The organism is Nocardioides sp. BGA-UO-ETr-FS32 (genome assembly GCF_059567905.1).
Map to the genome: position 1 here is coordinate 451,270 of NZ_JCAQOX010000014.1, position 336,267 is coordinate 787,536.

At 72.2% G+C, this 336,267-nt stretch carries 305 protein-coding genes, 2 tRNA genes and 3 pseudogenes (1 of these 310 only partly in view); 178 read left to right on the top strand and 132 right to left on the bottom strand.

The features are described from left to right. Positions 1-218, top strand: partial view of a sulfotransferase family protein gene (locus AC57BS_RS12020; protein WP_496411678.1) — the end only. The gene continues 880 nt to the left of window position 1, outside the view; the window shows 218 of its 1,098 coding nt (coding positions 881-1,098); the start codon falls outside the window, past its left edge; its stop codon occupies positions 216-218. A gap of 11 nt (positions 219-229) precedes the next feature. Here the strand turns inward: AC57BS_RS12020 and AC57BS_RS12025 are convergent, their stop codons facing one another. The 7 genes from AC57BS_RS12025 to AC57BS_RS12055 all read right to left on the bottom strand — a co-directional run bounded on the left by AC57BS_RS12025 (position 230) and on the right by AC57BS_RS12055 (position 5,980). After that, positions 230-817: a hypothetical protein gene (locus AC57BS_RS12025; protein ID WP_496411679.1), complete on the bottom strand. Its 588-nt coding sequence runs from the start codon at positions 815-817 to the stop codon at positions 230-232. Continuing rightward, positions 814-1,935: an ATP-dependent DNA ligase gene (locus AC57BS_RS12030; protein WP_496411680.1), complete on the bottom strand. Its 1,122-nt coding sequence runs from the start codon at positions 1,933-1,935 to the stop codon at positions 814-816. Before AC57BS_RS12030 ends, AC57BS_RS12025 begins: the two co-directional genes overlap by 4 nt. Positions 1,936-1,971: 36 nt before the next feature. Further along, the gene (locus AC57BS_RS12035) at positions 1,972-2,673 is read right to left on the bottom strand and encodes an ABC transporter permease (RefSeq protein WP_496411681.1); all 702 of its coding nucleotides are present in this window, start codon (positions 2,671-2,673) and stop codon (positions 1,972-1,974) included. Further along, on the bottom strand, positions 2,670-3,581 hold the full coding sequence (locus AC57BS_RS12040) for an ABC transporter ATP-binding protein (protein ID WP_496411682.1): 912 nt from the start codon (positions 3,579-3,581) through the stop codon (positions 2,670-2,672). Before AC57BS_RS12040 ends, AC57BS_RS12035 begins: the two co-directional genes overlap by 4 nt. Then, the gene (locus AC57BS_RS12045) at positions 3,578-4,459 is read right to left on the bottom strand and encodes an ABC transporter permease (protein ID WP_496411683.1); all 882 of its coding nucleotides are present in this window, start codon (positions 4,457-4,459) and stop codon (positions 3,578-3,580) included. The genes AC57BS_RS12040 and AC57BS_RS12045 overlap by 4 nt, the downstream gene beginning before the upstream one ends. After that, complete coding sequence (locus AC57BS_RS12050) at positions 4,452-5,411, bottom strand: ABC transporter ATP-binding protein (RefSeq protein ID WP_496411684.1); 960 nt, start codon at positions 5,409-5,411, stop codon at positions 4,452-4,454. The genes AC57BS_RS12045 and AC57BS_RS12050 overlap by 8 nt, the downstream gene beginning before the upstream one ends. Before the next feature lie 80 nt (positions 5,412-5,491). Beyond that, positions 5,492-5,980, bottom strand: a complete 489-nt coding sequence (locus AC57BS_RS12055) for a hypothetical protein (RefSeq protein WP_496411685.1) — start codon at positions 5,978-5,980, stop codon at positions 5,492-5,494. A 188-nt stretch (positions 5,981-6,168) separates the two neighbouring features. On the opposite strand from AC57BS_RS12055, the gene AC57BS_RS12060 reads away from it, so the two are divergent. The 5 genes from AC57BS_RS12060 (at position 6,169) to AC57BS_RS12080 (ending at position 8,843) form a co-directional block, all read left to right on the top strand. Further along, positions 6,169-6,250: transfer RNA gene (locus tag AC57BS_RS12060), tRNA-Gln, on the top strand. A gap of 17 nt (positions 6,251-6,267) precedes the next feature. Then, positions 6,268-6,642, top strand: a complete 375-nt coding sequence (locus tag AC57BS_RS12065; RefSeq protein ID WP_496411686.1) for a hypothetical protein — start codon at positions 6,268-6,270, stop codon at positions 6,640-6,642. Beyond that, on the top strand, positions 6,639-7,103 hold the full coding sequence (locus tag AC57BS_RS12070; protein WP_496411687.1) for a TspO/MBR family protein: 465 nt from the start codon (positions 6,639-6,641) through the stop codon (positions 7,101-7,103). The genes AC57BS_RS12065 and AC57BS_RS12070 overlap by 4 nt, the downstream gene beginning before the upstream one ends. Positions 7,104-7,197: 94 nt before the next feature. Further along, a complete protein-coding gene (locus AC57BS_RS12075; protein WP_496411688.1) occupies positions 7,198-7,488 on the top strand; it encodes a hypothetical protein in 291 nt (96 codons plus the stop codon). Next, positions 7,485-8,843, top strand: coding sequence for a glycosyltransferase (locus AC57BS_RS12080; RefSeq protein ID WP_496411689.1), 1,359 nt, complete (start codon positions 7,485-7,487; stop codon positions 8,841-8,843). Before AC57BS_RS12075 ends, AC57BS_RS12080 begins: the two co-directional genes overlap by 4 nt. 6 nt (positions 8,844-8,849) lie before the next feature. Here the strand turns inward: AC57BS_RS12080 and AC57BS_RS12085 are convergent, their stop codons facing one another. The 4 genes from AC57BS_RS12085 to AC57BS_RS12100 form a co-directional block, all read right to left on the bottom strand. Further along, complete coding sequence (locus AC57BS_RS12085) at positions 8,850-10,508, bottom strand: SulP family inorganic anion transporter (protein WP_496411690.1); 1,659 nt, start codon at positions 10,506-10,508, stop codon at positions 8,850-8,852. Between the two features lie 74 nt (positions 10,509-10,582). Beyond that, on the bottom strand, positions 10,583-11,521 hold the full coding sequence (locus AC57BS_RS12090; protein ID WP_496411691.1) for an alpha/beta fold hydrolase: 939 nt from the start codon (positions 11,519-11,521) through the stop codon (positions 10,583-10,585). Further along, on the bottom strand, positions 11,518-12,987 hold the full coding sequence (locus AC57BS_RS12095) for a flavin-containing monooxygenase (protein ID WP_496411692.1): 1,470 nt from the start codon (positions 12,985-12,987) through the stop codon (positions 11,518-11,520). The genes AC57BS_RS12090 and AC57BS_RS12095 overlap by 4 nt, the downstream gene beginning before the upstream one ends. 52 nt (positions 12,988-13,039) lie before the next feature. Then, complete coding sequence (locus AC57BS_RS12100) at positions 13,040-13,678, bottom strand: TetR/AcrR family transcriptional regulator (RefSeq protein ID WP_496411693.1); 639 nt, start codon at positions 13,676-13,678, stop codon at positions 13,040-13,042. Between the two features lie 173 nt (positions 13,679-13,851). Between AC57BS_RS12100 and AC57BS_RS12105 the strand changes: the two genes are divergently transcribed. From AC57BS_RS12105 to AC57BS_RS12115, 3 genes are all read left to right on the top strand, one after another. After that, the gene (locus tag AC57BS_RS12105; RefSeq protein WP_496411694.1) at positions 13,852-14,544 is read left to right on the top strand and encodes a class I SAM-dependent methyltransferase; all 693 of its coding nucleotides are present in this window, start codon (positions 13,852-13,854) and stop codon (positions 14,542-14,544) included. 76 nt (positions 14,545-14,620) lie between these two features. Then, positions 14,621-16,057, top strand: a complete 1,437-nt coding sequence (gene glmU, locus AC57BS_RS12110; RefSeq protein WP_496411695.1) for a bifunctional UDP-N-acetylglucosamine diphosphorylase/glucosamine-1-phosphate N-acetyltransferase GlmU — start codon at positions 14,621-14,623, stop codon at positions 16,055-16,057. A gap of 112 nt (positions 16,058-16,169) precedes the next feature. Then, the gene (locus AC57BS_RS12115) at positions 16,170-17,141 is read left to right on the top strand and encodes a ribose-phosphate diphosphokinase (protein WP_129456356.1); all 972 of its coding nucleotides are present in this window, start codon (positions 16,170-16,172) and stop codon (positions 17,139-17,141) included. On the opposite strand, the gene AC57BS_RS12120 is transcribed toward AC57BS_RS12115, so the two are convergent. After that, entirely contained in the window at positions 17,132-17,767 is a 636-nt protein-coding gene (locus AC57BS_RS12120; RefSeq protein ID WP_496411696.1) for a maleylpyruvate isomerase family mycothiol-dependent enzyme, read from the bottom strand. The genes AC57BS_RS12115 and AC57BS_RS12120 overlap by 10 nt on opposite strands. Before the next feature lie 77 nt (positions 17,768-17,844). Here AC57BS_RS12120 and AC57BS_RS12125 point away from each other — a divergent pair, with 77 nt between their 5' ends. After that, complete coding sequence (locus AC57BS_RS12125; protein WP_496411697.1) at positions 17,845-18,270, top strand: MarR family winged helix-turn-helix transcriptional regulator; 426 nt, start codon at positions 17,845-17,847, stop codon at positions 18,268-18,270. On the opposite strand, the gene pepN is transcribed toward AC57BS_RS12125, so the two are convergent. Further along, positions 18,261-20,696 carry an aminopeptidase N gene (gene pepN / locus AC57BS_RS12130; protein WP_496411980.1) on the bottom strand — a complete coding sequence of 812 codons (2,436 nt, stop codon included), beginning with the start codon at positions 20,694-20,696 and terminating at the stop codon, positions 18,261-18,263. The two genes, AC57BS_RS12125 and pepN, sit on opposite strands and share 10 nt — an antisense overlap. Positions 20,697-20,785: 89 nt before the next feature. Here pepN and AC57BS_RS12135 point away from each other — a divergent pair, with 89 nt between their 5' ends. From AC57BS_RS12135 to AC57BS_RS12145, 3 genes are all read left to right on the top strand, one after another. Further along, positions 20,786-21,631 carry a 50S ribosomal protein L25/general stress protein Ctc gene (locus tag AC57BS_RS12135; RefSeq protein WP_496411698.1) on the top strand — a complete coding sequence of 282 codons (846 nt, stop codon included), beginning with the start codon at positions 20,786-20,788 and terminating at the stop codon, positions 21,629-21,631. A gap of 107 nt (positions 21,632-21,738) precedes the next feature. Continuing rightward, on the top strand, positions 21,739-22,320 hold the full coding sequence (gene pth, locus AC57BS_RS12140) for an aminoacyl-tRNA hydrolase (protein ID WP_496411699.1): 582 nt from the start codon (positions 21,739-21,741) through the stop codon (positions 22,318-22,320). 136 nt (positions 22,321-22,456) lie between these two features. Continuing rightward, positions 22,457-22,684: a hypothetical protein gene (locus AC57BS_RS12145; RefSeq protein ID WP_496411700.1), complete on the top strand. Its 228-nt coding sequence runs from the start codon at positions 22,457-22,459 to the stop codon at positions 22,682-22,684. A 42-nt stretch (positions 22,685-22,726) separates the two neighbouring features. Here AC57BS_RS12145 and AC57BS_RS12150 read toward each other — a convergent pair whose 3' ends face one another. Beyond that, a complete protein-coding gene (locus AC57BS_RS12150) occupies positions 22,727-23,749 on the bottom strand; it encodes a hypothetical protein (protein WP_496411701.1) in 1,023 nt (340 codons plus the stop codon). A gap of 101 nt (positions 23,750-23,850) precedes the next feature. On the opposite strand from AC57BS_RS12150, the gene AC57BS_RS12155 reads away from it, so the two are divergent. From AC57BS_RS12155 to AC57BS_RS12180, 6 genes are all read left to right on the top strand, one after another. After that, positions 23,851-25,011, top strand: a complete 1,161-nt coding sequence (locus AC57BS_RS12155; RefSeq protein WP_496411702.1) for a glycosyltransferase family protein — start codon at positions 23,851-23,853, stop codon at positions 25,009-25,011. Between the two features lie 168 nt (positions 25,012-25,179). Beyond that, positions 25,180-26,646 (top strand): lipopolysaccharide biosynthesis protein, encoded by a 1,467-nt coding sequence (locus AC57BS_RS12160; RefSeq protein ID WP_496411703.1) that lies wholly within the window; start codon positions 25,180-25,182, stop codon positions 26,644-26,646. A gap of 20 nt (positions 26,647-26,666) precedes the next feature. Beyond that, positions 26,667-27,572 (top strand): class I SAM-dependent methyltransferase, encoded by a 906-nt coding sequence (locus AC57BS_RS12165; protein ID WP_496411704.1) that lies wholly within the window; start codon positions 26,667-26,669, stop codon positions 27,570-27,572. 6 nt (positions 27,573-27,578) lie between these two features. Further along, positions 27,579-28,466, top strand: coding sequence for a hypothetical protein (locus AC57BS_RS12170; protein WP_496411705.1), 888 nt, complete (start codon positions 27,579-27,581; stop codon positions 28,464-28,466). Next, complete coding sequence (locus AC57BS_RS12175) at positions 28,423-29,982, top strand: O-antigen ligase family protein (RefSeq protein WP_496411706.1); 1,560 nt, start codon at positions 28,423-28,425, stop codon at positions 29,980-29,982. The genes AC57BS_RS12170 and AC57BS_RS12175 overlap by 44 nt, the downstream gene beginning before the upstream one ends. After that, positions 29,961-30,803, top strand: coding sequence for a glycosyltransferase family 2 protein (locus AC57BS_RS12180; RefSeq protein WP_496411707.1), 843 nt, complete (start codon positions 29,961-29,963; stop codon positions 30,801-30,803). The genes AC57BS_RS12175 and AC57BS_RS12180 overlap by 22 nt, the downstream gene beginning before the upstream one ends. A 10-nt stretch (positions 30,804-30,813) precedes the next feature. On the opposite strand, the gene AC57BS_RS12185 is transcribed toward AC57BS_RS12180, so the two are convergent. From AC57BS_RS12185 to AC57BS_RS12210, 6 genes are all read right to left on the bottom strand, one after another. Then, positions 30,814-32,043 carry a class I SAM-dependent methyltransferase gene (locus AC57BS_RS12185; RefSeq protein WP_496411708.1) on the bottom strand — a complete coding sequence of 410 codons (1,230 nt, stop codon included), beginning with the start codon at positions 32,041-32,043 and terminating at the stop codon, positions 30,814-30,816. After that, positions 32,024-32,677, bottom strand: coding sequence for a PIG-L deacetylase family protein (locus AC57BS_RS12190; protein ID WP_496411709.1), 654 nt, complete (start codon positions 32,675-32,677; stop codon positions 32,024-32,026). Before AC57BS_RS12190 ends, AC57BS_RS12185 begins: the two co-directional genes overlap by 20 nt. Further along, the gene (locus AC57BS_RS12195; RefSeq protein WP_496411710.1) at positions 32,674-33,525 is read right to left on the bottom strand and encodes a sugar phosphate nucleotidyltransferase; all 852 of its coding nucleotides are present in this window, start codon (positions 33,523-33,525) and stop codon (positions 32,674-32,676) included. The genes AC57BS_RS12190 and AC57BS_RS12195 overlap by 4 nt, the downstream gene beginning before the upstream one ends. Further along, a complete protein-coding gene (locus AC57BS_RS12200; RefSeq protein WP_496411711.1) occupies positions 33,522-34,754 on the bottom strand; it encodes a class I SAM-dependent methyltransferase in 1,233 nt (410 codons plus the stop codon). The genes AC57BS_RS12195 and AC57BS_RS12200 overlap by 4 nt, the downstream gene beginning before the upstream one ends. Then, positions 34,751-35,791 carry an NAD-dependent epimerase/dehydratase family protein gene (locus AC57BS_RS12205; RefSeq protein WP_496411712.1) on the bottom strand — a complete coding sequence of 347 codons (1,041 nt, stop codon included), beginning with the start codon at positions 35,789-35,791 and terminating at the stop codon, positions 34,751-34,753. Before AC57BS_RS12205 ends, AC57BS_RS12200 begins: the two co-directional genes overlap by 4 nt. A 199-nt stretch (positions 35,792-35,990) precedes the next feature. Then, positions 35,991-36,692 carry a polysaccharide deacetylase family protein gene (locus AC57BS_RS12210; protein WP_496411713.1) on the bottom strand — a complete coding sequence of 234 codons (702 nt, stop codon included), beginning with the start codon at positions 36,690-36,692 and terminating at the stop codon, positions 35,991-35,993. A gap of 233 nt (positions 36,693-36,925) precedes the next feature. Here AC57BS_RS12210 and AC57BS_RS12215 point away from each other — a divergent pair, with 233 nt between their 5' ends. Continuing rightward, the gene (locus AC57BS_RS12215; protein WP_496411714.1) at positions 36,926-38,380 is read left to right on the top strand and encodes a glycosyltransferase family 4 protein; all 1,455 of its coding nucleotides are present in this window, start codon (positions 36,926-36,928) and stop codon (positions 38,378-38,380) included. Here AC57BS_RS12215 and AC57BS_RS12220 read toward each other — a convergent pair. Next, entirely contained in the window at positions 38,341-39,327 is a 987-nt protein-coding gene (locus AC57BS_RS12220) for an endonuclease/exonuclease/phosphatase family protein (RefSeq protein WP_496411715.1), read from the bottom strand. The two genes, AC57BS_RS12215 and AC57BS_RS12220, sit on opposite strands and share 40 nt — an antisense overlap. Before the next feature lie 113 nt (positions 39,328-39,440). Here AC57BS_RS12220 and AC57BS_RS12225 point away from each other — a divergent pair, with 113 nt between their 5' ends. The 6 genes from AC57BS_RS12225 (at position 39,441) to AC57BS_RS12250 (ending at position 46,141) form a co-directional block, all read left to right on the top strand. Further along, complete coding sequence (locus tag AC57BS_RS12225) at positions 39,441-40,367, top strand: glycosyltransferase (RefSeq protein WP_496411716.1); 927 nt, start codon at positions 39,441-39,443, stop codon at positions 40,365-40,367. Positions 40,368-40,538: 171 nt separating this feature from the next. Next, positions 40,539-41,399: a hypothetical protein gene (locus AC57BS_RS12230; protein ID WP_496411717.1), complete on the top strand. Its 861-nt coding sequence runs from the start codon at positions 40,539-40,541 to the stop codon at positions 41,397-41,399. Continuing rightward, positions 41,384-42,631, top strand: coding sequence for a pyridoxal-dependent decarboxylase, exosortase A system-associated (locus AC57BS_RS12235; protein WP_496411718.1), 1,248 nt, complete (start codon positions 41,384-41,386; stop codon positions 42,629-42,631). The genes AC57BS_RS12230 and AC57BS_RS12235 overlap by 16 nt, the downstream gene beginning before the upstream one ends. A 40-nt stretch (positions 42,632-42,671) precedes the next feature. Beyond that, the gene (locus tag AC57BS_RS12240; protein WP_496411719.1) at positions 42,672-42,974 is read left to right on the top strand and encodes an acyl carrier protein; all 303 of its coding nucleotides are present in this window, start codon (positions 42,672-42,674) and stop codon (positions 42,972-42,974) included. A 1-nt stretch (position 42,975) separates the two neighbouring features. Continuing rightward, the gene (locus AC57BS_RS12245) at positions 42,976-44,382 is read left to right on the top strand and encodes an AMP-binding protein (protein WP_496411720.1); all 1,407 of its coding nucleotides are present in this window, start codon (positions 42,976-42,978) and stop codon (positions 44,380-44,382) included. Between the two features lies 1 nt (position 44,383). Continuing rightward, the gene (locus tag AC57BS_RS12250) at positions 44,384-46,141 is read left to right on the top strand and encodes an asparagine synthetase B family protein (RefSeq protein WP_496411721.1); all 1,758 of its coding nucleotides are present in this window, start codon (positions 44,384-44,386) and stop codon (positions 46,139-46,141) included. A 42-nt stretch (positions 46,142-46,183) separates the two neighbouring features. Here AC57BS_RS12250 and AC57BS_RS12255 read toward each other — a convergent pair whose 3' ends face one another. The 4 genes from AC57BS_RS12255 to AC57BS_RS12270 form a co-directional block, all read right to left on the bottom strand. Continuing rightward, the gene (locus AC57BS_RS12255; RefSeq protein ID WP_496411722.1) at positions 46,184-47,701 is read right to left on the bottom strand and encodes an exopolysaccharide biosynthesis polyprenyl glycosylphosphotransferase; all 1,518 of its coding nucleotides are present in this window, start codon (positions 47,699-47,701) and stop codon (positions 46,184-46,186) included. A gap of 328 nt (positions 47,702-48,029) precedes the next feature. Next, positions 48,030-49,877 (bottom strand): asparagine synthase (glutamine-hydrolyzing), encoded by a 1,848-nt coding sequence (gene asnB, locus AC57BS_RS12260; protein ID WP_496411723.1) that lies wholly within the window; start codon positions 49,875-49,877, stop codon positions 48,030-48,032. After that, positions 49,874-50,557, bottom strand: a complete 684-nt coding sequence (locus AC57BS_RS12265) for a response regulator transcription factor (RefSeq protein ID WP_496411724.1) — start codon at positions 50,555-50,557, stop codon at positions 49,874-49,876. Before AC57BS_RS12265 ends, asnB begins: the two co-directional genes overlap by 4 nt. Next, on the bottom strand, positions 50,541-51,407 hold the full coding sequence (locus tag AC57BS_RS12270; RefSeq protein WP_496411725.1) for a sensor histidine kinase: 867 nt from the start codon (positions 51,405-51,407) through the stop codon (positions 50,541-50,543). The genes AC57BS_RS12265 and AC57BS_RS12270 overlap by 17 nt, the downstream gene beginning before the upstream one ends. 659 nt (positions 51,408-52,066) lie before the next feature. Here AC57BS_RS12270 and AC57BS_RS12275 point away from each other — a divergent pair. Both AC57BS_RS12275 and AC57BS_RS12280 read left to right on the top strand, forming a co-directional pair. Next, a complete protein-coding gene (locus AC57BS_RS12275) occupies positions 52,067-52,696 on the top strand; it encodes a response regulator transcription factor (protein WP_496411726.1) in 630 nt (209 codons plus the stop codon). Between the two features lie 10 nt (positions 52,697-52,706). After that, positions 52,707-53,477, top strand: a complete 771-nt coding sequence (locus tag AC57BS_RS12280) for a 3'(2'),5'-bisphosphate nucleotidase CysQ (protein ID WP_496411727.1) — start codon at positions 52,707-52,709, stop codon at positions 53,475-53,477. Between the two features lie 14 nt (positions 53,478-53,491). On the opposite strand, the gene AC57BS_RS12285 is transcribed toward AC57BS_RS12280, so the two are convergent. Then, on the bottom strand, positions 53,492-53,767 hold the full coding sequence (locus tag AC57BS_RS12285; protein ID WP_496411728.1) for a DMT family transporter: 276 nt from the start codon (positions 53,765-53,767) through the stop codon (positions 53,492-53,494). On the opposite strand from AC57BS_RS12285, the gene AC57BS_RS12290 reads away from it, so the two are divergent. Continuing rightward, positions 53,766-54,179, top strand: coding sequence for a VOC family protein (locus AC57BS_RS12290; protein WP_496411729.1), 414 nt, complete (start codon positions 53,766-53,768; stop codon positions 54,177-54,179). The two genes, AC57BS_RS12285 and AC57BS_RS12290, sit on opposite strands and share 2 nt — an antisense overlap. Before the next feature lie 12 nt (positions 54,180-54,191). Here the strand turns inward: AC57BS_RS12290 and AC57BS_RS12295 are convergent, their stop codons facing one another. Continuing rightward, a complete protein-coding gene (locus AC57BS_RS12295) occupies positions 54,192-54,887 on the bottom strand; it encodes a hypothetical protein (RefSeq protein WP_496411730.1) in 696 nt (231 codons plus the stop codon). A gap of 100 nt (positions 54,888-54,987) precedes the next feature. After that, the gene (locus AC57BS_RS12300; RefSeq protein WP_496411731.1) at positions 54,988-55,713 is read right to left on the bottom strand and encodes a hypothetical protein; all 726 of its coding nucleotides are present in this window, start codon (positions 55,711-55,713) and stop codon (positions 54,988-54,990) included. Positions 55,714-55,910: 197 nt separating this feature from the next. Here AC57BS_RS12300 and mfd point away from each other — a divergent pair, with 197 nt between their 5' ends. Genes mfd through AC57BS_RS12315 form a run of 3 tightly spaced genes read left to right on the top strand, consistent with a single transcriptional unit; the run spans position 55,911 to position 60,600 of the window. Then, positions 55,911-59,513 carry a transcription-repair coupling factor gene (mfd, locus tag AC57BS_RS12305; RefSeq protein ID WP_496411732.1) on the top strand — a complete coding sequence of 1,201 codons (3,603 nt, stop codon included), beginning with the start codon at positions 55,911-55,913 and terminating at the stop codon, positions 59,511-59,513. Next, positions 59,510-60,178 carry a hypothetical protein gene (locus tag AC57BS_RS12310; RefSeq protein WP_496411733.1) on the top strand — a complete coding sequence of 223 codons (669 nt, stop codon included), beginning with the start codon at positions 59,510-59,512 and terminating at the stop codon, positions 60,176-60,178. Before mfd ends, AC57BS_RS12310 begins: the two co-directional genes overlap by 4 nt. Positions 60,179-60,183: 5 nt before the next feature. After that, positions 60,184-60,600 carry a MazG nucleotide pyrophosphohydrolase domain-containing protein gene (locus AC57BS_RS12315; RefSeq protein WP_496411734.1) on the top strand — a complete coding sequence of 139 codons (417 nt, stop codon included), beginning with the start codon at positions 60,184-60,186 and terminating at the stop codon, positions 60,598-60,600. On the opposite strand, the gene AC57BS_RS12320 is transcribed toward AC57BS_RS12315, so the two are convergent. The 4 genes from AC57BS_RS12320 to AC57BS_RS12335 all read right to left on the bottom strand — a co-directional run bounded on the left by AC57BS_RS12320 (position 60,587) and on the right by AC57BS_RS12335 (position 64,868). Next, a complete protein-coding gene (locus tag AC57BS_RS12320) occupies positions 60,587-60,796 on the bottom strand; it encodes a hypothetical protein (RefSeq protein ID WP_496411735.1) in 210 nt (69 codons plus the stop codon). The two genes, AC57BS_RS12315 and AC57BS_RS12320, sit on opposite strands and share 14 nt — an antisense overlap. Before the next feature lie 133 nt (positions 60,797-60,929). After that, the gene (locus AC57BS_RS12325) at positions 60,930-62,486 is read right to left on the bottom strand and encodes an HNH endonuclease signature motif containing protein (protein WP_496411736.1); all 1,557 of its coding nucleotides are present in this window, start codon (positions 62,484-62,486) and stop codon (positions 60,930-60,932) included. Between the two features lie 277 nt (positions 62,487-62,763). After that, positions 62,764-64,029 (bottom strand): APC family permease, encoded by a 1,266-nt coding sequence (locus tag AC57BS_RS12330; RefSeq protein WP_496411737.1) that lies wholly within the window; start codon positions 64,027-64,029, stop codon positions 62,764-62,766. Next, positions 64,026-64,868: a helix-turn-helix domain-containing protein gene (locus tag AC57BS_RS12335; RefSeq protein ID WP_496411738.1), complete on the bottom strand. Its 843-nt coding sequence runs from the start codon at positions 64,866-64,868 to the stop codon at positions 64,026-64,028. The genes AC57BS_RS12330 and AC57BS_RS12335 overlap by 4 nt, the downstream gene beginning before the upstream one ends. Before the next feature lie 137 nt (positions 64,869-65,005). Between AC57BS_RS12335 and eno the strand changes: the two genes are divergently transcribed. The 8 genes from eno to AC57BS_RS12375 all read left to right on the top strand — a co-directional run bounded on the left by eno (position 65,006) and on the right by AC57BS_RS12375 (position 70,382). Then, positions 65,006-66,283 (top strand): phosphopyruvate hydratase, encoded by a 1,278-nt coding sequence (gene eno, locus AC57BS_RS12340; protein ID WP_496411739.1) that lies wholly within the window; start codon positions 65,006-65,008, stop codon positions 66,281-66,283. A 19-nt stretch (positions 66,284-66,302) separates the two neighbouring features. After that, positions 66,303-66,926, top strand: a complete 624-nt coding sequence (locus AC57BS_RS12345) for an FtsB family cell division protein (RefSeq protein WP_496411740.1) — start codon at positions 66,303-66,305, stop codon at positions 66,924-66,926. Next, complete coding sequence (locus AC57BS_RS12350) at positions 66,923-67,444, top strand: DUF501 domain-containing protein (protein ID WP_496411741.1); 522 nt, start codon at positions 66,923-66,925, stop codon at positions 67,442-67,444. Before AC57BS_RS12345 ends, AC57BS_RS12350 begins: the two co-directional genes overlap by 4 nt. Positions 67,445-67,448: 4 nt before the next feature. Then, a complete protein-coding gene (locus AC57BS_RS12355; protein WP_496411742.1) occupies positions 67,449-68,369 on the top strand; it encodes a Ppx/GppA phosphatase family protein in 921 nt (306 codons plus the stop codon). Beyond that, positions 68,366-69,205: a uracil-DNA glycosylase gene (locus tag AC57BS_RS12360; RefSeq protein ID WP_496411743.1), complete on the top strand. Its 840-nt coding sequence runs from the start codon at positions 68,366-68,368 to the stop codon at positions 69,203-69,205. The genes AC57BS_RS12355 and AC57BS_RS12360 overlap by 4 nt, the downstream gene beginning before the upstream one ends. Then, positions 69,202-69,720 (top strand): glycine cleavage system transcriptional repressor, encoded by a 519-nt coding sequence (locus tag AC57BS_RS12365; RefSeq protein WP_496411744.1) that lies wholly within the window; start codon positions 69,202-69,204, stop codon positions 69,718-69,720. Before AC57BS_RS12360 ends, AC57BS_RS12365 begins: the two co-directional genes overlap by 4 nt. An 11-nt stretch (positions 69,721-69,731) precedes the next feature. Further along, positions 69,732-70,289, top strand: coding sequence for a peptide deformylase (gene def / locus AC57BS_RS12370; RefSeq protein WP_496411745.1), 558 nt, complete (start codon positions 69,732-69,734; stop codon positions 70,287-70,289). A gap of 19 nt (positions 70,290-70,308) precedes the next feature. Next, positions 70,309-70,382 (top strand) — tRNA-Leu (locus AC57BS_RS12375). A gap of 15 nt (positions 70,383-70,397) precedes the next feature. Here the strand turns inward: AC57BS_RS12375 and AC57BS_RS12380 are convergent. Next, positions 70,398-70,817 carry a GNAT family N-acetyltransferase gene (locus AC57BS_RS12380; protein WP_496411746.1) on the bottom strand — a complete coding sequence of 140 codons (420 nt, stop codon included), beginning with the start codon at positions 70,815-70,817 and terminating at the stop codon, positions 70,398-70,400. Between the two features lie 230 nt (positions 70,818-71,047). Between AC57BS_RS12380 and AC57BS_RS12385 the strand changes: the two genes are divergently transcribed. Continuing rightward, positions 71,048-71,899 (top strand): Bax inhibitor-1/YccA family protein, encoded by an 852-nt coding sequence (locus AC57BS_RS12385; RefSeq protein ID WP_496411747.1) that lies wholly within the window; start codon positions 71,048-71,050, stop codon positions 71,897-71,899. A 74-nt stretch (positions 71,900-71,973) separates the two neighbouring features. On the opposite strand, the gene AC57BS_RS12390 is transcribed toward AC57BS_RS12385, so the two are convergent. Further along, positions 71,974-73,020: an SGNH/GDSL hydrolase family protein gene (locus AC57BS_RS12390; protein WP_496411748.1), complete on the bottom strand. Its 1,047-nt coding sequence runs from the start codon at positions 73,018-73,020 to the stop codon at positions 71,974-71,976. Positions 73,021-73,081: 61 nt separating this feature from the next. Between AC57BS_RS12390 and AC57BS_RS12395 the strand changes: the two genes are divergently transcribed. Genes AC57BS_RS12395 through AC57BS_RS12415 form a run of 5 tightly spaced genes read left to right on the top strand, consistent with a single transcriptional unit; the run spans position 73,082 to position 77,377 of the window. Continuing rightward, positions 73,082-74,473 carry a cystathionine beta-synthase gene (locus AC57BS_RS12395; protein ID WP_496411749.1) on the top strand — a complete coding sequence of 464 codons (1,392 nt, stop codon included), beginning with the start codon at positions 73,082-73,084 and terminating at the stop codon, positions 74,471-74,473. Then, a complete protein-coding gene (locus AC57BS_RS12400; protein WP_496411750.1) occupies positions 74,470-74,910 on the top strand; it encodes a hypothetical protein in 441 nt (146 codons plus the stop codon). The genes AC57BS_RS12395 and AC57BS_RS12400 overlap by 4 nt, the downstream gene beginning before the upstream one ends. A 12-nt stretch (positions 74,911-74,922) precedes the next feature. Continuing rightward, a complete protein-coding gene (locus tag AC57BS_RS12405) occupies positions 74,923-75,702 on the top strand; it encodes a sulfite exporter TauE/SafE family protein (RefSeq protein ID WP_496411751.1) in 780 nt (259 codons plus the stop codon). 35 nt (positions 75,703-75,737) lie between these two features. Next, positions 75,738-76,751 (top strand): YihY/virulence factor BrkB family protein, encoded by a 1,014-nt coding sequence (locus tag AC57BS_RS12410; RefSeq protein WP_496411752.1) that lies wholly within the window; start codon positions 75,738-75,740, stop codon positions 76,749-76,751. Continuing rightward, positions 76,748-77,377: a YigZ family protein gene (locus tag AC57BS_RS12415; RefSeq protein ID WP_496411753.1), complete on the top strand. Its 630-nt coding sequence runs from the start codon at positions 76,748-76,750 to the stop codon at positions 77,375-77,377. Before AC57BS_RS12410 ends, AC57BS_RS12415 begins: the two co-directional genes overlap by 4 nt. Here AC57BS_RS12415 and AC57BS_RS12420 read toward each other — a convergent pair. Next, positions 77,370-77,717 carry a YchJ family protein gene (locus AC57BS_RS12420; protein ID WP_496411981.1) on the bottom strand — a complete coding sequence of 116 codons (348 nt, stop codon included), beginning with the start codon at positions 77,715-77,717 and terminating at the stop codon, positions 77,370-77,372. The two genes, AC57BS_RS12415 and AC57BS_RS12420, sit on opposite strands and share 8 nt — an antisense overlap. A gap of 52 nt (positions 77,718-77,769) precedes the next feature. Between AC57BS_RS12420 and abmR the strand changes: the two genes are divergently transcribed. Continuing rightward, positions 77,770-78,309: an ATP-binding transcription factor AbmR gene (abmR, locus tag AC57BS_RS12425; RefSeq protein WP_496411754.1), complete on the top strand. Its 540-nt coding sequence runs from the start codon at positions 77,770-77,772 to the stop codon at positions 78,307-78,309. A gap of 115 nt (positions 78,310-78,424) precedes the next feature. Beyond that, positions 78,425-78,961 (top strand): DinB family protein, encoded by a 537-nt coding sequence (locus tag AC57BS_RS12430; RefSeq protein WP_496411755.1) that lies wholly within the window; start codon positions 78,425-78,427, stop codon positions 78,959-78,961. Positions 78,962-78,977: 16 nt separating this feature from the next. Here AC57BS_RS12430 and AC57BS_RS12435 read toward each other — a convergent pair whose 3' ends face one another. Beyond that, the gene (locus AC57BS_RS12435) at positions 78,978-79,361 is read right to left on the bottom strand and encodes a VOC family protein (RefSeq protein WP_496411756.1); all 384 of its coding nucleotides are present in this window, start codon (positions 79,359-79,361) and stop codon (positions 78,978-78,980) included. A 92-nt stretch (positions 79,362-79,453) separates the two neighbouring features. Here AC57BS_RS12435 and AC57BS_RS12440 point away from each other — a divergent pair, with 92 nt between their 5' ends. The 3 genes from AC57BS_RS12440 (at position 79,454) to AC57BS_RS12450 (ending at position 81,375) form a co-directional block, all read left to right on the top strand. Continuing rightward, positions 79,454-79,945, top strand: coding sequence for a GNAT family N-acetyltransferase (locus AC57BS_RS12440; RefSeq protein ID WP_496411757.1), 492 nt, complete (start codon positions 79,454-79,456; stop codon positions 79,943-79,945). A gap of 49 nt (positions 79,946-79,994) precedes the next feature. Beyond that, positions 79,995-80,645, top strand: a complete 651-nt coding sequence (locus AC57BS_RS12445; protein ID WP_496411758.1) for a response regulator — start codon at positions 79,995-79,997, stop codon at positions 80,643-80,645. A gap of 121 nt (positions 80,646-80,766) precedes the next feature. Continuing rightward, complete coding sequence (locus AC57BS_RS12450; protein ID WP_496411759.1) at positions 80,767-81,375, top strand: hypothetical protein; 609 nt, start codon at positions 80,767-80,769, stop codon at positions 81,373-81,375. Positions 81,376-81,456: 81 nt separating this feature from the next. On the opposite strand, the gene AC57BS_RS12455 is transcribed toward AC57BS_RS12450, so the two are convergent. Further along, a complete protein-coding gene (locus AC57BS_RS12455; RefSeq protein WP_496411760.1) occupies positions 81,457-83,034 on the bottom strand; it encodes a GAF domain-containing sensor histidine kinase in 1,578 nt (525 codons plus the stop codon). A gap of 37 nt (positions 83,035-83,071) precedes the next feature. Then, positions 83,072-83,512, bottom strand: a complete 441-nt coding sequence (locus tag AC57BS_RS12460; protein WP_496411761.1) for a pyridoxamine 5'-phosphate oxidase family protein — start codon at positions 83,510-83,512, stop codon at positions 83,072-83,074. A gap of 159 nt (positions 83,513-83,671) precedes the next feature. Here AC57BS_RS12460 and AC57BS_RS12465 point away from each other — a divergent pair, with 159 nt between their 5' ends. The 3 genes from AC57BS_RS12465 to AC57BS_RS12475 are packed head-to-tail and all read left to right on the top strand — an operon-like array spanning position 83,672 to position 87,691. Beyond that, the gene (locus AC57BS_RS12465; protein ID WP_496411762.1) at positions 83,672-85,090 is read left to right on the top strand and encodes a sigma 54-interacting transcriptional regulator; all 1,419 of its coding nucleotides are present in this window, start codon (positions 83,672-83,674) and stop codon (positions 85,088-85,090) included. Beyond that, positions 85,083-85,652, top strand: coding sequence for a GNAT family N-acetyltransferase (locus AC57BS_RS12470; RefSeq protein ID WP_496411763.1), 570 nt, complete (start codon positions 85,083-85,085; stop codon positions 85,650-85,652). Before AC57BS_RS12465 ends, AC57BS_RS12470 begins: the two co-directional genes overlap by 8 nt. Continuing rightward, positions 85,649-87,691, top strand: coding sequence for a vWA domain-containing protein (locus AC57BS_RS12475; protein WP_496411764.1), 2,043 nt, complete (start codon positions 85,649-85,651; stop codon positions 87,689-87,691). The genes AC57BS_RS12470 and AC57BS_RS12475 overlap by 4 nt, the downstream gene beginning before the upstream one ends. A gap of 55 nt (positions 87,692-87,746) precedes the next feature. Here the strand turns inward: AC57BS_RS12475 and AC57BS_RS12480 are convergent, their stop codons facing one another. Then, positions 87,747-88,166 (bottom strand): nuclear transport factor 2 family protein, encoded by a 420-nt coding sequence (locus AC57BS_RS12480; protein WP_496411765.1) that lies wholly within the window; start codon positions 88,164-88,166, stop codon positions 87,747-87,749. A gap of 81 nt (positions 88,167-88,247) precedes the next feature. Beyond that, positions 88,248-89,600: an ABC1 kinase family protein gene (locus tag AC57BS_RS12485; RefSeq protein ID WP_496411766.1), complete on the bottom strand. Its 1,353-nt coding sequence runs from the start codon at positions 89,598-89,600 to the stop codon at positions 88,248-88,250. A gap of 138 nt (positions 89,601-89,738) precedes the next feature. On the opposite strand from AC57BS_RS12485, the gene AC57BS_RS12490 reads away from it, so the two are divergent. Further along, positions 89,739-91,223 (top strand): S8 family serine peptidase, encoded by a 1,485-nt coding sequence (locus tag AC57BS_RS12490; RefSeq protein WP_496411767.1) that lies wholly within the window; start codon positions 89,739-89,741, stop codon positions 91,221-91,223. Positions 91,224-91,343: 120 nt separating this feature from the next. Continuing rightward, the gene (locus AC57BS_RS12495) at positions 91,344-91,640 is read left to right on the top strand and encodes a DUF1905 domain-containing protein (RefSeq protein ID WP_496411768.1); all 297 of its coding nucleotides are present in this window, start codon (positions 91,344-91,346) and stop codon (positions 91,638-91,640) included. Here AC57BS_RS12495 and AC57BS_RS12500 read toward each other — a convergent pair whose 3' ends face one another. After that, the gene (locus tag AC57BS_RS12500; RefSeq protein WP_496411769.1) at positions 91,641-92,369 is read right to left on the bottom strand and encodes a CDP-alcohol phosphatidyltransferase family protein; all 729 of its coding nucleotides are present in this window, start codon (positions 92,367-92,369) and stop codon (positions 91,641-91,643) included. Between the two features lie 145 nt (positions 92,370-92,514). Here AC57BS_RS12500 and AC57BS_RS12505 point away from each other — a divergent pair, with 145 nt between their 5' ends. Continuing rightward, positions 92,515-93,063: a hypothetical protein gene (locus AC57BS_RS12505; RefSeq protein ID WP_496411770.1), complete on the top strand. Its 549-nt coding sequence runs from the start codon at positions 92,515-92,517 to the stop codon at positions 93,061-93,063. A 92-nt stretch (positions 93,064-93,155) separates the two neighbouring features. Here AC57BS_RS12505 and AC57BS_RS12510 read toward each other — a convergent pair whose 3' ends face one another. After that, complete coding sequence (locus AC57BS_RS12510) at positions 93,156-93,497, bottom strand: YciI family protein (RefSeq protein ID WP_496411771.1); 342 nt, start codon at positions 93,495-93,497, stop codon at positions 93,156-93,158. Positions 93,498-93,608: 111 nt separating this feature from the next. Between AC57BS_RS12510 and AC57BS_RS12515 the strand changes: the two genes are divergently transcribed. After that, the gene (locus tag AC57BS_RS12515; protein WP_496411772.1) at positions 93,609-94,022 is read left to right on the top strand and encodes a pilus assembly protein CpaE; all 414 of its coding nucleotides are present in this window, start codon (positions 93,609-93,611) and stop codon (positions 94,020-94,022) included. Between the two features lie 192 nt (positions 94,023-94,214). Here AC57BS_RS12515 and AC57BS_RS12520 read toward each other — a convergent pair whose 3' ends face one another. Then, on the bottom strand, positions 94,215-94,355 hold the full coding sequence (locus AC57BS_RS12520; protein ID WP_496411773.1) for a hypothetical protein: 141 nt from the start codon (positions 94,353-94,355) through the stop codon (positions 94,215-94,217). 31 nt (positions 94,356-94,386) lie between these two features. After that, positions 94,387-95,304, bottom strand: a pseudogene (locus AC57BS_RS12525) (thioredoxin family protein); the annotation flags it as partial. Positions 95,305-95,731: 427 nt separating this feature from the next. Between AC57BS_RS12525 and AC57BS_RS12530 the strand changes: the two are divergent. Further along, positions 95,732-96,340 carry a sulfite oxidase-like oxidoreductase gene (locus tag AC57BS_RS12530; RefSeq protein ID WP_496411774.1) on the top strand — a complete coding sequence of 203 codons (609 nt, stop codon included), beginning with the start codon at positions 95,732-95,734 and terminating at the stop codon, positions 96,338-96,340. Then, the gene (locus AC57BS_RS12535; RefSeq protein WP_496411775.1) at positions 96,337-97,059 is read left to right on the top strand and encodes an FAD-binding oxidoreductase; all 723 of its coding nucleotides are present in this window, start codon (positions 96,337-96,339) and stop codon (positions 97,057-97,059) included. Before AC57BS_RS12530 ends, AC57BS_RS12535 begins: the two co-directional genes overlap by 4 nt. Before the next feature lie 67 nt (positions 97,060-97,126). Here the strand turns inward: AC57BS_RS12535 and AC57BS_RS12540 are convergent, their stop codons facing one another. Beyond that, the gene (locus tag AC57BS_RS12540) at positions 97,127-98,011 is read right to left on the bottom strand and encodes an MBL fold metallo-hydrolase (protein WP_496411776.1); all 885 of its coding nucleotides are present in this window, start codon (positions 98,009-98,011) and stop codon (positions 97,127-97,129) included. A 401-nt stretch (positions 98,012-98,412) separates the two neighbouring features. Between AC57BS_RS12540 and AC57BS_RS12545 the strand changes: the two genes are divergently transcribed. The 3 genes from AC57BS_RS12545 (at position 98,413) to AC57BS_RS12555 (ending at position 103,663) form a co-directional block, all read left to right on the top strand. Then, positions 98,413-99,456 carry an alpha/beta fold hydrolase gene (locus AC57BS_RS12545; protein ID WP_496411777.1) on the top strand — a complete coding sequence of 348 codons (1,044 nt, stop codon included), beginning with the start codon at positions 98,413-98,415 and terminating at the stop codon, positions 99,454-99,456. A gap of 235 nt (positions 99,457-99,691) precedes the next feature. After that, positions 99,692-100,648, top strand: coding sequence for an alpha/beta fold hydrolase (locus AC57BS_RS12550; protein ID WP_496411778.1), 957 nt, complete (start codon positions 99,692-99,694; stop codon positions 100,646-100,648). A gap of 234 nt (positions 100,649-100,882) precedes the next feature. Next, entirely contained in the window at positions 100,883-103,663 is a 2,781-nt protein-coding gene (locus AC57BS_RS12555) for a helix-turn-helix transcriptional regulator (RefSeq protein WP_496411779.1), read from the top strand. 49 nt (positions 103,664-103,712) lie between these two features. On the opposite strand, the gene msrA is transcribed toward AC57BS_RS12555, so the two are convergent. Continuing rightward, the gene (msrA, locus tag AC57BS_RS12560) at positions 103,713-104,366 is read right to left on the bottom strand and encodes a peptide-methionine (S)-S-oxide reductase MsrA (RefSeq protein ID WP_496411780.1); all 654 of its coding nucleotides are present in this window, start codon (positions 104,364-104,366) and stop codon (positions 103,713-103,715) included. A gap of 133 nt (positions 104,367-104,499) precedes the next feature. Between msrA and AC57BS_RS12565 the strand changes: the two genes are divergently transcribed. The 6 genes from AC57BS_RS12565 to ilvA all read left to right on the top strand — a co-directional run bounded on the left by AC57BS_RS12565 (position 104,500) and on the right by ilvA (position 110,837). Continuing rightward, positions 104,500-105,159, top strand: coding sequence for a hypothetical protein (locus AC57BS_RS12565; RefSeq protein ID WP_496411781.1), 660 nt, complete (start codon positions 104,500-104,502; stop codon positions 105,157-105,159). Between the two features lie 126 nt (positions 105,160-105,285). Beyond that, positions 105,286-106,446, top strand: a complete 1,161-nt coding sequence (locus tag AC57BS_RS12570; protein WP_496411782.1) for a cystathionine gamma-synthase — start codon at positions 105,286-105,288, stop codon at positions 106,444-106,446. 2 nt (positions 106,447-106,448) lie between these two features. Further along, positions 106,449-106,772 carry a YidH family protein gene (locus AC57BS_RS12575; RefSeq protein ID WP_496411783.1) on the top strand — a complete coding sequence of 108 codons (324 nt, stop codon included), beginning with the start codon at positions 106,449-106,451 and terminating at the stop codon, positions 106,770-106,772. Continuing rightward, positions 106,769-108,217: a glutamate mutase L gene (locus tag AC57BS_RS12580; RefSeq protein WP_496411784.1), complete on the top strand. Its 1,449-nt coding sequence runs from the start codon at positions 106,769-106,771 to the stop codon at positions 108,215-108,217. Before AC57BS_RS12575 ends, AC57BS_RS12580 begins: the two co-directional genes overlap by 4 nt. Continuing rightward, positions 108,214-109,632: an AI-2E family transporter gene (locus AC57BS_RS12585; RefSeq protein ID WP_496411785.1), complete on the top strand. Its 1,419-nt coding sequence runs from the start codon at positions 108,214-108,216 to the stop codon at positions 109,630-109,632. Before AC57BS_RS12580 ends, AC57BS_RS12585 begins: the two co-directional genes overlap by 4 nt. Continuing rightward, positions 109,629-110,837 carry a threonine ammonia-lyase gene (gene ilvA, locus AC57BS_RS12590; RefSeq protein WP_496411786.1) on the top strand — a complete coding sequence of 403 codons (1,209 nt, stop codon included), beginning with the start codon at positions 109,629-109,631 and terminating at the stop codon, positions 110,835-110,837. Before AC57BS_RS12585 ends, ilvA begins: the two co-directional genes overlap by 4 nt. Positions 110,838-111,042: 205 nt before the next feature. On the opposite strand, the gene greA is transcribed toward ilvA, so the two are convergent. Together greA and AC57BS_RS12600 are read right to left on the bottom strand one after the other, a co-directional pair. Next, on the bottom strand, positions 111,043-111,534 hold the full coding sequence (greA, locus tag AC57BS_RS12595; protein ID WP_496411787.1) for a transcription elongation factor GreA: 492 nt from the start codon (positions 111,532-111,534) through the stop codon (positions 111,043-111,045). Between the two features lie 178 nt (positions 111,535-111,712). Then, the gene (locus AC57BS_RS12600; RefSeq protein ID WP_496411788.1) at positions 111,713-112,105 is read right to left on the bottom strand and encodes a DUF4307 domain-containing protein; all 393 of its coding nucleotides are present in this window, start codon (positions 112,103-112,105) and stop codon (positions 111,713-111,715) included. 37 nt (positions 112,106-112,142) lie between these two features. On the opposite strand from AC57BS_RS12600, the gene mca reads away from it, so the two are divergent. Continuing rightward, on the top strand, positions 112,143-113,054 hold the full coding sequence (gene mca, locus AC57BS_RS12605; RefSeq protein WP_496411789.1) for a mycothiol conjugate amidase Mca: 912 nt from the start codon (positions 112,143-112,145) through the stop codon (positions 113,052-113,054). 23 nt (positions 113,055-113,077) lie between these two features. Next, entirely contained in the window at positions 113,078-113,335 is a 258-nt protein-coding gene (locus AC57BS_RS12610) for a hypothetical protein (protein ID WP_496411790.1), read from the top strand. Positions 113,336-113,338: 3 nt separating this feature from the next. On the opposite strand, the gene AC57BS_RS12615 is transcribed toward AC57BS_RS12610, so the two are convergent. Then, positions 113,339-115,486 carry an MMPL family transporter gene (locus AC57BS_RS12615; protein ID WP_496411791.1) on the bottom strand — a complete coding sequence of 716 codons (2,148 nt, stop codon included), beginning with the start codon at positions 115,484-115,486 and terminating at the stop codon, positions 113,339-113,341. 50 nt (positions 115,487-115,536) lie between these two features. Between AC57BS_RS12615 and AC57BS_RS12620 the strand changes: the two genes are divergently transcribed. Next, a complete protein-coding gene (locus AC57BS_RS12620) occupies positions 115,537-115,908 on the top strand; it encodes a hypothetical protein (RefSeq protein WP_496411792.1) in 372 nt (123 codons plus the stop codon). A gap of 31 nt (positions 115,909-115,939) precedes the next feature. Here the strand turns inward: AC57BS_RS12620 and AC57BS_RS12625 are convergent, their stop codons facing one another. From AC57BS_RS12625 to AC57BS_RS12640, 4 genes are all read right to left on the bottom strand, one after another. Continuing rightward, positions 115,940-116,581 carry a class I SAM-dependent methyltransferase gene (locus tag AC57BS_RS12625; protein WP_496411793.1) on the bottom strand — a complete coding sequence of 214 codons (642 nt, stop codon included), beginning with the start codon at positions 116,579-116,581 and terminating at the stop codon, positions 115,940-115,942. 153 nt (positions 116,582-116,734) lie between these two features. Further along, a complete protein-coding gene (locus AC57BS_RS12630; protein ID WP_496411794.1) occupies positions 116,735-118,870 on the bottom strand; it encodes an alpha-galactosidase in 2,136 nt (711 codons plus the stop codon). After that, entirely contained in the window at positions 118,867-119,682 is an 816-nt protein-coding gene (locus AC57BS_RS12635; protein ID WP_496411795.1) for a DeoR/GlpR family DNA-binding transcription regulator, read from the bottom strand. The genes AC57BS_RS12630 and AC57BS_RS12635 overlap by 4 nt, the downstream gene beginning before the upstream one ends. Further along, positions 119,682-121,715, bottom strand: a complete 2,034-nt coding sequence (locus AC57BS_RS12640; RefSeq protein WP_496411796.1) for a beta-galactosidase — start codon at positions 121,713-121,715, stop codon at positions 119,682-119,684. Before AC57BS_RS12640 ends, AC57BS_RS12635 begins: the two co-directional genes overlap by 1 nt. 174 nt (positions 121,716-121,889) lie before the next feature. Between AC57BS_RS12640 and AC57BS_RS12645 the strand changes: the two genes are divergently transcribed. Genes AC57BS_RS12645 through AC57BS_RS12655 form a run of 3 tightly spaced genes read left to right on the top strand, consistent with a single transcriptional unit; the run spans position 121,890 to position 125,110 of the window. After that, on the top strand, positions 121,890-123,218 hold the full coding sequence (locus AC57BS_RS12645) for an ABC transporter substrate-binding protein (RefSeq protein ID WP_496411797.1): 1,329 nt from the start codon (positions 121,890-121,892) through the stop codon (positions 123,216-123,218). Positions 123,219-123,221: 3 nt separating this feature from the next. Continuing rightward, on the top strand, positions 123,222-124,169 hold the full coding sequence (locus tag AC57BS_RS12650) for a carbohydrate ABC transporter permease (RefSeq protein WP_496411798.1): 948 nt from the start codon (positions 123,222-123,224) through the stop codon (positions 124,167-124,169). Continuing rightward, a complete protein-coding gene (locus AC57BS_RS12655) occupies positions 124,166-125,110 on the top strand; it encodes a carbohydrate ABC transporter permease (protein ID WP_496411799.1) in 945 nt (314 codons plus the stop codon). Before AC57BS_RS12650 ends, AC57BS_RS12655 begins: the two co-directional genes overlap by 4 nt. Before the next feature lie 32 nt (positions 125,111-125,142). Here the strand turns inward: AC57BS_RS12655 and AC57BS_RS12660 are convergent, their stop codons facing one another. Both AC57BS_RS12660 and AC57BS_RS12665 read right to left on the bottom strand, forming a co-directional pair. Continuing rightward, entirely contained in the window at positions 125,143-126,300 is a 1,158-nt protein-coding gene (locus AC57BS_RS12660; RefSeq protein WP_496411800.1) for a phospholipase D-like domain-containing protein, read from the bottom strand. Continuing rightward, positions 126,297-131,684 carry a DUF7379 domain-containing protein gene (locus AC57BS_RS12665; RefSeq protein ID WP_496411801.1) on the bottom strand — a complete coding sequence of 1,796 codons (5,388 nt, stop codon included), beginning with the start codon at positions 131,682-131,684 and terminating at the stop codon, positions 126,297-126,299. The genes AC57BS_RS12660 and AC57BS_RS12665 overlap by 4 nt, the downstream gene beginning before the upstream one ends. 285 nt (positions 131,685-131,969) lie before the next feature. On the opposite strand from AC57BS_RS12665, the gene AC57BS_RS12670 reads away from it, so the two are divergent. After that, a complete protein-coding gene (locus AC57BS_RS12670) occupies positions 131,970-134,246 on the top strand; it encodes a hypothetical protein (protein WP_496411802.1) in 2,277 nt (758 codons plus the stop codon). After that, positions 134,243-135,001 (top strand): hypothetical protein, encoded by a 759-nt coding sequence (locus AC57BS_RS12675; RefSeq protein ID WP_496411803.1) that lies wholly within the window; start codon positions 134,243-134,245, stop codon positions 134,999-135,001. The genes AC57BS_RS12670 and AC57BS_RS12675 overlap by 4 nt, the downstream gene beginning before the upstream one ends. A gap of 7 nt (positions 135,002-135,008) precedes the next feature. On the opposite strand, the gene nagA is transcribed toward AC57BS_RS12675, so the two are convergent. The 3 genes from nagA to AC57BS_RS12690 are packed head-to-tail and all read right to left on the bottom strand — an operon-like array spanning position 135,009 to position 138,204. After that, a complete protein-coding gene (nagA, locus tag AC57BS_RS12680; RefSeq protein WP_496411804.1) occupies positions 135,009-136,163 on the bottom strand; it encodes an N-acetylglucosamine-6-phosphate deacetylase in 1,155 nt (384 codons plus the stop codon). A 2-nt stretch (positions 136,164-136,165) separates the two neighbouring features. Next, positions 136,166-137,437, bottom strand: coding sequence for a PTS transporter subunit EIIC (locus AC57BS_RS12685; RefSeq protein WP_496411805.1), 1,272 nt, complete (start codon positions 137,435-137,437; stop codon positions 136,166-136,168). Further along, on the bottom strand, positions 137,437-138,204 hold the full coding sequence (locus AC57BS_RS12690; protein ID WP_496411806.1) for a GntR family transcriptional regulator: 768 nt from the start codon (positions 138,202-138,204) through the stop codon (positions 137,437-137,439). Before AC57BS_RS12690 ends, AC57BS_RS12685 begins: the two co-directional genes overlap by 1 nt. A 94-nt stretch (positions 138,205-138,298) precedes the next feature. On the opposite strand from AC57BS_RS12690, the gene AC57BS_RS12695 reads away from it, so the two are divergent. Genes AC57BS_RS12695 through AC57BS_RS12710 form a run of 4 tightly spaced genes read left to right on the top strand, consistent with a single transcriptional unit; the run spans position 138,299 to position 140,707 of the window. After that, entirely contained in the window at positions 138,299-139,375 is a 1,077-nt protein-coding gene (locus AC57BS_RS12695) for an SIS domain-containing protein (RefSeq protein WP_496411807.1), read from the top strand. Continuing rightward, positions 139,372-139,605, top strand: coding sequence for a PTS sugar transporter subunit IIB (locus AC57BS_RS12700; protein WP_056908300.1), 234 nt, complete (start codon positions 139,372-139,374; stop codon positions 139,603-139,605). The genes AC57BS_RS12695 and AC57BS_RS12700 overlap by 4 nt, the downstream gene beginning before the upstream one ends. Continuing rightward, positions 139,602-140,072 carry a PTS sugar transporter subunit IIA gene (locus AC57BS_RS12705; protein ID WP_496411808.1) on the top strand — a complete coding sequence of 157 codons (471 nt, stop codon included), beginning with the start codon at positions 139,602-139,604 and terminating at the stop codon, positions 140,070-140,072. The genes AC57BS_RS12700 and AC57BS_RS12705 overlap by 4 nt, the downstream gene beginning before the upstream one ends. Then, positions 140,069-140,707, top strand: a complete 639-nt coding sequence (locus tag AC57BS_RS12710) for an HAD family hydrolase (RefSeq protein ID WP_496411809.1) — start codon at positions 140,069-140,071, stop codon at positions 140,705-140,707. The genes AC57BS_RS12705 and AC57BS_RS12710 overlap by 4 nt, the downstream gene beginning before the upstream one ends. Positions 140,708-140,722: 15 nt before the next feature. Here AC57BS_RS12710 and AC57BS_RS12715 read toward each other — a convergent pair whose 3' ends face one another. Beyond that, entirely contained in the window at positions 140,723-142,879 is a 2,157-nt protein-coding gene (locus AC57BS_RS12715; protein ID WP_496411810.1) for a YhjD/YihY/BrkB family envelope integrity protein, read from the bottom strand. A gap of 176 nt (positions 142,880-143,055) precedes the next feature. On the opposite strand from AC57BS_RS12715, the gene AC57BS_RS12720 reads away from it, so the two are divergent. Then, a complete protein-coding gene (locus tag AC57BS_RS12720) occupies positions 143,056-143,979 on the top strand; it encodes a DUF1353 domain-containing protein (RefSeq protein WP_496411811.1) in 924 nt (307 codons plus the stop codon). A 29-nt stretch (positions 143,980-144,008) separates the two neighbouring features. On the opposite strand, the gene trhA is transcribed toward AC57BS_RS12720, so the two are convergent. Beyond that, positions 144,009-144,749, bottom strand: coding sequence for a PAQR family membrane homeostasis protein TrhA (gene trhA / locus AC57BS_RS12725; protein ID WP_496411812.1), 741 nt, complete (start codon positions 144,747-144,749; stop codon positions 144,009-144,011). A gap of 80 nt (positions 144,750-144,829) precedes the next feature. On the opposite strand from trhA, the gene AC57BS_RS12730 reads away from it, so the two are divergent. The 3 genes from AC57BS_RS12730 (at position 144,830) to AC57BS_RS12740 (ending at position 148,242) form a co-directional block, all read left to right on the top strand. Next, positions 144,830-145,609: an isoprenyl transferase gene (locus AC57BS_RS12730; RefSeq protein ID WP_496411813.1), complete on the top strand. Its 780-nt coding sequence runs from the start codon at positions 144,830-144,832 to the stop codon at positions 145,607-145,609. Positions 145,610-145,830: 221 nt separating this feature from the next. After that, entirely contained in the window at positions 145,831-147,153 is a 1,323-nt protein-coding gene (gene phoH2 / locus AC57BS_RS12735) for an RNA 5'-3' helicase PhoH2 (RefSeq protein WP_496411814.1), read from the top strand. A gap of 468 nt (positions 147,154-147,621) precedes the next feature. After that, positions 147,622-148,242 (top strand): aggregation-promoting factor C-terminal-like domain-containing protein, encoded by a 621-nt coding sequence (locus tag AC57BS_RS12740; protein WP_496411815.1) that lies wholly within the window; start codon positions 147,622-147,624, stop codon positions 148,240-148,242. Positions 148,243-148,441: 199 nt separating this feature from the next. Here the strand turns inward: AC57BS_RS12740 and AC57BS_RS12745 are convergent, their stop codons facing one another. The 3 genes from AC57BS_RS12745 to AC57BS_RS12755 all read right to left on the bottom strand — a co-directional run bounded on the left by AC57BS_RS12745 (position 148,442) and on the right by AC57BS_RS12755 (position 151,176). After that, a complete protein-coding gene (locus AC57BS_RS12745; protein ID WP_496411816.1) occupies positions 148,442-149,158 on the bottom strand; it encodes a DUF4396 domain-containing protein in 717 nt (238 codons plus the stop codon). A 214-nt stretch (positions 149,159-149,372) separates the two neighbouring features. Beyond that, positions 149,373-150,755, bottom strand: coding sequence for a class II fumarate hydratase (locus AC57BS_RS12750; RefSeq protein ID WP_496411817.1), 1,383 nt, complete (start codon positions 150,753-150,755; stop codon positions 149,373-149,375). Between the two features lie 103 nt (positions 150,756-150,858). Continuing rightward, on the bottom strand, positions 150,859-151,176 hold the full coding sequence (locus AC57BS_RS12755; protein WP_496411818.1) for a hypothetical protein: 318 nt from the start codon (positions 151,174-151,176) through the stop codon (positions 150,859-150,861). A gap of 312 nt (positions 151,177-151,488) precedes the next feature. Here AC57BS_RS12755 and AC57BS_RS12760 point away from each other — a divergent pair, with 312 nt between their 5' ends. Next, positions 151,489-153,384, top strand: coding sequence for a penicillin-binding transpeptidase domain-containing protein (locus AC57BS_RS12760; protein ID WP_496411819.1), 1,896 nt, complete (start codon positions 151,489-151,491; stop codon positions 153,382-153,384). 13 nt (positions 153,385-153,397) lie between these two features. Here AC57BS_RS12760 and AC57BS_RS12765 read toward each other — a convergent pair whose 3' ends face one another. Next, complete coding sequence (locus AC57BS_RS12765; RefSeq protein WP_496411820.1) at positions 153,398-154,081, bottom strand: spermidine synthase; 684 nt, start codon at positions 154,079-154,081, stop codon at positions 153,398-153,400. Positions 154,082-154,191: 110 nt separating this feature from the next. Between AC57BS_RS12765 and AC57BS_RS12770 the strand changes: the two genes are divergently transcribed. Further along, positions 154,192-155,061, top strand: a complete 870-nt coding sequence (locus tag AC57BS_RS12770; protein ID WP_496411821.1) for a MerR family transcriptional regulator — start codon at positions 154,192-154,194, stop codon at positions 155,059-155,061. A 21-nt stretch (positions 155,062-155,082) separates the two neighbouring features. On the opposite strand, the gene AC57BS_RS12775 is transcribed toward AC57BS_RS12770, so the two are convergent. After that, positions 155,083-155,310 (bottom strand): hypothetical protein, encoded by a 228-nt coding sequence (locus tag AC57BS_RS12775; RefSeq protein ID WP_496411822.1) that lies wholly within the window; start codon positions 155,308-155,310, stop codon positions 155,083-155,085. 111 nt (positions 155,311-155,421) lie between these two features. On the opposite strand from AC57BS_RS12775, the gene AC57BS_RS12780 reads away from it, so the two are divergent. Next, positions 155,422-156,285, top strand: a complete 864-nt coding sequence (locus AC57BS_RS12780; protein ID WP_496411823.1) for a MerR family transcriptional regulator — start codon at positions 155,422-155,424, stop codon at positions 156,283-156,285. 16 nt (positions 156,286-156,301) lie between these two features. On the opposite strand, the gene AC57BS_RS12785 is transcribed toward AC57BS_RS12780, so the two are convergent. Continuing rightward, entirely contained in the window at positions 156,302-158,014 is a 1,713-nt protein-coding gene (locus AC57BS_RS12785) for a fumarate hydratase (protein WP_496411824.1), read from the bottom strand. An 11-nt stretch (positions 158,015-158,025) separates the two neighbouring features. Beyond that, positions 158,026-158,412: a PLD nuclease N-terminal domain-containing protein gene (locus AC57BS_RS12790; RefSeq protein WP_496411825.1), complete on the bottom strand. Its 387-nt coding sequence runs from the start codon at positions 158,410-158,412 to the stop codon at positions 158,026-158,028. Between the two features lie 227 nt (positions 158,413-158,639). On the opposite strand from AC57BS_RS12790, the gene AC57BS_RS12795 reads away from it, so the two are divergent. The 4 genes from AC57BS_RS12795 to AC57BS_RS12810 are packed head-to-tail and all read left to right on the top strand — an operon-like array spanning position 158,640 to position 162,479. Continuing rightward, positions 158,640-159,764 (top strand): ABC transporter substrate-binding protein, encoded by a 1,125-nt coding sequence (locus AC57BS_RS12795; RefSeq protein ID WP_496411826.1) that lies wholly within the window; start codon positions 158,640-158,642, stop codon positions 159,762-159,764. Next, on the top strand, positions 159,656-160,642 hold the full coding sequence (locus AC57BS_RS12800; protein WP_496411827.1) for an ABC transporter permease: 987 nt from the start codon (positions 159,656-159,658) through the stop codon (positions 160,640-160,642). Before AC57BS_RS12795 ends, AC57BS_RS12800 begins: the two co-directional genes overlap by 109 nt. Beyond that, positions 160,639-161,433, top strand: coding sequence for an ABC transporter permease (locus AC57BS_RS12805; RefSeq protein WP_496411828.1), 795 nt, complete (start codon positions 160,639-160,641; stop codon positions 161,431-161,433). Before AC57BS_RS12800 ends, AC57BS_RS12805 begins: the two co-directional genes overlap by 4 nt. Then, positions 161,430-162,479, top strand: a complete 1,050-nt coding sequence (locus AC57BS_RS12810; protein WP_496411829.1) for an ABC transporter ATP-binding protein — start codon at positions 161,430-161,432, stop codon at positions 162,477-162,479. Before AC57BS_RS12805 ends, AC57BS_RS12810 begins: the two co-directional genes overlap by 4 nt. 252 nt (positions 162,480-162,731) lie before the next feature. Here the strand turns inward: AC57BS_RS12810 and AC57BS_RS12815 are convergent, their stop codons facing one another. Next, a complete protein-coding gene (locus AC57BS_RS12815; protein ID WP_496411830.1) occupies positions 162,732-163,511 on the bottom strand; it encodes an isocitrate lyase/PEP mutase family protein in 780 nt (259 codons plus the stop codon). Positions 163,512-163,576: 65 nt separating this feature from the next. Here AC57BS_RS12815 and AC57BS_RS12820 point away from each other — a divergent pair, with 65 nt between their 5' ends. Continuing rightward, positions 163,577-164,653, top strand: a complete 1,077-nt coding sequence (locus AC57BS_RS12820) for a flavin-containing monooxygenase (protein WP_496411831.1) — start codon at positions 163,577-163,579, stop codon at positions 164,651-164,653. 57 nt (positions 164,654-164,710) lie between these two features. After that, on the top strand, positions 164,711-166,417 hold the full coding sequence (locus AC57BS_RS12825; protein ID WP_496411832.1) for a CapA family protein: 1,707 nt from the start codon (positions 164,711-164,713) through the stop codon (positions 166,415-166,417). Positions 166,418-166,442: 25 nt separating this feature from the next. On the opposite strand, the gene AC57BS_RS12830 is transcribed toward AC57BS_RS12825, so the two are convergent. The 8 genes from AC57BS_RS12830 to AC57BS_RS12865 form a co-directional block, all read right to left on the bottom strand. Next, a complete protein-coding gene (locus AC57BS_RS12830; protein WP_496411833.1) occupies positions 166,443-169,319 on the bottom strand; it encodes an ATP-binding protein in 2,877 nt (958 codons plus the stop codon). Between the two features lie 112 nt (positions 169,320-169,431). Beyond that, positions 169,432-172,332 carry an ATP-binding protein gene (locus tag AC57BS_RS12835; RefSeq protein ID WP_496411834.1) on the bottom strand — a complete coding sequence of 967 codons (2,901 nt, stop codon included), beginning with the start codon at positions 172,330-172,332 and terminating at the stop codon, positions 169,432-169,434. Continuing rightward, complete coding sequence (locus AC57BS_RS12840) at positions 172,329-175,223, bottom strand: AAA family ATPase (protein WP_496411835.1); 2,895 nt, start codon at positions 175,221-175,223, stop codon at positions 172,329-172,331. The genes AC57BS_RS12835 and AC57BS_RS12840 overlap by 4 nt, the downstream gene beginning before the upstream one ends. Before the next feature lie 111 nt (positions 175,224-175,334). After that, positions 175,335-178,229 carry an ATP-binding protein gene (locus AC57BS_RS12845; protein WP_496411836.1) on the bottom strand — a complete coding sequence of 965 codons (2,895 nt, stop codon included), beginning with the start codon at positions 178,227-178,229 and terminating at the stop codon, positions 175,335-175,337. Then, the gene (locus tag AC57BS_RS12850; RefSeq protein ID WP_496411837.1) at positions 178,226-181,147 is read right to left on the bottom strand and encodes an ATP-binding protein; all 2,922 of its coding nucleotides are present in this window, start codon (positions 181,145-181,147) and stop codon (positions 178,226-178,228) included. The genes AC57BS_RS12845 and AC57BS_RS12850 overlap by 4 nt, the downstream gene beginning before the upstream one ends. Next, a complete protein-coding gene (locus AC57BS_RS12855) occupies positions 181,144-184,050 on the bottom strand; it encodes an ATP-binding protein (RefSeq protein WP_496411838.1) in 2,907 nt (968 codons plus the stop codon). The genes AC57BS_RS12850 and AC57BS_RS12855 overlap by 4 nt, the downstream gene beginning before the upstream one ends. A gap of 112 nt (positions 184,051-184,162) precedes the next feature. Next, the gene (locus tag AC57BS_RS12860; protein WP_496411839.1) at positions 184,163-187,066 is read right to left on the bottom strand and encodes an ATP-binding protein; all 2,904 of its coding nucleotides are present in this window, start codon (positions 187,064-187,066) and stop codon (positions 184,163-184,165) included. Then, complete coding sequence (locus tag AC57BS_RS12865; protein ID WP_496411840.1) at positions 187,063-189,954, bottom strand: ATP-binding protein; 2,892 nt, start codon at positions 189,952-189,954, stop codon at positions 187,063-187,065. Before AC57BS_RS12865 ends, AC57BS_RS12860 begins: the two co-directional genes overlap by 4 nt. Before the next feature lie 185 nt (positions 189,955-190,139). On the opposite strand from AC57BS_RS12865, the gene AC57BS_RS12870 reads away from it, so the two are divergent. Further along, positions 190,140-190,415, top strand: coding sequence for a hypothetical protein (locus AC57BS_RS12870; protein WP_496411841.1), 276 nt, complete (start codon positions 190,140-190,142; stop codon positions 190,413-190,415). A 120-nt stretch (positions 190,416-190,535) separates the two neighbouring features. Beyond that, on the top strand, positions 190,536-191,183 hold the full coding sequence (locus AC57BS_RS12875; protein ID WP_496411842.1) for a DUF1707 SHOCT-like domain-containing protein: 648 nt from the start codon (positions 190,536-190,538) through the stop codon (positions 191,181-191,183). On the opposite strand, the gene AC57BS_RS12880 is transcribed toward AC57BS_RS12875, so the two are convergent. The 5 genes from AC57BS_RS12880 to AC57BS_RS12900 all read right to left on the bottom strand — a co-directional run bounded on the left by AC57BS_RS12880 (position 191,177) and on the right by AC57BS_RS12900 (position 198,361). Further along, complete coding sequence (locus AC57BS_RS12880; protein ID WP_496411843.1) at positions 191,177-193,348, bottom strand: alpha-galactosidase; 2,172 nt, start codon at positions 193,346-193,348, stop codon at positions 191,177-191,179. The genes AC57BS_RS12875 and AC57BS_RS12880 overlap by 7 nt on opposite strands. After that, positions 193,345-194,943: a glycoside hydrolase family 13 protein gene (locus AC57BS_RS12885; protein WP_496411844.1), complete on the bottom strand. Its 1,599-nt coding sequence runs from the start codon at positions 194,941-194,943 to the stop codon at positions 193,345-193,347. Before AC57BS_RS12885 ends, AC57BS_RS12880 begins: the two co-directional genes overlap by 4 nt. Positions 194,944-195,025: 82 nt before the next feature. Further along, positions 195,026-195,949: a carbohydrate ABC transporter permease gene (locus AC57BS_RS12890; protein WP_496411845.1), complete on the bottom strand. Its 924-nt coding sequence runs from the start codon at positions 195,947-195,949 to the stop codon at positions 195,026-195,028. Continuing rightward, on the bottom strand, positions 195,946-196,929 hold the full coding sequence (locus tag AC57BS_RS12895) for a carbohydrate ABC transporter permease (protein ID WP_496411846.1): 984 nt from the start codon (positions 196,927-196,929) through the stop codon (positions 195,946-195,948). The genes AC57BS_RS12890 and AC57BS_RS12895 overlap by 4 nt, the downstream gene beginning before the upstream one ends. Positions 196,930-197,035: 106 nt before the next feature. Then, positions 197,036-198,361 carry an ABC transporter substrate-binding protein gene (locus tag AC57BS_RS12900; protein ID WP_496411847.1) on the bottom strand — a complete coding sequence of 442 codons (1,326 nt, stop codon included), beginning with the start codon at positions 198,359-198,361 and terminating at the stop codon, positions 197,036-197,038. Between the two features lie 214 nt (positions 198,362-198,575). On the opposite strand from AC57BS_RS12900, the gene AC57BS_RS12905 reads away from it, so the two are divergent. Continuing rightward, positions 198,576-199,598: a LacI family DNA-binding transcriptional regulator gene (locus AC57BS_RS12905; protein ID WP_496411848.1), complete on the top strand. Its 1,023-nt coding sequence runs from the start codon at positions 198,576-198,578 to the stop codon at positions 199,596-199,598. A gap of 121 nt (positions 199,599-199,719) precedes the next feature. Further along, positions 199,720-200,805 carry an ABC transporter ATP-binding protein gene (locus tag AC57BS_RS12910; protein WP_496411849.1) on the top strand — a complete coding sequence of 362 codons (1,086 nt, stop codon included), beginning with the start codon at positions 199,720-199,722 and terminating at the stop codon, positions 200,803-200,805. A gap of 23 nt (positions 200,806-200,828) precedes the next feature. Here AC57BS_RS12910 and AC57BS_RS12915 read toward each other — a convergent pair whose 3' ends face one another. Next, positions 200,829-202,244 carry a glycoside hydrolase family 32 protein gene (locus AC57BS_RS12915; protein ID WP_496411850.1) on the bottom strand — a complete coding sequence of 472 codons (1,416 nt, stop codon included), beginning with the start codon at positions 202,242-202,244 and terminating at the stop codon, positions 200,829-200,831. A gap of 266 nt (positions 202,245-202,510) precedes the next feature. On the opposite strand from AC57BS_RS12915, the gene AC57BS_RS12920 reads away from it, so the two are divergent. After that, positions 202,511-204,142 (top strand): alpha-amylase family protein, encoded by a 1,632-nt coding sequence (locus tag AC57BS_RS12920; RefSeq protein WP_496411982.1) that lies wholly within the window; start codon positions 202,511-202,513, stop codon positions 204,140-204,142. Between the two features lie 137 nt (positions 204,143-204,279). On the opposite strand, the gene AC57BS_RS12925 is transcribed toward AC57BS_RS12920, so the two are convergent. Genes AC57BS_RS12925 through AC57BS_RS12940 form a run of 4 tightly spaced genes read right to left on the bottom strand, consistent with a single transcriptional unit; the run spans position 204,280 to position 208,595 of the window. Next, positions 204,280-205,545: an ABC transporter ATP-binding protein gene (locus tag AC57BS_RS12925; RefSeq protein ID WP_496411851.1), complete on the bottom strand. Its 1,266-nt coding sequence runs from the start codon at positions 205,543-205,545 to the stop codon at positions 204,280-204,282. 7 nt (positions 205,546-205,552) lie between these two features. Further along, positions 205,553-206,395, bottom strand: a complete 843-nt coding sequence (locus AC57BS_RS12930) for a carbohydrate ABC transporter permease (protein WP_496411852.1) — start codon at positions 206,393-206,395, stop codon at positions 205,553-205,555. Next, on the bottom strand, positions 206,395-207,351 hold the full coding sequence (locus AC57BS_RS12935; protein ID WP_496411853.1) for a carbohydrate ABC transporter permease: 957 nt from the start codon (positions 207,349-207,351) through the stop codon (positions 206,395-206,397). The genes AC57BS_RS12930 and AC57BS_RS12935 overlap by 1 nt, the downstream gene beginning before the upstream one ends. After that, positions 207,348-208,595, bottom strand: coding sequence for an extracellular solute-binding protein (locus AC57BS_RS12940; RefSeq protein ID WP_496411854.1), 1,248 nt, complete (start codon positions 208,593-208,595; stop codon positions 207,348-207,350). The genes AC57BS_RS12935 and AC57BS_RS12940 overlap by 4 nt, the downstream gene beginning before the upstream one ends. A 108-nt stretch (positions 208,596-208,703) precedes the next feature. Between AC57BS_RS12940 and galK the strand changes: the two genes are divergently transcribed. Beyond that, on the top strand, positions 208,704-209,858 hold the full coding sequence (gene galK, locus AC57BS_RS12945) for a galactokinase (protein ID WP_496411855.1): 1,155 nt from the start codon (positions 208,704-208,706) through the stop codon (positions 209,856-209,858). Positions 209,859-209,870: 12 nt separating this feature from the next. On the opposite strand, the gene AC57BS_RS12950 is transcribed toward galK, so the two are convergent. Then, a complete protein-coding gene (locus tag AC57BS_RS12950; protein WP_496411856.1) occupies positions 209,871-210,794 on the bottom strand; it encodes an alpha/beta fold hydrolase in 924 nt (307 codons plus the stop codon). Between the two features lie 91 nt (positions 210,795-210,885). On the opposite strand from AC57BS_RS12950, the gene AC57BS_RS12955 reads away from it, so the two are divergent. Continuing rightward, entirely contained in the window at positions 210,886-211,719 is an 834-nt protein-coding gene (locus tag AC57BS_RS12955) for an alpha/beta hydrolase (RefSeq protein ID WP_496411857.1), read from the top strand. Here AC57BS_RS12955 and glpX read toward each other — a convergent pair. The 5 genes from glpX to AC57BS_RS12980 are packed head-to-tail and all read right to left on the bottom strand — an operon-like array spanning position 211,684 to position 215,575. Continuing rightward, complete coding sequence (gene glpX, locus AC57BS_RS12960) at positions 211,684-212,697, bottom strand: class II fructose-bisphosphatase (protein ID WP_496411858.1); 1,014 nt, start codon at positions 212,695-212,697, stop codon at positions 211,684-211,686. The genes AC57BS_RS12955 and glpX overlap by 36 nt on opposite strands. Before the next feature lies 1 nt (position 212,698). After that, a complete protein-coding gene (locus AC57BS_RS12965) occupies positions 212,699-213,643 on the bottom strand; it encodes a sulfate/molybdate ABC transporter ATP-binding protein (RefSeq protein ID WP_496411859.1) in 945 nt (314 codons plus the stop codon). A gap of 5 nt (positions 213,644-213,648) precedes the next feature. Further along, the gene (gene modB, locus AC57BS_RS12970) at positions 213,649-214,431 is read right to left on the bottom strand and encodes a molybdate ABC transporter permease subunit (protein ID WP_496411860.1); all 783 of its coding nucleotides are present in this window, start codon (positions 214,429-214,431) and stop codon (positions 213,649-213,651) included. Continuing rightward, entirely contained in the window at positions 214,428-215,171 is a 744-nt protein-coding gene (gene modA, locus AC57BS_RS12975) for a molybdate ABC transporter substrate-binding protein (protein WP_496411861.1), read from the bottom strand. The genes modB and modA overlap by 4 nt, the downstream gene beginning before the upstream one ends. Beyond that, the gene (locus AC57BS_RS12980; RefSeq protein WP_496411862.1) at positions 215,168-215,575 is read right to left on the bottom strand and encodes a TOBE domain-containing protein; all 408 of its coding nucleotides are present in this window, start codon (positions 215,573-215,575) and stop codon (positions 215,168-215,170) included. Before AC57BS_RS12980 ends, modA begins: the two co-directional genes overlap by 4 nt. A 184-nt stretch (positions 215,576-215,759) precedes the next feature. Between AC57BS_RS12980 and AC57BS_RS12985 the strand changes: the two genes are divergently transcribed. Further along, the gene (locus tag AC57BS_RS12985) at positions 215,760-216,302 is read left to right on the top strand and encodes a DUF4245 domain-containing protein (RefSeq protein WP_496411863.1); all 543 of its coding nucleotides are present in this window, start codon (positions 215,760-215,762) and stop codon (positions 216,300-216,302) included. On the opposite strand, the gene AC57BS_RS12990 is transcribed toward AC57BS_RS12985, so the two are convergent. Next, the gene (locus tag AC57BS_RS12990) at positions 216,299-216,511 is read right to left on the bottom strand and encodes an exodeoxyribonuclease VII small subunit (protein WP_496411864.1); all 213 of its coding nucleotides are present in this window, start codon (positions 216,509-216,511) and stop codon (positions 216,299-216,301) included. The two genes, AC57BS_RS12985 and AC57BS_RS12990, sit on opposite strands and share 4 nt — an antisense overlap. Continuing rightward, positions 216,504-217,757, bottom strand: a complete 1,254-nt coding sequence (gene xseA / locus AC57BS_RS12995) for an exodeoxyribonuclease VII large subunit (RefSeq protein WP_496411865.1) — start codon at positions 217,755-217,757, stop codon at positions 216,504-216,506. The genes AC57BS_RS12990 and xseA overlap by 8 nt, the downstream gene beginning before the upstream one ends. A 70-nt stretch (positions 217,758-217,827) precedes the next feature. Here xseA and AC57BS_RS13000 point away from each other — a divergent pair, with 70 nt between their 5' ends. Beyond that, positions 217,828-218,826, top strand: coding sequence for a 4-hydroxy-3-methylbut-2-enyl diphosphate reductase (locus tag AC57BS_RS13000; RefSeq protein WP_496411866.1), 999 nt, complete (start codon positions 217,828-217,830; stop codon positions 218,824-218,826). A gap of 8 nt (positions 218,827-218,834) precedes the next feature. Then, on the top strand, positions 218,835-219,458 hold the full coding sequence (locus AC57BS_RS13005) for an L-threonylcarbamoyladenylate synthase (RefSeq protein ID WP_496411867.1): 624 nt from the start codon (positions 218,835-218,837) through the stop codon (positions 219,456-219,458). A gap of 1 nt (position 219,459) precedes the next feature. Here AC57BS_RS13005 and AC57BS_RS13010 read toward each other — a convergent pair whose 3' ends face one another. From AC57BS_RS13010 to AC57BS_RS13035, 6 genes are all read right to left on the bottom strand, one after another. After that, positions 219,460-220,716: a hypothetical protein gene (locus AC57BS_RS13010; protein WP_496411868.1), complete on the bottom strand. Its 1,257-nt coding sequence runs from the start codon at positions 220,714-220,716 to the stop codon at positions 219,460-219,462. Beyond that, positions 220,713-221,261: a SigE family RNA polymerase sigma factor gene (locus AC57BS_RS13015; protein ID WP_496411869.1), complete on the bottom strand. Its 549-nt coding sequence runs from the start codon at positions 221,259-221,261 to the stop codon at positions 220,713-220,715. Before AC57BS_RS13015 ends, AC57BS_RS13010 begins: the two co-directional genes overlap by 4 nt. A gap of 66 nt (positions 221,262-221,327) precedes the next feature. Beyond that, the gene (locus AC57BS_RS13020) at positions 221,328-221,774 is read right to left on the bottom strand and encodes a DUF6542 domain-containing protein (protein WP_496411870.1); all 447 of its coding nucleotides are present in this window, start codon (positions 221,772-221,774) and stop codon (positions 221,328-221,330) included. Positions 221,775-221,796: 22 nt separating this feature from the next. Beyond that, a complete protein-coding gene (locus tag AC57BS_RS13025; protein ID WP_496411871.1) occupies positions 221,797-222,954 on the bottom strand; it encodes a DNA recombination protein RmuC in 1,158 nt (385 codons plus the stop codon). Between the two features lie 68 nt (positions 222,955-223,022). Further along, entirely contained in the window at positions 223,023-223,976 is a 954-nt protein-coding gene (locus tag AC57BS_RS13030) for an aldo/keto reductase (protein WP_496411872.1), read from the bottom strand. Between the two features lie 179 nt (positions 223,977-224,155). Continuing rightward, positions 224,156-225,151 carry a GlxA family transcriptional regulator gene (locus AC57BS_RS13035; RefSeq protein ID WP_496411873.1) on the bottom strand — a complete coding sequence of 332 codons (996 nt, stop codon included), beginning with the start codon at positions 225,149-225,151 and terminating at the stop codon, positions 224,156-224,158. A 77-nt stretch (positions 225,152-225,228) separates the two neighbouring features. Here AC57BS_RS13035 and AC57BS_RS13040 point away from each other — a divergent pair, with 77 nt between their 5' ends. Further along, a complete protein-coding gene (locus AC57BS_RS13040; protein WP_496411983.1) occupies positions 225,229-226,530 on the top strand; it encodes an MFS transporter in 1,302 nt (433 codons plus the stop codon). A 3-nt stretch (positions 226,531-226,533) separates the two neighbouring features. Here the strand turns inward: AC57BS_RS13040 and AC57BS_RS13045 are convergent, their stop codons facing one another. Then, positions 226,534-227,313, bottom strand: coding sequence for an exodeoxyribonuclease III (locus AC57BS_RS13045; RefSeq protein WP_496411874.1), 780 nt, complete (start codon positions 227,311-227,313; stop codon positions 226,534-226,536). A 225-nt stretch (positions 227,314-227,538) separates the two neighbouring features. Between AC57BS_RS13045 and AC57BS_RS13050 the strand changes: the two genes are divergently transcribed. Continuing rightward, entirely contained in the window at positions 227,539-228,351 is an 813-nt protein-coding gene (locus AC57BS_RS13050; protein WP_496411875.1) for a M57 family metalloprotease, read from the top strand. 104 nt (positions 228,352-228,455) lie between these two features. Beyond that, positions 228,456-230,273 (top strand): acyl-CoA dehydrogenase, encoded by a 1,818-nt coding sequence (locus tag AC57BS_RS13055; protein WP_496411876.1) that lies wholly within the window; start codon positions 228,456-228,458, stop codon positions 230,271-230,273. Here AC57BS_RS13055 and AC57BS_RS13060 read toward each other — a convergent pair. Beyond that, on the bottom strand, positions 230,270-231,832 hold the full coding sequence (locus tag AC57BS_RS13060; protein ID WP_496411877.1) for a PH domain-containing protein: 1,563 nt from the start codon (positions 231,830-231,832) through the stop codon (positions 230,270-230,272). The genes AC57BS_RS13055 and AC57BS_RS13060 overlap by 4 nt on opposite strands. After that, complete coding sequence (locus AC57BS_RS13065) at positions 231,829-232,347, bottom strand: PH domain-containing protein (RefSeq protein ID WP_496411878.1); 519 nt, start codon at positions 232,345-232,347, stop codon at positions 231,829-231,831. Before AC57BS_RS13065 ends, AC57BS_RS13060 begins: the two co-directional genes overlap by 4 nt. Before the next feature lie 70 nt (positions 232,348-232,417). Between AC57BS_RS13065 and ychF the strand changes: the two genes are divergently transcribed. Next, positions 232,418-233,494 carry a redox-regulated ATPase YchF gene (gene ychF, locus AC57BS_RS13070; protein WP_496411879.1) on the top strand — a complete coding sequence of 359 codons (1,077 nt, stop codon included), beginning with the start codon at positions 232,418-232,420 and terminating at the stop codon, positions 233,492-233,494. 210 nt (positions 233,495-233,704) lie between these two features. Next, positions 233,705-234,550 carry an alpha/beta fold hydrolase gene (locus tag AC57BS_RS13075; protein ID WP_496411880.1) on the top strand — a complete coding sequence of 282 codons (846 nt, stop codon included), beginning with the start codon at positions 233,705-233,707 and terminating at the stop codon, positions 234,548-234,550. A 20-nt stretch (positions 234,551-234,570) separates the two neighbouring features. Here AC57BS_RS13075 and AC57BS_RS13080 read toward each other — a convergent pair whose 3' ends face one another. Both AC57BS_RS13080 and AC57BS_RS13085 read right to left on the bottom strand, forming a co-directional pair. Then, positions 234,571-235,125 carry a GNAT family N-acetyltransferase gene (locus AC57BS_RS13080; protein WP_496411881.1) on the bottom strand — a complete coding sequence of 185 codons (555 nt, stop codon included), beginning with the start codon at positions 235,123-235,125 and terminating at the stop codon, positions 234,571-234,573. 17 nt (positions 235,126-235,142) lie between these two features. Beyond that, positions 235,143-235,559: a VOC family protein gene (locus AC57BS_RS13085; RefSeq protein ID WP_496411882.1), complete on the bottom strand. Its 417-nt coding sequence runs from the start codon at positions 235,557-235,559 to the stop codon at positions 235,143-235,145. Between the two features lie 33 nt (positions 235,560-235,592). Between AC57BS_RS13085 and AC57BS_RS13090 the strand changes: the two genes are divergently transcribed. Continuing rightward, positions 235,593-235,880, top strand: a complete 288-nt coding sequence (locus tag AC57BS_RS13090; RefSeq protein ID WP_496411883.1) for a glutaredoxin domain-containing protein — start codon at positions 235,593-235,595, stop codon at positions 235,878-235,880. A gap of 121 nt (positions 235,881-236,001) precedes the next feature. Here the strand turns inward: AC57BS_RS13090 and AC57BS_RS13095 are convergent, their stop codons facing one another. From AC57BS_RS13095 to AC57BS_RS13105, 3 genes are all read right to left on the bottom strand, one after another. Beyond that, positions 236,002-236,907, bottom strand: a complete 906-nt coding sequence (locus AC57BS_RS13095) for a pseudouridine-5'-phosphate glycosidase (protein WP_496411884.1) — start codon at positions 236,905-236,907, stop codon at positions 236,002-236,004. Continuing rightward, the gene (locus AC57BS_RS13100; RefSeq protein ID WP_496411885.1) at positions 236,904-237,806 is read right to left on the bottom strand and encodes a carbohydrate kinase family protein; all 903 of its coding nucleotides are present in this window, start codon (positions 237,804-237,806) and stop codon (positions 236,904-236,906) included. The genes AC57BS_RS13095 and AC57BS_RS13100 overlap by 4 nt, the downstream gene beginning before the upstream one ends. A gap of 99 nt (positions 237,807-237,905) precedes the next feature. Further along, positions 237,906-238,265, bottom strand: a complete 360-nt coding sequence (locus tag AC57BS_RS13105) for a DUF3054 domain-containing protein (protein WP_496411886.1) — start codon at positions 238,263-238,265, stop codon at positions 237,906-237,908. A 34-nt stretch (positions 238,266-238,299) separates the two neighbouring features. On the opposite strand from AC57BS_RS13105, the gene AC57BS_RS13110 reads away from it, so the two are divergent. The 8 genes from AC57BS_RS13110 to AC57BS_RS13145 all read left to right on the top strand — a co-directional run bounded on the left by AC57BS_RS13110 (position 238,300) and on the right by AC57BS_RS13145 (position 247,650). After that, positions 238,300-239,625 (top strand): cytochrome P450, encoded by a 1,326-nt coding sequence (locus AC57BS_RS13110; protein WP_496411887.1) that lies wholly within the window; start codon positions 238,300-238,302, stop codon positions 239,623-239,625. Positions 239,626-239,651: 26 nt separating this feature from the next. Further along, the gene (locus AC57BS_RS13115) at positions 239,652-240,701 is read left to right on the top strand and encodes a glycoside hydrolase family 43 protein (RefSeq protein WP_496411888.1); all 1,050 of its coding nucleotides are present in this window, start codon (positions 239,652-239,654) and stop codon (positions 240,699-240,701) included. 25 nt (positions 240,702-240,726) lie between these two features. Continuing rightward, positions 240,727-241,533: an acyl-CoA thioesterase gene (locus tag AC57BS_RS13120; protein ID WP_496411889.1), complete on the top strand. Its 807-nt coding sequence runs from the start codon at positions 240,727-240,729 to the stop codon at positions 241,531-241,533. Between the two features lie 154 nt (positions 241,534-241,687). Continuing rightward, positions 241,688-243,925, top strand: coding sequence for a hybrid sensor histidine kinase/response regulator (locus tag AC57BS_RS13125; protein WP_496411890.1), 2,238 nt, complete (start codon positions 241,688-241,690; stop codon positions 243,923-243,925). Next, positions 243,922-244,299: a response regulator gene (locus AC57BS_RS13130; RefSeq protein ID WP_496411891.1), complete on the top strand. Its 378-nt coding sequence runs from the start codon at positions 243,922-243,924 to the stop codon at positions 244,297-244,299. Before AC57BS_RS13125 ends, AC57BS_RS13130 begins: the two co-directional genes overlap by 4 nt. Further along, positions 244,296-245,480, top strand: a complete 1,185-nt coding sequence (locus AC57BS_RS13135) for an adenylate/guanylate cyclase domain-containing protein (protein WP_496411892.1) — start codon at positions 244,296-244,298, stop codon at positions 245,478-245,480. The genes AC57BS_RS13130 and AC57BS_RS13135 overlap by 4 nt, the downstream gene beginning before the upstream one ends. Next, positions 245,477-247,039, top strand: a complete 1,563-nt coding sequence (locus AC57BS_RS13140; protein ID WP_496411893.1) for a peptide ligase PGM1-related protein — start codon at positions 245,477-245,479, stop codon at positions 247,037-247,039. Before AC57BS_RS13135 ends, AC57BS_RS13140 begins: the two co-directional genes overlap by 4 nt. Further along, positions 247,036-247,650, top strand: coding sequence for a histone deacetylase (locus tag AC57BS_RS13145; protein ID WP_496411894.1), 615 nt, complete (start codon positions 247,036-247,038; stop codon positions 247,648-247,650). The genes AC57BS_RS13140 and AC57BS_RS13145 overlap by 4 nt, the downstream gene beginning before the upstream one ends. Here the strand turns inward: AC57BS_RS13145 and AC57BS_RS13150 are convergent. Together AC57BS_RS13150 and AC57BS_RS13155 are read right to left on the bottom strand one after the other, a co-directional pair. Further along, positions 247,647-248,750: a hypothetical protein gene (locus AC57BS_RS13150; protein WP_496411895.1), complete on the bottom strand. Its 1,104-nt coding sequence runs from the start codon at positions 248,748-248,750 to the stop codon at positions 247,647-247,649. The two genes, AC57BS_RS13145 and AC57BS_RS13150, sit on opposite strands and share 4 nt — an antisense overlap. A 155-nt stretch (positions 248,751-248,905) precedes the next feature. Next, positions 248,906-249,904 (bottom strand): hypothetical protein, encoded by a 999-nt coding sequence (locus AC57BS_RS13155; protein ID WP_496411896.1) that lies wholly within the window; start codon positions 249,902-249,904, stop codon positions 248,906-248,908. A 239-nt stretch (positions 249,905-250,143) separates the two neighbouring features. On the opposite strand from AC57BS_RS13155, the gene AC57BS_RS13160 reads away from it, so the two are divergent. From AC57BS_RS13160 to AC57BS_RS13175, 4 genes are read left to right on the top strand one after another with little or no spacing between them, the layout of a single operon-like run. Beyond that, on the top strand, positions 250,144-250,449 hold the full coding sequence (locus AC57BS_RS13160) for a hypothetical protein (protein ID WP_496411897.1): 306 nt from the start codon (positions 250,144-250,146) through the stop codon (positions 250,447-250,449). Positions 250,450-250,454: 5 nt separating this feature from the next. Next, positions 250,455-251,357, top strand: a complete 903-nt coding sequence (mshB, locus tag AC57BS_RS13165) for an N-acetyl-1-D-myo-inositol-2-amino-2-deoxy-alpha-D-glucopyranoside deacetylase (protein WP_496411898.1) — start codon at positions 250,455-250,457, stop codon at positions 251,355-251,357. Continuing rightward, positions 251,354-251,728, top strand: a complete 375-nt coding sequence (locus AC57BS_RS13170; RefSeq protein ID WP_496411899.1) for a hypothetical protein — start codon at positions 251,354-251,356, stop codon at positions 251,726-251,728. The genes mshB and AC57BS_RS13170 overlap by 4 nt, the downstream gene beginning before the upstream one ends. Positions 251,729-251,737: 9 nt before the next feature. Further along, positions 251,738-253,489 carry a VanW family protein gene (locus AC57BS_RS13175; RefSeq protein WP_496411900.1) on the top strand — a complete coding sequence of 584 codons (1,752 nt, stop codon included), beginning with the start codon at positions 251,738-251,740 and terminating at the stop codon, positions 253,487-253,489. Positions 253,490-253,492: 3 nt separating this feature from the next. Here the strand turns inward: AC57BS_RS13175 and aspS are convergent, their stop codons facing one another. After that, the gene (aspS, locus tag AC57BS_RS13180) at positions 253,493-254,761 is read right to left on the bottom strand and encodes an aspartate--tRNA(Asn) ligase (protein ID WP_496411901.1); all 1,269 of its coding nucleotides are present in this window, start codon (positions 254,759-254,761) and stop codon (positions 253,493-253,495) included. Between the two features lie 278 nt (positions 254,762-255,039). Continuing rightward, positions 255,040-255,954 (bottom strand): GNAT family N-acetyltransferase, encoded by a 915-nt coding sequence (locus AC57BS_RS13185; protein WP_496411902.1) that lies wholly within the window; start codon positions 255,952-255,954, stop codon positions 255,040-255,042. Between the two features lie 65 nt (positions 255,955-256,019). Between AC57BS_RS13185 and fdxA the strand changes: the two genes are divergently transcribed. Together fdxA and dapC are read left to right on the top strand one after the other, a co-directional pair. Beyond that, a complete protein-coding gene (gene fdxA / locus AC57BS_RS13190) occupies positions 256,020-256,346 on the top strand; it encodes a ferredoxin (RefSeq protein ID WP_056604759.1) in 327 nt (108 codons plus the stop codon). A gap of 39 nt (positions 256,347-256,385) precedes the next feature. Next, a complete protein-coding gene (gene dapC / locus AC57BS_RS13195) occupies positions 256,386-257,489 on the top strand; it encodes a succinyldiaminopimelate transaminase (RefSeq protein WP_496411903.1) in 1,104 nt (367 codons plus the stop codon). 140 nt (positions 257,490-257,629) lie between these two features. Here the strand turns inward: dapC and AC57BS_RS13200 are convergent, their stop codons facing one another. Genes AC57BS_RS13200 through AC57BS_RS13210 form a run of 3 tightly spaced genes read right to left on the bottom strand, consistent with a single transcriptional unit; the run spans position 257,630 to position 260,131 of the window. Further along, entirely contained in the window at positions 257,630-258,598 is a 969-nt protein-coding gene (locus tag AC57BS_RS13200) for a VldE C-terminal domain-containing protein (RefSeq protein ID WP_496411904.1), read from the bottom strand. A gap of 2 nt (positions 258,599-258,600) precedes the next feature. After that, entirely contained in the window at positions 258,601-259,542 is a 942-nt protein-coding gene (dapD, locus tag AC57BS_RS13205) for a 2,3,4,5-tetrahydropyridine-2,6-dicarboxylate N-succinyltransferase (RefSeq protein ID WP_496411905.1), read from the bottom strand. 43 nt (positions 259,543-259,585) lie between these two features. After that, on the bottom strand, positions 259,586-260,131 hold the full coding sequence (locus AC57BS_RS13210) for a DinB family protein (RefSeq protein WP_496411906.1): 546 nt from the start codon (positions 260,129-260,131) through the stop codon (positions 259,586-259,588). 289 nt (positions 260,132-260,420) lie between these two features. Between AC57BS_RS13210 and AC57BS_RS13215 the strand changes: the two genes are divergently transcribed. The 7 genes from AC57BS_RS13215 (at position 260,421) to AC57BS_RS13245 (ending at position 268,448) form a co-directional block, all read left to right on the top strand. Continuing rightward, entirely contained in the window at positions 260,421-261,458 is a 1,038-nt protein-coding gene (locus AC57BS_RS13215) for a hypothetical protein (RefSeq protein ID WP_496411907.1), read from the top strand. A gap of 430 nt (positions 261,459-261,888) precedes the next feature. Continuing rightward, positions 261,889-265,101: an isoleucine--tRNA ligase gene (ileS, locus tag AC57BS_RS13220; protein ID WP_496411908.1), complete on the top strand. Its 3,213-nt coding sequence runs from the start codon at positions 261,889-261,891 to the stop codon at positions 265,099-265,101. Positions 265,102-265,129: 28 nt separating this feature from the next. Next, positions 265,130-266,188: a succinyl-diaminopimelate desuccinylase gene (dapE, locus tag AC57BS_RS13225; RefSeq protein ID WP_496411909.1), complete on the top strand. Its 1,059-nt coding sequence runs from the start codon at positions 265,130-265,132 to the stop codon at positions 266,186-266,188. After that, positions 266,185-266,940 (top strand): LOG family protein, encoded by a 756-nt coding sequence (locus tag AC57BS_RS13230; RefSeq protein WP_496411910.1) that lies wholly within the window; start codon positions 266,185-266,187, stop codon positions 266,938-266,940. The genes dapE and AC57BS_RS13230 overlap by 4 nt, the downstream gene beginning before the upstream one ends. After that, positions 266,937-267,260: a DivIVA domain-containing protein gene (locus AC57BS_RS13235; protein ID WP_496411911.1), complete on the top strand. Its 324-nt coding sequence runs from the start codon at positions 266,937-266,939 to the stop codon at positions 267,258-267,260. Before AC57BS_RS13230 ends, AC57BS_RS13235 begins: the two co-directional genes overlap by 4 nt. A gap of 16 nt (positions 267,261-267,276) precedes the next feature. After that, the gene (locus AC57BS_RS13240; RefSeq protein ID WP_496411912.1) at positions 267,277-267,699 is read left to right on the top strand and encodes a hypothetical protein; all 423 of its coding nucleotides are present in this window, start codon (positions 267,277-267,279) and stop codon (positions 267,697-267,699) included. Then, a complete protein-coding gene (locus AC57BS_RS13245) occupies positions 267,699-268,448 on the top strand; it encodes a M14 family zinc carboxypeptidase (RefSeq protein WP_496411984.1) in 750 nt (249 codons plus the stop codon). The genes AC57BS_RS13240 and AC57BS_RS13245 overlap by 1 nt, the downstream gene beginning before the upstream one ends. 10 nt (positions 268,449-268,458) lie before the next feature. Here the strand turns inward: AC57BS_RS13245 and AC57BS_RS13250 are convergent, their stop codons facing one another. Next, positions 268,459-269,292 (bottom strand): enoyl-CoA hydratase/isomerase family protein, encoded by an 834-nt coding sequence (locus AC57BS_RS13250; RefSeq protein ID WP_496411913.1) that lies wholly within the window; start codon positions 269,290-269,292, stop codon positions 268,459-268,461. A gap of 179 nt (positions 269,293-269,471) precedes the next feature. Here AC57BS_RS13250 and AC57BS_RS13255 point away from each other — a divergent pair, with 179 nt between their 5' ends. From AC57BS_RS13255 to AC57BS_RS13265, 3 genes are read left to right on the top strand one after another with little or no spacing between them, the layout of a single operon-like run. Then, on the top strand, positions 269,472-269,639 hold the full coding sequence (locus AC57BS_RS13255; RefSeq protein ID WP_496411914.1) for a DUF3117 domain-containing protein: 168 nt from the start codon (positions 269,472-269,474) through the stop codon (positions 269,637-269,639). A 2-nt stretch (positions 269,640-269,641) separates the two neighbouring features. Beyond that, positions 269,642-271,189 carry a leucyl aminopeptidase family protein gene (locus AC57BS_RS13260; RefSeq protein WP_496411915.1) on the top strand — a complete coding sequence of 516 codons (1,548 nt, stop codon included), beginning with the start codon at positions 269,642-269,644 and terminating at the stop codon, positions 271,187-271,189. Further along, on the top strand, positions 271,189-271,527 hold the full coding sequence (locus AC57BS_RS13265; protein WP_496411916.1) for a hypothetical protein: 339 nt from the start codon (positions 271,189-271,191) through the stop codon (positions 271,525-271,527). The genes AC57BS_RS13260 and AC57BS_RS13265 overlap by 1 nt, the downstream gene beginning before the upstream one ends. Before the next feature lie 115 nt (positions 271,528-271,642). Here AC57BS_RS13265 and AC57BS_RS13270 read toward each other — a convergent pair whose 3' ends face one another. Beyond that, positions 271,643-272,302 (bottom strand): O-methyltransferase, encoded by a 660-nt coding sequence (locus AC57BS_RS13270; protein ID WP_496411917.1) that lies wholly within the window; start codon positions 272,300-272,302, stop codon positions 271,643-271,645. A 203-nt stretch (positions 272,303-272,505) separates the two neighbouring features. On the opposite strand from AC57BS_RS13270, the gene sigE reads away from it, so the two are divergent. From sigE to AC57BS_RS13285, 3 genes are read left to right on the top strand one after another with little or no spacing between them, the layout of a single operon-like run. Next, positions 272,506-273,105: an RNA polymerase sigma factor SigE gene (gene sigE / locus AC57BS_RS13275; RefSeq protein WP_496411918.1), complete on the top strand. Its 600-nt coding sequence runs from the start codon at positions 272,506-272,508 to the stop codon at positions 273,103-273,105. Further along, positions 273,105-273,638: an anti-sigma factor family protein gene (locus tag AC57BS_RS13280; RefSeq protein WP_496411919.1), complete on the top strand. Its 534-nt coding sequence runs from the start codon at positions 273,105-273,107 to the stop codon at positions 273,636-273,638. The genes sigE and AC57BS_RS13280 overlap by 1 nt, the downstream gene beginning before the upstream one ends. After that, positions 273,635-275,179, top strand: a complete 1,545-nt coding sequence (locus AC57BS_RS13285; RefSeq protein WP_496411920.1) for a S1C family serine protease — start codon at positions 273,635-273,637, stop codon at positions 275,177-275,179. The genes AC57BS_RS13280 and AC57BS_RS13285 overlap by 4 nt, the downstream gene beginning before the upstream one ends. Positions 275,180-275,199: 20 nt before the next feature. On the opposite strand, the gene AC57BS_RS13290 is transcribed toward AC57BS_RS13285, so the two are convergent. Then, a complete protein-coding gene (locus tag AC57BS_RS13290) occupies positions 275,200-275,457 on the bottom strand; it encodes a helix-turn-helix domain-containing protein (RefSeq protein WP_496411921.1) in 258 nt (85 codons plus the stop codon). Positions 275,458-275,555: 98 nt separating this feature from the next. Between AC57BS_RS13290 and AC57BS_RS13295 the strand changes: the two genes are divergently transcribed. From AC57BS_RS13295 to AC57BS_RS13305, 3 genes are read left to right on the top strand one after another with little or no spacing between them, the layout of a single operon-like run. Further along, positions 275,556-276,281 (top strand): CpaB family protein, encoded by a 726-nt coding sequence (locus AC57BS_RS13295; RefSeq protein ID WP_496411922.1) that lies wholly within the window; start codon positions 275,556-275,558, stop codon positions 276,279-276,281. Positions 276,282-276,286: 5 nt separating this feature from the next. Then, positions 276,287-277,537 carry a CpaE/TadZ family protein gene (locus tag AC57BS_RS13300; protein ID WP_496411923.1) on the top strand — a complete coding sequence of 417 codons (1,251 nt, stop codon included), beginning with the start codon at positions 276,287-276,289 and terminating at the stop codon, positions 277,535-277,537. 59 nt (positions 277,538-277,596) lie between these two features. After that, a complete protein-coding gene (locus AC57BS_RS13305; protein ID WP_496411924.1) occupies positions 277,597-278,460 on the top strand; it encodes a calcium-binding protein in 864 nt (287 codons plus the stop codon). 22 nt (positions 278,461-278,482) lie between these two features. Here AC57BS_RS13305 and AC57BS_RS13310 read toward each other — a convergent pair whose 3' ends face one another. Together AC57BS_RS13310 and AC57BS_RS13315 are read right to left on the bottom strand one after the other, a co-directional pair. Further along, the gene (locus tag AC57BS_RS13310) at positions 278,483-279,802 is read right to left on the bottom strand and encodes a hypothetical protein (RefSeq protein WP_496411925.1); all 1,320 of its coding nucleotides are present in this window, start codon (positions 279,800-279,802) and stop codon (positions 278,483-278,485) included. Between the two features lie 2 nt (positions 279,803-279,804). Further along, complete coding sequence (locus AC57BS_RS13315; protein ID WP_496411926.1) at positions 279,805-280,263, bottom strand: hypothetical protein; 459 nt, start codon at positions 280,261-280,263, stop codon at positions 279,805-279,807. Positions 280,264-280,373: 110 nt separating this feature from the next. On the opposite strand from AC57BS_RS13315, the gene AC57BS_RS13320 reads away from it, so the two are divergent. The 4 genes from AC57BS_RS13320 to AC57BS_RS13335 are packed head-to-tail and all read left to right on the top strand — an operon-like array spanning position 280,374 to position 284,122. Continuing rightward, positions 280,374-281,843, top strand: a complete 1,470-nt coding sequence (locus AC57BS_RS13320) for a WS/DGAT/MGAT family O-acyltransferase (protein WP_496411927.1) — start codon at positions 280,374-280,376, stop codon at positions 281,841-281,843. After that, complete coding sequence (locus tag AC57BS_RS13325) at positions 281,840-282,184, top strand: DUF6912 family protein (protein ID WP_496411928.1); 345 nt, start codon at positions 281,840-281,842, stop codon at positions 282,182-282,184. The genes AC57BS_RS13320 and AC57BS_RS13325 overlap by 4 nt, the downstream gene beginning before the upstream one ends. Positions 282,185-282,216: 32 nt before the next feature. Further along, on the top strand, positions 282,217-283,845 hold the full coding sequence (pruA, locus tag AC57BS_RS13330; protein WP_496411929.1) for an L-glutamate gamma-semialdehyde dehydrogenase: 1,629 nt from the start codon (positions 282,217-282,219) through the stop codon (positions 283,843-283,845). A gap of 37 nt (positions 283,846-283,882) precedes the next feature. Then, entirely contained in the window at positions 283,883-284,122 is a 240-nt protein-coding gene (locus AC57BS_RS13335) for a hypothetical protein (protein ID WP_496411930.1), read from the top strand. A gap of 72 nt (positions 284,123-284,194) precedes the next feature. Here the strand turns inward: AC57BS_RS13335 and AC57BS_RS13340 are convergent, their stop codons facing one another. After that, on the bottom strand, positions 284,195-284,665 hold the full coding sequence (locus tag AC57BS_RS13340) for a DUF2505 domain-containing protein (RefSeq protein WP_496411931.1): 471 nt from the start codon (positions 284,663-284,665) through the stop codon (positions 284,195-284,197). Positions 284,666-284,814: 149 nt separating this feature from the next. Between AC57BS_RS13340 and AC57BS_RS13345 the strand changes: the two genes are divergently transcribed. Then, positions 284,815-289,668 (top strand): NAD-glutamate dehydrogenase, encoded by a 4,854-nt coding sequence (locus AC57BS_RS13345; RefSeq protein ID WP_496411932.1) that lies wholly within the window; start codon positions 284,815-284,817, stop codon positions 289,666-289,668. A 10-nt stretch (positions 289,669-289,678) separates the two neighbouring features. On the opposite strand, the gene AC57BS_RS13350 is transcribed toward AC57BS_RS13345, so the two are convergent. Both AC57BS_RS13350 and AC57BS_RS13355 read right to left on the bottom strand, forming a co-directional pair. Beyond that, on the bottom strand, positions 289,679-290,449 hold the full coding sequence (locus tag AC57BS_RS13350; protein WP_496411933.1) for a sulfite exporter TauE/SafE family protein: 771 nt from the start codon (positions 290,447-290,449) through the stop codon (positions 289,679-289,681). Next, positions 290,446-291,159: a FadR/GntR family transcriptional regulator gene (locus AC57BS_RS13355; RefSeq protein ID WP_496411934.1), complete on the bottom strand. Its 714-nt coding sequence runs from the start codon at positions 291,157-291,159 to the stop codon at positions 290,446-290,448. The genes AC57BS_RS13350 and AC57BS_RS13355 overlap by 4 nt, the downstream gene beginning before the upstream one ends. A 120-nt stretch (positions 291,160-291,279) precedes the next feature. Between AC57BS_RS13355 and AC57BS_RS13360 the strand changes: the two genes are divergently transcribed. From AC57BS_RS13360 to AC57BS_RS13370, 3 genes are read left to right on the top strand one after another with little or no spacing between them, the layout of a single operon-like run. Beyond that, a complete protein-coding gene (locus AC57BS_RS13360; protein ID WP_496411935.1) occupies positions 291,280-292,602 on the top strand; it encodes an SLC13 family permease in 1,323 nt (440 codons plus the stop codon). 1 nt (position 292,603) lies between these two features. Further along, positions 292,604-293,779: a CaiB/BaiF CoA transferase family protein gene (locus AC57BS_RS13365; protein ID WP_496411936.1), complete on the top strand. Its 1,176-nt coding sequence runs from the start codon at positions 292,604-292,606 to the stop codon at positions 293,777-293,779. Beyond that, the gene (locus tag AC57BS_RS13370; RefSeq protein WP_496411937.1) at positions 293,776-295,248 is read left to right on the top strand and encodes a carboxyl transferase domain-containing protein; all 1,473 of its coding nucleotides are present in this window, start codon (positions 293,776-293,778) and stop codon (positions 295,246-295,248) included. The genes AC57BS_RS13365 and AC57BS_RS13370 overlap by 4 nt, the downstream gene beginning before the upstream one ends. 87 nt (positions 295,249-295,335) lie before the next feature. Here AC57BS_RS13370 and ku read toward each other — a convergent pair whose 3' ends face one another. Continuing rightward, the gene (ku, locus tag AC57BS_RS13375; RefSeq protein ID WP_496411938.1) at positions 295,336-296,286 is read right to left on the bottom strand and encodes a non-homologous end joining protein Ku; all 951 of its coding nucleotides are present in this window, start codon (positions 296,284-296,286) and stop codon (positions 295,336-295,338) included. Between the two features lie 94 nt (positions 296,287-296,380). Between ku and ligD (AC57BS_RS13380) the strand changes: the two genes are divergently transcribed. The 4 genes from ligD (AC57BS_RS13380) to AC57BS_RS13395 all read left to right on the top strand — a co-directional run bounded on the left by ligD (AC57BS_RS13380) (position 296,381) and on the right by AC57BS_RS13395 (position 299,179). Next, entirely contained in the window at positions 296,381-297,295 is a 915-nt protein-coding gene (gene ligD / locus AC57BS_RS13380) for a non-homologous end-joining DNA ligase (protein ID WP_496411985.1), read from the top strand. Further along, complete coding sequence (gene ligD, locus AC57BS_RS13385) at positions 297,292-298,206, top strand: non-homologous end-joining DNA ligase (protein ID WP_496411939.1); 915 nt, start codon at positions 297,292-297,294, stop codon at positions 298,204-298,206. The genes ligD (AC57BS_RS13380) and ligD (AC57BS_RS13385) overlap by 4 nt, the downstream gene beginning before the upstream one ends. A 111-nt stretch (positions 298,207-298,317) precedes the next feature. Continuing rightward, positions 298,318-298,464, top strand: coding sequence for a hypothetical protein (locus tag AC57BS_RS13390; RefSeq protein ID WP_496411940.1), 147 nt, complete (start codon positions 298,318-298,320; stop codon positions 298,462-298,464). A gap of 10 nt (positions 298,465-298,474) precedes the next feature. After that, the gene (locus AC57BS_RS13395; protein ID WP_496411941.1) at positions 298,475-299,179 is read left to right on the top strand and encodes a response regulator transcription factor; all 705 of its coding nucleotides are present in this window, start codon (positions 298,475-298,477) and stop codon (positions 299,177-299,179) included. A 4-nt stretch (positions 299,180-299,183) separates the two neighbouring features. Here the strand turns inward: AC57BS_RS13395 and AC57BS_RS13400 are convergent, their stop codons facing one another. Together AC57BS_RS13400 and AC57BS_RS13405 are read right to left on the bottom strand one after the other, a co-directional pair. After that, positions 299,184-300,575 (bottom strand): FAD-binding oxidoreductase, encoded by a 1,392-nt coding sequence (locus AC57BS_RS13400; RefSeq protein ID WP_496411942.1) that lies wholly within the window; start codon positions 300,573-300,575, stop codon positions 299,184-299,186. After that, entirely contained in the window at positions 300,575-301,684 is a 1,110-nt protein-coding gene (locus tag AC57BS_RS13405; RefSeq protein ID WP_496411943.1) for a PIG-L family deacetylase, read from the bottom strand. The genes AC57BS_RS13400 and AC57BS_RS13405 overlap by 1 nt, the downstream gene beginning before the upstream one ends. Before the next feature lie 138 nt (positions 301,685-301,822). Between AC57BS_RS13405 and AC57BS_RS13410 the strand changes: the two genes are divergently transcribed. Continuing rightward, positions 301,823-302,980: a response regulator transcription factor gene (locus tag AC57BS_RS13410; protein WP_496411944.1), complete on the top strand. Its 1,158-nt coding sequence runs from the start codon at positions 301,823-301,825 to the stop codon at positions 302,978-302,980. A 1-nt stretch (position 302,981) separates the two neighbouring features. Here AC57BS_RS13410 and AC57BS_RS13415 read toward each other — a convergent pair. Then, positions 302,982-304,496, bottom strand: a pseudogene (locus AC57BS_RS13415) (MFS transporter). Between the two features lie 85 nt (positions 304,497-304,581). Here AC57BS_RS13415 and AC57BS_RS13420 point away from each other — a divergent pair. Beyond that, positions 304,582-305,217 carry a TetR/AcrR family transcriptional regulator gene (locus AC57BS_RS13420; RefSeq protein ID WP_496411945.1) on the top strand — a complete coding sequence of 212 codons (636 nt, stop codon included), beginning with the start codon at positions 304,582-304,584 and terminating at the stop codon, positions 305,215-305,217. A gap of 36 nt (positions 305,218-305,253) precedes the next feature. Here AC57BS_RS13420 and AC57BS_RS13425 read toward each other — a convergent pair whose 3' ends face one another. Together AC57BS_RS13425 and AC57BS_RS13430 are read right to left on the bottom strand one after the other, a co-directional pair. Further along, the gene (locus AC57BS_RS13425) at positions 305,254-305,418 is read right to left on the bottom strand and encodes a hypothetical protein (protein ID WP_496411946.1); all 165 of its coding nucleotides are present in this window, start codon (positions 305,416-305,418) and stop codon (positions 305,254-305,256) included. 103 nt (positions 305,419-305,521) lie between these two features. After that, positions 305,522-306,274 (bottom strand): hypothetical protein, encoded by a 753-nt coding sequence (locus tag AC57BS_RS13430; RefSeq protein ID WP_496411947.1) that lies wholly within the window; start codon positions 306,272-306,274, stop codon positions 305,522-305,524. Between the two features lie 209 nt (positions 306,275-306,483). Here AC57BS_RS13430 and AC57BS_RS13435 point away from each other — a divergent pair, with 209 nt between their 5' ends. From AC57BS_RS13435 to AC57BS_RS13460, 6 genes are all read left to right on the top strand, one after another. After that, positions 306,484-306,693 (top strand): heavy-metal-associated domain-containing protein, encoded by a 210-nt coding sequence (locus tag AC57BS_RS13435; protein WP_496411948.1) that lies wholly within the window; start codon positions 306,484-306,486, stop codon positions 306,691-306,693. 179 nt (positions 306,694-306,872) lie between these two features. Then, complete coding sequence (locus tag AC57BS_RS13440) at positions 306,873-308,318, top strand: MFS transporter (RefSeq protein WP_496411949.1); 1,446 nt, start codon at positions 306,873-306,875, stop codon at positions 308,316-308,318. Positions 308,319-308,411: 93 nt separating this feature from the next. Beyond that, complete coding sequence (locus AC57BS_RS13445; RefSeq protein ID WP_496411950.1) at positions 308,412-308,630, top strand: heavy-metal-associated domain-containing protein; 219 nt, start codon at positions 308,412-308,414, stop codon at positions 308,628-308,630. Positions 308,631-308,742: 112 nt separating this feature from the next. Next, a complete protein-coding gene (locus AC57BS_RS13450; protein WP_496411951.1) occupies positions 308,743-312,042 on the top strand; it encodes a heavy metal translocating P-type ATPase in 3,300 nt (1,099 codons plus the stop codon). Next, positions 312,039-312,728 carry a DUF3159 domain-containing protein gene (locus tag AC57BS_RS13455; RefSeq protein ID WP_496411952.1) on the top strand — a complete coding sequence of 230 codons (690 nt, stop codon included), beginning with the start codon at positions 312,039-312,041 and terminating at the stop codon, positions 312,726-312,728. The genes AC57BS_RS13450 and AC57BS_RS13455 overlap by 4 nt, the downstream gene beginning before the upstream one ends. Before the next feature lie 4 nt (positions 312,729-312,732). Next, complete coding sequence (locus tag AC57BS_RS13460) at positions 312,733-315,948, top strand: AfsR/SARP family transcriptional regulator (RefSeq protein WP_496411953.1); 3,216 nt, start codon at positions 312,733-312,735, stop codon at positions 315,946-315,948. 10 nt (positions 315,949-315,958) lie between these two features. On the opposite strand, the gene AC57BS_RS13465 is transcribed toward AC57BS_RS13460, so the two are convergent. Beyond that, positions 315,959-316,912, bottom strand: a complete 954-nt coding sequence (locus AC57BS_RS13465) for an EamA family transporter (RefSeq protein ID WP_496411954.1) — start codon at positions 316,910-316,912, stop codon at positions 315,959-315,961. Further along, the gene (locus tag AC57BS_RS13470; RefSeq protein WP_496411955.1) at positions 316,909-317,952 is read right to left on the bottom strand and encodes a zinc-binding dehydrogenase; all 1,044 of its coding nucleotides are present in this window, start codon (positions 317,950-317,952) and stop codon (positions 316,909-316,911) included. Before AC57BS_RS13470 ends, AC57BS_RS13465 begins: the two co-directional genes overlap by 4 nt. A gap of 479 nt (positions 317,953-318,431) precedes the next feature. On the opposite strand from AC57BS_RS13470, the gene AC57BS_RS13475 reads away from it, so the two are divergent. The 18 genes and pseudogenes from AC57BS_RS13475 (at position 318,432) to AC57BS_RS13560 (ending at position 334,191) form a co-directional block, all read left to right on the top strand. Beyond that, positions 318,432-318,629, top strand: a complete 198-nt coding sequence (locus AC57BS_RS13475) for a hypothetical protein (protein ID WP_496411956.1) — start codon at positions 318,432-318,434, stop codon at positions 318,627-318,629. Positions 318,630-318,766: 137 nt separating this feature from the next. Continuing rightward, entirely contained in the window at positions 318,767-319,996 is a 1,230-nt protein-coding gene (locus AC57BS_RS13480; protein WP_496411957.1) for a TadA family conjugal transfer-associated ATPase, read from the top strand. Beyond that, positions 319,893-320,219 (top strand): annotated as a pseudogene (locus AC57BS_RS13485) (recombinase family protein); the annotation flags it as partial. The gene AC57BS_RS13480 and the pseudogene AC57BS_RS13485, both read left to right, overlap by 104 nt. A 177-nt stretch (positions 320,220-320,396) precedes the next feature. Beyond that, entirely contained in the window at positions 320,397-321,359 is a 963-nt protein-coding gene (locus tag AC57BS_RS13490; RefSeq protein WP_496411986.1) for a recombinase family protein, read from the top strand. A 441-nt stretch (positions 321,360-321,800) separates the two neighbouring features. Then, positions 321,801-322,259 (top strand): helix-turn-helix domain-containing protein, encoded by a 459-nt coding sequence (locus AC57BS_RS13495; RefSeq protein WP_496411958.1) that lies wholly within the window; start codon positions 321,801-321,803, stop codon positions 322,257-322,259. A 423-nt stretch (positions 322,260-322,682) separates the two neighbouring features. Then, positions 322,683-323,255 (top strand): SAF domain-containing protein, encoded by a 573-nt coding sequence (locus AC57BS_RS13500; RefSeq protein ID WP_496411959.1) that lies wholly within the window; start codon positions 322,683-322,685, stop codon positions 323,253-323,255. Between the two features lie 3 nt (positions 323,256-323,258). Then, complete coding sequence (locus AC57BS_RS13505; RefSeq protein ID WP_496411960.1) at positions 323,259-324,098, top strand: CpaE/TadZ family protein; 840 nt, start codon at positions 323,259-323,261, stop codon at positions 324,096-324,098. Beyond that, positions 324,095-325,816 carry a TadA family conjugal transfer-associated ATPase gene (locus tag AC57BS_RS13510; RefSeq protein ID WP_496411961.1) on the top strand — a complete coding sequence of 574 codons (1,722 nt, stop codon included), beginning with the start codon at positions 324,095-324,097 and terminating at the stop codon, positions 325,814-325,816. The genes AC57BS_RS13505 and AC57BS_RS13510 overlap by 4 nt, the downstream gene beginning before the upstream one ends. Further along, a complete protein-coding gene (locus AC57BS_RS13515; RefSeq protein ID WP_496411962.1) occupies positions 325,813-326,730 on the top strand; it encodes a type II secretion system F family protein in 918 nt (305 codons plus the stop codon). The genes AC57BS_RS13510 and AC57BS_RS13515 overlap by 4 nt, the downstream gene beginning before the upstream one ends. Continuing rightward, a complete protein-coding gene (locus AC57BS_RS13520) occupies positions 326,727-327,644 on the top strand; it encodes a type II secretion system F family protein (RefSeq protein ID WP_496411963.1) in 918 nt (305 codons plus the stop codon). Before AC57BS_RS13515 ends, AC57BS_RS13520 begins: the two co-directional genes overlap by 4 nt. Before the next feature lie 50 nt (positions 327,645-327,694). Beyond that, complete coding sequence (locus tag AC57BS_RS13525; protein WP_496411964.1) at positions 327,695-327,901, top strand: hypothetical protein; 207 nt, start codon at positions 327,695-327,697, stop codon at positions 327,899-327,901. Positions 327,902-327,954: 53 nt separating this feature from the next. Then, positions 327,955-328,305, top strand: a complete 351-nt coding sequence (locus tag AC57BS_RS13530; RefSeq protein WP_496411965.1) for a TadE family protein — start codon at positions 327,955-327,957, stop codon at positions 328,303-328,305. Next, on the top strand, positions 328,302-328,760 hold the full coding sequence (locus AC57BS_RS13535) for a TadE/TadG family type IV pilus assembly protein (RefSeq protein ID WP_496411966.1): 459 nt from the start codon (positions 328,302-328,304) through the stop codon (positions 328,758-328,760). The genes AC57BS_RS13530 and AC57BS_RS13535 overlap by 4 nt, the downstream gene beginning before the upstream one ends. Continuing rightward, on the top strand, positions 328,757-329,203 hold the full coding sequence (locus AC57BS_RS13540; protein ID WP_496411967.1) for a TadE/TadG family type IV pilus assembly protein: 447 nt from the start codon (positions 328,757-328,759) through the stop codon (positions 329,201-329,203). The genes AC57BS_RS13535 and AC57BS_RS13540 overlap by 4 nt, the downstream gene beginning before the upstream one ends. Continuing rightward, entirely contained in the window at positions 329,200-332,436 is a 3,237-nt protein-coding gene (locus AC57BS_RS13545; RefSeq protein WP_496411968.1) for a LysM peptidoglycan-binding domain-containing protein, read from the top strand. Before AC57BS_RS13540 ends, AC57BS_RS13545 begins: the two co-directional genes overlap by 4 nt. Before the next feature lie 23 nt (positions 332,437-332,459). Further along, positions 332,460-332,735, top strand: a complete 276-nt coding sequence (locus AC57BS_RS13550; RefSeq protein WP_496411969.1) for a hypothetical protein — start codon at positions 332,460-332,462, stop codon at positions 332,733-332,735. Continuing rightward, positions 332,732-333,292 (top strand): hypothetical protein, encoded by a 561-nt coding sequence (locus AC57BS_RS13555; protein WP_496411970.1) that lies wholly within the window; start codon positions 332,732-332,734, stop codon positions 333,290-333,292. The genes AC57BS_RS13550 and AC57BS_RS13555 overlap by 4 nt, the downstream gene beginning before the upstream one ends. Positions 333,293-333,555: 263 nt before the next feature. Continuing rightward, positions 333,556-334,191 carry a hypothetical protein gene (locus tag AC57BS_RS13560; protein ID WP_496411971.1) on the top strand — a complete coding sequence of 212 codons (636 nt, stop codon included), beginning with the start codon at positions 333,556-333,558 and terminating at the stop codon, positions 334,189-334,191. Between the two features lie 367 nt (positions 334,192-334,558). Here the strand turns inward: AC57BS_RS13560 and AC57BS_RS13565 are convergent. Next, positions 334,559-336,267, bottom strand: a 1,709-nt coding sequence (locus AC57BS_RS13565) for a hypothetical protein (protein ID WP_496411972.1), incomplete at its 5' end; no start/stop codon positions are given.

A 336,267-nucleotide genomic window follows, 5' to 3' on the forward strand; every position in this document is an offset into this window, starting at 1 on the left:
ACGCCCGCTACGCCGACGCCGTCGCACTCACCTTCGACCACACCAAGGCCGAGTCGACCCTCGCCGCCCGCGAGGCGCGCGACGCCCAGCGCGCCACCGTGCAGCAGCTGCGCCGCGACCTGGCGCAGGTCCGGGCGGCCAAGGAGCCCGCCGTCGGCGGTCGTGAGGCGGCCGCGATCCTGCGGCGCGCGGTCGTACGCCGGGTCACCCGCCGCTAGCGGGCGACGGCTCAGAGCCCGCTGACGCCCTCGCCGGAGCCCGAGGCCTGCTCGTCGAAGTTCTCGTGCTCGATCAGGTGGAGCACCGGTACGCCGAGCTTGCGGCGCGCGCGGGAGGTCCAGTCGACGTGGAAGAACTCGGCGACGACGTGCGGGCGGGTCAGGATGATCGCCTCGCGTGCATCGACCGCGGTCACGAGCGCGGCGAGCGCCTCGACGGGCGGCTCGGAGGTGACCTTGCCGTGCGCGGTGCCGCCGGCCGCGGCGATCGCCTTGAGCGTCCGCTGGAGGTCGGAGGAGGAGTTCTCCTCGCACTCGCGGCGCAGCGCGTCGATGTCGACGTCGTTCATGGCCAGGGCGGGCGCAGCCATCAGGTCGCCGGCGCCGAGCGTGCCGAGCGAGGCCTCGATGCGGGCGGCAGCGTCCTCGAGGGGCAGCAGGACGTGGTAGACGACGTTGTCCTCGATCTCGCTGTGCAGCGAGCGCACCTGCTCGGCGTCGGCGGCCGTCAGGGCCTGCTCGACGAGGAGCACCACGTCGTAGGTGCCGCGGCCGTCGTGGATCGACTCGTCCGGGCTGCTGGGGGTGTTCTCGGTCATGACGCGCCTCCGGGTTCGGTGCTGAGGATTCTAGTGAGGTCGTAGCCCGCCGGCTCGTCGAGCTGGGCGTAGCCGCAGGACTCCGGGTCGCGGTCGGCGCGCCACCTCTTGAAGTGCGCAGTGTGCCGGAAGCGCCGACCTTCCATGTGGTCGTACTTCACCTCCAGCACCCGCTCGGGGCGCAGCGCGGTGAATCCGAGGTCCTTGCCCGCGCTCCACCGGCTCTGGGTGCCGGGGACGCGGTCGGGGTTGGCGGTGAGGAACTCGTTCCACCGACCCCACGGGTGGTCGGCGATGTCGCAGACCAGCGGCTGCAGCTCCTGCCACAGCTCGGCTCGCCGCTTGGCGGTGAAGCTGGCCGAGACGCCGATGTGCTGGAGCTCGCCCGTGTCGTCGTACAGGCCGAGGAGCAGCGATCCGATCAGCGGCTCCTCCGGTGTCGACGTCTTGTGCTCGCGGTAGCCGGCGAGGACGACGTCGGCGGTGCGCTCGTGCTTGATCTTGAGCATGGTGCGCTTGTTGGGCTCGTAGGGCGCCCCCAGCGGCTTGGCGACGACCCCGTCGAGGCCCGCGCCCTCGAACTCCTCGAACCAGCGCTCGGCCTCGGCCGGGTCCTCGGTGGTGCGTGTCAGGAAGCAGGGGCCGGTGCCGTCGAGGTGGCCGAGGGCCTCGACGAGCGCGGCGCGACGCTCGGAGAAGGGCCGGGCGAGGTAGGACTCGTCGCCGAGCGCCAGCAGGTCGAAGGCCACGAAGCCGGCAGGCGTCTCGATCGCGAGCTTGTCCACGCGGCTGGCGGCCGGGTGGATGCGCTCCTGCAGCGTCTCGAACTCGAGCCGCCAGCCGTCGGGCCCCTGGAGGCCGACGAAGATCTCGCCGTCGAGCACGACGCGGTCGGGGAGCTGCTCACGGCAGGCCTCGACGACCTCGGGGAAGTAGCGGGTCAGCGGCTTGGTGTTGCGGCTGGCGAGCTCGACCTCGTCGCCGTCCTTGAAGACCAGGCAGCGGAAACCGTCCCACTTGGGCTCGAAGCTGAAGGCACCGTGCTTCGCCGGGTCGGGCACCCCGTTGACGCTCTTGGCCAGCATCGGCTGCACGGGCGGCATCACGGGGAGTTCCACGTGATCGAGCCTAGTGCGGATGGACTCGCGGCGAGGTCAGTCCTCGCCGCGCAGGGAGAACGACCGCAGCCGGTCGCCGGCGAACCACACCCCGACGACGGTCACGACGAGGCTGGCGACGACGGCGTAGCCGAGGGCGGCCGGGTCGGGCAGCGCGCCGGAGATCTCGTGGCCGATGCGCAGGCCCCACTGGCCGATGCTCAGCCAGGCGACGCCGGTGAAGAGGTTGCCGAGCAGGCCCTCCCACATCAGCACGAACATCAGCGACGCGATCACCGCGTGACGGGTGACTGCCGAGATCGCGATGAAGAGCGCGGAGTACGCCGTACCGGCGACGGCGGCGGCGGCGAACAGGGCGAGCGCCCGCTCGCTGTCGCCGGTGATCAGCGCGGCCGCGAGGATCGGCAGGGCGCCGGCCACCAGCGTCGCACCGAGGGCCACGAGCCACTTGCTGACGGCCACGCCGTAGCGGTTCACCGGCTTGGACAGCAGGTAGACGATCGAGCCGTCGTCGACCTCGGGACCGAGCACCGACGAGGCCGCGAGGATGGCGACCAGCGGCAGCACGAGCGGGTAGCCCAGGTTGGGCAGGATCCCGTACGCCGCGTCGCCGTCGGTCAGTGCCGTCACCAGTGCGACGAGGCCGATCAGCAGGGCGGGGAAGGCCAGCAGCAGGTAGAAGCGGCGGCGGCCGAGCAGCGCCTGCAGGGCCAGCTTGGCAATGGTCAGGTTGATCATCGGGCCACCAGGTAGGCGAACACGCTCTCCAGCGACTCGTCGCTGGGGGAGAGCTCGAACAGGGTCACGTCGTGCTGCCGGGCGAGGCCGGGGAGGCTGACGGCGAAGCTGCCCAGGTCGCCGACCTGGACGTCGAGCCCGTCGGTGCGCAGGCTGACCGCGCGCACGGACTCCTCGGCCATCAGCGCCGCGGCGAGGCCGCGGTCGTCGCTGGACTGGATGGCGTAGCGCACCGGGCGGTCGGTCATCAGACGACGGATTGCACCGAAGTCGCCGGACGCCGCGTGCCGCCCGGAGACGACCACCTCGATGTGGCGGGCGAGCCGCTCGACCTCCTCCAGGATGTGGGAGCTGAACAGGACCGTGCGGCCCTCGTCGCCGAGACGCCGCAGCAGGTCCATCAGGTGCATCCGCTGGCGCGGGTCGACGCCGTTGAACGGCTCGTCGAGCAGCAGCACGGCCGGGTCGTGGACGAGGGCGGCGGCGATCTTCACGCGCTGGCGCATGCCCTTGGAGTAGGTGTCGAGGCGGCGGCCGGCCGGCTCGACCATGTCGACGACCTCGAGGATCCGCTCGGTGGCCGCGGCGGCGTCCGGGATCCGGTGCAGGTCGGCGTTGGCCCGCACGAACTGCCGGCCGGTGAGGTAGCCGAAGCTGAGCTCGCGCTCGGGCACGAGGCCGACCTGGCGGTAGGTCTCGGTGTTGCGCCACACCGGCTTGCCGTCGAGCGTGACGTGCCCGGCGGACGGGGCGAGGAAGCCCGACATCATCGCCATCAGCGTCGTCTTGCCGGCGCCGTTGGGGCCGAGCAGGCCGGTGACCCCGGGGCCGATGGACAGCGACACGTCGTTGACGGCGACGACGTTGCCGAACCAGCGCGAGGCCGAGTCGAGGACGAGGGTGCTCATCGCGACCCCACCTTCCGGAAGCGGGCGACCAGACCGAGGAGGCAGCCACCGGCGATCAGCGCCGCCACGATCACGTAGGCCGGGACCCAGGCGCCGTCGACCGGGACGGGGGTCTCGACACCGGCGTCCCACGCGTTGGCGAGGCCGGTGTAGAGCGACCAGGGTGAGGCCAGCCCCACGCCGGTCGAGACCGACTCGCTGTCGCCCTCGAACCAGGCGATGTTCTGCATGACCGTCACGACACCGGTGAGCACGATCAGCGCCATCACCGACCCGACGACGGCGAAGCCGCGCCGCAGCGACACCGACGAGATCAGCCCGCTGACGCCGGCGACGAGCAGCGCGAGGAGGACCTGGAGGGCCACCGCCTTGAGCATGCTCGTGGCCTGGTCGCTCTTGTCGAGCCCGGCCAGCATCGCGCCGGCGAACAGCACGACCGTGGGGACGGCAGTGAAGAGGAAGACCGCGACCGTCAGCGAGAGCCACCGCACCAGAGCGAACACCGGCGCCGCCAGCGGCCGTGCCAGGTAGAGCACGATCGAGCGGTGGCGCAGGTCGCGCGAGAAGAGCACGGGCGCCTGGGCGGCGGCGAAGAGGCTGACCAGCAGCTGCGTCTGGTTGGTGTAGTCGGCGTAGGACACCGGCAGCTCGTCGAGGCCGGTGAGGACCACGACGCCGACGACGATCGCGGCGGGCAGCAGCGACATGGCCAGCAGCAGGAAGGGCATGACCTTCGACTTGCCCGACCGGCCCAGTCCGTACGCGTGGCGCAGGCCGGTCGCGAAGAGCGTACGGGCGATGGCGCCCGAGCCCTCGCGCACGCCGTCGAAGCGGCGGTAGCCGAGGTCGTGGATGACGCCGCGGGAGAGGTCAGGCACGGGTGCCTCCTTCGAGGAAGACGTCCTCGAGGTGGCGTCGGTCCGGCTGGAGGCGCATCAGGCCCAGGCCCAGCTCGGCGGCCACGTCGCGGATCAGGTCGTGGGCGGCGCCACCCTCGGCGAGCTCCGGCGGGGGTGGGTCGATGGCGACCATCGCCCCGCGCGGGCGGCACGACAGGCCGCGCTGGGCGAGCGCCTCGCCGAGGCGGTCGCGCTCGGTCTCGGTGCCGACGACCTCGACGAGGAGGCTGCCGGTGCGCTGCGTGAACTCGCCGGTCGCGCTGCTGCGGAGCAGGTGCCCGCCGTCGAGCACGATGACGTGGTCGCTGACCTGCTCGAGCTCGCCGAGCATGTGGGAGGTGACGAGGACCGCGATGCCGAACTCGCTGCCGATCCGCTCGACCAGGCGCAGCATGTCGGTGCGGGCGGCCGGGTCGAGGCCGTTGGTCGGCTCGTCGAGGAACACCAGGCGCGGGTCGTGCGCGAGGGCCTGGGCGAGCTTGGCGCGCTGCTTCATGCCGGTCGAGTAGCCGCCCATCGGGCGGTAGCGCTCCTCGTCGAGGCCCACGTGGCGCAGCACGTCGGCCGAGCGCTCGCGGGCCGCCGACGCCCCGAGGCCCGACATGCGCGCCATGTGCACGACGAAGTCGCTCGCGCTGACGTCGGGCGGCAGGCAGTCGTGCTCGGGCATGTAGCCCACCAGCCGGCGGATCTCCTGGCCCTGGTGCTCGATGTCGTGGCCGAGCACGCTGGCCTGGCCGCCGGTGGGCTCCAGCAGGCCGAGCAGGATCTTGATGAGCGTCGACTTGCCCGCGCCGTTGGCGCCGACCAGGCCCGTCACGCCGTCGCCGACGTCGACCGTGAGGTCGGTCAGCGCGTGCACCGTCCCGTAGTGCTTGGTGAGGCCCGCGGTCGAGATGACCGGCGGGCGTCCCATGAGTTCCCCCGTCACCCGCCTCACGCTAGCGGGCACGGCCCCGCCTCGGCATCAGGGATCGCCCCGATCGACGTGGAGGTGTGGTGAAGATCGGCTCAGCCGCCGAAGCGTCCGTTCGCGCTCCACGCCACGCACGCCACCTGCCACCTCGTCTCGTCGGTGCCCAGGTCACGGATCCGGCTGCTGCCGCCGTCCAGGTAGGGGCGCAGCTCCACGTCCGAGTCCGCCGGCAGCGCCTCCACGTAAGCCTCGAAGTGCTCGCGGCACTCGCCCTCGGCCTCGTCGACGGCCTCGCGGGCCGCCTCGTCGCCGTCGCTGCCGTAGGTGCTGAAGTTGTCGGTCCACACCACCTCGGAGTCGTGGGGATCCGCGCAGTCGAGGACCGTCACGTCCTGGCTCGCGTCGTAGGTCGGACCGACGTCGAAGCAGTCGCCGGTGTCGAGCTGGTGGACGCGCGAGCGCTCGCCCACCTCGGTGGAGCTGATCGGGTTCTCGCCGGAGACCTCGGTGCTGACGATGACGAACCCTGCCAGGGCGACCGCCACCCCGAAGAACGCCAGTGACGCCACGACGGGACCCTTCATCCCGCCATGCAACACCCCGGTGGCCCGGCTGTCCTCACACTTGGGGCGGGACGTCATGGGACTCGGCGGTTCGGACCGCCGGTTCTCATGACGTCCGCCAGCAGCCCTAGGCTTGGGCACCTATCCCCGGTTGGTCTGCCGGACCTTCGGCAGCCCCGCCCGAGGCGGGCCCTAGGCTTGGGCACCTATCCCCGGTTGGTCTGCCGGTAGGGCCCGCCTGACTTTGAATCAGGACTAGCGACGTAGGTTCGACTCCTACCCGGGGAGCCACTCGGTAGCGTCGAGCCATGACCGTCTCCGAGCTCGTCGGCGTCTACGACGCGGACGGCGGCCTGCTGGGCGAGGCGGCGTACGTCTGGGGCAGGCTGCGGGGCACCCGGCACTGCGGGCTGTGCGAAATCACGCACTCCACGGTGCGTCGCAAGGGCGAGTGGGACCGGATGGCGGCGGGACTGCCCGTCCCCGTGCGCCTGCTGCACCTCAACGAGCTCGACGACGACCTGGCCGCCGCCGTCGCGGCGGCGCGGGCGCCGGTGGTGCTGGCGCGCGAGGACGACGGTTGGCGCGAGCTGGTCGGAGCGGCCGAGCTCGACGAGATGGCAGGCTCGGTCACCGCCTTCGAGGCCGCCGTACGTGCACGTCTCGCCGGGGGATCGCCGTGACGGCATGGGCGCCGACCCTGGCCTGGTGCGCGCTCGTCGTGGTCTTCGCCGCGCTGTCGAACGTCTGGAACGGCCACGACCCGGGCTGGTACGCCTCGCTGGCGCGGCCGTCCTTCCAGCCGCCCGACGTCGTCTTCGGTGTGATGTGGCCGCTCAACTTCCTGCTGCTGCTCGTCGTCGGGCTGACCGCCGTACGCACCGCGCCGACCGGAGCCGCGTGGGCCGCCACCGGCGTGCTCGCCGTCTCGGTGGCGCTGGCGCTCGGCTGGGCATGGCTGTTCTACGTCCCGCACAGCCTGTTCCCGGCCGCTGCGGCCCTGGCCGGAGCGGCGCTGCTGACCTGGGTGCTGGTCGTGGTGGTGGCGCGGTTCGAGCCGTGGGGCGGCCTCGCGCTGGTGCCGTACGCCCTGTGGCTGTCGGTGGCGACGGCGCTGTCGGTCGCCTACGCGCGCCTGAACTGACCAGGTCCGTGGGCCCGGCCGGGAGCGGGACCTAGGACCCTGTCGGGCGCTCCGCGCTCTGGCGAGACTCGGAGGGAGACCCGAGGAGATCGCCATGAGTCCCGCGAGAGCCCCCCGCCCACCGTCACCCGAGCCCGTGCAGGTCGTGGTCGAGGACGTCCACGACCTCGAGGAGCGCGTCAGTGACGCCGCACGGAGGGCCAGGGCCCGCCACCGCGCGGTGGAGCTCGTCGAGCCGTTCGTGGAGGAGTGCGACCACGCGGCGCGGGCGGAGCTGATCCGCCGCATGGACACCGCGCTGGAAGTCGCCCGCCGGGCCGCGCCCGGGGTCGAGATCCGGGTGGGCCCCCATGTCGGCGTGCCGCGACCGCGTGGTGCGTCGTGACCGGCCTGGTCGAGGTCCAGGGGGCCCCGGTCGCGCTGGAGCGGCTGGCCTCGCTGCTGCCGCCGGAGCGGGTGGAGCGGATCGAGGTGTACGCCGCCGAGGCCCGACGGCTCCTCGCCGGGCGTACGGTCTGGAACGTCAGCTCGACCGCACGCGGAGGCGGCGTGGCGGAGATGCTGCACACCCTCGTCGCCTATGCGGCCGGGACCGGGATCGACATCCGCTGGCTCGTCATCGGCGGGGACCCGGACTTCTTCACGGTGACCAAGCGCATCCACAACCGGCTGCACGGCGTCCCCGGCGACGGCGGTGCGCTCGACGCCGCGGCCCGGGCGACGTACGACGCCACGCAGGCGCGCCACGTCGACGAGCTCGTCGACCTCGTGCAGCCCGGCGACGTCGTCCTCCTGCACGACCCGCAGACCGCGGGCCTCGCCGCGGCGCTGCGGGAGCGGGGGGCCTGGGTCGTGTGGCGCTGCCACGTGGGCCTCGACGAGACCAACCAGTGGACGCAGGAGGCGTGGGGGTTCCTGGAGGACCTGGTCCTTCCTGCTCACGCCTGCGTCTTCTCGCGTGAGGAGTTCGCCCCCGACTGGGTCGACCGGCGGTGGCTGCGGATCATCCCGCCGTCCCTCGACCCGTTCAGCCCCAAGAACGCCGAGATGGCGCCGGCGGAGGTCGAGGCGCTCGTGCATCGCCCCGGGCTCGTGGTCGAGGGGCTGCCGCTGCCCACCGACGCCCCTCTGGTGCTGCAGGTCAGCCGCTGGGACCGGCTCAAGGACATGGCCGGCGTGCTGGAGGGCTTCGCCGGGCACCTCGACGAGCTCCCTCCCGACGTCCACCTCGTGCTCGCCGGGCCGGAGACGAACGGGGTGGCCGACGACCCCGAGGCCAGCGAGGTGCTCGCCGAGTGCCGCGAGCGCTGGCGCTCGCTCCCGGAGCCGGCTCGCGCACGGACCCACCTCCTCTCGGTGCCGATGGACGACCCCGATGCCAACGCGCGGACCGTCAACGCCCTCCAGCGCCGCGCGACCGTCGTCGTGCAGAAGAGCCTCGCCGAGGGGTTCGGCCTCACCGTCACGGAGCCGATGTGGAAGTCCCGACCCGTGGTCGCCTCGGCAGTCGGGGGCATCCGCGACCAGGTCGAGCACGGTGTCAGTGGCCTCCTGCTCGACGACCCGCGCGACGGTGCCCAGCTGGCGGCCGCGCTGACCTCCCTCCTCGGCGACGAGGACCGGCGTCGCGAGCTGGGACGCGCTGCCCACCTGCGCGTGCGCGACCACTACCTCGCCGACCGGCACCTCATCCAGTACGTCGACCTGTTCGCGCAGCTGCTCGCTGCCGGCGAGGCCTAGCCGGGCTCACGGCTGCCCCGTCGCCGAGCGGTATCCGTCGAGCGCGGTCGGCAACGTCGGGAAGATGTGCTCGGCGCCGATGCGGTCCAGCAGGCCGCTCGGCTCGAGGGCCTCTCGCTGCTCCTGCTTGAGGCGGGCCAGTGCCAGCACGACGCCCTCGGCCTCGAGCTCCGCACGGAGCGTCTCGAGGGCCTGCGCACCGGTGAAGTCGACCTCGCCGATGGCCTCGGTGTTGAGCAGGACCCACCGCGGGGCGTACGCCGCCACGGCCTCCCGCACGCGGGTGAGGAAGTTGTCGGCGTTGGCGAAGAAGAGGGGCGCGTCGTAGCGGTAGACGAGCAGGCCGGGCACCGGGACGGCGTCGGCGTAGTCGTCGATGTCGTGCATGCCCGCCAGGTCCGGGACGATCCCCTCGATCGCGTCGTGCGGCCGGGCCACCCGGCGGATCACGTCGACGAGCGAGAGGCTGATGGCGACCACCACCCCCTGGAGCACGCCGAGGACGAGGACGCCCGCGGTCGTGGCGAGCGCGATGAGCAGCTCGGTGCGCCGGTAGCGCGCGATCCGGGCGAACTCCGCGACGTCGATGAGCCTCAGGCCGGCGTAGACGACGACGGCGGCCAGCGCGGCGTCGGGAAAACGGGCCAGGATCGGCCGCAGCGCCACGACCAGGACGAGGGCGGCACCCAGCGTCGACAGCCCCGCCCAGCGGGACCGACCGCCCACGGCGTCGACGATCGCCGTACGGCTGCCGGAGCTGCTCACCGGGAAGCCGTGCACCACGCCGGCGGCGACGTTGGCGGCGCCCAGCGCGAGGAGCTCCCGCCGGGCGTCGATCCGATCGCCGTGCCGGTCGCCGAAGGCGCGGGCGGTGAGGACGTTGTCGGTGAAGCCGACCACGGCGACGGCCAGGGCGGTCGTCAGCAGCGCCCACGACCCGAGCAACGACACCGGCGGCAGGCCGAGCGAGGGCAGCGCGAAGGGGAGCGCGCCGACGACGGCCACACCGTCGTCGGACAGCCCGGCCACCGCGACGGCGAGGGTCGCCACGAGCATGCCGACGAGCGGGACCGGTCCCGTCGGCCACCACCATGCCCCGGCCAGGAGCAGCAGCAGCGTGCCCAGGCACACCGCGAGGGTGGGCCCGTGGACCGCCGACGGGTGCTGGACCAGCCACCACGTCTGGCCCAGCACGCCGCCGCCGTCGGGGACCTCGGCGCCGCTCCCGCGTGCCGTCTGCGACAGGACCATGAGACCCGCGATCCCGGCCATGTAGCCCACGAGCACCGGTTTGGAGAGCAGGTCGGCGAGGAAGGCGAGCCCACCGATCCACGCGAGCAGGCACACGGCACCGACGGCGAGGGCGAGCATCGCCGCGGTGTCCTGCGCGGAGGCGCCCGGCACGGCGAGGGTCGCGAGGGCGGCTCCGGTCATCAGGGCCGTGGTCGACTCCGGCCCCACCGAGAGCTGGGGCGAGGAACCGACGACGAAGTAGACCGCGAGGGCGACGAAGGCCGCCCAGAGACCGGCGGCGGGTGGCACGCGGGCCAGGCCGGAGTAGGCCAGGACCTGCGGCACGAGGTAGGCCGCGACCGTGATGCCTGCGACGACGTCGCCGCGCAGGGCGCCACGCTCCGGTCGGCGGAGGGTGGCCGACCACGACATCGCGACCTCCCTCGTGAGCGGTCCCCGCGCGGGACCGCCTCAGGGTCAGTCGATCCTAGGGCGGGGCGGGCCCGCTAGGGCACTTCGTCCCGTCGTCGGCCGCCGGCGCCGACGCGGGCCAGGAAGGCCCGGTAGTCGGCAGCGCTGCGCCCGGGTGCCTCCAGCATCGGCATGTGGCCGATGCCCGGGTAGAGCACCGTACGGGCTCCCTCGATGCCGTCCGCCCACGTCCGCGCCGTGCTGGGGTGCACGAGCCGGTCCTCCTCGCCCCACATGACCAGGGTGGGGGCGGTGATCTCGCCGAGTCGGTCGTCCAGGGTCGCGACGCCGTAGAAGTCGGCGAAGATCTCGGCGAGCTGCTCGCGGCGGGCGACGTAGTCGGCGGCGACCGCGGCCCTCAGCACGCCCGGCAGGAAGGGCGGGCGCGCCATCGTCATGGCATAGAAGTCGGGGAAGTCGGCGACGCTGTCGAGCAGGAACGGGTTGCGTCCCTGGCGGATGAGCAGCTCGGCCTCGCTCGGCTCGGGCGACGCGACGCCCACCGCGTCGCTGAGCAGCAGCGAGCGGACCCGCTCGGGGTGCTCGACGGCGAGGGTCGCGGCGACGAAGCCGCCCATGGAGTTGCCCGCGACGTGGGCGGCGCCGATGCCGAGGCGCTCGAGGAGCGTGGCGACGCGCGCCGCCTGCGCCGGGGCCGAGTGGTTCGCGCCGGTGGTGAAGCCGGTCGCGCCGTGCCCGGCCAGCTCGGGCACGACGACGCGGTGGTCGCGCAGCAGGTGGCGGGCGAAGCGGACCCACACCACCCGGTCGGCGGAGTAGCCGTGGACCAGCACGACCGCCGGGGCGTCGACCGGCCCGCCCTCGAGGAGCGCGACGGAGCAGTCCCCGACGTCGACGCGACGCTCGCGCAGGCCGTACGCCCGCGCCTCCGCGGCGGTCGCGGCGGCGTACGCACGGCCGGCGAGCGCCGTACGCCGGCTCGCGCCGGCGACCTTGTCGAGGAGGTCCTTCATGCTGGCGTCCCTTCGGAGGCGATGACGTGGTGCTCGGGTCGGAAGCGCCGCGTGAGGCGGCGGAAGGAGAAGGAGAAACCCGGGAACATCGCGATCACGCGGCCCGAGCGGGACTGGTACCACGACGTGCAGCCGCCGTCGTGCCACACGGTCTTCTCCATCTCGCGGTGGATGGTGGTGGTGTAGGCGTCCTCGGCCTCGGCGCGCACCTCGATGCTCGCCGCGTCCGCGTCGAGCACTGCGGCGATCGCCCGCAGGAGGTACTCCATCTGCGACTCGATGACGAAGATCGCGCTGGTGTGGCCGATGCCGGTGTTGGGGCCGGTGACGACGAAGAAGTTGGGGAAGCCGGGCACGGTCGTGCCGAGGTAGGCGCGCGGGAACTCGTGCCAGAAGTCGGCGAGCCGCGCGCCGTCACGGCCGCGCACCTCGTAGGGGATCAGCCCGTCGGTGGCGTCGTAGCCGGTGGAGAAGACGACCACGTCGAGGTCGAGGTGCTCGCCCGATCCGGTGACGATGCCGGTCGCGTCGAAGCGGGCGATGCCGTCGTGGCGGTCGTGCAGGGTCGTGTTGGGCGCCGACAGCGCGGGATAGAGGGTGTCGGACAGGATGATCCGCTTGCAGCCGATCGTGTAGTCCGGCGTGACCTTGGCGCGCAGCTCTGGGTCGGGCACCTGGACCTCGAGGTGGCGGAGGGCCTCGCGCTGCGCGACCCGCTTGAGCAGCCGGCGGCTGTGCTTGAAGCCGACGACCCGGGTCTCGAGCTTCCAGTAGATGGCGGTGCGCAGGGCCCGCTGCACGGGGCGCAACCTCAGCAGCCGCTGCTGGAGCGGGGTGAAGACGCGGTCCGGGCGGGGGAGCACCCAGTGGGGGCTGCGCTGGAAGACGTGCAGCTCGGCGACGTCGGGCTGGATCGCCGGGATGACCTGCGCGGCGCTGGCGCCCGACCCGACGACCGCGACCCGCTTGCCGGCGAGGTCGACCTCGTGGTCCCAGCCGTTGGTGTGGAAGGTGCGCCCCTCGAAGTCGTCGAGGCCGGCGAACGGCGGCACGACCGGGGTGCTCAGCGGTCCCGAGGCGTTGACGACGAAGCGCGCGCGGTGGACCGTGCCGTCGGCGGTCCGTACGCACCACGCCTCGCCGTCCCACTCCGCGGCCACGACCTCGGCTCCGAGGACGGTGCGCTCGCGCAGGCGGTGCTTGTCGATCACGTGCTCGGTGTAGGCGCGCAGCTCGGCCTGCTCGGCGTACATCCGGGTCCAGGGGTAGGGCTCGGAGGCGATGGAGTAGAGCGGCGAGGGCACGTCGACGGCGGCGCCGGGGTAGGAGTTCTGGCACCACGTGCCGCCCATGAAGTCGCGGCGCTCGAGGATGCGGACGTCGGTGATCCCGCGGCGCAGCAGGTTGATCGCCGTCACCTGGCCGCCGAAGCCGCTGCCGATGACGAGGACGGTCGTGGTCTCCACCCCCGCAGGCTAAAGTGATGACGGTTGATTCCGCATCGAGGGGTGACGCAGGTCACGTCCCGGAGGCAGGCCGGGCCAGGGCGGTCGCGGCGCCGGCGAGGAACTGAGACAGCGACTCGGTGACGACCGCGCGCTCGGTGGCGAAGCCCGTGATCGACCACGTCACGATGGCGTTGCTCACCGCCCCGACGGCGGCGCTGGCCATCAGCTCGCGGGCGGCGTCGGGGAGGGCAGCGGTGTCGTCGCGGTCGGCGAGCACGTCGAGCATCAGGTGGCCGAAGCGCTGCATCCGGGCGAGGTACGTCGACTCGACGCGGGCGCTGACGCCCAGCACCTCGAACCACACCACCCGCGCCAGCCGCGGGTCGCCCTCGACGAGGGTGAGGAAGGCGTCGAGGCCGCGGCGGGCCAGGTCGCCCACCTCGCCCTCGCGGTCGCCGAGCGCCTCGAGCGCGGCCTGCTCCAGGCGAGCGGTGCCCTCGTCGTAGACCGCGACCAGCAGGTCCTCGGTCGAGTCGAACTGCTCGTAGAAGTGGCGGTCGCTGATCCGGGCCTCGCGGCAGAGCAGCCGTACGGTCGTCGCGCGGTAGCCGGCGGTGCCGAAGAGCTCCAGCCCCGCGTCGAGCAGCTGGCGGCGCCGACGCTCGAGGCGGTCGCTCGCCGACTCCCCGGCATAGGTGCGCCCGCTCACGGCGTCATTCGACCACAGGGCGGATCCGGGCAGCGGCCTCAGGCGACCGAACCCGCCGCGTCGGCCCGCCACGCCGCGGCACCGGGGCCGCGTAGGGGATGGAGCTCCCCAAGAAGGGGTATCCACGCGGGAAGCCCACCGCCGGTCGGCGCGCACCCGACGACACTCGGGACGTGCAGGCGTCAGCGGAAGCAGGGTCGTGGGGCAAGCGGATGCGTGAGCGGGTGGTCGACTCGCCGGGCAGTCTCGGCGGGCGGGCGCGCATGCGTCGTTGGGAGGTCTTTGCAGGCCTCTTCCCAGACATCGAGCACCTGCGGGTGGTGGACCTGGGGGGCACGGTCGAGTCGTGGCGTCGGGCGCCGGTGCACCCGCGTGAGGTGGTGGTCGTCAACCTCCTGGAGCCGGGGGACCCGGGCACGCCGAACCGCGTCCCCGTCCTCGGGGACGCGTGCCGGGCGCGTGCGGTGCTGCTCGACCACGGGGTCGACCCGGCGTTCGACCTGGTCTTCTCGAACTCGTTGCTGGAGCACGTCGGGGGGCACGCGAACCGGTCAGCGCTGGCCGCCGAGGTGCGGGCCCTCGCGCCCCGGCACTGGGTGCAGACGCCGTACCGGTTCTTCCCGGTCGAGCCGCACTGGGTGTTCCCGATGATGCAGTTCCTGCCGGTCGCCGCCCGCACCACGGTGGCGAGGCGGTGGCCCCTGGTGCACACCCGCGCGGCGAGCGACGCCGAGGCCCTGGCCGACGTGCAGTGGACCGAGCTGATCGGCATGACCGAGCTGCGCAGCTACTTCCCCGAGTCGCAGGTCCTCAAGGAACGTATGGGCGGGCTGGTGAAGTCGATCGTCGCGGTGAAGACGCTGTGACGCCCCTGGGGCGGTGACCGTTCAACAACGTGCCCGTCGTTGGCTGGTCCGGGACCGGCGGTGACACACTGCGCCCATGGACAACCTCACCGTCATCGTCCTCGCCGCAGGCGGCGGCACCCGCATGAAGTCGAAGACCATGAAGGTGCTGCACCCCATCGCCGGGCGCTCCATGATCGGCCACGTGCTCCGTGCCGTGCAGGCCGTGGAGCCGACCCGGGTGGTCGCGGTCGTGGGGCACCAGCGCGAGCAGGTGGGGCCACACATCACCGAGCAGCTGCCGTCCGCCGTGCTGGCCGTCCAGGAGCAGCAGCAGGGCACCGGCCACGCCGTACGCATCGCGATGGAGGCCTCGGGCACCACCACCGGCACCGTCCTCGTCGCCGCCGGTGACACCCCGCTGCTGGACGGCGAGTCGCTGCGGGTCTTCGCCGAGGAGCACGAGGCGGCCCAGCGGGCGGTGAGCATCCTGAGCGGCCGGGTGGCCGACCCGTTCGGCTACGGCCGCATCGTGCGCAACCACGAGGGCGACGTCGAGGCGATCGTGGAGGAGAAGGACGCCACGCCCGAGCAGCGCGAGATCGCCGAGATCAGCTCCGGCATCCTGGCCTTCGACGCCGAGTTCCTGGTGTCGGCGCTGGAGCGGATCACCAACGACAACGCCAAGGGCGAGTACTACCTCACCGACGCCGTCGGCCTCGCGCGCGAGGACGGGCTCACGGTCGGGGCGCACGTGATCGACGACGTCGAGCAGACCGAGGGCGCCAACGACCGCGTCCAGCTCGCCGAGCTCGGCCGCAAGCTCAACCAGCGCATCGTCACACGCTGGATGCGAGAGGGCGTCACGGTCATGGACCCGGCGACGACCTGGATCGAGGCCGACGTGGTGATCGAGCCGGACGCCACGATCCTGCCCGGCACCCAGCTCCTCGGCGCGACCGTCGTCCACGAGGACGCGGTGATCGGCCCCGACACCACGCTGAAGGACTGCGAGATCGGCGCCGGCGCGCGGGTCGTACGCACCCACGCCGAGCTCGCCGTGATCGGCGACCGGGCGTCGGTGGGGCCGTTCGCGTACCTCCGCCCGGGCAGCCAGCTCGGCGTCGGCGGCAAGATCGGCACCTTCGTGGAGACCAAGAACTCCTCCATCGGCGACGGCGCCAAGGTGCCGCACCTGTCCTACGTCGGTGACGCGGAGATCGGCGAGGGCACCAACATCGGCGCCGGGACGATCTTCGCCAACTACGACGGCATCGCCAAGCACCGCACCGTCATCGGCCGCCACGTCCGGACCGGCTCCAACAACACCTTCGTCGCCCCCGTCGAGGTCGGCGACGGTGCGGGCACCGCCGGCGGCGCGACCGTACGCCGCAACGTGCCGGCCGGCGCGCTCGCCGTCAGCAGCAGCCCGCAGCGCAACCTCGAGGGCTGGACCGAGTCGCGGCGGCCCGGCACGGCGCAGGCCGAAGCCGCGCGAACGGCTCGTGAACAGCAGGAGAAGACCGACCAGTGACCCCGGGGTTGGTGGTGGCTGGGATGTGGGCCAGACTGCTGTCCAGCACCTCCGAACGAGCCTTCCCCCCGAGGCCGACCAGGACAGCGAGGAGTCGCGTCGCGTGAGCGGAATGAAGCGGACCACCGAGAAGAACCTCATGGTCTTCAGCGGCCGGGCCTACCCCGACCTCGCCACCGAGGTCGCCGATCTCCTCGAGTGCGGGCTCGTCCCCCAGGACGCGCGGGCGTTCGCCAACGGCGAGCTCTACGTGCGTTACGAGGAGTCCGTGCGCGGCTGTGACGCCTTCGTGATCCAGAGCCACACCGCTCCGATCAACGAGTGGATCATGGAGCACCTGATCATGGTCGACGCGCTCAAGCGCGCCTCGGCGAAGCGGATCACCGTCGTCATGCCGTTCTACGGATATGCCCGCCAGGACAAGAAGCACCGCGGCCGTGAGCCGATCTCCGCCCGGCTGGTCGCCGACCTCTTCAAGACCGCCGGTGCCGACCGGCTCATCACCGTCGACCTGCACGCCGACCAGATCCAGGGCTTCTTCGACGGTCCCGTCGACCACCTGATGGCGCTGCCGATCCTCACCGACTACGTCAAGGAGAAGTACGGCGACCAGCAGCTCGCCGTGGTCTCCCCGGACGCCGGCCGGATCAAGGTCGCCGAGCGCTGGTCGGCCCGCCTCGGTGGCGTGCCGCTGGCCTTCATCCACAAGACCCGCCGCATCGACGTGGCCAACGAGGTCGTCGCCAACCGCGTCGTCGGCGAGGTCAAGGGCAAGATCTGCATCCTGACCGACGACATGGTCGACACCGGCGGCACGATCGTGAAGGCCGCCGAGGCGTGCATGGCCGACGGTGCGGCCGGCGTGATCATCGCCGCGACGCACCCGATCCTGTCGGACCCGGCCGTCGACCGGCTCAAGAACTCCTCCGCCATGGAGGTCGTGGTCACCAACACGCTGCCGGTCCCGCCGGAGAAGCAGTTCGACAAGCTCACGACGCTCTCGATCGCGCCGCTCATCGCCCGCGCGATCCGCGAGGTCTTCGAGGACGGCTCGGTGACCTCGATGTTCGACGGTCACGCCTGAGCCGGGAGCAGCTCCGTCCCCTCGCCGCTGAGTCCCTCAGCGACGCGCCCCCGGCCCATGCACACCATCAGCAGCTCCTGCATGGGTCCGGTGAGCGTCGGTCCGCGTCCGCGCGACCAGTCGATGTCGGTGGCGACCATCCGGGTGCCCTTCACCACCGCACGCGACCCTGACAGGAACGCGAGCGTCCGGCTCCGGTCGGCCGCTACGGCCGCGGCCTCGGGTGCCATCTCGTGCCTCAGGCCCAACGGTCGGAGGATGTCCTGGTGGTGCACCAGGGCATCGATGAGAGGCTCGACAGGGGTCGTGGTGGGCACCTTGCGGGTGGAGTGGTCGTAGGTCTGGAAGTCGGCGAGGATCGACTCCCTGGTCGATCGCTCACCCAGCCGTTTGACCTCCCGGAAGATCATCGCGTTGTAGCCGTGGCCGAGGTTGCGGGCGACCATCGCCGGCATCTGCGCCCAGCCGATCTGCGGGTGGGCGATGACGTGGGCGGCGACGTCCTTGACGGTCCAGCCCTCGCACAGTGAGGGCTGCTCCCACTGCTCGGCGTCGAGGCCGGCGAGCGTCGCGGCGAGGGAGCGTCGCTCCTCGTGGATGTGCTGCCAGATCGTGACCTTGTCCATCGCCTGCGCTCCGCGGTAGTCAGAGAGTCGTACTATATGGTCAGCCTGGCTGACCAATACTGTCAAGGGAGAGGTCCGTGCAGCTGCCCACCGCGCTCCTCATGTTCATCGTCCACCGGCACGCCGAGGCGCGCATCATGGCCCACCTGGCCGAGCACGGCTTCGAGGTCACGGTCGCCCAGGGCCGGATCGCCGCGCGGGTCGACGAGGACGGCAGCCGGCTCACCCACCTGGCGGAGTCCGCGCAGGTGACCAAGCAGACCGCGGGCTTCCTCGTCGACCAGCTCGAGAAGGCCGGCTACGTCGAGCGGGTGCCCGATCCCACCGACGCCCGGGCCCGGCTGATCCGCATCTCCCAGCGGGGCAAGGAGGCCCAGGCGTGTGCGCGCGAGATGGAGCAGCGGCTCGACGCGGAGTTCGAGGCCCACCTGGGTCCGCGGCGGATGCGCGAGCTGAGGCGGTCGCTGGAGTCCCTGCGCGAGATCACCGACCCCTACGCCTGAGGCAGGGTGCGCTGGAGGTCGTCGAGGGAGTCGTTCCACGAACGGGCGAGCACGGTCGGGACGTCCCCATCCAGCGCGGCGGCGACGGTGTCGCGCAGCTCCAGGCGGGACTCCACGCTGAGTGGGAGGCTCGGGAACGCGTCGCCGATCACGTCGCCCATGCCCTGGCCCGAGCGCCGGGCGAGGTCGAGGCCGTCGGTGACGTAGCGGGTGAGGTAGGGGCGGACCAGGTCGGCCTGCTCCCACCCCCAGAACCCGGCGGCGACGGCGTCGAACTCGTGGTTGCCCAGCTCGCCGCCCATCAGGCGGTCCCAGGCCTCGGCCTTGGCCTCGGGCGTGGGTACGGAGGCCCGCGCCGTGAGTGCGGCGTGGTGCCCCGCGACGGACCTGTCGCGCTCGGTCTCCGCGTCGACGTGCGCCGGGTCGCCCAGCTCGGCGAGGCGGTGCACCGCGGCCCAGCGCACGCCCTGGTCGACGTCGTCGCCCTGCTCGAGCCACTCGACGAGGAAGGTCCGGTCGGCGCTCAGCCGGGCCAGCGCCCGGGACGCGCCGGGCGCCAGGTCGCGGGCGCCGCCGTCCACGGCGTGCCGGGCCAGGTCGGTGACCACGGCCAGGTGTCCGGCCACGTCCTCGGGCGCGGCGTAGCGCCGGGTGACGGACTGCAGCGCCTTCATCACGCCCTCGAAGACCAACGGGTGGGTCTCGGGTCGCAGGTGCCGGTCGGCGAGGTCGACGAGGTCACCGACCTCGATCACCTGCGCCTCGCACAGGTCCACAGCCGTCCACCACAGCATCGCCCGGGTCAGCTGCGACTCGACCGACGACAACCCGGCCGTGATCGCGGCCCACGACTGCTCGTCGGGCCGGATCACCGCGAAGGTCTCGTCACCGGAGTTGGGCACCACGACCCGGCCGGCGAACTCCTCGAGCCGCACCGGCTCGTCACCGAGGTGCACGTCGCGGGAGCCGACGAGCCGCATGTCGTCGTCGTAGGCCGACACGGTGAGGCGGTGCGGCCGCGAGCCCTCGCGGGTGAGGACGGGCACGCCGGAGTCGTCGCGGGTCACGCGCAGCGTGTCGAAGCCGGTCGTGCGCAGCCACGCCGCCGCCCACGCGCGTACGTCGTGGTCGCTGGCCGAGTCGAGCGAGTCGAGGAACGCGGCGAGGTCGGCGTTGCCGAAGGCGTGCGCGGTGAGGTGCTTGTTGACGCCGGCGAGGAAGTCCTCCTCGCCGAGCCAGTGCCCGAGCTGCGCCAGCGCGGCGTTGCCCTTGGCGTAGGTGATCATGTCGAAGTTGGCGAAGGCCGTGTCGACGTCGACGATCTTGTCGGTGTCCTCGGCGATCGGGTGCGTCGAGCGGCGCCGGTCGGCGCGGTAGCCCGCAGGCTTGCGGGTGATGGCGGCCGAGGTCCAGGCGTCGGTGTAGCCCGCGGCCGTCCCCGCCACGTCGTAGCCCATGAAGTCGGCGAACGACTCGTTGAGCCACGAGTCCTCCCACCACTTCATCGTCACCAGGTCGCCGAACCACATGTGCGCCATCTCGTGCGCGATCGTCGAGGCCATCCACTGGCGCTCGAGCTCGGTCGGGGTGCCCTTCATCAGCGCCTGGTCGCGGTAGACGACGCACCCGGGGAACTCCATCGCGCCCCAGTTGAGCCCGGGTGCGAAGACCTGCTGGTAGTCGGCGTAGGGGTACTCCGGCTCGAAGACGGTCGTGTAGTGCTGGAAGCACGTGCTGGTGATGCGCCGGAGCTCGTCGGCGAAGCGCCGGAGGTCGAGCTCCTGCGATGCCCGCGCGTGCCAGCCGAAGGGCAGCGTGCCGCCGGGAGCCGGGGCGTACGGCTCGTCCCACGTCACCGACACCCACGGCCCGCCGACGAGGGTGAAGAGGTAGGACGAGAACGGCGGCGTGGTCTCGAAGGTCCAGGTGTCGTGGGTGGTGTCGCCGTCGGCCCCCGAGGACCGGTCGGCGAGCCGGCCGTTGGCGAGGACGGTCCAGTGCGACGGCGCCGTGACGGTCACGTCGAAGGTCGACTTGATGTCGGGCTGGTCGAAGCAGGGGATGATCTTCTGCGTGATGTCCATCGAGGTGTGCGCGCAGACGTAGCGCTCGCCGTCGGCCGGGTCGACGGTGACCGTCATCCCGTCGCCGTCGGTGACGTAGGGCATCCGCGCGGCGACCCGGACCGTGTTGGTCGCGGCCAGGTCCTGGAGCGGGATTCGCCCCTCGGCGTACGACACCGGCCGGCCGTCGAGCGTGACCTCGGTGGCGCCGTCGAGCTCGAGGAAGGTCGAGGCGCCGGGCCGGGTGCAGCCGAAGGAGATCGTCGCCTCGACGCCGAAGTCCTCGGTGGAGGTGAGGTCGAGGTGGGCCTGGGTGCGGACGTCGGTCACAAGGGTGGCGCGCTCGCGCGCCTCGGGGAGCATCAGGGGCACCCGGCAACCCTAGGGGTCCCGCCCAGGCGACGGCATCCGGGATTCGACCGCGCCCGGGGGCGGGGTCTAGAGTTCACGGGTTGCCTCGGCGAGGGAGCCCGTACGACCAGGACTCCGTGATCGACTGGGCCGGTCCGCACTGTTGCGCCGCGCTCACGATCCGGAGCGCGGCGTTCGTCGTCTCCGGCCTCGAGGCCCCCGAACCTCACCCCGATCCCGACCAGGAGAAGAAGATGTCTGCCCCCGAGAAGATCACCACCGAGGCCCGCACCGAGTTCGGCAAGGGTGCCGCGCGCCGCATCCGCCGCGAGGACAAGATCCCCGCCGTCATCTACGGCCACGGCAACGACCCGATCCACGTGATCCTGCCCGGCCACCAGACGATGATGGCGCTCAAGCACGGCGGCGCCAACGCGCTCCTCGCGCTCGACATCGAGGGCTCCGAGCAGCTCGCCCTGACCAAGGACGTGCAGGTCGACCCGATCCGCCGCGTCATCGAGCACGTCGACTTCGTCGCCGTCCGCCGCGGCGAGAAGGTCACCGTCGACGTCCCCGTCCACGTGACCGGCGACGCCGCCCCCGACACACTGGTCGTCACCGAGAACGCCGTCGTGTCCGTCGAGGCCGAGGCCACCCACATCCCCGAGTTCTTCGAGGTCTCCGTCCAGGACGCCCCGATCGGCACCCAGATCCACGCCAAGGACCTCGACCTCCCGTCGGGCACCACGCTGCTCGCCGACGAGGAGCTGCTCATCGTCAACGTGACCGAGCAGATCTCCGCCGAGGCCCTCGAGGCCGAGCTGGAGGAGGCCGAGGCCGAGGCCGGCATCGAGCACGACGCCCCCGAGGCCGAGGCCGAGTCCGAGGCCGCCGAGGGCGACGAGGCCCCCGCCGAGGACGCCGGCGAGGGCTCCGACTCCGAGTGATCCCTGCTGAGCCGGCGCGTCCGTCCACCCTGGGTGGGCGGGTGCGCCGGTTCGTCGCATCCCTGGGGCGTACGCGCCCCGACACGACCTCCGGGGAGGATGGACCCATGAGCGGCGAGGTGTGGCTGGTCGTCGGCCTCGGCAACCCCGGCCCCGCGTACGCCGGGCACCGCCACAACGTCGGCTACCTCGTCACCGACGAGCTGGCCTCGCGGATGGGCAGTCCCTTCCGGTCGCACAAGTCCGGGCGCGCCGACGTCGTCGAGGGCCGGCTGTCCCTGGGCGGTCCGCGCGTGGTGCTGGCCCGCGGTCGCGGCTACATGAACGAGTCCGGCGGCCCGGTGAAGGCACTCGCCACCTTCTACAAGGTCGAGCCCGACCACGTGATCGCGATCCACGACGAGCTCGACATCGCCTTCGGCACCTTGCGGGTCAAGCTCGGCGGCGGCGACAACGGGCACAACGGTCTCAAGTCGATGCGCTCGTCGCTCGGCACCGGGGACTTCTACCGCGTCCGCGCCGGCATCGGGCGGCCCCCCGGTCGTCAGGACGTCGCCGACTTCGTGCTCTCCAACTACTCGACCGTCGAGCGCAAGGAGCTGCCCTTCCAGGTCTCCGACGCCGCCGACGCGGTCGAGTCGCTGATCACCGACGGCCTCGAGAAGACCCAGCAGCGCTTCAACTCCTGAGCGCCGGGCTCACCAATATGGGCGAATCGGCCACCGGCCGCGGCGTACGACGGACCCGACGGCGTCACCATGGCGACGCCACACCGGAGCGACCGTGCGCGGTCGCTCGGTGTGGACCAACGTCGAAGGGACCCGCATGAGCTCGCTCCTGTCATCCGGAACGGTCGGCCGCCGCTCGCGGGACGCCCTGATCCGCGCCCGCGGACGGATGATCTTCGCCGTGCCGGAGACGTGGCGCGGCCGGGTGGCGGCGACGCTGCCGGCGCGCCTGGTCCCGCCGGAGATGCGCCCCGGCTACTTCGACCGCTACTTCGACCAGAGCGAGCCGTTCGGGTTCGAAGGCCGGCCCGAGCAGCAGCTCTAGGTCACCCGCGCCGCCGTCGCGACGCGGATCCCGGACGACCGGTCAGCGGGTGGGCTTGGGGCAGACCGTCCCGGCCGTGGGCGCCTCGACCCGTTCGAGCCAGTCCTCGCGCCACAGAGGCAGGTGCTCGCGGGCGCAGAACCACGCGCCGGAGGTGTAGTGGCCCTTGCACACGACGTCCTCGAGGGCGATGCACTCCTGCTTCATGTGCAGCAGCTCGCCCGTCTGCTCGTTGATGAGGCGCTCGACGCGTTGGTGCACGCGGAACGTCTGCCCGCAGTACTGCACCATCTCGTGAGTGAAGAGCATGCCGCGGTGCCCTCCGTCTGCGTTGAGGGTCCGCCCGATCTCCTCCTTGGAGCGGACCCGGACCCAGTCGCCCGGCTGGAGGCCGAGCTTCTCGCCGTCCACGCGGTCCTTGCCGGCGACCTCCATGGGGAGGTACGGACGCAGTCCGGCCTTGCGCGCCAGCTTGGTGGCGAACGCACTGGAGCCGACGCGCACCAGCTCCGGCACCCCGATGTTGCCGACGCGCACCTCACGGACGTACTGGCCGATCGCCATCTCCGGCATCGGCGTCGTGGCACGGGTGGCCTCCGTCGCCTGGCAGCGGAACACCTCACCCTTCTCCGGGTCCGTGCGGTGGGCGCCGACGTCGATGAGCGGGAGCAGGCGCTCCGGGGCCACTCGGTGCGGATCATCGTCCGCCGAGGCGGAGTCGGCGTGCTCGAGCCAGATCTCCTTCCAGAAGATCCGGCACTCCGCCTGGCAGCCGCCGTGGCCGGAGCCGTCGCAGCGGGTCTCGTTGAGCAGGACCGCGTCGGTCATGCGCCTGCTGCGGGACTCCTTGCCCATGTAGTCGCAGATCTTCTCGAGCCGTCGGTAGACGGTCATGGTCCGCCCGGCGAACTCGGTCATCTCGAGCATGAACGGGACGTCCTCGTAGGACGCCGTGTCGTCGAGCGTCTCGAGGATCTCGTCGAGCGGCCGCAGCCGCACCTTGTCCCCGGGGCGCAACGACCCGGGCTCGACGAGCCTTCTCTTCGATCCGGTGGTGACGGTCATGTCGGGATCGTCCGGGTGCAGGGCGCCGAGCGGACGGGCGACTCGCGAATTGGTGCCATTTTGGGGACGGAGGCACCTTCGTCCGGCGTTAGCCTCGACGCATGAGCGTGCCGAGCAGCCCGGGGACGACCAGCGCGCCGCCACGCGTGGTGCTGGCGTCACGGCGTCTGGTGCACGAGAAGGTGTGGCAGGCGTCGCAGCTCGAGTTCGAGGACGTGGTGGCCGAGGTCGATGACGTGGCGTGGTGCCTCCCGCGGCCGAACCACGGGCCGGGAGCCGGACTGGTGACGCGCGGGCTCAACCGCGCGGGTCGCCCCTTCGGGCGTGACAGGCGGACGGTGATGCGTACCGTCGATCCCGCCCGACCCGTCCCGCCGGCGGACCTGTTCTTCGCGCTGTTCGCCGACGCCAGCGAGATCGGCATCCTCCCGTACGTGCGCGAAGAGGCCCAGCGGTGCACCAGGAGGGTGGCCTGGATCGTCGAGCTCTGGGGTCCGCAGCTCGGGCCCCACGCGGACTACCTGCGTCAGCTGCGCTGGTTCGACCACGTGATCGTCTCGAACCCGGCTGTCGTGGAGGCCGTGGAGCAGATGACGGGCGTGCCGTGCACCTATCTGCCGATGGCGGTCGACACGGCCCGGTACGCACCGGCTTCACCAGACTCACCCGCTCGCACGGTCGACGTCGCCAGCTGGGGGCGCCGGCTCGACGGCACGCACGAGCCGCTGGTGCGGGCCATGTCGGGCGGCGAGATCTTCTACCACTTCGACACCGTGCGGGGTCCGTGGGAGCTCAGCGAACACGTGGAGCACCGCCTCGTCCAGGCGGCGCTCCTGCAACGGACGAAGTACTCGATCGTCTACCGGATCAACGACGAGCCGGGCCGGGTCGAGCGCACCGGCGGCGAGGAGTCGCTGACCAACCGCTACTTCGAGGCGCTGGCGGCCGGCACGGTCATGCTCGGCACTGCACCGGACTCGCCGGAGTGGGAGCAGTGCTTCCCGTGGCCGGACGCGGTCGTGCCCATCTCGGCGCCGGAACCCGACATCCTGGACGTGATCCGCGACCTGGACCGCGACCCCGAGCGCCTGGTGCGCGCGCGCACAGCGTCCGTCACGACGTTCCTCCGGCAACACGACTGGGCGCACCGCTGGCGTGAGGTCCTGCGGCTCGTCGGGATGGACGAGCAACCCGCTCTCGCTGCTCGGCTCGCCGGTCTCGAGACCCGGTCGCGCAGCTGGGAGCGCGTGCCCTCGCTCTGAGCGGCTACCCACTATTGGGCAGCGTCGTGCTGCCCCGGGGTGCCGACCCCTGCAGACAGTGAGGCTGGATCCGTCGTCACGACGGACGTGGAGCCGTCGAGGGGGGCGACGAACAGCCTGGACGGGACACGTGGGGGACGAGTGACGAGCACGCACGAGAGCAGGGCCATGTCCTTCGACGCGGACGTCGACACCGACGGCGTGGCGAGGGGGTCGCGGCACACCCTCATCGCGCAGGTGGCGACGCAGCTCTCGCGGATCGCCGTCAGCGTCGTCCTCGCGCGGCTGCTGACCCCGAGCGACTTCGGCATCGTGGCCGCCGGCATGGTCATCATGGTCGCCGCGTGGCAGCTCACCGACCTCGGCACCGCCGCGGTCGTCATCCAGCGCCCGGCCGTCGACGACCGCCTGCTGACCTCGCTCTTCTACTTCAACGTCGTCCTGGGGATGGGTCTCACCGTCGCCACCGTCGCCCTCGCCCGTCCGCTGGCGCTCGGGCTCGGGCAGCCCGAGGCCGAGCCGGCCATCCGCGTGCTCGCACTCGTCTCCATCCTCGGCGCGGTGGGAAACATGCACTACGCGCTGCTGCGTCGGACGATGCAGTTCGGGCACCTGGCGACGATCAACATCGCGAGCGCAGTCGTCAGCGGGCTCCTGGGCATCGGGCTCGCACTGACCGGAGCCGGCATCTGGGCACTGGTGGCCTCCGCCCTCGCGCAGCCCGCGGTCACGTCCGTCATGGCGTGGTGGTACGTCCGCTGGCACCCGTCCGCGACGTTCAGCCTGATGTCCCTGCGCGAGGTGGCGCGCGTCAGCGTCCACTTCTTCTGGTCGAACACCCTCGTCGCGTTGTTCGCCCAGCTGGACAAGATCATCGTCAGCCGGCTCCTCGGGGGTGCCGCCCTCGGTACCTACACGCTGGCCCAGCGCACCGTCGCCTCGCCCGTCAGCGCCGTCAGCGGGGCGGTGTCCACCGTGAGCTTCTCGGCCTTCGCACGGGAGCAGGACAACCCGGAGGTGCTGCGATCGGGTGCTGCCCGCGCGCTCGGCGTCGTGGCCCTGGTGGTGCTGCCGACGATGGTCGGGCTGGCCGTCCTGGCCGAGCAGGCCGTGCTCGTGGTGTACGGGTCGAAGTGGGAGGCGGCCATCCCCGTCGTCCGCGTCCTCGCCCTGGTAACTGCCGTGCAGGCGGTCTCGTGCGTCACGGCCTCGGTGATGCAGGCCAAGGGACGCACCGACTGGTTGTACCGGTGGGCGCTCGCCTACTGCCTCGTGGGCGCTGGTGTCATGGCCTTCGCGGCGCAGTGGGGACTGATCGGCGTGAGCCTCGGGCTGGCCGTCGTGGTGTTCGTGCTGGCCCCATTCGAGATGAAGATGGCGCTCAGCCTCATCGACATGCGCCTCGGGACCTACCTGCGGACGTTGGTCCCGCACGTGCTCGTGACCGGCGCGATGGCGGGTGCCGTCGCGATGGCGGTATCGGTCGTCGCGCGCGCCGAGGGCTCGACATCGGTGCAGCTGCTGGCGGGAGTGGCCGTGGGGGCGGCGGTGTACGCGGTCCTGATGTGGAGACATCCCGTGCCGGCGATCGACGACGCGCGACGGGTGGCCGGCAGGGGGCGGGGCGAGGACTGATGAGGACGCAGGTACGGCGCATGTTGAAGACGAACGAGGCAGAGGCACACGAGGAGCACACGGTGGCCGGATACGGAATTGCGAACATCGGCACGGGGACCTACACGGACAAGCGGGACATCGATGTCGTGAGCCGCGGCGGCCTGTACGCGTCGACGTACGAGCTGATCGCCCGACACAGCCGCACGAGGACGGTGCTGGACCTGGGGTGCAGCGACGGTGTCGGCACCTACGGCCTGTCGCCGGACTTCCAGGCTCTCGGGGTCGACTTCGACCCCCAGTCCGTCGAGCTGGCCAACGACATCGCGCGCAGGCGCATGCAGCGTGGGGAGGGGCCGCACTACGAAGCGGTGTGCACAGACCTCCTCGACCCGTCCCCGGACCTCCTGCAGCGGCTGCGGGACACTCCCTTCGACACGGTCGTGGCGCTGGACGTCCTCGAGCACTTCACGTGGGCGGACGCCACCTCCATCCTGGAGATGCTGCGCAGCACGCTGGGCCCGCACACCCTGATCGTGAGCATGCCGGTCATCTCGCTCCGGAGCATCGAGACCTACCGCGGCCTGGCCGGCATCGTCCGCGACCGCGCGCGACCCCAGGACGGCCTCTTCGACCGCACGCACGAGATCCTCAAGGGCAAGGCTGCGCACCGGCGGCTCTTCCGGGAGAGCGGCTACAGCGTCCTGGAGGAGTACCAGACCGACCACGTCATCGGGACGTCCGGGGACTGGCAGTGGCAGTCGGGTGGAAGCGCAGCGAGCCACCTGACCGCGGAGATCGCCCGGAGGACCGACTCGGGGCACCGGATACCGAGATACCTGACCCAGGTCTACGCAGCCGCCCAGCCCCACCCTCTGGCGCGACGGGCGGTGGAGGCACTCGTCGTCTACCAGGGCCTCTACGTGCTCTCCTCAGGGAAGGCGTGACCTGCCATGGACGCTGTTGACATCCTGAAGATCTGCTTCCGCCGGTGGTACGTGATGCTGCCGATCCTGCTGGGCGCTGCCGGCGTCAGCTACCAGCTGGTCCAGTCCCAGGAGACGACCTACACGGCCTTCACCTCCTACGGACTGGTCCAGCCCCGGCTGACGGCCGAGGCGCAGGAACTGGAGCGGAACCCGCTCGGCACCGACGACAGCCGTCTCGTCGGCGCTGCGCTCGAGGCCCAGCTGAACTCCCGGTTGACGCAGGAGCAGCTCGGCAGTGAAGCCACCCAGGGGTGGGGACCCGGCGAGGCGAGTGACGGGTCGTCCTACTCCGTGGAGATCCCGCAGTTCGAGACGACCTACGAGGTCCGAGCCTGGGGCACCGACGAGCAGGCGGTGCAGGAAGTCGTCGACCGCGTGATCGAGGCTGCCCCGCGGATCGCCGACGAGCTCCAGAGCCGCGCCGGTGCGCCGACGTCGGTGCGTTACGAGCCCTTCGTGCTCGCCCCGACGCAGGTGGGAGCGCTGGCGTCGACCTCGGCGCTGAAGGTCGTGATCGCGGTGATGGGAGTCGGGACACTGGTCGGTGCTGCGTGGTCCGTCGTCGTCGACCGGATGCTGCGCCGCCGCCGGCGGACGGCCGGCGGGACCGCCGGCTCGGAGTACGATCCGGTCGCCGGTCCGGCGCCCTCTGCCACCTCGGACGAACCGGCCTCCGGGCCCCACATCGATCCTCCGGCCAGAGTGGGCCGGACTACCAAGGGAAGCAAGGACGCCGGACCACCGGAGTCCGGCCGGCGTGGACCTACCGACAATCCCGGCAAGGGTGGCGCGGGGAACCCGTCCCCGGGTGGGCGTTCGGATCGACGCCACCAGCCGCTCGTCCGGCGGTGAGACGGTGCCCGCCGCCGTGCCCGCCGACCTGCGCCGGTCGTTGAGGCGGGTCCTCGAACCGCTGGCGCTGGGGGGCGGCGCGGTGGCGCTGGTGATGATCGCGGTCGTCCCGTTCACCGGCGTCCTCGGCGCCACGGGGTGCGCCGCGCTGCTCGTGCTCGGGCTGCTCGTCGGCCTCCTCGCCCTCTCCGCCCGGGACGGGTGCTCGATCCTCACGTGGATGATCGTGCTGCTGCTGCTCGTGCCCCAGCCCTACGTGCTGGTGGGGCCGCTCAGGTCCGTGGGCAACCCGGCGACGCTCGTCGCCCTGGCCGGCCTCGCCATCTGGGCGGCCTCGCGCATCCTCAACCTCACCGACGCAGCACCGCTGCACCCGGTTCGCTGGATGCTGCTCGTCTTCTCGGTCACTGCCCTGACCTCGTACGCCGCCGGGGCGGTGCGGGACCTGACGCCGTCGGAGCAGGGAAGCATGGACCGGGTGGTGTTCCACTATCTCGCGCTGCTGGGGGTGGCCCTCCTCGCCGTGGACGAGCTCACCACCCGGGAGCGGATCACCACCCTCCTCCAGCGCCTCGTGCTGATAGGGGGAGTGGCGGCCTTCATCGGGATCATCGAGTTCAGCTCGAGCTTCGACTTCCGTGATTCGATGCTGCTTCCCGGGCTGACCACCAACGTCGACCTGGTGGCCAACACGAGGTCCGGGTTCGACCGCATCGAGGCGGGCGCGTCGCACCCCATCGAGTTCTCGGTCGTGACCGCGGCACTGGTCCCGCTGGCGCTGCACTTCGTCATCCACTCGCGGACCGCTCGGTGGCGCTACGCGTTGGCGCTCATCGCCATGCTCGCTGCCATCCCGATGACCGTGTCGCGCTCGGGGTTCCTGGCCCTCGCCGTGGGCTTCGTCGTCTACGCCGCCAGCCTCTCCCACCGGGGGCGGTTCAACGCCCTCGTGCTCGGCCTCATCGGGCTCGGTGTCTTCCGGGCCATGGTGCCGGGGCTGCTCGGGACCATGCGCAGCCTGTTCCGCGACGTGGGCAGCGACCCGAGCATCGAGGGAAGGACCGACGACTACGCGGCACTCCCGTCGCTGATGGAGGGGCACTGGAGTTGGGGTCGCGGCCTGGGGACCTTCGCGCCCGACGTGTACTTCTTCCTCGACAACCAGTTCCTGGCCGAGCTCCTCCAGGGGGGTGTCGTGGGATTCACCGCGTTCCTCGGACTCTTCGTCGTGGGTGTCGGGGTCGCGCGCGGCGTCCGCCGTCGCGCCGTCGATCCCGAGATGCGCAGCGTGGGACAGGCGCTGGCGGCCACGATCCTGTCCCTCGGTGTCTCCGCCCTCTTCTACGACCTGATGAGCTTTCGGCAGAGCGCGTTCCTGCTCGTCCTCGTCATCGGGTGCGCCGGCGCCTACTGGAGTCGGGTGCGACACCTCCCCAAGGAGCAGCACCGATCTGCCCCTGAGCCTGCTCCCGAGCCTGCGCCGGAGGAGGGGAGATGGCTGTCGCCAGTGTCGTGATCCCCGCCCACGACGAGGCCGCGTCGATCGGGCGTACGCTCCGGGCCCTGCGCAAGGGCCTGGACGGGCACGACCTCGACGTCGTCGTGGTCTGCAACGGCTGCTCGGACGACACCGCGGAGGTCGCTCGACGTGCCGACCCCCGGGCGCGGGTCCTCGAGATCGCCCAGCCGTCCAAGAACGAGGCCGTCCGGGTCGGCAACGCCTCCACGGACGTCTTCCCGCGCGTCCACCTCGACGCCGACATCGAGCTCGAGGGGTCCGCCGTCCTCGCCCTCCTGGCGCCGCTCGCCGACGGCGAGGTGCTAGCCACAGCGCCGCTGCGCCGCGTGCCGCGCGCGGGGTGCTCGCGGTGGGTGCGGTGGTACTACGACGTCTGGGAGTCCCTGCCCAACGTCGAGGCCGGCCTCTTCGGACGGGGCGTGATCGTCCTCTCGCGCGAGGCCCAGGCCCGCGTCGCGGCCCAGGCCGAGATCTTGAACGACGACCTCGCGATGTCCGACGCCTTCAGTGCCGACGAGCGGCGCATCGTCACCGGCGCGGTGGCAGTGGTCCGCCCGCCCCGCACCGTGCAGGACCTGGTGCGGCGTCGCGTCCGGGTGGGCACCGGCAACGCGCAGGCCGCCCGCCTCGGCGTACGGCACCCGTCGTCACGGACCACGCTGCGCACGCTGGTCGGCCTGGCCATGACCCGTCCGGGGCTGGCGCTGCGGATGCCCGTCTTCCTGGGGGTCTACGTCGTGGCGGGGCTGGGCGCCCGGCGGGCCGTGCGGGCCGGCGACTTCCAGACGTGGCAGCGCGACGAGAGCTCGCGGACCTGACCGGAGCGGCTCAGGAGAGTCCGGCCGGCGACGGCACGTCCGCGCCGAGGGCGACCAGGGTCGCTCCGGGGCTCAGCCGGTCCAGGTCGGCGCGGATCTCGTCGAGGTAGACCGGGTTCATCGCCACCACGAGGTCGGCCGGGTCGTCCGCGAGGGTGGCGGGCGCCAGGATCGGGTGGCCCGTGCCGGCGACGTACTTGCCGGCCAGGTGCGGGTTGACGTCGACGACGGCGTCCACGAGCCCCCCGGTCGGTCCGAGGGCGTGGAGGAACGCCGTGCCCTTGGAGCCGGAGCCCCACACGACCACCCGTCCGGAGCGGGCGTGGTCCTCGATGGTCCGCGCGAGCGACGCGACCTGGCCCCGTGCGGCCGTGCGGAACCCGACGGCCGCGCGGACGAGCCGCTCGAGGTCGGCGTCCGGCAGGCGCATGGGTCGCGGGCGCCCGGTGGGCAGGGCCTCGACGAGGAGGTACTGGTCGCCGTAGGCGAGCGTGGCAGAGCGCACCACGAAGCCGGACGACTCGAAGAGCTCCACGGCGACCTCGCGGGTCAGGTAGTTGCAGTGCTCGTGGTAGACGTCCCAGAAGGCGCCCTCGGCGAGGATCCGCCCGGCCTCGGGGATCTCGACGAGCACGGGCACGTCCGGGCGCCCCGCCAGGCCGTGCCGCAGCGCCCGCAGGATGGCGCCGGGGTCGTCGACGTGCTCGAGCACGTGGCGCATCGCCACCGCGTCCACCGACGACAGGTCGGTGTCGGCGTCGTACGACTCGGCGACGAGGGTGACGCGCGGGTCGGGCTCGCCGAAGCGGTGCGGGTCGACCGTCGGGTCCATGGCCAGCACCCGGCCGGCCCCGGCGGCGGCGAGGAGGCGGCTGAAATCGCCACGCCCCGCGCCGATCTCGAGGACGGTGCGCCCGCGGAGGTCCCAGGTGTCGACCCAACGTGCGGCGAGTCCGCGCGCGTAGTCGAGGAACGTGGTGGAGAAGGCCTGCGAGTCCTCGTAGCGGGCGCTGTAGGCCATGTCCTGCTCACCGAAGCGCCGGTTGGTCATCGCGCCGCAGCCCCGGCACAGCACGACCGCCAGCGCGCCCGTGGCGATCGAGACTGCCTCGGCCCGGCTGTCCATGACCAGGCAGCTGTGCACCGGGACGCTGGCCACGTCGTGCAGCGGCTCGCCTCCCGGGCGCCCGCAGATCGGGCAGGGACGTACGTCGTGCGGGTCAGGCGCCGGGTCCGACAAGGTCGAGCCTCGCCTTCTCGATGAGGAACCCCTCGGCGTAGGGCGCGCGGCACTCCACGCCGCGCAGCTTCATCAGCGCGAGGAAGGTCTCGTCTTCCCACCAGTCGCGGCCGACCTGCGAGGGGTAGACCTTGGTGAGCAGCTCGGCCTTGCGCCGGGCCCGGTCGGCGTCGAGGGGCACGTAGTGGGTGACGCGGCCAAGGTCGCCGTCCCACTTGGGGATCTCGTAGTGCAGGACGAGGGAGTCGCGCCACACCGTCGGCACCAGCTCGGCCAGCAGCCGGTGGTCCTGGTGGCTGTCGTCGCGGCGGGGGGCGAGGACCAGGTCGGGCGCGGGGTGCGCGCGGGCCGCGTCCTCGAGGACGTCCTTCACCGCCGCCCAGTGGTCCGGCAGACGCGAGTCGGGCAGCTGCCCGAACGTGACGCCCGCGCCGGCCCCGTTGAATGCCTCCGCGGCGGCCTCTGCCTCGAGCCGCCGCTCGGGAGAGCCGGTCAGGACCAGGTGGTGCACCTCCACGGCGGGTCGCTCGCGCAGCGCCAGCAGGGTCCCGCCGCAGCCGATCTCGACGTCGTCGGGGTGCGCGCCGACCGCCACGACCTGCAGCGGTCCGGCGGGCAGGTGCAGGTCCCTCATGTCGTCGCCACCAGCCGCGGCGCAGGGACCGGCACGTCGACCGGCTCCGGTGCGGGGACGGCCGTGTGCGGTGCGTGGCGCCACAGCGCCCAGGGGCACTCGCCGGACCAGTAGAGCGCCTCGAGCGAGGCGCGCTCCTTGAGCGTGTCCATCGGCCGCCAGAACCCGTCGTAGGGGATGGCGAGGAGCCGGCCCGCCTGCGCCGCCCGTGCGCACGCGTGGGTGACGAGGTCGTCACCCTCCTCGAGGTAGTCGAAGATCCCCTGGCGGAAGACGAAGAACCCGCCGTTGACCCGCAGCGGCAGGTCCTCGGCCGACCGGAACCCCGAGACGCGGTCGTCCTCGTCGGTCATCACCACGTGGAAGGAGCCGGGCGGCCGGATCGCCAGCAGCGAGCCGACGGCGTCCGACGCGGCGAGCCGGGCGACGAGCTGGTCCATCGGGGCGTCGGTGAGGACGTCGCCGTAGTGGGCGAGGAACATCTCGTCGTCGCCGAGGTGCCGGCGCACCCGCCGGAGCCGCTCGCCGATCTCGGTGGTGAGGCCGGTGTCGACGAAGGTGATCCGCCAGTCGCTGATGTCGCTGCTGAGCAGCTCCACGTCGCGCCCGCCGCCGGAGAGCACGAAGTCGTTGCTCGCGGTCTCCTCGTAGTTCAGGAAGTAGTCCTTGACGTGCTGACCGCCGTAGCCGAGGCAGAGCACGAACTCCGTGTGCCCGAAGTGGGCGTAGTAGCGCATGATGTGCCACAGGACCGGCCGGTCGCCGACGGTCATCATCGGCTTGGGACGCGGGTCGTCGCCGGAGCGCATGCGCATCCCCATGCCTCCGCAGAACAGGACGACCTTCATCCGATCACCTCCAGGGTCGGGAGGGGGAAGACGAGGCGCGCCCCCCACTCGCGGGTGTGTGCCAGCTGGTCGGTGATCTCCTCGCGGAGGTTCCACGGCAGCACGACGATGTAGTCCGGGCGCTCGCGGTCGAGGTGCTCGGGCTCGTGGATCGGGATGTGTGTGCCCGGCAGGAACTTGCCGTGCTTGAACGTGTTGCGGTCCACGGTGAACGAGATGAGGTCCTGGCGCACCCCGGCGTGGTTGAGGAGGGTGTTGCCCTTGCCGGGAGCGCCGTACGCCGCCACGGAGGCGCCCTCGCGGGAGCGCTCGATGAGGAACTGCACCAGGTCGTTGCGCGCGGTCGCGACCGAGCGGGCGAAGCCGTCGTGGCCCTCGACCGTGTGCAGGCCGGCCGCCTCCTCGTCGGCGAGGATCTTGGCGACTGCGTCGCTGGGCGCCCCGGCCGACGCGGTGGGCACCGACCACGTCCGCAGCGAGCCGCCGTGGGTCGACAGCTCCTCGACGTCGACGACCGTGAGCCCGGCCGCCTCCAGCACCCGCTGCGTGGTGAGCAGCGAGAGGTAGGAGTAGTGCTCGTGGTAGATCGTGTCGTAGAGGTTGCCCTCGATGAGCCGCAGCAGGTGCGGGATCTCGATGGTCACCGTCCCGGACTCACCGGCCAGGACGCGCAGGCCCGTGGCGAAGTCGACGATGTCGGGCACGTGCGCGAACACGTTGTTGGCGGCGACGAGGTCGGCGCTGCCGTGCCGCTCGACGAAGTCGCGGGCGGTCGCCTCGCCGACGAAGGCCACGGTGGTCTCGATGCCCTTCGCCCGCGCGGCCTCGGCGACGTTGGCGGCCGGCTCGATGCCGTGGCAGCGGATGCCGCGGGCCTGCACGTGCTGGAGCAGGTAGCCGTCGTTGCTGGCCACCTCCACCACGAAGGAGTCCTCGCCCAGCCGCAGCCGCGCGGCGGCGTCCTCGACGTAGCGACGGGCGTGCTCGACCCACGACTCGCTGAAGGACGAGAAGTAGGCGTAGTGGCTGAAGATGTCCTCCGCCGCGATGTAGGCGGGCAGCTGCACGAGCAGGCAGGTCTCGCAGATGCGCACGTTGAGCGGGTAGAACGTCTCGCCCCGGTCCAGCTCGTCGGCGGACAGGTAGCTCTCGCAGGGCGGCGACATGCCGAGGTCGACGAAGGTCCGGCGCAGCTCGGCGCCGCAGAGGCGGCAGGCGGGCAGGCTCATGACGCCACCTCCACCCGGTCGCCGAGGCGCAGGTCCGGTGTCATCCGGCCCTCCGCCTGGAGCTCGCGGATCCGGGCCAGCCGGACGAAGCGGGGGCCCTCGAAGTCCTCCGCCGCGAGACCGCGCTCGGCCATGTCGGCGGAGAGCTCGGCAATGCCGTCGGGGATGGTCCAGGCCGGCACGAAGCCCGGCAGCAGCCGGCCGATCTTGGTGAAGTCGACGCGGTAGTCACGGGTGTCGGGGCCGGCGCCGTCGGCGAAGGTCACCGGCACGTCCATGGCCCGGGACACGGCGTTGGCGATGTCGCGGACCTGCACGACGTCCTCGTCGCGGCCCACGTTGAACGCCTCGTCGTGCACGACCTCGACCGGGGCCGCGAGGACCGCCGCGAAGGCGCGGGCGATGTCCTCGGCGTGGACCAGCGGGCGCCACGGCGAGCCGTCGCTCTGCAGCTCCACCTTGCCGCGGGTGAACGCGGTGCCGGTCAGGTTGTTGACGACGATGTCGGCGCGCAGCCGCGTCGAGGAGCCGTACGCCGTCGCGTTGCGCATGTACGTCGGGCTGAAGTCGCCGTCGGCGAGGCTGGAGATCCCCTCCTCGGCGAGGACCTTGCTCTCGCCGTAGGGCGTGACCGGCCGGAAGGGGGCGTCCTCGTCCACGACGCCGTCGCCGGCCGCGCCGTACAGCGAGCAGGACGAGGCGAAGAGGAAGCGCCCCACGCCGGCGGCCTTCGCCACGCGGGCGGTGTGGACCGCGCCGCGCGCGTTGACCGAGAAGGTGGCGTCGGGGTTGAGGTGCCCGATCGGGTCGTTGGAGATCGCGGCGAGGTGTGCCACCGCGTCGAAGCCGCGGAGGTCCGCGGGGGCGGCGTCGCGCACGTCGCCGGTGCGCTGCTCGTAGTCGGTGAACGGTCGACCGAAGTCGCAGCCGTCGTACCAGCCGGCGTCCAGCCCGACCACGTCGTGGCCGGCGGCCAGGAGGTGGGGCACCATCACGGCGCCGAGGTAGCCCCGGTCGCCCGTCACGAGCACCCTCATGGCGCACCCGCAGCCGTCGTCGTGCCGATCGTCGTCATCGTCATGCTCACCGTCCCCCAGATCACTGCCGGATGTTCTTCCCCACTGCGCGACCGCACGGGCCCCGCGGATGGCCTCACCTTGATGCAGCGGGGGAAGGCCCGCGCGGATCCGGGACGGACATACCACCGACTGGGTACTCGCCCGGTGACGGGACGCGTCAGCGCAGTCGCTTGGCGAGCGACGCGGCGGCGTTGCGCACCCGGCGGGCGGGGGCGGTGGAGGCCAGCAGCCTGGCCTGCAGCGTGGCGGCGGTGTCGTCCGCGCGCACGCTGAACCGCGGCTGGAGCCACGCCCCGGGGTGGGCCGGACGCTGGTCGCTCACGTTGACCTCGGCGCACCCACCGGCCCGCAGCAGCGCGAGCGTGTGCCGGTCGTAGCGCCCGAGGGGAGCCGCGGCGCGGTCCACCCGGCGGCCGAGGAGGTCCTCGATCGCGTGGCGGGGCGAGAGGATCTCCGCGCGTGCCGCCTCGCCCCGGAGCCCGGCCCAGGGCCGGTGGGTCAGGCCGTGCGTGCCGACGTCCATCCCGGCGGCCAGGAGCTCCTCGAGCCCACTCACCGACGTGCTCCACGCGTCGCCGATCCGGTCGACGACGGGGAAGAACGTGGCGACCACGCCGCGCTCGACCAGCGCGGGGAGCACGACCTCGACGTCGGAGCGGTTGCCGTCGTCGAACGAGAGGGCGACCTGCGGCGCCTGTGCCACCCAGTCGAGGATCTCGAGGAGCTGGTCGCGGCCAACCCAGTAGCCCGCCTCCCCGGGCTCCCGCTCGTGCGTCGGGACACCGACGCCGTGGAAGCAGAGGGTGAAGGGCAGGTCGGGCCCGCGCGTGGTGCTGGGTCCCTGCGTCGTCACGGCCACGGGACGCAACGCTAGGGCGGGCGCCGGCCCGCTGGGCAGTGGTGGGCACGGACGTCCCCTGCTTGGGGCATATCGACGCGGCTCGCGTCGCGGCCGCCACCCGCGTTCCTACGCTCCGGGCCAGTGATGGCTCGAGGGGGAGTGTCGATGGCCGGGTACGGAGGCCGCGCGATGCAGCGCGACGAGACGTGTGGCGAGACGTGGGGCGAGACGTGTGGCGGAGGGAGCGCCGGATGAGCAGGGCGCGAGGAGTGCACCCGTCGGCCAGGCACGTCCTGGTGGTCGTGCAGAACCTGCCGGTGCCCCTGGACCGCCGGGTCTGGCTGGAGTGCCAGGCCCTGCGCGCGCACGGCTACGACGTGAGCGTCATCTGCCCCAAGGGCCCGGGTGACCCCGCACGGCAGGTGATCGACGGCGTCCACATCTACAAGTACCGTCCGCCGCCCGAGGCGCGCGGGCTGCTGGGCTACGCCCTCGAGTTCGTCTACTGCTGGGTGCGCACGGCGCTGCTCACCCGCACGGTGTGGCGCCGCCAGCCGTTCCAGGCGCTCCAGGCGTGCAACCCGCCCGACACCTACTGGTTGCTGGCGAAGTGGTGGAAGCGCCGCGGCGTGCGGTTCGTCTTCGACCACCACGACCTCAACCCCGAGCTCTTCCGGTCCCGCTTCGGCGACCCGCGCTCGTGGCGCGAGCGCTGCGAGATGTGGGCACTCACGTGGCTCGAGCGGCAGACCTTCCGCACGGCCGACCGAGTCATCTCGACCAACGAGTCCTACCGCAACGTCGCGCTGACGCGGGGCGGCTGCGCGCCCGGCACAGTGAAGGTGGTGCGCAGCGGACCCGACACGACCGCGATGCGCCCGCTCGTCCCGGAGGAGCGGCCGGCGGACGCGGCGTACACGCTCGCCTACCTCGGCATCATGGGCCCGCAGGACGGCGTGGACACCGTGCTGGACGTGATGGAGGAGCTGGTGCGCAGGCGCGGTCGTCGCGACGTGCGTGCGGTGCTCATGGGCTTCGGTGACTGCCTCGAGGAGCTGCGGACCGACTGCACCGCCCGTGGCCTCGACGACGTCGTGACCTTCACCGGGCGCGTCGACCGCGCCCAGATCGCCGAGCACCTGAGCACGGCCGACCTCGGCCTGTGCCCGGACGCGAAGTCGCCCCTCAACGACCTGTCGACGATGAACAAGACGATGGAGTACATGGCCTACGGGCTCCCGTCGGTGTGCTTCGACCTCATCGAGACCCGCGTCTCGGGCGGGGACACCGTCCTGTACGCCCCGGCGGGGGACGTCACCGCCTTCACCGACCACGTCGAGCACCTCCTCGACGACGAGGACCTGCGCGTCGGGCTCGGCCTGCGGGCCAGGCAGCGGGTCTGCGACGTCCTGGACTGGCGGCAGCAGGCCGAGGTCTACGTCTCGGTGTTCCGCGACCTGCTCGGACCGGTAGTCCAGGCGCCCCGCCCCCGCGCCGCCGCGGAGGACGTCCGCCCCGCTCGCGACGCGGGCCGCGACGAGCTCGGGCGGGCGTACGTCGACCTCGACGACCCCGCGGCGCTGGAGGCGTTCGTGCGCGACCGCGGCCGGCGCCGTCGCGCCGAGGTCCTGCGGCCGGCGCCCGTGCCGCCGGAGGTGCGGGTGCCTCAGCCGGCGACGGAGATCGTGGCCAGCACCGCCCGGTGATCCGCCCCTCGCAGGTCGACCGTCCGTGACGACGTGGCCACCAGCCGGGGCGACGTCAGCACGTGGTCGATCGCCGCGAACGCGGGCACCGTCAGCCCGAGGCGGCGCTGGTGCCCACCGGTCGGCCAGGTCGGTGACCAGCCGGCGTTGGCCTGCACGGCGGAGTCGCTGAAGCCGAGGTCGACGAGGGCTCGCACCGGTGCGTGCGCCAGGGTGGCGTTGAGGTCCCCGGCCACGACGACGGCCCGGTCGGCGTCGGCGCGCACCCCCGCGAGCGCCGTACTGACCCGCTCGTGGTCGTGGTGCCACGCGCCCGGGTCGTAGGGCGGCCGGGTGTGCACGGCGGCGATCGTGACGGTCCCGAGGCCGGGTGCCTCCAGGTCGACCAGGCGGCTCTCGGACCCGGCGTGGAGCAGCTCGGTCCCGGTGACCGGGAACCGGCTCAGCACGACCGCGCCGCCCTCGCCGAGCCCGGCCGAGTGCGGCAGCAGCTCCTCGACGCCGGCCGCCAGGAGCGGGTCGACGCGGCTGCTGTCGGCGTCGGTGAGGACCAGGACGTCGACGTCCTCGTCGCGGACCAGCTCGACCAGCGCCTCCGCGTCGCCGTACTCGAAGTTCTGCGCCAGCACCACCAGCGACGCAGGCCCGCCAGTCGGCCGCGAGCCGGCGTACGACGGTGCCAGCCACCAGGCGTGGACCGTCACCAGGCACACGGCGACGGCGAGCGCGACGACCGCAGCGACCCGTGCCCGGCCCAGGGCGCGGAGCACGAGGGCTCCCAGCAGGGCCGCCCCGGCGAGCGGGAGGCCGAGGGGACTGAGGGACACCAGCTCGATGAGTCGCCGGGCCTCCGGGTCCGCGACCCGCACCGCGGCGAGCAGGAGCGAGCCGAGCAGCAGGCCGACCACCACCACCGACGCGACCGCCGACGCCCAGCGCCCCGGCATGGTCCCTCCCGTCCCCGGCGAGCAGTGCGCCCGAGCCTAGGGGTTCGGCCCGCGCCCGGTCTTCGCCCATTTCGGGGGCGAGGCACCTCGATGGTCGCACCTACGATGACCGCATGTCCGGGGGTCGCACCGACGAGGTCGTCGTCGTGGTCGTGACCTACGAGAGTGCCGCGCTCGTCGCCGACCTCGTGGACTCCCTCCCGGTCGGCATGGGCGACGTGCCGTGGCGCCTCGTCGTGGTCGACAACGCCTCGAGCGACGGGACGGTGGAGCGGGTGCGCGCCCTCGCGCCCGACGCGGTGGTCGTGGAGATGGGCCGCAACGCCGGCTACGCCGCCGGGATCAACGCCGGGGCGCGGCACGCTCGCGCCGGCGAGGCGCTGCTGGTGCTCAACCCGGACGTACGCCTCGCGTCGGGCTGCGTGCCCGCCCTCCTGGGTGCGCTGGACGTGCCCGGCGTGGGCGTGGCCGTGCCGCGGCTGGTCGACGGCGACGGTGTGCTGGTCCCGTCGATGCGGCGCGAGCCCACCCTGCTGCGTGCGGTGGCCGACACGGTGCTGGGTGCGTCCCGGGCCGGCGGCATCGCGACGCTGGGCGAGGTGGTGACCGCGCCGGGGGAGTACGAGCGGAGCCAGCCCACCGACTGGGCGGAGGGGTCGACGCAGCTGATCAGTGCCGAGTGCTGGGCGCGCTGCGGCCCGTGGGACGAGAGCTTCTTCCTCTACTCCGAGGAGACCGACTTTCACCTGCGCGTCCGCGACGCCGGCTTCACCACCCGCTTCGTGCCGACGGCGATGGCCGTTCACCTGGGCGGTGAGTCGGGCACGTCCCCCCGCCTGTGGTCGATGCTCGTGGCCAACCAGTTCAAGCTCTTCGCCGGTCGCCACGGAGCGGTGCGTGCCACGGCCTACTGGACCGCGCTCCTGGTGCGAGAGACCGGCCGCGCCCTCCTCGGGCGGGCCACGTCGCGCCGCGCGGTCCGGACGCTGCTGAGCCCGGCGGCCCTGCGCGCCCCCCGAGGTCCCGAGTGGGGAGCCTGACGGGACCCACCGTCCCCCGACTTGGGTATGCGTAGCCGCGCGGGCGTCCCGCGTCGCTCGCGCGACCTACGATCCGAGCATTCGCCGACGGGGTTCGCCACGTGGTCGCCACGGGGGACCGACAGGGACGGCAGGGGGCCGGCGTCGGCGTACGGAGTGAGGGGAGGCACGGTGGGGGCACGGCTGTCACCGATCATGTCCGCGGACGTGCCCGAGGTGGCGCGCTTCCTCACCGAGCACCTGAACCACCGGGTGCCCGCCGAGCGCTGGACGCGGGCACTGTCCGTGCCCTGGGCCAGCGAGCAGCCCAATCACGGGTTCCATCTGCGTGACGCCGAGGGTGCCGTCGTCGGGGCCTACCTCGCCTACTACTCGCAGCAGCAAGTCGACGGACGCCTCGAGCGGTTCTGCAACCTGGGCGCGTGGTGCGTCCTGCCGGTCCACCGCGCGCAGGGCGTCCGGCTCCTGACCCGCCTGCTCGGCCAGGAGGGCCACCACTTCACCGACTTCTCGCCGAGCGGCAACGTCGTGGAGCTCAACCGGCGGCTGAAGTTCGTCGACCTCGACACCACCACGGACCTCCTCGCCAACGCACCGCTGCCGGCACGGCTGGGCGCGGCGCAGGTGAGTGCCGACCCCGACACGCTGCTCGGCACCCTCTCGCCGGACGAGCTCGAGCTCTACCGCGACCACCGACGCGCCGCGGCAGCACGGCACCTGGTGGTCCGGACGCCGCGCGAGCACTGCTACGTCGTGTTCCGCCGCGACACCCGCAAGCGCGTACGGGCCTTCGGGTCGGTCCTCCACGTCAGCAACCCCGAGCTCTTCCGCGCCGAGGCGGGCCGGGTCGCGACCCACCTGCTGACCCGGCACGGCATCGCCGCCACGCTGGTCGAGCGCCGGGTGTCTGGCGGCCCGCTGCGCAGGGCGACGGCCCTGTCCCGCCCCCGGCCCAAGATGTTCCGCAGCCCGTCCCTCGCGCCCGAGCAGGTGCACTACCTCTACAGCGAGCTCACGTGCCTGGCGTGGTAAGCGGGCCGGGCCCGGTGCACGCCGACCTCGACCCCGCGACCGACGGCGGCGAGCTCCTCGTCGGCGGCGTGCCCCTGTCCCGCCTCGCGCAGCGCGTGGGCACCACACCGTTCTTCGCCTACGACCGCGACCTGCTCACCCAGCGCGTCGCGCGGCTGCGGGCCGCGATGCCGGACGACCTGGAGATCAGCTACGCCGTCAAGGCGAACCCGATGCCGGCCCTGGTGCAGCACCTGAGCCGGGTCGTCGACTCGCTCGACGTCGCCTCCGGTGCGGAGATGCGCCTGGCCCTCGACACCCCGCTCCCGCCGGGGATGGTGAGCTTCGCCGGCCCCGGCAAGTCGGTGCCGGAGCTGTCGCAGGCCGTCGCCGCCGGGGTCGTGGTGGAGGTCGAGTCGCCGCTCGAGGTCGACCGCATCACCGCGATCGGCGAGGAAACCGGGATCCGTCCGGTCGTCGCCCTGCGCCTCAACCCCGACTTCGAGGTCAAGGGCTCGGGCATGCGCATGGGCGGGGGAGCGCAGCAGTTCGGCGTCGACGTCGAGGAGGCGCCGCGGCTGCTGAAGGAGATGGAGGCCCGCGGGCTGGACCTACGCGGCTTCCACGTGTTCGCCGGGTCGCAGAACCTCCACGCCGACATCCTCGCCGAGGCCCAGCGTCGCACCGTCGACCTGGTGCTGCGGATGGCCGACGAGATGACCGCCGAGCCGACCTACGTCAACCTCGGCGGCGGGCTGGGCATCCCCTACTACGAGAAGGACCGTGCGCTCGACCTCGGCGCCGTCGGCGACAACCTCGAGGAGCTGATGCGCTCGCTCGTACGTCCCCGGCTGCCGGGGGCGCGCGTCCTGCTCGAGCTCGGTCGCTACATCGTCGGGGAGGCCGGCGTCTACGTCACCCGCGTCGTGGACCGCAAGGAGTCCCGCGGCACCACGTTCCTCGTGGTCGACGGCGGGATGCACCACCAGCTGGCCGCGTCCGGCAACTTCGGGCAGGTGATCCGGCGCAACTACCCCATCGCCGTCGGCACCCGGATGGACCAGGGCGACGTGGAGACCGTCCAGGTCGTGGGGTGCCTCTGCACCCCGCTGGACCTGCTCGGCGACAAGGTCCGGCTGCCGCGTGGCGAGGTGGGCGACCTCGTCGTCCTCTTCCAGGCCGGGGCCTACGGCCACACCGCGAGCCCCACCGCCTTCCTCAGCCACCCCGCCCCGCTGGAGGTGCTGGTGTGAGGACCCACAGCCACCCGGACAGGCACGAGAGAGGCACGACATGACGCACGAGACGACCCGCGAGGCGGGCGCCGCCCCGACGCTGGACCGACCCGCGACCCACCCGACCCAGGTGGTGCTGGCCGGGCTGCTCGCCGAGCTGCTCGGCGGGGACCCCGGGCGGTACGCGCCGGACACCGAGCTCTTCGGCAGCCTGCCCGAGCTCGACTCGCTCGCCCTCGTCGAGCTGATCACCGCGATCGAGGAGCGGTTCGGCTTCGAGCTCGACGAGGACGACATCACCGCGGAGGTCTTCGGGACGGTCGAGTCGCTCGCCGCCCACGTCGACGCCTGCACGGCCTGACATGCACGCGCTGGCCGAGCTGCTGCGCGCCTCGGCGGCGCGCGCCCCGGGCAGCGTTGTGGCGGACTCGCGCTCCTCCCTCACCCTGTCCGACGCGCTGCGGGAGGCGGAGGACGTCGCCCGCGCGATCGGTCGTACGTCTCCGCGGGAGCGGCCGCTCGTGGCGGTCCTGCTGCCCGGCTCGGTGGCCACCGTGACCCACCTGCTGGCGGCCGTGCTCGGCGACCACACGGTGTGCTTCCTCGACCCCGGTGCCGGTCCACGCAGCGGCGCCGTCCTCGACGCGCTGGACCCCGACGTGGTGGTCGACGCGAGCGGGGTGCACGCGCGGCCCGCCGGCGACGCACGGCCGGACCCGGTCGCGGCGGGCTACGTCGCGATGTCGTCGGGCACCACCGGCACCGGCGCCAAGGGGGTGCTGACGTCGTGGGCGTGCCTCGCCGACTTCCTGCCCCACGGCGCGGAGGCCCTCGACCTCGACTCCGCGGCCCGGTGGGCCGAGCCCACCCACCCGTCGTACGACCTCGCGCTCACCAACTGGCTGCTGGCGCTGGCCGCCGGCGCGTCGCTGCACGTGTCGGGCTCCCTCGCGGACCGGGTGCGTCCGCTGGCCTTCCTGGCCCGCCGCGGAGCGACGCACGTCCGCGTGGCGCCGGGCTACGTCGACCTCGCGGCGGCGGAGGCCGGGCGCGGCACCCCGTGCGAGGTGCGCGTGTGGGGATCGGGCGGCGACCGGCTCAGTCCTGCGCAGGCCAGGACGGTGCTCGGACTCGGCCGCGCCACTCTCGTCAACACCTACGGCACGAGCGAGACGGGCGGCTTCGCCAGCGCCGCGGCGTACGCCTCCCCCGACGAGGTCCGCTCCCGCGATGGGTCGGTGTCCATCGGCCCCGGACGGGTGGGGCCCTGGCGGGTGGACCTGGCGCGCGACGAGAAGGACGCGGTCGGGGAGGACGAGGTGCTCGCCATCCACTCGCCCCACGTGGGCGACGGCTACCTCTTCGGCGGACACGGGCAGGACTACCCCCGGTGGGAGCCGGGCCGCGTCGTGACCGGCGACCGCGGGATCGTGGCGGACGGCGAGGTCTACTGCCTGGGCCGGGTGGGCCGGCTGGTCAAGCGCAGCGCCGGCTTCGTGAACCTCGACGACGTCGACACCGCGATCCGTGACGTGCGCGGCATCGTCAGCTACACCGTCGCCACGCGCGGCGGGTCCCTCGTCACGCTCGTGGAGGGCGACGGCCACCCCCTGGCGTCGGTGCGCGAGGACCTGGCCACCCGCGTCGCGCCCGGCGTGCTGCCGGACCGGCTGGTCCCGGTGCGGTCCCTGCCCCGCCTGGGCAACGGCAAGACCGACCAGGCTGGCGCGGTGCGGCTCGCCGAGCGCGCCCTGGAGGAGGTGGACTGAGATGCTCCCGCCCGGTGTGCTCGCCCTCTCGCTCCCTGGCCCGGTCGCCGGCGCCACGGAGCAGGTGCGTGCCGCGCTGGCGTCGACCGGCGCGGCGGACCCGGTCCTGCACGAGGAGCCGGGGCTGCTGGTCGCCACCTGGGGCGGGCGGGCGCTCGGCGCGGACGGTTCGCTGCTGCTCAGCGGCGGGGCGCGCCGGCACGAGCGCGACCTCGACGCCGGCGAGGTCGCGGACCTCCTGGGCCGGCGCGACGTCACGGCCCTGGCCGAGCTCATCCCGCCCTTCGCGGCCTTCCGGCGGCTCCCGCGCGGCGAGGCGGTCGCGGTGACGGACGCCCTGGGCTTCCGGCACGTCTACCACGCGCAGTGGGCGCACCGGGCCGGCGTGAGCACCTCGGCCCGCCTGCTCGCCGCGCTGGGCGGCTGCGACCTCGACCGCGGCTCGATCGCCCTGCAGAGCCTCCTCGGCTGGCAGGTCGGCGACGCCACCCTGTTCGAGGGCGTCACCAAGCTCGCTGCGGGCACCCTGGTGGCCCTGGCGGACGGGCGGCTGACGGTCCTCGGGGGGCGCCCACCCGACCCGGCGCCGATGGCGCTGGACGAGGCCGTCGACGCCGCCGCGTCCGTGCTGCGCGCCCACCTCACGGCGTACGTCACCGACCACCCCGACGCGACGCTCCAGCTCACCGGGGGACAGGACTCGCGGATCCTCGTCAGCGCCGTGCCTCCTGCGCTGCGCCCCGGTCTGCGGGCGATCACGCTGCGGGTGCCGGGCTCGCCGGACGCCGACATCGCCGCCGCGATCGCATCCCGCACCGGCCTGCGCCACCGCGTGGAGGAGCTCGACGACCTCACCGCGATGTCGCCCGCCGAGGCCTTCGCGGCCTGCCTGGACGCGAGCAGACGGCTCGAGGGGATGGCCGACCCCGTGGCGCTGGCCGGCCTGACCGTCGCCGAGCGTCGCTTCGACCAGGGCCACCGGATCTCGGGGTTGGGCGGCGAGGTCGCCCGCGGCTTCTACTACCTCGGCAATCCCCGCGACACCACGGTGAGCCGCGCCAAGGTCGCCCGCCTCACGGCGTGGCGGATGTTCGCCAACGAGGCCGTCGACCCTGCCGCGCTGCGACCTCCGCTGTGTGAGGGCGCCCGCGATGGCGCGATCGACCGCATCCACGCCCTCATGGCGAGCACCGGCAAGGAGTGGCTGGCGGCCACCGACGACTTCTACCTCTACCAGCGGATGCAGCGCTGGGCGGGCGTGACCGACACGGCCGTGTGCCAGGACCGCTCGATGGTCAACCCGATGCTCGACGACCGCTTCATCTCGATCGCCCAGGCGATGTCACCGCAGGACAAGCGCGGGTCCCGCTTCCTCGGTCGCCTCCAGATGGCGCTCGACGCCGAGCTCGGCCGGATGCCCCTCGAGGGCAGGCCCCCGCCCGCGGCGTACGCGGACCCGGGCCTGCTGAACCGCGCCCGCGCGGCGGGGACGCTGGCGCGCAAGGCGGTGCGCAAGGCGCGCCAGCGACTGGGCCACACCACGCGCCCGCCCGCCGGCGGAGCGGTCCTCGCCGGCAAGGTGGTCGAGCACTGGCGCCACGAGCCGGACCTGCTGCGCGCGGCGCTGGCCCACGACGTGCTCGACGAGGCCTGGGTGGAGCAGGTCGTGGCCGGCTCGGTGACCCCGGACCCCGGGACGGTGGCCTTCGTGCTCAACGTCGCGGCCCTCGGCGTCGAGCACGCCGCGACGACCCGCTGAGCGGGGCCGACCGACGAGCCCGTCAGCCGGCCGGTCGGCCGGTCAGTACGCGCCGCGACTCGACACGACGGCCCGCAGCGTGCGGACCATGATCGCCAGGTCCATCCCCAGCGACCAGTTCTCGACGTAGCGCACGTCCAGGCGCACCGACTCGGCCCAGGAGAGGTCCGAGCGGCCGGACACCTGCCACAGCCCGGTCATGCCGGGCTTGACGACCAGGCGGCGTCGCGGGTCCACGTCGTAGCGCGCGACCTCGTCCGGCAGCGCGGGCCGCGGGCCGACGAGCGACATCTCCCCGCGCACCACGTTCCACAGCTGGGGCAGCTCGTCGAGGCTGGTGCGGCGCAGCCAGCGGCCGACGCGGGTGATCCGGGGGTCGTGCTGGATCTTGAAGAGCACCCCGTCGGCCTCGTTGCGCGCGTCCAGGAGGGCACGCTCGGCATCGGCGGAGGTCGACATCGACCGGAACTTGTACATCGTGAACAGCCGGCCGTCGCGTCCCACGCGCTCCTGGCGGTAGATCGCCGGGCCGGGGGAGTCGAGGCGGACCAGGACGCCGACGGCGAGCAGGACGGGCAGCAGGAGCACCATCCCCACCGTCGAGGCCACCCGCTCCACGACCTCCTTGACCCATCGCCGCGGCCCGCGCAGCGCGGCAGGGACGACGTGCACGAGGTTCAGCCCTCCCGAGGCGAGCACGCGGGCCCGGCCGGGGGTGACGTCGATGAGGCCGGTGCCGACGCAGAGCTCGGCACCCACGGCCGCGACGGCCCAGTGCAGCCGGCGGACCTCGGCGGCGGCCAGCCGGGCGCCGGGCAGCACCACGACGGCGTCCGCCCGGTGACCGTCGGCAGCCTCGGCGGCGGCGCCGAGCCCGACGTACGTCGGCAGGTCGCCGAGGGGGACCTTCGACAGCCGGGTCACGCACGCGGCGACCACCTCGTGGTGACCGGCCGCCTCCAGCTCCAGCATCGCCTCGCGGACGTCGCGCGGCCGGCCGGCGAGGACCAGCCGGGGCCGGTGTCCTCGGGTGACGAGCAGGGCGTGCGCAGCGCTCGCCGTGGCGAACACCGCGACCAGCTGCGCCAGTCTCAGAGGGTCGGCCAGCGGACCGGTGGTGGCACCGAGCCACGGGGTGAGCGCGAGCACGAGCACGCAGGTGCGTACCCCCGTCCAGGCTGCTGACCACGCCCGCCTGCCGCGGCTCTCGCCCAGCGACTGGCGGCGGTAGTGGCCGGCGGCCAGGAGCAGGAGCGGCCAGGCGGTGGCCGCCGCGACCGCGAGCTCGAGCTCGAGCGTCTCGAGGGCGAGCCCAGCTGCTGAGGCCACGACGAGGGCGAGGACGAGGTCGACCCCCAGCACGCGCCAGCTGCGCCGCGCCCGTCGGCGACCGAGCTCCTCGGCCGGTACGGCGGGCGCCAGGTCGGCGGCTGCCGGGCTCGTGGCGGCGGTGAGCGGGGCGTCCGAGGGCGCCTGCGGCCCGGCGCCGCGCGGCCGGGGGACGGTGGGGACCAGCGGTGCGTCGTCGAGCGAGGTGGTGCGCACCGTGGTCTGCGTCATTGGCCCTCGCTCTCGCGTCACGGGTCGGAGGGGACGGCCCCCGACCATGCTTCGGAGCCTAGGAACGCGGCCTGCGAGGGGCATGCCCTGAATCGGCGAAAGCCGTGCAGTGCCCAATTACCTACTCGGAGGGATGGGCCGTTCCGGTGCCCGGAGCTACCCTCGAAGAGGTGCACCACGCTGGTTCGCGACGCTGCTTCTCCCAGCGATGGTCTGTGTGACCGAGCGGATGGCGAGCAGCCCCACATCTCGCCATGGACGACGAAGCGCACCAGTGGCGGCGGTCGAGGTTCCCCCTCCTCGACCGCCGCGGCACGTGCAGGTCGCGTCAGGACAGGTGCGCCGTGCCCGCCACGACCGGGCGCGCCCCCCGCGGTCGGGGGAGGGTGGGGGTGTCGGAGAAGAAGGCCTCGTGCCAGACCTCGAGCGACACGAGGGCCCAGATCCGGTCCTGCTCGTGACCGCCGTGCTCGTGCCTCAGCAGGAGGTCGCGCACCAGTGACTGGTCGAGGGTCCCGGCGATCCACGAGCCCGGACCGGTGAGGCGCTGGCGCACGGTGTCGCGCATGCCGGCGTACCACCAGGACCCGGCGCCGGGCTCCGGCACGCGCCGCTCGATGACCTCGTCGGGCAGCAGCGGACGGGCGGCCTCCCGGAGCACCCACGTGGTGCACCCGGCACGCACCTTGACCGAGGTCGGCAGCCGGAACGCCAGCTCGACCAGGTGGTGGTCGAGCAGCGGCAGGCGCACCTCCAGCGAGGCCGCGGTCGACATCCGGTCGAGCCGCTCGAGGACGTCGTCGGGCAGGGTGTGCCGCAAGTCGTGGCGCAGCATGCGGTCGACCGGGTCGACCCCGAGAGCCGGGGCCGGGCGGCGGTCCCGCGGAGGTGCCTGGCCGAGCAGGCGCCGACGCTCGGGGGCGGAGAACGTGGCGCCGAGGCGGCGCTCGATCCGGCGACCCAGGCCCGAGCGGACGGGCGCGGGCAGGCCGGGCAGTCCGTACGAGCGCTCCGCGACGCCGGCCAGCCGGTAGCGCTGGTGCCCGCCGAAGAGCTCGTCGGCTCCCTGTGAGCAGAGGATCGCGGGCACGTGCTCACCGGCGGCCCGGGCGAGGACGTGGGCGGCGAGGTCCGCCGGGTCGGAGAGGGGGGCGTCGCGGTGCCAGGTGAGCGGGCCCCAGAGCTCGTCGAAGTCGGACCGGCGCAGGTGCACGTCGTGGTGACGGGTGCCCAGCAGGGTGCTGAGCCGCCCGGTCCGGGCGAGCTCGTCGGGTGCGCCGGCACCGAGGGCCAGGGAGAACGTGTGCACCGGCTCGTCGCCGCCCAGCTGCTGGGCCTGGGCGGCGAGCAGGCTGCTGGCGAGCCCGCCCGTGAGGTTGATGCCCACCGGCGTGCCGGGGTCGAGGGCGGAGCGCACCGCCTCGCGCACGCCGTCGCGCACGGCCTCGATGGCGTCGTCCGGCGTCCAGGTCCCGTCCGGGTCGGCGTCCGGCGGTGACCAGTACGCCGTCTCCTCCAGGTGCCCGCCCGGCATGATCGACACGCGGTGCGCGGGGCGTACCTTCTTCACGCCCTCGAACAGGGTGTCGGGAGCGGGCACGGTGCGGTGCGCGAGATAGGCGTCCAGGCTGCGGTGGTCGACTCCCGGGCGAGGCTCGAGCACGAGGAGCGCCTTGACCTCGGAGGCGAAGGCGATGCCGCCGGGGACGTGGCGGTAGTGCAGCGGCAGGACGCCGATCCGGTCGCGGACCAGGTGCGTGGTGTCGGTGCGCAGGTCGTGCGCGACGAGGGCGAACTGGCCCTGCAGCCGCTCCACGAAGCTGATGCCCTCGAGCGCGAGCCCGGCGACGACGAGCTCGGCGTCGTCCCGGCTGCGGAACGGGTAGTCGAGGTGGGCACGCAGGGTGGCGTGGTTGCGGACCTCACCGTCGAGGGCCACCACCCACCGCCCGTCGACCGACCGCGCCGGCGGGGGGCAGGGGCTCGCAGGTCCGGCTCGGAGGGGTGAGGCGGCCGGCCGCGACCGGGCCAGGCCGACGTCGGGGCCCAGCCACACGTCGGCCCCGCCGCCACCCCGGTGGTCCTGTGAGGCGGACATCGCCTCCAGGGTGTCCCGGGTGAGGCACGTGGCGCGGGGCGAGAGGGCACGGATGCCGCTCACGCCGGCGCTGGTCATACGCCGAGCCTCCAGCCGATCTGGTTGGCCATGCCGACCGCGGCCAGCTGGGACGACACCTCGAGCTTGTTGAGGATCGACTTCACCTGGGTGCGCACGGTGGCCTCCGAGACCACGCTGTCCTGCGAGATGGCGCGCACCGTGCGGCCTTCGATGAGCGCTTCGAGGACCTGGCGCTCGCGCGGGGTGAGCCGGTCGAGTCGTCGTCGGATGTCGTCGTCGACCCGGCTCTGGTGCGACCACGCGTCGAGCAGCGACTCGAGCTCCTCGCGGGTGGTCACCGGCAGGCCCTGGTGGAGCCGGCGGACGGTCGACAGTGCCTGCTGCAGCGCGCCGCTCTTGGTCAGCACCTTCCGCGCACCGAGCCGCATGCACTCGCCCCAGCGCCCGAGCTCCTGCGACGCCGTCACGACCACGACGTTGACGTGGGCGTGCGCCAGCGGGGAGATCAGGTTGACGCCGTCCCCGAAGCGCCCGAGGTCGAGGTCGAGGATGACCGTACGCGGGTTGGCGCGCAGTGCCAGCGACCGCAGGGTGGCCATCGAGCCGCCCTCCTCCGGGAGCTCGAGCCGGCGCACGTCGTATCCCTCGAGCGACAGCGCGAGCTCCAGCGACTCGGCGAAGAGGACGTGGTCGTCAACGATCAGGACGCGGTGGTCGGCCCTAGTAAGTCCATGCACGACGGCTCCCCGGAGCCGGGTCGTCCACGGGCCGGCGGGCGGCCGGCAGCGTGATGACGAACGACGAGCCGTTGCCCTCGTGCTCGGCGAGCCGCAGGGACCCGCCGTCCTCCGTCATCAGGCGCTGGGCCAGGTTCAGCCCGATGCCTTCACCCGGCGAGTCCTCGCCGCGCAGTCCCCAGTCGAAGATCCGGTCGCGCTGCTCCGGCGGGATCCCGCGGCCCTCGTCGCTGACCCGGATGTCGACGGTCTCGTCGTCGCGCCGGACGACCTCGACGACGCTGTGGTCGACACCGCCGTGCGTGGCCGCGTTGTCGACGAGGATGTTGAGCACCTCGGCCAGCGCGTCGTACCGGCCCTGGACGACGTCACCGGCGCCCCGCACCTCGACGTGGCGGCCCTTGAGCCGCTGGAGCTCCAGGATCGGCTCCAGGGCCTGGTCGAGGTCGATCTCGGCCGCCGGACCCATGCGGCCCGACAGCAGGCGGTCCATCCGGTCGAGCTCGCGGCGCATCGACTCCCAGAGCCTCTGCCGGGCCTCCGGCGGGACGTCGGGGTTGTCGAGCATCACCGATCCCGAGACCAGCCCGGCCATCGTGCTCCGCAGCTCGTGCAGCAGCTCGCGCTGCTCGCGGGTCGTGCTGTTCTGCGTCACGACCTCGTGGCGCGGCCCGTCGTGGTCCTGGGCCGGGTCGTGGTCGTGCTCCGTGCGCCTGGTGCTCCAGACGAGGTGTGGTCGAACGGCACCGGCGCTGGCGAGCGCCCGTCCGATGAGTGCCCGACCGCCGATCCCGGTCGTGGCTCGCGGTGCCGACCACCTGGCCCGCGCAGTGCTGGTTGAACTGAGCATGGTGCTCCCCCATAGTCATGCGTAATTTTCCTGCTCGCGGACCGCGGCCACTCCCCAGTGGCCTGCGACCCGAATCACCCCGAGCGAGCAGAACTCCCACGAGCACCTTCGGACTGTTCCCACCGCCTGTCCACCCCTTCGTGCTCCGTACCCCACTTGGGGGAGGTGCGGTCTGGTCCGGAGCCGGGAGGCCTTGCCAAATATTGGTCAAGAACCCCCCAAGGTCGCGGTCAGCGCACGTCCAGCGCAGGCCAAGATGGGCCTGCCGGACCGGCCGCCCGCGCGCGCTCGGACCCAGCGAGCCCCGGCGTCCGGTCCGCTCCGACGTCTCGACGAGGAGCGGCCACGGCCCACCGCCTGCCCGGTCGCGCAGGGCGCCCCGGCGGGTCGGTGCGATCCGTCCCCAATTGTGTGCACGTTGGCCAGAGGGTCGACATCACGCCTGATCGGGGCCGTCATGCTCACAACACAGTGCCGGCGGAGGAGGGCGGATGGGCGTATCGGGGCGCGTGGGTGTCGTGTCGCCACACCTCCTGGTGGCCCAGGCCGTGGCGGCTGCGCTGAGGTCTGTCGGCACCCCCGCGGAGGCAATGGCGTGGGAGACCCCGCTCGCGTCAGGCGCGCCACCGGGAGGAGTGACCCCCCGTTTTCGACACCTGGTGGTCATCACGGACGGGCTTGACAACGAAGCCGTCATCGCCCATGTCCGTCGATACCTCGCCATCGGACGCGTACGGGTCCTCGTGGTCACCTCGGCGGACGGCGCGGTGAGGTGGGGCAGGCTGCTGGAGTCGGAGCAGCTCGACCTGCTCACGCAGACCACCGCGGTGGCGCAGCTGGCCGAGGCGGTCGACCAGCTGCAGGCAGGTCGCCCCGTGATGGATCTCGAGCGCCGGACCGCCCTGCGCACGGCCTGGGCGCTCACCGTGGACCGTCAGCAGCGCCTCGCGGCGCTGATGGCCACGCTCTCCCCGCAGCAGCGCCGGGTGCTCGAGCTGCTCGCCACCGGTCGGCGGGTCTCCGAGGTCGGCAGCGAGCTCGGTGTCTCGAGCGGCACGGTGCGCAGTCACGTGAAGTCGCTGCGCGCCAAGCTCGGAGCCCCCACGCAGCTCAAGGCCGTGGCGATGTACCACCAGGCCAACGAACGCGTCTTCGCGGTCGACCTGGTCCCGGCTCCGCGCCAGGTGGGCGAGGAGGGCGGCGAGGAGGGCGGGGGCCCGGGGGTCGAGCACGCGGCGGAGATGTCGGGTGAGGTGAGCGGCGGCGCGGTGACGCTGGCCCGTCGATAGGCTGGCCACCATGATCGATCCCACCTCGCTCGACGACCACGCCTTCGCCGTCTGGGCGGCCGAACGGGCCGGCTCGGTGCTCCTCGACGTACGCGCAGGGGCCGCCGCCGAGGGGCTGGAGGGCAAGGCGCTGAAGGACGCCGGCGACGCCGCCGCGCAGGCCGAGCTCGACCGGCTCCTCACCGCGCACCGCCCCGAGGACGCGGTGCTCTCCGAGGAGGCCGCCGACGACAAGTCGCGCCTCACGGCGGACCGGGTGTGGATCATCGACCCGCTCGACGGCACGCGGGAGTTCTCCGAGCCCCCGCGCGACGACTGGGCGGTCCACGTCGCGCTGTGGGCCGACGGTGACCTCGTCGCTGGTGCCGTCGCCCAGCCGGCGCTGGGGGAGACCTTCAGCACCGGCCGGCCCAGCGTCGTGCCCCCGCGCACCTCCGAGCGTCCGCGCATCGCCGTCTCCCGCAGCCGCCCGCCGGCCTTCGTCGAGGCGCTGGCCGCCGAGCTCGACGCCGAGCTGGTGCCGATGGGCAGCGCCGGGGTGAAGGTGATGAGCGTGGTGCGCGACATCGCCGACGCCTACGTCCACGCCGGCGGGCAGTACCAGTGGGACAACGCCGCCCCGGTCGCGGTCGCCCGCGCCGCCGGCCTGCACTGCAGCCGGGTCGACGGCTCGCCGCTGGTCTACAACGAGGACGACACCTCGCTGCCGGACCTCATCGTGTGCCGGCCCGAGCTGGCCGAGCAGATCGTCGGCTTCGTCAGGCGCCACGGCACCGAGTGAGGTCGCGCCGCTCGTCAGTGGACGAGCTTGAGGCCCACGATGCAGCCCACGAGCCCGGTCAGCAGCAGCGCCTTGCCCACCGAGAACGGCTCGGCGCCCGTCGTCATCGCGACCAGGACGGTCAGGGTCGCGCCGATGCCGACCCACACGGCGTACGACGTGCCGACCGGCAGGGTGCGCATGGCGTAGCCGAGCCCGCCCATGCTGAGCACGAGCGCGACCACGTATGTGGCGGTCGCGGGGCGAAACCGGCTTGCGGGCCGGCGTACGCCTTGCCAGCGTGGGGCCATGACCTGCTTCGTCGCGCACACGACCGTCGACTGCCATGACGCCTACGAGCTCTCGGAGTGGTGGAAGCGGCTCCTCGGCTACGTCGACGTCGAGGGCGACCCCAACGAGCCGGGGCACGAGGAGTGCATGATCGTCGACCCCGAGACCGGGCACAGCATCCTGTTCATCGAGGTGCCCGACGCCGAGCTGCCCGCCAAGCGCATCCACCTCGACCTGCGTCCGCGCGAGGGCACGCGCGACGAGGAGGTCGACCGCGTGCTGGGCCTGGGAGCCACCCAGGTCGGCGACCAGCGTGGACAGTTCGGACCCGGCACCGGTTGGGTCGTGCTCGCCGACCCGGAGGGCAACCAGTTCTGCATCCTGCGCTCGCAGGCGGAGGTGGACGCCGGTCCGCCCCCGCCCGCGAGCTGAGGTCCGCCGCGGTCAGCGCGCGCGTTCGGGGGAGACCCAGGTGCGCCACTTGAACCGGGTGCCGAGGTACTTCCTGTCGGCCTTGACCACGAACGACCAGTACCAGACGCCGCCGCGGCGGGGGAGGACCAGCGAGTACCGACCGCGCCGGTCGGTCCTGATCGTGGTGAACCGCGTGAAGCCGCCGCGCTCCTCGGTGGAGACACGCACCACGATGGGGCGCTCGCCGTAGCGGGGCCGCACCCGGCCCGACACCTCGAACCCGCCCGACGGGCGGGTGATCGTGCGAGCGACCTCCACGGTGAAGGGCGCGGACTCGCTGGGCTCGTAGCTGTCGTCGCTGCTCGTGGCGGCCTCGTGGCCGCTGTAGACGACCTTGTAGGTCGTGGTCATCGCGGGGCGCACGTCGAAGAAGTCGAGGGAGGCCGAGGTGTTGGTGGCGACGGCCTTCCACCTCGACCTCGTCGCCTTCCGCGCCCAGAGGGTGGAGGTGCCTTCAGTGGGCGAGAAGCCGTTCTCGCTGTCGACGTCGAGCGTGACGTCGATCGTCTCCCCGAAGTCGATCGTCTGCGACTCCGGCTCGGCGACGGTCGTCGTGGCGAGCGTGTCACGCGCCGTGGCGGCCGGGGCGATGCCGAGCGAGGTCATGGCCATCAGTCCTGCGGCCAGTCCTGCCACGCACGTACGTGCGGCGAGTCGGATCGACATCGGGCGGTGGTCCTCTCGGGGGTTCGGGAGGGTGCAACAGTACGACCGGCCCCGCCAGCAGGGCTGGCGGAGCCGGTCGTGAGGTCAGTGGCCGGTGACGTCAGCCCAGCTTCGCGATGCGCGGGGTGATGGTCGAGCGGTAGGTGTAGGTGTACCAGACCTCGCTGTAGGACAGGAACTTCGAGTTCCCCGGGACCGTGATCTTGAAGTAGAGCTTGTTGCCGCGGCGCGGGGCCGGGAGGCGGACCTGGAAGGTGCTCTTCCGGGTCGTCTTGACGGTCTTGAACTTGACGTAGCGCTTGCCCTTCTTGATCTGGACCTTGACCTTGTTGCGCTTGTAGTCGGGCTTGATCTTGCCCTTGATCGTCATCCGCGCCTTGGCGTTGTCGATCTTGACGTTGCGCTGCACGCCGATGGTGAAGGGCGCGGACTCGCTGGGCGTGTAGTTGTCGCCGTAGGTGCCCTGGTCGGGGTCGGTGAAGCCGCTGTAGACGACCTTGTAGGCGGTGTTGGCCTTGGGCTTCACGTCGTAGAAGGACGAGTAGGTGTTGGCCGCGGTGGCGACGGGGACCCAGGCGCTGGTGCCGGCCTCCATGGCGAAGAGCGTGACCGTGCCGTCGGTGCCGCCGGGCGAGTAGCCGTCGGAGCTGGCCACGTCGACCGAGATGTAGAGGTCGTCGCCGTAGGTGACGCCGGTCGCGCTGGGCGTGGCGGTGGTCGTGGTGGTCCACGTGTCGGCTGCCTGGCCCGGTGCGGCGATGGCGATCGGCGTGAGGCCGAGCAGGCCGGCGGAGACGGTGCCGGCGACGAAGCGAGTGATGCGCATTCCCCGTTGTTCCTCTCGAGTGAAGTTCTGAGCTGCCCGACCGTCGGCCGGGCATGGGTGCTTGCTACCCGGGGGGCGCGCAGGACAAACCCCTCGTCCCCCACGCACCGGTGTCCGGCAGCCCCCGTAGACTTCCATCCTCCCCCATCCCTTTACCAAGTGGGGGCAATTCCCGCGTGCTCTGAAGGGATCTCCCGGTGTCGTCCACGCCGCTCGCCGCCGTCGCCCAGCGCGTCGTCACCGCCCCCACGCTGGGGGGCGCGCTCGCTGACGCCGCCGACCAGCCCGCCCTCGACCTCACCGGACCGGCCGCGGTCCGGCCGTTCGTGGTGCACGGTCTCGTCGAGCGCGGCCGCACCGTCCTGGCGGTCACGGCGACCTCGCGGGAGGCCGAGGACCTCGTCGAGGAGCTCGCCGACCTCGTCGACCCCCACACGGTCGCCTACTACCCGAGCTGGGAGACGCTCCCGCACGAGCGGCTCAGCCCGCGCAGCGACACGGTCGGGCAACGGCTCGCCGTCCTGCGCCGGCTGCGCCACCCGGGCACCGACGCGGCCAACGGTCCGCTCAAGGTGGTCGTCGCGCCGATCCGCAGCCTCCTCCAGCCCCAGGTCCCCGGCCTGGCCGACATCGAGCCGGTCGAGCTCTCGCCGGGCGACTCCCGGGTGCTCGAGGACGTGGTCCGCGGCCTCGCCGACGCGGCGTACACCCGCGTCGACATGGTCGAGCGGCGCGGCGAGTTCGCGGTGCGCGGCGGCATCGTCGACGTGTTCCCGCCCACCGAGGAGCACCCGCTGCGGGTGGAGTTCTGGGGCGACGACGTGGAGGAGATCCGCGCCTTCTCCGTCGCCGACCAGCGCACCCTCGAGACGGTGCAGCGGCTCTGGGCGCCGCCGTGCCGCGAGCTGCTGCTGACCGACGACGTACGCCGCCGCGCCGCCGAGCTGGGCCAGGCGCACCCGCAGCTGCTGGAGCTCACCGACAAGATGGCCGCCGGCATCGCGGTGGAGGGCATGGAGTCCCTCGCGCCGGTGCTCGTCGACACCATGGAGCTGCTCGTCGACCTGATGCCGAGCGACACGACGGTCCTGGTGCTCGACCCCGAGCGCGCCCGCAGCCGCGCCCACGACCTCGTCGCCACCAGCGAGGAGTTCCTCGGTGCCTCGTGGGCGGCTGCGGCCGGTGGCGGCACCGCGCCGATCGACCTCGGCGCCGCGTCCTACCGCGAGATCGCCGACGTACGCCAGCACGCCCTCGGGCTCGGGCACGCGTGGTGGGCGGTGAGTCCCTTCGGGATCGACACTGCTGACGAGGCGGGTCTCGACGCGACTGCCACAGGCGAGGGGGGCGTGCCGAGCCGGAGCCTGCCGACGCACGCGGCCGAGGCCTACCGCGGCGACCTCCAGCAGGCCGTCGACGACATCCGCGGCTGGGTGCGCGACGGCCTCGACGTCGTCGTCGTGCACGCCGGCCACGGCCCGGCCGAGCGGTTCGTCGAGCTGCTCGGCGAGAACGACATCGCCGCACGCCTCGTCGAGGACGGTGGCACCGCGGGGCCCGGCGTCGTGACCGTGACATGTGGCCACCTCGTCCACGGCATCGTCGACGACGAGGCCCGGATCGCGGTCGTCACCGGTGACGACCTGTCGGGCCAGAAGGCCTCGACCCGCGACATGCGCAAGATGCCCGCGCGCCGCAAGAAGCAGATCGACCCGCTGGAGCTCAAGGCCGGCGACTACGTCGTGCACGAGCAGCACGGCGTCGGGCGCTTCGTGGAGATGAAGCAGCGCGAGATCGGCGGCGCTGTGCGCGAGTACCTCGTCCTCGAGTACGGCCCCAGCAAGCGCGGCGGCCCCAACGACATGCTCTACGTCCCTGCCGACACCCTGGACCAGGTCACCCGCTACGTCGGCGGCGAGAACCCCAGCCTCGACCGGCTCGGCGGCGGCGACTGGACCAAGCGCAAGAACAAGGCTCGGCGCGCGGTCCGCGAGATCGCGGCCGAGCTGATCAAGCTCTACGCCGCCCGCCAGGCCACCAAGGGCTTCGCCTACGGCCCCGACACCCCCTGGCAGCGCGAGCTCGAGGACGCCTTCCCCTTCACCGAGACCGCCGACCAGCTCACGACGGTCGACGAGGTCAAGGCCGACATGCGCCAGGTCGTGCCGATGGACCGGCTCGTGTGCGGCGACGTCGGCTACGGCAAGACCGAGATCGCGGTGCGTGCGGCCTTCAAGGCGGTGCAGGACGGCAAGCAGGTCGCGGTGCTGGTGCCGACGACGCTGCTGGTCACCCAGCACATGTCCACCTTCTCCGAGCGGATGTCCGGCTTCCCCGTCGTCATCAAGGGGCTCTCGCGCTTCCAGACCGACACGGAGGCCAAGGAGGTCATCGCCGGGCTGACCGACGGCTCGGTCGACATCGTGGTCGGCACCCACCGCCTGCTCAACCCCGAGATCAAGATGAAGGACCTCGGCCTGATCATCGTCGACGAGGAGCAGCGCTTCGGCGTCGAGCACAAGGAGCAGATGAAACGGATGCGCACGTCGGTCGACGTGCTGTCGATGAGCGCCACGCCGATCCCACGCACCCTCGAGATGGCGGTCACCGGCATCCGCGAGATGTCGACGATCACCACCCCGCCCGAGGAGCGGCACCCCGTCCTCACCTACGTCGGCGCCTACGAGGACCGCCAGGTCGTCGCAGCCGTACGCCGCGAGCTGTTGCGCGAGGGCCAGGTCTTCTACATCCACAACCGGGTCCAGTCGATCGAGAAGGCCGCCGCCCGCATCCGCGAGCTCGTGCCCGAGGCCCGCGTCGCGACGGCCCACGGCCAGATGGGCGAGCACGCCCTCGAGCAGGTCATGCTCGACTTCTGGGAGAAGCGCTTCGACGTGCTGGTCTGCACGACCATCGTGGAGAGCGGGCTCGACGTGTCCAACGCCAACACGATGATCATCGAGCGCTCCGACACCCTCGGCCTCTCGCAGCTGCACCAGCTGCGCGGACGTGTCGGCCGCTCCCGTGAGCGCGCCTACGCCTACTTCCTCTATCCCGCGGAGAAGCCGCTGACCGAGACCGCCCACGAGCGGCTCGCGACGCTGGCCCAGCACTCCGACCTCGGCGGCGGCATGGCGATCGCGATGAAGGACCTCGAGATCCGCGGCGCCGGCAACCTGCTCGGCGGCGAGCAGTCCGGCCACATCGCCGACGTCGGCTTCGACCTCTACGTCCGGCTCGTCGGTGAGGCGGTCGCCGACTTCAAGGGCGGCGCCGAGGAGGAGCTCGCCGAGGTCCGCATCGAGCTGCCCGTCGACGCCCACCTGCCGCACGACTACATCCCGAGCGAGCGCCTGCGGCTCGAGATCTACAAGCGGCTCGCCGAGGTGCGCACCGACGCCGACGTCGACGAGGTGCGCGCCGAGCTGCTCGACCGCTACGGCAACCCGCCCGAGGTCGTGGAGTCCCTGCTGGTGGTCGCCCGCTTCCGCGCCCGCTGCCGCCAGGTCGGGGTGCGCGAGGTGACGGTCGCCGGCAAGTACGTCCGCTTCGCGCCCGTCGACCTGCCCGAGTCGCGCGTCGTACGCCTCGAGCGCCTCCATCCCAAGAGCGTCGTCAAGGCGCCCGTCAGTACGATCCTCGTGCCGCGTCCGCAGAGCGCGGGGTTCCCCGTCCGCCCGGTGGCGGGCGTCGCCCTGCTTGAATGGGCGCGCGGCGTGATCGACGAGGTGATCGCACCTCCGGCACCCGCCGGCCAGACCACAGCAACCACCGCAGCAACCACTGGGAGTGACTCGTGAGCAAGACCCGCCTGATGACGGCCGCGACGACGGGCCTCGCAGGACTGCTGCTGACCGGGTGCGGCAGTGCCGCGCCCGGCGTCGCGGTGAAGGTCGGCGACGAGGAGCTCACCGTCCGCCACGTCGACGCGGTCACCGCCAACTACTGCACGGCCGTCGGCGAGCTCGAGTCCGAGGTGCCCATGAGCTTCGTGCGCCAGTACGTCGTGCAGTTGCTCACGCTGCGCTCGCAGGCCTCGCAGCTCGCCGACGAGTACGGCGTCGAGGCCGGCTCGGGCTACCGCAACGACGTCGCCCAGCGGCAGGGCACCGCGGGCACGCAGCCGGAGGAGGTGCGCGAGGACTACGTCGAGCTCGCCTCCACCACGGCGTACGCCCAGGACATCGTCGACCAGATCGGGCGCATCACGCTCGAGGACGCAGGCGTCACGGACGTGACCCCCGAGCAGGCCACCGAGGCCGGCATCGACGTGTTCAACCAGTGGCCCGACGCCAACGGCATCGAGATCGACCCCCGCTACGGGCTCGAGGTGCGCGACGGCGTGCTGACGCCGGTCGACACCAACCTCTCCGTGGCGGTCGGCGAGACGGCGCAGGCGGGCCTGGGCACCGAGCCCGACCCGGCGTTCGCCCGGACCCTGCCGGCCAACCACCGCTGCGGCTGAGCCGCATGCCCGCCGCGCCTGACGGGTCCGCACTGGAGGCGTTCGCCGACCAGATGCGGGTCCTGCAGCGCGAGTGCGCGTGGAAGCGGGAGCAGACCCACACCTCGCTCATCCCCTACGTGCGGGAGGAGGCCGAGGAGGTCGTCGAGGCCATCGAGTCCGGCGACCCGGCCGCGCTGTGCGACGAGCTGGGCGACCTGCTGCTGCAGGTCGTGATCCACGCGGTCATCGCCGAGGAGGCGGGCGAGTTCACCCTCGACGACGTGGCGCGCGGGGTGATCGCGAAGATGGAGCGGCGCAACCCGCACGTCTTCGGCGACGCCGTGGCCACCGACGTCGCCGAGGTGATGCGGCTGTGGAACGCCGCCAAGGCGGCCGAGAAGGCAGCCCCGGCGGCGGACCACGACGTCAGCGGAGGGTGACCCGCTCGACAGCGCGCGAGCGTCGGGTCGCGTCGTCCGCGAGGCACGTCACCACGACCTTGTAGCGGCCCGCCGGGACGGTCGTCGACTCCCGCTTCGTGACGGGGCCGGACGCCTGGGTAGGCGGCACCGGGGTGGTCGGCGTGGGTCTGGTGGGGCTGGGCCGCTCCTCGTCCTCTGTCGCCGGTGTCGGCATGGCGCACAGAGCACGGTGCGCGTCCGTCGAGGTTGGTCGGGATCTCGCTGCGTGGTGGCTGCGTGGTGGCTGCGTGGTGGCGGGCGTGCCTGTGGCCCCGCCGGTCAGGTTGCTGGCGGGGTGTGGGGCGGGGTCATCGTCGGCGGGGTCGCGGAATGCCCGGCGGGTCGTGCTCCCTGGTCGAGGAAGGCAGTGGGTCCTGTTCCCTGGTCGAGGAGGGCGCTCTGGCGCCCGTCACGACACCATCGTCCTCAGGATCGATCGGGGTGGTGCCGGTGCGGTCGCGGCGGTAGCGGTGGCCGTGGGGTGAGGTCCACTCGAAGACCCCGGGTTCGACCATCTCGTAGCGCCAGGCGGAGTGGGTCTTGAGTCGATGGTGGAAGCGGCACAGGCAGGCGAGGTTGTCGGTCTGCGTAGGGCCGGGCTGCGGTCTGCCTTCGGCCTCGGCGTCGTGGTCGTACTCGATGACGTGGTCGACGTCGCAGCCGCGGGCGGGTCGGGTGCACGACGGGAACACGCACGTGCGATCCCGCAGCTGCACTTGTTCGCGGATCCGGTCGGGGATCTCGTAGCCCTGCGCGGTGAGCTGGGCGTTGAGGTCGATGACGGGCTTGATCGTCACCTTCGTACGCGAGTCGGCGCACCAGGAGCGGATCTGGTCCAGCAGGGCGGGGCGCTGCCCGTTCTCCATCCGTCCGGTGGGACCGAACACGGTGGTGTCGCCGGAGAAGCTGGCGTCGAAGTGGGCGTGGATGACGACCTCGCGCGCGGCAGGCAGGTTCGGCTCGTCGGCGTCGCCGTCCTCACCCCTGTCTTCGGTGGTTGAGGTGCGAGCGGAGCGAGCCTCGAAACCACCCTCGTGGGCTGTTCCGTCCTGGAAGGCGAGGTCGAGCGCGGTCTGCGTCCGGGCGAGCTCACCGAGGGCCTTGGCCCGTCGTGCGTCGAGGGACAGCTCGGATCCGAGGGCCTTCTGGACCTCCGCACCGTGCGCGACCGCACGGTCGAGGTCCAGGGCGTCGGCGATGTCGACCTCCGCCTCGATGCGCATCGTGCCGGCGTAGTGGACGTCGTCCTTGTTGACGGTGACGTGGCGAGGGTCGACGTGCTGCCACCCGTCCTCGGGGTCCGCGGTGGGGTCGGCGGTGGCGAGGTCGTACCTCTTGATCGTCTCGGCGACGAGCCGGTCGAGCTGCGCGGTGCCGATGCGTCCGGCGACGGCGGCGACCTGCGCGTCGACGAACCCGGCAGCCTCGGACGTGAGCGCGGGCGATGAGTGGATGGTGGTGTCCGCGACGACCCTGGCCCGCCACGCGGGAACCTGGCCGGCGTGGACCTGGTCCCACAGCCGGGGCAGGCGGTGGCGCAGCTCGAGGGCGTGGCCGATGAGCTTCTTCGCCGCGGTCGACGAGATGCCGAGGGTGGTGCCGAGCTCGGCAACGCAGAACTCCGCGACCAAGGGTGCGCCTTCGCCGGCGATGGGCTCCTCGTGCTCACACCCCGGCACGGTGAACGAGGCCGCGTCGTGGATCGACTCCGGCGGGTGCAGGTCGGCCCACCGCGCCGCGAGGACCAGCTGGTCGGCCGCAGCCCGCTCCTCGGCGGCCTTGCGGTCACGGATCGCGGACAGCACGTCGGAGGCCGAGAGGTCGTCTGCGACCCCTCGTACACCGGCTGCCCGTCCATCGATCATGCGTTTGATTGTAGTCATCGGGTACGACAGTCGCCATGCCTGTGGACGGTTGCTGGCCACCGTTCTTGGGAGTGGTTTCGAGGCTCGCTGCGTTCGCACCGCAACCACCCACGACGATCTGCGCTCGCACCTCAACCACCGAGCGGCAGAGTGCAGAGGTCTTGGCGCGCCCTGCTCGTCCACTGTGATACGCAGCCTCGCGGGCTGCTCGACCAGCGAGACCTGGCGAGGGGACGTCCTTCGTCCTCGCCCACCGTCCGCGGCCCGACGCCGACCGTCACCCACGGCGTCGCAGCGCGACCGCCCTTCCGAGCACCCCGACCGCGAACACCACGAGCCCAGCCAGCACCGAGCCGATCGGAAGGGCCGCGGCCATGACGAGGCAGCCGGCCAGCCCGAGCACCTGGAGGCCGCGCGGCCAGCGCCGCTGCTCGGCAGGCTGGCGGAGGGCGGAGAGGTTGGCGACGGCGTAGTAGACGAGCACGCCGAAGGAGGAGAAGCCGATCGCGCCGCGTACGTCGGCGAGCAGCACCAGCCCCACCACGGCCGCGCCGATGACGACCTGCGCGGTGTCGGGGACCTGGTGCCGCGCGTCGACGGACGCCAGCGGCCCCGGCAGGTCACGCTCGCGTGCCATCGCCAGGGTCGTACGCCCCACTCCGGCGAGCAGTGCCAGCAGGGCGCCGAGCGCAGCGGCGGCGGCGCCCACCCGCACCACCGGGACGGCCCATGCGGCGCCGAGCGCCTCGGTGGCGGCGGCGACGGGCACGGGGTTGCCCGGGAGGTCCGCGCCGAGGACCTCCACCAGCGCCAGCCCGACGAGAAGGTAGAGCACGACGGCGGTGCCGAGGGCCACGAGGATCGCGCGGCCGAGCTGCTCGGGTCGGCGGACCTCCTCGGCGAGGGTCGCGATCCGGGCGTAGCCGGCGAACGCGAAGAAGAGCAGGCCGGCCGCCTGCAGGACCCCCCAGGCGCCGCCGGTCGCCTCCAGCGGCACGGTCGGTCGCGCGTCGCCCGTCGCTGCGATCAGCAGGAACCCGAGGAGCACCACGAGCGTCGTCACCAGCAGCACCCGGGCGGCCGTCGCGGTGCGGGTGATCCCGCGCAGGTTGAGCACGGTGAACGCCACCACCACCAGCGCCGCCAGCCCGCGCTGCCACCACCCGGCCTCGTCGCCGGAGATCGTGTCGGGGAGGGCGTACGCCGCGAACGTCATCGCCATCGCCGCGCACGACGCGGTCTTGCCGACCACGAAGCCCCACCCGGCGAGGAAGCCCCACCACGGGCCGAGCACCTCGCGGCCGAAGAGGTAGGTGCCGCCCGAGGCGGGGTAGGAGGAGGCGAGCTGGGCCGAGGCCACGGCGTTGCAGAAGGCGATGACCCCGGCGACGCCGAGAGCGACGAGCAGCCCGCTGCCGGCCGCCTCCGCGGCAGGTGCGAAGGCGACGAAGACGCCGGCGCCGAGCATCGCACTGAGGCCGACGACGGTCGCGTCGACGGTGCCGAGGCGCCGGGCGAGCGCGGGCTGGCCGGGGGTGCTCATCCGGGCCCTCCGGCCCCGTCGAGCGCGCGCAGCCTGCACAGCGCGGTCGTGCGGAGGTGGTCGGTGTCGACGAGCACGTGCGCGACCATCTCACCGACGGTCCGCGTGACCGGGCTGGGGTTGAACACGTCGACGACCCCCTCGTCGAAGCGGCCCGTCGCTGCGAGCAGCGCCACCGTGTCGGCCAGCTCGGGTCCGACCCGGTCGAGCCTCGACCGCAGCGACTGCACCGACTGCAGCGACTGCGCCGACTCCGCGGTGTCCGTGCTGGCGGTCTCGAGCGGGACGTCGTGGGCGGCTGCGGCGATCGCCTCCATGCGGTCGACGAGCTGCGTCAGGGTCACTCGCAGCGAGAGGCCGCCTCCGGTCTCGTCGAGATCGGTGTCGGGGAGTACGGCTGCCGCGTCCACCAGGTCGCCGACGGCCCGCACGTGGTGCGTCACCAGCTCGCCGACGAGGTCCACGCCGTCCATCCTCCGACGGGCAGGCAGCCGCACGCCATCGGGGGGACGGAAGTGGACGTCGCCCGGCGCGTCGATGGCGCAGGAGGTGGGGTCGGCGCGCCACGCGGACGGGAGGTCGCCGTACTCGCGTCGGAACGCGCGGGCGAACACGTCATAGCCACGGAAGCCGCTCTCGCTCGCGATGTCCTGGAGCGTGCGTCCGGTGGTCGCGACGAGGTGGGCGGCGCGCTCGAGGACGATGCGGTCGGAGAACCGCGCCGGCGACTCGCCGGCCAGCGCGCGACGGAACCGCGACGCGCCCGGGTCGTCGTCGCGGACCGCACGGGCGACGTAGGCCCGGAATCCGTCGACGGGGGTGGGCGTCGGGCTGGGCACTCCCGTCACGGTAGTGGCCGCCGCCCACACCCACGGCCACGTCACCGCCCACACCCACCACCGGACACCCGGCGACGTACGGGCCGCACGTGGCTAGGCTGGCGACTGCCCACGACGTACCCCACCAGGAGCTCTCCATGTCGATCATCGCTGCTGTCGGCGCCCGCGAAATCCTCGATTCGCGCGGCAACCCCACTGTCGAGGTGGAGGTGCTCCTCGAGGACGGCGCGTTCGGTCGCGCCGCGGTGCCCAGCGGCGCCTCCACCGGCGCCTTCGAGGCGGTGGAGCTGCGCGACGGCGGCAAGCGCTACGTCGGCAAGGGCGTGCAGAAGGCCGTCGACGGGGTCATCGACACCATCTCGGGCGCGGTCATCGGCCTCGACGCCGACGACCAGCGCCTCGTCGACCAGGCGATGCTCGACCTCGACGGCACGGCCAACAAGGCCAAGCTCGGCGCCAACGCCATCCTCGGTGTCTCCCTCGCCACCGCCAAGGCCGCCGCGGAGTCCTCCGGGCTCCCGTTGTTCCGCTACGTCGGTGGCCCCAACGCCCACCTGCTGCCCGTCCCGATGATGAACATCCTCAACGGCGGCTCGCACGCCGACTCCAACGTCGACGTCCAGGAGTTCATGATCGCCCCCATCGGCGCCCCGACGTTCCGCGAGGCGCTCCAGCACGGCGCCGAGGTCTACCACGCGCTCAAGTCGGTGCTGAAGAAGAAGGGCCTCTCGACCGGCCTCGGCGACGAGGGCGGCTTCGCCCCCGACCTCGAGAGCAACCGCGCCGCGCTCGACCTGATCGCCGAGGCCGTCAAGGCCGCCGGCTTCAAGCTCGGCAAGGACATCGCGCTCGCCATGGACGTCGCGGCCAGCGAGTTCCACGACAAGGGCAAGTACACGTTCGAGGGCAAGAAGCTGAAGAGCGACGACATGGTCGCCTACTACACCGACCTCGTCGCGTCCTACCCGATCGTCTCCATCGAGGACCCGCTCGACGAGGAGGACTGGGCCGGCTGGAAGGCCATCACCGACAGCCTCGGCGACAAGACCCAGATCGTCGGCGACGACCTGTTCGTCACCAACGTCGAGCGCCTCCAGCGCGGCATCGACGGCGGCCAGGCCAACGCGATGCTCGTCAAGGTCAACCAGATCGGCTCGCTCACCGAGACCCTCGACGCCGTCGAGCTCGCCCACCGCGCGGGCTTCCGCAACATGATGAGCCACCGCTCCGGCGAGACCGAGGACACCACGATCGCCGACCTCGCCGTCGCCACCAACTGCGGCCAGATCAAGACCGGCGCCCCGGCCCGGTCCGACCGCGTCGCGAAGTACAACCAGCTCCTCCGCATCGAGGACGAGCTGGGTGACGCGGCTCGCTATGCCGGGCGGGGTGCCTTCCCGCGATTCTCTGGCTGAAGCAGGCACACTGGTCCGCATGCCTTCCCAGCGCCGTACGCCTCGTGGTGGGCCCGGCGGACCGCGTGGACCGAGGCAGGGCCACAGCACGCACCCCGGCGCCCGCGGCACCCGGCCGCGGGCGGGCGGGACGCGTACGCCTGCCTCCCGCAGCGAGCCGGCCCCGGCGGGCCTGACCGCAACCCGGGGCACGACGGGCCCCCAGCGTCGCCCCCGCTTCACCGGACGCGCCGCCGTGCTCGTGCTGGTGCTCGCCGTGCTGACGGTGTCGTACGCCTCGTCGCTGCGGGCCTACCTCCAGCAGCGCTCCCACATCGGCGACCTCAAGGCGCAGATCGCCGAGCGCGAGGCCAGCATCAACGACCTCGAGCGGGAGAAGAGGCGCTGGGACGACCCGGCCTACGTGAAGGCGCAGGCCCGCGCGCGCTTCGGCTACCTGATGCCGGGCGAGCAGGGGTTCGAGGTCATCGGCGTCGACGGCAGGCCGATCGAGGCGCAGGCCACCCTCAACGACCCCGACGAGGTCATCAAGACGGTGCCCAAGGCATGGTGGTCCGCCGCCTGGGAGTCGATGGAGCTCGCCGGCAACCCGCCCCCGCCCGACGAGGAACCCGCAGAGATGATCGACGGAACGCAGCAGTGAACCAGCAGGGGATCGACCCGGCCGACGAGGCCGCCATCCACGCCCAGCTCAAGCGCCGGCCCCGGGGCATCGACTCCGTCGGACACCGCTGCCCCTGCGGCAACCCCGACGTGGTCACGACCGAGCCGCGGCTGCCCAACGGCACGCCGTTCCCGACGACGTTCTACCTGACCTGCCCGCGCGCGGCCTCGCGCATCGGCACCCTCGAGGGCTCGGGGCTGATGAAGGAGATGCAGGCGCGCCTGGGCACCGACGAGGAGCTCGCCGCGGCCTACCGCGATGCCCACGAGCGCTACCTCGAGTTCCGCGCCGAGGTGGGGGAGCGGGCCGGCCTCGACGTCCCCGAGATCGAGGGCATCACCGCCGGCGGCATGCCCGACCGGGTCAAGTGCCTGCACGTCCTCGCCGGCCAGTCGCTCGCGATGGGACGCGGCGTCAACCCGCTCGGCGACGAGGTCCTCGACCTGCTCGGTGCGTGGTGGGAGTCGGGGCCCTGCGTCGAGCGTCCGGCGCCGTGACCGCATGAGCACCGTCGCGGCCATCGACTGCGGGACCAACTCGATCAAGGTCCTGATCGGCACCGTGCGCGACGACGGCCGGCTCGACGTCGTCCTGCGCGACTCGCGCGTCGTCCGGCTCGGCCAGGGCGTCGACCGCACGGGCGAGCTCGCCGACGAGGCGCTCGAGCGCACCTTCGCGGCGCTCGACGAGTTCGCCGAGACCATCCGTCGTCACGCGGTGCCGCCGGCGCGCGTCCGCTTCTGCGCCACCTCGGCCACCCGCGACGCGAGCAACGCCGCGGTGTTCCGCGAGGGCGTACGCCGCCGGCTCGGCATCGAGCCGGAGGTGCTGTCGGGCGACGAGGAGGCGGCACTCGTCTATGCCGGCGCCATCGCCGCGCAGGTCCCGATGCCGCCCGAGCCGGTGCTGGTGGTCGACATCGGCGGCGGTTCGACCGAGCTCGTGCTCGGCGAGGGCGGCGAGCGGCAGGCGGTCTCGATGGACATCGGGTCCGTACGCCTCCACGAGCGCCACCTCCACGGTGACCCGCCGACGTCGGCCGAGGTCGCGGCGTGCGTCGCCGACATCGACGCCCAGCTCGACGCCAGTGGCATCCCGCTCGAGCGGACCAGCACCGTCATCGGCACCTCCGGCACGATCAAGACCCTCGCGTGCGGGGTGCTCGCCCTCGACAGCTATGACCGCGAGGCGTTCGACCAGGCGGTCCTGCCCAACGACGCCACCGCGTCCTTCGTCGACGGGCTCGTCGCGATGACCGTCGCCGAGCGGCGGGCGCTGCCCTACATGCACCCCGGCCGTGCCGACGTGATCGGCGCTGGTGCGCTGATCTGGAGCCGCATCCTGGCGCGCGTGCCGGTGCCCGACCACGTCGTGTCCGAGGCCGACATCCTGCACGGCATGGCCGCCGCCATCCCGCGATGACGCGGCGACCGGTGACGCTCCTGCCGCACCCGGTCGTCGGGGGCGCGTTCGCGAGCCCGGTCGAGCCCGGCGCCGGCTGGCCGGACGACCCCGCGGCCGCGGGCACGCCCGTCGCGCGCGACGCCGACGACGTACGCCGCCTCGCGCACGGCACCGGCCTGGACGAGCTCGACGCCCGGGTCAGCGTCTGCTCCGCCTGTCCGCGGCTGGTGGCCTGGCGCGAGGGCGTCGCGCAGGAGAAGCGGGCGTCCTTCGCCGACCAGCCCTACTGGGGCAGGCCGATCCCGGGCTGGGGCGACCCCTCGCCGTCCCTGCTCATCGTCGGCCTCGCGCCCGCGGCCAACGGCGGCAACCGGACCGGGCGCATCTTCACCGGCGACCCGAGCGCGGACTGGCTCTTCGCGAGCCTGCACCGCACCGGATGGGCCGTGCAGCCCACCAGCGAGCACGCCGGCGACGGCCAGCGCCTCGTCGACGCGCGGATGGTCGCCACCGTGCGCTGCGCCCCACCGGACAACAAGCCCACCGCGGTCGAGCGCGACACCTGCGCGCCGTGGATCGCCGCCGAGCTGGCCCTGCTCCCCACGGTGCGCGCCGTCGTCGCCCTCGGCGCGTTCGGCTGGGCCGGCGCCGTACGCTCCCTGGTCGCCGCGGGCGCACCGGCTCCGGCGACGCGGCCGAAGTTCGCTCACGGCGCCGAGGTCGAGCTCGGTGACGTGACCCTGGTCGGGTGCTACCACCCCTCTCCGCACAACACCTACACCAAGCGGCTCACCGCCGAGATGACGGACGCGGTCTTCGAGCGGGCGCGGGCGCTGACAGACTTGCCCATGTGACCCTCCACGCCATCACCGTCCTCGGCCACGACCGTCCCGGCATCATCGCCGAGACCACCGGCAGGCTCGCCGGGCTGGGCCTCAACCTCGAGGACTCGACGATGACCCTGCTGCGCGGCCACTTCGCGATGATGCTGGTCTGCGAGGGCGCGACCCCGGACGCCGACATCGAGGCGGCGCTCGCGCCGCTGACCGCCGACGGCAGCCTCACGGTCACGGTCCGCGAGGTGCCCACCGAGGCCGTCGCGCCTGCCGCCGGCTCGTCGTGGATCCTGTCGGTCCACGGCGGCGACCGCCCGGGCATCGTGTCCGCCGTCGTCGCGGTGGTCGCCGGCGTCGGGGGAAACATCACCGACCTGACGACGCGGCTCGCCGGCGACCTCTACCTCCTCGTCGCCGAGGTCGACCTCCCGGCGGGCGCCGATGTCGCGGCCGTCGAGCGCGACCTGACGGCCGTGGCCGCCGACCTCGGCGTGGGCGTGACCCTGCGCGCCGCCGAGACCGACGAGCTCTGAGCGCCGGTCCGATGAGCGTGAACCCCCGGGTCCTGGCGTGGACCGAGACCGACCTCGGCGTGGCCGGGACGCTGCGTGAGGTCGTACGCGCCCCCGCCGCCGTGCTGTCCGCGGTCGGCGCGGCCGTCGACCCGACCTCGCCCGACGTCGTACGGCTCGCCGCCGACCTCGTCGCCACCATGCGCGTCTCGCCGGGCTGCGTCGGCCTCGCTGCTCCGCAGGTCGGCGTGAGGGCGAAGGTCTTCTGCGTCGACGTCTCCGAGCACCCCAAGACCCGCGACCACCACGGCACCTTCGTGCTGTGCAACGCCGAGGTCGTCTCCGGGAGCCGCAACGAGAAGGCCCGCGAGGGCTGCATGTCCGTCCCCGACCTGACGGGTGACGTGCGGCGCCCGAGCCGCATCGTCGTCCGCGGCCAGCTCCCCGGCAGCGGCGAGGAGGTCGAGCTCGAGGCCGAGGCCTTCGAGGCGCGGGCGCTCCAGCACGAGATCGACCACTGCGACGGCCTGCTGTTCCTCGACCGTACGGCGGGCGCGCACGCCGTCTACGCTCGCAGGACGTACCTCTGACCTGCCCGTCAGGTCGCCAGCCCCGGTATCCCAACCGGTAGAGGAAGCGGTCTTAAAAACCGCACAGTCTGGGTTCGAACCCCAGCCGGGGCACGCGTCGGCGGACCGTCAGCCGAGCTTCACGAAGGCGCGCAGGGAGCCGTCGTCGAGGTCGCGGATCTCGGCGAAGCCGAGGGACTGGTAGAACGCGCGCTGGCCGGGCTCGTCGTCGGTCAGCAGCACCTGCTGCCGCACGGCGTCGAACGGGGCGAGGGCCTCGGTGACCAGGCGCTTGCCCACGCCCTGTCCCTGCATCTCGGGGCGGACCAGGACGTCCTGCAGGTAGGCCACCGTCGCACCGTCGCTGACGACCCGCGCGAGACCGACCAGCTGCCCGTCCTTCCGCGCCGTGACGACGTGGGACGAGCCCTGCATCGCCCGTTCGAGGGTCGGGAGGTCGCGGGTGTACGCCACCCAGCCCACCGCGCCGTACAGGTCAGCCAGCTCGTCGCGTCCGGGAATGACGCCCGAAGAGATGTCCGTGGTCACGCGGACAGTGTGGTCGGCGGTCGAGGACGGCGCGACCGGTTTCGGGACGAGCGGCCACGCGGGGCTCCCCTCAGACAATCTGAGAAGTTGCTGTGACGGGAACAGCGCACGCCCCGCGCGCGTTTGAACGGGTGTTCCCCCGGCTAGAGTGGGGGAGACGCACACGGGCGCCGTCACCGCGACGGCGCCGACCCCCCGGAACCTCCGGGGGCGGCCTCCAAGGAGAGACCATGAAGAGCAACAACCCCATTTTCGCCCGTTCCGAGGAGTTCAACCGCTCCTCGTCGAACGCCTACGGCAACCAGAGCTACGCCGGTGGTGGCGCCGACTACCCCGGCTACGGCGACACCGGGACCGACCCGTCCCAGTGGGGCACCGGTGCAACCGGCCAGGTCGACCAGAGCCGGATGACCGTCGACTCGGTGGTCCAGAAGACCGCCATCTCGGTCGCGCTCGTCTTCGCTGCCGCGTTCGCCACCTGGTGGTACATCGGTGACGTCAGCACCAACGCCGACCTGGGCCAGATCGGCCTGCTCGCGATGCTCGGCGCCGGCAGCGCGTTCCTGCTGTCGCTGGTCAACTCCTTCAAGCGCGTCATCAGCCCCGCGCTGGTGCTGGCCTTCGCCGTCGCCGAGGGTGTCGCGCTGGGTGCGATCAGCAAGCTGTTCGAGGCCCAGTACCCCGGCATCGTGATGAGCGCCGTCCTCGGCACCTTCGCAGCCTTCGCCGGCACGCTCGCCGCCTACAAGGTCCTCGACATCAAGGTCGGCGACAAGTTCCGCCGCGGCGTCGTGGCCGGCATGTTCGGCATGGTGGGCCTGGGCCTGCTCTCGATCGTGCTCGGCTTCTTCGGCATCGACACCGGCCTCTACGGCAACGGCAGCCTGGGCTTCATGTTCGCCCTCGCCGGCCTCGTCCTCGGTATCTTCATGCTGATCCTCGACTTCGACTTCGTGGAGAACGGCGTCGCCGCCGGCCTCCCGGAGCGCGAGTCGTGGCGCGCGGCCTTCGGCCTGACCGTCAGCCTGGTCTGGATCTACACCAACCTGCTCCGGATCCTCGCGATCCTGCGTGGCGACTGACCCGCTGGTCACCACCTGTTCGACACCCCGGCCCGTCCGAGCTCAGCTCGGGCGGGCCGTGTCGTGTCCGCCACTCACCGCTGGGTGGGGACGGGGTCGAGCATGTCGTCCGGGCCCTGCTCCTCGTGCTCGTCGGGCGACTCGGCCTCGGTGGAGGGGCGGCGCCGGCGGTGGCGCAGCTCGACCCAGCGCCCGCGCAGGCCGCGCTGGTTGCCGCCGACCTCGGTGCCGTCGACCTCCGTGCCGGGCGTACGGGCCGCGCGGACGGCTGCGGCCGCGACCGGCAGGATGCCCTCGCGGCGGCGGGGCTCGGGCAGGGCCTCGTCCTCGGGGAGCAGGTCGAGCGCGGCGAGGCAGGACGGGATCAGCACCGACGCGAGCTGCTTGTAGCCGTCGGCCGACGGGTGGAAGCGGTCGGGCCCGAACAGCACCGCGGGAGCGGCGTCGAACTCGGGGCCGAGGACGTCGCCGAGCGAGACCGAGCGGCCGCCGTTCTCCACGACGGTGATCGTCTGGGCGGCGGCGAGCCGGCGTGACCACTCGCGCGCCACCTGCTTGAGCGGCGGCGGGATCGGCCGGATGGTGCCGAGGTCGGGGCAGGTGCCGACCACGACGGCGACGCCCTCCTCGCGCAGGCGGCGTACGCCCTCCGCGAGGTGGCGCACCGAGGCGGAGGGCAGCACGGTGTGGGTGACGTCGTTGGCGCCGATCAGCACGACCGCGAGGTCGGGGTGGGTGCCGAGGGCGGCATCGACCTGGTCGGCGAGGGCGCTCGACTGTGCGCCGACCACCGCGAACGAGCGCAGGTGCACCCGGCGGTCGGCCTGGGCCGCCACGCCGGTGGCGAGGTGGGCGCCGGTGGTGTCCTCGACGCGGTGGACCCCGTAGCCCGCGGCACTGGAGTCACCCAGCAGCGCGATCCGGATCGCGGGGCCCGGACGGCCGCGGCCGTACCAGCCGGTCGCGTTGGGCGGCACGTCGGTCGCGTTGCCGATGACCTTCCGGGCGATCTTTGCCTCGGCGACCAGCACGCCGTACAGGCCGGCGCCGAGCACGGACAGGCCGCCGCCGCCCAGGGCGGCGGCCGATGCCAGCTTGCGTGCTGCTCCTGTTGCCCCCACGCCCCGAGCGTACCCAGTCGGCGTTGCAGGTTACGCAGCAGTAGACGGCTAGATTGGCCGGGTGCAGTACGTGAACTCCCTCCTCGACCTGATCGGCAACACCCCGCTCGTCCGCCTGCAGCGGACGCTGGACCTCCCCGCCGAAGCAGACGGACCACTGGTCCTGGCGAAGGTCGAGTACCTCAACCCCGGCGGCTCGGTGAAGGACCGCATCGCGAGCCGGATGATCGAGGCGGCCGAGGCGTCGGGCGAGCTCCAGCCCGGCGGCACGATCGTCGAGCCGACGTCGGGCAACACGGGCGTCGGGCTGGCGATGGTGGCGCAGCAGAAGGGCTACAAGTGCGTCTTCGTGTGCCCCGACAAGGTCAGCGAGGACAAGCGCAACGTGCTCAAGGCCTACGGCGCCGAGGTCGTGGTCTGCCCGACCGCCGTCGCGCCCGAGCACCCGGACTCCTACTACAACGTGAGCGACCGGCTCGCCTCCCAGCCGGGCGCCTGGAAGCCCGACCAGTACTCCAACCCCCACAACCCCCGCTCCCACTACGAGACCACTGGTCCGGAGATCTGGGCCCAGACCGACGGCAAGATCACGCACTTCGTCACGGGCATGGGCACCGGCGGCACGATCAGCGGTGTCGGTCGCTACCTCAAGGAGCAGAACCCGGCCATCCAGGTCGTCGGCGCCGACCCGGCCGGCTCGGTCTACTCCGGCGGCAGCGGGCGCCCCTACCTCGTCGAGGGCGTGGGCGAGGACTTCTGGCCCGAGACCTACGACCGCAGCGTCGCCGACCGCGTCATCGAGGTCTCCGACGCCGACTCCTTCGCGTTCACCCGCCGCCTCGCGCGCGAGGAGGCGATGCTGGTCGGCGGCTCCGCCGGCATGGCGGCCTTCGCGGCGCGCACCCTGGCGCACGAGCTCGCCGCCGAGGGACGTACGGACGCGGTGGTCGTGGTGCTGCTGCCGGACTCCGGGCGCGGCTACCTCACCAAGGTCTTCAACGACGACTGGCTCGGCCAGTACGGGTTCGCGACCGGGGCCCCGAGCGACCAGCGCACGGTCGGCGAGGTCCTGCGCGGCAAGTCCGGGCAGCTGCCCGACCTGGTGCACACCCACCCCGCCGAGACCATCGCCGAGGCCGTGCACATCTTCCAGGAGTACGGCGTCAGCCAGATGCCGGTCGTCCGGGCCGAGCCGCCGATCGTGGCCGCCGAGGTGGCGGGCTCGGTGTCGGTGTCGACCCTGCTCGACGCGCTCTACGCCGGCACGGCGAAGCTCAACGACCCCGTCGAGGACCACATGTCCGCCGCGCTGCCGACGATCGGGTCCACCGAGGCCGCCGCCGACGCGGTCCGGCTGCTGGAGAAGGCCGACGCGGTGCTCGTCCACGAGGACGGCAAGCCCATCGGGGTGCTCACCCGGCAGGACCTCCTGACCTTCGTGGCCGCGTCGTGACGCGCGCTGCCCGGGCCCTCGGGGCCCTCGCCTGCACCGGCCTGCTCGCCGGCCTGCTCGGCGCCTGCGGCGACGACCTCAACACCGACACCGCACCGGTCGAGGTCGAGCTCGGCGAGGCGTTCTCGTGGAACTCCTTCGCCGTCGAGGAGGGGTGGGAGCTCAACCCGGTCGAGCGCTCGGCCGGCGCCGACGAGGTGACCACCCCCGAGGTCAAGGGGACGATCACCAACCGGTCCTCGGAGGAGCGGGCGGCGATCTTCGAGATGGTCTTCTCCGCCGACGGCTCACCGGTCGCGACCCTCAACTGCTCTGCCGCGAAGATGATCGAGGACCAGTCCCAGCAGTTCGTCTGCCCCGGTCTGAGCGCGACCATGCCCGAGGACTACGACGCCGTCGTGGTGCAGGAGTTCAGCCGGGACACGACGCCCAGCTGACGGGCGCTCGTCATGGCGGACCTGTCCCTCGAGGTCGTCCTCTTCCTCGTCCTCGCGGCCCTGGTGGCCGGCTTCGTCGACGCCGTCGTCGGTGGCGGCGGGCTGGTGCAATTGCCGGCCCTGCTCGTCGGCCTGCCCGGGGCGTCGGTGGTGCAGATCGCGGCGACCAACAAGCTGGCGTCCTTCTGTGGCACCTCGATCAGCGCCGCGACGTACGTCCGGCGGATCCGCCCGGACCCGCGCACGTTCCTGCCGCTGATGCTCGCCGCCGGCATCGGGTCGGCCGGAGGAGCGCTGGTCGCGTCGCTGCTCCCGCGCAGCGCGTTCGACCCGATCATCCTGGTGGTGCTGGTCCTGGTCGGCGGGTACGTGTGGTCCAGGCCGAGCGTCGGCGAGCTCACCCGCCTGCGCTTCCATGGCGGGCAGCACCTGACGGCGGTCGCCCTGACCGGGATCACGATCGGCTTCTACGACGGGGCGATCGGGCCGGGGACGGGCTCGTTCCTCGTGTTCGCGCTCGTCGGCCTGCTCGGCTACAACTTCCTGGAGGCCTCGGCCAAGGCCAAGCTGGCCAACTGGGCCACCAACCTGGCCGCGCTGATCGTCTTCGTGCCGCAGGGGGCGGTGCTCTGGCAGCTGGCCCTGCCGATGGCGGCGGCCAACATCACCGGCGGCTACCTCGGGGCGAGGCTGGCGATGGCGCGCGGCGCGCGCTTCGTGCGGGCGTTCTTCCTCGTGGTGGTGTCCGGCTTCGCCGTGCGGATCGGCGGCGACCTGCTCGGCTGGTGGTGACCGGCGCCCGCTCACCCAGGCGGTAGCCTCCCCACGTGGGAGCCGTGGGGTCAGTCGACGCGTTCCAGCGCCGCCATCCCGTCCTCGGCTTCCCCCTCGCGGTGGTCTACAAGTACTTCGACGACCAGGGCCCCTACCTCGCGGCGGCGCTGACCTACTACGCCTTCATCGCGATCTTCCCGCTGATGCTGCTCGGCACCTCGATCCTCGGCCTGATCCTGCGCGGCGAGCCCAACTGGCAGGAGGCGATCCTCGACTCCGCCCTCGCCCAGTTCCCGATCATCGGTGACGAGCTCGGGCGGCCCGAGGGGCTCCAGGGATCGCTCGCCGGCGTCGCCGTCGGCGCGGTCGCCGCGCTCTACGGCGCCATGGGGCTCGGTCAGGCGTTGCAGAACACCCAGCACGTCGCGTGGTCGGTGCCGCGCAACAGCCGGCCCAACCCCTTCTACGCCCGCTTCAAGACGCTGGTCCTCCTCGTGACGGCCGGCATCTCCCTGCTCGCGGTGTCGATCGTCTCGACCATCGCGAGCACCACCGACCTGTTCGCCGAGGTGCTGGGGGAGGGGCTGCGGTTCTTCCTGCCCCTGCTGACCGTGGCGGTGGTGGGCACCTTCCTCACGCTGCTCTTCCGCTACGCCGCCACCGGTCAACGCGGGTTCCTCCGCGCCGCCCCCGGTGGGTACACGCTCGCCGTGCTGTGGCAGGGCCTGCAGTACGCCGGCTCGGTGTACGTCGACCGGGTGCTGGTCGACACCTCCTCGATGACCAAGACCTTCGGCCTGGTCCTCGGCCTGATCGGCTTCCTCTGGATCGGCGCGGTGATGGCGGTCCTGTCGATGGAGATCAACGTGGTGCTGGCCCGTCGGCTGTGGCCGCGCGCGCTGCTCACGCCCTTCACCGACAACGTCGAGCTCACCGACGCCGATCGCGAGGCGTACGCCCTCTATGCCCGCATGCAGCGTCACAAGGGCTTCGAGAAGGTGCTGGTGCGCTGGGAGCCGGGCCCGGCCGAACGGAAGCCCGACGAGCCGTCCGACAGGTCGGCGTGACGACCTACCTCACCGTCGCCGGTGATGCCACCGCCGAGGTGGAGGACCGCGGCTCGCGCTTCCTGTGCACGCTGCGCCGGGTCGCCGACGAGGACGCCGCGCGCGACCTCGTCGCCACGCTGCGCCGGGAGCACTGGGACGCGCGGCACCACTGCTCGGCCTTCGTACTGGGTCCCGACGGGGCGCTCCAGCGGTCCTCCGACGACGGCGAGCCTGCCGGGACCGCCGGGGCGCCGATGCTCGAGGTGCTCAAGGGGGCGGGGGTGAGCGACGTCGCGGCCGTGGTGAGCCGGTGGTTCGGCGGGACGCTGCTCGGCGCGGGCGGCCTCGTGCGGGCGTACGGCGACGCGGTCCGTGCCGCGCTGGCCGAGGCCGGCACCCTACGTCGCTCGCTGCTGACCGAGCTGGCCCTCGACCTCGACCACGCCGACGCCGGACGCGTCGAGGGCGAGCTGCGGTCGCGGGGCGTACGCGTGCTCGACGTCGCGTACGACGCCCGGGTGCGGCTGCTGCTCGCGGCGCCCCCCGACCAGGTGGACCGCGTCGTGGAGGTGGTCGCCGCCGCCACCAGTGGCGCGTCGGTGCCCGAGGTCGTGGGCGAGCGCTGGGTCGATCTGGCTAGCTGACGTCGCCGTCGACGTAGACCCACCGGCCGGCGCGCTCCTCGAACCGGCTGACCTCGTGCATCGAGCCGCCTTCCCAGGACGCCACGAACTCGACCGTGTCGCCCTCGGCGGCGATGACCTGCAGGCCCGTCCACCGGGTCCCCGGGTCCACACGGACGTCGTCGGGACGCGTACGCGGGTGCCAGGTGCGGAACAGGTGGTCGGCGTCGCCGACGACGAAGGCGGTGTAGCGCGAGCGCATCAGCTGCTCGGGCGTCCGGGCCCGGGCGGTGTTGGCCAGCAGCGGTCCGCAGCACGAGTCGTACGTCTCGCCGCTCCCGCACGGGCAGGGGGTCGTCAGCACGCAGGGGACTCTATCGACGGCGTTTGTGTTGCGGTGTAATCATGTAAGCATGAAGACAGACGAGAGCCGCCGCGGTCGCCGCGGCGGGTGGCAGGTCGCCGACCTGCCGGACGCAGCTGATGCGTCCGAGTGGTTCCACGGGCGCTTGCCCGAGGCATGGTTCAGCGCGGTCGACGTCACCGTCGACCGCGAGGAGATCCTGGTGGTGGGCACCCTCGCCGCCGACGACGTCAATGGGGCCGAGGCGGAGGGTCGCATCGGCCGCTTCCGCTCCGAGACCAGGGAGGAGCGCATCGAGATCGCGCTCGAGGCGCAGGCGCGCTACCAGCGCAAGGTGTCGTGGGGGGTGCGGCTCGGCGACACCGAGGCGCTGTTCACCCACGTCGCCGCGCCGGTGATGACGCGGCTTCGCCAGCGCGAGCGCCGGGTGCTCGACACCCTGGTCGACGCCGGCGTCGCACGCTCCCGGTCCGACGCCCTCGCGTGGTCGGTCCGGCTCGTGGGGGAGCACGCCGACGAGTGGCTCGGCCAGCTGCGCGACGCCATGGCGGAGGTCGACAAGCTGCGCGGCGAGGGCCCGACCCTCTGACGCGGTGTTCACGTAGACGCGCGGACACAACCCGGGTCGACCCGCCCCGTCCCAGCGGGGCGGGCCGGCGAAATCCAGTGTTCTGTCCGCGCGTCCACGCACTACCGTCGCGGCCATGACGATCGAGCGGCCCGAGCCGTCCTTCAGCAACGACGAGACCGGGATGCTGCGCTCCTTCCTCGACCACTTCCGGGGCACGGTGCGGCTCCAGGCGAGCGGCCTCACCGACGAGCAGCTCGCGCAGACCCTGCCGCCGAGCGACCTGACCCTCGGCGGGATGCTCAAGCACCTCGCCTTCGTCGAGGACTACTGGTTCTCCTACAACCTCGCCGGCAACGAGCCGTCCCCGCCGTGGGACAGCGCACCCTGGGACGACGACGCCGACTGGGACTGGCACAGCGCCGCGGGCGCGACGCACGCCGAGCTCGACGCCCTGCTCGCCGCGGCCATCGCGCGCTCGGACGCGTGCCTGGACGCTGCCCTGGCCACCGACCCGGACCTCGGCCGACGCGTCGCCCGGCCGCGGGACCCCGCGAAGGGGGAGACCGCCACCCTCCGGTGGGTGCTGGTCCACATGGTCGAGGAGTACGCCCGCCACGCCGGGCACGCCGACCTCATCCGCCAGTCGATCGACGGCGCGACGGACGTCTGAGCCCTCAGGTCGGCGGTCAGGTCTGCTCGTGCAGGCAGAGCACGTTGCCGGAGGGGTCCTTGAACCACGCTGCCTTCTCGGAGCCGAGCACGCAGACGTGGTCGACGGTGCGGAAGTCGGGCAGGTCGTAGTCCTCGAACACCACGCCCCTGCCCTCGAGCTCGCCGATCTCGGCGGAGATGTCGTCGACCTCGAAGCTCATCGCGGTGCTCTCCGAGGGCTGGCTGTCGGGGCGGGGCAGCAGGACGAGCGTCGGTCCGCCGTCCAGCGCGTAGACCGCGCTGCCCTCGTCGTTGGTGCCGGTGTAGTCGAGGCCGAGGGACTCGGAGTAGAACGTGCGGGCGCGGTCGACGTCGGTGACCGGGAGCATCATCGCGACCGTACGGTGTGTGAGCGACATGAGCGCCTCCTGGTGGTCTGGTCACCACCACTGTGCTCCCGCCGCCGGGCTGCGGGAAGACCGCTCCAGACCGGAGAATCGAAGGAGATCCCGTGATCATCAGGACCGCGACCGAGGACGACTGGCCCGCGATCTGGCCGTTCTGGAGCGAGATCGTCGAGGCGGGCGAGACGTACGCCTACCCGCTGGGCGCCTCGTCGGAGACGGCCCGCGGCTGGTGGTTCGACGGGAGCCACGTCGTCGTCGCCACCGAAGACGGGGAGGACGGGCGGGTCCTCGGCTCAGCGAAGATGGGGCCCAACCGGCCCGGTCGCGGGGCCCACGTCGGCACCGCCTCCTTCATGGTCGACCCGGCAGCACGCGGCCGCGGGGTCGGACGGCTCCTCGGCGAGCACGTCGTGCAGTGGCACCGCGAGCAGGGCTTCGCCGGGATCCAGTTCAACGCCGTGGTCGAGACCAACACCGCCGCCGTACGCCTGTGGCAGGACCTCGGCTTCGAGGTCGTCGGCACCGTGCCCCGCGCCTTCGAGACCCCGAGCCGGGGCCGCGTGGGACTGCACGTGATGTACCTCGACCTCGGCTGACCCCGGCGAGGGGCAGGCGGAGCGGCCGCCCGTCTGGTGGAATGGGCCCATGGCTGACCCGATCCGCGTCTATCTCCTCGACGACCACGACGTCGTCCGTCAGGGACTGAGGTTCCTGCTCGAGCAGCAGGACGACATCGTCGTCGTCGGCGAGTCCGCCACTGCGGCCGAGGCCACGGCCCGCATCCCGGCCATGCGCCCCGACGTCGCGGTCCTCGACGCGCGGCTCCCGGACGGCTCCGGCATCGAGGTGTGCCGCGCGGTGCGTACGGTCGACCCCTCCATCAACGCCCTGATCCTCACGTCGTACGACGACGACGAGGCGTTGTTCGCCGCGATCATGGCGGGCGCGGCCGGCTACGTCCTCAAGGAGATCCGCAGCTCCGACCTGGTCACCGCGGTGCGCCACGTCGCGGCCGGCAAGTCGCTCATCGACCCCGCGATGACCTCCACCGTGCTCGAGCGGATCCGCAACGGGCCGGGCACGCCCGACGAGCTGGCGTCGCTGACCGACCAGGAGCGGGTGCTGCTGGGCCACATCGCCGAGGGGCTCACCAACCGGCAGATCGCCGAGCAGATGTTCCTCGCCGAGAAGACGGTGAAGAACTACGTCTCCAGCATCCTCGCCAAGCTCGGCCTCGAGCGGCGTACGCAGGCGGCAGTGCTGGCCTCCAAGCTGCTGGGCGACGCCCCGCGCTGAGGGCCCGTGGCGGTCGGGACCAAGGTCCCGCCGATCCGGTGACCGGCGGCCCTGCTGCGCGAGCCCTCGTCAGGTGAGTCTGGTGGTGACCCGGAAACCCACCACTGAAGGAGAGATGACGATGAGCGTCATCCACCGCCACCGCCACGAGGCCACCACACCCGTCGTCGAACGGGACGGGGCCCCGGCCATCGAGACCCACGACCACGGCACCTTGTTCGACAAGGCCCTGGCCACCCTGCGGATCGCCTTCGGAATCACCTTCCTGTGGGCCTTCCTCGACAAGACCTTCGCGCTCGGATTCCACACCGGCTACGACCAGGAAGGCAACCTGGACCGGTTCGGAGACGCGGCGTGGATCAACGGCGGCAGCCCCACCGAGGGCTTCCTCAGCTTCGGTGTCCCCGCCGACAACCCCTTCCACGGCTTCTTCACCGGCCTCGCCGGCCAGGCCTGGGTCGACTGGCTGTTCATGATCGGCCTGCTCGGCATCGGCGTGACCCTGCTGCTCGGGGTCGCGATGCGGATCGGCACCGCGGCAGGCGCACTCATGTACGCCTTCATGTACGCCGCCGTGCTCCCGCTGGAGAACAACCCGGTCGTCGACGACCACCTCGTCGGCATCATCGTGATGGCCGTCCTCGCCCTCGGCGCGGCCGGCACCACGTGGGGGCTGGGTCACTGGTGGAACCGCACGGACGTGGTGCAGAAGTACCCCGCCCTGAGGTGACACCAGTCCCTCACCGGACCCGGCGCCGTCCCCCCGGCGCCGGGTCCTCTGGCGTGCCCGGGCGTACGGGGCGGGTGCAGGTCAGCGCAGCGGGACGCGCCACACCAGCACGGTGCCTCGCGCGCCCACGGCCGAGACCCGGAGCGTCCCGCCCAGGTCGTCGGCGCGACGCCGGGCGTTGCGCAGGCCGCTCTCGGAGACCTCGCCCGGCAGGCCGACGCCGTCGTCGGCGACCCGCAGCTCGAGGAGGTCGCCGGTGACGACCAGGTCGACCTCGGCGCTGTCGGCCAGCGCGTGCCGCGCGACGTTGGAGATCGCCTCGCGCAGCACCGCGAGCAGCTGTGACCCGAGGGCAGGTGGGACGGTGGTGTCGACCGGCCCGGAGGTGCGGACGACGGGGCTGAACCCCAGCACCGGGACGTACTCCTTGACCAGGCTGCGCACGGCCGCGCGCAGCGAGTCGCCACGGCGGTCCTGGAGCTCGAAGATCGTGCCGCGGATCGCCTTGATGGTGTCGTCGAGCTCTCCCACGGACCTGTCGAGGCGCTCGGAGACGGCGTCGCTGCCGGCCATCGCCGCGACGCCCTGCAGCTGCAGACCGGTGGCGAAGAGTCGCTGGATCACGATGTCGTGGAGGTCGCGTGCGATGCGCTCGCGGTCGGAGATCAGCGCCAGCTCCTGGCGTTCGGCCAGTGCCTGGGTCCGGTCGAGGGACAGGGCCACCTGGTCGGCGAAGCCGGCGAAGAGGTCGCGGTCCTGCACGTCGAGCAGCTCGGCGCCCGGGTGGGAGACCGCGACGAGGGCGGTGACCGGCGCGAGGTGTGAGCGCAGCGGCACCACCACGAGGGGTACGCCGTCCGCGGAGGTGGTGACCGCCGAGGCGCTGGTGCCCAGCTCGACCGTGCCGCGGGCCTCGGCGAGCACGTCGGCCACCCAGGCGGGGTCGACGTCCGGGGCGGTGCTGACGGTGTCGTGGTCCGGTCCCACCGACGACCAGAGCGCGACGGCGCTCGCCCGCGACACCTGCCGGGCTGTGGACACGATCTGGGGCAGCACCTCGTCGAGGTCGACGGGCGGCTGGAGCAGCTCGGCCAGCTCGGCCGAGGCCTCCAGCCACTGGCGCCGCCGCTCGCTCAGCGCGAAGGACCGCGCGTTGCTGATGACGTAGCCGGCCGTGCGGGCGAGCTCCTCGACCAAGCTCTCGTCGTCCTCGGTGAAGGGGCCGCCGCCGGCCTTCTCGGTGAGGTAGAGGTTGCCGAAGACGGTGCCGCGGATCCGCACCGGCATCCCGAGGAAGGACGTCATCGGCGGGTGGTTGGGCGGGAAGCCCACCGAGGAGGGGTGGGCGCTCAGGTCGGCCAGGCGCAGCCCCGACGGGTCCTCGATGATCACGCCGAGGATGCCGCGGCCACGGGGGAGGTCGCCGATGAGCGCGCGGGTGCGGTCGTCGAGGCCGGTCGTGACGAACTCGACCAGCTCGCCGTCGTTGCCCAGCACCCCGAGGGCGCCGTAGCGGGCGCTGGTCAGTGCCGTGGCCGCCTCGACGATGCGGGTCAGCACGCTGGCGAGGTCGAGGTCGCTGGTGATGGCCGTGACCGCCTCGAGCAGCGAGCGGGCGTCGGCGCCGAGGTCGGGCGAGGGCGAGGAGGTGGGCGTCACGCCCACATCATCCCCTGCGGGGCAGGCGGCGCCGGCGTCAGGCGAGCCGTCGGACCGGCAGGTGCTCCCACGGGTCCCAGCCGCCGCCCAGCTGGCGACCGCTCATCTCGGTCCACGGGATGCGGACGATGAGGTTGCGCTGGCCGGTCGCCCACGGCCGGGGCTGCCAGGAGCGAGCGATCTCGGCGAGCTCGTCCTGGTCGTGGACGAACGCCCCGCGACCGCGTACGACGACGCTCCAGCCGCGCTTGAGCTCGTAGTCGAACTGGTCGACCTCGAAGCACAGCAGCTCGTCGCGGCCATAGGTGCCGAGCAGGCTGTAGGCGGTCGTGCGGATCAGGATCGACTCGCCGTCGACGGCGTAGTTCACCGGGATGATGTGGGGTCCGTTGGGGGTGCCGACGGCGACCCGGCCCGCGATGCCGGCCATGAGCAGGCGCGCGCAGTCATCGCGGGAGAGGTCGTGGGTGGTGTGCATGGGTGCGCCTCCTTCAACTGGACTCCCAGCGTCGCCCGCGCCCGTCACCCCGAGCAGGGCCGAAGGTCCCGACGAGGCAGGGACGGGAGTCGCTCGTCGGTCCGTGGGCGCGGACTTCGAGCGCACTCCACGTTGACCGGCGGGTCTAGCGTGGAGGACGTGACCGACGCGACCCACGTGGACGACCAGCAGACCCAGCACCCCGCAGCCAGCACCCTCGGCCAGCTCCGCGCGAGCGGGCACCAGCTGAAGTCGCTGCGACAAGAGCTCCGCGACAACCTGCTCGAGCGACTCGCGGCCGGCGTCGACCCGTGGCCCGGGCTGCACGGCTTCGCCGACACCGTGATCCCGCAGGTCGAGCGGGCGCTGCTCGCCGGCCACGACATCGTGCTGCTGGGCGAGCGCGGCCAGGGCAAGACCCGGCTGCTGCGCTCCCTGGTCGGCCTGCTCGACGAGTGGACGCCGGTGATCTCCGGCTCCGAGCTCGGCGAGCACCCCTACGAGCCGATCACCGTGACGTCGCAGCAGGCGGCCCTGACCTACGGCGACGACCTGCGCATCTCGTGGGTCCACCGCGACGAGAGGTACGCCGAGAAGCTAGCGACGCCGGACACGTCGGTCGCCGACCTGATCGGCGACGTCGACCCGATGAAGGTCGCCGAGGGGCGCCACCTCGGCGACCCGGAGACCATCCACTTCGGCCTGATCCCGCGCAGCCACCGCGGGATCGTCGCGATCAACGAGCTGCCCGACCTCGCCGAGCGGATCCAGGTCGCGATGCTCAACGTGATGGAGGAGCGCGACATCCAGATCCGCGGCTACGTCCTGCGGCTGCCGCTCGACGTGCTCGTCGTGGCCAGCGCCAACCCGGAGGACTACACCAACCGCGGCCGCATCATCACCCCGCTCAAGGACCGCTTCGGCGCCGAGATCCGCACCCACTACCCCCGCGAGGTGGAGGAGGAGATCGCCGTCATCGAGCAGGAGGCCGACCTCGTCGCCGAGGTGCCGGCCTACCTGCTCGAGGTGCTCGCCCGCTTCACCCGCAACCTGCGCGACTCCCAGTCCGTCGACCAGCGCTCCGGCGTGAGTGCCCGCTTCGCCATCGCCGGCGCCGAGACCGTCGCGGCCGCCGCACTGCACCGGGCGACCACCCAGGGCGAGGGAGAGGCGGTCGCCCGCGTCGTCGACCTCGAGACCGCGGTCGACGTGCTCGGCGGCAAGATCGAGTTCGAGACCGGCGAGGAGGGACGCGAGAGCGAGATCCTCACCCACCTGCTGCGCACGGCCGTCGCCGAGACGGTGCGCGCCCACCTCGCAGGCATCGACCTGCGGCTGCTCGTCGAGGCCATCGAGGAGGGAGCCATGGTCGGCACCGGTGCACGCGTCGGGGCCCGTGACTTCCTCGCCGGGCTGCCGGTGCTGGGGGAGTCCGACCTCTACGACGCGGTGTGCGAGCGCCTCGGTGCCACCAACGACGGCGAGCGCGCCGCAGCGATCGAGCTGGCGCTCGAGGGCCTCTACCTCGCGCGCAAGATCGGCAAGGACACCGACGGCGGCGAGACCTTCTATGGCTGAGTCCCCTTCGGCGGTCGAGGTGCGGGCACCGCACGGCTCGGAGATCACCCTCCGGCCCGCCACCGTCGATGACATCCCGGCCTTCCGGGCCCTCGGCGAGGCGGTCGTGCCACCGACCTACGGCCCCATCGACGCGGCGTACGCCCAGCGGATGCTCGACGAGTGGTGGACGCCCGAGCGATTCGCCGACACGTTGCCGCGGGTCAGGATGCTCGTGGCCGAGCTCGACGGGCAGGTCGTGGCCATGAGCAGCTTCGGACGGCTGTCCGCCTCGCACCGGGCCTTCCCGCACATCACCGATCCGCACGTCACCGGTGACCGTGAGGTGATGTGGAAGCTCTACGTCCACCCCGACCACCACGGCCTCGGCATCGGGAGCCGGCTGCTCGCGGAGGTCGAGTCGATGGTCGAGGGCGACGAGCTGTGGCTCGAGGTCGTCGACGGCAACGACCGGGCCTACGACTTCTACGTCTCGCGCGGCTTCACCGAGGTCGAGCGGGTCACCGACCGGGAGTGGCCCGACGACATCTGGCTCCGCAAGCCGCTGGGTGGTGCGCGGTGAGCCGCTTCCGCAAGTACGACGGCGGCGACCCGCTCGCCCCGCCGGTCGACCTGGCCGAGGCGCTCGACGCCATCGGCCAGGACGTGATGGCCGGCTACTCGCCCGAGCGCGCGATGCGGGAGTTCCTGCGCCGCGGAGGCACCGACCAGGCGGGGCTCGACGAGCTGGCCCGGCGGGTCGCCGAGCGGCGTCGCGAGATCCTCCAACGCAACAACCTCGACGGGACGATGCGCGAGGTGCGCGAGCTCCTCGACCAGGCCGTGCTGGCCGAGCGCGGGCAGCTGGCCCGCGACATCACGATGGACGACGGCGATCGTGCCTTCCGCGAGCTCATGCTCGACAACCTGCCGACCTCCACCCCGGCGGCCGTGTCCGAGCTGGCGTCGTACGACTGGCAGTCGAGCGAGGCACGCGAGGCGTACGAGGAGATCAAGGACCTCCTCGGCCGCGAGCTGCTCGACCAGCGCTTCGCCGGCATGAAGCAGGCGCTCGAGGGCGCCACCGACGAGGACCGCCAGGCCGTGCAGGAGATGCTGTCCGACCTCAACGACCTGCTCGAGAAGCACGCTGACGGAGGAGTCACGGACGAGGAGTTCCGCGACTTCATGGACAAGCACGGGGAGTTCTTCCCCGAGCAGCCGAAGGACATGGACGAGCTGCTCGACTCGCTCGCCCAGCGCGCGGCCGCGGCCCAGCGGATGCTCAACTCGATGACGCCGGAGCAGCGCCAGGAGCTCATGGAGCTGTCCCAGCAGGCGTTCGGCTCTCCCGCGCTGATGGAGCAGCTGGCCCGGATGGACGCCAACCTCCAGGCGCTACGCCCGGGCGAGGACTGGTCGGGCTCGGAGGACTTCGAGGGTGGACCGGGGACGGGGATGGGTCTCGGTGACGGCACAGGGGCGCTGCAGGACCTCGCCCAGCTGGACGCCCTGGCCGACCAGCTCGCCCAGTCGCACCACGGCGCCCGGATGGACGACGTCGACCTCGACGCACTGGCCAGGCAGCTCGGTCCCGACGCCGCGGTGGCGGCGAAGACCCTCCAGGAGCTCGAGCGGGCGCTGCGCGACAGCGGCTACCTCAAGCGCGGGTCCGACGGCGAGCTGCGGCTCTCGCCCAAGGCGATGCGCCAGCTCGGCAAGGCGCTGCTGCGCGACGTCGCGGACCGCATGAGCGGGCGCAGCGGCGCGCGGGAGACGCGTACGACGGGCCTGGCCGGCGAGCCGACCGGGTCGAGCCGGCGGTGGGAGTTCGGCGACACCGAGCCGTGGGACGTGCCCCGCACGATCACCAACGCGGTCCTGCGCGACGGCGGGCGCTCGCCGTCGGTTGAGCAGCGAGGCACGAGCGTGTCGAAACCCCGGCTCCACATCCGGGTCGATGACATCGAGGTCACCGAGACCGAGGCGCGCACCCAGGCGGCGGTGGCGCTGCTCGTCGACACGTCGTTCTCGATGGCGATGGACGGGCGGTGGGTGCCGATGAAGCGCACCGCGCTCGCGCTGCACCAGCTGGTGCGCTCGCGCTTCCGCGGCGACGACCTCCAGCTGATCGCCTTCGGCCGTCACGCCCAGGTGATGGAGATCGAGGAGCTCACCGCGCTGGACGCCCGCTGGGACAAGGGGACCAACCTCCACCACGGGCTCCTGCTCGCCAACCGCTTCTTCCGCAAGCACCCCAACGCCCAGCCGGTGCTGCTCGTGGTCACCGACGGTGAGCCCACCGCCCACCTCGAGGCCGACGGCGAGGTCTGGTTCTCCTACCCGCCGCACCCGTTGACGATCGCCCACTCCGTGCGCGAGCTCGACGCGGCGGCCCGGCTCGGGGCGCAGACGACGTTCTTCCGCCTCGGCGAGGACCCCGGCCTGGCGCGCTTCATCGACTCGATGGCCAGGCGGGTCGACGGTCGCATGGTCAGCCCGGAGCTCGACGACCTCGGTGCCGCGGTCGTCGGGTCCTACCTCGGCTCGCGCGGCCCCGCGTCGTCGTACCGCGAGCACTTCGGGGACTTCTACGGCGGCGGCCGGGGGTTCTGGGTCTAGGGGCCGGCGGGGTTCGGTCACCGCGTGCGGGGCGCCGACATCCCCTGGCGGAGCGTCAGGCCGGTGGTCCGTCTGCCGCCTCGAGCATCCGCAGCAGCTCGGCGCCCATGTGCTCGATGACGGCCTGGAGCGCCTTGGCCGGACGCACCATCACGGTGAAGTCGACGATCTGCCCGTCGGCGTCCCACGTGATCATGTCGACCCCGGAGACGTCGAGGCCGCCGACCTCGGTGCGGAACTGGAGCACGGCGGAGTCCGCGCCGAGCCACTCGCGCTCGTAGGCCAGCTGCGGCCCGAGGACCGTGAAGGCGGCGGTGAGGTAGCCGACGACCGTGTCCCGGCCGACCTGCGGCGTGTGCACGGCCGGGCTGCGGAAGACCGCGTCCTCCGCGATGAGGCCGGGCAGCCCCGCCGGGTCGCGGCCCTCGACGACGGCGTGCCAGCGGGCCAAGGCGGCTGCGGAGGTCGTGCTCATCGCGTCATGCTGTCACTCGAAGCTGATCGTGGAACAACCGAGCCACCAGGTGACCCGGATCTTCCACGATGTCGCTTGGCCTCAGGCGTCCGCGAACCCCGGCAGCGACTCGTCGAGGATCTCGCTGAAGGGGACGCTGGCACCGAGCTGGCTCAGCAGGCCGAGGGCGCCGAGCCAGGTGCGGTGGATGAGCAGGTAGGACGTGGGGAGGTTGAGCTTGGTGGCGAGGGTGAACGACTCGGCGCGCGGGTCGTTGATGCGCTCGAACTGCTCGCGCATCCACTCCCGGGTGAAGGTGAAGCGCTCCTGCGCGGCCGGCTCCACGAACGGGGCGAGGTAGGTCAGCACCATCGCCGGGTCGACCTCGATCCGGTCCTTGATGAAGCCCTCCTCGCGCAGGCCGGCGACGAGCGACTCCTCGTCGGAGTCGAGGGCGATGCGGATCAGCCGCCCCATCGCCTCGGGGAGCTGCCCCTGCGGCAGCCGCGCGACGGCACCGAAGTCGAGCACCCCGAGCCGGCCGAGGCCGCCGTCGGGCGCCGGGAGGACGCGGAAGTTGCCCGGGTGCGGGTCGGCGTGGAGCATCCCGGTCAGCCGGGGCCCCTCGAAGAGGAAGCGCACGAACAGCTCGCCGTAGTGGTCGCGCTCCTCCTGCGTGCCCTCGCGGATGACGTGGGCCAGCGAGTGGGCGGAGTCCATCCACTCGGTCACCAGCACCTCGCCACCGACCGCGACCACGGCCGGCACCACGATGTCGGGGTGGTCGGCGAAGGCCTCGGCGTACGCCGCCTGCGCCTCGGCCTCGAGGTGGTAGTCGAGCTCGTCCGCGGCGCGGTCCTGGAGCTCGGCCACGAGCGGCTTGATGTCGATGCCGGGGAAGACCGGCGCGACGCCGCGGGCGACGCGGGCGATCTGGCGCAGGTCGGACATCAGCGCCTCGCCGGCACCGGGGTACTGCACCTTGACCGCGACGTCGCGCTCGGCGCCGTCGCCGACGTGGTCGCGCCACCGGCCGCGGTGGACCTGCCCGATCGACGCGGCGGCCGTCGGGGCGCCGTCGAGCCACACCAGCCGCTCGCGCCAGTCGGCACCGAGGTGGGTCGTCAGCTGCTCGCGCACGGTCGAGGTCGGCATCGGGGGAGCCGAGTCCTGCAGCGCCGTGAGGTGCTCGCGGTAGGGCGCGGCGACGTCCTCGGGCAGTGCCGACTCCAGCACGCTCAGCGCCTGGCCGAACTTCATCGCCCCGCCCTTGAGCTCGCCCAGCGTGCGGAAGAGCTGCTCGGCCGTGCGCTGCTGGACCTCGGTCATGACGGCCTCGGCCGGCCTGCCACCCAGCCGCTTGCCGAGACCCATCGCCTGACGCCCGGCGTAGCCGAGTGGGAGGGCGGCGAGACGGGCCGTACGGGCGGCGGCCTTGCGGGGGAGCTCGGTCATGGTGCCCATTGTCCCTGCCCGCACAATCGCGTTCCGCAAGACCGCTCCGGGGCGGTGCGGACCCGGCGTCGCCGAGCGTGACCTGGCGCACGGTGGCTCGTTGAGGGAGCGATGACCTCGACCCCTCGGGAGGAACACGTGCGATCCACAGCGCGTCTCAAGTCACTGCTCGCCTGCGCGGCGAGCGTCCTCGTCGCCTCGGCCGGCTTCGCCGTCGGCGGCACCGCCTCGGCCGCCGAGCCGTCGGCGCAGGCCAACGTCTCCGACTACCTCGCCGGCCAGCTCGGCGGCCTCACGGGCAAGACGACCGTGATGGTCCACGGCACGTCGATCACGGCGGCCCGGCAGGCCGTGTCGGCGACCGGCATGAGCAAGACCGGGGAGTTCGAGGCCGTCGGCGTCGTGATCGCCAACGCGTCGAAGAGCCAGATCCAGGCCGTACGCAGCGCGCCCGGCGTGACCTACGTCGAGGGCGGCGCGCAGCCGATCGAGTTCTTCAGTCAGGACCTGGCTGAGACCTCCAACACCGCGACCCGCGGCGCGGAGGCGGCCGCGACGCTCACCGGTGCCGACGGCTCGCCCCTCACCGGCACGGGCGTCAGCGTCGCGGTCATCGACTCGGGCGTCGACCCGACCCACCCCTACTTCATGGAGGCCGACGGCTCGAGCGCCGTCGTCGCCAACCTCAAGGCGCTCTGCGAGCCGCTGACCGAGACCTGCTCGGTCCAGCGGGTCCCGGCCTCCGTCGACACCGACACCCTCTCCGTCGGCGGTCACGGGACGCACGTCAGTGGCATCGTCGCCGGCCGTCCGACCACGCTGAGCGACGGGGGCAAGCTCCAGGGCGCGGCCCCGGGCGCCAAGCTGGTGTCCATCTCGACCGGTGCCGGCATCGTGATCCTCGGCGCCGACTCCGCGCTCAACTGGGTGCTCGAGAACCACGAGGCCCCCTGCGGCGCCGGCGTGCCGGCCTCGACCTGCCCGCCGATCAAGGTCACCAACAACTCCTACGGCCCGTCCGGCGGGGGTGAGCTCGACCCCGAGTCGGCCACGGTGAAGCTCCAGCGCGCGCTCGCGGCCGAGGGTGTCGTCACCGTCTGGGCGGCCGGCAACGACGGCGGTGACGGTTCGGAGAGCCTGACCAACCCGCCCGGCCAGGACCCGACCGGCGGCATCCTCTCGGTCGCGTCCTACTACGACCAGGACACCGGCACCCGCGACGGCGTTGTCTCCGACTACAGCTCGCGCGGTCTCGCCACCGACGCCTCGACGTGGCCCGACATCTCGGCCCCCGGTGAGAACATCACGTCCTCGTGCCGTCTCTACCTGGCGATCTGCTCGACCGGGCTCGACTTCCGCAACGGCCCGGGCGCGCTGGACATCGGCACCTTCAACACGATCAGCGGCACCTCGATGGCGGCCCCGCACGTCGCCGGTATCGTCGCGCAGCTGTTCCAGGCCGACCCCGACGCCACCCCCGCAGACATCGAGCGGGCGCTGAAGGTCTCGGCCCACAAGTTCACCGACGGCGCCGGCTACGAGTCCGGTGCGGTCGGCACCACGTCGTACGACAAGGGCCACGGCCTCGTCGACGTCGTGGCCGCGGTCGCAGCCCTCGGGTAGGTCCCGGGGCTGACCCCAGACCCTCTCCAGGGGAGGGCCGTCGCGCAACAGGGGCGCGATGAGCGGCGGGCGGGAGTTCTCGGACTCCCGCCCGCCTTCGGCATTTGGTTGGGTGGAGCCATGGACACCGGTCCGGAGGTCGAGTTCAGCGGGGAGGTCGTCGAGTGGCGCGGCCCAGCGCCGTACGCCTTCGTGCCGCTCCCGCCCGACGCCGCGGACCTCGTCGACGAGGTGAAGGCGGACGTCGCGTACTGGGGTGTCGTCCCGGTCCGCGCGTGGATCGGGGACACCGAGTTCACCACCGCCATGTTCCCCCGTGACGGCACGTGGTTCCTGCCGCTGAAGCTCGCCGTACGCCGGGCTGAGGGCGTCGCGATCGGCGACCTGGTCGACGTGCGGCTGTCCGTCGGCAGGTAGTCAGGCGACCGCGGGGACCGTACGGCTGCGACGGGTCGTCAGGTAGAGGCTGAGCGCGACGTAGTAGACGACGTAGGCCACCGAGATCGCCAGCCACACCGGACTGGGGTCGGGGAGCTGCAGGAGGAGCACGGCGTAGCCGGCCAGCCAGAGGCAGGTCAGGGCGAGCGTGGTCCTCTGCAGCGTCGTGGTGCGGGACGGGTAGACGTAGCCGACCGGCACGAAGACGAGCACCGCGCACACGAGCAGCACGACGGCGACGGCGGTGGTCGACATGTCGAGCACCACGACGTAGAACGCGGCGATGTTCCAGTAGCTAGGGAAGCCCAGGAACAGGTGGTCGTCGGTCTTCGCGTCGACGCGGCAGAACTGGTAGGCCGAGGCGATCAGCGGGATGACCGCCAGCACCGTCGCCGAGGTCCCCTCGCCGAGGTAGCCCGCGCTCCACAGCAGGAGCATCGGCATGAAGGCGTAGGTGATGTAGTCGACGATGTTGTCAAGGAGCGCGCCGTCGAACGACGGGGCGTACCGCTTGACCTGGACCCACCGCGCGAGCATCCCGTCGGTGCCGTCGACGACCATGGCGACGAGGAACAGCCAGAGCGCCCGGACGGTGTCGCCCTCCATGACGGCGACGAACATCAGGAAGGCCAGGACGACCCCTGAGGCCGTGTAGGCGTGGACCAGCCAGGCGGCGACGGTGTGTCGGTACTGCGATGGGGCGGGCACGCGACTCCTCGATCGGACGGGTCCTGCTGCGCAAGGCGGATCATGTCAGACACCGGTGGGATCGGATGCAACCTCCGGCGGCGCGGCCGCGTCCTCACCATGCACCCCGGCCCGCGGGGCGCACGTACGAGAACGGAACAGCACCATGCGCAGCACCCTCCTGGGCGCCGCGACCCTGTCGGTCGCCGCCACCCTCGCCCTGACCCAGCTCACCCCGGCCAACGCCGACAGCATCGGCGTCAAGGACCCGAAGGACCTCGCCCACGGCGCCGACCTCAGGTCGGTGCAGGTCGAGCACAAGGCCCGCAACATCGTCGTGACCACGACCCACACCGACCTGCGCCGGTCCTTCCGGTCCGGGTCGTCGGGCGCGGTCTACCTCGACACCGACCCGGCCGACCCGGGCCCGGAGTACGTCTTCGCCGGCGGCTACTTCGTCGGCACCGACTACCAGCTCGTTGAGGTCGACGGCTTCTCGAACTCGACGTGGGGCGAGCCCGCCGAGGGGTCGTACGCGATGCGGATCGACTACGACGCCGAGCACGTCCGGATGCGGATCTCCCGCGAGACCCTGGGCTCACCGGACGAGGTCCGCGTCGCCGTGCGCGTCGCCGGCTCCCGCCCCGACGGCAGCAACACCCGCCGCGACTGGCTCGGCGAGCCGCGCAGCTTCACCGAGTGGGTCGCGCAGTGACGTGAGCCCCCTCCTCGGTGGTCGAGTAGCCGAGCGAGGAACGAGCGAGGCGTATCGAGACCCGACGCCGCCAACCAGGCGGCGTCGGGTTCTCACATGACGACCCGGACCTCCTGGGGCCAGCCGCAGCCCTCGGCCACCCGGGCGGCCCACATCTTGGCGGTCTCGATGTCGGGGACCTCGATGATCGTGATCCCGCCGAGGTACTCGGTCGTCTCGGTGTAGGGCCCGTCGGTGACGACCATCGTCCCGCTGGTCCCGTCGGCGCTGAACGCCTGGTCCATGTCCTCCACGAGGCCGCCGGCGAAGACGAGGACGCCGGCCTCCTCCATCTCGCGGACCACTGCCGTGCTCGGCTCGACCCGGCTCCGGAACCAGGCCTCGTCGTGGTCCCCGACCCACTGCTGGTGGAAGTAGATGGCGTACTGGGTCATGAGAGCTCCTCCGTCTGGGCCGCCCCGTGCGGCCTGTCACCACTCTGACGGACGACGACCCTCCGGATCGACAGCCGCCACGCGTCACCGGCTCCGCGCCACACTGGTGCGGTGATCTCCCTCGACCTCGCCCGCCGCCTGCACGACGCCGGAGTGGGGTGGACGCCCGGCAACGGGGACCGCTTCTGGGTCCCCGACCGCGAGCTCGACGAGACGATCTTCACCGTGAGCGACATGGTCGTGGAGGTGCGCGACCACGCCGGCGGTCGCGTCCTCGCCTTCAACGGAACGACCGAGTGGGCGCTGGACGCGATCGAGGAGCACGAGGTGGTGTGGCTGCCGCGCCTCGACCAGCTGCTCGACCTCCTCGGCCCGAGCTTCGTGAGCCTCACCGCGCGATCAGGCGGGCACGTCGTCCGCGTGCGATCGGGTCAGTCCGAGCAGGAGCACGTCGACGTGGGTGCCGCCGACGCGGCGGCGCGCGCCGTGCTGCGCCTGCTGGATCAGGGTCAGGCGGACGCCTGACGCGGGCCAGGACTGTCCCCCCGCTCCGAGCAGCAACAGGACGACTCCCAGGACGATGACGCCCAGCAGCACGACGGCGAGGGGGCGTATCCAGCTCGACAGGTCCTTGTCCACGACCAGTCCGGCGACACCCATCGCGACGACCACCAGCCAGGTGCCGCGCCTTTTCGTGCCCCAGCGGCCGGACGCAGGTCACCCGAAGGTGAAGGCGTACGCCGCGGCGCCTGATCGGGCGAACTCGATCTCGATGAGGCGTTCTCGCGCCGGCATGGAGATGCGAGCCAGCTGGTAGAGCCGGGCACCGCAGGACGCCGTCTCCAGCGGCGCTGACATCGACGCCGTGCGAGTCGCCCGGGGCCCCGCCGTCAAGCGTCACCCGAAAGGGGATCGGCCCGTCGTGTCGACTGCTGAGCACCAGGTGCACGTCGCGGCTGAAGAATCGGAAGGCGATCCGTCCGCCGGCGCTGTTCAGCACCGCCTTGTCGGGGGCAATGGTCCACTCGCCGTCCAGCCCCCACCGGTCCAACGGCAGTGGGGCGGGGATCTCGAACCTGCCCGGCTCGACCTCGGACGCCGGGGCCGGGAGGATGCCGAACCCTCCTCCGGAGCCCAGGTACGTCTCGGAGCTGCGCAGGTTGGCCCAGTCCGCCTGCGCCTCGTCGCCTGCGGCTGCGACGGAGACCAGAGCCCTGTCGATGCCCAGGAGTCGCTGGAGACGCCGCTCGGACTCCGCGTAGCGTCCTTCGCCGAAGACGTGGTGCGTCTCCATGCCCTTCCGGTCCAGGAAGTACAACGCCGGCCAGTAGGCGTTGGCGAACGCGTTCCAGATCCGATGGTCGTTGTCGACCACCACCGGATAGTCGATTCCTCGCGTGCGGACCGCACGACGAACCCGCGCGAGGTCGCGTTCGAAGGAGAACTCGGGTGTGTGGACCCCGAGGATGATGAGCCCGTCGTCACGGTAGGCCCGCCACCATGCCCGAAGGTAGGGAGAGGTGCGGATCCAGTTGATGCAGGTGTAGGTCCAGAACTGCACGAGCACGACGTGGCCGTCCAAGGCTGAAGGCGTGAGTGGCGCAGATCCCACCCACGCGGTGGCGCCGGCGAGCGACGGCATGCCACGAGGGCGGGACAGGGCCCATCCGCCGGCTGCGCCCAGCCCGACCGCGGAGCTGCCGACGCCGCCGAGGAGCGCTCGGCGTGTGAGCCCCGGGCGGCCGCCGCGCCCTGGGGTCACCGCGGGGCTGTGCGAAGCCTCGGACTCGCTCGAGATCGCACTCATGGCACCGGCACCTGCGCTCACAGGAACGGGCCCAGGGGCGGGCCCACGAACGGAACCCGGGCGTACGGGTACTCCGGCCTGCGGTTCCGGCGTCCAGCACGTGGGGCCTGCTCGGCAACGGCTTCGGGCGTCGCTTGCAGGGACTCGCGGTGTCGACGGCGAGCAGCGATCAGTCGGCGGTACATGGGAGCCTTCCCGGGTCCGGCACGGGCCTCGTGCCCGGCCTTCGACAGTGCCTCGGGGGAGCCGGCGTCGCACCCGTACCTCCCCCTGGACTGCACCCGGGCCCAGCACCGCCGTGCGGACTGCTCGAACGCCCGGGTCATGCCGGGCGTACCCAGGGGCGCGCGAGCGCCCGGCCGGGCGTGTCCACGAGTACGCTGCAGTCCCTCACCACCGCGCCAGACCATCCAGGAGGAGGCGTCTCATGCCGGTGACCCGGGGATTCTCCCGACGCAGACCCGATTCCGGGGGACGCCTTCCGCCCGGGCAGTACGACGTGGGTCGAGGCTGGCCGGTGCTGACGGCCGAGGCCACCCCGCGCATCGATCGCGCGACGTGGACCATCGACGTCGTCGGCCTGGTGGATCGGCCGACGACGTGGACCTGGCAGGAGGTGCAGCAGCTGCCCGGCTCGTCCTACAGCGGTGACATCCACTGCGTGACGACGTGGTCCAAGTTCGACGTGACGTTCAGCGGCGTCTCCGTGGACACCCTGCTCGCGGCAGCCTCCCCGCAGGCAGAGGCCGGGTTCGTGCTCGCCCACTCCCAGACCGGGTACACGACCAACCTGCCGCTGGCCGATGTCACGGGTGGCAAGGCGTGGGTGGTGTGGGAGTACGGCGGGCGACCGCTGACGGCCGAGCACGGTGGGCCGGTGCGCCTGCTGGTCCCGCACCTGTACTTCTGGAAGTCGGCGAAGTGGATCAGCCGGCTCGAGCTGACCGCGGAGGACCGCCCCGGGTTCTGGGAGCGCAACGGCTACCACGACCGTGGGGACCCGTGGCTCGAGCAGCGCTACCAGGGCGACCCGTGACCGGCGCCGACGACTTCGCGCCGGTAGACTCCGGTGCGACGGCGTGGACGACCGGGCGCATCGTCACCAAGGACTTCCCGGCACCGCACCTGGTCAGGCTCCGCATGCAGGTCGAGGACCGGCGACAGCACTGGCCCGGGCAGCACTACCTCATCCGACTGCGCGCCCCCGACGACTACACCGCGCAGCGGTCGTACTCTGCTGCGTCCGACGACAGCGACCCGCTCGTGGAGCTCCTCGTCGAACGACTGCCCGACGGGGAGGTCTCCGAGTTCCTCGCTGACGTGGCCGAGGTCGGCGACGTCCTCGAGATGCGCGGCCCGATCGGGCGCTGGTTCAGGTGGGACACCCACACCCCGGCGCTGTGCCTGGTGGGCGGAACGGGCGTCGTGCCTGCGGTCGCCATGATCCGGGCGGCACGGCACCTCGGCCGCTCGCACCTCCTCCGCGTGCTGGCTGTCGCCCGGACTCCCGACGAGCTGCCCTACCGCGATGAGCTCGCCCGGGCAGGCGCCACCATCGCCTACACCCGTCACCCGACGAGCGCGCGGGCTCCGGGCCCGCCGACCAGGGCGGAGGTCACCTCGTTGCTCGGCGACGTCGAGCTTGCGTACGTCTGCGGCTCCGCGAGGTTCGCCGAGTTCGCGGAGACGGTCCTGATCGAGTCCGGAATGAGGCTGGACTCGATCCGTGTCGAGCGATTCGGCGTCAGCGGCTGAGCTCGACGGTGCACGTGCTCGACATGGACGTCGCAGCAAGGCCGCGACTCGCCTGCCGGACAGTTGATCAGGGCGTGGTGGTGAAGGGCCCCAAGGAGTTGAGGTCGAGGCGCAGCGACTCGGCCATCGCCCATGCGTTCGGCAGGGTGAAGACGTCGGCGCCGCCGAGGCGGTCCTTCCAACGGGGGACGACCTCGTCGGCGGTCTGCGCGGCGACAGCATCGAGGTACGCCCGGAAGACCGCCCAGGCGTTGGTGGTGTCCACTGGTGCCATCGTGCGGGCCAGGTCGACGCTGGACAGTGCCGCCTCAGCGGTGGCCCGGAGGTCCTCCAAGTACTCGAGCTGCACGCGAACGTCCTCGGGAGTGCCGGTGCGGGTCACGTGGCCGCTGACGAGCTGGTCGAACTCGTAGGCCAGCACCTGTTCGTGGACCCGGAGGTATCCGGGCACGAAGGCGGACAGGGCGAGGTTCGAGAACGGCACCCAGCCGGGAAAGATGACGTCGACCAGCATCAGCACTCGCTGGTTCGGGGCATGGATGATGCTGTTTCCCTCGCTGTGGTTGGGCCCTGGGTAGGACAGGTGCAGGGTGTGGTCTCCGGCGTCGATGGTTGCGTCGTCGTCGAACACGTGTGTCGCCGATGGGCGATGCGGATCCGCCAGCAGCACGAGCCGCTCCGCAGTGGCGCGCTGGGCATGGCGCCTGGCTGCCTCGGGGTAGATCGACATGGCGCCACAGTGGTCGGAGTGGTGGTGGCTGTAGACCACCTGCGTGACGGGCTTCCTGGTGACGCGGTCGATGGCGCGCAGGATGTTGTGTCCGAGCGTCGGAGGAGCGTCCACAGCGATGACCCCTTCGTCGCTGACGACGAACATGGTCTGGTAGCTGCCGTCACCGATCCAGAAGATGCCGTCGGCGATCTCGTCGAGGACGTACCCCTCCTCGGGCACGTCAGGTCCCTTGGCATTCTCAGGGACAGGCGCCGTCGGTCGCGATCGGTGGTGCTCCGCGTCGAGGGAGAAACGGGCTTCGACTGTGGCGCCTGTCGCTGATGGTGTGGTGGTCGACATGGTGTCCTCCAGGTGGGGTGCGGGGTCGGCTCAGTCTGCGGATCCTGATCGCGCCTCGGCACCCGGCAGCTCCCGGGTCCACCCCCCGGGTCCGTGGCACGCGCCTCTCTGCCGGGGCGCGGACCGGGGTCTCCCCGGGCGCGACCTGGAGCCCGGGGGACGAGGGTTCCTGTGCATCACCAGACCACGCTGGTGAACCCTCGAAGGAGACTCAGATGAACCAACCCTCCACGCCACGGTCCGGGACGAGGCGGCTTGTCGCAGCAGCAGGTGCGGCAGCGATGACCCTCGCTGGTCTTGCGGTGCTCGCCAGCACGACTCTGTCGGCCGGCAGCACGCCTCCTGCCTCAACCGTGGCCGCCAAGAAGGTGGACGCCAACATCGGTGTGGTCGCGACAGCCCCGAACCTTCCGCCCGGATTCAAGAGCACCTTCAAGAGCCGCTTCGTGCGTGCCAACGGCATCCTCCAGCACGCTGTGGTCGGCGGTGACGGTCCGCCCCTCCTGCTCGTGCACGGCTGGCCCGAGAACTGGTACGCCTGGCGGCACGTGATGCCCGAGCTCGCGAAGGACTACAGCGTCATCGCCGTCGACCAGCGCGGCATCGGCCGGACCGAAGGTACGGCCAGGGGCTATGACGCAGGCACTCTCGCCGATGACATGGCGGCGCTCATGACCGAGCTGGGTCACGATCGATTCGCCGTCGTCGGTCACGACACCGGAGCCGTCATCTCCTACGCGCTGGCCGCCGACCATCGCGACCGGGTCGAGCGGCTCGCCTTCGCAGAGATCCCCGCCCCCCCCGGCGTCGGCAGTCTCGAGGAGCCCCCGGCGCCGCCGATGTTCGTGCCCGAGCCGCTCAACGACAAGCTGTGGCACATCCCGTTCAACCGTGTGGACGACGACCTGATCCTCGACATGGTCAGCAGCAACGCTGACGCCTACTACCGCTACGAGTACGCGATCCAGGGCGGCGAGACCACCCTGTCCGACTCGGCGATCAGGTACTACATCGACCTCTACACCCGCGACAGGAGTGTCCTCCGGTCCAGCTTCGGGTTCTACCGGGCCTGGGACGAGACCCTCACGCAGAATCGTGCGGTGCGACAGGCCACCGAGCTGACGATCCCTGTCGTGGGGATCGGCGGAGTGGACAGCTGGGGAGACCTCGTCGGGCATGGCATGGAGCCCACGGCCACCGATGTCACGACCGCGGTCGTCCCCGGCGGACACTGGGTCGCCGAGCAGGCTCCCACCCAGCTGCTCGAGGTGCTGACGGAGTTCCTCGCGCCGTACCACTCGGCCGCGACGCGTCGCTCGGACTGAAGTCGTCGACCCGCGTGTGCCCATGACGCTGAGGGGACCGAATCGGCATCCAGCCGTCGGTCCCCTCAGTGCTGGGTGCCGGGGTCGCACCCGGCCAGGCGTCGTGCGCCGGCATGCAGGCCCGGCACCGGACCAGTGAGCCACCGGGCGCGAGCAGGGGCCGGCCAGGGCCAGGGTCGACGTAGCGGCGCCAGGCCGGTGCCGAACGACAGAGCTGTCGAGAAAGGACTCTCCCATGAACGCACCACTGCCGTACGCGGAAACAACCTCCGCGGGCTCGGTCTCGCAGGCCCCCGGTCTGCCGGACGGATTCACCGCGACGTTCACGAGCCATCTGATCGAGGCGAACGGCATCCGCCAGCACGCTGTGATCGGCGGGGAGGGCCCGGCCGTGCTCCTGGTCCACGGGTGGCCCGAGAACTGGTATGCATGGCGCCACCTGATGCCGGAGCTCGCGAAGCAGTACACGGTCGTCGCGGTCGATCAGCGAGGCATGGGTCTGAGCGACAAGCCCGCGGACGGATACGACTCCGAGACGCTCGCCCACGACCTGGCAGCACTGATGCTCGTGCTCGGCCACGACAGGTTCGCAGTCGTCGGCCACGACACCGGCCTGGTGATCAGCTATGCCCTCGCCGCGGACCACCCCGACCGCGTCGACCGGGTGGCACTCGCCGAGGTTCCAGGGCCACCGACGCCGGACCACTCGCCGCCTCTGTTCGCGCCACGCGACGTCAACGACAAGCTGTGGCACATCGCCTTCAATCGGGCCGGTGACATCGCCGAGCAGCTCGTCCGCGGCCGCGAGGCGGTCTTCTTCGGCTACGAGTTCGCCATCCAGGGAGGCCAGGTCCCTGACGCATCGATCGACTACTACGTGCAGGTCCTCTCCGCCCCCGGGGCGCTGTCGGGCAGCTTCGGGTTCTACCGGTCCTGGGACGAGACCATGGCCCAGAACGGAGAACGAGGCGTCCACAGGCTGACGATGCCGGTCCTCGGCATCGGAGGAGAGGCGAGCTGGGGTGGAGCGGTCGGCGGTGCGTTGTCCTCGATCGCCGAGGATGTCGAGACCGTGGTCGTGCCCGGGACGGGCCACTGGGTGGCAGAGGCGGCGCCGGAGGTCCTGCTCGAGGTGCTGGGCGCGTTCCTGGCGCCGTTCGGGGCGCGCGCGGACTCGCGCATCGCCGGGTAGTCGGTCGCCGGGGGTGACGAGACGGAGCTGTTCGTCGGCTGGCGTCCGAGGACGTCACGGCTCTCCTGCCGAGCAAGGCTCCCTCTGGTCAGGACCACGTCGTGACCCTCGGCGCAAGGGGCTACTCTGGCTGCGGAGCCGTCGACCATCCGACATCACCGACGATCTGCGTGCCTGGACGGCCCCTGCCACGGGCAGACGGCGCTGCCGGTGTGATGGCAGCAAGGGACAGCGATGTCACTGCGGCGGGACCCTGTGCCACTGCACGGTCGCACCAGCGAGTGCGCGGCGCTCGACACGTACGTGCAGGTGGCCCGAGCCGGCGACGGTCAGACGGTGGTTCTTCGTGGCGAAGCCGGGATCGGCAAGACAGCTCTGCTCGAGTACGTGGCGGGCAAGAGCGAGGAATGCTGGGTCCTGAGGGCAGTCGGTATCGAGTCGGAGATGGAGCTGCCGTTCGCCGCGCTCCATCAGCTCTCCCAGCCACTTCTCGAAGGCCTGGAACACTTGCCGTTGCCTCAGCGGGAGGCTCTCGAGACGGCATTCGGACTCAGCGCGGGAGAGCCGCCAGACCGTTTCTTCGTGGGCCTGGCGTTGCTCGGGCTGCTCGCTGCCCATGCCGAGGAGCGCCCAGTCGTGTGCCTCGTCGACGACGCTCAATGGCTGGATCGGGCCTCTGTCCAGGCGTTGTCGTTCGTTGCGCGACGCCTCCGCGCGGAGTGCGTCGCCATCGTACTGGCCGAGCGCGACGGAGATGCCCCGAGCGAGTTCGAGGGACTGCCCGAGGTGCGCCTCACAGGATTGTCGGAGGACGACGCGGCCCTGCTGGTCATGTCATCGACCATCGGGCCGGTGGACAGGTCCGTGAGGCAGCGGATCATCGCCGAGGCGAACGGCAACCCCCTTGCCCTGCTCGAGCTCCCGCGCGGACAGACCTCTGCGGCCCTGGCAGGCGGCTACTCGGTCGCCAGCAGGCTCCCGTTGCCCAGCCGGATCGAGGCAAGCTACCGCGGCCGGTTCCGCCTGCTCCCCGCTGACACCCAGCACGTGATGCTGCTGGCATCGGCAGATCCGGTGGGCGACCCCAACCTGTTCTGGCGAGCCGCCTCCATCCTCGGCATCTCGGTCGAAGCAGCGTCGGCCGCCGAGGCGGCTGACCTGCTCGAGATCGACGGACGTGTCGGGTTCCGGCATCCGCTGCTGCGCTCGGCGATCTACCGCGCCGCAACGCCGGCCGAACGACGATCGGCGCACCGTGCCCTGGCCGCCGCCACGGATCCCGAGGTCGATCCCGATCGTCGCGCCTGGCACCGTGCGCAGGCCGTGCTGGGGCCCGACGAGGACGTGGCAGCCGAGCTGCAACGTCGGGCAGGTCGGGCGCAGGATCGCGGCGGGTTCGCTGCCGCCGCGGCATTCCTTCAGCGCTCAGTCGTGCTGACCCAGGATCCAGCGCGAAGGGCTGATCGTGCCCTGGCGGCCGCGGAAGCGAGCCTCCAGGCGGGCGAGTTCGACGCGGCGCTGCGCTTCGTCGGCACAGCGGAGGCGGGGCCCGTTGACGAGCTGGGCCGCGCCCGCGCGAATCGACTTCGTGCAGAGGTGGCGTTCGCCCAGGACCGCGGTGGGGAGGCACCCCTGCTGCTGCGTCAGGCTGCTCGCGACCTCGAGACCCACGACGCGCGTCTCTCGCGCGACACCTATCTCGATGCCTGGGCCGCCGCGCTCTTCGCCGGCCGCTTGGCCCAGGACGGAGGAAGCCTCGAGGATGTCTCGAGCGCCGTGGTGGCTTCGCCCGGCGTCGCGGACCCGCAGCTCCCACGCGACCTGCTGCTCGACGGCCTGGCGAAGGTGTTCACCCACGGGCGGCCCGGTGCTGTGACAGCCCTGCGTCGCGCGGTGACGGCCTTCGCGGAGCCCGCCGTCGCGCAGGAGGAGGTGCTCAGGTGGGGATGGCTGGCTTCGCGAGCGGCCCTCTTCATCTGGGACTACGACCGGGCGCTCGCCATCAGCACGGCTGCGGTGCGGATCGCCCGGGACGCGGGTGCGCTCGAGGCGCTCGCCGTCGTGGACAACGCATGCGGTCAGACCGCCGCCGCGGGCGGCGACTTCGCGAAGGCGGCGATGTTGGCAGCGGAGGTGGACACACTCAAGGAGGCGACGCGCACCCGCATCGCGCCGCACGCTGCACTCGCACTGAGCGGCCTGCGGGGCCAGGAATCGCGGGCCAGCGAGCTGATCGACGGTGTCATGGCGCACGCCGAAGCGCATGGCCAGGGAACTGCGGTGCAGTACGCGAGCTGGGCGAGCTCCGTGCTCCACAACGGCCTGGGCCGCTACGAGGAGGCGCTGCGGGCGGCGGTGCAGGCGACCGAGCTGGGCCCGAGACTGCACATCGCGTCATGGGCGTTGCCCGAGCTGATCGAGGCCGCCACACGGACGGGTCACCCCGCGCGGGCCCGCGACGCGCTCGAACGGCTCGGCGAGCACATCGACGGGTGTGACTCCGAGTGGGCGCTCGGACTGCATGCCAGATCCCGCGCGTTGCTCAGCGAGGACGAATCAGCCGAGCTGCTGTACCGCGAGGCAGTCGATCGCCTGGGACGGACGCAGCTCAGGCCCGAGGCCGCGCGCGCACACCTGCTCTACGGCGAGTGGCTCCGACGGCGTGGACAACGCGTGGACGCCCGGGCTCAGCTCCGTACCGCCCATGACCAGTTCACCGCGATCGGGATGGAGGCCTTCGCAGACCGCGCAGGTCGCGAGCTCGTCGCGACCGGGGAGAAGGTGCGCAGCCGCACCATCGAGAGCCTGGCCGTCCTGACGCCGCAGGAGGCCCAGATCGCCCAGCTCGCGAACGACGGGCTCACCAACCCTGAGATCGGAGCGCGGCTCTTCCTCAGCGCGCGGACGGTGGAGTGGCACCTCGGAAAGGTCTTCGCGAAGCTCGACGTCAAGTCGCGTCGAGGGCTCAGCGTGGCGCTCGCCAAGGCGGGGTTGGCGGCCGTCCCGGCTTCGTGACGGTAGGTCCCCCACGCCCCGAGCGCCCGACCCAACGCGGGGCGTCCGTCTATGGGCGTGTCTCGGGGAACGCCACCCCGGTGTTCGCGTGGCACCGGTAGCCGAAGGGGTTCTTCGCGAGGTACTGCTGGTGGGCGTCCTCGGCGTAGTAGTAGGGCGTCTCGCTGGCGGGCCGGATCTCGGTGGTGATCTCGCCGAGCCCGCGGCGGGCGAGCTCGTCGCCGTAGACCTTGGTCAGCTCCCGGGCGGTCTGCTCCTGCTCGGGCGTGGTCCAGTAGATCGCGGAGCGGTACTGGGTGCCGACGTCGTTGCCCTGGCGCATCCCCTGCGTCGGGTCGTGGATCTCGAAGAACTTCTTGACCAGGTCGGCGTACGACACCACGGACGGGTCGAAGACGACGCGGATGGCCTCCGTGTGGCCGGTGTGGCCGCTGCAGACCTCCTCGTACGTCGGGTGGGGCGTGCTGCCACCGGCGTAGCCGACCGACGTCGACCAGACGCCGGGGAGCTGCCAGTAGATCTCCTCCGCGCCCCAGAAGCAGCCGAGGCCGAGGATCGCGACCTCGTGGCCCTCGGGGACGTCCTCGCTGACGACGGGAGCGTCGAGCACCAGGTGACGACCCAGCGACCACGGCTGCTGCGAGCGTCCCGGGAGCGCCTGGTCGGCGGAGGGCAGGGTCGTGGGCTTGCCGAATCCGAACATGCGCCCATTCTCCCCGGTCGGGCAAGCGGTTCCACGTTCAACTGGACTAGACGTCGTACTACTACCGATGACCCGATCTCCCCGCTGGGCCAGCGTAGGCAGTCACAGCTCATCCTTCGAAAGGAACCTCGTCATGTCCTCACGTCGATCGGTGCGGCAGGTCCTCGTCGCCGTCCTCCTCGGAGTCCTGGTCGGGGGCGGCCTCATGGCCGTCACGCCCGCCGGCGCCGAGGTCAGCAGCGCGGTGGCCACCAACTGGAAGAAGATCTGGAAGAAGAACCTCAAGCCGCTCGCCGACAAGCGCTACTACACCAAGAAGCAGAGCGACGCGAAGTACGCCACGAAGACCGAGTCGGCCGCTGCCGCTGCCGCCGCGCAGTCGGCCGCCACGAATGCCGCGAACTCCGCGACCGATTCGAAGCTGGGGAACTACTACACCAAGGCGCAGGCCGACGCGAAGTACCAGCCGCAGCGTGCGCTGCAGCTCGGACAGTGGTCCATGGGTGCGGCTGCCGTGGGCGGACAGCCTCTCGGCGCCATCACCTTCCCGGAGCCCGTCGGTGCGGCCCCCACCGTCGTCATCCTCGGTGTCGGGGCCCCGTCCACGGTCAACTGCCCGGGCAGTGCCGCCGCTCCCGACGCGCGCGCAGGCTTCCTCTGTGTCTACACCAACCAGGTGCGCAACCAGACCGGGATGTACTCCTACAACAGCCGGACGTGGGGGGCCCAGATCGCCGCGGACGCTACGGGGAACGCCGACAACTTCGCGTGGGGCTCCTGGGCCCTCCGATGAGCCGCCGTCGCGCGGTCACAGGAATCCATCCACCGACCTGACGAGCGAGCGAACGGCCGTCGCATCGGGGGGTGCGACGGCCGTTCCGCTGTCCGGGGGACGGCACGCGGGGACTACCCTCGCGGTGTGACCCAGGAACGTGCCAACAAGGCCGGTTTCGAGACGCGTGCGATCCACGCCGGCTACGAGCCCGACGCGATGACCGGGGCGGTCAACCCGCCCATCTACGCCAGCAGCACCTACAAGCAGGACGGCGTCGGCGGGCTGCGCGGCGGCTACGAGTACAGCCGCTCGGCCAATCCCACCCGTACGGCCCTCGAGGGCGCGCTGGCCGCGGTCGAGGAGGGGGAGCGGGGCTTCGCCTTCGCCTCCGGGCTGGCTGCCGAGGACACGATCATCCGGGCCCTGACCCGGCCCGGCGACCACGTCGTCATCCCCGACGACGCCTACGGCGGCACGTTCCGCCTGTTCGACAAGGTCGCCAAGGTCTGGGGCCTCGACCACAGCCCCGCCCCGGTCGCCGACACCGGTGCCGTGGCCGCGGCGATCGAGCCGGGCCGTACGAAGCTCGTGTGGGTCGAGACGCCCACCAACCCGATGCTCGCCATCGGCGACATCGAGGCCCTCGCGACCGTGGCGCACGACGCGGGCGCGCTGCTCGTGGTCGACAACACCTTCGCCTCGCCCTACCTCCAGCAGCCGCTCACGCTCGGCGCGGACGTGGTGGTCCACTCGACGACCAAGTACGTCGGCGGGCACAGCGACGTCGTCGGGGGAGCGGTCGTCGTGCGCGACCTCGACCTGGCCGAGAAGATCGGCTTCCACCAGAACGCCATGGGTGCGGTCGCCGGTCCGTTCGACGCGTTCCTCACCCACCGCGGCCTCAAGACGCTGGGCGTACGCATGGACCGCCACTGCGACAACGCCGAGCGCCTCGTCGCGTTCCTCGACGGCGACCCGCGGGTCGCCGAGGTGATCTACCCCGGACTGACCGCCCACCCCGGCCACGAGGTCGCGGCCCGGCAGATGAAGCGCTTCGGCGGGATGATCTCCTTCCGCGTCGCCGGCGGCGAGCAGCAGGCGCTGGCCGTCTGCGAGCGGGCCGAGGTCTTCACCCTCGGCGAGTCGCTCGGCGGCGTCGAGTCGCTCATCGAGCACCCCGGTCGCATGACCCACGCCAGCGTCGCCGGCACCGACCTCGAGGTCCCCGCCGACCTGATCCGCCTCAGCGTCGGGATCGAGAGCGTCGACGACCTCGTCGCCGACCTCGACCGGGCACTGGGCTGAGCGTGGACGCCCCCGAGGTGCCCGACGTCCGGTTCTCGCTCGCCAACGAGCGCACGTTCCTCGCCTACGAGCGCACCGCGATCGGGCTGGTCGCCGCGGCGCTGGCGGTCTTCCACCTGCTCGAGCCGTCGCTGACGCAGAAGGCGCTCGGTCTGCTCCTCCTCGCGTCCGCGGTCATCGCCGCCGGCGGGGGTTGGCTGCGCTACCGCCAGGCCGACCGGGCGATCCGGTCGGGCCACGACCTGCCGACCGGCACCACGGTCCACCTGATGGCGGCCGCGGTGCTGGTCGTGATCATCGCCGCCGGCATCTCGGTGGTGGTGTGAGCACCGGGGCGGTGGTGTGCGTCGACTTCGGCTCCACGTTCACCAAGGCGGCGCTCGTCGACCTCGCGACCGGAGACCTCCTCGCCACCGCCAGCCACCCGACCACCCTCCCGGGCGGTGGCGGACGGGCGAGCGGGGATGGTGACGTCCTCGACGGGTACGACGCGTGCGTGGCCGCACTCGTCGAGCAGGACCCCCGCGCAGCCGACGCCGACGTGCTCGCGTGCTCCAGCGCCGGCGGCGGCCTGCGGATCGCCGTCGTCGGCAACGAGGAGCTCGTGACCGCCGAGGCCGGGCGCCGCGTGGCGCTCTCCAGCGGCGGCAAGGTCGTGCTCGTGCTGCACGGCGGCCTCGACGCCGACAAGCTCGCTGCGCTGCGACAGGCCGAGCCCGACGTGGTCCTGCTCGTCGGCGGCACCGACGGCGGCAACGCCGAGGTGCTCGAAGGGGACGCCGCCTTCCTGTCCCGGGTGCCGTGGCCGGGCCCCGTCGTCGTGGCCGGCAACATCGAGTCGCAGCCGCTGGTCGCCGACCTGCTGGCGGCGTCCGGCACGCCCCACGTCCTGGCCGACAACGTCGTCCCGCGCATCGGCGTACTCGCCCCCGACGGCGCCCGGCGCGCGATCCGCGAGATCTTCCTCAGCCACGTCATCGGCGGCAAGCACCTCAGCAGCCGCACCGACGCCCGCGGACGCACCTTCACCGAGATGGTGCGCGGCGCCACGCCCGACGTGGTGCTCACCGGTGTCGAGCTGCTCGCCCGCGGCCTCGACGACGAGCACCCCGGCGCCGGGGACGTCGTGGTGGTCGACGTCGGCGGCGCCACCACCGACGTGCACAGCGTCGTCGAGCTCGACCCGGAGGACAGCGGGCTCGCCCGCGAGGTCGTCGCGACCACGCCCGTCACGCGCACCGTCGAAGGCGACCTCGGCATGCGCTGGTCGGCGATCTCCACCGTCGAGGCGGCATGGGGCTCCGACCCTTCGACAGGGTCAGCACACCGCCTGCACGACGCCGCCGTACGCCGCCGCACCGCCCCGGACTTCCTGCCCGACAGCGACGCCGAGCGCGACGCCGACCTCGCCATCGCGACCGCCGCCGTACGCCTCGCGCTCGAGCGCCACGCCGGCCGCAGCAAGGTCGTCCTGAGTCCCGAGGGGCGCGTCGTCGAGCGCAGCGGCAAGGACCTCCGCGAGGTCGACCTGCTGGTCGGGTCGGGCGGCGTGCTGCGCCACGGCGGGCCCGACGCCGTACGCCGGGTGCTGGCGCCCGCGACCGGTGATGCCTTCGAGGGCGGCTGGCAGCTGCCGCGCGACCCCGCCGTCGTCGTGGACCGCGACTACGTGCTGGCCGCAGCCGGCCTCCTCGCCGACGACCACCCCGTCACGGCGCACCGGCTCGTGCGCCGTCTGGTCCCGGCCGGGATCGGTAGCGTGACCACGTGAGCGAGCAGCCCCCGCGCGGGCACGACGAGCCCGACGGAGTCGACCGCGCCGTCGACCGGGCCGCCGCAGCGCCCGTCGCTGCGGACGAGGAGACCCGGCGACGGCGTCTCTTCCAGGCGCTGGGCCGCGGCGAGGACGACGACCGGCTGACCGAGCGGTTCGTCGCGCAGTGGGCACAGCTGCGCGCCGAGCGCCGCGCCGAGCCCGTCGTCACGACCGGACCCTCCAACTTCAGCCGGGCCCAGGTGCCGTGGGGTCTCGACCTCGCGGCAGCGTGGTCGTGGCGGCTGATCGTGATCGCCGCGGCCGGCCTCGGCGTGCTGTGGCTGATGAGGTTCTTCGCGGTGATCACGCTCCCGATCGCCATCTCGCTGCTGATCGCTGCGCTCGCCAGCCCGATGGTCCTGGCGCTGCGCCGCATCGGCCTGCCCCGCGGCCCGTCCACCGGTGTGGTGATGGTGCTCGGGATCGGCACCGTCGCGATGCTGCTCACCTTCGTGGGCCAGCAGGTGGCGCAGGGGGCGAGCGACCTCGCCGACTCCGTGGTGACCGGTCTCGACCAGATCCGCGACTGGCTGCGCAACGGGCCGCTCAACGTCTCCGACTCCCAGCTCGACGCCTACCTCGAGGGCGTGCAGGGCGCCGTCTCCGACAGCACCGGCGCCGACGGCATGGTCACCCGGGTGACCGAGGTCGGCACGGCAGTGGGCCACGTGGTCGCCGGCTTCTTCATCGTCCTGTTCTCGACCTACTTCTTCCTCGCCGACGGACAGCGCATCTGGGCGTGGCTGGTCCGGATCGCCCCCCGGGCCGCGCGCGAGCGGGTCGATGCCTCGGGTCGCGTGGCCTGGGTGTCCCTGACCCAGTTCGTCCGCGCCACGGTCCTGGTCGCGATGGCCGACGCCGTCGGCATCATGGCCGTGGCATGGTTCCTCGACGTCCCGTTCGTCGTCGCGATCGGCGTGCTCGTCTTCCTCGGCGCCTTCGTGCCGATGATCGGCGCGACCCTCGCGGGGTCGGTCGCGATCCTCGTCGCGCTCGTCGACCAGGGGCCGTGGACCGCGCTGCTGATGTTCGGCGGCGTGATCCTGGTGCAGCAGATCGAGGGCCACATCCTCCAGCCGTTCCTGATGGGCCGTTTCGTCTCGCTCCACCCGCTCGGCGTGATCGTCGCGATCGGCTGCGGAGTGCTCGTCGCCGGCATCGCGGGCGCGCTCATCGCCGTACCCCTGGCCGCCGCGGGCAACGCGGTCGCGCAGCACCTCGCGTCCTACACCTCCATCGGCGAGGAGGACCACGACGAAGCCCTCGACCTCGACATCGGACCGCCACCGACCGAGGCCGACCGGCTCCCCGCCGACGACAGTCCCCTCGCCGGCCCCGACGCGCACGACGACGAGAAGGACCCCTCATGACCGCGGAATGCACCCTGGCCGACATCCTGGCCGCGCGCGAGATGCTCGAGGGCGTCACCGTGACCACGCCCATGGAGGAGTCGCGCTGGCTCTCCGCGCTGGTGGGCGGCCCGGTGTCGCTGAAGTGCGAGAACCTCCAGCGCACCGGTTCCTTCAAGTCACGCGGCGCCTACGTCCGCATCGCCCGGCTCTCCCCCGAGGAGCGGGCCAAGGGCGTCGTCGCAGCGTCGGCCGGCAACCACGCCCAGGGCGTGGCCCTCGCGGCCTCGACCCTCGGCATCTCCTCCACCGTCTTCATGCCCGAGGGGGCGCCGATCCCCAAGGAGAAGGCCACCCGCGGCTACGGCGCCGACGTCGTCTTCCACGGTCGCTACCTCGAGGACTCCCTCGCGGCGGCGCGCGAGTTCTCCGAGCAGACCGGTGCGGTCCTCATCCACCCCTTCGACCACGTCGACATCGTGGCCGGCCAGGGGACGCTGGGCCTCGAGGTCCTCGAGCAGTCGCCCGACGTGCGCACGGTGCTGGTGCCGACCGGCGGCGGCGGGCTGCTGGCCGGGGTGGCGATCGCGATCAAGGCGCTGCGCCCCGACGTACGCGTGGTGGGCGTGCAGGCCGAGGGCGCGGCGGCGTACCCCGGGTCGCTCGCGGCCGGGCACCCCGTGCCGCTCGAGTCGATGAGCACGATGGCCGACGGCATCGCGGTCGGGCGCCCGGGCGACATCACCTTCGCCGCGGTTCGCGACCACGTCGACGAGATCATCACCGTCTCCGAGGAGTCGCTCTCGCGAGCCCTCCTCGCGCTCATCGAGCGGGCCAAGCAGGTGGTGGAGCCCGCGGGCGCCGCTGCGGTGGCCGCGCTGCTCGACAACCCCACGGGCTTCGAGACCCCGGTCGTCGCGGTCCTGTCCGGCGGCAACATCGACCCGCTCCTGCTGAGCAAGGTCATCCGCCACGGCCTGGCCGCCGCCGGGCGCTACCTCTACCTGCGCGTGTGCATCCCCGACCTCCCCGGCGGTCTCGCGTCGCTGCTGTCCGAGGTCGGGGCCGAGGGCGCCAACGTCCTCGAGGTCGCCCACGAGCGGATCTCCCCGTCGCTGACCCTCAACGAGGTCGAGGTGCGCATCCAGCTCGAGACGCGGGGCGAGGCGCACGCCGAGCACCTGATGGCGCGGCTGCGCGAGCGGGGCTACCGGGTCAACGACTGAGCGGTGCGCCCGCCCGCTCCGGATGGCTCCCCGTGAGCGGTGGCCCAGCCACATTCGACGGCGCGCGCACGTGGGTCAGGCACCGCTCCGGCACGGACACGCCCAGAAATGCGCCGGAGCGGTGCGCCAGCCACATTCCGACGCTCCGGAATGTGGCTGTCGCACCGCTCCACCAGGTGGTCGCTCGCGGTGGCGCTGGACGCGCTCAAGCCTTGTAGGGCTCCGCGTCGACGATCGTGACGCTCAGCTCCTTGCCGTTGGGCGCGGTGTAGGTGACCTTGTCGCCCTTGGTCTTGCCGTTGATCGCGGCGCCCATGGCTGACTCGGGCGAGTAGACGTCGAGGGTGTCGCCGTCGGAGAGGTTCTCGCGGGCACCCAGGAGGAACTTCTCCTCGTCGCCGCCGCCGAAGTCGACCGTCACGACCATGCCGGGCTCGACGACACCGTCGTCGGGGGGCGTCTCACCCACCTCGGCGCGACGCAGCATGTCCTCGAGCTGCCGGATCCGGGCCTCCTGCTTGCCCTGGTCGTCCTTGGCCGCGTGGTAGCCGCTGTTCTCCTTGAGGTCGCCCTCGTCGCGCGCGGCGGCGATCTTCTCGATGATCTCCTGCCGCTTGGGGCCCTTGAGGTCGTCGAGCTCGGCCCGCAGCTTGTCGTAGGCCTCCTGGGTCAGCCAGATGGTGCCCTGGTCGGTCATGTCACTACTCCTGCTCACGTGGTACTGGGATGCGGGTGTGCCTCAGCGCACCCGCATCGGGTCGATTGATCGTCTTCCGTCCGATCGGAGTCGGCGCGGCGACGGACGTCGGCCAGCGCACCCGGACGGGCAGAACGATCAGGTTAGCAAGCCCGGGGCAAAAGCGCAGGTGGACGACTCAGCGCGGACGCGGCTGGCCGTCCGCGGTGCAGCCCAGCTTCTCGACGGTGGTCGCGCGCCGCTCGGTGCGGACGACCACCTCGTTGGTGCCGGCGACGGGGGTGAACTCCAGCTCGCCGACGGCCGACTTGTCCTCCGACAGCGCCCGCACCCGGCAGCTGGCGTCCTGCACGCCGTCCTCGAGGCGTACGTCGACGCGGGCGCGGATCTCGTAGTCGCTGGTCACCTCGTAGGTGATGACCTCCGACGACACCTCCGGCGTGCTGTGGAACCACGCGGTCCAGGCCAGCCAACCGAGGCCGACGACGGCGAGGAGGACGGCGATGCCGATGGTCACCGGGCGCTGCCAGCGCGAGGGCGCGCCGTAGCGGTCGGTGAGGTCGGTGGTCACGCGTCAAGCGTAAGCGGCCCCTCCTAGACTGAAGCCCATGCCCCAGCCCTCCGCAGACCGGCGCAGCGACAAGCCCCGCGCCGGCCTCCGCCTGATGCACGTCCACGCCCACCCCGACGACGAGTCGAGCAAGGGGGCGGCGTCGACTGCGAAGTACGTCACGGAGGGCGTCGACGTCCACGTGGTCACCTGCACCGGCGGCGAGCGCGGATCGGTCCTCAACCCCAAGATGGACCGACCCGACGTCTGGGAGAACATTTCCGAGATCCGCCGCGAGGAGATGCACCGCGCGCGCGACATCCTGGGCGTGCGACAGGACTGGCTCGGCTTCGTCGACTCCGGCTGGCCGGAGGGCGACCCGCTGCCCCCGCTGCCCGAGGGGTGCTTCGCGCTCGTGCCGCTGGAGGAGGCGACCGAGCGCCTCGTGCGGCAGATCCGCGACTTCCGCCCGCACGTGATGACGACCTACGACGAGCGCGGGGGATACCCGCACCCCGACCACATCCGCTGCCACGAGGTCTCCGTCGCCGCGTACGCCGCCGCGGGCGACCCGGAGCGCTTCCCCGACGCGGGCGATCCGTGGCAGCCGATGAAGCTCTACTACCACCACGGCTGGAGCTGGGCGAAAACCCACGCCCTCCACGAGGCGATGCTGGCCCACGACCTGGAGTCGCCCTACGAGGAGCGGTTGAAGAACTGGGAGCGCGAGCCCGAGTGGGACGAGCGCATCACCACCCGGGTGCCGTGCGGTGACTACTTCGGGGTCCGCGACCAGGCCCTGCTGGCCCACGCCACGCAGATCGACCCCGACGGCATGTGGTTCGCCATCCCGCACGAGATCCAGCAGAAGGTGTGGCCGACCGAGGACTACGAGCTGGTCGAGTCGACGGTCGGGCGCGAGCTGCCCGAGGACGACCTGTTCGCCGGGATCCCGACGCCCGCGCCCTGACGGGGGAGTGGGATGATGGAGCCATGCTCGACCTGCTGATCGTCCTGGTCCAAGACCCGACCCCCGAGCCCACCCAGGTGAAGGCCGGGCCGCTGGGCTTCGCGATCTGGATCTTCATGATCCTCGCGGTGGTCGTGATCGCGTTCAGCCTCGTCAAGCAGCTGCGCAAGGCCCAGGCGGCCAAGGACGCCGGCGTCTACGGCGACGAGCCGGTCCAGCGCACCGACGAGACGGACGCCCCGGGCGCCCCGGGCTCGTCCGCCACCACCGACGAGCGCTGAGCCTCACCCGCTCCGGGGGCGTCCCGGGAGCCACCAGTTCCACTCGCCGAGCAGCGTCATCGACGCCGGCAGGAGCAGCCCGCGCACGATCGTGACGTCGATGAGCACGGCCACGGTCATCCCGACGCCGATCTCCTTCACCGCGACGAGCTCGCCCAGCGCGAACCCGAGGAACACGATCCCGATCGCGACGGCGGCGAGGGTGACGACCGGGCCCGACGCGGTGATGCCGGTCAGCACGGCGTGGTCGCTGAGCGCGCGCGGGTCGGGCGTACGCCCGCGCCTGCGCGTCGTACGGGTCGCGTGCGCCTCGTCCCACGCCTCGCGGATCCGGGCGACGAGGAAGACGTGGTAGTCCATCGACAGCCCGAACGCGAACATGAACAGCAGCAGCGGCGTCGTCACGTCGAGCGCGCCCCAGGAGTCGAACCCGAGCAGTGACGCCCCCCAGCCCCACTGGAAGACGGCCACCACGACGCCGAGCGTCGCGCCGAGGGAGAGCAGGTTCATCGCCACGGCCTTGAGCGGCACGACGACCGAGCGGGTGAGGAGCCCCAGCAGCAGGGCCGTGAGGAGCGCGACGACCAGCACGGCCAGTGGTGCCCGGTCGGCGAGCGCGTCGCGGGTGTCGACCAGCTCGGCGGTGGGGCCGCCCACCAGGACCTCGGAGCCGAGGTCGGCGGCGCGCAGCCGGCGTACGAGCTCCTGGCCGTCGGGCCCGTCGTAGTCCCCGGCGGCGTCGGGCTCGGGCTCGACCAGGACCTGGCTGACGTCCCCCGGGAGCGGGTCGAGCAGCATCACGTCCGCGACGCCGGGGATGCCAACCAGCGCGGCCATCGCGTCCGCAGTCTCCTGGGAGGAGTACTCCGCATCGACGAGCACCGTGATCGGGGTGGGCGCCTGCTCGGGGAACCGGTCCTCGATCGCGGCCTGCGCGAGTCGCGGCTCGCTGTCGCGCGGCAGCGAGCGGGCGTCGGAGTTGCGGAGGTCGAGCGACAGCAGCGGCCAGCTGAGCAGCAGCAGGAGCGCGGTGCACCCCAGCAGGACCGGCCACGGCCGGCGCTGGGCGACCCGGGCGAGGCGCGGGAGGAGCGCGTGCGCGCTGGGGGTGCCGCCGAGGACCCGGCCGGGGGTCGGCGCCGGGATGCGGGCCTCGGCCACCGTGACCAGCGCCGGGGCGAGGGTGAGCCCGGACAGCGTGGCCGCCGCGACCGCGACCAGTCCGCCGACGGCCATCGGTGAGAGCACCGGGTCGCCCAGCAGCAGCAGTCCGGCGAGGGCGGTGCCGACGGTCAGTCCGGACACGAGGACGGTGCGACCCGACGTGGCGAGCGTGCGCCCCAGCACGACGGCGGTGTCCGTACGCCCCGGGGCTGCGGCGCGCTCCTCCCGGAAGCGCCCGAGCACCAGCAGGGCGTAGTCGACCGCGAGGCCCAGGCCGAGGAGCGTCACGACGTTGACGGCGTACTCGCTGACCGGGGTCAGCCGGGCGAGCCCGGCGAGCGCGAGGAGCGAGAGGCAGACGGCGCCGAGGGCCGCGACCACGGGCAGGGCGCCCACCACGAGGCCACCGAGCACGAGCGCGAGGATGCCGAGCAGCACGACGATCGCGATGCCCTCGCCGCGGGCAGCGTCCTGGATCGCCTGCTCGGCGAACGCCTCCTCGGCGAGCAGCGGCCCGCCGACCAGCACCTCGGGCATGGCGACGCGGCGCAGCGTCGCGTCCACCCGCTCGACGGCGGCCAGGGCCCGGTCGCGGTCGACGGTGGGGTCGATCTCGACGGTGACGGTCGTGCCGGTCCGGTCGGCGTTGACGAGGTGCTGCGCGCCGGTGGTCCACGGGTCGCGCACCTCGACGACGTCGGGCAGGTCGCGGACCTCGTGCATCACCTCGCTGGCCTGGCCGATGACGTCGATGCCGTAGATGTCGGCGCCGGAGAACACCGCCACCACCAGCTCGCCCTCGGGGTCGACGGCCTCGAGACGCCGCTCGAGCTGCGCGGACTCGGAGTCACCGCGACCGGGGTCCGGGGCCTCGGCGGCGTCGAAGACGGAGCCGCCGAGGGTCGCGCCGAGCAGGACGAGGACGGTCCACGCCCCGACGACCCAGCGTCGCCACCGGTGCAGGAGGCGTCCCAGGTCGTCGAGCACGAGCGTGACTGTAGCCATTTCGCTCGCTTCTGGCGATCGTCAGGCAAAAGTTGCTCACAAGCGAGCGGCGGGGTGCCGCCGTCCTGGCGGCCGCCGTCGCGACCAGCCTCGGTGCGGCGCTGCCGAACGCGTCCGCGGTGCCCGCCGGCGACGAGCCCGGCGTGACCATGCGCGCCTTCCAGCTCGGCCGGCCCATCTCCGAGCTCTGCACGCTCAAGGCCGGCCAACGTCGACCAGCTCAAGCAAGTCATCGACTGGGACGCGCCCGACGACTTCAGCGGTCTCCAGGACGACTTCGTCGTCGAGCCGTCGATTGCGAGGGCCGGGTCGTGCTCCGGACCCCGCGGCGCGTGAAGGCCGTGCTGGTCGTCCGGTTCGAGGACGGCAGCACCCAGCGGGTGAGTGTGCGGCTGACCCGCTGACAGTGCCGGGGTGGTCGGGCGCTGGCAGCTGTTAGCGCCCGGCCACCTCGGCCGTCTGGTCCGCCTGCGTCCGGACCAGCCGGACCAGGCAGTCCCACGCCGTACGCCGCTGCTCACCGCCGTGCGGGTCCTCGGTAGTGACCTCCCGGGCGACGCGCTCGGCGCGCAGCACCTCGACGTCGATCCCCTCGAGGTCGCCGAGGACGTCCTCGGCGGTCATCAGCACGGACGGGTCCTGCGGACCGCCGGTGCCCTCGGCCAGGTTGGTCGCGTCGTGCGCGACGAGCAGGAGAGTGCCACCCGGGCGAAGCATCCCGACCGCGCTCCGCACTGCCCGCCTCCGGTCGGCGGGCGGCAGCTGGAGGTAGGCGACCACCACGAGGTCGACCGGTGCCGGTGGCTGCCACGTCGTCACGTCGGCGCAGACCCACGTGACGTCGAGGTCGCCCGCGACCCGGGCGCCCTTGTCGAGCGCGACCTGCGAGAAGTCCACGGCCGTGGCTGACCAGCCGCGCGAGGCGAGCCAGATGGCGTTGCGTCCCTCGCCCGCGGCGAGGTCGACGGCCCGTCCCGGAGGCAGGTCGGCGAGCTCGGCGGCCACGAACTGGTTGGGCTCGCGCGACCAGACCAGGTCGCTGGCGGCGTACCGCTCGTCCCACGCGTGTGCGTCCATGTCCTCAGGGTAGGCCTGCCCGGCGCGTCGCCAACTGGTGAGTTGGCGAGTTGGGTGGGCTGTGGGGCCTGGATCGGGCCCCCAAGTCGCCAACTGACGGGTTGGTCCGCCAACTGGTGAGTTGGCGCACGGCCGCCCGCCGCACGAGCCACCTCAGTCGACGGCCACCAGCAGCAGCACCCGCGCCTCCTCGGGGTCGAGGACCGGCAGGGCGACGCCGACGGTGGCGAGCACCCGGCCGGTGGACTCGGTGCCGTGCACGGACCAGGCGCCGGTGAGGTCGGCGCCGCCGGGCCCGCGGGGCATCTCCTCGGTGACCCGGTAGCGGCGGTCGGGGTCCAGGCCGGTCAGGCGCAGCGGTGCGGGGTGCTGGGTCGCGGTCGCGGCCACCGTCGCGACGACGTACCACGCCTCCGAGCGGTCCGCGCCGACGACGCCGGTGACGAGCACGGCGGGGTCCGGGTGGTCGGGGTGGACCAGGGTGCCGCTGCCGATGAGCGGGCGCACGCGCTTGTGCAGCTCGATCCACGAGCGCAGCTCGGCGAGCTCGGCCTCGCCGAGGCGGGACATGTCCCACTCGATGCCGAACCAGTGGAGCAGGGCGGTGGCGGCGCGGTAGCGCAGGGTGTGGGTGCGCCCCGTCGTGTGGGACGTCGGACCGCCGACGTGCGAGCCCATCAGCTCCGGCGGCACCAGCAGCGAGGTCCACCGCTGGAGGTGCTGCCGCTCGAGCGGGTCGATGGTGTCGCTGGGCCAGATCCGGTCGGTGCGGGCCAGCACCTCCGCGTCGACACGGGCGCCGCCCGAGGAGCACGACTCGATCTCGAGGGCGGGGTGGGCCTCGCGCAGCTCGTCGAGCAACCGGTACGCGGCGAGGGTCTGGCCGTGGACGGCGGGACGGCCGTCGTGGGTGACGTCGGTGAGGTCGCGGTTGTGGTCCCACTTGAGGTAGGCGACGTCCAGCTCGTCGAGCAGCGCGAGGAGCGCGGCGCGGAGGTCGGCGTACGCCCCCTCGTCCTGCAGGTCGAGGACCTGCTGCTGGCGCCACTCGGGCGGTGCGGCCGCGCGGCCGCGCAGCACCCGCTCGGGGTGGGTGCGGGCGGTCTCGGAGTCGAGGTTGACCATCTCGGGCTCGACCCACAGCCCGAACTCCATCCCGCTCCCGCGCACGTGGTCGACCAGCGGGCCGAGGCCCTGCGGCCACACCTCGGGGTCGACCGTCCAGTCGCCCAGCCCGGCCGTGTCGTCGCGCCGGCCGAGGAACCAGCCGTCGTCGAGGACGAAGCGCTCCACCCCCACCGAGGCCGCGACGTCGGCCAGCTCGGCGATCCGCTCGAGGGAGTGGTCGAAGTAGACCGCCTCCCACGAGTTGGCGACGACCGGCCGCTCGGTGCGCGCACGGGGCGTCACCGATCGCAGGTGGGCGTGGAAGCGGTGGCTCATCGGGTCCAGCCCGGCGGGCGAGAAGGAGCCGAGCAGCAGTGGTCCGTCGTAGGTCTCGCCGCGGGCGAGCACCACCTCGCCGGGCGACAGCAGCTCGCCGCCGCCGAGGAGGACCTCGCCCTCGGGCGTGCGCTCGGCGTAGTGGGTGTGGTTGCCGCTCCACGCGGTGTGGACCGCCCAGAGCTCGCCGGCGCCGAAGTCGAACCCCGGGGTGCCGGCGACCATGACCAGGGTGGCGTCATGACCCGTACGCCCGTGGCGGGCGTCGCGGCGGTGCGTGCCCTGCACCCACGGGTGCCGCTGTGGGGTGCGCTCCTTGCACCAGCGACCCGTCAGGTCGAGCAGCTCGGTCGCGTGCGCGCCCACGGGCAGCACGGTGAGGACCGAGGCCAGGTGGAGGTCGCCGTCGGCGGTGTTGGTCACCGACGTGCGCGCGTGCAGCAGGCCGGCCTCGTCGAGGGACAGCTCGACCCGGACCGCCCAGCCGGCCTCGTCGTCGGTGGAGGTGCAGGTGAGGTTCGCGTCGTCGGCGCGCACGTCCCAGTCGACCAGGCTCGGCGCCGCGGCAGTGGCGCTGCCGCCGACCCGGTGCCCGGCCAGGGCGGGCGTGCCGGAGTAGCCGCGGGTGCCGTCGGGGACGAGACCGGTGCTGCGGGGACCGTCGTACGCCGAGCGCGCGGCGCCGGGCCGGCGTGCGGTCGCCAGCGCGGTGAGGCCGGCGTCGTCGAGGTCGCCGAGCGCGGCACCCCAGTGCAGGAGGACCGGGATGCCGTGGTCGTCGCGGCCCAGCACGAGGCTGACACCGGCACGAGTGAGGTGGACCGGAGCGTGGGACGGAACGCTCATGCGTCGTCCGCCACGTCGAGCTCGTCCTCGTCGTCGTCGACCGGGTCGACCACGACCAGCTCGCCGACGTGGTCGGCCAGCGCCCCGCTGGCCTGGGCGGAGAGCCCGGAGTCGGTGACGAGCACCGCCGCCTCGGACAGGGCGGCCATGCTGCTGAGACCCACGACGCCCCACTTGCTGGAGTCGGCGCACACGATCAGGCGCCGCGAGCGCTCGATCATCGCCCGGTTGGTCTCCGACTCGAGCAGGTTGGGCGTGCTGAACCCGGCCCGGACGTCCATGCCGTGCACGCCCATGAAGAACGCGTCGACGTGGAGGCTGCGCAGCGACGACACCGCGACCGGGCCGACGAGCGCGTCGGACGGGGTGCGCAGGCCGCCGGTCAGCAGCACCGACGTGGTGGCGTCGCCGGTGCGGTGCAGGACGTCGGCGACCCACACGGAGTTGGTCACGACGGTGAGGTTGGGGATGCGCGCGATGTGCTCGGTCAGCGCGTGGGTGGTGGTGCCGGCCGAGACGGCGATGGCCATCCCGGTGTGCACCATGTCGGCGGCCGCGCGGGCGATCGCCTCCTTCTCGCGGCGACGCTGCACGGACTTGGCGGCGAAGCCGGGCTCGGACGACGACGGCTCGGCCACGGCCAGCGCCCCGCCGTGGACCTTCTCCAGCAGCCCGTCGCGGTGCAGGGCGACCAGGTCGCGGCGCACGGTCATGTCGGAGACGCCGAGCAGCTCGACGAGGTCGGTGACGCGCACCGTCCCGTCACGGCTCAGCTCGGCCAGGATCCGGCTGCGGCGCTGCGCGGCGAGCATCAGCTGCTCCCGCCCGGCGCCGCGGCCTCGCGGACGGCCTCCCGGACCACGGCCACCCCGCCGGCCGGGACGGCCAGGTCGCCCGCGACCTCGCGCCCGGTGACCAGGTCGGTGCCGCGCACGTCGACCGCGGCGGGTGCGTCGCCGTGGTTGATCACGAACAGCCAGCTCGCGTCGGCGCCCACCCGCCTGGTCACCTCGACCAGGTCCGCGGCGCCGGGCAGCGTCTCGATGCCGGTCTCCGCCACCAGCCGGTCGACAAGGGCGTCGGTGCCGCCGCGGTCGAGCCTCGTCGCGACGTACCACGCGACCCCGGATCCGACCTCGCGCCGGGTCACCGCGGGCAGGCCCGCGGCCGGGCCGTCGGCGTACGTCGCGACCGCCTCGGCGCCGGTGAGCTCGAGGTCCTCGGCCCAGGTGTCGGCGGTGACGGCGCCGCTCCCGAGGCCGTCGACGCCCACCGTCTCGCCCGCGAGCAGGGGCAGGAGCTCGGTCGTGCGTACGCCGAGCAGGTCGCGGAAGGCACCCGGGTAGCCGCCGAGGCGGATGTGGTCGTTCTCGTCGACGATGCCGCTGAAGTAGGTGATGACCACCGTGGCGCCGGCCTCGGCGGCAGCGGTCAGCGCGGCGACGGCGGCGTCGCTGACGAGGTAGAGCGTGGGCACCACGACGAGCCGGTAGGAGGAGAGGTCGGCGCTGGGGTGGACCACGTCGACGCCCACGCCCCGGGCCGACAGGGAGCGGTGCAGGTCCTCGGCCCGGTCGCGGTAGCGCACGTCGATGCTCGGGTGGGAGTCGAGCTCGCAGCCCCACCACGCCTCGTAGTCGAACAGGATCGCCGCGTCGTTGCGCGCGGTGCTGCCCGAGACCTCCTCGACGGCGTCGAGGAGCCGTGACAGCTCCACCACCTCGCGCCACTGGCGGGTGTCGGTGCCGGCGTGGGGGAGCAGGCCGGAGTGGAACTTCTCCGCGCCGGCGCGCGACGCGCGCCACTGGAAGAACAGCACCGCGTCGGCGCCGTGGGCGACGTGCGACAGGCTGTTGCGGATCATCTCGCCCGGCCGCTTGGCCCGGTTGCGCGGCTGCCAGTTGACCGCGCTGGTGGAGTGCTCCATCAGTAGCCACGGGCGACCGTCGGCGGTGCCGCGGGTCAGGTCGGCGCTGAAGGCGAGCTCGCGGTGCCCGTCGTCCTCGGCGGCGATCAGGTAGTGGTCGTTGGACACCACGTCGAGCTCACGCCCCCAGCGCAGGTAGTCCATCTCCGGGGTCTGGCGCATCACCATGAAGTTGGTGGTGACCGGGACGCCGGGGGAGAGGCGGTGCAGGACGTCGCGCTCGACGACGAAGTTGTCGAGCAGCTGGTCGGAGGAGAAGCGGGCGAAGTCGAGCTGCTGGGTCGGGTTGGCGTGCGTCGGCGCCGAGCGCGGCGGCAGCACCTGCTCGAAGTCGTCGTAGCGCTGCGACCAGAAGGCGGTGCCCCACGCGTCGTTGAGCCGGGCGACGTCGTCGTCGTAGCGGGCGCGCAACCAGGACCGGAACGCGGCGGCGCTGGTGTCGCAGTAGCAGCGGGCGTTGTGGCAGCCCAGCTCGTTGGACACGTGCCAGAGGGCCAGCGCCGGGTGGTCGTGGTAGCGCTCGGCCATGCGGCTGCACAGATCGAGCGCGTGCTCGCGGTAGACCGGGGAGCTCGGGCAGAACGACTGCCGGCCGCCAGGCCACAGGGTGCGCCCGTCCGCGGTCACCGGGAGCATCTCGGGGTGCCGGTGGGTCAGCCACGGCGGCGGCGAGGCCGTCGCAGTGGCGAGGTCGACCTTGATCCCCGCGGCGTGCAGGTCGTCCATCTGCCGGTCGAGCCAGCCGAACTCCCACTGGTCGGGTCCCGGCTGGAGCCAGGCCCAGGAGAAGACCGCGAGCGTGACCAGGTCGACGCCCGCCTCGCCCATCAGCTCGCGGTCCTCCACGTGGGCCGCGGCGGGCCACTGCTCGGGGTTGTAGTCGCCGCCGAAGGCCAGTGCGGGCAGGGATGTCGGCATGCGACCACTGTGTCGACCCTCACAGGCGGAAGTCAACGTTTTGTGGGGGAAAACGGTTTGGAAATGTTTGATCTGGTGCGAAAACGACACCCGGAAGGGTTGACGGGCCTGTGTCAGTCGTCACATGCTGTCCATCCCTGTTTGGTTTTGTCCCGCCGTGTCCAGGAGGCCCCCGTGTCACTGCCCCGCTCCAGCGCGATCCCCCGCTCCGCGCTCACCACCATGGCCGCCTCGCGTCGGTCCGTCCTCCGCGGTCTGGCGCTCAGCGGCCTCGCCGTGGGCGGCGCCAGCGCCCTCGCCGCCTGCGGTGGCGACGCGGCGGGCCCGGCCACCGGTGAGGGTGCCACCGTGAAGTTCGGCATCAACGAGGCCGAGGGCGTGGGCGCGGCCTACGACCGCCTCAAGGCGATCGCCGACGCGTACGGCGAGGAGAGTGGCACCGAGGTGTCCCTCAACGCGGTCGACCACAACACCTTCCAGGAGAGCATCAACACCTACCTCCAGGGCACGCCCGACGACGTCTTCACCTGGTTCGCCGGCTTCCGCATGGCGCAGTTCGCGGAGAACGGGCTGATCACCGACCTGAGTGACCAGTGGCCCATCGACGGGCTCAACGACTCCTTCAAGCAGGCCGCCACCGCGCCCGACGGCAAGCAGTACTTCGTGCCGATCAGCTACTACCCGTGGGCAGTCTTCTACCGGAAGTCCGTCTTCGAGAAGAACGGCTGGGCGCCGCCGGCGACCAACGACGACTTCATGGCCCTCATGGACGACATGCAGGGCAAGGGCGTCACGCCGTTCGCGTTCGGCGACAAGGACGGCTGGCCGGCGATGGGCACCTTCGACATCCTCAACATGCGCCTCAACGGCTTCGACTTCCACATGAGCCTGATGGCCGGTGAGGAGGCCTGGGACGGCGACGAGGTCAAGCTCGTGTTCGACACCTGGCGCAAGCTCCTGCCCTACCACCAGGCCGACCCGCTCGGTCGTACATGGCAGGAGGCAGCGACCGCGATGGGCAAGGGCGAGTGCGGCATGTACCTCCTCGGCACCTTCGTCGTGGACGCCCTCGGCGAGAACGGTGAGGACCTCGACTTCTTCACCTTCCCCGAGCTCGACTCCTCGATCGGCTCGGACGCCCTCGACGCCCCGATCGACGGTTTCTGCGTGGCCGCGGCCGGGCAGAACCAGGAAGCCGGCAAGGCGATGGCCAAGTGGCTCGGCAGCGCGGCCGCGGCCGACGCGGGCAACAACGCCGCCGACGCCCCGTTCATCGCGGCCAACTCCGGTGCCAGCACCTCGACCTACAGCGACCTCCAGAAGAAGTCCGCCGAGGTCGTCGGGGCCGCGGCCAACATCGCCCAGTTCATGGACCGCGACACCAACGCCGACTTCGCGAACACGGTGATGATCCCCTCGATCCAGGAGTTCCTGAAGAACCCCGACGACATCGACGGGGTCACGGCCAGCATCCAGGAGCAGGCCGCATCGATCTTCGGCTGAGCCATGGCACACATCGACGAGGCACCGAAGGCGACGAAGCCCGACGAGAAGGCGGTCGCACCGCCACAGGGCCGGGAGAAGAAGCTCCCGGGTCGCGACCGCTTCACCGTCGCCACGATGGTGACGATCCCGTTGCTGCTCGTGGTGGCGCTGGTGTGGGTCCCGGCGCTGCTGTCGGTGGCGCTCTCCTTCGGCAAGTGGAACGGCTTCGGCGACCTCGACACGATCGAGTGGGTCGGCTTCCAGAACTACCGCGACATCGTCACGATCTATCCCGCGTTCTGGCCGGCGATCCAGCACAACCTCATCTGGCTGGCGTTCCTGTTCTTCCTGCCGACCCTGTTCGGGATGTTCCTCGCGGTCCTGCTCGACCGGGAGATGCGCGGCAGCCGGATCTACCAGACCGCTTTCTACATGCCGGTCGTGCTGTCGCTGGCCCTCATCGGCTTCATCTGGCAGCTCTTCTACTCCCGCGACCAGGGCCTGATCAACGACATCTTCGGCTCGCAGATCGACTGGTACGGCGACCCCGACATCAACCTGTGGGCGGTGCTGGTCGCCACGGCCTGGCGCCACACCGGCTACATCATGCTGATCTACCTGGCCGGTCTGAAGGGCGTCGACGCCAGTCTCCGCGAGGCCGCGGCGGTCGACGGCGCGAGCGAGGTGAAGACGTTCTTCCACGTGATCTTCCCGGTGATGCGCCCGATCAACATGATCGTCATCGTGATCGTCGTCATCGAGTCGCTGCGCGCCTTCGACCTCGTCTGGGTCGTCAACAAGGGCCGCAACGGACTCGAGCTGATCGGCGCGCTGGTCGCCCAGAACGTCATCGGCGAGGCGACGAGGTACGGCTTCGGGTCCGCGCTCGCCGTGATCATGATGCTGATCTCGTCGATCTTCATCACCGTCTACCTGCGCAACGTCTTCCGTGAGGAGCGTCGAGGATGAGCACCCAGGCAGCCCCGGCAGCGACGGGCCCGACCTCGTCGACGGACGCAGCGCGCCCCACCCCGCCCAAGCGGGTCGAGGGCGGCGTCATGAGCAAGCCCCGCGGGATGGTCGTGACCGTCATCGTCGCGCTCCTGGCACTGGCCTGGCTGTTCCCGCTGCTGTGGGCGCTGGTCAACTCCTTCCGCGAGTACGAGTACACCCAGGCCAACGGCTACCTGTCGTTCGGCGGGTGGACGACCTCCAACTACGAGGAGGCGTGGACCCGCGGCAACTTCGGCCTGCACATGAAGAACTCGCTGCTCGTCACCGTCCCGGCCGTGCTGCTCACCCTGTGGCTGTCCTCGATGGTGGCGTTCGTCCTGGCCCGGTTCAGCTTTCGCTTCAACCTGACGATGCTCGGCGTCTTCCTCGCCGCCAACCTGCTCCCGCCGCAGGCGCTGCTGATCCCGGTGTTCCGGATGTTCCGCGAGATCCCGCTCCCGCTCTTCATGAGCGACTCCGGCTCGATGCTCAACAGCTTCTGGGCGCTGATCCTGGTCAACACCGCGTTCCAGATGGGGTTCTGCACCTTCGTGCTCAGCAACTACATGAAGACGCTGCCCTATGAGATCTACGAGTCCGCGGAGCTCGACGGGGCGAGCGTGTGGCGCCAGTACTGGCAGCTGACGATGCCGCTCGTACGCCCGGCGCTGGCCGCGCTCGCGACGCTGCAGGTGACGTGGATCTACAACGAGTTCTTCTGGGCGACGGTGCTGATCCAGCAGGGCAACAAGCTCCCCGTGACCTCGGCACTCAACAACCTGCGCGGGCAGTTCTTCACCGACACCAACCTCGTCGCGGCCGGCTCGATCATCGTGGCGCTCCCGGTGCTGGTGGTGTTCTTCGCACTGCAGAAGCAGTTCGTCTCCGGCCTCACCCTGGGCTCGACGAAGGGCTGAGGTCGACCGGCGGACCGTCGAGAGGTGAGCACTCAGCCGGGGGTCCACGGCTCGCTGAGGGCGATGATGCGCTCCACCTCGGCCTTCAGGTGGCGGGCGACCACTCGGCACGGCTGCTCGGCGACCTCGATGCCCTCGACCTCGGTGTGGACCGAGCCGACGACGAAGATGTTCTCGTCGTTGAACTCGTTGGCGGGCGCGGTGTAGTTGAAGCTGCCGGCGACGACGACCTGCTCGTCGATGACCATCAGCTTGTGGTGCAGCTTGCGCAGGCTCGAGAAGACACCGGAGCGCCGCGGCACGAACAGCTCGATGTTGTCGTGGACCAGCCACGCGGGGGCGGCCCAGTCGTGGGCCGCCTGGGTCCGGTCCACCACGCCGCGCACCTTCATGCCGCCGCGGGCCAGGGCGAGCATCGCGTCGTCGATCGCCGAGGAGCCGGCGAAGGTGAAGATCGCGAAGACGATCTCCTCGGTGCCCTTCAGCATCTGCTTGACGATCTCGAGCTCGGGCGTGTGGTCGGGGGCGAAGAGCACCTTCACCGGGACGCCGCCCAGGTCGTAGACCTTCGGCACGTCCCCGTGCATCCCGCGCCCGAACGATCCGGCCCGCAGCTGCTCCACCTCGGCGAGGTACTGGCGGCACACGAAGGCGCTGCGGAAGACGAAGACGTGGTTGAGGTTGCGGTGGGTGTCGGTCAGGGTGAAGTTCGCCGACCCGGACAGCAGGGCCGAGCTCGGTCGGGCGCGGCCGTCGTAGTCGCGCAGCACGAACTTCTGGTGGAAGATCTTCGGGTTGTAGTCGCCGCGCACCTGCACGTCGGAGCGCAGCAGCGCGCCGAGGATGCGCCGGTTCTCCGCGAGCTCGGTGTCGTCCTCCAGCCACTGCACCCGGTGCAGCGCCTCGGCGGCCGTCTCGCCCGGCCGGGGGACCGGTGGCTTCGGCGGGTCACCGACGAGCGGGGAGCGCAGGTAGTCCTGCTCGAGGAACAGCTCGACCCGTACGCCGCGCCAGCTCGCGTCGACGAGGGCCTGGGCGATGGCCGGGCTGTCCAGCTCCTGCACGGCGACGCTGAGGGTGGAGCGCGCGCCGGCGATGAAGTCGGTGATCACCGCCTCGAGGTCGTCGGCGGCGCCGAGCTCCGTCGGGCCGACGTACGCCTCGATCCGGCCGTCCGCGAAGGCGGTCATGCGAGCTCGTCGGCGAGGACCTTCAACAGCTGCTGCCGCGCCACGTTGGCCGGTGGCAGCAGGCGCTGCAGGAGCTCGAGGTAGTCGGTCACGGACGCCCGCTCGCGCTCGCTCAGCCCCTTGCGGAAGGCGTCCAGGTAGGCGTCGGTCACGTCGAAGACGCTCGCGGCGAACTGGCTGCGCTCCTTGGGCGAGGGGGAGGTGTGAGGGGGGGAGCGCAGCAGCGCGTCGACGAGGAGGCAGTCGGCCGCCCCGAGCTGGGCGAAGGGCTTGGGCGACCAGCGCTCGCGGCGGGCAGACCTCAGCAGCTCGGCCACGGTGTCGAGGTCGTGGTCGGAGGTCCGTGCGGTGTGCGTCGGCCGCTGGCTCTGCACCCACCGGAGGGTGATCTCGCCCAGCCGGCAGTAGCGGTCCGTGCGGCGGACCCGCTCGTGGGCGTCGGCGGCGTCGGCGAAGGCCTGCCGGGCGTCCTCGAGCGCGGCGTCGCTCCGCAGGTGCAGCCACAGCTCGTGCTGCTTGTAGTTGGCGCTCAGCTTGAGGCGCTCGGGCCGTCGGGTGACGACGGCACGGACGCCTTCCGGTTCCTCCCGGTCGTCGGACTCGCTGGTGGCGAGGACGTCCATCGTGTCGAGGACCTGCCTGGCCTGTCCGAAGCACTCCCGCGCCTCCTTGCGCATGCCGCTTCGGGCGTTCTTGGCGCCCAGCCGCACGTGGGCGGACACGAGCTGGTCGACCACGTTGAGGGCAGCGACCGAGCTCCACGTCTCGAGGGCGGAGCGGAAGGAGGTGATCGCGTCGGCGTAGCAGCCGAGGTTGCGCAAGATCTCGCCGATCGTCTGCTGGGCCTCGCCGTCGATCCACTCCGCGGGCGCGTCGCGCTGCACCGCCTTGAGCTCCTTCCGGATGTCCTCGATGGTGGCCGACCTCTGCTCCTCGTCGGACGGCAGGCGGGCCGATCGCCGCAGGAGGTAGGCGAGCCGGTCGCGCACCGACCGGGGGTGGGTGTAGTCCGACTTCCCGGGCGTCGGTTGGTCGCCGGGCACCTTCAGGGCCGGAGGCCCGTAGACCTGGTAGGCCCCCCAGGTGGACGTCGCCTTGTGCCGCTTCATGACGTCCTTGCGCGCGGCCAGCGTCGCGGGCCCGAGCTCGTGCCCGCCGAGGAACTCCTCGTAGAAGGTCGTGGCGAAGGTGGCGGCGGCGACGTCGTCCACCGCCCACCCGGCGGCGACCACCCCGCGCACCCCGTTGTCGATGAGCTGGCGGGAGATGCCGGCGGCGAACCGGTCGGGCCGCCATCCCGGACGGTCCCAGGAACCGGGCGCCGGCTGGCCGGCTCCGGACGTCGCCGACGCGGCCAGGTCCGCGCCGAGATGGCAGCAGTTGAGGAAGACCAGGTCGGGCGTGGTCTGCATCTGCTGGATCTCCAGGGCGGTCAGCCAGTCGTTCCTGCCGATGACGACGCCGGGCCGACCGCGCGCGTCGGGCGCCCCGGAGCCGGGTCGCGCGATGTCGCCGTGCGCGGCGATGTGGATGATGCGGTAGTCGTGGGCGTACAGCGCGTCGAGGATGCTGGTGGTGCAGACCGAGTCGTCGTCGTCGGACGCCGAGATCTGGCGCGTGACCGCGTACCCGTGGCTCTCGAGGGCCTTGGCCACGTGGTTGGCCTCGAGGCGGGCGCCGGGGAGCGGCGGCCAACCGGGTGCGCGCGGGTCGCCGATCACGAGCGCCCGGTTGCCCGAGGCCGGTCGCACCCACTGGCGGAACGTGGTCGTCTCCAGCCGGCGGATGATGCCCACCTCCGCCGCGAGGGGGACGATGGCGTCGTCGTACGAGCGGGTCGCGAGCATCTCCAGGGGCAGGGTGGCGGCGTGCTCGTCGAGGATGAACATGATGTTGTCGCTCGGCCGGCCCTGGCCCTTCATGTGCAGGGGCACCAGCAGCTCGTAGAGGGTGTTGTGGGACTGGTCGGTCGGGTGCATGTCGGTGTGGATCGACTTGCGGACGACCTGGTCGATGACGCGGCGCTGGGCCGAGTTCACCGTCGTCTCGGCCCCGGCGGCGCGCCCCAGCTCGGTGAAGGTGAGGTCGACGAGCTCGTTCGCCTGGTCCGGCACCGTGCCTGACCCCGCCGCCTCGGACTCCGCCGACAGCGAGGCCGGTGCGGACGCGGTCACCCTGATGGTGCGCCACCGCTCGTCGAGGTACCCGGCCGTCATGGTCCCCTTGCGACCCCCCACCCCGAGCTGCAGCGCCTTGACGGTCTGCAGGACGTCGTCGTCGGTCGCCCCGTCGGCACGGGCGACCTTGGTGGCGGCCTGGAGCGCCAGCACGGCTCGGTCCTCGTAGAGCTCCACGAGCTGGAGCGAGCCCACGACCGGTGGGCTCTCCCACGCGTCGTGGCGCCCGTCGTCGGGAGTCTTCTGGAGGTCGCGGAGCGTGCGGTTGGCACGCCGGACACCGGTGATGATCGCGCTGACGGCCGTGTCGATCGGCAGCGCGCCCGAGCCCACCGTCCCGATCAGCACGCAGGAGACCTCGAAGCCGCGGCTCTCCTGGATCCGGTCCTGGCGTGCCACGGGTCCGATGTGCACGTTGGCTGCGGCCAGGCGCAGCACCGCCTGGGTGACTCCGGTGCTCAGCTGACCGGGCGTCAGCTCTCCCGGGGCGCCCATGCCGATCACGGCCGCGGCGGCTCCCTCGAGGTCCGGCCCGGTGAACAGCTGCAGGGTTCCCGTCGCTCCGGGGTACTGGCCCAGGATCCGGTGGGTCGTCAGCGCCCCGTCGAGACGCTCGTCGAGGGCCTTCTCCGATCCGCCGATCGGCGTACCGTCCTGCGCGCCCACGAGCCAGGGCCCGTCCCCCACGCGGAGGTCGCCGTGGGTCACCCGCACCAGCAGGCTCACGGGCTGCGGCCCGGGGACCGTACGGATGCCCAGCGCCATCCGCGCCAGCTCGTCGCTGGTGGGGAACAGGATCGTCGGTGCGGCGGGTCCGGGAGGGGGCGTGGGGGGTCCATCGACCGGCTGGGCCGCGGCGGTCTGCGGCGACAGGCTCGGCTGGCCCGCGACCAGTCCGACCGGGCTGCGTCCCAGTGCCAGGAGCCGGAGGTCGCGCAGCACCTCCGGGCTGGTCAGGATCGACCCGGCGGGCGCGCGGCTCAGGTAGTGCTGGCAAGGGAGCGAGAGGTGCCCGTGGCCGGCATGGGCGTTGTCGTGAACGCACACGAACATCGGGTACGCGGATCCCGCCGGCCGGGTGCGGGGCTCGAGGCCTTCGCGCCTGACGCGGAAGGCGTCCAGGCCGGACAGCAGCTCACCGATCTTCGCGGCGTCCGTCCCGCCGTCGACCAGCGCGAGGACGCGGGTGAGGTCGTCCTGCCCCGCGCCCCGGCACACCATCGCCGGGCGCTCCTCGAACGGGGGGTCGAGCAGCAGGGGGCGCTTGTCCGTGCCGGCGCACGCCTCGAGGGCCAGCAGCGCCCCGACCCCGTGCCCGAGCACCAGGCACGGGGACGTGGTCCCCGACTCGTCGTCCTTGGACGCCGGCAGCTGCTGCAGCGCGGCGCGCAGCGCGGCGGCCGAGTCCGCGAGCGGTCGGCGCCAGTCGTAGGGGAACGCGCGCACGTCGAAGTTGTGCCGCATGGTCCTGACCAGCTCGTCGTACGGCGCCACCAGGACGCCGGGGAGGGGGTCGACGATGCGAGGGGTCGCGCCGTCCCGCGGTGGGGTGAGGACGTCGGCGATCCCGCGACGCGCGATGGCCCCCGGGGCAGGCCAGACGGTCCCCTCCGCTCCGTCGCCGGAGTGCAGGACGGACCCCATCAGGTCGGGCACGACCACCAGCACCGGACCCTCGACCGCCACGCCGCGGGTCTTGCCGGCGAGCACCCGCTCCCCGTCACGGGAGGCGACGGCCTTCGCGTCGTCCGCTTCGGGCTGGCCGTCGGCCGGCCCGGCCGTCAGGGCGCCGCGGATGGCCTCCCGCGAAGCCGGGGTCCGGAAGTAGCCGAAGTGGGTGTGGTCGGGTCCGCTGAAGAGCCGTCGCCTCGGCGGGCCCGACCGGGGCATGCCGCCGTCCATGGCGTTGGTGTTGACGACCAGGTCGTGGTCCCCGGAGAAGAAGAGGTCGGGGAGGGCCAGGGCGATCCTGCCCAGGATGCCCTTGCCCTCGACGTCGCCCATCACCGCGACCAGGCCGTCATCGACGGGTCGCTCCACGCCGGCGAGCGTCGCCACCAGGGCCGACTCGGGCACCATGCACTCCAGACCCGGGACCGCCCGCACGTCCAGGTGCTGCTCGAGCAGCACCAGCACGACCTTCTTCACCACGCTGAGGACGCCGGCGGCATCCAGGCCGGGCACGAGCCGCAGGGCGTTGAAGAAGTAGCTCGCCCAGGTGTCCACCTTGCGCGAGGCCAGGATGGTGCCGCGGGCGGGGCACGCGACCCTGACGAACCGTTCGACGGCGAGGTGCTTGGCCTCGACGACGGCGAGCAGCTCGTCCCAGGCCAGCACGTCCGGGTGGTCCTGCTGCTTGCGGCGCGTGTACGCCCGGGTGGAGGGGTTGCCGTGCGAGGCACAGCTGAGCACCTCTCCGACGAGGCCGCCCCGTGAGTGGCTCAGCAGGTGCAGCCGGGATCCGTCGGGCAGGGCCCGCGCCAGGTCGAGCGCGTTCTGCACCGGTGTCAGCCCCAGGGTCTGGTGCTCGAGCGCCAGGAGCCGCCGGGGGTACTCGGCGAGCAGGTCGTCCCAGTCGCGGGTCCCCTGCTCACGCAGCCCGCCGAAGGAGGCCTCGGTGTTGGAGAACGTCCCGTGCAGCAGGACCAGGTAGGGGTCGTCCCCGCCGGCGAGGTCGGGGGCGCGGTTCTCGGGGAGCAGGCGGAGGTCGTCGCTCACCGCGTACAGACCCCGGGCGCGCGCGTGCCCGCGTGACGGCTCGGAGCTGGGCCTGTCCAGCCGCTCGACGAGCGCGCGTACCAGCTCGCGGGCGGCGGGCTCGAGGAGCTGGTCGAGGCCCCAGCCCGCGACACCGCGCCCCAGCTCGGCCAGGTCCCCGCTGATCGTGCTCTGCACGACCTCACGGATCGCGGTGCCGGTGCCCCGGGTGACGGACGGTACGGCGAGGTCGAGCCGGCCGCCCCGTGACCGGGCCGCCTCGCGGGCCGACTCGGCGGTGAGGAAGGTGGTGACCCCGTTGGTGTCGGTGACCTCCAGGATGTGGCGGTCCTCGACCTCCAGCTCGACCGCGTCACCGCTCGACCGGGACGCCCCCTCGGTCGACACCCGGCGGACCACGTGGTAGCCGATGTCCCCGAGGTCGGCGTCCACCTCGTCGTGCGCGGCAGGGTCGACCTCCTCCCCGCGAACCGTCAATCGCTCGACCATCAGGTCCCTCCCCCTCAGCGCGCTGCGGCACCGTGCCGGCGGGGACGGGATGACCCGGCCTCGCCGGTGTCGACGGGCTCTGACCCGGACACGGAGGCCCGAGGGGTGAACGGCCGTCCCGTCCACGGTCCTCCCGGCGCACCGGCCTGACAACAGCCGGGTCACTGCGGTCTGGACCAGTTCTGTGGAGTCACGCTGGAGTCACGCAGGCGAGCGCACAGTGCCGCGCGGGGACAGCCGTCCTCCGTCGTCGGCTCGCCCCCCGGGCGGGAGGGGAGGCTCGCCATGACGCACCACGACCGAGCAACGGGGACCTGCGGGTGCCACGGCCAGCCGGCCCTGGTCTTCGACGAGCAGGGCGACCTCGTCGAGGACCTGCCCGCGCTGGGCCCGCCACCCGCCACGATCCCACACGCACCCCTCCCGTCGCTCGGGCTCCGGCGCCCCTGCACCGCGGCCCGGCTCAACGGGTCGTGGCTGCTGCAGGTCCGCCCGCTCGTCCCGGCGTTCCCGTTCAGCGAGGTCCGCGGACCGATGCGGATCGAGGTCGGTCCCTCGTCCCTGCGCGTCAGCGGCGACGTGTACGTACGGCGCAGCGGCGTCATCGGTCCGGTCGTCACCCAGCCGTTCGGCGGGCCCGTGCGTGCCGGCGGCGACCACGGTGACCAGGGCCTCGACGAGGCCCTCGACGAGGGTTTCGGCGAGGACGCCGGCGAGGACCGGGGCGGTGTGCTCTTCCCGCCGCTGCGCTGGTACCCGCAGCTGCCGAAGAACGAGTACAGCTGGTACTTCCGCTCCACGGGCATCACCTGGTCGGGAGGCGAGCTGTCCTTCTCGTTCGTACGGCACCTGTGGGACCGGACCACCCAGGACTTCGTGTCCACCGACACCGGGCGGATGACGCTGCAGTGCCACCAGCCGCTGCTCGAGCCGCTCTTCCGTCCCGCGACGATGCAGGGCACGGCCACCATCGGCCGACGCCGGTATGCGCTGACGGCCACGAAGACCTCGACGTTCTACCGTGGGTGCCGCGTCGAGGTCGACGCGATGACCGGTCGCGCCTGGCCGGCGTCCGCCACGACGGCCGGCGGCGTGACGTCGACCTTCCGCAACGTCTACGCCTCCGCGGGCTGGGACACCCCGGCCACGCTCGACGAGGTCACCGTGCCCGACGACGCGTCGCTGACCAATGCCGAGCTGCAGACCCTCATCAGCACCCACCGGGGCACGGCCACCGCTGACCAGTGGCGACTGTGGCTGCTCGTCGGCTCGGCGCAGGGCACGACCTTCGGTGTCATGTTCGACCAGGACGCGGTGCCGCGCGAGGGTGCGGTCGGCTTCGCCGACGCCACCTTGTCGGACTCGCCGATCATCGAGGCAGGTGCGCGCAACCGCCCGCTCGACGAGGTGCCGGCGGCCTTCCTGCGCACCCTCGTCCACGAGGCCGGCCACGCGTTCAACCTGTTCCACCCCAAGCACGACGTGCACGTCCCCGGGGTGGGCACGGAGATCATGAACCAGACCGGTGACGTGATGGGCTTCGCGACCGCGGCCAACCCCTATCCGGGCAACGCGACCTTCGCCTTCAGCTCGCACGACCGGACCTCGCTGATCCACTCGCCGGACCCGCAGGTGCGCCCCGGCTGGAAGGGCTTCGGCTGGGGTCACGGCAGCCTGTCGTCCGGCCTCCCGGAGCCGACCGACGCCGAGGGCCTGGCCAGCCAGGACGACGCCGACGGCCTGACGCTCGTCCTGCGGCTCCCCGACGAGGTCTTCGTCGGCCAGTACGTCACGGCGGAGGTCGTCCTCACCAACACCGGCGACGACGCGCGCGAGGTGAGCACCCGGTTGAACCTCTCCGAGGGAGACCTGCGGCTGCTGCACGCCCTGCCCGGCGGGGACGTGGAGCAGGTGCGCGACGTGGTGCTCGCCTGCGGTCCGCCGCAGACCACGGTGCTGCAGCCCGGCGAGTCGATCACCTCGCACGTGCAGGTGTTCTTCACCAGCGAGGGCGTCACGTTCGACCTCCCGGGCCGGCACGTCGTACGGGCGGAGTTCGACGCGCTCGGCTGGGCGGCCGTACGCAGCCAGCGGGTCGCGGTGCAGGTGCGGATGGCCGGCACCGAGGAGGAGCGCGGTGTCGCCGCGGTCACCCTGGACCCCGGCGTGGGCGTGGCGTTCGCGCTCGGGGACTTCGGCCGGGACGAGGCCGTGAAGGCCGGGCTCGTGGCCGTCGCCGAGGCCCACCCGGAGTCCGACACCGGCGGGGCGGCGGCGCTCGTCCTCGCCAACTCGCTCGCCCGGACGCACCAGGACTACCGGACCGGTGAGACCCGGGCCGCCAGTGCCACCGAGGCCAAGCACTTCATGGACCTCGCCGCCCAGGGCCGCTCGGCCGTGGAGCTCGTGACGCTCGCGACGACCGTGCCCAGCCCGATCGAGCGCGAGGCACCCGTCGTGGCCGACGCGATGGCCCGGGCGCGGCGCGCCCGCAAGCCCAAGGCCGACCTCGCCCTGGCGGAGGAGCGGGCCGCGGACTTCGTGGCACCATCGGGACGGTGACCGGACTGAAGCTCACCCTCGAGGCTCCCGCCGAGGTCCCGCTCGACGAGGCGCTCGTCGTCGTGGTGCGGCTGCGCAACGACGGGGCCGAGCCGGTCGCCACGAGCAGCCGGCTCGACCTGGCCGAGGGCGACCTGACGGTGTGGGTGGGCCGCGAGGGGGTGGAGCGGGTTCGGGCCGAGTGGCCGTGGCCGGTCGACTCGGGCCGGCGCGAGGTGATGCTGGCGCCCGGCGAGGACCTCGTGGGGTCGGCCCTGCTGCTGGCCCCGGCCGCGCGGCTCTTCCCCGGCCCGGGTGACTACTCGGTCGCGGCCACCTTCGCGCCGCGGCCCGACACGGAGGTCGCGTCGGCGCCGGTGGTGGTCCGCCGCGTGGAGGCGTACGACGAGGCGGCCCGCGCGCGCCAACGGGCGCTGGAGGACCCCGAGGTCGTGCAGAGCATCTGCTCGATGAGCGTCATGGGCTCGGCGGCCGAGGGCCTCGACCTGCTCGCCCGGCCCGGCGGCGCTCCTGTGGCCCGGCTCCTGTCGACCACCGTCACGACCGTCACGGCCGACCTCGGGGCTGCCGTCGACGAGGCCGTCGCCGCGACCGGCGCCGTGACCGTGGCGGCAGCGCTGGCGTCGGTCCTGCCGCCGGGGCTGTTCCCGGGTGACGAGCGGCTGGCCGTCGCGGCCGACGCCGTCGCCGTCGCCGACTCCGGCGACGCCACCGCGGCGGCGCTGCTGTCGGGCGACGCCACGACCCCCGACTGAGGCGCGCTCACCGACCGAGCCAGACCCCTGCCCGCATCACGCGGAGGACCTCGAGCCGGTCGTCGAGCACGACCAGGTCGGCGCGGCGGCCGGCCTCGATCGCGCCCACGTCGTCCAGCCCCCACGCGGCGGCGGGGGCGGTGCTGGCGGCGTGCACGACGTCGAGGAGCGGCAGGCCCGCGGTGCGTACGGCGAAGCGGACCGCCGCGTCCATCGTGAGCGTCGAGCCGGCGATCGCGCCGTCGCCGCTGCCGTCCGCGAGCCGGGCGACGCCGTCGCGGACCTCGATCGCCATCGGCCCGAGGCGGTAGTCGCCATCGGGCCCACCGGCCGCTGCCATGGCGTCGGTCACGAGGATGCACCGGCCGGGCTTGGCGGCGAAGACGGTGCGGAGCACCGCGGGGTGCAGGTGCACCCCGTCGGCGATCAGCTCGGCGTCGACGGGTGCGTCGAGCAGCGCGCCGACGGGGCCCGGGTCGCGGTGGTGCAGGGGACGCATCGCGTTGAAGAGGTGGGTGCCGAGGCGGGCGCCCGCCTCGATCGCGGCCCGCGCCTCGTCGTACGTCGCGTCCGTGTGGCCGATCGCGACCAGCACGCCGGCGTCGGCGAGCTGACGTACGGCGTCGGGGCCGCCCGGCAGCTCGGGGGCGAGGGTCACCATCCGGACGGCGCCGCGCCGTCCTGAGCCTGTCGAAGGGTCGCCGGCGGTCAGCAGCTCGTCGATCGCGGCAGGTGTCGGGTGGGTGAGCGCACCGGGCTGGTGGGCGCCCGAGCGCCGCGGGCTGAGCCACGGACCCTCGAGGTGGATCCCGGCGAGCCGCCCGTCGTCGACCAGCAGCGCCAGCTCGCGCACGGCGTCGGTCATCCGGTCTGGGGTGTCGGTGACCAGGCTGGCGGCCATCGACGTGCTGCCGTGGGCGAGGTGGGCGGCGGCCACCACGTCCGCCGCGTCAGCCGTACCGGTGTCGAAGGAGGCCCCGCCGCCCCCGTGCACGTGGAGGTCGACGAAGCCGGGGGTCACCGTGACGGAGCCGAGGTCCACGTCGGCGGTGCGTGGCGGTGCGCCCTCTCCGACCTCGACGATGCGGTCGCCGTCGAGGAGCAGCCACCCCGGCGCGAGGATCCGCGCCGGGGTGACCACCTGTGCTGCCGTGAGGATCACGGTCAGGCCTTGTTGTCCTGCTCGAGGAGCGAGCCGCCGCCGGCCGCGTCGGTGTCGTCCTCGCGGCCGGGCGTCCTGAGGTTCCACTTCCGGATCACGAACCGGAACAGGAAGTAGTAGACGGCCGCGTAGGCCAGGCCGATCGGGATGATCAGCAGCGGCTTGGTCGCGATGTTGAAGTTGAGCACGTAGTCGAACAACCCGGCCGAGAAGCCGAAGCCGTCCTTGATCCCCAGCGCGTTGGTCAGCGCCATCGACGAGCCGGTGAGGAGCGCGTGGATGACGTAGAGCGGGAACGCGACGAACATGAACGCGAACTCCAGCGGCTCGGTGACACCGGTGAGGAAGGCCGTCAGCGCGGCGGAGAGCATGATGCCGCCGACGAGCTTCTTGTTCTCCGGGCGTGCCTCGTGCCAGATCGCCAGGGCCGCCGCGGGCAGCGCGAACATCATGATCGGGAAGAAGCCGGTCATGAACGCGCCCGCGGTGGGGTCGCCGGCGAGGAAGCGCGCGATGTCGCCGTGGTAGACCTGCCCGTCGGCCGCGGTGTACTCGCCGAAGATGAACCACGGCGGGTTGTTGAGGATGTGGTGCAGGCCGAGCGGGATCAGCAGCCGGTTGAGGGTGCCGTAGACGAAGCCGCCGAGGATGGCGTTGTCGGTGACCCACTCGCCGAGACCGGTGATGCCGGCGTCGAAGGCGGGGTAGACGAAGCTCATCAGCACCGAGATCACCAGCATGGCGAACGCGGTGATGATCGGGACGAAGCGCCGTCCGCCGAAGAAGGCGAGGTAGGGCGGCAGCGAGATCCGGTGGTAGCGCTGCCACAGCCAGGCACTGACCAGGCCGGTGACGATGCCGCCGAGCACCCCGTAGTTGATCATCTCCTGCTCGGCGTCGCCCTCGGGAGCACCCAGGATCACCGGGGACATCGCGTCGCCGACGCCCTGGAAGACGAGGTAGCCGACGACGGCGGCCAGCGCGGTCGAGCCGTCGGACTTCCGCGCCATGCCGATGGCGATGCCGACCGCGAAGAGGAGCGGCAGGTTGGCGAAGAGCGCGTTGCCGGCCGCGCCGATCACGGCCGCGACGTCGTCCCAGCCGAGGCCGTCCGCGCCGAGCAGGTCGGGCTGCCCGAGTCGCAGCAGCAGCGCTGCGACGGGCAGGGCGGCGATCGGGAGCATCAGGCTGCGCCCGAACTTCTGGACCGGCGCGAGGTTCAGCCTGCGCTTGTCCGAGGTGGTGCCGCCCGAGGCGGCTTCCTGCGTGGTCATCAGGATCGATCCCTTCTGGTGGTGCTGGTTTTCCCGGTGGCGCCCGTTGCGGCGCCGAGGCTCATGTGGACCTGGTAGCGGTCGCCGCGGTAGCGCGAGACGACGTGCTCGACCGGCCGGCCGGCCGCGCTGGAGACGCGGCGGAAGACGAGGAGGGGGGTGTGCACGGGCGCCTCGAGCCGGCGCGCGATGGCGCCCTCGGCGGCCTCGCCCCACAGGGTCTGCTCGGCCGCGTCGATGACCAGGTCGTACTGGTGGGCGAAGAGCGTGTAGAGCGATCCGGAGAGGTCCGCGGTGTCGAGGTCGGGCAGGAGCGAGCACGGGTACCACCCCTGCTCGATCGCCATCGGCTGCCCGTCGGCGAGGCGTACGCGATCGATGCGCCAGGCCGTGCCGTGCGCGCCGAGGCGGAGCGACCGGACGACCTCGGCCGGCGGGCGCTCCTCGTCGACGCGCATCAACCGGGTCGAGGGAGCCAGCCCGCGGCGGCGCATGTCGTCGGAGAACGACGCCAGGTGCAGGTGGCTCTCGACACGGGGCTGGGCGACGAAGGTGCCCTTGCCCTGGATGCGCTGCAGCAGCCCGTCGGCGACGAGGCCGTCGATGGCCTTGCGCACCGTGGCGCGGGAGACGTCGTACGTCGCCATCAGCTCGCGCTCCGACGGGATGGCCGTGCCGGGACCGAGGTCACGGGTCGCCAGCCGGGACAGCGCGTCGCTGAGCTGTGCGTGCTTGGGCCGGGGGCCGTCGTCGATCCTGCGGGCCATCTCACCTCTCGACTCTGGGTCGATCCATTGGTACGGTCTGGTACGTACCAGTTGGGAGCATGGCTCCCGCGCACCGACCTTGTCAAGGACTCGCATGACCAGCACCACTGCCACCCGGATGGCCTCCGAGATCGCCGAGCAGCCCGACGCCGCGCGCCGCACCCTCGAGCACCTCGTGCCCGAGCAGGCCCGGCTGCGCGAGACATTCGCCGGGCGCCGTCGCGTGCTCCTCGTGGCGCGCGGCTCGAGCGACAACGCCGCGATCTACGGCCGCTACCTGCTCGAGGTCTCGGCCGGCGTCCCTGCCGCCCTGGCCGCGCCCAGCGTCGCCACGCACTACCGCTCGCGGCTCGACCTGTCCGACTCGCTCGTGGTCTCGGTGTCGCAGTCGGGCGCCACGGCCGAGATCGTCGAGACCCAGGAGTGGGCCCGCGCGTGCGGTGCCGCGACGGTCGCGGTCACCAACCTGGTGGGGTCGCCGCTGGCCGACGCCGCCGACGTGGCGCTCGTGACGCAGGCAGGTCCTGAGGTGGCGGTGCCCGCCACCAAGACGTACCTCACGCAGCTGGTCGCGCTCGCCGTCCTCGCCGACGCGCTGGGCGCCGAGCCGTCCCTGGCCGGTGACCTCGAGCGGGTGCCGGACGTCGTGGCGGGGCTGCTCGAGGCGGACGTGTCCGCCGCCGCAGAGGCGCTGGCCGGCGCCGACGGCGTGGTCGTGTCGGGGCGCGGTCTGCTGCTCGGGACGGCGCTCGAGACGGCGCTCAAGATGGAGGAGACCTGCCTGCGCCCGGTGCGCGGCTACTCGTACGCCGACCTGCGCCACGGCCCGATCTCGGTGGTCGGCGAAGGCCTGCTGGCCGTGCTGGTCGCCTCCGCGAGCGGACCGCTCGCCGAGCCGATGGCCGACCTCGTCCGCGACCTCCAGGAGCGCGGTGCCCGCGTCCTCGGCATCGGCGGCACCGCTGACTTCGCCGGGCTCTGCGACCTGCACCTCGCCGGCCCCGAGCTGCCCGAGACGGTCGAACCGATCGCCTCGATCGTCCCGTCGCAGATGATGATCGAGCAGATGGCCCGACGACTCGGGCTCGACCCCGACAACCCCCGCGGACTCAACAAGGTCACCCAGACCGAGTTCACCACTCCCACCCCTTCCGAGAGGAACCACCCATGAGCAGCAAGGCAGAGCAGATCCTGGCCGGCCTCGGCGGCGCCGACAACGTCGTCGAGATCGAGGCCTGCATCACCCGCCTCCGCACCGAGGTCAAGGACGGCTCGCTGGTCGACCAGGCCGCCCTCAAGGCCGCCGGCGCCCACGGCGTGATGGCGAGCGGCACGGTCGTCCAGGTCGTCGTCGGCCCCGAGGCCGACAACCTGGCCGACGACATCGAGGACCTGATGTGACCCCTCCCTCCCAGCAGGTGCTGGCCCCCTGCCCGGGGCGCGTCGTCGCGATGGCCGACGTGCCCGACCAGGTCTTCGCCGAGGAGATGGTGGGCCCCGGTGTCGCCATCGAGCCCGACCCGGGCCCGACGACCGTCGTGGCGCCCATCGCCGGCACGGTCCTCAAGGTGCTGCCGCACGCCTTCGTCGTGCACGGGGACGGGGTCGGGGTGCTCGTCCACCTCGGCATCAACACCGTCCGCCTCGAGGGCGAGGGCTTCGAGGTGCTCGCGACGCAGGGCAGCGAGGTCGCCGCAGGCGACCCGATGATCACCTGGGACCCGGCCGCCCTGCCCGCGACCGCCGGCGGCCAGGACGTCTCCCCGGTCGTGCCGGTCGTGCTGATGGACGGCGCGAAGGGCTCGGTGACCAGCGACGCGATCGGCGGCACCGTCGCCGCAGGCGACCTGCTGTTCGCCACCCCATGACAGGGGTCTCGGCCTTCCTGCTCGACCTCGACGGCACCCTCGTTGACTCCGAGCCGCTGCACCGCGCGTCCTACGTCGCGTGGTTCGAGCACCGCGGCTGGGAGCTGCCGGACCTCGGCATGTTCACCGGCCGTCGTGCCGAGGACGTCTTCGTCGCCGAGCCCGGCCCCTGGTCCGGGCTCGACCCGACCGCACTGGCCCGCGAGGTGGTCGCCTTCGTCCCCGACGAGCCACCCGCCCCTGTGCCGGGCGCGCGCGAGCTCCTCGTCGCAGCCCGCTCGGCGGGCGTACGCCTCGCGATCGTCACCTCCGCCGGCCCCGACTGGGTGGAGCGCTCACTCGCGGCGCTGTCGCTCCCGCTCGACGCGGTCGACCTCGTCGTCACCGCCCGCGACGTCGTCGACGGCAAGCCGCACCCGGCCGGCTACGCCCTCGCGTGCGAGCGGCTCGAGGTCGACGCGGCGCACGCGGTCGCCGCGGAGGACTCACCGGCGGGGGTGCGCGCCGCGCTCGGCGCCGGCGTACGACGCGTGCACGGCATCCGTACGACGCACGCGGCCGAGCAGCTGAGCGCCGCGGGCGCGGTCGAGGTGCACGACGACCTCCGCCCGCTCCTGGCGTTCCTGCCGTCGTGAACCGGCACGAGCAGGTCAGCCCGTGGGCCGGTCGCCCACCGTGTGCGCGTGCGGGCGTCCCGGGTCGTCGAGCGCCGGGGTGATCTCGCCGGCCCGCAGCGCCTCGAGCTGGGCGCAAACCGCGGTGCCGTAGAAGAACGCGATCGACGACAGCAGGGCCCACAGCAGCAGGGCGAACACGCCGGCGAGCGGGCCGTACACGCTGCCGAACGACCCGCTCAGCGACACGTACGCCGCCAGGCCGGCCGTCGCGAAGCCGGTGAGGACGACCGCGATGCCCGAGCCGAGGGCCAGCCAGGACAGGGCCGGCTGGCGGCGCCGGGGTGCGTGGTCGAGCAGCACTGCGATCGCGAACACGAGCAGACCGAGGCCGAACGGCCAGCGCAGCACGTTCCACCAGAGGACGGTGCGTTCGGACCAGCCGTAGTTGTCGGCCATCGCCTCGCCGAGGGCGAGCCCGCCGACGATCATCAAGAACCCGACGCCCACCGGTACGGCGAGCACGGCCGTCAGGATCGCGGCGCGGCCGTACTTCTGGAGCGCCTTGCGGTCGCGCCGGATGCCGTAGATGCGGTTGGCGCCGCGCTCCACCTGCGCCATGGCGGTCGTCATCGACAGGAGCGCGAAGCCGAGGCCGAAGAAGAGCGCCACCTCCCCGGCGAGCTCGGAGGTGTCGGAGTCGTCGACCGCCGAGGCGAGCGCGTCGCCGTCGCCGGAGCCGGGGGAGAGGGAGTCGACCACGTGCGCGACGACGGCGGCCGGACGCTCCTCGTCGAGGTCGGAGGCCAGCCCGGTCAGCGCGAGCAGGAACGGGACGACGGCGAGGCAGGCCTGGAGCGCGAGCGCGCGCGAGTTGGTGAACCCGTCGCCGTAGCGGAACCGCACGAACGACTCCACCGCGATCTTCTTCAGGCCGTGCTCCCGCGCGAGGTGCCAGGCGTCGAGCGCGTCGAGCTCGTCACCGTCCATCTCCGTGGTGACGGGCACGGTCCGCGCGGTGGTCATGGGGCGCAGACTAGGCTCCTCGCGGGCAGGTCCGGAGGCCGCCTCCTCGACAGCACTGACTGCCGTGTCGACCCCGGGGAGCGAGTGCAGCTCGGCCGCCACCTCGCGGCAGCGCCGGACCATGGCGTCGTCGCGCAGGACCGCTCGTACCCGGTCCGCGATCTCGGTCGGGGTGGCCGCCGAGGCATCCATCGTGGTGGCCAGCCCCAGCTCGTGCGCGCGACGGGCGTTGTGGGGTTGGTCGGCCCCCAGGGGCAGCAGGACCGAGGGCAGGCCGTGGGCGAGGGCGGCCATGAAGCTGCCCGATCCGCCGTGGCTCACCACGAGGTCTGCCCGCGCCAGCACCTCGTCGTGCGGGACGAACCTCTCGACGCGCACATGGGCGGGCTGCGGGCCCAGCTCCGCAGGATCGATCTCCCTCCCGACCGTGACGAGCACGTCGGCCTCCAGCTCGGCGAGCCCCGCGGTGAGGCGGTCGAGGAGGTCTCCCGACGTGGTGTTGAAGATCGTGCCGAGGGTGGCGTAGACCAACGGCCTGCCCGCGCGCCGACGGATCCGCCGGATCGGCCCGGACCGGTAGTGCAGGGGAGCGAGCCTCAGCGGTGCGTCCGGGCTCCGGAACGACGGCGGCGCGTCCGACAGGGTCGTCCCGGACGTCAGCCTCCTGAGCTGGGGGTCCGGTGCCAGTCCGTGCTCGGCCCGTACGGCGTCGAGCCGGGGCGCGACCAGCCCGGGCCTGATCAGCAGCCCCGAGGCGAGGACGAGGTGGGTGACGACGGGCACGTCGGCCAGCTCCGCCGCGATCGTCGTCCCGAGGTCGGTCTCGTCACGCAGCACCACGTCGGGCCGGAAGTCCTCGATGGCCTCCGGCACGGCCGACGCCATCCGGCGTGCGCCCCTGGTCGCGAAGTTCTCGGCGAACTCGAGCTCCGTCGCCTCCTCGTCCGAGCCGTCGACGGGCGTGAGGTCACGACTGGCAGGCGTCCCGCTGTGGTGCGGCGACGGACTCGTGGCGTACGCCCTGAACCCCGCCTCCTCGATGCGCGGCACCAGGCCGCCCGACCCGGCGAAGGCGACGTCGTGGCCCGCCCCGCGCGCGGCGCGCGCGAGCGGGAGCAACGGCATCAGGTGGCCGACGCCGCCGACGAAGGTCACGAGGATCCGCATGGTGACCTCAGCCTAGGGACATGTGGCCGGCCGGGCGTCCCGGTGCACAACGTAGGCAGTTCGGGCGCAGACGCGCCCGCCTGAGCGTGAGCAGGCCGCCCGGTGGCGCGAACTGCCTGCTGGAGGCGCCGGCACGCCGGGTGACGCTGTCGGTCGGCGCCGCCAGACTGGGACCCATGACGGCTCGGGAGCACATGACGCAGGTGGAGCAGCAGCCCCGCCGCTTCTACGACGGCGGGACGCTGCCCTCCGAGGCCGGTCCGGGTGAGCCGCCGGACCCCGGCGCCGATCCGCGCATCGTGCTCGAGCGCCACGCCGAGGAGGACGTCGAGCTGTTCGAGCTCGAGCGGCGCATCGCCTACCTCGACCGGCACCTCGGCGAGCTGCTGGTCCCCGCCGACGCCGACTTCCGCACCGACCTGACGTCCGTGCCGGCGCTGTTCACCTGGCTGGTGCCCAAGACCGGCGCGCACCTGCCGGCCGCGCTGCTCCACGACGCGCTGGTGGCCGGCCGCCGCGACCCCACGTCCTACGTCTCGACCGACGGGCACGAGGTCGACCGGGTGGAGGCGGACCGCGTCTTCCGCGACGCGATGGCCGACACCGGCACCGGGGTGATCCGTCGCTGGATCGTCTGGACCGCGGTGACGGTCGCGACGATCTTCGTCGGGCGGTCCGTGCCGTGGTCGCGTGCGCGGCACTGGTCCTACCGGATCGCCGCCGGGGTCACGGTCGCCTCGATCGTCTACCTCGGCTACAGCGCGACCAGCGACCTGTTCGACCGCTCGTGGGCGGGTGCGGTCGGCGTGCCCTGGATGGGCGACCGGCCGTGGTGGGCCGAGGTGGCCGGAGGGTTCGCCGGTGCCGTCGTGCTGCCGCTCGCGCTCAGCCTGCTCTGGGGGCGGCTGCGGATGGCGGGGGCGATCGCCGGGGTGATGCTCGCCGTGCTGCTCCACGTCACGGTCGGGCTGGCGCTCATCGGAACGACGTACGTCCTGCTCGAGCGCCTGGCCCGGCGCTCGTCGCTCGCGGCGTGGGCCGTCGCCGGCGTCGTCGTGGTCGGGTCCCTGGTGGTCTTCGCCGTGCTCAGCCTCGGCTGACGCCGATCTCCGCCAGCCACCTCACCCAGTCAGCGCAGGGAGTAGGTCGCGAGCGACACCCCGACGTAGTGCGCGGCGAACGCGAGCACCGTGAACGAGTGGAAGACCTCGTGGAAGCCGAACCACCGCGGCGACGGGTTGGGGCGCTTGAGGCCGTAGACGACGCCGCCGAGGGTGTAGAGGATCCCGCCGACGGCCACCAGCACGAGCGTCGTGATCGCGACCCCGCTGCTGAACCTGTCGGCCCCCTCCATGAACTGCGGGATGAAGAAGACGGCGGCCCAGCCGAGCGCGATGTACATCGGGGTGTAGAGCCAGCGCGGCGCGTCGGTCCAGAACACCCGGAACAGCACGCCGCCGATCGCGGCCGCCCAGACGACCACCAGGAGCGTCGTACGTGCCGAGCCCTCCAGGAAGAGCAGGGCGTAGGGCGTGTAGGTGCCGGCGATCAGCACGAAGATGTTGGCGTGGTCGAAGCGGCGGAGGAACGCCCACGTGCGCGGCGACCACGTGCCGCGGTGGTAGATCGCGGACACGGTGAAGACCAGGAGCGCGGACAGCGCGAACGCCGCCGAGCCGATGCGGGTGGACGCGGTCGGTGACATCGCCACGAGCACGATGCCGGCCGCCAGGGCGAGCGGCGCGGTCCCGGCGTGCAGCCAGCCGCGCAGGTGCGGCTTGACCTCGGCCATCTTGTCCGCCATCACCTCGCCCGCACGCTCCACGGCGTGCTCGACGCGGTCGCGCGGGGTGATGCCGTCGTTGTCCATGGAGCGAAAATACCCGCTCGGGGGTGAGGCGCGCAGTCGCCGGGGGCGAGGTCCGGGTCACACGGCGTTACGATCGGTCGGTGGTCAACGTGAAGGACGCCGTACGACGGGTGCTCTACCCGGCCTACGAGTCCCGGGTGGTGAAGCGCCTGCCCCACGACCAGATCCCCCAGCACGTGGGAGTGATGCTCGACGGCAACCGTCGCTGGGCCAAGGCGGTCGGGCTCAACACCGCCGAGGGCTACCAGGCCGGCGCCGACAACATCCGTCCCCTCCTCGGCTGGTGCGAGGAGGTCGGCGTCGAGGTGGTCACGCTGTGGCTGCTCTCCAGCGACAACCTCACCAACCGCCCGCCCGAGCAGCTCGCCGGCCTGCTGACGATCATCGAGGGCGCGGTCGAGTCGCTCGCCGAGGCCGGCCGCTGGCGCATCCACCCCGTGGGCGCGCTCGACCTGCTGCCGCCCGAGACCGCGGCCCGCCTCAAGGCGGCCGAGGAGGCGACCCGCCACATCGACGGGATCCTGGTCAACGTCGCCGTCGGTTACGGCGGACGCCGCGAGATCGCCGACGCCGTACGCGCCCTGCTCGCCGACCACGCGACCAGGGGCACCTCGCTGGAGGAGCTCGCCGACCTCATCGACGTCGAGCACATCGCCGAGCACCTCTACACCAAGGGCCAGCCCGACCCCGACCTCGTGATCCGCACCTCGGGCGAGCAACGCCTCGGCGGGTTCCTCCTGTGGCAGTCGGCCAACTCGGAGTTCTACTTCTGCGAGGCGCTGTGGCCCGACTTCCGCCGCGTCGACTTCCTGCGCGCGATCCGGGCGTACGCCCAGCGTGAGCGCCGCTTCGGCGGCTGAGCGGGGGAGTCGGCAGACGTCATCCGACCGTCACCTCGCGTTCGGGCGTGTCGCCCCGGATCGGTGTGGTGGCGGGCGTACTTTCGCCCGTATCGGCAGGTGGGGAAGCCTGCTGAACCGGGAGGCAGTCCTTGAGCACTCAGATGGGAGCTCTCCGGTCCGTTGAATGACATCGGGCCGGGCGAGGAGTGCGCGCGCCGACCCGCAGCAAGGGGTTAGTCGTGGCCAGCAAGTCCTCTTCGCCCAGCAACACCGCCCGTCGCACGTACGTCCTGGACACCAGCGTCCTGCTCGCCGATCCCGGCGCGCTGACCCGCTTCGCCGAGCACGAGGTGGTCCTGCCCGTCGTGGTGATCACCGAGCTCGAGGGCAAGCGGCACCACCCCGAGCTCGGCTACTTCGCCCGCACCGCGCTGCGCTCGCTCGACGACCTCCGCGTCGTCCACGGCCGCCTGGACGAGCCGGTGGGCATCGGCACGGAGGGCGGCACCCTGCGGGTCGAGCTCAACCACACCGACGCCGAGTCGTTGCCGTCGGGCTTCCGGCTGGGCGACAACGACACCCGGATCCTCGCCGTCGCCCGCAACCTGGCCAACGAGGGCCACGCCGTCACGCTGGTCTCCAAGGACCTGCCCCTGCGGATCAAGGCCTCCGCGGTCGGCCTCGACGCCCAGGAGTACCGCGCGGAGGCGATCAGCGACTCCGGCTACACCGGCATGACCGAGCTCGAGGTGCCCGCCGCCGACATCGACGAGCTCTACGAGGACGGTGTCGTCGACCTCGCCGAGGCGCGCGACCTGCCGTGCCACAACGGGCTCGTCCTGCTCTCCGAGCGCGGGACCGCGCTGGGGCGGGTGGGTGCCGACAAGCGGGTCCACCTGGTGCGCGGCGACCGCGACGCCTTCGGCGTGCACGGCCGCTCGGCCGAGCAGCGGGTCGCGCTCGAGATGCTCCTCGACCCCGAGGTCGGCATCGTCTCGCTCGGCGGTCGCGCCGGCACCGGCAAGTCGGCGATGGCGTTGTGCGCCGGTCTCGAGGCCGTGATGGAGCGCCGCCAGCACAAGAAGGTCGTGGTCTTCCGACCGCTCTTCGCCGTCGGTGGCCAGGAGCTCGGCTACCTCCCCGGCTCGGAGAACGAGAAGATGTCGCCCTGGGCCCAGGCGGTCTTCGACACCCTCGGCGCCCTCACCGGCAAGGACGTCATCGACGAGGTGATGGACCGCGGCATGCTCGAGGTGATGCCGCTGACCCACATCCGCGGCCGCTCCCTGCACGACGCCTTCGTGATCGTCGACGAGGCCCAGTCCCTGGAGCGCAACGTGCTCCTGACCGTGCTCTCGCGCATCGGCGCCAACTCCAAGGTGGTGCTCACCCACGACGTCGCCCAGCGCGACAACCTCCGGGTGGGGCGCCACGACGGCATCGTCGCCGTGGTCGAGAAGCTCAAGGGCCACCCGCTCTTCGCCCACGTCACCCTCACCCGCTCCGAGCGCTCGCCGATCGCGGCGCTGGTGACCGAGATGCTGGAGGACGTCACCCTCTGACACCCGGCGCGCGCTCCCGCCGTACGCCCGCCGCCGATCCGCAGGCTCCAAGCGCTGTAACGCCGGGTTGGTGCTTGTAGGCACCCCCGTAGAACAGGGGTCCTACAAGTCACAACCCGGCGTTACAGCCGCGTGGGGCGGGAGAGGAAGTGTGACTGGCGGGGCGTACGGGGCGGGTGTGCAGCCTGTGACGCAAGGGACGCCAGCAATTGTGGAGTTCGGTTTGCATGGGTCTCGGGCCTCATGCATGGTGGCTCGTGACCGTTTCGTGATCTTGGTCGTCGGCAGGACGCAGGGACCCCCCGCACCGCCCCGTCCCGCCGGCCCTGGTCGGCTCGGTCGCCGCACGCTCCCTCCGTACGACCCGGCGTGCACATCCCCTGTCGTCAACCCCCGTGAGCCCCTGTGTCGAAGTCTGACAAGCACGTCCCGAAGCACCGCGCCCCTGGCAAGCACAAGGCTGCGCGTGTGCCCCACCGAGCCCTGCGCACCGGCGTGACCCTCACCGGGCTCGCGGCCGCCGCGACGGGCGTGAGCGTCACCGGCGGCCTGTTCTCGCAGGACCCCGAGGCGCTCACCCCCGCTGCCGCAGACGTGGCCACCACGGCCCCGGCCGGGGCCGACCGGACCCCCGAGGCGTCGGCTGCCGAGCCGACGATGGACGCCGCCGCGCTCGAGGAGCGCGCGGGCCGCCAGGTCGTCTCGCGCTCGGCCCGGCGTACGGACGCCGCCAAGGCCGCGGCGCTCGAGATGACCGGAGGCTCGGGCGTCACGAGGTCGGAGAAGCTCTCCGAGGGCGACCCCCGCGACATCGCGCGCGTCCTGCTCCCGGCGTACGGCTTCTCCTCCGACCAGTTCTCGTGCCTCGACTCGCTCTATGTCAGCGAGTCCGACTGGCGCGTCGACGCCGACAACCCGACGTCCTCGGCCTACGGCATCCCGCAGGCGCTGACCCAGCTGCACGACCTGCCGGCGGACTACATGACGTCGGCCGAGTCGCAGATCCGGTGGGGGCTGGAGTACATCCAGGACACCTACGGCACCCCGTGCAGCGCCTGGAGCTTCAAGCAGGGCAACGGCTGGTACTGAGCCGCCCCGGCCCCTGCCCGCGCCCGTCGGGAGCTGGACCACTGGTCCAACCGATCGGCCTAGTGCGACCCGATTCGGCTGCGGCACCCGGTGCCGCCCGGTCAGGATGCGCCTGAGTGATCGGCGGCGCAGCTCGTACGTCGCTACGCGAGCCGCGCGCTCACGACGCTGGGCCAACCGGGGGGTTGGGGCGAGGTGGTCAGCTCGACCGCAGGAGGGCGAGCTGACCACCGTCCGTCTCCGCGTCGGGGATCTCCGCGACAGGGTGCGCCGGCGCCTGCGCGTGCCCGGTCGTGGATGACGCGCCGAGCTCGTCGGCGATCGAGACGACCAGGCCGCCGAGCATGAAGGCGGAGATGGCCGCGACCAGCGCCGAGGTGGTCAGGGCCGGGATGAACCGGCGCGCGCCGACCGGCTCCGCGTCCATGTAGCCGTGGGTGAGCGCGTGGCCCTTGCCGCGCGCCAGCAGGTAGCGGTTCACCGGCCAGGCTGCGAAGAACGCGGCGGTCAGCGCGATCATCATGGAGAGCCAGAAGACCGGGTTGACCAGTCCCGCGTCCATCGCGCCCGGGATGATCGCCATGACCAGGTTGTCGACGAGCTCCATGGTCGCGATCGAGAGGGTGTCGGCCGCGAGCACGACGGTCAGCGCCGTGCCGACGCCCAGTCCGGCGCGCAGCAGCGGCAGCGTCGACAGGGCGTAGCCGAACAGGAACGCCAGCCCGACCGCGATGGCGATCGTGGCGAGGGTGCCCAGCCCCAGGGCGGTGCCGATCATCAGGCCGAGGATCTCGCCGATGGCGCAACCGGTCAGGCAGTGGAGGGTCGCGGAGAGCGCCATCGCGTTGGTGCCCATGTCGTGGTGGGAGCCCTGGTGCACATCGTGGTGCGGGGCTTGGTGCGAGGTGTGGTCCATACGTCGGAACATACCCCCGGGGGGTATCTTGGTCAAGAGGCGTGACGGTGCAGATCGCCTCGGGTGACCGCGCTGGGGTGCCCGGATGACCGCCTGTGAGGCATCCGCTTCTCGATGTGACTCGTCGGTCGGCGACTTGGGTCGGCGATCGACGCACCCGCAAGCCCACCGGTGAACGGCCCGCGACCGGTTCGTGCCGGGGCGTCCCTGAGGGTCAGCGCCCCGTCATCGAGTCAACGTCGAGGGCGGCGTCGAGCTGCTCCTCGGTGAGGTCGCCGCGCTCGACGTAGCCCATCGCGATCACGGTCTCGCGGATGGTCGCGCCGTCGGCGAGCGCCTTCTTCGCCACCTTGGCGGCCTGCTCGTAGCCGAGGTGCGCGTTGAGGGGGGTGACCACCGACGGGGAGGACTCGGCGTAGCGCCGCATCCGCTCGGTGTCGGCGGTGATCCCGTCGACGCAGCGCTCGGCGAGGAGGACCGTCGAGGTGGAGAGCACGTGGATTGACTCGAGCAGCGCGTGCGCCATCACGGGCATCATCACGTTGAGCTCGAAGCTGCCGGCGGCGCCGGACCAGGCGATGGTGGCGTCGTTGCCGATCACGCGCGCGCAGACCATCAGCGTCGCCTCCGGGAGCACGGGGTTGACCTTGCCCGGCATGATGCTCGACCCCGGCTGGAGGTCGGGCAGGTGGATCTCGGCGAGCCCTGTGGTCGGGCCCGAGGACATCCAGCGGAGGTCGTTGCAGACCTTGGTGAGGCCGACGGCGATGGTCCGCAGCACGCCGGAGAGCTCGACGAGCGAGTCGCGGGTGCCCTGCGCCTCGAAGTGGTTGCGCGCCTCGGTGAAGGGCTGCCCGGTCCGCTCGGCGAGCGCCGCGATCGCCCGCTCGGCGAAGGCGGCCGGGGTGTTGATCCCGGTGCCGACGGCCGTGCCGCCCAGCGGCAGCTCGCGCACGCGGGGGAGGACCGCCTCGAGCCGCTCCGCACCGAGGCGGAGGGTGGCGGCGTACGCCCCCATCTCCTGACCCAGCGTGACCGGGGTGGCGTCCATCAGGTGCGTTCGCCCCGACTTCACGGCGTCGGCGAACTCCTCGGCCTTGGCCTCGAAGGCCGTCGCCAGCCGGTCGAGGGCCGGGAGCAGGTCGTCGACCACCGCGAGGGTCGCGGCCACGTGGATGCTCGTCGGGAAGGTGTCGTTGCTGCTCTGCGAGGCGTTGACGTGGTCGTTGGGGTGGACCTCGACGCCGGCCTGCGCGGCGAGCGTCGCGATCACCTCGTTGGCGTTCATGTTGGAGCTGGTGCCCGAGCCGGTCTGGAAGACGTCGATGGGGAACTCGCCGTCGTGGGTGCCCTCCACGATGGCGTCCGCAGCGGTGACGATGGCCTGCGCCTGGTCGTGGCGTACGACGCCGAGGGCGGCGTTGGCCGTCGCGGCGGCCGCCTTGACGTGGGCCAGCGCCTGGACGTGCCGGGGCTGCAGGGTCAGGCCGCTGATCGGGAAGTTCTCGATCGCGCGCTGGGTCTGGGCCCGCCAGAGGGCGTCCCGAGGCACCTCGACCTCGCCCATGGAGTCGTGCTCGATGCGTGTCTCGTTCACGCGCTCGACGCTACTCCTCACCCGACGGGGCGAGACGGCGGACGCCCCGCCGCTCCGGTGAGGGAGTCAGCGAGGCGTCCGGGGAGAGGCGCTGCAGGGGAGGTCAGCACCAGGGGTAGATGAAGAGGCTGTCGTCACCGGCCCGGTGGTCGGCCAGCACGACGGAGAGGGGCAGCGGGTCGGGCAGCGACGCCACGTCGGTGGTTGCGCGGGGAGCCACTCCGTACGCCACCGCGGCCGCGATGGGCAGTCCGGACTCGGCCACCGTCGAGAACAACCCCTCGGACTTGAGCGTGCTGATGCCGGCGCGCATGCAGTCGGTGTCGGGCTTGGCCTGGGCCGCGGCCGGTGCGAGCACGACGGTGGCGACGCCGAGCGAGAGGGCGGCGAGCGAGGTGGCGGTTCGGGTGGTGCGCTTCATGGCGATCTCCTCGTGGGGGGTCAAGGTCTGGAGTCCAATGCACCACACCGGAGCAGCGCTTGTCGAGGGTTTGTCCAATGTTTGTCCCAAGTCTGTCCACCCTCTGCGAGGAGCGCGGCCTCGACCTCTTGGTAACGAGTGAGTTGCCAATGGCCCATGACCCGTGCGCCGCGAGTCGTCGACCTGGCCGCCGACACCTGCGGGTGCTCGGCGACCACCCGGCCTTCAGCGACCACTACCGCGCCGAGCTCTCCTGACGCCCCCCGGCGTGGTCCCTTGGAGCGATCACCACCGACCCGGGACCATGGGGCCATGCGACTGCGTCTCGGGACCCGCGTCGGCACGGCGGCACTCCTCGTGGGCGTCGCGTCGGCCTGCTCCGCACTCGGCGGGGAGGACGGCGACCCCGCCGCTGACCTCGCGGACGACCTCGCCGCCGCGCTCTCCGACCACTCGCTGGGAGAGGTGCCGCTGGTCGACGAGCGCATGCGGGCCGCGTTCGCCGAGCTCGTTGCGCCGCTCGCCGAGGTGCCGGTCGCGGTCGACGTCGTCGACGTCACGGAGGTCGAGGAGGAGGGGCGCGCAGACGCCACCCTCGCCTGGCGCTGGGAGGTCGCGGACGGCGCGGTGTGGGAGTACGAGACCTCGGTGGCGCTGACGCAGGGCGGCGACGGGCAGACCTGGGCGGTCGGCTGGGCGCCCGACGACCTCGCCCCCGACCTCGCCGACGGCGACAGCCTGGGCCTGCGCACGATCACGCCCGCACGCGGTGACATCACCGGGGCCGAAGGCGCCGTGCTCGTGACCGAGCGCCCGGTGCTGCGCTACGGGCTCGACAAGACCAAGGTCCAGGGCCCCCAGGTGGGGCGCAGCGCCCGACGCATCGCCCGCATCCTCGACGTCGACGCGGCGTCGTACGTCTCCCGCGCGGAGGCCATGGGCGCGGAGGCCTTCGTCGAGGCGGTCGTGCTGCGCGAGGACGACGCCCGCGAGGTGCTGCCGGCCTTCCGCAAGGTCCCCGGCGCGCTGGCGGTCAACGACACGCTGCCGCTTGCCCCGACGCGCGAGTTCGCCGCCGCCCTGCTGGGCCGGGTGGGACCGGCCACGGCCGAGATCGTCGAGGAGTCCGACGGTGCCATCGTCGCGGGCGACGAGGTGGGCCTGTCCGGGCTCCAGGCCCGCTACGACGAGCAGCTGCGCGGCGCGCCCGGCACGGCGGTCGTCGCCCGCGACGCCGACGACCGGCTGCGCACGCTCTTCGAGGCGCCGGCGACCGACGGCACGGACCTCCTCACCACCCTCGACCCGGCACTGCAGGACAAGGCCGAGCAGGCCCTCGCCACCCTCGGTGACGGTGCGGCCGCCGCCGCGCTCGTCGCGATCAGGCCGTCGGACGGGGCCGTGCTCGCGAGCGCCAACGGGGCCGGCGCGGCAGGGGCCGACCTCGCCTCGACCGGGCAGTACGCCCCGGGGTCGACGTTCAAGGTCGTGACCTCGCTCGCCCTCCTGCGCAACGGGATGCGCGTCGACGACGTGGTGTCGTGCCCGGCCACGACCGTCGTCGACGGCCGGTCGTTCAAGAACTACGACGACTACCCGGCCTCCGCGGTCGGGGACATCACGCTCACCCAGGCCATCGCCCAGTCCTGCAACACCGCGCTGATCGGCAACGCCGGGCGGCTCGGCGACGGCGAGCTCGCTGCCGCCGCCCAGGCCCTCGGGCTGGGCACGGACCACGACCTCGGCTTCCCGGTCTACTTCGGGCAGGTGCCGCCGCCGGAGACCGAGACCGGAGCCGCGGCCGACATGATCGGCCAGGGCACCGTCCTGGCCAGCCCGTTCGCGATGGCGACGGTCGCCGCCTCGGTCTCGGCCGGTCGCGCGGTGCTGCCGGTGCTCCTGCCGCAGCACGAGGTCCAGCAGGTCCCGCCCGAGGTGTCGCTGACCGGCGCCGAGGCCGGAACGCTGCGCGGGTTGATGCGCGCCGTGGTGACCACGGGCTCGGGACGGTTCCTCCAGGACGTGCCCGGCGAGATCGGCGCCAAGACCGGCACCGCCGAGTACGGCGCGCCCGACGCGTCCGGCTCGCTGCCGACCCACGCGTGGATGATCGCGACCCGCGGCGACCTCGCCGTCGCGGTGTTCGTCGCGACCGGGGTGTCGGGCTCGCAGACCGCCGGCCCGGTGCTGGAGGCGTTCCTGCGCTGACGCCCGAGGAGGGTCAGCGCCGGGCGAGGTAGAGGAAGTACTGCTCCGGGCGGTCCTGGAGCAGCACGTCGTGTGCCTGCTCCTCGGCCTCGCCGAACACGGCGCGCATCGCCTCGAGCAGGTCCGGCGCGGCGGCCGCGGACCACACCACCAGGACGCCTCCGGGTCCGAGGACCTCGTGGCACCGCCGGAGGAACCGCTCCTCGTAGACCGCCTCGTTGGTGTCGTGCACGAGGTAGCCCGGGCCGTTGTCGACGTCGAGCAGCACCAGGTCGTACGTCGAGCGCGCCTCCGCGATCGCCATCGCGATGTCGGCGTTGACGACCGTGGCGCGGGTGTCGGCGAGGATCGCGGGTCCGTGCGGCACGGTGCCGTCGCGCATCCACCGGACCAGCGGCTCCTCGATCTCGACCACGACCGCCCGCTCGACCCGGGGGTCGGCCAGCACGCGCTGCAGGGTGAAGCCGAGGCCGAGGCCGCCGATGAGCACCGCGGCGGGCTCGTCGACCAGGGCGAGGGCCTCCGCCGCCAGCTCGATCTCGCTCGTGGTCTCGAGGGTGTCCATCACGAAGACGCCGTTGACGCGCAGCTCGAGCACGTCCGGCGCGGTGCCGGACGTACGCCGGCGCAGCAGCACGTCGCCGCGCTCGGTCTCGACCCGGGCCACCTCGGTGTGCTCCACCTCCACGCTGTCCACGCCGACATCCTGCCCAACGCCGGGCGCGGGAGTCGTACGGGTCCCCACCGACACGCGCTCGGCGCGGCGAAAGGCTCCCCACACGCCGCTCCGGCGACTACCGTGATCAGGTGTACACCGTAGGACGGGTCGCGGAGCTGACCGGCGTGCCGAGCGGCACGCTGCGCAAGTGGGAGCAGCGCTACGGCGTGGTCGTGCCCCAACGGTCGGCCGGCAACTACCGCCTCTATGACGACGAGGCCGTACGCCGGCTGAGCGTGATGCGCAGCCTGGTCGACGCCGGCTGGTCCGCCCACGAGGCCGCCCGGCACGTGGTGGCCGATACGGCCGCTGCGGAGGCGACGCTCGCCCGCCCGGCCGAGCCGGCCTCCGAGGACCGCTTCGAGACGATCGTGGGCTGTGCCCAGGACTTCGACGGCCCGCGGCTCGATCGGCTGCTCGCCGAGGGCTTCGCGGACATCGACGTGGTGTCCGTGGTCGACGACTGGCTGCTCCCCTCGATGGTGCACCTCGGCCGGGCCTGGCAGCGCGGCCGGGTGTCGGTGGCGGGGGAGCACTTCGTCACCGCGGCCGTGCACCGCAGGCTGGCCGAGGCGTTCCAGGGCATGCAGCCCGCACCCAGCGGCGGACCGCGCGTCGTGGTCGGCCTCGCCCGCGGGGCGCGCCACGAGCTCGGCGTCCTCGCCTTCGCCACGGTGCTGCGCTCGCGGGGCGTGGCCGTGACCTACCTCGGCGGCGACCTCCCCCTCGAGGCCTGGGTCGACGTCGTCCGGCTCGTCGAGCCGGAGGCCGTGGTCCTGGCCGTCCCGACCCTCGAGGACGTGCCGGCCGTGCGTGAGGCGGCGGAGGCTCTGGCGCCCCTCGCCCCCGTCCTGCTCGGCGGCGCCCACCAGGCCCAGGTCGACGGCCCGCGGCACCTCGGTCACCTCGCCGGTGCAGCGGCCGCCACCCTCGCGACCCGGCTGGGCGCCGTCAGCTGAGCTCCGCGGCGCCCTGACGGGTCAGCGCGCGCTGCGCACGACGGGTGCGCACCCGCTGCCGTACCACTGGTCGCCGATGATCTGGATACGGCAGGGGCGGTCGGTGGACGGCGCCTCAGGCACCGCCGGCGAGACGATCAGGACGGAGCCGAGGGCGGAGGCGGCGATCGCCACGATCCCGGCGGTCCGCAGCCGACGGTTGGTGCGCACGTCGTTGCTGGTGAGCAGCATGTCGGCCGTCGTCGTCATGGTGTCTCCCCGGTCGGGCACTGCGGCTTGTCCACAGTTTGTCCACTGTTGGTGGAAAACGAACACTAGGGACTTGTCCACCGTTTGTCCAAAGTTGGGTACCCTGTGGGCGTGTACACCGTCGGCCGCACCGCAGAGCTCACCGGAGTGCCGCGCGAGACCCTCCGCAAGTGGGAGCAGCGCTACTCCGTCGTCGCCCCTGCGCGCACCGAGGGCAACTACCGCCTCTACGACGACGAGGCCGTCCGCCGGCTCTCGGTGATGCGCGACCTGGTCGACTCCGGCTGGTCGCCGCGCGAGGCCGCCAAGCGGGTGCTCGAGGAGCCGGCGGGTGCGGTCAGCGTCCTGCCCGGTGCCGACTCCCCCCTCTCACGCCTCGACGAGCTCGCGGGCTGCGGTGAGGAGTTCGACGTGGTGCGGCTGGAGAGCCTGCTCGACAAGGCCTTCGCCGAGGCCGACCTCGCCGTCGCGGTGGACGAGTGGCTGATGCCGTCGCTGGTGCGGCTTGGCGAGGCCTGGCAGCGCGGCACCGTCAGCGTGGCCGGCGAGCACTTCGTCAGCGCCGCCGTGCTGCGGCGGCTCTCCCAGGCCTTCCACCAGCTCCCGCACCCGGCGGACGGCGCCCCGCGGGTGATGGTCGGCCTCGCCCGCGGGTCGCGGCACGAGCTCGGCGTCATGGCCTTCGCCATGGTGCTGCGCAGCCGCGGTGTCGGCGTGACCTACCTCGGCGCCGACCTCCCCGTGGAGTCGTGGGTCGACACCGTACGCGCCCTGGAGCCGGCCGCGGTCGTGCTCGCGGTGCCGACGGTCGAGGACCTGCCCGCCGTACGCGAGGCCGTGCAGGCGATCGCCCCGCGGACCAGCGTCCTGCTCGGAGGCGCCCACCAGGGGCGGGTCGAGGGAGCCGAGCAGCTCGGCCACCGCATCGGTGAGGCCGCCGCCGGGCTCGCCGACCGGCTCGTCGCGGCGAGCTGAGGCGGGCTGACCCGGGCTACTGCGCCGAGCGGACCCGGATGCCGGACAGGGGCACCGTGGTCGTGCCCGCCGGGTCGGTGAAGAAGTCGTTGCCCTTGTCGTCGACGACGATGAAGGCCGGGAAGTCCTCGACCTCGATCTTCCAGACGGCCTCCATGCCGAGCTCCTCGTACTCGACGACCTCGACGGACCGGATGCAGTCCTGGGCGAGCCGGGCGGCCGGTCCGCCGATGGAGCCGAGGTAGAAACCGCCGTGCGTGCCGCACGCCTCGGTGACCTGCCTGGAGCGGTTGCCCTTGGCCAGCATGACCATCGAGCCGCCCGCGGCCTGGAACTGCTCGACGTAGGAGTCCATGCGGCCCGCGGTCGTGGGCCCGAACGAGCCGGAGGGCATGCCCTCGGGGGTCTTGGCCGGGCCGGCGTAGTAGACCGGGTGGTCCTTGAGGTAGGCCGGCATCTCCTCGCCGGCGTCGAGGCGCTCCTTGATCTTGGCGTGCGCGATGTCGCGCGCCACGACGAGCGGGCCGGTGAGCGAGAGCCGCGTCTTGACCGGGTGCTTCGACAGCTCGGCGAGGATGTCGGCCATCGGCTGGTTGAGGTCGATGTCGACGACCGCGCCACCCTCGATGTCGTGGGCCATGCCGGCGTCGGGCATGTAGTGCGCGGGGTCGGTCTCGAGCTGCTCGAGGAAGACGCCCTCGGGCGTGATCTTGCCGAGCGCCTGCCGGTCGGCCGAGCACGAGACCGCGATCGCGACCGGGCACGAGGCGCCGTGGCGGGGGAGGCGTACGACGCGGACGTCGTGGCAGAAGTACTTGCCGCCGAACTGCGCGCCGATGCCGAAGGACTGGGTGAGCTCGAAGACCTTCTCCTCCAGCTCGACGTCGCGGATGCCGTGCGCGCTCATCGATCCCTCGGTCGGGAGGTCGTCGAGGTAGTGCGCGGAGGCGTACTTCGCAGTCTTGAGCGCGAACTCCGCGCTCGTGCCGCCGATGACCACCGCGAGGTGGTAGGGCGGGCACGCGGCGGTGCCGAGCGAGCGGATCTTCTCGTCGAGGAACTCCATCAACCGCGTCGGGTTGAGGACCGCCTTGGTCTCCTGGAAGAGGAACGACTTGTTGGCCGAGCCGCCGCCCTTGGCCATGAAGAGGAACTTGTACTCCGGGCTCTGCTTGCCATCGGGGCCGGCCTTGGCGGGGGTGGAGTAGATCTCGATCTGGGCCGGCAGGTTGGTGCCGGTGTTCTTCTCCTCGAAGGTCGTCAGCGGCGCCAGCTGGGAGTAGCGCAGGTTGAGCCGCGTGTAGGCGTCGTAGACGCCGCGGCTGATCGCCTCGCCGTCGTCGGCCCCCGTCAGCACGCCTTCGGACTTCTTGCCCATCACGATCGCGGTGCCGGTGTCCTGGCACATCGGCAGCACGCCGCCGGCGGAGATGTTGACGTTCTTGAGCAGGTCGAGCGCCACGAAGCGGTCGTTGCCGGAGGCCTCCGGGTCGTCGATGATCTTGCGCAGCTGGGCGAGGTGGCCGGGGCGCAGGTAGTGGCTGATGTCGTGCATCGCCTCCTCGGTGAGCCGCCGGATCGCCTCGGGCTCGACCTCGAGGAACGTACGTCCCCCGACCTCGACGGTGGAGACGCCTTCGGTGGTGATCAGCCGGTAGGGCGTCTCCGGCGCGCCGTTGGACCCGGCGGTGGGGAGGAGGTCGGAGTAGTGGAATTCAGCGGCGCTCACGGCCGCTGATGCTACGCCGGGTCGGCTTCCTGGCCGGCGTCGCCCTCGCGCTCGCGCCGCTTCTGCTCCGCGGCCCGTCGGCGCTGCTCCTCCGCGCGCTCGCGCACCTTCTTGAGGAACTCCTCGTCCGCCGCGGGGTCGGAGGCCGCGAACCGCCCCGGGCGGTCGTACTCCGGGAACGCGCTCGCGCTGCGCTCGTGCGGACCGGTGCGTCGCGGCGCCCGTACGGGTCGGCCGGCGAGGAGCCAGGCGATCGAGCCGATGAAGGGGAAGAACAGGATGAGGAGGATCCACCACACCTTGCCGAGGTGGCGGACCTCGTCCTCGCGGCTGGTGATCGCCTGGACGAGGCAGAACACTGCCAGCACGAGTGGCACCAGGAAGAGAGCGATCCGCACGTCGAGACCCCCGCAGGTCGGCCCGGCCGGGGCCCCGGGCGGTGGGGACCACCCGCCGCGGCGGCAGCGTACCGCTCGGCGAGGGATGCCGCGGTCGGTTGGCGCGAACACCTCGGATTCATCGGTCGGACGCAATCCGGCCATTCGGGAGTAGCCTCCGATGCGACGGGACCCACGAGGCTCCGCCCGGCACCCGCCGATCTCGGACCAGCACTCATGGAGGTCACGTGAACACCCGCAAGGCACTCATCTCCCTCGCCGCGACGGCGACCCTCCTCTCGGTCGCCGCGTGCGCGGCACCCGAGCAGGAGTCCGACACCACCACCGAGAGTGGTGTCGACGCCGCGACCGCCACCTCCGCCGAGGACTTCGGCAGCATGGACGAGCTCATCGCGGCCGCCCAGGACGAGGGTGAGCTCAACGTCATCGCGCTGCCTCCGGACTGGGCCAACTACGGCGAGATCATCGAGACCTTCTCGGAGAAGTACGACATCGAGGTCAACTCCGACCAGCCCGACGCCGCCTCCCAGGACGAGATCAACGCCGCCAACGACCTCGCGGGCACCGACCGTGCGCCCGACGTCTTCGACCTGGGCCAGTCCGTGGCGCTGGCCAACACCGACATGTTCGCGCCCTACCAGGTCGAGACCTGGGACGACATCCCCGACGAGTTCAAGGACCCGGACGGCGCCTGGGTCAACGACTACGGCGGCTACATGGCGATCGGCTACGACTCCTCCGTCGTGCCCGAGGTGACGTCGGTGGCCGACCTGCTCAAGCCGGAGTTCAAGGGCAAGGTCGCGCTCAACGGCGACCCGACCCAGGCCGGCGCCGCCTTCAGCGGCGTGATGATGGCGGCCGTCGCCAACGGTGGCTCGGCCGACGACATCGCGCCCGGCGTCGACTTCTTCTCCGAGCTCAAGGCCGCCGGCAACTTCCTCACCGTCGACCCCGACTCCACGACGATCGAGCAGGGCACGACGCCCGTCGTCATCGACTGGGACTACCTCGGTGCCGCCGCGGCCGCCAACGTCGACACCTGGGAGACCGTGGTGCCCGAGGAGGCCGTCGTCGCTGGCTACTACTTCCAGGCGATCAACGCCGACGCGCCGCACCCGGCCGCCGCGCGGCTGTGGCAGGAGTTCCTCTACAGCGACGAGGGCCAGAACCTCTGGCTCGAGGGCGGCGCCCGCCCGGTCCGCGGTGACGCGATGGCCGAGGCCGGCACCATCGACGAGGAGCTGTGGGGCGCGCTGCCCGAGGTCTCCGGCGAGCCGGTCATCCCGACCGACGAGCAGACGGTGACCGCCGGCGAGTACCTCGCCGAGAACTGGTCCAAGGCCATCCGCTGAGCACGACCACTGCGAAGGGGGGCACGGGCCGACGGTTCGCCGTCGGCCCGGCCCTTCCGCTGCTCCCGTTCCTGCTCTTCGTCCTGGTCTTCCTCGTCGTCCCGACCCTCACGGTCGTCGTCGGCGCCTTCCAGGACGAGGACGGCCGCCCGACGCTGGGCAACCTCGACGCGCTCACCAGCGAGGCCGCGCTCACCGCGCTCAAGGGTTCGCTGATCCTCTCGGCGTCGACCGCGCTCATCGGTGCCGTGCTCGGCGCCCTGCTGGCCTACCTCATCGTGTCGATGCCGCCGCAGAGCATGGTGCGCCGCGCGACGCTGGCCGTCAGCGGGGTGCTCGCCCAGTTCGGCGGCGTCGTGCTGGCCTTCGCGTGGATCGCGACCATCGGCCCGGTGGGCGTCCTCACCCAGGCGATGTCCGACCTGCTCGGCGCCGACATCTACGGCAGCGGCTGGCTCTTCGGCCTGCCCGGCCTGGTCGTCGTCTACTCCTACTTCCAGATCCCCCTGATGGTGATCGTGTTCGCGCCGGCCTTCGACGGGCTGCGGCCGCAGTGGCGCGAGGCCGCGGTCAACCTCGGGGCGAGCACCTGGGCCTACTGGCGCCACGTCGCCCTGCCGTTGCTCACTCCGGCCTTCCTCGGCGCCCTGCTGCTGCTGTTCGCCAACGCGTTCGCGGCGTACGCCACCGCCGCCGTACTCGTCAGCCAGGGGCAGCCGATCGTGCCGCTCATGATCCGCCAGGCCATCACCAGCGAGGTCCTGCTCGGCCAGGCCAACGTCGGCTTCGCGCTCGCGCTGGAGATGATCGTCGTGGTCACGATCGTGATGGTGGGCTACAACGTGCTGCTGCGGCGTACGTCGAGGTGGCTGCGATGAGGCAGTCGACCGGGTTCAAGGTGTTCCGCGCCGTCGGGCTGCTGGTCTTCGCGGCCTACTTCTTCGTGCCGCTGCTGGCGATGTTCGACTTCTCCACCCAGGTCCGGGGGAGCGCCCCCGGGCGCACCTGGGACAACTGGTCCCTGATGGTCACCGACGAGGACCTCCGGTCCTCGATCGTCGCGTCGCTGCTGCTGGCGCTCTTCACCGTGGTCCTGATGGTCGTGCTGCTCGTGCCCACGATGGTGTGGGTGCGCCTGCGCGTGCCCAGAGCGCGCGGGCTGGTCGAGTTCCTGTGCCTGCTGCCGCTCACCATCCCGGCGCTGGTGATCGTGGTCGGCATCAGCAACGTCTACTCGTGGGTGACCTACCTGCTGGGCGACAGCGCGCTGGTGCTGACGTTCGCCTACGTCGTGCTGGTGCTGCCCTACTCCTACCGCGCCATCGACGCCGCACTCTCGGCGATCGACGCCGCGACCCTCTCGGAGGCGGCCCGCTCGCTCGGCGCCGGCTGGTTCACCGTGATCGTGCGCATCATCATGCCCAACATCACCGGCGGCATCCTGGGCGCCGCCTTCATCGCGGTGGCGCTCGTGCTCGGCGAGTACGTCTTCGCCTCGCTGCTGCACTTCGACACCCTCCCGGTGGCGATGGCGGCGCTCTACAAGAGCAACGGGCCGGCAGCCATGGCCGCCGCCCTCGCCTCGATGATCCTCGTGGCCGTGCTGCTCGTCGGCCTCACCTTCCTCAGCCGGGACCGGCACAGGCACGACCAAGGAGCCTCCTCATGACCGACCTCAGGACCGAGCGCGGTCTCGCCGTCGAGCTGACCGACCTCACCCGCGTCTACGGGCAGGTCCGCGCGCTGGACGGCCTGACCCTCAGCATCGAGCCGGGGGAGCTCGTCGCCCTCCTCGGACCGTCCGGCTGCGGCAAGACCACCGCCCTGCGCATCCTCGCCGGCCTCGACACCGCGACCTCCGGGACGGTCTCGGTCGGCGGCAAGGACCTGACCCGGGTCCCGGCCAGCAAGCGCGACATGGGGATGGTGTTCCAGGCCTACAGCCTGTTCCCCCACATGACCGTCATCGACAACGTCGGCTTCGGCCTCAAGATGCGCGGTCGCGACGGCGCCGCCCGGCGTACGCGGGCCGGCGACATGCTCGACCTCGTCGGTCTCGCCGAGCACGCCGACCGCTACGCCCACCAGCTCTCCGGCGGCCAGCAGCAGCGCGTCGCCCTCGCCCGAGCGCTGGCGATCGAGCCGTCCGTCCTGCTCCTCGACGAGCCGCTCTCGGCCCTCGACGCCAAGGTCCGCGTCCAGCTGCGCGACGAGATCCGACGGGTCCAGATCGAGGTCGGCACCACGACGTTGTTCGTCACCCACGACCAGGAGGAGGCGCTCGCCGTCGCCGACCGGGTCGGGGTGATGAACGCCGGTCGCCTCGAGCAGCTCGCGCCCCCCGCCGAGCTCTACTCGGCCCCCGCGAGCAAGTTCGTCGGCGAGTTCGTGGGACTCAGCAACCGCCTGCCGGCGGACGTCCGGGGCGGGGTGGCAGTCGTGCTCGGCCAAGAGGTGCCGGTGCTACCGGGCTCGACCTCCGGCACGGGCCACGCGCTCGTCCGCCCGGAGGCCGTCTCGGTCGTCCCCGACGCCGACGGCCCGGCGAAGGTGGCCACCGTGATGTTCCTCGGGCCGTTGTCGCGGGTCACCTGCACGCTCTCCGACGGCACCGGCGTCGTCGCGCAGCTCGCCAGCACCGAGGCGCTGCGCCTCCAGCCGGGAGACCCCGTACGCCTCGAGCTCGCGCCGGAGCCGGTGCTGGTCATCGCCTGAGCTGGGTCGTAGCGGCGGTCGACGCCCTCCCGACCCCTCCCGACCTCTCCCGACCCCACGTGGAGTAGTCCAGTGGGATCTGGCTGCCGGGGTGTCCACAGATGAGCCGGAACTCACTGGACTACCCCGCGGGTGGTCTCCACGGGGGTAGTCCAGTGGACAGTGGTCGTGATTTCGGTCGTGAGGCAGCCGTTGCCCACTGGACTACCAGGGCGGGCAGCCGTTGCCCACTGGACTACCCCCTCGTACGCCTCACCGCCAGGGCGCCACGAGCGCGGCCAGGTCGGGCGCCAGCTCCTTCTGCAGGAGCGGGCCGAAGGTCACGCGGTGGACGCCCATGACCTGCAGGTCCTCGAGCGATCCGGCGGCCGAGCCCTTGCGCGGGTTGGCGATGACGTTGACCGGTCCGGCGAGCTCGTCGAGGAGCCGCTGGAGGGCTGCGGCGTCCGGTGCACCGACGGGGTAGCTGCAGCGGGAGCCGGCCTCCTCGCAGGCCAGCAGCCGGGTGATGGCCTCGGCGACCGGGTCCTCGAACAGGTCCTTCTTGATGAAGGCGTCGGTGCGCGCGTTGATGACCAGGTCGACCCCGGCCGCGTCGGCGGCCTGCCGCAGGCCGCCGATGTAGTCGGCGTGCTCGGCCACCGACCGCATCCGGCCGCCCTCGGAGTGCACGGTGTCCTCGATGTTGAGACCGACGGCCCCCGCCTCGAGGAGCCGCTCGACCAGCTCGGCGGGAGCGGCGCCGTAGCCGGACTCCATGTCGGCGGTGACGGGGACGCCCGGCACTGCGCCGCAGATGCGGCGTACGCCGTCGAGGGCGTCGTCGAGCGTCATGTCCTCCTTGTCGCCCTGCCCGCGGGAGTCGGCCAGCGGGTGGCTGCCGATGCTCAGCGCCTCGAAGTCGGCCTCGGCGACGACCGTCGCGGACCAGGCGTCCCAGACGTTGGGCAGGACCAGCGTGGTGCCGGTGTGGTGCAGCTCGAGGAGCCGGGTGGCCAGGGCGGAGAGGTCCGAGCGAGAGGAGGTGTCCATGGCGTCGAGGCTGCCACGCCCGCGCCGCCGGGCATAGGCCCGGACGGAGGGGCGTTGCACCCCACGTGAAGGACCACGACCGGCTTCTGGAGTCACTGGTGATCGGCGCGGGGCAGGCGGGGCTCGCGGCGTCCTACTTCCTCCGCACCCGCGGCGTCGACCACCTCGTCCTCGACGCCAACCCCCGCCCCGGTGGCGCCTGGCAGCACCGCTGGGCCTCGCTGAGCATGGACGACGTCCACGGGGTCGCCGACCTTCCCGACTCGTCCGCCCCCGACCGGTCGCGGCGGGCGGCGAACCTCGTCGTGCCCGACTACTTCGACGGCTACGAGCGCTGGCACCACCTCCCGGTCGTACGACCCGTGCGGGTGGACCGCGTCGAGAGCGAGGGCGACCTGCTCCTGGCGCACGCCGCCGACCGCACGTGGCGCACCCGCACGCTGGTCAACGCCACCGGCACGTGGACGCGCCCCTTCGTGCCCTACTACCCCGGCATCGCCTCGTTCGCGGGGGAGCAGGTGCACACCGCGCACTACCCGGGCCCGGAGCACTTCCGCGGCAAGCGCGTGCTGGTCGTCGGGGGCGGCGCCTCCGCGGTCCAGCTCCTCGGCGAGGTCGCCCCGCTCGCCGACACGCTCTGGGCGACCCGCCGACCACCGGTCTGGCGTGAGGACGACTTCGACGCGTCCGCCGGCCTGGCAGCAGTGACGGCCGTCGAGGAACGCGTACGCCGGGGGCTGCCGCCCGCGAGCGTCGTCAGCGTCACGGGCCTCGCCCTGCGCCCGCAGGAGCAGGAGGCTGCGCGGCTCGGGGCGTACGACCGGCTGCCGATGTTCGAGCGGATCGAGCCCGACGGCGTGCGCTGGGCCGACGGGCGCTTCGAGCCGGTCGACGTGATCCTGTGGGCGACGGGGTTCCGGCCGGCCGTGGACCACCTGGGGCCTCTCGGCCTGCGGTCGCCGGAGGGCGGGATCGCCCTCGTGCCCGTCCCGGGCAACGTCCAGGGTGCCACCACTGCGGTGCGCGACCCGCGGGTGCAGCTCGTGGGGTACGGGCCGTCCGCCAGCACCCTGGGTGCCTCCCGCGCAGGCCGGCAGGCGGCCCTGGCCGTGTCGCGGCACCTGGCTGCGGCCGCCGCCTGAGCTCGAGTCCAGCAAGGCTGGACAAACCTTCAACCACCCTTGGGGCACAATCGAGGAATGGAGGGACGGGGGCGTCACCGCGCAGCGGTGGTGGCCTGCGCGCTCGTCGCCTCCGCCTGCACCTCCGCGCCCGCCGACACCCCGGGTGACCGGGTCGAGCCGACCGTGCCGTCGGCGAGCAGCACCACCACCACCCGGCCGGCCCGCGAGGGCGAGGTCACCCTGGCGTTCGGCGGTGACGTCCACTTCGAGGGAGGGGTGGCGCAGCTCCTCGATCGTCCGAGCCAGGGCCTGGGTGCGATCGGACGGACGCTGCGCGCCGCCGACGTCGCGATGGTCAACCTCGAGACGCCGGTGACGCAGCGCGGGCGCCAGGACCCCAAGGAGCTCGAGAACGCCGGCGACCGCTACTGGTTCCGTACGGGCCCCCGCGCCCTCGACGTGCTGGGAGCGGCCGGCGTCGACGTCGTCAGCGTCGCCAACAACCATGCCGGCGACTACGGAGCCGTCGGGCTCGAGGACACCCTCGCCGCCGGGCGGCAGCGCGGCATCGCGATGGTCGGCGCCGGGCGGGGCGCCGCGGCGTACGCCCCGCACGTCGTCGAGGTGGGTGACCTCGAGGTCGCGTTCCTCGCCGCCGACGGGGTCCAGCGCGAGGGATCCAGCGACGTGTGGTCGGCCCGCCCGGGCGCTCTCGGCACCGCCTCCGCCCGCGGGAGCAACACCGCCGGCCTGGTCGCCGCGGTCGAGGCGGCGGCCGCGCAGGACCAGCTCGTCGTCGTCTACCTCCACTGGGGCAAGGAGTACGAGTCGTGCCCCACCCAGTCGCAGCGCATGCTCGCCCGCGACCTCGCCGACGCCGGGGCCGACGTGGTGGTGGGCAGCCACTCGCACGTCCTCGGCGGTGCCGGCTGGGCAGGCGACACGCTCGTCGCCTACGGCCTGGGCAACTTCGTCTGGTACCACGACCGGCAGGCCCGGACCGGCGTCCTGTCGGTGACCCTCGACGCGGGCGGCGTCGTCGGGAAGTCGTGGACCCCGGCCCGGATCTCGCCGGTCGACGGCCGGCCGTTGCCGGTGACGGGCGCCGACCGGACGCGAGCCGTCGCGGACTTCCGCGCCCGCCAGCGCTGCACCGGCCTGGCTGCCGAGCGCGGTGCCGCGCAGGCGGACGACCCGGCGTACGAGTCGTCGGTCAGCCGGATCGACGCCGACCTCGCCGAGCGGATGCGTCGCAGTCACCGGTCGGGCTGCCCGGTGCCGCTGCGCGACCTGCGCTACCTGCGGATGACGCACCGCGACTTCGACGGCCGCGCCCGCACCGGCGAGATGGTCGTCCACCGACGCTTCACCGGTCCGGTGCGCGAGCTCTTCGGTCGCCTGTACGCCACGGGCTGGCCGATCGCGCGCATGCGGCTCGTCGACGACTACCGCGCCGACGACGACCTGTCGATGGCCGCCAACAACACCTCGGGCTTCAACTGCCGCCGCGTCGCGGGGCAGACGAGCTGGTCGCAGCACGCCTACGGCGAGTCGATCGACATCAACCCCGTCCAGAACCCGTACGTCCGGGGAGGGCGCGTCGACCCGCCCGCCGGCCGTCCGTACGTCGAGATCGACCGGGGCCGCTCGGCCCCCTTCCGGCTCGGCGTGATCAGGACCGAGGACCTGGTCGTGAGGGCCTTCGACCGCATCGGCTGGGAGTGGGGCGGCTACTGGGTGTCGTCGAAGGACTACCAGCACTTCGCGGCGCGCAGGCCCTGACGGGGGCACGCCCGGCATCGTCCGCCTAGGCCCGGCCGGCCGCGGTGTCGGCGATGGCCTGCGCCAGCGGTACGTGCTCGCGAGCGCCCGCGGCAGCCCTCCTCAGCAGCCCTTGCGCCCGGGTGCCCTCGCCGTCGCGAAGCGCGCACTGCGCGGCTCGCCAGCGGTAGTACGCCGCGTCATGGGCACCCTCGAGCCGGTCCCAGGCGGCCGCCGCAGCCGTCCAGGCGGCGACGGACTCGGATCCCGCCAACGCTGCGGCGTCGGCGAGGAGGGAGGCACGCTGCGCAGCCAGGTTGGGGTCGTCCCCGCCGGCAGTGCCGACCAGTCCGCAACGCTCGGCCAGCCGGTGGAGGTTGTCGACGTGCCCAGAGGCCCCGCGGTGGGCGGCGAGCCGGGCTGCAGCGACCAGCGCGGGTGCGACCAGGCGGACGGGCGCCGTGCCTGCGACGTCGTCGAGCTGTCCGAGCACGTGGTCCAAGGTCGGCTGGTCGGCACCTGTCCACAGGGCGACGTCGGCGGCCCACATGAGGAATTCCAGATCTCGCGGCGCACTGGTCGACGGCTCGGCACAGATCTGGGCGATCCGGCTCCTGGCCGCCTCTGTCAGCCCCAGTCGGGAGTCGATGACAGCCCGTGCCGCGTGCAGCGGCCAGTGGTCGGCGTCCCACGGCGCGTCGGACGGCGTGGCGACGACCCGCTCGGCCTCGGCGACGCGGCCACCGCGCAGGAGCGAGAAGGACACGTTGACCCGGACCAGCATCACCTGGGGATTGTCGAAGTCGTGCTCGCGTGCGACGGCAAGCGCAGCCCGGCCGGCGGCGACGACGGCATCCGGTGGTGCTCCCGTGGTCAGCAGCATGTCTGTCGCGTAGACGCCGAGCCGCACGTCACCGAGCGGGTCGTCCACCACGCGCGAGTCCGGACCCGCGCTCGTCAGGAGTGCCATGCCTCGCTCGACGTTGCCGGCGATCCCGGCGTGCCAGGCGACGCGCATCAGGGCGTCGCGCAGCAGGATGGGATCGCCGAGCTCGCGGGCCGCGACGACCTCCTCGTCCGCCACGGCCCGCGACTCGGCTGACCGACCCATCGCGAAGAGCAGGAGCTGCTTCCGGTCGAGTGCTCGCACCTTGCCCTCGCGGACCGGCAGGCGGTCGTGGATGGCCAGGGCTTCATCGAGGAGCGCCAGACCGCTCTCGAAGCCTTCGGGGTCGCCGCGATAGATGGAGCGACGGAACAGCAGGTCGGCACGGTCTCCTTCGTCGGCCTCGGCCACGCACTCGTCCGCGGCCTCGCTCAGTGCTGCTGCCTCGTTGAAGCGGAAGGAGGCGCGAAGCGCGTCCATCGCGCCCACGAATGCCTCCGCCCGGGTGACGGGGGTGTCCGGGTGAGGCGACCCGGCTGCCGGCCAGATCTCGATGACGCGCAGCCAGTGCTCGGCCTCCTGCCGTCGGTCGAACCGTTCCGCTGCGCGCCGGGCCGCCGAGACGCGCCACCTGAGCTCCTCGGCGTGCTCGCCTGCCCGCCGCCAGTGCTCCGCGATCTCGGCAGCCTCGGGGTCCGGCTGTGCCCCGAGTGCCCGGGCGAGCGCCCGGTGGATCGGCTGACCCTCACCCGCGACGAGACGCCTCTGGACCGCCTCGGCGAGCAGCGGGTGCTCCAGCTCGGCTTGCTCGCCCGTTCTCGTGCGCAGCAGCCGCCGCGCGCTGAGCTCGTGGAGGACCTCCGTGAGGTCCTCCCCACCCAGGCCGCACACCGTCGCGAGCGGCGCTGTCGGCAGCGGGCGTTCGGCCAGCCCCAGGGTGCGGACCACGGACCACGCCGGCCCGGAGAGCCCGACCAGTCGACGGTCCAGCAGGTCGGCGAGGATGCCGGGAAGTCCGGTCCCGTCGTCGAGGTGGGCGGCCAGCTGCTCGGTGAAGAGCGGCTGGCCCTGGGAGCGCGCGTGGATGACGTCGACGTGCGCTGCGTCGGCACCCAGCAGCTCGAGCTGGTGAGCGGTCTCGTCGCGACTCAGGGCGCCCAGCGCGAGGACACTCGTCTCGCGGAGGCGGCGTACACGCCCGAACCACTCCTCGGTCGAGTCGGGTGTGGCCGGATCGCTGGATCGCCAGGTGCCCACCAGCGGGACGGATGACCTGCCTCCGACCAGGTGCTCGAGCAGGTCGAGGGTCGCCGAGTCGGACCAGTGCAGGTCCTCGACGACGAGGACGGTGCGGCCGTCGGCTGCCATGGCCTTCAGGACCGAGGCGATCGCGCTGAAGAGCAGGACACGATCGTCGGTCCTCACGGGGTCGCCGGTCGTCGTGCCCAGCTCGGGCACGAGCGACGACAGAGTGGGCGCGACGAAGGGAGGGCAAGCGGCCACCACGTGTACGAGACGTGGGGTGTCAGCCTCGTAGGCGGACCTGAGGCAGTCGGCCACCGGCAGCAGCGGGATCTCGGTGGAGAGGGGCAGGCAGCTGCCCCGAGCGACGACGACGTCGGTCCTCGCCGCCGCCGCGGTCACGAGGGTGGTCTTGCCGATGCCGGCCTCTCCGGTGACGAGGAGGAGCCCGGTGCCGGTCTCGAGGTGGCGGCGTACGGCGGCGAGCTCGGCGTGGCGACCCGCGATCCGGGGCGCGGGGGCTGGTGCGCCGTCGGTGGGGGTGGAGGCGGCGAGCCACAGGTCGTGGAACTGCGTCGTGTCACCGTCCATGGCTTCGACGAGGACCTCGAGGGTGCCCCATGTGGGGAGGCCGGGCTGGGAGAAGGTCTTGGAGACGGTGGTGTGGGAGACGCCGGTCTCACGGGCGAGGGTGCGCAGGCTGGGCCAGCCGGCGCGGTGGTGCAGGTCGTGCAGGGCGTCGACAAGGTCGCGGTGGGCACCCGGCGTCAGCTCCGGGCGGGGGAGTGCGCTCACGAACGCCCCCTTCCGCCGATGATGGCGCTGACACCAGAATCGACCCGCGCCGCCCTCGTGTCCACGCGATATGGCGCGTGGTCCGGACCGCGCTCCGACCACGAGCGGTGATTCAGCGTGCGGCCGCCCGGGTTGCCGCGATGGCCTCGCTGAGGGGGACGTGCTCACGGGCGTCGGTCGCGGCCTTCTTGAGCAGCCGCGCGGCGACCGTGCCCTGCCCGTCGCGGAGGGCGGCCTGCGCCGCTCGCCAGCGGCAGTACGCCGCGTCGTGGGGGCGCGGGAACGCGTCCCAGGCACGGGCGCAGGTCACCCATTCCTCGACGTTGTCGGTGAGCTCGATGCGGTGCAGCTCGGCCTCCCACTGCCTCGCCCAGGTCGGGACGTGGACGCCCTGCGCGGCCGGGCCGAGCGGATCGACTGCCGCTGCCCGGACCCTCGCTCGGAGTCCAGCGGCGGTGGCGTCTCGCTCCCCCCGCTCGGTCTGGTGTCGAGTGAGCCGCTCGGCGTGGGCGCGCGCGGCCATGGCGAGCGTGGGAGCCGCGGCCCGACTGTTGTCCGTGGGCAGCGTGAGGTCGAGCGCCGCGTCGAGCAGGTCGATCGCGGCGTCGACCTGGCCGGTCCAGAGCTCGATCTCGACGCGGTAGGGGACGTTCTCCATCCAGTTGGCGTCCCGTCGGAAATCTCCAGCGTCGGCCATGACGCATCGTGCTCGGGCGCCGTCGAGGTCACCTCGACGCATGAGCACGGCTGCCAGTGTGGTGCTGTGGAGCGGCCCCACCCGGGCGAGGGCGGACGGATCATCGGCCCCGACCACCTCGGCCGCCCGCTCGACGTGCCCCGCGCCCAGCAGCGCGTCGACGACATTGCTGCGGAGCAGGGTGAAGAGCGGGTGGTCCTGGAGCTGCCACCGGGCCCCCTGCTCGAGGGCGGGGATCGCGGCCTCCAGGACCGCATCCGTCGACGCTGCGCCCTTCAGGAGGATGTCCGTGACGTTGACGGCCACCTCGGCGTCGGCCAGCGGGTCGGCCTCGGGCATCGCGATGGTCCTGGCCTCGCCAATGAGGTCACGTGCCCGGCGGTGATCGCCGGCGGCCATCGCGTGCCAGGCGTCCCACATGACCACCCTCCGGCGACGCGGCCCGTCGTCCAGCTCGGCCAGCACGGCCTGGGCGCGGCTCAGGTCGGCGTGCACGTCCTCGAACCGGCCGAACAGGGTGAGGTGCGCGATCCTTTCCAGCAGGACGTCGACTGCCTCGCGTGAAGGTGGCAGCCGCTCGAGGAGGCCCACCGCCTCGTCGAGCAGCCGCAAACCTCGATCATCATCGGTGAAGCCGATGATCCGGCCGGCCCGGCGCAGCACGGCCAGGCGTGGCGCATCTCCGAGATCGAGAGCCAGCGCCTGTTCGACGTGGTCCCGCGCGACGTCGAAGTCAGGGACGGCGAGTGCCGCATCCAGGACCTCGCACACCAGCTCCCACCGCTCGAGACCCGCATCGGCGGTGGAGATCTCGGACAGGTGGAGGGCCCGGCTCCAGTCCTCCAAGCTCTCGCGCGCGGCCAGCCGCCGCTGAGCGCGACGGGCGGCGGCCACTCGCCACGCCAGCTCGCGGTCGGGTTCGCCGGCGTGCTGCCAGTGGTGGGCCACTTCCCCGGGCTCGACCTCGGGATCGTTGCCGAGTGCCTCGGCCAGCAGGGCATGGACGCGCCGGGCCTCACCCGGCACCAGACGCCTGCGGATCGCACGGGCCAGCAGCGGGTGGGCCAACCGCACCTCGTCGGACCCCTCCGTGCGTACGAGGCGACGACGTACGAGGGTGGTGAGTGCCTGCTGCTGCTCGTCGTCGGGCAGCCCGGACACGCCGCTCAGGGTCTCGACCCGAAGGTCGCGTTCGGCGACGCCCAGCACGCGCGCCACCCGCCACGCTGCCGGTCCGAGCTCGCCCAGCCGGTGGTCGAGCAGGTCTCCGAGCTGCCCGGGCAGCTCGTCGCCGGACGCCGTCGCCAGCTGCTCGGTGAACAGCGGCAGGCCCTGGCCCACCGCGTAGACGCGGTCGACGACGTCGTCGCCGGGACGGTCGTGGGCGTGGAGTGCCAGCTGGTCCGCGGTCTCGTCGCGGGTGAGGGGAGCGAGGTTGAGTGTCGTGGTGCCGGCACGCCGCTGGAGCCGGTTGGCCCACTGGGCGTGAACCGAGCTCACGTCGGGGTCCTCGGAGCGCCAGGTGGCAAGGACCGGGATACGGATGCCCACCGCGAGCAGGTGCTCGAGCAGGGCGAGGCTGGGCAGGTCGGCCCAGTGAAGGTCCTCGAGGAGCAGGGCGAGCGGTCGCTCGGATCCGAGGACGGTGAGGACCGACTCCACGGCAGTGAACATCCGGTGCCGGGCGAAGGCATCGGTCGTCTCTGGTGTCTGGGGCGCCGCGATCCCTGGCAGCAACGGCGAGAGGGCGGCTGCCACGAACGGCGGGCATGAGTTCAGGGACCCCTCGAGCCACCGGCCCCCGTCGACGCGCAGCACCGCGCCGAGGGCGTCCGCGATCGGGAGCAACGGCACCTCGGCGGAGAGCGGCAGGCAGTGGCCGGTGGCGACGACGGCGTCGGTGGCTCGAGCCGCCGCGGTGACGAGCGTGGTCTTGCCGATGCCGGCCTCGCCGCTGACGAGCAGGAGTCCGGTGCCGGTCTCGAGGTGTTGCCGTACGGCGGCGAGCTCGGCCTGGCGACCGGCGATGCGCGTCGCAGCAGGACGCCCGCCGTCGGTGGGGGCGGAGGCGGAGAGCCACAGGTCGTGGAACTGGACCGCGTCACCACTCATCGCCTCGACGAGGACCTCGAGAGTGCCCCACGACGGAAGTGCGGCCAGGGAGAACACCTTGGAGACGGTGGTGTGGGAGACGCCGGCCTCACGGGCGAGGGCCCGCAGCGAGGGCCAGCCGGCGCGGTGGTGCAGGTCGTGGAGCTCGGTGACGAGGTCGCGGTGGGCCCCGGGCGGCAGGTCGGGTCGCGGGAGGGCGCTCATCGGCGGCCCGCTGCGGTCTCGGCGATGGTTCGGGACAGCGGGACGTGCTCGCGGGCATCGGCGGCCGCGCGCTTGAGGAGCCGCGCGGCGAGGGTGCCCTGGCCGGTGGGAAGGGCGACCTGGGCAGCGCGCCACCGGCAGTACGCCGCGTCGTGCGGACGAGCGAGGTCGTCCCAGGTTCCGATCGCCTCGAGCCACGCGTCGACGCGGTCCTCGTCTCGCAGGCGTCCGAGCTCTGCCGACCACTGGTGCGCCGCGGCCCTGTCCGCGAGGACGGCGGACGGCTCGAAGGGGTCGTGGTGAAGGCCTGCGCGGAGCTCCAGGAGGGACGTCGTCGCCGCCTCCCTGGCCCGGGCTGGGCCCCGCACGGTCATGTCCGCGGCTGCGCGCGCGGCCAGCACGAGCAGGTCGCCCACCGTCCCCGGGGAGATCTCGTCGTGGCGGCGCCCTCCCAGGATGGTTCCGAACATCCGCCACCCGGTCGCCGGGTCGCCCATCCACACCTCGTAGGTCAGCCGGGCCTCGGCGACGAAGGGGTCGATGACCTCGTGCAGACCCGACTCCAGGCGCGACAGCCGGCGGCGCGCTGCCTCCTCGTGCCCACACAGCACCTCGAGGAGGGCGCGCTCGATGTGCGGGAGTGGAAAGAGGCCCGGCTCCTCGTCGACGGTGTGGTCGGAGATGCCCTCCAGGGCTCGACGGACCCGGCCGGCTCGACGCCATCCCTGGCTGACGTTGCACCTGAGGACGTACACGTGGCCCGAGCCCACCTGCCAGCGTTCGGCGAGCTCCAGCGCGGGACGTGCGGCCGCCTCGATGGCGTCCGCAGACCCGCAGGTCATGAGGAGGATGTCGGTGTGGCGGACGGCCACGGCCAGGTCGCGCTTCAGGTTGTTCCCATAGCCGAAGGCTCCGATGACGTCCTCGATGGCCTCGACTGCACCCTCGTCCCCTGAAGCGGCCATCTGCCAGGCGTGCTGGGCGCGGACCGACCGTTCGAGGGAATGGTCGCCCGCCCGCGCAGCCACCTGGGCCGCCTCGTCGAGCGTGGCCGCCGCCTCGTCGCGCCGACCGTGCCACTCCAGCTCTGTGCCTCGCCAGTTCAACGCCGCGGCCAGCCCCGCCGACAACGGCAGGCTGCGGTAGAGCTCGATGGCCTGCTCGACGAGCCGCAGTCCGTGGTCACCGGTGTGGAACTGCGACGAGTGGAACCTGGCCAGCAGGGCGAGCAGCTCGGCGCGCTCGGCCACGTCGTACTGGTCCCACATTGCCAGCTCCGCCTCCAGCACTGGCGCGGCCTCTCCCGGGCGACCAGCCAAGTCGAGCTGGTTCGCGATGCCCGCCACCACCTCGTGGCGCCGCACCGGCTCGTCCCCGACCTCGCGCGACTCCCGGGGCCACAGCTCCCACGCGCGCAGCCAGTGCTCCGCCGCCTGAGCAGACGCGTACCGCTCCGCCGCTGCACGGGCAGCGCGGACTCGCCACACAAGCTCCTCGGACGCCTGCGCGGCCCCCTGCCAGTGGCGAGCGACCTCAGCAGGTTCTGCGTCCGCGGCTGCCGCCAGCACAACGGCCAAGGATCGGTGCAGCGCCGCCGTCTCACTGGGAAGCAGGCGGCGACGTACTGCGTCGGCGAGCAACGGGTGTCGCAGGTGCACCGCGCCGTCGGTGACTCCGAGAAGCTGCAGGTCCCGCAGCCCACGCAGGGTGTGGGAGAGCTCGTGGGGGTCGGTCGCGAGGGCGCGGGCCACCGCCGGCTCCGCGAGCGGCCGGTCAGCCACCCCCAGGATCGCCGCCACCTGCCACGCGCGCCCATCAAGACGGCTCACCCGTCCGTCGAGGAGCTCGCGCAGGTAGGTGGGCTGACCGGCATCCGCGTGGGCGAGCTGCTCGGTGAACAACGGCTGACCGTGGCTGCGGGCGTGGATCGCGGCGGCTGCCTGGCGGGACGTGCCCAGGCGCAGGAGTGCGAGCTGCTCGGCGGTCTCGTCGCTCGTCAACGGCCCCAGTGGGAGGGACGTGGCGTCTCGGCGTATGCGTGTGCACCAGTCGCGCCGATCCGGTGGCACGTCGGGATCATCGGTCCGCCACGTGCCCAGGATGCCGGTCCGGGTGCCGCGGCACAGGTGCTCGACCAGGTCGAGGGTGAGGTCATCGGCCCAGTGCAGGTCCTCGAGGACGAGAGCGAACGCCCCATGGTCGGTGAGGGCCTCGAGCAGCTCTGCGACCGCCGAGAAGAGGCGCTGGCGCAGCCAGCGGTCGTCGGGGTCCTGCCTCGCGTCAGCCACTGACAACTCCGGCAGCAGGGTGGCCAGGGCCGTGGTGACGTACCCAGGGCAACCCTGAAGCACACCGGCCATGAACCGTCCGCCATCCACGCGTGCGACCTGGCGGAGCGCCTCGGTGAACGACATCAGGGGGATCTCCGTCGACAGCGGCAGGCAGCGCCCGGTGGCGAGTGACACTGACGGTCGTACGGAGTCGCACCCCGCGTCGACAAGGGTGGTCTTGCCCATCCCTGCCTCGCCCGTCACGAGCAGCAGGCCGGTGCCGGACTCGAGGTGGCGACGTACGGTGGCGAGCTCGGCCCTGCGTCCGGCGATCCCTGCCGACGGCGGGGCGGCCCGGTCGCCGGGGGTCGAGGCGGCGAGCCACAGCTCGTGGAACGCGGCGGCATCACCGTCCATCGCCTCCACGAGCAGCTCGAGGGTCCCCCACGACGGCCTGGCCGGGGCGGACATCACCTTGGAGACCGTGGTGTGGGACACGCCGGCGCGCCGGGCGAGGGTGCGCAGTGAGGGCCAGCCGGCGCGGTGGTGGAGGTCGTGGAGGGCGTCGACCAGGTCGCGGTGGGGACCCGGCGTCAGGTCTGGGCGGGGGAGTGCGCTCACGAACGCCCCCTTCCGCCGATGATGGCGCTGACACCAGAATCGCCCCGCGCCGCCCTCGTGTCCACGCGGAATGGCGCGTGGTCCGGACCGCGCTCGGACCGCGAGGATTGATCAGCGTGCGGCAAACCGGGTTGTCGCGATGGCGTCACTGAGGGGGACGTGCTCGCGGGCGTCGGTCGCGGCCTTCTTGAGCAGCCGCGCGGCGGCCGTGCCCTGCCCGTCCCGAAGTGCGCACTGCGCCGCCCGCCAGCGGCAGTACGCGGCGTCGTGGGGGCGGCCGAGCCGGTCCCACTCCGAGGCCGCTCGGACCCACGCGTCGGCAGTCCCAGCACCGAGGATGCGAGCGAGCTCGCAGTCCCACTGGGTGCGCCAGGCGGGCGCGGCCGCGGCGACCGCAGGCGCCCCGAGTGGATCCGCGGTGCACCGGCTCCGCCATCCGGCCACGTTGTCGTGGGCGGTCGCACGGCGTGCCCGGTCGGTCGTGCCCCCGAGCAGGTCGGCCGTCGCGCGGGCCAGGAGCACGAGCGCGTCCGCGGCCTGCGGCGCGGCGTCAAGGGGCAGGTAGACGGTCAACGCCTGCTCGAGGAGTCGCACCGCGGACCCCGCATCTCCCGCCCACAGGGCGATGTCCGCGTGCAGGGGCACCGCCTCGGCCCAGATGAAGTCGCGGTTGACCACCCTCGCCTCGGCTGCGCGTGTGCGCTCGAGGGCGCGTTCCACCTCTCCGCGGCGCAGCTCGACCGCCGCCATGGCGGCCTGCGCGGTCCACGTGAGGACGGTGGGGGCAGCGCGGGTGCTGGGCTCGAGCACGGCCGCAGCCGACGAGGTGTCGCCGGCCCGCAGGTGCACCCACGACATGTTCGTCCGCAGCAGTGCGACGATCCACGTGTCGTCGAGGTGCCAGGGCTGCGCCGCGAGCAGTGCCCGGTCGGCGATCGCCGTGGCTCGCTGCGGTGGCGCCGCAGTGTGCAGCAGTGTGTCGACCGCGGTCGCGGCAGCCATCAGCTCCAACATCAGGTCCTGTCCGTGGGCCGCGCGACCCTGCTCCTCCGCCAAGGCGACGGCGCCGTCGAAGTCTCCGCGCTCGATCCTGCGCACGATGTCGTAGGAGCGCCGGAACCTGTCCAGGCGGAGGTCGCTCAGCTCGCCGAGGTGCGCCAGCGCCTCGGCGGCGTCGTGCAGCGCTTGTCGCACCCGGCCCACGCTGACCAACGTCCAGAATCGCGCGTCCACGACGCTGACGAGCTCTGCGTGCGGGCTCAGGCGCAGCACCAGGTCGTGGGCCTCGTCGAGGAGCAGCATCCCGCGCTCGCGCTCGCCGGCGTCGTACAACAGGTCCCCCGTTACCTGGAGAAGGTGCACGCGGGCCGTGTCGAGGACGTCGAGCGCGAGGGCCCGCTCCACGAGCGGACGAGCCCGCGCCGGGTCGCCGGATTCGTACGCGGCGGACATGGCGCGCCGCAGGAGGTCCCAGATCTCGACCTCGTCCGTCCGGACGCCGGAGTCGTACAGCTCCAGCGCGCGGACCCACGAGGTGAGTTCTTCGCGACGGGCGAGTCTTTCCCCGGCCAGACGGGCGGCGGCGACGCGACAGCCGATCTCCTGATCGGGCCGGCCTGCCGCCTGCCAGTGCACGGCGAGCTCTCCGGGCGAGGCACCACCGGACGCCGCGAGCGAGCCGGCCAGCGCGGCATGGAGCACCGGCGCCTCCCCGGGGACCAGGCGGCCGCGTGCGGCCTCGGCGAGGAGTGGGTGGGCCAGGCCGACCTCGACGGTCGGCGCAGGGTCGATGAGGTGCGCGCCACGCAGGTCACGCAGGCCGGCGAGCAGGTCCGGACTGGTGAGCCCCGTGGCTCGCTGCAGCGTCGGCACCGACAGCCGGCGATCGGCGACTCCGAGGATGCTCACGACGTCGAGCGCCGGGCCTGCGAGACGGGAGAGACGACGGTCGAGAGCGACGGACAGCGCCTCCGGCAGGGCATCGTCCTCCGTCCCTCGTGCGAGCTGTTCGGTGAAGAGCGGATGGCCTCGGCTGCGCGAGTGGATGCGACCGACGCGACCGTCGTCCAGGTCGGGGTCCAGGAGGCGCAGCTGGGCCGCCGTGTCCTCGAGGGATAGGGGCGCCAGGACGACTTCGCGGACGCAGGGCAGTCGTCGCACCCGGGCCAGCCACTCGACGTGACGGGCGGAGGTGTCGAGGTCCTCGGAGCGCCACGTCGCCACCAACGGGACCCCCACGCCGGTCGTGAGGTGGTGCTCGAGCCAGTCGAGCGTCGCGGCGTCCGCCCAGTGGAGGTCCTCGATCGTCAGGCCGAACGGCGAGGCCTTCGCGAGTCCCATCAGGGTCTGGGACACGGCCAGGAACTGACGGAGACCTCCGAGTCCGTCGTCGGTGAGCTCGACCGTGACGGGGGCGATGTCGGGCAGGAGGCGGGCAAGGTGGTGACGCAGGGAGTGCTCGAGACCAGCTACGGCTTCGGACCACTGCGCGCCTGCTCCGTCCCGGGCCGCGCGGAGGGCATCGACGATCGGCATGAGTGGCACCTCCGTCGACAGGGGCAGGCAGTGACCGAGCGCGACGACGACGTCGGTCCTCGCCGCCGCCGCGCTCACGAGGGTGGTCTTCCCGATGCCGGCCTCTCCGGTGACGAGGAGGAGCCCGGTGCCGGTCTCGAGGTGGCGGCGTACGGCCTCGAGCTCTGTCGCGCGGCCGGCGATGCGCGGAGCAGCAGGACGCCCGCCGTCGGTGGGGGTGGAGGCGGCGAGCCACAGGTCGTGGAACTGCGTCGTGTCACGGTCCATGGCTTCGACGAGGACCTCCAGGGTGCCCCATGCGGGGAGTGCGGGTTGGGAGAATGTCTTGGAGACGGTGGTGTGGGAGACGCCGCTCTCGCGGGCGAGGGTGCGCAGGCTGGGCCAGCCGGCGCGGTGGTGGAGGTCGTGAAGGGCGTCGACCAGGTCGCGGTGGGCACCCGACCGCAGGTCGGGGCGGGGGAGCGCGCTCATCGGGCGCCTGCCCGGGTCGCGGCTATGGCCTGGGAGAGGGGGACGTGCTCGCGGGCGCCGGTGGCGGCCTTTGCGAGCAGCTTGGCCGCGACGGTCGCCTGGCCGTCACGGAGGGCGCACCGTGCTGCCCGCCAGCGGGCGTACGCCGCGTCGTGGGGGCGAGCGAGGGCATCCCAGGCGAGGACCGCACGCGACCAGTGGTCGACCCGATCGCGCGCCTCCAGCCGCGCCAGCTCGGCCAGCCAGGTCGCATCGAGGGCGTGCGCGTACGCGGGCGTGAGGCCATGGGGGACTGGCGCGGGGACGCCGTCGGTGACGGGCAGGCGGGAGTGGAGCTCGCGGATCGTCGGACGGTGGCGCCGCGCAACGGCATCGCCGGCATCGGCTGCCGCCTGGGCGGCATGGACCAGCGCGGGGCGTGACAGACCAGCGGGGGCAGTCTCCATGGTCTCGACGAGCGCGGGCAGGAGCAGCGCCAGCGCGTCCTCGGCCGCGCCGCTCCACAGGTGGACGCGTGCCAGGGCGTCGAGGATCTCGAGGTCGTTGCCGACCCCCCGGGGCTCCCAGGCCTGCCGCAGGGACACGACGCGCTGGATGGCCAGGTCGGCGTGCCCCCTCAGGCTGTCGAGGCACGCGCGGTCGAGGTGGAGTGGCCAGCGATCGATGTCGACAGGCTCGTCCGACCACGCGTCCACCAGATCGGCGGCATCCGCCACCCTGCCCTCGCGGATGCGGCCCCACACGATGTTCGAGCGCACGAGCAGCGCGTGGTAGCTGTCGATCTGCCACCGGTCCGCCGCTGCGAGCCCGGGCTGTCCAGCAGCCTCGATGGCGTCCGCGCCGGTCCCCGTCAGCAACATCATGTCGGTGAGGAGCACGGCTTGCCGGATGTCGCCGGCGGGATCCGACAGGGGAGGCACGAGGGCTGTCGCCTCGGCCATCGTCCGCTTCGCCTCGTCCAGGTCGCCGGATGCGCCCTGGTACCAGGCCACCCAGCTGAGAGCGGCTCGGCGGACCCGTGCGTCGCCCACCCGCGCGGCCGCGTCCGCGGCAGCGCGGGAGGCCTCGGCCGCTTCGGCGAACAGTTCGCTCGCCTGGAGCAGGGCTGCCTTCCTCAGCAGCGCGTAGGCCAGGCCGGTGGACGGCGGCAGGGCCTGGAAGATGGCAAGGGACTCCTCGATGAGGGTCAACCCGCTGTCCGGACCGACGCGCTGTCCTGCGAAGTCTGCGGCGCGCCTGAGGAGCTCGGCCCGGACGAGCGGATCGACCTCCCCCAGCCGATCCGCGGCCTCGTCGGACATCCTGGCTGCACGATCGAACTGCATCGAGTTCTTCACTGCGTCCATCGCCGCGAGGTATCCCTGCTCGCGGGTCACTGGCGGTGTGCCGACGGTGAGGCCGTTCGTCGGCCAGATCTCCAGTGCGCGGAGCCACTGCTCTCCCTCGGTCGCCGTGGCAAAGCGCGCAGCTGCCGCGCGGGCCGCCGCGACCCGCCACTCCAGCTCGCGCTCCGGATCCGATGCTGCCTCCCAGTGCCCCGCCACCTCTGCGGGAGATGCGTCCGACGACAGGCCGAGCACGTCAGCGACAGCGCGGTGCACCGCGCGCGCCTCACCCGCGACCAACCTCCGGCGGGTGGCCTCGGCGAGCAGGGGGTGCTGCAGCTCTGCCGCGCCGTGCCGGGTGGTGCGCACGAGACGGCGTCGCTGCAGGTCGTGGAGCTGGTCGACGAGGAGTTCGTGCGAGAGACCGGTCAGCTGCTCCAGCTGTTCGGCTGTCAGAGGACGGTCGGCCACGCCGAGGGCGCGAGTGAGGCGCCACGCCGCGTCCGAGAGCCCCTCGAACCGCCGATCGAGCAGGTCGTTCAAGAGGCGAGGGAGGGGCGCATCCTCGTCGAGCTGTGCTGCGAGCTGGTCGGTGAACAGGGGTTGCCCGCGGGTCCGCCGGTAGACGCGGTGGGCGAGGTCGTCACGTAGGTCGACACCGAGGAGCGCGAGCTGCTGTGTGGTCTCGGTCTCGCTGAGAGGTGTGAGCTCGATCTGACGGACGTTCGGCGATCGACACATCCGTTCGAACCACTCGCGGTGCGCCGTGGGTGTGGCGGCGTCGTCGAGGCGCCACGTGCCAGCAAGCGTCACAGGCGTACGAGAGGCCAGCAGGTGCTCGACGAGGTCCAGGGTGCCGGGGTCGGCCCAGTGCAGGTCCTCGACCAGCAGGCAGAGCTCGCCCGTGTCCGTCAGCGAACGCAACGCCTCGGCCACCGAGACGAAGAGCCGCTGGCGCGCGGTGCTGTCGTCGGGGGCGAGGGGCTCGGCACTCGGGTCGAGCTCGGGGAGGAGCAGCGCCAGGTTCCTGCGCACATAGGTGGGGCACGCGGCCAGCGCCTCCTGCAGCCAGCGTCCGTCGTCACGGTCGAGGATGTGACGCAGGGTGCCCGCGACCGGCAGGAAGGGAACGTCGGTCGAGAGCGGCAGGCAGTGGCCGGCGGCGACGAACGAGCTCACCGTCTCCGCGGCGGCCGTCACGAGCCTCGTCTTGCCTATGCCGGCCTCGCCGGTGACGAGCAGCAGTCCGGTGCCGGTCTCGAGGTGGCGGCGTACGGCTTCGAGCTCTGTCGCGCGGCCGGCGATGCGCGGAGCAGCAGGACGCCCGCCGTCGGTGGGGGTGGAGGCGGCGAGCCACAGGTCGTGGAACTGCGTCGTGTCACCGTCCATGGCTTCGACGAGGACCTCCAGGGTGCCCCATGCGGGGAGGCCGGGCTGGGAGAAGGTCTTGGAGACGGTGGTGTGGGAGACGCCGGTCTCGCGGGCGAGGGTGCGCAGGCTTGGCCAGCCGGCGCGGTGGTGGAGGTCGTGAAGGGCGTCGACCAGGTCGCGGTGGGCACCCGACCGCAGGTCGGGGCGGGGGAGCGCGCTCATCGGGCGCCTGCCCGGGTCGCGGCGATGGCCTGGGAGAGGGGGACGTGCTCGTGGGCGCCGGTGGCGGCCCGCTTGAGGAGCCGCGCGGCGAGGGTGCCCTGGCCGTCGCGGAGGGCGACCTGGGCAGCCCGCCACCGGCAGTACGCCGCGTCGTGCGGACGGTGCAGGTCGTCCCAGCGTGCGGCGGTGGTCGCCCAGAGGGCTGCGGTGGCGACGCCGTCGTGCCGCGCCAGCTCGACTCGGGCGGCGCTGCGGTGGGCCTCGACGAAGGCGTCGTCGGTCGTCGCCCTGGCGCCGAGGCCGCTCTGTTCCAGCAGCGCCTGGACCGTGGACCGGTGCGGAGACGGAGACCCCGAGGTCTCCGCCTCGCTGGCGATGGCGCGGACCGACCCGACAAGGGCGCGGAAGAGCGTCCGGGCCGCCGCTCCTCCGGCCAGGTTGGCCTGGAGCGCGTGCAGGACTTGGTCGAGCCCGCGGGTCGGGGTCCCGGTCCAGTACGCCATGTCGACCCGCTCGCCCAGGAAGTCGGCCTGGACGGCGTCGGGTGTGCCCAGCATCCGGAGCACCTCCTCGAACCGGGTCGAGCCTGCTTCCACCATGCCGGACAGGACATCGACCCCTGCGCGGAGCACGTGGAGCACGATGCGGCCGTAGTCCGGCGGCTCGTCGGGCTCCACCGCGATGGTCTCGGAGGCGCGCGCGACCTGCCCGGCGTACAGCAACGCCTCGGCGAGGTTCGCGCGCAGGAACATCACCATCTCGTTGTCGATTCCGAGTGACGCGGCGGTGGTGAGCGCGGCGCCGGCTACCGCCTCGACCTCCTCGACGGTGGCTCCGCACTTGAGGAGCACGTCGCTCGCGAACACCGCCTGCCGGATGTCACCGAGCGGGTCCACGCCGTCCGGGGTCAGGGCTGCGGCCTTCGCCAGAAGCCCGAGACACCGGTCCACGTCGCCCGTGTCGGCCTGCTGGCCGGCAAGCGTCGTCAGGTGGTACCTCTCCAGTCGCGCATCACCGATCCGGGCCGCCACCTCGGCCGCCTCGCGAACCTGTGCGAAGGCATCGTCGAACTGCCCGAGGTCCTCCAGCAGCAGCCGCTTGCGGTTGAGCGCACGCGCCAGCCCGGGGCCCTCGGGCATGCGCCTGTAGGCCTCCAGAGCCTCCTCGATCAGCGCCAGGCCGACCGACACGCTCTCGTTCTCGCCGCGGAACGCGGCAGCCCGGATGAGGACCTCGGCGCGCACCGAGTCGTCGGCAGCGGCGAAGAGGCGCTCCGCCTCAGCGTTCAGCGCCGCGCCCCGGTCCCACTGGAAGGACTCGTCGAGGGCGTCCACCGCCGCGAGGTAGACGTCCGGCAACCGAATGGGTGGGTCACCCGCGTCCTCCACTCGGTCGGGCCAGAGCTCGAGCACACGCAGCCACTGCTCGGCCTCCTGTGCCCAGTCGAAACATGCGGCGGACTCCCGGGCGGCCGCGATCCGCCATGCCAGCTCCTCCTCGGCCTCGCCGGCCCGCTGCCAGTGCAGCGCTACCTCTGCGGGCACGGGCGCCCTCGTGTCCGCGAGCGCCCCGGCGAGCGCCCGGTGCACCTCGCGCCCCTCACCGGGGACCAGGCGACGTCGCGCTGCCTCGGCCAGCAGCGGGTGGTCGAGCACAGCGCTGTCGGGGTCGTCCCTGCGGCCGAGCAGCCGCAGCCCACGAAGCGACCGCATCGCATCCGCCAGCTCGTCCGGCGCCAGTCCCGCGACCGTGCCGACGACCGTCGCAGGAAGGGGGCGATCGGCCACGCCCAGTGTCCTCACGACACGCCAGACGGCGGGCGCAAGCCCGCTCAGGCGCGCGTCGAGCAGGTCCGAGAGCGCGTGGGGCAGGCCGGCCTCGGGCAGGTGGGTGGCGAGGTGCGTCGTGAACAGCGGGTGCCCGCGGCTCCGCGAGAAGACGGCCTCGACGTCGGCGTCCGTGCCGAGCCCAGCGAGCTGAGCCGCGGTCTCGACCCGGGTGAGCGGGCCGAGGTGCACGGTCGAGCCGGCCGGAGCCCGGTCCACCCGCCTCCGCCACTGGTTGCCGACGTCCGGGGTGTCGGGGTCACCCTCGCGCCACGTGCCGAGGAAGGTCACGTCGCCGTCCGTAGCCCCGGACGCCGTGAGGGCGACGTGCTCGAGCAGGTCCAGCGTGACGGTGTCGGCCCAGTGCAGGTCCTCGAGCACGAGGGCCACCCGACCGTCGCGCGCCAGCGCGGCCAGCACGGTGGCCACGGCAATGAACAGGCGCTGCCGCCCGAGCGAGTCGTCAGGGGGGCCGGCCGTCCCGAGCTCCGGCACCAGCCGCGCCAGCTCGAGGGCGACGTAGGCAGGGCACGAGGCGAGCGCCGTGGACAGGAGTCGTCCGCCGTCCTGCGCCAGGATACCGCGCAGCGCTTCGCACAGCGGCATCAGCGGCACGTCGACGGACAGCGGCAGGCAGTGACCGAGGAGCACCAGCGGTTGCGGGGTCACCAACGCCGCCTGGACGAGCGTGGTCTTGCCCATGCCGGCCTCGCCTGTCACGAGGAGGAGTCCGGTGCCGGTCTCCAGGTGGCGGCGTACGGCGGCGAGCTCGGCCTGGCGACCGGCGATGCGCGTGGTGGTAGGTCGCCCGCCGTCGGTGGGGGTGGAGGCGGCGAGCCACAGGTCGTGGAAGCCGGTGGTGTCGCCGTGCAGGGACTCGACCAGCAGCTCGAGGGTCCCCCAGGACGGCAGTGCGGACGCTGAGAACACCTTGGAGACGGTGGTGTGGGAGACGCCGGTGTCGCGTGCCATGGTGCGCAGTGAGGGCCAGCCGGCACGGTGGTGCAGGTCGTGCAGGGCGTCGACCAGGTCGCGGTGGGCACCCGACCGCAGGTCCGGGCGGGGGAGTGCGCTCACGAGTGCCCCCTTCCGCCGATGCTGGCGCTGACACCAGAATCGACCCGCGCCGCCCTCGTGTCCACGCGATATGGCGCGTGGTCCGGACCGCGCTCCGACCACGAGCGGTGATTCAGCGTGCGGCCGCCCGGGTTGCCGCGATGGCCTCGCTGAGGGGGACGTGCTCGCGGGCGTCGGTCGCGGCCTTCTTGAGCAGCCGCGCGGCGAGCGTGCCCTGGCCGTCGCGGAGGGCGCACTGGGCAGCCCGCCACCTGCAGTACGCCGCATCGTGGGGACGCGTAAGTCCGTCCCACGCGGCTGCAACCCTTGCCCATGCGCTGGTGCCGTCGCAGTGCTCGATCCGGGCCAGCTCGGCCTGCCACTGCATGTCCCATGCCGGCGCCTGCCGGCCGAGTGACTCGGGGCCGAAGGGGTCGACGCTGGAGCCGCGGTGGCGCTCCTGCAGCTGGGCGACCACGACACGGCGTTGGTGGGAGGCCGCTTGCTGCTGGTCCAGGACGTCTGCGCAGACCCGCGCACGCAGGGCGAGAAGAGCAGCCGAGGAGCGGGCGTTGTCGGACGGCAGTGCCAGGTCCATCGCTTCGTCGAGGAGGGTCGCCGCCCTGTCGAGGTCTCCGGCGTACAGAGCGGCTTCGGCGTGCAGCGGCACGGAACCGGCCCAGTTGGCGCCGCGGCTCGGCATCAGGGCGTCCGCGGCCTCGCACCGTGCCAGCGCCGCGGTCACGTGCCCCCGGCGCAGCTCGATCGCGGCGAGGGTCACGTCGACATGGGCGGTCCTCTTCGATGGCGCGGCGCGGGGGTCGAGCCCGAGGGCGTCCGCCGCTCCCTCCACGTCCCCCCCGCACAGGTGGGCCTCAGCGACGTTGGCGCGCAGCAGGAGAACGGCGGGGTGGCCCTCGAGGTCCCACTCAGCGACCATGTCGAAGGCGTGGGCTGCCGCCTCGTCCACGGACGCGACCGGGGCAGCGGCGAAGAGAAGGATGTCGGTGGCGGTGATTGCCAGGTCGATGTCGGCGAGAGGGTTCTTCACGAGGCGGCTCGTCTCCCGGGCCTCGGCGATGAGGGCGTACGCCCTGTCGTAGTCGCCCTCCGCCATGGCGTGCCACGCCGCCCAGCCGAGCACCTCCTGCCTCCGCAGAGGATCGTCACACTGCTCGAGCAGCTCGAATGCCCGGCGCAGGTCGGACCGCACCTTCCCGTAGTCGCCGACCATGCTCAGGTTGGTGATCCGCGTGGAGAGCACGTCGACGAGCTCAGGTGCCGGGGGAAGGCGGTCGACGAGGGCGCGCGCCTCCTCGAGCATCGCCAGTCCCGCTGCGTGGTCCCCTGCCCAGCACGTCATGTCCCCTGCGTGCTTCAGGAGCTGAACCTTGGCCAGGTCGTCGACGTCGAGCACCAGCGACCGTGCCACCAGGTCCAGAGCAACGTCACGGTCGGGTACGTCCTCGGCGGCGACGATCGCTGCGCTGAAGACCTCCCACGTCTCGACGTCGATGGGCGCGTCGGTGACGTCGTGCAGCTCGAGGACCCGCAACCAGTTGTCCAGGGTCTCCCGAGCTGCGAAGCGCTGCCACGCCTGTCGAGCCGCGGCCACACGCCACGGCAGCTCGTCAGCGGCGCGGCCCGCGAGCTGCCAGTGGTGCGCCACCTCGCCCGGCTCGGGGAGGGGCCGCAGGGCGAGGTGCTCCGCCAGCCGCGCGTGGACGGAACCGGCCTCACCCGGGAGGAGTCGCCTGCTGATTCCCTGCACCAACAGCGGGTGGGCGAGCGACACCAGGTCGGGATCGCCGGTCCGCAGCAGCCGACGCCGTGCCAGCTCGGTGAGGGCGCGCTGCAGCGCACCCTCCGAGAGGGCACTCACCCCTCCTAGGACCTCCACGGGCAGGCCGCGCTCCGCGACCCCGAGCGCGCGGGCCACCCGCCAGGGGTCGTCGCTCAGCTGGCCGAGCCTGAGATCGAGCAGGTCGGCGAGATGGCGTGGGACCTCGCCGTCGGGCGCCCCCGCGAGATGCTCGGTGTAGAGCGGCAGGCCCTGGCCGAGCGTGTGGATCCGCGCGACGACGTGGTCGGGCGCAGGTGTCCCGGTCGCCAGCAGGAGCTGCTCTGCGGTCTCCTCCCGCGTGAGCGCCTCGAGGTCGAGCGACCTCACGCCGGGCTGCCGCTGGATCCTGGCCGACCACGCCTCGTGTTCCTTCCCGGTCTCGGGATCGCCGGTGCGCCACGTGCCGAGGAGCGGCACGGCGATCCCACCCGTGACGAGGTGCTCGAGGAGGTCGAGGCTGGGCCCGTCGGCCCAGTGGAGGTCCTCCAGCAGCACGGCGAACGGATGTGTCGTCGCGAGGGTGTCGAGCAGCGCCGCCATGGCAGTGAACATGCGGTGGCGCGCGAACGAGTCGGCCGCCTCCGGCCCCCCGTCCGGCGCCAGCTCGGGCAGCAGCGGAGCAAGTGCCGCGGGGAGGTAGGAAGGAGAGACGGCGATGGCCTCCTCGAGCCACCGGCCGTCCTGATGGGTCGACACGGCACGCAGGACGTCGGCGAAGGCGAGCAAGGGCAGCTCGGTGGCGAGGGGGAGGCAGTGCCCGGTGGCGAGGAAGGTGCCCGTGGTCGCAGCCGCGGCGGACACGAGAGCGGTCTTTCCGATCCCGGCCTCGCCTGTCACGAGGAGGAGTCCGGTGCCGGTCTCGAGGTGGCGGCGTACGGCCTCGAGCTCGGCGTGGCGACCCGCGATGCGCGGAGTCTGCGAGGCGGTGTTGCCGGCGGGGGTCGAGGCGGCGAGCCACAGGTCGTGGAACCGGGTCGTGTCGCCGCTCATCGCCTCGACGAGGAGCTCGAGGGTCCCCCAGGAAGGAAGTGCGGGCTGGGAGAAGCTCTTGGAGACGGTGGTGTGGGAGACGCCGCTCTCGCGAGCGAGGGCGCGGAGCGAGGGCCAGCCGGCGCGGTGGTGGAGCTCGTGGAGCTCGGCGACGAGGTCACGGTGCGGCCCGGCTGGCAGGTCGGGCCGGGGGAGGGCGCTCATCGACGGCCCGCTGCGGTCTCGGCGATGGCTCGGGAGAGCGGGACGTGCTCGCGGGCATCGGCTGCCGCGCGCTTGAGGAGCCGGGCCGCTATCGTGCCCCGCCCGGAGCGCAGCGCACGCTGCGCGGCCCGCCAGCGCGCATAGGCGGCGTCGTGCGGCGAACGCAGGTCGTCCCATGCGTGGGCGGTGCGCGTCCAGTGCTCGACCGTGTCGTCTCCGTCGATGCGGAGCATCTCGGCATCCCACATGGCTGACGCGACCTGCCGCGTGATGGGCGCGGCCGCTGGTGCGAGCGGGTCGACGACGGCGCGTCGGCGCAGACCGGTGAGGGCCGTGCGGAGGTCCTGCCGGCGCTCGGGGTTCCGGACCGCTAGGTCGGCAGCGGCTCGGGCAAGGAGAGCGAACGAGAGCCCGGTCTCGCGCACCACGACGTCGTTGAGGACTCCCTCGACGGCGGCCGACAGGCTCGACCAGGCCGGCTCGGGCTGTCCCAGCCACAGGTGCGAGACAGCGATCCAGTGGGCCCGGTTCAGCAGGTTCTCGTCGGAGCCGCCGATGCTCTCGAGCTCGGTGAAGATCTTCAGCGAGTCGGCCGGTCTCCCCTCGGCGACCGCGATCTGTCCGGACATCCACGCGACCGGCCAGTGGTCGTACGTGCTGGAGGTGGGAATTCCCGCCAGCGTGCGGGCGGCCTCGCCCACGCGACCGGCTTTGTACAGGGACTCGACGACATTGGCGCGGGTGATCGTGAGGAGGTGGAAGTCCATGTCCCACTCCCGTCCCATGGCGATGGCGGTCTCCGCCGCAGCCATGACCTCCTCGGGAGGTCTCCGATGCTTGATCAGCGCGTCGGTGTGCATCATGCCGACGTACGCCTCCGTGCGCGGGTCGGCGGCGTCGGGCACGCGCTCGCGTGCCTGTCGGAGGACGCGGAGCGCCCCGTCGAGGTCACCGGTGCAGGCCGTGTGCCAGGCCAACGTCGCCGAGGCGACGAGGACGAGCGTGTCGTTGCCCAGCTCCTCGCAGGCGGTGAGCGCGCGCGCGAGGGCGTCGAGTGCCTCGTCGTCGCGTCCGAGGTCCAGGAGGTGGTTCGCCCGGAGGTCGAGGGTCTTGACCAGCCCCTCGCTCGCGCCGTGCGGCACGAGCAACGCCAGGGCCCGGTCTCCCAGCGCCAGGCTGCTCTCGACGTCGTCGCCCAACCAGTCCGCTGACATCGACATGCGCCGGAGCACTTCGGCCGCCCGGTGGTGGTCGAGCTGGTCGACGGTCGGCATGGCGGGTTCGAGCAGCTCCGCCCCCTCGCGGAGCCTGCCGCCGAGCTCCAGCGCGTCGAAGGCCGCGAGGCGAGCGTCGATCTCGTCCAGATCCGCGTCGGGCACGGCGGGCAGGAGCTCCAGGGCACGTCTCCACTGCTCCGCCTCGGCGACCGGTGATGTGCGCGCATGCGCCTGGCGGGCGGCTCGTACGCGCCACGCGAGCTCCTCGCGAGCGTCCCTGGACTGTCGCCAGTGCTCCGCCACCTCCGCGGCGTCCGCGTCGGGCCGGCTGGCCAGCGACGCAGCCAGGGCGCCGTGCCAGATCCCTTGCTCGCCCGGCACCATGTAGTCCCGGGCCGCCTCGGCGAGCAAGGGGTGTCTCAGCTGCGCGACGTCGCCCCGCCCGTCCAGCAGGTGGTGCTCGGCGAGCTCGCGCAGCGTGCCGACGAGCGTCTGTCGATCCAGTCGCGCCACCTCGAGGAGCACGTTCGGCGGCAGGCCGCGATCCGCCACCGCGAGAGCGTTCGCCACGGCACGAGCTGGGGGGCGCAGCCCGGACATGCGGCGCTGGAGCACCTCGGCCAGCTGCCGCGGCACCCCGGCCTCCTCCTCGCCCTGGCTGGCCAGCTGCTCGGTGAACAGGGGGTGGCCCTGCGTCCGCGCGTACAGCCGGGCCCCGCGTGCTGGATCTGGTGTGCGGCCCTCCATGAGTCGCAGCTGCTCGAGCGTCTCGTCGCGCGACAGCTCTGTCAGCTCCACGACCCGGGCGGTCAGCCTGTCGACCCGGTCCCTCCACGCACGATGCGCTGCCGTCGTGCTCGCGTCCGCCGAGCGCCACGTACCGACGATGGGTGGGCCGCCTCCCCGCGACAACTGGTGCTCGAGCAGGTCGAGCGTTGTCAGGTCCGACCAGTGCAGGTCCTCGATCAGCAGAGCGACCGGCTGCAGGTCCGCGAGTGCCGCGAAGAAGTGCGAGATCGAGGCGAGGAGGTGCTGACGCGCGAACTCCCGGTCGTCGTCCTCGGTCGCCTCGTGGTCCAGGGCGGGCAGGAGTCGAGCGAGGGACCGGACGACGTGGGGCGGGACACCGTCGATGGCCGCGGTCACCCACCGCCCGTCGTCGACCTGCTGGAGGGCGGCAAGCAGGTCGACCACCGGCATGAGGGGCACATCGGTGGACAGCGGCAGGCAGTGGCCCATGACGACGAAGGCGTCGCTCGTGTCGGCCGCGGCCCGGACGAGCGTGGTCTTCCCGATGCCGGCGTCCCCGGTCACGAGGAGCAACCCGGTGCCGGTCTCGAGGTGGCGGCGTACGGCCTCGAGCTCGGCGTGGCGACCCGCGATCCGCGTGGCGGTAGGACGCCCGCCGTCGGTGGGGGTGGAGGCGGCGAGCCACAGGTCGTGGAACTGCGTCGTGTCGCCGTCCATGGCCTCGACGAGGAGTTCGAGGGTGCCCCAGGAGGGGAGAGCTGGCTGGGAGAAGGTCTTGGAGACCGTGGTGTGGGAGACGCCGGCTCCCTTGGCGAGGGCGCGCAGCGAGGGCCAGCCGGCACGGTGGTGCAGGTCGTGGAGGGCGTCGTTGAGCGACTTCTTCGGACCCGGCGCCAGGTCGGGTCTGGGAAGTGCGCTCACGGTGCCCTCCAGCCGCCCAGTTCCCCTCCGAGGATCCTCCCGCCGCCGCCGGTCGGGCAACCCGTTTGACGCGGTGGCCGTCAACCTTCGTCAACCATCGTCAACCGGGTCCGTGGCGGGCCAACTCTGGAGGTCCCAGAAGAAGTGACGCCGGGCCATCCGTCCGGCAACCAGAGGAGACCACCATGAACACCATCGCCACCTCGTTCCGCCGCACCACAGCGATCGCGGCCGCCACGAGCTTCGCTGCCATCGCCACGACCTTCGCCGCCCAGCCGGCGCCGGCCGCCGAGCCCGACTCCGAGCGTCCCTGCTTCATCGCCCAGCCGCGGTGGAACGAGGCCATCGACGGTCCGGCTCCCACCTGCCCGACGCCGACCTGGCAGCGGGACACCGAGGAGGAGCGCTCCTCGACGGCGTGGACGAAGCAGAGGGCCGGCTTCGACGACTTCATGCCGTGACACCCAGACTCCCCTGGGAGGCCCGGCGGCGGCGACCGCGGACGTACGCCGCCGCCGGGCCTGTGGGGCCCTGACGCTCGTCATGGTCGAGGGGCGGACCAGATCGCTAGGCTGGCCCCCATGGGGGAGATCGAGGACCGCCCGCACGACCCGTCGCAGATGCGCATCTCCGACGCCGACCGGCAGCGCGTCGCCGACGTGCTCCGCGACGCGGCAGGAGACGGGCGCATCGACCTCGACGAGCTCGAGGAGCGGCTCGAGCTGACCTTCCAGGCCAAGACCTACGGCGAGCTCGTGCCGATCACCCTGGACCTCCAGGCGACCGGCCCGGTGCCGCACCCGGCCGCGGTACCTGTGCGCCGTACGCCCTCGTCGGTGCCCGCGGTCGGCCACAACTCGTCCGTCGCGATCATGAGCGAGTGCAAGCGCCAGGGCGTGTGGTCGGTGCCCGCGCACCACAGCGCGTTCGCGATGATGGGCGGGGTGCTGATCGACCTGCGGCAGGCGCAGCTCTCGGCGCACGAGACGCTGATCAACGCCAGCGCGGTCATGGGCGAGGTCAAGGTGATCGTCCCGGCCGACATGCACGTCGTCATGGACGGCACCCCGATCATGGGCGAGTACAGCCAGGCCAGGGACAAGGTCGCCGCCGACATCGGCCCGGGCTCGCCCGTCGTACGCATCCGCGGGGTGGCGCTGATGGGCTCGGTCACCGTGCAGCGCCAGCCGGCCCCCGGCACGCCGAAGAAGTACCTCGGCACCTACTGAGTCGTCGTCCGCCGCAGGTACACCAGGGTCACGGTCTCCGGACGTCGCCGCGGGATCCAATAGCCGCGCGTGCCCAGCACCGCGCCCCGCACCGCGACGCCGTCGGTCGGGCCGGTCTCCGGCAGGGCGACGGACCGGCTGACCTCGCGGTGGTCGACGGGACCGGCCCAGGCCAGGTCGTACGCCGCGTCGGTGACGAGGCCGGGCACGCGCACCACCGTGCCCCGGTTGCTCGCCGACTCGTCGAGCTGGACGTGCGCGAGGAGTGCCTCGCCGCCGTCGGCGGCCACCACCCCGTGGAGCAGCACGGCCGGGTCCGCCGACTCCGGGCGCACCACACGACCGGAGTGCAGCAGCGGTCGGAAGCGCTTGTGGAGCGCGACCCAGCCGGCGAGGGCGTCGAGCTCGTCCTCGGTCGCGGTGCTGAGGTCCCACTCGATCCCGAAGGCGCCGAAGAGCGCGGTCGCGGCACGGAAGTCGAGGGTGAAGCGACGCCCGGACTGGTGGGCGACGGGCGCGCTGACGTGCGCACCGAGGTACTCCGGGGCCACCAGCTGGGTCGTCCAGCGCTGGATGTGCTGGCGCGCCAGGGCGTCGGTCATGTCGGAGGTCCACACCCGTTGGGTGCGCTCGAGGACGCCGAGGTCGATCCGCCCGCCGCCGGAGGCGCACGACTCCCAGTCGATGCCGGGGTGCAGGTCGCGCAGCGAGTCGAGCAGCCGGTAGAAGGCGATGGTCTGCGCCCGCACGGCCGACGCGCCACCGCGCGGGCCCGAGCCGGCCTCGAGGAGCTCACGGTTGTGGTCCCACTTGACGTAGTCGACCGGCGCCGACGACAGCACCGCGTGCACCCGGTCGTGCACGTGCTGCCACACCTCCTCACGCGACAGGTCGAGCACGAGCTGGTGGCGGTGCAGCTGCGGCACCCGCGACCCCGTCGAGAGGATCCAGTCGGGGTGCGCGCGGTAGAGCTCGGAGTCGGGGTTGACCATCTCGGGCTCGAACCACAGCCCGAACTGCATCCCGAGACCGCGCACGTGGTCGGCGATCGGCGTCAGCCCCTCCGGCCAGACGTCGGGGTCGACCCACCAGTCGCCGAGCCCGGCGGTGTCGTCACGGCGGCCGTGGAACCAGCCGTCGTCGAGCACGAACCGCTCGACGCCGACCCGTGCGGCCCGGTCGGCGATCTCGTGCAGGCGCGACAGGTCGTGGTCGAACCACACGGCCTCCCACACGTTGAGCACCACCGGCTGGTGGGCCGGGTGTGCGGGCAGGGAGCGCTCGTAGGCGTGGAAGGCTCCCGCCAGTCCGTCGAGGCCCTCGTCGGAGGCGCCGAAGACGACCCAGGGGGCGGTGTACGCCTCGCCCTGCGCCAGCACCACCTCGCCCGGCTGGAGAAGCTCGCCGCCACCGAGGGTGGTGCCGAGGTCGGGTGAGCGCTCGACCCGGAAGCAGCTGTTGCCGCTCCACGCGACGTGGACCCCGAGCACCGTGCCGGTGCGGGTGCCGAACCCGCGCGAGCCGAGCACGGCCACGGTCGCACCGCCGAGTCCGGGCCGGCCCTCGCGGCCCTCGCGCAACCACAGCCCGTCGGTCACCTCGTGCCGCTGCGGGGTGCGCTCGCCCTCGTGGCGCCCGGTGAAGTCGAGCAGCTCGACCAGGTCGTCGGGTGCCGGGAGAACCATCTCCAGCCCCGTCAGCACGTAGCTGCCCGGACCCGTGCTGCGTACGGTGTGCCGCCCGCGCAGGAGCCCGCCCGGCAGCGTCTCGAGCTCGGTGGTGAGGGCGAGCCCGGCAGCGTCGTCGGCGGCCGTGACGACCAGTCGCTCGTCGGTCGCCTCGACGGTCCCGAGGACGAAGCGCGTGGACCACGCCGCGTCGGAGCCCGGAGCGCCCGTACGGTGCCCGCGCAGGTGGGGGCGGGTGAAGAGCTCGTGGGCGTGCTCGCCGAGCAACGGGACCCCAGGGCCGCGGAAGGTGGACGGGTAGCCGCTCGACCCGCCCTCGTCGGGCGCGGCGACGCCGGCCCACAGGATCCGGGGCAGCATCTCGCCACCTGCGTCGGGCTGCAGGTCGAGCTCGACGGTGAGCCGAGGCTCGCCGGCGGGCCCGGGTGGGGGGTAGAGCATCGAGGTGCCGCTCCTGTCGGGCACGGGGTCGCTCATGGGTGCACGACCCAGACGGTGGTGTCGGGCTCGACGACCTGCCCGCCGCCGACGCGGCTGGAGAGGACGACCCCGTCGGGCAGGCGTACGGGCGAGGCGCCGAGGTTGGCGAGGCACTCGAAGCGCTCCCCCCGGCGGAAGTGCAGGACGCCCTCGGGCGCGGGAAGCCAGTGCAGGCCGGGGTCGCGCAGGTCGTCGATCTCCCTCCGCAGCCGCAGCGCGCTGCGGTAGAGCCGGAGCATCGAGGCGTCGTCACCCTCCTGCGCCTCGACGGTCAGGCCGGCCCAGTGCGCCGGCTGCGGCAGCCAGGGCTCCACGCCGGGAGGGGAGAACCCGAAGGGCGGACGCTCGCCGCTCCAGGGCAGCGGCACGCGGCAGCCGTCGCGACCGCGGTGCCGGCCGCCCGACCGGACGAAGACGGGGTCCTGCCTCAGCGCATCGGGGATCTCCTCGACCTCCTCGAGCCCGAGCTCCTCGCCCTGGTAGAGGTAGGCGCCTCCCGGCAGCGCGAGGGTGAGGAGCACGGCTGCTCGGGCGCGGCGCCGGCCCAGGTCGAGGTCGCCCGCGCCGAACCGGGTGAGGTGCCGCGTCTCGTCGTGGCTCGACATCGCCCACGTGGATGGTGCGCCGATCGGCTGGAGCGCGGTGAGCGTACGGTCGACGACGGCGCACAGGTGCGTGGCGTCCCACGGCGCGTGCACCCAGTCGAAGTTGAACGCCGTGTGGATCTCGTCCGGTCCGAGGTAGCGCGCGAGCCGCTCGGGACCGTTGACCACGGCCTCGGCCACCAGCACCTGCTCGCCGGGGTGCGCGTCGACCACGCGCCGCCAGCGGCGGAAGATGTCGTGCACCGTGTCGACGTCCCAGTGCGGGTTGCCCTCCCAGCGCCCGGTGTCGAACCGGGTGGGGTCGGGGTAGTCGGCGTCGGGGTAGCCCGGCACCTTGGCCATCGCCGGTGCCGCGTCGAGCCGGAAGCCGTCGACCCCGCGGTCGAGCCAGAACCTCAGCACGTCGTCGAAGGCGTCGCGCACGCCGCCGTCCTCCCAGTCGAGGTCGGGCTGCTCGGGCGCGAACAGGTGGAGGTACCACTGCTGCGGGGTGCGGCCGTCCTCGACCGGCGACCAGGCCGATCCGCCGAAGGCGCTGATCCAGTTGTTGGGCGGGTCGGTCCCGTCGGGTCCGCTGCCGTCGCGGAAGTGGTAGCGGGCCCGCTCGGGCGACCCGGGCGCGGCGGCCAGGGCGGCGCGGAACCACGCGTGCTCGGACGAGGTGTGGTTGGCGACGAGGTCGACGACGACCCGCAGGCCGAGTCGGTGGGCCTCGGCGATCATCACGTCGGCGTCCTCGAGCGTGCCGAACCGCGGGTCGATGTCGCAGTAGTCGCTGACGTCGTAGCCGCCGTCGGCCATCGGGGAGGGATACCAGGGCGCGACCCACACGGCGTCGACGCCGAGGTCCGCGAGGTAGGGGAGTCGGGCCGTGATGCCTGCGATGTCGCCCTCGCCGTCTCCGTCGGCATCGGTGAAGCTGCGCGGGTAGATCTCGTAGATGACCGCCGTCCGCCACCACGGCTCGCGGTCGGGAGCCTCGGTCACGAGGGTCCTTCCGATCGAAGGGGTCATGGCGTGGTTCAGCCGGTGGGTGGCCCGGGACGTCCCGCGCCACCCACCGGGTGCGTCAGCCCTTGACCGCGCCTGCCGTCAGGCCGCGGACGAAGAAGCGCTGCATCAGCAGGAACACGGCGATCGGCAGGACCATCGACAGGAATCCGCCGGCGGTGATCAGGTGCTGGCCCGAGCCGGCCTGCCCCATCAGGTTGTTGCGCAGCGCGACGGTGATGGGCGCGTTGTCGCCCGGGCCGATGAAGATCAGCGCGACCAGCAGGTCGTTCCAGACCCACAGGAACTGGAAGATCGCGAACGCCGCCAGGGCCGGGAGCGACATCGGCAGCACCAGCCTGAAGAATGTCTGGAAGTGGCTGGCTCCGTCGATCTTCGCCGACTCGATCACGCTCCGGGGCAGGGTCGCCATGTAGTTGCGGAGGATGTAGATCGCCAGCGACATCCCGAAGCCGATGTGCGCCAGCCAGACGGCCGGGAAGGTGCCGGCGATCTGCAGGTCGCCGTAGATCCGGAGGATCGGCACGAAGGCGATGTAGTTGGGCACCACCAGCAGGCTCACGACCGCCAGGAACAGGAAGTTGCGGCCGGGGAACTCCATGAACGCGAAGGCGTACGCCGCGAACGCCGCGACCAGGATCGGGATGAAGGTCGCCGGCAGCGTGATCGCCAGGCTGTTGACGAACGCCTGGCCGAGGCCGCCCTGGTCGATGGCGGTCTCGTAGTTGTCGAAGGACATCCGGCTCCAGGCCGACGGCGTCCAGAACAGCGTCCACCAGCCCGACGAGTTGGCGTCGTCGCGCGGCCTGAACGAGGTCAGGAAGAGCCCGATGACGGGCACGATCCAGAGGAAGCACAGGATGAACACCACGATCCGGGCGAACCAGCCGGCCTTCTGCGGCTGTCCCTCGCGGGACGGCTGGCGCCTGCGCGTCTTCGTGGTGGGCGTGGCCGCCCCCATCGTGGTCTGTGTCGAGGTCATGCCATTGACTCCTCACGACGGAAGTTGCGCACCTGGTACACCATGATCGGGATGGTCGCGAGCATCAGCAGGACGACGATGGCTGCTGCTGCGCCGTTGTTGAAGTTGGTGAAGAGCTGGTTGAAGAACTCGTTGCCGATGACGTTGGTGTTGGCACCGCCGTTGGTCATCACGTAGACGATGTCGAAGATCTTCATCACGCCGATCAGCGTGGTGACGTAGACCGTGATGACCGAGCCCCAGATCTGCGGGACGACCACCCGGAAGAAGATGGCCCGCTCGTTGGCGCCGTCGATGCGCGCCGCCTCGAGCGTGTCCTCAGGGACGCCCTTGACCGCAGCGGAGAGCAGCACCATCGAGAAGCCGGTCTGGGCCCACAGCAGCATCATCATCAGGAAGAAGCTGTTGAGGCGGAAGTCGCTGACCTGCAGCCACGCCACCGGGTCGAAGCCGAGCGCGGTGACGATGGCGTTCTGCAGACCGATCTGCTCGCGACCCTCGGGGCGGTAGTTGTAGATCAGGCCCCACACCGTGCCGGCGCCGACGAAGCTGATGGCCATCGGCAGGAAGATGATCGTCTTGGAGGTGTTCTCCCACGTGGGGTTGAGCCGGTCGGCGAGCACTGCCATCGCCAGTCCCAGCACCACGGTCATCGCCGGGACGACGGCCATCCAGAGCAGCGTGTTGAAGAGGGTGTCCTGGAAGCTGTTGCTCTGCAGCAGCCTCGTGTAGTTGTCCAGTCCGACCCACGCGGTGCTCTGCGCGTTGGCGAAGCTGTAGACGATCGTCTGCACGGCGGGGTAGACGAGGTAGAAGATGAGGGCTGCGTAGGCGGGGAGGATGTAGAAGTACGGCTTGATCCGGTGCTCCCACCGCCCGGGCAGCACCTCGGCCAGCTTGTTGAGCAACCAGTAGAGGATGACGGCGGCGCCGACACCCACACCGACGGTGATCAGGGCGTTGAGGATCTTCAACAGCATGTGTCCTGCTCCTGGATCGGGAGAACGTCCGGGGAACTGCTGGTCCGTACGGGGCGGGGGCGACCGGGCGGGTGCGCCGACCGTTCCCGCCCCGTACGGGGGGCGATCAGCTGGCGGGCCAGCTGTCGTCGATGTTGGTCAGCGTGGTGTCGAGGTCCTGCTGGTCAGAGATCCACGCCGTCATCTCCTTCCAGAAGCTGCCGGCCCCGACCTCGCCGGGCATCAGGTCCGAGCCGTCGAAGAGGAACTGGTCGGACTGGTAGGCCACGTCGGCGATCTGCCGCGTCAGGTCGCTCGGGTAGAGCGAGGTGTCGAATCCGGTGTGGGGGGAGATGAACGAGCTGTTCGGGGCCGCCTCGGTGCCGAGCTCGACGTCGGCCAGGATCTGCATCATGGCGCGCGAGTCCTCGTTGTCGAGCAGCAGCGTGGCGAGGTCGCCACCACCCAGCACCGGGGCGTCGGTGCCGGCCTCGGCCGGCGGGAACCCGAAGACGCCCACTCGCTCGTCGACGTTGTCGACGACGTCCTCGGGCATGAAGTCCTTGGAGACGACGAAGTTGCCCTGCTTGAACATCCAGCAGCCGGGCTGCTCCTCCCACATGGTGTCCTCGGCGTCACCGAAGGCCACGCTCGCGATGGAGCCGCGCCCACCGGGGACGCTGTCGTCGGCGAGGACGGTCTGCTCCATGTAGTCGGCCGCCTGACGGACCACCTCGGAGTCGAACTTCACCTCGTTGGTGACCCACTGGTTGTACTCCTCGGGACCGCCGAAGCGCATGATCAGGTCCTCGAACCAGTCGGTCACCGGCCAGCCGGTGGCCGGGCCCGACTCGATGCCGAAGCACCACGGCGTCTCGCCGTCGGCCTTCATCTGGTCGGTCAGCTCGGCGAGCTCGTCGAGGCTCTCGGGAGCCTTGAAGCCGGCCTCGTCCCACGCCTGCTTGTTGTAGAACACCAGGCTCTTGACGTTCATGCTGATCATCAGGCCGTACTGGGTGCCGTCGATCTGGCCGGCCTCCAGCGTGCCGGGGGTCATGTCGGAGAGCGCGTCGGCCGGGACGATGTCGTCGGTCAGCTCGACGGCCTTGCCGCGGTCGACGATCTGCTTGATCACGCCGGGCTGGGGGATGACAGCGATGTCCGGCGGGTCGTTGGCCTGGATGCGGGTCAGGATCAGCTGGTTGATGTTGTCGACGCGTTCGATGTTGACCTCGATCCCGGCGGCCTCGGCCTCCTCCTCGATCTTCGCCTTCAGGCCATCGAAGACGAGGGGGTCGGTCGTGGCGAGGATGTCGACGACGCCGTCGTCACCGCCGGCGCTGCCGCCACCTCCTCCGCCGTCGTCGCTGCCGAGGCAGCCGGTCGTGGTCAGAGCCAGGGCGGCCGCTGTCGCGGCGAAGGCCGTGCGGCGCCGGGTCGAAGTCAGTCGCATGAGGGTGCCTCCTCGGATGGCGGGACCTGTCCCGCGCGTCCTGATTGTCGTAGTGTGACGTACACCACTGCTGAATCGAATCAGCCGCATCATCATCGGCCCGCGGTCCGGGTGTCAAGCAACAGCAAGGACACGAACTGGTCACGGGCCCCGATCGACTGCGGCAGGCTCTGCCGCGCGCCGCGGGGGCGCGCCACGACGAAAGAGGGACGCAGTGAAGACCCGACGCGTGATGCTCGCCGACGTCGCGGCCGAGGCCGGGGTGTCCGCCACCACCGCCTCGTACATCCTCAACGGCCGGGCCGCGCAGATGCGGATCGCGCCCGAGACGGACCAGCGGGTGCGTGCCGCCGCGGCGCGGCTCGGCTACCGGCCCAACCGCAGCGCGCGCAGCCTGCGCACCCGGCGCACGGCCACCATCGGGCTGGTCTCGGACCAGATCGCGGGGGAGCAGTACGGCAGCAGCATGCTGACCGGCGCGAGCCTCGCCGCCCGCGAGCTCGACCACCTGGTCGTGATGGGTGAGAGCGGCGGTGACACCGAGCTCGAGCGGCTGCTGCTGGAGGAGATGCGCGAGCGCGACGTGGACGGGGTCGTGTACGCCACCCGCACCGCGCGCACGATCCACCTGCCCGACGCGTTGCGAGGGGTCCGGTCGGTGCTGCTCAACTGCGAGGACCCCGCCGAGCGGTGCGCCTCGGTGCTGCCGGACGACGAGGGCGGGGGGCGTACGGCCGCGGCCACGCTGGTCGCCGCGGGCGTCTCGGAGGTCTGGGTCGTGGGGGAGGACCCGACGCCCGAGGCCACCGCCGGGCCGCGACGGATGGCAGGGATCCGGGCGGGGCTCGCCGAGGCGGGCCTCGAGCTCGCGGGCGTGGTCGCCTGCGACTGGGCGGTCACCGAGGGCTTCGCCGCCACCAGTCGCTGGCTGGCGCGGGGCGGGCGCGCCGAGGGACTGGTCTGCATGAACGACCGGGTCGCCATGGGCGTCTACCAGGCCCTCGCCGAGGCGGGCTTGCGCGTGCCTGGCGACGTCAGCGTCGTGTCCTTCGACGGCTCGGCGCTCGCGGGGTGGCTGCGTCCGGTGCTCACGTCGGTCGAGCTGCCCTTCACCGAGCTCGGCGCGCTCGCCGTACGCCGCCTGCTCGACCCCGACGACCATGGAGGCACCGACTCGGTGCCGATGGTGGTGCGCCACGGAGGCTCGGTGCGCACCGCTCGCGACGGCACGGCGTGAGACGGCGCGGCCGCGCCATTGCCCCGCTATGGGCCGGGCCCTACTGTGACCTCGGGGTCTGTGACCCCGGTCACTTCACTACGGATCGTCCGGCACGTACCTGCCGGTGAAGGAGCAGACAATGGCATCAGTGACGTTCGACAAGGCGCAGCGGTGGTATCCCGGCGCCGACGAACCAGCAGTTCCGGGGATCAGCCTCGAGATCAAGGACGGCGAGTTCATGGTGCTCGTCGGGCCCTCGGGCTGCGGCAAGTCCACCACCCTGCGCATGCTCGCGGGCCTCGAGGAGGTCAACGACGGGAAGATCTACATCGGTGACCGTGACGTCACCAACATCCCGCCCAAGGACCGCGACATCGCGATGGTCTTCCAGAACTACGCGCTCTACCCGCACATGTCGGTCGAGGAGAACATGGCGTTCTCGCTCAAGATGGCCAAGGTGCCCGCGGCCGAGCGCAAGGAGCGCGTCAAGAAGGCGGCGGAGATCCTCCAGCTCACCGAGTTCCTCGAGCGCAAGCCCAAGGCGCTGTCCGGTGGTCAGCGCCAGCGCGTCGCCATGGGTCGCGCGATCGTCCGCAACCCGCAGGTCTTCTGCATGGACGAGCCGCTGTCCAACCTCGACGCCAAGATGCGCGTGGCGACCCGCACCGACATCGCTCGACTCCAGCAGGACCTCGGCGTCACCACCGTCTACGTCACCCACGACCAGGTCGAGGCGATGACGATGGGCGACCGCGTCGCGGTGATGAAGCTCGGCGTGCTCCAGCAGGTCGACACCCCGCTCAAGCTCTACGACAAGCCCGCCAACCTGTTCGTCGCCGGCTTCATCGGCTCGCCGCAGATGAACCTGATGGAGGGTGTGGCCGCCGACGGCGGCGTCAAGATCGGCGGCTACCAGGTGCCTGTCGACCCGACCGCCGAGCGCAAGATGTCGGGCAAGGTCACCGTCGGTGTGCGCCCCGAGAACTGGCGGCTCGTGACGGCGGAGGACGGCGGCCTCCCGGTCAAGGTGACCGTGGTCGAGGAGCTCGGCGCCGACAGCTACGTCTACGGCACCAGCGACGTGGAGGGCACGCCGTCCAACGTGATCGTGCGCGTCAGCGGCGGCCGGCACCACCCGCAGAAGGGCGAGATGCTCTACGTCACGACCGACCCGGAGCACGTCCACGTGTTCGACACCGAGTCGGGGGAGCGCCTCTCCGAGTGACGCGCGCCCGACGCGATCGGGACTCAGACGAGGACGGCGAGGTGCCTGATGTGCGCCTCGCCGTCCTCGGCGTAGAGGACCAGGCCGGTGCTGGCCGGGTCGGGGAACACCTGGTCGGTGAGCACGACCTCGCCGTCGCCGGCGAACACCTCGACCGAGGACACGTCGACGACGACCTCGAGCCGCAGCGGGCCGTCGCCGGCCACCAGCGGGGCCGTGTGCTCGGCTGCGAACCCGGGGTGGAAGTCGGTCTCGCCAGACGTACGACGGTCCAGGCCGACGGTCCCGGTCGCCGGCTCGACCCACACGGTCGTCCGCTCCTCGCCCCCGACCCGCACGTGCAGGCCGACGCGACGGGCGTCTCCCGGTTCGACCTCGAGGACCACCCGGCAGGTGCCTGCGTCGACCGGCAGCACCAGCTCGCCGGCCAGCGAGTGGTCCCGCAGCTCGTACGCCGCAGGCGCCGGGCGTACGACGGGTCGCTGCGCCACCACCAGCTCGCCGTCGCGTCGGCGCAGCGACAGCCGCCGGGCCAAGCTCATCGCGCCCCGGTGGTCGGTGGCAGGCACGGCGACGGCGTACTGCCAGTTGCTCATCCAGGCCTGCACGACCGGCTCCGGCCCGGGGGCGCCGGCGTAGGAGACGCCTGCGTAGAAGTCCGCGCCGTGGTCGAGCCACCGCGCGGGCTGGCTCGTCACGAAGCCCGCGTCGGTGAGCTCGCCGACGAAGTACTGCATGCCCGAGCCGCCGGCCGGCGCTCCGTCGACGACGCTGACGAGCAGCAGCCAGGCGGTCTCGCCGGGCGATCCCTCGACGGGCACCCGGACCAGGTCAGGGCACTCCCACAGGCCCTCGACCGCCCCCTCCGGACCGAACGACGAGACGTGCTCCCACCCGATCAGGTCGGCGGAGCGGTAGAGCTCGACGGTCCGGTCGTCCGCCAGCACCAGCACCATCCACCACGCGTCGTCGTGGCGGAAGACCTTCGGGTCGCGGAACGCGGTCGAGCCGACGTCGAGGACCGGGTTGGCGTCGTACGGGGTCCACGTGCGCCCGCGGTCGAGGCTCCACGAGAGCGACTGCCGCTGGAGCCCGCTGACGGGGTCGAAGGACGTCCACAACGCCACGAGCGGCCCGGCGCCGTCGCGGCCGAGGCCCGAGGTGTCGTCGGCGTCGTGCACGACGCTGCCCGACCAGACGTGCTCGGTGTCGGTGGCTGCGAGGGCGATCGGCAGCTCGGTCCAGTCGAGCAGGTCCTCGCTCACCGCGTGGCCCCAGGACATCGGTCCGTGCACGATGCCCTCGGGCCAGTGTTGGAAGAACAGGTGGTGCTCGCCGTCGTGCACGACCAGACCGTTGGGGTCGTTCATCCAGCCGCGGCGCGGGGTGAAGTGGTCGCGCGGGCGTGGGATCGGGGTCGGCGTCGGGTCGTGGCTCACGAGCACCCAGCGTAGGTCGCAGGGCCCGTCGGTTTCGCCATACTGGGGCCGTGACCAGGACCGACACCGGCTTCGAGGACCGCCTCGCCGCGCACGAGCCAGACCTCCTCGACACCCTGGGGCGGGTCTACGGACCCGAGGCAGCGCCCGCGGTCGCACGTACGCTCGTCGGGATCGCCCGGGCCGCGCACGACGCGCGTCCCGACGACCTGCGCGAGCTCGACGCGCGGCGGCTGGGCGAGCCGGACTGGTTCCAGCGGCCGTCGATGGTGGGCTACGCGGCGTACGCCGACCGGTTCGCCGGGACGCTGCGCGGCGTCGGCGAGCGGGCGCCGTACCTGCGTGACCTCGGGGTCGGCTACCTGCACCTGATGCCGCTGCTGACGCCGCGCCCGGCGCCCAACGACGGCGGCTACGCGGTGATGGACTACCGCTCCGTGCGCCCCGACCTCGGCACGCTCGACGACCTCCGCGAGCTGACGACGACGCTGCGCGCCGACGGGATCAGCCTGTGCCTCGACCTGGTGCTCAACCACGTCGCGCGCGAGCACGAGTGGGCTGCCGCAGCCCGGGCGGGCGACCCCGACAAGCGGGCCTACTTCCACGTCCACCCCGACCGCGAGGTGCCGGACGCCTACGAGGCCTCGCTGCCAGAGGTGTTCCCCGACTTCGCGCCCGGCAACTTCACCTGGGACGACGACCTCGCGGGCTGGGTCTGGACGACCTTCAACGACTACCAGTGGGACCTCGCCTGGTCGAACCCCACGGTCCTGTGCGAGTTCGCCGACATCATCCTGTCGCTGGCCAACCTGGGCGTGGAGGTGTTCCGGCTCGACGCCATCGCCTTCATCTGGAAGCGCCTCGGCACCAGCTGCCAGAACCAGCCCGAGGTGCACGACCTCACCCGTGCCCTGCGCACGGTCGCGCGCATCGCCGCTCCCGCCGTGCTCTTCAAGGCCGAGGCGATCGTCGGTCCGGCGGACCTGCCGGCCTACCTCGGGGTGGGGGAGCACGCCGGCCGGGTGAGCGACCTCGCCTACCACAACGGGCTGATGGTGCAGATCTGGTCGATGCTCGCCTCCGGTGACGCGCGGCTGGCGACCCACGCGCTCCAGCAGCTGCCGCAGCCCCCGTCCACCACGGCCTGGATCACCTATGCCCGCTGCCACGACGACATCGGGTGGGCGATCGCCGACGAGGACGCCCGGGCCGTGGGCCTCGACCCCTTCGCCCACCGGCGGTTCCTGTCCGACTGGTACTCCGGTGCGTTCCCGGGCTCGTGGGCGCGCGGACTGGTCTTCCAGCAGAACGAGCAGACCGGCGACCGCCGGATCTCCGGCTCACTGGCCTCGCTGGCGGGGCTCCAGGCCGGCGACCCGGACGCCGTCGCACGCATCCTGCTCGCCCACGCGATCATCCTCGGCTTCGGCGGCCTGCCCGTGATCTGGATGGGCGACGAGCTCGGCCTGCTCAACGATGCCGGCTGGGCCGACGACCCTGCCCACGCCGCCGACAACCGCTGGGTGCACCGGCCGAGGATGCCGTGGGACGCGGTCGGGTCGGATCCGCACGGCATCACCGCGGGCCTGCGCCACCTCCTCGACGTACGCCGGGCCCTGCCGCACCTGCACGCGGCCAGCCCGACCGAGGTCTGGGACCCCCGCGACGGCGGTGTGCTCCTCGTCGTGCGGCGCCACCCCGACGGCCCGCTCCTGGGGGCGTACAACGTCACCGGGCGCGAGGCGTGGGTCGCCGCCGATGTCCTGCACTGGCTCGGCCTGCACGACGACGCCCTCGTCGACGCGCTCACCGGCAGCGCGCCCGAGCTGCACGACGGCGCCGTTCGGCTCCCGCCGTACGCCGCGGCCTGGCTGCACCTCGGGCCTGCCCGGGGCTGAGTCCCCCTCCCAGTGGCAGAGTCCCCCTCCCAGTGGCAGAGTCCCCGCCCGAGCGGGGAGTCCGCCACCTGGAGGGGCGTACGACCCCCACCAGGTGTCGGACCACCCCTCCAGGTCCGGCGTTCGCGCGTCCGGGGTCAGGTCGTCGCGGCGTCCGACCCCGGCTTGACCTGGTCCTGCTCGTGGCCGATCTCCTCGGCCTTGGCGAGCGCCTCGGCGCCCGGGACGATGCCCGCGTTGTCGGGGTCGATCGTGAGGTTCTCGCCCGTCGCCGGGTCGAAGAGGTGGATCTTGCGGGCGTCGACCCAGATCGTGGCGTCGTCGCCCTCGCTGATCCGGCTCGCGCCGTCGAGCGAGACCACCAGCTGGGTGCGCAGCGACTCGCCGTCGAGGTCCTTCTCGAGCTGGGTGAGCTGCTCGCGCACCTCGGGCGGGGCCTCGAAGGGGATGTAGGCGTACGCCTCGTTGCCCAGCCACTCCACGACGTCGACGGTCGCGTGGAACGTCGCGTCGTCGGTGACCTTGTCGCTGTCGACGACGTCGGCGTCCTCGAAGTGCTGCGGCCGGATGCCCGCGATGAGCAGGTCCTTGCCCTGGGCCTTGGCCGCCCGCTCCTCGGGGATCGTCACCGTGCCGAACGGGAGCTCGACGCGGTTGCCGTCGACCTTCGCGGGCAGGAAGTTCATCGGCGGTGAGCCGATGAAGCCGGCGACGAACAGGTTGGCGGGGTTCTCGTAGAGCTCGCGCGGCGTGGCGTGCTGCTGGAGGACGCCGCGCTTGAGCACCGCGACCCGGTCGCCCAGGGTCATCGCCTCGGTCTGGTCGTGGGTGACGTAGACCGTGGTGATGCCCAGCCGCTTCTGCAGGCGCGAGATCTCCGTACGCATCTGCCCGCGCAGCTTGGCGTCGAGGTTGGACAGCGGCTCGTCGAACAGGAACGCTTCTGCGTCGCGCACGATCGCACGACCCATCGCCACCCGCTGACGCTGGCCGCCCGACAGGTTGCCGGGCTTGCGCTCGAGGTGCTCGTCGAGCTCCAGGGTCTTGGACGCCTTGCGCACCTTCTCGTCGACCTCGGAGTCCGACTTGCCCGCCAGGCGCAGCGGGAACGCGATGTTCTCGTAGACCGTGAGGTGGGGGTAGAGCGCGTAGTTCTGGAACACCATCGACAGGTTGCGATCGCGCGGGGCCAGGTCGTTGACCCGCTTCCCGCCGATCATCATGTCGCCCTCGGTGATGTCCTCGAGCCCGACGATCATCCGCAGCAGCGTGGACTTTCCGCAGCCCGACGGCCCGACCAGGATCAGGAACTCGCCGTCCTCCACGTCGATGCTCACGTCGTTGACGGCCGGGAAGCCGTCGCCGTACTTCTTGACGATGTTCTTCATCTCGATGGCAGCCATGAGCTGATCACCCCTTCACTGCGCCGGAGGTCAGTCCGGCGACGATCTTGCGCTGGAACAGCAGGACGATGACGATCACCGGCAGTGTGACGATGACCGACGCCGTCGCGAGCTGCGCGTACGGCGGGTTGAACGGGTCGGGTCCGACGAAGTACGACAGCTGTGCCGGAACCGTCCTCGAGGACGTGGTGGAGGTGAGCGAGATCGCGAGGACGAACTCGTTCCAGGCGAAGAAGAACGTCAGGATCGCCGCGGTGAACACACCGGGTGCGGCGAGCGGGACGATCACCTTGCGGAAGGCCTGCCACGAGGTGGCGCCGTCGACCTGGGCCGCCTGCTCCATCTCCCACGGGATCTCGCGGAAGAAGGCGGACAGGGTCCAGATCGCCAGCGGCAGCGTGAAGGACATGTAGGGGATGACCAGGCCCGGCCAGGTGTCGAACAGGCCGAACGTGGTCCACATGTCGAACAGCGGCCCGACCAGCGCCACCACCGGGAACATCGCGATGGCGAGGGCCAGTGAGAGCACCAGCCGCTTGCCCTTGAACTCCAGCCGCGCGATGGCGTACGCCGCCAGGGTGGCGAAGATGACCGAGAGCACGGTGGCGATCAGCGAGATGCCGAAGGAGTTGATCAGCGCCCGGGTGAAGTCGGGGTTGTCGAGGATCGCCCTGTAGTTGTCGAGGGTCGGCTCCTGGGGGAGGAACTGCGGGCTCCCCGCGCCGGTCTCGCCCTCGGACTTGAAGGACAGCGAGATGATCCACGCCACCGGGAACAGGCACCACAGCATGATCAGGGCGAACCCGATCCAGGTGCCGACAGCGGTCTTGCCGCTCGTGTTGCCTGCCATCAGCCCTCACCCCTCGCCTGCGCCAGGTCGACGCGGAAGACCTTCACGATTCCCCACGCCAGCAGCAGCACGGAGAGGAACAGCAGCACCGACATCGCCGAGCCGAGGCCGAGCTGCATCTGCTCGATGACCTGTCGATAGGTGAGGAACGAGATCGACTGCGTCCCCTCCGCACCCTTGGTCATCACGAAGATGTTGTCGAAGATCCGGTAGGCGTCGAGCGCGCGGAACAGGACCGCCACCATGATCGCGGCCCGCATGTTGGGCAGGATCACCTTGGTCAGCCGCTGCCACCACGTGGCGCCGTCGACCTTGGCCGCCTCGAGCATGTCCTCGCTGACCTGGGCCAGTCCGGCCAGCAGCAGCAGGGCCATGAACGGGGTCGTCTTCCAGATCTCGGAGACCATGATCGCGAACATCGCGTGCCAGTAGTCACCGAACCAGTTGGTGTCCTCCGCGATCCACGGCAGCCAGTTGAACCACGCGTTGACGAACCCGTTGTTGAGCGAGAACGCGAACTGCCACGCGAAGGCCGAGACGACCGTGATGATGCCGTAGGGGATCAGGATCGAGGTGCGCATCAGGCCGCGGGCGAAGACGATGCGGTGCATCACCATCGCGAACGCGAACCCGATGACCAGCTCGACCGCCACGGTGACGACCATGATCAGCACGGTGGTGCCGGTGCTCAGCCAGAACTGGTCGTCGCTGAGGATCGTCAGGTAGTTGTCGACGCCCACGAAGGCCCGGTCGTCGGGCGCGGTGAGGCGGTAGCGGAACAGCGACAGGTAGAGCGCCTGGAGCATCGGGTACGCGGTGACCAGGAGCATCAGCACCACGGCCGGCGCGACCAGCTTGAGCCCCAGCTTGTTCTCCGCCGCGCTGCGGTCGGAGGCCACGGCCTTGTTCTTGGACGTGGTGCGCGTCGGGGTCTCGGGAGCAGTCGTGGTGCTCACAGCAGGTCACCGCCCTTCAGGACGTCCTCGATGAACGTCGACGACCGCCCGGGGGTCTCGCCGTCGACGGACCGCGGGGGGTGCCAGATGTTCTGGATGGATCCCGACACGTCGCTCCAGTAGGGGGTGACCGTACGGGGGGCCGCCGCGTCGACGCTGTCCTGGAAGAGCTGGAGCAGGTCTGCAGGGAAGTTCTTCTGCAGCGCGGGGTACTCGTAGCCCTTCGTGCTGGCCGGCATGTTGCCGGTCAGGTCGGCGTTGATGCCCTGCATCTCGGGGCTGACCAGGCACTCAGCCGCCTCGAGCGCGAGGTCCTTCTCCTCGGAGTAGGCGCTGACGCCGATGCCGATGCCGCCGTAGGGGGGCCGGGACTCCTCGCCCTCCACCGTCTGGGGGTAGCGGGCGTAGCCGATGTCCTCGGCCACGTCGGGGGCGGTCTCGTCGTAGTTGTTCCAGATGAACGTCCAGTTGACCTGGAACGAGCCCTCGTCGGAGCCGAAGGTCGAGCCGGCGGTGCCCTCGTTGGACACGCTCAGGTCCGCCGGCGCCGCCTCGGAGGTGGCGAGCTTCTCGATGATCTCGGCGGCCTTCTTGCCGGCGTCGCCGCCGAGGGTGATGTCGGCGTCGACGCCCTCCTCGGGCTTCTCGAGGATCTGGCCACCGGCTCCCTCGACGAGGGAGTTGATCCACACGACGTAGCCCTCGTACTTGTTGGCCTGGACGCCGATCTTCGCGTCGTTCTCGCTGGCCGCGTCGATGATCTGGTCCCACGTGACCGGCTGCGACATGTCGATGCCGGCCTTCTCGACGAACGACTTGCGGTACCAGAGGACCTGGGTGTTGGACCAGAACGGGAAGACGACCAGCTGGTCCTTCCAGGTGGCTGCGTCCATCGCGCCCTTGAACGTCCCCTGCTCCTCGAGTCGGGCCTTGGCCTCCTGGGGGACCTCGGCGAGGAACCCCGCGTCCGCGAACTCCGCGGTGAACGGCGGGTCGATCGACATCAGGTCGATCGAGGTGTCCTTGGCCGCAAGGCGACGGGCGAGCTGGATGCGCTGCTGGCCGGCGTCCTGGGGGAGGACCTGCGTCGAGATCGTGTACTCGTCGGTCGAGCACTCCTTGGCGATGGCGGCCTGGCCGCCGCTGTCGGGATTGATGTACCAGGTCAGCTCGGGAGTGCCGCTGTCGCCACCACAGGCGGCCAGCAAGCCGCTCGCGAGGGCGAGCGTGGCGAGCGGTGCCACCCTCCGTCTTCCCCCTGGCCGGCCTCGTTGCCGGATCGACGGTGCTCGTGACATCCGCGCCCTCCTCGTGTCTAGTTGGGCCTCTGGTCTAGTGGGCCTCCACACGTTTTGGCAACATTCATCCCATTCCAACGGGTACTGACGAAAAGGGTTTCGATGACCGTCTGGCGTGCCCCCGGGCGCATCAACCTGGTCGGTGAGCACACCGACTACAACGACGGCTTCGTGCTGCCGTTCGCGCTCGAGGTCGGGTGCACCGCTGTCGTGGCGCCCGCCTCCCCGGGCCAGGACGGGTGGTCGGTTCGCTCGGCGCAGCAGCCCGAGCCCGTCGCCGTACGCCGATCCGGGCTGGCCGCGGCACCCGACGTTCCCGAGTGGTCGCGCTACGTCCTCGGTGCGCTCTGGCTGCTGACCGACCGCGGCGTCGACGTCCCGGCGCTCGACCTCGAGGTCGACTCCGACGTGCCGTCCGGCGCGGGCCTGTCCTCCTCGGCCGCGCTCGTCTGCTCGGTCGCGCGGGCCCTCGACGACCACCTCGGCCTCGGCCTCGACGACGACGCGTTGTTCGCGCTGACCCGCGACGTCGAGAACGACGCAGTGGGGGCGCCGACCGGCGGGATGGACCAGCTGGTCAGCCTGCGCGGCGAGGCGGGCCACGTCCTGTTCTGCGACATGCGCAGCCACGAGACGCGCGCGGTGCCCCTCGACCTCGCCGGCAACGGGCTGGCCGTGCTGGTCGCCGACACCCGCGCGCCGCACCGGCACTCCGACGGCGAGTACGGCGCCCGGCGCAGCGGGTGCGAGGAGGCGGCGCGCCGGCTCGGCGTACCCGCCCTCCGTGACGTGACGGCCGCCGACCTCGACGACGCGCTCGCCCAGCTCAACGACGACGAGCTGCGGCGCTACGTCCGGCACGTCGTCACCGAGGACGACCGGGTGCTCTCGGTGGTGCGGCTGCTCGACGAGGGCCGGTTGCCGGAGATCGGCGAGCTGCTCACCGCCTCGCACATCTCGATGCGCGACGACTTCCGGATCACCGTCCCGGAGGTCGACACGGCCGTCGACGCCCTGCACGAGGCGGGCGCGCTGGGAGCGCGGATGACCGGCGGCGGGTTCGGTGGCTGCGTGATCGGACTGGTGCCGGAGCAGTCCGTCGAGTCGGCGGGCGAGGCCGTGCGCGCCGCCTTCGCCGATGCCGGCTTCGGCGAGCCGTCGCTGTTCACCGCGGCCCCCGCGGCGGGGGCGCACCCGATCGCCGGCTGAGGAGCCGACCGGTCAGGACGCGCGGTCGGCCGTGCGCGCGATCGCCTCGACGAGGGTCTCGAAGAGCTCGGGCGGCAGGTCGTGGCCCATCCCGTCGACGGTGAGCAGCTCGGCGCCGGGGATCGCGGCCGCCGTCGAGCGGCCGCCGCTGAGGTGGACCATCTTGTCGGCCGTGCCGTGCACGACGAGGGCGGGCACGCGCAGGCTGCGCAACCGCTGGGTGCGGTCGGGCTGCCCGAGGACGGCCAGCATGTGCCGCATCGTCCCGTTCGCGCTGTAGCCGCGGTCGAAGGTCTCGCCGGCGCGCTCGGCCAGCCGCTCCGGCGTGGCCGGCCAGGCGGGGGAGCCGATCACACCCCAGAAGGCCACGCTGGTCGCGACGTACGACTCGCGCCCGGGCTTGCGGGGTGCGAGCAGCGCCGGGATGAGCCGCGGGTCCTGCCAGCCGACCGTGCGCCGTCCGGTCGTCGACATGATGCTGGTCAGCGACCGCACCCGCGTGGGGTGCTCGACGGCGACGGTCTGCACGATCATGCCGCCCATCGAGACGCCGGCGACGTGCGCGGAGTCCCAGCCGAGGTGGTCCATCAGGGCGACCGCGTCGCCGGCCAGGTCCGACATCGAGTACGGCGCGCGGGTCCGGCGCCCGCCGAACGCGCGCACGAGCTGGCCGCGCGTCACCCGCGCCCGGATGCGCGTCGAGCGGCCGGTGTCGCGGTTGTCGTAGCGGACGACGTGGAAACCGGCCGCCGCGAGCATCAGGCAGAGCTCGGTGTCCCACCAGTTCATCGGGCCGCCGAGGCCCATCGCGAGGAGCAGGGGCTCGCCGTCGGGGTCACCGAAGGTCTGGTAGCACAGCTCGACCTCGGTGCCGACCGGCGCGAAGAGCTCCTCGGAGACGACGGGCGCCTCGGTGGAGGTACGACGGGGTGACATGCCCCCAGTGAACACGACGCCCATCCCCAAAAGAATGCAACGTGGGGGACATCCCCCATTCCACGCGGCCTCTGGGCTATGTTCGATGATTGTGACCCAGCGCACAGTGGCGGCATTCCTGACGCCGGACGGCTTCTCGCAGCCTTCCGTGGCGGCCGTCCTGCGCGAGGGATCGCTGGTGGCGGAGGTCGGCCGCTACGCCGCGCACGCCTTCACCTCCCGCGGCGAGCGCCGTCGTACGCCCCTCGGCGCGCGACCCGTACGGGTGGGCGAGCCCGTGCTGCTGGTGCCGGGGTTCCTGGCGGGGGACTCCTCGCTCGGCCCGATGAGCCGGTCGCTGCGCCACCAGGGCTTCCGCACCTACCGCGCCGACGTACGCGCCAACGTCGGCTGCACGCTCGGCGCGGCCGCCCAGCTCGAGGAGCGGCTCGAGGAGATCGCGCAGCGGCGCGGCGCAAGAGTTCGAATCGTCGGCCACAGCCTCGGCGGGATGCTGGCTCGCGGGGTCGCCGCGCGCCGCCCCGACCTCGTCGCCGGCATCGTCACGATGGGCAGCCCGATGCTCGCACCGGGCGCGCACCACGCGTCGCTGGCGCGCAGCGTCGACCTGCTGGTGCGGCTCAACCGCGCCGGGATGCGGCGGCTGATGGCAGAGGACTGCGTCGCCGGGAGGTGCGCCCAGGAGAGCTTCGACCAGGCGCGGGCGACGCTGCCCGACGACATCGACTTCACCGCGATCTTCTCCCGGCGCGACGGCATCGTCGACTGGCGCGCCTGCATCGACCCCGCCGCGACCGCGGTCGAGGTGCGCTCGTCCCACGTCGGGATGGCGTTCGACCCGGCCGTCATCGCCGCTGTGTCGACGGCGCTGCGACCGCGCCCGGTCGCCTCAGCTGTCGAAGTCGATCGAGGACAGACCGCGTAGCTTCGAGAGGCGGTGCTCGGCGGTGATCGAGCGCACCGTGCCGCTGCGCGAGCGCATCACGAGCGAGTGCGTCGTGACGCGCTCGCCGCTGTAGCGGACGCCGCGCATCAGCTCGCCGTCGGTGATGCCGGTGGCGACGAAGAACGCGTCGTCGCCGGTGACCAGGTCGTCGGTGCCGAGCACGACGTCGGGGTCGAGGTCGTGGCCGGCATCCAGGGCGCGCTGGCGTTCGTCGTCGTCCTGCGGCCACAGCTGGCCCTGGATCACGCCGCCGATGCACTTCATCGCGCAGGCGGTGATGATGCCCTCCGGCGTGCCGCCGATGCCGAGCATGAGGTCGACGCCCGTGTCGGGGCGGGCCGCCATGATCGCGCCGGCGACGTCGCCGTCGGTGATGTACTTGATGCGCGCGCCGGTCTCGCGGATGTCCTCGACGAGCCTCGCGTGGCGCGGCCGGTCGAGCAGCACGACGGTGACGTCGTGGACCGAGAGGCCCTTGGCCTTGGCGACGCGGGCGATGTTCTCCTTGACCGGCAGCCGGATGTCGACGACGTCCGCGGCCTCGGGGCCGGTGGCCAGCTTGTCCATGTAGAACACCGCGCTCGGGTCGTACATCGAGCCGCGCGGCGACACCGCCAGCACCGAGATGGCGTTGCTCATGCCCTTGGCCGTCAGGGTGGTGCCGTCGATCGGGTCCACCGCGACGTCGCACTCGGCGCCCGTGCCGTCGCCGACCTCCTCGCCGTTGAAGAGCATCGGGGCGTTGTCCTTCTCGCCCTCGCCGATGACCACGGTGCCGCGCATCTCGACCGTGGAGATCATCACGCGCATGGCCTCCACGGCCACGCCGTCGGCGTCGTTCTTGTCGCCGCGCCCGACCCAGCGGCCGGCGGCCATGGCGGCCGCCTCGGTGACGCGCACCAGCTCGAGGGCGAGGTTGCGTTCGGGCATCGGGGCACTGGCGCTCATGTCGCGCATGTTATCGACGCGCGGGATAGCGGCTCACCGCGGTCGCCTTGGCCGACAGCCACACCTCGCTGCCGGGCACCAGGCCCAGCTCGACGGCCGCGGCGGGGGTGAGGTCGGCGAGCAGGTCGGGGGAGGCGTGGACCAGCAGGCGTACGGCGTCGCCGTGCGGCGCGAGGCTCGCGATCGTCCCGCGCCACCGCAGGCGCGTCGAGCCCTCCGGCTCGTGGAGGGAGACCACCACCGAGTCCGGGGTGAACGCGATCATCTCCTCGCCCTCGGTGACGAGGTTGAGGCCGACGAGTCGCGCCACGTGGGGCGTACGGGGCTCGGCGGCGACCTCCGCCGGTGGGCCGACCTGCGCCACCACCCCGTCGTCGAGCACGAGCACCCGGTTGGCCAGCGTCAGCGCGTCGATCGCGTCGTGGGTGACGAGCAGCGCGACGCCCGGGAAGTCGCGCAGGTGCCGGCCGAGCTCGATCCGCAGCGCCATCTGCACCGAGACGTCGAGGCCGGAGAACGGCTCGTCGAGCAGCAGCACGTCGGGCTCGGTGGCGAGAGCCCGGGCGATCGCGACCCGCTGGGCCTGGCCGCCGGAGAGCTCGCGCGGTCGGCGGTCGGCGAGGTCGTCGATCCCGAAGCGCTCGAGCCAGTGGCGCGCGACGCGCTCGGCGTCCCCGCGGCTGCGGCCCCGCGCCCGCGGCCCGAACGCCACGTTGTCGAGGGCGGACAGGTGCGGGAACAGGCTCTGGTCCTGGAAGACGTAGCCGACCCGTCGCTCGGGCACGTCGAGGTCGGTCCAGTCGGCGTCGCCGACCTGCACCCGGCCCGGCTCGAGACCTGCGATCGCCCGCAGCAGGCTGGACTTGCCGGCGCCGTTGGGGCCGATCACGACCAGGACCTCGCCCGCATCGGCAGTCACGTCGGCGCGCACGCGACCGGGAATGTCCACCTCCACGCGCATCATCGCGCCACCGCCCATCGTTCCCGCAGCAGGACCAGCACGCCGACCGAGAGCACCAGCAGGATCAGGCTCAGGGTCCGCGCGACGGCGGGGTCGCTGTTGAGGGCGACGTAGATCAGGCTCGGCATGGTCTGGGTGGTGCCGGGGTAGTTGCCGGCGAACGTGATGGTCGCCCCGAACTCGCCCAGGCTGCGGGCCCACGCCAGCGCGCTCCCGGCCAGCACCCCCGGCAGGGCCAGCGGGAGGGTCACCCGGCGGAAGGTGGTCCACCGGCCGGCACCGAGGGTCGCGGCCACGACGTCGTACGACGCCCCGTGCGTGCGCAGCGCGCCCTCGACCGCCAGGACGTAGAACGGGAGGGAGACGAACACGTGGGCCAGCACCACGCCGGCGGTGGTGTAGGGGATGGTGAAGGGCAGGTGTTGCCCGAGGAGGCCGCTGCGACCCAGTGCGGTGACGAGCGCGACGCCGGCGACGACCGGCGGCAGCACGAGCGGGACGAGGACGAGGGCGCGCACCACGCGGCGGCCGCGGAAGTCGACGCGCGCGAGCAGCCACGCCAGGGGAGTGCCGAGCAGGACGCACGCCACCACGGTGAGCAGGCTGCTCACCGTCGTGATGACCAGCGCCTGCCTGACGAGCTCGGAGCCGAGGTGCTCGGGCACGGTGCGCCAGGGGGTGCCGAGGACGAGCGTGACCAGGGGCACGACGAGCACGGCGACGCCGACGACCGCGGGGACGAGGAGGACCGTGGGCGCCCGGCCGAGGCGAGGGCCCGTCACTGGCCGCCGCCGAAGACGCGCGGCGCCTCGAAGCCTGCGTCGCGGAGCACCGCCTGCCCGTCCGGGCTCCGGACCAGCTCGACGAAGTCGGACGCGGGGGCGGACCCGTCCAGGACGGCGATCTCGTAGATCGTGGACGGGGCGGCCTCCTCGGCCTCGACCGTCTCGACAGCATCGCCTGCGGCGAGGGCGTCCGTGCGGTAGACGAGGCCAGCGTCGACCTCGCCGGCGACCACGCGGGCGAGGACGGCCTTGACGTCCACCTCCTCGGTGACCGGCTCGGCCTGGCTGGCGCGCCGGGCGAGCGCCGTCTCGGCCAACGCCCCACAGGGCGCGCTCGAGACGCACCTGGCCCAGTCGACGCCGGGCAGCGCGAGGCTGCCCAGTCCGGTGACGTTCGCAGGGTTCCCCGGAGGCGTGACGATGACGAGCTCGTTGAGGGCGAACGTCTCGGGCTCCCGTGCCGTGGCACCACCGTCGACGGCGACCCCCATCGCTCGTGAGTCCGCCGTGGCCAGCACGTCTCCCGGAGCTCCGTCGACGGCCTGCTCGGCGAGCGTGGTCGACGACCCGAAGACCACCTGGACCTCGACGCCGGGGTGCTCGTCCTCGAAGGCCTCGGCGAGCTCGGTGAACGTCCCGGTGAGGCTCGCCGCGGCAAGCACCGTGAGGGTCTCCTCGTCGTCGCCCCCGCAGGCGGCGAGGGGCAGCAGGAGGACGAGCGCGGCCAGCCCCCTCACCGGGGCACCTCCACCACCACGTTGGTGGACTTCACGCTGGCGATGGCGCGTACGCCGGGCTCGAGGCCGAGCTCGTCGGCGGCGTCGCTGCTCATGAGCGACACGACACGGTACGGGCCACAGATCATCTCGACCTGGGCCATGACGTGGTCGCGCTTGACCCGGGTGACGATCCCGCTCATCCGGTTGCGCGCACTGACCGTGCCGGCGCGCGTGCGGTCGCGCTCGGCGACCTCGCCGGACTCGACGAGCTGCTCGGCGAACTCCGCGAGGTCGGGGCCGGTCACGGTCGCCCGGCCCTCCGTGCGCCGGGACGGCAGCCGCCCGGCGTCGACCCAGCGGCGTACGGTGTCGTCGCTGACCGCCAGGATCTCGGCGGCCTCCGCCAGTCGGTAGGTGATCACGCTGAGAGTATGCCGCACCTGCGGACATATGGCGGCTCATCCTGCCGCCCCCGCGGTTCCCCGCGGTCCGCGACCTGAGGCTGTAACGCCGGGTTGGGCGTTGTAGGCACCCCGTTCTACGGGGGGTCCTACATGCACTAACCCGGCGTTACAGCGCTACAGGCGGGCTGGGAGGATGGGAGGCGTGAGTGGGCAGGGACAGCCGAGTCGGTACACGCGCTCCTTCGGCGGCATGACCGGCGCCCTCATCGTCACGGTCATCGCGGTGCTGGCCTTCGTGGCGTGGCGCGGACTGTTCCGCACGGACGTCGACGACACCCCGGTGGCGGTCGACTGGCGGGAGAGCGTCGAGCTCGCCCAGCAGGCCGACCTCGACGTCGTCCACCCGCGCGAGCTCCCGGCGGGATGGATCGCGACGAGCGTGGACCTGTCCGCCGGCGACGACCCGCAATGGGGGATGGGCGTGCTCACCGACGAGGGGAAGTTCGTCGGCATCCGGCAGCAGGACACCTCCGTCGACGACCTGGTCGAGCTCTACGTCGACGAGAAGGCCGAGTCGGGCGAGGAGGCGACGATCCCCTCGGAGATCACCGACACCTGGCAGACGTGGAGCGACGAGGGCGGCGACCGCGGCTACTCCACCGAGATCGGCGACGAGGCGCTGCTGGTCTTCGGCTCGGCGCCGGTCGAGGAGATCGAGGCCTACGTGGGGCTGCTGACCCGCTAGTCCTCGGACTCGGTGCCCATCGCCTCGTCGAGGCGCTTGCGCGCGCCGTCGAGCCACTGCTGGCAGACCTTCGCCAGCGCCTCGCCGCGCTCCCAGAGCGCGAGCGACTCCTCGAGGGTGGTCCCGCCGGCCTCGAGGGTGCGCACGACCTCGATGAGCTCCTCGCGGGCCTCCTCGTAGGTCAGCTGGTCAGGGGTGGCGTCACTCATCGGGGTCCTCCTCGACCAGGGTGGCGGTCTCGACTCGATCGGTGGTGGCATGGATCCGGCCGTCGGCGACCCGTACGGACACCGTGGCGCCGGCAGCGGTCTGGTCGACCGAGGTGACGACGTGGCCGTCGGCGTCCTGGAGGACGGCGTACCCGCGTCGCAGCGTGGCGAGCGGCGACAGCGACTGGGCGCGGGCGCGCTGGTGGCCGATGTCGTCGGCGGCGCGGTCGAGGCGGTGCGAGAGCGTACGCCGGGCGCGGGCGAGCAGCTCGTCGACCTCGTCCGACCGGGCGGTGAGCAGGTTGCGCGGGTCGGCCATGGCAGGACGCGAGCGGACCTGGGCCAGCCACTCCTGCTCGCGGGCCACCCGCTGGGTGATCACCTGGCGCAGCCGCTCGCGCGCCCACGTGACGCCGTTGAGCTCCTCGGCCATGTCGGGCACGACGAGCTTGGCGGCGTCGGTCGGGGTCGAGGCGCGTACGTCGGCAACGAGGTCGAGCAGCGGCTGGTCGGGCTCGTGGCCGATCGCGGACACCACGGGAGTGCGCATGGCGTGCACCGCCCGGATCAGCGCCTCGTCGGAGAACGGCAGCAGGTCCTCGATCGACCCGCCGCCGCGGGCGACCACGACGACGTCGACGTCGGCGTTGCGCTCGAGCCGGTCGAGCGCCTCCATCACCTCCGCCGCCGACCGCGTGCCCTGCATCGCGGCGTAGGCGACCTCGAACTCCACCGCGGGCCAGCGGCGGCGGGCGTTCTCCAGGACGTCGCGCTCGGCGGCGCTGTTGGGCGCGGTGACCAGTCCGACCCGGCCGGGCAGGAAGGGCAGGTCGCGCTTGAGCTCGGCGGCGAAGAGGCCCTCGGCGGCCAGCAGCTGGCGGCGGCGCTCGAGGCGGGCGAGGAGCTCGCCGAGGCCGACCATGCGGATCTCCCGGGCGGCGAGGGAGAACGAGCCCCGGTTGGCGTAGAAGCTCGGCCGGGCGTGCACCACGACGCTCGCACCCTCGACGAGGGGTGGGTTCATCGAGTCGACGAGGGAGCGTGGGCAGGTGAGGGTGACCGAGATGTCGGCGACGGTGTCGCGCAGCGTCATGAAGACCGTCTGCATGCCGGGGCGGCGGTTGACCTGCGCGATCTGGCCCTCGACCCACACCGCGCCGAGCTTGTCGATCCACTGCGACACGGCGTTGGCGACGGCCCGCACCGGGGCCGGCGACTCGACCGTGGCGTCGCGGAGTGAGGGCACGCCGCGAGGATAGGGGAGGGGTCGGACACGGCGCCGCAGGCGGGCTGGCGCGGCCCGTAGACTCGGGCCCATGAGCACCGACCTCGGCCTTCCGCCCGTCCTCGACCCGGAGACCGCCAAGAACGTGCTGCTGGCGGCCCCGCGCGGCTACTGCGCCGGTGTGGACCGGGCCGTGATCACCGTGGAGAAGGCGCTCGACCTCTACGGCGCGCCCGTCTACGTGCGCAAGCAGATCGTGCACAACAAGCACGTGGTCGCCAACCTCGAGTCGCGCGGCGCGATCTTCGTCGAGGAGCTCGACGAGGTCCCCGAGGGGCGGACCGTGGTGTTCTCCGCCCACGGCGTCTCGCCTGCGGTCCACGCGCAGGCCGCCGAGCGCGGCCTCAAGACGATCGACGCCACCTGCCCGCTCGTGACCAAGGTCCACCACGAGGCGCGGCGCTTCGCCTCCGACGACTACGACATCCTGCTCATCGGCCACGAGGGGCACGAGGAGGTCGAGGGCACCGCGGGCGAGGCGCCCGAGCACATCCAGCTGGTGCAGAGCCCCGACGACGTGGCCGGCATCGTCGTACGCGACCCGGCCAAGGTCGCCTGGCTCTCGCAGACCACGCTGAGCGTCGACGAGACCCTCGAGACGGTGGCCGCGATCCGCGAGAAGTTCCCGCTGCTGCTCGACCCGCCGAGCGACGACATCTGCTACGCCACCCAGAACCGTCAGCTCGCGATCAAGGAGATCTCGGCCGCGGCCGACCTGGTGATCGTGGTCGGCTCGCGCAACTCCTCCAACTCCGTACGCCTCGTGGAGGTCGCCCTCGAGGCGGGCGCCAAGGCGTCCTACCTCGTCGACGACCACACCGAGATCGACGAGGCCTGGCTCGACGGCGTGGAGACCGTGTCGGTGACCTCCGGCGCCTCCGTGCCCGAGGACCTGGTCGAGGGCGTCCTCGCCTTCCTCTCCGAGCGCGGCTACCCCGACGCCCGCGCGGTCCACTCGGCGGAGGAGTCGCTGATCTTCGCGCTGCCACCCGAGCTGCGGCGCGACCTGCGCGCCGCGCAGAAGGCCTGAGGCCGGTCATGGCGCGCTACCTCGACATCCACCCCGACAACCCGCAGCCGCGCCTGGTCTCCCAGGTCGTCGACGCGCTCCGCAACGACGAGCTCATCGCCTACCCCACCGACTCCGGCTACGCGCTGGGCGCGCGGCTGGGCAACCGCGACGGCCGTGACCGGATCCTGCGGATCCGCGAGCTCGACGACCGCCACCACTTCACGCTGATGTGCAAGGACTTCTCCCAGCTCGGGCAGTTCGTCCACGTCGACAACAACGCCTTCCGGGCGATCAAGGCCGCGACGCCGGGTCCCTACACGTTCATCCTGCCGGCGACGGGCGAGGTGCCGAAGCGGCTGATGCACCCCAAGAAGCGCACGGTCGGCGTACGCATCCCCGACCACACGCTGGTGTGCGCCCTGCTCGAGGAGCTCGGCGAGCCCATCCTCACCAGCACGCTGATCCTCCCCGGTGAGACCGAGGCGCGGACCATGGGCTGGGAGATCAAGGAGGACCTCGACCACGTCGTCGACGTGGTCGTCGAGTCCGGCGAGGTCACGGCCGAGCCGACTTCGGTGATCGACTGGTCCGACGCGGAGCCCGTCGTCGTACGCCACGGGGCGGGCGACGTGTCGCGCTTCGAGGAGTGACTCACTCGAGCCGGGCCACGTTCCAGACCACGTCGTAGACGTCGTTGTCGCTGCTGGGTCCGGGTGAGGTCCAGAGCAGCAGCCCGTCCACCAGTGCCCGCTGCTGGTCGTGGGTGGCGAGGCCGATGCGGTGGATCGCGAGGTCGTCGAGGTCGAGCACGTAGGTCGAGGAGTCGTCGGGGTTCCTGTCGGGGGCGCCTCCCGCGAGGAGGACATGTGGGTCGTCGCCCGCCGTGGCGGACACGTCGGCAATCTCGATTCGTCGACCTGCATCCGGTCCGAAGACGACCGTGTGCGGCCGAGGGAACTTCGATCCGCTGTCGCAGAGGTAGGTCACGACCGGGCGATCCCCGGCCCACAGCACGGTGGGAGCCACATCGGGGAAGGCGGCGGGCTCGTCGCACCCTTCCGGCCTCCGGTCGGACAGCTCGGTCTCTCCCGCCGGCGTGGACACGACCACCCGACCGTCGGGATCGGCGCGCAGCACGGAGTCGCCCGCCCACGCCACGGCGGCGCCCCGGAGACCCGGCTCGATGCGCGCCTGACCGCCCTCATCGAGCGCGGCCGACCACCAGTGCAGCGGAGCGGACTCGCCCTCCATGGTGCTGCCGATGTGGACGCGGTCGTCCGGGGCGAGCTCGACCCGAGGTGGCATGTGCACCTCTACCCCGTATGGCACCCGGATCACCTCGCGTCGCCACGTGCGAGCCGTACGGTCGAAGACCAGCACCGAGTGGCCGTTGCCCTGCGCGTCGACCAGCACGAGGCGATCGACCGCCAGGTCGACCGGGATCGCCTCGAATGGACGCCCCGGAGGCGTCGGCAGCCACGCGGTCCGACCCGTGCCGGGGTCCAGCAGGCCGAACTCGATCTCGCCGCTGGCGTTGGTGTAGCGGCTCCGAAGGACCAGGCCGTCTTCCGTGAGCCCCTCCAGGCGGTCGTACTCCAGCGAGGAAGGGCCAGCGTCGCGCCAGGTCGTGCGGGTCGTCGTCAGTGGGTCGACCCGGAGCGGCACCGCCCGGTCGATGTCGACGCGGTCGATCTCAGCAGGCGCCGGGTCAGGGTCGGGCCGCTCGGGTCCCGACAGGACCGTGGCGACCACCAGCGCGGCTGCCGCCAGCGAGCCGACGCCCACTGCCGCGGCGGCGCGTCGCCGCGTACGACGTTCGCCTGCCCGGGCGATCGCCTGCGGGTCGATGACGTACGACGGCGCGTCCGCCACTGCCTCGCGCAACGCGGCTCGCAGCTCTGTGCTCACGGCAGGACCTCCTGGGCGGGGGCGGGGGCGTCCGCGGCGGGGGTCCGCAGGTCGCCGCCGTGGCGGGCGTACGCCGCGCGCAACGCCTCGAGCCCACGCGCGGTCTGGCTCTTCACGGTGCCAGGACGGCAGCCCAGCGTCCGGGCGACAGCCTCGACGTCGAGGTCCTCGTAGTAGCGGAGCACCACGCAGGCGCGCTGGCGCGCAGGCAGCTCCGCGAGGGCTGCCAGCAGGAGTGCCCGGTCGACGACCTGACCGGTGGCGTCCTCGACCGATCCGTCGACGAGGTCGAGCGTCGGGACCTCGTGGGAGGAGCGCTTGCGGGCCTGGTCGATCGCTGCGTTGATCGTGACGCGTCGCGCGTAGGCGTACCGACCGTCGCCGGGGTCGAGGCGGGGCCAGGCGACGTAGACACGGATCAGCGCTTCCTGGGCGAGATCGGCGGCGCGGTCCCAGTCGCCGCACATGAGGTATGCCGCCCGGCGCAGGCCCGGCGCGGCCGCGCGGGCGAACGTGGCGAACTCGTCGTCGTCCGTCCTGGCCATGTCACCTCCCGCACCTCATGGTGAGATACGAGGTGGCACCCCGAACAGGTTGCAGGCGCCCGCGCTTCACGGGGCGGGCTGCCCGAGCTCGCGCTCGAGCTCGCCGACCATCCCGGCCTCGCCCTCGCGGTGCAGGCGCCAGGCGAGCCAGCCGAGGCAGAGCGCGTAGCCGACGAACAGGGCGACGCCGTGGGTGGCGACGCCCGACACGACGGCCTGGAGCAGGCTGTCGCGCGGGTCGGCCACCGCGGACCGGGCGACGAGGGCGACGAAGCCGAAGACGGTCGTCATCAGCAGCGGCGGAAGCAGGGCGACCATGTAGAAGTCACGCCGGCGCACGAGCGCGGCGAGGCCCAAACACATCACCACGAAGCAGAGGTCGAAGAACAGGGTCAGGCGGCCGACCAGCAGCACGTCGATGCTGACGGCCGTGAGCGTGACCGCGACGCCGAGGGACACCACCTGGCGGCCGGGCTCGTGCCCGACCTCCCAGAACGCCTCGGCGTGTCTCACGGCCCTCAACCTAGGGCGGCTCTCAGGCGCCCCGGGCGCGGCGCGCCGCAGGGGAGGACTGCTCACGCTCGAGCAGGTCGTCGAGGGTCGGCTGGCCGGGGCCGTCGGCGACCTCGTCGAGGACCGCCAGCTCGGGCGCCGCGAGCGAGCGCGCGACGGCCTCGACCTGGCGCGGCTCCTCGAGCGCCTCGTTGGTGACGCCGAGCTCGGCGAAGCGTCGCGCGGACACGAGCACCCGCCCCTCGAGGGAGCCCATCGCCTGGTTCCACGCGACGACGCTCGCGTTGAGGGAGCGACCGACCCGGTCGAGGTGGCCGGCCATCGAGCCCAGGCGGGCGTGCAGCTCCTGCCCGAGGCGCTGCACGGCCTGGGCCTGCTCGTTGAGCACCTCGTGCTGCCAGCCCTGGGCGACGGTGCGCAGCAGCGCGATCAGCGTGGAGGGGGTGGCGAGCACGACGTTGCGCGCGGCGGCCTGCTCGACGAGGTCGGGCACCGCCTGCAGCGCGGCCTGGAGGATCGCCTCGCCGGGCAGGAACAGCACGACGAACTCGGGCGTGCCGGCCAACGCCTCCCAGTAGCGGCGGGAGCCGAGGTCGGCGACGTGCTTGCGGACGTGCTCGCCGAGCCGGGCCAGGGCCTCGTCGTGCTCGGCGGGTTCGTCGGACCCGCTGAGGTCGAGGAAGGCTGCCAGCGGCGCCTTGGCGTCGACGGCGATCGTCCGCCCGCCGGCCAGCGACACCACCAGGTCGGGGCGCAGCCGGCCGTCGTCGAGGCGGGTCTGCTCGGCGAAGTCGCAGTGGTCGACGAGCCCGGCGAGCTCGACGGTGCGCCGCAGGTGGAGCTCGCCCCACTGGCCGCGCACCTGCGGCTTGCGCAGTGCGGTGGCCAGGGTCGTGGTCTCGCGGCGCAGGCTCTCGGTGGAGTGGCGCATGTCGGCGACCTGCTGGTTGAGCTGGGCCTGCCACGCCGTCCGGTCGTGGGCGAGGTCGCTGAGCTGGTCCTGGAGCCGGTCGAGGCCGTCCTGCACCACGGCGTGCTCGGCGACGCGCTGCTGGAGCGCGGCGATCGCGGGGTCGTCGGCGGGGCGGCTGCGCGACCACAGCACGCCGATGAGGGCACCGAGCGCGAGGCCGACGGCGAGGACCACCGCCAGGGTGAGCAGCAGGGGGAAGGTGTCCATGGCTCCAGCATGGACGCGACCACCGACAGTCTCGGGGAGGCCGGGCATCGGGGCCGGGTGGCGAAGGCTCAGTCGAGGAGATCGGACGCCGCGGCCAGGCGGTCGAGCTCGTCCGGGCTCAGCTCGACGACGGTCGAGGCGACCAGCTCGTCGAGCTGGGCCGCGTCCGTGGCCGAGGCGAGCGGCGCGACGACGTGGGGCTGCTGCCTGAGCCACGCCAGTGCGACGCTCGCCGCAGCGGCGCCGTGGTCTCCGGCGACCGCCTCCACGGTGTCGAGCAGGCCGAGGCCGGGCGGGGTGAGGAGTGGCGCCACTCCGGCGCCGCGAGCCCTGCCCTCGGTGTCGGCGGGGGTCCGGTACTTGCCGGACAGGAATCCGCCTCCGAGCGCGCGGTAGGGGAGCACCGCAAGGCCGGAGGCGGCCGCGCGGCTGGCGAGCCCGGTCTCGAACGGCTTCCGGTGCACCAGGCTGTAGTGCGGCTGCAGTGCGACCGGCGCGGCAAGCCCGTGCTCGTCGGCTGCGGTGAGCCAAGCGTCGACCGTGTCCACGTCGAAGTTGGACAACCCGATAGCGCGGATCTTGCCCGCGCGGACGAGCGCGTCGAACGCTGCCGCGCTCTCCTCGACGGGCGTCAGGTCGTCCTGGTAGTGCGCGAAGTAGAGGTCGATGTAGTCGGTGTCGAGCCGACGCAACGACTCCTCGACCGATGCCGTCACCACGGAGGCGGAGAGCCCGTCGAAGCGCGGATGGTTTCCGACCTTGGTGGCGACGAGAACACGGTCACGGTTGCCGCGTCGGCGCAGCCAGGTGCCGAGGATCGACTCCGCCTCGCCGTCGGAATAGGTGTCCGAGGTGTCGATCAGCCGGCCTCCGGCGGCTTCGAACCGGTCGAGGACGGCGTGGGCCCCGGTCGCATCGGTGGTCCGGCCGAACGTGTTGGTGCCCAACCCCAGCGGCAGGGCGAGCTCGTCGCCCCACAGTCGATCCGAGCCGTCGGGTCTGGTCGGGTGCGGCGTGGTCATCTGCTCTCCTCGGCGATCGACATGCAACAGAGCCCACCACACCGCACCGACATCCACCGGCCCGCCCGCCGAGGTAGCTCAGTGGGGCCTGGTCGTCCCGCGCCGCGGATCGTCGCCATTCCTCACTGGACTACCCCACGACGACAGCCAGAGCTCACCGGACCTCCCCGAGGTGACGGTCAGGCGTCTGCCGTCTCCGCGCCCGCACCCCGGAACGTCCGCCGGTAGGCCGACGGCGAGACGCCCACGCTCGCGCGCAGGTGTTGGCGGAGCGAGGCCGCCGTGCCCATCCCAGCCCGCGCCGCGACCTGGTCGACCGGCAGGTCGGTGGCCTCGAGCAGGTGCTGGGCGTGTCGGATCCGCTGTTGGGTGACCCAGGCGCCGGGGGACTGGCCGGTCTCCTCACGGAAGCGACGCGTGAAGGTGCGCACGCTCATCGACGCCCGCTCGGCGAGGGTGGCCACGTCGAGCCGGTGGTGCAGGTGGGCCTGCGCCCAAGCGCGTACGTCCCCCGTGGCCTCGTCCGGGCGGCGCGGCACGTGCCGCTCGATGAACTGCGCCTGCCCGCCGTCGCGCCACGGCGGCACGACCATGTGGCGGGCGACGGCGTTGGCGACGGCGGTGCCGTGGTCGCTGCGGACCAGGTGCAGGCACAGGTCGATGCCGGCGCTCAGGCCGGCCGAGGTCAGCACCCGCCCGTCGTCGGTGAACAGGACGTCCTCGTCGACCGCGACGGCCGGGTGCAGGCGGCGGAAGTCGTCGGCGTACTTCCAGTGCGTGGTGGCGCGGTGGCCGTCGAGGATGCCGGCGGCGGCGAGCACGAACGCGCCCGTGCAGATGGACACCCAGCGGGCGTCCGCAGGCACCGTGGCCAGGGCGGCGCGGAGGTCGTCGGAGAGGGTGCCGTCGCGCCGCGGTCCGGCGACCTGCGTGCCCGGGACGATGACGGTCTGGGCGGTCGCGAGGGCCTCGACGCCGGCGGAGGGCGCGATGGCGTACCCCCTCGTCGCCTGCACCGGTGCGCCGTCGAGCGACACGACCGCGACGTCGTAGAGGGGGCGGCCCTCCGCGTCGTACGCCTCGCCCAGCACCTGCGGCGGGATCGTGAGGTCGTAGCCGATGACCGGCGGGATCGCGAGCACGACCACCCGGTGCGGAGCGCGCGGAGACGTCATGGCCGGATCCTTCCACATGTTGGCTTTCGTGCCACTCGTGAGCGTACGCCGGGGGCGGGAGACTCGTCCCCGTGACGATGACGACGCCACCCGCGCCCGCGCCCTCCGGGCCGACCGCCGAGCCCCGCCTCCACTGGGCGTGGGTGGTCGCGTCCGTCGCCTTCGTGACGCTCGTCGGCGCCGCGGCCTTCCGTTCGGTGCCGGGCGTCCTCATCGAGCCCCTGCACGACGAGTTCGGCTGGTCGCACGGGCTCATCGGGTCCGCGGTCTCGCTCAACCTCATGCTCTTCGGCCTGATGTCGCCGTTCGCCGCCGCGCTGATGGACCGTTTCGGCGTACGCCCGGTCGTCACGTTCGCGCTCGTCATGGTCTCGGTCGGCAGCGGCCTGACGGTCTTCATGACCGAGCCGTGGCAGCTGATCCTGTGCTGGGGCCTGCTGGTCGGACTGGGCACCGGCTCGATGTCGATGGCGTTCGTCGCCACGATCACCAGCCGCTGGTTCGTCGCCCGCCGCGGCCTCGTCAGCGGCATCCTCACCGCCGGCAACGCGACCGGCCAGCTGATCTTCCTGCCGGTGGTCGCGTGGCTGGCGACGCACCACGGCTGGCGCACGGCCGCCCTGCTCGCGTCGCTCGCCGCGCTGGCCGTCCTGCCGCTCGTGCTGCTGCTCCTCCGCAACCACCCGGCCGACCTCGGCCTGCAGGCCTACGGCGCCACCGACGCGGACCCCGGGCCGCCCCCGCACCAGCACGTCGGGTCGAGCGCCGGCCGCGCGCTGGCGGTGCTGCGCGACGCGGCCAGGAGCCGTACGTTCTGGCTGCTCGCCGGCGGGTTCGCGATCTGCGGCATGACGACCAACGGCCTCATCGCCACCCACTTCGTCCCGGCTGCGCACGACCACGGCATGCCTGCCACGACGGCCGCCTCGCTGCTCGCGGTCGTCGGGATCTTCGACGTCGTCGGCACCATCGCCTCGGGCTGGCTCACCGACAAGGTCGACCCGCGACTGCTGCTGGTCGGCTACTACGCCCTGCGCGGCGTCGGGCTGATGGCGCTGCCGGCGCTGATGTCGCCGCACGTCGAGCCGAGCATGTGGGTGTTCATCATCGTCTACGGCCTCGACTGGGTCGCGACCGTGCCGCCGACAGTGGCGCTGTGCCGCGAGTGGTTCGGCGCGGCCGCCGGTCCCATCGTCTTCGGCTGGGTCTTCGCCAGCCACCAGGTCGGCGCCGCGATCGCCGCGACGGGTGCGGGCGTGGTCCGCGACGTCACCGGTGGCTACGACCCTGCGTTCTACGCCGCCGCCGGGCTGTGTGCCGTCGCCGCGGTGATGTCGTACGCGATTCGGCGCGCGCCGCAGCCGGTCACCGTCGGCTGAGGATCAGTCGAGGTCGACGACCACCGGCGCGTGGTCGGACGGCGCGCCGGCGAACCCGGCCGGGTCGCGCTCCTCGCGGTCGACGAAGGCGCCGCTCACCCGCGACGCGAGCGCGGGGGAGGCGAGGACGAAGTCGATCTTGAGCCCGCGGTCCCGCTCGAAGCGCTGGCGGTAGTAGTCCCAGTAGGTGTAGCCCGCGTCGTGCGCGCGGGTCACCTCGGCGTACCCGTCGTCGAGGAACCCCTGGAACGCCGCGCGCTCCGGCGGCGTGACGTGGGTCGACTTCGCGAACTGCGTGACGTCGAAGACGTCGTCGTCGGTGGGGCAGATGTTCCAGTCGCCGACGAGCGCGGTCTCGCCGTCCAGCCAGCCGCTCGCGGTGGCGCGCAGGCGGGCGAGCCAGTCGAGCTTGTAGACGTAGTGGGGGTCGTCGGGCTTGCGGCCGTTGGGGACGTAGAGCGACCAGATCCGTACGCCGCCGCAGGTCGCGCCGATCGCACGCGCCTCCGCGGCGGCCGGGTCGCCGTAGGGCGGCATGTCGGCGAAGCCGACCTCGACGTCCTCCAGCCCGACGCGCGAGAGCAGCGCGACGCCGTTCCACTGGTTGAGCCCGGCGACGGCGATCTCGTAGCCCAGCGCCTGCAAGCCCATCAGCGGCAGCTGGTCCTCGCGGGCCTTCGTCTCCTGCAGCGCCAGCACGTCGATGTCGTGCCGCTGCACGAACGCCTCGACGCGGTCGATGCGGGAGCGGAGCGAGTTGACGTTCCAGGTCGCGATGCGCACGTGCCCACCCTAAGGAGGGGACCTCGAGCCGTACGCCGTGGGGCGAGGAAGTCTCTTCGCCGCAAACCCTTTACAGATCGTGGGCCGATGGGGGAAGTTCATCGGCACGCACCTGTCTCGGGAACTCGTGCCAACCTGCTGGACCCTCGTCGGACCCTGTCCGACACGTGCTCGACTCTCCGAGATGGCGTGTGCCGAAACCCTCATCCAGAGAGAAGAACCAGCATGAAGCGCAGTCGACTCGGGGCGATCGCCCTCTCCAGCGCAGCACTCCTCGGTGCCGCCCTGGCCTCACCGGCACTGGCGACCACGGACTCGGAGATCCCGACGTTCCAGCAGTTCCACGCAGACACCTTCAAGGACAGCGACCAGCAGTACATCGTCAACGGTGACGAGCCCGTCCCCACCACCGGCGACCTCCGCGACTACTACGACCGGATGATCGGTGGCTCCGAGAAGGCCATCGAGGAAGGTCTCGTGGTCAACACCGTCGGCGGGGCCGACGACAAGTGGTCGACCAGCCAGGTCGGCAACCTGACCTACTGCGTGAGCACCAAGTTCGGCTCGCGCTACGCCGACATCGTCAACGCCATGGCGGCCGGTGCCCAGCTGTGGGAGGACGCGTCGTCGCGCATCGACTACGTCCACGTCTCGTCGCAGGACGCCGCGTGCACCACGCGCAACCGGAGCGTGGTCTTCTCCGTCGAGCCGGTGCAGACCACCCAGTACATCGCCCGCGCCTTCTTCCCGAGCTCTCCCAAGCGCTCGCGCAACGTGCTCGTCGACGACTCGATCTGGACCTCGGGCTCCTGGACCCCGGCCAACATCATGGGCCACGAGCTCGGCCACACGCTGGGCTTCCGCCACGAGCACACGCGGCCCGAGTCGGGCACCTGCTTCGAGGACAACAACTGGCGCCCGCTGACGCCCTACGACTCGGCGTCGATCATGCACTACCCCCAGTGCAACGGCACGTCCGACAACCTCAGCATGACCGCCACCGACCGCCAGGGAGCAGCCGCCCTCTACGGCGCCTGATCCCCACCCGGACACTGTCCGACAGCTGACCCGGACGCCCCCTCCGTCCCGAGCGGAGGGGGCGTTCGTCATGTCCTGTCGGCGCTGCCCGGTAGCGTCGTCGCGTGTCCACACCGACCTCCGGCCCCACCTCCACGATCCTCTCCGCGCGCGACCTGGAGTTCCTGCTCTTCGAGTGGCTCGACGTCGAGTCGCTGGGTGAGCGCCCGCGCTTCGCCGAGCACGACCGGGAGTCCTACGAGGCGCTGCTGGCGCTGTGCGCGCAGCTCGCCGCAGACCACTTCGCCCCCCACTACCGCAAGAGCGACGCCGAGGAGCCGGCGTTCGACGGGGAGCGCGTACGCCTGATCCCCGAGGTCGCCACGGCGCTCGACGCCCTCGCGCGCGCCGACCTGCTCGCGCTGACGCTCGACGAGGAGCACGGCGGCCACCAGGTGCCGCACGTCGTCGCCTCGGCCTGCATGGCGTGGTTCACCGCCGCCAACATCGGCACCGCGGCGTACTCCTTCCTCACGATGGCCAACGCGAGCCTGCTCCTCGAGCACGGCACCCCCGAGCAGGTCGAGCGCTTCGTGGGACCGATGCTGGAGGGGCGGTTCTTCGGGACGATGACCCTCTCCGAGCCGCACGCGGGCTCCAGCCTCGGCGACGTGCTCACGCGCGCCGTCCCCGCCGACGACGGCACCTACCGCATCTTCGGCAGCAAGATGTGGATCTCCGGCGGCGACCACGAGATGGGCGACAACATCGTCCACCTGGTGCTGGCCAAGCTGCCCGATGCCCCCGCCGGCACCCGCGGCATCTCCCTCTTCGTGGTGCCCAAGCACCTCGTCGCCGACGACGGCTCCATCGGTGAGCGCAACGACGTCGCGCTCGCCGGCATCAACCACAAGCTCGGCAGCCGCGGCACCGTCAACACCGCCCCGGTCTTCGGCGGCGGCGCGTTCACGCCCGGCGGTGTCCCGGGAGCCGTCGGCTACCTCGTCGGCGAGCCCAGCAAGGGCCTGTCCTACATGTTCCACATGATGAACGCCGCCCGGCTCGGGGTCGGGATGTCGGCCACGACGACGGCCTACACCGCCTACCTCAAGTCGCTCGCGTACGCCCGCTCCCGCCCACAGGGCCGCCGGCTGACCGCCGCCGACCCCGCCGCGCCGCAGGTGCCGATCATCGAGCACGCCGACGTGCGCCGGATGCTGCTGGCCCAGAAGGCCTACGTCGAGGGCGCCCTCGCGCTCAACCTCTGGTGCTCGCGCCTGCTCGACGTGCAGGCGAGCCCGCGCGACGACGACGAGCGGACGGAGGCCGGCCTCCTGCTCGACCTGCTGACCCCGATCGCCAAGTCGTGGCCCTCGCAGTGGGGCCAGGAGAGCAACAGCCTCGCCATCCAGGTGCTCGGCGGTGCCGGCTACACCCGCGACTACGACGTCGAGGCGCACTGGCGCGACCAGCGGCTCAACCCGATCCACGAGGGCACCCACGGCATCCAGGCGCTCGACCTCCTCGGTCGCAAGGTCCTCGGTGGCGGGGGCGCCTCGCTGGCCGCGCTGGCAGGGCGGGTGCAGCAGACCGTGGCCGGTGCGCGCGACCTCGGCGGCGAGCCCGCGGCGTACGCCGAGGCGCTCACGGCGATGCTCGACCGGCTGGGCGAGGTCACCCTCGCGCTGGCCGGGCTGGGCGACCCCGAGCGCACGATGGCCAACGCCACCGTCTACCTCGAGGCCGCCGGTCACGTCGTGGTCGCGTGGATGTGGCTCGAGCAGCTCGTCGCGGTCGGGGACAAGGAGGGCGACTTCTACGACGGCAAGAGGGCAGCCGCGCGCTACTTCTTCCGCTGGGAGCTGCCCAAGGTGGCGCCCATGCTCGACCTGCTCGCCTCGGGCGACACCACCACGCTCGACATGCGCGACGCCTGGTTCTAGGCCTGCTGCCGCTGGTCCGAGCCGCGGGCGACGAAGTCACCCAGCAGCCCCGGCGTCGCGGCGTCTGCGAGCGCCACCGCGACCTCGAGGCGTACGTCGCGCACCACCACGCGCTCGGTGCCGGCCGCCGTCGTCGCGGTCAGGTCGGCGAGGCCGATGCGGCGCTGCCACCACGACTGGCTCACCACCCAGCCGATGATGCCGTCGGTCTCGAGGACCGTACGCACGCGCGCCAGGGCACCGCCGCCGGCGACGAGGTGGTCGCCGGCGAGGGCGTGCCCGAGGTGGCGGTAGGACACCTCGCCCACCGCGGCGGCCAGCGCGAGCAACCCGGCGCCGAGCGCGCCCAGCCACCACCAGGTCAGGTCGAACCACCACCAGCCGACGGCCAGCAGCACGATGACGTCGAGGGCGTTGCGCAGCTGGCGGAACCACGCCCGGCGGTGGGCTCGCGGCCCGTGCTCGACGAGCGGGTCGGTCAGCGGTCCCGGGTGCTCGAGCACCGCCTCGCCGACCCCGACCGCCACCGTGCGCGGGCAGGGCGGCAGCACCTGGGTGACGCCGCTCTCCACGCCGGTCGCCAGCGTCGACAACTCCGCTCCGCCGACCAGCCGCAGGAGCACTGGCTCGGTGATCTCGACCCCGCGGACCTTGGCCTCCTCGACCGTGATGGAGCGGGTGGTCAGCAGCCCGGAGGTGAGGTGCAGCGACCCGTGCTCGCGCAGGAGCCGGAAGCCCCACCACTGCAGGACGTAGCCGGCGACCGAGACCACGAGCCAGACGACCAGCGCGCCGACGGCGAGCGCGGGCACGATGACCACGAGGGCGAACTGGGTCAGCCACTGCCACAGAGAGGTGGCGGTCTCCTCGTTCCAGATGGGGAGCTCGTCGGCGACCTGTGACAGCACGCCCAGGCCTCCGACGAGGAGCACGAGCCGGCCCAGGCTGAACGGCGCGAAGCGCAGCCAGGACCAGTCGATGGTCGCCAGCGGGACGGCGGGAGGGAGCGCCACGGCGGCCGGTGCGGGCTCGTGCCCGAGGTACGGGTCGTGCTCGGGGCCGTGCTCAGGGTCGTGCTCGTGGGTGGGCGCTGGGGGCTGCGGCCGCACGCCGACCCGTCGGCCCAGCAGCGACGTACGCAGGGCGTCGGCGTCGGCCACCGCGAGCGCGTCGAGCGTGATCCGGTCGTCGTCGACGCCGGTGCCCACCTGGACCTTCTGCAGGCCCAGGACGCGGTGCAGCAGCGAGGCCTCGAGGTCGACGCTGCGGACCCGGTCGAGCGGTGCCGTCGACGTGGTCTTGTTGAGGATCCCGCTGCGCACCTGGATCTGGCTGTCGGTCAACCGGTAGTGGGTGGTGAGCCACGGGAGCGCAGCGAGGACGAGGGGTGCGACGACCACCAGGGGGAGGACCACGGGCCAGAAGCGCATGTCGCTCTGGCTGATGCCGACCAGCGCGACCACCACGGGCACGACCGCCTGGCCGATGGCCTTCACGGGGTCGAGCAGGAGCTTGCGCGGGCTGAGCCGGACCCAGCCGTTGCCGGGGGACGGGATCACGTCGCGTCGCCCTCCGTCGCCGCGGTGATGGCGGTCAGGCGCGCGACCACGTGGGCCGCGGTGTCGGCGTCGAGGCAGTCCACGGTGATCGGGCCGGCGGCCGAGGCGGTCGTGACGGTGATCGAGGCGAGGCCGAAGAGCCGCATCAGGGCGCCCTGCCGCGAGTCGACGGTCTGCACGCGGCTGATCGGCGCGATCCGGGTCTCTCGCCCGATCCACCCCGCGCGGGTGTGGACGGCGGTCTCGGTGACCTCCCACCGGTGCACCCGGTAGCGGATGCGCGGCATCAGCACGACGTGGGCGACCGCGGCCACGGCGAGGAGCAGGACGATCAGCCCGACCCAGCCCGGCGCGCCCGGGACCACGAGCCAGGCGACCAGGGCGCCGGCCACCAGGAGGGCGTCACCGAGCAGGGCCGACACCGTCCAGAACCCGATCGCCTGCGGCGAGACCCGGTTCGCCGGCGCGCGCAGCACCGGCCCCCGCACGATCGGCTCAGCCCCCACGTCACTCATGGTCCCGAGTCTGGCAGGTGCCACGTCAGGTTTCGCCGGGCCACCGGCTGCGGCCGTAGACTCCCCGCCCGTGGCTCTCACCATCGGCATCGTCGGTCTCCCCAACGCGGGCAAGTCGACGCTCTTCAACGCCCTGACCAAGAACGACGTGCTCGCGGCGAACTACCCGTTCGCGACGATCGAGCCCAACGTGGGCGTCGTGGGCGTCCCCGACGAGCGGCTGCCCCAGCTCGCGAAGGTCTTCGAGTCCGCCAAGCAGCTGCCGGCCACCGTCGAGTTCGTCGACATCGCCGGCATCGTCCGCGGCGCCTCCCAGGGCGAGGGCCTGGGCAACAAGTTCCTCAGCCACATCCGCGAGTCCGCGGCGATCTGTCAGGTCACGCGCGTGTTCCGCGACGAGGACGTCACCCATGTGGACGGCGAGGTCAACCCCGCCAACGACATCTCGACGATCCAGACCGAGCTGATCTTCGCCGACCTCGAGACCGTGGACCGGGCGATCCAGCGGCTGGAGAAGGAGTCGCGCAAGGTCAAGGACCTCGTCGCGAACCTCGAGGCCGCGAAGGCGGCCAAGGAGGCGCTGGAGTCCGGCACCCCGATCATCGCGACCGACATCGACCGCTCCCTGCTGCGCGAGCTGTCGCTGCTGACTGCCAAGCCGTTCATCTACGTCTTCAACTGCGACGCCGACGAGCTCGCCGACGAGGCCCTGAAGGACAGGATGCGCGCCATCATCGCGCCGGCCGAGGCGATCTTCCTCGACGCCAAGTTCGAGGCCGACCTCGCCGAGATGGACGACGACGAGATGGCGCACGAGATGCTCGCCGAGATGGGGATCACCGAGTCCGGCCTCGACCAGCTCGCCCGCGTCGGCTTCGACACCCTCGGCCTGCAGACCTACCTGACGGCCGGGCCCAAGGAGACGCGGGCCTGGACGATCAAGAAGGGCGCCACCGCGCCCGAGGCCGCCGGAGTCATCCACACCGACTTCCAGAAGGGCTTCATCAAGGCCGAGATCGTGTCCTTCGAGGACCTGATGGCGGCCGGCTCCATGCTGAAGGCCAAGGAGGCCGGCAAGGTGCGCATGGAGGGCAAGGACTACGTCATGGCCGACGGCGACGTGGTGGAGTTCCGCTTCAACGTCTGAGGGCCCCCGGGCGGGCGGTGCACGGCCTGTCGAACAGGACGAACCGCGGCCCGCACGCCCGTCGTATGCCTGCGCACCGCCCGGGCGGGCACTTCCTCCTGTTCGACAGGCCGGCGCGCCCGCGTGATCTTCGACCCAGTGCGGCCGCAGCGACCGCAGCCGGGGCTACTGTGGAGTAACCAGCCACCCACCAGCGCGAGGATGACCGCCATGGCACGCCTGGCTCCCGACACGGTCGTGCTCCACGGCCACGAGCTCTCCTACGTCGACAGCGGCGCCGGACCGGCGGTGCTCTTCATCCACGGGATCCTCGGCTCCCAGGGCCAGTGGGCCCACCTCGTCGACCAGGTCGACGACGACCACCGCGTGGTGGTGCCCGACCTGTTCGGGCACGGCGACTCGGCGAAGCCGACCGGCGACTACTCGCTGAGCTCGCACGCCGCGACGCTGCGCGACCTGCTCGACCACCTCGGCATCGAGCGGGTCACGCTCGTCGGGCACTCGCTCGGCGGCGGCATCGCGATGCAGTTCTACTACCTCTTCCCCGAGCGGGTGGACCGGCTCGTCCTCGTCGCGAGCGGAGGTCTCGGTCGTGAGGTCAACCTCGTGCTGCGCTCGGCCACCCTGCCCGGCGCCCAGCAGGTGCTCGGCGTCATCGCGTCTGCGCCCGTCCTCGGCAAGGTGGAGGCGCTCGGCCGGCGAGCCCAGAAGGTCGGCTGGAAGCCCGGGGCCGACATCGGTGCCATCTGGCGTGGCTTCACCTCGCTCGGCGACCAGGAGAGTCGCCGCGCGTTCCTCGCCACCACCCGGGCGGTGATCGACCTCGGCGGCCAGAGCATCAGCGCCCACGACCACCTGGAGTCGGTGACGCCGCCACCGACGCTGATCGTGTGGGGCTCCCGGGACCGGATGATCCCGGCCTGGCACGCGCTGAGCGCGCAGCGGGCGCTGCCCGAGTGCAGGGTCGAGCTCTTCGAGGGCGCCGGCCACTTCCCGCACCTCGACGACCCCGACCGCTTCGCCCGGGTGCTCCGGGAGTTCATGGCCGAGGCCTGACGAGCCGTACGACGTCGGGGTCAGGTCGTGCCGCCCCGGGACCGCCACTCGTCCTCGAGCATTGCGAGGACGAGCTGGGTGGCCCACTCGCCCTTGAAGTGCACGCCGTCGACCAGGCGGGCCTCCTTCCGGAAGCCGAGCCGCCCGAGCAGGCGTACGGAGGCGTCGTTGCCGTCGATCACGACGGCGCTGATCCGGTGGAAGCCGAGCTCGTCGAACCCGAGCCGCAGCATCGCGCGGGCGGCCTCGGCGGCGTAGCCCTGACCCTGGTGCGACCGGGCGAACGCGAAGCCGATCTCACCCTGCCGCTCGGAGGCCCACTTGAGGAGCACCTCGCCGATGACGGTCCCGGTCTCGGCCACCTCGACGGCGAGCACCAACCACTGCCCGTGGGCGACGAGCTCGGTCTGGGTGAGCTTGGCCCGGAGCGTCTCCTCGGTGGCGGTGCGGTCGCGCACCGGCCAGGGCACGAACCGGACGACCGCCGGATCGCCGTGGAAGGCGGCGAGGTCGTCGAGGTCGTCCATCCGGTGCGGCCGCAGGACCAGGCGGTCGGTCCCGATCGGGAGCTGCACGTCCAGGCCTGCCCCGGTCACAGCGCGAAGTGCCCCGTCGCGAGGCTGCGGAGCACGCAGAACTCGTTGCCCTCCGGATCGGCCATGACGATCCAGGACTCCTCGCCGCTCTGGCCGACGTCGGCCCGGGTCGCGCCGAGGGCCTCGAGCCGCGCGACCTCCTCGTCGCGCGAGCGGTCGACGGGGGAGAGGTCGAGGTGCAGCCGGTTCTTGACGACCTTGTCCTCCGGCACGGCCGCGAGGAACATCGTCGGCGGCACCGGACCGGAGCGGACCGCGTCGAGCAGCGCCTGATCGCTCTCCCGCGGCGGGCCGATCTCCACGAGGCCCGGCTCGCGGTCGAGCACCACCCAGTCGAGCGCGGCGGCCCAGAAGTCCGCCAGCAGGTCGGGGTCGTGGCAGTCGAGCGAGATCTCGGTCAGTCGGGAGGCCATGCGGCGATCCAAGCACGACCCATACTGGTCGGCATGTTCGACCGGAAGCCCGACTCCGTCTCAGCCGCCGAGGGTGCCCGCGCGGCCGAGGAGGGTCGCGTCGTCGTCTACTGGCGCAAGGGCTGCCCGTTCTGCAAGCGCCTCCAGCTGACCCTCGGCAAGAAGGTCAGGGACGTCGTCTGGGTCGACGTCTGGGCCGACCCCGACGCGTCGGCGTACGTCCGGAGCGTCAACGGCGGCGACGAGGTCGTGCCGACCGTCGTGATCGGCGGGGTCCCGCACACCAACCCGCCGCCGGGCGAGGTCCGCGCCGCCGTCTGAAGTCGTCTCCTGCATGGTCCTGGTGGCGGCGGGACGTACTGCTGAGCTGACGGGTTGGGTGGGTGTTCAGGCAGGTCGTCGGCCCCCAAGTCGCCAACTGACGAGTTGGCGGTCAGCAACCTCAGCGCCCGGCGTACGCCCGCGCGATGGCCGCACCGAGCCGCGCGTTGTGCTCGACGAGCGCGATGTTGGCCTTGAGTGACTCGCCTGAGGTGATCTCGACGATGCGGCCCAGCAGGTAGGGGGTCGCGTCCTTGCCGCGGATGCCGAGGCGGTCCATGTCGCCGAGCGCCTGCTCGATGATCGCTCCGATCTCGTCGGCGGGGATCTCCGACTCCGCCGGGATCGGGTTCGCGACGACGACGCCGCCGGCCAGCCCGAGGTCCCACTTGGCCCGCATCAGGGCGGCGACCTCGGCGGGGGAGTCCACCCGCATCGGCGCCCCGAAGCCCGACGAGCGCGAGAAGAACGACGGGAACTCGTCGGTGCCGTAGCCGAGCACCGGCACGCCCAGGGTCTCGAGCTTCTCGAGCGTCAGGCCGATGTCGAGGATGCTCTTCACGCCGGCGCAGACCACCGCCACCGAGGTGGTCGCCAGCTCGGTGAGGTCGGCCGACACGTCGTACGACGTCTCGGCGCCGCGGTGCACGCCACCGAGCCCGCCGGTCACGAACACGCCGATCCCGGCGAGCGCGGCCAGGCGCATCGTCGAGGCGACCGTCGTCGCGCCGTGCAGGCCGCGCGAGACGACGTACGGCAGGTCACGGATGGAGACCTTGAGGACCGACTCGTCCGAGGCCAGCAGCTCGAGGTCGTCGGCGGACAGGCCGATGGTCGGGCGGCCGTGCAGCACCGCGATGGTCGCGGGGACGGCCCCGCCGTCGCGGACGATGCCCTCGACCGTGCGGGCCATCTCGACGTTCTGCGGGTAGGGCATGCCGTGGCTGATGATCGTGCTCTCCAGCGCGACGACGGGCCGGCCGGACGCGAGCGCGTCGCGGACCTCGTCGGTGACGGTCAGGTTCAACGGTGCTCCCTCATGAGGTCGTGCATGGCTGCGGCCAGGTCCGGCCGGACGGTGTGCGGGCTCTCGATGGTGGCGGCCGCGGCGAGGTGCCCGTCGCGGGCCGCGGCGACGGGGTCGGCGCCGCCCAGCCAGGCCGCGACCCAGGCGGCCAGCATCGCGTCGCCCGCCCCGGTGACGTCGACGACTGTCGCGGTGACGGCCGGCAGGTGGACGGGGGCGGCGTCGCGGCTGCACATCCACGACCCGTCCGCACCCTGCCTGAGCCAGACGTGCTCGACGCCGCGGGCGTGCAGGTCGGCGACGGACGCCCGCCAGTCGGAGGCCGGTCGGCCGGTCAGGGCGGCGATCTCGTCGGTGTTGGGCGTGACGAGGAACAGGTCGCGCACCAGGTCTGCCAGCCGGGCCGCCTTGGCCACCGACACAGGCTCGAAGGCCACGGGTACGCCGGCGTCCGCGGCAGCGCCGACGACCCGGGCGGCCTGGTCGTGCGCGAGGTTGCCGTCCACCACGACCAGCGCGGCGTCGGTCAAGTGGACCGTGTCGAGCTCGAGCGCGTCGACGATCGCCATGTCGGAGACCGCGGCCACGAGCTCGCCGCGGTCGTCGAGGACCGCGGTGTAGGTGCCGGTGCGGCCCGGCACCCGGCGTACGGCCCCCACGTCGGTGCCACAGGCGGCGGTGACCCGCAGTGCCTCCTCGCCGAAGGCGTCGTCACCCACCGCGGAGACCAGGCGTACGGGGGCGCCGAGCAGGCCGAGGCAGGCGGCGATGTTGCGACCGACCCCGCCGGGCGAGATGCGGGTGTGCCCGGGGTTGCTGGTGGCGGGGACGAGCGGCGCCGAGGTGCGCGCGACCACGTCCATGTTGGTCCCGCCGACGACCACCACCCACTGCTTCACGCGCAGATCCTGACAGACGCCCCGCTGTCCCCACCCCTCTCGATGGTCCGCTGCGAACGGCCGCTCTGCGCGGGGCAGGCAGCGGCTTTCCGCAGCGGACTACGCCATGGGGTGTGGACGCGGGCGCCGAGCACTGAACCTGGCGCCGATCCGGGGCAGCACGAGCAGCGCGCCGAGGACGAGGGTCGCCACGACGACGAACGGCGTCGCCGTGCCCTGGCCGCTCACCTGGCGCAGCACCATCCCGCCGGCGAGGGCGCCCACCCACACGACGACGCCGGACGGGACCGCCGCCGGGTCCCGTCTCGCCACGGCGAGGACGGCCCACGCGGCCAGCGTCCCGACGAGGAACGGCCACGCCGTCGTCCACCACCCGCCCGCGGTCAGCGTCCCGTAGTGGCTGAGCCGCCCGATCACCGCGAAGACACCGACGAGCAGGAGGTCGACCACGAGCCACATGCCGCCCAGCCTAGGCAGCACTACTGTCGGAACCATGACGTCGACCACCGTCCTCGGTCCCGTCGGCCGGGAGGTACGGGCCGGCGTCCACTGGGGCGTGGCCCACGGCCTGCCGACGCTGCTGCTGCGCCGGGCGGCCGGCCGCGGTGACCTCCAGGCCCGGCTGATCCGGGTCGGGTCGCTCGGCACCGACGAGGTGTTCGACCTGGTCGAGGAGATCCGGGCACACGGGCCGCTCTACCGCTCGCGCATCGGCTACGTCGCCACCAGCCACGCCGCGGTGCGCGAGCTGCTCACGAGCGACGACTTCCGCACCGGCTTCCCGACCGACGAGGGGCCGATCGGCCGGGTCGCCAGATGGGCCGCGCCGACGACGCTGCACCCGGTCGAGCCGCCGTCGCTGCTGGTGACCGAGCCGCCCGACCACACCCGCTACCGCAAGCTCGTGACGCGCGTCTTCACCATGCGTGCGGTGGAGCGGCTGCGCGAGCGGACCGAGGAGATCGCCGCCGGACTGCTCGACTCGCTCGAGCGGCGGGCGGACGGACCGGTCGACCTCGTGGAGACGTACTGCGCGGTGCTGCCGGTGACGGTCATCGCCGAGGTCCTCGGGGTGCCGGAGGAGGAGCGCGGCCGGGTGCTCGACTTCGGCTCGGCAGCGGCGCCGAGCCTCGACCTGGGGCTCGGGTTCCGGCGCTACCGCACCGTCGCACAGGCCCTCGCCCGCTTCGACGCGTGGCTCGGCGACCACCTCGACCGCCTGCGTCGCACCCCCGGCGACAACCTGCTCAGCCAGCTCGTGGCGGTGCGCGAGGACGGTCACGGCCTCAGCGGGACCGAGCTCAAGGCGACGGCCGGGCTCGTCCTGGCCGCCGGCTTCGAGACGACCGTCAACCTCCTCGGCAACGGCATCGCGCTGCTCCACGACCACCCCGACGAGCGCGCCCGCGTCGTCGCCGACCCGACCCTGTGGCCCAACGCCGTCGAGGAGGCTCTGCGCCTCGACCCGCCGGTGCTGCTGACGGCGCGGATGGCTGCCCGCGACACCGAGCTCGCCGGCCAGCCGGTCCGCGCCGGGTCGATGGTGACGGCGATCCTCGGCGGTGCCAACCGCGACCCCGACGTCTTCGACGACCCGCTGCGCTTCGACGTCGCCCGTCCCAACGCGCGCGACCACATCGCCTTCTCCGCGGGCCGGCACCACTGCCTCGGCGCCCAGCTCGCCCGGATGGAGGGCGAGGTCGGCCTGCGCGCGATCTGGGAGCGGTTCCCCGACCTCCGGCTCGAGCCCGGGGCGCGCCGCCGCGAGACCCGCATCCTGCGCGGGTTCGAGACACTTCCCGCAACCCTGCGACCCTGAGGCCGCGCAGCAGGTACGGTCCCCCGGTGCCGAACCGGGGAGCAGTGCGCCTGCTCGTGCTGATGATCGTGGCCGGACTGCTGTCCGTGGCCGTCCCGGCGTCCGCGGACGAGCGGGTGCCGCGACCCGTGCTCGACGTCGACTTCCCCGACCCGGCGGTCGTCGCCGCGCCCGGCGGCCTGGTCGCGTACGCCACGGGTGACCGGGTGCCGCACGCGTGGTCGCGCGGCGCGGACGGACCGTGGCGCCGCGGGCCGAGCCTGCTGACGCACCGACCGTCGTGGTCGCGCGAGGGCGGTGTGTGGGCCGTCGACGTGGCGCGCGTGCGCGGGCGCTGGCTGCTCTACTACGCCACCCCGGTGCGGGGGATGGGCGAGCACGGCCGGTGCATCGGTGTCGCCCGCTCGGGCTCGGCGCGGGGTCCGTTCCGGCCGGTCGGCAGCACCCCCCTGGTGTGCCCCTCCTACGCCCGTACGCCGGCCGCACAGGACCCGATGCTGCCGCGCGACCGTACGCTCCCACGCGCCGGCGTGATCGACCCGTCGTGGTTCCGCGACGCGGACGGGGCGGCGTACCTGCTCTACAAGACAGACCGGATCCCCTCCAGCCTGCGGATCGTCGCGTTGGCGCGGGACGGGCAGTCGGTGGCGCCGGGCGCGACGAGCGTGGAGCTGTTCCGCTCCGACGGCGTGGTCGAGAACCCTGTGCTCGTCCGGCGCCCCGAGGGCTACGTGATGCTGGCCTCGGAGGGGGACTGGACCCGCTGCGGCTACCGCACCCGCTGGCTGAGGTCGGCGTCCCTGCTCGACTGGACGGCCGCCGACGGCGGGATGCTGCTCGACGCCGCGTCGACCGGCCTGTGCGGTCCCGGCGGCGCCGACCTCGTCGAGGTGCGCGGGGGACGGCTGCTGGCCTTCCTCCACGGCTGGACCTGCCGCGGCACGGCGCTGCCGTGTGCCGGCACCGGCAAGTGGGACCACAAGCCCCGCCAGCGGGGGCGCCGCGCGATGTACGCCGCGCGGCTCGACTGGGTCGGGGGTGTGCCGCAGGTCACCGGCTGGCTCCGGCCCCGCTGATCCGGCGCAGACCTAGGCTCAGGACATGGCTACCGAGTGGGACACGCACACGGCCCTGACCGCGACCGGTGACGGCCTCTTCGGCGCCGAGCTCGATCCCGGCTGGATGGTGGGCGGTGGCGTCAACGGCGGCTACCTGCTCGGGCTGGTCGGCAAGGCGATCGCCGAGGCCGTCCCGGCGAAGCCGCACCCGCTGTCGGTCAGCGCCTACTACCTCTCGGCCGCCCGCCCGGGCGCCGCGCAGGTGTCGACGCGGGTGCTGCGCGAGGGCGGCTCGGTCGCGTCCGTGGCGGCCGAGCTCGGCCAGGAGGGCGCGACCCGCATCTCCGCCCTGGCGACTTACGGAGACCTGCGCACGATGCCGGACGACGTCGCGACGACGGCCGAGCCGCCCGTGCTGGCCCCGCTCGAGGAGTGCGTGACCGGCTCTCTCGCGCCCGAGGAGACGCGCCGCGTCGCTCCGGTGATGGAGCGCTTCGACATGCGGTTCGACCCCGCCTGCGTCGGCTGGGCGGTGGGCGCCCCGAGCGGTCGCGGGCACATCCAGGCCTGGTTCCGGATGGCCGACGGCCACGACGTCGACCCGGTCGGACTGCTCATGGTGTGCGACGCGCTGCCGCCGGTCACCTTCGACCTCGGCCGCCCGGGCTGGGCCCCGACCCTCGAGCTGACCGTGCACGTCCGTGCGGTGCCGGCGCCGGGCTGGCTCCGGGTCTCCCACCGCACCCGCAACGTCGCCGGGGGCATGTTCGAGGAGGACTGCGAGGTCTGGGACTCGGCGGATCGCCTGGTCGCCCAGAGTCGTCAGCTGGCGATGCAGCCGCGCGGCTGACCTGCGCCCTTGCCCGTGAGTCTCCCGGAGACTCAACGTGCATCCCGGGCGTGTCGCCGGTCCGCACCTGCTCCGGGATCCCGCGAATGGGGCTTGCCGCCCTCCGAGGGGGCGGAGCACACTCGGGAGGCGGGGGCGCGGTTGGAGTGGTGCGATGGACAGCGGCCCCCTGGGCCAGACCGACAGCGGCCGGGACACCGACCGGTTGCTGGTCGACGTCCAGCACCAGGCGGCCGCCACCCGCGAGATCCTCGAGGCCCTCGGGCGAGCGGGGGCCGACCCGAGCGGCGTCCTCGACACGATCATCGACCGGGCGGTCCACCTCTGCCGGGCCCAGGTCGCGCAGCTCTACCTCCTCGACGGCGACACCTTTCGGCTGTCCCGCATCTCCGGCGACGCCCCCGAGGACTTCATCCGCTACGTGGAGGACCACCCGATGGGTCGCTCGCGCGACAGCCTCGTGGGACGGGTGGCGCAGGACCGCTGCACGCAGCAGATCGGTGACGTGCTGCGGGACCCCGACTACGGCCGGCACGACCTGCAGAGCCTGGCCGGCTTCCGCACGCTGATGTCGGCGCCGATGCTGTTGCACGACGAGGTCATCGGGATCCTGTCCGTGTGGCGCACGGAGGCCCAACCGTTCGACCCCGGGGAGGTCGACGTGCTGAGCACCTTCGCCGTCCAGGCCGCCATCGTGCTGCGCCAGGTCGAGCTCGTGGCCGCCCTGGAGGCGCGGAGCGGCGAGCTCGCCGCCAAGGTCACCCAGCTCGAGGTGCTCCGCGAGATCGGCGAGGCGATCAGCTCGAGCCTCGACCTCGACGAGGTGCTGGGCGGCATCGTCAGCGGGGCCGTACGCCTCTGCTGGGCCGACGGCGGGTCGATCATGGAGTACGACGCGGGCGAGGACTGCTTCCGCGTACGAGCCACCGCCGGCGGTGGTCCGGAGCTGACCGAGCGGCTGCGCACCCTCACCATCCGGCGCACCACCTCGCCCGTCGGCCGTGCGGCCGCCGAGCGGTCGACGCTGGTGGTGCCCGACCTGGCCTCGGCCACCCGGGACGAGCACCTCGACATCCTGCTGGCGGACGGCTGGAGGTCGATCCTCGCCGTCCCGCTCGTCCGCCAGGACCAGCTCGTCGGTGCCCTGGTCATCCGCCGGCGCCGACCGGGCGACTTCGGGGCCGACACCCCGGAGCTGCTGCGCACCTTCGCCAACCAGTCCGGACTGGCGATCGTCAACGCGCGCCTCTACGGCGAGCTCGACACGAAGCGGGCAGAGCTGGAGGTCGCGAGCCGGCACAAGTCGGAGTTCCTCGCCAGCATGTCCCACGAGCTGCGTACGCCCCTCAACGCGGTCATCGGATTCTCCGAGGTGCTCCTGGACCGCATGTTCGGCGAGCTCAACCCGCGGCAGGAGGAGTACCTCCGCGACATCTGGACCTCGGGCAAGCACCTGCTGGAGCTGCTCAACGAGATCCTCGACCTCTCGAAGGTCGAGGCCGGACGGATGGTCCTCGAGCCCAGCCTGGTGTCGGTCCGGGCCTGTCTCGACTACGTCCTGTCCCTCGTGCGCGACCGCGCCGCGGCGCACGCCATCGACCTCGGCCTCGAGGTCGCCGACGACGTCGGGGTGGTGTGGGCCGACGAGCTGCGGCTCAAGCAGGTGGTGCTCAACCTCGTGTCGAACGCGGTGAAGTTCACCCCCGACCGCGGGTCGGTCCGCGTCCTCGCCACGCGTGAGGGCGAGGACGTCCTCGTCCGCGTGACGGACACCGGGATGGGCGTGCCGGCCGAGGACCGCGAGCGGATCTTCGAGTCGTTCCAGCAGGGCCACCGCGGGGCACCCAAGGAGGAGGGCACCGGGCTCGGGCTCACGCTCTCGCGGCGGATCGTGTCGCTGTTCGGCGGGACGCTGTCGCTGGAGCCGCAGACAGGCCCGGGGAGCGTGTTCGCCATCCGGCTGCCGCTGCCCGCGGTCGAGCCCGCGGTGGAGGGCGACGCCGACGGCACCAGCACGATCCTCCTGGTCGACGACGACCGGGCCTCCCTCGACCTCATGACGGCCTACCTCTCTGCCTCGCCGGTGCGGGTGCTGCACGCGCGCGACGGGTTCGAGGCGCTCGCCCTCGCGCGTACGGCCGCCCCCGCCGCCGTCGTGCTCGACATCCGGTTGCCCCGCATGGACGGGTGGGAGGTGCTGTCCCGCATGAAGGCGGACTCGGCGACGCGCTCGATCCCGGTCGTGGTCGCCTCGATCATCGACGAGCGGCAGCGCGGCCTGCAGCTCGGCGCTGCGGCGTACCTGCTCAAGCCGGTGCGCCGCGACGACCTGCTCGACGCACTCCGGGGCCACGGGCTCGACCTCGACCCGTCGCCGGCGGTGTCGCCGTGAGCCCGCGCATCCTGGTGATCGAGGACAACGCCCTCAACCTCAAGCTGGTGCGCGACGTGCTCGAGCACGCCGGCTACGTGGTCGGGTCGGCGACCACGGGTGAGCTCGGCGTCCGCTCAGCCGCGACCGAGCCGCCGGACCTCGTGCTGCTCGACCTGCAGCTCCCGGGCATCGACGGCCACGAGACCCTGCGCCGGCTGCGCGACGAGGTGCTCCCGGACGGCGTGCCCGTCGTCGCGGTCACCGCCCTCGCGATGGAGGAGGACCGCGACCGGGCCAGGCGCTCCGGGTTCGACGGCTACCTGGAGAAGCCCCTCAGCCCGCGCGCCCTGCCGGCGCAGGTCGAGGGCTTCCTCGCAGGGGGTACGCCATGAGCGCCGCGGAGGAGCACGGGCAGGCCGCCCGGCCCACCGTCCTGGCGGTCGACGACCAGCCGGCCAACCTCCGCCTGCTCGACGCGATCCTCTCTCCGCGCGGCTACGAGGTGCTCACCGCACCGGGCGGAGAGGAGGCGCTGGACATCCTCCGCGAGCGATCGGTCGACGTGGTGCTGCTCGACGTGCAGATGCCGGTCATGGACGGCTGCGAGGTGTGCCGCAGGATCCGGGGCGACCCCACGACGGCGTTCCTGCCCGTCGTGATGATCACTGCCGGCGGCACCGCGCAGCGGCTCGACGGACTCGAGGCGGGCGCCGACGACTTCATCACCAAGCCGTTCGACCAGTCCGAGCTCCTGGCGCGCGTGCGCTCCCTCGCCCGGATCAAGGGCTACCAGGACACGATCACGAGGCAGGCCGAGGAGATCTCCGCCTGGAATCTCGAGCTCGAGGCACGGGTGGCCGAGCAGGTGGACGAGCTGGAGCGGGTCGGCCGGCTGCGGCGGTTCCTCTCCCCGCAGCTGACCGAGCTGGTCGTCAACGACGAGGACCTGCTCGCCAGCCACCGCCGCGAGATCGTGGTCGTGTTCGTCGATTTTCGAGGGTTCACCTCGTTCGCGGAGGCGTCGGAGCCCGAGGAGGTGATGCACGTCCTCGGCGAGTACCACCAGGCCTTGGGTGCTCGCATCGACGAGCACCGGGGCACCCTCGAGCGCTTCACCGGCGACGGGGTGATGGTGTTCTTCGGCGACCCCGTCCCCGACGAGGACCCCGCAGGCTCGGCCGTGGCGATGGCGCTCGACGTCCGCGAGGACGTGCGCCGCCTCGCGGGCTCGTGGCGCCGGCGCGGGCACGACCTCGCCCTGGGCGTCGGCGTGGCCCAGGGATACGCGACCCTCGGGCGGATCGGCTACCCCGGCCGGTCCGACTACGCCGCCATCGGCAGCGTGACCAACCTGGCCGCCCGGCTGTGTGCCGACGCGGGACCGTGGCAGGTCCTCGTCACCGATCACGTGCTGGCGCACGTGGAGGAGCGCGTGGCGTCCCGGCTCGTCGGCGACGTCCAGCCTCGCGGCTTCAGCCGACCGGTGCGGATCCACGACGTCACCGCCCCGACCTCGGGGCGCGAGCACGACCAGGAGCACCACCAGGAGCACCACGAAGAGGTGACCGGATGACCCAGCAGCCCGCGCTGACCGACCTCGACGGGCGACAGCGCTACGAGGCGTACGACCGGCTGCAGCAACGCCTGCCGGGGATCTGGGAGTCGATGCGGACCGACCACGCCGCCGAGTCCGCGGTCGTGGTGCCCTCGATCAGCCTCGAGCGCACGACGGCGAGCAGCGGGACGCTCATGCAGGCCATGGAGGAGCGTGCGCTCTTCCTCCTCCTGCTGCTGCGCCAGCCCATGCTGCGGCTGATCTACGTCACCTCCGGACCGATCGACGAGGAGATCGTCGAGTACTACCTCGGGCTCCTGCCCGGCATCATCCCCAGCCACGCCCGCCGACGCCTGCACCTCGTGTCCGTCGGCGACTCCTCGCCGCGACCGCTCAGCGCCAAGCTGCTGGAGCGCCCTCGCCTGCTCCGCCACGTCCGCCACCTCATCCCCGACCGGTCCATCAGCCACCTGATCCCCTACAACACCACCGAGCTGGAGCGGGACGTCGCGCTGAGCCTCGGCATCCCGGTCTACGGCTCCGACCCGCGGCTGGCGCCGCTCGGCAGCAAGTCGGGCTGCCGCCGGCTGTTCGACGAGGTCGGCGTACGGGCTCCGGTCGGGGCCGAGGACCTCGCCACCCTCGACGACCTGGTCACGGCGGTGGTCGGGATGCGGGCCCGCCGGCCCGACCTGGCGGAGGTGATCGTCAAGATCAACGAGGGCGTGTCGGGGTCGGGCAACGCGCTGGTCGAGCTGGGCGAGCTGCCCCCGCCCGGGTCGGACGAGGAACGTGCGGTGCTCCGTACCCGCATCGAGGCCCTGCAGCCCGAGGCGGCGGACCTCGACCCGGGCGACTTCCTCGCCGCCTTCGAGCAGCTCGGCGGCATCGTCGAGGAGCGCATCACCGGCGCGACGCTGACCAGCCCGAGCGTGCAGATGCGGGTCCTGCCCGACGGCACGGTCGAGCTGCTGTCGACCCACGACCAGCTCCTCGGCGGGGCCAGCGGCCAGAAGTACCTGGGCTGCGTCTTCCCCGCCGACGCGGCCTACTCCCGCAAGATCACCGAGCCCGCGATGGCCATCGGGCGTCACCTCGCAGGCAAGGGTGTCCTGGGTCGCTTCGCCGTGGACTTCGTGACCGTGCAGGACGACGCGGGGGACTGGGAGGCCCACGCGATCGAGCTCAACCTCCGCAAGGGCGGGACGACCCACCCGTTCCTGACGCTGCAGTTCCTGGCCGGTGGCGAGTACGACGGCGACCTCGGCACCTATCGCACGGCGTCCGGGGCCACCAGGCACCTGGTGGCCACCGACCACCTCGAGGACGACCGGCTCCGCGCGCTCACGACGAGGGACGTGCTCGACGTGGTGGCCAGGCGCCGGCTGCACTTCGACCAGTCCCGCGAGACCGGGGTGGTCCTCCACATGATCAGCTGCGTCACCGAGTGCGGACGGCTCGGCATGACCGCGGTCGGGGACAGCCCCGAGCAGGCCTGGCAGATCTACCAGGACGCCTGCGCGGTGCTGCTCGAGGAGGCGGCCGAGGCCCGCGAGCCGGGAGTGCTGCCGGCGTGAGTGACGACCCGCTCGTCTGGTACGCCTCCTTCGGCACCAACCTCTCGAGGGCGAGGCTCGGGTGCTACATCGCCGGTGGCACGCCCGTCGGCGCGAGGCGCTCGTACGAGGGCTGCCGGGACCGGACCGGGCCCCGCGAGCACCGGACACTCACCCTCCCGGGGCACCTGCGCTTCGCCGGTGAGTCATCGGTGTGGGGCGGTGGCATGGCGTTCTACTCGACCTCCGGCGAGGGCGCGGTGCACGCCCGTGCCTACCTGCTGCGCCTCGAGCAGCTCGTCGACCTGGTGGCCCAGGAGGCACGCCACCCCGTGGGCACGGCGCTGGTGCTCGCCGACTCCGGGCCCACCCGGCACGGGCTGTCGAAGGTCTACGACGTGGTGATGGACCTCGGCCAGCTCGACGGACACCGGCTGCTCACCCTCAGTGCCTCCCGGCACCACCCCCTCCGCCCGCCGTCAGAGGCGTACCTCCGCACGATGGCCGACGGGCTCGCGGACGGGTTCGGCCTCGACGCCGACGCCCGCGTCGCCTACCTCGCCGCGGCCGAGGGGATGCTGCCGGCGTGGACGCCGGACAGGGTGCGCGAGCTGCTGGCGACTGCCGGCTAGTCGAACCAGGCGCGGTCCATCGCCACGATCCAGCGCCGCCGGGGGTGCTCGGTGAGCGACCAGATGCGGTCGGTCGCGGGCCAGTAGGACAGGTCCTCGGGGCCCATCGGCAGGGCCCAGCGGCGCTGCCGCATCGACCCCGGCTGACCGGCGTACACGCTGCCGGGCATCCACGGTCCGTGCGACACCGTGACGTGGTAGCGACCGGCCGCGATCACCGCCCCCTGCATCTGGTGCACCCCGCCCTCGTCGACCGCGAGGGGGCGCGAGAACCCGTCCTCGCCGGCGACGAGTTGCCACGTGGTGGGGTCGAGCTCGTAGCGCGCCAGCCGGGTCGTGGCGCCGCGGTCGAGGGCGTACTCGCCTGCGGTCAGCGCAGGCGGGTCGGATCGCCGGTCGAGCGAGACGAAGGAGTAGCGGAGCTTCTGGTGGCCCTCGTCGGCGTGGGCCCGGTAGGTGAACCGCACGGGCAGCACGTAGCGGTGGCCGTAGGAGTGCAACCGCGTGCCGTCGATGCCGAACCGGTCGGGATGGTCGTCGTCGCCGGTCACCCGCATGATGTCGTCGACCCGGGCGGTGACGAAGCCGCGGCTGGTCGCCGCGATGTGGAGGTAGGGCCCGGCCCAGACGATGCCGCCGGCGTGGATGCCCGTCGGTCGCAGGGTGAGGGCGCCGGTCTCGTCGAGGACGGGGGAGACGAGCAGGACGTGGCGGTACCTGCCGGAGTCGAGGTCGACGAACGTGATCCGCGAGCCACGCTTGATGCCGTCGCGCCCGGTCGAGTACCAGGTCGTCACCACGACCCGGCGACCCTCGATGTCACCGGTGTCGGAGGAGTCGGCGCTCGTCGAGATGCCCTGGGGGTACCACTGCTGGTCCCGCTCGTCGTGGTCGTCCCACCTGTACGCCTCGCGCACCGCGCGGCCCAGCAGGCGCGGGGCGCGCGAGCGGCGCAGGTCCCACCTGAGGTCGTCGAGCAGGCCCCCGAGACCGGACGGCTCGCCGAGGAGCCCGGCGAGGGCGTCGATCTCGCGGACGTTCTCGTCCGTGCGCTGCAGGTGCACACCCTGGACGTACGGCGACTCCGACGCGGTGGACATGGAGCGACCCTAGCCAGCCGCGGGCTCCCCGCCCGCCCCCTCCGGGGTAGTCCCCATCCCCACCCCTGTCCCCACCCTCTCTGGTAGTCCGCTGCAAGAAGCCGGTGCCAGGCCGGCCGTGACCGGCCGTTCGCAGCGGACTACCTCGGGTTTGTTCACAGGCCACGCGCCGCCGCCCACTCGGGCCACCACGCGGGTTGCCGCAGCGTCCACGTACGTCGCGACGGTGCCTCGAAGCGCGCACGCGCTCGCGCTGCCTCCATCCGCTTGACCGTCAGCTCGCGGTCCTGGAGGTCGCCGCCCACGATCTCGAAGCACTCGAGGCCGTGGTCGCGCAGCGCCTGCTCGCGCGCCACGTCCGTGCGGTGTCGCTCGCCGTCCTTGTGGTCGGCGCCCTGGTACTCCCCGACGCAGCCGGCCTCCACGTCGAGGAGGTCGACGATCGCGATCAGGCGACCGGACAGGTCGAAGAGGGGCACGTTGCAGAGGGGACGGGGCAGTCCGGCGTCCCACATCCAGGTGAGCACCATGCGCACCTCCTGGGGTGAGCGACAGCCGAGACCGGCGGCAGCCGCCGCGGCCCGGGCCACGGAGACGGCGGTCCACGCCCGGCGGCGCTCGACGTAGGCACGGAACTCGGAGACGGTCAGCACCCCCGCGGCGATGCCCATCTCCAAGTCGACGATCGCCTGCCGCTCCCTGCCGTGGCGACGGACCTCGTCGAACAACGCCCGAGTCGCGACCGCGGTCCAGACTCCGCCGACCAGCTCGCGTTCGTCCGGCGCGAGCTGTGCCTTGGAGATGAGGACGCGAGGATCGGGTCGGAGGTCGTGGCCGCCGGTCACCAGCGGGACCGGGAGGGTCTCGCCCTCGGCGCTCGCCGTACCGTCGAAGAAGCGGGCGCCGCGCCACCGCATCGCCGCCCACCCGGTGATCGCGCCGTACGCCCGGATGCGGTGTCCCTGCTCGAGGATCCGCTGGTCCACGTTCTCGGGAGCGTCGGCCGGGACGTAGAGGCCGGCGGACGTCTGACGCCAGGCAGGCCCGGCTGCCTGGTGCCGGGTCGGTCCGTCACGTCCGCTGCGATCGATCGGCACCGGGGCGACGAGGTCGTCCGGTCGGTCGAGGCGAGGGTGCCATCGGTGCTGGGTCATGCGTCGACCCCACGACCGGGGTACGACGCCCGGGCGCGTGTCGGGCCGGTGCCTGTGGAGCACCGGAAGAATGCCGCGCCTGTGGACGGCTGGTGGCTCGGCCCGGGCGAGGGCTCGGCCCCGTCGTCCCCACCCCTCGTCATAGTCCGCTGCGAATGACCGCTCGCCGGCCCCGGTCCACCGGCCGTTTGCAGCGGACTATCGGGAGGGGTGGGGACAGTGCCCGCCACAATGGCCCTGTGAGGGCGATCTTCTTCGACGAGGACGACGCGCGGGCCGTCGTCGCGCGGCTGCGCGCGGACGGCTTCGAGGCGCACGTCGAGCGGGAAAGGCTGTCCGGCGAGGACGACGACGAGGACCATCCGTGGGCCGTGCTCAGCGACGCCCCCGCCTTCATGCTCGAGGTGCTCGTCGACACCCACGACGGCTGGCTCGACGAGGGTCCCGAGCCGGATCCCGGTGCGGGTGAGGAACACGGCGGCCCGCCACCGCCGTTGCACCTCCCGACCGCACCGAAGCGCATCAAGCGCCCCGACCTAGGCTGAGGAACATGACCGACCGCCGCATGCTGCTCGTCCACGCCCACCCCGACGACGAGTGCATCAACAACGGCGCCACGATGGCGCGCTACGTCGACGACGGGGTCGGCGTCACCCTCGTCACCTGCACCGCCGGCGAGATGGGCGAGGTCCTCGTCCCCGACCTCTCCCACCTCGCCTACGAGGAGAAGGGCGGCCTCGGCGAGCGCCGTCGCCACGAGCTCGAGCAGGCGATGAAGGTCCTCGGCGTCACCGACCACCGCTTCCTCGGCGGCTTCGGCCGGTTCCACGACTCCGGCATGGCGTGGCACGAGGACGGCCATGCGGTCGCCGGCGAGTTCGTCCCCGACAACGCGTTCTGGAACGCCGACCTCACCGAGGCCGCCGACGAGCTCGTCGAGGTGATCCGCGAGGTGCGCCCGCAGGTGCTCGTCACCTACGACCAGTTCGGCGGCTACGGCCACCCCGACCACATCCAGGCCCACCGGGTCGCGATGTACGCCGCGCAGCTGGCCGCGGTCCCGTCCTACCGCCTCGACCTCGGTGAGCCCCACGACATCGCGAAGATCTACTGGACCGCGATGAGCGAGTCGCGGATGCGGGAGAGCCTGCGCGCCCTGCGCGAGGCCGGCGACACCGAGACGTTCGCCGGGATGGAGCCGGACGGCAAGCTGCCGCCCTTCGTGACCCCCGACGAGCTCATCAGCGCACGCGTGGACGGTGCCGCGACGGTCCAGCGCAAGATGGACGCCCTGGCCAAGCACGAGACCCAGGTGAGGACCGACGGGCACTTCTTCGCCGGCGCCGAGAGCGGTCACTCGTGGTGGTCCGAGGAGTTCTACCGCCTCGTCAAGGGCACCCCCGGGCCGGCCGACGCCGACGGGTTCGAGGAGGACCTCTTCGCCGGACTGTGAGGCCGCTGCTGACCCTCCTCGGCGGCATCGTCGCAGCCGCCGTCGGCGGCGTCTCAGGTGCGGCCGGCACCGTCCTCCACCTCCGCTGGTGGGGTCTGGTCCTGGCCCTCGGCACGGCCCTCGTGGTCCTCGTCTGGCTGCCCGCCGGCGCGGTGCGGGTGGCCTTCGCGCTGGGCTGGTGCGCACCGGTCCTGCGCGGCGCGCTGGAGGGCCCGGGGGGCGGGTTCCTGGTGGGGGCCGATGCCGCCGGCCTGTCGTTCCTGGCGGGCTCGGCGGTGCTGCTCGTCGCGGCGGTGGTGACCGTGCGCGGCCCCCGCCCGGCGTACGGGGGGCGCGCCGAGGATCCGGGACTTCGGGGGTCGGCCACCTAAACTCGCCGCGTGCCGAAGAACCAGACCAGTGCCGCGCAGCCCCGCGAGAAGGCGGGCGCCAAGGTCGTGCTGTGGCTGCTCCTCGGGATCGTGGTGCTGTTCGGCGGGCTCTACGTCGCCGCGCACTACGTTGCCGGTGACAAGGTCCCGCGCAACACGACGGTGTCCGGTGTCCGCATCGGCGGCCACCCGCAGAGCGAGGCCGCCGAGCGCCTGCGCGCCGGGCTCGCCGACCGGGTGTCCCGCGACATCGCGACGACCGTGGACGGCCAGCAGGTGGCGGTCGACCCCGCCCAGGCGGGCCTCTCCGTCGACTACGAGGCCTCGGTCGCCGAGGCCGGAGGCGAGCGGAGCTGGGACCCTGCCCGGTTGTGGAACTACTTCACCGGCGGTGACGCCTTCGAGGCCGAGGTGGAGGTCGACGAGACCGCCTACAACGCCTTCCGCGCCGGTCTCGACGAGCAGTACGGCGCCGTGGCCCGCGACGGCGCGATCCGGTTCGACGGCGCCCAGATCAGGACGAGGGAGCCCCGCGCGGGGCAGGCCCTCGACCCCAGCGACACCCTCGACGCGCTCGAGGAGGCGTTCCTGGAGGAGAGTCCCGACGCGGTCGCCCTCGAGATGACCGACGTCGCGCCCGCGATCGACGCCACCGACGTGCAGGAGGCGCTCGACGGCTTCGCCTCCCCGGCGGTCGCCGCGCCGGTGACCCTCGCCTTCGAGGGGTCGCAGGTCAAGCTGTCCCCGGCCGACTACACCGCCGCCCTCACCCTCGCCCCGGTCGACGGCGAGCTGGTCCCCACGCTCGACGCCGCGAAGCTGACCGAGGTCGTCGGCAGCAGGGTGACGCAGGGTGCGCCCGTCGACGCGAGCGTCGCCCTCGTCGACGGCACCCCGCAGGTCGTGCCCGCCAAGCCGGGTGTGACCTTCGACGCGGCCGAGCTCGAGGCGGGCTTCCTCGGCGTGGCCGCCGCCCCGCAGGGCGAACGTACGCTCACGCTGTCCGCCCAGGTCGCCAAGCCGGAGTTCACCACCAAGGACGCCCGTGCGCTCCGGGTCCGCGAGCGCGTCTCGACGTTCACGACCTATTTCCCCTACGCCGAGTACCGCAACGTCAACATCGGCCGCGCCGCGGAGATCATCGACGGCACGCTGCTCAAGCCGGGCGAGACCTTCTCGCTCAACGACACCGTGGGCGAGCGGACCGAGGCCAACGGCTTCACCAAGGGCTACGTCATCAACGACGGCATCCTGGTGCAGGACCTCGGCGGTGGCGTCTCCCAGATGGCCACGACCCTGTTCAACGCGATGTTCTTCGCCGGCCTCGAGGACGTCGAGCACAAGCCGCACTCGTTCTACATCGACCGCTACCCGGTCGGCCGCGAGGCCACCGTGGCCTGGGGCGCCGTCGACCTGCGCTTCACCAACGACACCCCCTACGGCGTGCTCATCGACACCTCGTTCACCAACTCGACGCCGTCGTCGTCGGGGGCGGTGACCGTGACGATGTACTCCACGAAGTACTGGGACATCACGACCACCACGGGCGAGCGCTACAACATCACCAAGCCCAAGACCCGGCGCATCGATGACCTCACCTGCCACCCCAACGAGGGCTACGGCGGCTTCGACATCGACGTGGTGCGCTACTTCAGGCCCGTCGGCGAGAACACCGAGACCCGCGAGGACGAGGTGTTCAGCACCACCTACACCCCCAGCGACACGGTCATCTGCACCAACCCCGACGCCGTCGACGAGTAGCCCCTAGGGCGCCAGCCGGTGCAGGTCGCGCGGGTAGAGCGTCACCTCGCGGACGTTCGCCGCGCCCACGAGCCGCGCCACCCATCGCTCGAGCCCGATCGCGAAGCCTCCGTGCGGTGGCATCCCGTGGCGGAACGCCTGGAGGTAGGAGCCGTACGCCGCCGGGTCCTCGCCGCGGGCGGCGATGGCGCGCTCGTAGTCCGCGACCCGGTGCAGCCGCTGGCCGCCGGTGACCAGCTCGAGGCCGCGGAAGAGCAGGTCGAAGCTGTTGGACCATCGTTCGTCGCCCGGCTGCGGGTGCGTGTAGAACGGACGCTTCGCCATCGGGTAGCCCTCGACCGCCACGAAGTCGCTGCCGTGCTCGGCCAGCGCCCACTCCCCGAGGGCGCGCTCGTGCTCGGGAGCCAGGTCCGGCTCGTCGGCCGGTGCGCCGACCAGCGCGAGTGCGTCGGCGAAGTGGACGACCGGGACCTCCTCGGGCACGACGGGCACCCGCGCCCCCGTACGGGCGACGGCGGCGGGGGAGTCGACGACGGCGGCGACCATGCCGGCGAGCACCTCGCGCAGGACGGCCAGGACGTCCCGGTGGCCGCGGATGAACCCCAGCTCGACGTCGAGCGAGCGGTACTCGGCGAGGTGGCGGACGGTGTCGTGCGGCTCGGCGCGAAACACCGGGCCCACCTCGTAGACGCGCTCGAAGACGCCGACCAGCTGCTGCTTGTGGAACTGCGGGCTCTGCGCGAGGTAGGCGGGTCGGCCGAAGTAGTCCACCTCGAAGACCGAGGAGCCGGACTCGGTCGCCGACCCGACGAGCTTGGGGGTCGCCACCTCGGTGAAGCCGAGCGAGTCCAGCGTCGACCGGAAGCCGCGGAGCGAGGCGGCTGCGAGCTCCCACCGCGCCCGCTGGGCGGGGTGGCGCCACAGCACGGGCGCGTGGTCGAGCAGGGTCGGGAGCGACACGTCGAGGGCGGGCCGCCACAGCTCGGCCGGCGGGGTGTCGGCGTCGGCGGTGAGCGGCTCCACCCGCGCCCCGGTGACCTCCACGCCACCGGGCGCCTGCTGGTTGGCGGTGGCGGTGCCGGTGACCCGTACGGTCGTCTCCTCCGGCGGGACGACGGTCCCCGGCGGCAGCACCACCTGCGCCAGCCCGCTGCGGTCACGGACAACCAGGAACGTGACGCGCGACAGCTCGCGGCGACGGTGCACCCAGCCCTCGAGGGTGACCTCCTCGCCGGGCGTGGTCGCGGGCAGGTCGTGGCAGAGCGTTCTCATGGTGTCCTCCAGGGTCGGATTCCTCAGCCGACTGGGTGTTCTCGAGCAAGCTCGAGAGGCCCCAGTCGTCAAGGGGCCCCGGAGGTGTGGGCGCTGGGCTGGGTCGCGGTGCCACCACACCTTCGCCGGCGGCCCCGAGGGGTGCCGGCCTCTCGTCGGTGACGCCGTACGCGCGGACGGCCGCTGCGCTGCCCCGGCAGGGGAGGGGGTTCGTCAGGCCCCGCAGCCGTCGGGAGCGAGCCTAGGTCGGCCGGGCGACGCGGTGCGACCGGTTTTCGTCAGCGCGCCACCAGGTAGCGGTTGGTGTGGTGGGTGACGAAGCCGTGCCGCTCGTAGAGCGCGATCGCGCCCGGGTTCGCGGTCTCGACGTGCAGCAGCGCCGTGGTAGCGCCGAGCGAGGCGCCCCAGTCGAGGACCTCGGCGAGCACGGCGGTGGCCAGGCCCCGACGCCGGTGGGCCGGGTCGACGGCGAGGGACTCGACGAGGAGCCAGTCGCCGGACAGGACGCCGCGCCCGGTCGCCACACCGGAGCCGAGCGAGACCGCGACGGATCCTGGCGCCTCGTCGAGCTCCGCCGGTACGTCGGGGGCCACGGACCGGACCGAGCGGAGGGCGCGTGCCACCGACGCCAGCTGGGCGTGCGCGTCGCCGTCGCCCATCGGCCCGAACCCCAGCGGGGCGAGGGTCTGCTCCACCTGCGACCCGCGCTGGACCTGCACCGTCGGCGTCTGGTCGAGCGCGTCGTAGAAGCGCCGTACGCCCCAGGCGGCGTCGACCCACCCGATGCCGGGCTCGAGCATGGCCAGCGCCGAGTTGCCCCGGCGCCGCAGGCGGCCGCCGTGCGGGGGAGAGGCGCGCAGCAACCACTCACCGAGGGGCTCGGTGGTGATCGACGACCACAGCGCCGAGACGTGTCGCTCGACCTCCTGCGCGGACACCCGCGCCCGTACGGACGCCCGCGGCGGCACGGGCTTGCCCGTGACCACCTCGGCCAGCGGGATCGTCACCGGACCGTGCCCCTCGCGGTCGACGGTGAGCGAGTCCGCGCCCCACGCCGTGCAGGTGCCCAGCACGTCGGTGGCGCGGCCGTCGGGCAGCAGGCGGCGTACGACGACGCGCTGCCCGACGACGTGCGGTCCGAGCGTGTGGCGGCCGGTCGTCTCGCCGGGGTGGGGTTCTGACGTGTCGGGCACCCGCCGGATACTAGAGTGATCGGACACGTTCCCCATCCGTGCCCACCCGCCTTCAGGAGGACCTGGTGACCTACGTCATCGCCCAGCCGTGCGTCGACCTCAAGGACCGCGCGTGCGTCGACGAGTGTCCCGTCGACTGCATCTACGAGGGCAAGCGGATGCTCTACATCCACCCCGACGAGTGCGTCGACTGCGGCGCCTGCGAGCCCGTCTGCCCGGTCGAGGCGATCTTCTACGAGGACGACACCCCGGAGGAGTGGAAGGGCTACTACGACGCCAACGTCCACTTCTTCGACGACCTCGGCTCGCCCGGCGGCGCCGCCAAGATGGGCGTCATCGACAAGGATCACGAGCTCGTCGCCGCGCTGCCCCCGCAGGAGCACGACGAGTGACCTGTTCCATCGGTGGTTGAGGTGCGAGCGGAGCGAGCCTTGAAGCCACTCGTCTCGCAGCGCCTCCCCGACTTCCCCTGGGACAAGCTCACGACGTACGCCGCGACGGCGCGCGCCCACTCCGACGGGGTCTGCGACCTGTCGGTGGGCACGCCCGTCGACCCCACCCCCGCCGTCGTCCAGGACGCGATGCGGGCGGCGGCGGACTCGCCGGGCTACCCGACCACGATCGGGCTGGAGGCCACGCGCCAGGCAGTCATCGACTGGCTGGCCCGCCGCCACGGCGTGACCGGCCTGGGGCTCGACGGCGTGCTGCCGGTGATCGGCTCCAAGGAGCTCATCGGCTCCATGGCGCTGCACCTGGGCATCGGGCCCGGTGACCTGGTCGGCTACCCCGCCCTCGCCTACCCGACCTACGAGGTCGGCGCCGCCCTCGCCGGCGCCGACAGCCTCGCCACCGACTCGCTCACCGCGTTCGGACCGCGCACCCCGCGGCTGCTGTGGCTCAACAGCCCTGCCAACCCGAGTGGGCGGGTGCTGCCGATAGAGCACCTCCGCAAGGTCGTCGACTGGTGCCGCGAGCGCGGCACGATCCTGGTCTCGGACGAGTGCTACATCGAGTGCGCCTGGGAGGGCGACTCGCCGCTGTCGATCCTCGACCCGCGGGTCAACGGGGGCTCGCTCGACGGCATCCTCGCGGTCCACTCGCTCTCCAAGCGCTCCAACCTCGCGGGCTACCGCTGCGCCTTCCTGGCCGGCGACCCGGCCCTCGTCGGCGAGCTGCTCGCCGTCCGCAAGAACCTCGGCCTCCAGATGCCCGGGCCGCAGCAGCGGGCGATGATCGCCGCCCTCGACGACGACGCCCACGTCGAGGAGCAGCACGCCCGGTACGCCGCCCGCCGTACGTCGCTGCGCGCCGCGCTGGAGTCGGCGGGCTTCCGCATCGACCACTCCGAGGCCTCGCTCTACCTCTGGGCGACCCGCGGCGAGGACTGCTGGCAGACCGTCGCGGCCCTCGCCGAGCAGGGCATCCTCGTGGCTCCCGGCGAGTTCTACGGCCCCTCGGGTCGTGAGCACGTACGCGTCGCCTTCACCGCCACCGACGAGCGGGTCGCCGCGGCGGTCGCGCGCCTCGCCGGCTGAGACCGATCCTGTGGGGGTAGTCCGACACCTCGCGGGGGTTGTACAGGCCTCCAAGTGACGGACTCCCCGCTCGAGCGGGGACTCGACGGGCGCAGGGGACGCGTGGGAGGGACAAGCCCCGGGGTCGGGCCGAGCCGGACCTAGTCGAAGACGTCCACGTGCACGTGGTCACGGTGCTCCAGGATCGCCCGGTCCCCACCGGAGGACGACGGGACGCGGTAGTCGCGCCAGCCGTCGCCCGCCCACGACCCAGCGCGCCAGATCCGGTCGTCGAAGATGATCGTCTTGATGTCGAGCCGGTCGGCGTTGGCGACGAGGTAGGACGCCATCGCCCAGCCGCGCTTCTTGTTCTCGGGGTTGATCGGCCGGAAGAACACGTCGATCGCGCGGCCCTCGTAGTGGGCCGAGCCCTCCATGTGCCCGCTCGACACACCACCCGGTTCGAAGCCCCCGAGGGAGAGGGTTCCGAAGCGCGCCTCGAGGTCCTCGCGCACCACCGTCGCGCGGTCGACGAGCCCGCTCGCGTCGATGTCGTCGCTCGCCTCGTCGGCGTCACCCGGCACGTCGCACCACAGCGCGCCGGGGGAGTTGCCGGTCAGCGCGGAGGCGAGGGCCCGTCCGTCCTTCTCGTGGTCGGCGTACGCGTCGGGGTAGGCCGAGCGCTGCACCTCCTGGGCGGCGACGGTGATCTCCATCGAGTCGTAGCCGTCGACCTGCTGGAGCGCGTCGTAGAACGCGTTCGTCGCGAAGACCGGGTCCGTCAGCTGCCTGACGCTGCCCCAGCCCTGGGAGGGACGCTGCTGGAACAGCCCGACGGAGTCGCGGTCGCCGTAGTCGATGTTGTAGAGCTTCGACTCCTGGTAGGCCGTCGCGAGGGCGATGCTCGCGGCCCGGGCAGGGAGACCCCGCTCGACCGAGATCGCGGTGATCAGCGCGGCGTTCTCGGCCTGCTCGAGGTCGACCTCGACCGTGTGGCCGTCGACCTCGGCGGTGCACCCGCTGGTGTCCAGGATCCGCGGCACGCCGCCCCGGTCGACGAGCACCAGTGCGGTCGCCGCGGCGCCGAGGGCCACCACGGCGCCGACGGCGGCCGTACGGAGGGAGGGCACGGCTAGTTGGCGTGCAGCGCGGCGTTGAGGGCGATGCCCTCGCCCTTCCACGGCACCGCCTCGATGGCGCCGCTGACCGAGTTGCGGCGGAACAGGATGTTGTCGACGCCCGAGAGCGTGGCCGCCTTCACCACGCGCGGCTTGCCGTCCAGGTCGGACACCGTCACCTTGGTGCCGGCGGTGACGTAGCAGCCGGCCTCGACGACGCAGTCGTCGCCGAGCGAGATGCCGATGCCGGCGTTGGCGCCGAGCAGGCAGCGCTCGCCGATGGAGATGACCTCCTTGCCGCCGCCCGACAGCGTGCCCATGATCGAGGAGCCGCCGCCGACGTCGGACCCGTCGCCGACGACCACTCCGCCGGAGATGCGGCCCTCGACCATCGAGGTGCCGAGCGTGCCGGCGTTGAAGTTCACGAAGCCCTCGTGCATCACCGTCGTGCCCTCGGCGAGGTGGGCGCCGAGCCGGACGCGGTCGGCGTCGCCGATGCGTACGCCGGAGGGGACGACGTAGTCGACCATCCGCGGGAACTTGTCGACGCCGAAGACGGTGACGTGCTGGCCGCTCGCGCGCATCCGGGCGCGGGTCGCCTCGAATCCCTCGACGGCGCACGGGCCGGCGGAGGTCCACACGACGTTGGTGAGCAGCCCGAAGATCCCGTCGAGGTTCTGCCCGTGCGGCTTGACCAGTCGCGCCGACAGCAGGTGCAGCCGCAGCCACACGTCCTCGGTCGAGGCCGGGGCGTCGTCGAGGTCGGCGATCTCGACCAGCCGCACCTCACGGCGTACGCCGCGCGCCTCGTCGTCGCCCTCCAGCGCGGTCAGCTCCGCGGGTGCGTCGCCCTCGGTCGCGCCGAGGACGGGCGAGGGGAACCACGCGTCGAGGACGGTGTCGCCGGACGAGCCGGTGTGCAGGGTCAGCAGGGCGTAGCCGGAAGCAGCAGTCACGCGGACAGCCTACGGAGGCCGTTCCACCCGCCCGGGTGGTGGCCTACTGCCCGGCGCGACCGTCGATGCACTCGCGCACGAGGTCGGCGTGGCCGCAGTGGCGGGCGTACTCCTCGATCATGTGCACGACGATGTCGCGCACCTCGGTCGGCTCCCCGTGCACGTCGACGATCGCGTCGAGGTCGGTGCGCTCGAGCACCTCGCGGGCGTACGCGACCTCCGACTGCCACAGCGCGTGGCTCGCGCGCACGAGGTCGTCGTCGGCCTCGGGGAACGTGAAGCCCGCGTCCTCGGCCTCGTCCTGGAACAGCCGGGGGATATCCATCCGCGCGTCGATCACCCGGCGGAACCAGCTCTGCTCGACCCGCGCCATGTGGCGGACGAGGCCGAGCAGCGAGATGTTGGACGGCGGCACCGGCTTGGTCGCGAGCTGCTCCGCGGTGAGGTCGTCGCACTTCAGCGCCAGCGTCTGGCGGTAGTGCTCGAGGTAGCCGACCAGGCACTCGCGCTCGCCGCGCGTCGGGCCCGTCTGCATCCGCGGGTCCTGGTCGGTCGGGAGCCACATGCCGTCGTACCCGGGGTGCGCCATTGGACCACCCAACCGTTCCGTGCCCGGGGTAGTCCAGTGGGTTCTGGCTCGTCCCGGCTGGGTAGTCCAGTGGGTTCTGGCTCGTCGCGGGGGTACTCCAGTGGACAACGGTCGCGTTGGAGGCCAAAGGCCAGCCACTGTCCACTGGACTACCCCCGCAGGCGCGGTGACCCAAGTCAGCCACTTCCCACTGGACTACCCCCCGCGGACCGCGGCAGCGCCTGCCCGTCCGGTGATTTGCCCTGTGGACGACCGCTGCGAAGACAGACCGCCGGGGAAGGGTCGTCTTATGTACTCGCCGCCGCCCTTCCACCCGAGCCGCCCGGGGCTGGTTCGTCCGGTGGCCGTCGACGCGTCAGGTCAGGAGGGTCCGACGCGTGGCCAGGCGCGCGGAAGGAAGTGGCGCACGACGAGTCGCGGGCTGGTCGTCCCGTCCGACGTGATCGTCACCTCCCGGCAAAGAACTCTCGAGGCGAGCGCCGTCCTTCGCCACGACGAGGCGGTCACTGGGTGGGCCGCGTTGGACTGGCAGGGGGCCAGGTGGTTCGACGGCACGTGCGACGGCGTCCAGCTCCGAGACGTACCACTAGCCGCCAGGCGGCACCTGCTGACGCAGCCGGGGTTCTCGGTTAGCCAGGAGTTCCTCGACCCGCGAGAGATCGTCGTGGTCGACGGCCTGTCCATCACCCGCGCGGTGAGGTCGGTGGTCTTCGAGATGCGCCGCGCCGCCAGCCTGGGCGACGCCGTCGTGGCCCTCGACATGGCCTGCTACTCGGACCTGGTGAGCATCGCCGAGGTCTCGGCGTACGTCACCGAGTTCGGTCCGGTGACGGGGATCCAGCAGGCACGCGACGCACTCGTCGGGGCCGACGAGAACTCGTGGTCGCCGCGCGAGTCGCAGATGCGAGGCGTCTGGACGCGCCGGGCGGGTCTGGCCCGGCCGCGCTGCAACGCCCCCATCTTCACGACCGACGGCCAGCACGTCGGCACCCCCGACCTGGTCGATCCGCGGCTCGGCCTGCTCGGCCTCTACCACGGGCGCGACCACCTGACGCTCGTCGGCGCGTCGGTCGACCGCGACCAGGAGGCGGCGTACCGCGATCTCGGGCTCGAGACGGTCACCATGCTGGCCACCGACTGGTACGACCTCGGTGGGTTCGTCGAGCGTGCGCACCAAGCGGCGCGTCGAGCGCGCGACCAGCACGAGGTCCGACGGTGGACTCTGACCCCGCCGCCCGGGTGGGTCTCGACCTCGACGGTGGCGCGCCGCCGTGGGCTCACCGCAGATCAGCGGCGACGCTACTTGCGCTACCGCTTGGCGAGCTGAGGCTTGCGAGCCCGACCGTTTCCCGCCTACTGGCCCTGTCAGCTGGGGTGATCCAGTGGGCTGTGGCTCTCGAGCGGGAGAGTCCAGTGAGGAGTGGCCGGTCATGGCCCGTTCCGACAGCCACTACCCACTGGACTACCCCGCGTGCCCGCGGTCAGGCACCTCCACCAGGAACCGATTGGCGGCGGCGCGAGCCCGCGCCGTACGATCGCCGCAGGCGCTTGAGCCGTCATCAGCGGCGAGCCTCGGGAAGAACGGGTACGGCGATCCGGCCGCCACCTCACTAGACCCCGACGGGTACGGCCCGACACAGCCGGAACGAAGCGGTCGTCTCCCCGCCGGGGAGCGGCAAGCGAGGTGGTACCGCGGTCTGCAGATCGTCCTCGTGGTGAAGACCCGAGACGTACGACGCAGCGCGAGGAGCACCCAGATGACCTACCCCAAGGTCAGCCACACCGCCCAGGACCAGGGCGCCACGACCGTGGCCAGCAGCCCCCGCTTCCCCGCGATCGAGGAGGCGGTGCTCGCCTACTGGGAGGCCGACGACACCTTCCGCGCGAGCGTCGAGCAGCGCGATGCCGGGCAGGACGGCGCCAACGAGTTCGTCTTCTACGACGGCCCGCCGTTCGCCAACGGCCTGCCGCACTACGGCCACCTGCTCACCGGCTACGTCAAGGACCTCATCCCGCGCTACCAGACGATGCGCGGCAAGCGCGTCGAGCGCCGCTTCGGCTGGGACACCCACGGCCTGCCCGCCGAGCTCGAGGCGATGCGCCTCAACGGCATCAAGACCACCGACGAGATCGTCGAGCTCGGCATCGAGAAGTTCAACGAGGCCTGCCGCCAGAGCGTCCTGAAGTACACCGGCGAGTGGCGCGACTACGTCACCCGCCAGGCGCGCTGGGTCGACTTCGACAACGACTACCGCACGATGAACCCCGAGTTCATGGAGTCGGTCATCTGGGCCTTCAAGCAGCTGCACGACAAGGGCCTGGTCTACGAGGGCTTCCGCGTCCTGCCCTACTGCTGGCAGGACGAGACGCCGCTGTCCAACCACGAGCTGCGCATGGACGACGACGTCTACCAGATGCGCCAGGACCCGGCGGTCACCGTCGGCTACGACGTGACCACCGAGGGACCGTTCAGGGGCGTCAAGGTCCTCGTCTGGACGACGACCCCTTGGACCCTCCCGTCCAACCTCGCGGTCATGGTCGGCGAGGACATCGACTACGTCGTGGTGGAGTCCGACGGCCCGACCGGCACCCCGGAGCGCTACCTCATCGCCGAGGCCCGCCTGGCGTCGTACGCCCGCGAGCTGGGCGAGGAGCCCGAGTTCACCTGGCGCGGGACGGGCGCCGACCTCGTCGGCCTGGAGTACGCCCCGCCGTTCTCCTACTACGCCGGCCACGAGCGCGCGTTCCGCCTCGTGCCCGCCGAGTTCGTGACGACCACGGACGGCACCGGCCTCGTGCACACCGCCGGCGCGTTCGGTGAGGACGACAAGGTCGTCACCGACCGCGAGGGCATCGAGGCGGTCATGCCGGTCGGCAAGGACGGGCGCTTCACCTTCCCCGTCACCGACTACGAGGGCATGCAGGTCTTCGACGCCAACCTGCAGATCATCGACCACCTCAAGGCCGCCACGCGGGGCGAGGGTGACCTCGGGTCCGTCACCCCCGGCACCGTCCTCGTGCGCCGCGAGACCTACGACCACTCCTACCCGCACTGCTGGCGCTGTCGGCAGCCACTGATCTACAAGGGCGTCTCGTCGTGGTTCGTCGAGGTGACCAAGGTCAAGGAGCGCCTGATGGCGCTCAACCAGGACATCCGCTGGGTGCCCGACCACATCAAGGACGGCCAGTTCGGCAAGTGGCTGGAGAACGCCCGCGACTGGTCGATCACCCGCAACCGCTTCTGGGGCAGCCCGGTGCCGGTGTGGAAGTCCGACGACGAGCACCACCCCCGCGTCGACGTCTACGGCTCCTTCGAGGAGATCGAGCGCGACTTCGGCACGCTGCCGCGCGACAAGGACGGCAACCCGGACCTGCACCGACCCTTCGTCGACAAGCTGACCCGGCCCAACCCCGACGACCCGACCGGGAAGTCCACGATGCGCCGCGTCACCGACGTCCTCGACGTGTGGTTCGACTCCGGCTCGATGAGCTTCGCGCAGGTGCACTACCCGTTCGAGAACAAGGACTGGTTCGAGCACCACTTCCCGGGCGACTTCATCGTCGAGTACATCGGCCAGACCCGCGGCTGGTTCTACACGATGCACGTCCTGGCCGGCGCGATCTTCGACCGGCCCGCGTTCTCGACGTGCCTGAGCCACGGCATCGTCCTGGGCAACGACGGGCAGAAGATGTCCAAGTCGCTGCGCAACTACCCCGACGTGCGCGAGGTCTTCGACCGTGACGGCGCGGACGCGATGCGCTGGTTCCTCATGTCGAGCCCGATCCTGCGCGGCGGCAACCTCGTCGTCACCGAGCAGGGCATCCGCGACTCGGTGCGGCAGGTGCTGATCCCGCTGTGGAACAGCTGGTCGTTCTTCAGCCTGTACGCCAACGCGGCGGGCGACAACGGTCACGACGCCACCTGGCGCACCGACAGCGCCCACCCGATGGACCGCTACATCCTGGCCAAGCTCCGCGACTACGTCTCCGCGATGACCGACCAGCTCGACAACTACGAGGTGGCCGCGGCGTGCGACTCGACGCGCAGCTTCCTCGACGTGCTGACGAACTGGTACATCCGCCGGTCCCGCGACCGGTTCTGGGACGAGGACGCCGACGCGTTCGACACCCTCTACACCGTGCTCGAGGTCGTCTGCCGGGCCACCGCCCCGCTGATGCCGCTGACGACCGAGGAGGTCTGGCGCGGTCTCACCGGCGAGCGGTCGGTGCACCTCACCGACTGGCCGTCCGCCGAGGACCTGCCCGCCGACGAGGCGCTGGTCGCGTCGATGGACACCGTGCGCGACGTCTGCTCGGCGGGCTCGGCGCTGCGCAAGGCCGCCAACCTGCGCAACCGCCTGCCGCTGTCCGGGCTGACCGTCGTGAGCGACGCCGACCTCACCGGGTTCGAGTCGCTGGTCGCCGACGAGCTCAACCTCAAGGCCGTCGCGCTGCTCGCGGCCGACGCGCCCGAGGCGGAGTCGTACGGAGTCTCGCAGCGCCTCACAGTCAACGCCCGCGCTGCCGGACCGCGGCTCGGCAAGGACGTCCAGCTCGCGATCAAGGGCTCGAAGTCGGGTGACTGGTCGGTGGCCGAGGACGGCACCGTCACTGCGGGTGGTCTCGCGCTGGTCGAGGGGGAGTACTCGCTCGAGACGGTCGCCGGGTCCTCCGACGACGACATGGCGATCGGCATGCTGCCGCGCGGCGGCTTCGTCGTGCTCGACACCGCCGTCACGCCCGAGCTCGAGGCCGAGGGCACCGCCCGCGACCTGGTGCGCGCGGTCCAGCAGGCCCGCAAGGACGCCGGCCTCCAGGTCAGCGACCGCATTTCGCTCACGCTCGCGGGCCCGGAGGCGACGCTCGCCGCCGCCCGGACCCACGAGGCCCTGATCGCCGAGGAGACGCTCGCGACGGTGGTGTCGTACGCCGACGCGCCCGAGGTCGCGGTGGAGGTCGCCCGCGCCTGATGGCCGGCCCGGCTGGTTGAATCGAGCCATGACCCACCTCGACCTGTCCGCGGACGTCGTCACGCTGACCCAGCAGCTCGTCGACATCTTCTCCGTCAGCCACGAGGAGCAGGAGATCGCCGACGCCGTCGAGACGGCGCTGTCCGCGCTGCCGCACCTCACCGTCACGCGGCGGGGTCACACGATCGTCGCGCGTACGGCCCTCGGCCGCGGCGAGCGGGTCGTGATCGCCGGGCACCTCGACACCGTCCCCCTCAACGACAACCTGCCCTCGCGGCTCGAGGACGGGATCCTGCACGGCCTCGGCAGCTGCGACATGAAGGGCGGCGACGCGGTCATGCTCAAGCTCGCCGCCGACGTCACCGAGCCCAACCGCGACCTCACCTTCGTGTTCTACGAGGCCGAGGAGGTCGACTCGGTCCACAACGGGCTGCGCAAGCTGACCGTCAGCGACCCTGACCTCCTCGAGGCCGACTTCGCGATCCTCATGGAGCCCAGCAACGCCGCGGTCGAGGCCGGCTGCCAGGGCACGATGCGCGTCGACGTACGCACCACGGGCGAGCGCTCGCACAGCGCGCGCAGCTGGAAGGGCGTCAATGCCATCCACCTCGCCGCTCGCGTGCTGGCCCGGCTCGACGACTACGTCGCCCGGCAGCCCGAGATCGACGGCCTGACCTACCACGAGGGCCTCAACGCCACCGGCATTCGCGGCGGCGTCGCCGGCAACGTGATCCCCGACGAGTGCGTCGTCGAGGTCAACTTCCGCTTCGCCCCCGACCGCAGCGAGGCCGACGCCGAGGCGTACGTCCGCGAGTTCTTCGAGGGCTACGACGTCACCGTGACCGACATGGCCGCGGGCGCCATGCCCGGCCTCGACCGGCCCGCCGCCAAGGCCTTCGTCGAGGCGGTCGGGGGAGAGGTCGCCCCGAAGTTCGGCTGGACCGACGTCGCGCAGTTCACCAAGCTCGGCATCCCGGCGGTCAACTTCGGCCCCGGCGACCCGATGTTCGCGCACAAGCAGGACGAGCACGTCCCCACCGAGCACATCGGGCGCTGCGAGCGGATCCTCAAGGAGTGGCTGCGATGAGGGACCGCTACAAGGGCCCGATCCTGGAGCGGCGCGGCCAGGTCGAGCCGGGCACGACAGACCAGCGCCTGCTCGACTCCCGGGGACCGACGGACTGGGTGCACGAGGATCCGTGGCGCGTGCTGCGCATCCAGGCCGAGTTCGTCGAGGGCTTCGGTGCGCTCGCCGAGCTGGGCCCCGCCATCGCGGTCTTCGGCTCGGCGCGCACCCCGGCCGACCACCCGTTCTACGCGATCGGCGAGCAGGCGGGCCGCACGCTGGCCGAGGCCGGCTTCGCCGTCATCACCGGCGGCGGTCCGGGTGCGATGGAGGCCGCCAACAAGGGCGCCTGCGAGGCCGGGGGAGTGAGTGTCGGGCTCGGCATCGAGCTCCCCTTCGAGTCGGGCCTCAACCAGTGGGTCGACAAGGGCATCAACTTCCGCTACTTCTTCGCCCGCAAGACGATGTTCGTCAAGTACTCCCAGGGGTTCGTGGTGCTGCCCGGTGGCCTGGGCACCTTCGACGAGCTCTTCGAGGCGCTCACGCTCGTCCAGACGCAGAAGGTCACCTCCTTCCCGATCGTGCTGATCGGCACGGCCTACTGGCAGGGTCTGCTCGACTGGCTGCGCGACACCGTGCTGGCCGAGGGCAAGATCAACGCAGCCGACCTCGACATGCTGGTGGTGACCGACGACGTCGACGAAGCAGTGGCGTTGATGGTCGCCGCCCGCGAGGACCGCTGGCCCAACCCGGCTCCGGAGCGTCCCGAATGATGTGGCTCTTCGCCGTCCTCGTCGTCCTCGCCATGGGCGGCGTCGCGATGATCGCCTCCGGGCGCGGCGGCTCGATGCCCCCGGCGTACGACGACCGTCCCGATGTCGTGCTGCCCGCAGACCGCCCGATCGGGGCGCAGGACCTGCGGACCGTACGGTTCCCGCTGGCGCTGCGCGGCTACCGGATGTCCGACGTCGACGCCCTGCTCGCGCGGCTGGCCACCGAGCTCGAGGACCGCGCCGGACCTTCCGGCCCGCCGTCCGACCCGTCGGACCCGTCCGGCTCGTCCGGCTCGTCTGGCGAGCCGTCGCGCGACTAGGGCAGACTGCCGCGTCATGTCGTTCCCTGTCGTCGTGTGGATCCTCACGGCCCTGGCCGCCGTGGCGATCGTGCTGACCCGGCTACGCCTCAGCGGCGACGGTGCGGCCGGCCGGTTCTCGATCAGCCGGCGGCTCCCCCGCACGCACTTCGTGGCCGGGATGATCGCCATCGTGCTGTGGCTCGGCGTGCTCGTGTTCCCCGAGGACACCCTCGTCGGCGGCCCGCTGGTCGGGATCGCGGCCGTCGCCTTCTGGTGGCTGACCGCCATCTGCGGGCTGCTGATCCTCGCCAGGTGGCTGCCCGCCAAGGGCCGGCACGTCCCCGAGGCGGCCGGTGACGGCTGGAGCGACGGGCCGGGCCTGTCCCTGCTCGCCCACCTCGGCATGGTCGTCGGCGTGCTCGTCTTCACCTACGCCTACCTGACCGCCGCCGTGTGATGGGACGCGTCCTCGGCGCGTACGCCGCCGCGCTCGCCCTGGCCGGCGCGTGGGTGCCGGCCCCCGCGACCGCGGCCGCACCCCCTGACCGGCCGGCCGTCGTCGAGGTCCGCACGATCGGCCACTCGGTCGAGGGACGGCCGATCCGCGCCTGGCGCCTCGGCGAGCCGGGCAAGCGGCGGATCGTGCTGATCTCCACCATGCACGGCGACGAGCCGCACACCCGCCGGATCCTCGAGACCCTCCGCGACGGTCGGGCGATCCGCGGCGTGGACCTCTGGGTGGTGCCGACCCACAACCCCGACGGCCTGGCCCGCGGCACCCGCCACAACGCCCGCGGGGTCGACCTGAACCGCAACTTCCCGCACCGGTGGAAGGACCTCGACGGCAGGTACGAGTCGGGGCCCCGGCCCGCCAGCGAGCCCGAGACGCGAGCCGTCATGCGCTTCCTCGAGGAGGTCGACCCGCGCCGGGTTCTCAGCTTCCACCAGCCGCTGCACGGCATCGACACCGACACCAAGGAGCCCGGCTTCGCGCGGCGCCTCGCGCGGGCCCTGCGGCTGCCGCGCACGCGGCTCGACTGCGGCGGGCTGTGCCACGGCACGATGACGATGTGGTTCAACCACCGCTTCGCCGGGTCGGCGCTGACGATCGAGTACGGCGCGCGGCCCGCACGCCACCGGATGACGGTGCAGGCGCCGCGTCAGGTCCTCGGCGTGCTGGGCGCGCACCGCACGCGCGGCAGCTGACAGCGGGTGGTCAGCGGCCGGTGAAGACCGGCTTCTCCTTGGCCATGAACGCGTCGACCGCGGCGAGGTGGTCGGCGGTGCCGCCGGTGAGTGCCATCTTCTCGGCCTCGAAGGCCAGCGACTCGTCGAGCGGGTGCGCCGAGGCGTACGCCACGGCCTGCCGGATCGAGCCGAACGCCACGGTCGGACCGGCCGCCAGGCGGGCGGCGAGCGCGCCGACAGCCTGCGGGAACTCCTCGGCCGTCACCACCTGCGTCGCCAGCCCGAGCTCAAGCGCCTCTGCGGCGTCGACCGTGCGCGGGAAGTAGAGGAGCTCCATCGCCTTGGCCCGGCCCACGAGGCGGGGGAGCGTCCAGCTCGAGCCGGTGTCGCACGACAGGGCCACCCCGGCGAAGGAGGTGTTGTAGCCGGCCGAGTCCACGAGGATCCGGAAGTCGGCGGCGAAGGCGAGGCTGGCGCCGGCGCCCGCGGCGACGCCGTTGACGGCGGCGATGACCGGCTTCGCCATGGTGGCGAGGGCCAGCACGATGGGGTTGTAGTGCACCTCGACGGTCTCCGACAGCGGCACGTCCGCCTCGCCCTTGAGCCCCGCCAGGTGCTCCTTGAGGTCCTGCCCCACGCAGAAGGCCCGACCGCTGCCGGTGAGCACGACGCACCGCACCGCCGGGTCGTCGGCGACCTGCTGCACCGTGTCGCGCAGCAGCTCCTTGGTCGCCACGTCGAGGCCGTTCATCGCCTCGGGGCGGTTGAGCGTGATCGTCGCGACGGCGTCCTCGACGTGGAGCAGGACGGGGGCTGACTCGGGGCTGGACTCGGGGCCGGACTCGGCGTGCGGAGTGGTCATGGCGGCAGTCTGCCCGACGAACATCCGGCGTCGGTCCGCCCTGTGGTGCCGATCACGCGGGTCATGGGGGATAATGGAGGCGTACGACGCCGATCGAGGTGGCCAGGCACGACTCCGCCGCCTCGTTTCGCATGTGAAGAGCCACATCCAGTGATGGCTGAACAGGAAGAGGTGCGCCGATGGCCGCCATGAAGCCCCGCACGGGCGACGGACCCCTCGAGGTCACCAAGGAGGGACGCGGCATCGTCATGCGCGTCCCGCTCGAGGGCGGTGGCCGGTTGGTCGTCGAGCTCAACGCCGAGGAGGCCACGGCTCTCGGTGACGCACTCAAGGCCGTCACCGGCTGATCGTGCCCACCACTGTCACGCTGCCGACACAGGTATCCCCGCCCGAGTTCGCCCTCAGCCCCGCGCTGCCGCACCAGATCGGCGGCGCGGAGGCGTGGGCGTTCCCCGTCCTCCCCGACGAGGACGGGCCGCTGCTGGGCCCGGGGGCCGACGAGGCCGCCGAGGCTCTCGGGATCGACCTGCTGGCGGCCCTCGAGGCGGCCCGCGCCACCGGTCGCACGGGTGAGGTGACCACGGTCCCCGTGGGTGCGGCTCCCGCGTCCGACGGGCCCGCCCTGGTGCTCCTCGTCGGTGTCGGCGAGGCCACGGTCACGGACTTCCGTCGCGCCGGTGCCTCGCTGGCCCGCGCGACGAAGGACCGGGCGAGCGTCGCCACGACGCTCGCGGCGATCGCCCCCGACGACGGCCTCGCGGAGGTGGTCGTGGGCGCGATGCTCGGCTCGTTCGCCTTCCACTGGCGCTCGGTCGGTCCCAAGGAGCGCCCGGTCGCGCGGGTCGTCCTCGCTGGCGTCAGCACCGACGGCGCCGACGACGAGCTCGCCCGCGCCCTCGCGCTCGGCGGCGCCGGCTGGCGCTCGCGCGCCCTCGCCACGGTGCCGGCCAACCTCAAGACGCCGGAATGGCTGGCCGAGCAGGCCATCGAGATCGGCGAGGCCGCCGGTCTCGAGGTCGAGGTCTGGGACGCCGCGCAGCTCGCTGCCGAGGGCTTCGGCGGGATCCTCGCCGTGGGCGGCGGATCGGTCAACGAGCCACGCCTCATCCGGATGGACTACACCCCGCGCGGTGCCACGAGGTCGTCGTCGAAGAAGCTGCCCACCGTCGTGCTCGTCGGCAAGGGCATCACCTTCGACAGCGGCGGTCTCGACATCAAGCCCAGCGAGGGCATGCTGACGATGAAGCGCGACATGAGCGGCGGCGGCGCCGTCATCGCGACGATGGCCGCGCTCCGCGACGTCGACTGCACGGTCCGCGTGGTCGGGCTGGTCCCGGCCGCGGAGAATGCGATCAGCGGTTCCGCGATGCGCCCCGGCGACGTCATCACCCACTTCGGCGGGCGCACCTCCGAGGTCAACAACACCGACGCCGAGGGCCGCCTGGTGCTCGCCGACGCGATGGCGTACGCCGTCAGCGAGGTCGAGCCGGCCGCGCTGCTCGACATCGCGACCCTCACCGGCGCCATGAAGGTGTCGCTGGGCCAGTGGACCGGCGGCTACTTCGCCAACCACGAGGGCATGGCCGAGCAGGTCGAGGCCGCGGCAGCCGCGTCGGGCGAGGACGTCTGGCGGATGCCGCTGGTCGCCGACTACGAGGAGAAGGTCGCCTCCAAGATCGCCGACGGCGACAACGCCGCGGGCGGCGCGGGCGCGATCACCGCCGCGCTGTTCCTCCAGCACTTCGCCGGCGATGTGCCGTGGGCCCACGTCGACTTCGCCTCGGCGGCGGAGTCCCCGGCCGACCGCTTCGAGTGGACCGCCGGCCCCAGCGGCTGGGGCCCGCGCCTGCTGCTGGCCTGGCTCGGCTCCGACGACCCGCTGGCCGGGATCGCCTGATGCTGGGTCTCACCGTCCGCTGGTCGCTCGCCGACGCCCCGGACGGCGTCGAGCAACGGCTTGCGGCCTACGTCGCCGAGACGTCCCACGCGCGCTTCACCGGCATGTCCGGCCTGCGGTTCAAGACCTGGCGACAGGTGCCGGGGGAGTGGTTCGAGGGCTGCTACGTCTTCGCCAGCAGCGAGGCGCGCGAGGAGTTCCAGCGCACCTTCACCGAGGGCGCCGCGGAGTCGCCCGGGTCGCAGATCATCGGCAGCCCGCCGATCCTTATCGAGGCGTGCGACGTCGTCGCGATCGCCGAGGGCTGGGACGGCTTCGTGGCGGCCTCCCACTTCTGATCGCGAGCGGGCACTTCGTGCCCGTCAGGCGACGCGAGCGGGCACTTCGTGCCCGAACACGGGCACGAAGTGCCCGGTCGGCTCCCGGGACGGGCACGAAGTGCCCGGTGAACGGTCAGGCCTCGGGGGCCCACTCCTTCTTGGCGGCCAGCAGGCCGTCGCCGACCGGCAGCAGGACCGGCACGAGCGCCTCGTGCTCGAGGATCGTGCGGCCGAGGTCACGGATGGTGACGGTCTCCTCGTCGCGCTGCGCGGGGTCGGCGACGCGGTCGTGCCACAGGGCGTTGTCGAAGGTCACGATCCCGCCCGGGCGCAGCAGCCGGAGCGCCTCCTTGAGGTAGGCGGCGTACTCGCGCTTGTCGCCGTCGCAGAAGACGAGGTCGTAGTGGCCGTCGGTGAGGCGCGGCAGGACGTCGAGCCCGGCGCCGGCGATCGTACGGGCGCGGTTGCCGGGGATGCCGGCCTCGGTGAACGTCTCCTTGGCCAGACGCTGGTGCTCGGCCTCGATGTCGACCGTGGTGAGCACGCCGTCCGCGCGCATGCCGCGCAGCAGCCAGAGGCCGGACACGCCCGTGCCGGTGCCGATCTCGACCACCGCGCGGGCGTCGAGCACCGAGGCGAGGAAGCGCAGGGCGGCGCCGACGCCGGACCCGACGGGAGCCACGCCGACCTCGTCGGCGCGACTGCGGGCGGCGGCCAGGATGTCGTCCTCGGCCACGAACGACTCGGCGTAGGACCAGCTCGCGGGCTTGATCGGCGGGGTGTGGTTCGGCACGCGGCGACTCTATCGCGCGGCAGACCCCGTAGGTGGCCGGGAACACACGCGTGCCCTCGCTCGTTGGGTGCTGTGATCCGGTAGGGAGTTTCTTGGCCGGAGCGCATGTGGTTCACAGGGAACTCTCAGGCGCGATGCCTAGCGTCAGGAAGGACAGCGAACCGTTGCAGCTGCGGTCGAGGAAGACGAGCCAGGGAGCTCACGTGGGCGAGCAGGTCGACACCACCCCCAGTGCCGGAGCGGTGCCGACGTGGGACGAGGTCGTCGAGCAGCACTCCGACCGCGTCTTCCGCCTGGCCTACCGCCTCACGGGCAACCGTCCTGACGCCGAGGACCTCACGCAGGAGGTCTTCGTCCGCGTCTTCCGCTCGCTCGACGGCTACACCCCCGGCACCTTCGAGGGTTGGCTGCACCGCATCACCACCAACCTGTTCCTCGACGGCGCGCGCCGCAAGCAGCGGATCCGGTTCGACCCGCTCTCCGACGAGCGCGCGTCCCGGCTCACGAGCACCTCGCCGGCCCCGGAGCTCGCCGTCGCCGACCAGACCTTCGACGACGACATCGAGACCGCCCTGGCCACGCTGCCGCCCGACTTCCGCGCGGCCGTCGTGCTGTGCGACGTCGAGGGCCTGAGCTATGAGGAGATCGCGGAGATCATGGACGCCAAGCTCGGCACCGTGCGCTCGCGCATCCACCGCGGTCGCACGATGCTCCGCAAGGCGCTGGCCCACCGCGAGCCCGCCGCCGGTCGCTCGCGCTACTCCGGGCCGATCGCGCCCCAGCCGCGCGGACAGGTGTCGTGATGTCGCACCTCGGAGCCCGCGTCAGCGCACTGCTCGACGGCCGACTCGCGCCGGACGAGGAGGAGCGCTGCTGGAACCACGTCCACTCCTGCCACGCCTGCCGTGACCTCGTGGAGCAGGAGGGCTGGGTCAAGACCCAGCTCGCCCAGCTCTCCTTCGAGGCCGGGCAGCCGTCCCGCGACTTCAAGTCCGCCCTGGTCGGACGCTGCTCCTCGCTCCAGCCGACCTCCGGACCGGCCCTCGCAGCCACGCCCTTCGCGACCTCGTCCCACCGTCCACGGCGCGGACTGGTCGCCATCGGCGGCGGTGCGGCGAGCGCGTGCGTCGTCGGCGTGCTTGCGCTCGGCGTCGCCGGCACCCCCCGCGTCGAGCCCCGGCCGCCCGTGACCGACCTCAGCCGGCCGACGACCCCGGTGAGCCCGGTGAGCCCCGTCGTCAACGTCGACGACCGCTCCGCGCGAGGCCCGGTCTCACCCTCCCGGACGCCCCTGGCCGAGCGCCTCGTGGCGATCCGGGAGAAGATCGTCCCGTGAGCGACGAGCACCAGCCCGAGCACCAGCCCCACGACCAGGCCCCGGACCAGCAGCCCGCGGACGCGACCGACGCGCCGCGCGACGAGGTCCGTGACGAGCCTGCGCTCGAGGAGCCGACCCAGCCGCTCGCCGGCTGGCGGGCCACGCAGTCCGCGGACGAGACGGCCGATCCCACAGCCGAGCCCACTGCCGAGCCCACAGCCGAGCCCGCCGTCCAGCCCGAGGGCCGTGCCTACGGCGCCCGGAGCGACGCGGCGCCGAGCGGCATGCTCGCCGGCCCCCCGCCGCACCCCGCCCCGTACGGCGGCTCAGGACGCGAGCAGGCTGCCCCCACGGTGCCGATGCAGAGCCCGGGCCAGCACCCGGGCCCCGGCTGGTTCGGGCCCGGTCCCGGGCCCTACCCGCCGCGCCCGATGTACGCCGCCCCGCCCGCCCCGACGCGCAAGCTGGCGCTCTGGGTGTGGCCGGCCGTCGCGTGCCTGGCGCTCGTCGTGGGCATCCTCGGCGGCCTCGCCGGCGGTGCCCTCCAGGACGAGCTGGCCTCGCAGCGCGGCACCAACGACAACGGCCTCGGCGGCGTACGCACCCGGGCCGCCGCTCCGCTCGACGCGGAGAACGGCTCGGTCGCTGCCGTCGCGCAGGCGCTGCTGCCCAGCACGGTCCAGATCGTCGCCGAGCTCGACGGTCAGGCCGGCGGGGCCACCGGGTCGGGCTTCGTGCTCGACCGCGACGGCCACGTCGTCACCAACAACCACGTGGTGGCCTCGGCGGCCGAGGGCGAAGGCCCGATCCTCGTCATCGGCCAGTCGGGGGAGCGCCTCGAGGCCACGGTGGTCGGGCGCAGCCCGGTCTACGACCTCGCGGTCCTGTCCGTGGACCGCGCCGACGGTCTCGAGCCCGCGGCGCTCGGTGCCTCCCAGGCGCTCAACGTGGGGGAGTCGGTCGTCGCGTTCGGCGCGCCCCTCGGCCTGAGCCAGACCGTGACCTCCGGCATCGTCAGCGCGCTCAACCGGCCCGTCACCACGTCCGGCGAGTCCGACGACGAGTCGTCCTACATCAACGCCGTCCAGACCGACGCCGCGATCAACCCCGGCAACTCCGGCGGCCCGCTGGTCAACCTCGCCGGGGAGGTGGTGGGCGTCAACTCCGCCATCGCCACCACCGGGGGCGCGACCCGCGAGTCGGGCAACATCGGCGTGGGCTTCGCGATCCCGATCGAGCAGGTCCGCACGACCGTCGACCAGATCCTGCGCACGGGCAAGGCGGAGTACCCCGTGATCGGCGCCCAGGTCCGCACGGGCGGCGAGCCCGACGCGGAGGGAGCCACCATCACCGAGGTCATGCCCGACACCCCGGCGGCCCGCGCCGGGCTGGAGGCCGACGACGTGATCGTGGCGGTCGACGACCAGCCGGTCAGCGACGGCATCGCGCTCATCGTGGCCATCCGTACGCACCTGCCGGGCGAGACCGTGGAGATGTCCGTGGTCCGCGGAGGTGAGGAGCGGGTCGTGGAGGTCGAGCTCGACGGCAAAGTCGGCTGACCGGTCGCACGGTCCGCCGGCTAGACCGTCCCCTGGCCCGGGTCGGTGCCGGCCTCCGCCTCGACGAACGGGTGCTCGTCGACGAAGGCGCGGGTGTCGGCGTACATCCGCTGGATGAACTCCTCGAGCTGCACCCGCTCGACGCGCCACTGGCCGCGGCCGCCGATCTTGATCGCCGGCAGCTCGCCCCGGCGCACCAGCGCGTAGACCTGCGCGCCGGAGGTGTTGAGCACCTCGGCGACGTCGGCGAGCGTCAGGAAGCGGGGGTCGTCTGCCATGGGGCCATCGTGCCACCGACACCCCGCCGCGTCCCCGACCGGCCGGTGCCTGTGGAGAGACAGGTGTGAAGTGCCGCGCGAGTGGCAATGATGGCGCCGTGCCTCGGAACGCCTCTCGGAAGTCGTGGACCCCTGTCCGCGCCTCGTCCCGCCCGTCCTCCCCCTCGTCCGTACGCCCCGGCGACGTCCCGGCAGCGACCCGGGCCAGTGCTCCCGGGTGGCGCGACCCACGGCTCTGGATCGGCATCGTGCTCGTCACGGGGTCGGTCGTGGCCGGGGCGAGGATCCTGTCCGGGGCCGACGACATGACGCCGGTCTGGTCGGCGTCCGGCGACCTGGTCGCCGGGCAGACGTTGACGGCCGGCGACCTGCGGGCCACCCGGGTGCGCTTCGACGAGGGAGTCGACCGCGACCGCTACCTCGAGGTCGACGAGGAGCTCCCGGCCGCGCTCACCCTGACCCGCCCGCTGGCCGCCGGCGAGCTCGTGCCCGCGGCGGCGCTGGGCGAGGAGCCTGCCGACGACACGGTCGCGGTGTCGATCGCCGTGGCCGCCGAGCACGTGCCGACCGACCTGGTCCGGGGCTCGCGGGTGGACGTGTGGGTCCTCGCCGACCGCACCCTCGCCGAACGCCGCGCGCGCCGCGGCGCCGAGCTCGTGCTCTCCGACATCGTGGTCCTGGACGCGCCAGTGGTGACCGACGCGTTCGCCTCCGCGACGACCCGACAGCTCGTCCTCGCCGTGCCCGGCGCCGACGAGGAGTCGCTCGGCGCCCTCCTCGCAGCCAGCGGCGACGATCGCGTCCGCGTCGTCGGCAGGGGCTGACCGCCGTGATCTGCGTGCTCCTGCTGGCGGCGGGGGAGCCCTGGGAGTCCCCGGCGCTCGCCGACCTGGAGGCCCACCCCGGGGTCGTCGTGCTCAAGCGCTGCGTCGACGTCGACGACCTGCTGGCGGCCGTCACGAGCGGTCAGGCCGACGTCGCGGTCGTCTCCCTCGACGCCCCCGGCCTCGACGCGGCCAGCGTGTCCCACCTGCGCCGCCACGCCGTACGCCCCGTCGCCGTCACGTCCGCCCGGTCCGACGACCTCGACGTGCGCGAGCACGCCCACCGTCTGGGCATCACCGCGGTGGTGGGGTCTGGTGAGCTGTCGTCGCTGCCGGGTGCCGTCACCACGGTCGACGACGTCGCCGACACCCGCGCACGCGACGAGCAGCCGCTCGACCCGCTCGGCGGCGGGGACGACGTCGACCCCGTGCACGACGGCCGGGTGGTGGTGGTCTGGGGTCCGGGCGGTGCCCCGGGTCGGACGACCGTCGCCACCAACCTCGCGTGGGAGGTCGCGCGGCGCGAGCAGCCCGTCGTGCTGGCCGACCTCGACCCCTACGGCGGGGCCGTCGCCCAGCAGCTCGGCGTCCTCGACGAGGTGTCCGGCCTGCTGTCGGCGGCGCGGCTCGCCGTGGCCGGGCAGCTCGACGAGCGGTTCGCCTCGGTGTGCCGCGGCGTGGGCGTGCACCTCGCCGTCGTCACCGGCCTGCCGCGGCCCGACCGGTGGCGCGAGGTCCGTCCCGCCCAGGTGGACCAGCTGCTCGAGGCGGGGCGCGCCCGCGGTCACGTGCTGGTCGACACCGGGTTCAGCCTCGAGGACGACCCCGGCACCGACTTCGGCGCCCGTCCCGGTCGCAACGCGCTCACCCTCTCGGCGATCGAGCAGGCCGACGAGCTCCTCGTGGTGGGATCCGCCGACCCGGTCGGGCTCGCGCGGCTGGCCCGGGGCCTCGTCGACCTGCGCGAGCGTACGACCGGCGTCCCGGTGCGGGTCGTCGTCAACCGGATGCGGTCCTCGATCGGGTGGTCGGAGAAGGAGATCGCCGGCATGGTCGAGGGGTTCAGCCGCGTCGCCGGCTTGCACTTCCTGCCGGAGGACCGGGCCGGGCTCGACCGGGCGCTCGTGTCCGGCCGAGCCCTGGCCGACCTGGGCGACTCCTCGCTCGTGCAGAGCCTCTCGGCGCTCGCCGACGCGGTCTTCCCCGCAAGCGTCCGGCCCGCTCCCCAGCGGGCGGGCTGGCGCCGGCGCACCTGAAAGTTCTGGTTTTCGTCAAGATTTCGTTAACCTTGGGGTCCCTTTTCTAGGAGACTCCCATGGTGGATCCCATGCGTCCGGCCGGTTCAGCCCTCGTGGCGCTCGCGCTGGCGCTCTCGACGACCGTGTCCCTGACCGCGCTGACGCTCGCACCGGCCCACGGCATGCGCCAGGGGACGACCGGCAACGACGTCATCTCCGGCACCTCGCGCTCCAACCGCATCATGTCGCTGGGTGGCCGCGACCGGGTCACCGGCAAGGGTGGCAACGACACGATCTATGCCGGCAAGGGCAGCGACCAGGTCACCGGGGACAACGGCGACGACTGGATCACCATGCAGCCGGGCAACGACTGGGTCGCCGGCGGCAGCGGCAACGACCGGGTCGACGGCGGCCAGGGCGACGACGTGATGTACGGCGGGGACGGCAACGACAAGCTCACCTCCAACGCCGGCCACGACGTCGTCCACGGCGAGGCCGGTGACGACCTCCTCGGCGGCAACGACGGCGACGACCAGCTCTTCGGCGGAGAGGGGTCGGACAAGCACATCGGGGGTGCCGGCACCGACCACATCGACGGCGGCGCCGGTGACGACGGCGCCATCCAGGGCGGCCCCGGCAACGACGTCCTGATCGACGGCGCCGGCAACGACTGGCTCGTCAAGGGCGACGAGGGCGACGACGTGATCTTCCTCGGACCCGGTGCCGACAAGGTGTTCGCCGAGCAGGGCAACGACACGATCTACGTGCTGCCCGACGGGCAGGAGGACCGGATCCACTGCGACGACCCGCAGCAGGGAGACAGCGGCGTCGACCGCGTGGTCTACGTGGGCGGGCGCGACCCGCTCGACGTCATCGACTACCGCGGGACCTGCGACATCGTGACGGTGACCCAGGAGATCCCGCCGGGTTGGCCGTACTGACCGGCGCCCGCCCAGCGCACCGTCACGCCGCGAACAGCAGGTAGAGACCTCCGACGGTGAACCCCACCATCGCGACCAGCAGCGGCAGCTGACCGGTCAGCTGGTGCCGCCGCGGGAGCAGCCTGACGGCGCGGTCGTGTGCGGCCACGACGCCCACGACGTGTCCGAGCGCCACCGCGAGGACCTTGGTGACCGCGAGGAACGTGGGGTGCATCGACAGCCAGTAGTTGACCTGCAGGCCGGCCGTGCCGAGGTAGTCGTCGCCGCGGGTGAACGGGTCGCTCAGCTGGATGATCGTCTGCTGGCCGTACTCGACGAGGTAGGTCAGGTAGTGGGCGACGATGTAGCCGACGATGATCGGCACCACCGAGTGGGCGAAGAGGTCCGGCAGCGCGCGCCGCGGCGTGCCGGGCGTGACGCCGGTGGCCATCGTCGCCGCCGTCAGGACCAGCCCCACCCCGGCGGAGAAGGCGACGAGGGCGAGCGTGTCGGGGAGGACCCGGGGCACCGACATCTCCTGGACCACACCGAGCCATGCGGTCGACTCGCGGAAGGAGTCGAAGGCGGTGCTGCCGAAGAGCACGGCCACGACCGCCACCAGCCCGGGGCGAGCCACGACGGTGTCGAGGTTGGCCAGCGGGCTCCGCAGCACGAGGCGCCCGTCGCGCCGGCCCCAGACCGACAGCCTGGCCACGAGCGAGGAGTAGACCTCGAACGGGTCGGCGCGCGCCAGGAAGGTGGTGCCGAACAGGGCGGAGCCGACGAACATGATGCCGAGGTAGCCGGCGCACCACAGGCGTACGGGGCCGAGGTCGGTGGAGCTGGGGTAGACCAGCTCGAGCCAGACGAACGAGAACAGCCCGGCCGCTGCCGGCCAGTAGCCCAGGCGCGCGGGGTAGGCGTACAGGCCCTCGCCCTCCGGGACGCCGGAGACCTTCGCGAACAGCATGCTGATCGTGCGCGCCGGGCTGACCGCCCGGAACACCGGGCCGAGCAGCAGCGACGCGGGCACCAGACCGACCCAGAGCAGCACGTAGATTGTGCCGAGGAACGGGTTGATCAGGGTGTCCTGGCCGAAGACCGCCGCGGCGCCCACGTAGAGGAAGAACGCCATGCCCAGCACCCGCGCCGCCACGGCCAGGGCGGTCGAGGAGACGAACCGGTCTAGCCACTCGGGGGCCGGACGCCCGCTGGTCGCGGGGTCGTAGCGCGGCTCTCGCCAGGCGACGGCCAGGACGGTGAACGAGATGACCAGGGCGGCGACCGCCCCGGCGATGGCGAGCTCGGAGGGGATCGGCAGGTCCTTGGCGCCACCGAGGCCGTGCGCCGAGATCGAGCCCATGCTCAGCGGACTTCGAGCTGGAGGACGACCACCACGGGATCGTGGTTCTCCACCTCGACCACCCCCGGGCGGTCGATCGTGATCTCGTGCTCGCTGGTGCCCTCGCGGTAGGCGATCTCCTGCTCGGGCGTGCTGTGGACGTGGAGCTCGCCCGCCTCGTCGGCGGTGATGGTGAGGGTCAACGTCTGGCCGACCGCGAGGTCCACCCGCTCGCCGTTGGGGGTGAAGGAGTCGCCCGCACGGGTCACCGAGATGGTCGCGGAGTCGTCCGCGGGCTCCTCCGTCGGCTCCTCGGTGGGCTCCTCCGTGGAGTCGTCGTCGGAGGTGGCCGAGGGGGTCGGCGAGGAGGTGGTCCCGGCCGGTTCGGCGTCGTCACCGCCTCCGCACGCGGCGAGCCCCGCGGAGAGCACGAGGACCACGGAGGCCAGGGGGACAAGACGCGCGGGACCGCGACCGGACACAGATTTTCTCCTTCAACCGCTCGATGAGTGACGGTGGCCACCACGCGGTGTGCCACAGGCTCTGTCAGAATCCCATGCGGACCTAGTGCGAGCGACGAAGGGGCAACCAGATGAGTGAGCGGCTCCGGCCGCGGGACCTGGCCATCCTGGCCGCCGAGTCCCCCACGACGCCCATGCACAACGCCACGGTGGAGATCTTCGACCCGGGGACGTCCGGCTTCGACCACGACCGGCTCGTGCAGCTGATCGCCGACCGGATCGCCTTCGTCCCGCGTTACCGCCAGAGGCTGCAGCTCGTGCCGGGCCGGCTGGCCAACCCGGCCTGGGTCGACGACGAGAACTTCGACCTCGGCTACCACGTACGCCGCTCGGCCCTGCCGCGTCCCGGCTCGATGGACCAGCTGCGCGAGCTCGTCGCCCGCATCGCGTCGCGCCCGCTCGACCGCAGCCGTCCGCTGTGGGAGTGCTACTTCGTCGAGGGCCTCGAGCACGGCCGCGTCGCGCTGCTCACGAAGAGCCACCAGATCCTCGTCGACGGCCGCGAGACCGTCGACATCGGCCAGGTCCTGCTCGACACCTCCGCGGACAGGTCCACGCTGGGTCACGACGACGACTGGCGGCCCCGGCGCGCGGCCGGTCCGGTGGCGGCCGCGCTCAACGCGGTCACCGACAGCCTCGAGCGGCCGAGCACGGTCTGGATGACCACCCGCGCCAACGCCGAGGCGCTGGGCCGGCGGGCCTCCGCCTCGGGTGCCCGGGTCACCGAGGTCGCCCACGCACTCTCCGGACGGGGTCCGGTGCACTCCACCCCGGTGCACCGCCGGCTCTCGCAGCAGCGGCGTTTCGTCACCGTCCACACCGAGCTGGCCGACTACCGCGCGATCCGCGAGGTGCACGGCGGCACCGTCAACGACGTCATCCTCGCCACCCTCGCCGGCGGCCTCCGCGGCTGGCTGATGACGCGGGCCGAGTCGATGGCCGGCCTCAGGGCGATCAAGGCGTTCGTGCCCATGTCCGTCATCGACGACGAGCTGGAGGCGACCTCGCTCGGCAGCCAGGTCACCGGCCACCTGGTCAACCTGCCGATCAGCGAGCCCAGCCCGGTCGTACGCCTGCACCAGGTCAGCTACGACCTCAAGGCCCACCGCGACAACGGGCGCAACGTCTCGGCCCGACGGCTCTCCGGCATCGCGGGCTTCGCGCCGACCACCTTCCACGCCCTGGGCTCCCGGCTCGCAGCAGCCGAGCTGCGGCACGGCTTCCACGTCTCGATCACCAACGTGCCGGGCCCGCAGTTCCCGCTCTACGCCGACGGCGCGCGGATGCTGGAGTCCTACCCCGTCCACCCGCTGCTGCCCGACCACCCGCTCGCGATCGGGGTGACGTCCTACGACGGCGGTGTGTTCTACGGCATCACCACCGACCGCGACGCCGTGCCCGACGCCGACATCCTCGGCCAGTGCGTGCTCGAGGCGCTGGAGGAGCTCAAGGACTCCGCCTCCGACTCCCGACCGCGTGCCCCGCGCGGTCGCAAGGGCGCAGGGACCAGGCGCCGGACCCAGAAGGCAGACCCGACATGAGCCGCCGCTACGCCCCCTCCACGCTGCCCCGCCTGGCCGAGGACTGGCAGGCCGACGGCCCGCGACTCGACGACGGGGTCGTCGCCGCCGACGACGGCGAGGAGAGCGAGTACGCCGCGCTGATGACCGCTGCGGACGCGTCCGCCGAGATGGTGGCGGGGCTCCCCGACGGCCGGCGGCGCAGGGTCGTGGTCGTCGTGGAGACGGCAGACGTGGCCTCGCCCGCGGCCTGGCGCGACGTGGTCGCGGTGCACGTCGACAGCGACGACGACGCGGACCCCGACGACGACCTGGCGTGGTGGGCGACGCAGGAGGTCGACGACCTCCTCGCCTCCCTTTGAGGCCCGCGGCCGTCTCTGACACGATCAGCGGCATGGACGCGATCACCTTTCCTCCGGCACCCACCAACGAGCCGAACCTGACCTACGCCCCCGGCAGTGCGGAGCGGGAGACCCTCGTCGCCGAGCTGGCCCGGCTGGAGAAGAAGCAGCAGTCCTTCCGGGCCGTGATCGGCGGCAAGCGCCGCAACGGCGGCGGGGCGGAGATCAAGGTCGTCCAGCCGCACGACCACGCCCACGTGCTCGGCACGCTGAAGAACTCGACGACCAAGGACGCCGAGGCCGCGATCAAGGCCGCCAACGACGCCGCCCCTGCGTGGCGGGCGATGCCGTTCGACGAGCGCTGCGCGATCCTGCTCAAGGCGGCCGACCTGCTGGCCGGCCCGTGGCGCCAGACCCTCAACGCCGCGACGATGCTGGGCCAGTCCAAGACGGCGTTCCAGGCCGAGATCGACGCGGCCTGCGAGCTGATCGACTTCTGGCGGTTCAACGTCCACTACGCCAAGCAGATCCTCACCGACCAGCCGATCGCCAACAGCCCCGGCATCTGGAACCGCACCGACCACCGCCCGCTCGAGGGCTTCGTCTACGCCATCACGCCGTTCAACTTCACCGCGATCGCCGGCAACCTGCCCACCGCGCCGGCGCTGATGGGCAACACGGTGATCTGGAAGCCGTCGCCGACCCAGCAGCTGGCCGCGTCACTGACGATGGAGCTGCTCGAGGAGGCCGGCATGCCGCCCGGGGTCATCAACATGCTGCCCGGCGATGGCCTCGACGTCTCGAAGGTCGCCCTGGCCCACCGCGACCTCGCCGGCATCCACTTCACCGGCTCGACCCCGACGTTCCAGCACCTGTGGCGCACGGTCGGGGAGAACATCACCGGCTACCGCTCCTACCCGCGCATCGTGGGCGAGACCGGCGGCAAGGACTTCATCGTCGCCCACCCCTCGGCCGACCCCGACGTGCTGCGCGTGGCGATGATCCGCGGCGCCTTCGAGTTCCAGGGCCAGAAGTGCTCGGCCGCGTCGCGGGCCTACGTGCCGAGGTCGGTGTGGGCGAAGATCAAGGACCAGCTGATCGCCGACACCGAGGCGCTGTCGATGGGCGACGTCACCGACCTGTCGCACTTCATGGGCGCGGTGATCGACGACCGCGCCTTCGCCAAGCACAAGGCCGCGATCGCGCGTGCCAAGCGCCAGAAGCACCTCACCGTCCTGGCCGGCGGCGAGGTCGACGACTCGGTCGGCTACTTCGTCCGCCCGACCATCGTGGAGTCGACCGACCCGACGGACCAGATGTTCTCGGACGAGTACTTCGGCCCGATCCTGGCGGTCCACGTCTACGACGACGCGCGCTTCGAGAAGGTCGTCGAGCAGATGGAGTCGTTCGCCCCGTACGCCCTCACCGGAGCGATCATCGCCCAGGACCGCGCCGCGATCACGTGGGCGCGCAAGACGCTGCGCTTCGCGGCCGGCAACTTCTACATCAACGACAAGCCGACCGGTGCGGTCGTGGGCCAGCAGCCCTTCGGTGGCGGTCGAGCCTCGGGCACCAACGACAAGGCCGGCGCGGCGGTCAACCTGCTGCGCTGGACCTCGCCGCGCTCGATCAAGGAGACCTTCGTGCCGCCGAAGGACCACCACTACCCGCACCAGGGCTGACGTCCGGCTCCGTGCTCACGTGGGGGAGGATGGGGGCGTGCCAGCCCTCGTCCTCCCCCTCATCACGTCGTGGCACATGGGTGCCCTGCACCCCGTCGAGCAGGCGCTGACGCTGCTGCTGGCCTTCGGGCCGTTCGTGGTGCTCGGGTTCGTGGTGTGGCGGCGCCGGAGCGAGGACGACGCAGCGGTGAGTGACGCAGGTTCCCAGGGTCCCGAAGATGTCTCACGCACCGCTCCGGCGGCCACGGACGAGCGGAGCACCTCCAGCGGTGAGTGACGCAGGTTCTCGCACCCGAGAACCTGTCCCACTCACCGCCCGGTCACGGCCGCCCGGTCGTGCAAGGTGCCACTAGCGCCTGAGCCACTCCGTGCCGACCTGGTGCTCCGCGTCGAGGGCGTGGCCGACCATCTCGGCGATCATCGCCTCGACCTTGCCGCCGACCAGCGGGATCCGTACGCTCACCGCGAGCTCGACCGTCTCGGTCGTCGTGCCGCCCGCCTCGACCAGCACGAGGCTGCCGACCGCCGCGCCCGGCTTCCCGGGGATGGCGAGCTCCAGGTCGGCACCGTGAGCCGAGGTCCAGGTCTCGGTCTGCACGATCACGATCTCGTCGCCGACGAACTTCCGGGCGAAGGCCGGGATGTCGTCGGCCGAGCGCACCTGCTCGATCCGCGCCACGTCGCCGTCGATGTCGACGGAGCCGCGCACGACGCGCTGGCGCTCGAGCACCGCCTCGCGGAACGCGACGTCGTCGAGCATGGCGGCCACGGCATCGGCCGGGGCGTCGTACGTCAGCTGCTTGGTGAGCTTCGTGCTCATCGTGACCACCGCATCCTGTGTCGTCGTCGTGTGTCGTCGAGGGCCAGGACACGGGTCCGGACCAGGCGCCCATCATGGCCCAGAAGCGGCCCCGACGTGCAGCAAGGACCCCGTGTCATGGTGGTCACACATGGGTCTAGGGTCGGAGCGTGGCGACGCCTGAGGAGACCAAGGACCGACAGCTCGACGCAGCGACGGAGGCACGTCCCGAGTGGGGCGACCTGCTGCACGCCTACTACCGGCACGTGGCGCCGGAGGACGTCTCCGAGCGTTCCCCGGAGGACCTGCTCGGCGCCGTGTCGTCGCACCGCGAGCTCGCGTCGTCGCGGCCGCAGGGCACGGCCGCCGTACGGGTCGTGACGCCCACGATCGCCGACTCCGGGTGGTCGGCGTCGGGTCGCTCGGTGGTCGAGGTCGTCACCGACGACATGCCCTTCCTCGTCGACTCGGTCACGATGGAGCTCAACCGCCTCGGGCACACCGTGCACGCGGTCGTGCACCCGCAGTTCCACGTCGAGCGCGACATCACCGGCGAGCTCCAGCACGTCCACGCCCACGAGCCGCAGGCCGGCGCGCGCGACGGCGCCGAGTCGTGGATGCACGTCGAGATCGACCGCACCGACGACGACGAGGCCGCGGAGATCACCGAGGGGCTGCAGCGGGTGCTGCGCGACGTGCGCGAGTCCGTCGAGGACTGGGAGAAGATGCACGCGCAGGCCCTCGCGGTCGTCGCCGAGCTCGACCAGGACCCACCGCCCCTGTCGGCCGAGGAGCTGCGGCAGGGCCGCGACTTCCTGACCTGGCTCGCGGACGACCACTTCACGTTCCTCGGCTACCGGGAGTACCAGCTCGAGGCGGAGGAGGGGGCCCCGGACGAGTGCGGGCTGCGGGCCGTCCCCGGTTCCGGCCTCGGCATCCTGCGGCACGACCAGAACCTGTCGGCCTCGTTCGCCAAGCTGCCGCCGTTGGTCAAGGCCAAGGCCCGGGAGAAGAAGCTCCTGGTGCTGGCCAAGGCCAACTCGCGCGCCACCGTGCACCGCCCGGCCTACCTCGACTACGTCGGGGTGAAGACCTTCGGCCCCGACGGCGAGGTGGTCGGTGAGCGCCGGTTCCTCGGCCTGTTCTCCAGCGCCGCCTACACCGAGTCCGTCACCCGGATCCCGGTGCTGCGCGAGAAGGTCACCGAGGTGATGCAGCACGCCGGCTTCGACCCGCGCAGCCACGCCGGCAAGGCCCTCATGGACACGCTGGAGAACTACCCGCGCGACGAGCTGTTCCACACCTCGCCCGACGAGCTGGCGCCGGTCGCGCAGGACGTCATGAGCGCCCGCGAGCGTCGCCAGCTGCGCGCGTTCGTGCGCCGCGACACCTACGGCCGCTACGTCTCGGTCCTGGTCTACCTGCCCCGCGACCGCTACAGCACCGCCGTGCGCGAGCGGTTCTCCGACATCCTGCGCGACCAGCTCGGCGGCGAGCACGTCGAGTTCACCGCCCGGGTCAACGAGTCCACGACCGCCCGCGTGCACTTCGTGGTCCACCCGCCCAAGGGCTCCCACGTCCCCGAGATCGACGTCGCGGACCTCGAGCGCCGGCTGATGGAGGCCTCGCGCTCGTGGCGCGACGACTTCATGGCAGCCGTCGTCAACGAGTACGGCGTGGACCACGGCTCGCAGCTCGCGCGCGCCTGGGCCGATGCCTTCCCGGAGGCCTACAAGGAGGACTTCGACCCCTCGCGCGGATCGGCCGACCTCGGCCGGATCGAGGCGATCGAGGGTGGCGAGGGCATCGACCTCGCCCTCTTCGACCAGGACCAGCAGACCGGCACCTACCGCCGCGGCGAGTCGCGGCTCAAGGTGTTCCGGGTCGGGGAGCCGCTCTCGCTGAGCGCGGTGCTCCCGATGCTCACCTCGATGGGAGTCGAGGTCGTCGACGAGCGCCCCTACGAGCTCGCCGGCCTCGGCCGGCCGACCTACATCTACGAGTTCGGCCTGCGCCACGGCCGCGCCCTGTCGTCCCACGAGCGGACCCTGTTCGCCGAGGCGCTGCGCGCGGTCTGGGACGGCTACAACGAGATCGACGGCTTCAACCAGCTCGTCCTCGCGGCCGGCCTCACGTGGCGGCAGGCGACGGTGCTGCGGGCGTACGCCAAGTACGCACGCCAGGGCGGCTCGCCGTTCGCGCTCGACTACATCGAGGAGGCGCTGCGCAGCAACGTCGACATCACCCGGCTGCTCGTCGAGCTGTTCGAGTCGCGCTTCGACCCCGGCCGGGGCGACCGCGCGCTCGAGCACGACGCGGAGGCCCGGGTGTCCAAGGTCGAGGCGATCGAGGAGCGGCTCGCCCGCGCGCTCGACGAGGTGGTCAGCCTCGACCACGACCGCATCCTGCGCTCCTACCGCACGCTCGTCAGGGCGACGCTGCGCACCAACTTCTTCCAGCGTTCGGCCGACGGCGAGGTACACCCCTACATCTCCTTCAAGCTCGAGCCGTCGGCGATCCCCGACCTGCCCGAGCCGCGCCCGCGCTTCGAGATCTTCGTCTACAGCCCGCGGGTCGAGGGCTCGCACCTGCGCTTCGGCGCCGTCGCCCGCGGCGGCCTGCGCTGGTCGGACCGACGCGACGACTTCCGCACCGAGGTGCTCGGGCTGGTCAAGGCCCAGATGGTCAAGAACACCGTCATCGTGCCGGTCGGCGCGAAGGGCGCGTTCTTCTGCAAGCAGCTGCCCGACGCCTCCGACCGTGACGCGTGGATGGCCGAGGGTGTGGCCTGCTACAAGACGTTCATCTCCGGGCTGCTCGACATCACCGACAACCTCGTCGGGGGAGAGAACGTGCCCCCGCGCGACGTCGTACGCCACGACGGCGACGACTCCTACCTCGTCGTCGCGGCCGACAAGGGCACGGCGACGTTCTCCGACATCGCCAACGGCGTCGCGAAGGACTACGGCTTCTGGCTCGGCGACGCCTTCGCCTCGGGCGGGTCGGTCGGCTACGACCACAAGGCGATGGGAATCACCGCCAAGGGCGCGTGGGTCTCGGTGCAGCGGCATTTCCGCGAGATGGGCGTCGACTGCCAGGCCGAGGACTTCACCGCGGTCGGCATCGGCGACATGTCCGGCGACGTCTTCGGCAACGGCATGCTCTGCTCGGAGCACACCCGGCTGGTGGCGGCCTTCGACCACCGCGACATCTTCATCGACCCCGACCCCGACGCGGCCTCCTCGTACGCCGAGCGGCGCCGGCTCTTCGACCTGCCGCGATCGAGCTGGAAGGACTACGACTCCTCGCTGATCTCCGAGGGCGGTGGCGTCTGGTCGCGCTCTGCCAAGTCGATCCCGGTGTCGGCCCAGGCCCGCAAGGCGCTGGGGCTCGACGCCGGCGTCACCGCACTGACGCCCGCCGAGCTGATGAAGGCGATCCTGCTCGCCCCGGTCGACCTGCTCTGGAACGGCGGCATCGGCACCTACGTGAAGTCCTCGGAGGAGACCAACGCCGACGCCGGCGACAAGGCCAACGACGCGATCCGCGTCGACGGCCAGGACCTGCGCGCACGCTGCATCGGCGAGGGCGGCAACCTCGGCTTCACCCAGCTCGGCCGCGTGGAGTACGCCCGGTTCGGCGCCGACGGCGACGGCGGCCGGATGAACACCGACTTCATCGACAACTCGGCCGGCGTCGACACCTCCGACCACGAGGTCAACATCAAGATCCTCCTCGACCGGGTCGTGCGCTCGGGGGAGATGGACGAGGACGCCCGCAACGAGCTGCTGGCCGAGATGACCGAGGAGGTGGGCGAGCTGGTGCTGCGCGACAACTACGAGCAGAACCTCGCGCTCGCCAACGCCGAGGCGCACGCCCCGTCGCTGCTGCACGTCCACGAGGACTGGATGCGCGCGCTGGAGCGCCGCGGGGTGCTCAACCGCGACCTCGAGGGCCTGCCGTCGACCCGCCAGGTCAAGCGCCGGCTGGACCGCAAGCAGGCGCTGTCGGCTCCCGAGCTGTCGGTGCTGATGGCGTGGACCAAGATCGTCCTCGCCGACGAGCTGATCGAGTCCGACCTGCCCGACGACCCCTACCTGCGCGAGGACCTGCTCGCCTACTTCCCGAGCCGCATGAAGCCCGACCTCGAGGCGGCCATCGAGGACCACCCGCTGCGCCGCCAGATCATCGTGACCCAGGTCGTCAACGACCTCGTCAACGGCGCCGGCATGACGTTCTGGCCGCGGCTGCAGGGCGAGACCGGCGCCAACCCCGCCGACCTCACCCGCGCCAACTTCGTCGCCCGTGAGATCTTCGGGTCGCTTCCGATGCGCAAGGAGATCGCCGCGCTGGACAACCGGGTGCCGGCCGAGCGCCAGACCCGGATGCGGATCGAGATGCGTACGCTCGTCGAGCGCGCGTCACGGTGGCTGGTCACCAACCGCCGTCCGCCGCTCGACTCCAGCGCGACCGTCGAGTTCTTCCGCGGGCCCGTCCAGGCCGTGATGGCCGCACTGCCGAGCATCATGAGCGGCCGCGAGCTCGAGGACTTCCAGGCCCGGGAGAAGCGCCTCACCGACCACGGCGTGCCCGACGACCTCGCCTCGCGGGTCGCCGTCCTCGCCCCGGCGTACGCCCTGCTCGGCATCGTCGAGACCGCCGACCGGCTCGGCCTCGATCCGGTCGAGGTGGCGCGGGTCCACTTCGCGCTGGGGGAGCGGCTCGGGCTGCCGGCGCTGGTCGAGCGGATCTTCGCGCTGCCGCGCGACGACCGCTGGCAGACGATGGCGCGGGCGGCGGTGCGCGACGACCTCTACGGCGTGCACCAGCAGCTGACCGCCCAGGTGCTGGAGTCCACCAGCGCGGACGACTCGGCGCCCGCGCGGGTGGCCGAGTGGGAGAACGCCGACGAGGAGCTGATCGGCCGCTCGGCCGCGACCCTGGAGGAGATCTGCCGCGAGGACACCGCGGAGCTGGCCCGGCTGTCGGTCGGCCTGCGCGTCGTACGCGGCCTGCTGTCCTGACGTACGCAGGTCAGAACAGCAGGACGGCGGCGACGACGCCGGCCGCGACGACCGCCCAGCGGAACACGGCGTCCGGGAGCTTGCGACCGATCCGGGCGCCGACGTAGCCGCCGACCAGCGAGCCGGCGGCGAGCAGGGCGGCGACGTCCCAGCGCGGGTCGGCGACAAACACGAAGACGACGCCCGCGACGATGTTGCCGACCATCAGCGACAGCGTCTTGAGGCCGTTGACGATGCGCAGCTCGAGGTCGGTGCCGATGCCCAGCACCGCGACCATCATGACGCCGGCGCCGGCCCCGAAGTAGCCGCCGTAGACGCCCGTGACGGTGGCGAACGCCGTGGTGGCCGGCGACATGTGCCGCCGCTCGGCGAGCCGCTCGCCGTGACGCTGCTCGTGGCGCGTCCGCAGCCAGCGGGCGATCCGCGGCTGGACCCCGACGAGCAGGCAGGTGAACAGGATGAGGTACGGGACGATCGCCTCGAAGACGCCCGGAGGCAGGCCGAGCAGCAGCGCGGCCCCGATGAGGCCGCCCAGGGCGCACACCGCCACGATCGCCCGGGCGATCGGGCCCGCCTCACGGACCTCGTGGCGGTAGCCGAGGACGCCGCCGAGGCCGCCGGGGATCAGGCCGAGCGTGTTGGACACGTTGGCCACCACGGGCGGCAGGCCCAGCGCGACGAGCACGGGAAAGCTCAGGAGCGAGGCCACGCCGACCGTCGAGGACAGCACTCCGGCGCCCAGCCCGGTCAGCAGCACCAGGACGGCCTCCGGCCCGCTCACTCCTCCTCGCGCAGCAGGGCGACGTCGCTGACCATCTCGACGTGGGCGTGCATCGCGGCGGACGCGGCCCGGGGGTCACCGGCGCGGATCGCCTCGGCGATGGCCCGGTGGCCGGCCAGCGAGTCCTGCGGGCGCCCCGGTTGGCCGAGCGACTCGAGACGGGTCTCCTTGACCAGGTCGCCGATCTCGTCCATCAGTCGTGCGAGCAGCAGCGAGTGGGACGCGGCGGTGACGGCGCCGTGGAAGCGCTCGTCGCCCTCGACGCCCCGGCCGCCGGCCGCGATGTCGGCCTCCATGAAGGCCAGCGCGTCGTCGATCCGCGCGAGGTCGTCCTCGGTGCGGCGGACGGCGGCGAGCGCGGCGATCTTGGTCTCGAGCGCGTCGCGGGTCTCGATGACCTCGGGCAGCCGGTCGGCGTGGCTGCGGATCGCCTCGACGATGCGGGTCGAGGTCTGGTGGCGCGCGGTGACGACGGTCCCGTCGCCGTGGCGTACCTCCACGACCCCCACCACCTCGAGCGCGACGAGCGCCTGGCTGAGCGTGGCCCGGCTGACGCCGAGGCGCTGGGCGAGCTCGCGCTCGGGCGGGAGCTTGTCCCCGGCCCGGAGCCCGTTGTCGCCGATCCAGGCGGAGATCTGCCCGGCCACCTGCTCGTAGAGGCGGGTGCGCATCAACCGGGGAGGGAACGGCGAGCCGGACGGGTCGGACATGGCACCACCCTATTGACGACAGGCTCATTGTGCTATTGGCTAGGCCACTGAGCCAGCAGTGTGACGAGGGCCACCCCCCGCGACCTCGCCGTGCCGGCACTAACTCGGAAGGCAACGACTATGGGTCCGGAATGGATTGCGATCATCGCGCTCGTCGCGCTGTTCGTCGTCGGCACCGTGCTGCCGATCAACATGGGAGCGCTGGCCTACGTGGCCGCGTGGTTCGTGGGCATGTACGCCCTCGACCTCGACGAGAAGGAGATCATCGCCGGCGTCAGCGGTGACCTGATCCTCACGCTCATCGGCGTCACCTATCTCTTCGCCATCGCGCGCAACAACGGCACGGTCGACCTGATCGTGCGGACCGCCGTCAAGGGCGTGGGCGGGCGCGTGGCGCTCATCCCGTGGGTGATGTTCGCCGTCACCGCCGTCCTCACGGGCATCGGCGCCGTCAGCCCCGCGGCCTGCGCGATCATCGGCCCCATCGCGCTCGGCTTCGCCGGTCGCTACGGCATCAGCCCGCTGATGATGGGCATGTTCGTGGTGCACGGCGCGCAGGCCGGCGGCTTCTCGCCGATCAGCATCTACGGCGTCATCACCAACACCGTGATGCGGGACGCGGGCCTGCCGTCCAGCGAGATCACCGTCTTCCTCGCCAGCCTGGTGGTGAACACCATCATGGCGGCGATCCTCTTCGTGGTCCTCGGTGGCCGCAAGCTGATGGCGATGCGGATCGACCCCGACGAGCCCGACACCCTCGACGAGGACCTGCACCGCGGCGGCGCCACCGTCCCGGCCCGCGGCTACGGCACGACCACGCCCGTCGGCACGCAGGCCCACGGCGTGCGCCGCGACCAGGTGCTCACCCTCGTCGCCTTCGTCGCGGTCGCGCTCGTCGCGCTGGTCTTCGACAAGAACATCGGCTTCGTCGCGATCACCGCGGCCGTGATCCTGGCCATGCTCAACGCCGACGAGCACAAGGACGCGATCAAGCAGATCGCCTGGCCGACCGTGCTGCTGGTCGCCGGCGTCAGCACCTACGCCACCATCCTCACGACGGCGGGCTCGCCCGAGTTCGTCGGCAACTGGGCCGCCGGCCTCGGCGCCGTGGCCATCGGAGCGCTCGTCCTCTGCTACGTCGGCGGCGTCGTCTCGGCGTTCGCCTCGTCGACGGCGCTGCTGCCGGTGATCATCCCGATCGGCGTGCCGCTCATCGCCGACGGCGGCATCAACGCGGCCCTCTTCGTCGCAGCGCTCGCCGTGTCGTCGACCATCGTGGACGTCAGCCCGTTCAGCACCAACGGCGCGCTGATGCTCGCCAACAGGCCCGACTCCATCAGCGAGCCGGTCTACTACAAGCAGATCCTCGGCTACGGAGTGATCGTCACCCTGGTCGGCCCGCTGCTCGTCTGGGCTGCCCTCGTCCTCCCCGGATGGAGCTGACATGACCGGCCCCCTCTCCGACCTCCTCGTCGTCGACCTCACCCGCGCCCTGGCAGGGCCGCACGCCACCCAGATGCTGGGCGACCTCGGCGCCCGCGTGATCAAGGTCGAGGCGCCCGGCAGCGGCGACGACACGCGTGGGTGGGGGCCGCCGTTCGTCGGCGAGCCCGATGCCCGCCAGTCGACCTACTTCCTCTGCACCAACCGCAACAAGGAGTCCATCGCGCTCGACCTCAAGGACGAGGGCGACAAGGACGTGCTGGTCGGCCTCGTCGAGCGTGCCGACGTGCTGGTGGAGAACTTCCGCACGGGCGTCCTCGAGCGCCTCGGCCTCGGGATCGAGGAGCTGATGCGCCGCAACCCGCGCCTCGTCGTGCTGTCGATCACCGGCTTCGGCCACGACGGCCCAGAGGGCGGGCGCGCCGGCTACGACCAGATCGCCCAGGGGGAGGCCGGCCTGATGTCCCTCACCGGCTCGGGCCCCGACGATCCGCAGCGCGTCGGCGTACCGATCGCGGACCTGCTGTCCGGGATGTACGGCGCGTACGGCGTGCTCGCGGCGCTGCACGAGCGCGACCGCACCGGCAAGGGCACCGTCGTGCGTACGTCGCTGCTGGCCTCGGTCGTCGGCGTGCACGCCTTCCAGGGCACGCGGTGGACCGTGGCCGGCGAGGTCGGCCGCGCCCAGGGCAACCACCACCCCTCGATCGCGCCCTACGGCCTGTTCCACTGCCGCGACGGCGCGGTGCAGATCGCGCTCGGCAGCGAGGGCCTGTGGAAGAAGTTCTGCGCGGGCTTCGGCCTCGACCCCGACGCCGAGGGCCTGGCCACCAACGGCGAGCGCGTCGGTCGGCGTGAGCAGGTGATCGACGTCGTCGAGCAGGCGTTCGCCGACTGGGACGCAGAGCCGCTGCTCGCGCGCCTCGCCGAGATCGGGATCCCGGCCGGCAAGGTGCGCAGCCTCGACGAGGTCTACGAGTGGGACCAGGTCGCCAGCCAGGGACTGCTGGTCGACGTGGAGCACCCCACGCTGGGCGGGATCACCCTCCCCGGCCCGCCGCTGCGGTTCTTCGACGCGGGGGGCACCGAGGTGACGCGACGCGACCACGTCGCCCCGCCGCTGCTCGACCAGCACGCCGACGAGATCCGCGCCTGGGTCGGCGGGGGTGGAGCGTGAGCAAGCGCTGGACGGCGCACGAGCTGCTCGACCTGGTACTCGACGAGAGCACCTTCCGCTCGTGGGACGAGCCGGTCGACCTGTCGTACGCCGACGCCGACTACCGCGTTGTCCTCGAGGCGGCGGCCGCCAAGGCCGACACCGACGAGTCCGTGCTCACCGGCCGCGGCGAGGTTCGTGGCCGGCCGGTGGCGGTGGTGGTCAACGAGTTCCGCTTCCTCGCCGGCTCGATCGGCCGCGCCGCCGCCGACCGGATCACCGCGGCGGTGCGCCGCGCCACGGCTGAGGGACTGCCACTGCTGGCCAGCACCGCGTCGGGCGGCACCCGGATGCAGGAGGGCACGCCGGCCTTCGTGCGGATGGTCGAGATCTCCCGCGCGCTGATGGACCACCGTGCGGCCGGCCTGCCCTACCTCGTGCACCTGCGCCACCCCACCACCGGCGGCGTGTACGCCTCGTGGGGCTCGCTCGGCCACGTCACCGTCGCCGAGCCGGGCGCCCTCGTCGGGTTCCTCGGGCCGAAGGTCTACGAGGGGCTCAACGGCCGGCCGTTCCGACCGGGGGTGCAGGTGGCGGAGAACCTCGCCGCGGCCGGCGTCATCGACGGCGTCGTCGCCGCCGAGGACCTGCCGGAGATGGTCGACCAGGCCCTCGCCGTGCTCGTGGACGCGCCCGGCCCGGGCCGCCTGCCGATCCGCGCGAAGCGCCCGCTCGGCGACCACGCCGCTTGGGACAGCGTCGAGCGCACCCGGCGTACGGACCGCGCAGGCGTCCGCGACCTGCTGGCCCACGGCGCCGCCGGCACGCTCCAGCTGCGGGGGACGGAGAAGGGCGAGCGGGACTCCACCGTCCTCGTCGCGCTGACCCGCCTCGACGACCAGCCGTGCGTCGTCATCGGCCAGGACCGCTCACGCCAGGTGCCCGGGCACGCGATGGGCCCCGGTGCGCTGCGCGAGGCCCGCCGCGGGATGAAGATCGCCCAGGAGCTCGGGCTGCCGCTCGTCAGCGTCATCGACACCCCCGGCGCCGAGCTCTCGCCCGACGCCGAGGAGCGCGCGCTCGCCGGCGAGATCGCCCGCTGCATCGCGGCGCTGACCACGATGACGGTGCCGACGATCTCTGTGATCCTCGGCCAGGGCTGCGGGGGAGGGGCGCTCGCGTTCCTGCCCGCGCGGACGGTCATCGCGACCGAGCACGCCTGGCTCTCGCCGCTCCCGCCCGAGGGGGCCAGCCTCATCGTGCACGGGGACGTCACCCACGCCGCCGAGATGGCCTCCCGCCAGCGCGTACGCGCGACGGACCTGCTCGCCGACGGAGTGGTGCAGCACGTGGTGCCCGAGGTCGACGGCGAGTCCCCGCGCGACCTGGCCGTCGCGGTGGCCGCCGAGATCGGCGCCCGGCTGCGTGAGCTGACGGGGCGTACGCCGGTGGCCCACGCCTCCCGAGGATGCTGGCGGAGCGGTGAGTGACGCAGGTTCTGAGCGCGCAGAACGTGTCTCACTCACCGCTCGCACGAGCAGGGCAGGCCCGCCGGGGCAGGCACCCCGGCGGAAGCCTCAGCTGGCCTTCTTGGCCTGCTTCTTCGCGGCCGTCTTCTTGGCGGCGGTCTTCTTGGCCGGGGCCTTCTTGGCGGGCGCCTTCTTGGCAGCGGACTTCTTCGCCGGAGCCTTCTTGGCGGCCGACTTCTTCGCGGGCTCGTCGTCGGACTCGCCGGCGTCCTCCCCGCGGGCGGTCTTGGCCGCGGCGACGGACTTCTGGAGCGCGGCGAGCAGGTCGACGACCTCGCCGGAGGTCTTGGTGGAGGTCTCGGTGCGCTTGATCTCGCCGCCCTCGATCTTGGACTTCACCAGGGCCTCGACGGCGCCGGCGTAGTCGTCCTCGAACTCGGTCGCGTCGAAGTCGCCCGCGAGGGTCTCGACGAGCATGTGGGCCATCTTGACCTCTTGCGGCTTGGCGTCGTCGACCTCGACCTTGAAGTCGGGCGTGCGCACCTCGTCGGGCCACATCATCGTCTGGAGCACGATGACCTCGCCGGCCTCGGTCTCGCGCACGCGGAGCACCGCGATCGTGGTGCGCTGGCGCAGCGCGACGGTCACCACCGCCATCCGGTCGGCGTCCTTGAGCGCCTGGCGGAGGAGCGCGTACGGCTTGGCTCCGGCGCCCTCGGGCTCGAGGTAGTAGGACTTCTCGAAGAGCAGCGGGTCGATCTGCTCGCGCGGCACGAACTTCTCCACCGCGATCTCGCGCGACGACGTGGAGGGCAGCTCGGCCATGTCGTCGTCGGTGAGGATGACCATCTCGCCGTCCTCGGTCTCGTAGCCCTTGGCGATGTCGGCGTAGGCCACCTCCTCCCCGTCGAGCGAGCAGACCCGCTGGTACTTGATCCGGCCGCCGTCCTTGGCGTGCACCTGCCGGAAGGACACGTCGTGGCTCTCGGTGGCGGCATAGAGCTTCACCGGGACACTCACCAGGCCGAAGGAGACAGCACCCTTCCAGATCGCGCGCATGCTCCGACGATAGCCGTCACGTCGGACACGCGTCTCCTGCAAAGGGATGACCTGGGCACGGGCGGGCGGATGCCAGACTGGCCGCGTGCGCCCGATGCTCGCCAGCAAGACCGACCGCGTGCCCGCCGGCGCGCAGTGGCTGCACGAGGTGAAGTGGGACGGCGTGCGCGTCCTCGTCGACGTCCGCGACGGCGCCGTGAAGATGACGAGCCGCAACGACAACGACGTCACACCCGCCTGGCCGGACCTGAGCGACCCGCCGCTCGGGATGCGTGACCTGCTCGTCGACGGCGAGGTGATCGCGCTCAACGACCGCGGCGTCCCCGACTTCCGCGTCCTCCAGCACCGCATGCACGTGCGCAACGCCAGGGAGGTCGCGCGGCTGGTGAAGTCCGTCCCTGCGACGCTCATGGTTTTCGACCTGCTCCGTCTCGACGGCGAGGACCTGACCGACCGGCCGCTGGAGGAGCGCCGCGCACTCCTGGAGGAGCTCCCGCTCGCCGAGTCGAGGTGGCAGGTCCCGGCGGCCTACGACGACGGCGACATGCTCTTCGACGCCACGCTGCAGCAAGGGCTCGAGGGCGTGGTGAGCAAGCGGCGTACGTCGCGCTACCGGTTCGACCAGCGCAGCGAGGACTGGCGCAAGCTCGCCCACCGGCACCGCGGCTCGTTCGTCGTCGGGGGCTGGCGCCCGCAGGTCGGCACGCCCGACCGGCTGGCCGCGCTGGTCGTCGGCGAGCCCACCCCCGACGGCCTGCTCTACCGCGGCCGGGTCGGCAGCGGCATCGCCGGCGCCACCAGCGCCCGGCTCGCCGCCCTGCTCGCCCCGCTCGCGACCGACGCCTCGCCCTTCGCCGACGAGGTGCCGCGCGTGGACGCCGCCGGCACGTTCTGGGTCGAGCCCCGCGTCGTCGTCGACATCGACACCCACGGCCTCGGCTACGAGCGCCTGCGCCAGCCGTCCTTCCAGGGCGTGCGCGACGACCTGTCCCCGGAGGACCTGGGGTGACGCCGACGAACGAGGTGCAGGTCGACGTCGAGGGCCGCACCCTCACCATCAGCAACCTCGGCAAGGTCCTCTACCCGCGCACCGGCACCACCAAGGGCGAGGTGCTCAACTACTACGCACAGGTCTCGCCCGTCCTGCTCCCGCACCTCAAGGACCGCGCCGTCACCCGCATCCGCTGGCCGCACGGGGTCGAGGGGTCGAGCTTCTTCGAGAAGAACGCGCCGGCCGGCACCCCGTCCTGGGTGCGTACGGTCGAGGTCTCCACCACCGGCTCGCGCACCGGCAAGGGCGACGGCACGCTCCGGTTCCCGATCTGTGACGACCTGGCGACCCTGACGTGGCTGGCCAACCTCGCCGCCCTCGAGCTGCACGTGCACCAGTGGACCGTCGACGCGAAGGGTGTGCCGCGCAACCCCAACCGCATCGTCATCGACCTCGACCCGGGCGAGCCGGCGGGCCTGCACGAGTGCGCACAGGTGGCGCTGCTCGTACGTGAGGCGCTCGCCGCGCGCGGCCTGACGTGCTCGCCGGTGGCGAGCGGCAGCAAGGGGCTGCACCTGTACGCCCCGGTGCCCGACACCGGCCGGAAGAGCCTCGACAGCGAGGGCACGACGGCGCTGGCCAGGGAGGTCGCCGAGGCGCTCCAGCGGGAGCACCCCGACCTGGTCACCGCGACGATGACCAAGGCCAAGCGGCCGGGGAAGGTGTTCCTCGACTGGTCGCAGAACTCCGGCTCCAAGACCACGATCTCGCCGTACTCGCTGCGCGGGCGCGAGCGGCCCACCGTCGCCGCCCCGCTGACGTGGGGCGAGGTGGAGGAGGGCGCCGAGGACGACCTCGCGCTCGAGCAGCTCACCATGGAGCAGGTGCTCGAGCGGGTGGCTGGGCTGGGCGACGTCTTCGAAGCGTGACGGAGGTTCCTCGACGACCGAGGGGCTCTCGTGTCCGACACGGTTGAATCCTTTACCGGCTGTGACCGTCACGAGGGGCTGATGTGGGTGTGGTGACCAGATGCTCTACCCATGTCCCGCTTCCTGCTGATCCCGATCGCGGTGATCCTTGCTGCCGGCGGCGTGCTCCTCGGCCCGGGCGAGGACACCCCCGCCTCGCCGGCCCAGACGAGCATCACGCCCGCGGGCGACACGGGCATTCGACTCACCAACCGCTGACCCTCCCTCTATGCTCGACGCCATGGTGCACGACGTGCTGGTGGTTGAGGACGAGGAAGACATCGCCGTACCCCTCATGCGCACCTTGGAGCGGGAGGGCTACGAGGTCACCCGCGTCTCGGGTGGGGCAGAGGCCGTGTCGTTCGTCGTCGACGAGGGGCCGGCGGTGGTCATCCTCGACCTCGGCCTGCCCGACATGGACGGCATCGACGCGTGCCGCCAGATGCGGTCCGGGGGATACCTGGGCGGGATCATCATGGTCACCGCCCGCGCCGGCGAGCTCGACCGCGTGGTCGGCCTCGACGTCGGTGCCGACGACTACCTCGCCAAGCCGTTCGGCCTCGCCGAGCTGCTGGCGCGGGTGCGCGCGCTGCTGCGCCGCAGCGGCAACGCCCCCGCGCCCGACGACACCACCGTCACCACGTCCTCCGGCCTCAAGATCGACGCCGGCTCGCGCCGCGTCCACCTCCGCGAGCGCGAGATCGCGCTGACCGCCAAGGAGTTCGACGTCCTTGCCGTCCTCGCGTCCAACCACGACAAGGTCGTGCCGCGCGAGACCCTGATGAACCAGGTCTGGGACCAGAACTGGTACGGCTCGACCAAGACCCTCGACGTCACGATCGGTCGCCTGCGCAGCAAGCTCGAGGCCGCGGAGGCCGGTGAGAAGGTCGTGGCCATCCGCGGCGTCGGCTTCCGGCTCGAGACCGGCAGCTGATCCGTCAGCGCACCGGGTGGTTGGCCGCGAAGACGCCGGCCGGATCCACCGCGGCACGTACCTCCCGGAGCCGCTGCCACGACGCGGCGTCGTACGCGGTGCTGGTGTCGACCGGTCCCTCGCTGAAGTTGAGGAAGCGGCCGTCGTTCGACCACGGACGCATCGCGGCCGTCACCGCCTCCGCGTCCGCGAGCCCCCGGGCGGCCATCTCCGGCGTGGCCGCGACCGCCACGCAGAACAGGGCGTAGTCGGCCGGCAGGTGTGACAGCGCGGAGTCCGGGCGGGACCTCCCGAGGGCACCTCCGAGGTGCCGCAGCTCGGCGAAGAGCAGCGACGTCGAGGAGCCGGGCCCGACCTCCGCCAGGAGGGCGGACACCGCCTCGTCGGTGAGGGACGCGACCATGGCGTGGTCCGAGACGGCCGGCGTCGGTCCGGGCGGGTCCATGTGGATGCCGACCAGGCCGGCTGCCGGCATCCGGGCGAACGTGTCCATCTCGGGCATGAGCGCACGCAGCGGGGCCAGGATCTCGACCGCCCGCTCGTCCGACTCGAGCACCGCTCCGTCGACCACGACGAGCTGTCGTCCGCTCAGGAACGGGGGCAGCTCCGGCAGGGGCGGGAAGCTCATCACGCGGATCGAGGTGGTGACCGAGTCCGGGAGGTCGCGCGTCCACTGGGCCCAGGTCGCGAGGACCTCGGGTGCGTGCTCGCGGTCCCAGAGCAGCATGCCCCCGTACACGTCGGTGACGGGCAGCAGCCCGAACTCGAGGGCGGTGACCACGCCGAGGTTGCCCCCGCCGCCGCGCAGCGCCCAGAAGAGCTCCGGGTGGTGGTCGGCGTCGGCGCGGACCAGCTCACCGTCAGCGGTGACCAGCTCGACGGCCGTCAGCATGCCCGCCGCCAGCCCGTGCTGCCGGGCGTACCAGGACAGGCCGCCACCGAGGGTGTAGCCGGCCACCGCCACGTCGTGCGAGCTGCCGTGCAGCGCGGCGAGGCCGTGCTCGGAGGCAGCGGCGACCACGTCGCGCCACAGCGTGCCGCCGATGACCCGCGCCTGCCGGCGCTCCGGGTCGATCGAGACCCCGGTCATCTCCGAGAGCCTGACGAGCACGACGTCGTCGAGCCCCGCCGCGGCGAGCGGGGCGGCGTTGTGCCCGGTGCTCTGGGGCGCGACCCGCAGCCCGGCCGCGACGGCCGCGCGTACGACGGCGGCGACCTCCGCCGCGGAGTGGGGTACGGCGACCGCTGCGGGCCGCTGGTCGACGGAGACGTTCCACGGCGTCCGGGCGCCGTCGTAGCCGGCGTCGCCCGGGAGGTGGACGCCTCCGGAGCAGAGGCCACGGAGGGACTCCGCCGCGCTGGTGGTGCGGGTGTCGAGAGTGATCTCGAGGGTCATCACAGTTCCTTCTTCTCAGGTGTTGCGTTCTGGTGGTGGGTCTGGGTCCGGCTCGGGGTGAGCCAGCTGTGCTCGATCGGTCCGCCGGGCCACGGCGGGTCGACGCGCCGGAGGCGGTCGACGGCGAGGAAGCCGTGCTGGAGCTCCTCGTCCATCGCCTCGAAGGGCGGCACCTGCGAGGAGTGGGCGCGGATGGCGCGCCACCGCAGGTCGAGCAGGTCGGCGACGTCGACGACGGTCGTGAGCTCCGCGTCCGGGGTGCCGAGCGAGTCGAGCCCGGTGAACTCGGTCATCAGCGACCGCGCGAGGCAGAACAGGTAGGTGCTCCCCGGTCGGTGGGTCGCCAGGTCCATCGCGGCGAGCGTGGCGTCGCGCATGGCCGCGTGGTCGCGGTGGCCGTCGCTCGCGTCCAGCGTCACCACGACGTCGGGACGGACGTCGTCGACCAGGCTCGCGACGCGGCGGGTCAGCTCGAGTCGATCGGCTGCGGCGAGGGATCCGGGAGCCGGCTCCCCGTCGACGCCCGAGTCGAGGTAGTCGAGCAGCTCCACGCGTTCGACGCCGAGCAGGCCGCAGGCCTTGCGCAGCTCGGCCTCCCGGGCCACCGGCAGCTCCTGCCGGCTCAGCCCGCTGGCGGGGGAGGGCTCGCCGAGCTCGCCGCGCGTGGCACAGACGACGGTGCTCGTGACTCCGTTGGCGCTGGCGTGGGCGAGGAGCGAGCCGCAGCCGAATGCCTCGTCGTCCGGGTGGGCCACCACGACGAGCAGACGGCGGGCTCGGTCGGCGGCCACGGCGTCGAGGGCGACGGTCATGCCGGGGACCGGCAAGGTCGGGACCTCGGTGACCGACACCACGGGAGCCGCCGTCGTCGCGCCGAGGCGATCGGTGAGGACGTCGTACACGTCCATCAGCCGAGCCATGTCGGTGGTGCGGACGCGCAGCTCGACGAGGTCCTCGGGACGCAGGCGCGCCAGGGAGAGCTGCTCCTCGACCCTGGCGAGCGTCAGGGCCAGCTGGGCGGCGTCGTCGTCCTCGTGGACGAGGCGCCCTCGGTCGTCCAACGGCCCCTGGGGTGGGAGCGGCAGAAGGATGGGGGCTGCGGTGGTCATGGCTCAACGGTCGCCTCGCCGGCGGCCCGCGGACCATCCCACGACGCCCGAGACCTTCGGCCCGTACGCGCTGGGTGGTCCAGACAGCCCAGATATCTGGGATGCCGCCTGGGGCCGGTCTCCCGGACACTTGGCGTCGTGCTGAGCGGTCTGATGGCGGAGCGCGTCCGACGGGACGTCGAGGTCGTCGCGCGCGCCGGTCTCGAGATCGACACCTTCCTCGAGGAGTCCATCGCCTCGATCAGCCGGGCGGTCCCCTTCACCAGTGCCTGCCTGGCGACGGTCGACCCCAGCACCAGGCTGCTGACGGGAGCGCGGAAGTACGGCGACCTCCTCGGGCGCAACGACCACGACCACGAGTTCGGGCTGGTCGAGTACGGCGAGAGCGAACCCACCGCCTTCGTGTCGATGGCCGAGAGCCGGGTCGACGCGGCCGGCGTGCACATGTCGACCGCGGGCAACATCGAGGCGTCGCCGCGGCTGTCGCGCTTCATCGAGCCGCACTTCGGCTACACCGACGAGATGCGTGCGGTCTGCCGCGAGGGCGACCGGGTGTGGGGCGGCCTCGCCCTCTTCCGCGAGCCCGGGGTGGCACCCTTCGGCGAGGCCGAGATCGACTTCATGGCCACGCTGGCGCACCACCTCGCCCTCGGCCTGCGGTCGGGGATGCTGGCCGCGCTTGCGGGCTCGACCGCTCCGACGTCGGCCTCCGGGCCGGCCGTGCTCATCGTCGGTGGCGACGACTCCATCCGGCAGACCAGCCTTGGCGCCGACGAGCGCCTGGCCGACCTGCTCGCCGGGCAGAACAGCGGCGCACCGGCCGCGATCATCGCCGCGCTCGTCGGTGCGGCCCGTCGCTTCGCCCGCGGCGAGAGCAGCGTGCCGCCGCGCAGTCGCGTCCGCGGTGCGAGCGGGATGTGGCTGGTGCTGCACGCCTCGCCCCTGACCGCGCTGGGTGAGCACGAGGGCGACGTGGTGATCACGATCGAGGAGGCCAGGCCACCCGAGATCGTCCCGCTCGTCGTGGCGGCGTTCGACCTGACCCCCCGCGAGCGGGACGTGACGCAGCTGGTGCTGCAGGGGGTGGACACCAAGGCCATCGCCGAGACGATGCACGTCTCGACCTACACCGTCCAGGACCACCTCAAGTCGGTCTTCGACAAGGCGGACGTCCGCAGTCGCCGCGAGCTGATCTCCCGCATCTACTTCGACCAGTACGTGCCGCGGATGGGATCAGAGCTCGGCCCGTCCGGGTGGTTCACCAGCCACGAGCCGCCCGCCCTCGGGGCCGGGTGACTCAGCCGACCTCGACCAGCTCACCCTCGGCGAGCGGGTCGTACCGGTTGGCCGGCAGGACCACCCAGGCGACGGCCGAGCCGACCAGGCACAGCAGGCCGACCACGAGGCTGCCGCGGGACAGGCCTTCCATGAACGCCACCTCCAGCGCGCTCGTGACCCCGGGGACCTGGGCGCCCAGGGCGTCGGCGTAGCCGACGGAGTCCCGGGCCGCCTCGAGCGTCGCGGGGTCCAGCCGTCCCTCGAGCTCGTCCGCCAGCCGTGCGCCGTACAGAGAGGAGAAGAGCGAGCCGACGACGGCGACGCCCAGGGTGCCGCCCAGCTCGCGGGTGGCGTCGTTGACTGCCGAACCGACACCGGCGCGCGCCGGCGGCAGCACCTGCATGATCGACTCGGTCGCGGGCGTGGTGATGAGGCCCAGGCCGAGGCCCATCAGCACCATCTGCGGCACCACGGTCGTCGCGTAGTCGACGTCCACGCCGATGGTGGAGACCCACAGGAAGGACGAGCCGAGCATCAGCATCCCGGTGCCCACGACCGCCTTGGTGCCGAGGCGCGGGGCGAGCTGGCCGCCGGCGATCGAGGCGGCGGCGATGGACGCGGCGACGGGCAGGATGCGTACGCCGGTGCCGAGGGCGGAGTAGTCGCGCAGGAACTGGAAGAACTGCGTGATGAGGAAGATGAAGCCGAAGAGCGCGAAGAACGCGATGGTCACCGACGCGGCCGCCGCGCTGAATCGGCGGTCGAGGAAGAGGGTCACGTCGAGCATGGGGTGCTAAGCGGCCCGCTCGAGGGCGACGAAGACCAGCGCCAGGACGGCGGCGACGGCGAAGCCGGTGAAGGTCGTCGCGGAGCTCCAGCCGTGCTCGGGGGCCTCGATGATGGTCCAGGTCAGGGTGCCGAGGGCGGCGACGGACGCGACGAGGCCGGGCAGGTCGAGGGACGGTACGCCCGGGTCGCGCGACTCGGGCACGAAGGCCAGCGTCATGGCGATCGCGACGACGCCCACGGGGACCAGCGCCCAGAACACGCTGTGCCAGGAGAAGTACTCGAGCAGGAGGCCGCCCGACACGGGGCCGAGGGCGACGCCGGTGCCGACGGCGGCACCCCAGATGCCGAGGGCGGTGGCACGCTCGCGGCGCTCGGTGTAGGCATTGGCGATGATCGACAGGGTGGTGGGGAAGATCACCGCGGCGCTGACGCCCATCACGACCCGGAGCGCGATGAGCGCTTCGACGCTGTCGACCAGCGCGGCGACGCCGCTGGCCACGGAGAAGCCGGCGAGGCCGAGCACGAGGGCCGGGCGTCGGCCGAAGCGGTCGCTGAGGCTGCCCATCGCGAGGACGAGGGCGGCGAAGGCGAGGTTGTAGCCGTCGACGACCCACAGCAGGTCGCGGGTGTCGGCGTCGAGCTCGCGGGCGAGGCTGGGCAGCGCCACGTTGACGATCGTGGTGTCCAGGTTGATGGTCAGCGCGGCGAGGCAGGTGGTGGCGAGGAGAGCGGCTCTGCGGTTCATGACGGCTCCGGTAGGGGATGTTGACGGCGGTCACATCAGGGTGCGGCGAGAAGTTACCGCTGTCAACATCGTCTAGTCTGGTGCCGTGACCACGACGCCCTACCACCACGGCAACCTGCGCGAGGCCCTCGTGGAGGCCGCGGTCGAGGTGGTCCGCGCGGGCGGGCCCGAGGCGCTCTCGCTGCGCGAGCTCGCCCGCCGGGTCGGCGTCTCGCACGCCGCGGCGTACCGGCACTTCGCGGACCGCGAGGCCCTGGTGGACGCGGTGGCCGAGCGGGCGATGGAGGCCCTCGTCGCCTGCGTCCACGAGCGGCTGGCCACGGTCGAGGAGCAGGACCAGGTGACGCGGGCGCGTCGGCGGCTGCAGCAGATCGGCGTGGGCTACGTCGACTTCGCGCTGGCCGAGGCGGGTCTGTTCCGGCTGCTGTTCACCGCCTATCCCGAGCCCCCCGAGGGCAAGGACCCCGACGGGGAGGATCCCTACAGCCTCCTCAACGCCGCCCTCGACGAGCTCGTTGCCGTCGGCTACCTCGACGCCGGCGACCGGGTCGGTGCCGACGTCACCTGCTGGGCCGCCGTCCACGGCTTCTCCGTGCTCAACGTCGAGGGCCCGCTGCGGGGCATGGCCGCGGCCGATCGCGACGCCGCGCTGAGCGGCCTGCTGCTGGGGATCGACCGCGGCCTCGGGCGGCGCGGGGAGTGGCCGGAGCTGACCCGCTGAGGGACGCCGCTGAGTCGCCGACCGACCTCGGCACACTCACGGCGCTGGCCACACGAGCCTGGTCTCCCACTGGCCGTTCCTGTAGGTCAGCAGGCGAAGCGGCTGCTTGGAGAAGTCCCCGGCGTAGTAGCCGTTGTGCCTCCTCCGGGGGCGGGGGATGTCGGTGCCGGACTCTTCCTCGATGCTCCGCCATGCGGCCATGTCGTCCACTTCCTTCTGGTGAGGTCCCGAGTCGCCTTGGTCTGTGGGTCGACCCTCCAGCGCGGCGCTTGCCCTCATCTGTCCGGGCGCTGTCCTCCGCCGGTCACGCGACCGCCGGCACGGGCTCCGACCCCGGCTCGCGCGCGGGGGCCGCTGGAGACGTGAGCACGCGGGTGGACGCGGGCGCGGGCGCGCCATCGGGCAGGAAGCGGGTGGCTTCCGCCACGGCAGACCGGTTCCAGCGCCGTTCCTGGTCGAGCCAGGTCAGCACGAACATGGCGGAGCTCGCCACGGCCGAGATCGTCGCGACGAGCGGCACCGGGATGGACACGGTCTGGGTGAGCACGAGCCCGATGAGGGCGCCGGCGATGACCGCGGTGACAGCCGCGACGGACGTCGCCGTGTGTGAGAAGTGGTGCCAGCGCGTGTGCTGCTGGCCGGCCTGGCGCATGACCGCGTGCGGGTCGTCGCCCGCCGGCTGCATCCAGTACTGGGCGCCGGACGGATCCAGGGTCAGGTAGAAGGCGCGGATCCGCCCGATCGCACGGGCGTAGTAGGCGTCGTGGACGGCCAGGTCGGCGAGCCGTGCGTAGCTGGTCAGGCCGAGCACGAGCAGCGCCGGCAGCACCACCAGCGTGAAGACCATGAAGGTGCTGCCGAGCCGGTCGAGCTGCGCCACCAGGGCGAGCGCGACCGTGGCGGCGCTGGTGGCCGAGAGGAACAGGGAGCTGCGGCCGTTGGCCTCGACGATGGTCGAGGACCGAGCCGACTGGAGCGTGTAGTGCTCGGTGGTCAGCGCGGACAGCAGCTGCGGGTTGGTGGCGTGGTCGGCGTCGGGGTCTTCGACGATGTTCATGAGTGGCTCCTGGTCAGGTGCGAGGCGAAGTACGGGTGCCGTGAGGGTCACCGCCCCACCTGTCGCGCTCCTGCTCATCCGCTGTCCGACCACCTGCCGCGCCCTCGGGCGGTGCGCGGCAGTGGCGGACAGCGACTGGACAGCGACTGCTCGCACGCTGTCCTCACACCACACAACCGACGCCGCGGGCGAGTGAGCGAGCACTTCCGATGATCGAGATCGAGCTGACCGTGAGCGGCATGTCCTGCCGCCGCTGCGTACGTGAGGTCACCGCGCGGCTCCGCGACGTGACCGGCGTCGAGCGGGTCACGGCGGACCCCGTCCGGTCCGTCGTCCACCTGTCCGGGTCCATGACGGAGGCCGACGTGATGGCCGCGTTCGCCGGTACCACGTACCGGCCCGTGCTCCGTCACGAGTGACCGACCGGCATCTCCGGTTGCGGCCCGTTTCGGTCCGACAGGCACAGGACAGCGGCCGGACAGGCCGCGTCACCACGCTGCACACCAAGCCGCCCAGGACGGCGGCGTCGCACCGGACCCCCGGTCCGCACCACCACATCCGATCCACGCACCGACCCATCCCACAGAAGGGCACCACCATGTCTTCCACGCACTCGCCCGCGAGCGCCCCGAGCCGCCGACGGTGGCTCGCACTGGGGCTGATCGCGGCGGCCCAGTTCATGGTCATCATGGACACCTCCATCATCGGCGTCGCGCTGCCCGAGATGCAGCGCGACCTCGGCTTCACCCCCGAAGGGCTCAGCTGGGTGTTCAACGCCTACGTCGTCGCCTTCGGCGGCCTGCTGCTGCTCGGCGGCCGACTCTCCGACCTCTACGGTGCCCGCCGCATCTTCGGCACCGGCTGGGTCATCCTCGCTGCCGGCTCGCTGGTGGCCGGCCTGGCCACCAGCCCGGCCACCGAGCTGGTCGGTCGCGCCGTCCAGGGGGCGGGCTCCGCGCTGATCGCACCGGCCGCGCTGACGCTGCTGTTCGCGATCTTCGGAGGCACTCCCGCCGAGCTCACCAAGGCACTTGCCCTGTACGGCGCGGCCGCACCCGCGGGCGGCACGGCGGGCGTCTTCCTCGGCGGCGTGCTGACGGAGTACGCCAGCTGGCCCTGGGTCTTCTTCATCAACCTGCCCCTGGCCGCGGTGGTCCTCGTCTCGATGCGGTCGGTGATGCCTGCCGGCCCGACCCGGACCGGGTCCCTGGACGTCGCCGGCGCCGTCACCGTCACCGCTGGACTCGCCACGCTGGTCTTCGCCTTCGTCCGCGCGCCCCAGGCGGGCTGGGGGTCGCCCTCCACCATCGCGGCCGGTCTGGCCGGCCTCGCGCTGCTGGCAGTGTTCGTGCTGCTGCAGGCCAGGCGCCGCGAGCCGCTGATGCGGTTGGGCATCTTCCGCGCACCGAACCTCGCTCCGGCCAACTTCGCCCAGTTCATGCTCGGCGCGGCCTGGATCCCGATGTTCTTCTTCGTCAACCTCTACCTGCAGCAGGTCCTCGGCCTGGGCGCGTTCGCCTCGGGGGCTGCGCTCCTGCCGTTGACCGTCACGATCATGATCGGGATGGTCGCGGTGGCGCCTCGCCTCATCGGCCGTTTCGGCCCCTCGGCCATGACCGTCGGCGGTCTCGCAGTCCTGGCCGTCGGCCTGGTCTGGCTCTCGTTCATCGGCGCCGACGGCAGCTTCACCACCGATGTCCTGCCGGCGTCCCTGGTGACCGCGGCCGGCATGGCGATGGCCTTCATCCCGTCGCTCGGGATGGCGCTGTCATCGGCCGCGCCGGAGGAGGGCGGCCTCGCCTCCGGGATCGTCAGCACCAACTACCAGGTGGGGTCCGCCCTGGGGCTCGCGGCGATGACGGCCCTCGCCTCCGCGTTCGGCGCGGACCGTGTCGGCGATGCAGCTGCACAGACCGACGGGTTCTCGGCCGGGTTGCTCGGCGCCGCCGCGATCGCCGCCGTCGGGGCCCTCGTGACCTGGGCCTGGCTGCGTACCCCCGCTCCCGCGACCACGGAGCCCGAGGAGCAGCCGGCGACCGTCTGAGACCCGACTGCCACCCACCGTCGACACCCGACCGTCGACCCCCACGCGACCGGCCCACCCCGGACCGGCACCACCTCGCACAAGGAGAACCACATGAGCACCACCACGAGCACGACCGAGACCTACGACGTCCTCGGCATGACGTGCGACCACTGCGCCCGCTCCGTCACCGAGGAGGTCAGCGCCCTCGCCGGCGTCTCCGACGTCCAGGTCGACCTCGCCGCCGGCACGGTCCGCATCACCACCAGCGAGCCGGTCACCACCGAGCAGGTGCGTGAGGCCGTGCAGGAGGCCGGCTACCAGCTGGCCTGACAAGCCGCCGCGCTCCGGAGGCGGACCCCACCCCCTCACCCCTCCGGAGCGCGGCACTCCACCCGCCCAGACCAACCCCTCATCACCACCCCGCTCACCGTCAGGAGCACCGATGACCACCACGCTTCCCACGCCGCCGACCGGCGTCGACCCGGCCGCGACGCCCAGCACCGATCCGGGCTACGAGACCTGCACCCTCGACATCGGCGGGATGACCTGCGCCTCGTGCGTCCGACGCATCGAGAAGTCCCTGCTCAAGCTCGACGGCGTCGCCGAGGCCAAGGTCAACCTGGCGACCGAGGTGGCATCGGTGACCTTCGCCCCCGGCACGATCGACGTCGCCGGGCTGACCGCGGCCGTCACCAGGGCCGGCTACACCGCCACCCCCAGGCGCGCCACCACCGGACCGTCCGCCGCGGAGCCGGGCCGTCCGGGGCGAGGGGACGACGACCAGTCCGCCGAGGACCGGGACCGGGCCCTCGCCCGGATCAAGCGCAAGTGGCAGGTGGCGCTGGTCACCGGCCTCGGCCTGATGGGCCTGATGTACGTGCCCCTCTACATCGACACCATGGACTGGCTCATGCCGGCCATCTTCGTCGTCGCCACGATCGTCCAGTTCTGGGCCGGCCGCGACATCTACGCCTCCGCGTGGACTGCCGCGAAGCACCGCACCACCAACATGACCACCCTGGTGGCGCTCGGCACGGGCGTGGCGTACGGCTACAGCACCTTCGTGACGCTCTTCCCCGGCCTGGCCGAGGCGTGGGGCCTTCCCCTGCACGTCTACTACGAGACGTCGCTGATCATCGTGGCGCTCGTGCTGGCCGGGAAGTGGATGGAGGCTCGCGCCAAGAAGCGCACCGCCGAAGCGGTGTCGGCCCTGATGGGCCTGGCTCCCAAGACGGCCCGCGTGCTGCGCGGCGACGTCGAGGTCGACATCCCCGTCGAGGAGGTCGTCGTCGGTGACGTCGTGCGGATCCGCCCGGGCGAGAAGATCCCGGTCGACGGCGTCGTCACCCACGGCACCACGACCGTGGACGAGTCGATGCTCACCGGCGAGAGCCTCCCGGTCGACAAGACGGTCGGGGACGCCGTGATCGGAGCGACCATCAACACCACCGGATCCGTCCTGATCCGCACCACCGCGGTCGGCGACGAGACCGCCCTGGCGCAGATCATCCGACTCGTCGAGGACGCCCAGGGCAGCAAGGTCCCGCTCCAGCGGCTCGCCGACCAGGTGTCGTCGGTCTTCGTGCCGGTCGTCATCGTCGGTGCCGCGCTCACGTTCGCGCTGTGGGCGGTCTTCGGCCCGGAGACCGAGAACCTGACGATGGCGATCAGCACCACCATCGCCGTCCTGATCATCGCCTGCCCCTGTGCCCTCGGCCTGGCCACGCCGACCGCGATCATGGTCGGCACCGGTCGCGCCGCCGAGCTTGGCATCCTGATCTCCAACGGGGAAGCCCTCGAGCAGGCGCAGCGCCTCACCGCGGTCGTGCTGGACAAGACCGGCACCATCACCCACGGTCGCCCCGCCGTCACCGGCGTCACCACCCGAGGCGGCTGGACCGAGTCCGAGGTGCTCGCGCTGGTGGCTGCAGCCGAGGCCGGCAGCGAGCACCCGCTCGCCCAGGCGATCGTCGACCACGCGCGCGACGCGGGAGTCCGGCTGGCCGAGGTGACTGCGTTCGACGCCGTCCCGGGCCACGGCATCGACGCGGTGGTCGCGGGCCGACGCGTACGGATCGGCAACCAGGCCCTGATGGACCTCGCGGGCACGGACACCACCGAGCTGCAGACCACTGCGACCACGTCCGCCGAACGCGGTGAGACCGCGATGTACGTGGCCATCGACGACGAGGCGGCCGCGGTCGTCAGTGTCGCGGACACCGTGAAGCCGGAGTCCGTCGAGGCCATCGCGCAGCTGGAGGCCTTGGGTCTCGAGGTGTGGATGATCACCGGCGACCACGCGGCGACCGCCCACGCGGTCGCCGCCCAGGTCGGGATCCACCGGGTCCTCGCGGAGGTCCTGCCGGCCGACAAGGCCGCGGCCGTGGCCCGGCTGCAGTCCCAGGGACACGTCGTCGCGATGGCCGGCGACGGCGTCAACGACGCCGGCGCCCTGGCCCAGGCCGACCTCGGCATCGCGATCGGCACCGGTGCCGACGTCGCCATCGCGGCCTCGGACATCACGCTGATCGGCGGCGACCTGCGCAGCATCGTGTCGGCGATCGCCCTCTCGCGGCGCACCGTCACCACGATGCGGCAGGGACTGGCATGGGCGTTCGGCTACAACGTGCTCCTGATCCCGGTCGCCGCCGGGGCGTTGTACGCCTGGGACGGGCTGCTGCTGGACCCGGTGCTCGCGTCCGCCGCGATGGTGATGAGCTCGGTCAGCGTGCTGAGCAACGCGCTGCGGCTGCGCCGGTTCCGCCGACCCACCTCGGTGGGCGAGATCCTCACCCCGCCGCTTCGCCAGCGCGTCGGCCAGTACGCCTACCTGGTCGGCGTGGCCGCCGTCGCCCTGGCCATCGGTGGCACGCTGACCGCCGTCAGCCGCATGGACTTCGCCGAGCGAGGCATGAACGGCACCCTCGCCTGGATGCAGGGCACCGGCATGCCGATGCGGCCGGCGATGAGCGTCATGATGACCGCCGAGGTGCCGCCGACCGAGGCGTCCGAGGCAGGGCTGGCAGTGCAGCTGCAGGTGCCCAGCGACGTCCGGGCCGGTGTCCCGACGACGGTCAGCGCGACGGTGGTGGACGCGGTCACCGGGGAGCCGATCACCGACGTCACCCGCAGCCACGAGGCCTGGATGCACCTGATCGCCACCCGGGACGACCTGGGCACCTTCGCCCACGTCCACCCCGAGCCGACGGGGCGGCCAGGCGAGCTGCAGGTCGAGATGACCTTCCCGACGCCGGGGCGCTACATCGTCAACACCGAGTTCCGGCAGCGTGGCCAGATGGCCGACGTCCACCAGCGCCAGGTCATCACCGTGGCCGGCGACGCGCCCGCCCGGGAGGACCGCGTGGTCACGGCCAGGACGGTCGAGGTCGACGGCATCCGGGTCGAGCTGGGCGGCGACGCCGTGGTGGGCGAGCCCAGCGACCTGCACCTCGAGTTCACCGACGCCCGGACCGGGCGGCCGGTCGAGGACCTGCAGCCGTTCCTGGCCGCCGCGGGCCACGTGGTCGTGATGCGCGCTGACGGGCTCACCTTCGCGCACGAGCACGCGGAGGTCGAGGACGACGACGGCCGTCCCGTCTTCGCGACTCCCGGTGAGAGGTTCGGGCCCGAGCTGGACGTCCACGCCGAGTTCGACGCCGCGGGCACCTACCAGCTGTGGGGCCAGTTCCGCCTCGCCGACGGTGACGTGCTGACGGTTCCGTTCACCGTCGAGGCGTCTTGACCACCTCCGACAGCACCTCGTGGTCCCTCGCCGACCAGGTGGAGAGCCATCCGTGGCTGCGCGCACTGGGCGGGAGGCGCGGCCTCGTGGACGGTGCCACTGCACCGGTCGTGTTCGTCGCGGTCAACGCAGTCCTCGGGCTGACCGCACACGCGGCCCACGCCCTGGTCTGGGCCGTCGCCGCCTCGGCGACGACGGCCCTGGCCATCGTGCTCGTCCGCGCCCGCCGGGGCGAGCCCCTGGGTGGGGGCCTGCGCGGCCTGGTCGGCCTGGCCGTGGCGATCGGGTTCGCCGGCTGGACCGGAGAGGCGCGCGACTTCTTCCTCCCGGGCATCTACGTGGACGGTGCGTACGGCGTCGCGTTCGCAGCCTCCGCGCTCGTGGGCAGACCGATCGTGGGCTACGTCTACGCCTCGCTGTTCCGGCTCGGCCGGACCTGGCGGTCCCACCGTGCGCTCCGCCGCACCCTCGCCGCGGCGACGTACGGCTGGGCGGCGGTGTTCGGGATCCGGACGGTGGTCCAGGTCTTCCTCTACCGTGCCGACCAGCCCGAGCTGCTGGCTCTCGCGAAGCTGCTGCTGGGATGGCCGCTCACCGTGCTGGCCCTGCTGCTGACGCTCGCTGCCGCACGGTGGGCCCGTACGCGTCCGGGCCATTGCGAGCACCCGGATCAAGGATCACGATGAGCGCATGACGGACGGAAGCGACGGGGGCGACGTACGCTTCCGGCTGCTCGGCCCGATGGAGATGTCTGTCAACGGTCAGTCCGCCAAGCTCCCGGGCGCGGCCGAGCGCGCCTTGATGGCCCAGCTGCTGCTCGCACCGGGCCGGACCATCCCGGCCACTCTCCTCGTCGACCGGCTGTGGTCGGAGTCCAGCCTGCCGGTGGACCCGATGAACGCGCTCCAGATCCGGGTCTCCAAGCTCCGCCGCATGCTGCAGTCACTCGGCCTCGGGGAGCTCGTCGGCCGCGAGGGCGTGGGATACCGCGCCCATGTCGACCCGGGCGACGTGGACGTGCACGACTTCGAGGCGCGTCTGCGCCAGGCCCGCGACCGCAGCCATGCCACCGACGCCGCGGAGGTGGAGGTCCTCGATGCCTACGACGCAGCCCTGGCCCTGTGGTCGGGGGCACCGCTCAGCGACTTCGCGACCGAGCAGTGGGCCATGGCGGAGGCGGCACGCCTGACCGAGCTCAGGCTGGCGGCGATGACCGAGCGCGCGCAGGCCGCCCTCGCCCTGGGCCGGCACGGCGAGGTCATCGCCCACATCGAGCCGGTCGTGGCGGACGACCCCACCCTGGAGTCGATGGCCGGCCTGCTGATGGTCGCGCTCTACCGCAGCGGGCGACAGGCCGACGCGCTGGACGTCTACACCCGCACCCGCGACGTCCTCGACGACGCGCTGGGCCTCGAACCATCGCAGTCGCTGCGCTCCCTCCACGAGCGGGTCCTGCGACAGGACGCCTCGCTCGGTGGAGCCTCCGACCTCGCCCCGCCGGCGCCGGTCGTCGTGCCCGCCACCCGGCCCCGGGCGACCCAGGCGGCTCGCGCGACCAACCTCCCCACCGTGGTCCGGGCGCTGATCGGCCGCGACGAGCAGCTGGACGCACTGTCGACGCTCGTGGGCGACGCGCGACTGCTCTCCCTGATCGGCCCGGGCGGATCCGGGAAGACGTCGCTGGCGCTGGCCACCGTGGTGCGCACCGCCGAGACCTTCGCCGACGGGGCCTTCGGGGCTCGCCTCGCCTCCATCAGCGAACCCGGTCAGGTGCCGATCGCGGTCGCCGACGCCCTCGCCGTACCGCTGGACGGAGCCGCAGGTGACCGCGACGTCCGCGAGCGGGTGATCAGCTACCTGGGCAACAAGCACCTCCTGCTGCTGGTCGACAACTGCGAGCACGTCATCGACGCCGCCGCGTCCCTGATCGACGACGTCCTGGCGCGTTGCCCGAGGGTGACGGTGCTCGCCACCAGCCGCGAGGCCCTCGCGGTGCCGGACGAGGTCCAGGTCACCGTCAGTCCGCTGGAGACGCCGCCGGACACGGCTGCGCCGTCACAGGTCCTGGACTACTCGTCCGCCCAGCTGTTCGCGGAGCGGGCCCGCGCGCTCCGGCCGGGTCGGGTCTTCGGCGAGGGCGACCTGGCGGCCATCGGTCGCATCTGTCGCGCACTGGACGGCATCCCCCTGGCCCTCGAGCTCGCCGCCGCCCGGACCTCGTCGTTGTCCCCGACCGACATCGCGGGCCGGTTGGACCAGCGTTTCTCGCTGCTCACCTCGGGCGCCCGTACGGCGGAGGCGCGGCAGCAGACGCTGCGCGCCACCGTCGAGTGGAGCTACCTGCTGTTGACCGAGCGGGAGCAACGTGTCTTCGACCGGCTCTCGGTCTTCCAGGGAGGCTGGACCCTCACCGCGGCCGAGGAGATCGTCGCCGACCCGGACATGCAGCTCGGCGAGGTGCTCGACACCGTCGGTCGGCTCGTCGAACGCTCGATGGTGGTCGTCGAGCCAGGTCCCACGACGCGCTACCGCATGCTGGAGACCCTGCGGCAGTACGCCGCCGAACGACTCGCCCAGTCCGGCCGGGCCGACGACGTGGCCCGCCGTCACGCCACGTGGTTCCGAGACATGGCCCTGGCGGCGGAGACGGGGCTGCGTGGCCACGGGCAACGCGACACCTTGACGCAGCTGAGGGACGAGCAACCGAACCTCCGGGCAGCACTGACCTGGCTCGCCGGGCCGGGGGGCGACCCCGACGGTGCCCTCTCGATGGCCGGCGCCCTCGGCCTGTTCTGGCACCTGGGCCGACACCTCGAGGGGCGCGAGCTGCTCGGGCGACTGCTCGCCACCCATCCCGGGACACCTCCGGCGCGCGCCATCGCCCTCCAGGCCGTGTCCCTGGTGGAGCGGCCCCGAGCCTGCCTGGTCCACCCGAGCCCGCTCTGCGCCGAGACCGCGCAGGAGAGCCTGACCCTGTTCGAGAGCCTCGGCGACCCGTCCCGGGCTGCGCTGTCCCAGGTGCTGCTCGCCGTCCAGGGCGTGACCGGCGCCGACCCGGAGGAGCAGCGACGGATGCTGGCGGCGGCCCAGGCACAGTTCGAGCGCGACGGCGACGCATGGGGGACCGCGGTGATCGGCTTCGTCCGCATGGAGACCGCCCTCAAGACCGGCGACGAGGACGACGCCGTACCGATCGGACGGGCAACCGCGGCGGCCTTCCGGCAGCTGGACGACCCCTGGGGACTGTCAGCCATTCTCTACCACCTCGGCTGGGGACTTCGACAGTTCGGACGTTACGAGGAGTCCGCACGCGTCCTCGAGGAGGCGATCGACGTCGCCGCCTCGGCCGGGCTCTACAACACCGTCCAGTGGGCGCTGGCCGACCTCGGTGTGGGACACATCCACCAGGGGCACCCCGACGTGGCGGCACACCTGTTCGACCGTGCCGCCGAGGCCTCCGAGCAGGTGGGGGACGGGGCGGGAGCCGTCCTGGCGACCTATGGGCGAGCGATGCTGGCCCAGGTGGCCGGTGACTGGCCGACGGCCCGTCGCGGCTACGCCGACGCCGTCCCCGGCTTCCAGCGACTCGGCACCCCCGTGCCCCAGGGGCTGGCGCTGGCCGGCCTCGCCCGGTGCGACGAAGCCGACGGAGATGTCGTCAGCGCCCGCAGTCGCTACGAACGCGCCCTCGCCATGGCCCACGAGGTCGGCGAGCCCGGTCTCGTGGCCACCTCCCTGGAAGGCCTGGCGCGACTGACAGCCGCGTCGGGCGACCGGCCCGCCGCCGAACAGCTCCTCCGGGAGGCGTCACAGGTCCGGGAGACGGCCGTACGTCCGGCGCCCCCGCACGAGCGTCGCGACGTGCAGGACCTCACGGCGCACGCGCGCTCCGTCCCCGACTCCTGAGGCCGGCCCCTCAGCCCGCGCGGCTCAGCGCCGGTGGCTTCTGGAGCTCTGGCGCCCCGGGGAGGTGAGGTGGCGGGGTCGACGTCGGCCGTTCGGCGGCGTCGGGCGTGGGCTGGAGCTGGGCGAGGACCATGCTCCCGAGGGCGAGCAGCAGGCCGACCACCTGGATCGGAGCGAGGTGCTCGTGGAGCACGACGACGCCGATCAGGACGGCTACGGCAGGTGCGACGAGCAGCATGAAGGCGACGTTCCTGGCCGGAAGACGGTCGATCCCGCGCAGCCACAGCCAGTAGGCGAGGGTGGTGTTGACCAGCGCCAGGTAGCCGAATCCGCCGATGTTGACCGCCGTGAGCCTGGGTGGCATTCCCTCGACTGCGAGCGCCACGGGGAGCAGCACAGCGCCGCCGGCGGCAAGGAGCCAGCCGGTGAACGGCAGGACGGCCACGCCGGGTGGTCGGCCCCACCGTTTGGCCAGCACGATGCCCAGTGCCATGGAGGCGGCACCTCCGAGCCCGGCGAGGACGCCGGCGGCGTCCAGGGCGGCGTCGCCCCGCAGGACCATCATGGCCACGCCTGCGACACCCGTGACACCGAAGACGAGGCTCCGCAGCTGCAGCCGCTGGTGCAGGAGAGGCACGGCGAGGAGCGCGACCAGCAGGGGCTGTGCTGCCCCGAGCGTCGCAGCGACTCCTCCGGGCAGCCGATAGGCGGAGTAGAAGAGCAGCGCGAAGAACAGGCCGATGTTCAGCAGGCCCAGGACCGCGGCCCGGTACCACCAGACCCCCTTCGGCAGCGTGCGGGTGAGCCCGATGATGATGAGACCGGCGGGCAGGGCACGCAGCGTGCCGGCGAGGAGCGGCCGGTCCGCGGGGAGCCACTCGGTGGTCACGAAGTACGTCGTGCCCCAGGCAGCCGGTCCTGCCGCCGTGGCGGCCACCGTCAGCCACGTGTTCGGACTGGTCATCGCTTTGCACCACGCGAGGCGGTGGACGTGCCGGAGGCGCCTCGCAGGTCGACGACGACCTTCCCGACACGGTCGGGAGCGTCCAACCTGGCGTACGCCGCAGCGATGTCCTCGAGCGCGTACTCGGAATCGACCAGCGGCCTCCACCCGGCCGTGGACACGTGGTCGAGGAGGGCGGCGAAGTCCGCGGGCGACCCCATGGACGAGCCCAGGATGTCGACCTGCTTCCAGTAGACAGTCTGCACCTTGACCTCCGCCGTCTCCGCCGCCATCCGCCCCACCACGGCGAGCCGACCGCCGGCCCTCAAGGACTGCAGGATCGGCTGCCAGAGGGCACCGGTGGGATCCAGCCCGAGGTCGGCCTGCCCACCGGTGGCCCTCACCAGGTCGCGGGTGAGGTCGTCGCTCGTGCGGAGCACCACGTCGTCGGCCCCCAACGCCCGGGCACCGACCGCGCCCTCGGGCGACGACGTGATGGCCACTACCCGTGCGCCGAGGCCCTTCGCGACCTGGATGGCCAGGGAGCCGACGCCGGACGACGCAGCCGCGACGACGGCGGTCTCGCCCGCGGCGAGCCGGCCCCTGGTGACCAGCGCGCGCCAGGCCGTCAGGCCGGCCATCGGGAGGGCGGCGGCCTCGCTCCACGTCAGGGTGTCCGGCTTCGGATACACGTTCACGGCGGGAACCACGACGAGCTGGGCGTGCGTGCCGCTGATCGGTGAGCCGAGGATCTCGTACGCGGGGCCGGGCGCTGCGGTGCACGGACCCCAGTTGAGGGAAGGGCTGATGATGACGTGGGCGCCGACGTCGACCCCCGTCGCCCCGGCTCCGACCTGTCGCACGATGCCGGCGCCGTCCGAGCCGAGGATGGTGGGGCCGTTCAGCACGCCGCGTTCTGCCAGCGTCATCGCGTCCAGCCGGTTGAGGGCCGCCTTCTCCAGCTCGACGAGCACCTCACCCCAGCCGGGGACGGGTGCCGGCACATCTGCCACGCGGAGGGCGGGATGGGTGGTGTCGTTGTCGACGAGTGCAGCGCGCAAGGGAGCCTCCTGGACGTCGGGGTGTGGACCGAGACGCTCGTTCGGGGCGCTGTCGTCCGACTGTCCGACGGCTGTCCCGGGGATCAGGACGCGCGGCCGCCGCAGCGGGGGCAGTGGGCTCGCCTGACGAACTCGAGGTCCTGTCCGCACCAGCACACGCGGACGGCGTCATCGTGACGACGTCGGTGTGGTCGCGTCGTGAGGTGGGTCGGGTGGACTGTGCGCATCGTTCTCACCGCCGTTGAGTGGATGGCCTGGTTGCCATGCCACGACCTTCGACGTGACGCCTTGCCGCGAACTGTCCGGCCGCTTTCCCTGGAGAAGGAGTCCCGGCGCCCACAGGTCGTTCGGTGATCGAGACAGCGACAGTCACGAGACAGGTGACGGACAGGCAGCACATCCAACCTCGGACCGGGATCAAGAGATCCCGTCCAGAGTCCCCGGCGCCTGCCGTCGAACTTGCCGAAAAGGAACCAGTCATGGACCCGATGACCGCCTACCTCGTCACCATGCAGCGCCAGAACGCGTGGCCGTCACGCAACGCCCTTCCGCACGCCCCCGTGACCGCCCACGCCCTGGGGGCGCGGCGTCCCGCAGCATCCCGTGCAGTCCTCGGTGCGGTCACGCGGCTCGCTTCACGGGCCACGCGCCGGCCCGCCCGGCCACAGGAGTGCTGACGCGCGGGCAGCGGCCCTGAACTGACGCGCAGGGGACGCCGATCGGTTGTCCACAACCTTTGCCTTGGCCCTGTTTCCGGTCGCTCCTCGCTGGGTAGCGTGACGGTGCACGTTCTCGGGGAAGCAGGTGCACCACCATGGCAGTTGATCGCGTCGAGCGACCGTCCGTCCCTGACGCTGCCCACGACGGCCTGGTCGAGCGGCTCGACGCGCAGCTGCGCGAGCGGGTCCGCCGCGAGGGTGTCGACCCGCAGCGTGAGGCGCTCGTGGTGCGCAGGATCGCCGAGGACGTCGTACGCGACCACGACGACCTCAGCCTCACCGGTGCCGTCGCGCCGATCGCCGACGACGGCGCCATGGTCGGCGAGCTCGTGGCCCGGGTCTCCGGTTTCGGCCCGCTCCAGCCGTTCCTCGACGACCCCGAGGTCGAGGAGATCTGGATCAACGACCCCAGCCGGGTCTTCATCGCGCGCCGCGGTCGGCACGAGCTGACCAACCTGCGCCTCGACGCCGCCCAGGTCAACGAGCTCGTCGAGCGGATGCTCAAGTCGAGCGGGCGCCGGCTCGACATCTCCACGCCGTTCGTCGACGCGATGCTGCCCGAGGGTCACCGCCTCCACGTCGTGCTCGAGGGCATCACCCGCGGCTTCACGGCCGTCAACATCCGCAAGTTCCTGCTCCGCGCCCATCGGCTCTCCGACCTCGTGGCGCTGGGCAGCCTGACCCCGCAGGCGGCCCGGTTCCTCGAGGCCTCGGTCCGGGCCGGTCTCAACGTCCTGGTCGCCGGCGGCACGCAGGCAGGCAAGACGACGATGCTCAACTGCCTCGCCGCTGCCGTGCCGGGTGGCGAGCGGGTCGTGAGTGCCGAGGAGGTCTTCGAGCTGCGCTTCAGCCACCCCGACTGGGTGGCGATGCAGACCCGGCAGGCGGGCCTCGAGCAGACCGGCGCGATCGTGCTGCGCGACCTCGTCAAGGAGGCGCTGCGGATGCGTCCGAGCCGCATCCTGGTCGGCGAGGTCCGCGCCGCGGAGTGCCTCGACCTCCTCCTCGCCCTCAACTCCGGCCTGCCGGGCATGTGCACCCTCCACGCCAACAGCGCGCGCGAGGCGCTGGTCAAGATGTGCACGCTGCCGCTGCTCGCGGGGGACAACAGACAAATGGGGATGTGTAACCTACGATGGGTGCGTGGCAGCAGAGACCGCCCTGTCGTATGGCCGCGCCAGCCGCGATCCCAAGCGGCGCGGCGCGAGTGTCGACACTCAGCTTCGGGAGAACGAGCAGTGGGCGATAGCCAACGGAGTTGCGATCACCCACACCATCCGCGACGACGATCGCTCTGCGAGCGCCTACCGCAAACGAGAACGTGAAGGCTTCGAGGAAGCGCTCAGTCTGATTCGAACGCGGGTCGTCGATCTTGTTCTCGTGTGGGAGATGAGCCGGGCGTCGCGCGACCTCGACGATTACGTTCGGCTCCGATCCGCGTGTCACGAAGCAGGGGTTCATCTGGTTTACAAGGGGCGGCGATTCGACCTGAGTCGTGCGGACGACCGATTGTCGACCGGGCTGGACGCCCTACTGGCTGAGCGTGAATCGAACGACATCCGCGATCGCAACCTGCGCACCGTCTCCGCGAACGCAAACCGGGGGCGCCCGCACGGACGTTTGCCGTACGGATTTCGTCGCGAGTACGACCCGACCACGGGCGCGCTGATACGTCAGACTCCGTACTCAGCGAGCGACCCCACACAACTGCTGCCTGAGGCTACGGTGCTGGCGGAGGCAGCCCATGCGCTGCTGCAGGGTGCCACCCTGCGCGGCATATGCCGAGAGCTGAACACTCGGGGTGTCCCGACGCCTCGCAAGCCTCGACGGCACACGTTGCAGGACAATCCAGATGGTGTCGTGACCCGTTGGGAGCCTGCGACCTTGCGGCAGCTCCTGCGCAATCCGACCATCGCGGGTCGTCGAGTGCATCGAGGAGAAGACATCGGCCCCGCCGACTGGGAGCCGATCCTCGATTACGGAACCTGGCTAAGACTCCATGCTCTTCTGAGTGACCCCGCGCGCCTCAGCGTCAAGGTCCCGCGAGGGCCTGCTCCGAGACACCTGCTGTCCGGGATTGCTTGCTGTGGTGAGTGCGGAGCCCGAATGAAGGCAGCCACAAATCTGTCCCGATTGCCGCGCGCGTATGTATGCCGGAACGAGGGCTGCATGAAGGTGACTGTGACTGCAGACCGTGTAGACGAGCGCATCGAGGAGGTCCTCCTAGCGCTTTTCGATCGTCCTGACTTCCAACAGGCACTTGCGGAGGCACACCGGCGACGCGAGACCTCGATGGCAAAACGCCCCGACATCTCTTCGCTGATTGCCGAACGAGAATTGGAGCTTGAAGAGGTCGAGGACTTGCGCGCTTCGGGAGATCTGACGCTTCGCGCGTATGCGGCAGAGACGAAGCGGATAGAGAACGCGATCGATCAGCTGCGGGGGCAGCAGGTCGCCGCCGTCTCTTCGCCAGCTTTGCGGCGATTGCTGAGCGCCTCCACCCTTCACGATGGCTGGCGAAGTGCGAGCCTCTCTGACCAACGGGAGGTTGTTCGCCTCCTACTCCGCGTGACGATCAAACGGGCCATTGTTCGCGGGCGCAGGTTTGACCCGGGGCGGGTCGATATCGAACCGAGTGAGCTGATCACTCAGGAAGCCATGGTTTCGGGCGGTGTCGCTGCGGTCTGACGGTCCGCGAGCCCTGGCACAGCTCCACGCGAGTTGGCGACCAGGTCTCTACGATGATCAAATTCGGACGGAAGTAGTAGTTCGAGCAGTCGATCGGCGACACGCGCTGGTGGCACAGGGAATCGCTGGGCGATCTCGCGCGCGCTGGCACTCGCCTTGTCACTCATGATTGCCTCCTCGCTGCCCCGCTGGCGACGCCAGTCGTGTTGCGTCTGGTCTCCTAAGTGCGCGAGGTGACTGTGGGCGATCACCAGCGGCAGCCAATTTCGAGCGGATGGCAGCCGACAACGGGCCAAGGCGACTAGAGGTTTTGTGGTGGGTGGATCTCTCCAAGAAGCCGACGCCGGTGCCTTGATTGCCTCGACCGCGTGGCCGCTCCTGGGCGTGGATCCTTGTCCGCCTCGCACGTACCGAGAACGTCTGCCGGTAGGTTCGCCACTGATGGTTTCCGGCATCGATCCTTCAGAATTGCGTGCTGCCCGCGAGAAGGCGGGACTGACACAGCACGAGCTCGCGCGCCTCGTCGGTGCGGCCGGCGGAGAGCGCATATCGCGTTGGGAGCTCGGCACGTCAGTTCCCCGGCCAGATTTCCTGGTCAAGCTCGCGCGAGCACTCGACATCCCCACGCTGCGGCTCGTTCGCCTCGACGGCGAGATTCCCGATCTCAGGGCGCTGCGTCTGCAGGCAGGGCTCACCGTGCCCGATCTGGCTGATGCCGTGAACGTGGCTGTGCCGACGTATTACGCATGGGAGCAGGGCCGCTGGACTAGGCTCCCAGCATCCAACACGCTCGAAGCGCTCGGCCGGGCATTCGGGGAGTCCTTCGACGTGGTCGCCGCTGCGTTTAAGGAGGCTCAGCGGCAGCGCCGCGGGCGTGGAGACATCAGCCGCCTCGGCTGAGATGTGAGTGCCCCGTACGTGGGTTTGACTCGCAATCCACAGGGCAAAATTCCTTCCGGACGAACCGAGCGATTTGTGGTCCCATGGACTCCGGATTGTTCGGAAGCGTTGATGTTCAGTCCCATCGGGGGGATTGGGCCGCGCGACCTCTTGCGGTCAGGACTCGGGCGATGACATCTCGGAATCGGTCACCTGTGGACAAAGCGTCGCTCGATAGAAAGGCACTAGCGTGTCAGTATCGAGTTGGGCTCCTGCTGATCGCTGCGGGCCCGTCTCGATACGTAGGTGACTGAGACACGAAAGGACTCGGGATCCATGTCGCTGAACACCGCTCAAGGGGTCGCGGGCGACGCGCCCCCCAGCAGCCGACCCACGCACAATCTCAACAACAGTCCACGCCCTAAGCGGCGCCGCAGGCCGTGGGTGTTCGCACTTTGTGCAGCCCTTGTCGCCGCAGGTGCGCTGGGAACCGCGTTCGCCTTCACATCGGTCAGCGACACCCAGGAGGTCCTGGTCGTCAGCCGTGACATCAAGCGCGGCGCAACCATCGAGACCGGCGACCTCTCGGTCGCGCGGGTGAGCGTCGACCCGGCCCTGAGCCCGGTCGCAGGGAGCCAGCAGGCCGAGCTCGAGGGCAGCCGCGCCGCCGTCGACCTGTGGGCCGGCACCCTGCTCACCGAGGAGGCCGTCACCGACAGCCTGGTTCCGGGGGAGGGGGAGTCCCTTGTGGGCATCAGTCTCACTCCTGCACAGATGCCGTCCGAGCCGCTCTACTCCGGTGACGCCGTCCGGATCGTCACCACGCCCGGCGACCAGGGCGAGGTCACCAACGAGGACCCGGTCACGGTCGAGGCAGTCGTCGTTGGTGTTAGCCGCGTGCAGGAGACCGGCGAGACCGTGGTCGACGTCTCTGTACCCGAAGGCGACGCCGCCGACCTGGCGGCCCGCGCCGCGACCGGGCGGGTCGCACTGGTCTTGGACACGCGGGAGCGCTGAACAATGGCGCTGATCGTCCTCGCCTCGGCCAGCGGTTCGCCCGGCGTCTCCACCACGGCGCTCGGACTTACCTTCAACTGGCACCGTCCCGTGCTCCTGGTCGACGCCGACCCGACCGGTTCCTCCGCGGTCTTCGCCGGCTACTTCCACGGCACTCAGGAACCCACCGGCGGGCTGATCAACCTTGCCCTCGCGCTGCGTGAGCGGACATTGGCCGCCGCACTTCCTCGCGAGACGCTGCTGCTGGACCCCGAGGCCCCGGCCGAGCGCGCGCCATGGTTCCTGCCCGGCATCCGCGCCCACGAGCAGGCCCCAAGCCTGCTGCCGCTGTGGGAGCCGCTCGCCGAGCAACTGCGCGCGCTGGACCGCAACGGCCAAGACGTCATCGTCGACGCCGGCCGGCTCGGCCTCGCGAGTTGGCCCCAGCCGCTCGTCGCTGCCTCCGACCTGACCCTGCTGGTCACCCGCAACTCGCTGCCCGCGCTGGCCGGTGCACGCTCGTGGGCCAACACGCTGAGCGACCAGTTCGCCGCCGTCGGTGGCCTCTCGCGACTCGGCCTCCTCCTCGTCGACGAGGACCGCCGCTGGCCCGCGAGCCCAACAGGTGCACGGGTGCGGCCCTACTCCGCACGCCACATCGAGAAGGCACTCGAGGTTCCCGTGGTCGCGTCAATCGATTGGGAACCTGAAGTCGCGGAGGTCTACTCCCACGGCGCCCGCAAGCCCCGCAAGTTCGAGTCCTCCGACCTGATGCGCGACTACCGCACCGGAGTCTCCCTGATCCACTCCGTCCTCACCTCCAACCAGGCCGCCCTCGCCCACCCGATCGGAGGCCGCGTATGACCACCAACGGACACCAGCCCGGAGCCCAGGACCGCGAGCCGCTCCGCGCCGACGAATGGCTCGCGGCGCGACACGCAGACCGCAGCCCGCGCTCCCCGTTCGCCCGCGGCCGCGGCACCAACGGCGACCAGCCGGTCACGCAGCCACCCCCGCCGCCGGCGCCGAACCTCGAGGACCACGATCCGACGTCGCTGCCGATTTTCGCCGGCGCCTGGATCAGCGAGGACCAGCTGCCGGGCCGCACCCGTTCGGACTTCACGCTCCGCCCGCTGGTCGCCAACCCCGACGACCAGCCTCAGGCGATCGCCGCCACCGACTACGACGGCGCCGACGTGGGGGAGGTCGAGCTGGACTGGGAGCTCATCGCCCAGTACCGGGCCGAGATCTCCTCCCGGCTGACCGCCCGGCTGGACAAGGAAGGCGGCCGGGTCACCGACGAGGACCGCGAGCAGATGGGCCTCGACGTCATCGAGGAGTTCATCAAGTCCGAGGCCGAGACCCTCGTCTCGACCGGCCGTCCGCCGTGGAGCCGCCAGCAGGAGAACGACCTCAAGGCCGCACTCAGGGCCGCGCTGTTCGGTCTGGGCCGGCTGCAGCCGCTGGTTGAGCGCGAGGACGTGGAGAACATCATCGTCATCGCCCGCGGGCCGGAGTGCGTCGTGTGGCTGGAGCTCGTTGACGGCACTCTGGTCGAGGCCGCCCCGATCGCCGACTCCGAGGACGAGCTGCGCGAGTTCCTCGCCGCCCTCGGCTCCCGGCAGAACCGGCCCTTCACCGAAGCCCGTCCGCACCTGGACCTGCGCCTGCCAGGCGGCGCCCGGCTCGCGGCCGGCTCCTGGGTGATGGCCTACACCTCGGTGGTGATCCGCAGGCACGGGATGCGTGAGGTGTCGATGGACGAGATGGTCTACGACCGCAAGGCGTGCGGCGCGGTCCTGGCCGACTTCCTCGCCGCCTGCGTCCGCGCCGGCAAGAGCATCGTCGTCTCCGGCGTCCAGGGCTCGGGCAAGACCACCTGGGTCCGTGCCCTGTGCTCGTGCATCCCGCCGTGGGAGATGATCGGCACCTTCGAGACCGAGTTCGAGCTGCACCTGCACGAGCTGGTCGACCGGCACAAGATCGTCCACGCTTGGGAGCACCGGCCCGGATCCGGCGAGGTCGGCATCGACGGCCGCCAGGCCGGTGAGTTCAGCCTCGAGGAGGCCATCCACCACTCCTTCCGGTTCAACCTCGCCCGCCAGATCGTCGGTGAGGTCCGCGGCCCGGAGGTCTGGAACATGCTCAAGGCCATGGAGTCCGGCCCGGGCTCGATCAGCACCACCCACGCCCGCAGCGCCGAGCACACCATCGAGAAGCTCGTCTCCTGCGCCATGGAGAAGGGCCCGCAGGTCACCCGCGAGCTGGCGATCAGCAAGCTCGCCGCCGCCATCGACATCGTGGTGTACCTGCGCTCAGAGGTCGTCCCCACCCATGTTCAGGCCGGCGACGGCACCTTCCGCAAGCAGCGCTGGGTCGAGGAGGTCATGGTCGTCCAGCCGAGCATCGACGCGGCCCGCGGGTATGCGACCACCCCGATCTTCGCCCCGAACCAGCTCGGCCAGGCCGTCGCCACCGGGAAGCTCGACAACTTCCTCGCCCAGGAGCTCGCCCGCCACGGGTTCGACCTCGAGGCGTACAAGGCCGAGTCCCGGGCAAACCCGGGGGTGGCGACCTCATGACCGCCTTCCTGCCCGCTGTCTACGGGGCCCTCATCGTGACCGGCCTGATCGGCATGGTCTACGCGCTGATCCCCGCACCCCCGAAGCCGCCGCGGCCCGAACGGACGCTCACCCCGCTGGGCCGGGCGGGTGGCTGGTTCACCCGGCTGCACCCGCGCACCCGGATGCTGGTCATCGGCGGCGCTGTCGCCGGCCTCCTGGTCGCGCTGCTGACCGGCTGGGTGATCGCGATCGTGCTCGTCCCGGCCGCGATCGTCGGCATCCCGCTGCTGCTCTCGCCTCCGCCGGCGGCTGCGAGCGTCGAGAAGCTCGAGGCGCTCGAGGAGTGGACCCGGTCGCTGTCGGGAAAGTTGACGGCCGGCCAGTCGCTGCGCTCGGCTCTCATCAAGTCGCTGCAGTCGGTGCCGGCGCCGATCGAGCGCGAGGTCGGGCTGATGGTCTCCCGGCTCTGGAACAACACCGCCACCACCGAGGACGTGCTGCGCGCCTTCGCCGAGGACCTCAACGACTCCACCGGCGACGTGGTGGCCAGTCAGCTGATCCTCGCCGCCAGCGGGCGCGGGCAGGCCGGCCTGGCCAAGGCGCTGGACGCCCTCGCCGAGACCGTCGCCGCCGACGTGCGCGCCCGCCGCCAGATCGCCGCGGACCAGGCCAAGCCGCGCACCACCGCGCGCACGGTCACCGTGATCACCCTCGGCGTCCTGGGCATGCTCGCCCTCACCGGCGACTACATCGAGCCGTACGGCAGCCCGCTCGGCCAGGTCATCCTCGCCGTCTTGCTGACTGCCTACGTGGCCACGCTGCTGTGGATGCGCCGGATGGCGGTCGCCAAGCCGCTCCCGCGCTTCCTCGACCTCCAGGCCCGCAACGCGCACCGAGCGGCGCGCGGGGAGAAGGAAGGAGCACTCGCATGACCGGCCTCCAGCTCGCGCTCGCCAGCGGCACGCTCCTCGGGCTCGCCGTTGCCCTGCTCGTGTGGCGCCTGGCCCCGTCCGACCCCGACCTGGTCGAGGCCCTGGACCGGCTCTCGCCCGGCCACGTCGTGCCCCGCCGCAGCGCCGGCCCGCTCGACGTCGAGGAGAGCACCGAATCCGGATCGCTGGTCGACCGGATCGGCGTGTGGGCGATCAAGAACCTGCCCGGGGGAGCGTGGGCGCACACGCCCCGCAAGGACCTGGCCATCCTCCAGATCAGCGAGACCAGGTTCTACGGCGAGAAGGTCGTCTGGGCGCTGCTCGGCCTGGCCATGCCGCCGCTGTTCGCGGCGTTCTTCGCGCTGATCGGGCTCCCGCTCCCGTTCGTGATCCCCACCTTCGGGTCGCTCGGGCTCGCCGCACTGTTCTGGTTCATGCCCAACTACAACGCCACTGACGACGCCAAGAAGGCCCGCCTCGAGTTCAGCCGGGCCCTGGGCGCCTACATCGACATGGTCGCCACCGGAGTCCGCGACGGCTCCAGCGGCCAGCAGGCGCTGCGCTCCGCGGCCGAGGTCGGCGACACCTGGGTGTTCAAGCGGATCGAGAGCGAGCTGCGCCGCGCCCGTTACATGACTCGCGCCCCCTGGGACTCCTTGCACAAGCTCGCCGATGACCTCGGCGTCCCCGAGCTCGACGACCTCGCCGACATCATGCAGCAGTCCGGCCAGGACGGCGCCCAGATCTACAACAACCTCCGCGCCCGCGCCGCCGCACTCCGCTCGGCGATGCTCAGCGCCGAACTCGGGAAGGCCAACGCCGTCTCCGAGCGCATGTACATCCCCGCCAGCCTGCTCGGCATCGTCTTCATGGCGCTCCTCGTCACCCCGTCGATGCTCCGACTCGCGACCTAACACCGACGTCGATCCCGGGACACCCGAACTCCACTAGAAAGGAACACCCGATGTTGAAGCTCTTCATCACCCTCCAGGTGACGGCCCTCGTCGTGATCGCCAGCATGGAGGACCGCACCGTCAAGCACCGACGCGACGAGCGCGGCTCGGTCACGATCGAGCAGGTCATCTGGGCCGGCGCGGTCATCCTCATCGTCGGCATCGTCGTCGCCGCGATCACCGCATACGTGACCAGCGAGGCCGGAAAGATCAAGTAGGTCCGTCCTTGTTCTCCAGCTCGCGCCGCCGACGCCGGGACGAGCGCGGCTCAGTGGCCATCCAGATGGTCTTCCTGATGCCGGCGCTCTTCGCGGTGATGTTCCTCGGTGTCCAGGGCGCGCTGTACTACCACGCCCGCGAAGTAGCGCTCGCGGCCGCGCAGGAGGGCGCACGCGAGGCGGGCAGCGAGAACGGCACCCGCGAGTCCGGAGTGGCGACCGCGAACGGCTTCCTCCAAGACGCCGGCGGATCCGACGTGATGACGTCGACCAGCGTCTCCGGGTCACGGACCACGACAACGGCCACGATCACCGTCACCGGCCAGTCCATGAGCGTAATCCCCGGCTGGCACGTGACCATCCGCCAGAGCGCCAGCGTCCCGGTCGAGAGGCTCACCGAATGATGGGGCAGAGCATCTGGGCACGCGCCTTCAACCGCAGCCGGGACGATCGCGGATCGGTGGCCATCGAGGCCGCGATCGGCGTCCCGGCCTTCGGGCTGTTCGTGGCGATGATCCTCCTCGGCGGCCGCGTCGAGATCGCCAAGCAGTCCGTGGAAGCAGCCGCGTACGAGGCAGCACGAGCAGCCTCGATCGAGCGAACCCAGAACGAGGCGATCGCCGCAGGCAGGTCCTCGGCCGCAAGTAGCCTGCACGACCAGGACGTGCACTGCACCAGCACGAACATCACGGTCAACGCGTCGGCGTTCAACGCGCCCATCGGGAACACCGCCCAGGTGAACGTCACGGTGACCTGCACGGTCAACCTGTCGGACCTGAGCATCCCCGGCGTACCCGGCACCCGCACGATCACCACAACCGCGAGCAGCCCCGTCGACGCCTACCGGGAGCGCCGATGATGAGGCGCCCGGTCCAGAGACTCTCACCGCCACAGCGCGACGAGCGCGGCTCCATCAGCGTCTGGTTCGCCACCGCGTCCTTCGCGATGATCATCCTGGTCGGGATGACCGTCGACGTCGGCAGCAAGGTGCACGCCCAGCAGCAGGCCCGCAGTGCCGCGGCCCAGGCTGCCCGCACCGGCGCCCAGGAGGTCCAGAGCTCCGCGGTGCGCGGAGGGGACCTGCACGTCGACATCAACGCCGCCAAGTCCGCCGCACAGGGCTACCTCAACGCCGCCGGCGTGGAGGGCAGCGTCACCGTCGTCAACGGCGACACCCTGATCGTGCGCACCACCGACACCTACCACAGCAAGTTCCTCGGGATCATCGGGCTCGACTCGATGAGGGTCACCGGGGAGGCGTCTGCACGGCTCATCCGCGCCCAAGGAGGCACCGAACGATGACAACGCCCACCCTGCGCCAGCGGCTGACCGGGCTCCTCGCCACGGTCGCCGTCCTCGGCATCATCATCGGCCTGCCGGCCCTCTTCCTCGCGATCGGAGCCAACCCGATCCCCGACCAAGTGCCGAGCTTGGAGAGCGCCAAGAACGCACTCTTCGCACCCGACGACGGCACCCTGATCCTGGGCCTGTTCAAGGTGATCGGCTGGGCCGCGTGGGCCTTCATGACCATCAGCCTGGTGGTGGAGACTATCGCCCGGCTCCGCAGGGTCGAGGCGCCCAAGCTGCCGGGTCTTGGCCGCCCACAGGCCGCCGCCCACGGACTGATCGGACTCGCTGCCCTGCTGTTCATCGCAGCGCCGATCGCCGCACAGGCCGCCAACGCCGGCCCGGCCGCCGCGTCCGAGCTGGCGGCGGTGGGTCATGTCCAGGCCGGGACCCTCGACCAGACGCCCGCCCAGCACGGCGTGAAGGTCGAGGCGAAGCAGGAGCGCGCGACGGTCAATCACTCGGTCAAGCCGGGGGAGAGCCTGTGGTCGATCGCTGAGGACCACCTCGGTGACGGCGCGCGCTACAAGGAGATCGCCGACCTCAACCGCGACCTCCTCGGCTCCCGACCCAGCTTCCTCGAGCCCGGTTGGGTGCTCAAGCTGCCCGCCACGGACAGCGGAACGCCGCCGCACGCCTACACCGTGCAACCCAACGACACACTCAGCGACATCGCCCACGACGAGCTCGGCGACGCCGACCGGTGGCCGGAGATCTACAAGGCCTCCACCGGCATCACCCAGCCCGGCGGCGCCCACCTCACCGACCCCGACGTGATCGACGTCGGCTGGAAACTCCACATCTCCCGAGCCGTGGCACCTGCCGGTCACGTCGACCGGCAGCAGCCGCAGCCTCGCGAGGACAAGCCCGACACCCCCGCCGAACCCAAGGACAAGCAGCAGCCGATAGACCCGCCGGCCGAGGAGACGCCGCCAGTCCCCGAGACCGAGGCCCCGCAGACAGCCGCGCCCGAGGTCCCGCAGGCCGAGCAGCCGACGGCGCCGTCCGCCGACGTCGACCAGGTCGACGAAGCCGACGACTCGATCCTCGAGGCGCCCTGGGTCCTCGCCGGTCTGACCGGCGGGGGCGTGCTGCTGTCCGGAGCACTACTGATGGCGCTGCGGTCCCGTCGGCGCTCCGCCTACCGGAACCGGCCGCCGGGTCGAGCGATCGCCGCCCCGCCACCCGAGCTGGCGCCAGTGGAGATGACCCTGAACGCGACCGGTGCCGCCGCGGCCGCCACCGTGGAGTTCGCCGACGAGGCCCTGCGGCGCCTCGCGGCCGCGGTCGGCGCCCAGGGCACCACGATGCCGCCGCTCGCGGCCGTCGAACTCGCGAAGGGCAAGCTGACGCTGCACCTCAGCGCCCCGGCCGCCGTCCCGGCTCCCTGGGTGGGCAGCCCCGACCAGACCCACTGGCACGTCAGCACCGACACCGCCGTCGAGGACCTCGGCCCCCACACTGACAACGTCGAGCCGCCCTACCCGCTGCTGGCCACCATTGGCATGAGCGACACCGGCGAGACCTGGCTGCTGAACTGCGAGGAGCTCTCCACGCTGACCATCAGCGGCGACCCAACCTACGGCCGCGACTTCGCCCGCCACCTCGCTGCTCAGCTGGCCGTCAACCCGTGGTCGCGCCGCGTCCAGGTCGACTGCATCGGCGTGGCCGAGGAGACCGTCGCCATGGACGAGCGGATCACCTACTACCCGACCGGTGAGGCCGGGACGCCCGCGACCGCGGAGATCCTCGCCGCCGCGGTGACCACTGTCGACCGAGCGAAGCGACACGACACCGACGTGTCCACGGCCCGCACCGGCAGCGTCGACGACGACACCTGGCCCGCCAGGATGCTGCTCCTCGACGCCGCAGCCGGAGACCCCGACGACCTCGAGCAGCTGCTGCAGCTGGTCAACGATCACGTCGGCCAGTCCGCGACCTCCATCGTCGTTGCCGGCGAACGTCCGAACACGCCCGGCGCGGTGTTGCACATGACCAACACCGGCCGCATCGTCCTCGAGCACGCGGGCCTCAACCTCATCGCCGTCGGCCTCACCAGCGATGAGGCCCGCGGCTGCGCTCTGGTCTACGCCCAGAGCGAGACCCCGGAGTACGTCGACACGCCCGTGGACGAGACCGCCACCGACGGCTGGGAGGCCTACACCGACTCCTCCGGGGCTCTGCGTCGCGAGTACACCCTGCCCCGCAACACCCCCGAGGGAGCCGTCGACGAGCCGCTGTCCTCGCTGCTCGAGGGCACCGACGAGGAGTACATCCGCGAGAGCGCGATCGTGCAGGAGGACCTCGAGGCCCTGGCGCCGAAGGTGCCCGCCCATGTCCGCGCCGAGGTCGAGGAGAAGGACCCCATCCTCGACCAGGACATCGCCGACTGGTTCTCGCCCAACTGCCACCGCCCGCGCCTCACCCTGCTCGGCCCGGTCACCGCACGCACTCACGGCAAGGCACTCGCCAAGCGCAAGCCCTACTTCACCGAGCTCCTGGCGTTCCTCGCCCTGCACCGCAAGCACGGCGCCACCCGCGAGCAGATCCGCGAGGCCTTCTCCATCTCCGACGGCAAGGTGCGCGACTACACCAACATCGTCCGAGACTGGCTCGGTCCTAACCCCCGCACCGGCGAGGACCACCTGCCCTACGCGGACAAGGCGCCGGCCGCTAAGCTCACCGGGGTCAACGTCTACCAGGTCGACGAGGGCCTGCTCGTCGACCTGGACCTGTTCATCCGCCTCCGCAAGCGCGGGCAGAGTCGGGGCGGCGCCGAGGGTGTCGCCGACCTCTGCACTGCGCTCGAGCTCGTCGGCGAGGCCCAGCCGTTCAGCCAGCTGCGCGAGGAAGGGTGGGCATGGCTCGCCAACGAGCCTGACCGCGTCGACCTCATGGCGGGCGGGTGGATCGCGGACGTCGCCCTCATCGTCGTCACCGAGGCGCTCGCGGCCGGCGACCTGATCAAGGCCCGCTCCGCCGCCTACGTCGCCAACCGCGCCGACCCCGACGGCGAGAGCACCCGACTGTGCCTTGCCCACGTCATGAAGGCCGAGGGCGACCAGCTTGAGGCCGACCGGATCCTGCGCGAAGAGATCTGCAACCGGTCCGACGACGGCGACGCACCCATGGAATTGTCGGAGCGCACGAAGACCATCATCCGTTCACACGGCTGGCTCGCGAGCTGACTCGGAGAAGGGAGCACCGGCACATGACAACGTTCGACCAGGAACTCACCGGCCGATACGCCGCGGCGGGCGGCGACCGCCCCGACCTCGACGCCCGCCGCGTCGCGCGGGCCGTGTTCGTGGGCGACACCATCCGCACGCTCTACAACGCCGACAAGAAGTTCGGTATCGACCCCGCCGACAACGGCTCGCTGGCCGAGCTCGTCGACGCAGCCGAAGAACACCTCGAGCACATTGCCAACGACGTCAGCCAACGGTCAGTAATGGCGTCGCCCACCACAGGAGGAGACACCGCATGAGGAAGCACCACTCCGCACTCGGGGGAGTGGCCCTCGCCCTCGCCCTGACTCTCACGGGCTGCGCCGGCGACGACACCGAGCCCCGGGTCCAGGACACCCCAAGCCAGTCCCCTTCGCCGACACCCACCAGCACGCCGACTCCGAAGACACCGGAGGAGAAGGCGGCGGCCCAGCTGACGAAGTACCTCGACGTGCGAGACGACTTCTACCGCGCGGCCACGATCGACTTCAATCGACTCAACAAGGTCGCCACGGGGGATGAGTTTCTCCAGATACAGGCCGCAGTTGCGGACATCGATCGGTACGACATCAAGGTCACAGGCAAGTACGTCCACACACTCGCCGCGCCGCGCAACCGAGGCGCGGAGATCCGGATCATCGACTGCGAAGACCGGACCGGTGTCACGGAACGTAACAAGGACGGGAAGGACATCACGCGCAACGACCCGAACGGCAATCCGCTGCGCAACCCAGTTCCAGTTGAGTACACGCTTGTCCGCGACAAGGGTGCGTGGAAGGTGTCCAATTCGGACGTCAAATGGGATCAGTCATGCTGAGGCGGGCGTTGCTGGCGCTTCTCCTGGCCGTAGGCGCGCTGATGTTCGTAGCGGTCTCCGCGGCGAATGCGGACTGCGTCCACGTCTATAACCCGGAGACTGGTGAGTACGAGCTTGAGTGTTCCGACGGCGGGGATCCGGGTGGCGGGGACAACGACGGCGGGGACAACGGCGGGGGCTCGTCCACGTGCTCCTACGGTGGCAACGAGATCCCGTGCACCGGACCCGGTGGATCGGTTTGGAGCAGCGCGCACGGGTGCTACGTGGGCGACGTCTGGGATCCAGGCGGGGAAGGCGCTCAGCCGCCGCCCGGGCAGACCAACGAGGATGGCGCCTGGCACATCTGCTACTTCCCGCCACCTGGCTCGTCCTGGGAGCCGATGTGGATCCAGAACGGCACGGTCACGATCGACCCGGTGGTACTCGCCAACCGCGCGATCGCAGCCATGGACCTAGATCCCATCCAGATCGGGATCGTCCCCGAATCGAGTCCGAACCGGGTTGGCCTTGTCGGGCTGCCGGTGTGGATGTGGGTCGACAGCCCGACGGACGACACGTTCGGCCCGATGACAGCATCGGCCAGCGAGGGGACGGTGTCGGTCAGTGCCACCGCCAGCGTCTCCAACATCGTCTGGGACATGGGCGACGGGACCACCGTGACCTGCACGGGCAAGGGCACTCCGTACGACGACCACTACGGCAAGCAGGACTCGCCGACGTGTGGGTACCGCTACGAGAAGATGTCGACGGACCAGCCCGATGGGGCCTACCAGATCACCGCCACGAGCCACTGGGTCGTCGAGTGGACCGGCGGCGGGCAGTCCGGAACCATCGAGTTCGACCTGACCACCGACGCGCTGCCGATCCGCATCGGTGAGGCCCAGGTGCTGACCCAGTGAGTAGTCGGTAGTCACTAAGTGACCACGGGAGACAAGTCCCCGTCCTGGGAGCAGGACGGGACCTGTTTCTCGTCCTAACGGCGCCGGACTCCGCGCGGCGGGCATTCGATGGAGCGTGGCCTAACAGGTGCGGCGCCCTACTCCCGGATGAACTCCCTGTGTCCTCGGCTCTCTTGATGACACGTTCGACGCCGTTGCTGCACCCCGCCCAGAATGACGCAGGCTGAGATCACCAGCGCCCCTTGGGCGTGCCGCGATACTGGACGCTATTTGAGGCCCCGAGGTCCTTCCTCCGTGCCCACTCGACGAACCCGGTTCGACCCGGTCGCGAAAAGGTCTAGCGACACCAGCCGCGGTCAAGGTGCGCTCAGGTCGGCAGGTAGATGTGCTCGTCGAGTGCGGCGATGATGTTGTACCAGTACTCGCGGCCGGCGTTGGGATAGGCGTCGAGGAGTTCGACGAGCCTTTCCTTGTCCCGCCGGGGAATGAGGTTTCGGAGAGCGGCCATCCGGACTTCCTGCGCGGGGTCGTAGATCAACTCGGCGAGTTCCTCATCGGTCCGTTCGGTTTGCTCGCACCACCATTGTTTCGCGCGATTGCGCTGACTCTTGCTGTCGCTGTCTTTGAACATCTCGTACAGGACGGGTGCGAGCGGCGTGTCGTACCCCTCGGAAAGCATTCGGTAGGCAAACGCCGCCGGAACTTCTGCGAATCCTTGGGTGAGCTGCGGAAGGGTTTCTTCACTTACGAGCAGTTCGATCCCTTCCCACACTTCCGGAAGTACGACGTCGCCAGCCTTTTCGACGTCCTTTACGTACTTGATGACCAGGCCGATGTCGTCAACATGTGGCGAGTCAAGGCGTGTCAGGAGGGATGCCGCCGCTCTGAGTCTTTCGGCGACGAGGAAGTCGATGATGTCTTCTCGTCCGTCGAGGATGTCGCCGACTTGGGCGCGCAGGGCCGCCCCCTCAGTTCGGAGAGCTTCTCGCGCGTCCTGCCGAAGGGACTCGGGGTCGGCGTAAGAGAGCGCGGCCCACTCGGTTGTGACTAGCGGAGTTCCCGCCGCAGACCTGAGCTCCTCGACGTCGCCCGTCAGCGCCATCAACTGGGCCTCCAGGTGGCGGCTCAACGCGGAGGTCTTGTCGTGCTCTTTGAGCGCGGCGAGGTAGGCGCTGGCGGCCGAGCTATCCGTCCTCGCGCGGGCGAGGAGGAGTTCGCGAGCGATCCTGTCCTTTCCTCCTAGGATCGCGGCGCTCGACTTCGACGTGAGGACGCCTCGTTCGAGTGCCTCTGCGATGGCAACGTGCTTGAGAGAACTCGCTTCGACCTGGGTTGCCAGCATCAGTAGCTGGGTTTCCTCGACGCTGGAGATGTTCTGCTCGACCAAGCTCGGTATGGCGTCCCCGCCAAGGCCGACGAAGGCGTTCCTCGTGAGAGCCTGGATGTCGCCCTCGAGGAAGGCCAGAACCGGGTTCACGATGTTCGCGAGACCTGGCTTTAGGTCGCTGTGGGCGGCGATCTGACGAAGCAGGTCCTCTGTCTGGACTCGTGCCTTCGGCTCGGCGAGTTGGACGAGGTCTTGCAGTAGGAGGTCAAAGGCCGACCCATGGCCACCATCGGCGTTCAGTAGCTTGACCCAAGTCGTGACAACATCCTCCGCCGGGACGTCGGTATCAGCCGCGGCGTCAGCGTCGGCTTGAGCATCATCCATGGGTGGCCGCAGGCTAAGCCGAGCGAGCGTGGCGGTCGCTCCCCTCGCCACGTAGGAGTCGGACGACTTCGCCCGCGCGACTAGCTGTCGTCTCAGGTATTTCGGGCCGTAATCGATTGCACCCCACCCGGGGATAACGCGGTTCTCGACCTCGGTGTGCTGGCCGATGTCCTCGAGGATTGTTTGGAACCAGACATCGCACTCACCTGAGCCGAGGTCGAGCTCGTCGCGGCGCTGGTAAAGAGGCTCTTCACAGTTGAGGGTGTAGATCGGTCGGGCGCGTCGGTCCCGGGATAGACGTCGAGGTCTCCCGAGGATGAAGGCTCCTACACGCTCATCCTGGAAGACCTCGACTTGTCTGACGC

Excerpts from the sequence above, each read along its gene's own strand:
- AC57BS_RS12025 (WP_496411679.1), bottom strand. The coding sequence starts at position 817 with ATGACCGAGAACACCCCCAGCAGCCCGGACGAGTCGATCCACGACGGC.
- AC57BS_RS12035 (WP_496411681.1), bottom strand. The coding sequence starts at position 2,673 with ATGATCAACCTGACCATTGCCAAGCTGGCCCTGCAGGCGCTGCTCGGC.
- AC57BS_RS12040 (WP_496411682.1), bottom strand. The coding sequence starts at position 3,581 with ATGAGCACCCTCGTCCTCGACTCGGCCTCGCGCTGGTTCGGCAACGTC.
- AC57BS_RS12055 (WP_496411685.1), bottom strand. The coding sequence starts at position 5,980 with ATGAAGGGTCCCGTCGTGGCGTCACTGGCGTTCTTCGGGGTGGCGGTC.
- AC57BS_RS12065 (WP_496411686.1), top strand. The coding sequence starts at position 6,268 with ATGACCGTCTCCGAGCTCGTCGGCGTCTACGACGCGGACGGCGGCCTG.
- AC57BS_RS12075 (WP_496411688.1), top strand. The coding sequence starts at position 7,198 with ATGAGTCCCGCGAGAGCCCCCCGCCCACCGTCACCCGAGCCCGTGCAG.
- AC57BS_RS12085 (WP_496411690.1), bottom strand. The coding sequence starts at position 10,508 with ATGTCGTGGTCGGCCACCCTCCGCCGACCGGAGCGTGGCGCCCTGCGC.
- AC57BS_RS12090 (WP_496411691.1), bottom strand. The coding sequence starts at position 11,521 with ATGAAGGACCTCCTCGACAAGGTCGCCGGCGCGAGCCGGCGTACGGCG.
- glmU (WP_496411695.1), top strand. The coding sequence starts at position 14,621 with ATGGACAACCTCACCGTCATCGTCCTCGCCGCAGGCGGCGGCACCCGC.
- AC57BS_RS12115 (WP_129456356.1), top strand. The coding sequence starts at position 16,170 with ATGAAGCGGACCACCGAGAAGAACCTCATGGTCTTCAGCGGCCGGGCC.
- AC57BS_RS12120 (WP_496411696.1), bottom strand. The coding sequence starts at position 17,767 with ATGGACAAGGTCACGATCTGGCAGCACATCCACGAGGAGCGACGCTCC.
- pepN (WP_496411980.1), bottom strand. The coding sequence starts at position 20,696 with ATGCTCCCCGAGGCGCGCGAGCGCGCCACCCTTGTGACCGACGTCCGC.
- pth (WP_496411699.1), top strand. The coding sequence starts at position 21,739 with ATGAGCGGCGAGGTGTGGCTGGTCGTCGGCCTCGGCAACCCCGGCCCC.
- AC57BS_RS12145 (WP_496411700.1), top strand. The coding sequence starts at position 22,457 with ATGAGCTCGCTCCTGTCATCCGGAACGGTCGGCCGCCGCTCGCGGGAC.
- AC57BS_RS12150 (WP_496411701.1), bottom strand. The coding sequence starts at position 23,749 with ATGACCGTCACCACCGGATCGAAGAGAAGGCTCGTCGAGCCCGGGTCG.
- AC57BS_RS12155 (WP_496411702.1), top strand. The coding sequence starts at position 23,851 with ATGAGCGTGCCGAGCAGCCCGGGGACGACCAGCGCGCCGCCACGCGTG.
- AC57BS_RS12160 (WP_496411703.1), top strand. The coding sequence starts at position 25,180 with ATGTCCTTCGACGCGGACGTCGACACCGACGGCGTGGCGAGGGGGTCG.
- AC57BS_RS12165 (WP_496411704.1), top strand. The coding sequence starts at position 26,667 with ATGTTGAAGACGAACGAGGCAGAGGCACACGAGGAGCACACGGTGGCC.
- AC57BS_RS12170 (WP_496411705.1), top strand. The coding sequence starts at position 27,579 with ATGGACGCTGTTGACATCCTGAAGATCTGCTTCCGCCGGTGGTACGTG.
- AC57BS_RS12180 (WP_496411707.1), top strand. The coding sequence starts at position 29,961 with ATGGCTGTCGCCAGTGTCGTGATCCCCGCCCACGACGAGGCCGCGTCG.
- AC57BS_RS12190 (WP_496411709.1), bottom strand. The coding sequence starts at position 32,677 with ATGAGGGACCTGCACCTGCCCGCCGGACCGCTGCAGGTCGTGGCGGTC.
- AC57BS_RS12195 (WP_496411710.1), bottom strand. The coding sequence starts at position 33,525 with ATGAAGGTCGTCCTGTTCTGCGGAGGCATGGGGATGCGCATGCGCTCC.
- AC57BS_RS12200 (WP_496411711.1), bottom strand. The coding sequence starts at position 34,754 with ATGAGCCTGCCCGCCTGCCGCCTCTGCGGCGCCGAGCTGCGCCGGACC.
- AC57BS_RS12205 (WP_496411712.1), bottom strand. The coding sequence starts at position 35,791 with ATGAGGGTGCTCGTGACGGGCGACCGGGGCTACCTCGGCGCCGTGATG.
- AC57BS_RS12215 (WP_496411714.1), top strand. The coding sequence starts at position 36,926 with ATGAGCAGGGCGCGAGGAGTGCACCCGTCGGCCAGGCACGTCCTGGTG.
- AC57BS_RS12220 (WP_496411715.1), bottom strand. The coding sequence starts at position 39,327 with ATGCCGGGGCGCTGGGCGTCGGCGGTCGCGTCGGTGGTGGTGGTCGGC.
- AC57BS_RS12225 (WP_496411716.1), top strand. The coding sequence starts at position 39,441 with ATGTCCGGGGGTCGCACCGACGAGGTCGTCGTCGTGGTCGTGACCTAC.
- AC57BS_RS12240 (WP_496411719.1), top strand. The coding sequence starts at position 42,672 with ATGACGCACGAGACGACCCGCGAGGCGGGCGCCGCCCCGACGCTGGAC.
- AC57BS_RS12245 (WP_496411720.1), top strand. The coding sequence starts at position 42,976 with ATGCACGCGCTGGCCGAGCTGCTGCGCGCCTCGGCGGCGCGCGCCCCG.
- AC57BS_RS12250 (WP_496411721.1), top strand. The coding sequence starts at position 44,384 with ATGCTCCCGCCCGGTGTGCTCGCCCTCTCGCTCCCTGGCCCGGTCGCC.
- AC57BS_RS12255 (WP_496411722.1), bottom strand. The coding sequence starts at position 47,701 with ATGACGCAGACCACGGTGCGCACCACCTCGCTCGACGACGCACCGCTG.
- asnB (WP_496411723.1), bottom strand. The coding sequence starts at position 49,877 with ATGACCAGCGCCGGCGTGAGCGGCATCCGTGCCCTCTCGCCCCGCGCC.
- AC57BS_RS12270 (WP_496411725.1), bottom strand. The coding sequence starts at position 51,407 with ATGCTCAGTTCAACCAGCACTGCGCGGGCCAGGTGGTCGGCACCGCGA.
- AC57BS_RS12280 (WP_496411727.1), top strand. The coding sequence starts at position 52,707 with ATGATCGATCCCACCTCGCTCGACGACCACGCCTTCGCCGTCTGGGCG.
- AC57BS_RS12290 (WP_496411729.1), top strand. The coding sequence starts at position 53,766 with ATGACCTGCTTCGTCGCGCACACGACCGTCGACTGCCATGACGCCTAC.
- AC57BS_RS12285 (WP_496411728.1), bottom strand. The coding sequence starts at position 53,767 with ATGGCCCCACGCTGGCAAGGCGTACGCCGGCCCGCAAGCCGGTTTCGC.
- AC57BS_RS12295 (WP_496411730.1), bottom strand. The coding sequence starts at position 54,887 with ATGTCGATCCGACTCGCCGCACGTACGTGCGTGGCAGGACTGGCCGCA.
- AC57BS_RS12300 (WP_496411731.1), bottom strand. The coding sequence starts at position 55,713 with ATGCGCATCACTCGCTTCGTCGCCGGCACCGTCTCCGCCGGCCTGCTC.
- AC57BS_RS12315 (WP_496411734.1), top strand. The coding sequence starts at position 60,184 with ATGCCCGCCGCGCCTGACGGGTCCGCACTGGAGGCGTTCGCCGACCAG.
- AC57BS_RS12320 (WP_496411735.1), bottom strand. The coding sequence starts at position 60,796 with ATGCCGACACCGGCGACAGAGGACGAGGAGCGGCCCAGCCCCACCAGA.
- AC57BS_RS12325 (WP_496411736.1), bottom strand. The coding sequence starts at position 62,486 with ATGATCGATGGACGGGCAGCCGGTGTACGAGGGGTCGCAGACGACCTC.
- AC57BS_RS12330 (WP_496411737.1), bottom strand. The coding sequence starts at position 64,029 with ATGAGCACCCCCGGCCAGCCCGCGCTCGCCCGGCGCCTCGGCACCGTC.
- eno (WP_496411739.1), top strand. The coding sequence starts at position 65,006 with ATGTCGATCATCGCTGCTGTCGGCGCCCGCGAAATCCTCGATTCGCGC.
- AC57BS_RS12345 (WP_496411740.1), top strand. The coding sequence starts at position 66,303 with ATGCCTTCCCAGCGCCGTACGCCTCGTGGTGGGCCCGGCGGACCGCGT.
- AC57BS_RS12355 (WP_496411742.1), top strand. The coding sequence starts at position 67,449 with ATGAGCACCGTCGCGGCCATCGACTGCGGGACCAACTCGATCAAGGTC.
- AC57BS_RS12360 (WP_496411743.1), top strand. The coding sequence starts at position 68,366 with ATGACGCGGCGACCGGTGACGCTCCTGCCGCACCCGGTCGTCGGGGGC.
- def (WP_496411745.1), top strand. The coding sequence starts at position 69,732 with ATGAGCGTGAACCCCCGGGTCCTGGCGTGGACCGAGACCGACCTCGGC.
- AC57BS_RS12385 (WP_496411747.1), top strand. The coding sequence starts at position 71,048 with ATGAAGAGCAACAACCCCATTTTCGCCCGTTCCGAGGAGTTCAACCGC.
- AC57BS_RS12405 (WP_496411751.1), top strand. The coding sequence starts at position 74,923 with ATGGCGGACCTGTCCCTCGAGGTCGTCCTCTTCCTCGTCCTCGCGGCC.
- abmR (WP_496411754.1), top strand. The coding sequence starts at position 77,770 with ATGAAGACAGACGAGAGCCGCCGCGGTCGCCGCGGCGGGTGGCAGGTC.
- AC57BS_RS12430 (WP_496411755.1), top strand. The coding sequence starts at position 78,425 with ATGACGATCGAGCGGCCCGAGCCGTCCTTCAGCAACGACGAGACCGGG.
- AC57BS_RS12435 (WP_496411756.1), bottom strand. The coding sequence starts at position 79,361 with ATGTCGCTCACACACCGTACGGTCGCGATGATGCTCCCGGTCACCGAC.
- AC57BS_RS12445 (WP_496411758.1), top strand. The coding sequence starts at position 79,995 with ATGGCTGACCCGATCCGCGTCTATCTCCTCGACGACCACGACGTCGTC.
- AC57BS_RS12450 (WP_496411759.1), top strand. The coding sequence starts at position 80,767 with ATGAGCGTCATCCACCGCCACCGCCACGAGGCCACCACACCCGTCGTC.
- AC57BS_RS12460 (WP_496411761.1), bottom strand. The coding sequence starts at position 83,512 with ATGCACACCACCCACGACCTCTCCCGCGATGACTGCGCGCGCCTGCTC.
- AC57BS_RS12470 (WP_496411763.1), top strand. The coding sequence starts at position 85,083 with ATGGCTGAGTCCCCTTCGGCGGTCGAGGTGCGGGCACCGCACGGCTCG.
- AC57BS_RS12480 (WP_496411765.1), bottom strand. The coding sequence starts at position 88,166 with ATGAGCACGACCTCCGCAGCCGCCTTGGCCCGCTGGCACGCCGTCGTC.
- AC57BS_RS12485 (WP_496411766.1), bottom strand. The coding sequence starts at position 89,600 with ATGACCGAGCTCCCCCGCAAGGCCGCCGCCCGTACGGCCCGTCTCGCC.
- AC57BS_RS12495 (WP_496411768.1), top strand. The coding sequence starts at position 91,344 with ATGGACACCGGTCCGGAGGTCGAGTTCAGCGGGGAGGTCGTCGAGTGG.
- AC57BS_RS12505 (WP_496411770.1), top strand. The coding sequence starts at position 92,515 with ATGCGCAGCACCCTCCTGGGCGCCGCGACCCTGTCGGTCGCCGCCACC.
- AC57BS_RS12510 (WP_496411771.1), bottom strand. The coding sequence starts at position 93,497 with ATGACCCAGTACGCCATCTACTTCCACCAGCAGTGGGTCGGGGACCAC.
- AC57BS_RS12520 (WP_496411773.1), bottom strand. The coding sequence starts at position 94,355 with ATGTCAGCGCCGCTGGAGACGGCGTCCTGCGGTGCCCGGCTCTACCAG.
- AC57BS_RS12530 (WP_496411774.1), top strand. The coding sequence starts at position 95,732 with ATGCCGGTGACCCGGGGATTCTCCCGACGCAGACCCGATTCCGGGGGA.
- AC57BS_RS12545 (WP_496411777.1), top strand. The coding sequence starts at position 98,413 with ATGACCCTCGCTGGTCTTGCGGTGCTCGCCAGCACGACTCTGTCGGCC.
- AC57BS_RS12550 (WP_496411778.1), top strand. The coding sequence starts at position 99,692 with ATGAACGCACCACTGCCGTACGCGGAAACAACCTCCGCGGGCTCGGTC.
- AC57BS_RS12555 (WP_496411779.1), top strand. The coding sequence starts at position 100,883 with ATGTCACTGCGGCGGGACCCTGTGCCACTGCACGGTCGCACCAGCGAG.
- msrA (WP_496411780.1), bottom strand. The coding sequence starts at position 104,366 with ATGTTCGGATTCGGCAAGCCCACGACCCTGCCCTCCGCCGACCAGGCG.
- AC57BS_RS12565 (WP_496411781.1), top strand. The coding sequence starts at position 104,500 with ATGTCCTCACGTCGATCGGTGCGGCAGGTCCTCGTCGCCGTCCTCCTC.
- ilvA (WP_496411786.1), top strand. The coding sequence starts at position 109,629 with ATGACCGCGGAATGCACCCTGGCCGACATCCTGGCCGCGCGCGAGATG.
- greA (WP_496411787.1), bottom strand. The coding sequence starts at position 111,534 with ATGACCGACCAGGGCACCATCTGGCTGACCCAGGAGGCCTACGACAAG.
- mca (WP_496411789.1), top strand. The coding sequence starts at position 112,143 with ATGCCCCAGCCCTCCGCAGACCGGCGCAGCGACAAGCCCCGCGCCGGC.
- AC57BS_RS12610 (WP_496411790.1), top strand. The coding sequence starts at position 113,078 with ATGCTCGACCTGCTGATCGTCCTGGTCCAAGACCCGACCCCCGAGCCC.
- AC57BS_RS12625 (WP_496411793.1), bottom strand. The coding sequence starts at position 116,581 with ATGGACGCACACGCGTGGGACGAGCGGTACGCCGCCAGCGACCTGGTC.
- AC57BS_RS12630 (WP_496411794.1), bottom strand. The coding sequence starts at position 118,870 with ATGAGCGTTCCGTCCCACGCTCCGGTCCACCTCACTCGTGCCGGTGTC.
- AC57BS_RS12635 (WP_496411795.1), bottom strand. The coding sequence starts at position 119,682 with ATGCTCGCCGCGCAGCGCCGCAGCCGGATCCTGGCCGAGCTGAGCCGT.
- AC57BS_RS12640 (WP_496411796.1), bottom strand. The coding sequence starts at position 121,715 with ATGCCGACATCCCTGCCCGCACTGGCCTTCGGCGGCGACTACAACCCC.
- AC57BS_RS12650 (WP_496411798.1), top strand. The coding sequence starts at position 123,222 with ATGGCACACATCGACGAGGCACCGAAGGCGACGAAGCCCGACGAGAAG.
- AC57BS_RS12655 (WP_496411799.1), top strand. The coding sequence starts at position 124,166 with ATGAGCACCCAGGCAGCCCCGGCAGCGACGGGCCCGACCTCGTCGACG.
- AC57BS_RS12660 (WP_496411800.1), bottom strand. The coding sequence starts at position 126,300 with ATGACCGCCTTCGCGGACGGCCGGATCGAGGCGTACGTCGGCCCGACG.
- AC57BS_RS12665 (WP_496411801.1), bottom strand. The coding sequence starts at position 131,684 with ATGGTCGAGCGATTGACGGTTCGCGGGGAGGAGGTCGACCCTGCCGCG.
- AC57BS_RS12670 (WP_496411802.1), top strand. The coding sequence starts at position 131,970 with ATGACGCACCACGACCGAGCAACGGGGACCTGCGGGTGCCACGGCCAG.
- AC57BS_RS12685 (WP_496411805.1), bottom strand. The coding sequence starts at position 137,437 with ATGACCACGCAGGAAGCCGCCTCGGGCGGCACCACCTCGGACAAGCGC.
- AC57BS_RS12690 (WP_496411806.1), bottom strand. The coding sequence starts at position 138,204 with ATGGCCCGCAGGATCGACGACGGCCCCCGGCCCAAGCACGCACAGCTC.
- AC57BS_RS12695 (WP_496411807.1), top strand. The coding sequence starts at position 138,299 with ATGACCAGCACCACTGCCACCCGGATGGCCTCCGAGATCGCCGAGCAG.
- AC57BS_RS12700 (WP_056908300.1), top strand. The coding sequence starts at position 139,372 with ATGAGCAGCAAGGCAGAGCAGATCCTGGCCGGCCTCGGCGGCGCCGAC.
- AC57BS_RS12710 (WP_496411809.1), top strand. The coding sequence starts at position 140,069 with ATGACAGGGGTCTCGGCCTTCCTGCTCGACCTCGACGGCACCCTCGTT.
- AC57BS_RS12715 (WP_496411810.1), bottom strand. The coding sequence starts at position 142,879 with ATGCGGATCCTCGTGACCTTCGTCGGCGGCGTCGGCCACCTGATGCCG.
- AC57BS_RS12720 (WP_496411811.1), top strand. The coding sequence starts at position 143,056 with ATGACGGCTCGGGAGCACATGACGCAGGTGGAGCAGCAGCCCCGCCGC.
- trhA (WP_496411812.1), bottom strand. The coding sequence starts at position 144,749 with ATGGACAACGACGGCATCACCCCGCGCGACCGCGTCGAGCACGCCGTG.
- AC57BS_RS12745 (WP_496411816.1), bottom strand. The coding sequence starts at position 149,158 with ATGGACCACACCTCGCACCAAGCCCCGCACCACGATGTGCACCAGGGC.
- AC57BS_RS12755 (WP_496411818.1), bottom strand. The coding sequence starts at position 151,176 with ATGAAGCGCACCACCCGAACCGCCACCTCGCTCGCCGCCCTCTCGCTC.
- AC57BS_RS12760 (WP_496411819.1), top strand. The coding sequence starts at position 151,489 with ATGCGACTGCGTCTCGGGACCCGCGTCGGCACGGCGGCACTCCTCGTG.
- AC57BS_RS12775 (WP_496411822.1), bottom strand. The coding sequence starts at position 155,310 with ATGACGACGACGGCCGACATGCTGCTCACCAGCAACGACGTGCGCACC.
- AC57BS_RS12805 (WP_496411828.1), top strand. The coding sequence starts at position 160,639 with ATGAGGCAGTCGACCGGGTTCAAGGTGTTCCGCGCCGTCGGGCTGCTG.
- AC57BS_RS12810 (WP_496411829.1), top strand. The coding sequence starts at position 161,430 with ATGACCGACCTCAGGACCGAGCGCGGTCTCGCCGTCGAGCTGACCGAC.
- AC57BS_RS12815 (WP_496411830.1), bottom strand. The coding sequence starts at position 163,511 with ATGGACACCTCCTCTCGCTCGGACCTCTCCGCCCTGGCCACCCGGCTC.
- AC57BS_RS12825 (WP_496411832.1), top strand. The coding sequence starts at position 164,711 with ATGGAGGGACGGGGGCGTCACCGCGCAGCGGTGGTGGCCTGCGCGCTC.
- AC57BS_RS12835 (WP_496411834.1), bottom strand. The coding sequence starts at position 172,332 with ATGAGCGCCCTCCCGCGACCCGACCTGCCGCCCGGGGCCCACCGCGAC.
- AC57BS_RS12845 (WP_496411836.1), bottom strand. The coding sequence starts at position 178,229 with ATGAGCGCGCTCCCCCGCCCCGACCTGCGGTCGGGTGCCCACCGCGAC.
- AC57BS_RS12850 (WP_496411837.1), bottom strand. The coding sequence starts at position 181,147 with ATGAGCGCGCTCCCCCGCCCCGACCTGCGGTCGGGTGCCCACCGCGAC.
- AC57BS_RS12860 (WP_496411839.1), bottom strand. The coding sequence starts at position 187,066 with ATGAGCGCCCTCCCCCGGCCCGACCTGCCAGCCGGGCCGCACCGTGAC.
- AC57BS_RS12870 (WP_496411841.1), top strand. The coding sequence starts at position 190,140 with ATGAACACCATCGCCACCTCGTTCCGCCGCACCACAGCGATCGCGGCC.
- AC57BS_RS12875 (WP_496411842.1), top strand. The coding sequence starts at position 190,536 with ATGGGGGAGATCGAGGACCGCCCGCACGACCCGTCGCAGATGCGCATC.
- AC57BS_RS12880 (WP_496411843.1), bottom strand. The coding sequence starts at position 193,348 with ATGAGCGACCCCGTGCCCGACAGGAGCGGCACCTCGATGCTCTACCCC.
- AC57BS_RS12890 (WP_496411845.1), bottom strand. The coding sequence starts at position 195,949 with ATGACCTCGACACAGACCACGATGGGGGCGGCCACGCCCACCACGAAG.
- AC57BS_RS12895 (WP_496411846.1), bottom strand. The coding sequence starts at position 196,929 with ATGCTGTTGAAGATCCTCAACGCCCTGATCACCGTCGGTGTGGGTGTC.
- AC57BS_RS12900 (WP_496411847.1), bottom strand. The coding sequence starts at position 198,361 with ATGCGACTGACTTCGACCCGGCGCCGCACGGCCTTCGCCGCGACAGCG.
- AC57BS_RS12910 (WP_496411849.1), top strand. The coding sequence starts at position 199,720 with ATGGCATCAGTGACGTTCGACAAGGCGCAGCGGTGGTATCCCGGCGCC.
- AC57BS_RS12920 (WP_496411982.1), top strand. The coding sequence starts at position 202,511 with ATGGTGGGCTACGCGGCGTACGCCGACCGGTTCGCCGGGACGCTGCGC.
- AC57BS_RS12925 (WP_496411851.1), bottom strand. The coding sequence starts at position 205,545 with ATGGCTGCCATCGAGATGAAGAACATCGTCAAGAAGTACGGCGACGGC.
- AC57BS_RS12930 (WP_496411852.1), bottom strand. The coding sequence starts at position 206,395 with ATGGCAGGCAACACGAGCGGCAAGACCGCTGTCGGCACCTGGATCGGG.
- AC57BS_RS12950 (WP_496411856.1), bottom strand. The coding sequence starts at position 210,794 with ATGTCACCCCGTCGTACCTCCACCGAGGCGCCCGTCGTCTCCGAGGAG.
- glpX (WP_496411858.1), bottom strand. The coding sequence starts at position 212,697 with ATGCGCGACATGAGCGCCAGTGCCCCGATGCCCGAACGCAACCTCGCC.
- AC57BS_RS12990 (WP_496411864.1), bottom strand. The coding sequence starts at position 216,511 with ATGAGTGACGCCACCCCTGACCAGCTGACCTACGAGGAGGCCCGCGAG.
- AC57BS_RS13000 (WP_496411866.1), top strand. The coding sequence starts at position 217,828 with ATGAGCACCGACCTCGGCCTTCCGCCCGTCCTCGACCCGGAGACCGCC.
- AC57BS_RS13005 (WP_496411867.1), top strand. The coding sequence starts at position 218,835 with ATGGCGCGCTACCTCGACATCCACCCCGACAACCCGCAGCCGCGCCTG.
- AC57BS_RS13015 (WP_496411869.1), bottom strand. The coding sequence starts at position 221,261 with ATGGCCAGGACGGACGACGACGAGTTCGCCACGTTCGCCCGCGCGGCC.
- AC57BS_RS13025 (WP_496411871.1), bottom strand. The coding sequence starts at position 222,954 with ATGGACACCTTCCCCCTGCTGCTCACCCTGGCGGTGGTCCTCGCCGTC.
- AC57BS_RS13030 (WP_496411872.1), bottom strand. The coding sequence starts at position 223,976 with ATGACCACGCCGCACCCGACCAGACCCGACGGCTCGGATCGACTGTGG.
- AC57BS_RS13035 (WP_496411873.1), bottom strand. The coding sequence starts at position 225,151 with ATGACGTCTCCGCGCGCTCCGCACCGGGTGGTCGTGCTCGCGATCCCG.
- AC57BS_RS13040 (WP_496411983.1), top strand. The coding sequence starts at position 225,229 with ATGACGACGCCACCCGCGCCCGCGCCCTCCGGGCCGACCGCCGAGCCC.
- AC57BS_RS13050 (WP_496411875.1), top strand. The coding sequence starts at position 227,539 with ATGAAGCGCAGTCGACTCGGGGCGATCGCCCTCTCCAGCGCAGCACTC.
- AC57BS_RS13065 (WP_496411878.1), bottom strand. The coding sequence starts at position 232,347 with ATGAGTGACGTGGGGGCTGAGCCGATCGTGCGGGGGCCGGTGCTGCGC.
- AC57BS_RS13075 (WP_496411880.1), top strand. The coding sequence starts at position 233,705 with ATGGCACGCCTGGCTCCCGACACGGTCGTGCTCCACGGCCACGAGCTC.
- AC57BS_RS13085 (WP_496411882.1), bottom strand. The coding sequence starts at position 235,559 with ATGGCCTCCCGACTGACCGAGATCTCGCTCGACTGCCACGACCCCGAC.
- AC57BS_RS13090 (WP_496411883.1), top strand. The coding sequence starts at position 235,593 with ATGTTCGACCGGAAGCCCGACTCCGTCTCAGCCGCCGAGGGTGCCCGC.
- AC57BS_RS13105 (WP_496411886.1), bottom strand. The coding sequence starts at position 238,265 with ATGTGGCTCGTGGTCGACCTCCTGCTCGTCGGTGTCTTCGCGGTGATC.
- AC57BS_RS13110 (WP_496411887.1), top strand. The coding sequence starts at position 238,300 with ATGACGTCGACCACCGTCCTCGGTCCCGTCGGCCGGGAGGTACGGGCC.
- AC57BS_RS13120 (WP_496411889.1), top strand. The coding sequence starts at position 240,727 with ATGGCTACCGAGTGGGACACGCACACGGCCCTGACCGCGACCGGTGAC.
- AC57BS_RS13125 (WP_496411890.1), top strand. The coding sequence starts at position 241,688 with ATGGACAGCGGCCCCCTGGGCCAGACCGACAGCGGCCGGGACACCGAC.
- AC57BS_RS13135 (WP_496411892.1), top strand. The coding sequence starts at position 244,296 with ATGAGCGCCGCGGAGGAGCACGGGCAGGCCGCCCGGCCCACCGTCCTG.
- AC57BS_RS13140 (WP_496411893.1), top strand. The coding sequence starts at position 245,477 with ATGACCCAGCAGCCCGCGCTGACCGACCTCGACGGGCGACAGCGCTAC.
- AC57BS_RS13150 (WP_496411895.1), bottom strand. The coding sequence starts at position 248,750 with ATGTCCACCGCGTCGGAGTCGCCGTACGTCCAGGGTGTGCACCTGCAG.
- AC57BS_RS13155 (WP_496411896.1), bottom strand. The coding sequence starts at position 249,904 with ATGACCCAGCACCGATGGCACCCTCGCCTCGACCGACCGGACGACCTC.
- mshB (WP_496411898.1), top strand. The coding sequence starts at position 250,455 with ATGACCGACCGCCGCATGCTGCTCGTCCACGCCCACCCCGACGACGAG.
- aspS (WP_496411901.1), bottom strand. The coding sequence starts at position 254,761 with ATGAGAACGCTCTGCCACGACCTGCCCGCGACCACGCCCGGCGAGGAG.
- AC57BS_RS13210 (WP_496411906.1), bottom strand. The coding sequence starts at position 260,131 with ATGGCGCACCCCGGGTACGACGGCATGTGGCTCCCGACCGACCAGGAC.
- AC57BS_RS13215 (WP_496411907.1), top strand. The coding sequence starts at position 260,421 with ATGTACTCGCCGCCGCCCTTCCACCCGAGCCGCCCGGGGCTGGTTCGT.
- ileS (WP_496411908.1), top strand. The coding sequence starts at position 261,889 with ATGACCTACCCCAAGGTCAGCCACACCGCCCAGGACCAGGGCGCCACG.
- dapE (WP_496411909.1), top strand. The coding sequence starts at position 265,130 with ATGACCCACCTCGACCTGTCCGCGGACGTCGTCACGCTGACCCAGCAG.
- AC57BS_RS13230 (WP_496411910.1), top strand. The coding sequence starts at position 266,185 with ATGAGGGACCGCTACAAGGGCCCGATCCTGGAGCGGCGCGGCCAGGTC.
- AC57BS_RS13235 (WP_496411911.1), top strand. The coding sequence starts at position 266,937 with ATGATGTGGCTCTTCGCCGTCCTCGTCGTCCTCGCCATGGGCGGCGTC.
- AC57BS_RS13240 (WP_496411912.1), top strand. The coding sequence starts at position 267,277 with ATGTCGTTCCCTGTCGTCGTGTGGATCCTCACGGCCCTGGCCGCCGTG.
- AC57BS_RS13245 (WP_496411984.1), top strand. The coding sequence starts at position 267,699 with ATGGGACGCGTCCTCGGCGCGTACGCCGCCGCGCTCGCCCTGGCCGGC.
- AC57BS_RS13250 (WP_496411913.1), bottom strand. The coding sequence starts at position 269,292 with ATGACCACTCCGCACGCCGAGTCCGGCCCCGAGTCCAGCCCCGAGTCA.
- AC57BS_RS13255 (WP_496411914.1), top strand. The coding sequence starts at position 269,472 with ATGGCCGCCATGAAGCCCCGCACGGGCGACGGACCCCTCGAGGTCACC.
- AC57BS_RS13265 (WP_496411916.1), top strand. The coding sequence starts at position 271,189 with ATGCTGGGTCTCACCGTCCGCTGGTCGCTCGCCGACGCCCCGGACGGC.
- AC57BS_RS13280 (WP_496411919.1), top strand. The coding sequence starts at position 273,105 with ATGTCGCACCTCGGAGCCCGCGTCAGCGCACTGCTCGACGGCCGACTC.
- AC57BS_RS13290 (WP_496411921.1), bottom strand. The coding sequence starts at position 275,457 with ATGGCAGACGACCCCCGCTTCCTGACGCTCGCCGACGTCGCCGAGGTG.
- AC57BS_RS13305 (WP_496411924.1), top strand. The coding sequence starts at position 277,597 with ATGGTGGATCCCATGCGTCCGGCCGGTTCAGCCCTCGTGGCGCTCGCG.
- AC57BS_RS13310 (WP_496411925.1), bottom strand. The coding sequence starts at position 279,802 with ATGGGCTCGATCTCGGCGCACGGCCTCGGTGGCGCCAAGGACCTGCCG.
- AC57BS_RS13320 (WP_496411927.1), top strand. The coding sequence starts at position 280,374 with ATGAGTGAGCGGCTCCGGCCGCGGGACCTGGCCATCCTGGCCGCCGAG.
- AC57BS_RS13325 (WP_496411928.1), top strand. The coding sequence starts at position 281,840 with ATGAGCCGCCGCTACGCCCCCTCCACGCTGCCCCGCCTGGCCGAGGAC.
- pruA (WP_496411929.1), top strand. The coding sequence starts at position 282,217 with ATGGACGCGATCACCTTTCCTCCGGCACCCACCAACGAGCCGAACCTG.
- AC57BS_RS13340 (WP_496411931.1), bottom strand. The coding sequence starts at position 284,665 with ATGAGCACGAAGCTCACCAAGCAGCTGACGTACGACGCCCCGGCCGAT.
- AC57BS_RS13355 (WP_496411934.1), bottom strand. The coding sequence starts at position 291,159 with ATGTCCGACCCGTCCGGCTCGCCGTTCCCTCCCCGGTTGATGCGCACC.
- AC57BS_RS13360 (WP_496411935.1), top strand. The coding sequence starts at position 291,280 with ATGGGTCCGGAATGGATTGCGATCATCGCGCTCGTCGCGCTGTTCGTC.
- AC57BS_RS13365 (WP_496411936.1), top strand. The coding sequence starts at position 292,604 with ATGACCGGCCCCCTCTCCGACCTCCTCGTCGTCGACCTCACCCGCGCC.
- ku (WP_496411938.1), bottom strand. The coding sequence starts at position 296,286 with ATGCGCGCGATCTGGAAGGGTGCTGTCTCCTTCGGCCTGGTGAGTGTC.
- ligD (WP_496411985.1), top strand. The coding sequence starts at position 296,381 with ATGCTCGCCAGCAAGACCGACCGCGTGCCCGCCGGCGCGCAGTGGCTG.
- AC57BS_RS13390 (WP_496411940.1), top strand. The coding sequence starts at position 298,318 with ATGTCCCGCTTCCTGCTGATCCCGATCGCGGTGATCCTTGCTGCCGGC.
- AC57BS_RS13395 (WP_496411941.1), top strand. The coding sequence starts at position 298,475 with ATGCTCGACGCCATGGTGCACGACGTGCTGGTGGTTGAGGACGAGGAA.
- AC57BS_RS13400 (WP_496411942.1), bottom strand. The coding sequence starts at position 300,575 with ATGACCCTCGAGATCACTCTCGACACCCGCACCACCAGCGCGGCGGAG.
- AC57BS_RS13405 (WP_496411943.1), bottom strand. The coding sequence starts at position 301,684 with ATGACCACCGCAGCCCCCATCCTTCTGCCGCTCCCACCCCAGGGGCCG.
- AC57BS_RS13425 (WP_496411946.1), bottom strand. The coding sequence starts at position 305,418 with ATGGCCGCATGGCGGAGCATCGAGGAAGAGTCCGGCACCGACATCCCC.
- AC57BS_RS13430 (WP_496411947.1), bottom strand. The coding sequence starts at position 306,274 with ATGAACATCGTCGAAGACCCCGACGCCGACCACGCCACCAACCCGCAG.
- AC57BS_RS13435 (WP_496411948.1), top strand. The coding sequence starts at position 306,484 with ATGATCGAGATCGAGCTGACCGTGAGCGGCATGTCCTGCCGCCGCTGC.
- AC57BS_RS13440 (WP_496411949.1), top strand. The coding sequence starts at position 306,873 with ATGTCTTCCACGCACTCGCCCGCGAGCGCCCCGAGCCGCCGACGGTGG.
- AC57BS_RS13445 (WP_496411950.1), top strand. The coding sequence starts at position 308,412 with ATGAGCACCACCACGAGCACGACCGAGACCTACGACGTCCTCGGCATG.
- AC57BS_RS13450 (WP_496411951.1), top strand. The coding sequence starts at position 308,743 with ATGACCACCACGCTTCCCACGCCGCCGACCGGCGTCGACCCGGCCGCG.
- AC57BS_RS13460 (WP_496411953.1), top strand. The coding sequence starts at position 312,733 with ATGACGGACGGAAGCGACGGGGGCGACGTACGCTTCCGGCTGCTCGGC.
- AC57BS_RS13465 (WP_496411954.1), bottom strand. The coding sequence starts at position 316,912 with ATGACCAGTCCGAACACGTGGCTGACGGTGGCCGCCACGGCGGCAGGA.
- AC57BS_RS13475 (WP_496411956.1), top strand. The coding sequence starts at position 318,432 with ATGGACCCGATGACCGCCTACCTCGTCACCATGCAGCGCCAGAACGCG.
- AC57BS_RS13480 (WP_496411957.1), top strand. The coding sequence starts at position 318,767 with ATGGCAGTTGATCGCGTCGAGCGACCGTCCGTCCCTGACGCTGCCCAC.
- AC57BS_RS13495 (WP_496411958.1), top strand. The coding sequence starts at position 321,801 with ATGGTTTCCGGCATCGATCCTTCAGAATTGCGTGCTGCCCGCGAGAAG.
- AC57BS_RS13505 (WP_496411960.1), top strand. The coding sequence starts at position 323,259 with ATGGCGCTGATCGTCCTCGCCTCGGCCAGCGGTTCGCCCGGCGTCTCC.
- AC57BS_RS13510 (WP_496411961.1), top strand. The coding sequence starts at position 324,095 with ATGACCACCAACGGACACCAGCCCGGAGCCCAGGACCGCGAGCCGCTC.
- AC57BS_RS13515 (WP_496411962.1), top strand. The coding sequence starts at position 325,813 with ATGACCGCCTTCCTGCCCGCTGTCTACGGGGCCCTCATCGTGACCGGC.
- AC57BS_RS13520 (WP_496411963.1), top strand. The coding sequence starts at position 326,727 with ATGACCGGCCTCCAGCTCGCGCTCGCCAGCGGCACGCTCCTCGGGCTC.
- AC57BS_RS13525 (WP_496411964.1), top strand. The coding sequence starts at position 327,695 with ATGTTGAAGCTCTTCATCACCCTCCAGGTGACGGCCCTCGTCGTGATC.
- AC57BS_RS13535 (WP_496411966.1), top strand. The coding sequence starts at position 328,302 with ATGATGGGGCAGAGCATCTGGGCACGCGCCTTCAACCGCAGCCGGGAC.
- AC57BS_RS13540 (WP_496411967.1), top strand. The coding sequence starts at position 328,757 with ATGATGAGGCGCCCGGTCCAGAGACTCTCACCGCCACAGCGCGACGAG.
- AC57BS_RS13545 (WP_496411968.1), top strand. The coding sequence starts at position 329,200 with ATGACAACGCCCACCCTGCGCCAGCGGCTGACCGGGCTCCTCGCCACG.
- AC57BS_RS13550 (WP_496411969.1), top strand. The coding sequence starts at position 332,460 with ATGACAACGTTCGACCAGGAACTCACCGGCCGATACGCCGCGGCGGGC.
- AC57BS_RS13555 (WP_496411970.1), top strand. The coding sequence starts at position 332,732 with ATGAGGAAGCACCACTCCGCACTCGGGGGAGTGGCCCTCGCCCTCGCC.